The organism is Citrobacter sp. Cf125 (assembly GCF_030333935.1).
GTDB classification, from domain to species: Bacteria; Pseudomonadota; Gammaproteobacteria; order Enterobacterales; family Enterobacteriaceae; genus Citrobacter; species Citrobacter freundii.
In genome coordinates this window covers 729,872-1,191,244 of record NZ_JAOWEY010000025.1, presented here as the reverse complement: position 1 = coordinate 1,191,244, position 461,373 = coordinate 729,872, and the positions used below count along the sequence as shown (strand labels likewise).

449 protein-coding genes, 5 tRNA genes, 2 other RNA genes, 12 pseudogenes, 1 riboswitch and 1 other annotated feature (2 of these 470 only partly in view) are annotated in these 461,373 nt (G+C 50.6%); of the genes and pseudogenes, 214 read left to right on the top strand and 254 right to left on the bottom strand.

All coding sequences use genetic code 11. From position 1 onward, the window contains the following. The 4 genes from OGV89_RS22425 to puuE form a co-directional block, all read right to left on the bottom strand. Positions 1–187: the 5' portion of an ABC transporter ATP-binding protein gene (locus tag OGV89_RS22425; RefSeq protein WP_061550045.1), read on the bottom strand. 566 nt of this gene lie to the left of the window's left edge; 187 of the gene's 753 nt are visible here — the first part of the coding sequence; its start codon is at positions 185–187; its stop codon lies off the left edge, out of view. Further along, a complete protein-coding gene (locus OGV89_RS22420) occupies positions 184–1,188 on the bottom strand; it encodes a FecCD family ABC transporter permease (RefSeq protein ID WP_049002809.1) in 1,005 nt (334 codons plus the stop codon). The genes OGV89_RS22425 and OGV89_RS22420 overlap by 4 nt, the downstream gene beginning before the upstream one ends. Continuing rightward, entirely contained in the window at positions 1,175–2,230 is a 1,056-nt protein-coding gene (locus OGV89_RS22415) for an ABC transporter substrate-binding protein (RefSeq protein WP_286559334.1), read from the bottom strand. Before OGV89_RS22415 ends, OGV89_RS22420 begins: the two co-directional genes overlap by 14 nt. A 180-nt stretch (positions 2,231–2,410) precedes the next feature. Next, on the bottom strand, positions 2,411–3,673 hold the full coding sequence (puuE, locus tag OGV89_RS22410) for a 4-aminobutyrate transaminase (RefSeq protein ID WP_003843512.1): 1,263 nt from the start codon (positions 3,671–3,673) through the stop codon (positions 2,411–2,413). A 106-nt stretch (positions 3,674–3,779) separates the two neighbouring features. On the opposite strand from puuE, the gene pdxR reads away from it, so the two are divergent. Next, complete coding sequence (pdxR, locus tag OGV89_RS22405; RefSeq protein ID WP_200003368.1) at positions 3,780–5,255, top strand: MocR-like pyridoxine biosynthesis transcription factor PdxR; 1,476 nt, start codon at positions 3,780–3,782, stop codon at positions 5,253–5,255. Positions 5,256–5,298: 43 nt separating this feature from the next. On the opposite strand, the gene OGV89_RS22400 is transcribed toward pdxR, so the two are convergent. From OGV89_RS22400 to OGV89_RS22385, 4 genes are all read right to left on the bottom strand, one after another. Further along, positions 5,299–6,507 (bottom strand): c-type cytochrome, encoded by a 1,209-nt coding sequence (locus OGV89_RS22400; protein WP_200003367.1) that lies wholly within the window; start codon positions 6,505–6,507, stop codon positions 5,299–5,301. A gap of 3 nt (positions 6,508–6,510) precedes the next feature. Continuing rightward, positions 6,511–8,403 carry an NAD(P)-binding protein gene (locus OGV89_RS22395; RefSeq protein WP_003843507.1) on the bottom strand — a complete coding sequence of 631 codons (1,893 nt, stop codon included), beginning with the start codon at positions 8,401–8,403 and terminating at the stop codon, positions 6,511–6,513. Positions 8,404–8,492: 89 nt separating this feature from the next. After that, positions 8,493–8,966: an ester cyclase gene (locus OGV89_RS22390; RefSeq protein ID WP_053069592.1), complete on the bottom strand. Its 474-nt coding sequence runs from the start codon at positions 8,964–8,966 to the stop codon at positions 8,493–8,495. A gap of 11 nt (positions 8,967–8,977) precedes the next feature. After that, on the bottom strand, positions 8,978–10,405 hold the full coding sequence (locus OGV89_RS22385) for a gamma-aminobutyraldehyde dehydrogenase (RefSeq protein WP_171858267.1): 1,428 nt from the start codon (positions 10,403–10,405) through the stop codon (positions 8,978–8,980). A 315-nt stretch (positions 10,406–10,720) separates the two neighbouring features. Here OGV89_RS22385 and OGV89_RS22380 point away from each other — a divergent pair, with 315 nt between their 5' ends. Then, positions 10,721–11,446 (top strand): FadR/GntR family transcriptional regulator, encoded by a 726-nt coding sequence (locus tag OGV89_RS22380; protein WP_003029304.1) that lies wholly within the window; start codon positions 10,721–10,723, stop codon positions 11,444–11,446. A 24-nt stretch (positions 11,447–11,470) separates the two neighbouring features. Beyond that, a complete protein-coding gene (locus OGV89_RS22375; protein ID WP_003029308.1) occupies positions 11,471–12,169 on the top strand; it encodes a cache domain-containing protein in 699 nt (232 codons plus the stop codon). Between the two features lie 21 nt (positions 12,170–12,190). Here the strand turns inward: OGV89_RS22375 and OGV89_RS22370 are convergent, their stop codons facing one another. After that, the gene (locus OGV89_RS22370) at positions 12,191–13,672 is read right to left on the bottom strand and encodes an APC family permease (RefSeq protein WP_003029313.1); all 1,482 of its coding nucleotides are present in this window, start codon (positions 13,670–13,672) and stop codon (positions 12,191–12,193) included. Between the two features lie 332 nt (positions 13,673–14,004). Between OGV89_RS22370 and OGV89_RS22365 the strand changes: the two genes are divergently transcribed. Then, positions 14,005–14,145: a hypothetical protein gene (locus tag OGV89_RS22365; RefSeq protein WP_003832695.1), complete on the top strand. Its 141-nt coding sequence runs from the start codon at positions 14,005–14,007 to the stop codon at positions 14,143–14,145. Positions 14,146–14,198: 53 nt separating this feature from the next. Here the strand turns inward: OGV89_RS22365 and OGV89_RS22360 are convergent, their stop codons facing one another. After that, the gene (locus tag OGV89_RS22360; RefSeq protein ID WP_121540010.1) at positions 14,199–15,092 is read right to left on the bottom strand and encodes a LysR family transcriptional regulator; all 894 of its coding nucleotides are present in this window, start codon (positions 15,090–15,092) and stop codon (positions 14,199–14,201) included. Positions 15,093–15,397: 305 nt separating this feature from the next. Here OGV89_RS22360 and OGV89_RS22355 point away from each other — a divergent pair, with 305 nt between their 5' ends. The 4 genes from OGV89_RS22355 to OGV89_RS22340 are packed head-to-tail and all read left to right on the top strand — an operon-like array spanning position 15,398 to position 18,503. Next, entirely contained in the window at positions 15,398–16,231 is an 834-nt protein-coding gene (locus OGV89_RS22355; protein WP_003029319.1) for an ABC transporter substrate-binding protein, read from the top strand. A gap of 1 nt (position 16,232) precedes the next feature. After that, the gene (locus OGV89_RS22350) at positions 16,233–17,051 is read left to right on the top strand and encodes an amino acid ABC transporter ATP-binding protein (protein WP_121540008.1); all 819 of its coding nucleotides are present in this window, start codon (positions 16,233–16,235) and stop codon (positions 17,049–17,051) included. Further along, positions 17,051–17,836, top strand: coding sequence for an amino acid ABC transporter permease (locus tag OGV89_RS22345; protein ID WP_049001313.1), 786 nt, complete (start codon positions 17,051–17,053; stop codon positions 17,834–17,836). The genes OGV89_RS22350 and OGV89_RS22345 overlap by 1 nt, the downstream gene beginning before the upstream one ends. Then, positions 17,826–18,503, top strand: coding sequence for an amino acid ABC transporter permease (locus tag OGV89_RS22340; RefSeq protein WP_032935888.1), 678 nt, complete (start codon positions 17,826–17,828; stop codon positions 18,501–18,503). Before OGV89_RS22345 ends, OGV89_RS22340 begins: the two co-directional genes overlap by 11 nt. A gap of 9 nt (positions 18,504–18,512) precedes the next feature. Here the strand turns inward: OGV89_RS22340 and ydhT are convergent, their stop codons facing one another. From ydhT to ttrS, 9 genes are all read right to left on the bottom strand, one after another. Then, positions 18,513–19,277, bottom strand: a complete 765-nt coding sequence (gene ydhT / locus OGV89_RS22335) for a protein YdhT (RefSeq protein ID WP_502874042.1) — start codon at positions 19,275–19,277, stop codon at positions 18,513–18,515. 51 nt (positions 19,278–19,328) lie between these two features. Beyond that, positions 19,329–20,114 carry a thiosulfate reductase cytochrome B subunit gene (gene phsC / locus OGV89_RS22330; RefSeq protein ID WP_057101579.1) on the bottom strand — a complete coding sequence of 262 codons (786 nt, stop codon included), beginning with the start codon at positions 20,112–20,114 and terminating at the stop codon, positions 19,329–19,331. Beyond that, the gene (locus OGV89_RS22325; RefSeq protein ID WP_003029332.1) at positions 20,111–20,779 is read right to left on the bottom strand and encodes a 4Fe-4S dicluster domain-containing protein; all 669 of its coding nucleotides are present in this window, start codon (positions 20,777–20,779) and stop codon (positions 20,111–20,113) included. Before OGV89_RS22325 ends, phsC begins: the two co-directional genes overlap by 4 nt. Before the next feature lie 63 nt (positions 20,780–20,842). Next, entirely contained in the window at positions 20,843–21,508 is a 666-nt protein-coding gene (locus OGV89_RS22320; protein ID WP_200003164.1) for a YdhW family putative oxidoreductase system protein, read from the bottom strand. Between the two features lie 10 nt (positions 21,509–21,518). Then, positions 21,519–23,621 (bottom strand): aldehyde ferredoxin oxidoreductase, encoded by a 2,103-nt coding sequence (locus tag OGV89_RS22315; RefSeq protein WP_003029336.1) that lies wholly within the window; start codon positions 23,619–23,621, stop codon positions 21,519–21,521. A gap of 120 nt (positions 23,622–23,741) precedes the next feature. Further along, positions 23,742–24,368: a ferredoxin-like protein gene (locus OGV89_RS22310; protein ID WP_003029338.1), complete on the bottom strand. Its 627-nt coding sequence runs from the start codon at positions 24,366–24,368 to the stop codon at positions 23,742–23,744. Positions 24,369–24,849: 481 nt separating this feature from the next. After that, positions 24,850–25,059, bottom strand: a complete 210-nt coding sequence (fumD, locus tag OGV89_RS22305) for a fumarate hydratase FumD (RefSeq protein WP_003029345.1) — start codon at positions 25,057–25,059, stop codon at positions 24,850–24,852. A 92-nt stretch (positions 25,060–25,151) separates the two neighbouring features. Beyond that, positions 25,152–25,736 (bottom strand): tetrathionate respiration response regulator TtrR, encoded by a 585-nt coding sequence (ttrR, locus tag OGV89_RS22300; protein ID WP_016150153.1) that lies wholly within the window; start codon positions 25,734–25,736, stop codon positions 25,152–25,154. Beyond that, positions 25,711–27,444, bottom strand: coding sequence for a tetrathionate respiration histidine kinase TtrS (gene ttrS, locus OGV89_RS22295; RefSeq protein WP_085954020.1), 1,734 nt, complete (start codon positions 27,442–27,444; stop codon positions 25,711–25,713). The genes ttrR and ttrS overlap by 26 nt, the downstream gene beginning before the upstream one ends. A 227-nt stretch (positions 27,445–27,671) precedes the next feature. Between ttrS and ttrB the strand changes: the two genes are divergently transcribed. The 5 genes from ttrB (at position 27,672) to OGV89_RS22270 (ending at position 35,178) form a co-directional block, all read left to right on the top strand. After that, positions 27,672–28,406 carry a tetrathionate reductase subunit TtrB gene (gene ttrB, locus OGV89_RS22290; RefSeq protein WP_353655508.1) on the top strand — a complete coding sequence of 245 codons (735 nt, stop codon included), beginning with the start codon at positions 27,672–27,674 and terminating at the stop codon, positions 28,404–28,406. Then, the gene (gene ttrC / locus OGV89_RS22285; RefSeq protein WP_200003165.1) at positions 28,407–29,429 is read left to right on the top strand and encodes a tetrathionate reductase subunit TtrC; all 1,023 of its coding nucleotides are present in this window, start codon (positions 28,407–28,409) and stop codon (positions 29,427–29,429) included. After that, complete coding sequence (gene ttrA, locus OGV89_RS22280; protein WP_200003166.1) at positions 29,422–32,487, top strand: tetrathionate reductase subunit TtrA; 3,066 nt, start codon at positions 29,422–29,424, stop codon at positions 32,485–32,487. Before ttrC ends, ttrA begins: the two co-directional genes overlap by 8 nt. A 440-nt stretch (positions 32,488–32,927) precedes the next feature. Then, entirely contained in the window at positions 32,928–34,793 is a 1,866-nt protein-coding gene (locus OGV89_RS22275; protein ID WP_233591936.1) for a PAAR domain-containing protein, read from the top strand. Beyond that, positions 34,762–35,178: a hypothetical protein gene (locus OGV89_RS22270; protein ID WP_003836560.1), complete on the top strand. Its 417-nt coding sequence runs from the start codon at positions 34,762–34,764 to the stop codon at positions 35,176–35,178. The genes OGV89_RS22275 and OGV89_RS22270 overlap by 32 nt, the downstream gene beginning before the upstream one ends. 69 nt (positions 35,179–35,247) lie before the next feature. On the opposite strand, the pseudogene OGV89_RS22265 reads toward OGV89_RS22270, so the two are convergent. The 4 genes and pseudogenes from OGV89_RS22265 to OGV89_RS22250 form a co-directional block, all read right to left on the bottom strand. After that, positions 35,248–35,370: pseudogene (locus tag OGV89_RS22265) on the bottom strand (hypothetical protein); the annotation flags it as partial. Positions 35,371–35,386: 16 nt separating this feature from the next. Next, positions 35,387–36,199, bottom strand: coding sequence for a MetQ/NlpA family ABC transporter substrate-binding protein (locus OGV89_RS22260; RefSeq protein ID WP_200003168.1), 813 nt, complete (start codon positions 36,197–36,199; stop codon positions 35,387–35,389). A gap of 21 nt (positions 36,200–36,220) precedes the next feature. Beyond that, complete coding sequence (locus tag OGV89_RS22255; RefSeq protein WP_003029361.1) at positions 36,221–36,889, bottom strand: methionine ABC transporter permease; 669 nt, start codon at positions 36,887–36,889, stop codon at positions 36,221–36,223. Then, a complete protein-coding gene (locus OGV89_RS22250) occupies positions 36,882–37,904 on the bottom strand; it encodes a methionine ABC transporter ATP-binding protein (RefSeq protein ID WP_200003169.1) in 1,023 nt (340 codons plus the stop codon). Before OGV89_RS22250 ends, OGV89_RS22255 begins: the two co-directional genes overlap by 8 nt. Positions 37,905–38,398: 494 nt before the next feature. Here OGV89_RS22250 and OGV89_RS22245 point away from each other — a divergent pair, with 494 nt between their 5' ends. From OGV89_RS22245 to lpp, 7 genes are all read left to right on the top strand, one after another. Then, a complete protein-coding gene (locus tag OGV89_RS22245) occupies positions 38,399–39,625 on the top strand; it encodes a PfkB family carbohydrate kinase (protein WP_016150146.1) in 1,227 nt (408 codons plus the stop codon). A gap of 12 nt (positions 39,626–39,637) precedes the next feature. Further along, on the top strand, positions 39,638–40,375 hold the full coding sequence (locus OGV89_RS22240) for a glutamine amidotransferase (protein WP_086529205.1): 738 nt from the start codon (positions 39,638–39,640) through the stop codon (positions 40,373–40,375). A 61-nt stretch (positions 40,376–40,436) separates the two neighbouring features. Continuing rightward, entirely contained in the window at positions 40,437–41,330 is an 894-nt protein-coding gene (locus tag OGV89_RS22235; RefSeq protein ID WP_049002408.1) for a proline iminopeptidase-family hydrolase, read from the top strand. Positions 41,331–41,350: 20 nt separating this feature from the next. Next, entirely contained in the window at positions 41,351–42,694 is a 1,344-nt protein-coding gene (locus OGV89_RS22230) for an APC family permease (protein WP_200003171.1), read from the top strand. A 212-nt stretch (positions 42,695–42,906) separates the two neighbouring features. Continuing rightward, on the top strand, positions 42,907–43,101 hold the full coding sequence (gene ynhH / locus OGV89_RS22225; RefSeq protein WP_242637968.1) for a protein YnhH: 195 nt from the start codon (positions 42,907–42,909) through the stop codon (positions 43,099–43,101). Positions 43,102–43,108: 7 nt separating this feature from the next. Then, entirely contained in the window at positions 43,109–44,521 is a 1,413-nt protein-coding gene (gene pykF, locus OGV89_RS22220; protein ID WP_003029366.1) for a pyruvate kinase PykF, read from the top strand. Between the two features lie 309 nt (positions 44,522–44,830). Then, positions 44,831–45,067, top strand: coding sequence for a murein lipoprotein Lpp (lpp, locus tag OGV89_RS22215; protein ID WP_003029373.1), 237 nt, complete (start codon positions 44,831–44,833; stop codon positions 45,065–45,067). Between the two features lie 68 nt (positions 45,068–45,135). On the opposite strand, the gene ldtE is transcribed toward lpp, so the two are convergent. The 8 genes from ldtE to OGV89_RS22175 all read right to left on the bottom strand — a co-directional run bounded on the left by ldtE (position 45,136) and on the right by OGV89_RS22175 (position 53,152). Further along, entirely contained in the window at positions 45,136–46,140 is a 1,005-nt protein-coding gene (ldtE, locus tag OGV89_RS22210; protein WP_003029376.1) for a L,D-transpeptidase LdtE, read from the bottom strand. A 123-nt stretch (positions 46,141–46,263) separates the two neighbouring features. Further along, complete coding sequence (gene sufE, locus OGV89_RS22205) at positions 46,264–46,680, bottom strand: cysteine desulfuration protein SufE (protein ID WP_003029378.1); 417 nt, start codon at positions 46,678–46,680, stop codon at positions 46,264–46,266. Between the two features lie 12 nt (positions 46,681–46,692). After that, positions 46,693–47,913, bottom strand: a complete 1,221-nt coding sequence (sufS, locus tag OGV89_RS22200; protein ID WP_286559323.1) for a cysteine desulfurase SufS — start codon at positions 47,911–47,913, stop codon at positions 46,693–46,695. After that, positions 47,910–49,181, bottom strand: a complete 1,272-nt coding sequence (gene sufD / locus OGV89_RS22195) for a Fe-S cluster assembly protein SufD (RefSeq protein WP_200003172.1) — start codon at positions 49,179–49,181, stop codon at positions 47,910–47,912. The genes sufS and sufD overlap by 4 nt, the downstream gene beginning before the upstream one ends. Then, positions 49,156–49,902 (bottom strand): Fe-S cluster assembly ATPase SufC, encoded by a 747-nt coding sequence (gene sufC / locus OGV89_RS22190; protein WP_003029383.1) that lies wholly within the window; start codon positions 49,900–49,902, stop codon positions 49,156–49,158. The genes sufD and sufC overlap by 26 nt, the downstream gene beginning before the upstream one ends. 16 nt (positions 49,903–49,918) lie before the next feature. Next, positions 49,919–51,406 (bottom strand): Fe-S cluster assembly protein SufB, encoded by a 1,488-nt coding sequence (sufB, locus tag OGV89_RS22185; RefSeq protein WP_003836585.1) that lies wholly within the window; start codon positions 51,404–51,406, stop codon positions 49,919–49,921. A gap of 8 nt (positions 51,407–51,414) precedes the next feature. Further along, positions 51,415–51,783: a Fe-S cluster assembly scaffold SufA gene (gene sufA, locus OGV89_RS22180; protein ID WP_193339279.1), complete on the bottom strand. Its 369-nt coding sequence runs from the start codon at positions 51,781–51,783 to the stop codon at positions 51,415–51,417. A gap of 490 nt (positions 51,784–52,273) precedes the next feature. Further along, positions 52,274–53,152 carry a LysR family transcriptional regulator gene (locus tag OGV89_RS22175; protein WP_008323864.1) on the bottom strand — a complete coding sequence of 293 codons (879 nt, stop codon included), beginning with the start codon at positions 53,150–53,152 and terminating at the stop codon, positions 52,274–52,276. Positions 53,153–53,274: 122 nt separating this feature from the next. Here OGV89_RS22175 and OGV89_RS22170 point away from each other — a divergent pair, with 122 nt between their 5' ends. Further along, entirely contained in the window at positions 53,275–54,126 is an 852-nt protein-coding gene (locus OGV89_RS22170) for a Vmh family MBL fold metallo-hydrolase (RefSeq protein WP_172750559.1), read from the top strand. 66 nt (positions 54,127–54,192) lie between these two features. On the opposite strand, the gene OGV89_RS22165 is transcribed toward OGV89_RS22170, so the two are convergent. The 3 genes from OGV89_RS22165 to ydiJ all read right to left on the bottom strand — a co-directional run bounded on the left by OGV89_RS22165 (position 54,193) and on the right by ydiJ (position 57,922). Next, positions 54,193–54,381, bottom strand: a complete 189-nt coding sequence (locus OGV89_RS22165) for a YdiH family protein (protein ID WP_003030540.1) — start codon at positions 54,379–54,381, stop codon at positions 54,193–54,195. Positions 54,382–54,458: 77 nt separating this feature from the next. Next, on the bottom strand, positions 54,459–54,869 hold the full coding sequence (gene menI / locus OGV89_RS22160) for a 1,4-dihydroxy-2-naphthoyl-CoA hydrolase (protein WP_003030541.1): 411 nt from the start codon (positions 54,867–54,869) through the stop codon (positions 54,459–54,461). Next, complete coding sequence (gene ydiJ, locus OGV89_RS22155; protein ID WP_286559319.1) at positions 54,866–57,922, bottom strand: D-2-hydroxyglutarate dehydrogenase YdiJ; 3,057 nt, start codon at positions 57,920–57,922, stop codon at positions 54,866–54,868. Before ydiJ ends, menI begins: the two co-directional genes overlap by 4 nt. A gap of 213 nt (positions 57,923–58,135) precedes the next feature. On the opposite strand from ydiJ, the gene ydiK reads away from it, so the two are divergent. The 9 genes from ydiK to OGV89_RS22110 all read left to right on the top strand — a co-directional run bounded on the left by ydiK (position 58,136) and on the right by OGV89_RS22110 (position 67,396). Beyond that, positions 58,136–59,245, top strand: coding sequence for an AI-2E family transporter YdiK (gene ydiK, locus OGV89_RS22150; RefSeq protein ID WP_003030544.1), 1,110 nt, complete (start codon positions 58,136–58,138; stop codon positions 59,243–59,245). Positions 59,246–59,429: 184 nt separating this feature from the next. Then, positions 59,430–59,537: antisense sRNA RprA (gene rprA / locus OGV89_RS22145), an RNA gene on the top strand. Positions 59,538–59,694: 157 nt separating this feature from the next. After that, positions 59,695–60,051, top strand: a complete 357-nt coding sequence (locus OGV89_RS22140; RefSeq protein ID WP_003836596.1) for a YdiL family protein — start codon at positions 59,695–59,697, stop codon at positions 60,049–60,051. A 48-nt stretch (positions 60,052–60,099) separates the two neighbouring features. Next, positions 60,100–61,320, top strand: a complete 1,221-nt coding sequence (locus OGV89_RS22135; RefSeq protein ID WP_286559317.1) for an MFS transporter — start codon at positions 60,100–60,102, stop codon at positions 61,318–61,320. 241 nt (positions 61,321–61,561) lie between these two features. Further along, positions 61,562–62,797: an MFS transporter gene (locus OGV89_RS22130; RefSeq protein WP_003836601.1), complete on the top strand. Its 1,236-nt coding sequence runs from the start codon at positions 61,562–61,564 to the stop codon at positions 62,795–62,797. Between the two features lie 21 nt (positions 62,798–62,818). Continuing rightward, positions 62,819–63,685, top strand: coding sequence for a quinate/shikimate dehydrogenase (gene ydiB, locus OGV89_RS22125; RefSeq protein WP_003836604.1), 867 nt, complete (start codon positions 62,819–62,821; stop codon positions 63,683–63,685). 36 nt (positions 63,686–63,721) lie between these two features. Next, entirely contained in the window at positions 63,722–64,480 is a 759-nt protein-coding gene (gene aroD / locus OGV89_RS22120) for a type I 3-dehydroquinate dehydratase (RefSeq protein ID WP_286559315.1), read from the top strand. A 155-nt stretch (positions 64,481–64,635) separates the two neighbouring features. Next, positions 64,636–66,231 (top strand): acyl CoA:acetate/3-ketoacid CoA transferase, encoded by a 1,596-nt coding sequence (locus tag OGV89_RS22115; protein WP_003843475.1) that lies wholly within the window; start codon positions 64,636–64,638, stop codon positions 66,229–66,231. A 13-nt stretch (positions 66,232–66,244) separates the two neighbouring features. Beyond that, positions 66,245–67,396, top strand: a complete 1,152-nt coding sequence (locus tag OGV89_RS22110) for an acyl-CoA dehydrogenase (protein ID WP_003836610.1) — start codon at positions 66,245–66,247, stop codon at positions 67,394–67,396. 54 nt (positions 67,397–67,450) lie between these two features. On the opposite strand, the gene OGV89_RS22105 is transcribed toward OGV89_RS22110, so the two are convergent. After that, complete coding sequence (locus OGV89_RS22105; RefSeq protein ID WP_003836612.1) at positions 67,451–68,341, bottom strand: AraC family transcriptional regulator; 891 nt, start codon at positions 68,339–68,341, stop codon at positions 67,451–67,453. Between the two features lie 474 nt (positions 68,342–68,815). Here OGV89_RS22105 and OGV89_RS22100 point away from each other — a divergent pair, with 474 nt between their 5' ends. The 5 genes from OGV89_RS22100 (at position 68,816) to fadK (ending at position 73,894) form a co-directional block, all read left to right on the top strand. Next, positions 68,816–69,580, top strand: a complete 765-nt coding sequence (locus OGV89_RS22100; RefSeq protein WP_032935920.1) for an electron transfer flavoprotein — start codon at positions 68,816–68,818, stop codon at positions 69,578–69,580. A 21-nt stretch (positions 69,581–69,601) separates the two neighbouring features. Further along, a complete protein-coding gene (locus tag OGV89_RS22095) occupies positions 69,602–70,537 on the top strand; it encodes an electron transfer flavoprotein subunit alpha (RefSeq protein ID WP_003836617.1) in 936 nt (311 codons plus the stop codon). Between the two features lie 57 nt (positions 70,538–70,594). Next, positions 70,595–71,884, top strand: coding sequence for an FAD-dependent oxidoreductase (locus OGV89_RS22090; protein WP_003836619.1), 1,290 nt, complete (start codon positions 70,595–70,597; stop codon positions 71,882–71,884). Continuing rightward, positions 71,881–72,174, top strand: coding sequence for a ferredoxin family protein (locus OGV89_RS22085; RefSeq protein ID WP_003836621.1), 294 nt, complete (start codon positions 71,881–71,883; stop codon positions 72,172–72,174). The genes OGV89_RS22090 and OGV89_RS22085 overlap by 4 nt, the downstream gene beginning before the upstream one ends. Positions 72,175–72,256: 82 nt before the next feature. Beyond that, positions 72,257–73,894, top strand: a complete 1,638-nt coding sequence (fadK, locus tag OGV89_RS22080) for a medium-chain fatty-acid--CoA ligase (protein WP_060855292.1) — start codon at positions 72,257–72,259, stop codon at positions 73,892–73,894. Between the two features lie 67 nt (positions 73,895–73,961). Here fadK and ppsA read toward each other — a convergent pair whose 3' ends face one another. Further along, positions 73,962–76,340 carry a phosphoenolpyruvate synthase gene (gene ppsA, locus OGV89_RS22075; protein ID WP_003030548.1) on the bottom strand — a complete coding sequence of 793 codons (2,379 nt, stop codon included), beginning with the start codon at positions 76,338–76,340 and terminating at the stop codon, positions 73,962–73,964. 327 nt (positions 76,341–76,667) lie between these two features. Between ppsA and ppsR the strand changes: the two genes are divergently transcribed. The 8 genes from ppsR (at position 76,668) to OGV89_RS22035 (ending at position 84,750) form a co-directional block, all read left to right on the top strand. Further along, positions 76,668–77,501, top strand: coding sequence for a posphoenolpyruvate synthetase regulatory kinase/phosphorylase PpsR (ppsR, locus tag OGV89_RS22070; protein ID WP_003030553.1), 834 nt, complete (start codon positions 76,668–76,670; stop codon positions 77,499–77,501). A 126-nt stretch (positions 77,502–77,627) separates the two neighbouring features. Further along, positions 77,628–78,674, top strand: coding sequence for a 3-deoxy-7-phosphoheptulonate synthase AroH (aroH, locus tag OGV89_RS22065; protein WP_003030555.1), 1,047 nt, complete (start codon positions 77,628–77,630; stop codon positions 78,672–78,674). A 169-nt stretch (positions 78,675–78,843) separates the two neighbouring features. Then, positions 78,844–79,032 (top strand): hemin uptake protein HemP, encoded by a 189-nt coding sequence (gene hemP / locus OGV89_RS22060; protein WP_003030556.1) that lies wholly within the window; start codon positions 78,844–78,846, stop codon positions 79,030–79,032. Between the two features lie 74 nt (positions 79,033–79,106). Then, the gene (locus tag OGV89_RS22055; RefSeq protein WP_048216524.1) at positions 79,107–81,089 is read left to right on the top strand and encodes a TonB-dependent hemoglobin/transferrin/lactoferrin family receptor; all 1,983 of its coding nucleotides are present in this window, start codon (positions 79,107–79,109) and stop codon (positions 81,087–81,089) included. Positions 81,090–81,136: 47 nt separating this feature from the next. Then, on the top strand, positions 81,137–82,168 hold the full coding sequence (gene chuS / locus OGV89_RS22050; RefSeq protein WP_044699984.1) for a hematinate-forming heme oxygenase ChuS: 1,032 nt from the start codon (positions 81,137–81,139) through the stop codon (positions 82,166–82,168). Then, positions 82,165–82,986 (top strand): heme/hemin ABC transporter substrate-binding protein, encoded by an 822-nt coding sequence (locus OGV89_RS22045; RefSeq protein ID WP_003843463.1) that lies wholly within the window; start codon positions 82,165–82,167, stop codon positions 82,984–82,986. Before chuS ends, OGV89_RS22045 begins: the two co-directional genes overlap by 4 nt. Further along, complete coding sequence (locus OGV89_RS22040) at positions 82,986–83,978, top strand: FecCD family ABC transporter permease (protein ID WP_286559312.1); 993 nt, start codon at positions 82,986–82,988, stop codon at positions 83,976–83,978. Before OGV89_RS22045 ends, OGV89_RS22040 begins: the two co-directional genes overlap by 1 nt. Continuing rightward, positions 83,971–84,750 (top strand): heme ABC transporter ATP-binding protein, encoded by a 780-nt coding sequence (locus tag OGV89_RS22035; protein ID WP_046670579.1) that lies wholly within the window; start codon positions 83,971–83,973, stop codon positions 84,748–84,750. Before OGV89_RS22040 ends, OGV89_RS22035 begins: the two co-directional genes overlap by 8 nt. On the opposite strand, the gene selO is transcribed toward OGV89_RS22035, so the two are convergent. The 14 genes from selO to thrS all read right to left on the bottom strand — a co-directional run bounded on the left by selO (position 84,747) and on the right by thrS (position 97,558). Further along, on the bottom strand, positions 84,747–86,189 hold the full coding sequence (gene selO, locus OGV89_RS22030; RefSeq protein ID WP_286559310.1) for a protein adenylyltransferase SelO: 1,443 nt from the start codon (positions 86,187–86,189) through the stop codon (positions 84,747–84,749). The two genes, OGV89_RS22035 and selO, sit on opposite strands and share 4 nt — an antisense overlap. A 61-nt stretch (positions 86,190–86,250) precedes the next feature. Further along, positions 86,251–86,964 (bottom strand): EAL domain-containing protein, encoded by a 714-nt coding sequence (locus OGV89_RS22025; RefSeq protein WP_003836643.1) that lies wholly within the window; start codon positions 86,962–86,964, stop codon positions 86,251–86,253. Between the two features lie 316 nt (positions 86,965–87,280). After that, complete coding sequence (locus OGV89_RS22020) at positions 87,281–87,745, bottom strand: NlpC/P60 family protein (protein WP_003836644.1); 465 nt, start codon at positions 87,743–87,745, stop codon at positions 87,281–87,283. 77 nt (positions 87,746–87,822) lie between these two features. Beyond that, complete coding sequence (gene btuD / locus OGV89_RS22015; RefSeq protein ID WP_003030567.1) at positions 87,823–88,572, bottom strand: vitamin B12 ABC transporter ATP-binding protein BtuD; 750 nt, start codon at positions 88,570–88,572, stop codon at positions 87,823–87,825. Continuing rightward, a complete protein-coding gene (locus tag OGV89_RS22010; RefSeq protein WP_003030569.1) occupies positions 88,572–89,123 on the bottom strand; it encodes a glutathione peroxidase in 552 nt (183 codons plus the stop codon). The genes btuD and OGV89_RS22010 overlap by 1 nt, the downstream gene beginning before the upstream one ends. Positions 89,124–89,183: 60 nt before the next feature. Further along, on the bottom strand, positions 89,184–90,164 hold the full coding sequence (gene btuC, locus OGV89_RS22005; RefSeq protein WP_003832584.1) for a vitamin B12 ABC transporter permease BtuC: 981 nt from the start codon (positions 90,162–90,164) through the stop codon (positions 89,184–89,186). Between the two features lie 153 nt (positions 90,165–90,317). Further along, positions 90,318–90,617 carry an integration host factor subunit alpha gene (ihfA, locus tag OGV89_RS22000; RefSeq protein WP_003030571.1) on the bottom strand — a complete coding sequence of 100 codons (300 nt, stop codon included), beginning with the start codon at positions 90,615–90,617 and terminating at the stop codon, positions 90,318–90,320. 4 nt (positions 90,618–90,621) lie between these two features. After that, the gene (pheT, locus tag OGV89_RS21995; protein ID WP_003030574.1) at positions 90,622–93,009 is read right to left on the bottom strand and encodes a phenylalanine--tRNA ligase subunit beta; all 2,388 of its coding nucleotides are present in this window, start codon (positions 93,007–93,009) and stop codon (positions 90,622–90,624) included. Between the two features lie 15 nt (positions 93,010–93,024). After that, on the bottom strand, positions 93,025–94,008 hold the full coding sequence (gene pheS, locus OGV89_RS21990; protein WP_003832580.1) for a phenylalanine--tRNA ligase subunit alpha: 984 nt from the start codon (positions 94,006–94,008) through the stop codon (positions 93,025–93,027). A 124-nt stretch (positions 94,009–94,132) separates the two neighbouring features. Continuing rightward, positions 94,133–94,257: a sequence feature (Phe leader region), on the bottom strand. Further along, positions 94,208–94,252 (bottom strand): pheST operon leader peptide PheM, encoded by a 45-nt coding sequence (gene pheM / locus OGV89_RS21985; RefSeq protein WP_001386830.1) that lies wholly within the window; start codon positions 94,250–94,252, stop codon positions 94,208–94,210. It overlaps the preceding feature by 45 nt. A 120-nt stretch (positions 94,258–94,377) precedes the next feature. After that, the gene (gene rplT / locus OGV89_RS21980; RefSeq protein ID WP_003030578.1) at positions 94,378–94,734 is read right to left on the bottom strand and encodes a 50S ribosomal protein L20; all 357 of its coding nucleotides are present in this window, start codon (positions 94,732–94,734) and stop codon (positions 94,378–94,380) included. Between the two features lie 55 nt (positions 94,735–94,789). Next, positions 94,790–94,987 (bottom strand): 50S ribosomal protein L35, encoded by a 198-nt coding sequence (gene rpmI / locus OGV89_RS21975; protein ID WP_003030583.1) that lies wholly within the window; start codon positions 94,985–94,987, stop codon positions 94,790–94,792. Between the two features lie 96 nt (positions 94,988–95,083). Beyond that, positions 95,084–95,626: a translation initiation factor IF-3 gene (infC, locus tag OGV89_RS21970; protein WP_048997935.1), complete on the bottom strand. Its 543-nt coding sequence runs from the start codon at positions 95,624–95,626 to the stop codon at positions 95,084–95,086. Between the two features lie 3 nt (positions 95,627–95,629). Next, positions 95,630–97,558: a threonine--tRNA ligase gene (gene thrS / locus OGV89_RS21965; RefSeq protein WP_003832572.1), complete on the bottom strand. Its 1,929-nt coding sequence runs from the start codon at positions 97,556–97,558 to the stop codon at positions 95,630–95,632. Between the two features lie 304 nt (positions 97,559–97,862). Between thrS and yniD the strand changes: the two genes are divergently transcribed. Beyond that, positions 97,863–97,970 (top strand): small membrane protein YniD, encoded by a 108-nt coding sequence (yniD, locus tag OGV89_RS21960; protein WP_003030590.1) that lies wholly within the window; start codon positions 97,863–97,865, stop codon positions 97,968–97,970. A gap of 164 nt (positions 97,971–98,134) precedes the next feature. Here the strand turns inward: yniD and OGV89_RS21955 are convergent, their stop codons facing one another. Further along, on the bottom strand, positions 98,135–98,893 hold the full coding sequence (locus tag OGV89_RS21955; RefSeq protein WP_003030592.1) for a DUF481 domain-containing protein: 759 nt from the start codon (positions 98,891–98,893) through the stop codon (positions 98,135–98,137). Between the two features lie 287 nt (positions 98,894–99,180). Between OGV89_RS21955 and pfkB the strand changes: the two genes are divergently transcribed. Next, on the top strand, positions 99,181–100,110 hold the full coding sequence (gene pfkB / locus OGV89_RS21950) for a 6-phosphofructokinase II (RefSeq protein ID WP_119174167.1): 930 nt from the start codon (positions 99,181–99,183) through the stop codon (positions 100,108–100,110). Positions 100,111–100,380: 270 nt separating this feature from the next. After that, positions 100,381–101,241 (top strand): fructosamine kinase family protein, encoded by an 861-nt coding sequence (locus tag OGV89_RS21945; protein ID WP_003030598.1) that lies wholly within the window; start codon positions 100,381–100,383, stop codon positions 101,239–101,241. A gap of 64 nt (positions 101,242–101,305) precedes the next feature. Here OGV89_RS21945 and OGV89_RS21940 read toward each other — a convergent pair whose 3' ends face one another. Beyond that, positions 101,306–101,842: a YniB family protein gene (locus OGV89_RS21940; RefSeq protein ID WP_003030600.1), complete on the bottom strand. Its 537-nt coding sequence runs from the start codon at positions 101,840–101,842 to the stop codon at positions 101,306–101,308. Between the two features lie 167 nt (positions 101,843–102,009). Between OGV89_RS21940 and hxpB the strand changes: the two genes are divergently transcribed. The 4 genes from hxpB to tcyP all read left to right on the top strand — a co-directional run bounded on the left by hxpB (position 102,010) and on the right by tcyP (position 105,797). Further along, entirely contained in the window at positions 102,010–102,678 is a 669-nt protein-coding gene (hxpB, locus tag OGV89_RS21935) for a hexitol phosphatase HxpB (RefSeq protein ID WP_032936086.1), read from the top strand. 147 nt (positions 102,679–102,825) lie between these two features. Beyond that, positions 102,826–103,587, top strand: a complete 762-nt coding sequence (gene kduD, locus OGV89_RS21930; protein WP_096878657.1) for a 2-dehydro-3-deoxy-D-gluconate 5-dehydrogenase KduD — start codon at positions 102,826–102,828, stop codon at positions 103,585–103,587. 83 nt (positions 103,588–103,670) lie between these two features. Continuing rightward, positions 103,671–104,270, top strand: coding sequence for a metal-dependent hydrolase (locus tag OGV89_RS21925; protein WP_086551139.1), 600 nt, complete (start codon positions 103,671–103,673; stop codon positions 104,268–104,270). A gap of 135 nt (positions 104,271–104,405) precedes the next feature. Continuing rightward, the gene (gene tcyP, locus OGV89_RS21920) at positions 104,406–105,797 is read left to right on the top strand and encodes a cystine/sulfocysteine:cation symporter (RefSeq protein ID WP_003840905.1); all 1,392 of its coding nucleotides are present in this window, start codon (positions 104,406–104,408) and stop codon (positions 105,795–105,797) included. 63 nt (positions 105,798–105,860) lie between these two features. Here tcyP and cedA read toward each other — a convergent pair whose 3' ends face one another. Further along, entirely contained in the window at positions 105,861–106,124 is a 264-nt protein-coding gene (gene cedA, locus OGV89_RS21915) for a cell division activator CedA (protein WP_071524328.1), read from the bottom strand. Between the two features lie 192 nt (positions 106,125–106,316). Between cedA and katE the strand changes: the two genes are divergently transcribed. Then, a complete protein-coding gene (gene katE / locus OGV89_RS21910) occupies positions 106,317–108,575 on the top strand; it encodes a catalase HPII (RefSeq protein WP_003843454.1) in 2,259 nt (752 codons plus the stop codon). 36 nt (positions 108,576–108,611) lie between these two features. Here the strand turns inward: katE and chbG are convergent, their stop codons facing one another. The 7 genes from chbG to osmE all read right to left on the bottom strand — a co-directional run bounded on the left by chbG (position 108,612) and on the right by osmE (position 114,524). After that, on the bottom strand, positions 108,612–109,370 hold the full coding sequence (chbG, locus tag OGV89_RS21905; protein ID WP_003843453.1) for a chitin disaccharide deacetylase: 759 nt from the start codon (positions 109,368–109,370) through the stop codon (positions 108,612–108,614). Positions 109,371–109,382: 12 nt separating this feature from the next. Beyond that, entirely contained in the window at positions 109,383–110,738 is a 1,356-nt protein-coding gene (locus OGV89_RS21900; RefSeq protein WP_003843452.1) for a 6-phospho-beta-glucosidase, read from the bottom strand. 124 nt (positions 110,739–110,862) lie between these two features. Continuing rightward, positions 110,863–111,705 (bottom strand): transcriptional regulator ChbR, encoded by an 843-nt coding sequence (chbR, locus tag OGV89_RS21895; protein WP_085951594.1) that lies wholly within the window; start codon positions 111,703–111,705, stop codon positions 110,863–110,865. 10 nt (positions 111,706–111,715) lie between these two features. Beyond that, positions 111,716–112,063 (bottom strand): PTS N,N'-diacetylchitobiose transporter subunit IIA, encoded by a 348-nt coding sequence (gene chbA / locus OGV89_RS21890; RefSeq protein WP_003030618.1) that lies wholly within the window; start codon positions 112,061–112,063, stop codon positions 111,716–111,718. A 54-nt stretch (positions 112,064–112,117) separates the two neighbouring features. Next, a complete protein-coding gene (gene chbC / locus OGV89_RS21885) occupies positions 112,118–113,476 on the bottom strand; it encodes a PTS N,N'-diacetylchitobiose transporter subunit IIC (protein WP_003030619.1) in 1,359 nt (452 codons plus the stop codon). Positions 113,477–113,563: 87 nt separating this feature from the next. Next, positions 113,564–113,884, bottom strand: coding sequence for a PTS N,N'-diacetylchitobiose transporter subunit IIB (chbB, locus tag OGV89_RS21880; RefSeq protein ID WP_003840900.1), 321 nt, complete (start codon positions 113,882–113,884; stop codon positions 113,564–113,566). 298 nt (positions 113,885–114,182) lie between these two features. Beyond that, a complete protein-coding gene (osmE, locus tag OGV89_RS21875; protein ID WP_003030621.1) occupies positions 114,183–114,524 on the bottom strand; it encodes an osmotically-inducible lipoprotein OsmE in 342 nt (113 codons plus the stop codon). A 200-nt stretch (positions 114,525–114,724) separates the two neighbouring features. Here osmE and nadE point away from each other — a divergent pair, with 200 nt between their 5' ends. Both nadE and cho read left to right on the top strand, forming a co-directional pair. Beyond that, entirely contained in the window at positions 114,725–115,555 is an 831-nt protein-coding gene (gene nadE / locus OGV89_RS21870; protein ID WP_003843451.1) for an NAD(+) synthase, read from the top strand. 131 nt (positions 115,556–115,686) lie between these two features. Further along, entirely contained in the window at positions 115,687–116,574 is an 888-nt protein-coding gene (gene cho / locus OGV89_RS21865; protein ID WP_003030624.1) for an excinuclease Cho, read from the top strand. Here the strand turns inward: cho and ves are convergent. From ves to astC, 7 genes are all read right to left on the bottom strand, one after another. Continuing rightward, positions 116,534–117,109 (bottom strand): environmental stress-induced protein Ves, encoded by a 576-nt coding sequence (gene ves, locus OGV89_RS21860; protein ID WP_003843449.1) that lies wholly within the window; start codon positions 117,107–117,109, stop codon positions 116,534–116,536. The genes cho and ves overlap by 41 nt on opposite strands. A gap of 353 nt (positions 117,110–117,462) precedes the next feature. After that, on the bottom strand, positions 117,463–117,948 hold the full coding sequence (gene spy, locus OGV89_RS21855) for an ATP-independent periplasmic protein-refolding chaperone Spy (protein ID WP_003030629.1): 486 nt from the start codon (positions 117,946–117,948) through the stop codon (positions 117,463–117,465). 350 nt (positions 117,949–118,298) lie between these two features. Next, on the bottom strand, positions 118,299–119,264 hold the full coding sequence (gene astE / locus OGV89_RS21850) for a succinylglutamate desuccinylase (protein ID WP_286559305.1): 966 nt from the start codon (positions 119,262–119,264) through the stop codon (positions 118,299–118,301). Beyond that, the gene (astB, locus tag OGV89_RS21845) at positions 119,257–120,600 is read right to left on the bottom strand and encodes an N-succinylarginine dihydrolase (RefSeq protein WP_003843447.1); all 1,344 of its coding nucleotides are present in this window, start codon (positions 120,598–120,600) and stop codon (positions 119,257–119,259) included. Before astB ends, astE begins: the two co-directional genes overlap by 8 nt. Continuing rightward, positions 120,597–122,075, bottom strand: coding sequence for a succinylglutamate-semialdehyde dehydrogenase (gene astD / locus OGV89_RS21840; RefSeq protein WP_286559303.1), 1,479 nt, complete (start codon positions 122,073–122,075; stop codon positions 120,597–120,599). Before astD ends, astB begins: the two co-directional genes overlap by 4 nt. After that, the gene (gene astA, locus OGV89_RS21835; RefSeq protein ID WP_032936105.1) at positions 122,072–123,106 is read right to left on the bottom strand and encodes an arginine N-succinyltransferase; all 1,035 of its coding nucleotides are present in this window, start codon (positions 123,104–123,106) and stop codon (positions 122,072–122,074) included. Before astA ends, astD begins: the two co-directional genes overlap by 4 nt. Beyond that, positions 123,103–124,323 carry a succinylornithine/acetylornithine transaminase gene (gene astC, locus OGV89_RS21830; RefSeq protein WP_003840894.1) on the bottom strand — a complete coding sequence of 407 codons (1,221 nt, stop codon included), beginning with the start codon at positions 124,321–124,323 and terminating at the stop codon, positions 123,103–123,105. Before astC ends, astA begins: the two co-directional genes overlap by 4 nt. A 444-nt stretch (positions 124,324–124,767) precedes the next feature. Between astC and xthA the strand changes: the two genes are divergently transcribed. The 7 genes from xthA (at position 124,768) to OGV89_RS21795 (ending at position 131,886) form a co-directional block, all read left to right on the top strand. Then, the gene (gene xthA, locus OGV89_RS21825; RefSeq protein WP_032949115.1) at positions 124,768–125,574 is read left to right on the top strand and encodes an exodeoxyribonuclease III; all 807 of its coding nucleotides are present in this window, start codon (positions 124,768–124,770) and stop codon (positions 125,572–125,574) included. A 223-nt stretch (positions 125,575–125,797) separates the two neighbouring features. Continuing rightward, complete coding sequence (locus OGV89_RS21820; RefSeq protein WP_168199060.1) at positions 125,798–126,454, top strand: TVP38/TMEM64 family protein; 657 nt, start codon at positions 125,798–125,800, stop codon at positions 126,452–126,454. Continuing rightward, entirely contained in the window at positions 126,451–127,149 is a 699-nt protein-coding gene (locus tag OGV89_RS21815; RefSeq protein WP_003843444.1) for a TVP38/TMEM64 family protein, read from the top strand. Before OGV89_RS21820 ends, OGV89_RS21815 begins: the two co-directional genes overlap by 4 nt. Before the next feature lie 31 nt (positions 127,150–127,180). Next, positions 127,181–128,350 carry an ABC transporter substrate-binding protein gene (locus OGV89_RS21810; RefSeq protein ID WP_048997937.1) on the top strand — a complete coding sequence of 390 codons (1,170 nt, stop codon included), beginning with the start codon at positions 127,181–127,183 and terminating at the stop codon, positions 128,348–128,350. Then, complete coding sequence (locus OGV89_RS21805; protein ID WP_003846630.1) at positions 128,323–129,858, top strand: ABC transporter permease family protein; 1,536 nt, start codon at positions 128,323–128,325, stop codon at positions 129,856–129,858. The genes OGV89_RS21810 and OGV89_RS21805 overlap by 28 nt, the downstream gene beginning before the upstream one ends. After that, complete coding sequence (locus OGV89_RS21800; protein WP_003846631.1) at positions 129,858–130,490, top strand: ATP-binding cassette domain-containing protein; 633 nt, start codon at positions 129,858–129,860, stop codon at positions 130,488–130,490. Before OGV89_RS21805 ends, OGV89_RS21800 begins: the two co-directional genes overlap by 1 nt. Before the next feature lie 88 nt (positions 130,491–130,578). Continuing rightward, positions 130,579–131,886: a sulfurtransferase gene (locus OGV89_RS21795; protein ID WP_200003047.1), complete on the top strand. Its 1,308-nt coding sequence runs from the start codon at positions 130,579–130,581 to the stop codon at positions 131,884–131,886. A 100-nt stretch (positions 131,887–131,986) separates the two neighbouring features. Here OGV89_RS21795 and OGV89_RS21790 read toward each other — a convergent pair whose 3' ends face one another. Next, positions 131,987–132,610 carry a CDP-alcohol phosphatidyltransferase family protein gene (locus OGV89_RS21790; RefSeq protein WP_049003648.1) on the bottom strand — a complete coding sequence of 208 codons (624 nt, stop codon included), beginning with the start codon at positions 132,608–132,610 and terminating at the stop codon, positions 131,987–131,989. Continuing rightward, positions 132,603–133,172 (bottom strand): carboxymuconolactone decarboxylase family protein, encoded by a 570-nt coding sequence (locus tag OGV89_RS21785; RefSeq protein WP_060855276.1) that lies wholly within the window; start codon positions 133,170–133,172, stop codon positions 132,603–132,605. The genes OGV89_RS21790 and OGV89_RS21785 overlap by 8 nt, the downstream gene beginning before the upstream one ends. A 79-nt stretch (positions 133,173–133,251) precedes the next feature. Between OGV89_RS21785 and OGV89_RS21780 the strand changes: the two genes are divergently transcribed. Further along, the gene (locus tag OGV89_RS21780; protein WP_003840884.1) at positions 133,252–133,665 is read left to right on the top strand and encodes a pyrimidine (deoxy)nucleoside triphosphate diphosphatase; all 414 of its coding nucleotides are present in this window, start codon (positions 133,252–133,254) and stop codon (positions 133,663–133,665) included. On the opposite strand, the gene OGV89_RS21775 is transcribed toward OGV89_RS21780, so the two are convergent. Then, complete coding sequence (locus OGV89_RS21775; protein WP_003840883.1) at positions 133,625–133,900, bottom strand: YnjH family protein; 276 nt, start codon at positions 133,898–133,900, stop codon at positions 133,625–133,627. The two genes, OGV89_RS21780 and OGV89_RS21775, sit on opposite strands and share 41 nt — an antisense overlap. Before the next feature lie 237 nt (positions 133,901–134,137). Here OGV89_RS21775 and gdhA point away from each other — a divergent pair, with 237 nt between their 5' ends. Beyond that, the gene (gene gdhA / locus OGV89_RS21770) at positions 134,138–135,481 is read left to right on the top strand and encodes an NADP-specific glutamate dehydrogenase (RefSeq protein ID WP_003832501.1); all 1,344 of its coding nucleotides are present in this window, start codon (positions 134,138–134,140) and stop codon (positions 135,479–135,481) included. Between the two features lie 88 nt (positions 135,482–135,569). Here gdhA and OGV89_RS21765 read toward each other — a convergent pair whose 3' ends face one another. From OGV89_RS21765 to OGV89_RS21755, 3 genes are all read right to left on the bottom strand, one after another. Further along, complete coding sequence (locus tag OGV89_RS21765; protein WP_003030667.1) at positions 135,570–137,516, bottom strand: DNA topoisomerase III; 1,947 nt, start codon at positions 137,514–137,516, stop codon at positions 135,570–135,572. A gap of 4 nt (positions 137,517–137,520) precedes the next feature. After that, on the bottom strand, positions 137,521–138,564 hold the full coding sequence (selD, locus tag OGV89_RS21760; protein ID WP_003840882.1) for a selenide, water dikinase SelD: 1,044 nt from the start codon (positions 138,562–138,564) through the stop codon (positions 137,521–137,523). Positions 138,565–138,680: 116 nt separating this feature from the next. Further along, positions 138,681–139,232 carry an NAD(P)H nitroreductase gene (locus OGV89_RS21755; RefSeq protein WP_003030670.1) on the bottom strand — a complete coding sequence of 184 codons (552 nt, stop codon included), beginning with the start codon at positions 139,230–139,232 and terminating at the stop codon, positions 138,681–138,683. A gap of 175 nt (positions 139,233–139,407) precedes the next feature. Here OGV89_RS21755 and sppA point away from each other — a divergent pair, with 175 nt between their 5' ends. From sppA to pncA, 3 genes are read left to right on the top strand one after another with little or no spacing between them, the layout of a single operon-like run. After that, positions 139,408–141,264, top strand: a complete 1,857-nt coding sequence (sppA, locus tag OGV89_RS21750; protein WP_003846643.1) for a signal peptide peptidase SppA — start codon at positions 139,408–139,410, stop codon at positions 141,262–141,264. A gap of 55 nt (positions 141,265–141,319) precedes the next feature. Beyond that, the gene (ansA, locus tag OGV89_RS21745) at positions 141,320–142,336 is read left to right on the top strand and encodes an asparaginase (RefSeq protein WP_003030673.1); all 1,017 of its coding nucleotides are present in this window, start codon (positions 141,320–141,322) and stop codon (positions 142,334–142,336) included. A gap of 14 nt (positions 142,337–142,350) precedes the next feature. Then, complete coding sequence (gene pncA, locus OGV89_RS21740; protein WP_250133772.1) at positions 142,351–142,989, top strand: bifunctional nicotinamidase/pyrazinamidase; 639 nt, start codon at positions 142,351–142,353, stop codon at positions 142,987–142,989. Between the two features lie 46 nt (positions 142,990–143,035). On the opposite strand, the gene OGV89_RS21735 is transcribed toward pncA, so the two are convergent. After that, the gene (locus OGV89_RS21735) at positions 143,036–143,374 is read right to left on the bottom strand and encodes a hypothetical protein (RefSeq protein ID WP_200003045.1); all 339 of its coding nucleotides are present in this window, start codon (positions 143,372–143,374) and stop codon (positions 143,036–143,038) included. A gap of 148 nt (positions 143,375–143,522) precedes the next feature. On the opposite strand from OGV89_RS21735, the pseudogene OGV89_RS21730 reads away from it, so the two are divergent. Further along, positions 143,523–143,801 (top strand): annotated as a pseudogene (locus OGV89_RS21730) (glycosyl hydrolase family 18 protein); the annotation flags it as partial. Positions 143,802–143,894: 93 nt separating this feature from the next. Beyond that, entirely contained in the window at positions 143,895–144,239 is a 345-nt protein-coding gene (gene yajD, locus OGV89_RS21725; RefSeq protein ID WP_003832478.1) for an HNH nuclease YajD, read from the top strand. Between the two features lie 44 nt (positions 144,240–144,283). Here the strand turns inward: yajD and OGV89_RS21720 are convergent, their stop codons facing one another. Continuing rightward, on the bottom strand, positions 144,284–144,559 hold the full coding sequence (locus OGV89_RS21720; RefSeq protein WP_003030693.1) for a YeaC family protein: 276 nt from the start codon (positions 144,557–144,559) through the stop codon (positions 144,284–144,286). Between the two features lie 42 nt (positions 144,560–144,601). Then, entirely contained in the window at positions 144,602–145,015 is a 414-nt protein-coding gene (gene msrB, locus OGV89_RS21715; RefSeq protein WP_003030695.1) for a peptide-methionine (R)-S-oxide reductase MsrB, read from the bottom strand. A gap of 341 nt (positions 145,016–145,356) precedes the next feature. Here msrB and gapA point away from each other — a divergent pair, with 341 nt between their 5' ends. Both gapA and OGV89_RS21705 read left to right on the top strand, forming a co-directional pair. Continuing rightward, positions 145,357–146,352 (top strand): glyceraldehyde-3-phosphate dehydrogenase, encoded by a 996-nt coding sequence (gene gapA, locus OGV89_RS21710; RefSeq protein WP_003030697.1) that lies wholly within the window; start codon positions 145,357–145,359, stop codon positions 146,350–146,352. A 267-nt stretch (positions 146,353–146,619) separates the two neighbouring features. Then, entirely contained in the window at positions 146,620–147,504 is an 885-nt protein-coding gene (locus OGV89_RS21705) for a D-hexose-6-phosphate mutarotase (RefSeq protein WP_200003044.1), read from the top strand. Positions 147,505–147,684: 180 nt separating this feature from the next. On the opposite strand, the gene OGV89_RS21700 is transcribed toward OGV89_RS21705, so the two are convergent. Then, complete coding sequence (locus OGV89_RS21700) at positions 147,685–148,539, bottom strand: aldo/keto reductase (protein WP_200003043.1); 855 nt, start codon at positions 148,537–148,539, stop codon at positions 147,685–147,687. A gap of 159 nt (positions 148,540–148,698) precedes the next feature. Next, positions 148,699–149,445 carry a MipA/OmpV family protein gene (locus tag OGV89_RS21695; protein WP_003846663.1) on the bottom strand — a complete coding sequence of 249 codons (747 nt, stop codon included), beginning with the start codon at positions 149,443–149,445 and terminating at the stop codon, positions 148,699–148,701. 433 nt (positions 149,446–149,878) lie between these two features. Between OGV89_RS21695 and yeaG the strand changes: the two genes are divergently transcribed. Further along, positions 149,879–151,813: a protein kinase YeaG gene (gene yeaG, locus OGV89_RS21690; protein WP_003030707.1), complete on the top strand. Its 1,935-nt coding sequence runs from the start codon at positions 149,879–149,881 to the stop codon at positions 151,811–151,813. Positions 151,814–151,934: 121 nt separating this feature from the next. Next, positions 151,935–153,218: a YeaH/YhbH family protein gene (locus OGV89_RS21685; protein WP_003030708.1), complete on the top strand. Its 1,284-nt coding sequence runs from the start codon at positions 151,935–151,937 to the stop codon at positions 153,216–153,218. A 65-nt stretch (positions 153,219–153,283) separates the two neighbouring features. Here OGV89_RS21685 and OGV89_RS21680 read toward each other — a convergent pair whose 3' ends face one another. Next, positions 153,284–154,054 carry a class I SAM-dependent methyltransferase gene (locus OGV89_RS21680; protein WP_046670557.1) on the bottom strand — a complete coding sequence of 257 codons (771 nt, stop codon included), beginning with the start codon at positions 154,052–154,054 and terminating at the stop codon, positions 153,284–153,286. A 163-nt stretch (positions 154,055–154,217) separates the two neighbouring features. On the opposite strand from OGV89_RS21680, the gene dgcJ reads away from it, so the two are divergent. From dgcJ to OGV89_RS21665, 3 genes are all read left to right on the top strand, one after another. Next, the gene (dgcJ, locus tag OGV89_RS21675) at positions 154,218–155,708 is read left to right on the top strand and encodes a diguanylate cyclase DgcJ (protein WP_003846667.1); all 1,491 of its coding nucleotides are present in this window, start codon (positions 154,218–154,220) and stop codon (positions 155,706–155,708) included. Positions 155,709–155,751: 43 nt separating this feature from the next. Beyond that, a complete protein-coding gene (locus OGV89_RS21670) occupies positions 155,752–156,255 on the top strand; it encodes a YbaK/prolyl-tRNA synthetase associated domain-containing protein (RefSeq protein ID WP_003030712.1) in 504 nt (167 codons plus the stop codon). 138 nt (positions 156,256–156,393) lie between these two features. Continuing rightward, positions 156,394–156,840: a DUF441 domain-containing protein gene (locus tag OGV89_RS21665; protein ID WP_003832453.1), complete on the top strand. Its 447-nt coding sequence runs from the start codon at positions 156,394–156,396 to the stop codon at positions 156,838–156,840. On the opposite strand, the pseudogene OGV89_RS21660 reads toward OGV89_RS21665, so the two are convergent. Then, positions 156,823–157,615: pseudogene (locus OGV89_RS21660) on the bottom strand (AraC family transcriptional regulator); the annotation flags it as partial. The gene OGV89_RS21665 and the pseudogene OGV89_RS21660 sit on opposite strands and share 18 nt — an antisense overlap. A 99-nt stretch (positions 157,616–157,714) precedes the next feature. Between OGV89_RS21660 and OGV89_RS21655 the strand changes: the two are divergent. After that, a complete protein-coding gene (locus tag OGV89_RS21655) occupies positions 157,715–158,902 on the top strand; it encodes a CynX/NimT family MFS transporter (protein WP_162648635.1) in 1,188 nt (395 codons plus the stop codon). Positions 158,903–158,938: 36 nt separating this feature from the next. Here OGV89_RS21655 and OGV89_RS21650 read toward each other — a convergent pair whose 3' ends face one another. Next, positions 158,939–159,646, bottom strand: coding sequence for a CTP synthase C-terminal region-related (seleno)protein (locus OGV89_RS21650; RefSeq protein WP_003846671.1), 708 nt, complete (start codon positions 159,644–159,646; stop codon positions 158,939–158,941). Between the two features lie 177 nt (positions 159,647–159,823). Between OGV89_RS21650 and OGV89_RS21645 the strand changes: the two genes are divergently transcribed. Continuing rightward, positions 159,824–160,171, top strand: a complete 348-nt coding sequence (locus OGV89_RS21645) for a DUF488 domain-containing protein (RefSeq protein WP_003030722.1) — start codon at positions 159,824–159,826, stop codon at positions 160,169–160,171. Positions 160,172–160,178: 7 nt separating this feature from the next. Here the strand turns inward: OGV89_RS21645 and OGV89_RS21640 are convergent, their stop codons facing one another. Further along, positions 160,179–160,427, bottom strand: a complete 249-nt coding sequence (locus OGV89_RS21640) for a putative hemolysin (protein ID WP_134215792.1) — start codon at positions 160,425–160,427, stop codon at positions 160,179–160,181. 186 nt (positions 160,428–160,613) lie between these two features. Between OGV89_RS21640 and OGV89_RS21635 the strand changes: the two genes are divergently transcribed. From OGV89_RS21635 to yoaJ, 3 genes are read left to right on the top strand one after another with little or no spacing between them, the layout of a single operon-like run. Continuing rightward, a complete protein-coding gene (locus OGV89_RS21635; protein WP_162648634.1) occupies positions 160,614–161,639 on the top strand; it encodes a sensor domain-containing diguanylate cyclase in 1,026 nt (341 codons plus the stop codon). Positions 161,640–161,686: 47 nt separating this feature from the next. Next, positions 161,687–161,785, top strand: coding sequence for a YoaK family small membrane protein (locus tag OGV89_RS21630; RefSeq protein ID WP_032941789.1), 99 nt, complete (start codon positions 161,687–161,689; stop codon positions 161,783–161,785). Positions 161,786–161,787: 2 nt separating this feature from the next. Continuing rightward, complete coding sequence (gene yoaJ, locus OGV89_RS21625) at positions 161,788–161,862, top strand: protein YoaJ (protein WP_099530266.1); 75 nt, start codon at positions 161,788–161,790, stop codon at positions 161,860–161,862. 49 nt (positions 161,863–161,911) lie between these two features. On the opposite strand, the gene OGV89_RS21620 is transcribed toward yoaJ, so the two are convergent. Then, positions 161,912–162,160 carry a GlsB/YeaQ/YmgE family stress response membrane protein gene (locus tag OGV89_RS21620; RefSeq protein WP_003030729.1) on the bottom strand — a complete coding sequence of 83 codons (249 nt, stop codon included), beginning with the start codon at positions 162,158–162,160 and terminating at the stop codon, positions 161,912–161,914. A gap of 360 nt (positions 162,161–162,520) precedes the next feature. On the opposite strand from OGV89_RS21620, the gene fdhF reads away from it, so the two are divergent. Beyond that, entirely contained in the window at positions 162,521–164,668 is a 2,148-nt protein-coding gene (gene fdhF, locus OGV89_RS21615; protein WP_286559296.1) for a formate dehydrogenase subunit alpha, read from the top strand. A 52-nt stretch (positions 164,669–164,720) separates the two neighbouring features. Here the strand turns inward: fdhF and OGV89_RS21610 are convergent, their stop codons facing one another. From OGV89_RS21610 to OGV89_RS21565, 10 genes are all read right to left on the bottom strand, one after another. Beyond that, entirely contained in the window at positions 164,721–165,365 is a 645-nt protein-coding gene (locus OGV89_RS21610) for a hypothetical protein (RefSeq protein WP_003840864.1), read from the bottom strand. A 216-nt stretch (positions 165,366–165,581) separates the two neighbouring features. After that, the gene (locus OGV89_RS21605; RefSeq protein WP_003840863.1) at positions 165,582–165,764 is read right to left on the bottom strand and encodes a DUF1869 domain-containing protein; all 183 of its coding nucleotides are present in this window, start codon (positions 165,762–165,764) and stop codon (positions 165,582–165,584) included. 3 nt (positions 165,765–165,767) lie between these two features. Further along, entirely contained in the window at positions 165,768–166,130 is a 363-nt protein-coding gene (gene yeaR / locus OGV89_RS21600) for a DUF1971 domain-containing protein YeaR (RefSeq protein ID WP_003030735.1), read from the bottom strand. A gap of 174 nt (positions 166,131–166,304) precedes the next feature. After that, positions 166,305–166,943 (bottom strand): leucine efflux protein LeuE, encoded by a 639-nt coding sequence (leuE, locus tag OGV89_RS21595; protein WP_016152793.1) that lies wholly within the window; start codon positions 166,941–166,943, stop codon positions 166,305–166,307. Positions 166,944–167,082: 139 nt separating this feature from the next. Continuing rightward, positions 167,083–167,733, bottom strand: a complete 651-nt coding sequence (zinT, locus tag OGV89_RS21590; RefSeq protein WP_048219059.1) for a metal-binding protein ZinT — start codon at positions 167,731–167,733, stop codon at positions 167,083–167,085. Positions 167,734–167,822: 89 nt separating this feature from the next. After that, a complete protein-coding gene (locus tag OGV89_RS21585; protein WP_003030739.1) occupies positions 167,823–168,413 on the bottom strand; it encodes an ATP-binding cassette domain-containing protein in 591 nt (196 codons plus the stop codon). Next, on the bottom strand, positions 168,397–169,191 hold the full coding sequence (locus OGV89_RS21580; RefSeq protein ID WP_286559294.1) for an ATP-binding cassette domain-containing protein: 795 nt from the start codon (positions 169,189–169,191) through the stop codon (positions 168,397–168,399). The genes OGV89_RS21585 and OGV89_RS21580 overlap by 17 nt, the downstream gene beginning before the upstream one ends. After that, positions 169,185–169,997, bottom strand: coding sequence for an ABC transporter permease (locus tag OGV89_RS21575; protein WP_286559292.1), 813 nt, complete (start codon positions 169,995–169,997; stop codon positions 169,185–169,187). The genes OGV89_RS21580 and OGV89_RS21575 overlap by 7 nt, the downstream gene beginning before the upstream one ends. Next, complete coding sequence (locus tag OGV89_RS21570) at positions 169,987–170,961, bottom strand: ABC transporter permease (RefSeq protein ID WP_044712421.1); 975 nt, start codon at positions 170,959–170,961, stop codon at positions 169,987–169,989. Before OGV89_RS21570 ends, OGV89_RS21575 begins: the two co-directional genes overlap by 11 nt. After that, a complete protein-coding gene (locus OGV89_RS21565; protein ID WP_048219064.1) occupies positions 170,961–172,583 on the bottom strand; it encodes an ABC transporter substrate-binding protein in 1,623 nt (540 codons plus the stop codon). Before OGV89_RS21565 ends, OGV89_RS21570 begins: the two co-directional genes overlap by 1 nt. 394 nt (positions 172,584–172,977) lie before the next feature. On the opposite strand from OGV89_RS21565, the gene OGV89_RS21560 reads away from it, so the two are divergent. After that, complete coding sequence (locus OGV89_RS21560) at positions 172,978–175,065, top strand: TonB-dependent receptor (protein WP_200003041.1); 2,088 nt, start codon at positions 172,978–172,980, stop codon at positions 175,063–175,065. Between the two features lie 424 nt (positions 175,066–175,489). Further along, positions 175,490–176,266, top strand: a complete 777-nt coding sequence (gene waaZ, locus OGV89_RS21555; protein ID WP_003846683.1) for a 3-deoxy-D-manno-oct-2-ulosonate III transferase WaaZ — start codon at positions 175,490–175,492, stop codon at positions 176,264–176,266. 31 nt (positions 176,267–176,297) lie between these two features. Here waaZ and OGV89_RS21550 read toward each other — a convergent pair whose 3' ends face one another. Next, positions 176,298–176,495: a hypothetical protein gene (locus OGV89_RS21550; RefSeq protein WP_003846684.1), complete on the bottom strand. Its 198-nt coding sequence runs from the start codon at positions 176,493–176,495 to the stop codon at positions 176,298–176,300. A 169-nt stretch (positions 176,496–176,664) separates the two neighbouring features. Then, positions 176,665–178,130 (bottom strand): annotated as a pseudogene (pdeG, locus tag OGV89_RS21545) (cyclic di-3',5'-guanosine monophosphate phosphodiesterase PdeG). A gap of 239 nt (positions 178,131–178,369) precedes the next feature. Between pdeG and OGV89_RS21540 the strand changes: the two are divergent. Both OGV89_RS21540 and OGV89_RS23045 read left to right on the top strand, forming a co-directional pair. Continuing rightward, the gene (locus tag OGV89_RS21540; RefSeq protein WP_003030757.1) at positions 178,370–178,642 is read left to right on the top strand and encodes a hypothetical protein; all 273 of its coding nucleotides are present in this window, start codon (positions 178,370–178,372) and stop codon (positions 178,640–178,642) included. Between the two features lie 104 nt (positions 178,643–178,746). Beyond that, positions 178,747–178,847 (top strand): annotated as a pseudogene (locus OGV89_RS23045) (cytochrome b); the annotation flags it as partial. Between the two features lie 60 nt (positions 178,848–178,907). Here OGV89_RS23045 and OGV89_RS21535 read toward each other — a convergent pair. The 3 genes and pseudogenes from OGV89_RS21535 to OGV89_RS21525 form a co-directional block, all read right to left on the bottom strand. Beyond that, on the bottom strand, positions 178,908–179,162 hold the full coding sequence (locus tag OGV89_RS21535) for a hypothetical protein (RefSeq protein WP_003846687.1): 255 nt from the start codon (positions 179,160–179,162) through the stop codon (positions 178,908–178,910). 10 nt (positions 179,163–179,172) lie between these two features. Further along, on the bottom strand, positions 179,173–179,658 hold the full coding sequence (locus OGV89_RS21530) for an Ail/Lom family outer membrane beta-barrel protein (protein ID WP_003846689.1): 486 nt from the start codon (positions 179,656–179,658) through the stop codon (positions 179,173–179,175). Positions 179,659–180,175: 517 nt separating this feature from the next. Then, positions 180,176–180,340 (bottom strand): annotated as a pseudogene (locus OGV89_RS21525) (NADP-dependent isocitrate dehydrogenase); the annotation flags it as partial. Positions 180,341–181,024: 684 nt separating this feature from the next. Here OGV89_RS21525 and OGV89_RS21520 point away from each other — a divergent pair. After that, complete coding sequence (locus tag OGV89_RS21520) at positions 181,025–182,446, top strand: YeeR family protein (RefSeq protein WP_003846693.1); 1,422 nt, start codon at positions 181,025–181,027, stop codon at positions 182,444–182,446. A 321-nt stretch (positions 182,447–182,767) separates the two neighbouring features. Here OGV89_RS21520 and arsC read toward each other — a convergent pair whose 3' ends face one another. From arsC to OGV89_RS21505, 3 genes are read right to left on the bottom strand one after another with little or no spacing between them, the layout of a single operon-like run. Continuing rightward, positions 182,768–183,193 (bottom strand): glutaredoxin-dependent arsenate reductase, encoded by a 426-nt coding sequence (arsC, locus tag OGV89_RS21515; RefSeq protein WP_003030760.1) that lies wholly within the window; start codon positions 183,191–183,193, stop codon positions 182,768–182,770. A 12-nt stretch (positions 183,194–183,205) separates the two neighbouring features. Continuing rightward, complete coding sequence (locus OGV89_RS21510; protein ID WP_003846696.1) at positions 183,206–184,495, bottom strand: arsenic transporter; 1,290 nt, start codon at positions 184,493–184,495, stop codon at positions 183,206–183,208. A 44-nt stretch (positions 184,496–184,539) separates the two neighbouring features. Further along, positions 184,540–184,860, bottom strand: a complete 321-nt coding sequence (locus OGV89_RS21505; RefSeq protein WP_003030762.1) for a transcriptional regulator — start codon at positions 184,858–184,860, stop codon at positions 184,540–184,542. 85 nt (positions 184,861–184,945) lie between these two features. Between OGV89_RS21505 and arsH the strand changes: the two genes are divergently transcribed. Further along, positions 184,946–185,644, top strand: coding sequence for an arsenical resistance protein ArsH (arsH, locus tag OGV89_RS21500; protein ID WP_003846699.1), 699 nt, complete (start codon positions 184,946–184,948; stop codon positions 185,642–185,644). A gap of 112 nt (positions 185,645–185,756) precedes the next feature. On the opposite strand, the pseudogene OGV89_RS21495 reads toward arsH, so the two are convergent. Further along, positions 185,757–185,954, bottom strand: a pseudogene (locus tag OGV89_RS21495) (S24/S26 family peptidase); the annotation flags it as partial. A gap of 78 nt (positions 185,955–186,032) precedes the next feature. On the opposite strand from OGV89_RS21495, the gene OGV89_RS21490 reads away from it, so the two are divergent. Together OGV89_RS21490 and OGV89_RS21485 are read left to right on the top strand one after the other, a co-directional pair. Continuing rightward, positions 186,033–186,275, top strand: a complete 243-nt coding sequence (locus tag OGV89_RS21490; protein WP_003840850.1) for a DinI family protein — start codon at positions 186,033–186,035, stop codon at positions 186,273–186,275. A 174-nt stretch (positions 186,276–186,449) separates the two neighbouring features. Next, positions 186,450–186,959, top strand: coding sequence for a DedA family protein (locus OGV89_RS21485; protein WP_003030767.1), 510 nt, complete (start codon positions 186,450–186,452; stop codon positions 186,957–186,959). Positions 186,960–187,094: 135 nt separating this feature from the next. Here the strand turns inward: OGV89_RS21485 and icd are convergent, their stop codons facing one another. Then, positions 187,095–188,345, bottom strand: coding sequence for an NADP-dependent isocitrate dehydrogenase (icd, locus tag OGV89_RS21480; RefSeq protein WP_003841892.1), 1,251 nt, complete (start codon positions 188,343–188,345; stop codon positions 187,095–187,097). Between the two features lie 202 nt (positions 188,346–188,547). Here icd and rluE point away from each other — a divergent pair, with 202 nt between their 5' ends. The 8 genes and pseudogenes from rluE to OGV89_RS21440 all read left to right on the top strand — a co-directional run. Next, entirely contained in the window at positions 188,548–189,165 is a 618-nt protein-coding gene (rluE, locus tag OGV89_RS21475) for a 23S rRNA pseudouridine(2457) synthase RluE (RefSeq protein WP_003846701.1), read from the top strand. A 34-nt stretch (positions 189,166–189,199) separates the two neighbouring features. Further along, positions 189,200–190,132, top strand: coding sequence for a hypothetical protein (locus OGV89_RS21470; RefSeq protein WP_057101692.1), 933 nt, complete (start codon positions 189,200–189,202; stop codon positions 190,130–190,132). Positions 190,133–190,141: 9 nt separating this feature from the next. Beyond that, on the top strand, positions 190,142–190,603 hold the full coding sequence (locus tag OGV89_RS21465; RefSeq protein WP_016150068.1) for an NUDIX hydrolase: 462 nt from the start codon (positions 190,142–190,144) through the stop codon (positions 190,601–190,603). Between the two features lie 53 nt (positions 190,604–190,656). Beyond that, the gene (mnmA, locus tag OGV89_RS21460; protein WP_003832402.1) at positions 190,657–191,763 is read left to right on the top strand and encodes a tRNA 2-thiouridine(34) synthase MnmA; all 1,107 of its coding nucleotides are present in this window, start codon (positions 190,657–190,659) and stop codon (positions 191,761–191,763) included. Positions 191,764–191,797: 34 nt separating this feature from the next. Next, positions 191,798–192,439: a high frequency lysogenization protein HflD gene (gene hflD / locus OGV89_RS21455; protein WP_003841885.1), complete on the top strand. Its 642-nt coding sequence runs from the start codon at positions 191,798–191,800 to the stop codon at positions 192,437–192,439. Positions 192,440–192,442: 3 nt separating this feature from the next. Continuing rightward, complete coding sequence (gene purB / locus OGV89_RS21450) at positions 192,443–193,813, top strand: adenylosuccinate lyase (RefSeq protein ID WP_003846707.1); 1,371 nt, start codon at positions 192,443–192,445, stop codon at positions 193,811–193,813. A 559-nt stretch (positions 193,814–194,372) separates the two neighbouring features. Then, positions 194,373–194,822 (top strand): aminoglycoside N-acetyltransferase AAC(6')-If, encoded by a 450-nt coding sequence (gene aac(6')-If, locus OGV89_RS21445; protein ID WP_048233550.1) that lies wholly within the window; start codon positions 194,373–194,375, stop codon positions 194,820–194,822. A gap of 117 nt (positions 194,823–194,939) precedes the next feature. Further along, positions 194,940–195,119 (top strand): annotated as a pseudogene (locus tag OGV89_RS21440) (DinI-like family protein); the annotation flags it as partial. 167 nt (positions 195,120–195,286) lie between these two features. On the opposite strand, the gene OGV89_RS21435 reads toward OGV89_RS21440, so the two are convergent. From OGV89_RS21435 to OGV89_RS21325, 23 genes are all read right to left on the bottom strand, one after another. After that, positions 195,287–195,661: a CDI toxin immunity protein gene (locus OGV89_RS21435; protein WP_016150400.1), complete on the bottom strand. Its 375-nt coding sequence runs from the start codon at positions 195,659–195,661 to the stop codon at positions 195,287–195,289. Positions 195,662–195,894: 233 nt separating this feature from the next. Beyond that, the gene (locus tag OGV89_RS21430) at positions 195,895–196,476 is read right to left on the bottom strand and encodes a tail fiber assembly protein (RefSeq protein WP_048233548.1); all 582 of its coding nucleotides are present in this window, start codon (positions 196,474–196,476) and stop codon (positions 195,895–195,897) included. Next, positions 196,476–199,196: a phage tail protein gene (locus tag OGV89_RS21425; RefSeq protein WP_048233547.1), complete on the bottom strand. Its 2,721-nt coding sequence runs from the start codon at positions 199,194–199,196 to the stop codon at positions 196,476–196,478. The genes OGV89_RS21430 and OGV89_RS21425 overlap by 1 nt, the downstream gene beginning before the upstream one ends. Before the next feature lie 40 nt (positions 199,197–199,236). Then, positions 199,237–202,641: a phage attachment tail tip protein J gene (gene gpJ, locus OGV89_RS21420; RefSeq protein WP_048233545.1), complete on the bottom strand. Its 3,405-nt coding sequence runs from the start codon at positions 202,639–202,641 to the stop codon at positions 199,237–199,239. 72 nt (positions 202,642–202,713) lie between these two features. Next, a complete protein-coding gene (locus tag OGV89_RS21415; protein ID WP_181523319.1) occupies positions 202,714–203,391 on the bottom strand; it encodes a tail assembly protein in 678 nt (225 codons plus the stop codon). Further along, complete coding sequence (locus OGV89_RS21410; RefSeq protein ID WP_048233544.1) at positions 203,289–204,023, bottom strand: C40 family peptidase; 735 nt, start codon at positions 204,021–204,023, stop codon at positions 203,289–203,291. The genes OGV89_RS21415 and OGV89_RS21410 overlap by 103 nt, the downstream gene beginning before the upstream one ends. Before the next feature lie 11 nt (positions 204,024–204,034). Next, positions 204,035–204,730 (bottom strand): phage minor tail protein L, encoded by a 696-nt coding sequence (locus OGV89_RS21405; protein WP_048233543.1) that lies wholly within the window; start codon positions 204,728–204,730, stop codon positions 204,035–204,037. A gap of 8 nt (positions 204,731–204,738) precedes the next feature. After that, positions 204,739–205,071, bottom strand: a complete 333-nt coding sequence (locus OGV89_RS21400; protein WP_032949490.1) for a phage tail protein — start codon at positions 205,069–205,071, stop codon at positions 204,739–204,741. Further along, positions 205,072–208,374, bottom strand: coding sequence for a phage tail tape measure protein (locus tag OGV89_RS21395; protein WP_286559284.1), 3,303 nt, complete (start codon positions 208,372–208,374; stop codon positions 205,072–205,074). Positions 208,375–208,621: 247 nt separating this feature from the next. Continuing rightward, positions 208,622–208,984: a phage tail protein gene (locus OGV89_RS21390; RefSeq protein ID WP_032949492.1), complete on the bottom strand. Its 363-nt coding sequence runs from the start codon at positions 208,982–208,984 to the stop codon at positions 208,622–208,624. Positions 208,985–209,046: 62 nt separating this feature from the next. After that, positions 209,047–209,529: a hypothetical protein gene (locus tag OGV89_RS21385; RefSeq protein ID WP_003832379.1), complete on the bottom strand. Its 483-nt coding sequence runs from the start codon at positions 209,527–209,529 to the stop codon at positions 209,047–209,049. Positions 209,530–209,562: 33 nt separating this feature from the next. Then, positions 209,563–209,964 (bottom strand): HK97-gp10 family putative phage morphogenesis protein, encoded by a 402-nt coding sequence (locus tag OGV89_RS21380; protein ID WP_048233541.1) that lies wholly within the window; start codon positions 209,962–209,964, stop codon positions 209,563–209,565. After that, positions 209,961–210,350, bottom strand: coding sequence for a hypothetical protein (locus OGV89_RS21375; protein ID WP_044711884.1), 390 nt, complete (start codon positions 210,348–210,350; stop codon positions 209,961–209,963). Before OGV89_RS21375 ends, OGV89_RS21380 begins: the two co-directional genes overlap by 4 nt. Continuing rightward, positions 210,319–210,669 carry a head-tail adaptor protein gene (locus OGV89_RS21370; protein ID WP_048233538.1) on the bottom strand — a complete coding sequence of 117 codons (351 nt, stop codon included), beginning with the start codon at positions 210,667–210,669 and terminating at the stop codon, positions 210,319–210,321. Before OGV89_RS21370 ends, OGV89_RS21375 begins: the two co-directional genes overlap by 32 nt. After that, positions 210,666–210,983 (bottom strand): head-tail connector protein, encoded by a 318-nt coding sequence (locus tag OGV89_RS21365; protein WP_044711926.1) that lies wholly within the window; start codon positions 210,981–210,983, stop codon positions 210,666–210,668. Before OGV89_RS21365 ends, OGV89_RS21370 begins: the two co-directional genes overlap by 4 nt. Further along, complete coding sequence (locus OGV89_RS21360; protein ID WP_048233536.1) at positions 210,964–211,341, bottom strand: hypothetical protein; 378 nt, start codon at positions 211,339–211,341, stop codon at positions 210,964–210,966. Before OGV89_RS21360 ends, OGV89_RS21365 begins: the two co-directional genes overlap by 20 nt. Before the next feature lie 97 nt (positions 211,342–211,438). Further along, positions 211,439–212,725: a phage major capsid protein gene (locus OGV89_RS21355; RefSeq protein ID WP_048233535.1), complete on the bottom strand. Its 1,287-nt coding sequence runs from the start codon at positions 212,723–212,725 to the stop codon at positions 211,439–211,441. A 73-nt stretch (positions 212,726–212,798) separates the two neighbouring features. Further along, a complete protein-coding gene (locus OGV89_RS21350; RefSeq protein WP_048233534.1) occupies positions 212,799–213,719 on the bottom strand; it encodes a S49 family peptidase in 921 nt (306 codons plus the stop codon). A gap of 36 nt (positions 213,720–213,755) precedes the next feature. Continuing rightward, positions 213,756–215,015, bottom strand: a complete 1,260-nt coding sequence (locus OGV89_RS21345) for a phage portal protein (protein WP_071667538.1) — start codon at positions 215,013–215,015, stop codon at positions 213,756–213,758. Next, positions 215,015–215,194, bottom strand: a complete 180-nt coding sequence (locus OGV89_RS21340; RefSeq protein ID WP_003832363.1) for a hypothetical protein — start codon at positions 215,192–215,194, stop codon at positions 215,015–215,017. Before OGV89_RS21340 ends, OGV89_RS21345 begins: the two co-directional genes overlap by 1 nt. Then, positions 215,188–216,915 carry a terminase large subunit gene (locus OGV89_RS21335; RefSeq protein ID WP_149281608.1) on the bottom strand — a complete coding sequence of 576 codons (1,728 nt, stop codon included), beginning with the start codon at positions 216,913–216,915 and terminating at the stop codon, positions 215,188–215,190. Before OGV89_RS21335 ends, OGV89_RS21340 begins: the two co-directional genes overlap by 7 nt. Then, on the bottom strand, positions 216,912–217,409 hold the full coding sequence (locus OGV89_RS21330; protein ID WP_003832359.1) for a phage terminase small subunit P27 family: 498 nt from the start codon (positions 217,407–217,409) through the stop codon (positions 216,912–216,914). The genes OGV89_RS21335 and OGV89_RS21330 overlap by 4 nt, the downstream gene beginning before the upstream one ends. Before the next feature lie 318 nt (positions 217,410–217,727). Further along, positions 217,728–218,090, bottom strand: a complete 363-nt coding sequence (locus OGV89_RS21325; protein ID WP_286559282.1) for an HNH endonuclease — start codon at positions 218,088–218,090, stop codon at positions 217,728–217,730. A 278-nt stretch (positions 218,091–218,368) separates the two neighbouring features. Here OGV89_RS21325 and OGV89_RS21320 point away from each other — a divergent pair, with 278 nt between their 5' ends. Then, positions 218,369–218,908 carry a cytochrome b gene (locus tag OGV89_RS21320; protein WP_200024762.1) on the top strand — a complete coding sequence of 180 codons (540 nt, stop codon included), beginning with the start codon at positions 218,369–218,371 and terminating at the stop codon, positions 218,906–218,908. 115 nt (positions 218,909–219,023) lie between these two features. On the opposite strand, the gene OGV89_RS21315 is transcribed toward OGV89_RS21320, so the two are convergent. Next, complete coding sequence (locus OGV89_RS21315; protein ID WP_200024763.1) at positions 219,024–219,269, bottom strand: hypothetical protein; 246 nt, start codon at positions 219,267–219,269, stop codon at positions 219,024–219,026. An 836-nt stretch (positions 219,270–220,105) separates the two neighbouring features. Between OGV89_RS21315 and OGV89_RS21310 the strand changes: the two genes are divergently transcribed. Then, positions 220,106–220,426, top strand: a complete 321-nt coding sequence (locus OGV89_RS21310) for a hypothetical protein (protein WP_200024765.1) — start codon at positions 220,106–220,108, stop codon at positions 220,424–220,426. 90 nt (positions 220,427–220,516) lie between these two features. On the opposite strand, the gene OGV89_RS21305 is transcribed toward OGV89_RS21310, so the two are convergent. From OGV89_RS21305 to OGV89_RS21290, 4 genes are all read right to left on the bottom strand, one after another. Further along, positions 220,517–221,047 carry a hypothetical protein gene (locus OGV89_RS21305; protein ID WP_200024767.1) on the bottom strand — a complete coding sequence of 177 codons (531 nt, stop codon included), beginning with the start codon at positions 221,045–221,047 and terminating at the stop codon, positions 220,517–220,519. A gap of 62 nt (positions 221,048–221,109) precedes the next feature. Then, positions 221,110–221,640 carry a hypothetical protein gene (locus OGV89_RS21300; RefSeq protein ID WP_200024769.1) on the bottom strand — a complete coding sequence of 177 codons (531 nt, stop codon included), beginning with the start codon at positions 221,638–221,640 and terminating at the stop codon, positions 221,110–221,112. Beyond that, positions 221,637–222,185 (bottom strand): lysozyme, encoded by a 549-nt coding sequence (locus tag OGV89_RS21295; protein ID WP_200024770.1) that lies wholly within the window; start codon positions 222,183–222,185, stop codon positions 221,637–221,639. Before OGV89_RS21295 ends, OGV89_RS21300 begins: the two co-directional genes overlap by 4 nt. Next, positions 222,157–222,435 carry a phage holin gene (locus tag OGV89_RS21290; protein WP_200024774.1) on the bottom strand — a complete coding sequence of 93 codons (279 nt, stop codon included), beginning with the start codon at positions 222,433–222,435 and terminating at the stop codon, positions 222,157–222,159. The genes OGV89_RS21295 and OGV89_RS21290 overlap by 29 nt, the downstream gene beginning before the upstream one ends. A gap of 256 nt (positions 222,436–222,691) precedes the next feature. On the opposite strand from OGV89_RS21290, the gene OGV89_RS21285 reads away from it, so the two are divergent. Beyond that, positions 222,692–222,985, top strand: a complete 294-nt coding sequence (locus OGV89_RS21285; protein WP_158605707.1) for a hypothetical protein — start codon at positions 222,692–222,694, stop codon at positions 222,983–222,985. Positions 222,986–223,121: 136 nt separating this feature from the next. On the opposite strand, the pseudogene OGV89_RS21280 reads toward OGV89_RS21285, so the two are convergent. From OGV89_RS21280 to OGV89_RS21250, 7 genes and pseudogenes are all read right to left on the bottom strand, one after another. Next, a pseudogene (locus tag OGV89_RS21280) lies at positions 223,122–223,229 on the bottom strand (putative holin); the annotation flags it as partial. A 443-nt stretch (positions 223,230–223,672) separates the two neighbouring features. After that, positions 223,673–224,320 (bottom strand): hypothetical protein, encoded by a 648-nt coding sequence (locus OGV89_RS21275; RefSeq protein ID WP_200004610.1) that lies wholly within the window; start codon positions 224,318–224,320, stop codon positions 223,673–223,675. A gap of 2 nt (positions 224,321–224,322) precedes the next feature. Then, positions 224,323–225,309, bottom strand: coding sequence for a DUF4747 family protein (locus OGV89_RS21270; RefSeq protein ID WP_233590551.1), 987 nt, complete (start codon positions 225,307–225,309; stop codon positions 224,323–224,325). Positions 225,310–225,662: 353 nt separating this feature from the next. Next, positions 225,663–226,241, bottom strand: coding sequence for a DUF1133 family protein (locus OGV89_RS21265; RefSeq protein ID WP_200004609.1), 579 nt, complete (start codon positions 226,239–226,241; stop codon positions 225,663–225,665). A gap of 14 nt (positions 226,242–226,255) precedes the next feature. Continuing rightward, entirely contained in the window at positions 226,256–227,296 is a 1,041-nt protein-coding gene (locus tag OGV89_RS21260) for a DUF968 domain-containing protein (protein ID WP_200004608.1), read from the bottom strand. After that, positions 227,293–227,652, bottom strand: a complete 360-nt coding sequence (locus OGV89_RS21255; protein ID WP_200004607.1) for a RusA family crossover junction endodeoxyribonuclease — start codon at positions 227,650–227,652, stop codon at positions 227,293–227,295. The genes OGV89_RS21260 and OGV89_RS21255 overlap by 4 nt, the downstream gene beginning before the upstream one ends. Before the next feature lie 2 nt (positions 227,653–227,654). Then, positions 227,655–227,855: a hypothetical protein gene (locus tag OGV89_RS21250; protein ID WP_071698692.1), complete on the bottom strand. Its 201-nt coding sequence runs from the start codon at positions 227,853–227,855 to the stop codon at positions 227,655–227,657. Positions 227,856–228,755: 900 nt separating this feature from the next. Here OGV89_RS21250 and OGV89_RS21245 point away from each other — a divergent pair. After that, positions 228,756–229,982 (top strand): colicin-like pore-forming protein, encoded by a 1,227-nt coding sequence (locus OGV89_RS21245; RefSeq protein ID WP_286559271.1) that lies wholly within the window; start codon positions 228,756–228,758, stop codon positions 229,980–229,982. Between the two features lie 48 nt (positions 229,983–230,030). Here OGV89_RS21245 and OGV89_RS21240 read toward each other — a convergent pair whose 3' ends face one another. The 3 genes from OGV89_RS21240 to OGV89_RS21230 form a co-directional block, all read right to left on the bottom strand. After that, on the bottom strand, positions 230,031–230,330 hold the full coding sequence (locus tag OGV89_RS21240; protein ID WP_200024777.1) for a hypothetical protein: 300 nt from the start codon (positions 230,328–230,330) through the stop codon (positions 230,031–230,033). Positions 230,331–230,807: 477 nt separating this feature from the next. After that, positions 230,808–231,527 (bottom strand): HNH endonuclease, encoded by a 720-nt coding sequence (locus OGV89_RS21235; RefSeq protein ID WP_164084791.1) that lies wholly within the window; start codon positions 231,525–231,527, stop codon positions 230,808–230,810. Between the two features lie 565 nt (positions 231,528–232,092). Next, entirely contained in the window at positions 232,093–232,974 is an 882-nt protein-coding gene (locus OGV89_RS21230; RefSeq protein WP_200024779.1) for a hypothetical protein, read from the bottom strand. Positions 232,975–233,618: 644 nt separating this feature from the next. Between OGV89_RS21230 and OGV89_RS21225 the strand changes: the two genes are divergently transcribed. From OGV89_RS21225 to OGV89_RS21210, 4 genes and pseudogenes are all read left to right on the top strand, one after another. Beyond that, entirely contained in the window at positions 233,619–234,302 is a 684-nt protein-coding gene (locus tag OGV89_RS21225; RefSeq protein WP_200024781.1) for a hypothetical protein, read from the top strand. Between the two features lie 274 nt (positions 234,303–234,576). Continuing rightward, on the top strand, positions 234,577–234,909 hold the full coding sequence (locus OGV89_RS21220) for a hypothetical protein (RefSeq protein WP_200024782.1): 333 nt from the start codon (positions 234,577–234,579) through the stop codon (positions 234,907–234,909). Positions 234,910–235,190: 281 nt separating this feature from the next. Further along, positions 235,191–235,349 (top strand): annotated as a pseudogene (locus OGV89_RS21215) (ABC transporter permease); the annotation flags it as partial. Between the two features lie 260 nt (positions 235,350–235,609). Further along, positions 235,610–237,043 carry a hypothetical protein gene (locus OGV89_RS21210; protein ID WP_286559267.1) on the top strand — a complete coding sequence of 478 codons (1,434 nt, stop codon included), beginning with the start codon at positions 235,610–235,612 and terminating at the stop codon, positions 237,041–237,043. A gap of 421 nt (positions 237,044–237,464) precedes the next feature. Here OGV89_RS21210 and OGV89_RS21205 read toward each other — a convergent pair whose 3' ends face one another. The 6 genes from OGV89_RS21205 to OGV89_RS21180 all read right to left on the bottom strand — a co-directional run bounded on the left by OGV89_RS21205 (position 237,465) and on the right by OGV89_RS21180 (position 240,765). Beyond that, positions 237,465–237,890 (bottom strand): MarR family transcriptional regulator, encoded by a 426-nt coding sequence (locus OGV89_RS21205; protein ID WP_200024784.1) that lies wholly within the window; start codon positions 237,888–237,890, stop codon positions 237,465–237,467. Positions 237,891–237,945: 55 nt separating this feature from the next. Continuing rightward, positions 237,946–238,356: a hypothetical protein gene (locus OGV89_RS21200; RefSeq protein ID WP_200025146.1), complete on the bottom strand. Its 411-nt coding sequence runs from the start codon at positions 238,354–238,356 to the stop codon at positions 237,946–237,948. Positions 238,357–238,371: 15 nt separating this feature from the next. Beyond that, positions 238,372–238,917 (bottom strand): replication protein P, encoded by a 546-nt coding sequence (locus tag OGV89_RS21195; protein ID WP_286559366.1) that lies wholly within the window; start codon positions 238,915–238,917, stop codon positions 238,372–238,374. Continuing rightward, positions 238,829–239,740 (bottom strand): DnaT-like ssDNA-binding domain-containing protein, encoded by a 912-nt coding sequence (locus OGV89_RS21190; protein ID WP_233599541.1) that lies wholly within the window; start codon positions 239,738–239,740, stop codon positions 238,829–238,831. The genes OGV89_RS21195 and OGV89_RS21190 overlap by 89 nt, the downstream gene beginning before the upstream one ends. A gap of 252 nt (positions 239,741–239,992) precedes the next feature. Then, complete coding sequence (locus tag OGV89_RS21185; protein ID WP_200024786.1) at positions 239,993–240,547, bottom strand: toxin YdaT family protein; 555 nt, start codon at positions 240,545–240,547, stop codon at positions 239,993–239,995. Between the two features lie 2 nt (positions 240,548–240,549). Beyond that, complete coding sequence (locus OGV89_RS21180; RefSeq protein ID WP_032949519.1) at positions 240,550–240,765, bottom strand: transcriptional regulator; 216 nt, start codon at positions 240,763–240,765, stop codon at positions 240,550–240,552. 101 nt (positions 240,766–240,866) lie between these two features. On the opposite strand from OGV89_RS21180, the gene OGV89_RS21175 reads away from it, so the two are divergent. From OGV89_RS21175 to roxA, 9 genes and pseudogenes are all read left to right on the top strand, one after another. Further along, complete coding sequence (locus OGV89_RS21175; RefSeq protein ID WP_032949520.1) at positions 240,867–241,256, top strand: helix-turn-helix domain-containing protein; 390 nt, start codon at positions 240,867–240,869, stop codon at positions 241,254–241,256. A gap of 303 nt (positions 241,257–241,559) precedes the next feature. After that, positions 241,560–241,700, top strand: a pseudogene (locus OGV89_RS21170) (hypothetical protein); the annotation flags it as partial. 45 nt (positions 241,701–241,745) lie between these two features. Beyond that, positions 241,746–242,063: an RrF2 family transcriptional regulator gene (locus tag OGV89_RS21165; RefSeq protein ID WP_233590554.1), complete on the top strand. Its 318-nt coding sequence runs from the start codon at positions 241,746–241,748 to the stop codon at positions 242,061–242,063. Positions 242,064–242,225: 162 nt separating this feature from the next. Beyond that, complete coding sequence (locus tag OGV89_RS21160; protein ID WP_200004603.1) at positions 242,226–244,697, top strand: 3'-5' exonuclease; 2,472 nt, start codon at positions 242,226–242,228, stop codon at positions 244,695–244,697. A 66-nt stretch (positions 244,698–244,763) separates the two neighbouring features. Further along, positions 244,764–244,979 carry an excisionase family protein gene (gene xisR, locus OGV89_RS21155; RefSeq protein WP_003832298.1) on the top strand — a complete coding sequence of 72 codons (216 nt, stop codon included), beginning with the start codon at positions 244,764–244,766 and terminating at the stop codon, positions 244,977–244,979. Further along, on the top strand, positions 244,979–246,265 hold the full coding sequence (locus OGV89_RS21150) for a site-specific integrase (RefSeq protein WP_200004635.1): 1,287 nt from the start codon (positions 244,979–244,981) through the stop codon (positions 246,263–246,265). Before xisR ends, OGV89_RS21150 begins: the two co-directional genes overlap by 1 nt. Before the next feature lie 73 nt (positions 246,266–246,338). Next, complete coding sequence (phoP, locus tag OGV89_RS21145; RefSeq protein WP_003030783.1) at positions 246,339–247,010, top strand: two-component system response regulator PhoP; 672 nt, start codon at positions 246,339–246,341, stop codon at positions 247,008–247,010. After that, on the top strand, positions 247,010–248,473 hold the full coding sequence (gene phoQ / locus OGV89_RS21140; protein WP_016150060.1) for a two-component system sensor histidine kinase PhoQ: 1,464 nt from the start codon (positions 247,010–247,012) through the stop codon (positions 248,471–248,473). Before phoP ends, phoQ begins: the two co-directional genes overlap by 1 nt. Before the next feature lie 92 nt (positions 248,474–248,565). Beyond that, complete coding sequence (gene roxA, locus OGV89_RS21135; protein WP_003030786.1) at positions 248,566–249,687, top strand: [50S ribosomal protein L16]-arginine 3-hydroxylase; 1,122 nt, start codon at positions 248,566–248,568, stop codon at positions 249,685–249,687. A gap of 102 nt (positions 249,688–249,789) precedes the next feature. Here the strand turns inward: roxA and pepT are convergent, their stop codons facing one another. Beyond that, positions 249,790–251,016, bottom strand: a complete 1,227-nt coding sequence (gene pepT, locus OGV89_RS21130) for a peptidase T (RefSeq protein ID WP_032936142.1) — start codon at positions 251,014–251,016, stop codon at positions 249,790–249,792. Between the two features lie 250 nt (positions 251,017–251,266). Here pepT and potA point away from each other — a divergent pair, with 250 nt between their 5' ends. The 4 genes from potA to potD are packed head-to-tail and all read left to right on the top strand — an operon-like array spanning position 251,267 to position 255,094. Beyond that, entirely contained in the window at positions 251,267–252,403 is a 1,137-nt protein-coding gene (potA, locus tag OGV89_RS21125) for a spermidine/putrescine ABC transporter ATP-binding protein PotA (protein ID WP_003030791.1), read from the top strand. Then, complete coding sequence (potB, locus tag OGV89_RS21120; protein WP_003030793.1) at positions 252,387–253,244, top strand: spermidine/putrescine ABC transporter permease PotB; 858 nt, start codon at positions 252,387–252,389, stop codon at positions 253,242–253,244. The genes potA and potB overlap by 17 nt, the downstream gene beginning before the upstream one ends. Continuing rightward, a complete protein-coding gene (gene potC, locus OGV89_RS21115) occupies positions 253,241–254,020 on the top strand; it encodes a spermidine/putrescine ABC transporter permease PotC (protein ID WP_003030794.1) in 780 nt (259 codons plus the stop codon). Before potB ends, potC begins: the two co-directional genes overlap by 4 nt. 27 nt (positions 254,021–254,047) lie before the next feature. Beyond that, positions 254,048–255,094, top strand: coding sequence for a spermidine/putrescine ABC transporter substrate-binding protein PotD (gene potD, locus OGV89_RS21110; RefSeq protein ID WP_003030797.1), 1,047 nt, complete (start codon positions 254,048–254,050; stop codon positions 255,092–255,094). A 99-nt stretch (positions 255,095–255,193) separates the two neighbouring features. Here the strand turns inward: potD and cobB are convergent, their stop codons facing one another. The 5 genes from cobB to lolC all read right to left on the bottom strand — a co-directional run bounded on the left by cobB (position 255,194) and on the right by lolC (position 260,169). Then, a complete protein-coding gene (gene cobB, locus OGV89_RS21105) occupies positions 255,194–256,015 on the bottom strand; it encodes a Sir2 family NAD+-dependent deacetylase (RefSeq protein ID WP_003030799.1) in 822 nt (273 codons plus the stop codon). 15 nt (positions 256,016–256,030) lie between these two features. After that, positions 256,031–256,942 carry an N-acetylglucosamine kinase gene (nagK, locus tag OGV89_RS21100; protein ID WP_003030802.1) on the bottom strand — a complete coding sequence of 304 codons (912 nt, stop codon included), beginning with the start codon at positions 256,940–256,942 and terminating at the stop codon, positions 256,031–256,033. Positions 256,943–257,031: 89 nt separating this feature from the next. Beyond that, on the bottom strand, positions 257,032–258,276 hold the full coding sequence (gene lolE / locus OGV89_RS21095) for a lipoprotein-releasing ABC transporter permease subunit LolE (RefSeq protein ID WP_284884728.1): 1,245 nt from the start codon (positions 258,274–258,276) through the stop codon (positions 257,032–257,034). Beyond that, a complete protein-coding gene (gene lolD, locus OGV89_RS21090; protein ID WP_003030805.1) occupies positions 258,276–258,977 on the bottom strand; it encodes a lipoprotein-releasing ABC transporter ATP-binding protein LolD in 702 nt (233 codons plus the stop codon). Before lolD ends, lolE begins: the two co-directional genes overlap by 1 nt. Continuing rightward, positions 258,970–260,169 (bottom strand): lipoprotein-releasing ABC transporter permease subunit LolC, encoded by a 1,200-nt coding sequence (lolC, locus tag OGV89_RS21085; protein ID WP_199985229.1) that lies wholly within the window; start codon positions 260,167–260,169, stop codon positions 258,970–258,972. Before lolC ends, lolD begins: the two co-directional genes overlap by 8 nt. A gap of 261 nt (positions 260,170–260,430) precedes the next feature. Between lolC and OGV89_RS21080 the strand changes: the two genes are divergently transcribed. The 3 genes from OGV89_RS21080 to ldtC all read left to right on the top strand — a co-directional run bounded on the left by OGV89_RS21080 (position 260,431) and on the right by ldtC (position 266,175). Then, positions 260,431–261,495, top strand: coding sequence for an acyltransferase family protein (locus OGV89_RS21080; RefSeq protein ID WP_286559253.1), 1,065 nt, complete (start codon positions 260,431–260,433; stop codon positions 261,493–261,495). Positions 261,496–261,613: 118 nt separating this feature from the next. Next, positions 261,614–265,060, top strand: a complete 3,447-nt coding sequence (gene mfd / locus OGV89_RS21075) for a transcription-repair coupling factor (protein ID WP_286559251.1) — start codon at positions 261,614–261,616, stop codon at positions 265,058–265,060. A gap of 149 nt (positions 265,061–265,209) precedes the next feature. Continuing rightward, entirely contained in the window at positions 265,210–266,175 is a 966-nt protein-coding gene (ldtC, locus tag OGV89_RS21070; protein ID WP_003841853.1) for a L,D-transpeptidase LdtC, read from the top strand. 86 nt (positions 266,176–266,261) lie between these two features. Here the strand turns inward: ldtC and bhsA are convergent, their stop codons facing one another. After that, the gene (gene bhsA / locus OGV89_RS21065; protein WP_003030810.1) at positions 266,262–266,519 is read right to left on the bottom strand and encodes a multiple stress resistance protein BhsA; all 258 of its coding nucleotides are present in this window, start codon (positions 266,517–266,519) and stop codon (positions 266,262–266,264) included. Positions 266,520–266,762: 243 nt separating this feature from the next. Here bhsA and comR point away from each other — a divergent pair, with 243 nt between their 5' ends. Further along, entirely contained in the window at positions 266,763–267,398 is a 636-nt protein-coding gene (gene comR / locus OGV89_RS21060) for a TetR family copper-responsive transcriptional repressor ComR (protein ID WP_003030812.1), read from the top strand. 255 nt (positions 267,399–267,653) lie between these two features. Beyond that, positions 267,654–269,834 (top strand): TonB-dependent siderophore receptor, encoded by a 2,181-nt coding sequence (locus OGV89_RS21055; RefSeq protein WP_275183417.1) that lies wholly within the window; start codon positions 267,654–267,656, stop codon positions 269,832–269,834. A 57-nt stretch (positions 269,835–269,891) separates the two neighbouring features. On the opposite strand, the gene OGV89_RS21050 is transcribed toward OGV89_RS21055, so the two are convergent. The 9 genes from OGV89_RS21050 to OGV89_RS21010 all read right to left on the bottom strand — a co-directional run bounded on the left by OGV89_RS21050 (position 269,892) and on the right by OGV89_RS21010 (position 277,085). Continuing rightward, positions 269,892–270,431, bottom strand: coding sequence for a glycine zipper 2TM domain-containing protein (locus tag OGV89_RS21050; RefSeq protein ID WP_003030814.1), 540 nt, complete (start codon positions 270,429–270,431; stop codon positions 269,892–269,894). Between the two features lie 168 nt (positions 270,432–270,599). Beyond that, on the bottom strand, positions 270,600–271,904 hold the full coding sequence (gene ndh, locus OGV89_RS21045; protein WP_003030815.1) for an NADH-quinone dehydrogenase: 1,305 nt from the start codon (positions 271,902–271,904) through the stop codon (positions 270,600–270,602). Between the two features lie 236 nt (positions 271,905–272,140). Then, a complete protein-coding gene (gene ycfP, locus OGV89_RS21040) occupies positions 272,141–272,683 on the bottom strand; it encodes an alpha/beta hydrolase YcfP (RefSeq protein WP_003030817.1) in 543 nt (180 codons plus the stop codon). Between the two features lie 21 nt (positions 272,684–272,704). Beyond that, a complete protein-coding gene (nagZ, locus tag OGV89_RS21035) occupies positions 272,705–273,730 on the bottom strand; it encodes a beta-N-acetylhexosaminidase (RefSeq protein WP_049002584.1) in 1,026 nt (341 codons plus the stop codon). Positions 273,731–273,740: 10 nt separating this feature from the next. Beyond that, a complete protein-coding gene (thiK, locus tag OGV89_RS21030; protein ID WP_003846730.1) occupies positions 273,741–274,565 on the bottom strand; it encodes a thiamine kinase in 825 nt (274 codons plus the stop codon). Beyond that, positions 274,546–275,187, bottom strand: a complete 642-nt coding sequence (lpoB, locus tag OGV89_RS21025; protein WP_003846732.1) for a penicillin-binding protein activator LpoB — start codon at positions 275,185–275,187, stop codon at positions 274,546–274,548. Before lpoB ends, thiK begins: the two co-directional genes overlap by 20 nt. A 13-nt stretch (positions 275,188–275,200) precedes the next feature. Beyond that, entirely contained in the window at positions 275,201–275,575 is a 375-nt protein-coding gene (locus OGV89_RS21020; RefSeq protein ID WP_003846733.1) for a YcfL family putative periplasmic lipoprotein, read from the bottom strand. A gap of 2 nt (positions 275,576–275,577) precedes the next feature. Next, positions 275,578–275,937, bottom strand: a complete 360-nt coding sequence (gene hinT / locus OGV89_RS21015; RefSeq protein WP_003030826.1) for a purine nucleoside phosphoramidase — start codon at positions 275,935–275,937, stop codon at positions 275,578–275,580. 272 nt (positions 275,938–276,209) lie between these two features. After that, complete coding sequence (locus tag OGV89_RS21010) at positions 276,210–277,085, bottom strand: LysR family transcriptional regulator (RefSeq protein ID WP_016149990.1); 876 nt, start codon at positions 277,083–277,085, stop codon at positions 276,210–276,212. A gap of 161 nt (positions 277,086–277,246) precedes the next feature. On the opposite strand from OGV89_RS21010, the gene OGV89_RS21005 reads away from it, so the two are divergent. From OGV89_RS21005 to OGV89_RS20985, 5 genes are read left to right on the top strand one after another with little or no spacing between them, the layout of a single operon-like run. Next, positions 277,247–277,846: a cysteine hydrolase family protein gene (locus OGV89_RS21005; protein ID WP_200003038.1), complete on the top strand. Its 600-nt coding sequence runs from the start codon at positions 277,247–277,249 to the stop codon at positions 277,844–277,846. After that, positions 277,843–278,880 (top strand): hydrogenase expression/formation protein HypE, encoded by a 1,038-nt coding sequence (hypE, locus tag OGV89_RS21000; RefSeq protein WP_003846740.1) that lies wholly within the window; start codon positions 277,843–277,845, stop codon positions 278,878–278,880. The genes OGV89_RS21005 and hypE overlap by 4 nt, the downstream gene beginning before the upstream one ends. Continuing rightward, positions 278,852–281,218, top strand: coding sequence for a carbamoyltransferase HypF (gene hypF / locus OGV89_RS20995; protein WP_003846742.1), 2,367 nt, complete (start codon positions 278,852–278,854; stop codon positions 281,216–281,218). Before hypE ends, hypF begins: the two co-directional genes overlap by 29 nt. Further along, a complete protein-coding gene (locus tag OGV89_RS20990; protein WP_003846744.1) occupies positions 281,211–281,930 on the top strand; it encodes an HAD family hydrolase in 720 nt (239 codons plus the stop codon). Before hypF ends, OGV89_RS20990 begins: the two co-directional genes overlap by 8 nt. A 17-nt stretch (positions 281,931–281,947) precedes the next feature. Further along, positions 281,948–283,117: an MFS transporter gene (locus OGV89_RS20985; protein ID WP_003846746.1), complete on the top strand. Its 1,170-nt coding sequence runs from the start codon at positions 281,948–281,950 to the stop codon at positions 283,115–283,117. 43 nt (positions 283,118–283,160) lie between these two features. On the opposite strand, the gene OGV89_RS20980 is transcribed toward OGV89_RS20985, so the two are convergent. Continuing rightward, positions 283,161–283,236: transfer RNA gene (locus tag OGV89_RS20980), tRNA-Asn, on the bottom strand. 6 nt (positions 283,237–283,242) lie between these two features. Here OGV89_RS20980 and OGV89_RS22940 point away from each other — a divergent pair. The 3 genes from OGV89_RS22940 to OGV89_RS20970 all read left to right on the top strand — a co-directional run bounded on the left by OGV89_RS22940 (position 283,243) and on the right by OGV89_RS20970 (position 285,059). Next, on the top strand, positions 283,243–283,350 hold the full coding sequence (locus tag OGV89_RS22940) for a DUF5951 family protein (protein WP_219906050.1): 108 nt from the start codon (positions 283,243–283,245) through the stop codon (positions 283,348–283,350). Between the two features lie 46 nt (positions 283,351–283,396). Further along, the gene (locus OGV89_RS20975; RefSeq protein ID WP_003846749.1) at positions 283,397–284,884 is read left to right on the top strand and encodes an EmmdR/YeeO family multidrug/toxin efflux MATE transporter; all 1,488 of its coding nucleotides are present in this window, start codon (positions 283,397–283,399) and stop codon (positions 284,882–284,884) included. 99 nt (positions 284,885–284,983) lie between these two features. After that, positions 284,984–285,059 (top strand) — tRNA-Asn (locus tag OGV89_RS20970). Between the two features lie 140 nt (positions 285,060–285,199). Here the strand turns inward: OGV89_RS20970 and cbl are convergent. Further along, entirely contained in the window at positions 285,200–286,150 is a 951-nt protein-coding gene (gene cbl, locus OGV89_RS20965) for an HTH-type transcriptional regulator Cbl (protein ID WP_003832224.1), read from the bottom strand. 101 nt (positions 286,151–286,251) lie between these two features. Next, entirely contained in the window at positions 286,252–287,169 is a 918-nt protein-coding gene (nac, locus tag OGV89_RS20960; RefSeq protein WP_061549521.1) for a nitrogen assimilation transcriptional regulator NAC, read from the bottom strand. Positions 287,170–287,495: 326 nt separating this feature from the next. Between nac and OGV89_RS20955 the strand changes: the two genes are divergently transcribed. Continuing rightward, positions 287,496–287,571, top strand: a tRNA-Asn gene (locus OGV89_RS20955). A gap of 72 nt (positions 287,572–287,643) precedes the next feature. Here OGV89_RS20955 and OGV89_RS20950 read toward each other — a convergent pair. Together OGV89_RS20950 and OGV89_RS20945 are read right to left on the bottom strand one after the other, a co-directional pair. Further along, the gene (locus OGV89_RS20950; RefSeq protein WP_003846754.1) at positions 287,644–287,976 is read right to left on the bottom strand and encodes a type II toxin-antitoxin system PemK/MazF family toxin; all 333 of its coding nucleotides are present in this window, start codon (positions 287,974–287,976) and stop codon (positions 287,644–287,646) included. Next, a complete protein-coding gene (locus OGV89_RS20945) occupies positions 287,977–288,234 on the bottom strand; it encodes an AbrB/MazE/SpoVT family DNA-binding domain-containing protein (RefSeq protein ID WP_003836694.1) in 258 nt (85 codons plus the stop codon). Between the two features lie 613 nt (positions 288,235–288,847). Here OGV89_RS20945 and OGV89_RS20940 point away from each other — a divergent pair. The 12 genes and pseudogenes from OGV89_RS20940 (at position 288,848) to fecE (ending at position 306,313) form a co-directional block, all read left to right on the top strand. Further along, a complete protein-coding gene (locus OGV89_RS20940; protein ID WP_003846760.1) occupies positions 288,848–292,747 on the top strand; it encodes a hypothetical protein in 3,900 nt (1,299 codons plus the stop codon). A 4-nt stretch (positions 292,748–292,751) separates the two neighbouring features. Then, the gene (locus tag OGV89_RS20935) at positions 292,752–295,202 is read left to right on the top strand and encodes a hypothetical protein (RefSeq protein ID WP_003846761.1); all 2,451 of its coding nucleotides are present in this window, start codon (positions 292,752–292,754) and stop codon (positions 295,200–295,202) included. Positions 295,203–295,239: 37 nt separating this feature from the next. Further along, positions 295,240–296,375, top strand: a pseudogene (locus OGV89_RS20930) (IS3 family transposase). Positions 296,376–296,951: 576 nt separating this feature from the next. Further along, positions 296,952–297,650, top strand: a complete 699-nt coding sequence (locus tag OGV89_RS20925) for a matrixin family metalloprotease (RefSeq protein WP_286559243.1) — start codon at positions 296,952–296,954, stop codon at positions 297,648–297,650. 5 nt (positions 297,651–297,655) lie between these two features. Continuing rightward, positions 297,656–298,267: a hypothetical protein gene (locus OGV89_RS20920; RefSeq protein WP_032939255.1), complete on the top strand. Its 612-nt coding sequence runs from the start codon at positions 297,656–297,658 to the stop codon at positions 298,265–298,267. 486 nt (positions 298,268–298,753) lie between these two features. After that, positions 298,754–299,275, top strand: coding sequence for a ferric citrate uptake sigma factor FecI (fecI, locus tag OGV89_RS20915; protein ID WP_032936172.1), 522 nt, complete (start codon positions 298,754–298,756; stop codon positions 299,273–299,275). After that, positions 299,272–300,225 (top strand): ferric citrate uptake sigma factor regulator FecR, encoded by a 954-nt coding sequence (gene fecR, locus OGV89_RS20910; RefSeq protein WP_200002934.1) that lies wholly within the window; start codon positions 299,272–299,274, stop codon positions 300,223–300,225. The genes fecI and fecR overlap by 4 nt, the downstream gene beginning before the upstream one ends. A gap of 86 nt (positions 300,226–300,311) precedes the next feature. Further along, positions 300,312–302,636: a TonB-dependent Fe(3+) dicitrate receptor FecA gene (fecA, locus tag OGV89_RS20905; RefSeq protein WP_286559241.1), complete on the top strand. Its 2,325-nt coding sequence runs from the start codon at positions 300,312–300,314 to the stop codon at positions 302,634–302,636. Positions 302,637–302,694: 58 nt separating this feature from the next. Further along, a complete protein-coding gene (locus OGV89_RS20900; RefSeq protein ID WP_199998397.1) occupies positions 302,695–303,597 on the top strand; it encodes a Fe(3+) dicitrate ABC transporter substrate-binding protein FecB in 903 nt (300 codons plus the stop codon). Continuing rightward, a complete protein-coding gene (gene fecC, locus OGV89_RS20895; protein ID WP_199998398.1) occupies positions 303,594–304,592 on the top strand; it encodes an iron-dicitrate ABC transporter permease FecC in 999 nt (332 codons plus the stop codon). The genes OGV89_RS20900 and fecC overlap by 4 nt, the downstream gene beginning before the upstream one ends. Continuing rightward, entirely contained in the window at positions 304,589–305,545 is a 957-nt protein-coding gene (fecD, locus tag OGV89_RS20890) for a Fe(3+) dicitrate ABC transporter permease subunit FecD (RefSeq protein ID WP_199998399.1), read from the top strand. The genes fecC and fecD overlap by 4 nt, the downstream gene beginning before the upstream one ends. Beyond that, on the top strand, positions 305,546–306,313 hold the full coding sequence (fecE, locus tag OGV89_RS20885) for a Fe(3+) dicitrate ABC transporter ATP-binding protein FecE (protein WP_200002936.1): 768 nt from the start codon (positions 305,546–305,548) through the stop codon (positions 306,311–306,313). 90 nt (positions 306,314–306,403) lie between these two features. Here the strand turns inward: fecE and OGV89_RS23040 are convergent, their stop codons facing one another. Beyond that, positions 306,404–306,538: an AraC family transcriptional regulator N-terminal domain-containing protein gene (locus tag OGV89_RS23040; protein ID WP_231877184.1), complete on the bottom strand. Its 135-nt coding sequence runs from the start codon at positions 306,536–306,538 to the stop codon at positions 306,404–306,406. 418 nt (positions 306,539–306,956) lie between these two features. On the opposite strand from OGV89_RS23040, the gene OGV89_RS20875 reads away from it, so the two are divergent. Further along, complete coding sequence (locus OGV89_RS20875; protein ID WP_048241212.1) at positions 306,957–307,577, top strand: histidine phosphatase family protein; 621 nt, start codon at positions 306,957–306,959, stop codon at positions 307,575–307,577. A gap of 176 nt (positions 307,578–307,753) precedes the next feature. Here OGV89_RS20875 and OGV89_RS20870 read toward each other — a convergent pair whose 3' ends face one another. Next, positions 307,754–307,975 (bottom strand): hypothetical protein, encoded by a 222-nt coding sequence (locus OGV89_RS20870; RefSeq protein ID WP_003036289.1) that lies wholly within the window; start codon positions 307,973–307,975, stop codon positions 307,754–307,756. A gap of 97 nt (positions 307,976–308,072) precedes the next feature. On the opposite strand from OGV89_RS20870, the gene OGV89_RS20865 reads away from it, so the two are divergent. The 4 genes from OGV89_RS20865 to OGV89_RS20850 all read left to right on the top strand — a co-directional run bounded on the left by OGV89_RS20865 (position 308,073) and on the right by OGV89_RS20850 (position 313,205). Further along, a complete protein-coding gene (locus OGV89_RS20865; protein ID WP_200002937.1) occupies positions 308,073–308,276 on the top strand; it encodes an N-acetyltransferase in 204 nt (67 codons plus the stop codon). 244 nt (positions 308,277–308,520) lie between these two features. Further along, positions 308,521–309,837: a shikimate transporter gene (gene shiA / locus OGV89_RS20860; protein WP_003036285.1), complete on the top strand. Its 1,317-nt coding sequence runs from the start codon at positions 308,521–308,523 to the stop codon at positions 309,835–309,837. A 118-nt stretch (positions 309,838–309,955) separates the two neighbouring features. After that, a complete protein-coding gene (locus OGV89_RS20855; RefSeq protein ID WP_003836722.1) occupies positions 309,956–311,410 on the top strand; it encodes an AMP nucleosidase in 1,455 nt (484 codons plus the stop codon). A 16-nt stretch (positions 311,411–311,426) separates the two neighbouring features. Continuing rightward, on the top strand, positions 311,427–313,205 hold the full coding sequence (locus OGV89_RS20850) for an aminopeptidase P family protein (RefSeq protein ID WP_049002787.1): 1,779 nt from the start codon (positions 311,427–311,429) through the stop codon (positions 313,203–313,205). Positions 313,206–313,260: 55 nt separating this feature from the next. Here OGV89_RS20850 and ptsG read toward each other — a convergent pair whose 3' ends face one another. The 14 genes from ptsG to yceD all read right to left on the bottom strand — a co-directional run bounded on the left by ptsG (position 313,261) and on the right by yceD (position 325,754). Next, the gene (ptsG, locus tag OGV89_RS20845; RefSeq protein WP_003836725.1) at positions 313,261–314,694 is read right to left on the bottom strand and encodes a PTS glucose transporter subunit IIBC; all 1,434 of its coding nucleotides are present in this window, start codon (positions 314,692–314,694) and stop codon (positions 313,261–313,263) included. 293 nt (positions 314,695–314,987) lie between these two features. Next, on the bottom strand, positions 314,988–315,785 hold the full coding sequence (locus tag OGV89_RS20840) for a metal-dependent hydrolase (RefSeq protein ID WP_003036276.1): 798 nt from the start codon (positions 315,783–315,785) through the stop codon (positions 314,988–314,990). Between the two features lie 10 nt (positions 315,786–315,795). Continuing rightward, a complete protein-coding gene (holB, locus tag OGV89_RS20835; protein WP_032948994.1) occupies positions 315,796–316,800 on the bottom strand; it encodes a DNA polymerase III subunit delta' in 1,005 nt (334 codons plus the stop codon). Continuing rightward, positions 316,797–317,438, bottom strand: coding sequence for a dTMP kinase (gene tmk, locus OGV89_RS20830; RefSeq protein ID WP_003036268.1), 642 nt, complete (start codon positions 317,436–317,438; stop codon positions 316,797–316,799). The genes holB and tmk overlap by 4 nt, the downstream gene beginning before the upstream one ends. Next, positions 317,428–318,450, bottom strand: coding sequence for a cell division protein YceG (gene yceG, locus OGV89_RS20825; RefSeq protein WP_003036266.1), 1,023 nt, complete (start codon positions 318,448–318,450; stop codon positions 317,428–317,430). Before yceG ends, tmk begins: the two co-directional genes overlap by 11 nt. A 2-nt stretch (positions 318,451–318,452) precedes the next feature. Continuing rightward, a complete protein-coding gene (gene pabC, locus OGV89_RS20820; RefSeq protein ID WP_044711594.1) occupies positions 318,453–319,262 on the bottom strand; it encodes an aminodeoxychorismate lyase in 810 nt (269 codons plus the stop codon). Positions 319,263–319,397: 135 nt separating this feature from the next. Continuing rightward, positions 319,398–320,639 (bottom strand): beta-ketoacyl-ACP synthase II, encoded by a 1,242-nt coding sequence (gene fabF / locus OGV89_RS20815; protein ID WP_003036260.1) that lies wholly within the window; start codon positions 320,637–320,639, stop codon positions 319,398–319,400. Between the two features lie 85 nt (positions 320,640–320,724). Continuing rightward, the gene (gene acpP, locus OGV89_RS20810; protein ID WP_000103754.1) at positions 320,725–320,961 is read right to left on the bottom strand and encodes an acyl carrier protein; all 237 of its coding nucleotides are present in this window, start codon (positions 320,959–320,961) and stop codon (positions 320,725–320,727) included. A 155-nt stretch (positions 320,962–321,116) separates the two neighbouring features. Continuing rightward, positions 321,117–321,851: a 3-oxoacyl-ACP reductase FabG gene (fabG, locus tag OGV89_RS20805; protein ID WP_003036255.1), complete on the bottom strand. Its 735-nt coding sequence runs from the start codon at positions 321,849–321,851 to the stop codon at positions 321,117–321,119. Between the two features lie 12 nt (positions 321,852–321,863). Then, positions 321,864–322,793 carry an ACP S-malonyltransferase gene (fabD, locus tag OGV89_RS20800; protein WP_200002938.1) on the bottom strand — a complete coding sequence of 310 codons (930 nt, stop codon included), beginning with the start codon at positions 322,791–322,793 and terminating at the stop codon, positions 321,864–321,866. Positions 322,794–322,808: 15 nt separating this feature from the next. After that, complete coding sequence (fabH, locus tag OGV89_RS20795; protein ID WP_003832181.1) at positions 322,809–323,762, bottom strand: beta-ketoacyl-ACP synthase III; 954 nt, start codon at positions 323,760–323,762, stop codon at positions 322,809–322,811. Between the two features lie 77 nt (positions 323,763–323,839). Next, positions 323,840–324,919 carry a phosphate acyltransferase PlsX gene (gene plsX / locus OGV89_RS20790; RefSeq protein WP_003846798.1) on the bottom strand — a complete coding sequence of 360 codons (1,080 nt, stop codon included), beginning with the start codon at positions 324,917–324,919 and terminating at the stop codon, positions 323,840–323,842. Between the two features lie 123 nt (positions 324,920–325,042). After that, on the bottom strand, positions 325,043–325,216 hold the full coding sequence (gene rpmF / locus OGV89_RS20785) for a 50S ribosomal protein L32 (RefSeq protein ID WP_003036242.1): 174 nt from the start codon (positions 325,214–325,216) through the stop codon (positions 325,043–325,045). 16 nt (positions 325,217–325,232) lie between these two features. Beyond that, on the bottom strand, positions 325,233–325,754 hold the full coding sequence (gene yceD / locus OGV89_RS20780; RefSeq protein WP_003036239.1) for a 23S rRNA accumulation protein YceD: 522 nt from the start codon (positions 325,752–325,754) through the stop codon (positions 325,233–325,235). Positions 325,755–325,951: 197 nt separating this feature from the next. Here yceD and OGV89_RS20775 point away from each other — a divergent pair, with 197 nt between their 5' ends. Further along, positions 325,952–326,536: a Maf family protein gene (locus tag OGV89_RS20775; protein ID WP_003836743.1), complete on the top strand. Its 585-nt coding sequence runs from the start codon at positions 325,952–325,954 to the stop codon at positions 326,534–326,536. Between the two features lie 82 nt (positions 326,537–326,618). Here the strand turns inward: OGV89_RS20775 and rluC are convergent, their stop codons facing one another. Beyond that, positions 326,619–327,572: a 23S rRNA pseudouridine(955/2504/2580) synthase RluC gene (rluC, locus tag OGV89_RS20770; protein WP_003036228.1), complete on the bottom strand. Its 954-nt coding sequence runs from the start codon at positions 327,570–327,572 to the stop codon at positions 326,619–326,621. Positions 327,573–328,271: 699 nt separating this feature from the next. Between rluC and rne the strand changes: the two genes are divergently transcribed. Beyond that, positions 328,272–331,535 (top strand): ribonuclease E, encoded by a 3,264-nt coding sequence (gene rne / locus OGV89_RS20765; protein WP_032948990.1) that lies wholly within the window; start codon positions 328,272–328,274, stop codon positions 331,533–331,535. Positions 331,536–331,575: 40 nt separating this feature from the next. Here the strand turns inward: rne and OGV89_RS20760 are convergent, their stop codons facing one another. Next, complete coding sequence (locus tag OGV89_RS20760) at positions 331,576–332,601, bottom strand: LysR family transcriptional regulator (RefSeq protein ID WP_071593186.1); 1,026 nt, start codon at positions 332,599–332,601, stop codon at positions 331,576–331,578. 21 nt (positions 332,602–332,622) lie between these two features. On the opposite strand from OGV89_RS20760, the gene OGV89_RS20755 reads away from it, so the two are divergent. Continuing rightward, the gene (locus tag OGV89_RS20755) at positions 332,623–333,822 is read left to right on the top strand and encodes an MFS transporter (protein ID WP_003846801.1); all 1,200 of its coding nucleotides are present in this window, start codon (positions 332,623–332,625) and stop codon (positions 333,820–333,822) included. A gap of 77 nt (positions 333,823–333,899) precedes the next feature. On the opposite strand, the gene flgL is transcribed toward OGV89_RS20755, so the two are convergent. The 11 genes from flgL to flgB form a co-directional block, all read right to left on the bottom strand. Beyond that, on the bottom strand, positions 333,900–334,853 hold the full coding sequence (flgL, locus tag OGV89_RS20750; RefSeq protein WP_003846802.1) for a flagellar hook-associated protein FlgL: 954 nt from the start codon (positions 334,851–334,853) through the stop codon (positions 333,900–333,902). 14 nt (positions 334,854–334,867) lie between these two features. Further along, positions 334,868–336,538 carry a flagellar hook-associated protein FlgK gene (gene flgK / locus OGV89_RS20745; RefSeq protein WP_200002939.1) on the bottom strand — a complete coding sequence of 557 codons (1,671 nt, stop codon included), beginning with the start codon at positions 336,536–336,538 and terminating at the stop codon, positions 334,868–334,870. Between the two features lie 64 nt (positions 336,539–336,602). Next, positions 336,603–337,553 (bottom strand): flagellar assembly peptidoglycan hydrolase FlgJ, encoded by a 951-nt coding sequence (flgJ, locus tag OGV89_RS20740; protein WP_200002940.1) that lies wholly within the window; start codon positions 337,551–337,553, stop codon positions 336,603–336,605. Next, a complete protein-coding gene (locus OGV89_RS20735; protein WP_057063917.1) occupies positions 337,553–338,629 on the bottom strand; it encodes a flagellar basal body P-ring protein FlgI in 1,077 nt (358 codons plus the stop codon). The genes flgJ and OGV89_RS20735 overlap by 1 nt, the downstream gene beginning before the upstream one ends. 33 nt (positions 338,630–338,662) lie before the next feature. Beyond that, on the bottom strand, positions 338,663–339,361 hold the full coding sequence (flgH, locus tag OGV89_RS20730) for a flagellar basal body L-ring protein FlgH (RefSeq protein ID WP_003836756.1): 699 nt from the start codon (positions 339,359–339,361) through the stop codon (positions 338,663–338,665). Positions 339,362–339,418: 57 nt separating this feature from the next. After that, on the bottom strand, positions 339,419–340,201 hold the full coding sequence (gene flgG, locus OGV89_RS20725) for a flagellar basal-body rod protein FlgG (protein ID WP_003036202.1): 783 nt from the start codon (positions 340,199–340,201) through the stop codon (positions 339,419–339,421). 13 nt (positions 340,202–340,214) lie between these two features. Then, on the bottom strand, positions 340,215–340,970 hold the full coding sequence (locus OGV89_RS20720) for a flagellar basal body rod protein FlgF (RefSeq protein WP_003036200.1): 756 nt from the start codon (positions 340,968–340,970) through the stop codon (positions 340,215–340,217). Between the two features lie 20 nt (positions 340,971–340,990). Then, positions 340,991–342,244: a flagellar hook protein FlgE gene (gene flgE, locus OGV89_RS20715; RefSeq protein WP_003036197.1), complete on the bottom strand. Its 1,254-nt coding sequence runs from the start codon at positions 342,242–342,244 to the stop codon at positions 340,991–340,993. Positions 342,245–342,270: 26 nt separating this feature from the next. Further along, positions 342,271–342,969, bottom strand: coding sequence for a flagellar hook assembly protein FlgD (gene flgD / locus OGV89_RS20710; protein WP_003832158.1), 699 nt, complete (start codon positions 342,967–342,969; stop codon positions 342,271–342,273). Between the two features lie 11 nt (positions 342,970–342,980). Beyond that, the gene (gene flgC / locus OGV89_RS20705; RefSeq protein ID WP_003036191.1) at positions 342,981–343,385 is read right to left on the bottom strand and encodes a flagellar basal body rod protein FlgC; all 405 of its coding nucleotides are present in this window, start codon (positions 343,383–343,385) and stop codon (positions 342,981–342,983) included. A gap of 3 nt (positions 343,386–343,388) precedes the next feature. After that, positions 343,389–343,805: a flagellar basal body rod protein FlgB gene (gene flgB / locus OGV89_RS20700; protein ID WP_003846806.1), complete on the bottom strand. Its 417-nt coding sequence runs from the start codon at positions 343,803–343,805 to the stop codon at positions 343,389–343,391. 157 nt (positions 343,806–343,962) lie between these two features. Between flgB and flgA the strand changes: the two genes are divergently transcribed. The 3 genes from flgA (at position 343,963) to flgN (ending at position 345,435) form a co-directional block, all read left to right on the top strand. Beyond that, positions 343,963–344,622, top strand: a complete 660-nt coding sequence (flgA, locus tag OGV89_RS20695; RefSeq protein ID WP_003036186.1) for a flagellar basal body P-ring formation chaperone FlgA — start codon at positions 343,963–343,965, stop codon at positions 344,620–344,622. A gap of 93 nt (positions 344,623–344,715) precedes the next feature. After that, on the top strand, positions 344,716–345,009 hold the full coding sequence (flgM, locus tag OGV89_RS20690; protein WP_003036183.1) for a flagellar biosynthesis anti-sigma factor FlgM: 294 nt from the start codon (positions 344,716–344,718) through the stop codon (positions 345,007–345,009). A gap of 3 nt (positions 345,010–345,012) precedes the next feature. Then, entirely contained in the window at positions 345,013–345,435 is a 423-nt protein-coding gene (flgN, locus tag OGV89_RS20685; RefSeq protein ID WP_003036178.1) for a flagella biosynthesis chaperone FlgN, read from the top strand. A gap of 85 nt (positions 345,436–345,520) precedes the next feature. Here the strand turns inward: flgN and murJ are convergent, their stop codons facing one another. From murJ to rimJ, 4 genes are all read right to left on the bottom strand, one after another. Beyond that, on the bottom strand, positions 345,521–347,056 hold the full coding sequence (gene murJ / locus OGV89_RS20680; protein WP_047412118.1) for a murein biosynthesis integral membrane protein MurJ: 1,536 nt from the start codon (positions 347,054–347,056) through the stop codon (positions 345,521–345,523). Positions 347,057–347,278: 222 nt separating this feature from the next. Further along, the gene (locus OGV89_RS20675) at positions 347,279–348,202 is read right to left on the bottom strand and encodes a Gfo/Idh/MocA family protein (RefSeq protein ID WP_200002941.1); all 924 of its coding nucleotides are present in this window, start codon (positions 348,200–348,202) and stop codon (positions 347,279–347,281) included. 1 nt (position 348,203) lies between these two features. Next, on the bottom strand, positions 348,204–348,851 hold the full coding sequence (locus OGV89_RS20670; RefSeq protein ID WP_003846810.1) for a YceH family protein: 648 nt from the start codon (positions 348,849–348,851) through the stop codon (positions 348,204–348,206). Between the two features lie 34 nt (positions 348,852–348,885). Continuing rightward, a complete protein-coding gene (gene rimJ / locus OGV89_RS20665) occupies positions 348,886–349,470 on the bottom strand; it encodes a ribosomal protein S5-alanine N-acetyltransferase (RefSeq protein WP_016149925.1) in 585 nt (194 codons plus the stop codon). Between the two features lie 259 nt (positions 349,471–349,729). Between rimJ and mdtH the strand changes: the two genes are divergently transcribed. The 9 genes from mdtH (at position 349,730) to OGV89_RS20620 (ending at position 356,475) form a co-directional block, all read left to right on the top strand. Then, on the top strand, positions 349,730–350,938 hold the full coding sequence (gene mdtH, locus OGV89_RS20660; protein ID WP_003036166.1) for a multidrug efflux MFS transporter MdtH: 1,209 nt from the start codon (positions 349,730–349,732) through the stop codon (positions 350,936–350,938). 114 nt (positions 350,939–351,052) lie between these two features. Further along, a complete protein-coding gene (locus OGV89_RS20655) occupies positions 351,053–351,613 on the top strand; it encodes a lipoprotein (RefSeq protein WP_003036163.1) in 561 nt (186 codons plus the stop codon). 105 nt (positions 351,614–351,718) lie between these two features. Next, positions 351,719–352,765: a dihydroorotase gene (pyrC, locus tag OGV89_RS20650; RefSeq protein ID WP_200002942.1), complete on the top strand. Its 1,047-nt coding sequence runs from the start codon at positions 351,719–351,721 to the stop codon at positions 352,763–352,765. 65 nt (positions 352,766–352,830) lie between these two features. Next, the gene (gene dinI, locus OGV89_RS20645; protein ID WP_003036157.1) at positions 352,831–353,076 is read left to right on the top strand and encodes a DNA damage-inducible protein I; all 246 of its coding nucleotides are present in this window, start codon (positions 352,831–352,833) and stop codon (positions 353,074–353,076) included. A 340-nt stretch (positions 353,077–353,416) separates the two neighbouring features. Beyond that, a complete protein-coding gene (bssS, locus tag OGV89_RS20640) occupies positions 353,417–353,671 on the top strand; it encodes a biofilm formation regulator BssS (RefSeq protein ID WP_003036154.1) in 255 nt (84 codons plus the stop codon). A gap of 114 nt (positions 353,672–353,785) precedes the next feature. Further along, on the top strand, positions 353,786–354,901 hold the full coding sequence (solA, locus tag OGV89_RS20635; protein WP_003836779.1) for an N-methyl-L-tryptophan oxidase: 1,116 nt from the start codon (positions 353,786–353,788) through the stop codon (positions 354,899–354,901). A gap of 55 nt (positions 354,902–354,956) precedes the next feature. Then, the gene (locus OGV89_RS20630) at positions 354,957–355,070 is read left to right on the top strand and encodes a YceO family protein (RefSeq protein WP_003036148.1); all 114 of its coding nucleotides are present in this window, start codon (positions 354,957–354,959) and stop codon (positions 355,068–355,070) included. A 261-nt stretch (positions 355,071–355,331) separates the two neighbouring features. Next, a complete protein-coding gene (locus OGV89_RS20625) occupies positions 355,332–355,898 on the top strand; it encodes a cytochrome b (protein ID WP_200002943.1) in 567 nt (188 codons plus the stop codon). 1 nt (position 355,899) lies between these two features. Further along, on the top strand, positions 355,900–356,475 hold the full coding sequence (locus OGV89_RS20620) for a YceI family protein (protein ID WP_286559231.1): 576 nt from the start codon (positions 355,900–355,902) through the stop codon (positions 356,473–356,475). A 45-nt stretch (positions 356,476–356,520) separates the two neighbouring features. On the opposite strand, the gene trhO is transcribed toward OGV89_RS20620, so the two are convergent. Beyond that, complete coding sequence (gene trhO, locus OGV89_RS20615; RefSeq protein WP_003846819.1) at positions 356,521–357,573, bottom strand: oxygen-dependent tRNA uridine(34) hydroxylase TrhO; 1,053 nt, start codon at positions 357,571–357,573, stop codon at positions 356,521–356,523. A gap of 220 nt (positions 357,574–357,793) precedes the next feature. On the opposite strand from trhO, the gene OGV89_RS20610 reads away from it, so the two are divergent. Next, entirely contained in the window at positions 357,794–358,714 is a 921-nt protein-coding gene (locus OGV89_RS20610; protein ID WP_003036136.1) for a Kdo(2)-lipid IV(A) acyltransferase, read from the top strand. A gap of 155 nt (positions 358,715–358,869) precedes the next feature. After that, a complete protein-coding gene (gene mdtG, locus OGV89_RS20605; RefSeq protein WP_003036133.1) occupies positions 358,870–360,090 on the top strand; it encodes a multidrug efflux MFS transporter MdtG in 1,221 nt (406 codons plus the stop codon). Between the two features lie 62 nt (positions 360,091–360,152). Here the strand turns inward: mdtG and OGV89_RS20600 are convergent, their stop codons facing one another. Further along, positions 360,153–361,484 (bottom strand): sensor domain-containing diguanylate cyclase, encoded by a 1,332-nt coding sequence (locus tag OGV89_RS20600; protein ID WP_181825633.1) that lies wholly within the window; start codon positions 361,482–361,484, stop codon positions 360,153–360,155. Positions 361,485–362,176: 692 nt separating this feature from the next. Between OGV89_RS20600 and OGV89_RS20595 the strand changes: the two genes are divergently transcribed. Next, positions 362,177–362,554, top strand: coding sequence for a MysB family protein (locus OGV89_RS20595; RefSeq protein WP_032936472.1), 378 nt, complete (start codon positions 362,177–362,179; stop codon positions 362,552–362,554). On the opposite strand, the gene OGV89_RS20590 is transcribed toward OGV89_RS20595, so the two are convergent. The 3 genes from OGV89_RS20590 to mdoG form a co-directional block, all read right to left on the bottom strand. Continuing rightward, positions 362,555–362,782, bottom strand: coding sequence for a YceK/YidQ family lipoprotein (locus OGV89_RS20590; RefSeq protein WP_003832117.1), 228 nt, complete (start codon positions 362,780–362,782; stop codon positions 362,555–362,557). It lies immediately after the preceding gene. Between the two features lie 76 nt (positions 362,783–362,858). Continuing rightward, entirely contained in the window at positions 362,859–365,387 is a 2,529-nt protein-coding gene (gene mdoH, locus OGV89_RS20585) for a glucans biosynthesis glucosyltransferase MdoH (RefSeq protein ID WP_046670457.1), read from the bottom strand. Continuing rightward, complete coding sequence (gene mdoG, locus OGV89_RS20580) at positions 365,380–366,915, bottom strand: glucans biosynthesis protein MdoG (protein ID WP_003836790.1); 1,536 nt, start codon at positions 366,913–366,915, stop codon at positions 365,380–365,382. Before mdoG ends, mdoH begins: the two co-directional genes overlap by 8 nt. Before the next feature lie 271 nt (positions 366,916–367,186). On the opposite strand from mdoG, the gene mdoC reads away from it, so the two are divergent. Next, positions 367,187–368,347, top strand: coding sequence for a glucans biosynthesis protein MdoC (gene mdoC / locus OGV89_RS20575; protein ID WP_213180853.1), 1,161 nt, complete (start codon positions 367,187–367,189; stop codon positions 368,345–368,347). 19 nt (positions 368,348–368,366) lie between these two features. On the opposite strand, the gene OGV89_RS20570 is transcribed toward mdoC, so the two are convergent. The 6 genes from OGV89_RS20570 to csgB all read right to left on the bottom strand — a co-directional run bounded on the left by OGV89_RS20570 (position 368,367) and on the right by csgB (position 372,248). Then, entirely contained in the window at positions 368,367–369,854 is a 1,488-nt protein-coding gene (locus OGV89_RS20570; protein WP_088732299.1) for a phospholipase D family protein, read from the bottom strand. Next, positions 369,790–370,332 carry an O-acetyl-ADP-ribose deacetylase gene (ymdB, locus tag OGV89_RS20565; RefSeq protein ID WP_003036110.1) on the bottom strand — a complete coding sequence of 181 codons (543 nt, stop codon included), beginning with the start codon at positions 370,330–370,332 and terminating at the stop codon, positions 369,790–369,792. Before ymdB ends, OGV89_RS20570 begins: the two co-directional genes overlap by 65 nt. Before the next feature lie 100 nt (positions 370,333–370,432). Then, positions 370,433–370,753 carry a YmdA family protein gene (locus OGV89_RS20560; protein WP_003836793.1) on the bottom strand — a complete coding sequence of 107 codons (321 nt, stop codon included), beginning with the start codon at positions 370,751–370,753 and terminating at the stop codon, positions 370,433–370,435. A 152-nt stretch (positions 370,754–370,905) separates the two neighbouring features. Further along, complete coding sequence (gene csgC / locus OGV89_RS20555; RefSeq protein ID WP_003036101.1) at positions 370,906–371,238, bottom strand: curli assembly chaperone CsgC; 333 nt, start codon at positions 371,236–371,238, stop codon at positions 370,906–370,908. 61 nt (positions 371,239–371,299) lie between these two features. Further along, a complete protein-coding gene (gene csgA, locus OGV89_RS20550) occupies positions 371,300–371,749 on the bottom strand; it encodes a curli major subunit CsgA (RefSeq protein WP_003846828.1) in 450 nt (149 codons plus the stop codon). A gap of 40 nt (positions 371,750–371,789) precedes the next feature. Then, positions 371,790–372,248 (bottom strand): curli minor subunit CsgB, encoded by a 459-nt coding sequence (gene csgB, locus OGV89_RS20545; protein WP_003036094.1) that lies wholly within the window; start codon positions 372,246–372,248, stop codon positions 371,790–371,792. Positions 372,249–373,009: 761 nt separating this feature from the next. On the opposite strand from csgB, the gene csgD reads away from it, so the two are divergent. From csgD to csgG, 4 genes are read left to right on the top strand one after another with little or no spacing between them, the layout of a single operon-like run. Beyond that, entirely contained in the window at positions 373,010–373,660 is a 651-nt protein-coding gene (csgD, locus tag OGV89_RS20540; protein WP_003036091.1) for a biofilm master transcriptional regulator CsgD, read from the top strand. A 4-nt stretch (positions 373,661–373,664) separates the two neighbouring features. Next, a complete protein-coding gene (csgE, locus tag OGV89_RS20535) occupies positions 373,665–374,057 on the top strand; it encodes a curli production assembly/transport protein CsgE (protein WP_003036087.1) in 393 nt (130 codons plus the stop codon). A gap of 25 nt (positions 374,058–374,082) precedes the next feature. Next, entirely contained in the window at positions 374,083–374,496 is a 414-nt protein-coding gene (gene csgF, locus OGV89_RS20530) for a curli production assembly/transport protein CsgF (RefSeq protein ID WP_003036084.1), read from the top strand. Positions 374,497–374,521: 25 nt separating this feature from the next. Further along, positions 374,522–375,355, top strand: coding sequence for a curli production assembly/transport protein CsgG (csgG, locus tag OGV89_RS20525; protein ID WP_003036082.1), 834 nt, complete (start codon positions 374,522–374,524; stop codon positions 375,353–375,355). A gap of 46 nt (positions 375,356–375,401) precedes the next feature. Here the strand turns inward: csgG and OGV89_RS20520 are convergent, their stop codons facing one another. From OGV89_RS20520 to ghrA, 4 genes are all read right to left on the bottom strand, one after another. Next, a complete protein-coding gene (locus OGV89_RS20520; RefSeq protein WP_008320293.1) occupies positions 375,402–375,884 on the bottom strand; it encodes a DUF1097 domain-containing protein in 483 nt (160 codons plus the stop codon). Between the two features lie 101 nt (positions 375,885–375,985). Then, the gene (locus tag OGV89_RS20515; protein ID WP_003836798.1) at positions 375,986–376,540 is read right to left on the bottom strand and encodes a TorD/DmsD family molecular chaperone; all 555 of its coding nucleotides are present in this window, start codon (positions 376,538–376,540) and stop codon (positions 375,986–375,988) included. Positions 376,541–376,563: 23 nt separating this feature from the next. After that, entirely contained in the window at positions 376,564–377,301 is a 738-nt protein-coding gene (locus OGV89_RS20510; protein WP_003836800.1) for a phosphatase, read from the bottom strand. Between the two features lie 86 nt (positions 377,302–377,387). Further along, complete coding sequence (gene ghrA, locus OGV89_RS20505; RefSeq protein WP_032948969.1) at positions 377,388–378,326, bottom strand: glyoxylate/hydroxypyruvate reductase GhrA; 939 nt, start codon at positions 378,324–378,326, stop codon at positions 377,388–377,390. A gap of 236 nt (positions 378,327–378,562) precedes the next feature. On the opposite strand from ghrA, the gene OGV89_RS20500 reads away from it, so the two are divergent. From OGV89_RS20500 to OGV89_RS20480, 5 genes are all read left to right on the top strand, one after another. Next, positions 378,563–378,650 (top strand) — tRNA-Ser (locus OGV89_RS20500). Between the two features lie 405 nt (positions 378,651–379,055). Continuing rightward, a non-coding RNA gene (locus OGV89_RS20495) (RtT sRNA) lies at positions 379,056–379,192 on the top strand. A gap of 112 nt (positions 379,193–379,304) precedes the next feature. Next, complete coding sequence (locus tag OGV89_RS22930) at positions 379,305–379,622, top strand: hypothetical protein (RefSeq protein WP_128295736.1); 318 nt, start codon at positions 379,305–379,307, stop codon at positions 379,620–379,622. Between the two features lie 567 nt (positions 379,623–380,189). Further along, on the top strand, positions 380,190–381,104 hold the full coding sequence (rarD, locus tag OGV89_RS20485; protein ID WP_181825636.1) for an EamA family transporter RarD: 915 nt from the start codon (positions 380,190–380,192) through the stop codon (positions 381,102–381,104). A 945-nt stretch (positions 381,105–382,049) separates the two neighbouring features. Next, on the top strand, positions 382,050–382,964 hold the full coding sequence (locus OGV89_RS20480; RefSeq protein ID WP_087879504.1) for a VirK/YbjX family protein: 915 nt from the start codon (positions 382,050–382,052) through the stop codon (positions 382,962–382,964). A gap of 383 nt (positions 382,965–383,347) precedes the next feature. Here OGV89_RS20480 and phoH read toward each other — a convergent pair whose 3' ends face one another. The 6 genes from phoH to putP form a co-directional block, all read right to left on the bottom strand. Continuing rightward, positions 383,348–384,136, bottom strand: coding sequence for a phosphate starvation-inducible protein PhoH (gene phoH / locus OGV89_RS20475; RefSeq protein WP_003036052.1), 789 nt, complete (start codon positions 384,134–384,136; stop codon positions 383,348–383,350). Beyond that, positions 384,115–384,411, bottom strand: coding sequence for a hypothetical protein (locus tag OGV89_RS20470; RefSeq protein WP_008320287.1), 297 nt, complete (start codon positions 384,409–384,411; stop codon positions 384,115–384,117). Before OGV89_RS20470 ends, phoH begins: the two co-directional genes overlap by 22 nt. A gap of 247 nt (positions 384,412–384,658) precedes the next feature. Beyond that, positions 384,659–385,942 carry an iron uptake transporter deferrochelatase/peroxidase subunit gene (gene efeB / locus OGV89_RS20465; RefSeq protein ID WP_003846839.1) on the bottom strand — a complete coding sequence of 428 codons (1,284 nt, stop codon included), beginning with the start codon at positions 385,940–385,942 and terminating at the stop codon, positions 384,659–384,661. Between the two features lie 5 nt (positions 385,943–385,947). After that, positions 385,948–387,075 (bottom strand): iron uptake system protein EfeO, encoded by a 1,128-nt coding sequence (gene efeO / locus OGV89_RS20460; protein ID WP_003846842.1) that lies wholly within the window; start codon positions 387,073–387,075, stop codon positions 385,948–385,950. Between the two features lie 58 nt (positions 387,076–387,133). Beyond that, positions 387,134–387,967, bottom strand: a complete 834-nt coding sequence (gene efeU, locus OGV89_RS20455; protein WP_003036041.1) for an iron uptake transporter permease EfeU — start codon at positions 387,965–387,967, stop codon at positions 387,134–387,136. 212 nt (positions 387,968–388,179) lie between these two features. After that, entirely contained in the window at positions 388,180–389,688 is a 1,509-nt protein-coding gene (gene putP, locus OGV89_RS20450) for a sodium/proline symporter PutP (RefSeq protein WP_200002945.1), read from the bottom strand. Between the two features lie 422 nt (positions 389,689–390,110). Here putP and putA point away from each other — a divergent pair, with 422 nt between their 5' ends. Then, complete coding sequence (gene putA / locus OGV89_RS20445) at positions 390,111–394,073, top strand: trifunctional transcriptional regulator/proline dehydrogenase/L-glutamate gamma-semialdehyde dehydrogenase (RefSeq protein ID WP_286559226.1); 3,963 nt, start codon at positions 390,111–390,113, stop codon at positions 394,071–394,073. A gap of 59 nt (positions 394,074–394,132) precedes the next feature. Next, positions 394,133–394,528 carry a lysozyme inhibitor LprI family protein gene (locus OGV89_RS20440; protein ID WP_048219137.1) on the top strand — a complete coding sequence of 132 codons (396 nt, stop codon included), beginning with the start codon at positions 394,133–394,135 and terminating at the stop codon, positions 394,526–394,528. Here OGV89_RS20440 and rutR read toward each other — a convergent pair. From rutR to OGV89_RS20425, 3 genes are all read right to left on the bottom strand, one after another. After that, positions 394,525–395,163 carry an HTH-type transcriptional regulator RutR gene (gene rutR / locus OGV89_RS20435; RefSeq protein ID WP_003036026.1) on the bottom strand — a complete coding sequence of 213 codons (639 nt, stop codon included), beginning with the start codon at positions 395,161–395,163 and terminating at the stop codon, positions 394,525–394,527. The genes OGV89_RS20440 and rutR overlap by 4 nt on opposite strands. A gap of 58 nt (positions 395,164–395,221) precedes the next feature. Then, positions 395,222–396,136, bottom strand: coding sequence for a DMT family transporter (locus tag OGV89_RS20430; RefSeq protein WP_003036024.1), 915 nt, complete (start codon positions 396,134–396,136; stop codon positions 395,222–395,224). 161 nt (positions 396,137–396,297) lie between these two features. After that, a complete protein-coding gene (locus tag OGV89_RS20425; protein ID WP_003036022.1) occupies positions 396,298–396,471 on the bottom strand; it encodes a con-10 family general stress protein in 174 nt (57 codons plus the stop codon). 386 nt (positions 396,472–396,857) lie between these two features. On the opposite strand from OGV89_RS20425, the gene wrbA reads away from it, so the two are divergent. Further along, positions 396,858–397,454, top strand: coding sequence for an NAD(P)H:quinone oxidoreductase (gene wrbA / locus OGV89_RS20420; protein WP_003832057.1), 597 nt, complete (start codon positions 396,858–396,860; stop codon positions 397,452–397,454). Between the two features lie 20 nt (positions 397,455–397,474). Then, positions 397,475–397,702 (top strand): YccJ family protein, encoded by a 228-nt coding sequence (locus OGV89_RS20415; RefSeq protein ID WP_003036015.1) that lies wholly within the window; start codon positions 397,475–397,477, stop codon positions 397,700–397,702. 38 nt (positions 397,703–397,740) lie between these two features. On the opposite strand, the gene agp is transcribed toward OGV89_RS20415, so the two are convergent. From agp to OGV89_RS20375, 8 genes are all read right to left on the bottom strand, one after another. Beyond that, the gene (gene agp / locus OGV89_RS20410) at positions 397,741–398,982 is read right to left on the bottom strand and encodes a bifunctional glucose-1-phosphatase/inositol phosphatase (protein WP_286559224.1); all 1,242 of its coding nucleotides are present in this window, start codon (positions 398,980–398,982) and stop codon (positions 397,741–397,743) included. A gap of 87 nt (positions 398,983–399,069) precedes the next feature. After that, complete coding sequence (locus OGV89_RS20405; RefSeq protein ID WP_286559221.1) at positions 399,070–399,777, bottom strand: ArsR/SmtB family transcription factor; 708 nt, start codon at positions 399,775–399,777, stop codon at positions 399,070–399,072. Between the two features lie 69 nt (positions 399,778–399,846). Next, positions 399,847–400,602, bottom strand: a complete 756-nt coding sequence (locus tag OGV89_RS20400; RefSeq protein ID WP_054528253.1) for a sulfite exporter TauE/SafE family protein — start codon at positions 400,600–400,602, stop codon at positions 399,847–399,849. Between the two features lie 135 nt (positions 400,603–400,737). Continuing rightward, on the bottom strand, positions 400,738–401,244 hold the full coding sequence (locus OGV89_RS20395; RefSeq protein WP_044712488.1) for a protein disulfide oxidoreductase: 507 nt from the start codon (positions 401,242–401,244) through the stop codon (positions 400,738–400,740). Continuing rightward, positions 401,234–401,857, bottom strand: coding sequence for a DsbA family protein (locus OGV89_RS20390; protein WP_003035975.1), 624 nt, complete (start codon positions 401,855–401,857; stop codon positions 401,234–401,236). Before OGV89_RS20390 ends, OGV89_RS20395 begins: the two co-directional genes overlap by 11 nt. Then, a complete protein-coding gene (locus OGV89_RS20385; RefSeq protein WP_121539891.1) occupies positions 401,854–403,734 on the bottom strand; it encodes a protein-disulfide reductase DsbD family protein in 1,881 nt (626 codons plus the stop codon). Before OGV89_RS20385 ends, OGV89_RS20390 begins: the two co-directional genes overlap by 4 nt. Before the next feature lie 48 nt (positions 403,735–403,782). Next, positions 403,783–404,145 carry a hypothetical protein gene (locus tag OGV89_RS20380; protein WP_003836824.1) on the bottom strand — a complete coding sequence of 121 codons (363 nt, stop codon included), beginning with the start codon at positions 404,143–404,145 and terminating at the stop codon, positions 403,783–403,785. 70 nt (positions 404,146–404,215) lie between these two features. Further along, entirely contained in the window at positions 404,216–404,620 is a 405-nt protein-coding gene (locus OGV89_RS20375; RefSeq protein ID WP_003035964.1) for a VOC family protein, read from the bottom strand. Positions 404,621–405,017: 397 nt separating this feature from the next. On the opposite strand from OGV89_RS20375, the gene dsbA reads away from it, so the two are divergent. The 4 genes from dsbA to OGV89_RS20355 all read left to right on the top strand — a co-directional run bounded on the left by dsbA (position 405,018) and on the right by OGV89_RS20355 (position 407,856). Beyond that, positions 405,018–405,641 (top strand): thiol:disulfide interchange protein DsbA, encoded by a 624-nt coding sequence (gene dsbA, locus OGV89_RS20370; RefSeq protein WP_003035960.1) that lies wholly within the window; start codon positions 405,018–405,020, stop codon positions 405,639–405,641. Between the two features lie 193 nt (positions 405,642–405,834). After that, positions 405,835–406,755, top strand: coding sequence for a curved DNA-binding protein (cbpA, locus tag OGV89_RS20365; protein WP_003035957.1), 921 nt, complete (start codon positions 405,835–405,837; stop codon positions 406,753–406,755). After that, positions 406,755–407,048 carry a chaperone modulator CbpM gene (cbpM, locus tag OGV89_RS20360; RefSeq protein WP_003836827.1) on the top strand — a complete coding sequence of 98 codons (294 nt, stop codon included), beginning with the start codon at positions 406,755–406,757 and terminating at the stop codon, positions 407,046–407,048. Before cbpA ends, cbpM begins: the two co-directional genes overlap by 1 nt. A 121-nt stretch (positions 407,049–407,169) precedes the next feature. After that, positions 407,170–407,856, top strand: a complete 687-nt coding sequence (locus OGV89_RS20355) for a Crp/Fnr family transcriptional regulator (RefSeq protein WP_003846869.1) — start codon at positions 407,170–407,172, stop codon at positions 407,854–407,856. Between the two features lie 48 nt (positions 407,857–407,904). Here OGV89_RS20355 and OGV89_RS20350 read toward each other — a convergent pair whose 3' ends face one another. The 3 genes from OGV89_RS20350 to deoD form a co-directional block, all read right to left on the bottom strand. Then, positions 407,905–408,738 (bottom strand): nucleoside-specific channel-forming Tsx family protein, encoded by an 834-nt coding sequence (locus tag OGV89_RS20350; RefSeq protein WP_061548782.1) that lies wholly within the window; start codon positions 408,736–408,738, stop codon positions 407,905–407,907. An 86-nt stretch (positions 408,739–408,824) separates the two neighbouring features. Next, positions 408,825–409,988, bottom strand: a complete 1,164-nt coding sequence (gene tsgA / locus OGV89_RS20345) for an MFS transporter TsgA (RefSeq protein ID WP_174329417.1) — start codon at positions 409,986–409,988, stop codon at positions 408,825–408,827. A gap of 38 nt (positions 409,989–410,026) precedes the next feature. After that, on the bottom strand, positions 410,027–410,734 hold the full coding sequence (gene deoD, locus OGV89_RS20340; protein WP_003035940.1) for a purine-nucleoside phosphorylase: 708 nt from the start codon (positions 410,732–410,734) through the stop codon (positions 410,027–410,029). Positions 410,735–411,051: 317 nt separating this feature from the next. Here deoD and OGV89_RS20335 point away from each other — a divergent pair, with 317 nt between their 5' ends. The 8 genes from OGV89_RS20335 (at position 411,052) to OGV89_RS20300 (ending at position 418,245) form a co-directional block, all read left to right on the top strand. Further along, positions 411,052–411,561 (top strand): GNAT family N-acetyltransferase, encoded by a 510-nt coding sequence (locus OGV89_RS20335; RefSeq protein WP_016149892.1) that lies wholly within the window; start codon positions 411,052–411,054, stop codon positions 411,559–411,561. 242 nt (positions 411,562–411,803) lie between these two features. Continuing rightward, positions 411,804–412,027, top strand: a riboswitch (cobalamin riboswitch). A gap of 221 nt (positions 412,028–412,248) precedes the next feature. Then, positions 412,249–413,301, top strand: a complete 1,053-nt coding sequence (locus tag OGV89_RS20330; protein WP_003035934.1) for an ABC transporter substrate-binding protein — start codon at positions 412,249–412,251, stop codon at positions 413,299–413,301. 66 nt (positions 413,302–413,367) lie between these two features. After that, the gene (locus tag OGV89_RS20325; protein ID WP_016149890.1) at positions 413,368–414,435 is read left to right on the top strand and encodes a FecCD family ABC transporter permease; all 1,068 of its coding nucleotides are present in this window, start codon (positions 413,368–413,370) and stop codon (positions 414,433–414,435) included. After that, the gene (locus tag OGV89_RS20320; RefSeq protein ID WP_044712500.1) at positions 414,432–415,247 is read left to right on the top strand and encodes an ABC transporter ATP-binding protein; all 816 of its coding nucleotides are present in this window, start codon (positions 414,432–414,434) and stop codon (positions 415,245–415,247) included. The genes OGV89_RS20325 and OGV89_RS20320 overlap by 4 nt, the downstream gene beginning before the upstream one ends. 10 nt (positions 415,248–415,257) lie before the next feature. After that, positions 415,258–415,698 carry a pseudoazurin gene (locus OGV89_RS20315; protein ID WP_003035925.1) on the top strand — a complete coding sequence of 147 codons (441 nt, stop codon included), beginning with the start codon at positions 415,258–415,260 and terminating at the stop codon, positions 415,696–415,698. A gap of 27 nt (positions 415,699–415,725) precedes the next feature. Next, on the top strand, positions 415,726–416,277 hold the full coding sequence (petA, locus tag OGV89_RS20310) for a ubiquinol-cytochrome c reductase iron-sulfur subunit (RefSeq protein WP_044700748.1): 552 nt from the start codon (positions 415,726–415,728) through the stop codon (positions 416,275–416,277). 1 nt (position 416,278) lies between these two features. Continuing rightward, positions 416,279–417,439, top strand: coding sequence for a cytochrome b (locus tag OGV89_RS20305; RefSeq protein ID WP_061548787.1), 1,161 nt, complete (start codon positions 416,279–416,281; stop codon positions 417,437–417,439). Positions 417,440–417,441: 2 nt separating this feature from the next. Further along, positions 417,442–418,245 (top strand): cytochrome c1, encoded by an 804-nt coding sequence (locus tag OGV89_RS20300; protein WP_016149885.1) that lies wholly within the window; start codon positions 417,442–417,444, stop codon positions 418,243–418,245. A gap of 153 nt (positions 418,246–418,398) precedes the next feature. On the opposite strand, the gene OGV89_RS20295 is transcribed toward OGV89_RS20300, so the two are convergent. Both OGV89_RS20295 and OGV89_RS20290 read right to left on the bottom strand, forming a co-directional pair. After that, positions 418,399–418,486: transfer RNA gene (locus OGV89_RS20295), tRNA-Ser, on the bottom strand. Positions 418,487–418,628: 142 nt separating this feature from the next. Further along, positions 418,629–420,257, bottom strand: a complete 1,629-nt coding sequence (locus tag OGV89_RS20290; RefSeq protein ID WP_286559216.1) for an ABC transporter substrate-binding protein — start codon at positions 420,255–420,257, stop codon at positions 418,629–418,631. 271 nt (positions 420,258–420,528) lie between these two features. On the opposite strand from OGV89_RS20290, the gene yccA reads away from it, so the two are divergent. Beyond that, on the top strand, positions 420,529–421,188 hold the full coding sequence (gene yccA / locus OGV89_RS20285) for an FtsH protease modulator YccA (RefSeq protein WP_003035917.1): 660 nt from the start codon (positions 420,529–420,531) through the stop codon (positions 421,186–421,188). Between the two features lie 88 nt (positions 421,189–421,276). Continuing rightward, positions 421,277–421,606, top strand: a complete 330-nt coding sequence (gene tusE, locus OGV89_RS20280; RefSeq protein ID WP_003035914.1) for a sulfurtransferase TusE — start codon at positions 421,277–421,279, stop codon at positions 421,604–421,606. On the opposite strand, the gene yccX is transcribed toward tusE, so the two are convergent. Then, positions 421,603–421,884, bottom strand: a complete 282-nt coding sequence (gene yccX / locus OGV89_RS20275) for an acylphosphatase (protein WP_003035911.1) — start codon at positions 421,882–421,884, stop codon at positions 421,603–421,605. The two genes, tusE and yccX, sit on opposite strands and share 4 nt — an antisense overlap. A 94-nt stretch (positions 421,885–421,978) precedes the next feature. On the opposite strand from yccX, the gene rlmI reads away from it, so the two are divergent. Together rlmI and hspQ are read left to right on the top strand one after the other, a co-directional pair. Beyond that, entirely contained in the window at positions 421,979–423,169 is a 1,191-nt protein-coding gene (rlmI, locus tag OGV89_RS20270; RefSeq protein ID WP_032936284.1) for a 23S rRNA (cytosine(1962)-C(5))-methyltransferase RlmI, read from the top strand. Between the two features lie 57 nt (positions 423,170–423,226). After that, a complete protein-coding gene (gene hspQ, locus OGV89_RS20265; protein ID WP_003035905.1) occupies positions 423,227–423,544 on the top strand; it encodes a heat shock protein HspQ in 318 nt (105 codons plus the stop codon). A gap of 61 nt (positions 423,545–423,605) precedes the next feature. Here hspQ and OGV89_RS20260 read toward each other — a convergent pair whose 3' ends face one another. Next, positions 423,606–424,019 carry a CoA-binding protein gene (locus OGV89_RS20260; RefSeq protein ID WP_003035903.1) on the bottom strand — a complete coding sequence of 138 codons (414 nt, stop codon included), beginning with the start codon at positions 424,017–424,019 and terminating at the stop codon, positions 423,606–423,608. Between the two features lie 172 nt (positions 424,020–424,191). On the opposite strand from OGV89_RS20260, the gene csgI reads away from it, so the two are divergent. Then, entirely contained in the window at positions 424,192–424,854 is a 663-nt protein-coding gene (gene csgI / locus OGV89_RS20255; RefSeq protein WP_103848626.1) for a curli synthesis inhibitor, read from the top strand. Positions 424,855–424,947: 93 nt separating this feature from the next. Further along, complete coding sequence (mgsA, locus tag OGV89_RS20250) at positions 424,948–425,406, top strand: methylglyoxal synthase (RefSeq protein WP_003035897.1); 459 nt, start codon at positions 424,948–424,950, stop codon at positions 425,404–425,406. A 32-nt stretch (positions 425,407–425,438) separates the two neighbouring features. Here mgsA and helD read toward each other — a convergent pair whose 3' ends face one another. Beyond that, a complete protein-coding gene (helD, locus tag OGV89_RS20245; protein WP_003846947.1) occupies positions 425,439–427,493 on the bottom strand; it encodes a DNA helicase IV in 2,055 nt (684 codons plus the stop codon). A gap of 125 nt (positions 427,494–427,618) precedes the next feature. Between helD and OGV89_RS20240 the strand changes: the two genes are divergently transcribed. Further along, entirely contained in the window at positions 427,619–428,065 is a 447-nt protein-coding gene (locus OGV89_RS20240) for a YccF domain-containing protein (RefSeq protein WP_003035892.1), read from the top strand. An 18-nt stretch (positions 428,066–428,083) separates the two neighbouring features. Further along, a complete protein-coding gene (yccS, locus tag OGV89_RS20235) occupies positions 428,084–430,237 on the top strand; it encodes a YccS family putative transporter (protein WP_032941200.1) in 2,154 nt (717 codons plus the stop codon). On the opposite strand, the gene OGV89_RS20230 is transcribed toward yccS, so the two are convergent. Continuing rightward, complete coding sequence (locus OGV89_RS20230; protein WP_003035889.1) at positions 430,215–430,829, bottom strand: TfoX/Sxy family DNA transformation protein; 615 nt, start codon at positions 430,827–430,829, stop codon at positions 430,215–430,217. The two genes, yccS and OGV89_RS20230, sit on opposite strands and share 23 nt — an antisense overlap. Before the next feature lie 217 nt (positions 430,830–431,046). On the opposite strand from OGV89_RS20230, the gene sulA reads away from it, so the two are divergent. Continuing rightward, on the top strand, positions 431,047–431,556 hold the full coding sequence (sulA, locus tag OGV89_RS20225; protein WP_003035886.1) for an SOS-induced cell division inhibitor SulA: 510 nt from the start codon (positions 431,047–431,049) through the stop codon (positions 431,554–431,556). A gap of 357 nt (positions 431,557–431,913) precedes the next feature. Further along, positions 431,914–432,972 carry a porin OmpA gene (ompA, locus tag OGV89_RS20220; RefSeq protein ID WP_003836839.1) on the top strand — a complete coding sequence of 353 codons (1,059 nt, stop codon included), beginning with the start codon at positions 431,914–431,916 and terminating at the stop codon, positions 432,970–432,972. A gap of 89 nt (positions 432,973–433,061) precedes the next feature. Here the strand turns inward: ompA and matP are convergent, their stop codons facing one another. Continuing rightward, entirely contained in the window at positions 433,062–433,514 is a 453-nt protein-coding gene (gene matP / locus OGV89_RS20215) for a macrodomain Ter protein MatP (RefSeq protein ID WP_003035881.1), read from the bottom strand. A 185-nt stretch (positions 433,515–433,699) separates the two neighbouring features. Here matP and OGV89_RS20210 point away from each other — a divergent pair, with 185 nt between their 5' ends. Together OGV89_RS20210 and fabA are read left to right on the top strand one after the other, a co-directional pair. Next, positions 433,700–435,460: an AAA family ATPase gene (locus OGV89_RS20210; RefSeq protein WP_003035878.1), complete on the top strand. Its 1,761-nt coding sequence runs from the start codon at positions 433,700–433,702 to the stop codon at positions 435,458–435,460. A 68-nt stretch (positions 435,461–435,528) separates the two neighbouring features. Beyond that, complete coding sequence (gene fabA / locus OGV89_RS20205; protein WP_003035875.1) at positions 435,529–436,047, top strand: bifunctional 3-hydroxydecanoyl-ACP dehydratase/trans-2-decenoyl-ACP isomerase; 519 nt, start codon at positions 435,529–435,531, stop codon at positions 436,045–436,047. A gap of 107 nt (positions 436,048–436,154) precedes the next feature. On the opposite strand, the gene rmf is transcribed toward fabA, so the two are convergent. The 6 genes from rmf to rlmKL form a co-directional block, all read right to left on the bottom strand. Beyond that, positions 436,155–436,322, bottom strand: a complete 168-nt coding sequence (rmf, locus tag OGV89_RS20200; RefSeq protein ID WP_003035871.1) for a ribosome modulation factor — start codon at positions 436,320–436,322, stop codon at positions 436,155–436,157. Between the two features lie 255 nt (positions 436,323–436,577). Continuing rightward, positions 436,578–437,141 (bottom strand): membrane integrity-associated transporter subunit PqiC, encoded by a 564-nt coding sequence (gene pqiC, locus OGV89_RS20195; RefSeq protein ID WP_032936292.1) that lies wholly within the window; start codon positions 437,139–437,141, stop codon positions 436,578–436,580. Further along, positions 437,138–438,778 carry an intermembrane transport protein PqiB gene (gene pqiB / locus OGV89_RS20190; protein ID WP_003836843.1) on the bottom strand — a complete coding sequence of 547 codons (1,641 nt, stop codon included), beginning with the start codon at positions 438,776–438,778 and terminating at the stop codon, positions 437,138–437,140. The genes pqiC and pqiB overlap by 4 nt, the downstream gene beginning before the upstream one ends. Before the next feature lie 4 nt (positions 438,779–438,782). After that, positions 438,783–440,036: a membrane integrity-associated transporter subunit PqiA gene (pqiA, locus tag OGV89_RS20185; RefSeq protein ID WP_003035862.1), complete on the bottom strand. Its 1,254-nt coding sequence runs from the start codon at positions 440,034–440,036 to the stop codon at positions 438,783–438,785. Between the two features lie 14 nt (positions 440,037–440,050). Beyond that, positions 440,051–441,958: an ABC transporter ATP-binding protein gene (locus OGV89_RS20180; RefSeq protein WP_003846957.1), complete on the bottom strand. Its 1,908-nt coding sequence runs from the start codon at positions 441,956–441,958 to the stop codon at positions 440,051–440,053. 12 nt (positions 441,959–441,970) lie between these two features. Then, on the bottom strand, positions 441,971–444,079 hold the full coding sequence (gene rlmKL / locus OGV89_RS20175) for a bifunctional 23S rRNA (guanine(2069)-N(7))-methyltransferase RlmK/23S rRNA (guanine(2445)-N(2))-methyltransferase RlmL (protein ID WP_003846959.1): 2,109 nt from the start codon (positions 444,077–444,079) through the stop codon (positions 441,971–441,973). 98 nt (positions 444,080–444,177) lie between these two features. Between rlmKL and OGV89_RS20170 the strand changes: the two genes are divergently transcribed. Beyond that, a complete protein-coding gene (locus OGV89_RS20170) occupies positions 444,178–445,284 on the top strand; it encodes a YcbX family protein (protein ID WP_044712505.1) in 1,107 nt (368 codons plus the stop codon). Here the strand turns inward: OGV89_RS20170 and zapC are convergent. Then, positions 445,281–445,823 carry a cell division protein ZapC gene (gene zapC, locus OGV89_RS20165; RefSeq protein WP_286559213.1) on the bottom strand — a complete coding sequence of 181 codons (543 nt, stop codon included), beginning with the start codon at positions 445,821–445,823 and terminating at the stop codon, positions 445,281–445,283. The genes OGV89_RS20170 and zapC overlap by 4 nt on opposite strands. 165 nt (positions 445,824–445,988) lie before the next feature. Next, on the bottom strand, positions 445,989–446,999 hold the full coding sequence (gene pyrD, locus OGV89_RS20160; RefSeq protein ID WP_003831973.1) for a quinone-dependent dihydroorotate dehydrogenase: 1,011 nt from the start codon (positions 446,997–446,999) through the stop codon (positions 445,989–445,991). A gap of 367 nt (positions 447,000–447,366) precedes the next feature. On the opposite strand from pyrD, the gene ssuE reads away from it, so the two are divergent. The 5 genes from ssuE to ssuB are packed head-to-tail and all read left to right on the top strand — an operon-like array spanning position 447,367 to position 451,617. After that, positions 447,367–447,942, top strand: a complete 576-nt coding sequence (gene ssuE, locus OGV89_RS20155; RefSeq protein WP_016149876.1) for an NADPH-dependent FMN reductase — start codon at positions 447,367–447,369, stop codon at positions 447,940–447,942. Next, positions 447,935–448,909 carry a sulfonate ABC transporter substrate-binding protein gene (locus tag OGV89_RS20150; RefSeq protein ID WP_003836853.1) on the top strand — a complete coding sequence of 325 codons (975 nt, stop codon included), beginning with the start codon at positions 447,935–447,937 and terminating at the stop codon, positions 448,907–448,909. The genes ssuE and OGV89_RS20150 overlap by 8 nt, the downstream gene beginning before the upstream one ends. Next, positions 448,906–450,051 carry an FMNH2-dependent alkanesulfonate monooxygenase gene (gene ssuD, locus OGV89_RS20145; RefSeq protein WP_044701566.1) on the top strand — a complete coding sequence of 382 codons (1,146 nt, stop codon included), beginning with the start codon at positions 448,906–448,908 and terminating at the stop codon, positions 450,049–450,051. Before OGV89_RS20150 ends, ssuD begins: the two co-directional genes overlap by 4 nt. 10 nt (positions 450,052–450,061) lie before the next feature. Next, positions 450,062–450,853 (top strand): aliphatic sulfonate ABC transporter permease SsuC, encoded by a 792-nt coding sequence (gene ssuC / locus OGV89_RS20140; protein WP_286559211.1) that lies wholly within the window; start codon positions 450,062–450,064, stop codon positions 450,851–450,853. Then, positions 450,850–451,617 (top strand): aliphatic sulfonates ABC transporter ATP-binding protein, encoded by a 768-nt coding sequence (gene ssuB / locus OGV89_RS20135; RefSeq protein WP_003035840.1) that lies wholly within the window; start codon positions 450,850–450,852, stop codon positions 451,615–451,617. The genes ssuC and ssuB overlap by 4 nt, the downstream gene beginning before the upstream one ends. Before the next feature lie 71 nt (positions 451,618–451,688). Here ssuB and pepN read toward each other — a convergent pair whose 3' ends face one another. Beyond that, complete coding sequence (gene pepN, locus OGV89_RS20130) at positions 451,689–454,301, bottom strand: aminopeptidase N (RefSeq protein WP_286559209.1); 2,613 nt, start codon at positions 454,299–454,301, stop codon at positions 451,689–451,691. 266 nt (positions 454,302–454,567) lie between these two features. Between pepN and pncB the strand changes: the two genes are divergently transcribed. The 4 genes from pncB (at position 454,568) to aspC (ending at position 460,389) form a co-directional block, all read left to right on the top strand. Then, complete coding sequence (gene pncB, locus OGV89_RS20125) at positions 454,568–455,770, top strand: nicotinate phosphoribosyltransferase (protein WP_286559206.1); 1,203 nt, start codon at positions 454,568–454,570, stop codon at positions 455,768–455,770. A gap of 167 nt (positions 455,771–455,937) precedes the next feature. Beyond that, positions 455,938–457,338, top strand: a complete 1,401-nt coding sequence (gene asnS, locus OGV89_RS20120) for an asparagine--tRNA ligase (RefSeq protein WP_032936329.1) — start codon at positions 455,938–455,940, stop codon at positions 457,336–457,338. 600 nt (positions 457,339–457,938) lie between these two features. Next, a complete protein-coding gene (gene ompF, locus OGV89_RS20115; protein WP_016149871.1) occupies positions 457,939–459,015 on the top strand; it encodes a porin OmpF in 1,077 nt (358 codons plus the stop codon). A 183-nt stretch (positions 459,016–459,198) separates the two neighbouring features. Beyond that, positions 459,199–460,389, top strand: a complete 1,191-nt coding sequence (aspC, locus tag OGV89_RS20110; protein ID WP_044712521.1) for an aspartate transaminase — start codon at positions 459,199–459,201, stop codon at positions 460,387–460,389. A gap of 53 nt (positions 460,390–460,442) precedes the next feature. Here the strand turns inward: aspC and OGV89_RS20105 are convergent, their stop codons facing one another. Continuing rightward, positions 460,443–461,090: an MBL fold metallo-hydrolase gene (locus OGV89_RS20105; RefSeq protein WP_003035823.1), complete on the bottom strand. Its 648-nt coding sequence runs from the start codon at positions 461,088–461,090 to the stop codon at positions 460,443–460,445. 28 nt (positions 461,091–461,118) lie between these two features. Next, on the bottom strand, positions 461,119–461,373 hold the end of the coding sequence (mepK, locus tag OGV89_RS20100) for a peptidoglycan L,D-endopeptidase MepK (protein ID WP_003035820.1). Its footprint extends 294 nt past the window's final position; 255 of the gene's 549 nt are visible here — the last part of the coding sequence; the start codon falls outside the window, past its right edge; its stop codon occupies positions 461,119–461,121.

Here is a 461,373-nt window from a genome sequence, read left to right as displayed (position 1 = left end):
TTTCAATACTCCCGCCTAAAGCAGGCAGCGTGCCGGTTAGCGTATCAAGCAGCGTACTTTTACCCAGACCGTTACGTCCAAGCACGGCCCAGATATCACCTTTCTGGCAACAGAACGTTAGCGGCTCAAATAGCGGCGCGCGATACCCATAAGAAAGCTGATTTACGCGCAGTGCGGCAGGTATCATGATTTCTCCCGACGGCTGGTACGAATGAGCAAGAAAGCAAACAACGGCGCACCGAACAATGCGGTGATGATCCCCAGCGGTATCTCCGCGTGCATCAGGGTGCGGGCAATATCATCCACGACAATCATAAAACCGCCCCCCAACCAGAAGGCACACGGCAGTAGACGACGATGATCAACGCCCACCAGCAAACGCGCCAGATGCGGAATAACCAACCCAACCCAGGCAATACTGCCGCTGACCGCCACCTGAGCGGCGACCAAAAATGCGCAGCACACCAAAACGCTGCGTCGCAGAGGAACTACCGCCACACCCAGTGCTCTGGCATCTTTGTCATTGAGCGATAACAGGTTTATCCGCCAGCGTAGCTGGAACAAAACCGTCGCGGCGATACCGACCGGAACCGCCAATAGCAGTACTTTATTCCAGTTGGCCGTCGCGAAGCTGCCCAGCAGCCAGAACACAATATTAGGTAACGTCTCTTCGGTATCAGCCTGATATTGGATCAGGCTCACCAGCGCGGCAAAAAAGCCGCTCAAAATGATACCTGACAGGATCAACACCAGCGTATTCTCCAGCCCCTGTAACGCAGCAATGACATACACCAGGATCAATGCCGTCAGACCGAAGAAAAACGTTGACCCCATCATCAGCAAGGGTGAAAGACCGAGCAGGATGGCCAGCGTTCCTCCAAAGGCCGCCCCCGACGTCACACCGATAATATGCGGGTCGACCAGCGGATTATGAAATACTCCTTGCAACGTCGCCCCGCATAACCCCAGCGCGCCCCCCGCCAGCAGTGCCATCAGAATACGCGGTAATCTGACCGTCCAGATCACCTGGCTGGCTATTCCCCCAACGTCGCTATAGTGCGTCAGGTGGTAAAACACCTCGCTTAACGACAGCGGATACTGTCCGAGGCATAGCGAACTGACGCCCAGCAACAGGACCACAACGATTAAGAGCGGTTGCTGGGGCAAAAAACGGTTACTTAGCTGCATCAGACTGCCAGTTCACACGATAAAAACGCTGATAGTAATCTTGCGCCTGCGCATCAACGTCCACATCTTTATAGGCATCCGGATACAGTTTTTTGGCCATCCACAGTTCACCGATCGCCAACGCCTCCGGCATCGGATAGCCCCAGGCTTTGGCGTATTCAGGCATCAACCAGACACGATGATTTTTCACCGCATCAATCCCCTGCCAGTTCGGATCGTTTTGGATCTGAGTTACCACCTGCGGATAGCGATCCTGGACAAAAATCACCTGCGGGTTCCACGCTAATACCTGCTCCAGCGCAACCTGACGGGCCCCTTTCACACTGGCAGCCGCCACGTTTAATCCCCCCGCGTGCTGCATCATCAGTCCTGTGTACTTCCCGGAGCCGTAAGTCATCAGGTCGGGGTTAGCCATATAAATACGGACTTTTTGCGCATCCGGGATGTTTGCGACCGGCGCATTGAATTTTGCTCGTGCCGCAAAAACGTAGTCGATTAACGTTTCAGCCTGCGGTTTACGCCCCACGACATCCGCAATCAGGCGAATACCCTGCTTCAACCCTTCGTTGTAGACCTGCTCTTCATCGGCCATAGTCGGGTTCATTTTATTCTGTTGCCCGCCGGCATCTTTGCGCAATGAGATAGCCACGACCGGAATACCGGCGTTCTGAATCTGCTGGATCATCTCCGCGGGCGCATAGTTGGCGACAAACACCACCTGTGGATGAATTGCCAGCAGGCTTTCGATGTTCACGCTGGTGAGATCGCCCGGCATCGGCAATGTAGTAATCGTCGGCATAAAGCGCGCAAATTCAGGCCCGAGCTGTTTTTTCCAGCTCGACATAACGCCAACAATGTCCTGCTGGGCATTGAGCTGGACCAGAATATTCAACGTCTGGTGTTGCAGCACGACGACTTTGTCCACATGGTCAGGGATCGTGACCTGACGACCAAGCTGATCGGTGATCGTACGGTCGGCCTGAGCAGAAAACGCAAACAACATGCTGGCGCATACCAGCACAAAAGAGCGGAAAGTTAACATGGGATACCATCTGAATAGAGGAGTAAAAACGATATGCATTAAATTATATAACGCAATAACTGGCAACCCATTCGCGATAAATACCGCACTACACACGAGGAAGATCAATTTATGCCGGCAATAATAAAGCCGACGGTGATGACAACCGTCGGCTTTATGTCTTTTCTGCGGTATACGGGACTATTTCGTCGCCGCTTTGATGATCTGAAGCGCTTTGGCGAACTGATCCTGCGGAATCGTCAGCGGGTAAAGGAAACGAATAACGTTGCCATACTGACCGCAGGTCAGCAACAGCAGTCCTTGCTCAAGGGCTTTCTTCTGCACGCGTTGTGCGGCGGAAGCGTTGGGTTCCCCTGTCGCTGCATCACAGAATTCAGCAGCAATCATAGAACCTAAACCACGCACTTCGGCCAGTTCAGGACACCCTGCTTGCGCATCTGTCAGAGCGGCGCGCAGCTGTTCGCCGAGGGCCGCCGCACGCTGGCACAGCTGTTCATCATGGATAATGTCCAGTACTGCATGGGCCGCCGCGATCGACAGCGGGTTCCCGGCGTAAGTTCCACCCAGACCACCAGGCGCAGGTGCATCCATGATTTCGGCTTTGCCCACGACGCCAGACAGCGGCATGCCGCCCGCGAGGCTTTTCGCCATAGTCATCAGGTCCGCTTTATCGGCGTAATGATCCATCGCAAACAGCTGGCCCGTACGGGCAAACCCGCTTTGTACTTCATCGGCGATCATCACAATGCCATGCTCGTCGCAAATACGGCGGATGGCGGCCACAAATTCCGGCGGTGCCACCACGAAGCCCCCTTCGCCCTGGACGGGTTCGAAGATAATCGCCGCAACCTGGGTTGGATCGATATCGGCTTTAAACAGACGCTCAATCGCTTTTAGGGAGTCCGCCGTGGAAATACCCTGCAATTCAGAAGGATACGGAGCATGGTAAACAGAGCCAGGGAACGGACCGAAACCTTTTTTATAGGGTGCCACCTTGCCGGTTAACGCCATCGTCATGTAAGTACGACCATGAAAACCACCGCCAAATGCGATAACGCCAGGACGCCCGGTATGTGCGCGTGCAATTTTCACCGCGTTTTCTACCGCTTCAGCCCCGGTGGTGAAGAATGTGGTTTTACGCTTGCCATCGATTGGCGCGACGGCGTTGATTTTCTCAGCCAAAGACACATAGCTTTCGTACGGGACAATCTGATAAGCCGTATGGGTAAAAGCCTGAAGTTGCGCTTCGACTGCCTGCACCAGGCGAGGATGGCGGTGTCCGGTGTTCAGCACGGCAATCCCGGCGGCAAAATCAATGTACTGATTGCCTTCGATATCGGTAATCGTGCTGTTTTCTGCCGACTGGGCATAAAAATCACACATCACACCCACGCCACGCGGGGTGGCATCCAGACGACGTTGTTGCAGGTTTTTATTGTTCATTCTCTACACCTTGTCCATTAATACATTTCGGTTGAATTACCCTTTAAATTTAGACGCCGTCTGGTACTTTAATCGAGAGCCAAATCGTTTTATTTTAAGGATCCAAATGCGTTCACTTGCCGGAGATGTGATCAAGCAGGCATTTAGTCAGCAGACTGACGAAAAACTACATCGCCGCCTGTATGCCGCCATTTGTAGTTGCATCCTCGAAGGTAGCCTGAAACCGGCTACCCGAATGCCTCCGTCGCGTGACCTGGCAGGAGAGCTGATGCTATCGCGCAATACCGTCCTGCGGGTTTACGAGCAGTTGCAGGCCGAAGGTTATATTTCTGCGCGTACCAGTAGCGGCACATTTGTCACTGACAGCGTGCTGGACAATCTCAACCTGCGTCCCAATAAAGAACCTGTTGCTGCGGCTCTGGAGGATCACACCCGCTTATCTGCCCGCTGCCTTGAGCTGTTAGGTAATGCCAGCGCCAGTCCCCGTCAGTGGGGCGCGTTTATTCCAGGCGTACCTGATGTAGAGCATTTCCCACACCGGGTGCTCAAAAAAATTCAGGACAGGCTGGCAAGACGATTGCGCCCGGAGTTTCTCACTTACGATGCCGCAGGCGGTGTGAATGAGCTGAAAGAAGCGCTGGCGGACTATCTGCGCACCGCTCGCGGCGTGCGGTGTTCGCCGGAGCAAATTCTGATTACCGAAGGTATTCACCAGGCGCTGGATCTGGTGACCCGAACGTTATGCAACCCGGGCGATCACGCCTGGATTGAGGAGCCGGGCTACTGGGGAATCAAAAATATTCTGCGTATCAATGCGGTAAATTTTTCGGCTATTCCTGTTGATGAACAAGGTATGGTCCCGCCGGATGCAGGCGAAACACCGCCAAAACTTATTTTTGTGACACCGTCACATCAATACCCTCTCGGTTCGGTGATGAGCCTCAGTCGCCGCCGGCAACTTATCTTTCGCGCACGTGAAACGCGAAGTTGGATAGTGGAAGATGATTACGACAGTGAGTTCCGCTTTTCCGGCCAGCCGATCCCCTCTTTGCAGGGGCTGGAAGAAGAGACACCGGTCATCTACATCGGGACATTCAGTAAAACACTCTATCCCGCACTGCGACTCGGGTATGTCGTGCTACCTAAATCGTTAGCCGCTCCGCTGAAAAAGGTTCATAACGACCTCTATCGTGGTGGACATCTGTTGATTCAGGCCGCGCTGGCGGAGTTTATTCGCGAGGGTTATTACGCAGCGCACATTCGGAAAATGCGCCAACTATACAGTCGTCGTCGCCAGATGCTGGTAGAGCTTATCAGCCGCCAGCTTGGTGAACATTATCTTGGTTCCTTCAGCAGCAACGCCGGGCTGCATATGATCTTACAGTTACCCGCAGGGAGCGATGACGCGGTCATTGCCCAACAAGCGAATGCGCAAGGGTTGTTGGTGCGCCCGTTATCACGCTATTACGTGAATGAAGAGAAACGCAGCGGCCTGTTGCTGGGGTTTGCAAGTATTGAAGAGCATGAAATGTCGGCGGCGTTTACCCGACTCGCGGATATTATCAGGGTAAACACCGTGTAAGCACTGCCGGATGGTGGTGCAAGCACCTTATCCGGCATACTGTTTAATGTGATGCTTTTTTAATCCCAGCCAGATCTTCATGGCTTACTTCGCCATTCCCTTCACCCCAGGTCTTACGCACGTAATTAATCACGTCGCGCATTTCGTTGTCACTTAACATGCCTCCGTAAGCGGGCATCTTGAAGGAGACGCTGCCACGCGTTGTCGGTGTTTCTGCGCCGTGGGCAATCACTCTGAACAGCGGCGTCGGGTCATCAACCATGACCAGCGGATTGTTGACCAAAGAAGGTGCGTTATCATCCGTACCTTTCCCTTCCAGACCGTGACAAGTTGAACAGTAACGGTTATAGGTCACTTTTCCCGCCTCAGGTGAATTCGACCAGGATGCTGTAGTCGCAGCAGCACGCACCGTTTCAGGCTTCGCGCTTTTCAGACTCAGCAGATATTGGGCGATCGCCGTGGCATCTTCGTCGGTCAGATACTGTGTACTCTGCGTGACGACTTCAGCCATCGAACCTGAAACCGCAGCATGCTTGCTCTTACCGGTCAGCAACAGCGATTTTAACGCCTGCTCAGACATTCCGCTGCCCCGCAGCGAAGGTGCATACCAGCCGTCAATCATCGCTCCGCTCAGGTACTCGGCATCTGCATGAGTATAGGCTTTTTCATTCATCGCCATGCCTCTCGGTGTATGGCAAGAACCGCAGTGCCCGGGACCTTCCACCAGATAAGCGCCCCGTTTTATCAGGGCTGCGTTTTCATCTGGTTTCGCGCTATCTACTGTCGTCGCTGGCGCGTCGGTAAACAGCCAGTTCCAGATATGCAGTGGCCAGCGGGCGGAGAGTAGCCACGGAATGGCATTCTCTTTATTGGGTTGCGCAGACGGTGTGACATCATACATAAAATAGCGATACAGCGCCTGAACATCCTCGTCAGAAAGTTTTGCATAAGAGGGATAAGGCATGGCCGGATAGAGCGGGTGACCGTCTTTGGCAATTCCCTGGCGTACCGCCTTTTCAAAATCCTCGTATGAGTAATTACCAATACCCTGTGCCTTGTCCGGGGTAATGTTGGTCGAATAAATATCCCCCACCGGAGTAGGAAACTTTTTGCCCCCCGCCATCGCCGCACCACCTTCAGCGGTATGACAGGCGACGCAGTCTGAAATTCGCGCGATGTATTCACCGTTAGATTCAGCAGCGCTTACCGAAGCGGTAAATAAACAGGCGGCGAGAATGGTTACGTTACGCATAGATCACCCCATATCCTTGAGTTCATTAACCGCACGCCATGCCTGATCGATTGCTGTGTGGGCATAAGCACTCCAGTCAGAATCTGAGTTAGCGATGGCAATGCGACCGACTGGCTGACGCGCCCGCTCGATAATTTCTGGCATTTTATCCATATCATCGAACAGTGAATTGGCGTAGTACGCATAGCCATGCGCCCAGCGGTTAACGGTAATGGCGGAGATATCGCGTTGATTATCAAAGCCTGTTGAGCCAAACATCTCCTGCAACTGGGAGCGAATCATCTCCTCATGCGCCGCAAAAGTGGTCCCCAGCAAATAGGCTCGTCCCAGGCGGAACTGCTCTCTGGCCGATAGGTTACTGCCCGGGTAGGTCGGCACATAGACCATGTGAATGACCATCGGATCATCCGGGGAGGCCGGATGCTGATACCCACCAATACTGACCGGATAGTCGAGCTTAACCCGGCTGTAAGGTGCCGCTGGAGAATAAAATTCATGTACGCCAAGCTGTTTGAACGCCTGCCAGTTTTTTACCACCACGTTGGTGTACACCAGCGGAGCCTTGACGTTCAGTTTGAGATCCGCCTGCTGCTGTTCCGGCATCTCAGGCACCAGATACGGGATCATCATGTTATAGCCTGCCATGATGGTGTTCTTACCGCGCACACGGTGCATTTTACCGTCACGCAGGTAGGTCACCACAACGCCATCCTGCACGTTGGCCGCATTAATCACTGTGCTGTTCAGGCGCAGGCGCGTGGTGTTTTCTGGTAGATCCAGCTTTTCATAATGTAATCTGGCGAGAACAGAGTCTTCCATCGTGTTACCCGGTAGCGCATCCGGCAGCATATACCTGACTAACAGTCGGGCCAGACCGGCGTTACCGTCCGGGAAATGGTAAACATACGGCTCTTCGAGGTCGGCCAGCGACTCTCCGTCCAACGGCGGTAACCCCATCCCTTCCATGCCGGGTAAGGCGCACGCCCTGGCATCGCTGCAGGAGATGCCTTCAATGCCGATGGCAAAGAAGTCATTGGAACGCTGCTGAAAATAGAGCAGCGCCATTTTGCTCAAACCCACTTTTGTTGCTAAAAATTCACTGTAGCTGTGGGTATCCAGCCATTCCATTTTCTCATCAACCGTCATCCCCGGAAGGTAATCGCCAGGGCGCACATGCAGGTCGATCAGCGCTTTTCTGTCGTTCTCACCTAGCGGAAAATCATTGATAAAGTCTTCAATTTTACGGCCATTGAGCCTGTCCGGCGGAATATCATCAGATACCGCGCGGCCCGGATCGCCGCTGACGATTTTTGTTACGCCAAAATTCTTCTTGTCGAAAAAAACCCCGCGACTGAGCTGCCAGTCGGGGTAGAAGTTTACGTCAAAACTCTCTTTTAACCGCGTGACGCTGACGCCCACGGTTTCCATTAGTTTTTGTACTTCAGGGCTGAAATTATGCGCGGGTGACTGGAATGCTTCGCTGCCGCCATAACCGAGTAATTTCTTGCCCGAGCTGGTAAATTCATTACGTTTGGCGTGTCCGCCAAAATCGTCATGGTTATCGAGGATCAGGACCCGGCTATTTTGCCCGGCAACTTGACGCCAAAAACAACCGGCAGCTAACCCGCTAATCCCGCCCCCAACAATCACTAGATCGTATTCTTCCTCAACGGGCAGAGCGTTTAAATCAAAATGCTTCTGCTCGCGGCCTAGCGCATGCGCCATTTCAAATGATCCAGGATGATTACCCCGCAGCCCTGTCAGCGCAGGAGGATAATAATTTCCATCTATAAATGCGTTTCCCTTTCCTGTCGCCCTGACCCACTCCAGCGGGGTAAGTCCCGCCGCAATAGTCACCGCGACGCCGTTGAGAAAATCACGTCTGGTAATTGCCATTAACTTTTTTCCTTATTGCTACACACTGCCTTTAATACGACACAAATAAGAGAAATACCCCCTTCTTATTTATAAAGGGGTACAACCGACTACTTCACTGGCTTTAACTCTTCATCCAGTTTTTTAGAATCATAATAATCACCCTGCCAGGTGATTTTTCCTGCTTTAACATGAATATAGCTTACGCCTTCAAATTTGATCGGATTATTTGTCGGCGGACTCCCTGCCCATTCACCACTATTTTTGCCTGAAAATTCCCAACGAAAGGCCACGGTGTCTTCGTCGTAGACGGGTTTTCCAACCATTTTCCAGTTCAGATCTGGCACCGCCTTAATAAAAGCGCCGATAACCTCTTTTTCCGCTTTTTCTCTGCCGTTTATCGGTTCGCCCGCGGCGGCATCATAATAAACAGCATCATCCGCAAGATATTGAGCGGCTCTTGAAGCATCATGCGCATTCCACGCCGCCATATATTCTTTTACGGTATTCAGCGATGTACTTTCTGCAAGGCTATAGCCAGAGAGCATCACTAATGAAAGAACCGCAATTTTTACTGTTTTCATCGTAATCCTCTCTATTCAGAAATGTCACACATGATATGTTTCACCCGAGTGTATTCTTCGAGCGAATAGGATGAGAGATCTTTGCCATAACCCGATTTTTTGAACCCGCCGTGCGGCATTTCGGCGCACAGAGGAATGTGATTGTTAATCCACACCGTGCCAAAATCGAGGTCAATGCTGAAGCGCTGCGCGCGACCATGGTTACGGGTCCAGACGCTGGCGGCAAGACCATACTCCACATCATTCGCTTTGTGTAGTGCCTCTTCGTCAGTAGAAAACGACTGAATGGTCATTACCGGACCAAATACTTCATGCTGAATAGCTTCATCATTTTGATGCAATCCGGAGACAATCGTCGGCTCAAAATAGAAGCCCGGACCTGGCCCGGCGCGCCCACCGGTTTCAATTTTTGCATGTGCCGGTAAACGCTCAATAAAACCTTTCACCTGCTCCAGTTGATTCCGGCTATTCAATGCGCCGTACAGCGCATTCTGATCTTCTGGCGGCCCAAATTTGATACTTTTTGTTTTCTGGATCAGTTTTTCCAGAAACTCAGCATAGATGGATTGCTCTACCAGGATCCGCGTAGCCGCTGTGCAATCCTGCCCGGCATTGAAAAAGCCTGCCGTAGTGATTGTCGCAATCGCCTTGTCCATATCCGCATCGGCGAACACGACTGCAGGCGCTTTCCCGCCCAATTCCAGATGTGCTTTAGTCAGATTCGCCGCTGCTGATGCCGCAACCTGCAAGCCCGCGCGGACCGAACCGGTAATCGAAACCAGTGAAGCCTTCGGATTTGAAACCACCAGCGAACCGGTGCTGGCTTTGCCCAGCACAACGTTAAACGCCCCTCTCGGGAACAACGGTGCGGCCAGTTCAGCCAACAGCAGCGTACTAACTGGCGTGGTGTCGCTTGGCTTTAACACGACCGTGTTGCCTGCCGCCAGCGCTGGTGCAATCTTCCACACTGCCATCATGAACGGGTAGTTCCACGGCGTCACTTGCCCAACGATACCCAACGGTTCACGACGGATGGTCGAGGTAAACCCGGCGGAATATTCTCCGCCCGCCTTCCCTTCAAGGCAACGCGCCGCGCCGGCAAAAAAGCGGATGGCATCGCAGGATGCCGCAATCTCCTCTTTCTCAATAAAATGGCGAAGCTGACCGGTTTCCTGACTTTGCGCGGTTACCAGTCGCTCAACATTGCGTTCAATCTCATCGGCCAGCAGTAATAACGCCTTTTGCCGCTGTGCTGGCGTCGATTTTCTCCAGATGCTAAACGCTGCCTCCGCTGCTGAGTAGGCTTGCTCTACCTCCGCCTCGTTAGCGTTGGGAGAAATTGCGTATGTTTCACCGTCAACCGGACTCACCAGTTCGAAGCTATTTTCGCTGCTGCCTGCTACATAGTGCCCATTAATAAAATGCTTCAGGGTTTTCATGCTTGTCTCCTGCCAATTAATACATAAAGAATCTTATGTAATATATATATTGTAAAATTTTTTCAAATGCGCAACATTGGCACTATGATAAGCCTCGAATTTTTAACTTAATTCTTACATTTGTAAGGTAAGGCTTTTCATTGCCAGCTGACGCGTTATGCTCAGCTCATCATGAGGTTATCGGGACACACATCCGCTTGTGCAGTGACGTTGCGCCCAGGCATGTAAAATAACTCGGCCATTCTTACCTTCCTTGCCCGACGGGCATGTGTTAAAAATGGTCGTTGTTTCAGGGAATTGAGTACAGAAAAGATTATGATTACTCACGCGGTCATATTTGCGCCTATCGGGCAGGTCAGTCGTTCAGACCAGATAGTCCAGCGCCTTTCAAATGCCATTATCACGGGGTTGCTGGAGCCAAAAGAACAGCTTCCCAACGAAACTGATTTGGCAAAAATGATGGGTGTCTCACATATCACTATCAGAGAAGCGCTAAACACGCTTCGGGCTAATAATCTTATCCATACGGTTCGCGGTCGTAATGGCGGGAGCTTCGTCTGCGAAAATATCGATGGCAAAAATAGCGCCCTACACCCGTTCAAAGCGATCAGTACGGATTATCTGTCTGATCTGGGTGAAATGCATTGCGCCATTATTAGCCATAGCGCGAGGCTGGCTTCCCGACGGATGACCGGTGCGGATATCGCCAAATTTCGCGAGTTTGTCGAGGTACTCAGAAAGGCAAACTCACCTGAGCTGATGACCCAGGCCGATATGCGTTGTCTGCTGGCGATTGCTGCCAGTTCGCATTCAGCGCGACTGGCCAATCAGGAGCTGCAAGTTCAGGCTGAATGGGCATCACTTGTGGCGATACTTTATCGCACAGACAGTATTCATGCGGAAATTATCGCGCTTTATTCAGCGCTGGCCGATGCACTGGCTGCTCACAACGAGGCAGAGTCAGTACAGTTTGCCACACGGATCATCGACACGTTTACCTACTACCTTATTGAAAAAAAGCTGAAATATAACTCGAACTGACAATCAGTGAAGGCAGGACAGACAATGAGCTCTTCGACATCCCTAAGCGCATTAATCCGTAAAATTGATGACATTACTGTTTCTACCGTAGATTCTACCGTTGCGCTAGCGAGGAGCATCCATGAGGCGATTTCAGGGGTACAAAAGGCCTCAGCCGAGGTCGTTCTCGACCCATCAGTAAGATCCACCGTTCAACAGCACATCAAGCGCACGCTCAGTGACAACCATTACTGTTCAGGGGCGGGATTCGCCAGCCATATTGAGAGCACCGCAAACACAAAAGAGTACTGGTTGCTGGAGTGGTGGTATAAGAAAGATAATGGTTTGAGCCAGGCGCATCTGGATTTGGATCAGGCCACGCAACAACGACTGGATTTCAGAACCTTTGAGTGGTTTAAGCATTCTCCTCCGGCTGGCAAAGCCTATATCCACGGTCCCTACGTCGACTATATTTGCAATATCTCCTATACCCTAACGTCAGCCGTCCCGGTCTACTACAACGACCAGTTTCTCGGTGTTGCCGCGGTCGATTTGCTGGTCAGTCAGATAGAAGCCGAACTGCTCTCCTGCGCTCATCCTGATTATGTGATTCTGACCAATCTGGAAAACAGGATCATTTTCTCCAGTTGGCCACGTTTTCGCGTGGGTGAATTGCTGTCACCTGCAAATAGTACCGTAGTGTATCAGAGCGACTACTTTATCCTTTATCACTATCAAAACTAAGGGCCCGAAGGCCCTTAGTATTTAGTTATCCTGCCCCATATTGAGCTTACTGGCGTACGCAATGGCGTCGTTTTCCGGCGCCGCTGAACGACCAAACGGACGGGTCAGGAACATATAAATAAGTCCCGAGCCAACGACAATCGCCAGGCCGAACAGGACCGTCCAACGGTCAATGAAGTCGCTGCTGTCTGCCGGTTGCGCCAGTAACCAGATCCCGCACAATCCGTAAGCTAACGCCAGCACATTCACGATTACCCCCCAACCGCCAATGGTCCACTCCCCCGCCGGTTTCCAGCCTTTCAGGCGCTGACGCAACGCGGCAAGCACAACCATCTGGAACGAGATGTAAATCCCGATAACAGCAAACGCGGTGATACGTGACAGGTTATCTGGCTGGAAATAAACCCAAACACAGATGATCACTGGCAACAGGCAACTGACGACCATGGCATTATCCGGAACACCATTTTTAGAGATTTTGGCCATCCATTCACTTCCCGGCAGCATTCTGTCGCGGGAGAAAGAAAAGATAAGACGGCTTAACGCAGCCTGGAGAGACAAAATGCACGACAACATGGCGATAATCGCGACGACGATAAAGACAGTCGCGCCGGTTTCGCCCAGCGCTTCATTAAGGATTGCCGGGATCGGATCGGACGTTTTGCCATTCACGATGCTGACCAGATTCGGTGAAGCCAGCAGATAACCCATAACAGAAATAATGGCGGAAATCGCGCCGAATACGATGCTTAAAATCATCGCCACTGGGATCTTTTTACTGGGATTCTGCACCTCTTCCGCAACGTTACCGCAGGCCTCAAAGCCAAAGAACATAAACAGTCCCATCAGAGCAGCAGACATAAATGCGGTGGAATAGCTGCCGTCATGAGCCAGCACACCCATCGAGTCAAAAATTACAGAGAACGGCTGCGAACGGTGGAAAATCAGCAGATAAATCCCCAGCGCGATCACGCTAACAATTTCACACCAGAAACCAATTTTCGCCACCCGGGCCAGATTTTTAGTCCCGGACATATTAACCGCCATCATCAACAGCAGCAGCAGAACGGAAGTCACCAACATCGTGGCTGGAGTCTGACCATAATGGAAGAGTGATTCAACAAACGTTGATGTATATTCCGCGATCGACGTAATGGTGACCACCAGTGCCCATAGGTAGATCCAGGCGGCGATCCACGCATATTTCTTGCCCCACAACCTTCTGGCCCAAGGGTAAAGCCCGCCGGTTATCGGATACTGGGAAGCGACCTCACCAAACACCAGCGCCACCAAAAGTTGCCCACATGCGACGATTAAAATCCACCATACTGCAGGCGGCCCCGCCAGCGTTACGGCCAGCGCAAACAGCGAGTAGACGGCGGTAAGCGGCGACAGGTAGGTAAAACCCAACGCAAAGTTTGAAATTAAACCGATCGATCTATTGAACTGTTCTTTGCCATCTTTTTGAAAATTATCGTTTTTCTTATCAGGTGTCTGTTCCATATAGCTTTCTCTTTTGTGGAATAGTCGCAGGGTTGAACAATTAATGTATAAAAGATATTAAGTTATATGTATAGTGATTTTGTCGCAGATTTGTTAAAAATGATCGCGCATCACGTTAATGAAAAAGTGGGAATAAAACGGTAGAGAGAGCGAGAATTTTGCGGTATTTACAACCAACAATTCTTTAGCAATTGCGAACCGTGGGCCACTTTGGCGGATAAATACGCACAGCGGATTGCGTTCGATGCTAAGTAGCAAGAATCGCTGCTGTTAAGCAACATTTTTGCAATATAATAACGTGATGTTAAACGCTGAACCTGAGCAGGTGAATGATGGAAATTGATCTCGATAATCTGGTCTTTGATGGACTGGAAGAAGCGCAAGAGCGTAACGCTGAACGTCTGGAAGATGCAGACAAGAAAGCGCAAGAAATTATTGCTGATAATGATTGCGGTGACGCCTGCAAAATCTGATTTCCAAACCGGCGCAATGCCGGTTTTTTATTGCCTGTTCCCCCCCCCCCACTTCAGCCCGTATACCGTAAGGCCTCAATCAGTTGCGCAAAGGCAGCGGTATGCTGTTTTCGGCTGGGATAGTACAAATAATAGCCAGGAAAAGGTTCACACCAGTCCTCCAAAACTTTTTCCAACGCCCCCTCTGCAACAGCCTGCTCGACGGTATCTTCCGGCACAAAAGCCAGCCCTCTTCCGGCAATCGCTGCGCTAATTCGCGGGGGTAGATTGTTAAAAATAAGCTGTCCTTCAACCCGCACGCGCAAATCTTGTCCGTCTTTAGCAAACTCCCAGGCGTATAATCCGCCCAGCGTCGGCATACGCATGTTAATACAGCTGTGGTTTTGCAGGTCGTGAGGGGTTTGCGGTTTGCCATGGCGAGCAAAATACGTCGGTGCCCCCACCACTACCATGCGCCAGTCCGGGCCAATTCTGACGGCGACCATGTCTTTTGCTACCTGCTCGCCAAGCCGAATACCCGCGTCATAGCGGCCAGTCACAATATCCGTCAGACTATTGTCGATGGTTATTTCCACATTCACATCAGGGTATGTCTGCAAAAACGGCTCCAGCGCGGGCCAGACGGTAGATTGCAATGCATGTTCGCCCAGCGTCAGCCGTATGTTACCAGCCACCCGCTGACGGACATCGGTTAATGCCAGCAGCTCTGTTTCAATGTCATCAAAACGCGGGCTGATACTGTTGATAAGCCGTTCTCCGGCTTCGGTCGGCGCAACGCTGCGCGTGGTGCGGGTGAGAAGCCGTACATCCAGCCGTTCTTCAAGCCCGCGAATCGCATGGCTTAGCGCGGATTGCGAAACCCCAAGTTTTGCCGCTGCCCGGGTAAAACTACGCTCGCGCGCAACGATAATGAGATAATAGAGATCGTTAAAATTATCACGCAGCATGCTTATCCCCAATCCAAACCTGTTGTGACATATGGTACAGGTCTGGAGGGTATTCCAGTAAACCTTCTGGACATTAGCACAGCTCAATCTTATTCAAGCGTGCCCTCAAACATAAACAAAATGCAAATTATTATCAGGCTTACGCACTATTTTACCTTTCACTCATGCATTATTTTTACCCGCTATTAACACATCCTTCACTAATAACATTTTGTATATAGATAAGAATTTTTTCTTATTTTGTCCCAACCGTAAGTTATGGGAGCGTAAAAAGCACAAACCAAAAACTACAGGGATTTCATACAATGATGGCTACGAAAACTTACCGCGCTAAAAAAACACTGCTGGCATTCGGCGTGCTGCTGGCCTCTGGACTTACCGTCTCGCAGGCTCAGGCTGACCAACTGGCCGATATCAAAGCCGCAGGCGTAGTAAAAGTCGCAACATTTGACGCGAACCCGCCGTTTGGCTCCATCGATGCCAAAACGCATAAGATTGTCGGCTACGACGTCGATTTTGCCGAAGCGCTGGCCAAATCTCTTGGTGTAAAACTGGAACTGGTGGCGACCAATCCGGCAAACCGAATTCCGTTATTACAATCTGGTAAAGCCGATTTAATCGTTGCGGATATCACGATCACGCCTGAGCGGTCGCAGGTAATAGATTTCTCCGTCCCCTATTTTGTTACCGGCCAGCAGTTTCTTGTGCCAGCAAAATCTCCGGATAAGCTCGATCAATACAGCAAAGCACGCATCGGCGCGGTAAAAGGCACTACTGGTGAACAGGCACTGCATCAGCGCTTCCCGCAGTCGCGCGTACTGGCCTATGACGATATCCCGCTAGCGTTAACTGCACTGCGCAACGGCAATGTTCAGGCCATCACCCAGGACAGTACGATTCTGGCCGGTTTATTAGGCGGTGCGCCGGATAAAGCAGATTTCAAAATTCTTCCGGACCTGCTGAGCAAAGAAGAGATTGGGGTGGGGGTGAAAAAAGGTGAACCAGCGTTGTTAAAAGCCGTCAACGATGAACTTTTGAAGCTGGAATCTACCGGGCAGGCGGCCAAAATTTATGATGTCTGGTTTGGTCCTGAAACCAAAAATCCACAAGCCCGCGCCTTTAAAATAGAAGCCAAATAATATGCTCTCAGCCCTTTTTCATCGTTCCGCAGCTTCGGCTGCGGATTTTACCCATTTGCGTCAGGCGAGCGTCGAACTACGCAATGTGGTTAAAGAGTATGGCGCTCAAACTGTACTTAACGGCGTCAACCTGGCAGTTGAGCCCGGTGAAGTGGTGACCATTCTGGGGCCTTCCGGCTCTGGAAAGTCCACTCTTATACGTCTTATCAACCAGTTGGAGTCGCTCAGCGATGGCGAAATCTTCATTGAAGGTAAACCGATTAGCCAGTTGCGCGGGGCGGCATTACGCCAGCTACGCAGCCGTATCGGTTTCGTATTTCAGCAATTCAATCTCTATTCGCATCTGACTGCACTGCAAAACATCGCGCTGGCGCTGGAATATGTTCACGGCTGGAATAAGACGGAAGCGGATCGTCGGGCACTTGAGTTGCTGGAAAAGGTGGGACTGGCGGAAAAAGCCAATGCCTATGCCGCACAGTTGTCCGGTGGACAGCAGCAGCGCGTTGCCATCGCCCGCGCGCTGGCTTCATCACCGCAAATTATTCTGTTTGATGAGCCCACCTCCGCGCTGGATCCTGAAATGATCGGCGAGGTATTGCAGGTGATGAAAAATCTCGCCCACAGCGGTATCACCATGATCGTCGTGACCCACGAAATGCATTTCGCCCGCGAGATTGCCGATCGTGTTGTTTTCATCGATGGTGGCGATATTCTTGAAGTGGCCCCGCCGGAGGATTTTTTCGTCCAACCACAGCACCCGAGAACCCAGCGTTTCCTGAAAAAAGTGCTCGACCCGTTACACCAGGAGTCATCATCATAATGCATGCAATGGACTGGCAGGGAGTGCTGAGCGGGCAACCCCTGCAATGGATAATTTCTGGTTTTCTTACCACGCTTTGGGTGACGCTGGCAGGTATCGTGCTCGCCACGCTCATTGCCATCTCACTGCTCAGCCTGCGACTGACGGGCAATCGTCTCGCTAAAACGATGGTCGGGGTGTGGGTCTCGGTGTTTCGCAATACACCTTTACTGGTGCAACTGATGTTCTGGTATTTTGCCGCATGGAACTGGCTTCCCCGTGACGTCATTAGCTTCATCAATGCTGATCATCCATGGTCAATTCTGCCGGGTGATGTCTGGTGGTTAACACCGGAGTTTATCTGTTCAGCATGGGGACTGGGCGTATTTACCTCAGCATTTTTGGTCGAAGAGATCGCCTCAGGTTTACAGGCAGTTTCTGCCGGACAACGCGAGGCTGCCGTGGCGCAGGGGTTTTCATCCTGGGCGATATTTCGTCACATTCTACTGCCTCAGGGACTGGCAAACGCCTGGCAACCCATTGTTGGGCAATATCTCAACCTGATGAAGCTTTCCTCGCTTGCCAGCGGTATTGGATTTGCTGAGCTCACCTACCAGGTACGGCAAATTGAGAGCTACAACGCGCACGCGCTGGAAGCCTTTGCCGTTGGCACCGCACTCTATCTGTTTACCGGCATCGTGCTGGGTATGTTGCTTACGCGTCTTGGCCCGCGGCCGGCGGCGGGTAAATCGTCAAAGCTAAGAATGCGCATCTTCAGCGTCAGGAGCATACTGCATGATCGCTAATATTTCGGTCATTACCGACAATCTTGACTATCTCCTGTGGGGACGTGTAGCTGAGGGGCAACCCGGCGGTGTACTGCTCACTTTGCTGATGGCTATCGGTGCGGCTTTGCTGGCGCTGCCTGGCGGGATCGTTCTTGCCTGCTGCGCCTGGCGATTTCCTGGCGCGGTTCGCAACGGGTTGTTTATCTGGGCGGAATTTATTCGCGGCATTCCGCTCATCTTTGTGATTTTCTGGATGTGGTATTTGCTACCCATGCTGACCGGAAGCGATCTGCCCGGTGCCGTTACCGTGACGCTGGCGCTGGCATGGTTCACCACCGCTTCGGTGATGCACTCGGTGTATGCTGGAATTAGCGCACTGCCTGGCGGGCAATATGAAGCGGCAGTCGTTCAGGGGTTTCGCCGGGATCAGGCCCTGTGGCTTATCTTGCTGCCGCAGGTGCTGCGTAACGTACTGCCGTCGTTGACGGGGATTTTCATTGGGCTACTGAAGGACACGTCACTGGCATTTATCGTTAACGTACCGGAACTCACGACGGTTGCCGGTCAGGTTAACAGCCGGGTGCAAATCTACCCGACAGCCATTTTTATCTTTACCGGACTGGTCTATTACCTGCTGTGCTTTAGCCTGGAGAAAATCACCCAGCGCCGCTTCGCACTAAAATAACCTCTCGGCTCAACATTCCACAAACTGATGGTCTTCGTTGAGCCGATATTTCACGCCCGCCCGAATGTTTTTTTCCCCTTCAACGGCAAGCGCAAAGCGCATTCTCTCGCCATCGTGATAAGCCAGCGCCGCACATCCGCCGGGACCGAGCGTTATCGAATCTACAGTACCGGTACTGGCAACAACGGCGTTCTCTCCGCTGGCAATAATGTGGATATTATCCGCGCAGTTAGCGATTTTTGCCTCTGCGCCAAAACAGGCTACCTGGGTTAAATCACCGCTACTGGCAATCCGGTTTCGGTCGCCAAGCGAACTGATGCGTACGCGCATGCCGGTACTGGCGATACGCGTTCCGTCGCCCACACTGCTGATACGCGCCGAATTTCCCGCAATCGCTATTCGCCCACGATCGCCTGAACTGCCGATATGCGTGTTATAGCCTACACTGCCAATCCGTGCGCTGTAACCGGCACTGGCGATCTGTGCGGCATACCCGGCGCTGGCAATTTTAACGTTGTCACCCGCACTGCTAAATCGGGCATAATCTTCCGCACTCGCCAACGGACGACTGGTTTCCTCCGCGGCTTGCTCACAGGAAATATTCCCCATTGCGTCAATATCCTGCTGAGCAAAACTCGCCTCTTCCCTCCATTTCGACCAGCCGTATTCCACCAGGCTATTTGCCCAATCGGTATACCCTTCCCGCTGGAGCGCGCGATGAACATCGGCATAGCTTCCTCCTGCGGGAAACGCGCGTAGAAACCAGCGATACATGACGGGCCCAACACGCCAGGCCCGTAAGTCACTTCGTGTAATCATCATCGCTTAATGCCGGTGGTAGCCATCCACCATACACTTGAAGGTTTCGCCCGGCGTGCGGCCCGTAGTGCAAAGATAAAGATGCCCAAAAATGAAAAACAGACTGACAATTGCCAGCGCAAAGTGCGCCTGAAGCAGCCAGTAACGCACACCAGGAAACAGATCTCCGACGACCGTCGGGTAAAGCGATAACAACCCAGAAATCAGCAGTAGTGGCAGCAACCCATACATCACGCCAACGTAGGCCGCCTGCTGTAGCGGATTGAATTTAGAACGCGGTGATGCCGGGAATGGGTGTGACTCGCCCTGCATAATGCCAAACAGGTAAAAACGTGTTTGTCTTTGCGCGCGAGCGATCCAGCCCTGACGTTGAATAATATAGTGATGTCCGTTGCCGCCAATCAGGTTGATCAGCACAAAACCAACCCAGCAGGCAAGTAGCAAAAAGCCGCAAACCTCATGAACGGTAAGCAGGCTTTTCATTACCGGTGCGCTGACGGCAGAGAAGTGATTGACCAGGCCACTGACCAGAAGTAGCAAAAACAACAGCGCATTCGACCAGTGCCACAAACGAACAGCCTTCGAATATAAATAGACCTTCTCACCGTGCCCTGCCGACGTTTTATGTACCGCCCGAAAGCGCAGCATGGCGTGAAGCGCCAGCACCAGCCACATTCCCACCAGCATTAACCCGGCAACGACTAACCACACGGGCCAGTAGTCCGGTGAAAACAGGGGAACATACTGCGCAAGCTGGGCGTGAAACTGTTCGGCATTTTGCGACGCGTTCATACATTTTCCTTTTTAATCAAATGTTGACCGAACCGACGATACAGATGGGGTTTCCCGGCGCCTGCAAGTTGATATTCGTAATACTTGTTTTCTCGCAACCAGGTCTGAATTTCCGGGCTATCTTCACGGCCAAAAATCAGCGCATGTTCCGGGCAAGCGTTAACACAGATCGGTGGAAAACCTTTCGCCAGGCGTGATTCAGCGCAAAAGTCGCATTTATCCGCCACTTTGGTATGCGGGTTGAGATAACGAACCTGATAAGGACACGCACCAATACAGTAACTGCAGCCGATACAGGAAGACGTATCTACTCGCACAATACCGTTCTCATCCCGCCAGGAGGCACCGGTCGGACACACCTCAATACAAGGCGCATCATCACAATGCTGGCAGGATTGACGGAAGTAGTGATACAGCGTTTCGTTGTCGTTGTCCGAGACTGGAATATGCGCTATCGACAAACGGCTGCCCTGGGCAGGAACATGGTTGGTTTTCCTGCAGGCCCGCGCGCAGATATTACATCCGTTACACAGTGATTCGTCGTGAATCATGACGTAACGAACGGCTTTAGGGCTCCTGGTACTCGCTAACAGATTTTGACCTGGGCCGGTGAAAAAAATCACCGTCCCCATGCCAATGACAAATTTTCGTCGGGTGAAGGACATCGGGTTATCCTCTAAACTGTGACAGTGGTCGTCCACACGTTCCATGACATCAACCTGAATAATTCAGGGGTTCTGATACTGCTCAACCTCAAGCCATTCACACAGGCCGTACGCTTTGCCATAACTCATAAAACGTTCGCTAAACAGATAAGGTTCCGCATTTGACGATTCCACAGTACGTATATCTGCGTAATCGGGATGCGTTTCCATAGCCGTTAGCGCCGCTGTAATCTGCTGAGATTCAAAGCTATACGGCGGTTGCGTCAACATGGCGACCTTATAGGGGCGAGGATACGTGCGGCCGTCGAAACGTACCGCCTCGGCAATCGCACGGCAGATGTCGTTTTCCACCACCTGCACGCACATGTCGGCGTAGTTTGCCGTCATGGTTTGCGTTGAGTAGAAATAGACATCTTCCGTGCCCTGCACACGGGTGATATCCGCGTTAATTGCGTCCTGACACAGCGCATCCAGCAGCGCGGATAGATCGGTTTCAGGGACCGAATAAGGTGGCTGCAGAAACACGCTGCGCCCCACCAATTGCCCCGATGCCGAATGCTGGCGGATAAAATCTGCCACAATCGACTCCGGGCTGGCAGGATCCTGAACCTGCGGCGCAGTCACCTGTTCTACCGGCGAGTGAAAAGCCTGTAGCCAGTGTCTCTTTTGACTATCAACCTCGTCAGGAAGCGCCTCTACGGGTGCCAGAACGTTGCTCACGTTAGTCATCTCACGTTCCTTACGCTGGCAACAGATCTTGCGCCGCCAAATCAGCTGCCACGTCTTCAAGTCCGAGTCGGTTCAGGGTTTCACGCGTTGGGCAACCCAGCTCTGGATCCCAGCCCATTTCCTGATAGAACATCGTCAATGACTGACGCATATCCTCCCTGTCCATCTTGTCGGTTCCTTCAGTGAAGACCGGGATCTTCGGATCTTTATCGAATACCCAGGAGCAGATGAGATCATGCTCATTGCGCATATCCTTGGTTTGCATCAGTTTGACCGTATAAGCGCGATGCAGTGTAAAGATGCGTTCAGCGGCAAGGTCCAGACTCGCCTGCGTGGTTTCATCACCGGTGACTGCCTGGAAGAACTTCGCCTCCAGATCCAAGTCTCCGCGATAGTTACGGCTTTTGAGTGGTGAAACCGTCATCGGCCAAACCCAGTTACACAACGTAACCGCGTTATGCAGACAGACTTTCAGCAGCGTCCATTTGGCATATTTGATCTTGGCAGCATTGATCGGGGTGTAGTTTTTGGTTTCATCGTAGGCATCCTGTGAACCAAACAGCTCGCCCGCCACTTCGCGCTGCAATTTCAACGGTAAACCGGAACCGATGAAGTTGATATGGGTATGCGCCATGCAGTCACGGTTAAACATACAGTTGGTGATCGCCCCCACCTGCGCTGAAGCCTCGTTCGCATGGTGAACAGGAAAACCGAACGGCGACCACAGTTTATTTTTGGCATAACCCCAGTACTCTTCGCCCAAATCCCAGCGTTCAGCAATGGCATAAGAGCCGTCCGCAAGGTGACTGAGTTCTCCCACGCGATGCGCCAACCGATAGTAAAAGTCTTTAATAAAATTAGGATCACCCGCTTCCAACTGATCCCAGCGGATCTCCGCATACTCTTCAGCCGGCAGTACGCGCTTAAAGACGCCTTTCGAATAGCAATAAGTAAAATCACGGTGCAACTGGCCGTAGTTACACCAGATACCGTAATCGTCAAACAGGTTCAGACCAATCAGGTTTCCCACCACACGCCCATCGTCTTTATCGTCAAAATCTTTCGGGCCATTGGGGAAAATGGTGGTGTGTACAAAGTTCGCCACACAAGTGTTGCCGCCGGTACTCGGCACGCCAAAATCCTTCACCCGCGGGACATTGAGCTGTGACATACAACGAATAGGGCATGAATGACAGCCGCTCATTTTGACCGTGTATTTCTCTGCGGCTGGCCCCAGATCGAACACCGATTTATAGGTACGGAAACCTACCGTATTTTGGTTGCCCGGCGGGATTTCCCCGGTTTCGATTGGTCCGCCTTCTGCTGCGCCCCAGAACAGCCCTTTACGCGCCGTCCAGCGCGAGTTTGGCGAAGAGTATTCTGCCCAGGCCTGCGGGGTGCTTGGCACAACGTGGTTGTTGTTAGCGCCGATGAGCTCGGTCATCATGTAGTCATTGAGCCGCTTCATCTCTTTGCGATCGGCAATATTGACGCCTTTGGTCCCTTCTACCGCAATAGCCTTCAGGTTTTTCGAGCCCATTACTGCGCCAGTACCAGCTCCGCCGCTGTGGTTGCGACTGTTGATCATGCAGGAGAGCGGCACCAGATTTTCCCCCGCCTGGCCTATCGCGGCGACGCAGGTTTCCGGGCTGGTGATGCGACAAATTTCTTCAGTTGTGGCGCGCGTCCCCTTACCCCACAGGAAATCGGCTTTTTCGATGCTAACCTTATCGTCTTTAATGTTGATCCAGACCGGTGATGCGGACTTGCCTTCAATAATAATGGCGTCGTAACCGGCGAATTTCATTTGTGCAGCAAAGAAACCGCCCATATGAGCATCCACGACTAAATTGCCTTTGGTAAATGTCGATAAGGAGGTGATATTGACGCGGGAGCTACAGGGAGCGCCAGAGCCCGTTAATGGTCCGGTGGCAAAAACCAACTTATTCCCTTCATCAAAAGGCATGGTGCCTGGCGGGACTTCGTCGTACATAATTTTATAACCAAAGCCCATCCCACCGACAAATTTTTTAAATTTACTGGAATCTTCAAGGGTGATATTACCCGTGGTGAGATTGACCCGTAAAATAGTACCTGTCCAACCATTAGCCATCATGTTTTCCTTTGCAAGAAGGTTTAATAGATATACCCGCCATTCTTCAGGCAGTTTTTTTATCCAAAACTGCGGTATTTTTGGCAATTAATGGCGCGAATCAGGTATGCCTGCTATCTATCAAACAGTAATATCTTTCCACTCGATAATTTTTAATGCCCCAGTCGGACAAGCATTGGCGCATTCCCCGCATAACACACATTTTGAGGACTTTTTCGTTTCGGTATTTACGGTCGCCATCATCCACGGACAGGCTGTGGTACACGCGCTACAGCCAATACAGCGTTTGTGGTCCACCGCAATACAACCGTCTTCCTGTTTCCAGGTAATTGCACCTATTGGGCAAACCTTCATACACTGCGGGTCTTTGCATTGCCGGCAGGTATCTGCGGTATAGTTTAAATCGCCATACAGCCCACCACCGGACCCGACACCATCATCGCCAAAGAAGAAATTGCGATGGATTTTTATCCGGGAAAAGAAGGTACCCACCGCACCATCGTTATAATTGGTACAGGAAATTTCACAGCGGTGACAGCCCGTACAGCGAGCTCGCTGGGTCACCAGAACCCCTTTAGGCGTATTGATAAGCCCAACAGTCCCACTATCGACATCTTCCTGCTTACAACCAAAAAGGGATAACAGCGCGGGAGCAATCGTTAATCCCGCCAGTCCTTTTCCTGATATCCGCAGAAATTCTAGTCGCGTTAAACCACAATCTAAAAATGGACGATCAACCTGGTTCATTTATTTCGCATCCTCTTCGCAAATGCTGTGGTAGCAACACCTTCAGGCTAATTTAAACCAGCGCAGCTCAAGCCATATCGGGCGGTTAATGTTGCCAACAACACGTAAATTTTTGCCCTAACCTGATCGCATAAATGACGGTGGTTAAACTGAATGAATCTAATCCTTTAGGGTTAGGCATGGAAATAATGTGGTTATTCAGCATGCATAGTCTTGATCGTCATCAATTAAAAAACGGAAGGGATATAATTAATGCGGAGTGAGATTTATTATCATTAAGATAAATTGAAATAGCACTTCATATGTCTTGCAAATATTTGTGACTCCACTCTCATATATATTTTTATATATCATCCGATATACAATTAAATATATAGCGAGTTGGATAGCGTTAATTGCAACACTAAATTATAATTATTGATAGATTAACGTAATGAGAATAAGAGGACGGCGAGAGAAACTGCCGCCCTCTTTTTGCGGATTATCCGGCCAATGCTTTAATTACGGTCTCAATAGCCTGTTTTTCTAACTCACTGCGCTTCACACGCTGGTTAGCAAGGGTGGTTCTCAGTACTCCCGCAATGACGATATGCTTAGGCTCTTGTCCCAGATCGCGCATTTCCAGCACTACTTTACCGACTACTCTGCACATTTCACGGTACAACTCGTCGTCTTTCGTCTGATTTCCCATTTTTGCCCGCTCGTCATTAACTCAAACCAACAGCATATATCACTCTGAGGATTTAGACAAAATTCAATGAAAATCAAAGAAATGTCATCATTCTACTGAACTCTCTGAAGTCGATTTACAAGCTCAGCAAGACTTCCCGCCTGCATTTTTTCCATCACCCGCGCCCGGTGCACTTCAACCGTACGCACGGCAATATTCATGGCATCAGCAATTTCCCGATTCATTAATCCTTTTGCTACCAGATGCGCCAGTTCCCGTTCTTTTGGCGTAAGTTGTTGATAGCAGCAGATGATCTCTTGTCGCGAGAACGCCGCTGCCGAGACCTGCAAGGCATGTTCTAATGCTGCCTGAAGCGGCACGGCTGACACCGGTTTTTGCAAAAAATCGACCGCGCCACGTTTCATTTGCTCAACCGCCATCGGCACATCGCCATGCCCGGTGAGAAAGACCACCGCCAGCGTGCTTGCTTTCTGACGCATGATTTCATGCACAGCGTGCCCATCCAGTACCGGCATACGCATATCCAGCAGCAGTACACCCACCTGGTGCAGATTTGCCTCAGCGAGGAATTTCTCACCTTGCTCCCAGCAAGACACGTCATATCCCAGACTTTCCAATAAAAACGCACAGGCCTGGGTGACGGCAATGTCGTCATCCAGCAGATGAATTATCGCCACTACGGCCTCCTTCCCGATTTGGTTTAAAATATAATGTCACTCTCGCCCCCGCTTTTCCGTCCGGGGCCTGCTGATTGTTGATCTCAATATCTCCGTTTGCGTAGCGCACCAGTCGCTGACAAATGACCAGTCCTAGTCCCATGCCTTCTTTACGCGTGGTCATAAACGGCTGAAACGCCTGATACAACTGCGTCTCGTCAATGCCTCCGGCATTATCCTGCACCTGAATACTCACACCACCATCCTTATGCAGGGCGCTAAACCAAACTGTGGTAGCCCCTGCCTGGGCGGCATTGAGTACCAGATTGGCCAGCACCTGCTCAAGAAGAACGCTTGGCAGCGTCAATGTTAACGCCTTGCTGACCTGTGTGTGCAGCGTTACCGCCGGGAATTGCTGGGGCATGCGTAGTAATTGCCAGACGTGATGGATAGCATCGTGAACGTTGATGGCTTGCCAGTCATCGGGAAGTACCGGATTGCCCTGTGCCTGGCTGACCCACTGCCGGAGATTGCGCAGCGTATCGGCCCCCCTTTGTGCCTGGGTGTCGATGTGCTCAAGCACGGGCAGCAACGGATGCTGCTCATCCTGACCGCGCAGGCGAATCAGACAGCCTTGGGCATAATGGCGGATAGCCGACAACGGCTGATTGAGCTCATGGGCAAAACCGGAGGTCATCTCCCCCAGCACGCTCATTTGTCGGGCAGTCTCCAGCGCCTGTTCCTGTTTGTGCAACAACACATTGTTCCGCTCTAGCTGCCTGCCGCGTCGGCGAACCAACAGCATTACCCAGATGTAATTGAGCGTCAGCAACAGCAACACGATGGCAACGCCCCCCATTGCCAGTCGGTGTTGAATAAACCAGCTTTTGACATCCAGCCACAGCTGACGCTGCTGCGGATGCTGGCGGACATCGCGCAACAACGCTTCCACCTCGCGGGTCGAGGCGGGCGCTCCCCAGCGAAATGTCGCGTTTTGCGGTGCATTGAACAGCACCCGCGTGACGCGATCGGCCAGCTCGTCACTCACTGCAGGTAGTGCGGCAAATGACCAGTCAGGATAGAGCGGTGTACTGGTCAGACAGGGAATTGAGGTCGGATGGTTCAACACGGTCATAAAATCGGTTTTACGAATGAGGCCTTCTTCATCCATTTTTTCCAGCAGGCACACCGGCACGATCACCGCCTGCACGGCTTTTTCACGTAATAAATAGAGTAAGGCATCGGCGGGAAATCCGGTAAACGTCAGACGTAAATCGCGTTCAGGGCGCAGACCGGCATCACTGAGCGCTTTATATCCCAGCAAATAGCCGCCAAAAGCCTGAGCATCAATGGCGCCAACCGTTTTGCCGATCAGATCGTGTGGGGAGGTTATCCCGCTGTCGCGTCTGACGAGGATCGCGCTGCCGATCACGTTACTGGTGGCTTTCCCACCACGGGTGGAGCGTAGCGAAGCCAGCCAGCGCAGCGCAGAACGGCTGTTTAGCTGAACAAACTGCGCCGGATTAGTAACAACAAACTGCACCGTTCCACGATTCACCGCCTCCTGCATCTGGTGCAGATCCAGCGGTTGAATATGAAACTGTTCGCCGGGGATTTGCTGATTCAACAATGTTTCCAGCGGCTGCCAGTGATTACGTGTAGAAACCTCCCCGCGCATCGCCAAAACGCCAATGTTCCATGTCTGCGCCCTGACCGCGCCGCTTAGCATCCACAGCGACGCCAGCACTGTCAGACATCTTACTACGTTGCGTCCCACTCAATTGTCCCTGTCAATTATGTTGTTTTAGATCAACAACAAGCCGGGTATGTGGTTAACCACAATAGAGTATACCCCGTCACGATTTTTACACTGTAAATCATTGAGATTCTTTATTCATCACACGCAAATCAACGGCGTGACCAATGTTTCGTTGTTGCATCGTGACGGGAGAAAATATGGACAGCAGTAAACGGCAGTTTCTCCAGCAACTGGGCGTCCTGACCGCTGGCGCATCACTGGTTCCGCTGGCTCAGGCGAAATTTCCCTTTTCACCTGAACGCCATGAAGGCTCACTTCAGCATCGCTACGCCATGCTGGTTGACCTGCGACGCTGTATTGGCTGCCAGGCCTGTACCGTCAGTTGCGCCATTGAAAACCAGACGCCACAGGGCGAATTTCGTACCTTCGTCAACCAGTATCAAGTACAGATTGAAGGTCAGCTAAGCGTCACCAACGTCCTGCTGCCGCGACTATGCAACCATTGTGATAATCCCCCTTGCGTGCCCGTTTGCCCGGTACAGGCCACTTTCCAACGCGAAGACGGCATCGTGGTGGTCGACAACACACGCTGCGTTGGCTGCGCCTATTGCGTGCAGGCCTGCCCTTATGATGCGCGATTCATCAACCATGAAACGCAAACCGCCGATAAATGTACCTTCTGCGTTCACCGCCTCGAAGCGGGGCTGCTCCCGGCCTGTGTAGAATCCTGCGTCGGCGGCGCGCGCATCATTGGCGATATTAAAGATCCACACAGCCGCATTTCACAAATGCTGCATGAACACCATGACACCATCAAAGTCCTGAAGCCGGAAAGCGGTACGTCTCCTCACGTGTTCTATCTGGGACTGGATGAGGCGTTTGTCACCCCATTGATTGGACGTGCTCAACCCGCTCTCTGGCAGGAGGTTTAAATGAACCATTCACTAATTATCGACGAGGTTCTGGCCCATCCCCAGGACGTAAGTTGGTTACCCTGGGCCGTACAATATTTCTTTTTCATCGGCATTGCCGCCTGCGCCGCACTGTTCGCCTGCGTTCTCCACTGGCGCAAAAAAGAAACGGCAGATCTGGAGAATCTGACGCTGTTAATCGCCCTGACCTGCGCGATTACCGCACCGCTGGCGCTGACCGCTGATCTACACCAAACCGCCCGCGTCTGGCATTTCTATGCGTATCCGACGCCCTGGTCCTGGATGCCGTGGGGCGCACTGTTCTTACCGCTGTTTACCGGTTTTTTAGGTCTGTGGTTTCTGGCGCAGCACGTTAAACGACTAACGCTAAGAAGTTACAACGTCACAAAGTGGTTAGCACTTGGTAGCGCGCTGTCCGCCATCGGATTGCTGGTTTACACCGGCCGTGAAGTGTCGGTGGTGCAGGCGCGTCCCATCTGGTTCAGTTACGCCTTTCCGATTGCGATGTTCCTCAGCGCGCTGCAAACGTTTCTTGCCCTGCTTATTGCCACGACAAATAGCAAGGACGTACTGCCGCGTAAGCTAGCGTGGGGGCAAATGGTCACGTTGATCGCACTGGCTATCGTGGTGTTGATCTGGGTGAGCGGTAATACGCTTTCCGGTTCGGCTATCCGCCAATGGCTGGATGTTGCTTCTTCAGCACAACACTACGCTATCGGTTGGGTTGCGTTATGGCTTGTTTCACTTGTTCTTTGCGGGTTGGTTGTACGTTACCCCTTGTCGCTACCGCTGCGCATATTACTCGCCTTTAGCGCCATGGCGCTGTGCTGGCTAATGCGCTGGACGTTACTCATCCAGGTGCAGACCGTACCGAAATTTAACGCGCAGTTTAATCCCTACACCCTGCCCGGCGGCACCGATGGCTGGCTGGCCATTGTGGGTACCTTCGGCCTATGGATAGCACTGATTATTATTGTTCGTGAAGCCCTGAACGCGATCGCAAGGAGAATGCAACATGGCTAATTTAACCCGTCGTCAGTGGCTTAAAGTGGGCCTTGCCGTAGGTGGCATGGTGACTTTTGGCCTGAGTTATCGGGATGTGGCAAAGCGCGCGATAGACGGTTTGCTGGACGGAACCTCGGGCAAAATTACCCGTGACCGCATCTTTGCAAACGCGCTCATCCCTGAAGCCAACGCCCGGCCGCACTGGCAGCAAAACCCGCAGCAGGTGATCTCCATGACACAGTGCTTTGGTTGCTGGACGCAGTGTGGCGTGCGGGTTCGCGTTGACACTGAGCAAGGCAAGGTGCTGCGCATTGCGGGCAACCCTTATCATCCGTTGTCGCACGAGCACCATATAGACGCCTCCGTCCCCTTTACCACGGCAATGGAACAGTTGGCCGGGGAGTCAGGTCTTGACGCACGTTCCACCGCCTGCGCCCGTGGTGCAACTTTACTCGAAGGTCTGTACAGCCCGTTACGTATTCTGGAGCCCATGAAGCGCGTCGGTAAGCGCGGTGAGGGAAAATGGCAGCGCATCAGCTTCGAACAGCTGATCAAAGAGGTGGTGGAAGGCGGAGATCTGTTTGGTGAAGGCCACGTTGATGGTCTGAGAGCCATCCACGATCCCGCTACACCGCTTGATGTGAAACATCCCGGCTTTGGCCCAAAATCCAATCAACTGCTGGTCACTAATACCAGTGATGAAGGACGCGATACCTTTTTACGTCGCTTCGCACTGAACAGTTTCGGCAGTAAAAATTTCGGTGCTCATGGCGCTTACTGCGGGCTGGCCTATCGGGCCGGTTCCGGCGCGTTAATGGGCGATTTGGATAAAAATTCCCACGTGAAACCCGACTGGGATAACGTCGAATTCGCGCTGTTTATGGGCACCTCTCCGGCGCAATCCGGCAACCCGTTTAAGCGCCAGGCCCGCCAGTTGGCCAGCGCCCGTTTACGTGACGACTTCCGCTATGTTGTGGTAGCGCCCGCCCTGCCATTAACCACGGTGCTGGCTGACGATCGCGGCCACTGGCAGCCCGTACGACCGGGAAGCGACTCCGCGCTGGCGATGGGGATGATAAGCTGGATTATCGATAAACAACGCTATAACGCTGATTATCTCGCCATTCCCGGCGTACAGGCCATGCAGCAGGCAGGAGAAAAAAGCTGGACTAACGCAACTCATCTTGTGATTACCGATGAAATTCCAACGCTTGCCGGACAACACCTGACCCTCGCCCATCTGAGCACAAACGCCGCCCAGGAGCCGGTGGTCGTCAACGAGGCCGGTGAGATTGTCGCCGCCAACAGTTGCCCGCGTGCGCAGCTGTTTGTTACCCGCGAGGTGACGCTGGCTGACGGGCAGACGGTAACGGTAAAAAGCAGCTTCCAGTGTCTGCGAGAGTCCGCAGAGAAACTGTCGCTAACGCAGTACAGCCAGCAGTGTGGGGTGTCAGAAGCAGACATTGGCGCTCTGGCCGACGCATTCACCCGCCACGGACGTAAAGCGGCAGTAATTACGCACGGCGGAATGATGGCAGGCAATGGATTTTATAACGCCTGGTCGGTAATGATGCTCAATGCGCTGATTGGCAACCTCAGTCTTGAAGGCGGTGTGTTTGTTGGTGGCGGCAAATTCAATGGTGCCACCGACGGTCCGCGCTACAACATGGACAGCTTCGCCGGGAAGGTAAAGCCGAAAGGGTTAAGCATCGCGCGCAGTAAAACCGCTTATGAGTCTTCCGAAGAGTACCGCAATAAGGTAGCTGCCGGACAATCCCCCTTCCCGGCTAAGGCCCCGTGGTATCCGTTTGTCGCAGGTCAGCTTACCGAACTCCTCGTCTCAGCGCTTGAAGGTTACCCTTATCCGCTGAAAGCATGGATCTCAAACATGACCAACCCGTTTTACGGCATTGCGGGATTACGTGGCGTGGCGGAAGAAAAGCTCAAGGATCCTGCTCGCTTGCCGCTGTTTATCGCGATTGACGCCTTTATGAACGAAACCACGGCGCTGGCAGATTACATCGTGCCGGATACCCACAACTTCGAAAGCTGGGGATTTAGCGCTCCGTGGGCAGGCGTGGCCAGCAAAGCCACCACCGCGCGTTGGCCTGTCGTCAGACCTGCGACCAGCCTCACGGCTGACGGTCAACCGGCCTCGATGGAATCTTTCTGTATCGCAGTGGCAAAGCGCATTGGGCTACCCGGATTCGGCGACAATGCGATTACCGATCCGCAAGGTAATCACTATCCGTTGAATCGTGCGGAAGATTACTACCTGCGCCTCGCCGCCAATATTGCGTTTATGGGCAAAGCCCCGGTTGCAGAGGCACAGCCGGAAGACATAGCGCTGACCGGAGTACAGCGGATCATGCCTGTGATGACCCAAACGCTGAAACCCGATGAAATCAGCCGAGTTGCGTTTATTTACTCCCGCGGCGGGCGCTTTGCGCCGGACATCAGCGGGCGAGTTGATAACCGCGTCGGCAATGCCTGGGAAAAACCGCTCCAAATCTGGAATGCGAACGTCGCCGCGCACCGTCATGCAATTACCGGCGAGCGCTACAGCGGCTGCCCGACCTGGTATCCTTCACGTCTGTCTGATGGACGTGCGGTCGAGGAGTTGTTCCCGGAACAAGAGTGGCCGTTGAAACTGATTTCCTTTAAATCCAATACCATGTCCAGCGCCACGGCGGTTATCCCGCGCCTTCATCATCTGAAACCGGTTAATCTGGTGGCGCTCAATCCGCAGGATGGTCAGCGGTATGGTTTAGCACACGGCGATATCGTGCGTATCACCACCCCTGGCGGTCAGGCGCAAGCGCAGATAAGTCTGCTGCATGGCGTCATGCCGGGCGTGATCGCCATTGAACACGGTTACGGGCATAAAGAGATGGGCGCAGCTCAGCATACGCTCGACGGCAAGCCAATGGCATTTGATGCACAGATAAAGTCAGGGATTAATCTCAATGATTTGGGCTTTGCGGATCCTACCCGGCAGGTTGCCAATACCTGGCTTGACTGGGTGTCGGGTGCGTCGGTGCGTCAGGGGTTGCCAGCGAGAATTGAGCGTATATAACTTTAGCGCCGGATGACAACGCTAACGCGATTTATCCGGCCTATGACGTTCAAAGTCATTGGCTATAGAGATAACTCCAACAGAAGTTACTCAATGACGGCAAAGTTGGGTCAAAAGAGGTTTTCTGGCACAAACTAATAAAGTAAGGAACAAATCACATGCTGTCTTCGCTTACGGTTTGGTTGCTGATAATGATTCATTAGGCGATTCAGTATCAAATGGCAGAGTTGGTGAAATAGAGTTAATTATTGATACAAGCCGAATTTTATAATTCATTTATCCGATAAATAGATAAACCCTTGAATATTTAAAACCTAAATTTCACATGCGGAATTTAGGTTTTTTTGTGTAATTTGAGAACATAGTCACATTAATTAAATGTGAAATAGTTTGATATCATATACCCATTAGTCTGGATATTTAAAATAGGGACTTAATCTATGAACTTCTGGGATGAAGATAAGCAAGGCTTTTTATTATCTCCTGGAGATAGAACAAGTTGCGGTGGTTATATTTTGGAAAATACTGGTCTCCCTCGTATCAGAGGAATTAACATAGCATGCGAAGGAGATGAATATATATGCGGCCTTGATGGTCAACGATATAAAATTGAAGGCGGCGTACCAAATGGTTCATATATAGAGGTAGGTAGAAATTTAATTAGAAATACCTTCAAGAATACCTTTGATGATGACATCGATTATGAAGGTCGAAAAATAACACCAGCCTCAGAGAGACTGAGGAAAATGCAGGAGGAATCAGGTTTACAAAGATGTTCATATGATTCACTTAGAGACCTCAATGAAAGATTTGAACATGATGATTTTATTGGTTCTGCAGGAGGTATAATATCAGGGAGAAAAACAATCATTTCTGGAGATAAGGACAATAAATTCTTAACTTCAAATTTCAGCACGGGTTTTCGAACACGGATTTCCAGGCATTTATTTGATACTTACGCAAGGATGGGGAAAGATTTATCAGGTTATGAAACAGAAATAATATGTCTCCTTGCAGGTTCCGCACACAGTAGAGGTTCATGCAAATGTCATTGCAGGTTTACACCACGTTTTAATTTAACATACAGATATGATGAATATCTTTTGTCCAGTTTTCAGTCAGTAAATAACACCAGTAATTCAAAACCGGAGACACCACCTGTACGGCATCAACACCCCTCTGAAGCAAGACAATCGGTTGAACCCGGTTTTTGTGTCGTGCCAGATCAAACATCACCTAAGAAATATGAGTGTGAGTTAATAGTCAATCCACCATCGGGAGTAAGAGAGTTATACCGCCAACTAAATCCAGAAAGAGGAAAAAAACCAGGTTCAATATTGATTGTTGCTGATCCTGAAAAAATTGATACCGATAAAATAAATCATATTAAAGTTGCCAGAGATAAAATTGATCTGGCTTTAGCACCATTAACAAATGAAGAGGCTAAACTTCTATTTGAAAACAGAACCCCGGTAGATATATTCGCATCAAATTTATACAGTGATGCACTAGGAACAAGTGGCGACATTTTGGGTTATATAAAGGACGCGGGAGGAAACTATTATGAAGAAATTAATAAAAAATTAAATCAAATTCAGGGTCTATACCAAAGAACTTATAGCGAAAATGCTGGTCGTATTTCTGGTGAGGAATTTTTTGGTCAGCGAAAGCGGTTGTTTAAAGAGCTTGATGCTATTATGAATAGATTATCAAAAGAGCAATTAGATCTAAAACAATATGATAATATAAAACAGGCACTAGGACTATCAACAAAATCAATTATACATAAATGGGATCAAACTGGTATAAATGATATTGAAGGGTATGCAAGTTATATAGAAAAATCCGCAAAGTTATTTAAAATAATGAAAACCGTAGGTTATGTTGGTGTCGGCCTCGATTTTGCTAGTTACACTACAAATGTATACGATGCTTGCGCAAAAGGCCGTGAAAGTGAATGTAGAAAAGCCGCTATCTCTGAATATAGTAAGTTTGGTGGTAAACAAACTGCAAGTATGTTTGCCAGTGGTGCTGCTGGCACAGCTTCCAGAGCTGTTTGCATGTGGGCAATGGGTTTTGCTAGCGCAGAATTTGCAGGCGCTGGTGCTGCATTATGTTTAGCGATCGGCACTGGTGCTGGAATCTTAGCAGGTAAAGGTGCTGAAAAATATGGAGAAAAAGCAGGAGAGTATGTGGGAGAAATTATAATTAATAGTCCAGAAAAGCTTACCTACTCGCCCGAGACATTTATGGAAGAATCAGGAATCCTTATATATGAAAAGTTATTTGATAGAAAATTACGCTAATTTACAAGGTTTGATAGGAATAAGTTTTATGTTTTTAATGCTAGCAATAATCTTTATATCTTATGTTATTAATGGTTATAATTACAAGATAATTGCAAAAGCATATGAGAATAAATTTGGTTTGCTTCCTCAAACAGCACGACTGGCAAGAGGGGCGAGTTTGATTGGCACTCCTGCGGCATATTTCGCAAAAATAGATTTTATTATGGGGAGCCTTATATTCCCATATAATAGAGTAATCAATCATGATATGAGTATTGAATCTTATAATTATATTAGAAACCTTCCAGGTCATTTGACTACCGGGTTTAAAATAGAAGCAGCCCTATGGCTTGCTGAGTTAGTATTAGCGATGGCTTTTATGCTAATAGAGTTTATTGTTTAAAAACAGGGACTCCGGTGGAGTCCCTTTTTAACTTTTATTTCAATGTGCCATATGTTTGAACAACTATCCAGCCATATGGTTAACCGGATCGATTGACGTCAACGTTCCGGTCCATCCTGTATGACTATAGGTTTCTGAAATGGTTAACACACCGGACGTTGACGGCATCGATGCGTTACCGTTCATACGCCACTCGGCAAAAAGCGGATTAGTTATTAACCGGGATCACCGCGCCTTTATATTTGGTACGGATCCAGTCCTGGATTTCTTTGGAGTGCAGGACATCGACCAATGCGACGATATCCTTCTTCTTCTCGTCGCCACGATGCACGGTAATGATGTTGGCGTACGGGTTGTTTTCACTGCTTTCAACGGCAATCGGATCTTTCACCGGATCCAGCCCGGCGTCGATGGCGTAGTTGGCGTTAATCACCACCGCATCGCCTTCGTCGTTGTTATACATCTGCGGTAACAGCGCGGCTTCCACGTTTGGCAGGAACTTCAGCTTTTTCGGGTTTTCGACGATATCGCTAATGCGCGCGGTTACTTTATCCACGCCCGGCTTCAGCTTAATAACACCCTCTTTTTCGAAAATCGACAGAATACGGCCTTCCTCAGATACCGCATCGCGCATGATGACTTTGCCGCCTTCCGGTAGTTCTTTAAGCGATTTCACTTTTTTCGAATAGATACCAATTGGCTCAATGTGAATTGCTCCGGCGCTGACGAAGTCATACGTTTTATCGCCCGCATGATCTTTAATCACACTGTTCAGGTACGGAATATGCTGGAAGTAGTTAGCGTCAATCTCACGACCAGCCAGCGCGGTGTTCGGCAGAATGTAATCCTGGAACGGTTTAATCTCCAGATCGATCCCCTGTTTCGCCAGAATCGGTTTGGCCTGTTCAAGGATCTCCGCGTGCGGCACGTTAGATGCACCAACGGTCAGAGTGTCTGCCCAGGAGGCAAAGCTCAGAGCGCTTAAGGTTGCTGCGGCGAGTAACGTCAGTGATTTTTTCATGATAATGGTTTCCGTATTTTATTAGCGTTTATCTAACAGAGAGGTGATCACATCGCCGCAAAGCTGGATGATGAAGACAATGAGCAAAATCGTCACCGTCGCCACCAGCGTGACGTCGCTGTGGTTGCGCTGGAATCCTTCCAGATAGGCCAAATTCCCTAAACCACCGGCACCAATTACCCCTGCCATCGCGCTGTAGCTAACCAGCGCAATTAGCGTCACGGTGATCCCGGACACCAGAGCAGGAGAGGATTCCGGCAGTAAAACCCGAAAAATAAGCGTGCTCAGCCGTGCGCCCATCGAACGTGTCGCTTCAATAACGCCTTTATCCACTTCACGCAGAGCGATTTCGACCAGACGTGCATAAAACGGCGCTGCACCGACAATCAGCGCAGGCAACGCGGCATTGGCGCCGAGAATGGTGCCTACCATCGCTTTGGTAAACGGGATCAGCAGCACGATCAAAATGATGAATGGGATTGAACGAAAGATATTCACCACCAGCGAAATAGCGCTATATACCGCTCGGTTGGGGAACAATCCGCCGCGCGCGGTCAGGAACAATGCCAGACCAAGCGCGATGCCCAGAATAAAGGTCGCAGCACCCGAAAGGGCCGTCATATACAGCGTTTCCTGGGTTGCCGCTAACAGTTGCTCCCACTTCAGATGGGGAAACAGTTCTTCAGCCATGTTGAATCACCTCGCCTTCAATGTCGCTCTGGCGCAGGTCGGCCAAAATATTGTTCAATTGTTCCTCAGAGGCCACCACGTGCACCCAAAGTTGACCAAACACACCGTGTGCGGTTTGCGTCATTTTGCCGTGCAAGATATTGAATGGCAGGCCATAGCGCAGGGTCAACTCGCCAACCACAGGCCGGTGCGTGCGTTGCCCGGTAAACGTAAGCTTGATAACTACGCCGCCAAGCTCGCTTGCCAACTGCGGATTAAACTCGTCTTCCTCGGTGTACTGACTCACCTGACGAACGAACTGTCGGGTGATCGGCTGCTGTGGATGGGTAAAGACGCTGAGTACGTCACCTTCCTCAACAACTTTGCCATTTTCCATTACCGCCACGCGATCGCAGATTTTACGTACCACGTGCATTTCATGAGTGATCAGCACAATGGTCAATTTGAAGCGACGGTTAATATCGAGGAGTAAATCGAGTATCTGATCGGTAGTTTGCGGATCCAGCGCCGAGGTGGCTTCGTCACACAACAGGACATCCGGATTGTTCGCCAGCGCGCGGGCAATTCCTACACGCTGTTTTTGCCCGCCGCTGAGCTGGGACGGATACGCATTTTCACGACCGCTCAGCCCAACCAGCGTAATCAGTTCAGCAACCCGCTGTTTGATTGACGCTTTGGACGCGCCAGCGATTTGCATAGAGAAAGCAATATTTTCGCTAACGGTCCGTGACCACAGCAAATTGAAGTGTTGAAACACCATGCTGATTTTCAGTCGTGCCTGGCGTAACGATTCCCCACGGGCGGCAGAGATATCGTGGCCGTTAATAGTCACGCTGCCGGAGGTCGGTTTTTCCAGCCCATTGAGCAAACGAATTAAGGTGCTTTTACCTGCCCCGCTGTAACCAATAATGCCGTAAATCTGTCCCTGTTCAACCGTCAGGTTGACGTTATCGACAGCGGTGATGGCAAGCCTTCCTGGCGTAAACACTTTCGAAATATTTTTCAGGACAATCATGTCGTTTGGGTATCCGCTGCTGCTTATTGTTCTTCTGCTATCGCTTTTGGCTGTTTAGCAGTATGGATGTCCAAACGAGTGTAATCAGCGGAATTGTCTTTTAAAATGAATTAAAAAGCATTTGATATAACATTTAGATATATATGTCGCGAACACTGAACAGATATCCGTTCTATCCCAGCCACGATGATGGAAAAACTCCTGACATTTTTGTTCACTGTTTTTTTTATCTCAACCCATCTCAATTTATAACTGAATCGAGCAAGCCAGCATCTTTTAAATGAGACATAGGAAATTGCAAAACTAATACATGACTGTGCTCACAAGATATCTTGCGTTAATTGTAAACATATAAAAATAAAGAACGTGTAATCCACTTTTTATTATTCTCAATAATTTGGTTTTGCTTCCGGTTTACAGCATGATCTGTGATTCATTTCACCACATGGCAACATTACTATAAATACAATTCAGCAAAATACACGGAGGCTTTAATGTTTAAAGAAGAAAGGCGTACATCTATTCTTAACTTACTCATCAAAGATCATAGTGTCAGCGTGAGAAAACTCGCCGTTCTTTTTAATGTTAGCCAGGAGACCATACGTTCAGATCTTTGTTATTTTCAGAAAACAGGAATGCTTTTGCGTTGTTACGGTGGTGGTATTGTTAACCGCCAGGCATTAAGCAAGTTGATAACAGAAAATAAAATTGATATCTCCGGCACAATTTCAACTCCGGCAAACAAAGATTTTCGATTACATAGAGAAGGCACGAAGATGTCGGGAAAAGTTTGTATTTTAGGTTCATTTAATATTGATGTATCGGCTACCGTCCCCTGGCTTCCGCAAAGCGGTGAATCAATCCTCGCAAGCCAGTTCGGTTTTTATCCAGGAGGTAAAGGTGCTAATCAGGCATTGGCCGCAAATAATGCTGGCACCGACGTCCACTTTATTTTTAAAGTAGGTAAAGATCAGTTTAGCTCTTTTGCCCTCAATCATATTATCCAATCTGGTATAAATTCATATTGTGCTTATCAGACTGATGATGCACCCACCGGAAGTGCATTAATTTATGTTTCAGAGCAGGATGGTGATAATATCATTGCTATCTATCCTGGTGCCAATATGATGCTAACCAGGCACGAAATTAATGAACAGCAGGGTCATATATCTGAAGCTAACGTTTTGCTAATGCAGCTGGAGACTAATATCGATGCTATTGAAGAATTTGTTCGCTTGGGTAAATTAGCAAACAAGACAATTATTTTGAATCCGGCACCTTATACCAAAAATGTTAGCCGTTTATTACCTTCAATAGATATTTTAACACCTAACGAAACAGAAGCATCATTTTTATCGGGTATTACAATATTAAATATTGATGATGCTCAAAAAGCAGGGAATATCATTCTGCAATCAGGCGTTGAGAAGGTCATCATCACTCTCGGCGCACAAGGATCATTACTGTGCGAACGCCACCGTACTTTGTTTATCCCAGCCTGGAGTGCCGTCGTCAAAGATGCTGCGGGCGCGGGTGATGCATTTAATGGCGCACTGGCCGCCTCACTTGCCCGTAAATCAGACCTTGTATCAGCCATTCAGTATGCCTCTGCCTTTGCTTCACTGGCAGTTGAACAAGAAGGCGCATCGAGCATGCCGCAGCATGAGCTGGTACTACACCGGATGCGCACTCAATCGCATGATATTATTAATATCAAATAATAGGATCTCAGTATGAAAATTTTATTTATCGGTGAGTCATGGCATATTCATATGATTCATTCTAAGGGATATGACAGCTTCACATCCAGTAAATACGAAGAAGGCGCTGACTATCTCTTATCCTGTCTGCGCCAGCAAAATATCACTATCGACTACATGCCAGCGCATATTGTACAAACCCGCTTCCCGCAGACGGTAGAGGAACTTGATATATACGATGCTATCGTGATTAGCGATATAGGCAGCAATACCTTTTTGTTGCAAAACAAAACTTTTTATCACATGAATATCATCCCGAATGCGTTAGCGCTGATTAAAGAATATGTCTCAAATGGCGGCGGTCTGTTAATGATTGGCGGATACCTTTCCTTCACCGGCATTGAAGCGAAAGCAAATTATAAAAACACCCTGCTGGCCGAAGTTTTGCCTGTCGAAATGCTGGAGCATGATGATCGCGTTGAAATTCCGGAAGGATGCTGCCCAATCAACACGGAGGAACAGCATGTCATTACGCAAGACCTGACACAGTGGCCCCCCTTGCTCGGTTATAACAAATTGCGTGCCAAGGTAAACAGCATCACGTTGGTCAAAATAAATGACGACCCACTATTAGTTCTCGGTGAGTACAATAAAGGTAAAGTCGGCTGTTTTGCCAGTGATTGCGCACCGCACTGGGGAAGTCCGCAATTTATGCAATGGGAACATTACAAATCATTCTGGTGTAACGTTCTGCAAGCAATTAAAAAATAAACGCCAATCTGCAGGTGATTATTGAATCACCTGCCCTTTCCCCTCTGTATCGGTTAAAAATATGCAAAGTCACTACAAATATGGTGAAATGTTTTGCGATAGCATATTAACCAGCTATCGTATTTATGGCGACCCGGCATCTCAATTAATGCCATTAATTATCTTACACGGCGGTCCATCAGGCGGTTTTGATTATCTATTAAATTATCATGAGCTGTCTGATGATGGACGCATGGTGATATTTTACGATCAATATGGTTGTGGTCGTTCGACGCATTTTCCGCTGGCGGATGCCTCATTCTGGACAATAGAACGTTATCTTCAGCAACTTCGCCAATTAATCAGCCATCTGAATATTGGTCAGCGATATTCATTACTCGGACATTCCTGGGGAGGTATGCTGGCAGCAGAGCACGCCTGCACGCAACCGGAAGGGTTGAGTGGTGTGATATATGCCAGCGCTCCCGCCAGCATCCCACTTTGGCAAAGCGAAGTACTGCGATTGTTGAAAGAACTCACGGCTGGCGCTGATGCAATGCCAGACGATGCCATTATGCAGGCAAAAATCTATCAGCATCCGCCTGAACAACTTATTGCCTACTACAAAAAACATGTTTACTCCCTGGCGCAAGAACCGCTGCATATTCAGCGTTCTGATGCGCAATTTGCCGCCGATCCCACCGCCTACCATGTGCTATGGGGCGCCAATGAACTTGCGGTGAATGGCTTGCTGGCGCAGTGGGACATCACCCGTTCATTGCATAAGATTCGATGCCCAGGATTAGTCCTTCATGGTGAGTATGATCAGGCGACATCACAGGTCGTTCAACCGCTTATTACCCATATAACCCACTGTCGGGGTGTCACGATTCCTGACAGCAGCCATAACCCACATGAAGAAAATACCGAGCCTTGCCTCACTGCTGTCCGTGAGTTTTTACGAGGCCTTGATTAACACGAATTGAGGTGTTTACTATGAGTAAAATAAAAAAGTTATCTCTCACAGATTTGGTGCTGTACGGGCTGGTATTTATGGTGCCGATCGCGCCGGTTTCTCTCTATGGCGTCGTATATAATTTATCTCATGGCATGGTCGCGCTCGTGTATATTATTGGCGCTATCGCGATGTTTTTTACCGCCCACAGCTATTCAACATTATCAAAGCACATCTCATCCTCCGGGTCGGCTTATACCTATGCAGGCGTGTGCATCAACCCCGCTGTGGGTTTTCTCACCGGATGGATTTTGTTGCTGGATTATCTGTTATTCCCTACGCTGGTTGCCGTCCTGGGCGGTGTTGCTGTTCATGCAATACTTCCGCAAATACCGATTTGGGTATGGCCGTTAATTTATGTGGCTATCGGAACGGGCATAAATTATTTGGGAATACAACAAACAGCTAAATTCGACAAACTGCTGGTCTTTATTCAACTCGGTATTCTGGCCATTTTTGTGGTGCTGATTTTGCGACTGCTGATGATTGATAGCAGCCATGTGTCATTTTCTTTCAAACCTTTTTTTGATTCTCAGTGGTTTACCCCTGGCTTAATTGCTACCGCGATCTCTGTTGCGGCGCTCAATTTCCTCGGATTTGATGCCATTAGTACCCTAAGTGAAGAAAGCGAAGGCGGCGGGAAAGCAGTCAGTAAGGCAACCCTTCTCGCCCTTATCCTGGCCACCGTGCTGTTTATTATTGTGGTGACCTTTGCCGCATTCGCTACGGGTAAAATCGACAGTTTTGCGGAAGGTACACAAACTAACGAGGCCTTTTTCACGATTGCAGGCGATGTTGGCGGCATCTGGCTTAAAGTTGCATTTTCTATCATCGTAGCGTTCGTTTGCGCAGTCGGGAATATCATTACGGCGCAAACCGCCGTATCGCGCGTCCTGTTCTCTATGGGGCGAGATAAAATGTTACCCACATTTCTGGCGCATGTGCACAGTAAAAGAAAAACACCTGACTATGCAATTCTGTTCACCGGGGCTGTGACACTATTCCTTAGTTACTTGTTTTCCGGGAAAATTGAATCCATATCCACCCTTGTCAACTTCGGTGCGCTTTTCGCATTCTTTATGGTGAACCTGAGTGTCTTCGTGCTCTACAACGTAAAGATGAAACAGCATCGTCGTTTTGTCCCTCATGTGATTTCTCCTGTGCTGGGGATGGTCGTCATTGGATATGTCTGTATGAATATGAACATTCACGCGCTGACGCTCGGGGTTATCTGGTCTGTAATCGGTCTGGCGGTTCTGTGGTATCGGAAAGCGCATAAGCAGGACATCCATATCGATCTTGAGGGGCGAAAGCTGCTCGACTAAGGCTGAATCCTGAGTTTGCAACACGTTATTTTTTTCTTGTTGCGCAACACCGTCTGAAGTTGGGCGGTGTTTTGTTAACCAACCCGAAACAATTTAATGCTGATTCTTTGTAAAACTGCACAGAAGTGTTTTGAAACGCTGTTTCCATTTTCCTTTTTGATAATTTTCAGCGTATAATGCGCGCCAATTGTCTCTTGAATGGTTTCAGCACATTGACCTGTAAAACTCAACGACTACAAAACTCACCATCCCGTTGGGCTGAAACACAAGCACACATTCCTCTGCACGCTCTTTCGATGTCACCTATCCTTAGAGCGAGGCATCACAACTTTCGTAACTCAGGTTTAGCTTCCCGTCCGTGCGCGGCGGGAGCCAGATTTCCATATCCTTCTCAACTTAAAGACTAAGACTGTCATGAAAAAGACGAAAATTGTTTGCACCATCGGTCCGAAAACCGAATCCGAAGAGATGTTAACCAAAATGCTGGACGCGGGCATGAACGTCATGCGTCTGAACTTCTCTCACGGTGATTACGCAGAACACGGTCAGCGCATCAAGAATTTGCGCAACGTCATGAGCAAAACCGGCAAGAAAGCAGCAATCCTGCTCGACACCAAAGGTCCGGAAATCCGTACCATCAAACTGGAAGGCGGTAACGACGTTTCCCTGAAAGCGGGCCAGACCTTCACCTTCACCACCGACAAATCTGTCGTAGGCAACAACGAAATCGTTGCTGTTACTTATGAAGGCTTCACGAAAGATCTGTCCGTCGGCAACACCGTTTTGGTTGACGATGGTCTGATCGGCATGGAAGTTACCGCCATCGAAGGTAACAAAGTTATCTGTAAAGTGCTGAACAACGGCGACCTGGGCGAAAACAAAGGTGTTAACCTGCCGGGCGTTTCCATCGCACTGCCAGCACTGGCTGAAAAAGACAAACAAGACCTGATCTTCGGTTGCGAGCAAGGCGTTGACTTCGTTGCAGCGTCCTTTATCCGTAAACGTTCTGACGTCGTTGAAATCCGTGAGCACCTGAAAGCGCACGGCGGCGAAAACATCCAGATCATCTCCAAAATCGAAAACCAGGAAGGCCTGAACAACTTCGACGAAATCCTCGAAGCGTCTGACGGCATCATGGTTGCACGTGGCGATATGGGCGTTGAGATCCCGGTTGAAGAAGTTATCTTCGCGCAGAAGATGATCATCGAAAAATGTATCCGTGCACGTAAAGTCGTTATCACTGCGACCCAGATGCTGGACTCCATGATCAAAAACCCGCGTCCGACCCGTGCAGAAGCCGGTGACGTAGCGAACGCCATCCTCGACGGTACCGACGCAGTAATGCTGTCTGGCGAATCAGCAAAAGGTAAATACCCGCTGGAAGCCGTTACCATCATGGCGACCATCTGTGAGCGTACTGACCGTGTGATGACCAGCCGTCTGGACTTCAACAACGACAGCCGCAAACTGCGCATCACCGAAGCCGTTTGCCGTGGCGCGGTTGAAACTGCAGAAAAACTGGATGCTCCGCTGATCGTCGTCGCAACCCAGGGTGGTAAATCTGCTCGCGCAGTACGTAAATACTTCCCGGATGCCACCATTCTGGCGCTGACCACCAATGAAACTACCGCGCGTCAGCTGGTGCTGAGCAAAGGTGTTGTTGCACAAGTTGTTAAAGAAATCAGCTCTACCGATGATTTCTACCGCCTGGGCAAAGAAGTTGCTCTGGAAAGCGGTCTGGCTCAGAAAGGTGACGTTGTGGTTATGGTTTCTGGTGCACTGGTTCCGAGCGGCACCACCAACACTGCATCCGTTCACGTGCTGTAATAATTCCATCGCGAATTAATTTGCTTAAAAAAGCGCCCTTGTGGCGCTTTTTTTATTTAATCGATAGCCACAATTAATAAAAAATCAAATCGGATTTCACTATCTAATCCGTGATTATCTAAGATGAATCCGATGGAAGCTTTCTGTTTTCACTCGGTTTTTTAGCCGTTTTTGCACAATTCGATGCTTCTTTGAGCGAACGATCAAAAATAAGTGCATTCCCATCAAAAAAATATTCTCAACATAAAAAACTTTGTGTAATACTTGTAACGCTACATGGAGATTAACTCAATCTAGAGGGTATTAATAATGAATCGTACTAAACTGGTACTGGGCGCGGTAATCCTGGGTTCTACTCTGCTGGCAGGTTGCTCCAGCAACGCTAAAATCGATCAGCTGTCTTCTGACGTTCAGACTCTGAACGCTAAAGTTGACCAGCTGAGCAACGACGTGAACGCAATGCGTTCCGACGTTCAGGCTGCTAAAGATGACGCAGCTCGCGCTAACCAGCGTCTGGACAACGCAGCTACTAAATACCGCAAGTAATAGTATCTGTGTAATAAAAATGGCGCACATTGTGCGCCATTTTTTTTGCTCTGAATTCTCCTTCCCTGTTATTGCGTAGCGCGCACCTCAGCATCTTCTCCCGGCACACCATTTTGCGCAGACTTCACTTCTGGCCCATTGCTCGCGACCGATGCTTGCCCGGCAGTGACGGTGACCGGATAACCTGCACGACGATACAACGCCCTTTCCACCAGACTGTTATCCACCGCTTTATTGTCTTTAAACTGGGTAAAGCCGGCTGGTAACACATACGGCATGGTCTGGACGTTTTGTTCCTCTTCAGGCGACAGCGGTCGATGCACTTCGACATACCTCATACCGTTCGGCTCTATCGAATATTTTATCGGCTCATTAATCACCCTGACCGGCGTGCCTGTGCGGACCTGAGCAAACAACGCTTTGATATCCGGCGCGTTCATGCGAATACACCCAGAACTCACTCGCAGGCCCACGCTGTCCGGTGCGCTGGTGCCATGGATCAGATATTCACCGTTTCCATGCGCCAGACGCAGTGCAAAGCGTCCTAACGGGTTATTTGGTCCGGCAGGTACAACAGGCGGTAATGTGATGCCACGCTCCAGAGAGCGTTTACGGATGCCTGGTGTAGGGGTCCAGGTTGGATTCGGGATTTTCTGCCCAACCCGGGTTTCCATTACCGGCGTTTCCAGCCCCTGCAAACCGATACCAATCGGGAATACCTGAACAATATTCTCTCCCGGCGGGAAGTAATACAGACGCAGTTCCGCCAGATTCACAATAATGCCTTCGCGTGGTGCATCCGGTAGCAGTAATTGTGAGGGAATAGTGATCAGCGTTCCGGGTTTAGGTACGGGGGCAATAGTATTGTTGGCTTCAAGGATCAGCATTGCAGCGGTATCAAACTTACGGGCTATCGCCTGTAGGTTTTTATCGCCTTCCTGCACGGTGTAGGTTTGGTTTTGCCCAACAAGGCGGCTGTTCGCCTGGGGCAAAGGATAATCGACCGCCCATGCGGCCTGAATAGCGCTGTAGGCGCCGATTAGCATTAACGTAATAACAGACGCGCGTTTCATACTCACTCACCCCCCTGGCGTTCTTGCCGGACGGCGGCGAGCGCCCGATCCGGCCTACGAGTCACTGCGTTGCCTTACACGAACGCTTTCAAGTCGGTCTGAAAGTTGACGTGTTTTATCAGTTTAGCTAAGAGTTGCGGCTTTGGCGCGAATAGCCCGAATCATCGCCTCCAGCCCTTGTGAACGAGACGGTGTGAGATGCTGTGCGAGCGCCATTTTTTCAAACCACGGGCGCACATCAAAATTCACAATATCCTGAGCCGTCATGCGATCATACAAAATGAATACCACGGCAATAAGCCCTTTCACAATTGCCGCATCACTGTCGCCCTGTAATTCAATAATCCCTTCGCCATTCTGACGCATAACAATCCATACCTGGCTTTGGCATCCCTGAATGCTATTTTCCGGGCAGCGTAAGTCATCGTTTAGTTCCGGCAAACGCTGACCCAGTTCAATAATGTACAGGTATTTCTCTTCCCAATTAGCGCAACGCAGAAAATTACGCAACAACTTTTCTTTATCCGGTAGCGCAGCCATAACGCCTCCCTGTTAGCCCAGTAAATGGTGAATACGCTTGAGGCCCGTTACCAGGCGATCCACTTCTTCATGGGTGTTATACATTGCAATCGACGCCCGGCACATCGCAGGAACGTTATAAAAGGCCATCAGCGGCATTGCGCAGTGATGCCCCGTCCGCACGGCGATGCCATAGTTATCGAGAAAACTCCCGACGTCATAGGCGTGATGCTTGCCGAGGTTAAACGCAATCACACCCAGACGGTTATCCGGTCCGTAGATTGTTAAATCCGGCACATCCGCCAGCTGTTCCAACGCATAGCGCATCATGAACTGTTCATATTCGCTGATTTCAGTCAGCCCCAGCGCTGAAACATATTCAATAGCCGCGCCGAGTCCGATAATGCCCCCGGTGTTTGGCGTTCCGGCTTCAAACCGCCAGGGCGCTTTGGCCCACGTCGTTCCCTGACTCAAACTCACCGTCGCAATCATTGAACCACCGCCTTCCCACGGCGGCATCTCCTGCAGCAGCGACTCTCTGGCATACAGAACGCCAATACCGGTTGGACCGTAAAGTTTATGCCCGGAGAAAACATAAAAATCGCAATCCAGCGCCTGCACATCCACCTGATGATGCATCACCGCCTGCGCACCATCTACCAGCACTTTCGCGCCGTATTGATGCGCCAGCGCGATCATCTCACCCAACGGGTTTTCCGTGCCCAGCACGTTAGATACGTGGGTAATCGCCAGCAGCTTCGTGCGATCGTCAAACAGCGCCGGCAGCGTTTCCAGCTGCAACGTACCATCGTCATTGAGCGGGATAACGCGCAGTTCTGCACCTACGCGGGCACACAGCATCTGCCAGGGCACAATATTGGCATGGTGCTCCATTTCGCTGATGAGAATGTTATCGCCCTCCCGCACATTGCTGCTGCCCCAGCTGTTCGCCACCAGGTTGATGCCCTCCGTCGTACCGCGAACAAACACCAGCTCTTCGGCGGAGCGGGCGTTAATAAACAGCGAAGCGAGCTTGCGCACATTCTCCATTTTTTCCGTAGCCTGAGCGCTCAGCGTATGGATACCGCGGTGGACCGCCGCATAGCCGTGACGGTAGAACTCGGCTTCGGCATCAATCACCTGGTTCGGCTTTTGCGCGCTGGCCGCGCTATCCAGATACGCCAACGGTAAACCATTCACTTCACGCGTCAGAACCGGAAAATCGGCCCGCACTTTTTCAATGGGAAATGTCATGCTACGCCTCCCGGCAAGCGTTGGGCGATCCGTGCCAGTACCTGTTGTTTCAGCGTTTCCTCGCCCAGGGCTTCCGTTAGCTCAGCGGCAAACGCATAGAGAATCATTTGTTGGGCATCTTGCTGGCCGATCCCGCGCGAACGCAAATAGAACATCTGCTCGTCGTCGATCCGCCCTACCGTCGCCCCGTGACTGCATTTCACGTCGTCGGCATAGATTTCAAGCTGCGGCTTGGTATCCACTTCCGCCAGTTTACCGAGCAGCAAATTATTATTGGTCATCTGGCCATCGGTTTTAATAGCGTGCTGAGCGACGTTGATCAGGCCATTGAATACCGCCCGCCCCTTATCGCTGACGATCGTTTTATGCAGCTGGCGGCTGTTGCAATATCCTTTGTTATGCTCAAGCCAGGTGCGGGTGTCGCAGACTTCATTTTTCACCGGCATTGCCAGGCTGTTGAGCCGAAGCGTGGTGTTTTCGCCGTTAAGCTGGGTGCTGGTGTTATGACGCAGCACCGCATCACCGAGTAAAAAACTGTGGCTGGCGGCCGTGGCATCCGCCCCCAATTGAATGTCATTGTGCGCGAAATGGTGGCTCTGTGGGTTCTCAAACGCCAGTTTGATGTGGCGCAAGTGCGCATTCGCCGCGACATTCATGGTTAAACGTGCGCCGGTGAAATGGCGAAGCTCGCTGAGGCTGACATAGTGTTCAATAACGGTGGCTTCTGCGCCTTCCGCCAGCTCCAGATGGTGGCGATAGTGCGCCGTGTTCACCTCATCGCCCGCCAGCCCCTGGGTAATGTGCAGTAGCAGCAGCGGTTTCGCTGGGCGCTGGTTACGTTTCACCTGAATGTGAGTGACGCTACGCGACAGGCTTTCGGTCAGGTGCAGAAACACTTCCGGTTGGATAGCCGCTGGCAGCATCTGGCGCGCATCGTCAATGGTAATGTTAAAACCACTACCTTCCGCTCTGTCGCTCAGCGTTGGTGAGAATTGCCCGTCGACAAATACCAGTCGTATGGCATCAATTGCCGGCGCTAACGCTTCACACTGGGCTGACGTTATCTCAGTGACATGACTGACAAACTGGCTATTGGTTAGCCCCTCCAGCGGCGTGTATTTCCAGTCCTCATGCTTACGCGTTGGCAGCCCCAGACGCAGCATCTGCTGCAGATGCTGCTGGGCATGTTGCGAGCGCGTCTCACCTTGCGTTTCAAACAGATGGTGCCACTGTTGCAGCACGTTACTGCTGTTCGCTAAGCCAGCCATAACCTTGCTCCTCAAGTTGTTTGACCAGCGTAAAATCACCGGACTTCACTATTCGCCCCTGGTAGAGAACGTGAACATAATCGGGTTTGATATAGTCCAGAATGCGTTGATAATGGGTGACGATAATGAATGAGCGTTGCCCGTCGCGTAGTGAGTTCACGCCGTCGGCGACGATTTTCAGCGCATCGATATCCAGCCCGGAGTCCGACTCATCCAGAATGCACAACTGAGGCTCCAGCACCGCCATTTGCAATATGTCATTACGCTTTTTCTCACCGCCGGAGAAACCAACGTTGACCGAACGCGTGAGCAAATCTTCCGGCATCTTCAGCAACGCAATTTTTTCTTCCATCAGATCCTGGAAGTCAAACCTGTCCAGCGACTCTTCACCACGGTAGGTGCGCACCGCATTCAGTGCCGTTTGCAGGAAAAACTGATTACTGACGCCGGGGATTTCCACCGGATACTGGAATGCCATAAAGATCCCTTCGCCGGCCCGGTCTTCCGGTGACAGTTCCAGTAAATCCTTACCGTTGAATTCTACCGTCCCGCCGGTGACTTCATAGTCATCACGTCCGGCCAGGGTGGCGGAAAGCGTACTTTTCCCGGAACCATTTGGCCCCATAATGGCGTGCACTTCTCCGGGGCGAATTTCAAGACTCAGCCCACGCAGGATCGCCTTATCTTCCACACTGACCTGTAAATCTTTGATGCTTAACATGTGCTTTCCTTAAATTTTAACCGACGCTGTGTTCAAGACTTATGGCGAGAAGTTTTTGCGCTTCCACGGCAAATTCCAGCGGCAGTTCAGAGAACACGTCTTTACAGAAACCATTCACGATCATCGAAATGGCATCCTCTTCGCTGATACCGCGCTGCAGGCAGTAAAACAGCTGATCTTCACCAATGCGCGACGTCGTGGCTTCGTGCTCAAGCTGGGCGCTGTTGTTACGACACTCCACATATGGGAATGTGTGCGCTCCGCAATCCGCCCCGATCAACATCGAGTCACATTGGGTATAGTTGCGGGCATTGGTGGCGGTCGGCATGATTTTCACTAAACCGCGATAGCTGTTCTGGCTGTGTCCGGCGGAGATCCCTTTCGAGATAATGGTCGATTTGGTGTTTTTACCGATGTGGATCATCTTGGTGCCTGTATCGGCCTGCTGATGACCACTGGTCAGGGCCACGGAGTAGAATTCGCCGATAGAGTTGTCGCCACGCAAAATGCAACTTGGGTATTTCCAGGTAATGGCCGAGCCGGTTTCCGACTGCGTCCATGACATTTTGCTGTTTTCACCTTCGCACAGAGCGCGCTTGGTGACGAAGTTCAAAATGCCGCCGGTGTTACCATCCCCGGGGAACCAGTTTTGCACCGTCGAGTATTTCACTTCGGCATCTTTGTGGATGATGACTTCTACCACCGCGGCATGCAGCTGGTAGCTGTCGCGCACCGGAGCCGAACAGCCCTCGATATAGCTGACGTAGCTGCCCTCATCCGCGACCAGAATGGTGCGTTCAAACTGCCCGGTTTTTTCTGCATTGATACGGAAATAGGTCGACAGTTCCATGGGGCAACGCACGCCTTTCGGTACATAAATAAACGTGCCGTCAGATGCCACCGCTGCATTCAGCGCGGCAAAGAAGTTGTCATTACCTGGAACCACGGTGCCCAGATATTGTTTTACCAGCTCAGGATGATCGTGAATCGCCTCACCGAACGAACAGAAAATAATGCCCTGTTCCGCCAGTTTGTCGCGATAGGTGGTCGCCACCGATACCGAGTCAAAAATAGCATCAACCGCCACCTCTTTGCCTTCACGGACCGGTACGCCAAGCTGTTCAAAGGCATCCTCAACCTCTTTGCTTAAAAACGCATTCGCCCCCGTTTGCTGCACCGCTCCCGGCTCAGATGCGCAGGTTTCATCGCAGTTACCGCAGGACGGTGCGGAATAATAGCTGTACTCCTGATAATTCAGCTTGTCGTAGTGCGCTTTTAGCCAGTGCGGCTCTTCCATGGTCAGCCATGCCCGAAAGGCATTCAGGCGGAATTCCAGCATCCAGTCGGGTTCATTACGTTTTGCCGAAATCGCGCGCACGACCTCTTCGTTGATCCCTTTCGCCAGCTCATCGGTTTGCAGTTGGGTGAAGAAGCCCTCTTTGTAATTAAGGTGCCCGCCAGCCCAGGTGTTGACATCGTCAGTTGCTTCTGTATTACGTGACATAGTACCGCCTATACCCCAAAACTTTCGCCACAGCCGCATTCGTTCTGGGCTTTCGGGTTATGAAATTTAAATAACTGATTTAATCCTTCGCGAACGAAATCGACTTCTGTGCCGTCGATGAACGGCATCGCCTGTAAAGGCACATACAGTCTGGCGCCATCCGTTTCAAACAGGAGATCGTCTTTTGGGGCCTCGCGCACGGTATCCAGCACGTAGCCGAATCCCGCGCATCCCGTTTGCTTCACGCCCAGGCGTACGCCCAACATGTCGGGTTGCTTTGCCACCAGTTCACGGATATGCGCCGCAGCCGCAGGTGTTAACGTCAGTCCACGCCAGGCAAAATCGTCCGGGTTAAATGTTCCTGAATGCAATTCCATAGGGTTACCTCGAGTCACTAGCTTTTAAGCTATAACAACATGTTAGTGATAATGATTATCACTTCAACCCCTCAACAGCAGGGGCATTCGGGTTAACCGCCCTTTTTGACTACTTTTACTAAGCATAGACCCTGCAGCGAGGGTTTACAGGAATGGAATTATTTGTTCAATGCATTGATTAATAATGGATTATAGAAATCTAATCGTTCAGGCAGGTCAAAGATTAAAAGATGTATAGATAATGTCTATTTAAGGGATAGGTAGGGATAAAAACAGGGAAAACAACTATTCAAATAATATGCTAATGACAAAAAACCCTTAAGTCTGCTTGCTGGCAGGCTTAAGGGTTCCGGCCCCATCCGGCGCTTATCTCCGGCACTCACGATGGCTTAGCTCTTGAAGGGGCGATAAGAATAGTCTCATACACCGTTAAGTTTTTTTTAACACAACTTGCGGTTTGACTATTTTGTGAGCACGTTTAGCTACCTTTTTAGCATTGCGCCGCCCCACTAAGCGCATCCAGCAGCAAACGTAGCCCCGCAGGCTGATGCTCCCGAGAAAGGTATAAGCCATAAATTGGTAAGCATTTAGGTTGAAGTTCTGGCAGTAATCGAATTAACGCTCCCTGCGCCAGCCCTTCCTGCGCTTCCAGTTCTGGCACCAACGCGATTCCCATTCCTGCCACCGCCGACTCGCAGAGCAGCGAAGAGATCCCTGCACTCAAATTCCCTTTGATTGCAACGGAGACAGACTGCCCCTGGGCATCCAAAAAGTGCCAGGATTGTCCGGCAAAACCGCTGTAGTACAGGCAATTGTGCCGAGTGAGATCGTCGACTGTCTCAGGCGTGCCATGTTGATGCAGATAATCTGCGGACGCGCAAAGTACCGATTTACAGTCGCCCAACCGACGGGCGATGGTTCCTGGCTCGGGATTATCCGTTATGCGGATCGCCACATCGATGCGTTCCCCCACAAGGCTTACCGGTTGATTATTGATCTCCACCTCAATACGTAATTGCGGATATTGCTCCATAAACGCCGGCAGAACCGGAGCAAGAATATGCATGGCGGTAAAATGGGCGCAGGCCACACGTAGCGTGCCCGAGGGAATTTGCGCGCCACTGGCGGCACCAATATCCAGCGAAAGTTGCGCCAGAGAACGCGTTTTCAGTAATGCCTCTTCACCCGCTGGCGTGATCGTTAAGCGACGCGATGAGCGATGGATAAGCCTTGCGCCTGCCCATTTTTCCATCTCGTCGAGGTAACGACTGACCATCGGACGGGAAAGCCCCAATGCACGTGCAGCGGCGCTCAGACTGCCCAAATCACAGATATGGTTAAATACCGTTGCCGCCATCACTCTGTCCATTGCATCCCATCCGATCGTTTTATGAAACTCAGCATGTCCTAATGAGGGAATTCTAACAGATACGAATATGCTTAAAATACGGGAACTATCAAAAGACAATTCCCTGCATAAGGTTACCTGGTATGAAAGTTAAATCTCTGGCCCTGCTGTTACCTCTGTTTGCGTCTTCAGCTTTCGCCGCACCGCTACAGCTGGACGTCTATAATCCGCAGGAGAAGGGTATTTTCCCGGTCTCTTCGACGCTGGTGTCTGGCCCCAAAGAGGCGATTTTGTTTGACGCCCAGTTCAGCACCAAAGATGGCGAACAGCTGGTGCAGATGATTCGCGCCAGCGGTAAAACGCTGAAGGCTATCGTGATCACTTCCGGCGATCCGGATTTCTATTTCGGTCTGCAACCTATCGTCAACGCTTTCCCACAGGTAAAAGTTCTGGCAACACCGCAGGTGGTAGACCATATCCGCGCCACCAAAGAGGCCAAACTGCAATTCTGGGGCCCGCAAATGAAGGACGGCGCGCCAACATCGCTCACCGTTCCGCAGGCGACGACGCAAACGCAGTTCACGGTTGATGGTGAACCGCTGGAACTGCGTCACTCCAACGATTATGCAGCGTATATCTGGATCCCGGCGAATCGGGCCATTATTGGCGGCACAGGCGTGGCTTCAGGTATTCATGTCTGGACGGCGGATACACAGTCTGAAGAACAGCGTAGTGCATGGCGTAACGTACTGAGCGAAATGCAGAGCTTACAGCCCACTCAAGTGGTCCCGGGTCATTACATTGGCGAACGCCCAACCGGCGATAAAGCTATTCGCTTCACCCAGGACTATTTGCAGTCGTTTGAGCAGGCGTTAGGGGAGAAGAAAGGATCGGATTATGTGATTAAAACCATGACGGCAGCATGGCCAGGTCTGGCAGACGCAAGCTCGCTGGAACTAAGTGCGAAGGTTAACAGCGGTGAGATGAAGTGGTAATGAAGATTTAAGGCCAAAATAACCCCGAACACGTGTCGGGGTTTCGTTACGATAAGCATACCGGAATCAATGAACGCCCATGCGCCAGGCAAAATAGATCTCTTCTTTCAGTTCAGTTGAAGAGAGCGCCAACAGATCTGCAAACTCCAGCTCAAGCTGTTTTAGCCTTTTCAGGTACTGAGCCGGTGAAAGATCGGTTTTATCACGACGTAAAAATTCTATTGCCAGTTGGGCAGGGTCTAATTGGGTAGACATATCATCCTCGCTTGTGTTCAAAACCTGCACAGTATAACACCATTCCCTGTGCAGATAATGACCAAAAGCAATATGCATCACAAAATTGCGGTCGTCAGACGCGAAGTACAGCACAATCGTCCCTGCTCATCGAAGATCTCTATTTGCCAAACCTGGTGACGAGAGCCGGTATGTAACGCGCGACATACGCCCCTGACGTGCCCTTCCCGCGCAGAACGGATATGGTTGGCGTTGATCTCCAGGCCCACCACTTTCTGCTCACCCTGAGTACACAGGTATCCCGCTACTGAACCAATACTTTCCGCCAGCACCACGGATGCGCCGCCGTGCAGCAACCCAAAGGGTTGTTTGGTGCGATGGTCCACCGGCATTGTAGCTTCCAGCGTATCGTCACCAATGTGCACAAAACGAATATCGAGCAGCCCAACCATATTTCCTTCACCCATGGCATTGAGCGCCTCGAGTGTGACTTCACGTTTCCAGATCATCCTATAATCTCCAGCAGTGCCTGTAATGGGTGGCGAACGCCCGTACCTTCAACGCGTTTAACCTGACTGCGACAGGAGTACCCGGTAGCCAGACAACGGTTACGTGGCAATCGTTGCATTGCCTGGTGCCATGATAACTCATAGATCCCCAATGAGTTTTGGTGATTCTTTACCTCGTGGCCGTAGGTGCCAGCCATACCACAGCATCCCACGCTGACGTTCTCCAGCTTTGCGCCAAAGCGAGCAAAAATAGCCGCCCACTGTGCAGGAGCGCCCGGCAAGGCCGTCACTTCGGTACAGTGGCCAAAGAAGTACCACGGTTCACCGCCAACAGCGACTGGCTGCTGTGCTTCCACAGCTTTCGATAACCATTCGTTGGCTAGCAACACATGGAAATCCCCCCGTTGTTCACCCAGCACCATCTTGTATTCATCGCGATAACAAAGCACCAGCGCCGGATCAACACCCACCATCGGAATATTCAGCTTCGCTACCCGGTTAAGAAACTCGGATGTCTTTTTCGCCGTTTTGGCAAAACGGTTTAAGAAGCCTTTAATGTGCTGCGCCTTGCCGTTTGGCGAAAACGGCAGCAGTACCGGCTGCATGCCCAGCTTCTCTACCAGACGTATAAAGTCAGCAACCACCTGCGCATCGTAATAGCTGGTGAAAGGGTCCTGCACCACCAGCACCGTACGGGCTTTTTGCTCAAGGCTGAGTAATTCGAGCTGTTCCAACGTCATATTGGCGGAGCGATGCCCCACCAGTTGGCGTTGCAGCGACGGTGCAGACAACAGAGGTAAATCAACCATTCCAATGTGCTTTTTAGCCAGGTTTCGCACCAGCGGCTGGTTGATGAAGAAGTTAAACGTTTTGGCCGCTCGTGCCATTAACGGCGCATAGCTCTCAACGGTCGCCACCATGTGATCGCGCAACGGGCGCAGATAACGCGTGTGGTACAGCTGGAGGAAGCGCGAACGGAACTCCGGTACATCAATTTTAATTGGACACTGGGTGGAACAGGCTTTACACGCCAGGCAACCTGACATCGCCTCTTTTACTTCGTGTGAGAAATCGTATTCACCCTTGCGCGCATGCCAGCTGTTGCGGGTACGGGCAATCAGCGAACGTAAACTGGCGCGTTTTTCCGGTAGCTCTTTTTCCAGCTGTATTGGGTCAATCCCGCGATCCGCTAACAAACGCAGCCATTCACGCACTAACGTGGCTCGCCCTTTTGGCGAATGAATACGGTTGAGGCTGATTTTCATCGACGGACACATAGGGCTTTTCGCATCGAAGTTAAAGCATAACCCGTTGCCGTTACACTCCATTGCCCCGCGCCACTCCTGGCGTACGGCCAGAGGGATCTGACGGTCATACGTTCCGCGTTTCACCGCGTCCACTTTCATCATCGGCGCATCTACGTCTTCCGGTGGACAGATTTTCCCAGGATTCAGCCGGTTTTGCGGATCAAACACCGATTTCACTTTGCGCAGTTCGCGATACAGCTCCTCGCCGAAGAACGCCGGGCTATATTCTGCACGAAAACCTTTCCCATGCTCGCCCCACAGCAAACCGCCATATTTCGCCGTCAGCGCCACAACATCATCAGAAATGCGTTTCATCAGCACTTCCTGCTGCGGGTCACACATATCCAACGCCGGTCTGACATGCAGCACGCCTGCGTCTACATGACCAAACATGCCGTAACTCAGAGCGTGGCTGTCGAGTAGCGCGCGGAACTCGGCAATATAGTCCGCCAGATGCTCCGGCGGAACGCAGGTATCCTCGGCAAACGGAATTGGCTTCGCGGAACCTTTTGCATTGCCCAGCAGACCGACTGCCTTTTTGCGCATGGCGTAAATTCGTTCGACTCCCGCCAGTTCGGTACACAGCTGCCAGCCAATGACACCCGCTTCCTGACGAGCGATTAAGCCATCCAGACGTTCACACAGTGCGCTGACCTGCGAATTAATCAATACTTCGTCGTCACCGGCAAACTCTACAATGTTCAGACCCAGCATCTCTTTATCAGGTACATCGGTAATCAATTCACTTACCGAGTGCCAGACGATATCTTCCCGCGCCAGATTGAGTACTTTGGAGTCAACAGTTTCTACCGACAATGCGCGTGCTTCCACCATCACCGGGGCATTACGCAACGCCGAGTCGAAAGAGTCGTACTTGACGTTAACCAGTTGTCTGACTTTTGGTAGCGGGGTGATATCCAGACGGGCTTCGGTGATAAACGCGAGCGTACCTTCAGAGCCGGTGAGAATGCGGGTTAAATCAAATTCGGTCATCTCATCGTTAAAGACGTGCCGTAGATCGTACCCGGTCAGGAAGCGATTAAGTTTCGGGAATTTATCCATGATCAGCTGTCGGTTATCGCGACAACGTTCATAAACGGTCTTATAGATGCGGCCAATGGTGGTATTGCTTTTCCCCAGCATTTCGGCAAGCTCGATCGGCATTGGCTGAGTATCAAGAATATCACCGCCCATCAGCACCGCACGGATGCCCAACACATGATCGGAAGTTTTACCGTAAACCAACGATCCTTGCCCGGACGCATCGGTGTTGATCATCCCGCCGAGTGTTGCCCGGTTACTGGTGGATAATTCCGGGGCAAAGAAATAGCCGTAAGGCTTCAGAAACTGGTTGAGCTGATCTTTTATCACCCCGGCTTCTACCCGCACCCAACCTTCTTGCGGGTTGATTTCAATAATGCGGCTCATATAGCGGGACATATCAACAATAATGCCCTGGTTCAGCGCCTGACCGTTGGTCCCGGTGCCGCCGCCGCGCGGGGTAAAAATCAACGACGAGAAAAGCGGTTCTGCCGCCAGACGGGCGATTAGCGCCACATCTGCGGTTGAACGAGGGAAAACGACAGCATCAGGTAGCAGCTGATAAATACTGTTATCCGTCGACATTGTTAGACGATCGGCATAGCTCGTTGCCGTATCGCCCGTAAATCCTTGCTGCTCCAGCGCCTGCAAAAAGTTGAGCACCAGTTGAACGACACCTGGTGCCTGAGAAATTTGTGGAATCATTATAGTGACCCTTTCCTGCGGTCTGTGTTGTGAATTTAATCGTTTGCGTGTTGCTTTGTTTGTTGTATCACATTTTTTTCTAATACGCTCAGCAGATTTACAGGCAGAATCCGCCTGTTCAAAACCGCTGAAATTGCTCATCATTACAGGGTGTGATTTAAGTATTCACGTCGCGTCAACGTTCTGGCGCAAAGACAAAGGTGAAAAGTATTTATGGTAAATTTCCGTCAGCCCAGGGATATTGCACAAGTGCTGCTATCGGTGCTGTTTTTAGCCATCCTGATTGTGGCCTGTCTCTGGATTGTTCAGCCCTTTATCCTCGGTTTTGCCTGGGCAGGCACGATTGTCATTGCAACCTGGCCTATCCTGCTACGCTTACAAAAATTGCTCTGGGGACGCCGTTCACTTGCCGTACTGGTGATGACACTGTTGCTGGTGCTGTTGTTCATCATCCCCATCGCGCTGCTGGTTAACAGCATCGTCGATGGCAGTGGGCCGCTGATCCATGCCGTAACCGCAGGTGATATGACACTACCGGATCTGGCATGGTTGAACAGCATTCCACTGGTGGGTGCCAAAATGTATGGCGCATGGCACAGCTTACTGGATATGGGCGGTTCGGCGATTATGGCCAAGGTTCGTCCTTATATCGGCACCACCACCACCTGGTTCGTCGGTCAGGCCGCGCATATCGGCCGCTTTATGATGCACTGTGGCCTGATGCTGCTGTTCAGTGCCCTGTTGTACTGGCGCGGTGAACAAGTCGCATTAGGTATTCGTCACTTCGCCTGCCGTCTTGCCTCAAAACGTGGAGATGCTGCCATTCTGCTGGCAGCACAAGCCATTCGCGCCGTCGCATTAGGCGTTGTGGTCACCGCTCTGGTACAGGCAGTGCTCGGGGGTATTGGTCTGGCGGTAACCGGTGTGCCGTATGCCACACTGCTGGCGGTATTGATGATCCTGTCATGTCTGGTGCAACTGGGGCCGCTACCGGTACTGATTCCGGCCATTATCTGGCTATACTGGACGGGGGATTCAACCTGGGGCACCGTGCTGCTGGTGTGGAGCGGCGTGGTCGGAACACTGGATAACGTGATTCGACCGATGCTGATTCGCATGGGTGCCGATTTGCCACTGCTCCTGATTCTCTCCGGAGTCATCGGCGGATTGATTGCCTTCGGCATGATTGGTCTGTTTATCGGTCCAGTAGTACTGGCCGTTTCCTGGCGTCTGTTCTCCGCCTGGGTAAACGAAGCCCCTGCGCCAGGTACCAATCCGGATGAAATCCTCGAAGAAATTGCTGAAATCGAACGCAATAAGTAATCCAACATCAGGCGGCAACGCCGCCTGATTGTTTAACAATACTAATCAATCCCTCCCTCTTACGGGATTAGAACCAACTTCATCCCTCTTTCAATACTCATTTGTGTCGCAAATTCTTTACAGTTTTTAAACTATTGAGATGAATCTGATCGACGTAAAAAATCAGTATGCCTACTATTAGCCCATGGCTTTAGATCAACACATTGATTTATAAGCATGGAAATCCCCTGAGTGAAACAACGAATTGCTGTGTGTAGTCTTTGCCCATCTCCCACGATGGGCTTTTTTTTGTCCTTCGCACGCCACTCCACCAACCTTAACGCACCAACACATTATCTTCCCCGTCAAGGACCAAATAATATTGCACAAAATACTGTGACTCTCTTCAAGCCGAAATATCCACAGCAATGTTATTACTATTCCACCGTCTTTTATGAAGCGACCAAATAATGAACGCATTAGAGCTACAGGCGATCCGCCATATTTTTGCTATGACGGTGGAAGAAAGCGCCAGGTATATCGCGCGCGATGACAATGTTGTCGCCTGGCAACAATGGGAAAAGGGTGAAAGAGAAATTCCAGACGACATTGTCCGCATTTGTTCAGAAATGAAAGCCAAGAGGAAGTTAAGAATTAATGCAATTATCGACAAAATAAATAACCGCATTGGGAATAACACCATGCGTTTTTTCCCCGATCTGAACGCTTTTCAGGCGGTTTATCACCACGATGGTTTTCTCGACTGGAAAATCTATCAGTCGGCAGCTGTTGAACTCTATGCTCACGATCTCGAGCGTATGTGTTAAGAGATCGCAACGCCATATCTATTTAGCCTCTTCGCTGAGTAACACATTATGAAAAACACCTATTTCTCCACTGCGATAGGGCTGTACCTAAATTACCTGGTGCACGGCATGGGGGTCATTCTGATGAGCCTCAATATGTCTTCACTGGAACAACAGTGGCAAACCAATACCGCGGGCGTCTCGATTGTTATTTCCTCACTCGGTATCGGCCGCTTAAGCGTTTTATTAGTAGCAGGGATGCTTTCCGATCGCTATGGTCGCAGACCATTTATTATCCTTGGTATGACCTGCTACCTGATTTTCTTTATTGGCATCATAAATACTCACAGTATTTTTCTTGCCTATGCTTTTGGTTTTTTAGCGGGAATGGCAAACAGTTTTCTCGATGCCGGAACCTATCCCAGCCTGATGGAGGCATTCCCCCGCTCACCCAGCACGGCCAATATTTTGATAAAAGCCTTCGTCTCCAGCGGTCAGTTCCTGCTGCCAATGATTATCAGTCTGCTGGTATGGGCCGAACTTTGGTTTGGCTGGTCCTTCCTGCTGGCGGCAACCGTTATGATACTCAACGGTGTGTTTTTATTTCGCTGTCGATTTCCGCCACATCCCGGGCCTCATACCGTCATCCGGGCTCAACCGGCTGAACGGGAAACCGGACAACCTGAACATCGTTGCTCCCTGCTCGACCTTGCCAGTTACACCCTGTACGGCTACATCGCAATGGCGACATTTTATCTGGTAAGCCAGTGGCTGGCGCAATACGGACAGTTTGTCGCCGGAATGCCCTATACGTTATCTATCAAACTGTTAAGCATTTATACCTGCGGCTCTCTACTGTGCGTGCTGATCACCGCCCCGCTGGCGCGAAAAGCAGAACGCGCGACATCGATGCTGATGCTGTATACGTTTATCTCATTTGTCGCACTGCTGATGGTTTGTCTGCATCCGACACCTATCGTTGTCATTATCTTTGCGTTTGTCATCGGTTTTTCTTCCGCAGGGGGCGTTGTGCAAATCGGTTTAACGCTGATGGCCGCACGCTTTCCGCATGCGAAGGGCAAAGCGACCGGTATTTACTACAGCGCGGGCAGCATTGCGACCTTCACCATTCCATTGATAACAGCAAAACTCTCTGAAACCAGTATTGCTCACATCATGTGGTTTGATACTGGCATAGCCGCTGTTGGATTCCTGTTGGCGTTGTTTATTGGTTATCGCAGCCACATCACGTCAAAACATCAGCTAAAGATGATACAAGCCGTAAAATAAGCGTGGATGCAATATTGTTCCCCTCTTCTGCAAAATAATTGACTTCAGTTTTAAAACATCAGCAAAACACTGGCTGGCAGAGTTCGATTTCACAGTGTGTTATGCAATATACCTGGTAACTTAAACGCCATGCTATGTAGGTTCTGTGGCTGCCGCCCAGTATATTAATTACAAGGTCGCCGCAATTTAAACAATATCGACGAGCACAGAACAATTTTAAAATCCGCAAGGAGTTGTGAAAATGTCTCAAAGCAAGACCTTTAATACGCCATTTCTTTTGGCGATAATCTGTATTTATTTAAGTTATTTCCTACACGGCATTAGCGTCATTACACTGGCGCAAAACATGACCTCTCTTGCAGAAAAGTTTTCCACCGACAATGCAGGAATTGCCTATTTGATTTCAGGCATTGGTCTGGGGCGACTGGTGAGCATCTTATTCTTTGGCGTGCTCTCAGATAAATTTGGTCGTCGGGCTATCATTCTGTTAGGCGCTATTCTTTATATACTGTTCTTCTTCGGTATTCCCGCCAGCCCTAATCTGATGATTGCCTTTATTCTGGCCGTTTGCGTTGGCGTGGCAAACTCGGCACTGGATACCGGCGGGTACCCGGCGTTAATGGAATGCTTCCCTAAAGCCTCTGGCTCAGCCGTTATCCTGGTGAAAGCTATGGTCTCGTTTGGGCAGATGATCTACCCCATCGTCGTCAGCACCATGCTGCTCAACCATATCTGGTACGGTTATGCGGTCATTATCCCGGGTGCGTTGTTTGTCGTCATTACCTTGATGCTGCTAAGAAGTCGCTTCCCTGGCCAGATGGTGGATGCTGGCATCGCGAAAGATCTGCCACAGATGAACAGTAAACCGTTGGTCTGGCTGGAAGGTGTGGCATCCGTCATGTTTGGTGTTGCTGCCTTTTCGACTTTTTACGTCATCGTGGTCTGGATGCCAAAATATGCGATGGCCTTTGCCGGCATGGCAGAATCTGACGCACTGAAGACAATCTCTTACTACAGTATGGGATCATTGGTCTGCGTATTTATTTTTGCCGCTCTGTTAAAAAAATGGGTTCGACCTATTTGGGCAAATGTGTTTAACGCCGGGCTGGCAACCATCACCGCAGCCGTCATCTACTTATATCCCTCTCCGCTGGTGTGTAACGTCGGTTCATTTCTCATTGGATTCTCTGCCGCTGGCGGTATTTTACAGCTCGGTGTCTCGGTGATGTCTGAATTCTTTCCCAAGAGCAAAGCCAAAGTCACCAGTATTTATATGATGATGGGTGGCGTAGCCAACTTTATTATCCCATTAATCACCGGATACCTCTCTAACATTGGTCTGCAGTACATCATTTTGCTGGACTTTGCATTTGCTCTGCTGGCCTTCATCACCGCCATCATCGTCTTTATTCGTTACTACCGCGTATTTGATATCCCCAAAAATGATGTGCGGTTGGGCGAACGTTATTTTCAATAAATTGTTTAGAAGGAGTATCAAATGGACGTAACTGCTAAATATGAACTAATTGGATTGATGGCCTACCCTATCAGACACAGTCTGTCGCCTGAAATGCAAAATAAGGCATTAGAAAAAGCGGGATTGCCATTCACTTATATGGCATTTGAAGTCGATAACTCAACGTTTGCTAATGCAATTGCCGGGCTGAAGGCCTTAAAGATGCGTGGTACAGGGGTCTCAATGCCCAACAAGCAGCTAGCATGTGAATATGTTGATGAATTAACACCTGCCGCCAAACTGGTCGGTGCAATTAATACTATCGTCAATGATGATGGTTACCTGCGTGGTTACAATACCGATGGCACGGGTCATATTCGTGCAATTAAGGAAAGTGGTTTCGATATCAAAGGTAAAACCATGGTACTGTTGGGCGCAGGCGGTGCGTCGACAGCCATTGGTGCACAGGCAGCGATTGAAGGCATCAAAGAAATTAAACTCTTTAACCGCCAGGATGAGTTTTTTGCCAAAGCGCAGGAGTTTGCCAAACGCGTCAATGAAAACACCGACTGCGTGGTCACTGTTATCGATCTCGCAGATCGCCAGGCTTTTGCTGACGCACTTGCCAGCGCGGATATTTTAACCAACGGAACAAAAGTCGGCATGAAGCCGCTGGAAAATGAATCTCTCGTGACCGACGCTTCCCTGCTACGTCCGGAACTGCTGGTAACCGAATGCGTCTACAACCCGCATATGACCAAATTATTGCAGCAGGCACAAAGTGCTGGTTGCAAAACAATTGATGGTTACGGCATGTTGTTATGGCAAGGGGCTGAACAGTTCAAGCTCTGGACCGGGAAAGATTTCCCGCTGGAGTATGTGAAACAGGTTATGGGTTTTGCCGCCTGACGGGCAAGCATTTGTAGAATAGTTAAAGGGTAATCAATGAAAACCGTAACCGTAAGAAATCTCGTTATTGGCGATGGTGCGCCGAAGATCATTGTGTCGCTGATGGGTATAGACATCGCAACGGTAAAAAGCGAAGCGCTGGCCTATCGCGAAGCGGATTTCGACATTCTGGAATGGCGCGTTGACCATTTCGGCGATGTCTCTTCCACAGATGCCGTGCTGGAAGCGGCTCGCGCCATCCGCGATGTGATAGCGGACAAACCGCTACTTTTCACCTTCCGCAGCGCCAAAGAAGGCGGTGAACAGGCACTGTCTGTCGAAAACTATATTGCACTTAACCGCGCGGCGGTAGACAGCGGTCTGGTGGATATGATCGATCTGGAACTGTTTACCGGAGACGAACTGGTCAAAGCGACCGTCGAGCATGCGCACGCGAAAAATGTCTTTGTGATTATGTCCAATCACGATTTTCATAAGACACCAGCCACAGAAGAGATTGTCCAGCGCCTGCGTAAAATGCAGGAACTAGGCGCAGACATCCCCAAAATTGCCTTGATGCCGCAAAATAAAGCGGATGTTCTGACGCTGCTTAGCGCCACGCTGGAAATGCAAGAACGCTATGCCGATCGCCCGATAATCACCATGTCGATGGCTAAAACAGGGGTGATTTCACGTCTGTCTGGTGAAGTTTTCGGTTCAGCGGCAACCTTTGGGGCAGTAAAAAAAGCCTCCGCCCCAGGACAAATTTCGGTCACCGACCTGCGTACTGTATTGACAATATTGCATCAGGCTTAATTACAGATATATCCATATTAATATCAGTAATGCCCTACCCCAGATATTCGTCTAACCACGGATATCTGGCCGATGATTAAACATTATTAAATAACTCACAATATTATTGTCGAATATAGCGACAGGTAGTCGCACGCATATAATCTGGAGTTCACATGAAATTTTCAAGACCAAATCGTATAGATGGTCGGGTACCCGTATTATCCGCAGCAGATGCAGTTAATTATATTCCTGATGAAGCAACTCTTTGTGTATTAGGTGCAGGTGGCGGTATTCTCGAAGCAACAACATTAATTAACGCGCTGGCTGAAAAATATAAAAATTCTCAGTCACCACGGAATCTAGCGTTGATTAGCCCTACGGGTCTGGGTGACCGTGCCGACCGGGGAATTAGCCCGCTGGCACAGGAAGGCTTAGTCAAATGGGCATTATGCGGACACTGGGGACAATCACCACGAATCTCCGACCTGGCGGAACAAAATAAAATTGCCGCCTATAACTATCCTCAGGGCGTATTAACCCAAACCCTGCGTGCATCGGCAGCCCACCAGCCTGGGATCCTCAGTGATATCGGCATCGGTACATTTGTTGACCCTCGCCAACAGGGCGGTAAGTTGAATGAAGTGACCACCGAAGATCTGATCAAATTGGTGGAAATTGATAACAAAGAGTACCTGTATTACAAAGCCATTGCGCCAAACATCGCCTTTATTCGCGCCACCACCTGTGACAGCGAAGGCTATGCCACCTTTGAAGATGAAGTTATGTATCTTGATGCGCTGGTGATTGCCCAGGCCGTACACAATAACGGCGGCATCGTTATGATGCAGGTGCAAAAAATGGTGAAGAAAGCCACTTTGCATCCGAAGTCGGTACGTATTCCCGGCTATCTGGTCGATATTGTGGTCATCGACCCCGACCAAACGCAACTGTACGGTGGTGCGCCGGTTAACCGCTTTATCTCTGGCGATTTTGTGCTCGATGACAGCCAACAAACTGCCCTGCCGCTCAATCAGCGTAAACTGGTGGCCCGACGCGCCCTGTTTGAAATGCGCAAAGGTGCGGTCGGCAACGTTGGCGTAGGTATTGCCGATGGCATTGGTCTCGTCGCGCGCGAAGAAGGCTGTGCTGACGATTTTATTCTGACAGTCGAAACGGGTCCGATTGGCGGCATCACCTCTCAAGGCATTGCTTTCGGTGCCAACGTCAACACTCGCGCCATTCTGGATATGACGTCCCAGTTTGACTTCTATCACGGTGGCGGGCTGGATGTGTGCTATTTAAGTTTTGCCGAAGTGGATCGCCACGGCAACGTCGGCGTACACAAATTCAATGGCAAAATCATGGGTACCGGCGGTTTTATCGATATTAGCGCCACTTCCAAAAAAATTATTTTCTGCGGCACGTTAACTGCCGGAAGTCTGAAAACGGAAGTTGCGGACGGTAAGTTAAATATCGTGCAGGAAGGTCGGGTGAAAAAATTCGTTAATGAATTACCTGAAGTGACTTTCAGCGGAAAAATTGCCCTCGAACGTGGACTTGATGTGCGTTACATCACTGAACGCGCTGTATTTACGTTAAAAGCAGATGGTCTTCATTTAATCGAAATAGCACCGGGAGTCTCTTTACAGGAAGACATCCTGGACAAAATGGATTTCACACCGATTATTTCCCCAGACCTGAAATTGATGGACGAAAGATTATTTATCGATGCCTCGATGGGCTTTGTATTACCCGACGCAGCCAATTAAAAGGAGTACCCTGATGGACTTTTCATTAACTGAAGAACAAGAACTGTTGCTTGCCAGCATTCGTGAGCTGATTACCAGCAATTTCCCGGAGGAGTATTTCCGTACCTGCGATCAGACGGCGACTTATCCGAAGGAATTTATGCGAGCCCTTGCGGACAACGGCATTTCGATGCTGGGCGTTCCGGAAGAGTTTGGCGGCATCCCGGCTGATTACGTCACCCAGATGCTGGCGCTGATGGAAGTGTCAAAATGTGGCGCGCCCGCTTTTTTGATCACTAACGGTCAGTGCATCCACAGCATGCGACGTTTTGGCTCCGCCGAGCAGCTGCGTAAAACAGCAGAAAGCACCATGGAAACGGGCGATCCGGCGTATGCGCTGGCATTAACCGAGCCGGGAGCAGGCTCCGATAATAATAGTGCCACCACCAGCTACACCCGCAAAAATGGCAAGGTGTATCTCAACGGGCAAAAAACGTTTATCACTGGCGCTAAAGAGTATCCGTACATGCTGGTACTGGCTCGCGACCCGGAGCCGAAAGATCCGAAGAAAGCCTTTACGTTGTGGTGGGTGGATTCTAAGAAACCGGGCATTAAGGTTAACCCGCTGCATAAAATCGGCTGGCACATGTTAAGCACCTGCGAAGTCTATCTTGATGACGTTGAAGTGGACGAAAGCGATATGGTCGGCGAAGAAGGCATGGGCTTCCTCAACGTAATGTACAACTTCGAAATGGAACGCCTGATCAACGCCGCGCGCAGCACGGGTTTTGCCGAATGCGCCTTCGAAGATGCCGCCCGCTACGCTAACCAGCGCATCGCATTTGGTAAGCCGATCGGTCATAACCAGATGATCCAGGAAAAACTGGCGCTGATGGCAATCAAAATTGAAAACATGCGCAATATGGTGCTGAAGGTCGCCTGGCAGGCCGATCAGGAACAGTCGCTGCGAACCAGTGCGGCACTGGCAAAACTGTATTGTGCACGTACGGCAATGGAAGTGATTGACGACGCAATTCAGATCATGGGCGGACTGGGTTACACCGATGAAGCACGCGTATCCCGATTCTGGCGCGATGTCCGCTGTGAGCGCATTGGCGGTGGTACCGATGAAATCATGATTTACGTCGCGGGTCGCCAAATCCTAAAGGATTATCAGAATAAGTAAGCGGTATAACTGACCGGATAGCGCAGATACGCTATCCGGGACGGTGCGGGAGAATCAAACTTCAGGCATCAAGCATTCCTGCTCAGCAAGGTTATTTTTAAACTGCTTACGATAATCGCTGGGAGTACACCCCACATGCCGCTGAAAAAGTTTGGCAAAATGATCGACGTTTTCATACCCTACCCGCCACGAAATTTCCGCCAACGAGGCCTCCGTATTGGTCAGGGAAAATTTCGCTTCTGTCATTCGCCGTTGAATAACATAATTGATGGGTGATATACGATACTCGCGGGTAAATTCATGGCAGATATAGCTCACGCTGGCGCGGAATTTTTTAGATAACTGTTCGAGAGTAATTTTTTCGCGGAAGTTGTTATTTAAATAGACCAATACATCTTTAATTAAGACATCTTTTTTAATATATCCCTGTTCAGAGCGGTAAGCATTTTTAAAGTTTTCGTAATATAACACGGTTAATGCATACGCGAATGCGTCATAAGCGGAAGACGTCAGGTTGTTCTTGCTCTGCGGGAGCATCACCCCCAGCTCATTAAAAATACTCTTAATAACCTCTTTACCCTGGCTGACGCTAATGACCGGACACGAGTGCATCTGCAATAGCTGATTGTCCTGCCAACTGTTAAACCGGAAACCGTAGAGTGCGCAGGTGTAAGTGGTAGCAGGTGCGCTGCTATCAGATGCAACCGCATGCAATCGCCCTTGCTCAATCACCACAATGTCCCCGGCATGCGCGACATACAGCGAAGAGTCGATGATTAATCTTGCAACCCCCTTTTTAACATAGATAAGCTCCGTTTCATTATCATGAACATGATGTCCGGACTCCCAGTTAGGATCATCGCTAATGACGAATCGGGAAAATCTCGGCGTTTTCCCCTGCTCAAAAAGGGTCTCAATGGCATTATCAAAGCAGCGTTGATACATGACAACCTCCACCTAAAGGCAGTAATTTTGTGAATACTGAATATCGAAAAGTGAAAACGATAATAACGTTATACAACGTTATTCCTTGCTGGCGAAACAAAATTATTTGCGTCGACTGCAAGATGATACCTCCTGCCTCATTGCGTTGTTTTCCACGTTTATTTCCGTTTTATAAAAAACGAAAAGAATAAATGTTATTAATTCAACATTAACAATTTACATATCAGAAACAAATTAAGCGTAAAAACGTTAAAAAACATGATTCATTTCGCAATTATCCTTCCCTGGTTTGTTTGCTCTTTTTTCTCTTCAGTACACAAGGCCGAGCTCTCGTTTATAAAACAAGCATTCCCGCAGCACTTTTTTTTGCAAGATTGTTGGGAATGAAAACAGATTGCCCCGTCGAAAACTGTCCCCTCTCTGCCGCAAACTATTTTCAGTTAATTTTCCCTACTGTGGATGACTGGAGATGCCATGAAAATAATAACCTGCTTTAAGTTGGTGCCTGAAGAACAGGACATTGTTGTTACCCCACAGCATTCGCTTAACTTTGACCGGGCCGATGCCAAAATCAGCCAGTTTGATCTGAATGCGATTGAGGCCGCGGCGCAACTGAGTGCGGAGGGTGATGAAATCGTCGCTTTAACCGTGGGCGGATCGCTACTGCAAAATTCCAAAGTGCGTAAAGACGTGCTGTCACGTGGACCGGACAGTTTGTTCATGGTGCAGGATCCGCAATTGGAGCATTCATTGCCCCGCGACACCGCTCAGGCGCTGGCCTGCGCGGCCAAAAATATGAATTTCGACCTGATGCTGTTCGGAGAAGGATCGGGGGATATCTATGCCCAACAGGTTGGCTTACTGGTTGGCGAACTGTTGCAACTCCCGGTGATTAACGCCGTCAGCAACATCCAACGTAACGGCGACCGCATTGTGGTTGAGCGCGTGCTGGAAGACGAGGTTGAAGTGATTGACCTGCCGCTCCCCGCCGTACTCTGCGTAACCTCGGATATCAACACGCCGCGTATTCCCTCAATGAAAGCCATTCTCGGCGCGGGTAAAAAGCCCGTCACACCATGGCAAGCCAGCGATATTGGCTGGACGCCTGCGTCACCGTTAGCGGAACTGGTAAGCCTCACTGTACCGCCACAAACAGAACGTAAGCACATCATTCTGGAAAATGACTCGGCTGAAGCCATTGCCGAACTGGCTGAACACCTTAAAAAAGCCCTGAACTAAGCTCAACGGAGAGAAATTGTCATGAGTAAATTAGCTAACGTATGGGTGTTCAGCGATAACGTAGAACGCTACGCAGAATTAATGACCGGCGCACGTCAGTGGGGTGAGCATGTCCATCTTATTGTACAAGGCAGCGAACAGGCTAATCAGGTTAAACCTCTGGGTGCAGATGAAATAATCGTGCTCGAAGCCCCCTCCGGTTTACAGCGTGTAGAAAATTACGCCGAAACCATCGCGGCGCTGATGCAAGAACACGCCGGAATGCTGTTGATGTCAGCCACAAAGCGCGCGAAATCACTTGGGGCACGGTTAAGCATCCAACTCAATGCCGCGATGGTGAACGACGCAATATCGGTGACTCTTGAGGATGGCACAGTGTTCGCAGAGCACCGAATGTATGGTGGGCTGGCATTCGGCAAAGAAAAAATCAAAAGCGCGCTGGCAATTATCACTCTTGCCCCTGGCCTGCTTGAACCTGTAGCGGAAAACGCCTCGCACAACTGCCCTGTTGTCCCAGCAGCTTACATCGCACCGCTTCATGAAATTATGTGCCAGGAACGTCGCGCTAAATCCGTGAGCAGCGTGGACCTCAGTAAAGCCAAACGTGTGGTTGGCGTGGGTCGCGGCCTGGTTGCGCAACACGATCTGGAGATGGTGCATCAGTTGGCATCGGTACTGGGGGCAGAAGTGGGCTGCTCGCGCCCGATCGCCGAAGGCGAAAACTGGATGGAGCGCGAACGCTACATTGGCGTTTCTGGTGTGTTACTGAAGTCAGACCTTTATCTGACGTTGGGCATTTCAGGACAAATTCAGCATATGGTCGGTGGTAACGGCGCGAAAGTCATTGTTGCTATCAACAAAGACAAGAAAGCCCCTATTTTCAATTATGCCGATTACGGCCTGGTAGGCGACATCTACAAAGTTGTTCCGGCCCTTATCGAACATCTCAGCCGCTAATCCCCCCATTTAACGCACATCTCCCGCTGCCCTTGCAGCGGGAAAGGAGCATAAAGCATGTCAGATGAAAAATTTGATGCCATTGTGGTCGGTGCTGGCGTGGCGGGTACGGTTGCAGGCTACGTTATGGCTCTGTCCGGACTGGACGTGCTGGTCATTGAGCGCGGAAACAGTGCAGGCAGTAAAAATATGACCGGCGGAAGACTCTACGCGCATAGCCTTGAGCGCATCATGCCAGGGTTCGCGCAGGAGGCGCCGCTCGAGCGTAAAGTCACCCGCGAAAAAATCTCCTTTCTGACCGAAGAAAGCGCCGTCACTCTCGATTTCCATCGTGAAAAAGCTGACGCACCAACGCAGGATTCGTATACCGTTTTGCGCAACAGACTTGACCCATGGCTAATGGAAAAAGCGGAACAAGCTGGCGTGCAGTTCATCCCCGGTGTGCGCGTCGATGCTCTGATCCGCGAAGGTAATAAGGTCACCGGAGTCCAGGCCGGTGACGATATCCTGGAAGCCAATATTGTCATCCTGGCCGATGGCGTCAACTCTATGTTGGGGCGGTCCCTGGGGATGGTTCCTCCCTCTTCTGCACATCACTATGCCGTTGGCGTAAAAGAGCTGATCGGCTTACCTCCAGCAGTCATTGCAGATCGCTTCAACCTTTCAGGTAATGAGGGCGCGGCCTGGCTGTTTGCAGGCTCACCGTCTGATGGATTGATGGGAGGAGGTTTTTTGTATACCAACCAGGACTCCATCTCTCTGGGGCTGGTGTGTGGTCTGGGGGATATTGCCCATGCCACAAAAAGTATTCCACAAATGCTGGAAGACTTTAAGCAACATCCAACTATTCGACCATTGATTGCCGGTGGTGAATTACTGGAATATTCCGCGCATATGGTGCCGGAAGGCGGTCTGGCAATGGTTCCAAAGCTGGTCGATGACGGTGTGATGATCGTCGGTGATGCCGCCGGTTTCTGTTTGAACCTGGGTTTCACGGTGCGAGGTATGGATTTGGCCATCGCTTCCGCAGAAGCCGCTGCCCAAACAGCCATTGCAGCAAAAGAACGACAGGATTTCTCTGCCAGCAGCCTGATGGACTACAAACGCGCGCTTGAACAAGGCTGTGTGATGCGTGATTTACAACATTTTCGCAAGATCCCGGCGTTGATGGAAAACCCACGTTTGTTCACCCAGTATCCGCGTATGGTGGCCGACATCATGAGCGATATGTTCACCGTTGACGGACGTCCAAATCAACCGGTTCGCAAGATGATTATGTCCCATGCCAAACAAATCGGACTGATGAACTTACTGAAAGACGGTATCAAGGGGGCAACTGCACTATGAGTCAGGACAATACTGTTAACGTTGACGTCAAACTGGGCGTCAATAAATTCAATGTCGATGAAGGCCACCCGCACATCATCCTGGCCGAACATCCAGACCTTAATGAATTTCGCAAGCTGCTGAAAGCCTGCCCCGCCGGGCTCTATAAGCAGGACGAGAGTGGAAACATTCATTTTGATTCTGCTGGTTGCCTGGAGTGCGGAACGTGTCGAGTACTGTGCGGCGACACGATCCTCGACCAATGGGAATATCCGGTCGGAACATTTGGCATTGATTTTCGCTACGGCTAACGGATTTTACCTGTAGTACACCGGTTCGGCCACGCCGGCCATCCGGTCAGAAGTATGCCGAAATCATCCAGGGAATAACTTCATGAGTATCACACTAACGTTTAACGCCGAACGTCGCGAAGTCTGGCGGCAACAGGGTTTATGGGGAGATGCTTCGCTTGGCGATTACTGGAACCAAACTGCCAGAGCCATGCCAGATAAAATCGCGGTGGTTGATAACCATGGCGCTTCATACACCTATGCTGCACTCGATAGCGCGGCCAGCAGTCTGGCAACCTGGTTTTTAGCCTGCGGTATTCAACCTGGCGATCGCATTGCCTTCCAGCTACCGGGCTGGTGCGAGTTTACGATTATCTACCTGGCCTGCCTGAAAACCGGGGCCGTTTCCGTACCGCTGCTGCCAGCGTGGCGTGAAGCAGAGATGGTATGGGTGTTGAATAAGTGCAAGGCGAAGATTTTTTTCGCACCGACGCTGTTTAAACAGACCCGACCGGTCGATCTGATCCTGCCCTTACAAAACCAGTTGCCACATCTGCAACAGATCGTTGCCGTGGATAAACTGGCTCCGGCAACGACCTCGCTAGCGCTCAGCCAACTGCTTTTAGCTCCGCCATTAACCCAAACGATTAATGTTCACGCCGATGAACTGGCGGCGGTGTTGTTTACCTCCGGTACCGAGGGAATGCCAAAAGGCGTAATGCTGACCCACAACAACATCCTTGCCAGCGAGCGCGCCTACTGTGCCCGTCTTAATCTCACCTGGCAGGATGTGTTTTTAATGCCAGCACCACTGGGACACGCTACCGGTTTTCTGCATGGCGTTACCGCACCGTTTTTAATCGGCGCACGCAGCGTATTGTTAGATATTTTCACCCCAGCCGCCTGTCTTGAACTGCTGGAACAACAACGCTGTACCTGTGTGCTCGGCGCAACGCCCTTCGTCTACGACATGTTGTGTAGCATGGATAAACGGCCAAGCGATCTCTCATCGCTACGCTTTTTCTTATGTGGGGGCACAACCATTCCACAGAAGATTGCCCGTGACTGCCAGCAGCTCGGCATAAAATTATTAAGCATTTATGGCTCGACAGAGAGTTCCCCGCATGCGCTGGTCAATCTCGATGATTCGCTTTCTCGCATGATGGATACCGACGGATATGCTGCTGCAGGCGTCGAAATTAAAGTGGTCGATGAAGCACGCAATACGTTGCCTGCGGGTGTAGAAGGCGAAGAAGCCTCACGCGGTCCCAATGTGTTTATGGGCTATCTCGATGAACCCGAACTCACCGCCCGTGCGCTGGATCAAGACGGCTGGTATTACAGCGGCGACTTATGCCGAATGGACGATGCGGGGTACATCAAAATCACCGGACGGAAAAAAGATATCATTGTCCGCGGTGGAGAAAACATCAGCAGCCGCGAAGTTGAGGATATTTTATTGCAGCACCCCCGCATTCACGATGCCTGCGTTGTCGCGATGCCGGACGAACGCTTAGGTGAAAGGTCATGTGCTTATGTGGTGCTAAAACCGCCGCATCATTCGCTGTCACTGGAGTCAGTGGTAGCCTTTTTTAGTCGCAAGCGGGTGGCAAAGTACAAATACCCTGAGCACATTGTGATCGTGGAGAAATTACCACGCACAGCGTCCGGTAAAGTACAAAAATACCAACTGCGTCAGGATATTATTCAGCGTTTGAGCGTGGAGAGTGTTGCAGGATAAAGTGCCGGATGGCGACGCTAGCGTATCTTATCCGGCCTACGTTGAATAGGCCGGATAAGGCATGATGTTACTTGTTCAGTTCAGCCAGACTTAGCCAGGTCTGTACGACAGTGTCCGGGTTCAGCGACAGGCTGTCGATCCCCTCTTCCATCAGCCAGGCCGCAAAGTCTTCATGGTCAGATGGGCCCTGACCGCAAATACCCACGTATTTGCCCTGTTTCTTGGCTGCACGAATCGCCATCGACAGCAGCGCTTTCACCGCGTCGTTACGCTCATCAAACAGTTCAGAAACTACACCAGAGTCACGATCCAGACCCAGCGCCAACTGCGTCATGTCGTTTGAGCCGATGGAGAAGCCGTCGAAGTACTCGAGGAACTGCTCGGCCAGCAAGGCGTTAGACGGGATCTCACACATCATGATGATCTTCAGTCCGTTCTCACCGCGTTTCAGCCCCTGGCGTGCCAGCTCTTCCACCACCGCTTTCGCCTGGGCAACGGTACGTACAAACGGTACCATCACTTCAACGTTAGTCAGGCCCATGTCGTTACGGACACGTTTTACTGCGTCGCATTCCAGCGCGAAGCAGTCGCGGAAGCTATCGGCAACATAACGGCCCGCCCCACGGAAGCCCAGCATCGGGTTCTCTTCATGCGGTTCATAACGCTCACCGCCGACCAGGTTGGCATATTCGTTGGACTTAAAGTCAGACATACGCACGATGACGCGTTTAGGATAAAACGCCGCTCCCAGCGTCGCGATCCCTTCCGTCAGACGACCAACGTAGAATTCACGCGGAGAATCGAAACCTTTCATCATGGCGCGGATTTCATTTTGTAGCTCAGGCGTCTGGTCATCAAACTCCAGCAGTGCACGCGGGTGTACGCCAATCATACGGTTGATGATAAATTCCAGACGCGCCAGACCAACACCTTCGTTTGGCAGGCAGGCGAAGTCGAAAGCGCGGTCCGGGTTACCGACGTTCATCATCACCTTCAACGGCAGATCCGGCATGGTTTCCACGCTGGAACTCTTCACGCTAAAGTCGAGCATGTCAGCGTAAACATAACCGGTGTCGCCTTCGGCACAAGAGACAGTAACCTTCTCACCATCTTTCATGCGCTCGGTCGCATCGCCACAGCCCACCACGGCAGGGATCCCCAGCTCACGGGCAATGATTGCCGCGTGACAGGTACGACCGCCACGGTTGGTGACAATCGCCGCTGCTTTCTTCATGATCGGTTCCCAGTCCGGGTCGGTCATGTCGGTAACCAGTACGTCGCCTGGTTCGATACGGTTCATTTCGCTGATGTCCTGGATGACTTTGACCGGACCCGCGCCAATGCGGTGACCGATAGCACGACCTTCAGCAATAATTTTACCCTGCGCATGCAGCGTATAACGCTCCATCACCTGGCCACGAGAACGCACGGTTTCCGGGCGCGCCTGCACAATGAACAGCTTGCCGGTATGACCGTCTTTCGCCCATTCGATATCCATCGGACGACCGTAGTGCTTCTCGATCTGCACCGCCTGCTTGGCCAGTTCCTGCACTTCTTCGTTAGTCAGGGAGAAAATGTCGCGTTGTTCCTGCGGCACATCTTCGATCGTTACCTGCTTACCGTGTTCCTGAGTCGGCGCGTAGATCATGCGGATTTTTTTCGAACCCATGGTGCGACGAACGATAGCCGGACGATTAGCCGCCAGCGTCGGTTTATGCACGTAAAATTCATCCGGGTTAACGGCCCCCTGCACGACCATCTCGCCCAGGCCCCATGCAGAGGTAATAAACACTACCTGATCGAAACCGGATTCGGTATCGATGGAGAACATGACGCCGGAAGACGCGAGGTCAGAACGCACCATCCGCTGCACACCCGCAGAGAGCGCTACGCCACGATGGTCATAACCCTGGTGGACACGATAAGAGATCGCGCGGTCGTTAAACAGCGAGGCAAATACGTGTTTGATGGCAACCAGCACGGCATCAAATCCCTGGACGTTGAGGAAGGTTTCCTGCTGACCGGCAAATGACGCATCTGGCATATCTTCTGCGGTAGCGGAAGATCGCACAGCAAAAGAGGCATGGGCATCGTCCGCTGACAGCTGCGCGTAGGCATCGCGGACGGCATTTTCCAGCTCCGGCTGGAAAGGAGTGTCGATAATCCACTGGCGGATCTGCGCGCCGGCTTTTGCAAGCTCGGTGACATCGTCAATATCCGTTTTATCCAGCAGCTCATAAATGCGCTGGTTTACACCGCTCTGGTCCAGAAACTGGTTAAACGCGTCGGCGGTCGTTGCAAAACCATTCGGTACGGAAACACCCATACCTGAAAGGTTAGTAATCATTTCACCCAGGGAGGCATTTTTGCCCCCAACTCTGTCTACATCATTCATGCCGAGTTGGTTATACCAAAGCACCAGCGGTGACGAGCCATTGTTGGACATCGAACAATCCTTATATTTGAACGAGGTTAGGAAACTCAATTTTGCGTAATTATCTTTGCATATTTACTCCAGCGAAAAAAACGGTGAATCGTTCAAGCAACTTTATTTTTTATTTTTTCAGATTGTTTCCGCATTTGCGCAAACCCGCGAGCCACAGGGGATCTCCACAAAAACTACCGGTATAAACATTTGTTCCGAAAAATGAAATGTACTTTTCATTAATTATAAAAATACCGTTTCATTTTATAAAAAAGATGCAGCAATATTCGCTTCTGGCGAATTTTAATTTATGCTTTCAGAGAATTATGTCTGCCCAGGATGAGCAAAATGGATAATGCTGTTGATCGTCACGTATTTTATATTTCTGATGGTACGGCCATCACCGCCGAGGTCTTGGGTCACGCGGTGATGTCGCAATTTCCGGTCACGATCAGCAGCATTACGCTGCCGTTTGTGGAAAATGAGAGTCGTGCGCGCGCGGTTAAAGACCAGATTGACGCGATCTACCAACAAACTGGCGTGCGCCCTTTGGTGTTTTACTCCATCGTCCTGCCAGAAATTCGCTCAATCATTCTGCAAAGCGAGGGATTTTGTCAGGATATTGTGCAGGCATTGGTTGCCCCACTACAACACGAGATGAAGCTCGACCCTACACCTATCGCCCATCGCACGCACGGTCTGAATCCCGGTAACCTCAACAAGTACGACGCGCGCATTGCCGCCATTGACTACACCCTCGCCCACGACGACGGTATTTCGTTGCGCAACCTCGATCAGGCCCAGGTTATCCTGCTTGGTGTTTCTCGTTGCGGCAAAACCCCAACCAGTTTGTATCTGGCCATGCAGTTTGGTATCCGCGCCGCCAACTACCCCTTTATTGCCGATGATATGGATAATTTGGTGCTGCCCGCCTCCCTGAAGCCGTTGCAGCATAAGCTGTTCGGTCTGACTATCGACCCTGAGCGCCTGGCGGCCATCCGCGAAGAGCGCCGTGAGAACAGCCGTTACGCTTCGCTGCGCCAATGCCGAATGGAAGTTGCTGAGGTAGAAGCGCTGTACCGGAAAAACCAGATCCCCTGGCTGAACAGTACCAATTATTCGGTAGAAGAGATTGCTACCAAGATCCTCGATATCATGGGACTGAATCGCCGCATGTACTAGAATGCTAGTGCATTGGTTCGATTTTTTGTTATTATGCTCGCCACCAGGCAGGATGAGTGTGATATTGTGATGTACATCACTTCCCGGTAGTCCTGCCGTTGAAGCAACAAATTTCTGAGACAAGTAATGAACAGAACCGATGAACTCCGTACTGCGCGTATTGACAACCTGGTCACTCCAGCAGAGCTTGCGCAACGGCATCCTGTTTCATCCTCCGTCGCCCGTCATGTTACGGACTCCCGACGTCGGATAGAAAAAATTTTAAATGGTGAAGACCCCCGTTTACTGGTGATCGTAGGTCCCTGCTCGATTCACGATCTTGATGCCGCGATGGAATACGCGACACGATTACAGGCGCTGCGCACAAAGCACCAGGCGCGTCTGGAAATCGTGATGCGTACCTATTTTGAAAAGCCACGCACCGTCGTGGGCTGGAAAGGCCTAATTTCCGACCCGGATTTGAACGGCAGTTATCGTGTAAACCACGGTATTGAACTGGCGCGAAAACTGCTGTTGCAGGTCAACGAACTGGGCGTCCCCACGGCGACTGAATTCCTCGACATGGTGACCGGCCAGTTTATTGCCGATTTAATCAGTTGGGGAGCTATTGGCGCGCGCACCACCGAAAGTCAGATCCATCGTGAAATGGCCTCCGCGCTCTCCTGCCCGGTCGGTTTTAAGAACGGAACGGATGGCAACACGCGCATCGCCGTCGATGCGATTCGCGCCTCCCGCGCCAGTCACATGTTCCTCTCGCCGGATAAAACCGGTCAGATGACCATTTATCAGACCAGCGGTAACCCTTACGGGCATATCATCATGCGTGGCGGTAAAAAGCCGAATTATTATGCTGAAGATATTGCCGCCGCCTGCGATACCCTGCACGAATTTTCCCTGCCTGAGCATCTGGTGGTCGATTTTAGCCACGGCAATTGCCAGAAGCAGCATCGTCGTCAGTTGGACGTTTGTGACGACGTGTGCCAGCAAATTCGTAACGGTTCGACGGCAATTGCCGGGATCATGGCGGAGAGTTTCCTGCGTGAAGGTACGCAAAAAATCGTTAGCGGCCAGCCGTTGGTTTACGGTCAGTCCATTACCGACCCGTGCCTGAACTGGGAAGATACTGAACTGTTGGTTGAAAAACTCGCCTCTGCGGTTGATAGCCGTTTTTAATGCTGTTCGCCGGGCAATATCACTTTGCCCGGTGCTAATCCTTTGTTTTTCCCCGCTTGTTGTGCAAAAAACGTTCTCGTCACAATTATTTCACAAAAACGCTTGCCGCAAATTTGCAGTTTGATGATAATGATTATCATTGTTACATTGATTGTTATTTTTAAACACTATGTCACGTATGGATAACACAACGGCTACGCCTACAAAAGACACAACACCGCCTTCCGTCGCGCCAAACGAGCGACGAATTGACAGTAAAACCCTGCTGGGTAACGAAGGACGCGTGATCATAGAACATGATGGTCAGCACTACCTGCTGCGCCAGACGCAAGCCGGAAAACTCATTCTGACTAAATAAACAACACATTTCGCCAGCCACCCAGGTCATACCCAGGCAGCCAGCGCTTTTCGATTTCCTAATGGAGAGTTGCTATGCCTTACCTGCACACCGCTTCCCTGCGCCCATCGCTGTTGGCGCTGGCGATTGTCAGTAACCTGCCCACCGTAGCCTATGCGGCGGTCGAGGATATGACCGTCACCGCCACCGGCAATGCCCGTAGTGCCTTTGAAGCGCCGATGATGGTCAGCGTGATTGATGCCACCGCCCCGGAAAACCAGACCGCCAGTTCGGCAGCCGATCTGTTGCGGACGGTTCCGGGTCTAACCCTCGATGGAACGGGTCGTACCAACGGCCAGGACGTGAATCTGCGCGGCTACGATCGACGTGGCGTTCTGGTACTGGTTGACGGCGTTCGTCAGGGAACTGACACCGGACACCTGAACAGCACCTTCCTCGACCCGGCGCTTATCAAACGTATCGAAGTCGTGCGTGGCCCTTCCGCACTACTGTACGGTAGCGGCGCGCTGGGCGGCGTGATCGCCTATGACACTGCGGATGCCAAAGATCTGCTGGAAGCCGGACAAAACAGCGGTTACCGCGTGTTCGGTACTGCGGCAACTGGCGATCACAGCCTCGGTATGGGCGCCAGCGCATTTGGGCGCACCGATACGCTGGACGGACTGCTTGCATGGTCGAGTCGCGATCGCGGTGATTTGCGCCAGAGCGACGGTACTACAGCGCCAAACGATGAAGCGATCAACAATATGCTGGCGAAAGGTAGCTGGAAAATTGACAGCGCCCAGACATTGGCCGGCTCGCTGCGATACTACAACAATGACGCCCGGGAACCTAAAAACCCGCAGACCAGTGCAGCGGATGCCAGCAACCCGATGACCAACCGTTCAACGATCCAGCGTGATGCGCAACTGACCTACTCGCTTGCTCCTGCGGACAATGACTGGCTGAACGCGGATGCCCGTATCTACTGGTCCGAAGCGCGCATTAATGCTCAGAACGCAGATAACACTGGCGAATTTCGCAAGCAAACCACCAAAGGCGGGAAGATCGACAACCGCAGCCGCCTGTTTACCGACTCTTTTGCATCTCACCTGTTGACCTACGGCGGCGAATATTATCGTCAGGAACAACAACCGGGTGGTTCAACCACCGGTTTCCCGGAGGCAAAGATCGATTTCAGCTCCGGTTGGCTACAGGATGAAATCACCCTGCGTGACCTGCCGGTTACGCTGCTGGGCGGTACCCGTTATGACTCTTATCGCGGCAGCAGCGACGGCTATGAAGATGTTGATGCTGACAAATGGTCGTCCCGCGCCGGACTCACCGTTACGCCAGCCGACTGGCTGATGCTGTTCGGTTCATACGCTCAGGCCTTCCGTGCGCCAACCATGGGCGAGATGTATAACGATGCGAAACACTTCTCGATTGGTCGTTTCTACACTAACTACTGGGTGCCAAACCCTAACCTGCGCCCGGAAACCAACGAAACGCAGGAATACGGATTTGGCCTGCGCTTTGACGATCTGCTGATGGCGAGCGATGCGCTCGAATTTAAAGCCAGCTATTTCGATACCAAAGCAAAAGATTACATCTCCACCAGCGTTGACTTTGCCGCTGCGACAACCATGTCCTATAACGTTCCCAATGCCAAAATCTGGGGTTGGGACGTGATGGCGAAATATACCGCCGACCTGTTCAGCCTCGACATGGCCTATAACCGCACACGCGGCAAAGATACTGACACAGGTGAATACATTTCCAGCATTAATCCGGACACCGTCACCAGCAAACTGAATGTGCCGGTTGCGCACAGCGGTTTCTCCGTAGGCTGGATCGGGACATTTGCTGACCGTTCAACGCATATCAGCAGCACCTACGCTAAACAGCCTGGCTATGCGGTAAACGATTTTTACGTGAGCTATCAGGGCCAACAAGCACTGAAAGGCATGACCACCACGCTGGTACTGGGCAACGCCTTCGACAAAGAGTACTGGTCGCCGCAAGGCATTCCGCAGGATGGTCGTAATGGCAAAATTTTCGTGAGTTATCAGTGGTAATCACTTTTCCCCGGTTCGCCGGGGCCGCAATCTGGAAGGAAGAGACAATGAATCATTACACACGCTGGCTGGAACTGAAGAAAGAAAATCCCGGCAAATACGCACGCGACATTGCAGGGTTGATGAATATTAGTGAAGCCGAACTGACCTTTGCGCGCGTCGGCCATGACGCCTGGCGCTTACGTGGCGAAGTCCGCGAAATCCTCGGCGCACTGGAAGCGGTTGGCGAAACCAAATGCATTTGCCGCAACGAATATGCGGTGCATGAACAGGTTGGCGCTTTTACCAATCAGCACCTGAACGGCCATGCCGGGCTGGTTCTTAATCCGCGTGCACTCGACCTGCGTCTGTTCTTAAATCAGTGGGCAAGCGCTTTTCATATCAGTGAGACCACCGCCCACGGCGAGCGTCAGAGCATTCAATTCTTTGACCATCAGGGAGACGCACTGATGAAGGTCTATACCACACAAAATACCCTCGTTGAGGAATGGGCGGCGTTGCTGACCCGTTTCATCTTTGCAGAAAACCCGCCGCTGGTGCTGCAACCCGTCAACAATTCTGTGCCTGCCGCCGTCACTGTCGACGCACAGACCGTTGATCAAGAGTGGCGAGCGATGACCGATGTCCATCAGTTCTTCGGTCTGCTGAAACGCCACGATCTCACCCGCCAACAGGCGTTTAATCTGGTTGGCGACGATCTGGCCTGTAAGGTTTCTAATAGCGCACTGGCGCAATTACTCGACACCGCGCGTCAGGATGGCAACGAAATTATGGTTTTTGTGGGTAATCGCGGCTGTGTACAGATATTTACCGGCGTGATTGAAAAACTGGTACCGATGAAAGGCTGGCTGAACATCTTCAACCCAACCTTTACCCTGCATCTACTGGAAGAGAGCGTGGCAGAAACGTGGGTGACGCGTAAACCGACCGCCGATGGTCACGTCACCAGTCTGGAGCTGTTTGCTGCCGACGGCACGCAAATCGCCCAGCTGTATGGTCAACGTACGGAAGGCGAGCCGGAGCAGACACAATGGCGCGCACAGATTGACGCACTGACGCCGAAAGGACTGGCCGCATGAAAAAACTGCTGGCCCTGATCGCGCTGCTGCCCTTCGCGGCGCTGGCTGCGCCCGAGGAACGGGTTGTTGCGCTCGGTGGCGATGTCACCGAGATTGTCTACGCACTGGGAGCACAACCCTCCCTTGTGGCGAGAGACAGCACCAGCCAGTGGCCTGTTGCGGCAACCGCGTTACCTGATGTTGGTTATTTGCGCCAGCTCAACGCCGAAGGGATCCTGGCTACCCGCCCTACGCTGGTCCTTGCCAGCGCGCAGGCACAGCCCTCTTTAGCGCTAAAACAGCTTGAGCAGAGCAACGTCAGGGTTGTCACGATCCCAGCAAGCAACGATCTTAACGCGATTGATGAAAAAGTTCGGGTTATCGCTGAGGCTACTCATCGGGAGGCCGACGGCGAAACGCTGCGCGCAACGTTACGTCAGGAACTGGCGACGCTCCCGTCGTCTGAACTTAATAAACGTGTGCTGTTTATTCTCAATCATGGCGGGATGACCGCAATGGCGGCGGGCCAGCAAACCGGAGCCGATGCGGCGATTCGTGCCGCAGGTCTACGCAACGCCATGCAGGGCGTTAATCGCTATCAGCCGCTGTCACAAGAAGGCGTCATTGCCAGCCAACCCGATCTGGTGGTGATTTCGCAGGACGGCGTTAAGGCGATGGGTGGCGAAGATAACCTGTGGGCGCTACCGGGACTTGCGCAAACACCTGCCGGAAGGAATAAACAGGTATTGCAGGTTGACGATATGGCGCTGTTGGGCTTCAGCGTTCGCACGCCACAGGCTATTTTGCAGCTTCGTGCTAAAGCGGAGCAATTGCCCTGATGTCCCGGCGGATCACCTGTTCGTTGTGGATGTTGGCATTGATGCTGGTTGCAATGACGGTTCTGGCTACCGGTTTTGGCGCGTTGCGCCTGCCAGTAAGTCTGCTCTGGCGTGATGGCGATGAGGCACTGCGTCAAATCTGGCTCACGATTCGTCTTCCCCGCGTCCTGCTGGCACTGGTGATTGGCGGCTCTCTGGCGCTCTCTGGCTGCGTGATGCAGGGGCTGTTTCGCAATCCGCTTGCAGACCCTGGATTACTGGGAATAAGCAGCGGCGCCGCCTGCGCTGTGGCCCTGTGGGTGGTGCTGCCTGTCTCTTTGCCCGCGCTGATGATGTTGTATGCTCCAATGCTGGCCGCTTTTTTCGGCGCGCTAGCGGCAACAGTAGTGATTTTTATCCTCAGCCAACAGCGCGACGGTTCGCTCTCCCGCCTGCTGCTGGTCGGCATTGCCATCAACGCGCTCTGCGGGGCGGCGGTTGGCGTACTGTCGTGGGTCAGTAATGATGCGCAACTGCGCCAGCTGTCGCTATGGGGAATGGGAAGTCTGGGGGCCGCACAGTGGTCCACGCTGTTGGCTGTCACTTCACTGACAATCCCGACAGTGCTGATCATCTGGCGACTTGCTCCGGCGCTGAATCTTCTGCAGCTGGGTGAGGAAGAGGCGCATTATCTCGGCGTTGATGTACGTACAATCCACCGTATTTTGCTGCTTTGTAGCGCATTACTGGTTGCCTCAGCCGTGGCGGTAAGCGGGGTGATTGGCTTTATCGGGTTGGTAATCCCACATTTAATACGTATGTGGCTCGGCTCAGACCATCGGGCCGTTATTCCGGGTTCCGTGCTGGCGGGCGCGTTTTTATTGCTGATTGCCGACACCCTGGCTCGTACGGCGGTTGCGCCTGCGGAGATGCCGGTCGGTCTGTTGACCAGTCTTCTCGGCGCACCGTGGTTTTTATGGCTTATTTTTCGTCAGCGAGGAGCGCATGGCTGAACATTTCATCGCTGAAGGGCTTCACTATCACGTAGCTGGCAGAGCGGTGATTGACGACGTATCGCTCGCCCTTACAAGAGGTGAACTGGTTGCGCTCATCGGCCCAAACGGTGCGGGAAAATCCACCCTGCTACGCCTGCTGACCGGTTTTCTGCAGCCCGCTAGCGGGCGCTGCGTGCTGGCGGGCAAACCGCTGCATGAATGGTCTACCCAGACCCTGTCGCGGCATCGGGCAGTGATGCGCCAGCAAACACTGTTGGGATTCGACTGGCCGGTAGAGGCCGTCATCGCGATGGGCCGCGCGCCGTGGACCCAACAGCAGGAGCCCCGGCTTATCGCTCAGGTGATGGAAATGACCGGATGCACACCGTTGGCGGGTCGGCAATACGCCGCGCTTTCCGGCGGCGAGCAACAGCGAGTACAGTTAGCCCGTGCGCTGGCACAACTCTGGTGCGACGGTGCGCCTCGCGGTTGGTTATTCCTTGATGAACCGACCTCCGCGCTGGATCTTTACCACCAGCAGCATCTGTTGCGCATGCTAAAAACGCTTACCTCTTCGGGAGAGCTGCATGTGTGCATTGTGCTTCACGATCTGAACCTCGCCGCACTGTGGGCAGACAGAATAGTGCTGCTGCACAACGGCAGGCTGGTATCGCAGGGAACACCGGAAACTGTGTTACAGGCCGATGATCTGAAGCGCTGGTACGGTGCTCAGGTACACGTTGTCCAGCATCCGGCCAACGCCTCCCCGCAGGTATTTCTGGCTCCTTAGCTTGAACAACTCACTTCCAGCCGTTTGCCCCAGTCAGGTGGACGGCTGACATAGCCATCATCACGATCGGCAAACGGGGTACGCAACGCCAGGTGCAACCGATGCAGCTCGGCGTAATCCCCCTGCTCTGCCTGACTAATCGCCCGTTGCGCCAGCCAGTTACGTAATACCATCGCCGGGTTAGCCGCCTTCATCTGGGTTTGTCTGACAGCATCGGCAATATTGTCTTGCTGAAGGCGCGAGCGATACCGCGTGAACCAGTCGTCAAACGCTGCGCGGTCGATAAACTCATCGCGCAACGGAGATTGCGCACTGTGTTGTTCCGTTTGGCTGAGCATGCGAAACATTCGCGTATAGTCGCTTCTTTCCCGCGACATCAGACTAAACAGCTCGCTAAGCAGTTCGTTATCGTCTTTCTGCTCGCTAAAGAAGCCGAGCTTTTGCCGCATCCGCTGACCGTAGCGAGTTAACAGCGCCAACTGATAACTGTCCAGCGCATCATTGAGCGCCTCGACCGGGATAAACGGCGACAGGGTTTGCGCCAGACGTTGCAGGTTCCACAACGCGGCGGCCGGTTGATTATCGAAACTGTATCGCCCCTGGTTGTCAGAGTGATTGCAGATATAATCGGGCACGTAATCATCAAGAAAACCGAATGGACCGTAATCCATCGTCAGACCCAGAATCGACATGTTGTCCGTGTTCATAACACCATGCGCAAATCCTACCGCCTGCCAGTCAGCGATTAACGTCGCAGTACGCGTGACAACATCGTTAAACCACAGCTGATATTTATCGGCGTCTTCCTGCCATTGCGGCCAGTAATGGCGAATCGCAAAGTCAGCCAACTGGCGCACTTTTTCCGGCTCCCGGCGATAGTAAAAATGCTCAAAATGGCCAAACCGCATATGGCTTTGCGCCACGCGGATAAGCATCGCCCCCGCTTCGACCGTTTCGCGATACACCGGCGTGTCGCTGGTGACAATCGACAATGCCCGCGTGGTCGGTATTCCCAGGTAGTGCATCGCTTCACTGGCCAGGCTTTCGCGAATGGTCGAGCGCAGCACGGCGCGCCCATCACCCATGCGGGAATACGGCGTGAGTCCGGCGCCTTTCAGGTGCCAGTCAAACATTGAACCATCCGCGAGCTGTTGTTCGCCCAGCAGGATCCCACGTCCGTCGCCAAGCTGACCTGCCCAGACGCCGAACTGATGCCCACTATAAACCTGGGCTAAAGGCGACATCCCGGGAAGCAGCGATTCGCCTCCCCAAACGCCCGCACCAGTTGAAATATCAAATAGCGCCGCAGGAATAGCTAATTGCTCCGCCAGCGCATCGTTATGCCAGATAAGGCGCGCATTTTTCAAAGGGGTGGGTGAAAGCGCGGTATAAGTTGCTGGTAGTTCATCACGCCAGCGAGTGGTAAAAGACAGGGTCATAGGGCCTCCTGCCTCTAGTGTAGACTGTTAATAGCCTGTTAAACACCAGCAAATAAAAGGGTTATATCTTAGCAAGCGAAATTATCTGCGCAGGAGGCACTGCAGGCCACAATCCTCCCTGCATGGCACTGAATCCCACAGGCAAAACACGCTCCAGCATCTCTTGTGTATCAATTCCGCTAATGATTATTGACTCACAACTGGGAGATAGTTGCGCCAGAATAGCCCGCATAAACGGTTCAAACGAAATATGTGCAATCCTTTGTTGAACAAAGTTTTTATCCAGAACGACGCGTTTGAACAGACCGTCAAAAATTGCCCGGGTTGATATACCGCCAGCACCATAGTTTGTCAGGACTAATGGAAATCGCGCAGCAAGTGCGGCCAATGTTGGATTATCTTTACCTTTGTTTAACTCCGGATAGCTTTCATTAATAGTCAGCTCCAGAAATGAAAATCGTTCAACTTGTGAAGCAAGTTCAGTATCTGATAATAAAGTATTAGCAATTGCTGGCGTTAAATTAATCCAGGCAAATACTTTTCGCTGAATAAAAAAATGTTGGCACGTTTCGATTAATTCTAGTTTTTCTACAAATAAACGACATTGTTCGTCGTCTGACATCCGAGGTAGGACCAGCTCGGTGGGTATACGCACATCCCCATGTGCACTGGCGAAATTGGTGATGATGTCGACGAATTCAAGATCGCCTTTTTCGCTTCTCGCAGGAAGAAAAGAGAACTCAGAATGGTAAAGATTATCCAGTGAAACAATCATCGTGCCAGCCCCGCTGCATGGGTGTTATCCGGCATCCTGTAGCAAAGGATGAAGAAATACGTTACTGCTGATGCAAGTAGAGGCCCTTTCATTTTTCCCTTTTTAGCCGGTAAATCGAATCCTTTTTTTTAGCTTATCCTGATTATAAGCGAATATCCAGCTTTGCACTTTTTAATATCTCGGAATAAATCATATTTTTAGCAAGATACGCTCTTAATGTTCATGGGTATTGTCTAACCAAAAGCAGAAATAAAAGTTAACTTTCAAACGGTGATGTCGAGGCTGCCACTCGATGGCAGCCTCGGAGTTGTGAGGATTAAATACGTCGCGCCTGCCAAAAGTTTTTACGCCAGTAAACGTTATCCAGAGACGAGCGCATCACTCCACGGCTGGTTGAAGCATGAATAAATTGATTATTGGTATCGTAAATACCGACATGCAGACCGCTTTCCCCAGACCCGGTTTTAAAGAAAACCAGATCACCGGGCAGCAAATCGTCTTTATCAATTTCGGTACCAATCTTTGATTGCGTACGCGTATCGCGTGGGAGTTGCAGATCGAATTTATCGCGCATCGTCATCAAAACAAATCCAGAACAATCCACCCCGCTACGACTCATACCACCATAACGATAGGGTGTGCCATGCCAGGTTTGTAGCTGATCATTAAGACCGGCAATAACGGCGATTGAATCCGACAAGCGGGCATTTGGCGCAGGCGCACGATGGCTGCTGCAGCCCGCCAAAAACAATGCTGTGATTAAAAGGAGCCAAAAGCGCATTCAGTACGAATCCTCTGAATTTTATTTTTATACCAATTTAGCGTGGAAATTATATGATTTTCAAGAACCCATTTAACTTAAGTGGTTGATATGAGCATTCTATGCCCTTCAATATCCAAACGTCGGAAGTTGACACCATAGGCCGCAGACAGATTGGCCGGCGTCAGTACCGCATCTCGAGAACCACTGGCAAGCAGTTTCCCACGTTTGAGTAGCCAGGCTTTATGCGCATGGCGTAAGGTGTGATTAAGGTCGTGACTACTCATCACAATCGCTATGCCCTGCAAACACAGCTGACTCAACAATCGATCCAGTGCGTTTTGTTGCGCGACGTCCAGACTGTTCATCGGCTCATCCAGGAGTAAAAGCTGACCTAATGGATTCGCTTGTGGGCAAATCTGCAGAATAACCGCAGCCAGGCGCACACGCTGCCACTCACCGCCGGAGAGTTGGTTCACGCCGCGCCCCAGTTTATCTCCCAGGCCGAGCGCATCGGCGACCTCCTGTAACAGATCGGTACGTGCTTTGTCGGGTTGATGCAGCGTCAGAAAATGCCAGACCGGCATCGCAAACGGCGGATTTTGCTGTTGCGCAAGATAGGCACGATATTGCGCCAGCCTGGCAGCCGGCCATTCCTCCAACGGCATATCACCAAAAGTGATGCTGCCCTCTCCGTTCGTCAGACCCGCCATACGCGCCAACAGCGTACTTTTTCCGGCACCGTTTGGTCCCACTAAATGCAGGATCTCTCCTGCTTTTATCTCACCAGAAAGCGGGCCAAGACGGGTCGATTCCGCGACGTCCTGTAGCTGCATCAATCGAGACATTAGTTTGCCAGCGCCTGCTTGATGGTTTGCACCAGAATGGGATCCTCAGGCGTCATATCCGGTGAGAATCGTTGCAGCACTTTTCCATCGCGACCCACTAAAAACTTCTCGAAATTCCACAGAATATCGTCCGGGTAGAGCGGCGCACGACCTTTGCTCGCCATTCGCTCATAGAACCCACTATCCGCAGGTGCAACGGCCGTTGGCGCGGCATCAATCAGCTTCTGATACAGCGGATGGCGTCCCTCGCCGTTGACGTCAATTTTGCTGAACATCGGGAAAGTTACGCCCCAGGTGGTACTGCAGTACGTTTTTATTTCCTCTTCGCTGCCCGGCTCCTGGCCCAGAAACTGATTGCAAGGGAAACCAAGAACGCTGAAGCCCTGTTGGTGCCAGGTTTTCTGCAGATTCTCCAGTTGCTCGTACTGCGGCGTCAGTCCACATTTTGAAGCAACGTTGACGATTAACAGCACATTTCCGGAATACGGCTGCAGTGAGGTAACCTCGCCGTCGATGGTCGTCACTTCTGTATCGAGGATAGTGTTTTGCATAGCATCTCCAGAACAACAGGTGGATTTTCAGTTTTTAATCATAGACCGAACCAACGCGTTCTAGCGCGCGGCTTTTAACAATAACCAGATAAATACCGGTGCGCCCATGGTGGCCGTCACCACGCCGATAGGTAACTCAGCCGAGGCCAGCACCAGACGCGCGACAACATCAGCAAACAGTAATGCGATTGCACCAGCCAACGCACAACCTGGCAATAAAACACGGTGATCGGTGAGGCCGCACAGTCGCAAAATATGCGGTATCACAAGCCCAATAAAACCAATCGCCCCTGCCAGAGCCACGCTCACGCCGACCATCCAGCCCGTGGCGACCACCAGCAGGTTGCGCCAGAACCATAGGGGCAGCCCCAGCTGACGAGCAGACGTCTCTCCTAATGCCAGCATATTCATCGGCTGCGACTGACAGCAGATCCACACCAGTACCGGAATCAACGCCACCATGAGCCAGGCCTGATGCCAGTCTACGCCACCGAAGCCCCCCATCATCCAGTACATCAGCTGTCGTAAGTCAAATGATGTGGAGAAGTAGATGGCCCATGTCATCAGCGCGCTACAGATAATCCCCAGCGCCACCCCTGCCAGCAGCAGACGACTGGTAGACAAATGACGGCGGGCGAAACGTAGCAGTATGAGCGTGATAATCAGCGCCCCGGCAATGGCGCAAAGGCCCAATGCCCAGCCGGGAAGTTGCCCCTGCCCCAGCAGCACCGCCGCGATAAGCCCGACTCCCGCGCCGTTAGACACGCCTAATAATCCCGGCTCGGCGAGCGGATTTTCAAAGAGAGCTTGCATCACTGCGCCTGATAAGGCCAACGCAGCGCCTACCAGCAAAACGGCAAGGGTACGGGGAAGTCGGATTTGCCAGACGAACAGATCGCCGCGGGCGCTGAACCAGTCGCCGGGAGCGATCCATTGTTCTCCTGCGCACAAGCTTAGAATCGTTGCCAGTAGCATAAGTACTGACAGTGACAGTATCCAGCGCACATTTCGACGCTGCTGTTGATGGGCGAAAGTCAGCATGTTTTCCATTCTGCTGAAAAGAGATGAAGGTGATTCTACGGTGCTGATTCGGTAGTGAAAAGGAAAAAGGCCGCAGAGCGGCCTTTTTAGTTATATATCATGGTTTGCGCTGCCGCTTTGATGGCAGAGCAAGTGACTTAACGGATCGTTAAATCACTCTTCTTTGGGCGTTGCGTTTTCGACCCGGCTTTTTAACTTCTGTCCGGGTCTGAAGGTCACCACGCGCCGTGCTGTAATGGGAATATCTTCGCCCGTTTTCGGGTTACGGCCCGGACGTTGATTCTTATCACGCAGATCGAAGTTACCAAAACCAGAGAGTTTTACCTGCTCACCATTTTCCAGAGCACGACGGATCTCTTCGAAAAACAGCTCGACCAGTTCTTTGGCATCCCGCTTGCTAAGCCCAAGCTTATCAAACAGATATTCTGACATTTCAGCTTTTGTAAGCGCCATAGGTTCAATCCCTCAATGATGCCTGGAATCGCTCTTTTAATGCCTCTACACATTTGGCGACGGTAGCGGCAATCTCCTCTTCTTCAAGTGTACGGCTGGTATCCTGAAGGATCAGGCTGATAGCGAGGCTCTTATAACCCTCCGCAACACCCTTACCGCGGTACACGTCAAATAAGTTTACGCCAACTACCTGATTTACGCCAACTTTCTTACACTCGGATAAAATATCCGCAGCGGGAACGTTTTCGGCCACAACAACCGCGATGTCGCGACGGTTCGCCGGGAAGCGAGAAACTTCACGCGCCTGAGGCACCACGCGGTCTGCGAGCTTATTCCACTCCAGTTCAAACACCAGAGTGCGACCGTTCAGATCCAGTTTACGTTCCAGTTCAGGATGAACAACCCCAATGAAACCAATACGTTCACCTTTCAGATAAATCGCCGCAGACTGACCCGGATGCAGTGCTGGATTCGCTTCAGCTTTGAACTGAATGTCTGCCAGTTTGCCGGTCAGGTCGAGAACCGCTTCCAGATCGCCTTTCAGATCATAGAAATCAACGGTCTCTTTTGCCAGATTCCAGTGTTCATCATGACGGTTACCGCAGATCACGCCCGCCAGCATCAGATCCTGACGGATCCCGAGATTGGCCTGTGTATCCGGTACGAAACGTAAACCCGTTTCAAAAATACGTACGCGGTTCTGCTGACGGTTCTGGTTATACACTACCGTAGACAGCAAGCCGGTCCACAGGGACAAACGCATAGCCGACATATCAATAGAAATTGGGCTTGGCAGCAGCAGCGCTTCTTCACCCGGGTGCAGCAGCGACTGGACTTTCGGGTCGACGAAGCTGTAGGTAATTACTTCCTGGTAGCCTTTGTCATTCAGCATGGTTTTTACACGTTTCAGCGATAAATCCGCTTCACGATGCGTACCCATGATAAGACCCGCCTGAATCGGCGTGTTCGGGATATTGTCATAACCGTATACGCGGGCGACTTCTTCGACCAGGTCTTCTTCGATTTCCATATCGAAACGCCAGCTCGGCGCGACCGCTTTCCACTCATCCTGCCCTTCCGTCACGTCACAACCCAGACGACGCAGAATGTCGCTCACCTGCTCATCCGCAATATGGTGTCCGATCAGACGATCCAGTTTGCTACGACGAAGCGTAATGGTTGCGCGTTTTGGCAGCGTGTCTTCGTTCGTCACGTCAATGACTGGACCCGCTTCGCCGCCGCAGATATCGATCAGCAGGCGCGTTGCACGTTCCATGGCCTTATGTTGCAGAGCCGGATCAACACCACGCTCATAGCGGTGAGAAGCATCGGTGTGCAGACCGTGACGACGTGCGCGACCGGTAATAGACAGCGGGCTGAAGAATGCACATTCCAGCAGGACGTTTTGCGTTTCATCATTCACGCCGGAATGTTCGCCACCAAAGATGCCGCCCATCGCCAGCGCTTTGTTATGGTCCGCAATCACCAGCGTATCCGCATTCAGCTTCGCTTCGCTGCCATCCAGCAATACCAGGGTCTCACCCTCTTTTGCCATACGGACAACAATTCCGCCTTCAATGCGGTCTTTGTCGAATGCGTGCATCGGCTGGCCCAGTTCGAGCAGCACATAGTTAGTCACGTCAACCACGGCATCGATTGAACGAATACCGCAACGACGCAGTTTTTCTTTCATCCACAGCGGGGTCGGCGCTTTAACATTGATGCCTTTAACCACGCGGCCCAGATAGCGTGGACAGGCTTCCACGGCTTCAACCTGAATCGGCAGGACGTCGCTAATGGTTGCCGCTACAGGCGCGATTTCCGGCTCAACCAGCGGAGCTTTATTCAGCACAGCAACATCACGTGCGACACCGATAATGCCTAAGCAGTCGGCGCGGTTCGGCGTGACGCTGATTTCGATAGTGTTGTCGTCAAGCTTCAGGTATTCACGGATATCGGTGCCAATTGGCGCATCGGCCGGCAGTTCGATAATCCCGTTATGATCGTCGGAAATACCCAGCTCAGAGAATGAGCACAGCATACCTTCAGACGGCTCACCGCGCAGTTTCGCGGCTTTGATTTTGAAATCGCCCGGCAGAACGGCACCAACGGTTGCCACAGCCACTTTCAACCCCTGACGGCAGTTTGGCGCACCGCAGACGATATCCAGCAGACGGTCGCCGCCTACATTCACTTTGGTGACACGCAGTTTGTCAGCGTTCGGGTGCTGGCCACATTCAACCACTTCACCCACCACAACGCCGTTGAACGCGCCGGAAACAGGTTCCACACCGTCAACTTCCAGACCTGCCATTGTGATTTGGTTTGACAGAGCATCGCTATCAATCGCCGGGTTTACCCATTCGCGTAACCACAGTTCACTGAATTTCATTGTTTTATCCTGCCTTTATTTAAACTGTTTGAGGAAACGCAGATCGTTTTCGAAGAAAGAACGCAGATCGGTAACACCGTAACGCAGCATGGTCAGACGCTCCATCCCCATACCAAATGCAAAGCCCGAGTAGATTTCCGGATCGATGCCAACATTACGCAGCACGTTCGGGTGAACCATCCCGCAACCCAGTACTTCCAGCCACTTACCGTTTTTGCCCATCACGTCTACTTCCGCAGAAGGTTCAGTGAACGGGAAGTAGGAAGGACGGAAACGAACCTGCAGGTCTTCTTCAAAGAAGTTGCGCAGGAAATCGTGCAGCGTGCCTTTCAGGTTGGTGAAGTTGATGTTGGTATCAACAATCAGCCCTTCCATCTGATGGAACATCGGGGTGTGAGTCTGATCGTAATCGTTACGATATACACGGCCCGGGGCGATAATACGGATCGGCGGCTGTTTTTCCTTCATGGTGCGGATCTGCACGCCGGAAGTCTGCGTACGCAGCAAACGCGTCGCGTCAAACCAGAAAGTGTCGTGGTCAGCGCGCGCCGGATGATGGCCAGGAATGTTCAGCGCATCGAAGTTATGATAGTCATCTTCGATTTCCGGACCAGTCGCCACGGTAAAGCCCAGCTCACCAAAGAAACTTTCAATCCTGTCAATTGTACGCGTTACAGGATGCAGACCGCCGTTTTCGATACGACGCCCTGGCAGGGAGATATCGATAGTTTCTTCTGCCAGACGAGCATTCAGGGCAGCACTTTCTAATTCGGCCTTACGCGCGTTCAGCGCTTGCTGCACCTGCTCTTTGGCTTCGTTTATCACCGCACCTGCTGCCGGGCGCTCTTCTGGCGGCAGTTCGCGCAGGGTTGTCATCTGAAGGGTCAGGTGCCCTTTCTTGCCCAAATATTCGACGCGGACATTGTCTAACGCGGCAACATCTGAAGCCTGGTTAATGGCGGCTGTTGCACTGGCAACCAGCTCTGCGAGATGTGACATGGTTTTCCTCGTTATGTTGCGATATTCACTAGTCGCTCATATATACGCAAAATCATTCAAGTTGTATCAACGCAGCAAAAGAGCGAATGCAGCCAATACAGAGACAACTTGAAGGATGACGCGTATAAAAAAAGCCTCCACCAGGGAGGCTTTTAGGCGCTGTTTTCCGTTTCTTCTTTCACGCGCAAGCCTCCTGATTTCAGGTGCTAAAGTAAAAGAAGAAGCGGAAAATAGCAGCATTCATGCTTGCGTTACCTTGTGTGGTAAAAACCGGACAACCTTTATTGAAAAGGCTTACGGATAAATTGTCAACTAATTGATTGTACTGCAAATAAAAGAGAGGGAGCCAGGCTCCCTCTTTTCACCGGCTTATGCCAGAGCTGCTTTCGCTTTTTCGACCAGAGCGGTGAACGCTACTTTGTCGAATACTGCGATATCAGCCAGGATCTTACGGTCGATTTCAACAGAGGCTTTTTTCAGGCCGTTGATGAATTTGCTGTAAGAAATACCGTTCTGACGTGCTGCTGCGTTGATACGCGCAATCCACAGTTGACGGAACTGACGCTTTTTCTGACGACGGTCACGATAAGCGTACTGACCAGCTTTGATAACAGCCTGGAAGGCAACGCGGTATACGCGAGAACGCGCACCGTAGTAGCCTTTAGCTTGTTTCAAAATTTTCTTGTGACGTGCACGGGCAACTACACCACGTTTTACGCGAGCCATATGTGCTCTCCTGTATCTATATTCTTAGTAAAAAAATGAATTAAACGTTAACGGCTTATGCGTACGGCAGGCACGCGATAACCAGACCCAGATCGCCTTTAGACACGAGGCCTTTTGGACGCAGGTGACGTTTACGCTTAGTAGATTTTTTGGTCAGAATATGACGCAGGTTTGCGTGCTTACGCTTAAATCCACCACCACCGGTTTTTTTGAAACGCTTAGCAGCACCGCGTACGGTCTTAATTTTTGGCATTTTAATAACTTCCACTTCGCATTGTTAATAAACGAAACGTAGGCGAACAACGGCTGTGGAACCCGTAGGCTCCACAGACATTGCTACTTGAAGGCCTTACTGTTTCTTCTTAGGAGCGAGCACCATGATCATCTGGCGGCCTTCGATCTTCGTAGGGAAGGATTCGACTACTGCCAGTTCACTCAGATCGTCACGGACGCGGTTGAGCACTTCCATACCGATCTGTTGGTGGGCCATCTCACGACCGCGAAAACGCAGCGTGATCTTAGCCTTATCGCCATCTTCCAGAAAGCGTACCAGGCTGCGGAGTTTTACCTGGTAATCGCCATCGTCGGTGCCAGGACGGAATTTAATTTCCTTAACCTGGATAACTTTTTGCTTTTTCTTCTGTTCCTTAGAAGACTTACTCTTTTCATAAAGGAACTTGCCGTAGTCCATAATACGACAAACTGGCGGTTCGGCGTTAGGGCTGATTTCAACTAAATCTACTCCAGCTTCTTCAGCTTTTTCGATCGCTTCTCTCAGACTCACAATACCCAAAGCTTCGCCTTCCAGACCTGTTAAGCGAACTTCCAGGGCGCGAATCTCGCCATTGATACGATTCGGACGTGCCGTTTGAACTCGTTTTCCGCCTTTAATACCTTATTCCTCCAGTTGTTGAAGACTGCGGCTGCGAATCTCTTGTTGCAGCTTCTCAATCACTTCATTTACGTCCAGGCTGCCCAAGTCTTTGCCACGACGGGTGCGCACGGCAACTTTGCCTGCTTCTACCTCTTTGTCGCCACAGACCAACATGTAAGGGACACGACGTAAAGTGTGCTCGCGGATTTTAAAGCCAATCTTCTCATTTCTCAAGTCTGCTTTTACACGAATACCCGCATTTTGTAGTTTCTGCGTTAATTCGTTAACGTATTCAGACTGAGAATCGGTGATGTTCATGACCACAACCTGAACCGGCGCAAGCCAGGTCGGGAAGAAGCCAGCGAACTCTTCGGTCAGGATACCGATGAAACGTTCCATCGACCCAAGAATTGCACGGTGAATCATAACCGGCACCTGACGTTCGTTGTTTTCGCCAACGTAAGAGGCGCTTAAACGGGACGGCAGGGAGAAGTCCAGCTGTACAGTACCGCACTGCCATGCACGATCGAGGCAGTCATACAGGGTAAATTCAATTTTCGGACCGTAGAACGCGCCCTCACCCAGTTGGAACTCAAACGGGATGTTGTTTTCTTCCAGCGCAACGGCCAGGTCAGCTTCAGCACGGTCCCACATTTCATCGCTACCGATACGTTTTTCGGGGCGAGTGGACAGTTTGACGACGATTTTCTCGAAGCCAAAGGTGCTGTACATATCGTAGACCATACGAATGCACGCGTTAACTTCATCACGAATCTGCTCTTCAGTACAGAAGATATGCGCATCATCTTGAGTGAAGCCACGAACACGCATCAGTCCATGCAGCGCACCTGACGGTTCATTACGGTGGCAGCTACCAAACTCAGCCATACGCAGCGGCAGATCGCGATAGGATTTCAGACCCTGATTAAAGATCTGTACGTGGCCAGGGCAGTTCATTGGCTTAATGCAGTATTCACGGTTCTCAGAAGAGGTGGTGAACATCGCATCTTTGTAGTTGTCCCAGTGACCTGTTTTTTCCCACAGCACGCGGTCCATCATGAACGGACCTTTCACTTCCTGATACTGGTATTCTTTCAGTTTTGAGCGAACAAAGACTTCCAGTTCACGGAAGATAGTCCAGCCATCGTTGTGCCAGAACACCATACCCGGCGCTTCTTCCTGCATGTGATACAGGTCAAGCTGTTTACCGATTTTACGGTGATCGCGTTTGGCCGCTTCTTCCAGACGTTGCAGGTAGGCATTCAGGGCTTTTTTATCTGCCCATGCAGTACCATAAATACGCTGCAGCATCTTGTTATTGCTGTCGCCACGCCAGTATGCCCCTGCGGTCTTCATCAGTTTGAAGTGATGGCAGAAACGCATATTCGGCACGTGCGGGCCACGGCACATATCGACATATTCTTCATGATGGTACAAGCCAGGCTTGTCATCATGGGCAATGTTTTCATCAAGAATGGAGACTTTATAGGTCTCGCCACGCTTCACGAAGGTTTCACGCGCTTCGTACCAGCTGACTTTCTTCTTAATGACATCGTAGTTTTTCTCAGCGAGCTCGTGCATCCGCTTCTCAAGCGCGTCGACGTCTTCCTGGGTTAACGTACGGTCAAGATCGATATCGTAGTAAAAACCGTTATCAACAACCGGTCCGATCGCCATTTTGGTGTGCGGCCAGAGTTGTTTGATCGCGTGCCCTAACAGGTGCGCACAGGAGTGACGAATGATCTCCAGACCTTCTTCATCCTTCGCGGTGATGATGGAGAGCTTCGCATCATGCTCAATCAGATCGGAAGCATCTACCAGCTCACCGTCAACACGGCCAGCAATAGTGGCTTTCGCCAGACCTGGACCGATGTCCAGCGCAACATCCATGGGGCTTACAGCGTGGTCGTAATGGCGTTGGCTGCCATCAGGAAGAGTAATAACAGGCATGTTATATCCTTATTTGCAGTGGTGACCCACACGTAAGATCACATACAAAGATTCAATATTTAAAATTATCAAAAAGGTGTGGGCTGATTCCCGCTTCACTCTGCGAAATATGTCACTGGTCGCCTTAAAGACCACACTGGACCTACACCCGCTTTTTGATAACACCGTTTGACAGTGTACACGGCATTACGGGTCGATCAAAGCAGCAATCAACGTGCGCTCTATGATGTAAATCAATTCACTGACACCCAACCATCTTTGTTACACTTGCACAAAGTCATCTAACCTGAGCAGGAAAAAAACAATGCCCACAAATCGCTTTGCGAAGAAACACTGGAAGATGGTTGTGATTCTGCTCGTTATTTGTGCGGCCATGTTGATGCTGCGCTGGGCTGCGATGATCTGGGGCTAAATGACGCTCACCCGCTGTTCCGATTTCGTTTATTTATCGATTAATCGAATTCGTCTGAAAATAACGCGTTATGGCCAGGTAGAAAAATAAAACGCAAATTAAATATTAAATAAACTTAACTTTAATTTAGAAAAGCCAGGCCATTTATTTGACCCGGCTTGTCACTACATCCGATAACCGAGAGAAACTGTCGTGCGGCGATCGGTATGCTCCGGCGCTGTTGCCGGCGGTTCAGAGTTCCAGGTCACGTTGTAAGCCACCTTTAACCCAAAGTGTTCGTTGATGGCAACGTTCAGGGCAGTTTCAGAGTTGAGTGTGGTATCGTCAGCGCCGAATACCGACACACCCTGAGTAAACTTGGTATTGTCCGTCATCTGCCATGCGTAGGCCCCGGACGCATAGCCCAGCGGCTGTGTTTCGGTAGTGCCATCCGTGTGCTCGTCATAGCGCACGCCAGGACCGAATTCGAAACGGAAGCTGTGCACAGGCCCGTTGAGGAACTGACGACCATAACCCGCGGTCAGCACGTCACGCTCGCGGTAGCCGTTGTAGCGGTCGGTCAACCAGCTTGCCTGCCCAAAGAGATAGTCATAGTCAGTCATGTTGTAACGACTACGACCACCTACGGCATATTTCTCTGATGAACGCTCATCATTTGAGGAGGTATTGCTGGCATTTCCCCACAGAGACCACGCCGTGGTTTCACCGTACCAGGTCATGGTGGTGTCTGCGGTTAAAGAAGAACTTTTTGTGTTGCCTGACTGGGCGAGATATCCCGCGTTCAGGTTACCTTCAAAGGGTTTTTTCGCGCTGGAAGGGTCATCCATGACAGTAAAAACGGAATCATCGGCGGCAGCATGCATTGACGCAAGCAGGCCTCCCGTCAGCAGCAATGCTGCGGGCACTGTCTTCAAAAGCTTCATTTATTAAGAGTCCGTACAACAAAAAAAGAGACCATTACGGTCTCGGAAACTTTCATATGGATCAATGACAAAAGACCCTTGAAAGGTAACAAATTATAAAAAGACTCGAATAACATAGCAATAAATTCTTATTTCATTTTTTGAATAAGAGCGTTCCTAAACCTTTATTTTATTTATATAACTTTATGACGATAATTTTAAATAAAGATATGAAAAATCATGTTGTTAATTACTTCACTTTCGGGAGGTTAAGTGCCAGACTGAGGACAGCCTAACAGGAGGTAAAGATGGTACGTATCTATACGTTAACACTTGCGCCCTCTCTCGATAGCGCAACAATCACTCCGCAAATTTACCCGGAAGGTAAGCTTCGTTGTACCTCGCCAGTTTTTGAACCCGGCGGCGGCGGCATCAACGTCGCTCGCGCAATTGCCCATCTTGGCGGAACCGCAACGGCGATTTTCCCCGCGGGGGGTGCAACCGGAGAGCATCTTGTTGCATTGCTCGCCGACGAAAATGTTCCCGTATCCACCGTCGAAGCCAAAGATTGGACCCGACAAAATCTTCATGTCCACGTTGAGTCCAGCGGCGAACAGTATCGTTTTGTCATGCCTGGCGCTGCGCTGACCGATGACGAGTTCTACCAACTTCAGGATCAGGTGCTGGAAATTGAATCTGGTGCATTGCTGGTCATCAGCGGTAGTTTGCCGCCCGGCGCACAGCTTGAGAAGTTGACCCGACTGATTACCACCGCACAAAAACAGGGGATCCGCTGTATTGTCGACAGTTCAGGTGAAGCACTGACGGCGGCGTTAGCCATCGGCAATATCGAACTGGTCAAACCTAACCTCAAAGAACTGAGTGCGCTGGTAAATCGAGAACTGACACAGCCCGATGATGTGCGCAAGGCCGCACAGGAAATCGTACATAGTGGAAAAGCGCACCGCGTTGTGGTCTCGCTTGGGCCGCAAGGGGCGCTGGGCGTAGATCGAGATACCTGCGTTCAGGTGGTTCCGCCACCGGTGAAAAGTCAAAGCACCGTAGGCGCGGGCGACAGTATGGTCGGGGCCATGACGCTTAAACTGGCTGAGAATGCACCTTTTGAGGATATTGTCCGTTACGGCGTCGCCGCAGGTAGCGCAGCAACGCTAAATCAGGGTACGCGCCTGTGCTCTTTGGACGACACGCAAAAAATTTATTCGTATCTCACTCAGTAATGACACCGTCCCTCTTTTGAAGACAAAGGGGGATTCTCGCGTAAAACTGTCAGCATGGGTGTTATGCGACTATGATAAAAAATCACGTTATTACAAAGAAGTGAATCATGTGCAGTCAGACGTCTCCACAACGGTACGGGGTGAAGAAGAGCAACAAACATTAAGTGCCTTTCCAGCGATGACGCGTCCGTGCTGTGCGTCAGTTCGTGTTTTTTAACCGCATTCTTGCGCTAACCTTATGATCTGGCAGACAACATGGGGAGAGACATCATGTGGCAGGCTATCAGTCGTCTTTTAAGCGAGCAATTAGGTGAAGGCGAAATCGAACTGCGTAATGAACTGCCCGGCGGAGAGATTCACGCCGCATGGCATTTACGCTATGCGGGGCGAGATTTTTTCGTCAAATGCGATGAAAGAGAGCTGTTAACCGGCTTTACGGCAGAAGCCGATCAGCTGGAGCTACTTTCCCGCAGTCAAACTGTATCGGTACCGAAAGTCTGGGCAGTAGGCGCAGACAGAGATTACAGCTTTCTGGTGATGGATTTCCTCCCTCCCCGTCCGCTTGATGCGCATAACGCGTTTATCCTCGGTCAACAGCTTGCGCATTTGCACGAATGGAGCGACCAGCCTCAGTTTGGTCTCGACTTCGATAACGCGCTCTCTACCACGCCGCAGCCCAATACCTGGCAACGTCGCTGGTCAACCTTTTTCGCCGAGCAGCGTATAGGCTGGCAACTGGAACTCGCCGCTGAAAAAGGCATTGCGTTTGGCAATATTGATGCCATCGTCGAACATGTCCAGCAACGTCTCTCTTCTCATCAGCCGCAGCCGTCTCTCCTGCACGGTGATTTGTGGTCCGGGAACTGCGCCCTCGGCCCTAACGGTCCGTACATCTTTGACCCTGCCTGCTACTGGGGGGACAGAGAGTGCGACCTGGCAATGCTACCGTTACATACCGATCAGCCGCCGCAAATTTATGACGGTTACCAGTCTGTCTCACCACTACCGCTGGACTTTCTTGACAGGCAGCCAATCTACCAGCTCTATACGCTGCTGAATCGAGCAATTCTGTTCGGAGGACAGCATCTGGTTGTGGCGCAGAAAGCGCTGGATAGATTACTCGCTGCTTAACTACGTACCGCGTTGCTTATCAGGCCTGCCGTTTCGCAACATGGCAGGCCCGATAGAGCGGCACTTACAAAAAGCCCAGCAATGAGAAGAAGAAGTAGCCGATCACGATAACGATCACCGGCAAAATATAAAGCGGGAAAATTTGTAAGAAGATCGTATGGTGCGGTACCACAATTCGCGACTCAAGTTGCTCGCGGGATAATCCTTCACTGCCTTTTGCCTGTTCCAGAATCAGCTGATCTTCAACGCCCTCGCGTAAGAAACGTGCCTGGCGGCTCATTCTGGCGCCTGAATCCTGCAACGCCAGACCGATAAAAATCAGGATGAATATCAACCAAAAAACAAGATTCAGTCCACTTTGAAAATCGGGCGTTGGCGAGTTATACCAGAACACGTTAAGAAAAGGTGTATTAACCCGCATCATATCGATCATCACGTGAGCAAAATCGAGCATGACCGCGTTAATTCCTTCCTGCTTTTCGCTGTGCGCATACATAAACTTCAGTACAGAAACCAGTGTTGAAATCAGCGCGGGAATGAAAATTACCCATCCCGCCAGCCTTTTCAAGACGGCAATGCGTCCAGCTTGTTGATACGTCATGAGTTCCCCTTGATAAAGACGTGTCATTTTGGCCTAAGTTTACCCGCTGATAACCATTTTCGCCTGATCTTTAAAGGCGGTATACTGCTGAATTAGCCATAATGAACGCTCAGAGCCTGTTATTACTGGCTCTTAATCCCTTTTATCACCGTAAAGGAGAGGTTGTAATGTCAACCCCGCGTCAAATTCTTGCTGCAATTTTCGATATGGATGGGTTACTGGTCGATTCTGAACCGCTTTGGGATCAGGCTGAACTGGATGTGATAGCAAGTTTAGGCGTTGATATCTCCCGCCGCCATGAACTTCCCGATACTCTTGGCTTACGCATCGATATGGTGGTCGATTTGTGGTTTGCGCAGCAACCGTGGAACGGTCCCTCACGTCAGGAAGTCACCGAGCGCATCATCACCCGGGCCATTGCGTTAGTGGAAGAAACAAAACCACTGCTGCCGGGTGTGCGTGAAGCCGTGGCGTTGTGCAAATCTCAGGGAATCAAAGTAGGACTGGCATCCGCCTCGCCGCTGCATATGCTGGAAAAAGTGCTGACCATGTTTGATCTGCGCAGCAGCTTCGACGCTCTGGCTTCCGCAGAAAAACTGCCCTACAGCAAACCGCACCCGCAGGTTTATCTCGATTGCGCCACAAAACTGGGCATTGACCCGTTAAACTGCGTAGCACTGGAAGATTCGGTAAACGGCATGATTGCTTCGAAAGCCGCCCGTATGCGTTCCATCGTCGTACCAGCGCATGAGAATCAGGAAGATCCCCGCTTCGTTCTTGCCGACGTCAAACTAACCTCGCTCACCGAACTTACTGCCGTTCATCTGCGCGGCTAATCCTGTAACGGGCAATGATCGTATTGCCCGCTCTCTCAGATTTTTTATTTTTAAAACATCGTTTCATTTTTAATTGTGTTTCTGTTTAACCTCTCCTATCCTTGCCCTATAGAGCAAGCGTTAATGACATAAATAGTTGAGGTAAACATGATTCAGGAAGCTTTTCGTCTCGAAGGTAAAGTAGCCATCGTCACTGGATGTGACACCGGCCTTGGGCAGGGTATGGCAGTGGCGCTGGCTGAAGCGGGCTGCGATGTAGTCGGCGTGAATCGTAAAATACCACATGAAACCGCAGAGAAAATTAACGCCCTCGGTCGACGTTTTATGGCTATTCAGGCCGACCTCAGCCAACAAGATGCTCTCACCAGCATCGTGACACAATCGGTGTCGGCGTTTGGCCGGATTGATATTCTGGTCAACAATGCGGGAACCATACGCCGTCAGGATGCGCTGGACTTCAGTGAAAAGGATTGGGATGACGTGATGAATCTGAATCTCAAATCTGTTTTCTTTCTGTCACAGGCCGTGGCGCGCCAGTTTCAGGCTCAGGGCAATGGCGGAAAAATTATTAACATTGCCTCGATGCTCTCTTTTCAGGGCGGAATCCGCGTCCCTTCCTATACAGCATCAAAAAGCGGTGTACTGGGCATCACTCGCCTGCTCGCCAATGAATGCGCGGCCAAAGGAATTAATGTCAATGCTATCGCACCCGGCTATATGGCGACCAATAATACCCAGCAGCTGCGCGCAGACAGCGAGCGCAATCAGGAGATTATCGATCGTATTCCCGCAGGGCGCTGGGGCACGCCAAATGATCTGAAAGGCCCGGTCGTATTCCTCGCAAGTTCCGCCTCTGACTATATTCATGGCTATACGCTAGCCGTGGATGGCGGTTGGCTGGCGCGGTAATGGCGCACTTGTGACAAAGGGTTACAACGTCACCTCTTCCGCCTACTGTATAAAACCCCTATACTGTATGAATCGACAGTTTGTTGGGTTTTATCATGACGGCGGAAGGCCACCTTCTTTTTTCTATTGCCTGTGCGGTATTTGCCAAGAATGCCGAGCTAACGCCCGTTCTTGCGCAGGGTGACTGGTGGCATATTGTTCCTTCCGCCATTTTAACGTGCCTGCTGCCGGATATTGATCATCCCAAATCCCTGCTGGGGCAGCGTCTGAAGTGGATATCAAAACCCATTGCCCGGGCATTTGGTCATCGCGGGTTTACGCATAGCCTGCTTGCAGTCTTTGCCCTGCTGACCACGTTTTACCTGAAAGTCCCGGACACCTGGATAATACCGGCTGATGCCTTACAAGGTATGGTTCTCGGTTATCTCAGCCATATTCTGGCCGATATGCTGACCCCGGCGGGCGTTCCCCTGCTTTGGCCCTGCCGCTGGCGTTTTCGTCTGCCCATTCTCGTGCCGCAAAAAGGCAACCAACTGGAGCGGTTTCTGTGCATGGCACTATTCGCATGGGCAATCTGGATGCCGCAGACCGTACAAGAGAACAGCGCTGTACGCTGGTCTTCGCAGATGATTAATACGCTACAAATGCAGTTCAATCGTTTCATAACGCATCAGATTGACTAATAAATCAGCCAAAAAGTCATTTTCGGTATAAACAATTCCATTTGAATATAAGAGGCATGTCACAGTTCTGCTAATCTTGCGCCAACAGAATCACCTTTAAACGGTGATACGCATAATAAGATCAGGAGAACGGGGATGAACTTTCCTTTAATCGCGAACATTATCGTGTTCATAGTGCTGCTGTTCGTGCTGGCGCAAGCCCGGCACAAACAGTGGAGTCTGGCCAAAAAAGTACTGGTCGGTCTGGTCATGGGTGTCGTGTTCGGCCTTGCCCTGCACACCATTTATGGTTCCGACAGCCAGGTTCTTAAAGATTCCGTACAGTGGTTCAACATTGTCGGCAACGGTTATGTCCAGTTGCTGCAGATGATTGTTATGCCGCTGGTATTTGCATCTATTCTCAGCGCCGTTGCGCGTCTGCACAATGCCTCTCAGTTAGGTAAAATCAGCTTCCTGACCATCGGAACGCTACTGTTTACCACGCTGATTGCCGCACTGGTTGGGGTTCTGGTGACCAACCTGTTCGGCCTGACCGCCGAAGGTCTGGTGCAAGGTGGTGCCGAGACGGCCCGTCTGAACGCGATTGAAACCAACTATGTTGGCAAAGTGGCTGACCTCAGCGTTCCGCAACTGGTGCTGTCGTTTATTCCGAAAAACCCGTTTGCCGATCTGACTGGCGCCAACCCGACGTCGATTATCAGCGTAGTTATCTTCGCAGCATTCCTGGGTGTAGCCGCACTGAAACTGCTGAAAGATGATGCACCAAAAGGCGAGCGCGTTCTGGCGGCTATCGATACCCTACAAAGCTGGGTGATGAAGCTGGTTCGTCTGGTGATGCAGTTGACGCCGTACGGTGTTCTGGCGCTGATGACCAAAGTGGTTGCCGGTTCCAACCTTCAGGACATCATTAAGCTGGGTAGCTTCGTCGTGGCCTCTTATCTCGGTCTGGGCATTATGTTCGTGGTTCACGGGATCCTCTTGGGTATTAACGGCGTTAGCCCGCTGAAATACTTCCGTAAGGTATGGCCGGTGCTGACTTTCGCCTTCACCAGCCGTTCCAGCGCAGCCTCAATTCCGCTGAACGTTGAAGCGCAAACCCGTCGTCTGGGCGTGCCTGAATCCATCGCCTCTTTCGCCGCCTCTTTTGGCGCCACGATTGGCCAGAATGGTTGTGCGGGTCTGTACCCGGCAATGCTGGCAGTAATGGTCGCGCCGACCGTTGGAATCAACCCGCTGGACCCAATGTGGATTGCCACGCTGGTTGGTATCGTGACCGTAAGTTCCGCAGGGGTTGCGGGTGTCGGTGGCGGTGCAACGTTTGCCGCGCTGATCGTTCTGCCTGCTATGGGTCTGCCGGTCACGCTGGTTGCGCTGTTGATCTCCGTTGAACCGCTGATCGACATGGGTCGTACTGCGTTGAACGTAAGCGGTTCCATGACTGCCGGTACGCTGACCAGTCAATGGCTGAAGCAGACCGATAAAACAATTCTGGACAGCGACGATAACGCCGAACTGGCGCATCGCTAAGTCTGTCAGCTAAAAAACAAAAAACCGCCGGAGTATCATGATCCGGCGGTTTTTTTATATCCATTAATCGCTCAGTTCATTTTCCTGACGAACCTGATTAGCCCAGCGCTGCGCTGATTCCGGGACCGTAAATGCAGGCGAACGTTGAAACGACTCCCCCATTAAGACAAAAGCGACATATTTTCCGCGCAGTATCCATACGTCACGAAACGCATCCATTTTAATCGCATGCTCTGGTGGAGCGGGCTCCACGCGAGGAACATAGCTGATAACCGGACGATTTTGTTGGCGAAGAGGTTTCATAATCAGTTGCTTCACTAAAGACAAATTCTAAAAATCAGAAAACTGCTATCTTAGCCGATTTTGCCTCCTGACGTCCTGCCTTGCGTGCGCTGTTTGCCTGGTTCATCGCGCTTTACGTCATCGACCTGTACCTGCGCCGCTGAATGAGTGGTCTATAGTTAAAGTTTTTGACAGCAACAACGACCCTTTCAGCGATGAAAACAGGAGACGAGTTTAATGTCACAGAACGATAAGCACCCACTCCATCACTCAGCGCCGGTTCATGATGCCAGCGAATCCCAGCCAGGACTTGACTCACTGGCGCCAGCAGACGGTTCACATCAGCCAGCACCTGAACCCACACCACCAGGCATGCAACCCACCACATCCGGCAGCTTAAAAGCGCCTGACGTCACAAGTGACAAACTCAACGCGCTGGACAGTTTTCGCAAAGGAAGCGAGGATTTTGCCCTGACCACCAATCAGGGCGTGCGCATTGCGGACGATCAAAACTCTCTGCGCGCCGGAAACCGTGGGCCAACTCTGCTGGAAGACTTCATCCTGCGGGAAAAAATCACCCATTTTGATCATGAACGCATCCCGGAGAGGATCGTACATGCCCGAGGTTCTGCCGCTCACGGTTACTTTCAGCCCTATGCCAGTCTCAGCGCGACGACGAAAGCGGACTTTCTGAGTGATGAAAATAAAATCACCCCGGTTTTTGTCCGATTCTCTACGGTTCAGGGCGGCGCAGGCTCTGCGGATACGGTCAGAGATATACGGGGATTTGCGACCAAGTTTTACACTGAAGAGGGCATTTTCGACCTGGTGGGAAACAATACTCCCATCTTCTTTATTCAGGATGCCCATAAATTCCCAGATTTCGTCCATGCAGTTAAACCGGAGCCGCATTGGGCCATCCCGCAGGGCCAAAGCGCCCATGACACCTTCTGGGATTATGTCTCATTACAGCCTGAAACGTTGCACAACGTCATATGGGCAATGTCCGATCGGGGTATTCCGCGCAGCTATCGCACGATGGAAGGCTTTGGTATTCACACATTTCGGTTGATTAATGCGCAAGGGAAAGCCACCTTTGTCCGTTTCCACTGGAAACCGCTGGCAGGCAAAGCTTCGCTGGTATGGGATGAAGCGCAAAAACTTACCGGTCGGGATCCCGACTTTCATCGCCGCGATCTGTGGGAGGCGATTGAAGCGGGCGATTATCCGGAATATGAACTGGGGCTACAGCTCATTCCTGAAGAGGACGAATTCAAGTTCGATTTTGACCTGCTCGATCCAACGAAATTGATACCTGAAGAACTGGTTCCGGTACAACTCGTCGGTAAAATGGTGCTAAACCGCAATCCGGACAATTTTTTCGCCGAAAATGAGCAAGTAGCTTTTCATCCCGGACACATCGTCCCGGGCATCGATTTTACTAACGATCCCTTGTTGCAGGGCCGCTTGTTCTCCTATACCGATACCCAGATCAGTCGTCTGGGCGGGCCCAACTTCCATGAAATCCCAATTAATCGCCCAACCTGTCCGTATCATAATTTCCAGCGTGACGGCATGCATCGCATGGACATCGATACTAACCCGGCCAACTATGAACCGAATTCCATCAATGATAACTGGCCGCGTGAAACACCTCCGGGGCCAAAACGCGGTGGATTTGAGTCGTACCAGGAACGGATTGAAGGAAACAAAATCCGCGAACGCAGCCCCTCTTTCGGCGAATACTATGCGCAGCCTCGTCTGTTCTGGCTAAGTCAGACGCCAATTGAACAGCAGCATATTATAGGCGGATTCAGTTTCGAACTTAGCAAAGTTACGCGCCCCTATATCAGAGAAAGAGTGGTCGAACAGTTAGCTCATATTGATACTGCCCTCGCCACGGCGGTTGCCGGGAATCTCGGTTTTGAACTCACTGAGGAACAAACCAAAATTATACCGCCGGCCAACGTCAACGGTTTGAAAAATGCGCCGTCACTCAGTTTATATGCAGGTGCGCAAGGTGAGATTAAGGGCCGTGTGGTCGCCATTTTACTTAATGACCAGGTGAAATCGGCCGATCTGCTCGCCATCATGCAAGCCCTACAGGCCGAAGGTGTTCATGCCAAACTGCTCTATTCCCGAATGGGGAATGTGGTTGCCGACGATGGCTCCGTTCTGACAATCGCCGGTACCTTTGCGGGTTCGCCATCCCTGACGGTCGATGCAGTCATTGTTCCATGTGGGAATATTGCGGATATCGCAATGAACGGAGATGCCCGATATTACTTACTCGAAGCGTATAAACACTTAAAACCTATCGCCCTGGCTGGCGATGCTCGTCGGTTTAAAGCAACGTTGAATATCAAAAAGGAAGGAGAAGAAGGCGTGGTGGAAGCGGACAGTGCAGACACACAGTTCATGGATACCCTGCTGACGCTGATGACCGCGCACCGCGTCTGGTCACGCGCCGGAAAAATAGACACGATTCCGGCCTAAAAAAATGCGGCGCATCAAGCGCCGCAAACTCAGGAATTACACGTTTAGAAAACTGCCAAGACGATAACCGCGCTCCGCAATAGCATATTTCAGTGACGAAGACGTCAGCACGTCGAGCTCAGTTAAGCGGGGGTAACAGTAGGCACTTTGACGAATAATGTCATCGATAAAAGCCGGATGACACATCACTTCCAGCGAGGATTCTCCGCGATCGGCTGACGCATCAAGCATCTGCAAAAACAGAGCTTCAGAAATCGCCTCACCGTAAAACTCGCTGCTGAATCCCTGGGAAGTCCGTAAGGTTTCCAGTAAGTCAGACGCCTGGAATACCGCCTGACGATCGATACGCAACGCAATCCCCTTCTGGGCAGCAAACCCTGCTACGATAGGGAAAATTTGCGGGAACATATGCACATGGTGATGGCTATCCAGATGCGTCGGCTCCCGCCCGAACAGGTCAATAAAACGCTGATACTGTGCGGCCAGTTCCTGAGAAATTTCATCCAGCGGCAGAGTGTCTTCCTCCGCCATCTGCCAGATCCATTTCCCCAGTACACCGTCACGAGTAAGGCCTGGCATTGCCGTCAACGGCCTGCCCAGCGTCAGAACAAAGTGCATTCCGACGGCAAGTTCAGGTATGTCGCGACTCAGCTGTACCGCATGGTCAATTGCCGCACCGTTAACCAGCGCCGTGGTCGAGGTGACAACACCATTGCGACAAGCTTCAACAATGCCGTAGTTTTGTCCTTTACTCAGGCCAAAATCATCCGCATTTACAATCAGTACGCGTTCCATAGCCGACCTCGGTTAGTGTTGTTCGCTTTTGAGTTTCTCAATGCACCCGGCGAAGTTTGGCAGCCATTTTTCATGCGCCAGAATCAGCTCACGCGCCAGAATTTCGGCATCGCTGTCAGAATGCACCAGCGGGCTCAGGTTCAGCGCCAGCAGCACATCATTCAACTCACCGCTCAACGCTGCGTTGCTCGCCGCCACTTCAAAACCTTTAATGGTATAGATAAGGCCGAGCACTTTCTCATCAAAATGGGTAATTCGCGGATGCGGCGTAGCACCGTTACGCCCCAGCGTACAGGTCATCTCAACCGCCCAGTCCGCAGGAATATTATCAACATGCCCATGATGTGGAATGTTGACATAGTGCTCAGTCTGTTTGTCGTTGTAGATGGCATTGATCACTTCACAGGCCGCATCGGAGTAATAGGCCCCGCCGCGCTGCTCCAGCTCTTTCGGTTTAACGTTTAGCTCAGGATTTTTGTAGAGCTCAAACAGTTGTTTTTCAACTTTTTGTACTACCTGAGCACGTGCGCCACCCTTATAGTACTCGCCCATTTCGATCGCCAGCATCTCTTTTGGCTTGAAGTAGTACAGCAGATACGAGCACGGCAGCAGCTTCAGCGAACGAATCAATCCTTCGCTGAACGGCAGGTCGAAGATGTTCTTCACGCCAGAGGCTTTCAACTGACCCGAAGCAACGCCGTCAAGCAGTTCATCAAAGCGTGACACACCGTTGACCAGAACATCCTTAATGAAGACCATATGGTTCAGGCCAAACAGGTCGATAGATAAGTCATCGCTCTCTTTCAGCGCCAGCACGTCGCTGATGAACATTTTCATGCCGATCGGAATATTACATACGCCGATGAATTTCTTGAAATTCGTATGGCGATAAACCGCCTCAGTCACCATCCCGGCTGGGTTAGTGAAGTTGATCACCCACGCATTCGGGCACAGTTCTTCCACATCTTTAACAATATCAAAGATAACCGGAATGGTACGCAGGCCTTTGAACAACCCGCCAGCGCCGTTGGTTTCCTGCCCCAGATACCCGTGGCTCAGCGGAATGCGTTCATCCTTTTCACGGGCTTGCAGCTGCCCTACACGCAGCTGGGTGGTAACGAAATCAGCATCTTTCAGTGCTTCACGGCGATCCAGCGTTTTAAACAACTTCATCGGCACGCCGGCTTTATCGATCATGCGCTGGCATAGGTCAAAAATAATGTCCAGTTTCTCTTTTCCACCGTCGACATCAACCAGCCACAACTCAGAAACCGGTAATTCATGATAGCGCTTAATAAAGCCTTCAAGTAATTCAGGGGTGTAGCTGCTCCCGCCACCGATAGTGACGACTTTTAATTTCTGGCTCATACTTTCTCCCTTCAGTGTCAAAACACTGACGTGTATTATGCTCAACCCGTATGTCAGGTATAGCGTGGCTGTCCCGACGCTATTTTGGGCAAGCTATAAAAAATGGGTTATTGGCAAATAATATCTACTGATTAAATTCAGTTAATTTCTTACGGTAGCTATTCGGTGTAAACGACGTCAGCTTTTTAAACGTTTTAATAAACAGGCTTGGACTACTGTAGCCAGACTCGTAAGCAATATCCGTTACAGAATAGTTCGTCATTTCCAGCTGTTTTTTAGCAAAGTTAATGCGGATTTCATTAATAATCTGCATCGGCGTTTTGCTGTAATAACGCTGGGTTGCGCGGGTCAGGTACTCCTGGGATTTCGCGGACAGTTGTACCATATTTTCCAGCGCATTCTCGCTAAACTGCCGTTTGTCATGCATGGTCTCAACGGTGGTTTTAAGCCACTGCGGAATATCATCCAACACCTGCTCTTCGCGATGATGACGTAACCGATTAATAATATAGAAGGTGACCACTTCTACAAATTCATCCAGTCCGCTCTCGCGAAAGTTAAGTGATGCAATAACCGTTTCAATATAGGTAAGAAACGAGTTATTCGCCCGATAGACCTGCGATGCAACGAAACAAAATGGCAGTAGCGGGTGATAGTGCTGTTCAAAAAAACGTTTACTGATGCCGACGTTAAGGATCCTTGTCGCACCAAAATCATAAAAACTTTGGTGGTGCGATCCCAACGGGATAAAGACAAAGTCTCCACGTTCGAGTAGTACGCGTTTACCGTTGATTTCCTGATAATAGCGCCCGGTTAAAACCAGGGTAAATTCATAGTAGTCATGCTGATGCAGCCCGCTGATGCTCTCAGTTTTGTTATAGATGAACACATGGAAATTTTTGCCATTAAACAGCTGCTGTTCATAAACGGTTTTGATTTCCGGTGCGTTAATCTGTAGCTGCATTATGCACTCCTCGCTATTTCAGCTTTTCGTGAAGTTCAATCAGTTCAGTCACCAGCTCACGCGCCAGCATTGATGTCATCAGGTGGTCCTGCGCGTGGACCAGCACCAGGCTAACTTTCATTTTACCTTCACCCTGATCGCCTTCAATCAGTTTCGTTTGCACGAGGTGCGCTTCGTTCAGCGCCAGACGAGACTGGTCCATCATCGCCTTGGCCGACTCGAAATCGCCTTGCTTGGCCATTTTAAGTGCGCCGTACGCCAGGCTACGCGCCTGACCGGAGTTGATGATGAGGCCCATCACCACTTCTTCAAGTTCTTCTGCTTCGGACTGCGTGTCGACGATGTTCTCGATATCCAACATACTTTTTTCCTCTGGTTCAGTCCGGCATGACCGTGAAGCCATGCCGGATTAAATTTAGAATTTCAATGCGTTAGCGATATCTTCTTCGCTTTCTTCTTGGTCAATAACATTCTGCGCTTTGTTGGCTACCACCACGAATGGCAGGTAAACCAGCGTTGCGATACCGAGGTTGAACAGCGCGACCAGCAGAGCAGCGACACTACCGTTGGTGTTAAAGAACGCGCCCAAACCGGTTGGCATGGTCCACGGTGCAATGTTGGTAATCGGTGGAATAATGCCTGAGTAATAAGCTGCCAGCGTAATCGCCGCCAGAATCGGCTGAACCAGGATGAACGGGATAAACATCACCGGGTTCATGATGATCGGCAGACCGAACAGGATGGGTTCGTTAATCTGGAACAGACCTGATGGCAGTGCCAGTTTAGCAACCTGACGATAGTCAGGACGACGCGATGCCAGGAAGATAGCGATAATCAGACCCAGCGTTGCCCCGCTACCTCCAAGGAAAATATAGGAGTCGAGCATCGGTTTCGCCCAGACGTGGAACGTCTTACCGGCTTCCAGCGCGGCATCTACGGAACCAAACTGTTGGTAGATAGAGATGTTTTCCAGCGCCCATGGCGTCATGATACCGCTGTCCAGCGCAGTCAGCGCCAGTGAACCGTGAATACCAAAGAACCACAGCAGCGGAACAAAAATCACGTAAGCCCAGCCCACCACGCTGCCCAACGACGCCAGCGGAGTTGAAATGGAATCCATAATGATCTGGTGGAAGTTCGTACCCCAGGTGTTCAATGCCCAGGCGATGATCCCCATAATGGAGAGGATAAGGAAGCCAGGAATCAGCGCAGAGAAAGAGCGCGATACAGATGTCGGTACGCTATCAGGTAATTTAATGACCCAATTGCGACGAACCACAAAGGTGAACATTTCCGCGACCGCGAGGCCGATAATGATACCGGAAATAATATTGGCACCGCCGAGCCAGTTCGCACCAACGGCATAGGCTTCACCCACGCTATAAGGCGTTACGGTCATAAACGCGGCGACAGATAACAGCCCGGCAGCCAGTGAGTCGACTTTACGTTCTTCTGCCAGCGCCATGCCGATAAAGAACGGTGCCATCAATGACATGATACCCAGCGTACCGTTATAGACGTTTCCACCAATGCCTTTCAAGCTATTCAGCGTTTCAATAGTTGAAGCATCAAGTCGAATGCCCATTGAATAAAAAAACGACCCCTCCCCAAAGCTCAGGAAAACGTTATTGATTAATACAAACATGGCCCCTGCGAGGGTTAACGGCATTAAACGAATAAAACCGTTCTTGATTGCATTAACGTGTGGCTGCTTTCCAATTTTTACAGCAAAAGGAAGGAGTACCTTTTCAAGTGAAGCAATAGCGTTACTCATAGAAAAATACCCTTAAATACCGCAATTAAAAATTGCGGTGAATGTTAATGAAATAACTCTTTGACGGGAAAAATTAAAATAAAATAATTAATTTGCTGCGGCTTTTTTAATTGCTGCAACAGCAGCCTTAAGCACGCCTAAACCATCGACTTTGCCATACAGCAGCGAGTCAATCACTTCCACAGGCTTGTTGGGTAACAAACGCTGAATTTCGGGCAACATATAAGCAATTTGTGGACCTAATAACACGACATCGGCCGTTGGACCTTTTTCTCCGGCCAGCGTTTCAGGAAACGCTTCAATAATAACCGGCACTTCGTATTTTTCGGCCTGAGCACGCATCTTCGAAACCAACAATGAAGTCGACATGCCCGCAGAACAAAACAGATAAATGTGTTTCTTTTCCATTAAAACGATCCTCATATGCGATTATCTGTCAACCAGACACTCCGCAAGCCATAACCTGCATCCATGCTCTGGGTAACTTGCGTCAGCTAAATTACTTTTTTAGGTGGCTGAAATGAGTATACGGGATTGCACCAGTGGATGGTATTTCCTTGACCAACTAAATTGTCTCTCCTTGACCTGTCGTTATGACCCCCCTCACATTTCGGGCAAATAATTCGCGGCAATAAATAAGATCGTTCGGCACAAAAAAACCGGCACGATGGCCGGTTCGTCTGAATGCTCAGGCAATAAGCAGTTGTTACTTCTTCGCCGCCTGCGGGTCGGTGTCGTACTCTGCGCAGGTCTGGTAACCGGAGTTAATCACATGTCCGGTGTCATCTAAAGCAACAAAATAGGTTTCAGCTTTACCATCTCGTTGACCCAGGATGTAGGTCTGGCATGTCCCTCGCGCATGAATCATGCTGACTTCAGAAGAAGGTTTACCGGCAATCTGCGCCACCTGCGCCCGGCTCATCCCTTTCTTCACATCTTTCACCACGGGCTGAACAAATTGGTCTTTGGTACGATCGTAAGCCGTACACCCTGCCAGCATAGTCAAAACAGCCGCTGCACTCAGAATTCCTGTTAGGTTCTTGTTCATATTCCGTCCTCTTGTATTTCAGCGTGTTATATAAGCCTGGAGCACAACAACGCATTTTTCAAGCAATCAGATGATACTTAGGCAGTTTCGGAAAATTCTATTAAAACAAAATGATGCTCGCATCCCTTGTCGTTTGGGCCTCAACGCGATAATTTTAACACATCATTTTTTTGATCATTTTATTTTCCATAGGGGGTTAAATGACTCTGCAGCAAGAGATAATCCAGGCGCTTGGCGCAAAACCGCACATCAATGCAGAAGAAGAAATTCGCCGCAGCGTGGATTTCCTTAAATCTTATCTGCAGACCTACCCCTTTCTGAAATCACTGGTATTAGGGATTAGCGGCGGGCAGGACTCAACGCTCGCGGGAAAACTATGCCAGATGGCTATTTCCGAGCTTCGCGAAGAAACGGGGAATGACGCGCTGCAGTTTATTGCCGTACGTCTGCCATATGGCGTTCAGGCTGATGAACAGGACTGTCAGGATGCCATCGCCTTTATCCAACCGGACCGCGTACTCACCGTCAATATTAAGGGTGCGGTACTGGCCAGTGAACAGGCCCTGCGTGAAGCGGGTATTGAACTGAGCGATTTTGTCCGTGGCAATGAAAAAGCCCGTGAACGTATGAAGGCTCAGTACAGTATCGCAGGTATGACCAGCGGCGTTGTCGTGGGAACCGATCATGCAGCAGAAGCTATCACCGGATTTTTCACCAAATACGGCGATGGCGGTACTGACATTAACCCTATTTTCCGTTTGAACAAGCGTCAGGGTAAGCAGTTGCTTGCCGCGCTGGGTTGCCCGGAACATTTATATAAGAAAGCACCAACCGCCGACCTCGAAGACGAGCGTCCTTCTCTGCCGGATGAAGCCGCATTAGGCGTCACCTATGACAACATCGACGATTATCTGGAAGGAAAAACGCTGGCTGCCGACGTCGCGAAAAAAATTGAAGGCTGGTATCTGAAGACCGAGCACAAACGTCGCACACCGATTACGGTGTTTGATGACTTCTGGAAAAAAGCGTAATTCTTTTAGTCACATATTGCCGGATAGCACTGAGATCACCGCTGTCCGGTCCCTTTTCCTGATCTGATGCCGCTTTTTTAATCGGTTCCAAACTGTTACACTGGATGGATAACCAGCATCCGGAGTGAGAAGTGGTACGGCGTCAATCAGCCCCGCGCCTGACATTTGAGGCAGCGGCAATCTATGAATATCCTGAGCACCTGCGTCCATTTTTGAGTGCGCTTCCCGCCGTGCCAGGCGTCTATCTGTTTCACAGTGAAAGCGACACTATGCCGCTCTATATTGGTAAAAGCGTCAATATTCGCAGCCGCGTGATGGCACATCTGCGTACCGCAAACGAAGCAGCAATGCTGCGTCAGGCCAAACGCATTAGCTGGATTTGTACCGCGGGAGAAATTGGTGCCCTGCTGCTGGAAGCGCGATTGATCAAAGAACAACAGCCGTTGTTTAATAAACGACTGCGGCGCAATCGTCAGCTTTGCGCCTTGCAGCTTACCGACCGAACTGTTCAGGTTGTCTACGCACGAGATATTGATTTCTCCCATGCCCCCAATCTGTTTGGCCTGTTTGCCAATCGTCGCGCAGCGCTACAAGCGTTGCAAAGCCTCGCGGATGAACAGCAGCTGTGCTACGGCCTGTTGGGGCTGGAACCCCTGAGTCGCGGGCGCGCCTGTTTTCGCTCCGCGCTTAAGCGATGCGCCGGAGCGTGCTGCGGGAAAGAGAGTCATGAAGCCCATCATTTGCGTCTGTTAGAGGCGCTGGAAAGAGTGAGAGTGATTTGCTGGCCATGGAGCAATGCCATTGCGCTGCAGGAAACCCGCGCTGAAATGACACAGTACCATATCATCAACAACTGGCTGTGGCTGGGAGCCGTTTCAACGCTGGATGAAGCGGCTACCCTGGCGCGTATGCCGGCCGGCTTTGACCATGATGGCTACAAAATTCTCTGCCGGCCTGTTCTGTCTGGTCAATATGACATTATTGAACTGCGTCCGGAGAATGGCCCGGCATCCAGTTAATCTCGCTGAACAGCAGTTTTCCCTCGCGCTCCAGCAGTCGTAAGGTGTGTTTACCGTCGTGCCAGCTTGCACCCTGATCGACGGTCAGTAGCTTATCGCCCAGTTGCCAGGCACCGCTGATAACAAATACCACGCCGCCGCGCGAACCAAAAGTCGTAAACGTACGGTCGGCAACTCTGACTTTCGCCTGGCAGACATCCCGTCGGGTCATGATATTGAAATCCATCGACATCTGCCCTTCTGTCAGCTTCGCTTTTACCACCTTGTCACCGGCAAAGGTAAAAGGCTGATGCTGTTTCAGAGTATGTGTGAAGGTGTTTGACTCTTCCAGGGTCACTTCTCCACCTTCCAGCAGGGTAATCACGCGTTCTACGCCGGGAAAGAGAGAAAACTCTCCGTTGGCTGCAATGGAGGCGATACTCGCCCGCCAGTGAAAATCTCGTGTTGCTGGCGGAAAACAGCAAATCTCACGGGTTTCTCCCGCACCATTTCGCCACAGATTGACCGGCATTTTGCGGATATCAAAGTATTCCATCATCCCTCCAGAAAGACGCAGCACGGCAACCCGCCGTAAACAGGCAGCCATAAATCATGATTGGTATGTTCACCCTGCAGATTATTGTTATCGGCAGCAGAGTTGATTTGCCTTAGCGATGAACCCGGTGTTTTGCAAAAAAGAATAACGCGCTGATCCAGGTAGAATTTTCACGGGCTTCAGGAGAATAGCGTTTCGTGTGTCCGGTGCAATAGGCAGGAAAGAAAAAACCGCCGATCCTGCCCACATCGTTAAACGTGTTGTGGACAAGAGCGGCGGTCTTGAGTTTGGTTTCACGCTGTGCGGCAATCAGTGCAACACAGCATGAATGATTTAGTGTAGACGCTGATCGATTACTCGGCAGCTTGTGGCATTTTACCTTTCTGCGCTGCACGTTCTGTCAGACGCTTCTCAAAATTGGCATTAAACTGCTTTTTCTGTTCCGGGGTCAGAATGTTGTAAATCTTGTTCTGAGTTTCCATATGCGCCAGCATGTTGGCTTTGCGCTGTTCTTCCATCTTCGCAATCTGCGCTTCGGCTTTCGCTTTATCGAAACTATCGCTGGCAATAATGTCGTGCATCGCGCGACGCTCTTCCAGCGGCGGACGTTTCATCTGGTCGCGTTGACCTTTCATGATCTCGCGAATCTGCTGTTTCTGAGCATCGGTCAGGTTCAGGTCTTTGAACATCATGTCGTGATGCGGGGCGAATTTACCGTTGTGGTGCATCATCGGTTTGGCATCAGCTGGCGCAGCTGTTGTCGTGTCAGCGGCGTGAGCCAGGTTGGCAGCACCCAGGGCCAGAGTAGAGGCAACAAACAGAGCAGTCAGTTTACGCATAATTTCTATCCTTTCTTTCAGTTATTTTTACGACACTCATGCGACTCTTATGCAATGTGATGTCGTGTTGACGAGATTAACTTTACCGGCTTAAGCGTCAATTAATCAGAGCAACGGTAAAACAATGAAAGTATAAAAAACAAATTTTCATCAATTATGAAGAAAAAAAGAATAAATTGCGCAGAGTTGCAATAAAAAATTACAACAGGATGATTTTGAAAGGATTATGAAGAACTATACCTGAAACCTGATTATTAAGAAAGCAATTCACCAGGAATAATCCGTAATAAATAAAAACAGCACGCAAAAATAAGCCCTGAAGGATAAACCTGCAAGGCATATATTATTTATCACATTTTTTGGAGCATCAGCCCGGCACGTAAACCACAGGCCACGTTGGGATTCGGAAAGAGAACGTATTCAACATCATGGGTGACAATAAAACGTTCATCACCGTCCTGCGCCAGCAAGGTTCCCTCTTTAAAAGGGGTAAAGTTGAGCGTCTGGTTATCCATATGAAGAATGAAATCGTCGCTACGTCGCGTGATTTGCGACACTACGCGGTAGCGCAGCGGAGATGTTTCTCCCGTCGATACTCGCTCGCCTCGCAGCAACTGCGCCAGTGCGTCTGCCGTTTGCGCAAACTGGGACAGATCGTTTTGTCCAAACGGCAGCGCTTTGCCGAGTTCCAGCGTACAGGCCAGTGCGCCAAAATGTTCCCCGCTAAAATGGGTGAACGTGCCGCCAGGCGTCTGATGAAAAACCAGCGCCTCCAGTCCCGCATCTCCCAGCCATTCAAGAAAACCCTCATCCCAGGCAACGTTGCGTTGTGGCAACACGCCAAAGCGCAGATGCAGTGAACCGCGAATCGCGGTGTGCAGATCCAGATGCCAGCGTGCTGGCTCTTTCGCCCGCGAATAAAAATCTTCCAGACACAGCTCAAGCTCATGGGCTCGGCGCGTTTCTTCACTCGCGGTAAAAATCTGCCACCGGCCGCCAAACATACGATTCAGGTCGCTATGACAATACCGTTTTCCCGCAGCAAGCGCCTGCGGGTTTCCCAGAATCACCAGTAGCCGCCATGTTAGTGCCAGCTCGCCGCTAAATAACCGGGACAACAATGAGTCGAGTATCTCTACCGGCGCGGTTTCATTGCCATGGATCCCCGCAGACAGCACCAGAGAATGTTCAACGGGTGCAAGCGGCTTCAGTTCCAGAATTCCGTGACCGATCCACTGCCAGTCAAAACCATGAATGGTTCCTTGCGTTTCCTCCGGAGTGGCACCTGCGAGCGTGATAGCCAGAAAGTTATCCATGGCGCATCCCCTCCAACTGGAAAGGATACACAGAGCCGAGGTTAAGCAATTGCGTCAGCGTATCCAGCGCTTCACGCCCCTCGCGCAACAGCTGTGGGTCGGCAAGGTCGGCAGCGGTAAGACGATCGCGATAGTAACGGTCAACCCAGTTATTCAACGTGTTAAACAGCATATCGTTCATGATAACCGCCGGATTCACCGCCTGCTGTTCCTGCAAGGTGAGCACCACTCTCAGGCGCAAGCATGCCGGACCGCCGCCGTTGGACATACTTTCACGCAGATCGAATACCCGCAGGTCATCGATCGGATTGTCTTCCTCGAGAAGACGGTTCAGATACCGCCACACGCCAGTATGCTCCCGGCACTCCTGCGGCAGGACCAGCATCATCGAACCGTCGTCACGACTCAGCAACTGACTGTTAAACAGATAGGTAGTCACCGCATCCTGCACCGAAACCTCCGCAGTCGGGACTTCCAGCGGGGTAAAACCTGCCACCTGACTACGCAACTGCTCTAATAACGCCTGCTGTCTGACAAACGCCTGCTGATGACAAAACAACACCTGGCGATTCGACACCGCAATCACATCGTTATGAAACACACCAAGATCGATGACATCCGGATTTTGCTGAGCAAAAATACACTGATGCGGGTTAACCTGATTCAGTCGTGCGACCGCCTCACTGGCCTCACGGGATTGCCTTGCCGGATAGCGCTTCGGCTGGGATGCATTGCCTTCTTCACGACCGTAAACAAATAGCTGTACACCGGGATCGCCGTAATCTCCACCGAGGCGGTTATGGTTTGCCGCCCCTTCATCACCGAAAAGCGCAACCTGGGGTAACGCACCGTGGACAGCAAAACTATTCTCATCACGGAAAATCGCCCGTAGCAACGCTTCGGTAGTAGGCGCTTCCAGCGAACGGTGGAACTTATTATTCAGATTCGCCACCGTCAGATGCACTTTCCCGTCCAGCGAATCTGCTGAAGGGCAAACCGTTGCCGCATTCGCTACCCACATAGGCGATGCGGAGCTGGCACTGGAGAGCCAGTGAGGTGCCTGACGCGCCACTTTCTCCAGCACCTGTTCGTCACTGCCGCTAAAACCCAACTGACGCAGAACCGGAATAAAAGGCCGCTCGTGGGGGGGGATCACCGCCTGAGGAAAACCCGCATCCGCCAACGCTTTCATCTTTAGCAGACCTTGCTTCGCCGCCAGACGCGGGTTCGACACCTGAAATCGATGTTTGGTTGAGGCCTCATTACCAAATGACAATCCTGCATAGTGGTGAGTCAATCCCACAAGGCCATCAAAATTTACCTCACGGGCTTTCATAGATTATCCTCGCGAGAAAAATCCAGCCCGGGGCTAAGCGCCGTTGGCAGCGTTAAGACCGGTGATTCCAGACTGGCCATCGGCCAGGCGCAATAATCTGCGGCATACCACGCGCTGGCGCGATGGTTCCCGGAAGCGCCAACGCCGCCAAACGGTGCGGTACTCGCAGCGCCGGTTAACGGCTTATTCCAGTTGACGATCCCTGCTCGTGCCTCCAGCAGTAGCTGTTCAAACTGGCCGCGATCGGGCGAAACTAACCCACACGACAGTCCAAAGCGGGTGTTATTCGCCACACGAATCGCCTCATCAAAACTGTCATAACGCCATACGCCAAGCAGCGGCCCAAAAACCTCTTCATCAGGTACGTTCGCCGCCCCGGTCAGTTCAATGATTCCAGGGGTCAGCAGTGACGTTCCCGCTTTCACCAGACGTGGCGCCAACAGCGTACGTCCCCCCAACGACGCCAGACGCTGCCAGGCATCATAGACATGCTGCGCGGCCTGTTCGGAAATCAGTCCGCCCATAAACGGCTGCGGTTCCGCATCCCAGTTGCCGGGCATTAAACGCTGACTAATCTCCACCAGACGCGTCAGGAACGCATCACCCTGCACGCCTTTTTTTACCAGCAGGCGGCGGGCACAGGTACAGCGTTGTCCGGCGGTGACAAATGCGGACTGAATGGTCAGATGTACCGCGGCATCAATATCCTCCGGATTCTCAATAATCAGCGGGTTATTACCCCCCATCTCGAGGGCGAGGATTTTTTCCGGTTGACCGGATAACTGCCGATGCAACTGATAACCGGTACTAGCACTGCCGGTAAACAGCAGACCATCGAGGTCTTCCAGCGCACTCAGAGCCTGCCCTGTTTCACGTCCGCCCTGCACCAGGTTCAGCACGCCCGGCGGCAATCCCGCCTGTTCCCACAGCTTTGTTACTGCTTCACCGGTCCACGGCGTCAACTCGCTGGGTTTGAAAATCAACGTATTGCCTGCCAGTAATGCCGGAACAATATGGCCATTGGGTAAATGACCAGGGAAGTTATACGGACCAAAAACCGCCAGCACGCCGTGTGGGCGGTGGCGCAACGTTGCCGCGCCATCCGGTAGTTCGCTGTGCTGCTCTCCGGTACGGGCATGGTAAGATTTGACGGAGATGGCGATTTTATTGATCATCGCCGTCAGTTCAGTCGCGGCTTCCCAGCGTGGTTTGCCGGTTTCCCTGGCGATAATCTGGGTTAGCTCGGACTTATTGCTTTCCAGCAATGAAGCAAACTTTTCAACAATCGCCTGGCGTTCACTGAAGGGCTGTTTAGCCCAACCGGCAAAAGCTGCACGCGCAGCCTGGCACGCTTGCGTCACCTGCGTGGCATCGGCATCATTGCCGTGCCACAGCACATCACCACCTACTGGGTTGGTTTTCACCCGGCGCTCGCCCAGTCCCGTCACCCAGTCACCGTTTATCCATAGTGTCATGCTGTTTTCTCCTCTGCACAAAGACGCACAAAACGTACATGGTCGCCCGCGTGGCATTTCAGGGCATCCAGTTGTGCCGCCGTCAGTACCAGACGTTGGGTATCCGGGTCTGCGCGAACCAGCATGACACGGAAGTTTTGATAGTTTTCATTGGCAACCAGACAGGCCGGATAATCGCCGATTGCTGGCTGACCTTCCGCCACTTCCACCAGCCTGCTTTTACGAATCGCCCGCACCCGGTCAATATCGCATTCCAGCGTCGGCCCGCCGTCGAAAATATCGACATAGTTGCGATAGCGAAAGCCCTCTTTCTCCAGCACCGCCCGCGCGGGCGCCGTTTGCGGATGTACCTGACCAATCACGCTTTGTGCTTCATCAGACAGGAAATCGGTGTAAATAGGATGCTTGGGCATTAATTCAGCAATAAACGCTTTTTGCCCTGTTCCGCAGAGAAAATCCGCCCGGCTGAACTCCATTGAAAAAAAGCGTTTGCCGAGGCTTTGCCAAAACGGCGAGTAACCGTGTTCATCGATCACGCCGCGCATCTCAGCCACGACCTTCTCATTAAACTTGTCACGAAACGCGGCCATAAACATAAAGCGCGATTTTGACAACAAATAGCCGTTGCCTTCTTTTCGCCAGTCCGGATCGAGAAACAGCGTACAAAGCTCGCTGCTACCCGTGTGATCGTTACTCAGAAACAGCGTCGGCAGCGCGTTATACACGTTCAGCTCTTTCGAGGCGTGGACCAGTGTGCCGACCCGATAGTTGTACCAGGGATCGTTAAGTCCTACCGCCACCTCAATGGCGCAAATCCCGGCCACGGTTCCGCTGGCGCTGTCTTCCAGCACAAATACATATCCCTGCTCACTTTTGGGCAACTCACCGCGCCAGGTTTGTAGCGAACGTTCGATACGCGCCATCAGCGTCGCTTCATTCGCCGGTAGCGAGGTCAATCCGCCGCCGGTCTTACCGGCAAGCTGCATCAACGCGGTGATATCAGCACGTTCAATGGGACGAATCACCATCATGATGAACCTCCTGCTTTAATGCGTTCGCAGGCCAGCGCAAAGCGATCCAGTCCGGTGGCGACTTCTTCTTCGCTGACATTGAGCGCTGGCGCAAAACGCACCACGTTAGCGCCAGCAATCAGTACCATCACCCCGGCAACAGCCGCTTCTTGCGAGATGAGTTTCGCTTTCCCGGCAAATTCCGCGTTCAGCACGCAGCCGATCAGCAGCCCGAGTCCACGAATTTCACTAAACAATCCAAAACGTTCGTTAATGGCGTTAATACGCTCCACAAACCAGTCGTGGCGCTGTTTTACTCCGTTGAGCACTTCCGGCGTGTTAACAATTTCCAGCAGTTTACCCGCCACCGCCGTCGCCAGCGGGTTGCCGCCGTACGTTGTACCGTGCGTACCCACCGTCATCACACTGGCGCAATGCTCTGTCGCCAGCAGTGCGCCGATGGGGAAACCACCGCCCAGCGCTTTAGCTGTCGTCAGCAGGTCCGGCGTAACGCCGTAATGCATATAGGCATACAGCTCGCCAGTACGGCCAACCCCGGTCTGAACCTCATCAAAAATCAGCAGCGCATTATGGCGATCGCATAATTCACGCAACCCCTGCAAAAACGCGTTTGTTGCCGGCACCACGCCGCCTTCGCCCTGGACAGGCTCGACGATGACCGCACAGGTCGTGTCATCAATCAGTTGGCTGGCAGAATCGAGATCGTTATACACGGCATGGCGGATATCCGGCGGCAGCGGCGCGAAATCCTGTGAATAGGCGGGCTGACCACCGGCGCTGACGGTAAACAGCGTGCGGCCATGGAAGGCATTTTTAAACGCCACAATCCCGCTCTTCTGGCTACCAAAACGATCGTGGGCATATTTACGCGCCAGTTTTAGTGCCGCTTCGTTGGCTTCTGCGCCGGAGTTACAGAAGAAAATGCGCTCGGCGAAGGTGGCGTCAATCAGCTTTTTCGCCAGACGCAATACCGGCTCGTTGGTGTAGCCATTTCCGGTATGCCAGAATTTGCTCGCCTGGTCGTTTAATGCCTCGCGCAATGCCGGATGGGCGTGACCCAGCGCGTTAACCGCAATGCCTCCCGCGAAATCGATATACTCTTTACCCTGCTGATCCCACAGACGTGAACCTTCACCCCGCACCGGAATAAAAGGGGCCGGAGCGTATACAGGCATCATCCATTCATCAAAATTTTCACGTGTAATTGACAGAGACATAGCGACCTCAACGGTAAATAAAAGGTTATTTATATGTTAATAAATATAGTGTTTGCGGTGTAAATGTAGATTGCAGGGTTCGTGCCAGCCAGCGAAAAAAGTGCATAAACGGAGGTCGAGGACGAAATATCAACAGGTTACAACGTGACGATATTCACTATACGTGCATATAAAGTGAATATGTTTGCGCATCAGGCGACTAAACAGAGGAAAAAACGCAGTTTTATTCAGTCGCCAAATATAATTCTGGAATTGTGATCGTATACGAAATTTTTCGGAAATTATTGCTCTATTCCGGCGCGCTTCGCGCCAAAACGGTGCAGTTTTTGCTCCATCGTTAACACCATTAGCAAACATTGTTGGAATCAGGTGACAAGAAGCAGTCAGTCTGCAGAAATTCTGCTACCATCCTTGCACTATTCATCTTGCAAAGTGGCAGTGACTATGAAATTTGTCTCTTTTAATATCAACGGCCTGCGTGCCCGTCCCCATCAACTGGCAGCCATTGTCGAAAAACACCAACCGGATGTTATTGGCTTACAGGAGACAAAAGTCCACGACGATATGTTCCCTCTCGAAGAGGTAGCAAAGCTCGGTTACAACGTCTTTTATCACGGTCAGAAAGGCCATTACGGCGTCGCGTTGTTAACGAAAGAAACGCCAATTGCGGTACGTCGTGGCTTCCCGGGCGAGGACGAAGAAGCGCAGCGTCGTATTATCATGGCAGAAATTCCGTCCCCTCTGGGCAGCATCACTGTGATCAACGGCTATTTCCCGCAGGGCGAAAGCCGCGACCATGAAACTAAATTCCCGGCCAAAGCCGCGTTTTACCAGAACCTGCAAAACTATCTTGAGACAGAGTTGAAGCGCGACAATCCGGTATTGATCATGGGCGATATGAATATTAGCCCAACCGATCTCGATATCGGCATTGGCGAAGAGAACCGTAAACGCTGGCTGCGTACCGGAAAATGCTCCTTCCTGCCGGAGGAGCGTGAGTGGATGGAACGCCTGCTGGGCTGGGGTCTGGTGGATACCTACCGTCACGCAAATCCTGAAAAGAATGACCAGTTCTCGTGGTTTGATTACCGCTCAAAAGGCTTTGACGATAACCGTGGCCTGCGTATCGATCTGTTGCTGGCGAGCAACCCATTGGCGGAACGCTGCGAAGAAACCGGCATCGACTATGAAATTCGCAGTATGGAAAAACCGTCCGACCATGCGCCGGTATGGGCTAAATTCCGCGTCTGATCTTCTATGTTTTTTTACTCTCCGGGCCCGGCCTGGAGAGTCTGTTTATTCTGTGCAAAATCAATAAAGCGACGGTAATACATTGTTGCGACCGGGAATTTATTATATCTTCGCGCGCACTTTTCGCTGACGAAAATGCTCCATTGCACTCGGTTTTACAGGAGAACCCCCATGAAAAAGAAGTTCGCATAAAGCAGAATACCGGCTGCTGATTGTCGCGGTCCTGTTCTGCGTTCTGGCGGGAGTTTTCCATCATTATGGTCTGACCGACCTGATAACCAATTTCCATCATTTACAAGACGTCATCCGCCAAAGCGGTATGTTCGGCTATACGCTTTATATCCTGCTGTTTATTGTTGCTGCGCTGTGTCTGATCCCCGGCAGCATCCTGGTGATCGTCGGCGGTGTGCTGTTTGGCCCCGTGGCAGGGACGCTTATCTCCTTAGTGGCAGCAACCTTGGCCTCGGCGCTGTCGTTTTTGCTGGCTCGCTGGCTTGGACGGGATCTGCTCCTGAAATACGTTGGGCATACGACAATGTTTCAGGCTATCGAAAAAGGTATTGCCCATAGCGGAGTTGACTTTCTGATCCTCACCCGGCTCGTGCCGCTGTTCCCTTATAACATTCAAAATTACGCCTATGGGCTGACGGCTATTCCGTTCTGGTCATTTACCGTGATATCTGCGGCAACCACTTTACCAGGCATTTTTATTTATACGCTGATGTCGCACGAACTGGCCAGCGAAGGAATTAGTTGGGCATTTATCGGTAAGCTCAGCGTGGCGGGGCTGGCGTTATTCGCCCTCGTACAGGCAACCAAAGCCTGGGCCCGGTATAAGCGTATCGATCCATCAGCTCCTCACGAGTGCGCAGATAAATGATAAAACGACGCATCCATTACTACCGCGCAGGAGTGATAATCCTGCTGCTGCTCGCGCTGATAGCGTGGGCGTGGATACCTGGCGTGAGCGATTTTCTCCACGCCAGCCTGGCGGCATTTGCCACGCTCGATCAGCATGCAATTGAGAATTTTATTCGTTCTTACGGAACTCAGGCGGCGGTCGTTTCATTCTTCCTGATGATCTTGCAGGCCATCGTCGCCCCGCTTCCCGCTTTTGTGATCACCTTTGCCAACGCCTCGCTGTTTGGTGCATTTTGGGGCGGCATATTGTCCTGGTGCAGCGCAATGGCAGGCGCGGCGCTGTGCTTTTTTATTGCCCGCGTTTTAGGCCGTGGCGCGGTGGAGAAACTGACCGGAAAAACGGTGTTGAACAACATGGACGCTTTTTTCGAGCGCTATGGCAAGCACACCATTCTGGTCTGTCGCCTGTTACCTTTTGTACCGTTCGATCCGGTAAGCTACGCAGCAGGCCTGACCTCGATTCGGTTTCGCCATTTTTTCATCGCCACCGGCATCGGTCAGTTACCCGCCACTATCGTCTATTCATGGGCGGGTAGCCTGTTAACCGGCGGTACATTTTGGTTTGTAACCGGCCTGTTCATCCTGTTCGCTCTGAGCGTAATAATTTCAGTGGCGAGAAGCCTTTATCTTGAACATCAGCGAAAAAAAACCTGAGACTTCCCCCATTTTTAGCCATGGAGATACTATGCGTTACTGCTTATTGTGCCTGAGTTTAATGCTCTGTCCGCTGGCGACGTTTGCCCAGGACGACGGCTGGCAACAAATCAAAAATGATGCCCGCGGTCAGACGGTGTGGTTCAACGCCTGGGGTGGCGACAATGCAGTTAACCAGTATCTCGATTGGGTTAGCGGCGAGATGAAAACGCACTATGCCATTAACCTGAAAATCGTACGTCTCGCAGATGCCGCCGACGCGGTAAAACGTATCCAGACAGAAGCAGCATCCGGGCGAAAAACCGGGGGTTCTGTCGATTTATTGTGGGTTAACGGCGAAAACTTCCGCACCCTGAAAGAAGCCGGGCTTCTGCAAACTCAGTGGGCGCAAACGCAACCTAACTGGCGCTATGTTGATACCCAGAAACCGGTGACCGAAGATTTTTCCGTTCCAACGGAGGGAGCTGAATCACCGTGGGGCGGTGCCCAACTCACCTTTATTGCCCGGCGCGATCTCACCGCGCAGCCGCCGCAATCTCCGCAAGCACTGCTTGAATTTGCGCAGGCGCACCCTGGCACGGTGACCTATCCGCGCCCGCCAGACTTTACCGGCACGGCGTTTCTGGAGCAGTTGTTAATTTCGCTCACCACCAAACCACAAGCATTGAAAGTTGCGCCAGATGCAGCGACATTCGCCGACGTTACCGCGCCATTGTGGCATTATCTTGATACCTTGCACCCTGTACTTTGGCGTGAAGGCAAAGATTTTCCGCCCACGCCAGCACGAATGGATGTACTGCTCAATAGCGGCACCCTGCGTTTGTCATTGACCTTTAACCCAGCCCACGCGCAGCAAAAAGTAGCCAGCGGCGAATTGCCTAAAAGCAGCTACAGTTTTGGTTTCTCACAGGGCATGCTCGGCAACGTGCACTTTGTTGCCATTCCGGCGAATGCCCGCGCCAGTGCCGCAGCAAAAGTCGTGGCAAACTTCCTGCTTTCGCCCGAAGCACAACTGCGTAAAGCCGACTCAACTGTCTGGGGAGATCCTTCGGTGCTTGATCCACAAAAATTACCTGTCGAACAGCGTGATGCGCTGCTGGCACGGATCCCACAAGGACTCCCTGCCGTTCTGCCGGAACCGCATGCTGCCTGGGTAAACGCTCTGGAACAAGAATGGCTACGCCGCTACGGTACGCATTAATTTTGCTACTCTGGGCCATCATGGCGACAGTTTATCTGCCGTTGGTGCCAGCGGCTTTTTCTCTGATAGCGCCAGCCCTTAGCTTAACCCATTGGCTGGCTCTCTTTGCCGACCCTCAACTTCCACAGGCGTTACTGGCGACGCTTGTTTCCACAGGACTGGCTGCCGGCGGCGCACTAATCATCGCGCTGCTGGCGATCCTCGCTTTATGGCCCGGTGCAGGCTGGGCGCGACTAAGCACCCGTCTTCCGTGGCTGCTGGCGATCCCGCATGTTGCCTTCGCCACCAGCGTGCTGTTGGTTTTTGCCGAAGGCGGTAAAATCTGGCAATGGCTTCCGTTCCTCAGCCCACAGCCAGACCGTTTCGGCATTGGGCTTGGCGTGACGCTGGCGGTGAAAGAGAGCGCTTTTTTGTTATGGATCCTCTCGGCTCTACTGAGTGAAAAACAACTTTCGCAGCAGGTTATCGTGCTGGATTCGCTGGGTTACAGCCGACTGCAATGCCTGAACTGGCTGGTACTGCCCGCTATCGGCCCGGCATTAGGCAAAGCTATGCTGGCGATTGTTGCCTGGTCACTCTCCGTTGTGGATGTGGCAATCGTCCTCGGCCCCGGAAATCCGCCAACACTGGCCGTATTGAGCTGGCAATGGCTCAGTCAGGGCGATGTCGAACAGCAGGCGAAAGGCGCACTCGCCAGCCTGTTGCTGGTGCTGTTACTCCTCATTATCGCGCTGGTGAGTTATCTGTTGTGGCGCGCCTGGCGACGTACTATCCCGGCAGTAAATGGTGAACGCCCGCATTTTTCACCTATAACAATCGCACGCCCGCTGGTACAGATCTTGCCCGTCAGCGGTGTGGTATGCGCGCTTGTACTGGCGCTTATCGCCAGCTATTCCTCACTAAACCACGAGGCGCTCAGCAATAGCCTGCAGCTAGGGCTCCTTTCCAGCGTGTTAGCGCTACTGATACTTTTTGTCTGGCTGGAATGGGGTCCACAAACCGGGCACCGCTGGGTCTGGCTACCGCTCATTTTGCCTGCGCTACCACTGGTAACCGGACAATATCTGCTGGCGTTATATGCCGGACAGGATGGACTGATGACGACCATTATCTGGGGCCACCTGCTGTGGGTGATGCCCTGGATGCTATTTGTGCTTAAACCGGCCTGGCAGCGCATTGACCCGCGATTAATTTTGATTGCACAAACGCTGGGCTGGTCGCAGGGGCGGATATTCTGGCTGGTGAAATGCCCGCAGCTGGTGCGTCCGGCATTGATTGCCTTCGCGGTTGGCTTCTCGGTCAGTATCGCCCAGTATATGCCGACGCTGTGGCTAGGTGCCGGACGCTATTCCACGCTGACCACCGAAGCGGTGGCATTAAGCAGCGGCGGTAGCAGCGAGATTCTGGCAACACAAGCGTTGTGGCAGCTTCTTCTACCACTGCTCGTTTTCGCGCTCGCAGCCTTTCTCGCCGCGTGGATTGGCCGCTTTCGACAAGGACTCCGCTAATGCTCATTGTGCAAAACGTTTCGTTGTACCAGGGTGCGACTGCGCTGCTGAAGAACGTTACCTTTCAGGTTGATAAAAGTGACATTGTCACGATTATGGGTTCTTCCGGCAGCGGAAAGTCCTCGTTGTTTTCGTGGATGGTCGGGGCGTTGTCGCCTCAGTTTCAGGCATCAGGCGAGCTGTGGCTCAACGAACGACGCGTTGACGCGCTGCCTACGGCGCAGCGCCAGATTGGCATTCTGTTCCAGGATGCGTTGTTGTTTGACCATTTCAGCGTTGGGCAGAATTTACTGCTGGCCCTACCTGCCAGCCTGCAGGGTTCCGCCAGACGACATGCGGTGGAAAGTGCTCTCGCGCGCGCTGACCTGACCGATTTTTATTCGCGCGATCCGGCGTCGCTCTCCGGCGGACAACGCTCGCGTGTCGCCCTGCTCCGCGCACTACTGGCTCAGCCCCAGGCACTGTTACTTGATGAACCCTTTAGTCGGCTGGATGCGTCGCTACGCGACACCTTTCGCCAATGGGTCTTCACCGAGGTGCGTAAGTTGGGGATCCCGGTGGTACAGGTGACCCATGACGCGCAGGACGTTCCGCCAGCAGGCCGCGTACTTCAGATGGAAAACTGGGCGTGAATGTGGCGATATGCTGCGTTAACGCAAGGTTTTTACTTAACCGGCGGCACAGAATGTCGTCCTCTTTTTTTCAACGTCGGGCTATTCGATGAAACGTGTTTCTCAAATGACCGCGCTGGCACTGGCTTTAGGGCTCGCTTGCGCTTCTTCCTGGGCAGCTGAAACAGCACAGACGCTCACCCTCGACCAGTTACAGCAAAAGCAAGGCGCGGCGATCGATACCCGTCAGAGCGCTTTTTACAACGGCTGGCCGCAGTCGCTTAATGGTCCTTCAGGACACGAACCTTCCGCACTGAACCTGTCTGCCGCCTGGCTCGACAAGATGAATGATGAACAACTCAGCGCCTGGGTTCAGTCACATCAGTTGAAAACTGATGTGCCAGTAGCGCTGTATGGTAGCGATAACGACATACAGGCTGTCAAAGCCCGCCTGCAAAAAGTTGGCTTTAACCATATCTCCACCCTCAGCGATGCGCTTACGGACCCAGCCCGCCTGCAACGTCTGCCGCACTTCGAACAGCTGGTGTACCCGCAGTGGCTGCACGACCTGCAGCAGGGTAAAAACGTAACCGCTAAACCGGCGGGTGACTGGAAAGTGATTGAGGCCGCCTGGGGCGCGCCGAAGTTGTATCTGCTCAGCCACATCCCTGGTGCGGGCTACATTGATACCAACGAAGTTGAAAGCGAACCGCTGTGGAATAAAGTTTCCGACGCGCAGCTCAAAGCGATGCTGGCGAAACACGGTATCCGCCACGACACCACGGTGATTTTATACGGTCGCGATGTCTATGCCGCTGCTCGCGTGGCGCAAATTATGCTGTACGCAGGCGTGAAAGATGTTCGTCTGCTCGACGGCGGTTGGCAAACCTGGTCCGACTCAGGTTTACCGGTCGAACGCGGAACTCCGCCAACGGTGAAACCAGAACCTGATTTCGGCGTGAAAATCCCTGCCCAGCCGCAACTGATGCTCGATATGGAACAGGCTCGCGGTCTGCTGCATCGCCAGGATGCGTCTTTGGTGAGCATTCGTTCATGGCCAGAATTTGTCGGTACCACCAGCGGCTATAGCTACATTAAGCCAAAAGGTGAGATTGCAGGTGCACGTTGGGGCCACGCAGGCAGCGACTCCACGCATATGGAAGATTTTCATAACCCGGATGGCACCATGCGCAGCGCGGATGACATCGCCGCCATGTGGCAGCAATGGAATATCCTGCCGAATCAACAGGTCTCTTTCTATTGCGGTACCGGCTGGCGCGCTTCAGAAACGTTTATGTATGCCCGCGCGATGGGCTGGAAAAACGTCTCCGTCTACGACGGCGGCTGGTATGAGTGGAGCAGCAATCCAAAAAATCCGGTTGCCAGCGGTGAACGGGGCCCGGACGCCAGTAAGTAAGATTGTCATTATTGCCGGATGCGGCAAGAACACTTTACTCTGCCTGGATATACCATCGTTGTAGGCCGGATAAGCGAAGCGCATCCGGCAACGCAATATCTTACTCCTGACGCTGGACCGCTTTCAGTGTCAGGTATCCGCTCCAGATCCGGGTAAACGTCGTCATCCAGCACAGCGCGCCAAAGACCCACGCCATCACGGCAAAATATTCCGGGAACAGACACCCCAACACAAATAGCAAAATCGTCTCAGTACCTTCGGTCAGTCCCCCCAGATAATAAAACGATTTATGCGCGTAGCCCGGGTTATCAATTTGATGTTTCGCCGCCAGCGCAGCAAAGGCCAGAAAGCTGCTGCCGGTTCCCATAAAGGCGAACAGCAGCCAGCCGCCAGCCAGCGAGTTAGCCGCCGGATCGGCGAGCATAAAACCGAATGGCACTAAGGCGTAAAACAGAAAATCGAGCGAGATATCAAGAAATCCGCCTGCGTCGGTTAGTCCTCTGCGCCGCGCCAGAGCCCCATCCAGCCCATCAAAAAGCCGATTGAGCACAATGGCCGCCAGCGCTGCCGGATACCAGCCTAACGCCAGAAATGGCAAGGCCAACACGCCAATGGCAAAACCGACCAGCGTAAGCCCGTCCGGGGTAATCGCCGGTTTATCAATAATGCTTACGCAGCGATGCAAAAGCGGTTTTAATCGCGGATGAATATGACGATCAAGCATGCGGGCGTCCTTTAAAGCTGTCGCACAGCCCCTGGGAAGGAATATCGAGAGCAGCATTAAAACGCGCCGAGAGATTTTGAAACGCAATCAGCGCGGTCATTTCCGTAATGGCATCATCGCTAAAATGCTGCTTCATCTGCGCTTTCAGCGCATCGTCAACCTGTGGGGGCGTTGCGGTCACCGCATCGGCATAGGCCAGAGCTACTCGCTCTTCTGCGCTAAATAGCGCCGATTCTTGCCAGTTGGCAACCTGTAAGACTTTATCCAGCGCGCCACAGCGTTCAGCCAGCCGTAGACTGTTGGCATCAACGCAGAAAGCGCAGTGGCACACCTGAGAAACGCGGGTCATCAACAGCGCGCGCATCACCGGCGTTAAACGCGCCTTTTTACGCTCCAGAAACCCGACAAACAGCGCCACCAGCCAGAACAGAAACGGCATCCGCCCCCACCAGCGCGTGGGATGCAGCACATCGCCATAATGTTTTTTCTGCGTAGCAACGAGCGGTTTTAGACTGGAAGGGATACGCGTTAACGGCTTTACCCACGACTGAGGTTCGTTCAACGGTGGCTCCTGAATACTTTAGATAAAACAAAGATAACGATAGTATGTCATTTTCTGCTGTTAGATCTTGATGAATATAATGAAAACCCTTGATGTGGTCGCCGCTATCATTGAACGTGATGGCAAAATTTTACTGGCTCAGCGTCCGCTACATGCGGATCAGTCAGGCATGTGGGAGTTTGCCGGCGGTAAGGTTGAATCGGGCGAAAGTCAGCCCGAGGCGCTGTTCCGTGAACTGCGTGAAGAGTTGGGCATTGAGGCAGTCGTGGGGCGCTACATTGCCAGCCATCAACGCGAGGTTTCGGGCCGACTGATTCACTTACATGCCTGGCATGTACCGTCATATCAGGGGGAACTGAAGGCGTATGAACATCAGGATATCGTCTGGTGTTCACCCGAAGAGGCGCTGCGTTATCCGCTGGCGCCTGCCGATATCCCACTACTGGAAGCGTTTATTCTTTTACGCGACGCCAGACAAGCGGATTTGTGCTGATCGTTTTCTCATCGCGTTGGCACTGAAGCAAGACGCCGTCAGCTTTAATCACCGCCCCTTCTGAATAGTTTTGATCCTGATAAATACAGCACTGGCTACAGGGCTGCGCCCGCTGACCGCTGGAACTGAATACTTCCGGCGGTACGTTAACCTGCACATCCGGGCGATAAGGCTGATTTGCCAGCGTCGCGCTGGACACCAGGGCCAACACGCCTGCCACGATTAAACGGCGCATATTCTTTCCTTTTTAACTGACAATTATGCTCAGTATAACGGTATAAATCGGCAGAAACTTTAGCCTCTTCGATCATCGTTTTTGGTTATGACCCACGACGCAATATTAATTTACTTAGCGGGGTTAATTTTTTCTTGCGTCGCGTCACAGTGCTGATGGTATAGTCAAAAACTGCACAACACTTAACACAAAAATCAAAAATATAACCATATCAATACATAAGAGGTTCTTATATCTATGGATCAGACATGTTCTCTGGAGTCATTCCTTAACCATGTGCAAAAGCGCGACCCGAATCAAACCGAGTTCGCGCAAGCCGTTCGTGAGGTAATGACCACGCTGTGGCCTTTCCTTGAGCAAAACCCGCGTTATCGCCAGATGTCATTGCTGGAACGTCTGGTTGAACCGGAGCGCGTGATCCAGTTCCGCGTAGTATGGCTGGACGATCGCAATCAGGTGCAGGTCAACCGCGCATGGCGCGTGCAGTTTAGCTCTGCCATTGGCCCATACAAAGGCGGTATGCGTTTCCACCCTTCCGTGAACCTGTCGATCCTGAAATTCCTTGGCTTCGAGCAGACGTTTAAAAATGCCCTCACCACCCTGCCAATGGGCGGGGGTAAAGGCGGGAGCGATTTCGATCCGAAAGGGAAAAGCGAAGGCGAAATCATGCGTTTCTGCCAGGCGCTGATGACCGAACTGTTCCGCCATTTAGGTCCCGATACCGACGTTCCGGCGGGCGATATCGGTGTGGGCGGCCGTGAAGTCGGCTTTATGGCCGGGATGATGAAAAAACTCTCCAATAACAGCGCCTGCGTCTTTACCGGTAAAGGTCTCTCTTTCGGCGGTAGCCTGATCCGCCCGGAAGCCACCGGCTACGGTCTGGTGTATTTCACCGAAGCGATGCTCAAACGCCATGGTCTGGGCTTTGAAGGCATGCGCGTGGCGGTTTCTGGCTCCGGTAACGTGGCGCAATTCGCCATTGAGAAAGCCATGGAGTTTGGCGCGCGGGTGGTTACCGCCTCCGATTCCAGCGGTACCGTAGTTGACGAAAGTGGATTTACCAAAGAAAAACTGGCGCGCCTGTGCGCAATCAAAGACAGCCGCGACGGTCGCGTAGCAGATTATGCCCGTGAGTTTGGCCTGACCTATCTGGAAGGCAAACAGCCGTGGTCGGTTCCGGTCGATATCGCCCTGCCGTGTGCCACGCAGAATGAGCTGGATGTCGATGCAGCACGCGTATTGATCGCCAACGGCGTGAAAGCTGTCGCCGAAGGGGCAAACATGCCGACCACTATCGAGGCCACCGATCTGTTCCTCGAGGCAGGTGTACTGTTCGCACCGGGTAAAGCCGCTAACGCCGGTGGTGTAGCGACATCCGGTCTGGAAATGGCGCAAAACGCCGCTCGTCTGGGCTGGAAAGCGGAGAAAGTGGATGCGCGCCTGCACCACATCATGCTGGATATTCACCATGCCTGCGTTGAATACGGCGGCGAAAGCAAGCAGACCAACTACGTACGTGGCGCCAACATCGCAGGCTTCGTAAAGGTTGCCGACGCGATGTTGGGTCAGGGTGTGATTTAATATTGTCTCTGCAGGCCCGTAGGCCGGATAAGGCACGGGTGCCGTATCCGGCTAAGCCTGATGCGCTATGCTTATCAGGCCTACAAACTTACAGACCCGCCTCTTCAGATGGCGGGCTTTTTTTCGCCGGACGTTTACGCGGCGCACTCTTTTTCTTATCGCCACCACTGCCGCCAGGTGCAGCAATTCCACGAAAGCGTCGTACCGGTGTGCTGCGCGCCTGATCGATAAGCTGATACAGCGTCCCCACCAGCGGCTGCATGAAATCCTGATAGCGACATTGCTTTTCGCTGATTTGGGTCAGGATAGATTCCCAGTGCGCGGTCATGTCCGGGCGCGTCGCCATTTCTGGCAACGAGTGGAACAGCGCTTTTCCTGCGTCGGTCGAATGAATATACCGCCCTTTTTTCACCAGGAACCCGCGCTTAAACAGCAGTTCGATAATACCGGCGCGCGTCGCTTCCGTACCTAAACCATCCGTTGCGCGCAGGATCTTTTTCAGATCTTTATCCTGCACGAATCGCGCAATCCCGGTCATCGCTGACAGCAGCGTGGCATCGGTAAAGTGACGTGGTGGTTGAGTCTGACGTTCAACCACTTCACCTTTTTCGCACAGCAGTTCGTCATCTTTTGCCACCACCGGCAGCGGCGTCCCGTCATTATCTTCGTCGCGCTCTTTATTGCCAAGCAGCGTGCGCCATCCGGCTTCCGCCAGAAAACGCGCTTTAGCGACAAACTTGCCTTTGGCAATATCCAGCTCAATAACGCACTTCCTGAATACCGCATCTGCGCAAAATTGCATCAGATACTGACGGGCAATCAGGTTGTAAATTTTCGCTTCGTTGTCATTCAGATTGATGGACGAACTGCGCGCGGTAGGAATGATGGCGTGGTGCGCATCCACTTTTTTGTCGTCCCAACAGCGATTTCGCGTATCGGGATTGACCGCCGGTTGCGGGAGCAGATCCGGTGCATGGACGCTAATCGCGTTCAGTACCGCATGACGTCCGGCAAAATGCTCTTCCGGCAGATAACGGCTATCCGAACGCGGATAGGTAATCAACTTATGGGTTTCATACAACTTCTGGCAGATATCCAGAACGTTTTGCGCACTTAAACCGAAGCGCTTCGCCGCTTCAATCTGCAACGCCGACAGCGAGAACGGTAACGGCGCGGATTCTGATTCCCGTTTATCGTTATAGCTGGTGACTATCGCCGGTTGACCGTTAATTCGGTTCACCACGTGTTCAGCCAGCGTGCGATTCAGCAAGCGCCCTTCTTCATCCTGATACGGCTCACACGCTTCGCTCGGCTGCCAGATAGCGGTAAACCGCTCATCGGCGGGCGTTACGATATGCGCTTTCACTTCGAAGAAGTCTTTGGCGACGAAGTTCTCAATCTCTTCATCACGACGCACAACCAGCCCGAGCACCGGCGTTTGTACGCGCCCGACCGAAAGTACGCCCTGATAGCCCGCGTTACGTCCGAGAATGGTGTAAGCGCGCGTCATATTGATACCGTACAACCAGTCCGCACGCGCTCGCGCCAGTGCCGACACGCACAGCGGAATAAACTCACTGTTGGCGCGCAGCCGCTCAATAGCCCGCTCAACGGCCTGCGGGTTGAGGTCGTTAATCAGGCAACGCTGCACCTTCTGGCGCTTTTCAGGCGCCAGTTGCAGGTAATCCAGCACTTCATCCACCAGCAGTTGCCCTTCACGATCGGGGTCACCGGCGTGAATAACTTCGCTGGCCTCATGCAAAAAGCGCTTAATGACGTTGAGCTGTTTGGTCACCGAGGGGCGCGGTTGCAGTTGCCACTTTTCCGGGACAATCGGCAGATCGACCAGACTCCAGCGAGCATAACGACTGTCGTAGGCATCCGGCTGCGCCTGTTCAAGCAGGTGACCAATACACCAGGTCACCACTTGTCCATTTCCGCATTCGATAAAACCATCGCCTTTGCGATGCGGCTTTGGCAGCACATCGGCGATAGCACGCGCCAGACTTGGTTTTTCGGCAATAAACAACCGCATCGAGTTAACGAATCTCAACCATGGCGCGACCGCCACGAGCTTCCACTAACTCACCAATGGCGGTGAGATCGATACCGAACTGCGCCGCTGCCGCTTTCACTTCGGCTTCAGCTTCCGGCGTTACCGCCAGCAGTAGGCCACCGGAAGTTTGCGGATCGCACAACAGATCGCGTACCGATTGCGGCATTTCACCCATCAGGTGTCCGTAGCTGGCAAAGTTACGTTGGGTACCGCCGGGTACCGCCCCCTGCGCGATGTATTCTTCAACGCCAGGCAGCTTAGGAATATCCTGGTAGATAATTTGCGCCTGAACGCCTGCGCCCTGACACATTTCACTCAGATGCCCCAGCAGACCAAAACCGGTAACGTCGGTCATGGCTTTCACGCCGTCGATATCGGCGAATGCCGCACCGGCAATGTTCATCCGACACATCACTTCTGTCGCCAGTCCTTTGTGTTCTTCCTTCAGTAGTGATTTTTTCTCTGCTGTCGTCAGAACGCCAATCCCCAGAGGCTTGGTCAGGAATAACTTACACCCTGCCTCTGCGGTGCTGTTTTTCTTCACGCGTTCGGTCGGCACAACGCCAGTTACCGCAAGGCCAAAGATAGGCTCTGGGGCATCGATAGAGTGGCCGCCCGCCAGCGCAATACCCGCCTGACGGCAGGCAAAACGTCCGCCTTCGGTGACTTCGCGGGCGATTTCCGGCGCCAGCTTATCCAGCGGCCAGCCCAGAATAGCAATTGCCATAATCGGTTTGCCGCCCATGGCGAAAATATCGCTGATGGCGTTAGTGGCGGCGATGCGGCCAAAATCAAACGGATTATCGACAATCGGCATAAAGAAATCGGTGGTGCTGATAACACTGGTGCCGTTTCCCAAATCGTATACGGCCGCGTCGTCGCGAGTTTCATTTCCCACCAGTAAGTTCGGATCAACAAACTTCGCCTGCTCGCTGTGCAGGATGGTTTCCAGCACTTTTGGGGAAATTTTACAACCGCAACCGGCTCCGTGGCTGTATTGCGTTAAACGAATAGCTTGCTCGCTCATGGACATCTCCTGTCATTGCAATCCGGATATGGTAGCGCTCATTCCATGATGTGGTAAGAGTGACTGTCTGAATTCGAGTGTCTTTGCTCAGAATCCAGACAGTTTTGCCGTTGATATCAGAAATAACGGACGAATGCGCTCGGATCGGCAAGGTTGATCGTCGTGGATGCTTTTAGCTGCGGTGTGCCCAGATAGAGGAAACCGACGATTTTATCTTGCGGGCGACAGTCGAATGCTTCACGTACGACCGCACTTTCGGTTAATGCACCACTGCGCCAGATACCGCCAAAGCCCTGGGCAATTGCGGCCATCTGCATAGCCATCACCGCACAACCGGCAGACATTTCTTGTTCCCACAGAGGAACCTTGTCGTTTTCTTCACATTTCGCCACCACGGTAATAATCAGCGGCGCGCGAAACGGTGCGTTGCGCGCTTTTTCCTGAGCTTTCTCATCGCTACCTGCGGCAATCGCGCCTTTCTCAAGTACGGTGCTAAAGCGTTCACGCCCTTCACCCTCAATGACATAGAATTGCCACGGTTGCAGCGTTTTATGGTCCGGTGCGCGCATTCCCGCCCGCAGAATGTTTTGCAGTTGCTCTCCGGCCGGGGCCGGCTCGACAAGACGAGAAGCGCTACGACGGGTGATAAGTAATTCGAGTGCATCCATTTGCTTAACTCCAACAATGAGATTTGTTCACAAAATTAACACGTGAGCGGATTTTGTTACAGCACAGGCGGTGATTCCTGCTGACAAGTGCCTGTCTGGTCATTACGATAGCCTCATCTTATCGCCTTTCTCCGGGATTTCGGGATGGCGTGTTGTTAATCGGTAGGGAGAATACATGCGAACCCTGTGGCGATTTATTGCCGGATTTTTTAAATGGACATGGCGATTACTTAATTTCGTCCGTGAATTTGTGCTTAACCTGTTCTTCATCTTCTTGGTGCTGGTGGGCGTGGGTATCTGGATGCAGGTCAGCAGCAGCAATACCAGTGAACACGCTGAGCGAGGCGCACTGCTGCTGGATATCTCGGGGGTGATTGTCGATAAGCCGTCGAGCACCAGTCGCTTAAGCGCTATTGGTCGTCAGCTGTTTGGTGCCAGTTCCGATCGCCTGCAGGAAAACTCCCTGTTCGATATCGTGAATACTATTCGCCAGGCAAAAGATGATCGCAACATCACCGGCATTGTGATGGATCTGAAAAATTTTGCCGGGGCCGACCAGCCTTCCATGCAGTATATCGGTAAAGCGCTGCGGGAATTCCGCGACAGCGGCAAACCGGTCTTTGCCGTAGGCGATAACTTCAGCCAGGGGCAGTACTACCTCGCCAGTTTCGCCAATAAAATTTATCTTTCTCCACAGGGTTCCGTTGATCTGCACGGCTTTGCCACCAACGGTTTGTACTACAAGTCCCTGCTCGACAAGCTGAAAGTTTCCACGCACGTGTTCCGTGTCGGGACTTATAAGTCTGCCGTAGAACCGTTTATCCGTGATGATATGTCTCCTGCCGCGCGTGAAGCCGACAGCCGCTGGATCGGCGAGCTGTGGCAGAACTATCTCGACACGGTAGCTGCCAATCGCCAGATCCCTGCTCAGCAGGTGTTCCCGGGCGCACAGACCATGCTGGACGGTTTGACAAAAGTCGATGGTGATACCGCGAAATATGCGCTCGACAACAAACTGGTGGATGCACTGGCCTCCAGCGCCGAAGTCGAAAAAATGCTGACCAAACAGTTTGGCTGGAGTAAAGCGGATAAAAATTATCGCGCTGTCAGCTATTACGATTACTCACTGAAAACGCCAGCGGATACTGGAGACAGCATTGGTGTTATCTTCGCCAATGGCGCGATTATGGACGGTGAAGAAACCCCTGGGAATGTGGGCGGTGACACGACTGCCGCGCAGATCCGCGAAGCCCGTCTTGATCCGAAAGTGAAAGCAATTGTTCTGCGCGTGAACAGCCCTGGCGGCAGCGTCAGTGCCTCCGAAGTCATTCGTGCTGAGCTGGCTGCGGCAAAAGCGGCGGGTAAACCGGTTGTGGTGTCCATGGGCGGCATGGCAGCCTCCGGTGGGTACTGGATCTCCACCCCAGCAAGCTACATTGTGGCGAACCCCAGCACGCTGACCGGTTCAATCGGCATCTTTGGCGTGATCAACACCGTGGAAAACAGTCTGGATTCCATTGGCGTACACACCGACGGCGTGGCGACATCCCCACTGGCGGATATCTCCATCACCAAAGCGTTACCACCAGAAGTGCAGCAAATGATGCAACTTAGCATCGAGAACGGCTATAAGCGCTTTATCACGCTGGTCGCAGATGCGCGTAAAACAACACCTGAGCAGATTGACAAAATCGCGCAGGGCCACGTCTGGACCGGACAGGATGCAAAAGCCAACGGTCTGGTAGACAGTCTGGGTGATTTTGATGACGCCGTGGCGAAAGCGGCTGAGCTGGCCAAACTGAAACAATGGCACATTGCGTATTATCAGGACGAACCGACATTCGTTGATATGGTGATGGACAGCATGTCAGGCTCCGTTCGTGCCATGCTACCTGACGCCATTCAGGCTATGCTCCCACCACCGCTGGCCTCTGCGGCCAGTGCAGTAAAAGCCGAAAGCAATAAGCTGGCCGCATTCAACGATCCGCAAAACCGCTATGCGTTTTGCCTGACCTGCGCCAACGTTCGCTAACTATTGACCCCTCTTCGGGATGAAGAGGGGTTTTCTTTGAGACAGAAGAAAAGTCATGCAGAAAAAATCAATTTACGTTGCCTATACCGGCGGTACCATTGGTATGCAGCGCTCAGAACAGGGTTATATTCCCGTTTCCGGTCATCTGCAGCGCCAGCTGGCATTGATGCCTGAATTCCACCGTCCGGAGATGCCAGACTTCACCATCCACGAATACGCCCCGCTGATGGATTCCTCCGATATGACGCCGGAAGACTGGCAGCATATTGCGGAAGACATTAAAGCGCACTACGACGATTACGATGGTTTTGTCATTCTGCACGGCACTGACACCATGGCGTTTACGGCTTCGGCGCTCTCTTTTATGCTGGAGAATCTGGGCAAGCCGGTCATTGTGACAGGGTCACAAATCCCATTAGCAGAGCTACGTTCTGACGGACAAATCAATTTGCTGAATGCGTTGTACGTTGCAGCAAATTACCCGATCAATGAAGTTACCCTGTTTTTCAACAATCGATTGTTTCGCGGCAACCGGACCACTAAAGCGCATGCTGATGGTTTTGACGCGTTTGCCTCACCCAACCTTGCACCACTGCTGGAAGCCGGGATCCACATTCGTCGGCTGGGAACTCCGCCCGCACCTCACGGTACAGGTGAGTTGATTGTGCATCCTATCACTCCGCAACCGATTGGCGTGGTCACCATTTATCCTGGGATCTCCGCTGATGTAGTACGCAACTTCCTGCGCCAACCTGTAAAAGCATTAATTTTGCGCTCCTACGGCGTGGGGAATGCGCCGCAGAATAAAGAGTTCCTGAAAGAACTTGAAGATGCGAGTTCGCGTGGCATTGTGGTGGTGAACCTTACGCAGTGTATGTCCGGCAAGGTGAACATGGGGGGCTACGCGACAGGCAATGCGCTAGCGCATGCTGGCGTGATTGGCGGCGCGGATATGACCGTCGAAGCCACACTAACCAAACTGCACTATTTGCTGAGTCAGGGACTGGATACGCAGACGATCCGTGAAGCGATGACGCAAAATCTGCGTGGTGAGCTCACGCCTGACGATTAAAGGAGTCTATGCCCATGGCCCGAGCCTTACTGTTGGTCGATTTACAAAATGACTTTTGTGCCGGTGGTGCCCTCGCGGTCCCACAAGGTGACAGCACAATCGATATTGCCAACCGTCTGATTGACTGGTGTGCCTTACGCGGCGACATGGTCGTTGCCAGTCTGGACTGGCACCCGGCTAATCACGGCAGTTTTGCCAGCCAGCATCAGGTCGAGCCCTACAGCCAGGGACAACTCGATGGACTGGCGCAGACATTCTGGCCCGATCATTGCGTACAAAACAGCGCAGGTGCAGCCCTGCATCCGCTGCTGAACCAGCGTGCGATAACTCAAACGTTCACTAAAGGTGAGAACCCGCTGGTCGACAGCTATAGTGCGTTTTTTGATAACGGTCGTCGTCAGGCTACCGCGCTGAATGCATGGCTACTCGAACGCCGCATTGCCGAGCTCATCATCATGGGTCTGGCAACCGACTATTGCGTTAAATTCACTGTACTGGATGCGCTCGATCTTGGCTACACCGTCAGCGTTATTACCGACGGCTGCCGTGGGGTTAATATTCAACCCCAGGACAGTGCAAACGCCTTTATAGAAATGGCGGCGGCGGGTGCAACGCTGTATACGGTTGATGACTGGGAAGAAACACAAAATTAATATAAGGTTCCTGTTTTATTACAGGAACCCTTTTATTTTTTCACAATTAGAAAATGAGGGTAAACACCAAATCCAGATAATCAAAACAATTGCCCACCACGGCAAGCAAGGCTAAAATCTTCCACAAGAGTAAACCATGATATTTAATAGCACTTGCTGTTATAGCCCACAAAGCTAGCGGTGTATAAATTAGAGCAATCACTGTATGAACTATTAGCAATGCGTGCCCAGTATCAGCCGCCATCGAGCCATATTCCAACTGATAGGTAATGGTATATAAACATCCTGATAATAATAAAGAAGGAAAAATCCCAGTTATCCAGTAAGTAAAAACCAGGGGGTATTCCCCTTTTAGCCATGAAACAAAACATCTCCATGCATACATTTTAGCTTAACTCACTCATGATTATTTTCTATATAGTGAGTCCGTTCATTATAATTTTTCAACATGTTAAGACTCAAATAAGAATAGTGCCCATTTTTATTCACTCTCATGTAAATGCCTTTATGCATTTCTAAACCTTACTCACAATATGAAGTACAACGATATCGTGGCGAAGTTGATCAACGATCCGCAAAAGCGCTTTAGCCAACATTGGGATGATGAAGCGAAAGTACCGTGGCTGTCGGTGCAGTCTGCGGATGGAAAAACACTCTTTGCCCTCTCCTATGAAAATCCGCGTTCGGTGGCGATCAAAGCCGACTACATCAAAAGCAAAGGGTTGGGAGGCGCCATGTTCTGGGAGTACGGCGCAGATGACAATAATCAATTGGCGAAGCAGTTAGCCGATTCATTAGGCATCAAACACTGATCCCAACGCCTGACACAATAGGTTATGATTAGCACATTCTGCTGCGCCAGCTTTTGGCGCAGCTCTTCATTTTCTACTGGAGGCATGAGCTTTATGGCTTTTATCCCTAAAAATTACGCCCGTCTGGAAGTCGGTTACCGGGAAAAGGCGCTTAAACTCTTTCCCTGGGTCTGTGGACGCTGTTCCCGTGAATTCGTGTATTCAAATTTGCGCGAGTTGACGGTACACCATATCGATCACGATCACTCGAATAACCCAGAAGATGGTAGCAACTGGGAAATGTTGTGCCTGTACTGCCACGATCACGAGCATTCCAAATATACGGAAGCGGACCAGTATGGTTCAACGGTGGTTGCAGGAGAAGATGCGCAAAAGGCCGTAGGCGAAGCGAAATACAACCCGTTCGCCGATCTGAAAGCGATGATGAATAAGAAGTAACATCAACTGCAGGCCCGACATCGATGTCTGCCGGGCCAGGGTAATCAGGATTTAAACGTCGCAATCGGTTCGGGCGTAATACCAAACTCAACCTTCAACTGCTGCTTGCTCTTCATCACCATCTCACCGTTGGTATCAATCGTCATATGCTGCGCGTCAATATTGTTACGCGCCTGCCATAACATCACCAACTGTAAGCTATTCTCTTTTTGTTCTGCTGTTAGCGCTACCCCATCCGGCCATTTTCCGAGCTCAACGGCAGTCGATAAGCGCTGATAAACTTCCGGCGTCATACTGTTGATCATCTCATCAAGATTCATGTTAAATCCACTCTCCGTAGAATAATTTGCTGAATCGTTTCTTCAACCCTTGGTTTGCTCACCGTTTTCACTATCAGTGAAGTTCAAAGACGCTGAGTTAACGCAGTACCGTTCACCGGTAGGTTTCGGACCATCCGGGAAGACGTGTCCCAGGTGCGCATCACAGTTTCCGCAGCGGATTTCTATGCGCTGCATGCCGTGTGACGTATCTTTTATGTAATGGATAGCCTCATCGCTGACAGGCTCGTAAAAGCTGGGCCAGCCGCAGCCAGAGTCATATTTTGTCTCGGAACGAAATAGCGGTTTATCGCAGATCAGACAGTGGTAGATGCCGTCACGCTTGTTATGCAGCAAACGCCCGGTAAATGGCGGTTCTGTCCCGTGATTCTGCGTCACGTAGAACTGCATTTCGGTTAAATTTTTTTTCAGTTCTTCTGGAGAAGGTTGATTAGCCATTTGCTCACATCTCGCTTTATCTAAACTCACATCGCGAGACAGATTCTAACAAAACATTAACACCGGAGTGCGAACTTTTGTTCTAAACTTGATCCTTGCGAAATGGCAGCCTGCAATTCGTGATCAGAATCACGTTTTTATCTTGATTGCCCTTTAAAATTCGGGCCGCCGACCCCATGTGGTTTCAAGCCCAAAGGAAGAGTGAGGCGAGTCAGTTGCGCAAAGCTTAGGCAGCAGATTGATTTGTCGCAATGATTGACACGATTCCGCTTGACGCTGCGTAAGGTTTTTGTAATTTTACAGGCAACCTTTTATTCACTAACAAATAGCTGGTGGAATATATGACTATCAAAGTAGGTATCAACGGTTTTGGCCGTATCGGTCGCATTGTTTTCCGTGCTGCTCAAGAACGTTCTGACATCGAGATCGTTGCAATCAACGACCTGTTAGACGCTGACTACATGGCTTACATGCTGAAATATGACTCCACTCACGGCCGTTTCAACGGTACCGTTGAAGTGAAAGACGGTCATCTGATCGTAAACGGTAAAAAAATCCGTGTTACCGCTGAACGTGATCCGGCTAACCTGAAATGGGACGAAGTTGGTGTTGACGTAGTAGCTGAAGCTACTGGCCTGTTCCTGACAGATGAAACCGCTCGTAAGCACATCACTGCTGGCGCGAAAAAAGTGGTTCTGACTGGTCCGTCCAAAGATAACACTCCGATGTTTGTTAAAGGCGCTAACTTTGACAAATACGAAGGTCAGGACATCGTTTCTAACGCTTCCTGCACCACTAACTGCCTGGCTCCGCTGGCTAAAGTTATCAACGACAACTTCGGCATCATCGAAGGTCTGATGACTACTGTTCACGCGACCACCGCTACTCAGAAAACCGTTGATGGCCCGTCTCACAAAGACTGGCGCGGCGGCCGCGGCGCATCCCAGAACATCATCCCGTCCTCTACCGGTGCAGCTAAAGCTGTAGGTAAAGTACTGCCAGAACTGAACGGCAAACTGACTGGTATGGCGTTCCGCGTTCCTACCCCGAACGTATCCGTTGTTGACCTGACCGTTCGTCTGGAAAAAGCTGCTTCTTACGAAGAAATTAAGAAAGCAATCAAAGCTGCTTCCGAAGGCCCGATGAAAGGCGTTCTGGGTTACACCGAAGACGACGTAGTATCTACCGATTTCAACGGTGAAGTTTGCACTTCCGTGTTCGATGCTAAAGCTGGTATCGCACTGAACGACAACTTCGTGAAACTGGTATCCTGGTACGACAACGAAACCGGTTACTCCAACAAAGTTCTGGACCTGATTGCACACATCTCCAAATAAGTTGAGATGAAACAGTAATCTGTAAGAGCGACTCTGGTCGCTCTTTTTTTTGCCTGAAGATACCCGCCATACTTCAAGTTACAGGTGTGTTGGCTACGCTTTCTCACCCGAATCACTTACTTCAGTAAGTGATTCGGGGTGAATCAGGGACATCCACGTCCCTGACCGAAGCAACCTTCGGTTGTTCAAATTCGTTCCTGACGAATTTGTCGTTCACTTGCCGCCGTCCTGCAACTCGAATTATTTAGGGTCAAAAAGGATTGCGTAATGATTAATAAAATTTTTGCACTTCCGGTAATCGAACAAATTGCCCCTGTCCTCTCCCGCCGTCAGCTTGATGAGCTTGAGGTTCTTGTTGTCGATCACCCACAGGTTAAAGCTTCTTTCGCACTGCAGGGCGCACATCTTCTTTCCTGGAAACCAAATGGTGAAGAGGAAGTCCTGTGGTTAAGCAACAATACCCCGTTTAAAACCGGCGTAGCGCTGCGTGGCGGAGTACCAATTTGCTGGCCTTGGTTTGGTCCGGCTGCTCAGCAGGGCCTGCCTTCGCATGGTTTTGCCCGTAACCTGCCATGGACGCTGAAAGCGCACAACGAAGACGACAATGGCGTGGTGTTGACGTTTGAACTGCAGAGCAATGCCGAAACGCGTCAGCTTTGGCCGCACGAGTTTTGCCTGCTGGCCCGTTTCAAAGTGGGAGCCACCTGTGAGATGGAGCTGGAAGCTCACGGTGAGTTTGAAACCACCTCGGCACTGCATACCTATTTCAACGTTGGTGACATTGCGGCAGTGAAAGTTAGTGGTCTCGGCGATCGCCTGATCGATAAAGTGAATGATGCTAAAGAAGATGTGCTGGCTAATGGTATCCAGACCTTCCCGGACCGCACCGATCGTGTCTATCTGAATCCGGAAGCGTGCAGCGTGATTCATGATGATGCGTTGAATCGCAATATCGACGTTATCCACCACCACCACCTGAATGTCGTGGGCTGGAACCCTGGCCCGGCGCTGTCCGTCAGTATGGGCGACATGCCGGATGATGGCTACAAAACGTTTGTTTGTGTAGAAACGGCTTACGCGACCGCTCCGCAGAAAACCACCGAAGAAAAACCATCTCGCCTCGCGCAGACTATTCGTGTTGCTAAACGCTAAGATAACTCTGCTCATCATGCCGGATGCGGCTAACGCCTTATCCGGCCTACAAACACACGCAGTCGTAGGCCTGATAAGCGCAGCGCCATCAGGCAAATCAGTGCAACATGCCGGATGCGGCATGCAAACCACACGCAGCCGTTGGCCTGATAAGCTGCGTGAGCATCGTCATTTGGCAAATCAGGCCATATCCAGCGCTGTTTTACCTTTTGGCGCCGGATACACCTTATCTAACTGCTTCAGCTCATCCACAGAGAGCGTTATCTCCAGCGCGGCGGCATTTTGTTCGACATGCGCTACGCTTGCGGCTTTCGGAATTGCTATTACACCCGACTGACGAATCACCCACGCCAGCAAAATCTGTGCAGCACTAACATTGTGCACGCGCGCAATGTCATTCACCACTGAATTAGAAAGCAAATCGCCACGCAGCCGTCCCGCCTGGGCCAGCGGACTGTATGCCATGACCGGCATCTGCTGCTGCTGGCACCACGGCAGTAAATCATATTCAATACCGCGCGAGGCTAAATGATAAAGCACCTGGTTAGTCACACACTCCCGTCCACCGGGTACCTGCCATAACGCCTGCATATCATCATAATCGAGATTTGAGACGCCCCAACGGCGGATTTTCCCCTGCGCAATCAGTGTTTCCATGGCATCGACGGTCTCTGCAAATGAAAAATCGCCCATCCAGTGCAGCAAATAGAGATCCAGATAATCAGTTTTCAGTCGACGCAGGCTGGCTTCGCAGGCGGCAATGGCTTTCTCTCCACCGGCATTCCATGGGTAAACTTTCGAGACTAAAAAAGCGCTATCACGCCGTCCCGTTAATGCTTCACCCACCACCTCTTCCGCTGCACCATCAGCGTACATTTCTGCGGTATCAATCAATCGCAGGCCGAGATCCAGTCCGGCCTGCAGCGCAGACACTTCATCCCGGCGTCGGCTTGGATCCTCGCCCATGTACCATGTTCCCTGCCCAATAGCAGGAAGCGATACCTGGTTTGTAAACGTCACCTGTTTCGCTGTCATCGCACCCTCCTGTGTTAATGCACCACAGTAAAGCAAAACAACGTGCATGTGTCCTGTTAGGGTGCACAAATTGCACCATCATGATCTGGGGGTTGTCTTAATTTTAATGACGTAAAAAAGCCCGCAGAGATGCGGGCTAGTGTTTGACACGCAGTGGCATCAGAACTTATAGGTCACACCTACCGAGAAGATGCCAGACCAGGACTTATCGACCATCGGGCTGTCTTTCACTTCATCACTCAAACGCACATAACGGCCAGTGCCGTACACGTTCCAGTTGCCAAGGAAGTTATAGCTCGCGGTCAACTCCAGGTACGGATCCCATCCATCGTCAGCGTTGTAGCTATTCAGACCACTGCGGCGAGACTCGTGACTGGACACACCATAATAGTAGTCGTTGTAGTTTTCGCTGCTGTACTGCACACCGATACCCGGCGTCAGGGTCAGACCACCGTTGGTGTAACGGTAGAGCCAGGCCAGATCCCAGATAAAGCCATTGCTGTTATCCAGGGTATCACCCGCCAGTGCGGTACGCAGGAAACCATACTGGGTGTTATGTACATATGATAGGCCAGCCATCAAGCTGCTTTTACGCTTGTCGAGTTGGCGTAAAGCATGGCTATCGCTATCACCCGGCTTGAAATGCGTCGGATCATAGTACGCCATGATGGAAAGCTTATCTGCCGTATCATTCCACAAATAGTAACCGCCACCCAAGCCGTGGAACCACACATTATCGCCTTCATAGGTGACAACCGGAACAGGGTAAACATCTCGGTCATACTGTTTGTACGGGCTGTTAATCACACCGACACCCGCGCCAACAGTCCACTGACTTTCCGCCTGTGCGGTGCTAACTGCGGTTGCGGCAAGGACGCCAAGTGCCAGAAGTTTGAGTTTGGTCACAATCCATAATTCCTTATTCAAATGTGTAGCGGTCAAAGTGTAACCGCCAATACGCTTCAGCCCAACTATTTTACGTATTCACCCCAGAATGTAACCCCCTAATTTCTCAGCGAGTGATGACATTTTGCTTGCAGCACGGTGAACACCGCATGAATCCCGCTCCAATTCTTTACATAAGATGTGCTTTTTTTGCTGATGAGTTATTGATATGCCATTGAAATTCATTTGCGCACACAGGCAAGTTTTGCAAATGCCATCTACGCTTAATTTTAGAAGGTGTATCACCGAATACGTTGATCTCCTGACCACTAAAATGGCATGAGAGTTGCTTATTTCTTCAGCAGCGACGTCGTTCAGTTTACCTCTTCAGGGGCCTCTACTATTCATATGAACGGCTCTTAACATGTGCTAAAAAACGAAAGGACGGCATACCATGAATATATTCGATCACTATCGCCAGCGTTATGAAGCTGCCAAGGACGAAGAGTTCACGCTGCAGGAGTTTCTTACCACTTGTCGGCAAGATCGCAGTGCTTATGCCAACGCGGCAGAGCGGCTATTAATGGCTATTGGTGAGCCTGTCATGGTTGACACTGCCCATGAACCTCGACTTTCTCGACTCTTTTCGAATCGGGTAATTGCACGCTATCCCGCTTTTGAAGAGTTTTACGGCATGGAAGACGCCATTGAGCAGATTGTTTCTTATTTGAAGCATGCGGCTCAAGGTCTGGAAGAGAAGAAGCAGATTCTGTATCTGCTGGGGCCTGTGGGAGGGGGGAAATCATCTCTTGCTGAGCGGCTGAAGTCGCTGATGCAACGAGTACCGATTTATGTCCTGAGCGCCAATGGCGAACGTAGCCCGGTCAACGATCATCCGTTATGCCTGTTTAATCCGCAGGAAGACGCGCAGATCCTGGAAAAAGAGTATGGGATCCCGCGTCGTTATCTCGGTACGATCATGTCGCCGTGGGCTGCTAAACGTCTGCATGATTTTGGCGGGGACATTACAAAATTCCGCGTCGTCAAAGTCTGGCCGTCTATTCTGGAGCAGATCGCTATCGCTAAAACGGAGCCTGGTGATGAAAACAACCAGGATATTTCTGCGCTGGTCGGGAAAGTGGATATTCGTAAACTCGAACACCACGCCCAGAACGATCCTGATGCCTACGGTTATTCGGGCGCACTGTGCCGCTCAAACCAGGGGATTATGGAGTTCGTTGAGATGTTTAAAGCACCGATTAAAGTGCTGCATCCTCTGCTGACCGCCACCCAGGAAGGAAACTACAACGGGACAGAAGGTATCTCCGCCCTGCCGTTTAACGGGATTATTCTTGCCCACTCGAACGAGTCTGAATGGGTAACGTTCCGTAATAACAAAAACAATGAGGCGTTCCTTGACCGTGTTTACATCGTCAAAGTGCCTTATTGCCTGCGGATCTCTGAAGAGATCAAAATTTACGAAAAACTGCTTAACCACAGTGAGCTGACCCATGCGCCTTGCGCACCGGGCACGTTGGAAACGCTCTCTCGCTTTACTATTCTTTCTCGCCTGAAAGAACCTGAGAACTCGAGCATTTACTCGAAGATGCGCGTTTACGATGGCGAAAGCCTGAAAGATACCGATCCAAAAGCGAAATCCTATCAGGAGTATCGTGATTACGCCGGGGTTGATGAGGGAATGAACGGTCTGTCCACGCGTTTCGCGTTTAAGATCCTCTCTCGCGTATTTAACTTTGACCATGCTGAAGTGGCAGCTAACCCGGTTCATCTGTTCTACGTACTGGAGCAGCAAATCGAGCGTGAACAGTTCCCGCAGGAGCAAGCTGAGCGTTATCTTGAGTTCCTGAAAGGCTATCTGATCCCGAAATATGCTGAATTCATCGGCAAGGAGATCCAGACAGCTTATCTCGAATCCTATTCCGAATACGGACAGAACATTTTCGACCGTTATGTCACTTATGCGGATTTCTGGATTCAGGATCAGGAGTATCGCGATCCAGATACCGGGCAGCTGTTTGATCGCGAGTCACTGAACTCAGAACTGGAGAAAATTGAGAAGCCGGCGGGTATCAGTAACCCGAAAGATTTCCGTAACGAGATCGTCAACTTTGTTCTGCGTGCCAGAGCGAATAACAGCGGTCGCAATCCAAACTGGACCAGTTACGAAAAACTACGCACGGTTATTGAGAAGAAAATGTTCTCCAATACCGAGGAGCTGCTGCCGGTCATTTCGTTCAATGCTAAAACCTCGACTGACGAGCAGAAAAAACACGACGATTTTGTCGACCGTATGATGGAAAAAGGCTACACGCGTAAACAGGTGCGTTTACTGTGCGAATGGTATTTGCGCGTACGTAAATCGTCTTAACATAAGTGCCCGGTGGCGCATGCGCTTACCGGGCTTGCAAAACAATGTTCCGTAGGCCGGATAGCGACAGCGCCATCCGGCACTTACAGACATGGCGAACAGTTGGCAGTACGGGGGGCTTATGACCTGGTTTATTGACCGGCGTCTTAACGGCAAAAACAAGAGCACGGTAAACCGCCAGCGCTTCTTACGCCGTTATAAATCGCAAATTAAACAGTCGATCTCCGAGGCCATTAACAAGCGTTCGGTGACTGATGTGGATAGCGGCGAATCTGTCTCTATTCCGACTGATGATATTAGCGAACCAATGTTTCATCAGGGACGTGGTGGCCTGCGCCATCGCGTACATCCGGGTAACGACCATTTTGTGCAGAATGACCGCATTGAACGCCCACAAGGCGGCGGTGGCGGCTCAGGAAGTGGACAAGGCCAGGCCAGCCAGGATGGTGAGGGTCAGGATGAGTTCGTCTTTCAGATCTCTAAAGATGAATATCTTGATCTGTTGTTCGAAGATTTAGCACTTCCTAACCTGAAGCAGAATCAGCAGCGTCAGTTAACGGAGTATAAAACACACCGGGCAGGTTTTACCTCTAACGGTGTGCCTGCCAACATTAGCGTGGTGCGATCCCTGCAAAACTCACTGGCGCGCCGTACGGCGATGACAGCGGGTAAGCGTCGCGAACTGCATGCTCTCGAAGCGGATCTGGAAACCATCGCGAAAAGCGAACCAGCGCAGTTGCTGGAAGAGGAACGGTTACGCAAAGAGATTGCCGAACTGCGGGCAAAAATCGAACGCGTGCCATTTATCGACACCTTTGATTTACGCTACAAAAATTATGAAAAACGCCCCGACCCTTCCAGCCAGGCGGTGATGTTCTGCCTGATGGACGTCTCTGGTTCGATGGATCAGTCGACCAAAGATATGGCTAAACGTTTTTATATCCTGCTGTATCTGTTCTTAAGCCGGACCTATAAGAACGTGGAGGTGGTTTATATTCGCCACCATACCCAGGCGAAAGAAGTGGATGAACATGAGTTCTTCTACTCTCAGGAAACCGGGGGAACCATTGTCTCCAGTGCGCTGAAGTTAATGGATGAAGTGGTGAAAGATCGCTACAACCCTGCCCAGTGGAACATCTATGCTGCACAGGCATCGGACGGTGATAACTGGGCAGATGATTCACCGCTGTGTCATGAGATTTTGGCGAAAAAGCTACTGCCAGTGGTACGCTATTACAGCTATATCGAAATCACTCGCCGCGCCCACCAAACCTTATGGCGTGAATACGAACATCTGCAATCAACCTTTGATAACTTTGCGATGCAGCATATCCGCGACCAGGATGATATTTACCCGGTATTTCGCGAACTGTTTCATAAGCAAAGTACGACCAGTAACAATTAATCTAAACAAATCAGTCAGCGCGTAGATGTGCTGACTGATTTTATAAATAGTGCCCCATCCTGTTTTTATTTTCCCTTAACAGAGCAGCAGGCAATGTAGTTTAGCTGATGACGTTGCGAACGGAAGAAGCGAAACATTTTCAGGAACCGACGACGATTTTCGCTCGTGCGTAAGCCGTTAAACACAATTTTAACTGCCCCTGTAAGCCCTTCATCACGAATTAATCCGCGCGGTGACATCAGCGACATGTTGCCATTCTGCTGCAAGACCTGTTCGAACCCGCAGTTAAGAAACAAATCACGCCAGCCTTGTCTGGTCATTGGGCTAACGTTTGATTTCACCACATCGACAAGCTGGCCCTGTTCGCCCGCGCCCAGTTTTTGGGCGGTGAACATAATATCGTGGGTGAGCAGGCGCCCACCGGGCTTCAACACGCGATAATATTCGGCTATTAACTTCGCCTTCGCTTTATCGGCATACATTGTCAGCATGGCTTCGTTAATCACAACATCGAAACTGTTATCCGCAAAAGGAAGAGTGTTGGCGTTTGCCGCCATCACATGAATGTGATTTTCCAGACCATTTACTGCCACATTATTTCTGGCATTAGACAGCGCGGTTTTATCCATATCGATAGCGTAGACCGTACAACCAAAGCGTTGAACTAACTCTATCGCCGTCGTGGCCATGTTGCACGCCACTTCAAGCACCTGGCTGCCGGGCGTCAGCTGTGACTGGCTAAACAACCATTCTGTTGCTTCAACGCCGCCCGGACGCAGACGGGTTTTGCCCAGGCTGGCTAAAAATGTATGACCCGCTTTTTCAGTCGCGCTCATTGGCCTGTCTCCTTTTATAAGTTGCATTATAAATACAACATTAAGAGTTAAAGGTGAAGCGCGCGAATGATTTTTATTACAAAATGTCCTTGCCCGTAGCGTTAGAGCGGATGTATGCCGTGTGATAGACTGAATTATCAGACTTACAGGGCTGTAAATCATTATGAAATTGCATCATAAAGCGCTCAGGCTCTTTATCTCCGTCAGCGTAATTGTTTTGACGTCTTCTTTTTTGGTTTATGAGCTCATTGCCAGCGATAAAGCAATGAATGCGTACATGCGCTATATCAATGAGAAAGCCGACTCATCGTTTCTCTATGATAAGTACACAAATCAAAGCATCGCAGCCCATCTGATGCGCACATTTTCGTCCCCCCAGGAGCCAGCCTCTCTCGAACAGCAAAAAGCACTTTGCACCGCTTTCGACAGCGTTAACGGCGCTCATGGGCTCAACCTTACTAAGCACAACTATCTGCCATTGCACGGTACGTTGCAGACCACCTCAACAAAATGTAGTGAACAGCTTGATGACATTTTTCTGCTGCCTTCTTTTGACCGGGCGGTCAATGTTAATCGTCAGCAGAAAGATTACGGTCAGGGATTAGGGACGTTAGAGTATAAATTTCGATATTACGTCGATCTCAAAAATAACTACGTCTATTTCTATGATTTGATCGACTCGCGGAAATTTGCGATACACAACTGGTCGTTTTTGCAAAAAGGTACGCTGGGAATCGACCAGAATGATATTGATGGTATTTTCACCGGCCGCACGGTGATTTCCAGTATTTATGAAGATAACCTGACCGAGAAAAAAGTGATGAGCTTTTTAACACCGGTCTACTACACCGGTAAGTTAAAAGGTGTGGTGATGGTAGATATTAATAAAGAGAATTTACAGAATATTTTCTATACCAGCGACCGCCCTCTCGTCTGGCGCTATCTTAACGTAACGGTCTCGGATACCAGCTCCGGTAAAGAGATTCTCGTTCATAAAAGTGAAACCGATCTGTTCCGCTATGTTCACTATGAGAAGGACATACCCGGTGGTATACGCATCACACTCTCACTCGATGTTATGTATTTTATTGTCTCGTCCTGGAAGATATTCGCATTCTATTTACTGGCAACGATATTACTGCTGAATATGGTCAGAACGCATTTTCGGTTGTATCACAACGTCACGCGGGAAAATGTCAGTGATGCGATGACCGGGCTCTACAACCGTAAAATTTTAACGCCGGCGCTTGAGCAGCGTTTGCAACAGTTGGTGAACACGGGAACGCTCGTCACCTTTATCGCCATCGACTGCGATAAACTGAAAGTCATCAATGACACGTTAGGGCATAAAGAAGGCGATCGGATTATCACCCATCTGGCCAAAGCCATTCAAAGCTCTATTCGCAAAAGCGACTACGCCATCCGCCTCGGCGGCGATGAGTTTTGTATTATCCTTATCGACCACCCCAGTGATTTAACGCCCCGCCTGCTGGAGAGAATTCGCTATAACTTACAAATTATTGCGCATGATATATCCATCAGCTTCTCTGCCGGGGTTTACAATATGCAGCCGAACGACACTATTGATGATGCTTACAAAGCATCTGATGCACAGCTCTATCTGAACAAACAGAAAAAACACGCCGGTGCGTGATTATTTTTCTGCAGGATTTTCATTGTTGTACCAGGAGTAAGTCATGACGGAAGTGAACAAAGGTAACGCAACGCATCAGCGTTTAATTTCGCTGTTGTCAGAGCAAGGCGCAACGTACCGCGTGGTAAGCCATGAAGCCGTCGGCAAATGTGAGGCAGTTTCTGAAATTCGTGGTACCGCACTGGGCCAGGGAGCAAAAGCGCTGGTCTGCAAAGTAAAAGGCAACGGCGTCAATCAGCATGTCCTGGCGATCCTCTCTGCCGATCAGCAGGCCGACCTGAGCCGGTTAGCCAGCCATATTGGCGGGTTGAGAGCCTCTCTTGCCAGCCCGGCAGAGGTAGATGAACTGACTGGCTGCGTATTTGGCGCTATCCCACCGTTCAGTTTTCATCCTAATCTCAAGCTGGTCGCTGATCCGCTATTGTTTGAGCGTTTTCATGAAATTGCGTTTAATGCCGGGTTGCTGGAAAAATCCGTGATCATGGATACCGCAGATTACCTGCGTATCGCGCAACCTGAATTAATCCCTTTCCGCCGCGAACAATAATGGTCTGCGTTAGCAGTAAAAAACGTCGCATCGTGCGTTAGCCCAAAAAAAATCATAATCATTAAAAAAAGCCTGTTCCGTCACGCATTTACGCGTACAGTAAGCAGGCTTATTTTTTCTTTTGGCAAGGAAACTACGATGTTTGATGTCACTCTGCTGATCCTCCTCGGACTGGCAGCTCTGGGCTTTGTCAGCCACAACACCACTGTCGCTGTTTCAATTCTGGTGCTGATCATTGTCCGTGTTACCCCTCTGAATACTTTCTTCCCCTGGATTGAAAAACAGGGCCTGACCGTCGGGATTATCATTCTGACCATTGGCGTCATGGCACCGATCGCCAGCGGAACGCTACCGCCCTCCACGCTCATCCACTCCTTTGTAAACTGGAAATCACTGGTCGCTATTGCCGTCGGGGTATTTGTCTCATGGCTCGGCGGACGCGGCGTTACGCTCATGGGCAGTCAGCCCCAGCTTGTTGCCGGATTACTGGTGGGCACGGTACTGGGCGTGGCGCTGTTTCGCGGTGTGCCGGTGGGGCCGCTTATTGCGGCAGGCCTGGTCTCGTTGATTGTTGGGAAGCAGTAGCCAGCCCGTTCAGATAACGGCCTGGCGTCTGCCCCAGGCCTTTTTTGAACATAGTGATAAATGCCGTGGTCGAATCGTACCCGAGCATTTGCGCGACCTGTTGTACATTGCGGCCATCGATCAACGCCTGCAGCGCCAGAATCAGCTGGAGCTGGTGACGCCAGCGGCGAAAACTCAACCCCGTTTCTTTGACGACCAGACGAGCAAGGTTACGTTCACTCATCGCAAATACGCTGGCCCATTGTCCCAACGTCTGCCATTGTGCAGGCTCTTTCGCCATCGTTGCGACCATTCTGCGAATTTTCGGGTGATCGGAAACCGGTAACTGCATCTGCTCCTGGGGTTGCTGCGGGAGTTCATCAAACAACACTTGCGTCAGCCGCTGAGTTGCCGGCTCCAGTCGCTGAGCATCCGATTTGGACGCCAGCGCCAGAATGAGTTCCCGACATAACGGGGCGATTTTCAGCGTGCAGCAACGTTCAGGCATCACGACAGCCTGCGGCTCAATAAACAGAAAACACAATTGCGCGCCCACGGTAACGTGGTTGCTGTGTGGAATTTCGCCAGGGATCCACACAGCATATTGCGGAGGCACCATCCACATAGCGTTTTCAACTTCACAGGTGATCGCGCCATGCAGCGCCAGGATCAACTGCCCCTTACGGTGCTGATGCAGCGGACTGAAAAGTTCATCTTCCCGAGCCTGAATACAAAATGCGACCGCCGCATCGTGGTGCAAATCGGGCTCATATCCATCCAGTCTCAGCCCCAACATAAGAATGTCCTATTTTAGCGATAATCTGTCATTTTAGCTTGATTCATCCATAGTGTAAAAACGCTAAAGTATCGCCTCGCCTGACGATATGAGAACAAAATGATTACTACACCTTCCTCCCGTGGCAAAAACGCAGCGTTGCTGTTCGCGGGGATCCTGATGATTGCCACCACACTGCGCGTCACCTTTACCGGCGCAGCCCCGTTGCTGGATGCCATTCGCGCCGACTACGGCTTGAGTACCGCCCAAACTGGGCTTCTGACTACCCTGCCGCTGCTGGCCTTCGCGCTGGTATCCCCCCTGGCTGCCGCCGTTGCGCGCCGCTGGGGCATCGAACGTAGCCTGTTTGCTGCGATGCTGTTGATTTGCGTAGGTATTGCTATTCGTTCGCTGCCTTCGTCAGGGTTCCTGTTTAGCGGCACCGCCATCATTGGTTGCGGAATCGCGTTGGGAAATGTGCTGTTACCCGGATTGATTAAGCGAGATTTTTCCCAGCATGTGGCGAAACTCACTGGCGCATACTCGCTGACCATGGGCGCGGCGGCGGCACTAGGCTCGGCAATTGTGGTTCCATTGGCACTAAATGGATTTGGCTGGCGCGGTGCGTTGATGGTGCTGATGGCCTTCCCGCTGCTGGCGCTGATTATCTGGTTGCCCCAATGCCGCCAGACTGCTCATGCCAGCCTGAGTAACTCGCGCGCCTTGCATTCCCGCGCGATCTGGCGCTCTGGCCTAGCCTGGCAAGTGACGCTGTTTCTGGGGATCAACTCCCTTGTCTATTACGTCATCATCGGCTGGCTACCCGCCATTTTAATTAGCCATGGCTACAGTGAATCTCAGGCCGGTTCGTTGCATGGTTTACTGCAGCTGGCGACTGCCGCGCCGGGAATATTGATCCCTCTCGTCCTGAACAGATTTAAGGATCAGCGCGCCATCGCCGCTCTGGTTTCGTTAATGTGCGCTGTCGGCGCGGCGGGATTCGCCATAATGCCCGAACAGGCATTGCTATGGACCATCCTGTTTGGCTTTGGCTCAGGCGCGACGATGATCCTCGGCTTAACCTTTATTGGCCTGCGCGCAAGCTCAGCGCATCAGGCTGCAGCGCTCTCCGGCATGGCACAGTCTGTCGGATATTTACTGGCCGCCTGCGGGCCACCGCTGATGGGGAAAATTCACGACCTCAACGGTAGTTGGCTGATTCCATTAACGGGTGTCGCCGTGTTAGCGATGCTGATGGCGGTGTTTGGTTTGTGCGCGGGGCGCAATCGGGAGATCGCGAGCGCATAATGCAGAGGGCAGGTTCGCGGACAACCTGCCCAATATTTATCCGCGCGCGGCGCGCAGCATCGCCTGAACCAGAGGTACGGGTTTTCCCGCCAGCGCTCCGCGTTCATGCTGAAAGAGCGTGCCGACATAAAATGGATGTGTCACCAGCTCAATGGCACGAATATCACCAGCCTCATCCCAACCGGTCACACGGAGATCGCCGCGCTCCAGCTCAGCGGCAAAATCTTCCGATACGCCGTAGTTGCAGTGATATCCCTCCGAGATAACATCCCGTCCGTAGGCTTTGGCAATCAGCGTATTGGCCCGAAGCTCAATATCATCCGTTTTTTCTACCAGCGAGCAGGTCAACGGTGCTATCACCATCCGACCCGTGGTGTCCGTCTCCGCGTGGGCGGCGTCGATCCAGCCCAGCACGTTGCGGGCATACTCCAGAATGGCATGTTGAAAGCCGCCACAGGTACCCAGGAATGGGATGCTGTTTTCACGCGCATAGCGTATCGCGATCAGCGCCCCTTCCAGGTGGCGATAAGGACTGCCTGGAACGACCCAAATGGCATCATAACCTACCAGGTCCTCACTGCTGCTGATATCAGATGTGGTTAGCCAGTCATAATCAGCCACTAATTCCAGGACGGCAGCGGCATCATCTATGGCAAGAGGAATAGCCTGATGCGCCACAATATCGGGGTTGTAATCGCCCACCAGCGCAATGCGAAGCGTATCTTTAATCGGGGAAATTTCCATTAAACGTTCCTTATGTCCAGACAATGAGGGACACTATAAGGAGCCTCAGCCTACCGATTTTTTGTTGGTATCACAATCCCTTAAATTGGGAGTCAGGGCTGGCGGAATGCTATAATGGTCACGTTTTACGATCTTATTTAACCGTAATAGCGATAGCTTAATGGAGCGGATGAAGAGATGAATATTCAGTGCAAACGTGTGTATGACCCGGCAGAAAAAAGCGATGGTTACCGCGTGTTGGTCGACCGGTTATGGCCTCGCGGGGTGAAAAAGAGCGATCTTATTTTCAACGAATGGAATAAAGCACTTACCCCGTCATCTGATTTACGTAAGGCATTCCACGCAGAGTTGATTGATTTCTCGCATTTTTCTGAGCAATATCGCGCTGAACTGGCTCAACAGCAGCAAGAAGGAAAGCGCCTCGCAGAGATTGCCCGACAGCAAACCTTAACGCTACTGTATGCGGCGAAAAATACCCAGCAAAACCACGCACTGGTGCTCGCTGAGTGGCTACGTCAATGCTGACCGCGTATCACTTGCCCGCTGTCGGATGATCTCTACGCCAGAGCACCCATTCATCAATCACTTCCCCTCCGGGTAGTTTGCAGTCTGACCTTACGCCTTGCGGAGTCTGCACCGCAACCAGCGTACCGCCCTTTTGTTCGCAATACACCGATGCCGGATTCGCCATGCCGATTTTTGGTGGTTTAGGGGCATCAGGCTGCGTGGTACACCCCGCCAGCACCAGCAAGCCGGGCAAAATAATAGACGCTAGTTTCATCTCTACTCCTGTTTAAAAGCATTATTCCGGCAGGTTACCCCGACTTCCCTTCTATCTCCATGTTTTACGTTCTAATTTCAATTTTATGATTACATTTCAGCCAGAAACACGTGTTTCATCTTGCTCCCTGATGTTCTATCATGCGCCCACGCCAGCCTTGTCATCACTCAGGAGTATTTACACCTCATGTCGGACATGATCCTTGCCAGAGTCTCACAATCCTTAGCCACGGAGCAGTCAGTTGAGAGTCTGGTACGCCAACTTCTGGAAATGCTGGAAGTAGTGACTGAGATGGAATCTACATACTTGACCAAGGTCGATCTGGATGCCCGTCTGCAGCATATTCTGTATGCGCGTAATAGCTGCCAAATGCAGATCCCCGAAGGGCTGTCCGTACCGTGGGATGAGACGCTGTGCAAACGCGCTATTGATGAAAACTGTCTGTACAGCGACAACGTGCCCGTACGATGGCCGGAATGTACCACCGCTCACGCACTGGACATCACCACTTTTCTGAGTACTCCCGTTCATCTTCCGGACGGAACGTTTTACGGTACGCTCTGCGCCACCAGTCGCCGCCAGCATGCGTTAAGCGAACGTGGTGAACAGGTGTTGCATCTGTTTGCCGGACTAATCGCCCAGTCTATTCAAAAAGAGTCGCTGGTTGCTCAGTTACGTGAAGCGAACGCTGCGCTGATTGCTCACTCCTACACCGATGCCCTGACCGGATTACCGAATCGGCGCGCAATTTTTGAAAATGTAGAGACCCTTTTTTCGCTCGCCCGCCACCTCAGGCAGAAGATAGTTGTCGCCTATATCGATTTGGATGATTTCAAATTGATAAATGACCGCTTTGGTCACGAGGTTGGCGACCAGTTCCTGATCCAGATTGGCCACCGCCTGCTGCGTAAATGTAGTGATAATGACATTCTCGGTCGACTGGGCGGTGACGAATTTTTAGTCGCTCGCCTGTCGCCGGAAGATGACAGGGAGCAACGTGTTCGTCTGCAGCAGGTGAAACATCAGTTGCAGCAGCAAATTTGCGGCGACTATCACCTGGGCGATATTCATCTGTTTTATCCTGGTGCCAGTCTGGGCGTGGTGGAAATTGATCCGCTGGAGACTGATGTAAACTGTGCGCTTCATCTCGCAGACAGCGCAATGTACAAGGATAAAAAGCGTCAGGATAAAACCGCTTTTGTCGTACATTAACCCCTGCTATGCTGACTCGTCTTTAAATAACTCTGGTAGATAATCGTATGCGACTCGGTATTATTTTCCCTGTCATTATTTTCATTTCCGCTGTCGTTTTCTTATCCTGGTTTTTTATTGGCGGTTACGCTGCGCCTGGAGCATAACGATGAAAAAAACAACGCTTATTATGATTGGCGTGGCTATCATCGTGGTTCTGGGCACGGAACTGGGGTGGTGGTAACCAAAGAAAAAGGCCACTTATCAGTGGCCTCTATTGTCTGCATGTTTACTTAACTTTTGACTTTTCTATAGATAAACAACACCACAATCGCACCGATAACCGCTACGACAAAACTGCCAAAGTTGAAACCATCAACTTTACCAAAACCAAAGAAGGTACTGATCCAGCCACCCACTACCGCACCGACAACCCCTAAGATGATGGTCATAAAGAATCCGCCGCCATCTTTACCCGGCATAATCCATTTTGCCAAAATCCCAGCGATAAGACCGAAAATCACCCATGAAATAATGCCCATAATATCCCTCACTTATGTTTTTAAGTTAACGATTCGCTCGTTGTATAAAAGCATAGCATAGCGCTGAAAAATTAAAATTTGTGATCGGCATCACCTGCTATTTTCATCTTTTTCTGATCTTTCATAAGGTTAAACCATTCGATGGCGACATTTTCCCTGACGTAGCTCGTCATTAATGTCGAATCGTCAGTCATTCTTCTTTACTCATTCGCCCTCAGTCCCTGCAATTACTGGGTTTTCACTTCTGGCACGATTTATGCTTAAACAGCCGGTCACTATGACAAATCGTAGTCCGCGATGCGTATCGCGCGGCTCCGTTTACAATTCGCGCTATTTCAGCATTTAACAGGTCTGTTATTGATGAAAAAAATCACCAGTGTATGCCCATACTGTGGGGCCGGGTGCAAGCTCAAGCTTGTTGTTGAGAATAACAAAATCATCCGCGCCGAGGCCGCAGAGGGTGTAACGAACCAAAATCAGTTATGCCTGAAAGGCTACTATGGTTGGGATTTTCTTAACGATACTCGCCTTCTGACTCCCCGTCTGACTCGCCCGATGATCCGTTATGAAAAAGGTGGAAAATTCACTCCCGTTAGCTGGGATGAAGCCATTCGTTACACCGCAAAACGCTTATCTGAAATCAAAAATACCTATGGCCCCCGCGCCATTATGACCACTGGGTCTTCACGTGGAACAGGGAATGAAACCAACTACGTGATGCAAAAATTCGCACGTGGCGTTCTCCATACCAATAATGTCGATTGCTGCGCCCGTGTCTGTCACGGCCCTTCCGTTGCCGGGTTACAGGAAACATTAGGCAATGGCGCCATGAGCAATTCCATCAGCGACATTGAAAACTCAAAATGTCTGCTGATCTTTGGCTATAACTGCGCCGACTCGCACCCGATCGTGGCTCGCAGGGTAATTAAAGCTCGCCAGAATGGCGCAAAAATCATTGTCTGTGACCCACGTCGTATTGAAACTGCTCGTATCGCTGACCAACATTTGCAGTTAAAAAACGGTTGTAATATGGCACTGGTTAACGCCTTTGGCCATGTCCTCATCGAAGAGCAACTCTACGATCGCGAGTATGTACAAAAGCATGCGGAAGGACTGGAAACATACTGGGAAACCGTGAAGGACTATGCGCCTGAAGCCGTTGAACATTTAACGGGTGTTCCCGCACAGCAGGTTCGTCAGGCGATGCGTACATTTGCCGCAGCGCCATCGGCAACCGTGATGTGGGGAATGGGCGTCACCCAGTTTGGCCAAGCCGTTGACGTGGTTCGTGGTTTGTCGAGCCTGGCGTTGCTGACCGGCAATCTGGGACGTCCTAACGTCGGCGTTGGGCCGGTGCGTGGGCAGAATAACGTGCAAGGCGCGTGCGATATGGGGGTACTGCCTAACCAGTTCCCTGGGTATCAGGACGTGACCGATTTCACCATCAGGGAGAAATTCGCCAACGCCTGGGGCATTGACGTTAATCAGATGGATGACAAGATTGGGACGCGCATCACTGAAGTTCCGCATCTGGCTATTGAAGGCAAAATTAAAGCCTACTACATCATGGGGGAGGATCCGTTGCAAACCGAGGCCGATTTAGGTCTGGTCCGCGAAGGGTTTAACGCGCTCGATTTTATTGTCGTGCAGGATATCTTCATGACCAAGACAGCGGAAATGGCCGACGTCCTCCTGCCGGCCACCTCCTGGGGTGAACACGGTGGCGTCTTTACCTGCGCCGATCGTGGATTCCAGCGTTTTGAAAAAGCGATTGAACCCTCAGGTGATGTCAAGCGTGACTGGGAGATCATCAGCCTGCTGGCCAGTGAAATGGGCTATCCCATGCGGTATCAAAGTAACCAGCAAATCTGGGATGAGATGCGCGAGCTGTGCTCGCTGTTCTACGGCGTAACCTATGAGAAAATGGGTGAAATGGGGCATATTCAGTGGCCATGTCCGGAGCTCGATCACCCCGGCACACCTTACCTTTACGCGAACAGCCAGTTTGATACCGCCAATGGCAAAGGCAAACTGTTTGCCGCACAATGGCGAGCGCCCGCAGAAGTTCCTGATGAAAAGTATCCGCTGGTCCTGTGTACAGTGCGTGAAGTTGGGCACTACTCCTGTCGTTCAATGACCGGCAACTGCGCAGCGCTGCAAGCCCTGGCAGATGAGCCTGGGTATGTGCAAATCAATACTCATGATGCAGAAAAACTGGGTATTCGTCATCGTGACCTGGTATGGGTCAGCTCGCGTCGTGGTAAGGTCATCAGCCGCGCGGATGTATCCGAGCGTATCAATACCGGAACGGTGTATATGACCTATCAATGGTGGATTGGTGCGTGTAACGAGTTAACCCAGGATAACCTCGATCCTATTTCGAAAACGCCGGAAACCAAATATTGCGCCGTAAGTATTGAGCACATTAGCGATCAGGGATGGGCTGAAAAGTATGCCGCACAGACGTATAGCGACATGAAATCACGCTTGTGCGAGGCCATTGCGTAAGTCACCTCGCTAACCGCCTGAGTCTGGTCATCCAGACTCAGGTATTTTCTCGTTACTTCGCCAGCTGTGGTTCACTAAAGCGAATAGCAGCAGATTCTTCCTGCTTATCCCGCTGCATAAAACCGAGGTTCATCAGGAACAATCCTACCATAAACGGGAGTTCATACAGCTCTTCAATGAGATCGCCGTATTGCGCGTTGTGCAAAAAGACAGGGGCCAGCAGACGATGATGCTCTACCGTATCGGAGATCAAAAATGCACAGGTGGTGATCGCTAACAGCCATAGCGGCAGCGGTTCATTGCGTAAGCGACGGGCAATATCCTGGCGTAAGCGTTTTGATATCAGGACAGGCAGAATAATCATTGCAATCAATACCACTGAGATAACTCTGAACAGAAGTTTAGGGTGCTCGGGGAAATAATCACGGCCCCAACTGGTACTGCGACCCAGCAACACCAACCACCACACAGCCGCCCAAAGCCAAAATTGTTTCTCGCCTTCAGGACGTGATAAAGGCCGGATGTAGCTGAGAGTAAAAAGCGCTCCAAACAGCAGCCATAACGCCTGGCCATTCTCAATCCATCTGACGACAGTACCGTTGAGCAAAGGTAGATTCCAGTTCGCAGTGAACGGGATCGCTACGATGATCAGCCCAAGAATGAAAGTGGGTAATGTTAGTCGGGTATTCAGTTTCATAAGCGAGGTTCTGTATTGTGACTGTTTCACGATCATAACCCCTGTGAATGATCCAACATTAGCAATCAATGCGGATTTCTTAAGGTATTCTTAAGAAATCTTTTTCCGGATATTTCCAGGTTTAACACGGATAAAAAAACCGCTCTGCGCCAGAGAAACGCAGTGCGGTTTATAAATCAAAAACGAAAATATGCAATCAGAGGCAGAGGCTAACATCTACCAGCCGCAGACGTCGTGCTCATTCTCGGTATCGTATGAACGTACCGTATTGACCAGGTCTTTAACCACTTCAGCGGCCACATCCGGAATCAACAGCGTCATCGGCGCTTCAGTTTCATAATCGACTGACACGCCGTTGCTGTTATTGGTCACTGTTACGGTATAGGTTGCTTTGCCCATGATTTACTCCTTGCCGGTACGCACGACTTTTCGTTGATTCGCGCTCTCCATCAGAACTTCCGGGGCAACGAAAAAATCGATATTAAAGTAAGTGTCGTCGGTCATCACTTCGATGTTATGCCATTTTTCCGGTGGAAAAACGCCAAACTGACCGGCTTCAATAACCATCACCTCTACGGGCTCCGGGCTATGTTCATCTGCGTATCCGAGATATTTGACCGCCCCCTGCATAACCGAAAGTCGAGGATAAACCCCGGCACGGGTTCCTTTATCAAGGTGGCGTTCGAAAATTCCGGCAGGTGCCGTTTCTTTGTTCCAGAATGGAGTAGAGCGTGTATGGATATGGTTCTGTGGAATTTGAAGCATTTTTCTTCCCTTTTCCAGTCGACAACCAGCGAGTTCTTACTGAACCGCTGCTGTCCACAGGGTACGCCTCATAATATTCATTTGAAATACCATTTATTGGTTATAACAATACAATTATAAATGAATTGCAGGGTGTAATATTGAAGGCCCGCCGTAACCAACGGGCCAATGGCGTCACGACTGAAGCGTGGCCAGACGAGCGGCAAAACCAACAAAAATCAGACCAATAAGGGAATTACCCACTTTGGCCAGCTTTTTCTTCGTACGGATATACTGCGTCACGAACGCGCCGGAGAAAATAAGAAAGCTCAGGTAGAAAAAGCTCACTATCTCAAGCGTAATAGCCAAAATAAAGAATGACAGCCCTGAGTGCGGCGCATTGACATCAATAAACTGCACGAAGAACGAAACATAAAACAAAATAGCTTTAGGATTCGTCAGGCTCAGAATTAACGCACGTTTAAAAATAGCGCCAAACGGGACTTCTTCAGGCGCGGCATCGCTTGCTTTCGATTTCAGTGTTGCATACAGGATCTTCGCACCGAGGTACAGCAGATAAAACGCGCCAAGATAGCGAACGATGTTGAACAAAACGGGCGTTGTTTTGATCAATGCGGCAACTCCGGCATAGGCCAAAAACATTAACACGGCATCGCCGATAAACACACCGCTTGCGGCGAGATAACCGCCCTTCACTCCCCGACCAACGCTGTTCTTCAACACAAATATCGTATTTGGCCCCGGTACCAGCACGATAAAAATAGCCCCCACCAGATACGTCCAGTAATTCAGAACTCCATACTCTGCGAACACGTTAACCTCTTCCTGAAAAAACACATGCACTTGCTGCGAGACAATATGCTAACGAATGCATCGGGTGATGGAAAGAGAAGGTTATGAATTAAAAAACCCGCCACTGGTGACGGGTGTGTACAGATAAGGTTAGCCCGGATTAATGGTGCAGCATCTCATCCACAACCTCTTCTCCCTTCAACTGGTAAGGGTAGTAGGTAGGCCAGTTTTCCATCTCTTCAAGCAAAGCTGCCTGCGAGGTATTTCCCATAAAGATATGGAAGTGGCTCGATTTACGCGGCGCGATAATATGATCGCTGAATTGCACGTATTTAGGTGCTTTGCTGTTAGCGTCTTTACACTCAAACAGATAACGTACACCTTTCTTGCCTGACTTATAGTGCAGAATTTTATAACCGGCGTAGTCGTATTTACATGATGCAACCTGATTACCGGTGTGAAATTCCATTACGTCATTTTCGATGCCGATGGTGTCTACGTTGGTTGCATAACCTTTACGGTAGTAATCTTTAATTTGTTCTGCCGTTTTGCTTTTGTCTTTCTCCGCTTTCTTTTTGAAGACCGGATCAAGCTCGCCGCTGACCAGATACGGATAGACAGATTGCCACATGCCATCCCAGTCGGTCAGCGCCCTATTTTGCACCTGGTTATCATCAAAAACCCCTTCCGACGCCTTTTGTTCTGCTTCGCTCATCGGCGCACCATGGGAATGATGACCGTGCGCCATAACCGAACCACTGACTAAAAGCATCCCCAGAGCAATTGTCAGTTTATTAATACAAATAGCCAAAATTTCACCCTCAAATCATTTGCGAGTGAAATGTTATAATATAACGTATCAATTTAATCAATAGACCAGCTACAAGCCTCTATCTCATTTCACGTTACAATGAGTTTGCTGGAACAAAGCTGATCAAGCAGGGCCTGCTGATGGCTGATAATCAGCATAGCCAACGGTCGACGCTGGCATTCTTCAAGCAGCAGCGCCCAAATATCCCGTTGAATGGAAGGATCGAGCTGGGCGGTAATTTCATCAGCAATAAGAAAACGTGTCCGCGGGTCCAGCGCACGAAGTAAAGCAATTCGCGCCAGTTCACCGCCAGAAAGTTGTCCGGGGCGGCGAGTTAACCACTCTGGGTTGATGTGAAGACGGGTAAGCATTTCAGCATCCGGTCGCCAGGCATCATGAACCGCATCACCGGTGCTGCGTCGGGGGTTAAAAGTTAATTCCGGATGCTGTGGCACCAGTTGCACCGGGCAATACTGGTGCATCGGCAACGGTTGTTCATCAACCAGAATGTCACCCGAAGTTGGTTTCTGCCAGCCCGCCAGCACGCGTCCCAGAGTCGTTTTGCCCGTCCCACTTGGCGCACAAATCCCAATACGTTCTCCAGGGTGTAGAGAGAAGGTCAGATTTTGCCACAGAACCTTTTCTCCCTGACGGATTGTTACATCACGACAGCACAACATCGCGCTCTCCAAAAAGTTGATTTCTTTCAGGCAGCGCCCGCCATTGTCGTTGCAGATGTTCGCTAATCTCTCCGCGTAACAGCTGTTCCCGGCTGACGTTATCCGACACCCTTCCCTGATGCAGCGCGACAATACGATCCGCATGGCGGGCCGCCAGCGTGAGGTCATGCGTTACCCATAAAACGCCAGCCCCTTGCTCACATTGCTCACGCAACTGTTCAAGGAGTTGATTAGCCAGAGGTGCATCAAGCCAGGCGGTAATTTCATCCGCCAGAATATAGCGAGCCTGACTCAGAGACGCATGACAGGCCAGGACACGTTTCGCCATACCGCCTGAAAGCTGGCGCGGAAAAGCATCTAATACGCGACTTTCCAGTCGGCTACGCTGGAGCAATCGTTCAATATTTCCGGCATTCCATTGTTGGCCAGAAAGCTGGCATGCCCTGCGCAGATGCTTTTCAATCGAGAGCAGCGGGTTAAGCGCCTGAACGCCTTGCGGGACATAGCTGAAGGTATCGCCACGACATTGGCGAATATCATCGCTGTTCAGCGTTTTGCCCTCCAGCGTGATAGTGCCCTGGAAGCGCAAATTCTCCGGTAAGAGATCGAGCAGGCATTGCAGCAGCAGGCTCTTACCCTCCCCGCTTCCTCCCACTAACGCCACCATTTGACCCGGTGCCACGTCGAAAGAGATATCCTGCAACAGCGAAGACCAGTTTCTCGCGCCGTACCAGCGATAACGCGCCACCTCCAGCGAGACCTGTCTTAAACTCAACATGCGTCACCTCGTAACCATAAACGATGCACCGCCCTTGCGAGCTGATCGAATAACATCACCAGACTGAACAACATCAGTCCCGGAAACAGCACCAACCACCAATCGCCATGACTGATAAATCTCAGCGCATCCGCCAGCAGCAGTCCCAGTGACGGTTCATGCGGTGCCAGCCCAAAACCGAGGAAGCTTAACGCCGCACTGTGCAACACCGCGTGGGGAAACATCAGCAGTGTTCCCGTTAGCCATTGAGGTAATAAGGCGGGTAGATAGTGATGTCGCCAGCAGTAAAAATGTCCGTGTCCCAGACGCCAGGTCAGCGTCAAGTAGTCACTGTGGGCCACGCGCTGCGCTTCAGCACGCAGGATCAGCGCCAGACGCGGCCAGTGGGTCAGCGCAACCGCCATAATCACGCCGTTTTTCCCGCCGCCCAGCGTAAAGCAGATCAAAATGAGCAACAGCAGATGCGGCATCGACAGCATGGCATCAGTAATCAGACGCATAAGCACATCCAGACGCGGATGTATGCGCGAAACCGCCGCCATCACTAACGCAATGAAACCGCTGCACAACGCCGCACCAATACCAATTTGCAGACTGGTTAACGCGCCCTGAAAACAACGGATCCACAGGTCGCGACCAAGGTTGTCGGTGCCAAACCAGTACAGCGCATCAGGCGGTAAATGCCGGGCAAGCAGATTAACGCTCAACGAGTTATCCAGCATTGCGGCACCATACACTGCAATGAATAACAGGCAGCTAAATGAGAGCAAAAGACGAATCAGCGTCGGCGTCGGGTTATAGAGCATCAGGTCGTTCCAGAGCACGGTTCAACATACGGACAAGCCAGGTAGACAGCGAGTTACCAATAAACACCAATACGGTACTGAACAATACAATTCCCATCAGTAACGGCAGATCTCCACGTAATCCAGCATCAATAGTGGCCTGCCCCAGTCCCGGGTAAGCAAAGACTTTTTCGGCCAATAATGCGCCTCCCAACAGCTCCCCCAGCGAGGCAAACTGCAAACACAGCGCAGGCGTAATTGCATGACGCAGAACCTGATGGCGTAACAGTGACCAGCCTTTATCTCCCTGAGAACGCGCAAAACGGACAAAATCGCTTTTCATCACGCTGGCGATGCTTTCCCGTGTATGAAGCGTAATTTGTCCCAATCCCAGCAAACTGAGCGCGCAAACGGGAAGCACCAAATGGCGCAGACGCTCAGTCAGCGTCGCCATATCGCCGCTGTTGCCCGGCTCCCACGCGCAGCAGACCGGAAATACCGGCCAGCGCACGGCAAATAACGCCAGCAACAGCATGCCAATCCAGAAGGTCGGCAGCGAAGAAAGCAGATAACTGAGGCGACAGATTGCTTTATCCGGCCAGCGATTCAGATAGCGACCCGCGACAAACCCCATTGCCGTTCCCAATATGCCAGAGAGCAGCCACGCGCCACCAAGCAGCGCAAACGAGGTAGAAAAGCGTTCCTTGATCACGCTGGCAACCGGTGCGTTAAACAACATTGAATAGCCGAGATCGCCCTGTAATACACGGACAAACCAGTGACTAAAACGCTCCCATAGCGGTTGGTCCAATCCCCAGCGAGCCGCGATACGCGCATATTGCTCCGGCGGCACATGCAGGAGATCGTTGCCGATATAAGCCCGAATCGGATCGACCGGAGAAAAGCTGAGCAGCACAAAAGTGCCAGCCGCAACCAGCACTAATAACACTATCAGCCGTAGAAAATTGCCCACAACAGACTTCATCAACGGCAGGTCCAGGTCCATTCGTCCAGATTATTGAGCAGTGACCAGCTACCGTGAATCTCCGGTGCGCCTTTACCTAAGTCAATACACGGATTTGCCAGGTAGGTATGCTGAATATTCAGCAGCCATGCCCAGGCAGCATCGCCCTGCACGCCAGCCCCTTGCTTGCCATCCCACTCAACTTGTTGCCAGAATGGCAACGCTTTTTGCCAGTCCGGAGCGTCAATTGCCTGTTTAAGATGCTGCTCAACGACAGGATTGCTGTAATAGCCTGGATTGTAGTATTCCACGCCCGCAGCCTGATTACTGTAGTGATGGAAAAGCTCCATCGGATCCAGACTTCCCCAGCCAAACAGCGTCGGGTTGGCATGCATATGCCGCTCAACAGTTTCCCAGCTCCCGGATTGCAGAGAAATCTGAATACCCACTGGCTCCAGCATCGCACGTACGGCTTCGGCTAAATCCCGGCGTGTACTGTCACCGCTGGCGTACCACAACGTTAAGCGAGCCTCTTTACCGTCCTTCACACGTACGCCGTCTTTACCCACCTTCCAGCCGGTTTCTTCCAGAATCGTTCGCGCTTTTTCGCTATCGCCATCTTTGAACGCAACTGATTGTCCCTGCCATGGCAGACCCTGAACCGCGCTATACGCCGGAATCGCATGACCTTCCATGACCTGATCGGCAAGCTGCTTACGGTCGATGGCGTAGTTGATGGCGCGCCTGATGGCAACATCGGCAGTGATATCGTTCCCAATCGGATAGCCATTGGCGTCTTTTTTACCTGCAGGAACCATCGGGAACACAATGCCCCGGTTTTCCACGCTGTCGCGTACCCAAAGTTTCAAATTTTTCTGCTGAGGAGCGACCGCCATCGATGGCGCGATACGTACGAGTCCCAGTTGGCCGCTGCGCGCTGCGGCATAAGCGTTATCTTCATCAAGGAAGACAAACACCAGCTTACTGAAATCATTTTTCTTACCGGCATACCAAGGGTTAGCCTCAACGATCAACTGCTGCCCCGGCTGAAAACTCACCAGTCGATACGGACCCGCGCCAATCGGATTTTTAGCGAATGTTTTTTCGTCATACCGTTTTTGCGGAACAATTCCTAATGAACCCAGCACGTTCACAAAGGTACTTTGCGGGCTACGCAGCGTAATTTCTACCGTGCGGTTATCTTTCAGACTGGCATGGGTGAAGTTCCCCATATCAATTTTGCCGCCGCTTTTTGCTGCTTTGTTATAGGTGAACACCACGTCTTCAGCGGTTAGCGGCGAACCATCAGAGAATTTAAGGTCAGGTTTTAACGTCAACGTCCAGGTTTTGCCGTCTGCGCTGGTCTCTACTTTTTCCGTCAGCAGGTTTCCCCAGCTCATATCTGCATTTTGTTTTAATAATGGTGCATGCAAAAGCAGATAGCTGCCATGACTCCAGCCCAACATCGGGTCAAAACCTTCCGTTGGCTCCGGTCCAATTGCCAGTTTTAACGTCTGCCCTTCGCTCGCATTTTGCGCGGCGAGAAGTGGTGAGGTTAATGCGAGAGTCAATGCGCACGTAAGCAGTGCCAGCTTGCCTTTGATCATTATGTTATCCAGATTTACGTTATTTTTATGCTGCATAACGATTTACAGTCGTTAAGCAGTCTCCTGGGGAAGGGATTATGGCGGACAGAAATGACGAAAAAAATGATGCGGCGCAGAAAAGTATGACGATTTTCTAAAATTATCATACTTTTTTCTGATACTCCGTTATGAGTACGATGTGAATCTCAGAATATAGATTAATCCCTCGCCATTTATTCAAAGAATATTAATCCCTATCTAATAATTACCCATGCGGACTATTTACCCTCCCCGCTATTTCCTTATCTAAAACTCATGACAATTTATGTATATTTATTCAAAAAAAACACCAGAAGTGACAAGTTATGTAAATTTGTAATGATAATTATTTGTATTATCATTACGATCACTTATCTTACTGCCTTTGATTTTTAACAAAGGAAGTTTGACTATGCGTTTAAAACCTGTTGCCTCTGTCGTTCTGTCCTGTTTAGGATTTTCCAGCCCCCTGGTATTTGCTGAAGATGTCATGGTGGTAACCGCTTCCGGTTACGAAAAGAAAATCACCAATGCCGCCGCCAGCGTCTCTGTTATTTCGCAGCAAGAGTTACAAACCAATAAATATAATGACTTAGGTGAAGCCCTGCGTTCTGTTGAAGGGGTAGATGTTGAAAGCAGCACCGGTAAAACTGGCGGTCTGGAGATCAGCATCCGTGGCATGCCCGCCAGCTATACCTTGATCCTGATTGACGGTATTCGTCAAAACGGCAGCAGCGACGTGACGCCAAACGGCTTCTCTGCCATGAATACCAGCTTTATGCCCCCGCTGGCGGCAATCGATCATATTGAGGTTATCCGCGGCCCGATGTCGACGCTTTATGGCTCCGACGCAATCGGTGGCGTGGTGAATATCATCACCAAAAAAAGCACCGATAAATGGAGCACTTCCATCAATACCGGCGTTAACCTGCAAGAGAGTAATAAATGGGGTAACAGTACGGTCGCCAACTTCTGGTCAAGCGGCCCGTTAATCGCGGGCGTACTGGATATGCAGGTTCGGGGGAGCACAACCCAGCGTCAGGGTTCCAGCGTCACTTCGCTGAGCGATACCTCTTCCACCCGCGTACCTTATCCAACCGAGTCGGAAAACTACAATATTGGCACGCGATTCGACTGGAAAGCCAACGAAAGCAATACGCTGTGGCTGGATCTCGACTCCGCCAGACAGCGTTATGACAACGATGACGGTCAGTTGGGTAACCTGACGGGAGGTTATGATAAAACGCTGCGCTATGAGCGTAACAAAGTGACCCTCGGCCACGATACAGCCTTAACGTTTGGCACCTGGAAATCCTCCCTCGGCTGGAATGAGACCGAGAACAAAGGCCGACAACTGGTCTCCTCCGCACTCACACCAGAGAACGCAGGTCGGGCCGGTGACGCGCGTGAACTGAAGAACACCAACGTCATACTAGACTCAGTGCTACTGACACCATTAGGTGATTCGCACCTCTTAACCCTTGGCGGGGAATACTGGGATGCACGAATGAAAGATGGTGTGGTGCTGGCCAATACCGGCGAGACGTTCCACCAAAAAACGTGGGCAGCCTATGCGGAAGATGAATGGCATATTCTCGATTCGCTGGCCTTAACCGCAGGAACACGCTATGAGCATAACGATGTCTTTGGCGGTCATCTCAGCCCACGAGCCTATATGGTCTGGGATGTTTCCGACGAATGGACGCTCAAAGGCGGCGTAACGACAGGTTATAAAGCACCATCACTGAGCCAGTTACATAACGGGATCAGCGGCGTAACCGCACAAGGAACGGTGAATACGGTCGGGAACCCGGACCTCAAACCTGAGGAAAGCATCAGCTACGAAACCGGGCTGTATTACGAGAACAACGCCGGGCTTAACGCCAACATTACCGGCTTCTATACTGAATACAAAAATAAAATTGTCTCGTATTCTATCGATGATAATACCAACAGTTATACCAACAGCGGCAAGGCGAGGACCGATGGCGTTGAATTTGCCAGCACCTTCCCTATATGGTCGGATGTGCTGACCTTATCTCTCAACTACACCTACACTCAGAGCAAGCAAAAAGATGGTGACAATAAAGGCGCGCCGTTAAGCTATACACCAAAGCATATGGCTAACGCCCGTCTGAACTGGCAGGCAACGGAAGATATGAACGCCTGGCTGAGCGCACGTTATCGCGGTAAGGCCCCACGCTTCACGGAAAATTACGACAATCTCAGCGCAGTACAAAAAGCCGTCTATGACGATAAAGGTGCTAATTTAAAAGCCTGGACCGTCCTGGACATGGGAATGTCTTACAAACTGGCCAAAGATCTGACACTTAATACGGCAGTTAATAACGTGCTGGATAAAGACTTTAGCGAAGTTAAACTTTACCAGGTGGGCCGTAATAGCACCTACGCAGGTGATTATTATCAGACTGCACAATCCACTACCGGATACGTAAACCCGGGTCGTAACTACTGGGTATCGTTAAACTATCAGTTCTAATGTTGTTTTCCCTTCCTGACGGACTGGAATTGATAGCCCGTCAGGAATTATGTTACATCAAATAACAGGCGGATGATGTTATAAAATCGCACTCTTTATAAGGATATGATTAAAACACTCTCAGCCACCTGTAACTAAAAGTAACTAATTTTCATGTTAAATTCTTACCAGGCAAGAACACCAGAATCAGATTTATTCACACAACAAATGCCTAGATTTTAAAAATCGAAAAACAAAAGCCAACATCATCATATTTTTCTGAGTTACCAGACCTTACTCTCAAAAAAACATTTATCAAAATAATAATAAAAATACATTCACATAATCAATTCTTCAAGTTTGAAAAACAAAAAGAAACATCTTCTTTGATTTGGAACGGATACTCAATGTTATTATTTCAAAAATAACATCCACGGTAACCGCCATGCTCATCACACACGAAATACTTAATGGAATAATGGGTGAAAGAGTTTCCGATGATTGTATTATTTACTTGTCTGGACCTTCATCATTAGATACGCCCCTTGAGATAATGCGTAGTAAAAACTGCATTTGCGTAAATGGTAGCGCAGGCTATTTAATTAACAACAATGTCCCTGTATTTATCTATGTTGTTTGTGACGGTTCTTTTTATGAAAACAACAAAGAATTATTTTATAAATATAGCACCTATGCCCAGCATACCTTTATTAGTGAAGATGTTATTAAAAGAGCTGATTCAACAGAGGCAGGGAACTTGCTCAACACATGTTTTCTGTTAAAGGACATTTGCAAATCCAGAGGTGGTATCGGTAGAAAGATTCGCTATAAAATAAAAACAATGACTAACAGGAATCTTCGAATTAAATGCTCTGCATTCAGAAAAGTGAAAACAATTGCATTTTCAACTGATGTAACACATGGTCATTTTGGTAGTGCTACGGTCGCATTTAGCGCGTTACAAATAGCCATTAGTCTAAAATTTGAAAGAATAATTTTTTCAGGTTTAGATTTGAAAGGTGGCTGTAAACGGTTTTACAATGAAGTTAACGCTCAACCCACGACTCTACCCGCTGATCTTAGCTTTATATTAAGGTCATTTTCTTATGTAAGTAGCCACTATGACGGTAAGATCTACAATCTTTCTCCACAAACAGCTATTCCCTACGATGTTATTCCATTCATCAATACAGAAGAAGTAGCTTGTTCCACCTCCTACTAGCAATACACCAACGGTAAGAATATTTAAACAATTAATACAGAAACACCCCTTCTTGCGCCATTAGATACAATGCCAAAACAATAACCCCGACGACACCACCTAAAAACAGTACTGCGGCAATCGCAAGCTGGTTGCGGTTTGTGTACTTCGTATTGTTTCGCACATCCAACTCTTTTTTCGCTGCACTGTGACTTGAATCACGCTCCATCGCGAATGTTATATCTGCCATGCCATTATCCAGTTGCTGTATATGAAAACACAAATAACCACCACATCGATAAGGGTATAGATTTTAAATAACAGAATCTGAGATTTGTCTCACGATAAAGATAATCATCGGATTTTTACTCCCGAAGCAGATTTCATACCCCCTTTTCATCAATAAGGTTATCCTGTACTTATTCGACAAAAACCTTCACTTTAGGCTTTGCCAGCAGAATCATGACGAACTCAGTGAAGGTTACTGGTTTATAGAAATAGTACCCTTGCAGGAAAACAATGTTGTTTTTGTTGAGATAATCGAGCTGAGCCTTCGTTTCAACTCCTTCTGCAACGATGCTTAAAGACAGCTTGCGCGCCAGGTCGAGAACACAATCCAAAATTCGGGTTGAATCGGGAAGCTCATTAACCCTTCCCACAAAGCTCTGATCGATTTTAATGTAATCAATGTGCAGGTCATGCAAATAAGAAAGCCCAGAATAGCCCGTACCAAAATCATCAAGCGCAATCACAAAGCCATTTTCATGCAGGATATTGAGCCTCTGCACAAGTTCTTCATCTACATGTAATGGCTCACGCTCAGTAACTTCAATCACCAGGTTGAGATCATGGCGGCTGAAGCTATCTTTGAATTTCAGACACTCTTCAACAAATGTAGGGGAAGTGATATGGGATGCGCTGAAGTTAATACCAACATGGAATCCAGATGGCAGTTTGCTGGCAATGGCGTTCATATTCGCCGCAACCTGCCTCATCAGACTTTGAGTTAGTGGCACTATCAGGCCTGATTTTTCGGCGACGGGAATGAAGGAGGCAGGAGAGATATATCCGGCTTTTGGATGTTTCCATCGGGCCAGTACTTCAACACCGCGTAACGTCCCTTCACGACCATTTACGATAGGTTGATAAAAAGGCACGATCTCTCCTTTTACTATCGCTCTGCGCAACGTTTCTTCTGGGGTATCGTTCTTATTTAGATATTTATCAATGGCATAAGCGGCTGCGAAAGATATTAACAGGATAAAAACCAGAATCCCTGAACCTTGTGTAACCAGCCTTTTTGCACTAAACAATGGCGGTTCATTATAAATAATGCTGAACGGATACTTTGCGGAATTCACCTGACCAGACATCTGTGAGCTTGCTGTAACGGTTTCCACATCGCCCAATAAACCAAGCACTTCGTCACCTACGAGTAGTGAATATGTCACCCCCTTTAACGGAACATTCAATGCTCCACGGATATGCACCCCGCTAATGGTGACAATGATGTGGTTGGTTTGAAAACGAGTTTGATACAGCAGAACGGGTATCTCATTTTCCGTATTTCTTGCGGGAGTAAGCAGCAAATTTGTATCAGCAATCACCGGAATTTGCTTAAGCAAGATCCGATTACCTGGCAGTGACGTACACCAAAGCTTCCCCTGTCGGATAATGATCAGCGTTCGCAAATGAGGGCGATGTGCATAGCGGTTCGAGTTGCCTGGAAAGCTTCATCCAGTATGTTATCCATATTTTTCGCGGCATATCTGGCTCCTCCAAGGGTTTCTGTCGAAGAGGAATACCAAAGCTGCATATTAAGAATAAAAACACCGATCAAAAAAAGACACACCGCAGCGGTTACCGGTAAAAGTACTTTGCGCATTCTCATGTCCCGTGGCGAAAACTGATCAGTCGTTGCGATGAGCATTGACGTGTTCTAGTTTATCTCTACAGAGCATGGTAGATAGAATCAAAAGTCGCCATGCGCCCAGTCACACTTCCAAAGCCACAACATAAGAAATTGATTTTTATATAAAATTAACCCTGAAAAGATCATAACAATAATGACATCCCTCCTTCCGATTTTGCTATCATATGAATGTACTAATAAGAGGTAAGCAAATGAAAATCTTTATCACTGACAATGAAGGGAATCTCATTCCTGTTGACGGAAAAAGCGTCGTGATCGAATTGAATAGCGGCGGAACTATTGAGATCGCCGAGGAGTACAGTCGGGACGATGTTCCTGAAGGTATTAATCTGTGGGGAGGACGAGAACCTTCCCCTTCACTCTCATTCGAGGAAATTAAAGCTCGAACAGAAGGCCTTGGTGTTTACCCCATTGCAGCCAATGCCCTGCACGTATTCCCATACAAACTTTCATCAAAAGAATGATTGCATTCAGCAGGCGAAGCGTTTTTCTCAAACCAAAGTAAGGCCATTGTTATCATAAATACCTCTGGCCTTGGGGGGAGTCAACTCGCTAATATCTGTTACTTCTGATTGCAGTCCATACTGGCGCTGCATTATTTCATCACTATATACAGAAAAAAATACGCTTTTGAGAGTGATTCCTGAGCATAAGCATTTGAATAATTAATAAATGATTATAATGTTAAGAAAATAAGCACTCAAGACAGTATGTACGTGGTCTAAAATATTAATCGTCATCATAATGCTTATGCTTCTTGCGATCACTCATAGACTCTTTAAAAGCATCTGCTTGTGTATTAGCAGCCTGCAGTCGACTCATGTTAGCACTGTAATTATTCCAATATTCTTTTTCTTCGTGATAACAAACATCACGGCTAATTCCCTTCGCTTCGCACTTTGCTAAGCGTTGTTCTTCTGATACGCAACCAGACATCAAAGAAACAGTAGAAAATGCAACCAGTATTATCATTAATTTATTCATATAAATAACCTTAGAATTTCCAGCCGGCGCCGACTACAATACTATTAGCTTGCGCGCCAAAGACCTTAGAACCTTCATAGCCTGCATCAACAGTGAAAGCTGCAATGGGGGTAAACTGAATACCAGCACCATAGGCAAAACCTGTAGAAGTATCAGTTTCACCATTAGCTTTGATCGCACCTCTCCCAATACCCACCATTACATAAGGTTTTATCACATCATTTACTTTATAACTTGCACCGGCTAATGCAGAACCATAACCACGATCTATATCATTATCGTCATTTGCCGAAATAGTTAAGGATGTTATAACGCCTAAATCACTTTCATCTGGGGTATAACCATATTTAGCGTTAAGACCGTTAAGGTTCTGTCCATCTGTCCGGGTATGTACATAACCGCCGGTGACTACGCTTTCTCCTGCATAAACTGTCATAGCAAAACATAATGTAACAGCCACTAAACCCGTTTTTAAACTTAGCATTTTAATAACCATTTTCATCATCAACTAATAGTAAGTTACACACATAATAAGGAGTCATGCTTTGAATTTTATGTCTCAAGCATGTCGCCAAGATAAAAACAGAAAGGTAATAAAAAATCAATCGGGAAAAATGTTCTTTTTTGGACATTATTAGCATTCAGAATAATAAATTATCATAGCATGCTGATAAAAATGGACTTAAAATTAGAGTAAAACAACATTAAAACGCCACCACCTTTAATATACTCCCAATATTTTCTTGTTTTTAAAACGACTGTTTTGCATCTAACAATCAATAATATACCAACACCACTCAATTATAGTTAGTTCTCATACCCGGATAGAATTAAATAAATATTGAAAGATATGGATATCTTTTATCAATAAATAGAATTGTAATGACAAAGATAAAAATTTAATCTTTAGTGCTATTAAAATGAGTTTAATAGTCTAAGTTCCAGGAAAGCACTTTGCAGGTAAAAAAACGGGAACCAATCGGCTCCCATTCTTATACAACCCAGAATCTGGATTACATGTTTTCGATGATCGCGTCACCAAACTCTGAACATTTCAGCAACTTAGCGCCGTCCATCAGACGTTCGAAATCATAGGTTACGGTCCTGGCGTTGATCGCACCTTTCATACCTTTAACAATTAAGTCAGTCGCTTCGGTCCACCCCATGTGGCGCAACATTTCATTGCTAAAATCATAGCAACCATTTGATAAAGTTGAAATTATCATCCTCTCTACTTTCAAATCAGCCAGTAGCTACCATTTTAAACTCATTGATTATCTAAACTTTGATTTTAGTTTTGGGGAAGAGTTTTCGCCAAGAATCCAAGTTTTTCACGCCAGAACATTCAACTCACTACCGCTAATGGCAAGCCTCGATGGTAAAGCTGCTACTGCCGCAGAGGTCCGATTTGAGCGAGGAGCGGACATCTTTTCCTATAACGGGCTGCACGCTTAATAGCTATTGGTCATCCACAATATTTTAGCTACATCATCTAACCAGTCTGGAAGATGTTCCCTATACCAGTTGAGATATGAAGGAAATGCTGCTTTTTGCAGCTCATCAAGTAGCGCAATAACTTCAGTGCCTAACTCACATGCCAGAGGCCCTCTAAAGGAGAATGGTATGATCATGCAGGATACTTACATTCCCATCCATAATTAAATTACCCCTCAGGCTGCACACCATGATGAGTACGGTACATCTCAACAAAAACTATGCTTTACAGTATGTTGGGAACCATTAATGCCACCATCAACCCGACAACGGCTGATATTTTTGAGTAAAGCTCCTAAAGAGTGATATGTATATGCCGATAACCAAGTAAATATAATGTCTATTGCCTAAGATTGGATATATACCTCATGAATGAAAAAAATATTGTCGGAACAACCGCTGGTATAATTGGCAGCTCTGAAAATTACGCAGACAATGTAGTCCTTGGGGCAACCAGAGGTCATGGATTTGCTGCTGAAAAAGCGAATCACCTTAAGGATGTGATGTCAGGAAAAAATGCAAGGATTGTTGGCGGTGACAATGTCAAAAATGGCGCTGACAGACTGGTGGATGGCATTTACATACAAACAAAATACTGTAATTCAGGCTCAAAATGCATCAGTGAATGTTTTGAAGATGGAACTTTCCGCTACTTAAACACTGATGGTACCCCTATGCAAATAGAAGTACCGTCAGATAAATATGATGATGCGGTGAAGGCAATGGAGCATAGAATAAAAAATGATCAGGTGCCAGGTATAAAAGATCCAGAATTAGCGAAAGATATTGTCAGGAAAGGTTCCTTCACATATGAACAAGTAAGGAATATTGCTAAATTTGGTACTATTGAAAGCTTAACTTATGATGCAATAAACGGCATTAAGTTGGCTGGTACTGCAATGGGAATCTCTGCGGCTGTTTCATTCGCTGTCGCTCTATGGAATGGCGAAGACTGGGATAAAGCTCTTGAATCATCTTGCTATGCTGGATTAAAAGTGGGTGGTGTAGCCTGGGTTAGTAGCATCATTACTGCTCAACTTGGCAGAACAGGTATAGAACAAAGTTTACGTGGCGCTACAGATTGGATCGTTCAGCAAATGGGGCCTAAAGCTGCCGCATGGATTGCAAATGGTTTACGATCAGGTAATGCGATATATGGTGCCGCTGCAATGAACCACGTTAGCAAACTTTTGCGCGGGAATATCGTCACAGGTGTTGTCACCACTCTGGTTATATCTTCCGTAGATTTTGTTCGAATGTTTCAGGGCCGATGCTCAGGCGCTCAATTATTTAAGAATGTTACTGCTACTGCATCTGGAGTTGCTGGCGGAACAGGTGGCTGGATGGCAGGTGCTGCTGGAGGAGCCGCATTGGGTTCACTTATTCCTTTCGTTGGCACGGCTGCAGGCGGAATCATCGGGGGGTTATTAGGTGCGTTTGCCGGTGGTACGGCTGCAAATGCTGCTGTTTCAGCTATTCTCGATGAGTTTATTGAGGACGATGCTAAAGAAATGCTTAAAATAGTTGAAGAAGCATTTGGTGAACTTGCTTTTAATTATCTGTTAAGTGAGCAAGAGGCAAAGTCAGTTATTGATGGATTTAAAGAGAAGGACGTACCAGATTTTTTGCGAGATATGTATGCATCTTCTGACCGCCCGTTGTTTGCAAAAAATGAATTTGAACCAATGATTATAAATATTGCTAAGAATAGGAATGTTATTTCTCTTCCTACTGATGCTCAATTATTACAAAAAACCGCAAAAATCATAGATACCCTTGTAGCAGCTTAATTATTCAGTGTGTATTAGCTCAAGTATGAGCTAATACATCGCATTACGTCCATATCATTCCTGAACAGAATATTAATTCGTTTAATATAAATGAATTTTTCGCCTCATTAGGTTTGGGAATCGGAACATGAACCAACTGAAAGCAATCTTTGGTGACAGAGCCCACCTGACCTGCTCCCTGTTGATTAACATAGGCTGACACTAGCAACGTCCGCTCCTGGCACGCAACGGACATTGCTGACTGAGCTAAAGGTCCGCAGTGAGCGAAAACCGGACGCCCGCATAGCGTGAGCAGACATCCGATATTTTGAAGTGGGCAGATTACTTAATCTGCTTACCCGTTTCGTCAATGACCTTCTCGCCATCCTCTTTGGTAAACGCTCCTTTCTGACCTTCCGGTAGAATATCCAACACTATTTCTGAAGGGCGGCAAAGACGAGTGCCAAGCGGCGTAACGACTACCGGCCGATTAATCAGGATCGGATGTTGAAGCATGAAATCAATTAACTGCTCATCACTAAATTTCTCTTCATCAAGACCCAGGTGTTCATAAGGCTCAACATTCTTACGCAGTAATGCACGCACCGTAATTCCCATATCTGAAATAAGTTGAATCAGCTCATCACGGGTCGGTGGCGTATCGAGATAATAAATTATCGTTGGTTCGTTGCCGCTGTTACGGATCATCTCCAGCGTGTTGCGAGAAGTGCCGCAGGCAGGATTGTGATAGATGGTAATGTTGCTCATATCTGTATCTCATTACAAAGTGATGGAGAGCCGCAACGCCAGCGCGGCCAGAGTGACAAACAGCACGGGCAGAATCATGATAATACCCGTACGGAAGTAATATCCCCAGGTAATCGTTATATTTTTCTGGGCAAGCACATGCAGCCAAAGCAGGGTTGCCAGACTGCCAATCGGGGTGATTTTCGGGCCTAAATCGCAGCCAATCACATTGGCATAAATCATTGCCTCTTTGACGATGCCAGTCGCCGTGCTCCCGTCAATCGCCAGTGCGCCAATCAGCACCGTCGGCATATTGTTCATCACCGACGACAGGAACGCGGTCAGGAAGCCGGTGCCGAACGTTGCTGCCCATAACCCCTTTTCTGCCAGTAGGTTCAGCACGTCAGACAGATACTCCGTAAGCCCTGCATTGCGCAGGCCATAGACCACCAGGTACATACCCAACGAAAAAATAACGATCTGCCATGGTGCACCGCGGAGGACTTTTCCGGTGTTGATGGCATGACCTCTTTTCGCCACTATAAACAGTATTGCTGCGCCAGTAGCCGCTATCGCGCTGACCGGGATCCCCAGTGGCTCCAGAACAAAGAAACCGACAAGCAGCAATAACAGGACAATCCAGCCCGCCCTGAACGTTGCCGGATCCTTTATCACACTGGCAGGCATCTTCAGCAGCGAAACGTCATACGTCGCCGGAATGTCCCTGCGAAAGAAGAGATGCAGCATGACCAGAGTGGCCGCAATCGCTGCCACATCTACGGGGATCATAACGGAGGCATACTGCGTAAAGCCCAGACCGAAAAAGTCCGCCGAGACGATATTTACCAGGTTAGAAACAATTAGCGGCAGGCTGGCCGTATCTGCAATAAATCCTGCGGCCATGACAAACGCCAATGTCGTGCCCTCGCTGAATCCCAGTGCGAGCAGCATCGCAATTACAATCGGCGTCAGGATCAGCGCAGCGCCGTCATTGGCAAACAACGCAGCAACAGCGGCACCAAGCAAGACTATCCAGGTAAACAAAAGGCGGCCACGTCCGTTACCCCAACTGGAGACGTGCAGTGCGGCCCATTCAAAGAAGCCGGACTCATCGAGCAACAGGCTGATGATAATGACCGCAATAAATGCCGCTGTCGCGTTCCAGACGATATTCCAGACAACGGGAATATCTGCGATATGAATGACTCCGGTTCCCAGCGCCAGCGCAGCTCCGATACTCGCGCTCCAGCCAATACTCAGGCCTCTGGGTTGCCAGATCACCAGTACCAGCGTCAGTAAAAATATACTCCCTGCCAAAAACATTTCAGACTCCGTTATATATGATTATGTAAATATGTTCTCCTGCCTCAGCAGGAGGTACAGGCCGACTTTGCCAACCATTCCCGCACATCCTCCCGAAGGCACAGCCAGGATGTCGTGATTGTCTCAGCGGCCCACGCCGGAATATGAGGTGACAGACGATAGTGGATCCATTTCCCTTCCCGACGATCAAGAACAAGCTTTGCCTCGCGCAGGACGGCCATATGTCGTGATATTTTGGGCTGTGATTCGGCGGTAGCTGCACAGATATCGCACACGCACAGTTCTCCGGACTCCCGCAGAAGCATAACAATGGCGAGCCGTGTTTCATCTGACAGAATTTTGAAAAGCTGAACAGGTTGTAGCATTTTTCTCTCCGTTCCCTTTAGAATACACATATGGTAAATCATATGTATTAACTTTGAAATCATCTGCTCTCTCTGGAGGAGAAAAATGGAACAATTTCCTGCCCTGAATACTGAATGCTTTGATCAACACATCGCTGAACGCCTGAACGTGCAGGAGCCACCACGGATTCTGATCCTGTATGGTTCAGTGAGAGAGCGCTCCTACAGCCGCTTTGCCGCGGAGGAAGCCGGTCGCCTGCTGACGGCGATGGGCGCGGAGGTGAAACTGTTTAACCCCTCCGGTTTACCCCTGCCGGATGATGCGCCGGACACGCATCCCAAAGTCACCGAGCTGCGCGGTCTGGTCAGATGGTGTGATGGGATGGTGTGGAGTTCTCCGGAACGGCACGGTGCTATGAGCGCAGTCATGAAGGCGCAGATTGACTGGATCCCCTTAAGTGAAGGAGCGATTCGTCCTTCGCAGGGCAAAACACTTGCGGTAATGCAGGTCTGCGGCGGTTCACAGTCCTTCAATGCCGTGAACCAGATGCGTATACTTGGTCGCTGGATGCGGATGTTTACGATCCCCAACCAGTCCTCTGTAGCCAAGGCATGGCAAGAGTTCGACGAAAACGGACGAATGAAACCTTCTTCATGGTATGACCGCATCGTCGATGTAGCCGAGGAGCTGTTTAAAATCACGCTGCTGCTTAAGGGACAAACCAGTTATCTTGCAGATCGTTACAGCGAGCGAAAAGAGAGCCATCAGGAGCTTTCATCCCGTGTCAATCAGGACAAAATATAACGTATGTTCTTCGTGAATCCATACTGCATGAGCTTACCAATGTCCGCTTTGGCAGATTGATTATGCCGGATGATCTCTAAATGTGAATGGCACGATTATGCGGGCTACTTACAATTGCACATATCAGCAATGAGCCATCGCAGGCAGTAAGTGACGCATCCACAACAAACAGCACCCCCTGAAGTATTCCTTCCCTGAAATGTGAACGCGATGCCCGCATAAAATAAGTCGCTGCGGGCTGGCTGATTAGTTGCTGGTCGAGGGAGATTCGTGTTTCAACATAATCTGCCGCAGGTGAAGGAAAGCCCATGTTTATGCCCTCTCTTGAATACCGGATAAAAACACAGTATAAATACTGTATATCCATCCAGCAAAGAGGCGATAAGCAATGTTCGTGGAACTCGTTTATGACAAAAGGAATTTTGATGGTCTGCCCGGTGCAAAAGATATCATTCTGGGCGAATTGACCAAGAGGGTTCACCGGATTTTCCCCGACGCTGATGTCCGTGTTAAACCGATGATGACATTGCCGGCGATCAACACTGACGCCAGCAAGCACGAGAAGGAACAGATAAGCCGTACTGTCCAGGAAATGTTTGAAGAGGCTGATATGTGGCTGGTTTCAGATTAAGTGCGTTCGATTCATCTTCCTTTACCCTATCCCGCTCAACTGTATTCTGCTGCTATACGCAGATAGCTGTCACAGCCGGGATTAAGTGCAGCAGTCAGTAATTCATCTGTGTTGAGGCCTGATTAAGCCGTATCGCGGTTAAATAGCCAAGGAACCTTAACTGGAGAAGCATTGATGGAGTGGGTAAACGCGTTGATGAGCCATTTCGCGCTTCATCCTTTCAGCCTGTGGGGCCTGCTTTTTGGAATAGCATTCGCAAAATCTACGTTCCTCATTTCAGCTGTATTACCGCCAGCATCTGTTATGTTGGTTGCTGTAATTTCCGTCGGCAAGGCGACTATTGCGCCATGGGAAGCGGGAATTGCTGTAATGATTGGCGCATGGTGCGGGACAATTGTTAATTATCACCTTGGAATGATGATGGGACATCTACCCTGGCTGGCACGCATCATGTCGCGTCATGCCGATACAGTAGTACGGGTTCGACGCCGGTTGCAAAACAGTTCTGTACCGATACTTTTTACTTCGCGCTTTATTGCCGTGCTGCGTTACATTGTGCCATTAGTTGCTGGAATGTTGCATCTTCATCCAGTGAAAGTGTATGCAGTCAGTCTGATCTCTGCGGCGACCTGGTCAGCGCTTTATGTCGGAGGCTTTAGTCTCGTTTTGCCTTTTTTTAGCTAAACCAAACATAAATAGACCACAACAAGCCCTGATCCCCCTAGGTACTGAGCGGATAAAATGACAGGGAAAGAATTTATCAGGCACAAAAAAACGGGAACCAACCGGCTCCCGTTCTCATACAACCCAGAATGTGGATTACATGTTTTCGATGATCGCGTCACCAAACTCTGAACATTTCAACAGCTTAGCGCCATCCATCAGACGTTCGAAGTCATAGGTTACGGTCTTGGCGTTAATCGCGCCTTCCATACCTTTAACGATCAGGTCAGCCGCTTCGGTCCAACCCATGTGGCGCAGCATCATTTCTGCAGACAGAATGATAGAACCTGGGTTCACTTTATCCTGACCTGCATACTTCGGTGCAGTACCGTGGGTTGCTTCGAACAGTGCGCATTCGTCACCGATGTTTGCACCCGGCGCGATACCAATACCACCAACCTGTGCGGCCAGCGCATCGGAGATGTAGTCACCGTTCAGGTTCATACAGGCAATCACGTCATACTCAGCCGGACGCAACAGGATCTGTTGCAGGAATGCATCGGCAATGACGTCCTTAACCACGATCTCTTTACCGGTTTTCGGATTCTTGATTTTCACCCATGGACCGCCATCGATCAGTTCGCCACCAAATTCTTCACGCGCTAACTGGTAACCCCAGTCTTTGAACGCGCCTTCGGTGAACTTCATGATGTTGCCTTTGTGTACCAGGGTAACTGAATCACGATCGTTGGCGATGGCGTATTCAATCGCTGCACGTACCAGACGTTTAGTCCCTTCTTCAGAACACGGTTTGATACCAATACCGCAATGTTCCGGGAAGCGTATTTTCTTCACACCCATCTCTTCGCGCAGGAATTTAATCACTTTCTCAGCATCGGCAGAGTCAGCTTTCCACTCGATACCCGCGTAGATATCTTCGGAGTTTTCACGGAAGATGACCATATCGGTCAGTTCAGGGTGTTTAACCGGGCTTGGTGTACCCTGATAATAACGCACCGGACGCAGGCAGACATACAGGTCAAGTTCCTGACGCAGAGCTACGTTCAGAGAGCGAATACCGCCGCCAACAGGGGTGGTCAGAGGGCCTTTAATGGCAACACGATATTCACGAATCAGATCTAAGGTTTCAGCAGGCAGCCAGACGTCCTGGCCATAAACCTGAGTGGATTTCTCGCCGGTGTAGATTTCCATCCAGGAGATTTTACGCTCGCCTTTATAGGCTTTCTCGACAGCAGCATCGACAACTTTGATCATCGGTGGGGTTACATCAACGCCGATACCGTCGCCTTCAATGAACGGGATAATCGGATTTTCAGGAACGTTGAGTTTGCCGTTTTGCAGGGTGATCTTCTTACCTTCCGCCGGAACAACTACTTTGCTTTCCATTCACCTCTCCTTCGAGCGCTTCTGGTTCTGCTCGTCTGTCATCGCGCTGCATGTGCGTTTGCGTCCTGCTGCACGAATGCGTTAGAGCAATTTTTTGTTAATGTTTTGTAATGAGCATGTCAATACTACCCTAATGTTCGTCGCCATGAAAGACACTCGTTCTTAGGCTATAATGCGGCAATTGATATAATCTGAAAATACCATGCAAAAAACTTCTTTTAGAAATCACCGGGTTGAGCGATTCAGCTCACGACAAGTCACTAAGCAGCGTAAAGAAAACCAGCCAAAACGCGTGGTTTTGTTCAATAAACCCTACGATGTTTTGCCACAATTTACTGACGAGGCTGGCAGAAGCACGTTAAAAGATTTTATTCCCTTGCCGGGAATTTATGCGGCGGGCCGACTCGACCGGGACAGCGAAGGGCTTTTGGTGCTGACCAATGACGGCGCACTGCAGGCGCGGTTAACGCAACCCGGTAAGCGTACCGGGAAAATTTATTACGTCCAGGTTGAAGGCGAGCCGACAGCAGAAGCGCTGGACGCCCTGCGTACCGGAGTAACGCTCAATGATGGCCCCACGCTACCCGCAGGCATTGAGGTAGTAGAGGAACCCGTATGGCTGTGGCCGAGAAATCCGCCGATTCGGGAGCGGAAAAATATCCCCACCACCTGGCTGAAAGTCACCTTATATGAAGGCCGCAACCGCCAGGTTCGCCGTATGACAGCACATGTTGGATATCCTACGCTGCGTCTCATTCGCTATGCTATGGGGGATTACACGCTGGAAAATCTCGCTAACGGCGAGTGGCGGGAGCTCTAGCATCAGGCCTTTACAGCGCCATTAACAAGGAAGAATGAAAGAAATGGACAAACGACTCATCGCGCCACTCATTCTGTGTGCCGTATCGCCATTGGGTTATGCCGCGCAGAATTGTGAGGCGGCAGCAGGTATCGCAGCAGGCGCGGCTGATTATCTCTATGAAACCGCTCAGGTAAAAACAACCTCCCGACTACACTTCAACTCCGCACCAGATGTTGAATGTCAGCTCCCTGCTTTCCTGGTCAACGGCAATACGGTAGAGGTGTTAAGAGAAGCGCGATCGGCCCAATCAGCAGACGCTCCCGTTCATACTTTTCGCTATGTTCGATACCGTGATGCCAAAGGCATGTTCGCCACAGGCTGGGTCGCGGCTGAAGGCCTGGTACCTCTGACGACTCCCTTATCCGTAAATCCGGCCTGTAAGAAATGGGCGCACAAAGAGATGCCGCAACGCGAAAGAATGCCCCCCGTTGCTGATAATCATTATCAGGTTACAGGCAACGATCGCGCCTGGTTTTATACCATGCCAACGGAACAGTGCCGCAGCCAGTCCGTTTTTTTGGTTCCCGGCGACATTATTTCCACACAAGAGCAGTCAAAAGATGACTTTATTGAAGCGGTTTATTACACCGCCGATCGCCATATCGTACGCGGCTGGTTGAAAAAGTCACAACTCCAGCCTTTAAACAGCGGTGATAACTACCGCTATGATATCAATCCATTATCGACAGACGAAGCTACACGAGTCGCGACCCTCAGCCTTCGCCCGGACTATCAATGCATTTTTTATGAAAGCTGGAATGCTAAAAAGGCCATTGAGATTATCGTACGCGAGGATCATCAAACTGCATTGTGTCGCGGAGGGGCCGACCCACAAACGTCGCCTCCTGTGGCTTATATCAGTATCGACAAGACCAGCGGTGAAATTAGTTGGCCAGATGTTGCCGAAGGTTTTGCTGAGGAATAAGGGGGAAACATGTTCAAACCGCACGTCACGGTCGCCTGCATTGTGCATGCAGAAGATAAATTCTTAGTCGTTGAAGAAACGATCAATGGCAAGGCCTTGTGGAATCAACCCGCAGGACACCTGGAAGCCGACGAAACGCTGGTGCAAGCCGCAGCACGCGAACTATGGGAAGAAACGGGCATTAAAGCACAGCCACAGCATTTTGTTCGTATGCATCAATGGATTGCACCGGACAGAACGCCCTTCTTGCGTTTTCTTTTCTCTATCGAGCTTGCCAATATGTGCGCTACTGAACCCCATGACAGCGATATTGATTGCTGTCGTTGGGTCAGCGCAGAAGAGATTTTCTCTGCGCCAAACCTGCGTTCGCCGTTGGTTGCAGAGAGTATTCGCTGTTATCAGAGCGGCCAGCGCTACCCGCTGTCCATGATCGGTGAATTTAACTGGCCGTTTACAGAGGGTGTCAAGTAAAGGGCTGCGTGCTAGAATATGCCGCCTTGAAGTTCAATGTTGTGAGTATTCCTATGTCTGAAAGCCCAAAAAAAGTGATCGTCGGCATGTCCGGCGGTGTCGATTCCTCCGTTTCTGCCTGGCTGTTACAACAACAGGGCTATCAGGTAGAAGGCCTGTTCATGAAGAACTGGGAAGAGGACGATGGCGAGGAATACTGCACAGCGGCCGCCGACCTTGCGGATGCACAGGCTGTCTGTGACAAACTCGGCATTGAACTGCATACCGTCAACTTTGCCGCAGAATACTGGGACAACGTCTTTGAACTGTTCCTTGAAGAGTACAAAGCGGGCCGTACGCCGAACCCGGATATTCTGTGTAATAAAGAAATTAAGTTTAAAGCCTTCCTTGAGTTTGCCGCCGAAGATTTAGGTGCCGATTACATCGCCACCGGTCACTACGTGCGTCGCGCAGATGTCGACGGCAAAAGTCGCCTGCTGCGTGGGCTCGATGGTAATAAAGACCAAAGTTATTTCCTCTATACGCTCGGCCATGAGCAAATCGCGCAAAGCCTGTTCCCGGTCGGTGAACTGGAAAAACCGCAGGTGCGTAAAATTGCCGAAGACCTTGGTCTGATTACGGCCAAGAAAAAAGACTCCACCGGCATCTGCTTCATTGGTGAACGTAAGTTCCGCGAATTTCTTGGTCGCTACCTGCCGGCTCAGCCAGGCAAAATCATCACCGTTGATGGTGAAGAGATTGGCCAGCATCAGGGGCTGATGTACCACACTCTGGGTCAGCGTAAAGGTCTGGGTATTGGCGGAACGAAAGAAGGGACAGAAGATCCATGGTATGTGGTGGATAAAGACGTTGAGAACAACATTCTGGTTGTCGCTCAGGGCCATGAACATCCACGTCTGATGTCTGTTGGCCTGGTGGCGCAACAGCTGCATTGGGTCGATCGCGAACCGTTCACTGGTACCATGCGCTGTACGGTGAAAACCCGCTATCGTCAGACCGACATTCCGTGCACCGTTAAAGCACTGGATGCTGAGCGTATTGAAGTCATTTTCGACGAGCCAGTCGCGGCGGTTACGCCGGGTCAGTCGGCTGTCTTTTACAATGGCGAAGTGTGCCTCGGCGGCGGCATTATCGAACAACGATTGCCTCTGCCGGTATAATTACTTACACATTTGATACAAGGAAGCAGTGAACGTGGCAAAGAATTATTATGACATCACCCTCGCCCTGGCAGGCATTTGCCAGTCGGCACGCCTGGTGCAGGAACTGGCGCACCAGGGGCATTGTGATGCCGATGCATTACACGTTTCACTGAACAGTGTCATCGACATGAATCCCAGCTCTACGCTGGGCGTGTTTGGCGGCAGCGAGGCCAACCTGCGTTTGGGGCTGGAAACAATGCTCGGCGTACTTAACGCCAGCAGTCGCCAGGGACTGAACGCTGAACTCACTCGTTACACGCTAAGCCTGATGGTGCTGGAGCGTAAGCTGTCAGCGGCCAAGGGCGCTATGGACACGCTGGGAGACCGTATCAGCGGCTTGCAGCGCCAGCTTGACCATTTTGATTTGCAGTCAGAAACGTTGATGAGTGCGATGGCTGGCATTTATGTTGACGTCATCAGCCCACTCGGCCCGCGTATTCAGGTCACGGGTTCCCCGGCCATCCTTCAGAGCCCACAGGTACAGGCTAAAGTACGCGCTTCGCTGCTGGCTGGCATCCGCGCTGCCGTGCTCTGGCATCAGGTTGGTGGAGGCCGTCTGCAACTCATGTTTTCTCGTAATCGCCTGACGACTCAGGCAAAACAAATTCTTGCTCATTTAACCCCGGAGTTGTGATCTATGGAATTATCCTCACTGACCGCCGTTTCCCCTGTCGATGGACGCTACGGCGATAAAGTCAGCGCGCTGCGCGGGATTTTCAGCGAATACGGTTTGCTGAAATTCCGCGTACAGGTTGAAGTACGCTGGCTGCAAAAACTGGCCGCGCACGCAGCGATCAAGGAAGTTCCTGCTTTTGCTGCCGACGCAATCGGTTACCTTGATGCGATCGTCGCTAACTTCAATGAAGAAGATGCTGCGCGTATCAAAACCATTGAGCGTACGACCAACCATGACGTGAAGGCAGTTGAGTATTTCCTGAAAGAAAAAGTGGCGGATATCCCGGAACTGCACGCCGTTTCCGAGTTTATCCACTTCGCATGCACCTCAGAAGACATCAACAACCTGTCTCACGCGCTGATGCTGAAAACCGCACGCGACGAAGTGGTTCTGCCGTACTGGCGTCAACTGATTGATGGCATCACCGCGCTTTCAGTTGAATATCGCGATATTCCTCTGCTCTCCCGTACTCACGGCCAACCTGCCACCCCATCAACAATGGGCAAAGAGATGGCAAACGTGGCGTACCGCATGGAGCGTCAGTATCGCCAGCTCAACCAGGTTGAAATTCTTGGTAAAATCAACGGTGCCGTGGGTAACTATAACGCCCACATTGCCGCTTACCCGGAAGTAGACTGGCATCAGTTTAGCGAAGAATTCGTCACCTCGCTGGGTATCCAGTGGAACCCCTACACCACGCAGATTGAGCCGCACGACTACATTGCCGAGCTGTTTGATTGCATCGCCCGCTTTAACACCATTCTGATCGATTTCGATCGCGACGTCTGGGGTTACATTGCATTGGGTCACTTCAAGCAGAAAACTGTCGCGGGTGAAATCGGTTCTTCCACCATGCCGCATAAAGTTAACCCCATCGACTTCGAAAACTCCGAAGGTAATCTGGGTCTGTCCAATGCGGTTCTGCAGCACCTGGCGAGTAAACTGCCGGTTTCCCGCTGGCAGCGTGATCTGACAGACTCTACCGTTCTGCGTAACCTGGGTGTGGGTATCGGCTATGCGCTGATCGCCTATCAGTCCACGCTGAAGGGCGTGAGCAAACTGGAAGTGAACCGCGATCATCTGCTGGATGAACTGGATCATAACTGGGAAGTTCTGGCAGAGCCGATTCAGACCGTGATGCGTCGCTACGGTATTGAGAAGCCATATGAGAAGTTGAAAGAACTGACCCGCGGCAAGCGCGTTGACGCCGAAGGTATGAAGCAGTTTATCGATGGTCTGGCACTGCCGGAAGAAGAGAAAACTCGCCTGAAAGCAATGACGCCTGCCAATTATATTGGTCGCGCCATCACCATGGTTGATGAACTGAAGTAATCAGCAACTCCCCAGATGCTGAACAGAAGCCGGATAAGCGTAAGCGATTCCGGCTTTTTATCACCCGCAACATTATCCCTTCCCCCGGTTTATTAAATGTTTATCCCCACAGCCACATAATCAGCGTTAGACTATAAAATTGATTTTAAAAATTCAGAAAATACAGTTAATTACCATAAAATCAAGCAGTTAATAAAAAATCGTTTTGGACAATCTCGGTCAATATGGGTCATTTCATCGCCCCAAACCATGCCCCTAACTGATTTTTGCCCCCAAATTTGCCCCTATTTAAGGGGCTTCCCCGAGCATAGTGGAAAACCTTTTCAGTACGCCATGATCAGCCTCCCGTAGTGTAACATCACACTTCCACTGACTGTCCTTGCAGAGGCCGGAAGATATCCTGCATCAGGAGTTTTGTAGAATCCCACTGGGAGGAAAAACAGGTTAAGAAAATACCAACTTAAAATATAAAGATTGATGAGAGTGCTTTTTTGAGACTAAATAGTGGTTACAGGCATGATTTTGTTTCGAACTTCGTTATGGCTGATGGGAGTGTACCTTGCAAATTCGACTAATGGATGAAGCTTCTTTGAGCATGTGGGTTGGGCTTCGAAGTCAGCTATGGCCAGACCATAGCTATGAAAATCATATTCTGGATGGCCAACACATTTTATCTTGTCCCGATAAATATGTTTCATTCCTGGCACTAAATAACCAGAGTCAGGCAATAGCGTTTGCCGATGCCGCGGTTCGCCATGATTATGTGAATGGTTGTGAAAGCAGTCCGGTGGTTTATCTTGAAGGGATTTTTGTTATTCCTGAGCAGAGAGGCCATGGCGTTGCCAAACTACTGGTTGCAGCCGTACAGGATTGGGGAGTGGCGAAAGGTTGCACCGAGATGGCAAGCGATGCGTCTTTAGATAACCATATATCCTATCAAATGCATCAGGCTTTAGGCTTTGAAGAAACCGAACGCGTGGTATTTTTCAGAAAAAGAATAGCTGGTTAAAAGTCGCCACCACAAAAGGGGAAGGCCTGTACTTAAATAATATCAATGAGAGGGGTTATGTTCATTGAACTGGTTTACGACAACGGACATGTTGAAGGTTGAGTTGGTGCCAGACAGCTCATTTTGCCCGAACTAACGAAGCGAGTGTGCCAGATTCTCCCTGATGCAGATTCTAAGGTTGAACTAATGCAGATTAACGGTTTGAATAGCGATGTCAGCAAATGCGACCAGGAAAAGCTGAACCGTATGCTGGAGGATATGTCTGAAGAGGCTGATATGTGGCTGTTTTCAGATTAAACGCCTTGAACGGCCATATTGCTTAAATTGTATTAATTCATACCTGATCTGGCACTCTTATGGCACAGAGCGAAACCTAATCTGACAGTCCGCTGTGTGCCATTAGCGGAGGTTGTCAATAACAAGTCTTAGTTGAACAACGGGGAGCTGGTCAGTATTTCTGCTCATCACTTTCGCAGACCAAACCGTATATAATTATGAGGGAATAAAGGTTTAATCATTATTTTATCATTAAAAATAAATAGGTTAGGTGATATGGCGATGACGTCGTAGATATTATCGACAATGAGTTGTAGATGGGTTCTGAACACGGGTACATTCGCATCATCCGCTATGACAAATACAGTTTCATTGCCTAAACCGCCCCCGTTAAACATATCATGACTAAGTTCATAATCGCTGAAGTCCATTTCCGACCATCTGAGATTACCGCTATGCCATGGATATTGATGAAAAATATCCATTATCGCGCTCAAATCATCCCCTTCCACAACATTAAAATCTGTCTTGAGCAGTTCCTTACATTCCTCAAACAATGTCATGTCCACTCCCTTTATGCTTTATGGCTGTATCTTTTATCATAACCTCCCTGGAGGATTGTCTAAAGGGATTACGAACTTCTGCTCCTCGCTCAAAGCGGACTGTCGGTTTGAGTCTGAGTTAGTACACTTGCATACAATTCACCGCGACTCGAAATCATTCAATATTCGCACTATCGAACGTTCGCCAGTTCGCCGCCGCCCGTTCTTGCATACGACGAAGCGGTGGCACCTTATCAACTGGCTTTAGTATCCGGGAGTGGGGGCCATTCCGGCTTTGAGGTATCTACTCGATTAAGCAAGACACGGCATTTTTTCCACGCCAGTAAAAGTTCCACTTCCGCTTTAGTTGCAATATCCAGATCAACTGCATCCTGTAAAGGTGCGATTTTTGAAGCTGCCAGAGCAAGAAGGCTTTCTTTTTGCTGTGTCGCCTGCGTAATCTGCGCTGTTTTTTCTGCGTCAGCATCATGCACCCATTTTTTTCCATCCCATTTAACAAAATGGCCTTCGGGCGCAATGGAAACAACATCATCCGGTAGTGCGCCTAACTGATTAATTGTGGTTGCTTCCCCCGAGTGGATGCTGTAGACAATTTTCCCGCGATGGTCTTCAACCAGTGACCATTTAGTAGAATCAGAATTAAATACTGCAATAAATCCCTCCGGTGCTGACGGTGGGGCAATATCTGTACTGAAAGCAGGCAATCCGGTATTTGCCGGAATATAACCATCACCCTGACCGATAAATTCATTCGTCGAAGATGAAAGGTTATAGATTGTAATTACCCGGTTTGAATCAGTCATTTTAAAAGCCATTATGCAAGCCTCACTAAATAATTAAATGCGGTATTTTTTACGGTGTTTTCTGCATGACCAGACGGCGAAACGGTCACGCCGTGGCTGTGCGCACCAATGTAGACAGAGTGGGCATGCGCTCCGATTCCTACAATGTGGTCGTGCGCACCAATACCAACAGAATGAGCATGCGCCCCACCTGCATAAGTTCCCTGAGTTCCCACCCCGCCAGCCCACTGACCACCGGCACCGACTTTCGCTGCCTGCTGGGAGGTGTTGAGAAAATAAACATCTAACGAGTGGGCGTGTTCGCCTCCGCTGTTTGTTGATTTCGTGCCATAGTCAAAAGCCGAAACAGATTTATTACCGTAATCAAATCCCGTTGTATCGCGGTTTCCGAGGTCGGTAGCTGCGACCGTTGCGCCGTGGTCGTGTGACTTAATGCCGTCCAGCTCCTGAGACAGGACAGCACGACCATCAGGTTTGCCCTTAATCATCTGGCCACGCATATCAGGAATAACACCCGTTGGATATGCCACAGCAAGTAATGGGTAGGCAGATTTATTAAACGCCTGCCCCTGCATAAGCACATGGTTTGCAGGCGGTATATCCGAAGGCCATGGTATGGGGGCGCCTACGGGGTAATACTCATAAGGAGGATTTGCCGTGTTAAAATCCCTGCGCCAGCCTGGCAGGTAACCATCGCCATGATTGAGGTAGGTAAACTGGGCAGAGGGCGTTCCATTTCCTGCGGTGGTAGTTGGCGTGGTGACACGAATAGTCATCGCGCCACGCACTCCCATAACCTCAACTACTGAACCAGCAAGACTGATATTCCCGCACCCGGTATCAGTAATCACCCTGTTATCTGCGTATGACCAGGAACCTTTACATACCCAATACGGATGGTTAAACACCCCCTGGGATTCGAGCCAGACGATAAACTCCGCTGTTGTCCAGTTACCGCCCCCACCAATGCTTACCGTTCCGCTGAAAGCACGTGCAGCTCCGATGTTTCTTACAAACCAGTCAGGTTGTGGTACATCCGCGCCATTCTGTTTTTTTTGCAGCGATCCGGCAGCGCGATTTATCGTTTCTACTAAACCAAAGTATTGGAGAAGACCTGCTACATCTTTTCCACTCAGATTTGTCAACGTACCATCAAGGGGTTGCTTACCCGCTAACGCATTAAGTATCGTCGTTGCAAAGTTGGGATCATTGTTTAATGCATTAGCTAACTCAGCCAGGGTGTCCAGGGCTTCCGGGGATGAGCCAACCAGCGCTGCAACAGCTGCGTGAACAAACTCAGCATTAACAATTTGTTGGTTGTTAATGGTCAGTGGTGGAGTGGGAGTGATTGGCGTTCCCGTCAGTTCAGGGCTGTCCAGCGGGGCTTTTAGGTTCGTCAGATCTTTGACTTTTTTAACGGCTTTCGGTGTCGCTGCAAGGGCTTCACTGTCGCTGTCGTCATCGCTGCTTAACTGCACAAGCCCTTTCTGCGTTGTGCTGGCATCTCCCAGCTTCAGACTTTCAGCAATATCCCTCGCTTCATCACGATATCCCTGTGAGGCTTCAACTGCACTTTCAGCACCAGTCATCGCGGCTTCCGCGCGCTGAGTATCATCGGCTACAGCAGCTTTCAGTTGCGCCGAAACCTTGCCGGCAGCTTTCTCTGCAGCGTCTGTCGCAGCTGTTTCAGCGGCTTCCACTGCCTCGTTCCGGGAAGTCAACGCATCATCTTTGGCCTGTTCTGCGCGGTTGGCACTCTCAGTGGCTGCATTTTTCTGATTCTCAGCCGTTTCGGCTGACTGCAGGGCTGATGCTTCACTTGAAGATGCCGATTTAGCACTGGCTGATGCCGCAGCCTCTGATTTAGCAGCCTTTTCGCCGGACTCTCTGGCATGCTGTTCACTCAGAGCCGCAGCTGCCGCGCTGTTATTACCCTGCTCTGCAGCCTGCGTGGCCGTGAGGGCGCTTTCACGCGCTGAGGCTTCAGATGCGGCTGCATTGCCGGCATGCTCACCTGCTGTTTGTGCTGACGCTGCTGCGCTGCCGGCACTTCCCGCAGCAGACTGTGCCGAAACTCCCACTTCCTCCTGCGCTTTCTGTGCCGTCTCAGCGGCGATTTTAGCCTGACCGGCCTGCTCCGTCGCTGTCTGTGCAGACTTTGCCGCACTATCAGCATCCGCTGCACTGGCCAGAACATCCTGTGCTGTCTGTCGGGCATTATCGGCAGCTGAGCGGGCTGACGCATCAGCAGCATCTGCAGAGAGTGCCGCCTGCCGCTGTGACTCTGCCGATGCCGTTGCAGACAATACCGCTGAATCCTTACTTTGTTCCGCTGACTGTGCGGCCTGTTCGGCGCGTTCTCGATCCTTCTCTGTTGCACCGCTCAAATCCACTACGCGGTTTACCATTTCCTCAAAGCGTTTCATCACCTCCGGACGCAGGTCCGCGTCCTTCGGCGCATCGAGAAACGCATTCAGGGTATCCGGCGCATCGGTCGGAACCACGTAAATGTCACCGGCCACGGAGGGAGGAAAACCTTCCCGCAGCAGTGACACACTGTAATAACCCGGTTCAGCCTCAATGCTGTAGTGGCCACTCGCGTCGGTGACAGTGGATGAAACCACCTCCACAACAACTGTCGGGCTGGTTTTCTTAGCGCTCAACTGAATGGTGCAGTCCTGTACGGGTTTTCCCGCACCATCTCTGAGAATGCCTGATATGAGTACCGGCATAGTACCTCCATAAAAAAACCGCCCGGAGGCGGTTCTGTCATTAACTTATTGTTATCCCGGCTGATGACTTTTTCGTCACAATAACCAGCAGGTCACTGATTCTGGAATGTGGCCAGCCGCTGTCGTTGCCGCGAGTACTGACGCTGAAGCTCAGCGTCATCCTTCCGCTCCCGGCTGGCATATCCAGTGTTTGCGAAAAAACGGCCGGTACACCTATGCTTGTCTGGTTGTATATCTCCACCCCGTTTTTCCTGACAATCAGCGTACAGGCATCCCATACATCATTACTGGTCTGGCTTTCATACGCTGCTCCCTGAAAGGCAATAGCAGGAATGGAAACCTGTCGGTCAAAAGACTGATCATCGTCAATCACGACTGTCAACGTCCCGTTGGCGTACCGTTTTTCACCTGTGTTGGGTATACGGAAGTAAGGAAACTCCCTGCCCGCTGCCTTAACAATATCCCCAAGAATGCGCTCGGCCCGGAGCGTCCCCTTGATGGTGCAGTTTTCCTCAATCGTCACATTGTTGAGAGCACCAGAGTTCGCGCTGATATGGCCGCTGATATCCGCATTACGGGCGGTCAGTTTGCCGTCAGGTGTCAGCATAAAGGTCGGCGGGTTACCGCCGCTGGTGATGCTCGGCGCTGTCAGATATTTGAGGAATACCTCGTTCATAAATATCTGGTCACCCTGCATCACGAAGGCGGGAGTTTCATTGCCATTCGCCGGATTGATAAACGCGATACGGTCAGCGGCCACCAGAAACTGGCTCACCTTTCCCTCTTCCGTGTCCTCCATACTCAGGCCCAGACCAGCCACATAGTGCTTCCCGTCTTCGGTCTGCTCTATCTTCACTCCCCACATGGCATTCCATTTGCCGTTCGCGTCCTGCCATTCTTTCGAAAACTCATCCAGCTGGCTGGCGTTGTCTTCCGTCAGCTCCACCTTCTCCAGCAGTTCTTTCCCTAGGTGGCTTTCGGTGATTTCCCCTTTGAAGAAATCCAGGTAGCCCGCCGCATCATTGCTGGCCTGGCCTTTAGCCTCCACGAACGCCGATTTCCCGACCTGGTTCACAGCCCGGATATAGAAGTAATAATCCTTGCCGGGTTTGATACCGCTGCTGGCCGCAATCCAGTACAGCGCCGTGCCGAGATAACACGCATCGGTTTCCACCTGGCGGATATCGGCAATCTGCGTATCCGTAAACCAGAACTCATACTGCACCGTAGGGTCGTATACCGCCTGGCGCGGGGTGGCGGTTATCTGGAAATAGCCGGGGGTCAGCTCAACATAAGACGGTACAGCCGGCGCGGCGATGCTGAAATCCGTGCTGGCGGGGTCGCCCTGCTGGCCCTGGCTGTTCACTGCCCGGACCGTCAGGGTGTAACGCCCCGGCGTCAAGTTGCGGAAGGTGTGCTCCGTTTCGCTCAGGGTCAGGCTGCTGGTCAGGCGGTCGCTGTTATCTTCCGCTTTCACCGTCAGACGCAGAGAGAAGTTAACGCCTTTCACCACGCGCGGCGTATCCCAGCGCGCCCGCGCCTGATACTGCCCGTCCTCTGCCAGAATCTCCGTGGTGAGATGCTGCACGGCGGGCGGTGTGTTCGTGATGCTGGTTCCGGGCAACGGATCAAACTTCGCCCCGTTGTCCACGATGCTCTCTTTCTCCGGAACATGCTGCACGGCGGTGATGGCATACGTCCCGTCATCGTTCTCCCGTATAGCCACGCAGCGGAACAGGCGCTGGCGCAGGGTCGGCAGTTTCAGCCCCCACACGCTGTACGCCGCCCCCCCTTCGGGCAACTGGCTGACGGTCACACGGTCCGGGGCGGGGTGCGCGGTGATCGAGACGGTAACAGGCTGGCCATCGCTGCCCACCAGGTTCAGCACCACATTGCCGCCTGCGGGTATCTCCACCTCACGGTCCAGCGTAAGCGTCCGGGACAGGCTGTCGACCGACAGGACGCGTCCGCCCACGGTCACGCCGGCATAATCACTGTCGCAGACCTCGATGATATCGCCGGGTACATGTCGCAGCCCCTCAGCCCCTACGGAAAAATCCACCGTCTGCGTTTCCAGCAATTCGGTGGTGATAGCCCACAGTCCGGCGCGGTGCGCCTGCCCCCGGCTGGTACAGGCGAATGCATCCATCTTCAGCACGTTGCGACCGTAGCGCCGGATGGCAGCATCGTTTTCCACCAGTTCGGTGGATGTTTCCCAGCCGTTGTCCGGGTCGGTGTAACGGACCTCAGCGGCATTGTGGCGCTCTTTCAGGGCGCTGAAGCTGTAGACGAACGGCGCACCGTCAGCAGGCATCACCACATTACTCTGCGTATAGGTCCAGACTTTATCTGCGGGGCGGTCCTGCACAAACGTCAGGGTACTGCCGTTCCAGACCGGCATGCAGCGCATCAGGGAACAGAAATCCCCCAGCACGTCCCACGCCTTACGCTGGTCCGTCAGATACGCATTGCAGGTGATGCGCGGCTCTGTCCCGCCGAAGCCATCCGGTACGGACTGATCACAATATTGCGCGATGGCGTACAGCGCCCACTTGTCCACATCGGCAACACCAATGCGACTTCCCATGCCATAGCGCGGGTGGGTCAGCATATCCAGCACACACCAGGCCGGATTGTCTGTCCAGGCGGGTTTAAACGTCCCGTCCCACAGCCCGGAATACGTCCGTTTTACCGGATCATAATTCGACGGCACCTGTACGATACGCCCGCGCAGGAGATAGTTTCGCGTGACCTGCTGGCTGCCAAACTGCTCCGCGTCCACTTTTACCCCGATAACGGCGGTGTTCGGGTAGCGCTGTTTCACATCGATGATTTCGGTATAACCCGACCATACCGTTTTGTTCTGCAGCAGGTCTGACGTGCTGTCATCGGTGAGACGCAGCATGCGGACTTCAAACGGGCGCGGCGGCAAATTATCAATCACCACGGACGCCAGAAACTGCGTGGTCGTTTTCCCCGTAATGGTGATATCCCGTTCCACCTGCCACTGGCCATCCCGGCGAAACTGGATCAGTATCTGTACACTGGAAGGATTACGATCGCCTTTGGTGCTGGTACTGACCAGCGACTGCACACCAAAGGTAAAGCGCAGGCGGTCCAGCGTTTTAGTGGTAATGGTGCGGGTCACAGGCTCTGACTTCTTCACCTCCACATTCAGCAGGGTTTCCGCACCGGAGTCTTCGAACCCCTCCATCGCGGTCTGCTCATCCTCCCCCACGCGGTAAACCACAGTGACACCGTGAACCATCGCATTACCGTCGCTGTCGAGGACCGGCGTTTTGTTAATTCTGACACTTTTCAGCCCGTCCACCGGACCTTCAATCGGTCCCTCGCAGATGGCATCAACAACGGTCAGCATCTGGCTGGATTTCAGGTCGTCAGGAGCCTCATGCGGCGTTTTACTGCTGCCACCACCCTTACCCATAATCTGTTCCCTCTGAAACGAAAAAACCGCCCGGAGGCGGTTCTGTGCAAATATAAATATGCTGCAATAATGTCAGCGACCGATGATCACCACCTGCCCGCCGCCACCTTCATCCCGTGTGCTGATTTCCTGGGAAATTGTGCGGGAGCCGACCAGCATTTCACCGTACAACACCGGCAGGGCATTACCCTGTGCCACCATGTTGTCCAGTGACGAAAAATACGTGTTCTGTTTGCCGTTATCGGTCTGCCTGGACGAGGGGATTTTTGCCTGCGGCGTCAGCATCTGCGCCACACCGCCCAGCATCATCGCTGCCCCCATAGAAAACAGGATCGAGGATGCCGAAATAGCACCGGCAGATAACGCGGATCCCCACAGAGCGAGGCTTCCCCCCGCCGTAAAAAATGATGCGCCGATTGCCACAGCACCCAGCACCACCTGGAACAGACCACCGGATTTTGCCCCTGCCATACGCGGGACAATATGAATAATGGCCCCGTCCGGCAGCGGCTCATGCAGACGGGCTGACAGGCTGGTTTCATCCACATCCAGACCTGCAATGCGTATCTGATACCAGCCATCATTCATTTTCTGCCGAAACCCCGGAACCTGCATGGCCAGCGCGTAAATAGCCTCGGCCCCCGTTTTTATACTGAGGCTGAAGCGGCGACCAAATCGTTGTAAATCCCCGTGAAGGCAGACTCGAGCCATGCCCGGTGTCGCCATATCGAGTGTGTGCGGCGTTGCCATTTGTCGGTATACCTCTCGCGTTTACTGAGCTGATCAGGAATATGGTGCAACAGCTCGCCATTGCCGCAGTAAATCGCGGCATGGTTGGCAACCGATGAACCAAAGCAACAAATCAGAATGTCTCCGGGCTGGGCCTCTGTGGCATTCACCCGGTAAAAGCCGGTCGCGGCCAGATTATCCAGATACAGATTATCTCCCTGCTTCCACCAGTCCTCCTTCCGCACAAAATCCGGCATCTCAATCCCCGCCAGATGGTACGCATCGCGGAACAGGGTGTAACAGTCCGTCACGCCATGCTCAAATGCCCGCCCTGTGAGGAATGGCACGCAGCGAAATTTGTATATCCGGTCATCGCAGACCAGCCACCACGGCAGGCCACTCTGCACCTGCAGGCGGCGATCAACATCGCTGAGAAACGGCTGACCATCGGGATGGCTGTGTACCAGGGCCACCACATCACCTGCCGCCTGTGCATGAAGGTAATCTGCCGGATCCATACGGAAATACAGGGTCGGTTCAGCGGAAAGATTCTGGCAGGGAAAATACCGCACCCCGGCAGACGTGTTCACCACCCAGCCGCACGATTCAGCCGGCGCGCATGCAGCGGCATGCGCCAGGAGTGTTTTTTTCATGGGTGTACCTGTCAGGAAAGACGGTTAATGGAGAGGAAGCAGCCGATGCGCGGCAGGTTATTACGCAGCTCGCAGCCGGTACGGCATTTGCTGCAGGCATCTTTTGCCGGGTCTGCCGTGGGCTTGTCAAACTCATCCGCCACAGGCGGCCCGGCATAGCCACACTCCTGCGAACGGTAGGTCCAGTTGCAGACATCAGCCAGCATGATCCGCGCCGGAAACACGCTGCCGTCCGTTTCGGTCGGTGTGGCCAGCACGAAGGTTGCCGTGGTGGCTTTCAGCTCCGACAGCTGTTCTATCATCCAGCGGCTGACCACTTCCTGTTCCGGGTCGGCCTCCGGATTGTCGCCTGTAAAGTTCACCGCATCGAGAAAACGGGCGTATACCACGCGCCTTACCACCGTGGCCCCCACCAGGCTCTGCACATCTTCTGCGAGTCCCGTGACCATGCCAAACAGGTTCGACACCGCCAGCGTCGGTCGGGCAGATGTCCCTTTCCCTACAAGGTCGAATCCGGTTCCCTGTATCGGGTAAACGTCATACTTCCGGCCCTGCCAGGTGACCGGCTCGCCCTTCTCATTCAGTTCATTTGAAAAATAGTAACGCTGGCCACCAAAAGCCGTCAGGTCGATTTCCCACAAATCAATACGGGCAGACTGCTCGGTTTTCGTGGTTTCGTTGAGGGTGTTCTGAGGAATATCCTGCATAAGGATCCTTAAGCAATAACCTGCTCAAATTTACAGCTGAAATCAGAATACGTGACGTTGTCCGTAACAGACCATTCCCGGCAGACAACTTTAATCGTGCGGTTGTATTTTGGCGGTCGCCACAGAAAGGCTTTATATCCTCCGTGCTCCGCCAGAAACGCTTCAAGTGCGGTGCGGGAATTGTCCGACGTGATACGGAAAACAGGCTGGAAATTAATTAACTGATGGTTAAGTCCGGTCGGGCGACGTTGCTCATAGCCATCCCCAAATTTAATGGTTGTCACCGAAGGGGAAACAGAAGACTGCATCCCCTCCCTGGGTGCCCAATGAAAGGTTTTCACTTATCCTCCCGCCAGCATGCCGCCATCGCGGCCCTGAGTTCTCAGGATACTCATGACACGCGTGTCGACCATTTTGACCAGCATCTGCGATGCCTGCGGCCCTATCTGCCCGTTTTGCCCGTCATTCTGAATGGTAATGTGATACTCAGGTGAATAAACAATCCCACCATTCATACCACCACCAGAGGAACCCGGGTCACCCAGCGCCCTGACACCCAGCGTACCGTCAGTCGTTTTCGCCAGAGGCATAATGGCTTCCGGACCCGCTTCACCAAACACACCTGCTCCCTTTGCAAAAGCAAACAGGGTCGGGCTGTCATAGATGCCGTTGCTGTAGGCACTTAATGAGGGCGAATCATAGACACCGCCTTTCGCATTAAAGCTAAAACTGCTCCCAAAACTGCTGATGGCCGTGCCGGTACTCGCGGTAGCTGCGCCGCCAAAAAGACTGCCGCCGATGCCCATAATGGATTTCAGAATGGTGTTGGTAATCAGCGCCTGCGCCGCCATATCGACAAGGTTTTTAATCACCGACTGAGTCATGGAGGCAAACAACCCGATCATCCCGTCCCGGAGTGTCTGCGTACCGTTCAGCATACCGGTAAGCATGTTGGAGGTTCGCTCCTGAGTGGTTTCCATCAGGCCGATAGCAAGGCTGTTCAGATTCCCCTGCGACTTATACAGCTCCACCGCCGTCTGGTACTGTGCATCCGCAGAATCCTTGTCAGCCTTTTGCTTCAGCAGTTCGTACTGCTCTTTGTTGATCGCATCGTTCTGGTAAAAAGCCAGCAGCAGTGACTGACGTTCAGTCAGCTGATTACGCAATTCAACAAGAGGATCAACCGTGCCGGCGATATCAATCAGAGGGGCAAACATTGCCGCTGCCTGTGCCTGTAACAGTTCGCGGGCCGTACTTTGCGCCAGCGTAATTCTGGCCGTCTGGTATTCCTTTTCATCCAGAAGACGGGCATTCAGGAGTGATTTCAGCTCCTGACTCGCTTCGCGCTCTTTCGTCAGAGAGGCTCTGGCCGGCGCATACTGTTCTGCCAGTTCGAGGCGCTGTTTCTGATAATTTTCAGCATTCAGCAGCAGCGTCTTCTGAATATCAGCTTCACTGGCTCCGTCCGCGCGGGCGGCTTCAAGGAGTTTTCTGGCGCTTTCCTGCTCCTGCAGGTTGATACGTCCGAGACTTGAGGCATGCGCCGCTTCAATTTCACGCCGCAGTTGCTCATACTGGTTAACCTTCGCCTTTTGCCCCTTACCAGTATCCCCGCCTTCCCCGGTCCAGGGGGTATCGGGTTTATCGCTCCCTGTTTCATTCCCCGGTTTATCCGGCTTAGGTGTGGGATCAGTTTTCCCTGATTTAGCCTGTTCTATGGCCTCTTTGACAATTTTTTGCCGCTCCTTGAGGAGTTTTAACCCTTGTTCAACGGCATCCAGATCCCCTTTGTAGCGGGTTTTATCGTTCTTTACGCCTTTAAGCTGTCCGAACGGGTCGAAGCCGCTCAACCCATCAATACGACTGTCCGCATCCTGAATTTCTTTAATCAGTTTATTTCGCTGAATAACCTGATTCTCAAACTGTTCATCAATGTCCAGTTGCTTCACGTTGAGCTGGTTAAGCGACAGTTTTTTAAGTTCTTCATTCGTTTCAACGACAGCATTTTTCAGGTCAATCGCTGACTGACGGGCATTCTTCGCCTGATTATGGAAATAGAGCAACGCCGAACCTGCCAGCATCGCCGCCCCCACCGGACCGCCAACAAGTGCCAGCGCCCCTCTGGCCATACCTACTGCTGCAGAGGCTGCGCGGGCTGAAACGGAAAGCTGTTTATTGGCAGCATTCAGCTGGCTCTTTGCCTGGGTGGAGAGCAGTGTCTGCTCGGTTTCCTGCCGGATTAAGCGGTTAAATTCGCTCTGATAGCTGACATTCAGATTATGAAGTCTTGCTGACTTCTCCATTTCCCGATAACGCCCGAATTCTGCGTTATTCTGTGCCAGCGTGGCGGCGGTACTTTCCAGCGTTTTTCGCGCCATATCGGCCTGCGCCATCGCGCTGGCCCTGACTGCCTGCTGCTGCTCCACCCAGGCACCGATGTTCCCCCTGATACCTGCTGTCAGTTTTGTCGCAAGAGCAGGAATCAGCGTATACAGCGCAACGTTGGCGACCGTATTAAAATTATCCGTCAGGCCATTAATGGCATCGGTAACGGTCTGAACACCACTACGCAGCGGACCGTTTCCGCTCTGTCCCACCTTAATAATCAGACCTTCAAAAGCCGAAGTCAGGCTGAGGAGATCGCCGTTGAGATTATTTACCCTGATTTCAGCCTGCTCATGCGCGGTCTGCGTACCGGTCAGAGCGGCGGTCAGCGACTCCACCTTTTCGCGGTTCTGCACAAGGATGGATGCCGCGCTGAGGTTTTCCACCCCGAACAGCTTCACGGCCTGCTTTGTTGACAGGTTTTTCCCGGCCAGGTTCTCCAGCGCCTGACTCAGCCCGACAACAGAAGGCTTCAGGGTTTTATCAGTTCCCTTCTCCAGATTCAGGATCACGTTACGCAGCGCGATCCCGGCCTCGCCGCCTTTCACTTCGCGCTCCGCCAGCACCTGTATGGCGGCGTTGAGGGTTTCAAAACCCACGCCAGCCTGTGCCGCTGCCACCCCGCCATTTTTAATCGCAGCAGCCGTGTCGGCTATCTCCGACGAGCCAAATTTCGCGCCAGCAGCCAGTACGTTGATATACCGGTCGGCTTCACTGGCTCCCGCACCAAACTGGTTTAACGACAGCGCCAGCGTTCGGGTGGCATCCGGAAGCGTCGTCCCTGCCGCCTGGGCCAGCGTTAACGCGCTTTTGGTCGCCGCCGTCAGCCCCGCAGAGGTACTCAGCAGTTCAGGCTTTGCCGATGCCATCAGCTTAATGGCCTCAGCAGCCTGTGATGCGCTGTATTCCGTTGTGCGGCCCATTTCCTGCGCCGCCTGATCGTACAGTTTCATCTGCGCACTGGTGGCACCGGTGATGGCCTGCAAATCCGACAACGACTGGCTGTATTGCCGCGTGGTGCTGATAATAGTGCCCAGCGATAACCCCGCTCCGGCAAAACCTGCCAGCCGGCCAACCAGCCCCGATACCGAAGCAGAAACACGCTTATAGGCATCCTCTGTCTTTTTCGCATCAGCCTGGGCATTGCGGTTAAACTGGCGTGACTGACTCTCAGCGCTGCCGTAGGCGCTCATCAGCTGCGATTTAAAGTTCGCTGCATTCAGATGCAGCCCAACGGCAAGAGAGGCAACGTCACCCATTACATTAATACCTTCATGACTGCCGCACACTGCGCATCCAGACTCTGGTTCGCTGCTGCGGGTGATTTAACAGGGGGCGGGTTATTGTCAGAACCTTCTGGCGAAGGCTTTTTGAAAATGCCCTGTTTGATGAAGAAAGCACGCCAGTGGAAAAGCGTGTCTGCCGGAAGCGCTGCAATTTTGGACGGGTCAGGCTCGCCCCAGCGGTCGGCCAGCCAGAAAATCAGCTCCAGCCAGGGCGAGTCACTCAGTTTTTTTCGGCGGTTTCCAGCTTACCGATGGCGTGTTTTTTCACTTTGTCGATGGCATCCAGAAGCACAACGTTATCGTGTGCCGCCAGCAGCTCCTTCGCCGTGGGTTTGTCTTTGGCTTTAATCGGCGAGCCGTCAGGCTGAACCAGGCTGTCGATAACAATCTGTACGCTCAGCTCAGACGCCATGCGGGCATTGCCAGAGGTCTGCGCCTCGATGAGTGCATCTTCATGATCAATAAGCTCAGCCGCCGTCAGCCGACGCAGGTAAACCTTTGTGCCTAAAATTTCAGTTTCAGTCGGCGTGGATTTCGTTTTGAGCAGTGCATTTTTCAGTGCGGAGAGGCTAAATTCAGACATGGTGTATCCTGTTTTTCAGACGAAAAAAAACCGCCCGGAGGCGGTGTGTAACGGGAAACGGATTACGCGCCGGCATCTGGCGCCGGGGCGGCGATCCCCCATTTAATGTTGTTTTGCTTACCCTGCACCGTAATCTGGATAACTTCACTGGCAGGGGCGGTGATTTCGTTCATCTGCCAGCCTGAAAGCGCAAGGATCATTGAAGCCGTTCGTTTGTTCGGCAGCTCAATATAAAACTGAACGGTCTTACGCTGTTCTGCAGCATTGAGGAACGCGGTGAAATCTTCGTTTTCCGGGTCGTCAATGAATCCCAGCGATTTCTCCGGCCCTTCCGGCAGGTCTGACACCGACTGCTTACTCTTGTCCAGCAGGGTGGTACAGTCGACAAATCCTCCCGTCTGACCTGTCGCGCCCAGTGCCTTACAGTTAATCAGGGGTTTGAGCGCCGCCACAGCGGCCCCCACCTCGCCGAACTTCACCACCGTCCCGGCAGGAAGCATTGCGTACTCAGGGGATGATTTTGGCGTGTTATTTTCATCAGCCATAATGATTCTCTCTTAAATAGTGGGCAGCGGTTGCTACCTGTTCTGAATGCCATTGCGGATTTCTACGGTCAGAATGCGCAGAACCTGCTGGACGTTGTAATCCAGTGCCGGACGGATGAACGGATCGGCAACCTGTTTAACCGTACCGAACTCCTGGGCCAGCGCTTTCATGTAATGCTTCTTGCTGGGGCCAACCCGAAGGGTGACCACCGTATTTCCGCGACCTTTCCGCGTGGATGCGCGAATTTTGATGGAATCACGCATATGCTCTGCAGAGGACGCATCATCGAAGCCGGCATGTTGTTTCATGTCTTCTTCAACCACTTTCAGCGCCTCACGCCCCGCGTCACGTAACACCTTCGTGCCGACCTTTTCACCGAGTGCGATAAGCTGCCGCTCCAGCTCGTCCAGCCCTTTTACATCCATAGTGATCATGGTGAGGTGTCCCGGTAGTGAAAGGTGAAATCCCGGACGAGCCGGTACTGAATATTGCCGCTGGTCAGTACCGATTTACTCTGCTGTATTCCACCCCGAATCACATTCTGCACGGGAAAGCCCTCCAGCTGGCCATGCACGATAGCGGTCCATTCCACGCTGATTTTCTTATCCAGCTGTAACAGGCGGGTGTAGTCATTAAGCAGATGAATCGCTATCTGGAAGCGGCCTGCAATCAGGCCTGTGCGCAACAGTCCGGCGTACAACTCCGGATCGGAGATACACTGGTAAGTAATTCCCTCCTGCAGCTCATCAGGCAGGAGCAGAGGGTAAACATCCAGCCCGGTCAGGCGTTCAAGTGCTGTCTTTAATGCCAGCTCGATCATGACGTGCGTCTGCCTCCCCTGTGATGATGAAGCGGTCCGCAAGACGTTCGACGTTACGAACGGTATAAACCCGGTCAGACGTCGTTATTTTCCAGTCGATATCAATATTCAGGTTCGGATGAGTGGCAAAAAGACACGTTTCAATAACCTGTTGTTGATCCAGTGTGCGGACCTTTCTGCCCGATACCAGCTCGCGCTTCGCCCAGGCTTTCCCGGTCGTGACCAGTTGCTCCGGCAGGTGTTCACCCAGCGGTCCCCGACCGGATTGCATATACCCAATCGAAAGACGGCAGGTCATCTCTTCCGGTTTCAGGCTCATACCGTATTCTCCTGCAACGGGAAAAGAAGATGCCGGACCGCAGCCGTCTCCAGCCACTGACCGGTGAAGCCATTCAGATACGCATCCCCGACCAGATACTGCATGGCCAGCTGGATATCTTCATCTGCCACAAAACCGCGTACACCTTCCGGCAGCGCCTGCAGTTCGTCGTCGCTTCCCACCAGTTTGCAGTAGTAGTCACGCTCAATACTCTTCTGCGCAGCCGCCACCATTTTAGTGAGCATGCTGTCATGCTCCGTGAAATCCGGCTCCAGACGGAGCTGGGTTTTCACGTCATCCAATGTCAATATCATGGTCATCGGCTCCCTTGCGGGGACTCAGCGCCTTTTCCGCATCTTCTGGCCATACCGCGATATGGCGTTCAACCAGTTTCTCTGCGTACTCAGCATCAAAACAGGCCATATCGCCGCGCGAATAACGATGATAGGGTCCCAGAAAAAAAACCGCTTTCCGCACCATTTCTGCTCCCGTCAGGCTCGTGGCCACGTTTGTTTCACTTCCGGTCAGATCAACACCTGTATCACCTGAACCCGCTGCAGTATTCTGACCGCCATCCCCGTCCACTGTATTTTCCGGCGTCAGTTCATCCGGCTTTTTCACATCACCGGCTGCAGCCGCTGCTGCCGCTGCTTTTGCCGCTTTCGTCGTCATCGTTTTGCTCCTGAAAAGAAAAAACCCGCTGCTGCGGGCCTGGGGAATTACGTGCTTTTACTCTGTGCGACCGTGGTCGCACAGAGTGCAGGACCGGTTAAAACAGCACTTTTGTCCCGAGAACAAGACCTTCCGGATGACGGAAGCCGATATCGTGCTCCGTCACCACGCGGATCAACGACTGGTTACGAGAGAACGCGGAAACCAGATTGCCGTCCCCGTCCTGGTAGGAGGCTTCCTGCGAGAAGGACACCTTCATGTTGCCGTCTTCACCGATTACCACGTCATTAAAGTCAGCGAAGTAAATTTCTGACTCCTTGCCGCCGTCACCGAGGTTTGCCGGGATAGCGCTGGTACGCTGAATCTGAAATCCCTTGAGGATCCCCTGGGCCATTTCCGGGTAGACCTTGATACCGTTACCGTCGCGCAGACCGAACAGTTTCATGTAGGTACGGTTCGACATACCCCAGCCGCAGCTGATCATGTTGCTGTTGCCGTCCATAGCCATCAGGATGATGCTGTCGAGATAGGTATCAATCGTCTGCAGATTAACCTCTGCAGCAGCTTCCCACGGCAGCAGGCGGTTCCACTCAGTTGCCCGCGCTTTCATACCGACAGGCGTATCACCGGTACCGTCATCGCGCATAAAGGCTTTATCTTCACGAACAGAAATCGCGGTCAGAATATCCTGCAGGACCAGCTGCTCTACGTTGTAGCCAGCACGGCCAATCAGCTGGTTGGAGATTGGCACCATCGCAATCATGGTTTTCGCAGTGAGTTTCACATCATCAAAGCGGGCTTCTGATACTTTCGCATCCTTGCCTTCCCCGGTGTAGCTCGCCGTCGCACCACCGGCCAGACGCGGCAGCGCCATATTACCGTTCGGCAGCGGAATGGAGCGCGCGCCCAGCTTACGAACGATAGTGCGATCACGCAGCAGTTCGATCACCTCGCTGTGCAGGTTTTGCGGAATAAGAACGCCACCTGACGCTGCGGCAGTGTTGATGGCCATCGAGACAGACGGGTCATTCAGTTCTTCAGCTGCAAATTTTGCAGCGTCCTGGACGTTACCCTGTGCTGCCGCAATCGACATCACCAGACGGGTCATGCCTGCGCCGGTATATTGCTTTGGCTCTGCCTTAATGCTGATACCAGGAGCCTGCTGTGTGGCTTTAACCGGTTTGGCGACAAGCGCAGCAGCACGTTCAGCCGCTTCCAGACGCTCAATCTTAGCGCTGATATCCGTGAACTGCTGCTGCAGGCTGGCAAATTCGGTTAACTGCTCCGCTGTCAGCGTACCGCCACCAGTTTCTACTGCCGCCAGTACCTGAACCTTCTGATTAATACCCGCACGTTCACGACGCAATTCTTCAATATGATCCATGTTTTTTCTCTTTTTTTGGCATAAAAAAAGCAGCCAACAGGCTGCTTTCTGGTAATGACGCGTTAGCGCCGGGTCACATTCTGGTTTGCAGGTCCATCGCGGCGGCCTGCAACTTTATGGAAGTGGTTTGTTGAGGTTGTTTGTACTTTGCCGCAATGGCATTAATCGCAGACTGAGGATCCGATATTTCATCGGCAAGACCAGCAGAAATGGCATCGCCACCGAAATACAGACCAGCTTGAGTATCAACGACTGCCTGCTGTTTGAGGCCACGATATTCGGCAACTGATGAGGTAAATATTTCGTACATGTCGTCGAGCATTTTGTCGATCATTGCAAGGGCCGATTCGCTCAACGGTGCATGTGGCGTTGCATTATTTTTGTTATCTCCCCGGTATAGCGCAGTAAATTTTACCCCCACGTTTTCTTCCAGCTTTGACGTATCCAGGTGCTCCATGATGACGCCGATGGAACCGACGCCGCTGGTCTGACTGATGACGATTTTGCTGCATGCTGAAGCAATGAAATACGCAGCAGAAAAAGCGTTGAAATTCACAATCGCGGTGATCGGTTTCGTTTCTCGCGACTGGTAAATATAATCCGCCAGCTCTTTGCAACCTGCCGCTGCACCACCTCCGGAATTGATATCCAGAACAATTTCACTGATGGAGGGGTCATTTAATGCTGAATGCAGCTGGCTGCGGATACGCTCATAACTCGTCAGTTCGGTACACATCGCTGTAATTTGCCCGCGACGAGGAACCAGTATCCCGTGAACAGGTATCACAGCAATACCCCCTGCTGGCTGAACATCTTCAGGGGATGGCGAATCATCTGGATTTAACGCCATCGTAATGACCGGATCCGTCAGCGTTCCCTGAATACGGGGAAGCAACACCGCCTTCACGGCGTCCATCGTTTGTTGTGTAGCGTAATGAGGAACGCCAAAGACCATCTCTGCCAGATGCGGCAGATTAATTAATTTTGTTGTCATGAGATATACCAGGTCAGCCCGCAGCGCGGGAAATAATCAGGCTCTGGCCAGAATAGTTTCGATTTCTGCCAGTTGTTTAGCTGTTGGCGCTTTATCGCCGGGGAAGATTTGCTTACTGTCGACCATATTCAGAGGCGTCAGGTATTTGTCTCCTCCGGTGATGGGTGGAAGGTTCTCCATGCGGCGAATGTCATTAACCGATAACCAGCCCCACTGGCGGCCTAGCGCATAAGATTCATAGCGTGACTTCTGATCCCCGCGCAGCAGGCCAGAAACATTGAATTCAATGTACAGATCACCGCGCTCGCTGGGTAAAAGCAGATCGCGCATTAATGCGCCTTCATGACGCTTCAGCCAGGCTAACAGCGTGTACATCACAAACTGCAGTCCCTGGTGCTCAATGTTGTTATTCGTGGCTTTCGCCAGCATCTGCACCATATGAGGCGGGATTTTATAGAGTCGGCACACTTCCTCCACGCCCCACTGACGGGACTGCAACAGCTGCGCTTTCTCATTGTCCTGAGATAACTGCTTGTAGCTCATCCCTTCCTGAAGCAATGCAACAGAGAAGGCGTTTCTGACGCCGGAATATCTGTCCGTCCACTTTGCCAGCAGGCGGTCGATAGCATCCTGGCTTTTGATCGTCGGAGCGTCTTTTGGACGCTCAATAACGCCGCTCATCGTTGTACCACGGCGAAAGACCTGAGAAGCATGCTCTTCCACGGCGAGGTTTAGTCCAAGAACATCCGCGTTCGTCTGGATTGGGGAACTGCCGATATAGCCATCCAATGAGAAGACCTTCACATGATGCATCATGCGCATTGGCAACGTTTCGCCAATTTCGGGTAGTTCATAATATGGCATCCCATCCGGGCCTTTCAGGACAATGACCTTTTGGGGATTAACCGGGATTAATTCGCGGGGATAACCTTTCCCGTCCCTGTCGATGATCGAGTAGCAATTCCCCTCCAGACCAAGCAGGCCCTGCTGCTGTTCAAAGTATTCAAATGAAGTGTCTTTTTTGTTGGGCTGGGAATGAATCAGATCATAAACAGGGTGGTCAGTCGCCCGTTCACGGCCTCCGTTAGCGCCTCGCCTGTAAAGTTCACACGGCAGTTGCGCCACCGATTCTGCCAGAAGCGTTACACATGCCCGGACCGCCGATAACGCCATTGCGGTTTCAGAAGTGATAATGATCCCCGCCTTGCTCTGGCTGGAACTCACACCACCCAGCATCGCCTGCCAAAAACTACCACCAGACTGAGATTTACCCCGAAACATCTGGGGAATGAACATTATTCACCCCCTGATTTAATTACGCTGGCAGACATTGATTTCGCGATTAAAAATGACCACAGCAGGCAGATTGAACCGCCAGTAATAAGCCCGGCTGCAGGTGAAATAAGCCAGGCACCGGCAGACAGTAATGCGGCTCCGGCGAGGCCGATAAAAAAACTTAAAAACGTCATTAGCATGCTACATCTTCCTCGTCGTAAACGGATGAATTACTCGCCCGGCTATTCAACATTGCCCGTCCGATTGCCATAATCAGCGAAACCGCGCCATCGATTTTGTTTTCGTTCTGCTCTTTGATGGGTTTAACCACATCGTCATTACCGGGCAAATACTTCCCGACGACGTTGCTGATACACCAGCTCATAATCGGGTTCCCGTCGTGATGAAAGCGGCCTGACTCAATGGCGGCTTCCAGCTCCTTCGTCGGATCAGACATATTGGTGTAGTTCTGAACGATAGTGATCGGATTAAGGCTTTCATCAGCCAGATCATGTGAAAGCCCCGTCGCGCCGAACGGGTCAATCGGTGACTCACTGACTGGGTTGAGCTTGTTTGCCGCCTTGGCCTCTTCAAGGATGTAGCGGTAATCAACTTCAGCGCCATCAGTAACTGTAAGCAGTCCCATTTCAACCCATTTCTGAAATCGCTCCGCAGTACGACGATCTTCGTTCTTTTCAACGCTGAATACTGCGTCGTAGGGAACCCAGAAGCGGGGAGCAACGCTGTAGTAATGTGTCTTGCCGTCAATTTCCCTGGTGAACAACCGCGCCATACTGTTCATATCCAGCTTGCGCGCCAAGTCGAAAGACAGAACACATGGCTGTCCTTCGAATTGCTCCAGCGTAAGTGTCTTATCCTCACAGTTCTGCCAGGAAACCAGGTTGTAGAAAGCGGCACGGGCTGCAACCCAGATGTTGAGGTGTTTAGTTTTAAATACACCAGCCTGACGGGCGTTATTAATAGCTCTCTGTTGCTGGCTGAGGAGAAAGTCACGATAGACCGACACGCCCATATTCGGGTTAGCTTTTTCCAGCACTTTAGGATCGGTCCAGTCATCCCCCTCGTCGACGGTGTATATCACGCCGAACAATTCCTCATTCGGTACTGTGCCGTTCAGCATCTCAATCACTTCACGCCGTTTGTCGTAGCATGGACCCTCAATGTTGTAACCCGCCGTCGTGATCGCCCACATTAGTGGTTGTCGCCGCGCCCCCATACCCGTCAGCATAGTGGTGTAGAGCGAATCTGTGGGATGTTCGTGATACTCGTCAACAATCGCACAGTGCGGTGAAGCGCCGTCCCCAGGGTTACCAATCAGCGGCTCAAAACGCGCGCCATCTTCTGGCCGGTTCAGGTTGGACGCATTAACTTCAATCCCGAACGCGTCCACCAGCAGCGGGGTGCGCTTACACATCAGACGAGCTGGTCTGAATACTTCCCACGCCTGTTTTTCAGTTGTGGCCCCGGAATATACTTCAGCGCCAAACTCGTTATCACAGGTAAAACAGTACAGCGCCACACCTGCCGAAATAGCTGATTTCCCATTTTTACGCGGTATCTCCGTGTAAACCTCGCGAAATCGTCGAAGCTTCGACCCTTTCTGGACCCAGCCAAAGGCGCAGCACACAATAAACAGTTGCCATGCCTCCAGAGTGATCGGCATCCGCTTGAATGCCCATTCTCCTTTTGTATGTGGCAACAACTGGATAAATTTCGCGGCCTTTTCTGCCATGTCTTTATCGAAGCGGTAACGAAATTTCTTACTCTTTTCAGCCGCCATGTCATCGATATGACGCTGGCAGGCCTGAATGACAAACTGGCACGCCGGAATTTTCCCCCGCACAACGTTGCGGGCATATTGATTCGCGGCGTTTACGTTGGGGTACGATTTCCGGCTCATGAGTTGATCATCTTCAGGAATGGGTTAGAGGTTTTCTTCTGTCCGGCAAGGCCGATTAGGCGTTGTCGACTGCTGGGATCAAGGCCAAGCATGGAGCCGGTAGAGCTCATCTCCGATTCCTGCTCTTTCTTTGCGGTTAGCTCAGGGTTTTTTATCTTCCCCCCCATAGCACCAGTGATAGTCAGCCCTTCTCTGGCGATATTTTTAACCGCCCTGCGCCAGAACTCATATGCAACACACCAGCGCTCAAGTACGGCAAGATCGGTAACACACAGTAATCCCTGTCCACATAATTCTTTCGTGGTCAGTTCCCACATGACGGCCGCCATTGGCAGACCATCATCCTCAGAAAACCAGTCAGGTGGTGCCACACCTTTAATCGGAGTGAATACAGGTTCCTCTTTATTCAGGGCTCGTTTGCCGGGGTTCCCTGCCAGCTCCTTGCGCGCCGTTGGCTTGGGGCGACGCCCGGAACGCCCCGCAGTTCCAGCCATAAGCGACACTCCTGGTTAAATTTCATTTTTCGCGGGTATAAAAATACGAGGAAGCGGGCAGTCCTGAAAGGCGAAAGGGGTCAGGGATTTGATCCCCCCTACCCCCTGGCCTGTGTGGGCATCAATCAAGATGGAAATCATTATTCAGGTTGCACCGACGACCGCTGCTCGCATTGTGCGGACAGGCATTAGAGTTATGCCCTGACTGCCCACAATAGCTGCAGCGCAGGTTGGCGCGGCGGGATGAACCACCCCATGTTTTGGGACAGTTCGCGTATGTATGAAGCCGTGAACCGCAGTACGTGCAATAGGTATAACTCATCGGATACGCTCTCTTGCCGTCTTCGCTCTGTGGCATTCCCAGCACAACGACTCAAGATTGGAATCGTCATCAGTACCGCCATGAGCTTTTGGAATGATGTGGTCAACGCTGGTCGCTTTCTTCGCTATCTTCTGCCGGCGATGGTTCTGGCACAGGTATTGATCACGCTGTAGGATACGCTCACGTATGATTTCCCAGGACCGACCGTATCCACGTTCCTGTCTACTCTTACCTGCCTGATAGTTACGCCAGCCATCGCCAGCATGCTGCTGTTGGTGCTGGTCACAATATCCGCTGACATCGTTGGTTATTGCCGCACACCCTTTGTGTCGGCATGGGCGTTTAGCGCGCGCTGGCATCGGCATAGTCCTGTTTGTTGGATACAAATTATGTTGTACTCGGAGAGAAAAACGGAAATGGCATCTAGCGGAGAATATTCATAAATAGCGAGAATATGCACGGTCGCCGCCCCGTAACAACCAGGATTACCAGAAAGGCCCCAAAAAAATGAGAATGATTATCAAAGCATTCACATGCGGTCAATGGAATAACAGATTCTTAATCTCTCAACGAAAATAAGGATTTGTTAAGTTTCATGCTTTATATTCGATGTAACACACTGTTTGAGGCAAGAATAATGATCAGATTCTCAAAAATTCAGATTCGCTTACACTGGCTAACTCTTATGTTAATAGCGATAACCTATGCGGCTATGGAGATGCGCGGATGGTTTCCCAAAGGCAGCAACACCTACCTTCTCATGAAAGAAACACATTACAATGTTGGGGTGTTTGTCTGGTTTTTAATGATAATACGATTAATTATTAAACATAAGTATCATGACCCAGCCATCATTCCCCCCTCACTAGCCTGGCAGATGATGGCGGCTAAAATAATGCATATCTTGCTGTACATTTCTTTTTTGGCTCTACCATTATTAGGTATTGCAATTATGGCTTACGGTGGAAAGGACTGGAGTTTCTTAGGTTTTAACGTTGTATCGTTCGTTACTCCTGACGAGGAAACAAAATCACTTATCAAAGATATTCACGAAACACTGGCAAACATCGGATATTTTTTAATCGCAGCGCATGCTGGTGCAGCGTTATTTCATCACTACGTCCAGAAAGATAACACTCTTTTGAGGATGATGCCTGATTGTAACGATAAGAAATAAATACAAATTTTAATGTTTATCATTACAGCAAGCGCTCAGTGAATGCCTGTTGTAATGCCCTTTGTGATGGCAATAAAAAACCGCCCGTAGGCGGCCTGAGAGGCGTAAGCATTGTTCACCCGTTATCCACCCAGTCGCCGCCCTTGGCTGCGTCATATCCGATTTTCTTGGACATGATCTCAATTGCTTGAAACAAGGCTTCGCTTGTATAGTTATTCTTCGTGGTGAGTCGCCACATTTCATGGACGATATGCGCAGGCGATTGGATGCGTTGTATTGCCACAATTACCTTGTACCCGTATTCATCAATGATAATCAGGTCTCCATCATCATCAATGTATGCCAGCGGTTTTTCACTCATGGTATTTCCTCTGCTTGGTGATAGCAGATTGAGTTTAGCCCAAGACTTAATCACCAATATCAAGCCCACCCGGAGATCAGCTTTGGAATGCCAATAAAAAAACCGCCCGTAGGCGGTTGATAGGTGAAAGGCAGGCCAAGTTAACGCGAATTACTGAGGTATTCAGGTATCCCTACTGACGCCATGGCCAGCGTGGGGTCCGAATACAACAACGTCACCTGAGCCCCTTGGCTCTTCATGCATTGACCTAACAGCGTGACCTGTAAGGCGGGAGACTCCAACGTCCCAGACGCGGGTGGTAAAGCTCTCAAGATGGTTGCCCATCCCGGAATTTCTCCCTTCTCACTAGCCTTTCGATTTCTGTTACCCCTGGCTCAGGAACCCCGACGTCACGATCAACGGTTGCTTAAGGGGAAGTCCAAAAACTGGGTCAAAAGGACCTCCTTGAACTTTCCGTGGGTTAACATCTTGATGATAACGAAGCGGCGGTATTCCGCAATAATTTTTGTTACTTATTGAGTGATATGGACGGTACTGTTTGAACAGTTCGCTTGTCACGATTTGTTATGCGTCAGCACATCACGCTTAGTCCGAAGGCCTATAACGCCAATCTCTTAATCTGTAAACCAGATGGGTTTACCAAGACTCTGGCTGTGTCAACAACCGTCTGCAAACTTTAGCGAACTTCGCAGAGGTGTAATTCATCCACCAGTCCTTCGGTGATATACCCGTTTTGGCATGCTCGGCGAGGAACTGGTGTTGCAGTGCTCCCCAGTCCGGTTTTGCCATAAGGTTTTCCTGTTATATATTCATTTTAAACAACATGGAGAGATAATATGAGCGTTAAGGTGTTCCGAAGTGACATTCAACCAGATAGCGAATCAGCTTATCATCAATGGCTTAAAGACAATCCCGATGGATATGTCGTTAACACCTTAAAATCAGCTAGGGGTCAGGCTAGCAAGAGTGATGAACGCTTTACCAGAGTTCATCGGGCTAAATGTAAAACAATCAACCCGCAACCTGGACTAACGGAAAGGAAAGGCTTCACAACTGGTAGATACCAGAAGCTTTGCGCAGCAACCTTTGAATTGGCTGAGAGAGAAGCAAGATCAGTTACTGGGCTGGCAAACGTGAAGAAATGTCCTTGTAACTGATATGTGGTTATAGCCATTAAAAAAGCCACTCGAGTGTGGCCTTTTTAATAGCAAATAAATTAACTAGGGCGTTTAAGTAAATGATTCATATCACTTTAAAAAACCTGATACTGTCCCTATGAGTCCTAAAAACAACCCTATATATGTTGCCAGTTTTATTAAGATATCACTTCTTTTTTGTCTTTTAAGAAAAATAGCTATTTTTTCTGACAAGTCGTCTATAGTTTTCGGCTCCGATGACTTTAATCTAGCCTCAATCAATGGCTCAACTAATTTACTAGGAAGTTCGCTAAAAGGTTTTTGCGTGTTAAATTCTCTTATCAGTGCATCTAACTTAGGCTTCAATAAATTTCGGCCATCATCATCACCAAAATCTAATTCAGACTTCATATTAAGCAAAGCCGAGTGAACATTGGCATCACTCAACCCAAGATTAAATTGCAAATTTTTGAAATCCGAAATATTCAAATCATTATGAAGCAGCCCCTTTGCAAGTTTATTTTTTAATGTTTTCTTCAATGAAGTATTAATAATCAAAGCCAACAATGAAGTCAAGAGAATCAAAGCTCCTATAATCAGCAAGAAAATAACAACAAGAACAACCCAATCAGGAATAGCCATAACAACCTCTGTGGTATTTCAATGTTGACCATATTATTTAATAATGATTTAAAACACTACTCCTAATTGCTATTTCTCTCCAAATTAATAACTCTTATGGACTCTAATTGTTTGTTCGCTTTGTCAATAGCAGCCAGTAGCGGATTAATCCATAGTACAGCCTGACAGTAAGTTAAGGAACCGGTGGCAGCGGTACTACCACTTGCTGCGTCAGCGTTCCAGGTATCGGCGTGCATTGCGCTGGCACGTAAACGGTTCGCGTAGTTGAGCAGCCCACCAGCGACATCAGCAGGAACAGGTATATCACAGGTCTTTTCACGTCGGAGAATCTCCCGATATTCGATGACGGTTTTCTCAGTGCCAGCATCTATCAGTAAGTTAAGGCGATTGGCGTTCTCGGCTACCTGGTTAAACCGGTTGAAGTTGAAAGCCTGAGCGGTTAATACTGTCGCCTGTAGTGCGTTGTCACTGCGCAGCACCCGGTTATCACTCTCAGATGTAGTCAGTGCTGCATTGGTGTGCACCAGCAGTACACTGAGCACCGCGATAAGAGTAACCACTGCAACCCCAACAAAACCTAAGACTCTGTTCACTGGTCTATCCCCCAGCACGCCAGCGCGCTTTCCTGGTCCCGTCTTTCTACCTGCCCATAACAGCCATTTTTCTGGCCTTTGGTCAGACGACAGTCGCGGCCACCGTCTTTAATCCACCAGCGAATAGCTTCACAGGCTCCTTTACGGTCACCAGCGTTAATACGCTTGTAAAACGTAGACGGGAAACATTTTCCGGGGCCGATGTTATATGGGCAGAAAGATGCGATCCCGGCTTTCTGTGGTTCGGTAAGCGGTACCTTAATATTTTGCTCAACCCACGTCAGCGCCTTGTCGCGTTCGATGGCGTTTACCTGGACACATTTCTCAGCAGACAGGTTCATGCCCTGAACTACTGGTTTGCCATCAACCATCGTGGCGCCACGGCAAATTGTCCAGATTCCGCCACCGTCGCGATATGCCGTACGGCTGTTACCCTCTTTCTCATTAAGAAACTGATCGAGAATTACAGGTGCGGAAGCCCCGGCAAGAATCAAACCAATGACCGCTACGCTCAGTTTATTCTTCAGCTTTGGTGACATTGCCATTAAGTCGGTCCTCCCTTTCCTTTTTCCTGTAATACCAGTTCACTGCACAAGTGATAACAGTGCATGCGATACCGACAATAATTGCCCAGTCGCTCAGGCTTAACCCTGCAATTCTGTCGGCCAACATCCAGGACACCTCTTTTGCTGTTATAGCTGTTTCGGCATATGCCTTCGCTGATACACCGCAACCGGTCAGCGTGGTTCCTGTTCCATATGAAAGTCTGCTGTAAATGGTGCTCATTCTGGTCATAGCCTCACCTCCGATTTTTCGGATGGCGCTGTGTGTGATGAAAGGGTCAGGCTTCACGAGCTGGATTTATCAACAAAGCACGTAGCGGATGATTCCCGTGAGCCTGAAATGAAAAAGGCCGCTTTGGTAGCCTAAAAATGATGTTTGATAATTTTTCCATCGAGCAAGGTTAGACTAGCCAATTACAGTAGCTTGCTCTCCAATTCAATTCCTGATCTACTACTTGGTTCTAGCAACCAATGAAAAAGGATAGATCGTGAATAATGGGAAAAATGAACGATTCAGAGTGTACTTATCCAGTTTTGATGCGGATATTGCAGCACTAACAGAAGCCTGTAAAAGTATCAGCAACAGTCTTAACTCTGTTTTGGAGAGCACAAAAAGAGAGGGACTTATAAACCCGATTCAAGTTTTCATAGATTCTTTAACACTGAATCAACCAGAAACACATTCTAATATCTGGGTAGCCGTTAATTCATCATGGCAGATTGCAGAAGAAGCCAGGCTAAAACTTGAGAAATTTGGTTATAAGACTGGTGAAATTATTTAAATATCCTCCGGCATAGCCGGAGGTTTTTCTGATACGCCTATAAGGCTCTGTTTCCAGTTGCGTCCTAACAGGCGCATACGATCTTACATATACATCACACTTCGTTACTTATGACTCGTGAACGGGCTACCCGGATAAATGCGCCAAACACCACACCGTAATCGGTTCCGGTTAACAATCCATAGACACTGGCCCCCGTCAGGATACCACCAGCCAGCCCAGTACCGGAAATCGGATCGGACATTTAACCCATCTTAATTGCTGTGAGTCCTCTCAAAATTGAGGGGATAAGAAAATCACGCCCACTGGTTCTTATGTTAAAGGATAAGTTAGGAGTGATTCCCGGAGCCTGAAAATGAAAATCCCCCGGCGGATGCTAGGGATTGAGTGTTTGGCATTTTGTATTTAGCAATCGGTATTTATCACCTGTTTCTAACTAGTAGTGACAATTTCCCGCAATGCACAATAGACTGCCTGTAGAGGAAATGAACCCGAACTAGAGTTTAAAAATACTCACTCCGAAGTGGTAAGCAATGTACTTATCAGTATTTACTCTGGCTCATCGTGTTTATTTTAAGCATTCCCTAGGTGGGAGATGTATATTCTGTACGGAGACTCTGCACGAAACCATGCTTATAACCTCCCCCCCCACATACCAACTTAGAAGCGGCTCAATTCCCCATAATTCTACTTTCTATTCTTCCATCTATTTATTCTATCTTCTTTTACTGTTCGACTTATCTGTTTTTTATATTCTCCAAGAGATATCTTTTGGATTAATAGTGATGAATTGAACAAAAACGAGATCAACTCGAATGCCATTGCCATACCGTAGAAAAATAAAAACATACTGATGAAAGAGAAAAAATCATTAGTAAAAACTTTATTCAAAACGGACCAGCAAAGTGCAATCGTAAAGATAACTAATGGATATGCAATGTCTACAGGTACAATTTCCGGCCCAAAAGTTAGCCTTTTTTTGTTTGCCGACATAAAAACTAAAAAACTTTCAGGCATAACAAATAGAAGTGCAAAAACACCTATTCCAAAACCTAAAACACTAGGAAAAACTGAAAGAATTGAATCATCAGGTTTCCATGGGATCGCTGAAACATCCCCTCCGTAATAAAGAACAATAAGTTCAATTAGGAAAATAATATAAACTGCTTTTTTAAAAACTCGTTCCCACCATCTAAAAAAAGGGGCGATCTTTTTATTGCATTGACTATCGCCCTGATAAGCATATGCATTAACAATGCGAAATATCGCTCCAACAATAGGAACTTGTCTTAATCGACAATAGGTCCTTTCATTGAATCCCGCATTGTCATCCATGATTAATCTCCAATTTCATCTAAAAACTTCTTGTTATTTTTAATAGTATTAGGAACAAGTTTTGTTTTTTCCATCGCTCGCTTGATTAAATTTAACACAGCTAGAGCTTTTCCTTTTACTCCTTTATACTCTTTGAGTGTCAATTGTTCTCTAACTGGGTAATTTTCCATTTGATATTTTTGTCTATTACCATTTTCATCCAGATATGAAACCTCTGCGTTACCATATTTTGTTGCCAAGGCCATTTGAACCTTTGCCTGATCAGGCAAATCACTCATAACTGAGTTATTAAAACTTTTATAGCTAGTTTCCCACTTCGAAACATGTTTATCCTTTAACTCTTGTTCTCGAAGCTTTAACTCACCCTCCATAATCTCATCAAAGGCATCAGAATTAGAAAAAGTCACAATACCATCATACTTCTTATATCCTTTTTTAGGCAATTCAAAAAATTCGGTAATTGAATCCGCAGAGGTAAGCTCCTCAATTTCTAAACTATGCTTTTTAAAAAGATGAATTGCGTGAGTGCCTAGGATCTCATTCAATGCTTGAATGAGAGGCGTTCTAGCTGGTAAACCTTTTGTATCATGGATAGCGAGAGTGTGAGTTTGCGGATCGAAAAAAAACTCTAAGTCATAACGTTTACTACTAGTATTGCCTTTAGACCTATATTCAGTCTCACCACTATTTGTGTCTACAAGGACATTAACATCATCAAACTTTAAGAATGAACCATATATAATACGTTTTTTATTAGTTTTATCATATTCATATAAAGTCACTGAAAAAGGCGCGAAAAACATTTCACCGCGCATTTTCGTAGCAATAGAGCTGAGTTTTCTTTTTTTTTCTTTACACTCTAGTATGAGAGACTTCACACCTTCAAAAAGGCGGCAATATCCATCAACACCAACCTCAGAAACGCTTTTATCGATAGGTAAAAGCTGCACATTGTAAAATTTATAAATTGCCATAATTTCTTGTTCCATGCGATTTTTATGGCACCAATGTAGTTTTTTGCTTTGATATTTTCAACTTTAGAATAGGATAAATCCAAAAAATAAACCTGATTTTTCATACAGATATGTACATAATCACAGGTTTTTAAACTGTCATCATCCAACCTTGACGTAACTACCCACACAGGAATCCGTGAACGATGGTTTAAGGCTACAGGCATTGAAAATGCTTAGATATGGTTCACCAGCTCATTTAAATAGGTATCGGTGAGCCGGAAATTTTTACAAACTTACCTGATTTTTAAAACAAAAAACCCGCACAGTGGCGGGTTTCTATTTGTTCTGTTGCTCAGTTCGCTTTATCGTCCCGAGCCTACCACAATTTAAGCACTTACTGGCTCACTTTCCAAGTAAAATTTGCCGCTATTTGTGTCGAACGCGTCACAAAGCGGTACGTAAAGCATCGATTCTGCAAGACTTACCCATGCGTCGATACGACGACGACAGGTCATGAACGTCCATTCAGGATGTTTTTGCTGTAACTCTGCAGCCATATGACGCTTGCTCTTGCGGAGGCGATGACGATCCACAATCACCCCATAGAGAGAACCGTAATTTTCGTTCATCAAAACAGCGGCGATTACACCATCAATTTTCAAACCCTCATCGTCAGAACAGAAAGCCAGACCGCTCTTATTCTTCCCTTCCAGAATCTCTTTGAAGAACTCTTCCAATTCGGGCTTGCTGATACCGGCTTTCTTCATCCGGCGTAACGCTTCGTTAATTGCCGTTTTGGTGATTTTTCCAGATGCTAACAATTGGTTAAACATGTTCCCACTACTTCCACCGCCGATATAAGACCAGCGGCCCCACATGTGTAATTTACCCTGTACCCAGATGCTTTCCAGTGTACGTAGGCGGACCAACTCGCCTGATTTACCAATCTCAGAAGGATTTATCATTAAATATTCTCCGATTACGCCAGAACGCCGAGCCCATAAGCCCGGTCCAGCACTCTGATAATCATTACCGGCTGAGGCACATGCTTTCGCTCAAACTTCACCGGGTCGTTATGTAGTTCTGTATGGCACTGACGACACAAAGGGATCGCGAAAATATCATGCGCTTTCGTAGCCATCCCTCCCTGCCCCCAGCCGATTAAATGGTGTGGGTCATCTGATGGTTTGCCGCAGCATTCGCAGGGCTGTGTTTTAATCCATTCCAGATACCCGGGGGCCGTCCAGCGGATCCGCTTTGGACGTTTCATATAGGTTTGCGGGGACTCAGGATCAACCAGAACACAAACTACAGGTTTGAGCGCAGGCCCCTGCGCTGATGACATGTTTACGGTTAACGTGCTGACTTTGTCTGTAATGAGGCTGGTGCCGGTTACCCCCGGCTCGATATCACATTCACGCATAACGGACTGATGCTCTTCTGAAGGAATACGAAGCGCCCGCCTGGCTACTGATTCGGGAATTGCGTCGGTAACACCCATACGCACCGCCCACCAGCATAGCTCCGGCAGCGACAGTTCTCTGGAAGGGTCCTGATTAAGCGCCACCATGATGCTGTTGATAATCCAGTTAATAACATTACGTCTCGCCAGTTCTGCAAGTTGTTCGCTGTAGTGGTCACGCAGATGGTTATCACAATGCCCACACAGAAGAACCGATCCAGGTTCATGATGCAGGATGGTTAACTCATGATAATGATAATCACTGTGTGGCCACTGGCAGCAGCTACCGCCATAACGCATAAGCCAATAATCAAGACCACCAAACCCACCTGCGGCCTTTATAACCTTTTCATCCAGGAAGAAGGGCAACAGGGACTCGTCACTGGCAAGCTGCTGGCGAACGTCAGGAACATAGCCGGCAGGCAAACGTTCCATGCCTGCCGGCTGGCTTTCCACCAGCACACGCTCACAACTGAATAATGGCATCAGCTCGCTGCCCGGCTTGAGCAGCACAATTCCAAGCTCACGCGCAACCACCGGCTTCAGCAGCGCCCTCATTCTGCAATCTCCCCGATAATTATTTGTCCCTTCTCACCCCATAATTTAGTGACGCGTGAATCCCAGATGTGAGCATCATCTTCGTAAATGGCATCCATCAGGGCTTTCATCATGTTGTCGAAATCAGGTTTAGCCTGGTGCGGTTTACCGTTGAACTCAGCCCGTTTCCTTTTGCTCCAGCTCGCTGGCATCGGAAGAATGAAGGTGACATGTGAACCGCTTTCCGGCAGCTCAACACCCTGCAGACGAACTTCATCACAGAAAGCCCGGTAACGCAGAACCTCGGGGCGCTTTTTCCATTTATCAGCGCGAGTCATCCTGGGCTTGCCCATTGGGGTGATATCGTAGACTTTCACATTCACCTCCAGATCCGTTGTTGCCAGGTTCTGTCCTGACGCGGAGGCTTAGATACTTCTGGCAAGTACACGCTGATCGTCCAGTGAATGAAGTCATTTTCCAGACTACGCTCGGTCTTAATCTGCTTTGCGCGATAGCGGGCTTCCAGTTCGTCAGCCTGCTCAGTGGTGAGTTGAGTATGTTGAAACCAGCTTTTCTTCATAACGCACCTCTGGATGCGGCAAAAAGAAAATCGCTGGCGTTGGTTAACGTCAGTGAATGGGTATTTTGGATTTGATTTTGCGCCATGGTTTATCTCCAGTGGCGCAGCAGGTATAGGTTGTTCAGGCCTATGACGAGAGTCTATCAGAATTCTGCGTGACACGATAACCCGCTCTTTTTAGCATTTCTGTAAAGAGGGTTGGTGTACCAATAATCTCATCGTCCTGGAGCGGTACAAACGAAGCAACATCTCCGCGCCGGTACATAAGAGCCCGGGTACATTCCGGAAATGAAGGTAGTCTGGCTACAATGACACCATCATCGCATCGGATGACTACGTAACCTTTTTGCGAAACACTGTTGATCATTACCACTGCAAATCCCCTTTCTAATGCCTGTCCATTTATTCATTACTGTGGCTTGGTAAAACCAGCCTCTGGCGTCTCACCGCTTCCTGTAGGATTTGCACTACAACTACTCAGATAACGAACGGAGGTAAAAGAACAACAAGTAACGTTCTGTCTCAGCTTACATACTGATTTTTTGGCCAGTTTTTTTTGATGATCACCGGTTACCTCTATCTTCATAACCCTTCCTTATTATACTGTATAAACATACAGCATTATCTCCCCATCATTTTCTGATTGCAACAATTTAGCAGCACATTTTGTTAAAAATCATTTTTCTGCCACTCAGTCACTCGCTTCAAAAAACCAACCTAACATATTAATAGATAAGGATTTAATTCTTTCCCAATTGGAGGCCTTTTTACATCGCACCTACCAAAAATGATAAGCATTCGTAATTGACTGTAATTCTGACGTTAAGCAATAATCCTCAAGCTGTATGTTTATACAGTTATTTGCAAATTTTGTTTTTTAAACGTCAAAGAGGAATTTTTATGTCTGGAAATGGTGGCGATAACGCGCACAACAATGCTTTTGGTGGTGGTGGTCGTGGACCGACTGGTGGTGTAAACGGTACTTCTGGCAAAGGAGGTCCAACAGGAAATGGACCTGGTGGGCGCCTGCCAAGCGGCGGTATAAATGGATCTGGCAATGGTGCAAATGTTGGCCATGGCGGTTCCATGACAGTTGTTCTGGGTAATGGTATCACTGCGACTTTTGATGGTGTTCATGCACTTGAACCCGGTAAAGACAGCGGCGTACCATGGGGTGGCAACAACGGTAATGGTGGGAATAATAACGGTGGTGGTAACGCCTCCTCCGGTACCGGGACAGCACCAACTCCGGGCCCGTCTCCTCTACAGATCTCTCAGCAAGCACTGAATCTTGCCGTTGATAATTTCAACAAGGCGCAAGCAGAAGTAACTAAAAACCAGAAACGCCTCAATGAAGCAACAGTCGCCCTGCAGCGTGCAGAAAAGGAACTGGATCTTTTTTATGAACTGGAAATCTTTGATCCGACTGACCCTGTCTGGTACCGCACACAGGAGAATCAGAAAAAAAGAGATGTTGAGCGTAAAAAGTCCGACAAATCTGCCGCACAGAATGCTTTAAATACCGCGAACCAGATCCTTAACCGGGACGCCGAGAAGAAAAAGCAGGCTGAAGAAGAACAATCTCGGGTTGTTGATTCTGTGAAACTCGTCAGCGATTTTTATGGTGACGTAACTGAAAAGTTAGGTGCAAAAAACGCGTCCCTTGCAAAAGAACTGGCAGAATCAGCCAAGGGGAAAAAACTTCGAAACGTCAATGAAGCGCTGGCCGCTTTCGAAAAACATAAGAGCGCCATCAACAGTAAATTCAGCGTGCAGGATCGTGAAGCTATCGCAAAAGCTATCGAGTCAGTTAATAAAGATGCCCTGGCTAAAAATCTTCAGAAGTTTAGCAAGGCCTTTGGCATTACCAGTCAGGTTATTGACTATTCTCAGCTAGCTAATGCAATTGCTAAAGGTATCCGAACCGGGGAATGGAAAGACGCGATGTTGAAAATCGAGAGCATGGCGGTTGGGAAAGCAGCCTCTATGGCTGTTGCTTTCACATTTAGTTTCCTGACCGTTACACCTCTTGGCATCGCTGTGTTTGCGCTTCTTATGACGGTGACTGGAGCGTTAATTAATGAAAGAATGATGGAGAAAATGAACAAACAACTGTTCAATATTTAATTGATCAGGCGGTCAGCTATGGCCGCCTTTTTTAAGAAGATTGTTCTATTATTTTTTTAAAGTAACCATAGATGTAACATCGGTCTTTGGGCTTCCGGCTTCGAATGTCCAGTTTCCCATTTCCTTGGTAAGTTTTTGCTTGGTTTCAGCATCAACTACTCCATCAGGAAATCTGATATTTATAATTTTTCCTTTAGCATCAATATCATACACCACTTTGAATTTGTTATTTTCGTTCACCAGCGTTTTAGCCTCTGTTTTGCTTACGGTTTCACTTGCATGAGTACTAAAAGCTAAACCTGCAGACAAAGTAGCAATGATGGCCACACAAAAAACCTTGTTATTCATAGCGTTATCCCCTTCCAAATAAATAATAATAAGTGGAAATAATTATCATTTCCACTGTCTATTTTTACAGCAATGGCCGAGTGTGGCACTACTGAAAAACATGAATCTTTATTAATTAGGAAGCTATGCTAAATATATCGTTTTCAAGTCATGTACCGTTACATGTATTAGCTCTCACCTGAGCAGGTACTCTTACGTTACAGAGCAAAACCTAAACTGACAGTCCACTCCGTGCCAGAAGCGGGCGCTACTAACCCACAACAAGGTTGCAAACCGATTTTTACCTCACTGTAAATCGTGCACAGGTACCGTTTTGTCCGAGCTTCGTCTAATGTACTGAGTTAAGCAAAACTTTTCTGGCGAGCAAGTGATTCGCAAACGGTCGCCAAGTAAAATGCATATGGGTAGTCAAGTCACATGCAATTTCGCAGAAAATGCCTAGTGAGCGGCATCCTAACCGGGTAATTACACTTCCTGCTAGGCATTACGGAGTTGGGTGAAAAACAGCCTCATTTTGTCGCTCTCCGTTGAATGGTGCGCTCGCCTGTGATCATTGGGACAAAGTACTACAAGATTAGCCAGTGTATCGAGACCATCTTCGCTCAAAGGCTGAATATGATGCACCTCAGCAAAGAGAGTCCCTTTGCTCGTCAAAAATCCCGGCTCGCCGCAATACTCACAAATTCCACGGCTTCTTTTTAATGCCTGCAGTCGCAACCCACTGCTCCTGCGGGCTGCTTCTGATTTCTCTATACTGCTGTCATCACGAAAATCACCATGCTGATCTTCGTATTGAGCGACTTCACCTCGGGTAAGGAATAATACACCTGTCAGATCGTCGTAGGCAGCAGACCACTGTTCGGTATCCAGAATGCGCTTGCTCGTATTGCGTACCTTCAGCAGCACGCGGACCGGCAACCTCCGGCGAATAATCTCCTTATAAATGTCATCGGTTTCCTTTCCTTTCCTGTCCTGACCCCGAGCTTGGTAGCTGGTCGTGTATGTATCTTCCGAGCCGGTCGATATCTGGATGTTATCGGTCCACACATTAACCACTGCGATATCACCCTCAAGCCAAGCCCAGCGTTGGTTGTGGTTGGGTGAGTTAGCATGTGGCCAGTCATCTAATGACATACCGGCCAGTTTCAGCAAGTCGTAAATCCGTAAATTTCTTTTCGGAACAGGCAAACCCATCATTGATTCCATTTTTATAGTTGGTTAATAGATTACTCCAACAATTTTTATTTTTATGGTCAGAATCGCAAGGCTTTTCTTCTCTATTTTTTAGAAAATCCCCTAATATCAGAGCGGCATGACGCTTGAAGGGTAATCATGTCGCTTCAGGCGATGGCACTGATGTCCATTTTTACCATTCCAGGGGCGTGAGGATCGTCCAGTGCCAACTTCAGCTCCTCGCTAGCTGCGGACCTTCGACTCATGTAACTTGTCCGCTTCGTGCCAAAAGCAGACTTTTATGATCTCCTTATGGCAGCAGAAGACGGCCTATTACGATGCGGAATACGGTCAGGGCAACTGGTGGTGCTGGAACGCTACTGAGCATTCTGAAAGGCCGCCCTGTTTCAATATAACTGTATTACGGATATGTATATCAGATCAGACAGAGAGTGACTGTACAGAACGATCGCATTGTTGTCTGGCCCGTATCGCAGTTACTATATGCTGGCATTACCTAGGCAATTCTCAATCCCTAAGAATATACCGCAACCTGTACTTCCAGCAGCGAACAGGCTAAAGAGGAATATCAGGAGTCGTATCTCATTAGATTTTCCTTGCTCCTGTTCCATAAATTTATTAACTGACCAGAGTTTTGCTTAACCCAGTCTGATATTATTTTCAGGGACTCAGGAATGAATGTAGTACCCTGGCTCCCCATGAATCTGCCATCACTAATAGCAAAAACATGCGCACTGTTCCGTTTTCTGAAAACAATGGTCGGTTCAGCGTCAAGTTTAGGGCATATAACCAGAACCTCTCCGCCGGTAAAATCCTCCACCTGCGAAATTTCGTTCAGCTCTTTAAATTGCTCGGCAGTAATGGAGTACAGACCTGATTTTTCAAGCTCTAAACGTCCGTGCAACTCGAAGTCATAGGGTACGTATACATCAGGTTTTTCCATGAATTCAATGGAAAGGATACGCTCGATAGGCAGTGTTTCTGTATGAACATACCAGGTGTCATGTTTGAGCTTGGGGCTCTTTGTCCACCTCTTCAGTTCACTGTCAGAGAGGTTCTCGGTTTTAACCCAACCCTGAATGCCAAGTATCGTGGCCCACACTGACGGCTGCTCATATTTGCGCAAAAGTTTTTTAAAAGAGTAAAACGTGTCTTGCTGCTTGAGCCAGGCTGAGTCTACTGTGAGCCGAATGAGTCGTTTGTTATGAGTGCCTCTGACCGGGCTATGAGCATCCTGACCGCCTGCTTTTCTCAAAAAGTCTTTATCGCTTTCGGTGAGTACTTCTGTGCCGTCTACTAAGCCGTGACCATAGGGCAATGGATAGGAAGTGTACCAGCTATGGCCGTGAAGCATCTTTCCATCACTCAGATGGAAATAGCCTTTGTTTATTCCTTCCGACGTCAATATGCTGTGCAGCATTGCCACACCTGTAAAATGATAAAGTTTCATTTTTAGATCCTCTCAGCCATACAACCAGATTTAAGCGAGCCCAATCGTGAGCGGGCCTTATTGTATGACACTGTTCCCATGCATAGTATTAAGATCGGTCAAGACACCTTGTCGCGGCCGCCTCCTCACTTCAAAGCATGATGTGTTTTCTGCTTCCATATCCTTCAGCAGTTTATTCGCAGTGGCGCATAGCCTAGCGTAAAGTTTTTGTCCGTTTTCCATTCTGGTGTTCAGTTGGATTGAATTGCCACTGATCTAATAGGTATGTCAGAGTCCACATAGACGGCTTTGCTGTGCTAGATCACAGTTAGCACTAACTTCCACTTCTCGCTCATAGCAGACCTTGCAGTGCTTCAGACGGTCCGCTTCGTGCCAGAAGCGGACATCGACGAGACATAGTTTATGCTCGTTAGCAGGGAGTCGGTCAGTAGACCTCTTCTTGGATACTCGGGTAGTTCGTTATATGTTTTGCATGCCATTACTTGGCACACAATCTTCTCCGGAGGTTCGGACTGACCGCACCCGCCGTAAAAACAGCATTTACAGCCTCAACTACACCCACGGTGCTCGCTATAGTGTACTAGCTCAGTGTCTGCCATTACTGTTCTGCGACTGCAGAAGTCATCTATCAGGAAATACAGATTATGCTGTTTAACTGGAAAGATCTTACCACACCCATTGTGACCGTCACTGCGGTCTGGCTCGGGGCCAAACTCGCGTTAAGTAATGATATGCGTAAGAAAGTGCTAGAGCTCGAAACTACCAGGTTGGAGCGGTTGGCATTTGAGTGCGACAGCTGTGTGAACAATCTGCACATGAACTGCATGAGGATCTATAAAATTATTGAAGATTTATCCGGGGAATATACCAAGAGAATCACCTTGGCGGAGGTTACCCAATGCCTGAAAAAATCAGCTGAAGCAGGAACAGTAATCGATACTAAAGCTGGACAACAATTTCAGAATACGCTGGAACTTCACCGTCAGGCCGACTTTGAAGAATGGAAAATACTCATCCTTCCACTGCTACTACATATTAACAAGGTACTTGCCTCCCCATCGCTGGCCAACGATGACTGTACGAAAGAACTCAGCCGCCTTTACTGGAAGCCAGAGCAAGCAAAAAGCTACAATGAAGAGCTTGCCGTGCTGGCAGGTCCATTGCCTAGCTATCGGCAACAGCTGTTTAAACGCATCGCCGATGATTACCAAGCATTACTGCACCCCGCACCGCTTAATATATGGGTGATTAAACGTAAAACTTGCCACTCAATCCGGGATTTCTTCAAATACATCCCGTTAGCGTCGCGAAATAATATGCGGCAATGATATCAGTTTTATTGGCAGCGTTTCACTAATAGTCTACCTGCAATACGACGGTACCTCATGGTTATTTACCAAAGCATGACTCTGTCAGGCTAGCTTTCTAATGTAGTACTTATGTAAATAAACCCGTTTTAGTTCGATGCATTTTTTGAGATCCAGGCCAAATAATGGTGTTGTCGGTATTCCTCCGGTGTCATATTTTTCAGTGATTCATACGGGATACTTACACTTAGTTCACATTTACGACGCAGAGACGTAAATCATATGGATGATGATTATGACATTTATACATAATCCACAAACAATCCACCCAGTACAAAATACTGAATCTTTAGATACTCAGGAATTCAATGAGCTGATAACAGAGTTATCCGAACTGGGCTTTACGCATAGCTCGGAGGTTTCTGAATATATTGTTAAGAATAATCTTGGCAATAAGTATAAAAATATATCTGGGATTCTACAGATGACGAAACATGGCGATAAATGGTCGTTCGATGGAGGTTTTCCTCCAGATGTTTATGGACGATTATGCCGAAAGCTGAAACTTAAAAATAAAGGTTCACAATCTCGTCCGGGGAAATTTACTCCATATAAAAGCGTCAAGTAATCGGTGGTCGTTGATACGTCGATGAATAAGCTACAACTGCGAAATACTTATCATCAGCACTGATCGTAACTGGCGGTCCATCCCGATAAAGTCGGAGGAGCGAACGTCCTCAGAGTGCCAGATGCGGACGTTTACTTGGTATTTCGCCCAATTAAGCCAGCCTCTCTATCTCTCGTACCACACAGATCGCTATGTGTTGGATTGTCAGTTTAACTACATCTAATGCTCTGATATTTCAGATGGTTTGAAAGTCCATTACCAGCAAGACGCTGATTGGTTAACTAGCGGACGGTTTGGTGATGGTAGGTGTAAGCGAGTCCTGCCAAATGGCTATTAAAGGGATTGCGATTATCGTGGCGTTCATTATCGATCATATGCAAAATCGCATGCAGCAGAAGGCGGTAGTGGTGGCGTGGAAGGTGGTGATGGAGGGGAAATAGTACCGCTAATTGTGCCTCTGTGAGGTGTGATAACATCAAAAATCCACTGCAAAATGCAACATATAAAACCAGTCCAGTAATGAGAACTTAATTCTCACCCTACTAATTTTGGTAGCCAAAAAAATAGCAATATTATGTAGATTAGAACAAAAATAAGTCTACTCTGGTAGTCATTGTTTTGAGCAGCGTGGTGATGTTTATCTGCTTGAAATTTAATCGATTAATTCTGATTTGAGATTGTTTCTCGCAAGGATATGGCTATGGCAAAGGCAAAAACTCCAACAAAACTGATCAAAGGCAATATATTTGAATTCTATGTACCTAAAATATACGGAACAAAGCCAAGACCTAAAAAGATAACGGACAAAAAAGACCCAACTAAAAAGGTTTATGATAAAAGCAAACCAGCATTTTTTTTAAAGAATTCTTTTACGAAGACGACAAATATTCCATTCGGAAGTAGTTCTAAAAAAAATCTCTCAGTGCGCTATCCTGCATTATTACTACCTCAAATTGTCCATGCTGCGCTTGAGTGTGGGTACGGTCGTAAAGGAATGTGGTCCTCTCACCTTCTTCTAAATCATAAAGAGTCACTTGAACTTTCATCCTATTTACTCAAAAGATTATTAATGGTAGCCTCATGCATCAAAGTTGATAAAAATGATGCTTATTTTACACAAGAATTTTATTCAAAAATAGAACCTTCAGAAAAAGTTGCAATATCATTTATAGTAGGTGGTATAGGGAGTTTTATTTCGGCGTATCATTGGCTTGCTGCTGCGGGTGAAAAAATTAATGTTATGTTACATACCAGTATTTATACTAAAGGCTTGTATCCTTTTGTAATAACAAATCCTTTAAACACTAAAAAGTCGCCCGACTATCTTATTGAGTCTGACAGTGGAGAATGGCATGTTTTTGAAAGTAAAGGTGGCACAGATGGTGGGCGTAATAAAAGGATTCAGGAAGGTTTACTTCAGCTTGGGGAAATAACCCACCTTGCATGGGGTTCACCTGCTTTTACTCTAAAGAAAGTGCAAACAAATGTATGTACACACACGTGTATTGATGCTGGCAGTCCTTTGAAGGTGCTAGCCTATGATCCTCCAGGTGAGAATACCGAAGAAGTGAAAGCCATCATTCTTGATGAAGCCGTTTGCAAGCTACTTAAAATCGTTGAAAGTTTGGATCAATTCCATGTGCTTGGTACAGAATTGAGTACCGAAGATGGCTGGGGATGGAAGATGGTGCCGCAGATAAAAAACTTACGGGTGGCTCTACCATCTCAATACTTCGATCTTGAAGAGGAGCTTAGAACAAGCCTGGGATTATATTTTCTTGCAATTGAAAGTGTAGATAAATATAAAAATAGAGTGCAGTGGCCGGCAGATCTTACCATCCATAACATTGTCAAAAAAATAACCGCGTATAAATTCGAAGGTAAAAAACATGTTATGGCGGAGAAGTTTTTTAGTTTTATTTCAGAACTAAATGAAACGGAAGAGTCCACTACTTTCATTACGATTTGCCGCCAATATCTGAATTTTGATGAAATATTAAATGAATTCATTGCTGTATTGCAGGCGCTTATTATTCAAGCAAATTTATCACCATCCCCCCACAATGAAATTAAAAAAACTGATGTTTTGACCTCGAGCGGAATGTTAATCAGAGAAGTTAATGAAGTAGAATAATATATTATGATATTAACTAGGGTGGGTATCAACTATATCTTACCCATCCTACACATTTGCATAAATCAGTTTCCAGCACATTACGCGCCGCCGGGTAGTAGGTTATCCGCACATCAATATAATCTCCCTCCAGCGCACCACGCTCAGACAGCAGTTTAAGCGTATCCAGCCCAGCTACGCCCGGGCGACCCACCAGCCGGCGCGTTGTAACTCCGCCTTGCCTGATCGGGGTTACCAAATGCGGTAAACCATCTCAATGCCTGAAAACGTCCGCTCCTCGCTCGCAGCGGACCTTCAACTCAGGTCGCTTGTTCGCTTAGTGCTGTGAGTTCAACTGATGGACGCAACATACTTATTGAACCGTTCTGGCATGCAAACTGTCTGGAAGAATCTGAGCTTGTTCACGTTGCGATGAGCCAAGTTAATTCATGCCTCTGGAACGCTCTACGCAACGGTTTCGTTTTTCTGCAATTCTCAGTACATCTTTGGAATTTTTGACCTGTGCCAGGATATCAATATACACAGTCGCAGCCCGCCTCCAGAGCCCCTTATCCTCGAGGCTTTTTGCTAATTTCTCTAACTGTCTGGTTTCCAGGGGACTCTCTTCTTCTAACATAAAAGGCAAAATAATTTTAGGTATCCTGATCCCTTGTTTAACACTGTATACAGGCTCTCTGTCCTCAGGTTTTTTAACTATAATTCCCTCTTTGGTGAGCCGACGTAATAACTTCCCTGCATTGCTGGTTGTTAATTCCAAGGCTTCGCAAATGTCTCGTAGTGTGCATCCAGGCATATGATTGATAGCAGCAATCACCATCTCTTTTTGAGTAACACGATAATTGGTCATTGGTCAGAACTCGTTTTAGTTGATTAAACTAGCTGCCTTACGGCTTTCCAGCATCTCACGCACAATTATTGCATCCAGAACCACCGTAGATCTGAGGCACGCAATCGGCGCATATACCGCACTGTTTGTTATTGGATATTCGAAACTCCAGCACCTCAACAATAACCTTCACAGCATCAGCCATTGCGTAGCCAAGATGACCACCATCGCTTTGTGCCACTGCCCGGCTGAGTATTTCGCGTATCTGGTACAGGCGATTGATAGATACAGGGCCATGTGCCGGGTGGTTGTTTACCTTTTGCTCCGAGCCAATAGCCGCCATCGCCAGTTTCATAACCTTAAGCGCCATGGCAGCATCCTCGTTCAAAGCTCCGGGAATTACGTCGCGCTCGTGTTCAAGTTCAGCAATAGTCTGTTGCAGCCAGGATTTGGTATCCCGGTCTTTCTGAGAGATTTCTATAGTCATTGGTCAATACTCGTTTTAGTTAATTAAACCCGCCGCTTTGCGGCGTTTGTATTCTTCCATCAGTATTTGCGCTGGCGTTGGTCCCGCCGGATGGTGCGGCGCCGCCAGTTGACGTCGAATTGGTGGCACACTTAGTCCGTTACCAACATGCTTCGACCACTTCGTAAGTAACTTTTCCGCCAGTCGTTTCAGTTCCCCCTCTGTCATTTGTCGTTCAACGCCTGTTCTGCGCATTTCGATGCAGATGTGATACAGCACGGACTGAGGCCATGGATATTTATCGCTTCCTGAATACCGATATGACTCATTGCGCCAGCGCCGGTATTCCGTCATAACCTGCTCCGATGTCAGTCCGAATGGATTCGCTCCACTCACTGAAACCAGAGAAACAAACTCAGCCAGGTCAGGCGGCCATGTATTTCCCATCGCACAGCGCTCCATGCACTGCTGACAGACCAGCCGAATTTGGGGTTCAGTCATCGAACCTATCTGGGCTATCCAGATAGGCGAAGGCTCCGCCCCGTTCTTCTGGGTCCATCGGTTCGAATACACCTCCCCCATGACCTGCCACAGTCGCCAGGCTGTTTCCGTCGCCATCAAATCCATTCCTGCGGCGCCACTCTGCGTGTGCTGACTGAATTTGCTGAACTGCCCGGGATGCTGTTGGTTCGGATCCTGCTCCCACATGACTGTTACCTCCGGTTTCTGGTTTTACCTGCGTTCTCACCCGGGCTACATGTCGGGCAAATTTTTGTTCCCACTGGATTTGTGTAAAAACTTTCCCTTCCGACTCCCAATACGCAGTGAATTCTGCGAGTTCAGTCAGAAGGTAATCTGGTTCAGGCAGGGAGATACCCCACGATGCAGCGCGCTGTCGGAAGTCTCTGGAGGGAAGCCAGCTATCTGTCATGCTGAATTTCCCGATCGGTTCATCAACACCGTCCAGGTATCGGGGCATGGCCGGGGATGGCAGTTCATCCCCATTCGGATTTTTCATCGCGCCCGCGTTAAGAGAGGGGTTTAAGATCTGTTTACTGCTAACTGCTTTCTGGATACCTGATGGCAAAGGTTTAGCCAAAGACTTAGCCTTATCCTTAGGCAAAGCGAAAGCCTTATCAAAAGCCGTCCCCATAGCGTCAGAAACCCCGTAGCAGGCGGCTTTGAGAGCTTCATATGCTTTATCTTTCAGTGAACATTCAGGCAGTAATTCAAACGATCGTGCCCATGATTTGATCACGTTCACTGATGCTGGAGGGTTATGTTTCACCGCGTTAGGCAACCAAAAAACTCTGGCTTTAAGATCGGCTTCCACCATACCTAACGCTATGGCTTCGCTTAAGGCTAAGTCGAAGGCTTCGACATCCCAGTTTAATTCTTCAGCCATAGCCGCCCTTCCCGCCTTATACAGCCCGGGAATAATCCCTGTGAATGGACCCGTAAGCAGGTAAATAAACAGACTCTGCCCACTTGGCGGGAGTGGTGATAAGGCTCGAAACTTAGGATCATCCCACATGGTGATCTTCACCTTACGGTAAGGCTCGTTACTAGCCTTACTCTTAGGCATGGCCTTAGCCAAAGGATTAGGCATACTTCACCCCGCGAGTTGCAGTAATAATGGTCATTGGTCAAAACTCGATTAAAACAATTGCGGCGCTACGGCGCTTATACTCGCCAGTAGTGGTCCCGCCGCGTCAGCAGGTAACATGTTGAACAATGCGATTGCCGCCTCACGAATCTCCTTCTCGAGCTTTTGTAATGGCGCGCCAATTAATTTCGCATGGTGTGCCTCACTGCACTCTTTGATAGCGTTCGCCACCAGCTCTGCTTCTGTGCTCGCATTACTTAACCCGTGCTTCCTGGCAATCTGAACTGGCATAGCAGCAATGATTGAGACTGACAGCTGCATAACGTAAGCCGTATACTTTTCTGACCCCCCTTCGTTTTTCAGATACCGGAATAAATTCTGCTTATTAACAGCAATTCCGCGGCCATCTGCCTTGGCCCACTCTTCGGCCACCAGCTGAGCGATCCGTTCCTGTGCCTGTCCTGGTAATGTCGATTCCCATTCACGAACGGCAACCCAGATTTTTTTGCACTTCATCCAATCCCGGCGACAAACAGAAAACTGATTTTTTGTTTTCTGAGTTCTCACCATCGTCGGGGTATGGTTTTTAAAAGAGATGGTTTGCATGGTCACTCCTTAGGTAATCCATCCGTTGGATTTGGGTATAAGTCGGGTCTAAGTTCGTGGGGGGTAACCCCTGTAGCGCTAAAGACTTGAAGTACCCGTGACGAAGGAACAGTACCTTTTGCTTTCCACTGACTTACTGCCATTCCGCTTACACCAATCGTGCAAGCTAATTTATTGGCCGAGCCAGCTAGTCGAATTGCGTTATCAATGGCTGTCATAACTATCTCCTTTTTAAATTGGGAGTAATAAACCATAGGCTTACATCAATTGCAAACTTTAAATTTATTGTGACTATAAACCAAACATTTACAATGGGTGTATGAAAAACACTGACGATCTCAATAACCAACTGGTAGCCCGCTTAGAAGAAATTACTCAAAGAGGGATCAGCAAAGCTGATATGGCTCGCATTGCAGGAGTTACGCCTCAAGCTGTGAATGGGTGGTTTAAGAAGGGAGTTATCAGTAAGAAGTCCGCCATAGCAATTGCGGAAGCCGCCAACGTGTCCGTTACTTGGTTGTTAGGTGAGAAAGTATCAGAAGATTCAGGTCTCAAGCCTAACGAGAGCAAAATGCTTAACTTGTTTAGGCAGCTACCAGAGGCAGAGCAAGAGCGAATGATCGATACCTTTGCACTGAGGTTAAAGGAAATTGATGATTACGTTGAGAAATATCTTCGTGGTCGTTTTAAGGCTAACGATGTGAACTAAGAGTTTATTCCCATCCATTGAAACCGGCGTTTGCCGGTTTTTTTTCGCCCTTTTGTCAGAACCTCCCTCCCCTTAGTTTTTCACGACTGATAAAGCAAATGTTTGCCTCCACATCAATTGACGATTGACACAAACATTAAACCAATGATTTAATCATTCTATCGAAAACGTCATCGAGGCAGGACGCCCACGAAGTAGCTGCCGGCGGCATACGAATCACCGGATGAGATGACAAGTATTAACACGCAGCAGGTTCAACGTTCCGCCAGCCTGGCGACAAGGGCAACGCAAGAGGATAAATCCATGATCGATTTCGCACGTAAACCAGTGCGGTGTCAGGCCGTACATCTAAACCGTATTGAAGTAATTATTCGACTGATTTGCTACATGCTCGCCCAGAAGGGCGACCCGTCTGCCGACCAACAGACTGCAGTTCGTTCATAACGAGTTTGACCAATGGCTGTTGCCAGCATCAGTAAGGAAGTGACTATGGAATTTGGAATGAAACGTGTGGTGGCATCTGTTCAGGTGGTTGCCATCCTCAACAGAATTTACAACGGCAGTCCGGTTTCCATCGCATCAATCAGCAAGGAATCAAAGCTGTCTGTGTCTTACCTCGAGCAGATTTTCTCGAAGCTGCGCAGCAGTGAAATCGTCACCAGCCAGCGTGGCGCTGGTGGCGGGTACCACCTTAGCAAAGCAAACCCCAGCGTGGCTGACGTCGTTCGCGCCGTTACTCACACGCCTGATTCATTTAAGCCCGTGCTGAATGCTCTGGAGTGGGTCCCCGTCGCACAACTGGTGTAGGGAAAATTCCCCACCCCATAAAGCACAAAACCCGCGCAAGGCGGGTTAAGTACCCGGTCAGCCGACCAAAGCTTTCCGGAACGAGTTTTGACCAATAACCACTACCTTAGGCGGCGATCATCAGCTGCCGGGTATCTTACAATCCTACGGAGCCCGAACGCAATGTTAACGTATGCGTATCTTATTAAAGCCAAAGCGAAAGCAACTGAGGCAAAAAACCTGTTTTGCTGGTTCTCTGCGAAATCAGATTCCCGTGCAGAACGCGAAATCCTCAATATTCTCGAAGACAATGGTATTGCCGTCGGTCGTGGTGCCGATTATCAATTACCAGTCCGCACCAACTGGTTTGTTGTTGACGATCTTCCTGAGGAAAGCACACTTGATGACACATGGTGCGTTCGTTACGAACTGACAGAAGACCAGCAGACGTGGCAACTGAAACAGAGGCCTGATGATGAAAATCAGGAGACTTCCAGCCAGCAAAAACCTGAAACTACCAGTGCCAATGTACCCACCAGCGATGCACCAGAGTTGCTCCGCCCAATATCTCGCCTGCGCCTGTCTCAGCGACTGATTGCGCACCTGGTCAATGACACTGAAGAGAAGGAAATCAGTGAAGCGCAGCACATCCAGATCGGACAAATGGAACTGGACGAAAATGATCTCTATGTGCAAAACCTGTTACAAGCCGTTGCGAATGTGCCAGCGGTGAAAGAGTTTTCTGCTCATGTCGAGTGGAAGCTGGCAAGCGCTATAAAAGAAGTCTTCGACCGTGAGCAGGTCTATACCGTTGCTTCATTTGAGCAATTTATTACCGAATGGATTGAAGAACCAGAAAAACGGGCTCTTACCGTTCAGGAGTGGGTTAATGATAAGAAAGCACGAGTTGCGGGTGATAAACATGCCACTCCACCTGTAACGCCAGAGCTTATTACCGTTGCGACTCTGCCGCTACGTCAGCGCCTCTTAGCTCAGTTTATTTCTGAAGAATATGCTTACCATATTGATACTGAGCAGAAGAAAACCATTCAGGAACTCGAGCTGAATGTGGATAACAGCTATGTGCAGAACCTGCTGCTTGCCGCCGAGAATGTAGAACCATTCAGGAAAGCGCCAGAGATCGATATCTGGAAGATTATCAGCGCGCTGAAAACCGTTTTTCCGGTTGATGGAAAACGGGTTGATCTGGTCACCGTTATCCAGTTCTTTAAGGCCTGGTTCAATACTGAGCACATTGACCGTGGGCTGCTGGTTAAAGAGTGGTGTAAAGGCAATCATGTGTCGGAGATTCAGCGCACTGACTCCGCAACCAACGCAGGTGGAGGCAATAAGACCGATCGCAACCCGGAACTTGTCCACACGCTGGATACTCTGGACATTGATATTGCGCTGGCCACACTTCCAATGGATTTCAACATCTACGATATTCCTGGTGGCGTTTTCCGTCGTGCAAAAGAGATCATTTCTAAAAACGAAAGCCCGTTCAAAGAGTGGTCCGCCGCCCTGCGTAAACGCGCTGGCATCCTGGATTATTCCCGCGCCGCTATTTTCGCGCTTATTCGTAGTGCAGAAGAAAATACTCACCATTTCCCGGAACTGCTGAGCCGTTACATCAACAAAAACCTGACTGAAACCGACCACCAGCACCCAACTGAAGAAACCCTGGTGGCAGCCGGTCACGTACCAGAAAAAAGCTGGGAAAACGAGATTAAAGAGAAGTCCACAGCTGAACAGAAGGCAACAGCCGAACAACCAGAAATCGCCAACATGGGCAACGGTGTTTTCTCCATTGATGGCCTGATGGGTAACCAGCCGGCGCCAGCGCTTTCTGTCGTAGACCAGGTACGCCAGCGCGCCGTCGAAGAAAAATTACATCAAGTCAATACCGAGGAAACCACCAGCGATGTGCAGATGGAAAAAACTGACGACAGCGAAATCAAAGCTAATGCTGAAGTGCCTCAGGGCGAAGCAGCTGCTTTGCCAGTTGAAAGCACTGATGCAACTGGTGAGCCTCCAGCTTCCCTGAATAATGAACCCGTTCACCATATTGATACGGATCCCCTGAACGCTTTTTATACTCACCTGATGGTTGATTTGGAAACTATGGGCAGCGGTCCTGATGCACCAATAGTCTCTATCGGTGCCGTATATTTTGATCCTTCAACTGGTAACACTGGTGCCGAATTTTACCAGGTTGTCAGTCTTGAATCATCGATGTCGTTTGGCATGAAACCGGATGCGTCAACAATTCAGTGGTGGTTGAAACAATCATCTGAAGCCCGTTCTGCAATTCTGGTTGATGAGGCCATGGGGCTGCGTGAAACCCTTGAACTACTGGCTGACTTTATTGCTGAAAATGCTGCTAACGGTAGCCACACTGTTCAGCTGTGGGGTAATGGATGCTCGTTTGATAACGTCATTCTCCGCCGCGCATATGCATTAACAGAAACTCCCTTCGCTGTTCCGTTCTGGAATGACAGGGATGTAAGGACCATGGTCGAACTGGGTAAATCCGTCGGTATAAATCCAGGCTTCGACATCCCGTTTGAAGGCGACATGCACAACGCGCTTTCTGACGCCCGACACCAGGTCAAATACGTCTCTGCAATCTGGCAACGCCTGACAAAAAACTGATTTTAGGTTTTCACTTACAGCCAGTTGCAGCATGTACTGTTGTGGCTGGCGGCATCGGAGTTATGTATGTCGCAACTCATTTTCAGCGAAGAGTGGATGGTTGAAGCGCGACTAACAGAAAAGACCGGCTTGTCTGAAAGACAAATTAAAAGTTATCGGTTGAATTTGTGGATCGAAGGCGTGCATTTCAAACATCTGACAGCTCTCGGCGAAACTGACAATTCTAAAGGTCTGCTTTGGTACAACTATCCAAAGATTAACCAATTAGTACAGGAAGCATGATGGACTTTCCAACCGGCGTTGAGCTGCATAATGGAAAAATACGGATCACATTTACCTATCGCGGCAAACGTTGCCGCGAAGTCCTTCGGGGCTGGACGGTGAACAGCAGCAACATTAAAAAGGCTGGAAATCTTCGCGCGCTCATCACAAGTGAAATACAGCTCGGTAAATTCGACTATGCGGAACGTTTTCCGGAATCCAAAGCGCTTAAGAAGTTCATCACAACCAAAAAAATCACCACGTTTAAAGAACTGAGTGATTTTTTTACAGACACCAAAGCCTTAGAGGTATCTGGTGCAACACTGCTATCGCTTACTTCGGTCGTAAATACGTTACTGCGTGTAATCGGAGAAAATACCCGTCTGGTAGATATTGAGCATGCCGACATTTTGCATTACCGAAAGGAGTTATTGACCGGGACAATTATTAACCCGGCAATGCCGAATCTGACCAAGCAGGGCCGCGCGCCCTCAACAGTCAATAAACAGATGGCAGTTTTATCAGAAATGCTTAAGCTCGCAAACCGAAGCCAGTTTATATTGCATGCTCCTTATGAAGGAGTGTCGCGACTCAAGTTATCTAAAAATGATCCCGACCCACTTTTACTTCATGAGTACCAGGCACTGATAGCCGTCCTTCCCCGTAGCCAGGCATTAATCATCATTGTTGCCGTTCATACGGGGATGAGGCCGGGCGAGATATGCGCCCTGGCATGGGAAGACATTGATTTGGTAAAAGGTGAAATCCACGTATCCAGAAGTTTGACGAATAAGCGAGTATTTGTACCCCCTAAGACAGATGCCGGAATAAGGACGATAACGTTGCTTAAACCTGCTCTGGATGCACTGAAGGAACAATACGAAGTCACCGGCGCTAATCCGAAGCAAGAAATTCGATTTCACCATCGGGAGATCGGAAAAACTGAGCAGCAATCTCTTCGCTTCGTTTTTTCACCGACAGCATATTCGTCAAAAAAAGGCAGTTACTTCTCTAAGAACTCGATTGCCTATGGCTGGAAGCGAGGCACTAAACTTGCAAATATCCGCGAAAGGAATCCTTATCAGTCACGGCATACCTACGCATGCTGGACGTTGATGGCCGGAGCGAACCCGTCATTCATAGCGAGTCAGATGGGACATGAAGATGCGCGCATGGTGTACGAGGTTTACTCCAAGTGGATTGGCGACATGAACCAGGATCAGGTCAACATGCTGAACAATCAGATGCCAACGGCACTGCCCCCAGGGCGCCCCCACGGGCAGGGGAGCATGAGAAAAGTTATTTAATTTCATAGCGCTGCTTTCAATCCACATAATCAGCGTTAAACTATTCATACCATTATTTTAGGGAGAAACGATGATGCGCGTACTGGTTGTCGAGGATAATGCTTTATTACGCCACCACCTCAAGGTTCAGTTACAGGATTTAGGGCATCAGGTGGATGATGCAGAAGATGCGAAGGAAGCGGACTATTATCTGAATGAGCATCTGCCGGATATCGCGATCGTTGATTTAGGGCTCCCCGATGAAGATGGTTTGTCGCTAATCCGCCGCTGGCGCAGTAATGAGGTTTCGCTGCCAATTCTGGTATTAACCGCGCGCGAAGGCTGGCAGGACAAAGTGGAAGTCCTCAGTGCAGGCGCTGACGATTATGTCACCAAACCATTTCACATCGAAGAAGTGGCTGCACGCATGCAGGCACTGATGCGTCGAAACAGCGGTCTGGCATCGCAAATTATCTCCCTTCCGCCTTTTCAGGTGGACCTCTCCCGACGCGAGTTATCCGTCAATGATGAGGTTATCAAGCTCACGGCGTTTGAATATACCATTATGGAAACTCTCATCCGTAATAATGGCAAAGTGGTCAGTAAAGATTCACTCATGTTGCAGCTTTATCCGGATGCCGAGCTGCGCGAAAGTCACACTATTGATGTCCTGATGGGGCGTCTACGTAAAAAAATTCAGGCGCAATATCCGCATGAAGTAATTACCACAGTACGTGGCCAGGGATATCTTTTTGAACTGCGCTAATGAATAAACTATTGCGTCATTTTTTCCCGTTATCGCTGCGGCTGCGCTTTTTACTGGCCACCGCGGGCGTGGTATTGGTGCTTTCACTGGCCTACGGCATGGTTGCCCTGGTAGGCTATAGCGTCAGCTTTGATAAGACAACGTTCCGCCTGCTGCGGGGCGAAAGTAATCTGTTTTATACCCTGGCGAAATGGGAAAACGGCAAGATTAACATCGAGCTGCCCGAGAACCTCGACATGCAAAGCCCAACAATGTCTCTGATTTACAATGAAGCGGGTGAACTTCTGTGGGCGCAGCGCAATGTTCCCTGGCTGACGAAAAGTATCCAACCGGACTGGCTAAAAACCAACGGATTTCATGAGATTGAAGCCAACGTAGACGCTACCAGCACCCTACTGGGCGAAGATCACTCCGCGCAGCAGCAGTTAAAAGAAGTCAGAGAAGATGACGACGACGCCGAAATGACCCACTCCGTGGCGGTAAACGTCTATCCTGCTACTGCCAGAATGCCGCAACTGACCATTGTGGTTGTCGATACCATTCCGATAGAGCTAAAGCGCTCGTATATGGTCTGGAGCTGGTTTATTTATGTGCTGGTCGCCAATCTGTTGCTGGTCATTCCGCTGTTATGGGTGGCCGCGTGGTGGAGCCTGCGGCCGATTGAATCGCTGGCGCGTGAAGTCCGTGAGCTTGAGGAACATCATCGTGAGATGCTAAACCCCGCCACCACACGCGAATTGACCAGCCTGGTTCGTAATCTCAATCGGCTGTTAAAAAGCGAACGTGAGCGTTATGACAAATACCGCACCACGTTAACAGACCTCACCCATAGCCTGAAAACACCACTGGCGGTATTGCAGAGTACTCTGCGCTCAATGCGTAATGAAAAGATGAGCGTCAGCGACGCAGAGCCTGTCATGCTGGAACAAATCAGCCGTATTTCCCAACAGATAGGCTATTACCTGCATCGCGCGAGCATGCGTGGCAGCAGTGCCCTACTCAGCCGCGAACTGCACCCGATCGCGCCGTTGCTGGATAAACTGACCTCGGCACTGAATAAGGTGTATCAGCGTAAAGGCGTCAACATTAATCTCGATATCTCACCTGAAATCAGCTTTGTGGGCGAACAGAATGATTTTGTCGAGGTGTTGGGCAACGTACTGGATAACGCCTGTAAATATTGTCTGGAGTTTGTCGAGATTTCAGCGCAACTGTCTGAGGATCAGCTGCATATTCTGGTTGAAGATGATGGTCCTGGTATTCCGCAAAGCAAACGGGAAGTGGTGTTTGACCGTGGACAGCGCGTAGATACGCTACGTCCAGGACAAGGCGTCGGTCTGGCGGTGGCGAGAGAAATCACCGAACAGTATGACGGGCAGATTATTGCCGGTGATAGCCTGCTGGGTGGTGCGCGCATGGAAGTTATTTTTGGTCGCCAGCAGCCGGGCCAGAAAGACGAGTAATCGTCGCATGTAATAAATATGTACTGACTTCACGCTTGAGGTTAAGTATCCGTTATAATCGGTTGCAGATACCAGCCTGCGGGATGCTCATTATGGAATACCAACTCACACTTAACTGGCCCGATTTTCTTGAACGCCACTGGCAGAAACGCCCGGTGGTCTTAAAACGCGGGTTTAACAATTTTATTGACCCTCTCTCTCCTGACGAACTGGCTGGACTGGCAATGGAAAGCGAAGTCGACAGCCGACTCGTCAGCCACCAGGACGGAAAATGGCAGGTTAGCCACGGTCCCTTCGAAAGCTACGACCATCTTGGCGAGAACAACTGGTCTTTGCTGGTGCAGGCGGTCAACCACTGGCACGAGCCAACTGCCGCGCTGATGCGCCCGTTCCGTGAATTACCGGACTGGCGCATCGACGACCTAATGATTTCTTTCTCTGTCCCCGGCGGCGGCGTTGGCCCGCACCTGGATCAGTACGATGTATTTATCATTCAGGGAACAGGTCGTCGTCGCTGGCGCGTAGGTGAAAAACTGCAGTTGAAACAACACTGCCCTCACCCGGATCTCCTTCAGGTCGACCCGTTCGAAGCTATTATCGATGAAGAGCTGGAACCCGGCGATATCCTGTACATTCCACCGGGATTCCCGCACGAAGGTTATGCGCTGGAAAACGCGATGAACTATTCGGTCGGTTTCCGTGCGCCAAACACTCGCGAGCTGATCAGCGGGTTCGCCGATTACGTTTTGCAACGCGAACTGGGTAGCACCTATTACAGCGATCCGGACCTGCCGCCGCGCGATCATCCGGCCGACGTTCTGCCGCAGGAGATGGATAAGCTGCGCGAAATGATGCTCGGGCTGATTAATCAACCAGAACATTTCCAGCAGTGGTTTGGCGAGTTTATTTCTCAGTCTCGTCATGAACTGGATATTGCCCCGCCGGAGCCACCGTATCAGCCAGACGAAATTTACGATGCCCTGAAGCAAGGTGATGTGTTAGTGCGTCTGGGCGGATTGCGTGTATTGCGTATTGGCGACGACGTCTACGCTAACGGTGAGAAAATTGATTCACCGCATCGTCCTGCCCTGGAAGCGCTGGCCAGTCATATTGTGTTGACGGCTGAGAACTTTGAGGATGCGCTGGAAGATCCTTCTTTCCTTGCCATGCTTGCCGCGCTGGTCAACAGCGGGTACTGGTTCTTCGAAGGGTAATGCGAAGTGTGCCTGATGCGACGCTACGCGTCTTATCAGGCCTACTGGAGTGTAATAATGTAGGCCGGATAAGCGAAGCGCCATCCGGCAACTACACATACTTTATTTTTGTTGCGCGGCCAGTTCAGCAATACGCACAATCACTTGTACCGCTTTTTCCATTCCTTCCAGGGTTACAAACTCATGTTTACCATGATAGTTATAGCCGCCGGTGAACAGATTCGGACACGGTAATCCCATAAACGACAGCTGCGCGCCGTCAGTGCCGCCACGGATCGGTTTTAGCACCGGCTCAATATCGCAATCGCGCATCGCCTGCTGGGCGATATCCAGTACGTGCGGATGCTCAATCACTTTTTCGCGCATATTGTAGTAACTGTCTTCAATCACCAGTTCGATATAGCAGTCGGGGTGTAACCCTTTACCGACCTTCTTGGCGATATCCATGATCTTGCGTTTACGCGCTTCAAACTGCTTACGGTCAAAATCACGAATAATGTAGTGCATATCCGCCCGATCGACCGTCCCTTTCATGCTCGCCAGATGATAAAAGCCTTCGTAGCCTTCCGTCTTTTCCGGGCTTTCATCTGCCGGAACCTCTGCATGAATACGCGCCGCCAGCGACAGCGCATTCACCATCACCCCTTTTGCGGTGCCGGGATGCACATTGTTGCCAACAATTTTAATATTAACCGACGCGGCGTTGAAGTTTTCAAACTCCAACTCACCTACGCCACCACCGTCAACGGTATAGGCCCACTGCGCATCGAATGTCGCAACGTCAAAATGCTTCGCCCCTTTACCCACCTCTTCGTCCGGTGTAAAGGCCACGCGGATATCACCGTGCGGAATATCTTTTTGGATAAGCACAGCCAGTGCGGTCATGATTTCCGCCACGCCTGCTTTATCATCCGCGCCCAGCAACGTTTTACCATCTGTAGTGATCAGCGTCTGACCCAGAAGTTGATGCAGCACCGGGAACATCACTGGCGATAAAACTTCATCACCAATGCCTAACGCAATATCGCCACCGCGATAGTTTTCAACAATTTGCGGATTGACATTTTTACCACTGAAATCCGGTGAGGTATCCACATGGGAAATAAAGCCGATCGCAGGAATATTGCCAGCAACGTTAGCGGGTAACGTTGCCATCAGCGTGCCTTTTTCGCTCAGTGAAATATTAACCAGCCCCATCTCTTCGAGCTGTTGTTTGAGCAGTTGTAATAATTTCCACTGTCCTTCGGTGCTGGGTACCTGCCGCACGCCCGATTTTGATTGGGTGTCCAGCGACACGTAGTGTAAAAAACGCTCAAGTAGTTTATCCATGCAGTCACCCTCACTTTTTGTGACAACATTATCAATAAGCAACAAAAGACAAATATTGCGTCAGGTCACTTTTATCCCCGCAAGTGAGAATATTTCGCCCTGACATCCCCTCTGACTATAGGGCTAAGCCAGTAATTCGCAACAAGGATTGGCGATTACAATGGTTTGCCGTAGAATAACGGCCCTCATTAAGAGTCATCAAGGTGGTTAACCACAAACCCCGCATCGGTCAGCCATCCGTTGCGTTTACATGGGACAGAGTAAAAAATTGAATAAACAACCGCGTTCGCTTTCTCCACTGGTGCAATTAGCGGGAATTCGCAAAAGTTTCGATGGCAAAGAGGTGATTTCCAGCCTGGATTTGACCATCAATAATGGCGAGTTTCTTACGCTGCTTGGCCCCTCTGGCTGCGGTAAAACAACCGTTCTTCGCCTGATTGCCGGTCTGGAAACGGTTGATTCCGGTCATATTATGTTGGACAACGAGGACATTACTCACGTTCCAGCGGAAAACCGCTACGTGAATACCGTCTTCCAAAGCTATGCGTTATTCCCCCACATGACCGTATTTGAGAATGTGGCCTTTGGTTTACGCATGCAAAAAACGCCCGCAGCCGACATTTCTCCCCGCGTTACCGAAGCCCTGCGCATGGTGCAACTGGAAGAGTTCGCCCAGCGAAAACCGCATCAACTTTCCGGCGGCCAGCAGCAGCGCGTAGCGATTGCCCGAGCTGTGGTCAACAAACCCCGCTTACTCTTGTTAGATGAATCCCTCTCTGCGCTGGACTACAAACTGCGTAAGCAGATGCAGAATGAACTGAAAGCGCTGCAGCGTAAGCTTGGTATCACTTTTGTCTTTGTCACACACGATCAGGAAGAAGCGCTGACTATGTCCGACCGCATCGTGGTGATGCGCGATGGTAAGATTGAGCAGGACGGTACGCCGCGCGAAATCTACGAAGAGCCCAAGAATCTGTTCGTCGCCGGGTTTATCGGCGAGATCAATATGTTTAACGCCACGGTGATTGAACGTCTGGATGAACAGCGTGTTCGTGCTAACGTTGAAGGTCGCGAGTGCAATATTTATGTCAACTTCGCGGTGGTTCCCGGACAAAAGCTGCACGTCCTGTTACGTCCTGAAGATTTGCGCGTAGATGAAATCAACGATGATAATCATATTGAAGGCCTGATCGGCTACGTGCGCGAACGCAACTACAAAGGCATGACGCTGGAGTCGGTTGTGGAACTGGAAAATGGCAAGATGGTGATGGTCAGCGAATTCTTCAATGAAGACGATCCTGACTTTGACCACTCTCTCGACCAGAAAATGGCGATTAACTGGGTAGAAAGCTGGGAGGTCGTACTGGCTGATGAAGAACACAAGTAAATTCCAGAGTGTGGTGATCGTCACCATTGTCGGTTGGCTTGTGTTATTTGTCTTTCTGCCCAACCTGATGATCATCGGTACCAGCTTTTTGACCCGCGACGACGCCAATTTCGTCAAAATGGTCTTTACGCTGGAGAACTATACGCGCCTGCTCGATCCGCTCTATTTTGAGGTGCTGGTTCACTCCCTCAATATGGCGCTGATTGCCACGCTCGCCTGTCTGGTACTCGGCTACCCGTTTGCCTGGTTTTTGGTGAAACTGCCGGAAAAAGTGCGCCCGCTGCTGCTGTTCCTGCTGATTGTTCCGTTCTGGACCAATTCACTTATTCGCATCTACGGACTCAAAATTTTCCTCAGTACCAAAGGCTATCTCAACGAGTTTCTGTTATGGCTCGGGGTTATCGATACACCCATTCGCATCATGTTTACCCCCAGCGCGGTGATTATCGGGCTGGTATACATCCTGCTACCGTTTATGGTGATGCCGCTCTATTCCAGCATTGAAAAACTCGATAAACCGCTGCTGGAAGCCGCACGCGATTTAGGTGCCAGTAAACTTCAGACCTTCACCCGCATCATTATTCCGTTGACGATGCCGGGGATTATCGCCGGATGCCTGCTGGTCATGCTGCCCGCAATGGGGCTGTTTTACGTTTCCGACTTAATGGGCGGCGCGAAAAACCTGCTGATTGGCAACGTGATTAAAGTTCAGTTCCTGAACATCCGTGACTGGCCGTTTGGTGCAGCCACCAGCATTACGCTGACCATCGTGATGGGTCTGATGCTGCTGATCTACTGGCGTGCCTCGCGCTTGCTGAACAAGAAGGTGGAACTCGAATGATCGGTCGACTGCTCCGCGGCGGTTTTATGACCGCTATCTACGCGTATCTGTATATTCCAATCATCATTCTGATTGTGAACTCCTTTAACAGCTCGCGCTTCGGCATCAACTGGCAGGGTTTTACTACCAAATGGTACGGCCTGCTGATGAATAACGACAGCCTGTTGCAGGCGGCGCAGCACTCGCTGACGATGGCTGTGCTATCCGCCACGTTTGCCACCTTGATCGGCTCACTCACTGCGGTTGCGCTGTACCGCTACCGTTTTCGCGGTAAACCGTTCGTCAGTGGTATGCTGTTCGTGGTGATGATGTCGCCAGATATTGTGATGGCAATATCTCTGCTGGTGCTGTTTATGCTGATCGGCATTCAACTGGGTTTCTGGTCGCTGTTGTTCTCACATATCACTTTTTGTCTGCCTTTTGTGGTGGTGACAGTTTACTCACGCCTGAAAGGTTTTGATGTACGCATGCTTGAGGCTGCTAAAGATTTGGGTGCCAGCGAAGTAACTATTCTGCGCAAGATTATACTGCCACTGGCTATGCCTGCGGTGGCTGCAGGTTGGTTGCTGAGCTTTACGCTGTCGATGGATGATGTCGTCGTTTCGTCCTTCGTTACCGGACCGGGTTATGAAATTCTGCCATTAAAAATCTACTCAATGGTCAAAGTCGGTGTATCACCAGAGGTGAACGCGCTGGCGACCATTTTGTTGGTTCTGTCGCTGGTTATGGTGATCGCCAGCCAGCTTATTGCACGTGATAAAACCAAGGGCCGCTGAGGCCCTTAATTCAGGGGACGTTAAATGATGAAAAAATGGTCACGCCACCTGCTCGCGGCGGGTGCTCTGGCACTGGGCATGAGCGCCGCTCACGCGAATGACAACAACACGCTCTATTTCTATAACTGGACCGAGTATGTCCCGCCAGGGCTGCTGGAACAGTTCACCAAAGAGACCGGCATTAAGGTTATCTATTCGACCTACGAGTCGAACGAAACCATGTACGCCAAGCTCAAAACCTATAAAGACGGCGCATATGATCTGGTGGTTCCGTCCACCTATTACGTCGATAAAATGCGTAAAGAAGGCATGATCCAGAAGATCGACAAGTCGACGTTGACCAACTTCCACAACCTCGATCCGGAAATGCTCAACAAGCCGTTTGACCCGAACAATGACTACTCCATCCCGTATATCTGGGGTGCGACGGCCATTGGCGTAAACAGCGATGCTATCGATCCGAAAACCGTCACCAGTTGGGCCGATCTATGGAAACCGGAGTACAAAGGCAGTCTGCTGTTAACGGATGATGCGCGTGAAGTGTTCCAGATGGCGCTGCGCAAGCTGGGATACTCCGGCAATACCACCGACCCGAAAGAGATTGAAGCCGCCTATAACGAACTGAAGAAGCTGATGCCTAACGTCGCGGCGTTTAACTCTGACAACCCGGCCAACCCGTATATGGAAGGTGAAGTCAATCTGGGGATGGTATGGAATGGCTCCGCGTATGTTGCGCGTCAGGCAGGTACACCACTGGAAGTGGTATGGCCTAAAGAAGGTGGCATTTTCTGGATGGATAGCCTGTCTATTCCGGCTAACGCGAAAAACAAAGAAGGTGCGCTGAAGCTGATTAACTTCCTGCTGCGCCCGGACGTGGCGAAAGAAGTTGCGGAAACTATTGGTTATCCGACGCCAAACCTGGCAGCACGTAAGCTGTTAAGCCCTGAAGTCGCAAATGATAAAACCCTGTACCCTGACGCAGAAACCATCAACAAAGGGGAATGGCAGAACGACGTCGGTTCCGCCAGCGCTATCTATGAAGAGTATTATCAGAAGCTGAAAGCAGGACGCTAATTGCCCTCCTCTTAGGCCGGATAAGACGCGCCAGCGTCGCATCCGGCGCATCATCACTGCCCGATGGCGCTGCGCTTATCGGGCCTACGCCATCCGTGTTCACAGACCTTTCAATAACTTCTCAACAAACTCTGGCACCACCTGGCTTGCCGGACCGTAATACTTCTCTTCAAACTCGCTGCCAACCTGGCTCGGTTCGAGATTTAGTTCTACCGTATGTGCCCCATGCAGTCGCGCCTCATGCACAAAACCCGCAGCCGGATAAACATGTCCCGATGTGCCAATCGCAATGAATACATCCGCCATTGCCAGCGCCATGTAAATTTCATCCATGCCCAGCGGCATTTCACCAAACCACACCACGTGTGGTCGCAGCGGTGCCGGAAATTGACAGCAGTGACATTTATCTTCCGGGGTCACATCGTCCTTCCATTCCAGAATCTGCCCGCTTTGCGAGCAGCGAACCTTGAGCAGTTCGCCGTGCATATGGATAACGTTCTGGCTGCCCGCACGCTCATGCAGGTTATCAATGTTCTGCGTCACCAGTAAAAAACGGTCGCCCAGTTCGGCTTCGAGTTTTGCCAGTGCGATATGCGCCGCGTTGGGCTGGATTTCTGGCTGTTGCAATTGATGGCGACGGGCGTTATAAAACGACTGAACCAGTTCCGGGTTTCGACTAAATCCTTCCGGAGTCGCAACGTCCTCAACCCGATGTTCTTCCCAGAGACCATCCGCCGCGCGGAAGGTTCGAATTCCTGACTCAGCGGAGATTCCCGCTCCCGTCAGTACCAGCACTCTTGGTTTTTCCATCAATTCAGGCACCACTCTGTCTCTGAAAAAGATTCGTTGACGCAGGCGATCGCGCAAATGGCGTTTATTTTTACGAAAGCGGCTTAACCGATGACCCCGACGCGACAGCATAACAACCTCTTTGTATTAATCGGTAAGATGTAGGAAAGCAGCCCCGCGCATCCCGCCGGCATCACCGTGCCGTGCCTGCTCAATACGCGGTACCCGGGCAACTGGCAACAGATGACGTGGCAGTCGGTCCGTCAGTTGCGTCGTAATAGCGGTAAAATTCGACAAGCCTCCGCCAATCACCACCAAATCAGGATCGACGATAGTCAGGATATTCCCAAGACACACCGCCAGCAAATCCAGATAGCGTTCAACGTGTGCACGCGCATGTTCATCGCCCTGCTCCCACAACGCGATAATTTCACGAGCATCCAGCGGTTGATGGTAGTAATGCTGATACAACCACGCAAATCCACCGCCGGAAAGATAGCTTTCGATGCATCCCAGTTGGCCGCATCCGCAGCGGCGCAGCGGGAAATCAAAGCCCATCAGCGTCAGCGCATCAACCGGCAAACGAATATGACCAAACTCGCCGGTGATATAGCTGCGTCCGGTGATGGATTTCCCGTTAAGCACCAGGCCGCCGCCAACGCCCGTACCGAGGATCAACCCCATCACCAGCGGATATTGGGTAAACTCGTCATCCCAGGCTTCGGAGAGAGCAAAACAGTTCGCATCGTTATCCAGACGCACATCGCGGTCAAGGCGAGCGCTAAGATCGGCGCGGAGCGGTTTGCCACTGGCGGCAGGAACGTTGGCCGCGTACAACGTGCCGTCTTCCGTTTCCGGCATGCCAGGAATCCCGATACCGACCGAACCTTTGATACCAAAACGCTGGTCAGCTTCCGTCACCAGATTGCAGACCGCATCAAGGAAAGCGTCGTAGCTGTCGCGAGGTGTAGGGACGCGAGTTTCCCATTGCAGACGACGTTGCTTATCAAACACGCCCAGCGCAATTTTGGTCCCGCCGATGTCAAATCCGTAATACATCACCGCTCCTTGATACACGTCATCCTTCAAGATGCCTCTGCGTTGGCTACGCCTTGATGCAGCATGAATGCTGTCGTGTATTATTGTTGTTATTGGCCGCTAAGTACTCTCGCAGGATCAATATTGCTGGCGCGACGCGCCGGATACCAACTTGCCAAAAGACTCAGCACAAGTGCTGTCACCAGCACGTAAATCACATCCAGCCAGTGTAATTCCGATGGCAGGAAGTCAATGAAATAGATATCGCCGGACAGGAACTGATGACCGATAAGCGCCTCGATTCCGTTGATGATCGGCGTCAGTTGCAACGAGACAACCACCCCGATGACGACGCCTATCAGGCTACCGAACAGACCCGCCAGCAGGCCGTACCAGACAAAAATGGCACGGATCAACCCATCTTTCGCCCCGAGGGTTCTTAATACCGCAATATCGCCGCTTTTGTCTTTTACCGCCATCACTAACGTGGAAACGATATTAAAGCAGGCCACACCAATCACCAGCACCATCGCCAGATACATAATGGCGCGAATCATCTGGATATCGCGATACATATAGCCGTAAGTACCGATCCAGCTCTTAATATAAACATAGTTATTGGTGACTTCACCCGCGTCCCGCACCAGCTTATTGGCGTTAAACACGTCGTTAACCTTCAGCGCAATGCCGGAAACGCTGGTTCCCATATCCAGATATTGCTGCGCATCTTCCATTGGGATCATGGCAAAGCTGTGATCGAGCTGACCGCTCAGCTGCAAAATTCCCGTTACGTGCAAACGCACGCGTTTAGGCTGCTGTAATTTATGATCCGCGCTGGCGTTAGGGATCATAATCGACACCCAGTCGCCCTGCTTCACCTTCAGCGCATCGGCAATACCCTTACCAATGATGATTTGTTGTTCACCGGCTTTAAAATTATCCCAGGCATGGTTTTGCACGAAGGATGGCAGTGCGCTTAAACGCTGTTCCTGTTTCGGGTCAACGCCCTTCACCTGCACCGCGCGTAAGTTCGCCCCGCTCTCTACCAGTCCGGTAAAGTTGATATAAGGCGCCGCGGCGACAATACCCGACACTTTTTGTACTTTGTCGAGCGCTTCCTGCCAGTTATTCCACGGCTGATTTACGGCTTCAATCTCTCCGTGTGGGACTACGGCCAGAATACGGTTGTTCAGCTCACGCTCAAATCCGTTCATGGCACTTAAACCAACGATCAACACCGCCACACCCAACGCGATGCCAACGGTGGAAATCACAGATATCAGCGAAACCATACCGCCGCGCCGCCGACCACGGCTAAAGCGCAGACCAATCAATAACGATAAAGGCGAAGCCATTACTCAGCTCCCATCAGGCTCAGTTCTGCCGTCAGGCGACCATCGCGCATCTCCAGCTGGCGGCTCATCCGCTTCGCCAGTTGCAGATCGTGCGTCACCACCAGAAATGCCGTGCCCTGAGAACGGTTCAGCTCGCCCAGAAGCTCGAAAATGCTGTCCGCGTTACGCGCATCCAGGTTACCCGTTGGCTCATCCGCCAAGACCAGACGCGGGTTATTCACCAGCGCACGAGCGATGGCCACACGCTGGCGTTCGCCGCCAGACAGTTCAGACGGGCGATGACTGGCACGATGATCCAGTCCTACGGCTTTCAGCATATCCCGTGCGCGCTCGGTTATTTCAGCCGGTTTTTTCTTGCCTATCAGCAGCGGCATCGCTACGTTTTCCAGCGCAGTAAAGTCCGGCAGTAAATGGTGGAACTGGTAAATAAAGCCCAGCTTCTGATTACGCAGTTCCGCTTTCGCCGCCGACGAGAGCTTGCTCATTGGCTGACCGCTAAAAATCACGTCGCCGGAAGTCGGGGTATCCAACCCGCCTAACAGATGCAGCAGCGTACTCTTGCCGGAGCCAGAGCTGCCGACAATCGCCATCATCTCACCTTCGCCGACGCTAAAACTGACATCGTGCAGGACATCGGTCTGCACAGTGCCTTCCTGATAGCGTTTGCACAGGTTGTCGCATTGCAACAGGATCTTATTCATAACGTAAAGCCTCAGCGGGTTGAGTGGCGGCAGCGCGCCAGGAAGGATAAAGCGTAGACAGCAACGCGATGGCCATCGCCACCAGCGCAATGACGATAACCTGCAGCGGCTCGATAGCGACCGGCAGCGCCGCACCATCCAGCAGCACACCAATAATTGGCATCAAATTGTTCAGTTGGCTGGCGAGCAATGCGCCCAGCACCGCGCCAAGCAGCGCGCCGATAATCCCGGCACTGGCCCCCTGAACCATAAACACCATCATTATCTGCCGCGGCGTTAGCCCCTGCGTTTGTAGAATCGCCACTTCTCCTTGCTTCTCCATTACCATCAGACCCAGCGAGGTAATAATATTAAAAGCCGCCACAGCCACGATCAGGCTAAGCAGTAGCCCCATCATGTTCTTCTCCATGCGCACGGCCTGGAACAGTTCCCCTTTGCGCTCGCGCCAGTCCTGCCATTTGGTGCCCTGCGGCAGCGTTTGCTGGCTCAGCGTATCAACTTTTAACGGTTCGTTCAGCCACAGACGCCAGCCGGTAATATTGCCCACCGGATAGCGCATCAGGCGGGAAGCATCCTGAATGTTGGTTAGCATCTGGTAGCCGTCTACTTCGCTGTTGGCGGCGAAGGTGCCAATCACCGTAAACAGACGCTGGCTCGGCAAACGTCCCATCGGCGTAAACTGGCTGGCCGAAGGCACCATCACGCGAATTTGATCGCCACGGTTCACGCCCAACTGCCCGGCAAGCTGCTCGCCGAGGATGACATTATACTTACCCGGTAGCAGATCTGTTTGCTTCACATTGACCAGATACGGCGTTAACGGATCTTTTTGCGCCGGATCGATACCGAGCATCACGCCGACCGCCACGCTACGCGCGCTTTGCAGCACCACATCTCCCGTAGTTATGGGTGCAACTCGGTTGACGCCGTTCAACACCACCGCTTTTTCCGGCAGTTGTTGCGGATTGAGGGAACCCTGTTCAGACGAGAGGACGGCCTGAGGCATCAGGCCAAGAATATTGTTTTGCAGCTCGCGCTCAAAACCGTTCATCACCGACAACACCGTGACCAGCGCCATCACCCCGAGGGTAATGCCAATGGTGGAGAGCCAGGAAACGAAGCGACCGAAGCGATCTGCTGCACGCCCACGCATATAACGCAGGCCGATGAATAGAGCGACAGGTTGGTACATGAAATCCGTCTGGTTGCTGTTAGCAAAGTCACGAGTATATAAGCGAAAGCGGAATGGGTAAATGACTGAACCGTAAGTGTTCGTCAGCACTATTCCTAAAAGTATAAATAAATCAATTCGCTAAAGCTGTCCCTCTTCCCTTCCATCCCGGTCCCTGATCTTTATCTTAAAAAATCAAAATGCAGACAGTTACGCATTACAGCGCACAGCGGGTTGCGCAGGATGGCAGACTATAACCAACAATATGGATACGCCGTCTCGATGAATAAAAAAGAACTATGGATTAATCAAATCAAAGGGTTATGTATTTGCCTGGTGGTGATTTACCACTCGGTAATCACATTTTACCCGCACCTCACTACTTTTCAGCATCCGCTTTCAGAGCTGCTGAGCAAATGCTGGATTTACCTCAATTTGTACCTGGCGCCGTTTCGCATGCCGGTCTTTTTCTTTATTTCGGGATATCTGATCCGTCGCTACATTGATAGCGTCCCGTGGACCACCTGCGTGGATAAACGGATCTGGAGTATTGCCTGGGTGCTGATTCTCTGGGGTGTGGTGCAATGGCTGGCGTTAGTGGCGCTCAATAACTGGCTGGCCCCACAGCGCGATCTGAGCCATGCTGCCAACGCCGCTTATGCTGGTTCGATCGCAGGTTTTACCCACGGGATGCTGACCGCCAGTACCAGCTTGTGGTATCTGTACGCACTGATTGTCTATTTTGTTCTGTGTAAAATTTTCAGCCGCTGGGCGGTGCCGCTGTTGGCGTTATTTGTGGCGCTGAGCGTGACGATCAACTTTGTCCCGACGCCGTGGTGGGGAATGAACAGCGTGATTCGCAATCTGCCCTGGTACAGCCTCGGTGCATGGTTTGGCGCAACGCTGATGGTATGGATTAAGGAGGTGCCCCTGCGCCGCCATGCGCTCATTGTTCTGGTTAGCGCAATCGCCGCCATCGTCGCGTGGCTGGCAAATGTCTCACTATTACTTTCTCTTCTTTCCATTGTGCTGATCATGAAGCTGTTTTATCAATTTGAGCTGCGCTTTGGTATGCGTGAGCCCGGCCCGTTAAGCGTAATTGGTGCCAATACCATCGCCATCTACACCACCCACCGTATTCTGGTTGAGCTGTTCAGCTTAACGCTAATCCCAAACATTAATCATGCCGCCTGGCCTGCATATGCAGAGCTGGCCCTGCTGCTGGTGTATCCATTCGCCTGCCTGCTGCTGTGCACCTTGTTTGGCCTGTTGGTGCGTAAAATTTCACAAAAAACAGTGGCCGACCTGCTCTTTTCCCCGCCTTCTTTATCGGTCGTTTCGCGCTAACCCCAACGCGCTTTTTGCCCCCATCAGGGGGCGAATCAATTTGCTTATGAGAAACGATCACGGATAATAAAGAACATTGCTTATCAGATGTATATCTAAACGAGAACCTGACAACCGAATGCCTGAACAACATCGTTACACGCTCCCAGCGAAAGCTGGCGATCAGCGCCAGTTGGGTGAGCTTACCGGTGCCGCCTGCGCAACGCTGGTCGCCGAAATCGCCGAACATCACGCCGGTCCAGTGGTGCTGATCGCGCCGGACATGCAAAATGCTTTGCGCCTGCATGATGAAATTCGTCAGTTTACCGACCAGATGGTGATGAACCTGGCCGACTGGGAAACGCTGCCCTATGACAGTTTTTCTCCCCATCAGGAGATTATCTCTTCGCGTCTCTCTACGCTGTATCAACTGCCTGCCATGCAGCGAGGCGTGCTGATCGTTCCGGTAAATACTCTGATGCAGCGTGTCTGTCCGCACAGCTATCTGCACGGGCATGCGCTGGTCATGAAAAAAGGTCAGCGGCTTTCGCGCGACGCCCTGCGCGAACAGCTGGATAGCGCTGGCTATCGCCATGTTGATCAGGTCATGGAACACGGCGAATACGCCACGCGCGGCGCGTTGTTGGATCTGTTCCCGATGGGCAGCGAGTTGCCTTATCGTCTGGATTTCTTTGATGACGAAATCGACAGCCTGCGTCTGTTTGATACCGACACCCAGCGCACGCTGGAAGAAGTCGATGCCATTAATTTGCTTCCCGCGCACGAATTCCCGACTGACAAAACGGCCATCGAGCTATTCCGTAGTCAGTGGCGCGATACCTTTGAGGTTAAACGCGACGCCGAACATATTTATCAGCAGGTCAGCAAAGGCACGTTACCTGCGGGTATTGAATACTGGCAACCGCTGTTTTTCAGCGAGCCGCTGCCGCCGCTGTTCAGCTACTTCCCCGCCAATACGTTATTGGTCAATACCGGTGATATCGAGACCAGCGCAGAACGCTTCCAGGCCGATACCCTGTCACGCTTTGAAAATCGCGGTGTTGATCCGATGCGCCCGCTTCTGCCGCCGGAATCGCTGTGGCTGCGGGTTGATGAGCTGTTTTCTGAACTTAAACGCTGGCCGCGCGTTCAACTGAAAACCGAGAGTCTGGCGAACAAAGCTGCGAATACCAACCTCGGGTTCCAGAAGCTGCCGGACATCGCCGTGCAGGCACAGCAAAAATCACCGTTAGATGCGTTACGTAAATTCCTTGAGGGCTTTACCGGCCCGGTGATTTTCTCGGTCGAAAGTGAAGGCCGACGTGAAGCGCTTGGCGAGTTGCTCGCTCGTATCAAAGTGGCACCGAAGCGGATATTGCGACTCGATGAAGCCGTAGATAACGGTCGTTATCTGATGATTGGCGCAGCTGAGCACGGCTTCATCGATAGCAAACGCAATCTGGCACTGATTTGTGAAAGCGATCTGCTTGGGGAACGCGTGGCGCGTCGCCGCCAGGATTCGCGTCGCACCATCAACCCGGATACATTAATTCGTAACCTTGCAGAGCTGCATCCCGGTCAGCCGGTAGTGCATCTGGAACACGGCGTGGGTCGCTATGCCGGGATGACCACGCTGGAAGCGGGCGGTATCACCGGTGAATATCTGATGCTCACCTATGCCAACGATGCCAAACTGTACGTGCCGGTGTCGTCACTGCATCTGATCAGCCGCTATGCAGGCGGTGCAGAAGAGAATGCACCGCTGCATAAACTGGGCGGCGATGCCTGGTCACGCGCCCGACAGAAAGCCGCTGAGAAGGTGCGCGATGTCGCGGCAGAGCTGCTGGATATTTATGCCCAGCGCGCGGCGAAAGAAGGCTTTGCCTTTAAGCATGACCGTGAACAGTATCAGCTGTTTTGCGACAGCTTCCCGTTTGAAACCACGCCTGACCAGGCGCAGGCGATCAACGCTGTACTCAGCGATATGTGTCAACCGCTGGCCATGGACCGCCTGGTGTGCGGTGACGTCGGTTTTGGTAAAACCGAAGTCGCGATGCGCGCCGCTTTCCTTGCCGTAGAGAACCACAAACAGGTTGCCGTGCTGGATCCGACTACCCTGCTCGCACAGCAGCACTTCGACAACTTCCGCGATCGTTTTGCCAACTGGCCGGTACGCATTGAGATGTTGTCCCGTTTCCGTAGCGCCAAAGAGCAAGCGCAGATTCTGGAACAGGTTGCCGAGGGGAAAATTGATATTCTCATCGGCACGCACAAACTGCTGCAAGCGGATGTGAAGTTAAAAGATCTGGGTCTGCTGATTGTCGATGAAGAGCACCGTTTCGGCGTTCGCCACAAAGAACGCATCAAGGCGATGCGTGCGGATGTCGATATTCTGACCCTGACGGCAACGCCTATTCCGCGTACGCTCAATATGGCGATGAGCGGCATGCGCGATCTGTCGATCATCGCCACGCCGCCTGCTCGTCGTCTGGCGGTCAAAACCTTCGTGCGCGAATACGACAGCCTGGTGGTACGCGAGGCGATCCTGCGTGAAGTTCTGCGCGGGGGACAAGTTTATTATCTGTTTAACGACGTCGAAAATATCCAGAAAACCGCTGACAGATTAGCAGAACTGGTGCCGGAAGCGCGTATTGGTATCGGCCACGGGCAAATGCGCGAGCGCGAGCTGGAACGCGTGATGAACGATTTCCACCATCAGCGTTTTAACGTGCTGGTGTGTACCACCATTATCGAAACCGGGATCGACATTCCGACCGCCAACACCATTATCATCGAACGTGCCGATCACTTTGGTTTAGCGCAATTGCACCAGCTACGCGGTCGTGTGGGACGCTCACACCATCAGGCGTACGCCTGGCTGCTGACGCCGCACCCAAAAGCAATGACCACCGACGCGCAAAAGCGTCTGGAAGCCATCGCTTCGCTGGAAGATTTGGGTGCAGGATTTGCGCTGGCGACCCACGACCTTGAAATTCGCGGCGCCGGGGAACTGCTGGGTGAAGATCAAAGTGGTTCCATGGAAAGCATCGGCTTCTCGTTGTATATGGAGCTGCTGGAAAATGCTGTCGATGCGCTCAAAGAGGGACGCGAACCGTCACTGGAAGATCTCACCAGCCAGCAAACCGAAGTTGAATTGCGTATGCCGTCTCTGCTGCCGGATGACTATATACCGGATGTTAACACCCGACTATCGTTCTACAAGCGCATTGCCAGCGCGAAAGGCGAAAACGAACTGGAAGAGATTAAGGTCGAGCTGATAGATCGTTTTGGCCTGCTGCCCGACCCGGCCCGTACGTTGCTGGATATCGCTCGTTTACGCCAGCAGGCGCAGAAACTGGGGATCAGAAAGCTCGAAGGTCATGACAAAGGCGGTACCATTGAATTTGCCGAGAAAAACCACGTCAACCCGGTCTGGCTGATTGGTTTACTGCAAAAACAACCGCAACACTTCCGTCTGGACGGCCCAACCCGACTGAAATTTATGCAGGATCTGGGCGAGCGTAAAACGCGGATCGACTGGGTCCGCCAGTTTATGCGTCAGCTTGAAGAAAACGCCGTAGCATAGTGAACAGGCCGGGTGAGCACACCACTCACCCGGCCTGATGAATTTACAAACTCTTTGCACTTCCCTGCACTTCCAGACACAGCAAAACGCCATAATTCTCGTTTACTTTTACATAATAAAAACCACGTAAAAACAATGGATTTATGGTGATGTTAAACAATAAACGACTCTCTCGCTGGCTCGCGTTTTTTACGCTGGCAGCGACCTTCGCGTTAGCACTTCCGGCTCAGGCAAACACCTGGCCGCTGCCACCGCCGGGAAGCCGTCTGGTGGGCCAGAATACCGTTCACGTTGTTGAAGATAATGGCGGTTCTCTGGAGGCGATTGCGAAAAAATATAATGTCGGCTTTTTAGCGCTGCTGCAGGCCAACCCCGGCGTTGATCCTTACGTACCACGTCCGGGCAGCGTGCTGACTATTCCATTACAAACTCTGCTACCTGACGCCCCGCGCGAAGGTATTGTTATCAACCTCGCCGAACTGCGTCTTTATTATTACCAGCCGGGGACCAATTCGGTGACCGTTTATCCTATTGGTATTGGTCAGTTAGGTGGTGACACGCTGACGCCTACGATGGTAACCACCATTTCTGATAAACGCGCCAACCCCACCTGGACGCCGACGGCAAATATCCGCGCGCGATACAAAGCAAACGGAATTGACCTGCCTGCCGTTGTACCTGCCGGTCCGGATAACCCGATGGGCCATCATGCAATTCGCTTAGCGGCATACGGCGGCGTTTATCTGCTGCACGGCACCAATGCTGACTTTGGCATCGGCATGCGCGTCAGTTCCGGCTGTATTCGTCTGCGCGACGGTGATATCGAAACCCTGTTCCGTCAGGTAACGCCCGGAACTAAGGTCAATATTATCAATACGCCGATCAAAGCATCCGTTGAGCCTAACGGCGTGCGGTTAGTAGAAGTGCATCAGCCGCTGTCCGAAAAAATCAATGACGACCCGCAACTGTTGCCAATCGTGCTGAACGCGTCCATGCAGACATTTAAAAATGCGGCGCAAACAGATACCGCCGTCATGGATCATGCGATGGAGATTCGCTCAGGCATGCCGGTCGATGTGACCCGTCATCACGACGTTGCTCAACAACCGCTGTAAACTTAGCGTATTAAAAAACCCCCGCTGGATTTTATTCCGCGGGGGTTTTTTATTTAACTCGCAGTGGCATTGCGATGGGTTAAATCTTATTTGTAGATAACAGCAGTCCCATGAAGGGTGTTAGGACCGGTAACGGAAGTAATACGGAAAGACTTCGCACCCATCTCATCGGCTTTCTGCGCCAGTTGGTCTTCCAGTGAACCTAAGTTAGTCCCCGCATTCGCAGAAATAGTACCGACTTTCTCTTGACCCGCAGGTGTGGACTGAACTTCAACAGCGGCGAAGCTTGCAAATGACAGTGAGCTAAGAACAGCAGCAACAAACAGGGTTTTTACGTTTTTCATGATAGTGACCTTTAGCAGATGAATGAGTGTCGAAAAGATTAACTTAACGATCGATAGGTAAATCATAGATGTGATCCAGGTCACACGTCAATAATTTTTTATAATGATCGTTATATAAAATATAAAGGTCTTATTTTTCATACCAATAGCTATATTTTATTTTTATCGTGAATCCGCTGGAGTGTGCAGTCGAATATTTTTATAATGGTTGTTCAATAAACCCAACAAAGGTACATCGGCGCCATGACAACTGAAACGACAGGTTGTGCAAAAAAAAGCCGTGGCCGACCAAAAGTGTTCGACAGGGAAGCCGCGCTTGATAAGGCCATGACACTCTTCTGGCAGCACGGATATGAAGCGACCTCGCTCGCCGATCTCGTAGAAGCTACCGGCGCAAAAGCGCCCACGCTGTATGCGGAGTTCACCAATAAAGAAGGGTTGTTCCGTGCCGTACTGGACCGCTACATCACCCGCTTTGCGGCGAAACACGAAGCCCAACTGTTTTGTGAAGAAAAAAGCCTTGAGTCCGCACTGGAAGACTATTTCACCGCCATAGCGACCTGCTTTACCAGCAAGGACACCCCGGCGGGATGTTTCATGATTAACACTTCTGCGACGCTGGCAGCCTCTTCCCGTGATATTGCGCACACGGTGAAATCCCGCCATGCAATGCAGGAACAGACGCTTACTCAGTTTCTTCATCAGCGTCAGCAACGAGGTGAAATCCCCGCCTACTGTGACGTGCAAAAACTGGCTGAATACCTGAACTGTATTTTACAAGGTATGTCGATCAGCGCCCGTGAAGGTGCAACGTTTGAAAAACTGATGCAGATCGCACGTACCACCCTGCGGCTGTGGCCCGAACTCGTCAAAGCTTAACCCTTTCCCGCAATTCCCCCACTGTACTAACACCCCCGGGAGCTGATAAAGCCCCCGGTTAGATTCCCGTTCCATTGCCCCTACATTTCTCATTGTTTTCATCGTGTTATCCGATCATTTTTTGTAAAAGGTATTGATAACGACAATTGTTATCAGCAATATTCGCATTTGTTTTAATACCTGTTTCACAATGTAACCATCGGTTTCTCTACCGCCATAACAAAAACAGATCGACTCTTTTTAAAAGGAATACAAATGAATAAGCGTCTCTGGGTGCTCAATCCTCTCCTGTTGTCTTTAACCCTCCCGGCCATTGCGGCTGAGGAAGAGAACCTCATCGTCAGCGCCAACCGTAGCCAACGCACCGTGGCAGAAATGGCGCAAACGACCTGGGTTATTGAAGGAAGCGAGATTGAACAACAGGTTCAGGGGGGGAAAGAGTTCAAGGATGTTCTTGCTCAGTTAATCCCAGGAATCGATGTCAGTAGCCAGGGGCGCACAAACTACGGCATGAACATGCGTGGTCGCGCCATTGTCGTGCTCATTGACGGTGTCCGTCTGAACTCCTCACGAACCGACAGCCGTCAACTTGACTCCATTGACCCGTTTAACATTGCGCACATTGAAGTCATTTCAGGCGCAACCTCACTTTATGGCGGTGGCAGTACCGGCGGATTAATCAACATCGTCACCAAAAAAGGCCAGCCGGAGCGTGAAGTAGAACTCGAACTGGGGAGCAAAAGCGGCTTCAACAACAGTAACGATCATGATGAACGCGTTGCCGCGGCGGTGAGTGGAGGAACAGATCGCGCTTCCGGGCGTATGTCAGTCGCGTATCAACGATTTGGCGGTTGGTATGACGGTAATCACGATGCCCTGCTACTGGATAACACCCAAACCGGGCTACAGCACTCCGATCGTCTGGACGTGATGGGCACCGGGACGATTGAACTTGACGACAACCGTCAGTTGCAACTGGTTACACAGTATTACAAGAGCCAGGGGGATGATGATTACGGACTGGATCTCGGCGAGAACATGTCCGCCGTGACCGGAAACGGTAAAGCTTATACCAGCAGCGGACTGAATTCCGATCGTATTCCCGGCACCGAACGTCATCTGATCAGCCTGCAATATTCAGATGCGGATTTTTTCGGCCAGAACCTGGTCAGCCAAATCTATTACCGCGACGAATCGCTGAAATTCTATCCTTTCCCGACGCTCAGCAAAGGTAAGGTCACCAGTTTCTCCGCATCACAGCAGGACACAGACCAGTTTGGCGCCAAAATTACCCTCAACAGCCAGTTGATGGATAACTGGGAGTTGACGTGGGGTATCGATGCCGATCACGAGACCTTCGATTCCAATCAGAAATTCTTCGATCTGGCCTGGTCCCTGCCCTCCGGCGGCATGGATAACCGCACCGCTTATACCACCGGGCGTTACCCCGGTTACAGCATCACCAACTTCGCGCCTTTCCTGCAAAACAGCTATGACATTAACGACATCTTTACCCTCAGCGGCGGCGTGCGCTATCAATGGACCGAAAACAGGGTTGATGATTTCGTTGGCTATGCTCAACAGCAGGGAATCGCGACCGGGCTTGCGAACTCTGCCGATACCATTCCGGGCGGCAAAACCGATTACGATAATTTCCTGTTCAACGCCGGTATCCTCGCCCATCTGACTGACCGTCAGCAAACGTGGTTTAATTTCTCTCAGGGCGTGGAGCTTCCGGATCCAGGGAAATATTACGGTAACGGCACCTATTCGCTGGTTGGCGATCATTACCAGCTCCAGCGCAGCGTCAACGTGGCGGATTCACGTCTGGAAGGGATTAAAGTTAACTCGTACGAACTGGGATGGCGCTACACCGGCGATAGTCTGCGCACGCAACTGGCCGCTTACTACTCGACTTCGGATAAATCGATCGTTATCAACCGCAGCGATATGACCATTAACGTTCAATCCGACGATCGCCGCATTTATGGCCTTGAAGGCGCGGTGGATTATTTCATTGCGGATACGGACTGGAGCCTGGGCGGCAACTTCAATGTCATTAAATCGGAAGTGAAACAGAACGGTAAATGGCAAAAATGGGATGTGACTCTGGCCTCACCGTCGAAAGCAACCGCGTGGGTCGGCTGGGCACCAGAACCGTGGACCTTACGCGTACAGAGCCAGCAAACATTTGATCTGACCGACGCCAGCGGCAATAAGCTGGATGGCTATAACACCATGGACTTTATCGGCAGCTATCAGCTCCCGTTGGGTAAGCTGACCTTTAGCGTGGAAAACCTGCTGAATGAAGAGTACACCACGCTGTGGGGACAACGTGCGCCACTGCTGTACAGCCCAACCTACGGCAGTCCGTCACTGTATGAGTACAAGGGCCGGGGCCGCACCTTTGGTCTGAACTATGCCTTAACCTTCTGATAAAAAAAGCCCCCCAGCCTGAGCGAATGGGGGGCTAATGTTCAGGATAATGCTATTTTACGCTTTGTTATTCAGTACCAACTGTCCGTTGTTATCCAACGGAATTTGCGCGCCGGGGTCCTTATCCATACGGATTTTCCCCTGCTGATCGCCAATTTTGTACGTCACGTCGTAGCCCAGCATCTTTTCAGATTTGTCATACACCGTTTTACAACGCTGCTGCGTGGTGGTGTAAGTATCGTTTTCCTGCATCGAACCCTGAATCTGATTACCTGCATAGCCGCCGCCTAAAGCCCCGGCCACGGTGGCAATATCTTTACCACGTCCGCCGCCAAACTGGTGGCCAATAACGCCACCCGCAACCGCACCCAATACGGAACCCGCAATACGGTTTTCATCTTGTACCGGCTTACGGTGCGTGACAGTTACGTTCCGGCACTCCTGACGCGGTGTTTTTACCGACTCTTTAATCGGTGTTGCAGAGACAACTTGCGCATACTGTGGGCCACGCTCGAAAACGTTCAGACTGGCCACTGCTGCAACACCCAGCGCAGCAGCTACGCCAATCCCTATACCCGCCAACATTGATTTATTCACGGGACTTCCTCCTTTTTTGCTATTAGCAACAACTTTGCAACAAAAGGTAAGGAATGCCAATCAGATTACGGATGAAAATAGCAGGATGAGGCATGAACGCAGGATGATTCGGAGAACTCTGAAGGAAGGCGCCGGATGCGTAAAATCATCCGGCGCCACAAGTCGATATTAATGCAGTTTCAGACGCGGGCGAATCACCCGGTTGATACTGCCGACCAGCATCATCAGGCCGGTTTTGAAGTAGCCGTGTAAAGCAATCTGGTGCATGCGGTACAGTGAGATGTATACAAAGCGCGCAATACGCCCTTCCACCATCATCGAACCACGAGTCAGGTTGCCCATCAGGCTACCCACGGTAGAAAAGTTAGAGAGCGAGACCAGAGAGCCGTGATCTTTGTACTGATACGCTTTCAGTGGCTTGCCGTTCATCTGTGCCAGAATATTGTTCATCGCACAGGTCGCCATCTGGTGTGCTGCCTGAGCGCGCGGAGGCACAAAACCCCCTTCCGGGCGAGCGCAGGAAGCGCAGTCGCCAATCGCGTACACGTCAGGATCGCGCGTGCTCTGCAAAGTTGGCTCAACCACCAGTTGGTTAATACGGTTCGTTTCCAGACCGCCAATGTCTTTCATAAAGTCTGGCGCTTTGATACCCGCCGCCCACACCATCAGGTCGGCTTTAATGTATTCGCCATCTTTGGTGTGCAGTCCGCCTTCGTCAGCGCTGGTGACCATAGTCTGGGTCAGTACGCGTACGCCCAGTTTGGTTAACTCATTATGCGCAGCACCAGAAATACGCGGCGGCAACGCAGGCAGAATGCGCTCGCCAGCTTCCACCAGCGTAACGTTCAGCGCATCGTTGGTCAGCCCTTTGTAACCATAGCTGTGCAGCTGTTTTACCGCATTGTGCAGCTCAGCGGAGAGCTCAACCCCCGTCGCACCACCGCCCACAATGGCGATATTCACTTTTCCGTTAGCGCCCAGATTCGCGGAATACTTCAGGAACAGATTCAGCATCTCCTGGTGGAAACGACGCGCCTGATGCGGGTTATCGAGGAAAATGCAGTTTTCTTTCACGCCAGGGGTGTTGAAATCGTTGGAGGTACTGCCCAACGCCATCACCAGCGTGTCATACGGCACTTTACGCTCAGGAACCAGCAGATCCCCTTTCTCATCGCGCAGCTCAGCGAGAGTAATGGTCTTCGCTTCACGATCGATATCTATCACCGAACCTAACTGAAACTGGAAGCCATGGTTACGGGCATGTGCCAGATAGCTCAGCGCATCCACGCCTTCATCCAGTGAACCCGTCGCCACTTCATGCAGTAACGGTTTCCACAAGTGACTGTGGTTTCTGTCTACCAGTGTGATTTTGGCCTTTTTCTTACGCCCGAGTTTTTTACCCAACTGCGTCGCCATTTCCAGTCCGCCAGCACCGCCGCCGACAATCACGATCCTTTTCAATGGTGTAGTCAACGTGACCCCCTCAAATTTATTAACCAATTGTTAATTAAAAGTTATTGATATAGCTCTTAATTAACAACAAGTTACAGTAATGAAAATGTTCTTCGAGAGTGAGAATAACACGAACGGTGCATTGGTCATACCAAAATTGATGTGTATCAAGTTTTGATGCTGAAAAGATAGACAACCGGAACTTTAAGAACAAAAAAACCAGCCCGATGGCTGGTTTTTTACGCACTCAATAAGGATTAACCTAACGTCTTGAACGCTTTGATGCGCTGCAAATGCGGAGAGATATTCTTAAACTTATGCGTCTGCTCTTCGTCCCAGACTATCTCGTAAAAGTGATGCAGTTCTTCCGACGAACGCTGGCTATTGAGCGCTTCATCATGACGCGACAGGATAACCAGACAGCGATCGCGATTCTTTTCGCGGAAATTGGTCACGCATTTTGTTGCGATGTCTGCATACTCCTCAGGTCTGTCAATTTTGCCTTCCATGTTCTCATACGGGAACAGGTTAGGATTAAACACTACCTGACGAATATCACACAGAAAACCAATCCGTTCAGCCCAATATCCCCCGAGCCCCACACCACAAATCAGCGGACGGTCATCCACATTCAGCTGTAGCATTTTGTCCACTTCTTTTAGCAGATGCTGCATATCATGTTTGGGATGCCGCGTACTGTAGCTAATCAGCCTGACATCCGGGTCGATGAATTGCAGCTGCAACACCTTCTCATGGTTGCCCGGGCTGTTAGAGTCAAAACCGTGTAAATAGATAATCATCGCATCCTCGCCAAACTTGCGTTAATGACCTGCTTTCTCTTCCTGCCAGCGCTCATGAAGCTGGTTTAGCTGAGCGCTTACCGTCTTCCAGCGTGCCGAATCCATCAGTTCCTGACGTGAAAATGAACCTTTATGATACAAACGTGTAACACGTTCTGCATTGATCGGCGACAGATTATCTAACACACTGACCGCTCCCTTACGATTATTGCAGACCAGGATCATATCGCAACCTGCATCCAGCGATGCCTGTCCACGCTCCGCATAGCTTCCCATAATCGCCGCCCCTTCCATCGACAAATCGTCGGAGAAAATGACACCATCGAAGCCAAGCTCCTGGCGCAGCACCGTTTTCAGCCAGTGAGGTGAGCCACTCGCCGGACGCGGATCTACATCACTGTAGATAACGTGCGCAGGCATAATGGCATCCAGTTTGTTCTCAGTAATCAACGTCTGGAACACGGACATATCTTTCGCACGAATCTCGGCTTCTGAGCGAGGATCGGTTGGGGTTTCTTTGTGTGAATCCGCCGTCACGGCCCCATGACCAGGGAAATGTTTACCGGTCGTTTTCATGCCTGCGGCATGCATACCGTCAATGAAGCGGGTCGCCATCGCCAATGCTTTTAGCGGATCGGCGTGGTAAGAACGCTCGCCGATTGCGGCGCTGATATGGCCTACATCCAGTACCGGTGCAAAGCTGATATCAATGTCCATCGCGATCATTTCGCTGGCCATCAACCATCCGGCGTCCTGAGCCAGTTTGCCGCCCTCTTCCAGACCGTGCAGCGCGGCAAACGATTGAGCCGCAGGCAGGCGAGTAAAGCCTTCTCGAAAGCGCTGTACGCGTCCGCCTTCCTGATCTACCGCCACCACCAGATGGTTACGTGACGCAGTCCGGATTTGTCGCACTAATTCACGCAGCTGTTCCGGGTCATGATAATTTCGGGTAAAGAGGATCAACCCACCTACCAGCGGATGCGCCAGAATCTCACGCTCTTCTGCGTCCAGCTCATACCCTTCGACATCCAACATTACTGGGCCCACACTGCTCTCCTTATCCTTTCATTGTTAGCTGCCGCCAGGTTTCATCGGCCAGCCTGATAAATTGTCTATCGCCGGTTTGCCGCCAGCGATACTCAAACCACCCCGCCTTCAGCATCATTATCCAGGGTTGCCATTGTCTGACTTGTCGCCACAAAACGTCTGGCTCAATGTGCGCTCGTTGAGCGTAGGTGCTAACCAGCTGTTGGTGCTGGGATTCATCGCTGACCCATACCGCCGCCAGCTCCAGGGCAATATCACCGTCTCCGGCGTATTCCCAGTCAATCAGCCGCAGCCCTGAGGCTGTGCGTACGATGTTGTCACCGTGAACATCCATATGCAGCGGCCCCAGACGCAAAGGTCGAGGCTCACCTCGTTTCCTCAGCCGCTTCAGCGCGCGCAGCCAGCATGGTGTACGACGCGCCGGATCGCCACACTGCCAGTACTGTTCAAGTAGCGGCAGCAGGCTGATTCGCCAGCCCAATCGGGGTTGCTGGTGCAGATGATACAGTAAGCCTGCGAGTTCGTCGGCGTCCGGTAATCTGGATTCTACCTTACCGTGAAAAAACTCGACGGCCATCCACCCACGCGTATAAAAATAAGGACGTGGCGCAAGGTTTTCTGGCAGGTGTTTTAACGCATGATATTGGCGTAAGAAATGCGATTCCGGCGCATCAGGGTCGTGATGACAACGCAGTACCAGCCGGTGAGAATGATGCTCAATGATGCAGCTCCCGCCGCTCAGGCCAGTTTGGCTGGCTGCGACGGGATGATACTGCGGGAAATAGCGCGACAACACTTCGCCGCGCGTGAGTCTGTTATTGTTGCTGAACGGCACCTTTACCTGACCAGATTATCTCGCCAGTTTGTACCAGCATTAATTGCATTTGCAGCGCAGGCGAATTGACGTTGCCGGATGCACTGGAATAAAGCACATACTGCGCGCCAACGTTACGGGCGATACCAATCGCTTTACTGCGCGTTCCCAGGCTATCGTTCGGCGACAGACCTAACTGCTGCTTGGCAACTGCCAGTTGCTGAGCGGAAACCAGAGTAAACTTACCGTTATTCGCCAGAGCATTACGTAAGGTTTCGGTGGCTTCACCCGCGTTTAACGAGCCGTTGGTGCGGTTATTCACGCTATCAACCAGCAGAACGCCGCCCGCTTTTACGCCGTCAGCCTGCAGCATTTTTCCGACCATCGGCTGCATAGCCCCGTTCCAGTCATAATGACGTTGACGTGGCGTCGGCTGCGCCGTTTGGTCCTCGTGCTCAATCGGACCCGGCTGCTGCGGTATGGTTGGCACCGTTGGCACTACCGGCACCGGCTGTTGCGGCTGCACAGGCTGTTCCGGCACCGGCTTGACTTCCTCTACCGGTGCGGGCTCTCGTTGCACCACACAGCCAGAGAGAAACATCGCCAGCGCGGCAATCAGTGCGTAGCGATTCATTTTGATCATCAAGATTCACCCCTTACAAATAAAGATAAAGTCTAACCTTGTGCGCCCCCAGAAAATTGGCGCTGCCGTACAGCGTCACCGACGAATGAGCCGGGATAGTCACGCTGCGCGGCGCTTCCAGAGGATGCATTTCCAATCCTCTGGCGTCATACCAGTAAAACCGATAATGAACGGTGACGGGTTCTTGTCTTTCGTTATAGAGTCGCGAGGATGCCGAGGCCTGAATATCAGACGTGGTTAACGTGGGCTGTTCTGCTGTTATACCTGCCGCCAGAATCGTTGACTCCATCACCAGCGACTGCTCATCACTTACCGGAATTTCTGGGTGTGTTCGACAACCCGCCAGTAGCAGCAAGCCCAGTGAAAGTACAATGCATCCTCTGATCATGCCTACAGACCTTTATGCGCGAGCATTGGGCCAAGCGCACGGCCACCCAGCAGGTGCATATGAATGTGATACACCTCCTGACCCCCGTGGCGGTTGGTGTTCATGATTAAGCGGTACCCATCTGCAGCAATGCCTTCCTGCTCAGCAATTTTCGCTGCAACGGTGATCATGCGGCCCAATGCCTGTTCATGTTCAGCCGTCACATCGTTGACGGTTGGGATCAGGATGTTAGGAATGATCAGAATATGCGTAGGTGCCTGAGGGGAAATATCACGAAACGCAGTGACCAGTTCATCCTGGTATACGATATCCGACGGAATTTCACGACGAATAATTTTGCTGAATATAGTTTCTTCTGCCACGACGTTTTCCTTTTTTCATTAACAGCCCAAGCGTTTTGCCATGCTACGCCGGGTAACTCTGCGAGTATAGAGTATGAGCGAGTTACTCACGCTCTTTCAACTTTAACCCTCGATTTTTTAAGCGAAAACCCCAGTCAGTGCTGCTCTTATAACCATTTCCCTGCGCTATTGCTTAAGCATAGTACTGAAATCCTATTTTATTTATGCCCAAAGCGGTTTACACGTCAGGCATCAATGCGTGGCCGTTACCTTCTCGTCAGGGCGTATAACGGCTACATGACGATATCGGCCTCCCCGGCCATCACCAGGCGCAAGAAATCGTCCCGCCGATGGTTTTTAATTTTGGGGTTCCATGCCACACCAATGTTCCAGCGAATTTGTTTTTCAGCGAGCATCAATAGTCTCGCTTCGGCAGGCAAAAAATGCCGGACACTTGTGGGTAAAAAGGCGACTCCGTTCCCCCCGGCAACCAATGCCAATAGCGTAGTCATGTCATTTGTTACAGAGACCGGTTCAGCGCTAAGTTGGATGCTTTGTAGAAAGAGTGAGGTTTGTTCCGCAAGACATGGGCTGGTTGATGGATCCAACTGGAGTAAGGGATATGCCGATAGCGCACTCTGAATAGTCATGCTTTCCATATAACCCTCCATCGGAACAGCAAGAGCCAGCGTTTCCTCATAAAAAATATATGAAGCCAGGCCTTTACTGACCGGCATCCGGACAAAACCGATATGCAAGCGTCCTTCCAACAACATTTTCATCTGAGCGCTGGAGGGAAGATGATTAATAACCACTTCACACTCGGAAAATTGCTGATGGAATTGATTTATCCACTTAGGTACTTGCTGAAAAGAGGAAAGACCAAATCCCATAAATAACTTTTCACGATTTCTGGTATTTATTTCTTTCGCATAGTTTAGAAATTCAATATGGGATTGTAAAAGTTCATTGGCTTTTGAAAAAATCTGTTGACCAAATACTGTCAAACTCGCGCCATGGCGTCCGCGCAAAAAAAGCTCACCACCGGTCAAATGCTCCAGCGTTTGTATCTGCTTTGACAGTGCTGGCTGAGTCAGGAAAAGTTCCTTTGCAGCATTGCTATAACTTCCTTTTATCGCCAACGTAACAAAGGCACGCAGCAATTTCATATCTATTCCTTTCATTTATCGAACCTTGAAAAAAATGGAATTATACAAATACCTATAATAAGCACATGATAGCAAAGCATGGCAATAAATAAACATAACTCTCCATAGAGAAATCGCAAAAAAAATTACGCCCATTATTTTAATGATAAAAGAATATAAATATGCCAAATGTAGCTGTGTTAACAAATGATCTGCAATATGAATTTACATATAAAATAACCTATTCGACTCAGGAATTAGAACAAAAATTGACTGCATTTAATCAGTTTCTTGAGGGCATCAGAAATCAAAACCAGGCAGTCATCCATTTGCAGTTAATAAATGATCCTGCCGATCCCGCAGTACAACGGCGCTATAAAAATCGCGATGCAGGTATTCCCGCCCTCGCAGGACGACCTGAAAACCGAATAATCGACAGTATTTGCGCCCCCTCCGATCTCATCGTAGTAAAAGGCAGAGATAGCGGTTTCTTTAATAATAATCTTGATGAAACACTGCAAAAACTGGGTGTAAAAACGGTCATCGTGACCGGCTTACAAACGCATGTTTGCGTACAAACCACGGCCGCAGATGCATTTTTCCGCGGATACAATGTTTGGGTGCCGGAAGATTGCGTATTTGCCCCTTCTGCCGATGATACCACTCGCGCCTTAGAGTGGCTTGCCAGCTATTGCGCAACCGTTGCCCCCTCGGCTGAGATTTTATCGCTGCTAGCAAAACATGACGATCTTCCTGAGCGCAACGAAAGGAAAACCGCATGAAAAGTCCATTAACACAAGCGATGAAACCAACAGATACCGTCGTTCTGGACCATGGCACGGGCGCTCGCCTGAGCAGGGAACTGGTCGAATTAATTGCGGAAATTTTGGGCGATACTTATCTGGGAACCATGGAAGACAGCGCGTTACTGGAGTTACCGTCCCGACAAATTGCATTTACTACAGATTCTTTTGTTGTCACTCCGCTGATCTTTGGCAATGGGGATATCGGTAAAATTGCCGTATGCGGTACCGTTAACGATCTTGCGGTAAGTGGCGCACGTCCGCTGTATCTGACGCTGAGTCTCATTATTGAAGACGGTATGCCCATATCTGAACTGAGCGCCATTATTGAGTCAGTTCGCGATACAGCCATTGCTGCAGACGTCAAAATTGTTGCCGGAGACACGAAAGTTGTCGGCAAGGGTGAGGCAGATCGCTTGTTCATCAATACAGCAGGCGTCGGCGTTATTGAGCGCGCCCCCGTCTCAATCAAAAACGTGCGCCCAGGACAAAAAATCATCCTCAGTGGTTTTATTGGGAATCACTCCATTCATTTGTTATCTCTGCGTGAAGGTCTGGGGTTTGAACGAAATATTCTCAGCGACTGCGCCCCTCTCAACGCGATGATTCACCAGCTTATCGATGCCGTTCCTGCCGGGAAAATTGCCTCGATGAGAGATGTCACTCGCGGTGGACTTTCCGCGGTACTCCATGAACATGCCCGTGCAGCAAAGCATGAAATGCGCTGCGAACGGCAATCTTTACCCATCCAGCCTGAAACGGCGATGGCGGCAAATATGCTGGGCGTCGATGTCATCAATCTTGCAAACGAGGGATGCCTTTGCCTGTTTGTCGAACCAGACAGCGCAGAAGACGTGCTCAGACTATTAAAGACGCACCCACTTGGCCAAAAAGCCGCCATTATTGGCGAGGTATTAGCAACGCCAGAAGTGAGAGTCAGCATGCTTGAGCAGGATGGAACCGTATCGACAATAGAGGAGCTCTATGGTGCAGAATTGCCACGACTCTGCTGAGCAAGGCGGCGCTCTGGAAACCCGACGTTACCGCATTTGCGGAATTGTCCAGGGAGTCGGGTTTCGTCCTTTCGTCCATCGACTGGCTCGCACCTTTGCCGCGACCGGCTGGGTTCTCAATGATTCCGAAGGCGTGTTACTGGAACTACAGGCTACATCAGACAATATCGCGCAGCTTATTGATGAGCTGGCATCTAACCCGCCGCCAATGGCCCGCATCAATGGTATTGTGGAGGTACCGCGAGAAAATTCGGATCAACGTTACGCAGAGTTTAGTATCCGTAAAAGCCGTCAGCTTGCGAAGATGGATACCATTATCCCGCCAGACTCAAACGTCTGTCAGGATTGTCTGAACGAAATGTTTGATCCGCAGAACCCGCGCTATCGGTACGCTTTTATTAATTGCACAAACTGCGGGCCGCGATATTCAATTATCCAGGCAATGCCCTATGACCGTTCACAAACAACAATGCAAGCCTTTGCAATGTGCCCGGCCTGTCAGCATGAGTATGACGATCTCGATAATCGTCGTTATCACGCGCAACCCAATGCCTGCCCCGCATGCGGACCAAAACTGGATCTGAGGTCGCGTAATGGCGAGACCGTAATAACAGATGATATCGTCAAATTTGCCATAGCAAGACTACACGAAGGGGCGATTATTGCGATTAAAAGCCTTGGCGGTTTTCATCTGGTTGTTGATGCGAGTAATGAAGATGCGGTTTCGCAACTGAGGCAACGCAAACGTAGAGATGCAAAACCTTTTGCCATTATGGTAAGGGACGCGGACAACGCGGCACAAATAGTCCACGTCAACGCTCAGGAAAGAAAACACCTGGAAAGTGTAGAGCGCCCCATCGTACTGCTGCGTAAACGCCGCAGTACGATGCCGGAAATCATCGCACCGCATAATCCGAATATTGGCGTCATGCTGCCATCAACGCCGCTTCAGTATTTAATGCTAGAAGATGCCACAATGCCAGCGCTGGTGATGACCAGCGGCAATCTTTCAGGCCACCCTATCGTATTTGATAATGTGAGTGCAATTGCGCAGTTGGGCGAAATCGCGGACTATTTTATTCTTAACGATCGTGATATTCACACGCGTATCGATGATTCAGTGGTCCGCGTTATGGCTCATCGTAACCACCTTTCATTCCTGCGACGTTCACGAGGTTATGCCCCCTATCCTGTACACCTTCCTTTCAACGTTGATCCGATCATCGCTCTCGGGGCGGAACTGAAAACCACCGTTAGCATTGCTAAAGGTAATAAGGTGTTTATGAGTCAACACATTGGCGATCTCAAAAATGACCTTACGTTTAAATCACACCTTGCGTGCGTCAATCACCTGCAAAAGCTCCTCGATATTGAGCCAACGATTGTGGCCTGTGACCTTCATCCGGCGTTTCGCTCAACGCGCAATGCGCTGGAGCAATCGCAGCTGCGGGTTATTCAGGTACAGCATCATCATGCGCATATGGCTGCGTGTATGGCCGAGAACGGACTCAGAGGAAAAACGATTGGCGTAGTATTCGACGGTACGGGTTACGGCACTGATGGCACAATCTGGGGTGGCGAATTTCTTGTGGGGGATACCAGAAGCGTTGAACGTGCAGCACATCTGCGCCACATCGCTTTGCCAGGCGGTGACAGCGCAGTTAAAGAACCCATCCGGATCGCTATTTCGCTATTAACAGAAATTTTCGGCGAGCATATTCCTGAATCCTCAATTCCAGGTCTAAGCACGTTGCCGGCTCAACAGCGTGACGTCTTCGCCAAAATGGCTATGCGCAGGATCAACACGCCTGTAACCAGCAGCATCGGTCGACTTTTCGATGGCATCTCCGCATTAATGGGTATTTGTACGCATATTGAATACGAAGCGCAGGCCGCCATTGAATTAGAAGCGTTGTTGCAATGCGATCTTCATATGGCACAACCTTTTGCCTTCTCGATTGTGGAATCAGAAGGCCATCTCGAAGTGGATTATCTCCCGTTGGTCCACGAACTGATTTCAGCACTGACAACACGGCCTCTCGATTTACCTGAGTTAAGCCGACGCTTTCATTCGACCATCGTAGAGATTATTACCGCGGTCTGTATCCGTTTGTCTGTGCACGCAAAAACACGGCAAGTGGTATTAAGCGGCGGGGTTTTTTGTAATGAGTTTCTTCTCATCAATGCTCTTGACCGATTACACGCGGCAGGATTTGAAGCTTACTGCCATCAACTTGTACCCACTAATGATGGAGGGATCTCTTTAGGACAAATTGCCGTCGCGTCCAGACTAAGTCAAACGAGTCAAACTAATAATAAGGAAACCGAGTATGCATAATATCACCAACAGAGCTGGCGCCGTGTTATTTGACATGGATGGTGTGCTTATTGATTCAAATGAGGTTATAGAAAGAGCCTGGCGCGAAGCAGCAGATATGTATGGTAAGACAATATCTGAAGACGAGATTATCAAACATATCCACGGGCAACCTGGTCCACATACTATTCGGGCACTGTTCAGTGACCTACCGCTCGTGGATCAGCAAAAAGTTCAGGCTCATATTATTCATGTCGAAAACACGGCTTCCTACAACCCTATTCCCGGTGTCTCTGAGCTTATCACTGCGCTGGATGCAGCAGGCGTCCGGGTTGGTATTGTAACCAGTGGCTGGCGTGAGAAAATCGACCGTGTGACGGCGATGCTTCAGGTTCAGTCTTGCATTTCCGTTATTGTTGAACGCGATGACGTCTCCCGGGGAAAACCCTTCCCTGACCCGTATCTTCTCGCAGCCGAACGTCTTGATCTTCCTGCGGAGAAAACAATCGTCTTTGAAGATTCTAAAAGTGGCGTAACGTCCGCAGTTGCCGCTGGCGCGTTTTGCGTTGGCATCGGTGGCGTTGAATTGATTCCATGTGGTGCCAGACTTGCTATTCCAGACTTTACCGGTGTTGAGGTCATATCACGACTGGACGGAAACACCGCGATTTCATTTTGTCCGGACCACATTTTGATCATCGATAAAAAAGATATGTCTCAGGCATCAGAGTAGAATTAAAAGGATCACTAATGGAAGTCGCGCAAAAAGGGCGCTGGGCTGTTACAACATTATTTTCAGTGAATGGGTTTGTAACCGGTGCCTGGGCAGTACAAATTGCCCAACTGGTTTCACGCTTTCACATTACTGATAAAGTAATTGGCCACCTGATATTGATTTTCGGGCTTGGCGCATTATTTATGATGCCGATGTCCGGCATGGCCATGGAAAAATACGGCTCACAGCGTGTCGTGCGCATTTTTTCCATTGCGGCATCCGTCGCCCTTATTCCTGTTGGATTCGCACCTGATATCTACTGGTTAGCACCAGTGCTATTTTTGCTGGGTGCTATGATTGGAGCAATGAACGTCGCAATGAACTCGAATGCCGTGGCAGTCGAAAAAGCACTGTCACGCACGATGTTATCTTCATGCCACTGTTTCTGGAGCATTGGGCTTTTCATTTCAGGTCTTATTGGGGGGTATCTGGTTAAGCAATTCGGCTTTCTCATGCACCTGTTTTTAATTAGTGCTATTTCCTTAGCGATCACGCTGTCGGTATATCCACATATCATCAAAGATAAATCGATAAAAATAAAACGGTTAATCAAAGGAAAGCAGCCACATCGCTCATGCACGATCTACTTTATAGGCGTTATTGCCCTGCTCGCCATGATCCCGGAATGTGCTGTTGTGGACTGGTCGTCACGTTATTTATTGAAAAATCTCAATGCGACTACAGAAACGGCAAGCCTTTCCTTTGCCTGCTTTGCGGGAACAATGGCAATCTTTCGCTTCATGGGAGACTTCATTCGTAACCGCTTTAATGCCATTCTCGTGATGCGCTCATCCAGTCTGTTAGCTGGGATTGGGCTGCTGGCAGCCGCAATGGCTAGTCATCCCTGGCAAGCCACCGTTGCCTTCGCTATTGCCGGTATTGGCATAGCCAATCTGGTACCGATTGCTTTTTCCGCTGCGGGAAACCAGCCTGATATCTCGACCAACACGGGAATGAGCATCGTCACCACGATCGGTTATCTGGGTACGCTACTGGCCCCTGCACCTATAGGCCTGGTGGCTGAAATCACAGGTTTTCCTGCTGTATATACCGGGATGGCCGCCATGTTGGGCATGATTATGCTGCTTGCTCCCCTGATTAGGGTAAAGGCCAGCGTCAAATTTGATGCCAATTTGACGCGTTGAAAACAAAAAGCCTGCTTAGTTTCCTAAGCAGGCTTCTTAAATATGGCTCCTCTGACTGGACTCGAACCAGTGACATACGGATTAACAGTCCGCCGTTCTACCGACTGAACTACAGAGGAATCGTTGTGGAGGCTTATCTTAGCGGCGAAAAAAATTTTGTCAAACCTCATTTCTTCGAATGCGAATCAATTGATGCTTCTCTCGACAGTTTGTTGCATTTACAGACATTTTAAATAGAAAAAACTTTGCAGCTTTTATGATTCTCCCTCATCATTTGAAATGAGGTTTCAACTTTCTTCGTTAAGGTCCACTTTGAACGTCTCCGCTGCCTTACGCCAGGTCGCTTCCCGCACGCCCTGGTATGCCAAACGCAAGAGTTATAAGGTTCTTTTTTGGCGCGAAATCACTCCGCTGGCTGTCCCCATTTTCCTGGAAAACACCTGTGTGCTATTGATGGGTGTTCTGAGTACCTTCCTGGTAAGCTGGTTGGGAAAAGAAGCAATGGCCGGTGTCGGACTCGCCGACAGTTTTAATATGGTCATCATGGCATTTTTCGCCGCCATCGATCTGGGTACCACCGTAGTTGTAGCATTTAGCCTCGGGAAACGAGATCGTCGACGGGCCAGAGCCGCAGCCAGACAATCGCTGGTGATCATGACAATTTTTGCTACCGTGCTGGCAGCGGTCATTCACTATTTTGGTCAACAGATTATTGACGTTGTCGCAGGTGAAGCAACGCCAGACGTTAAAGCTTTGGCACTTACCTATCTGGAGCTAACGGTGCTCAGCTACCCGGCGGCAGCCATTGCGCTGATCGGCAGTGGCGCACTACGTGGGGCCGGAAATACTAAAATACCGTTGTTGATAAACGGAGGTATGAACATCCTGAATATCATCATCAGTAGCATCCTGATTTACGGGATCTTTTCCTGGCAAGGTCTGGGATTTGTGGGAGCAGGCCTGGGACTGACCATTTCGCGCTACATCGGGGCGATTGCCATCATCTGGGTACTGATGATTGGTTTTAACCCCGCGCTGCGAATTCCCTTCAAAAGCTATTTTAAGCCACTCAATCTCGCCATTATATGGGAGGTGATGGGGATCGGCATTCCGGCAAGTATCGAGTCAGTGCTGTTCAATGGCGGTAAACTTTTGACGCAGATGTTTGTTTCAGGCATGGGAACCAGCGTTATCGCCGGGAACTTTATTGCATTTTCTATCGCCGCGCTTATCAATTTACCGGGGAATGCTTTAGGTTCCGCGTCGACAATCATTACCGGCAGGCGTCTGGGAAATGGCCAGATTGCCCAGGCTGAAATCCAGCTACGGCATGTGTTCTGGCTGTCGACGATTGGCCTAACGGCAATTGCCTGGCTAACCGCACCTTTCGCCGGGGTGATGGCCTCATTTTATACCCACGATCAGGATGTAAAAGAGGTCATAGTCATCCTGATTTGGCTCAACGCAGCATTTATGCCGATATGGGCAGCCTCCTGGGTGTTACCAGCGGGCTTTAAAGGTGCACGAGATGCACGTTTTGCTATGTGGGTATCGATGCTGGGCATGTGGGGCTGCCGCGTAGTCGCGGGCTACACTCTGGGTATCGTATTAGGATGGGGAGTTGTCGGCGTTTGGTTAGGTATGTTCTTCGACTGGGCCGTGCGCGCCGCGTTATTTTACTGGCGTATGGTCACAGGCCGCTGGTTGTGGAAATACCCACGCCCCGAACGCGAAAAGTGCATAAAACAACCGGTTGCGTCTGAATAATCGGCGAAATGAGGAATATTTCAGCAAACGATCGCATTTATCCATTCTGGCTTTGACAACGCTGAGCGGCATCGCTAATATTCGCCTCGTTCAAACGATTCCTCTGTAGTTCAGTCGGTAGAACGGCGGACTGTTAATCCGTATGTCACTGGTTCGAGTCCAGTCAGAGGAGCCATATTTAAGAAGCCTGCTCAGGAAACTAAGCAGGCTTTTTGCTTTTCTGCGATCCCATTAACCAGGTAGAGCGCTTCACTTCACACCCAGGCTTTTCCATACTGGCAACGAGAGAAGCCCGTTTCTCACGGGCTTTTATTGTTAAATCTGATAATCAATCACCGCTTCATCTGGCTCCATCGCCTGACGCTTAATTTCATCGACGGATAACCCTGCGTTGCATAGCTCGATGAATCGCCAGACGTAGTTGCGCTGCAGTTGTCCGCGTTTAAGCCCTAGCCAAACGGTATTTGCATCAAACAAATGCCGGGTATCCAGACGGGTTAACGTCCCCTCTTCCTGCTCGCCGCTGGATTGCTCTGCCACCAGCCCAATCCCCAATCCCAGTGACACGTAAGTTTTAATCACATCCGAGTCCTGGGCGCTGAGAATAATATCAGGTATCAGCCCCTTGCGAGCAAACGCCTCATCGATGCGGGAACGCCCTGTAATCCCCTGACGATAGGTAATTAACGGCCAGTGAGCGATGGACTCCAGCGTTAGCGGAGAAGCCTTCACTAATGGATGGTCATGAGGAACAAGCAGGCTGTGGTGCCAACGAAACCAGGGAAAAGCCACCAACAATGGATCGCTGCTCAGCCGCTCACTGGCAATTCCGATATCTGCCCCGCCATTTTGTAGCAGGACATCAATCTCCTGTGGTGTGCCCTGAATAAGTTCCAGACGCACCTCAGGGAACAACTCACGAAAGGCTTTTATCACCGCAGGCAAGCTATAGCGTGCCTGGGTATGCGTGGTGGCAATCGTCAGAACGCCGGACGTGTCATTGGTAAACAGATCCGCCAGTCGACGAACATTGCTGGCCTCATTCAGAATACGTTCGGCAATGATCAGCAAGGCTTTACCCGGTTCAGTCATGCCCAACAGGCGTTTACCACGACGGATAAAAATTTCGATGCCAAGTTCATCTTCAAGTTCACGAATGTGTCGGCTGACGCCCGACTGCGAGGTGTACAGTATATTCGCGACCTCCGTCAGGTTGTAATCCTGACGGGCCGCCTCGCGGATTATTTTGAGTTGCTGGAAATTCACGTTTCACTCCGGGCACATCAGACATTACGCTATTGTTAAAGTCTGATGCCCGGCATAACAAATAATAAAAACCTGCATCTTATTCCTCGCGGGAATAAGGTTTAGCTGACCAGCTGCAGTTCGCGATTTTCCAGCGCCGGACGGCTAACCAGCGATAGCAGGATCTCCTTCACTGCCTGCGCCTGGGGCGATAAGCTCCCTCTGGCTGACACGTTCAACGATAATGGCAGATTCATCGATGGGGTTGTGATGCGCGCCATCCAGCCGTTCGCTGCATTGCATAATGAACGGGCGGCCGACTCGGGCAACACTGTGACGCCCATACCACTGGCAATGGCAGCCGTCAGGGTGGAGATAGATTCAATTTCGCCAATCACTTTAGCCGTTAAGCGACGTAGCGAAAAAGCTTCATCCACGCGCAGGCGAACCGCGCTGTAATCCCGTGGCAAGAACAAACTCATCTGCGCCACCGCGGCTAAATCGACGCTTTGCCCCGGACACTCACGCGTGCCGACCAGATACAGATCCTCTTTAAGCAACGGTTGACTGCTGATGCCCGCCACGGGTGAACGCTCATAGAGCACTGCCATATCTAATTGCCCGCTGAGCAGCTTGTCATTCAGCACTGCCCCACTGTTTTCATGCAGATAGACCTGCACATCGGGCAGTTCGGCACGTAGCGTCTGTAATAACGGCATGGTAATGGATGACGCTGCTGTCCCCGGCGCAAGGCCGATAGAGACCTGGCCTGTCAAGGTCTGTCCCACGTTATTAACCGCAAGTTGCGCCTGTTCACACTGACGTAAAATCGTCCGGGCGTGGGTATATAACACTTTTCCTGCTTCCGTCGGCGTGACGCCACGCTTGGTACGAATCAGCAATTGCTGATCAAGCTCACCTTCCAGCGTAGCGACCTGCTGGCTCAGCGCGGGTTGCGCAATGTGCAATACTTCCGCTGCCTGGGTCAGGCTACCAATATCGACGATTTTCACGAAATATTTCAGTCGTCTAAAGTTCATTTTGCCTCCTGTCGGAATACCAGAACCCGTGCTGGCAGTCATTGAATTCAGGATTGCAAGATGCTTGCCACTTTCGTCTAAAACGGTGTTTTATGGTTAAAGCCGCACAAAGTCAGGAGTAAAAGCGAAGGAAGATCATTCTGCACACCTAAATATCTCATTCAGGCTGCCCTGGAAGAGGTAGACACGCACCAGAATGGGGCAAAAGCATAAAAAGACGGAAAGATCGCCGCTTTGCTGATTTTGTCAGCAAACGAACACACAAATGTATTTACCCCTTTGACAAGCCTCACCACCCTCGCTAATATGCGCCTCGTTCAAACGATTCCTCTGTAGTTCAGTCGGTAGAACGGCGGACTGTTAATCCGTATGTCACTGGTTCGAGTCCAGTCAGAGGAGCCATATTTAAGAAGCCTGCTCAGGAAACTAAGCAGGCTTTTTGCTTTTCTACGTTTGTTAATCACACCGAAAGCCTCAGCTTAGAATGGCTTCCAGTCGGGCCAGCACTTCATTTACAACAGCTTCGGGTATACGTTCCAGACACTTACCGTTCCGAGCCTCCATATCAATCGTTCTGGGTTGGTCGCAGCGAATAACACCCGTTGTTTTTGTTCCCGCACCGTCCAGGGAGACGGTAAAACCGGCTGCGCGGGCAAAGTTTCCGCCGCTAGTGACGGGAACGACAACAGGTAGCCGGGTGAACTTATTAAATGATGCTGGAGAAACGATAAGCACCGGACGTTTTCCGCTTTGCTCATGTCCGGCTGTAGGATCCAGTGAGACGAGCCAGATTTCCCCTCTGTCCATTTACAGGATCTCCTTACCCACTGCAGGCGCATCAATCCATTCCCTATCCTCATCGCTCATTTCGGCGTGCGGATCGCACTGCGCCAGCAGTTCCTCAAGCGAATAACGAGGTCGTTTCTGGGGTTCAATAATCAGGCAGCCATTATCAATGGTCATACCCACTTCGCTGTCCGTCGACAGCTCCAGCGTTTTCAGCACGGCAGGAGGAACCGCCAGCATGATGGATCCGCCGACCTTTTTCAGGCGAGTGGTATACATAGAACACCTCCGAATATTATATTTTAATATAACATCAATGGTGGGTGGTGCGCAATTTTTAGTCAGATTCATTGTGATTTCCTCAGCGTGGCTAAGCGTGAAGGAGACCTTAATCCGTCCGAAGACAGAGCCGGCAGTTTTCAAAGGCTGCATTACCGGTAAAACGGCTACCCTCCTGATACATCAGGCGCTTCTTTCAGGTCATGACGCATTTCGTGCAGGCGGGAGCTTAGTTCGTGGTAAGAAGGCCGATAATAGAAAACTGTTTTGCGATTCAAAGGATTATGACGGTTCAGATAAAAGAAATGCGGCACAGCTTCCGGCTCGGACCTTCTCCGGAGAAGTATCAGCGATAGCGCAAAGGCCAAATTAGTTCAGATGTGACACCCGGCAATTAGGCAAGAGAAAAAAGGACGAAAACGCGTTTACAGAGAACATATGACCTAAAGTAGCAATATGACATCAAGACTAATCATAACGTCACAAAATATATCATGTTCATTGATTTATAAAGAAAAATTAGCCACATCTATTGCAATGTCATCCGAGCAGAGTAACATGAATTGTTGAAATATTAGTCGTCGAAAAGTCGAGATAATAGATGAGGTGATATGTGAATCCCCCTTTACTGCGTTCCTATAATGCCGTTATCGAACATACGTTATCCCAAGCAAAAAGATCCAGAACCACGAAACACATTGCCGGTTTTTGTCAGTTACAGGGGCCCACGGGCAGTGGAAAAACTAGCGCTCTCTACCGTTCTAGCTTCGCCGATAACACCCCTCCGGCGTTAGAGACAATAAAAAAATCAGGCTCTCAGGCCATTCTGGTTACCCATCGCTGGAATATACTCCACGACATTTACGAAAAAACAGCTTCGCATGAAGACAGCAATGGAAAACCATTTAACGTTAGTGTGCTTTACGCGCAGGATGAACAAATTGTTTCTGCAATCGAGGTTACTCCGCTACCTCATGAGAAAGATATTTCCGCAGATTCACTTCCGGATCCCTTTAATTCAATCAACGAACTTGAGGAAAAAAACTTATTTGTCGCCCCAGATATTGCAGACAAACTGCGTAAGAATTGCAGGAATATCCTATATATCAATAAATCATTGAAAGTATACCCGGCACATTTACGTGTAGCTATCGCCAGTGAAAAAGAGGCGTTAATAAAATCATGTGCGGCAGTTGAGATATCGATAATTCAAAATATCAAATTGCTGGAAAAAGAAGCCAGGAAACAAAAAGAAAAATATGGTGAAGAACATGAACTCTTACAGATCGCCAAGCAACGAGTTGATGACTTCCGTCGTCATGCCTGGGTCAGACGCATTCTGCCCGCCATCGCCTGGCGCGACGAAAAACAACACCTGCTGATTATGACAACCCAAAAGCTCGTTTCATCATTTTACGATGGGCGGCGCAAAGTACGAATGTCCAGCAAAGAGCTGCGCAATTATGTCATTTTTATTGATGAATTTGATTATCAGGCTGAGGTACTACAGGAATATCTGGCGCAAGCTCAATGGGTTCAGGAACCGCCTGAATGCTTGGGGCAGTTACTCGAGGGGGGACGCAGATTACTGCAACGAATGCAATATGTTGAAACAGCACCTGCACCGATGATCCGTGAACGTCTTGGGACATTTCTTAACGAACTAGATAACGCCTTAAAAGGAAAAAAAATTGATTTAACACATGCCAGATCGCTAGTAATTCCTCTGCAAAGATATCTGGATAATAAACCCTTCGGTGAACATTATTTATTTCGCTCCGATCAACTGGTAACCAGTGAGCGCCTTATCATGCGCCAGGCTGAACATGGCTACGAAATTATCAGACCAGATTTCTCATTTCAGGATAACGATCAGGCTATCGACATCAGTGATTTTTTGCGCCTGATGGAAAAGTTTATTCGAAAGTTCAGTCTGATGTTAACGGACCTGACAGCCAGCGAAGATGAAACGTATGAATACATCAAAAAGTTAACCCGACTTCTGTTCGACCCGGTTAATGACTACAGACCGTCATATTATGGTTCAACCCTGCCAAATATGTCTCGGTTTTTGTTACCACGTACCGATCTGCCTGAACTACGGGAACTAAGAAAAAGTAATATTTTGCCCAATACACATGCCAGTATTTTTGGGTTAACTAACTGGTTGCTGAAACAAAATGTTGTGGATACAGATATCGATCCATTACGAATACAGATCAAGCGTGCGTTCTTGCCAACAACAGCAGAAGGTTTACTACTGTCACTAGCCAGCCGTAATCTCGTTTTTGCACTGTCGGCCACATCATATATTGAAAGAGCCTGCAACCACTTTGATGTCCGGTGGATAAACTCAGCCTTACGCTATATTGCAGAAGCACGTAACCCTACAGTTACGGAAAGCTTTCTCGGAACTACTTTTGAAAACCGACCTGATTCCTGGTTTAAAGAACCGATTCCCTACGTTCAGTCCGATGATGACCTTAAGTTACAAAATACCGCGATTGAAGAAATCAATAGCAGCAAGGAAAGCATCAGAAAGACACAACTGAATACTGAGATCCATGATTTTAATAGAACAAAGAACAGCCCGCATTCAGCCGATCTTCTCGCTTCTCTGCCCCCTGATTTTTTCCAGAATGATGATGAACCTTCAACAGATTTCGAATCAGAGTATCGCCAAAATATTCTACTTAAGCTGCTTGATGTGCTGGATCTAGCAGGAAAAAGACCTCAGCACAGAGGGCATCTGGCTTTTGTTAATTCCATATCTTATTTAAGAAAATGGCTAACCGCTGCAATAGCGACACAAAGCAGAGATTGCCTCACATGGTTAAAGCTGGATCCGCCTTTATCCGACAATCTTCTGCTAAAGAATTTTACTGATGTATTTATCCCGTTGACTATACATAACGAGCCCGCACTAATCTGTCTGTTAACCGCAGAATGTCAGAAAAAAAAGGGCTTCAGTGATGCCTATCAGGCTGCATTTGCTTCCCGACGTATTGTTATTGTGCTGACACAAACTGCCTCTGCCACCAACGGTATAAATCTGGATTTCAGCCTACCTGAATCCGGCAAGAATATGGATTTGACCTGTTTATATTTACTGGAATCACGGCATTTTTACTTTTCCGCTTTCCAGACTAGTGCAGATAGCAATGATGATATGGCACATGCAGGCTTCCAGTTACGCAATCTGGAAAAACTACTACGAGCAGGGGAAATTTCACGTAAACAGCATCAGCGCTTTATCCTGCCACTGATGTTGAACAGGAAGAACGAAATCTCCCGGTTAAACGGAGAGTATAAGAGAACCAGCGATTATATAAAAAATACGGCAGCCAATGTTCAACAGCAGGTTGGTCGTATTGAGAGAGCCTGGTGCGAAGTACCCAACGCTGAGATTCACCTTGATGCTGAACTAGCAAAAGACCTGTCCCGCTTTGCTTCATTACCTATCTATACATCAAATCGTCGACAGCTTTCGGCACTCAATCGTCAATTACTGGATACACTTCGGGAGCGTGATGAACTGACACAGAATAATTTCTTCAGCCAGCTCATGACGCCGACACAGCCTGGAAAACTAGCAGTGGATTATATCGATCAGCGACTAGTTCCGGCTATTCGGTTGTTACGGGAACAGTCAACACCAAGAGATGACATCCCATTACTCTGGCGACAACTCGGTAAAGCAGTACTTCAACATGATTTAGCCTGGAAACCGGGAAAAAACGCTTTCGACATTGATCTTGAATTATATAAATGGGCTTGCTTTGAAAAACCGAAATTAGCTAATACTGACGGCAAAATCTGGTACTCCCCACAGACATGGCAGTTTTTTGACAAAACAGCAGAAGGGCTGCGCCAATACAACCCTCAGAAACTGTATCAGTATATTCAACGTCATCCTGTCATTACTGACTGGTTCAACCGTAAGGGTTACAGAACGTCTATTATGCCATTCGCGAACGATTTGGAAGAGCGTTACGCATTCCATCCACTAGCTATACAACGCCTACTGATGGGACGTCTGGGAGAAGAAGCTATCCGTGCACTTCTTTATTCAGAGAGCATCATTACCACCAGCCAAGTGAGCAATCACCGGCTTTTTGAGCAGTATGATTTCAGCATAAAAAATTCTGATTATCGTGTGGATGCTAAGTTTTGGAGACAAGATACTCTTGATAAGGCAGATGAAGAATATCAACAATGGTTGGCATCTGGCGCAAATCAAGAGCATACCCCTCTGGGTCTGAGTAAAAAACTGGCACAAATTCGCGCTATCGAGGGTAATAAAACCAAATTGGTTATCGCCAACTTTGTTGCTCCACATGCTGATAGTCAATTACTGGGTTTCTCTCACCAATTAACCCGTGTTCAAAATCCTTATGAGGCGGACATTCTGATTCTCGGCGGATGCGTGACCCCAGACACCATTTCAGTGGAAACACCCGGATTCGGGCAACTAAAAAAAATCATCAATCAAAACATTATGGAAAGAGCATAACATCATGGCGAAACGTAATGACGAAATAATCCGTTCTCTCCCTCTTTCACACATGATTTACCGGGACAACGAGATCGATCGGGAGAAAGCTGAAAAACTAGTTGTCTATCATTATCCGTTAAGTAAAAACTATCGCTGGAATGAATGGCAAAGCCGAATTGATGATGAGTTAGGCAGTCGTTATTATCCTTATTTGATGAAATCTCATAAGGATCAATTTGGACTATACGTTGCTTTGGACTCAGAGCAAGACAAGCCACCAATAATAAAAAATGGTGATGGGATTATTGTTGAGCCAACGCGTGTCCATTACGAGGCTATGCTGAATCCAGTATGGATCCGACTTATCATGCGTAAAGTCTCCGCCTTTGGTTCACATTGCAAAGGTAGCCATACACTGGGATGCCCATTACTACAGACTGACGTCTGGAAAAGTAAGAATAGTTGCGGTATCAATGCAATTAGTCTGGACTGTCGCACTCAACAAAGAAGCGATAAAAATATCACTGAGGTTATATTATTTCATAAAAATGTTCCACTACGTCCAGTCGATATAAAAGACGAATTATTTAAGATTCATCAACCATTATGGATTTATGATAAAAATAATGTTCTTGCCCGCTGGAAAGCGGAAGAAACGACAAAACCTAAATTTCAAATTTACCGGGAGGTAGCCAAAAATAAAGATAAACGCAAGCTACGCCCTTTTCTCGACCTTTCGTCTTCAACCTCACTCAAAAATAGCTGGCCTTGGATCCTTCAACCCGTTCAAAATGAATTTATTGAGCAAGCAAGAAAATTTGGCTTCGGATTATCTCCAATAGTACTTAAGTTAAGCCCTTTACCGCTTAAAACAAAATTCAAAACAGCTGACAAGGCTAAATTCCCAAGTGTACAGCTTGACAGAGAGATAAAGATTCTTGATCTACGTTTTTCGAAAAATGTATCCCCACAATACATTGTTAATAACATTCAGTCGCTGCTGAATGAAAAATATCCTGATGCACGCATGTCATTACTACCTGATATAGAACCGGATCAGATTGTGAACATAGAAATTGATGGATCACAGTGTCTACTTGTTTTGCTGGATCAGACTCCGGGTATCATTGACGACCGCTATCCATTGACACAAATGTTAAGAACAAAAGCTGCCTGCCAGCATATTAATGTTAATCCTTTTGATCTCACAGGTGACCCAATTACGGATAACTTACTCATAGAACAGTCTACCCCTGACGGTGACACGAGGCTTATTCCTGCCACAGATTCTCGTTACTATGATTATAGTATCAGTGATTTTGAGAAAAAAGCGGTTCAAGAATCTTTGGCACGTAATGTTGAAATTGTATATAAAGAATTAGCCCTGAAGCATTTACTGCTATGCAATGAGACCAAAATTAGTGTGACGCTTCCGCAGCAGAAGGATCTACTCACTAGCAGTCTCGCTGTAATCACTAATGGCTGTTTGTTTACTGTTAAACAAGACCGCCCAATAATATTACCTTTCCACCCAGCTATGCCGGATGCTGTTTCAGCCTGTGATAATATACTCTGTTCATTTGATACCTCTGTAACAGCACTACTCGCTTTGCTTAACGAAAAGTGGCCTTACCATTATCGCCCCCAAGATATTACACAAGGGATTTGGAATGAAGCAGAGAAGTTGACCCGATTTATTAATCGGTTGACGGTGATAATTCACAAAACGGAAGAAGTGACTATCCTCCTTCAGGATCCACAATATGGAGCACCTCATATGCTTCCGGAGAGATTAAACGATTTAATGACTATTCTGGATTCTCAACGGCAACAACTCCCTCTTAATAAATGGTTATTACCTGAAATGGATGAACTAATATTTCATATAGACCAACTTACTGAAGAAGGTGAATTATCCGATACAAATAAAAATACGTTACTTCGTGAACTAGAGTTGTTGTGTGACCTATGGAAATGTGCTTTAAGAAAATATTATTCCGACAATGAATTCAATGTCACTTATGATGTTTTAAAAAATTATGTTTTTTCCCAATGGCCTGAAAAGAAAAATGCGCTTATGGTGGCAGTCGCTAAAAAATCAGTAAAAAGAGCCAGTACATCATTAATAGCATCATGGAATAAATTATTATCTCGTGTCTTCGATTTACCTTTAGGCGATCCTCGCAACTGGCTCAAGAACGTACCAGGTATTACACGACTCTGGCATGATCCAGAGCAAAATTACGTCATTGTTGGCAGTCTTTCATCCCCTCAACCCATTATTCAACGACAACCCAGTATTCGCCAATGGCATGCATTGCAGGGTGAACTTAATTCCGAACTTCTTGCCGGACTAGTTGATGTTGATTGGGTCAGAATGAATCAACTAGCGGGCAATCCCTGTGTGGCTACGCTTGTGCGTCGATGGAAGGAATGTCAGGTTCAGCTGGATGTGGACTGTCCCCCCCGGTAGACGATCCTGCCCTATAGTTTGAGCATAGGGGGAGCATATGGGCACACCACGATTTACACCTGAATTTAAGGAAGAAGCCGTCCGTCAGATAACAGAACGCGGTTATTCCGTTGCCGAAGTATCTGACCGTCTGGGCGTTTCTGCGCACAGCCTCTACAAGTGGCTACGGGCTATCAAGCCTGATAACAGCGAACAACATGCCCGGGATTTACTGGAAGCCAAAAGCGAAATCCTGAAACCACGCGCGCAGCTAAAACGTACCGAAGAAGAACGGGATATCCTGAAAAAGGCCGCGCGGTACTTTGCAAGGGAGCCCGACTGAAGTACCGCTTTATCAATGAACACCGCACTGTATGGGGTGTGATGACGATGTGTCTGGTACTGAATGTCGCCCGGGCCGGGGTCTATGCGTGGCTGCACAACCCGGTCTCGGCGCGTGATAAAGATAACCAGTATCTGCTGATGCTTATCCGCGACGCCTATTCACTGAGCGGAGGCGTTTACGGTTACCGGCGGGTTCATGGCGATCTGAACGAAATCGGGGAAACCTGCGGTAAAAACCCCGGGTGGGCCGCATCATGCAACTGAACCGGATTAAAGCGGTACGCGGCTATAAAGCGCCACGTCGTATCGTCGGCAGACCTTCAGTGGTCGCTCCTAATCGCGTGCAGCGGCAGTTTACCGTTGTCCGGGCCAATCAGGTCTGGGTCACCGATATTACTTACATCCGCACCTGGCAGGGATGGTTGTATCTGGCGGTGGTTATCGATCTCTTCGCCCGTAACGTGGTCGGCTGGTCGATGAAGCCCTCTCTCACGCGAACTGGCGCTGGATGCGCTGATGATGGCCGTCTGGCGTCGAAAACCGGACGGCGAGGTCATCGTACATAGCGGTCAAGGTAGCCAGTATGGAAGTGACGACTGGCAGCGCTTCTGCCGGGTCAATAACCTGGCTCCGAGTATGAGCCGGCGTGGCAACTGCTGGGATAATGCGGTGGCCGAATCGTTTTTCAGTTCACTGAAAAAAGAACGTATCAGGAAGAGAATATACAAAACCCGGGATCTGGCCCGGGCGGATATCTTCGATTACATTGAAGTGTTCTACAACCGGGCCCGGCGCCACAGTCATCTCGGCGGCGTCAGTCCGGAGGCCTTCGAACAGACCTCGTCGTGAGGACAGAATTTGTCCACTGTCGTGGGGTCAGTCCATAAATGACTCCGAGGTGTCTGTTAAACCTGTGGCGATTCACTTAACAAACTGTAAACCCGACAAAGCAACCATAATGCTTCTGTATTATTGACGGTGAAATGCATATTGCATATACATCCACCTTCGAATTATACAATAGCCCATCTTAATTAATACCTTATCATAATTTCAACATTGAATACCTGCCAGGACAATCTATTCTAGTTAATGGTATATGGTGAATTTATAATTTTCGCCATATTTTCTCATTAACATCATTATGTCCATTAATATTAAGGAGAAAATGATGAAAACACTTAACTTTCTCTTAGTTACATACTTAACTGTCATACCTATTGCATCAGTAACCTCTGCGGCAATAAAACCCACTGACGAACTGATTGAACAGGCAAAGGTAATAAGTGATATTAATGATGTAAAACTTAGCCATAAGGTTGTAAGAAATGGCTTTGAGGAGTTTAAAAAACGGTCTATAAAGAACCATTCTCTGGTGGTGTTTATATTGTTAATGGTGATACCCCTATTGCTAATGAATCTGACTTGCGAGAGTTTTATGAAAGAGAACTTGCAGCCAGTTGGAAAAGTGTTTTATTCGGTTTTAATATAAATGAAAACACATGGCTTATTGTTGATGCCCCACAGGGGAATATAAGTAAATGGGACAACGTAACAAAAAGGAATCTCACCTATTGTATAAGTACCTCGTTTGGAGAGAAATATGACACCGTCGTAGCAGCAATGCATGATGCAGCTAAAGCATGGTCAGATGCAAGTGATGTAAGATTTATACATTCTTCATGGCTTGACCCACTTTGCAATGAGAATACAACTGATGTCATATTTGATGTTCGGCCTGTAGATGTCAATGGGCAATACCTTGCACGTGCGTTTTTCCCAAGATACGAAAGATTACAACGAAATGTTCTTATCGATAAATCAGCGCTGAATCTTTCACCTGGAAAGTTAACCTTGACCGGCATACTCAGACATGAACTAGGACATACGCTTTCATTTAGGCATGAGCAAACTCGCCCTGAAGCAGGCAAATGTTTCGAGGACAAGGACTGGAAACCTTTAACTTCATATGATGGGTTTTCAGTAATGCATTACCCTCAATGTAATGGACTGGGTGACTGGTCCCTTAATTTAACAGAAAAAGATAAAATAGGTTCTGCATGCCTTTATGGCCCAGTCCCCAATGCTGTTTTTGATCCTACCGTATGCTCAATAAAAGGGTGATTATAATGAAATTATTACCATTCCTATTTTTAATTAGTATGCCACTATCTGGTATTGCTGCACAGGTGCCTAATAATGATTTAAATGTAGATGGATACGATTCAAAAGGATTCCCTAATTTTGATAAGAAAGACCTTGGGTCTGCTTTAAGTTCTGGTGGTCAGTATGGAAGAAAAAAAATTGCACAATGGGGAGATCCTCTGACACCACCGCAAACAAGAACAAGATGTATAGGTGAAGCATGGGGTAACTGGCCATGGGGAGGAGAATGGCGTACCTGCAACCAGTGGGCAACTGATTACCGGACAATGCAGGTAGAAGTATATATGAATGGAATTGGTCCCACAGATCTTTCAGAAGCCGCGCGCAGCGTAGTGGAAAACATAGTAGCTACGTGCGTTGGTCTCTCCTCCGCTGTTGCAGTTGCCGCACTTTGGGCTACACCATCACCAGAACCAACTGCCCGAGTTGCTGCGGCATACGCAGGCGCATCCGCCACTTTTACTGGATGCCTTTCCGGTAAGGCTGCTGAACTAACTGCCGTTGGCCTGGCTACGGCTGCAATAAAACTGGCCTTTGAACAATCCGCTGGGTGGTCAAACTGGAGTAATGAATAAAATAATAGCCGGCCAAGTATCAATCTTTGATTACTTTCACACTAATCTTAGCCAAAGCTGGCTTTTAAGATACCCCTTTTACTCTAAAAAAGAGTAAAAGGGGTCAGTCATGAAAACATTAATGTTATAAGCCGGCTTGTAGCGCCATTCTTGTTAGTGTAATGCCCTTCCTCTATATAAACATTACCGAAAGACTAGATGTATGAATCACTGTGATTAACTTTGTCACTTATAAATTATTCATCATCGAAGATGTTCTCAAACTCAATGTTTGCTCCACGCTCGCAACAGACATGGTCAGATGTCATTCCAACCATCACATGCCAAATCACACTCCTCTTTCCCATCCAATATCCACATCATAAGATTTTTATAAAAAACAATGCGTTAATACGTTCAACGTAATACAATTATATTTCCAATTGTAATGATAACCATTCTCATATTACTATAATCGCGTGATAATTAACTTTTGATACATTCCGCATGTCTGACCACGCCACTACCACTGCTTCCTTTACGCTCGAGTCGCTTTATGGCGCACATCACGGCTGGCTGAAAAGCTGGCTGACGCGCAAACTCCAGTCCGCCTTTGATGCAGATGACATTGCCCAGGACACTTTTCTACGGGTAATGGGCAGCGGGCCGCTCTCGACGATCCGCGATCCGCGTTCCTTTCTGTGCACTCTCGCCAAACGGGTGATGGTCGACCTGTTTCGCCGAAACGCGCTGGAAAAAGCCTATCTGGAGATGCTGGCGCTTATGCCGGAAAATCTCGCGCCTTCGCCAGAGGAACGCGAGAGTCAGCTCGAAACCCTGCAACTCATCGACAGCATGCTTGACGGGCTGAGCGGAAAAACACGCGAAGCGTTTCTCCTTTCGCAGCTGGATGGTCTGACCTACAGCGAAATAGCGCTAAAGCTCGGTGTTTCGGTCAGTTCAGTGAAAAAATATATGGCAAAGGCTATCGAACATTGTCTGCTGTTTCGTCTGGAGCACGGTCTGTGAACGCCTCTATCACCGATTCTCGCCGCCAGGCATTGCGCTCGGCATCACACTGGTATGCCGTATTGAGCGACGAGCGTGTCAGCCCACAGCAGGAAGCGCGCTGGCAACAATGGTATGAAGAGGACAAAGATCATCAGTGGGCCTGGCAACAGGTTGAAAACCTGCGCAGCCAGCTCAGCAGCGTTCCGGGCGATGTCGCCAGCCGGGCGCTGCACGATACGCGTCTTACACGTCGTCATGTCATGAAAGGGCTACTGCTGCTGCTCGGCGTGGGCGGCAGCTGGCAGCTCTGGCAATCTGAAGCCGGAGAAGGTCTGCGCGCGGACTACCGCACCGCCAAAGGGGCTGTCAGCCATCAGCGGCTGGACGATGGCTCGCTGCTGACGCTCAACACGCAAAGCGCCGCGGACGTTCGTTTTGATACGCGTCAACGCGCTGTCCATCTCTGGTACGGCGAAATTGCTATTACTACCGCAAAAGACGCGCAGCAGAGACCTTTCCACGTTGTGACCCGCCAGGGCCGGCTCACCGCGTTAGGCACAGAATTTACCGTCTACCAGCAGGACAACGTCACACGCGTTACCGTTCAACAACACGCGGTTGAAGTCTTACTGGCAAATCTTCCGCAGGAAAAACGCATCGTCAGCGCTGGCGAGAGCCTGCAGTTTAGCGCGTCTGAATTTGGTGCAATTACCTCAGCGGATGATGAAAGCGCCGCCTGGACGCAGGGCATTCTGAGCTTTAGCGATAAACCTCTGGGTGAAGTGATTGCCACGCTGAGCCGTTATCGCAACGGCGTGCTGCGCTGCGATCCGGCTGTGGCCGGGTTACGCCTGAGCGGGACCTTCCCGCTGAACAATACCGATGCCATCCTGAATGTTATCGCGCAGACTCTTCCAGTGAAAATTCAGTCGGTTACGCGATACTGGGTAAATATCTCAGCATTGTAAGAAAAATAATTCTCATTTCGATTGTCCTTTTTCCCCTTCTCATTCGACTCATAGATGAACACAACAAAAATGATGATGGAGAAGGTATGACGCCTTTACGCGTTTTTCGCAAAACAACACCTTTGGTTAACGCCATTCGCCTGAGCCTGCTGCCGCTGGCTGGGCTCTCGTTATCCGCTTTCGCAGCGCAGATTGATATTGCACCAGGCTCACTCGATAAAGCGCTAAACCAATATGCCGCACGCAGCGGAATTACCCTGTCTGTTGACGCCAGCCTGACGCGCGGCAAACAGAGTAACGGTCTTCACGGTGACTACGACGTCGAAACCGGTCTGCAACACCTGCTGAACGGTAGCGGCCTGCAGGTGAAACCACTGGGGAATAACAGCTGGACGCTCGAACACGTTCCTGCGCCGCAGGAAGATGCGCTCACGGTTGTGGGCGACTGGCTGGGCGATGCGCGCGAAAACGACGTATTCGAACATGCCGGCGCGCGTGACGTTATCCGCCGTGAAGATTTCGCCAAAACCGGCGCGACGACCATGCGCGAGGTGCTGAACCGCATTCCTGGCGTTACCGCCCCGGAGAACAACGGTACCGGTAGCCACGATCTGGCGATGAACTTTGGTATTCGCGGCCTGAACCCGCGCCTTGCCAGCCGTTCAACGGTACTGATGGACGGTATTCCGGTGCCGTTTGCCCCTTACGGCCAGCCGCAGCTTTCCCTGGCACCCGTTTCGCTCGGAAATATGGACGCCATCGATGTGGTACGCGGCGGCGGTGCCGTACGTTACGGACCTCAGAGCGTGGGCGGCGTGGTGAACTTTGTCACCCGCGCCATTCCGCAAGACTTCGGTATCGAAGCCGGCATGGAAGGCCAGCTCAGCCCAACGTCCTCACAAAATAACCCAAAAGAGACACACAATCTGATGGTGGGCGGCACGGCGGATAACGGTTTTGGTACCGCCCTGCTTTACTCCGGCACCCGCGGCAGCGACTGGCGCGAGCACAGCGCGACGCGCATCGACGACCTGATGCTGAAAAGCAAATATGCGCCGAACGACGTGCATACTTTCAACAGCCTGCTGCAATACTACGACGGTGAAGCCGACATGCCCGGCGGCCTGTCGCGCGCGGATTACAACGCCGACCGCTGGCAGTCCACGCGCCCTTACGATCGCTTCTGGGGGCGCCGCAAGCTGGCAAGCCTCGGCTATCAGTTTCAGCCGGACAGCCAGCATAAATTCAATATTCAGGGCTTCTACACCGAAACCCTGCGTAGCGGCTACCTGGAACAGGGCAAACGCCTCACCCTTTCACCGCGTAACTACTGGGTACGCGGCATTGAACCGCGCTACAGTCAGAGCTTTATGGTGGGTCCTTCCGCGCACGAAGTGGGCGTGGGATACCGCTATGTGAGCGAGTCGACGCATGAAATGCGTTACTACACCGCCACCAGCAGCGGACAACTCCCGTCCAGCGCTAGCCCATACGATCGCGACACCCGTTCCGGTACCGAAGCGCACGCCTGGTATCTGGATGACAAAATCGACGTAGGCAACTGGACGATCACACCGGGTATGCGCTTTGAACATATCGAGTCATACCAGAACAACGCCATCAAAGGCACACATGAAGAAGTGAGTTACAACGCCCCACTTCCGGCGCTAAACGTGCTTTATCACCTGACTGATAGCTGGAATCTTTATGCAAACACTGAAGGCTCATTCGGCACCGTACAGTACAGCCAAATTGGCAAGGCTGTGCAAAGCGGCAATGTGGAACCGGAAAAAGCGCGAACCTGGGAGCTCGGAACCCGATACGACGATGGCGCGCTGACAGCGGAAATGGGGCTGTTCCTGATTAACTTTAATAATCAGTACGACTCCAACCAGACCAACGACACTGTAACCGCACGGGGTAAAACGCGCCATACCGGGCTGGAAACCCAGGCCCGCTATGACCTCGGCACGCTGACGCCAACGCTCGACAACGTTTCGGTCTACGCAAGCTATGCGTATGTGAACGCCGAGATCCGCGAGAAAGGCGACACCTACGGCAACCAGGTGCCGTTCTCGCCGAAACACAAAGGCACATTGGGCGTGGACTATAAACCGGGTAGCTGGACCTTCAACCTGAACAGCGATTTCCAGTCCAGCCAGTTTGCGGATAACGCCAACACCGTGAAAGAGAGCGCCGACGGCAGCACCGGCCGCATCCCGGGCTTCATGCTCTGGGGCGCACGCGTAGCCTATGATTTTGGTCCGCAGATGGCAGACCTGAACCTGGCGTTCGGCGTGAAGAATATCTTCGACCAGGCGTACTTCACCCGCTCTTATGACGACAACAACAAAGGCATCTACGCAGGCCAGCCGCGCACGCTGTATATGCAGGGGTCGTTGAAGTTCTAATTCACACCGATTTCGTTGGCCGGGTAAGCGCAGCGCCACCCGGCTTTCAGGAGCACCGATGTTCACATTTATCCGCACACTTTTCGCCGCTCTGCTGCTGGTCACCAGCCACGCTTTTGCCGCCACGGTTCAGGATGAACATGGCACCTTTACGCTTGATAAAACGCCACAGCGGATAGTGGTACTGGAGCTGTCGTTCGCGGACGCGCTGGCTGCCGTCGATGTTAGTCCGGTCGGCATTGCCGACGATAACGATGCCACGCGCATTCTTCCCGAAGTTCGCGCCCATCTTAAACCCTGGCAGTCTGTCGGCACGCGTGCGCAGCCGAGTTTAGAAGCCATCAGCGCGCTGAAACCGGATCTGATCATTGCCGACAGCAGCCGTCATGCGGGTATCTACAGCGCCTTGCAGCAAATTGCACCGGTGCTGCTGCTGAAATCTCGCAATGAAACCTACGCTGAAAATCTTCAGTCTGCGGCCATCATCGGCGAGATTGTGGGCAAAAAGGCACAGATGCAGTCACGTCTGGCGCAACACCAACAACAGATGTCAGCGTGGGCCAGCCAGTTGCCAAAAGGCACGCTGGTGTTATTTGGTACGTCCCGGGAGCAGCAGTTTAACCTTCACACGCAGGAGACCTGGACCGGAAGCGTATTGACCGCTCTGGGGCTGACGGTGCCGGCGGCAATATCCGGTGCGTCTATGCCGTCTATCGGCCTGGAGCAGTTGCTGGCGATCAATCCTGCATGGCTGCTGGTCGCACATTATCGCGAAGAGAGCATCGTGAAACGCTGGCAGCAGGACCCGCTGTGGCAGATGTTAACGGCTGCGCAAAAACAGCAGACGGCGTCGGTCGACAGTAACGCCTGGGCGCGGATGCGCGGTATTTTTGCGGCCGAACGTATTGCCAGCGACACGGTAAAAATCTTCCATCACCAGCCTTTATCCGATGTGAAATGACAGTTCTCAGACATCCGGCGTTGCAATGGGGGCTACCCCTTGCCGCGCTTATCGCAGTTTTCTGGCTGAGTCTGTTTTGCTACTCGGCCATTCCTGTTTCTGGCGTTGACGCCATTCGCGCCCTGCTGCCGGGCCACGCGCCGACGCTTCCACAAACGCTGGTGCAAAACCTACGTCTGCCGCGAAGCCTGGTCGCCATTCTGATCGGCGCAAGCCTGGCTCTCGCGGGAACGCTGCTGCAGACTTTGACGCATAATTCAATGGCATCTCCTTCGCTGCTCGGTATTAACAGCGGCGCGGCGCTGGCGATGGCACTGACCAGCGCGCTCAGCCCCGTGCCCGTCGCGGGTTACTCCATCGCCTTTATCGCCGCCTGTGGCGGCGGCGTAAGCTGGCTGCTGGTGATGACCGCAGGCGGCGGGTTTCGCCATACCCAGGACAGAAACAAACTGATCCTCGCTGGTATCGCGTTCTCGGCGTTTTGCATGGCCCTGACCCGCATCACCCTGCTGCTGACGGAAGATCACGCTTACGGCATTTTATACTGGCTCGCGGGAGGCGTATCCCACGCACGCTGGCAGGAGTTCTGGCAGCTTTTCCCGGTGGTGGCAGTTGCTATACCGGTGGTGTTGCTGCTGGCCAATCAACTGAATCTGCTTAACGTCAGCGACAGCACCGCCCGTACGCTGGGGGTGAATCTGCCGAAGCTGCGTTTGATCATCAACATTCTGGTGCTGCTTCTGGTCGGTACCTGCGTCAGCGTGGCCGGCCCGGTGGCGTTTATCGGTCTGTTGATGCCGCATCTGGCTCGCTTCTGGGTAGGATTCGACCAGCGCAAGGTCCTGCCGATGAGCATACTGATGGGCGCCACGCTGATGCTAGTGGCGGATGTTCTGGCCCGCGCGCTGGCCTTCCCTGGCGAATTACCCGTGGGGGCCGTGGTGGCTCTGATTGGTGCGCCCTGCTTTGTCTGGCTGGTCAGGAGGCGTGGTTGAAAATTGTGTTAGTCATTTTTATCGCCCTCGCACTGGCAGGATTTTCGCTGCTGTCTCTGCAAATGGGGGTGATCGCCGTTCCCTGGCGCGCCCTGCTGACCGACTGGCAAACCGGGCGTGAGTATCATTACGTGTTAACGGCGTACCGCCTGCCGCGGCTACTGCTGGCGCTGCTTGTCGGTGCAGCCCTCGCGGTGGCAGGCGTTCTGGTACAAGGGATCGTTCGTAACCCTCTGGCGTCGCCGGATATTCTCGGCGTAAACCATGCCGCCAGCCTTGCCTCTGTGGGCGCACTGCTTCTCGTACCGTCACTGCCGGTGATTGCTCTGCCGCTGCTGGCCTTTGCCGGTGGCATGGTGGGCCTGATACTGCTGAGAATGCTGGCGAACACCAGCCAGCCGATGAAGCTGGCACTCACGGGTATCGCGCTGTCTGCCTGCTGGGCCAGCCTGACGGACTGGCTGATGCTTTCGCGCCCGCAGGATGTGAACGGCGCCCTGCTGTGGCTGACCGGCAGCTTATGGGGCCGTGACTGGAGCTTTGTGAAGATTGCCGTCCCGCTGCTAATGTTGTTTCTGCCGCTGAGCCTGGGTTTTTGCCGCGATCTCGACCTTCTGGCACTGGGCGATGCCCGCGCCACCACGCTCGGTGTGTCGGTGCCGCGTATCCGGCTCCTGGCTTTGCTACTGGCCGTCGCCATGACATCTACCGGCGTGGCCGTCTGCGGCCCAATTAGTTTTATTGGTCTTGTGGTGCCGCATATGGTGCGCAGTATTACCGGTGGGCGTCACCGCTGGCTGCTGCCCATATCGGCCATGACAGGTGCGTTGCTGCTGGTGGTTGCCGACCTGCTGGCGCGAATTACTCATCCCCCGCTGGAGCTTCCGGCTGGCGTACTGACCGCCATTATCGGTGCACCGTGGTTTGTCTGGCTGCTTGTGAGAATGCGATAAATGACATTACGAACTGAAAATCTGACGGTCTGTTACGGTACAAACAAGATCCTTGATGGCGTTTCACTCGCCCTACCAGCGGGGAAGACAACCGCCCTGCTCGGCCCTAACGGCTGCGGGAAATCGACGTTGCTAAACTGTTTTTCACGGCTGTTAGCGCCGCAATCCGGTGGCGTATTTCTCGGCGATAATGCCATCAACACGCTCTCATCACGCCAGCTAGCCCGCAGGCTGGCGCTGCTGCCCCAGCACCATTTAACGCCAGAGGGGATCACCGTCCAGGAGCTTGTTTCGTACGGTCGCAACCCGTGGTTGTCACTCTGGAGGCGCCTCTCCGTTGAAGACAATGCGCGGGTCCAAGATGCTATGCACCAGACCCGGATCCAACATCTTGCCGACCGACGATTAACCGATCTTTCCGGCGGTCAGCGCCAGCGCGCCTTTCTGGCGATGGTCCTGGCCCAGAATACACCCGTCATACTACTCGATGAGCCAACCACCTATCTCGATATCAATCACCAGGTGGAACTGATGCGGTTGATGGGCGAACTCCGGGCTCAGGGGAAAACGGTGGTCGCAGTGCTGCACGACCTTAATCAGGCCAGCCGGTACTGCGATCATCTGGTGGTAATGGCGAACGGACATATTATGGCGCAAGGCACACCAGAAGCGGTGATGAACCCTGGATTGCTGAGAACCGTATTCAACGTGGATACGGAAATACACCCCGAACCAGTATCTGGTAGGCCGATGTGTGTAGTTAGGTAAATGACACAAGCTGTAATGTTACCATGGTCTCAACAGGTCGCCTGTCATATCACTTGTGCTGTGATGACTTCACTCTGCCCAGGTAACATTTCAACTGTTCTGAGCTGAATAATATTGCAGCGTTCTGTCATCAATCATCATGCGTTTAGGACCAGTCAAAACCATGTTAATCATCGGTTCATAAACTGCAGACAGGCGGTGTTCAGGGATTACTCTCGGCACCATAGCAACCCGTGAAATGCAGGTTTCGGTACGCTGATTATCCGTGGCTAATGCAAGTTCTCGTAACTTCGGTAATTTTTGCATTTAACGAGTGATAACACGTCGCTGTATGCACAGCAAGAGAGGCAGGATAAAGGAAAAAGCGAAGAGGATGGAGAAACGGGGAGACGCGTTAATTCATGTTTCCGCTTAATATTAACGGGCGCCGGGATGCTTCATACCAACGTCCGCTGAGTGCCACAAGCGGAAGTTAACTACGGATAAAATTCAGCGCCTCACACCCAGAGCCGCTGCATAACGGCAATAAGCTACACTTGTTCATTATTTCCAAAACCGGAAAGCCTTCTGCTGCTTCAACGGTGTGTGTTTGACATCGCGCTGTTGGGGCATTTTGATCAACAACGAGCATGGCCCGCTAACGATGAAATTGATACTTGTTCGACACGCAGAAACAGAGTGGAATTTGGACGGAATTATTCAGGGGCACAGCGATAGCTCCTTGACCTGTCGGGGTTTGCGTGAAACATCCGTCCTACTAGCAGCGTTTAGTGCAAGTGAATATCAAATAGAGCGTGTTTACGCTTCTCCGCTTGGACGTGCCTGGCAAATGGGGCAAAGCCTGGCTGAACACTTTCGCTGTTCACTGACGGCTGAACCGGCCCTTAAAGAGCAGGCCTTTGGTCAGTTTGAAGGTATGCCGTTAGAACTACTCAGACAAAAACATCCGAACGATTCAAATGCATTATTCAGGCTTGATGCAGAGTATTGTCCACCTGGGGGGGAGTCACTGGCGCATGCTTCTCAGCGAGTTATGCGTTTTTTACAAAACCTGGAAGATACTTCATCACATCAACAAACAATATGTATTGTGTCTCACGGGCATGTCAGTCAGGGCACTCTGGCAATTCTTAAAGAAGGGACTGTCAATAGTTTCCCTCGCTATGCTCACCCCAATGCAAGTTATTCTGTTATCGACCTGATTAATGGAAAATGTATCGGCCTAAAGTGGGGGATTGCTACACATTTACGTCACCTGAATTAGTGGTCACCTTGCAATCATTGAACACCCATCCTGCCAGAGCCATCATTATTATTTAAGCACAATGTCAGCTCCTCGCTCAAAGTTGCCCCTCAGCTCCACACCAGGTGCTGAGTAAACGCATCCGTGTAAGTGCACAATTTTCATGTGCCACTAAAGCAGTGTGTTCCCATCGACATTCAGTCAGCTTTATACGCCTGCCACTCGCGCCAGACATTCTCAGGATCAATATCGCGGTAGCCACGCTCTCTGATTATATCCTCGGCTGCTTCGGCCGGCAGGCGGATGGCTGTAGCACCATCGCGAATGGACTCAACCTCATCGCGGGTCAATTCCCGTCCTATGTCCTGTTCTTTATCAATCAGGACTACGATCAACGCAGGGATAAAAACAATCTTCATACTGACAAGCCTCTGAAATATTCGCATCCCACTGTATCACCTACAGTTTTGATATCATTCAGTAATCGTCAATTTATTACCAGGACGGGAATCATTCATGACATTACAAATCCGTGACGCCACATCGGCCGACGCGATGTTGCTTAATGCGCTGGGCTACCGCATCTACCGCGCACATTTTGAACAAAAGGCACTGGAGCTTCGCTTATATGTCCACGGAGATAACGGGCGTGCGATTCGTGCTTATGAGCGAAGTGGTTTCACTGAATCTCCGTATACCATTATGAAAGTGGGTTTATAGCTTCCCCAAATACAGTACTCCTAATGCTCCGCCTGAAATCAGAACACTCCTGACAGGCCACGATTCCACCTGATTCAGATTTTTCATTCATCTTATTTTTCATGTTGCCCTCAGATGAGGGAGATAATCGTTTTCACTTCCCGTCTGTCGCGGTAATCTCATAACGGTCGTTAATATTGCGACTGCAATGTGTGTAACCCAACTCAAATACTAATAACTAAAAAACAGTACAGACAGGATTACTATGGATTCCACCCTCACCTCCACGGGTCCCCAACAGGACGCCTCTTCGCTTAACCGCGCCCGACGCGCTGCGCTTGGCAGCTTCGCGGGTGCCGTGGTCGACTGGTATGATTTTCTGCTTTATGGCATTACTGCCGCACTGGTCTTTAACCGCGAGTTCTTCCCGCAAGTCAGCCCAGCGATGGGGACACTTGCCGCATTTGCTACCTTTGGCGTCGGATTTTTGTTCCGTCCGTTAGGCGGGGTGATCTTCGGCCACTTCGGCGATCGTCTGGGCCGTAAACGTATGCTGATGCTCACCGTCTGGATGATGGGTATTGCCACTGCGCTGATCGGGATTATTCCCTCTTTTGACACCATTGGCTGGTGGGCTCCCGTTCTGCTGGTGACGCTGCGTGCTATTCAGGGATTCGCCGTTGGCGGTGAATGGGGCGGCGCAGCGTTGCTCTCGGTCGAAAGCGCGCCGAAAAATAAAAAAGCCTTCTACAGCAGCGGCGTTCAGGTTGGTTACGGCGTCGGACTGTTACTTTCTACCGGTCTGGTCTCGCTGATTAGCTCGCAAACCACCGATGAGCAGTTCCTGAGTTGGGGCTGGCGTATTCCATTCCTGTTCAGCATCGTGCTGGTATTGGGCGCGTTGTGGATGCGTAACCGAATGGATGAATCGGCCGAATTCGAACAGCAGCAGCAGGCACCGCAACCAGAGAAAAAGAGACTACCGGTAGTCGAGGCATTAATCCGTCATCCAGGGGCGTTTTTGAAAATTATCGCTCTGCGCCTGTGTGAACTGCTGACGATGTATATCGTCACCGCGTTTGCCCTTAATTACTCCACGCAGAATCTGGGCTTACCTCGCGAACTGTTTCTGAATATCGGGTTGTTAGTTGGTGGACTGAGCTGTCTGACCATCCCCTGCTTTGCCTGGCTCGCCGACCGCTTTGGTCGCCGGCGCGTTTACATTACTGGCGCACTGGTCGGGACGCTTAGCGCATTCCCGTTCTTTATGGCGTTAGAAGCGCAATCCATTTTCTGGATCGTGTTCTTCGCGATTATGTTGGCCAACATTGCACACGATATGGTGGTCTGCGTACAGCAGCCTATGTTTACCGGTTTGTTTGGCGCAAGCTATCGCTACAGCGGCGCAGGCGTTGGTTATCAGGTAGCAAGCGTAGTTGGCGGCGGTTTTACCCCCTTCATTGCTGCTGCACTGGTAACATTCTCCGGCGGAGACTGGCACAGTGTAGCCATTTATCTGATGGCGGGTTGTCTTATTTCCGCGACTACAGCATTGCTGATGCGGGATAAGCAGCACGGTTAAGCCCGGGTGCGGAGGCCGTCCGGTCTTCGCACAATCTTCCTCAACGTCTGACTTTTGTTTCACATTCCTGTGACATACTATCGGGAGAGCAGTACATCTGTGGAACAAGGAGACAGACATGAACAATAAGGGCTCCAGCCTGACCCCAACTCAGGCACTGGATAAACTGGACGCGCTGTACGAGCAGTCGGTTAAAGCACTGCGTAGCGCCATTGGTAAGTATATTGAAACAGGGACGCTCCCTGATGTAATCGCCCGCCATAACGGTCTTTTTGTTTACCCATCACTGTGTGTCACCTGGGATGGTATCGCCACCAATCCCCCGAAAACCCGAGCCTATGGTCGTTTTACCCATGCGGGCAGCTATACCACTACGATTACCCGTCCGTCGCTTTTTCGTCCGTATCTTGAAGAACAGCTCACGCTGCTGTATCAGGATTATGATGCGCATATCTCCGTCGAGCCGTCGCAGCATGAAATCCCCTATCCCTATGTGATTGACGGTTCAGAACTGACGCTGGATCGCTCGATGAGCGCCGGATTAACGCGCCATTTCCCCACCACTGAATTGTCGCAGATTGGTGACGAAACGGCAGACGGGATTTTTCATCCGGCGGAATTTTCTCCGCTGTCTCACTTCGATGCCCGACGCGTGGATTTTTCGCTGGCGCGACTACGTCATTACACGGGAACGCCGGTTGAACATTTTCAACCTTTTGTACTGTTCACCAACTACACCCGCTACGTCGATGAGTTTGTGCGTTGGGGTTGCAGCCAGATCCTCGACCCGGACAGCCCATATATCGCGCTTTCTTGTGCGGGCGGGATCTGGATCACCGCCGAAACCGAAGCGCCAGAAGAAGCCATCTCCGATCTCGCCTGGAAGAAACACCAGATGCCTGCCTGGCATTTAATCACGGCTGACGGTCAGGGGATCACGTTGGTCAATATCGGCGTTGGCCCGTCTAACGCCAAAACCATTTGCGATCATCTGGCCGTACTGCGTCCTGACGTCTGGCTGATGATTGGTCACTGCGGTGGTCTGCGTGAAAGTCAGGCGATTGGCGACTATGTTCTGGCCCATGCTTATCTGCGTGACGACCACGTGTTGGATGCCGTACTACCGCCGGATATTCCGATTCCGAGCATTGCGGAAGTACAACGCGCCCTGTATGACGCCACCAAAGAAGTCAGCGGTATGCCCGGTGAAGAAGTTAAACAGCGCTTGCGTACCGGTACTGTCGTCACCACCGACGATCGTAACTGGGAGCTACGCTATTCCGCTTCTGCGCTGCGTTTCAACCTCAGTCGCGCGGTGGCTATCGATATGGAAAGCGCCACCATCGCCGCTCAGGGATACCGTTTCCGCGTTCCGTACGGCACGCTGCTGTGCGTTTCCGACAAGCCGCTGCACGGTGAGATCAAACTACCTGGTCAGGCCAACCGTTTTTATGAAGGTGCTATTTCTGAGCATCTGCAAATAGGTATCCGGGCTATCGATCGTCTGCGTGCTGAAGGCGACCGACTGCACTCCCGTAAATTACGTACATTCAACGAACCGCCGTTCCGTTAAGACCTGAAGGTTAACTATGCACAACTCAACTCCTCTTTCCGCCCTGCGCAACCTGCTGATAGCGCAGGGGCTGGATGGCATGATTGTTCCGCGCGCCGACGCTCATCAAAGCGAAGATTGTACGCCGCATGACAATAAACTGGCCTGGCTGACCGGATTTAGCGGTTCTGCCGGCCTCGCGTTGGTCCTTCGGGATCGCGCGTTAATGTTTGTCGATGGACGCTATCAGGTCCAGGTACGCAATGAAGTCTCGCTGGATGATTTTGAAATTCATCATTTACACGATGAACCGCTGGCCGACTATTTGCAGTCTCACGTTGCAGCGGGTACACGTATCGGCTTTGAACCACTGCTGATGGTCAACAGCCAGTTTGAAGCCTTGTCGGCAACTCATTGCGAGCTGGTACCTCTTGAGCAAGATCCTTTTGACCAGGTGTGGCTTGACCGACCGGCAGCCCCCTGCGGCATCATTCGTGAAATGCCCATTGAAATCAGCGGGGAAAGCAGCACGCAAAAGCGTGCCCGCGTCGTGGAACAACTCGCTCAACATGAGGCTGACGTACTGGCAATTACCCTGCCGGATAACATTGCCTGGCTGTTGAATGTACGCGGTTCAGATCTGGCTATGGTGCCAGTACCGTTTTCGTTTGCCCTGCTCCATCGCAGCGGTGAGCTGGAATGGTTTGTGGATAGCAACAAAACGCAGCAACTCCCCGTATCACTGCTAAACACGCTCACGCTGGCCCCGCAAGAGAGTTTCCTGGTACGTTGCCAGCAACTGGCCAGTGGGAAACGCTTTCTGGTCGATAAAGACTACGCCCCGGTTGCGTTGCGTTTTGCCATTGAAGAACACGGTGGCAACGTCTTATGGGCCCCTGATCCCATCACCTTGATGAAAGCCCACAAAAATGACGTTGAACTGGCGGGCTATCGGGAATGCCATGAACAAGATGGCGCAGCCTGGGTAAACTTCCTTGCCTGGCTGGCCCATGAAGTCCCTTTGCGCGAAGCGGCTGGCAATCCGGTCACCGAACTGGAAGCCCAGGCGAAGCAACTGGAATTTCGCCAGCAGCAGCCGGGATTTATTGAGCAAAGCTTCAGCACGATATCGGCCTCTGCCAGCAATGCGGCGATGTGTCATTACCACTCCAGTGAAAAAACCAATACGCCAATTACCTCGCAGGCCATGTATCTGAATGATTCCGGCGGCCAGTACCACAATGGTACGACGGATACGACGCGTACCTTCGCGTTTGGTCCACAGGATCCGCAACGTCGTCTGCATTACACCGCCGTGCTGAAAGGCTTTTTGTCGCTTATATCATTGCAATTTCCCAGCGGCACTCAGGGCCATCAACTGGATGCCTTTAGCCGTCGGGCACTGTGGGAGCTGGGACTGGATTTTGATCATGGAACAGGACACGGCGTAGGCCACCAGTTGCTTATCCATGAACAACCCCATCGCATTGCCAAGAAAGTAAACCCCTGGCCACTGGTCGCAGGCAATATCATCACCATCGAACCGGGTTATTATCTGGCCGGACAATATGGGATCCGCATTGAAAACCAGGTGGAGATTATCAACAGTCGTCCAGGCTTCTGCCGTTTCTCAACGCTGACGCTGGTACCGATTGATTTGAATCTGGTTGAACTTCATCTGCTGAGTGAAGCTGAAAAGCAGTGGATTGATGATTACCACCAGCAGGTCAGAGAGACGTTATCCCCGCGCGTGAACGCAGAGGCACGTCCCTGGCTGTTCGCTGCCACCGCACCAATTCGCGTTCAGGCTAATTAATGCAATAAAAAAGGCAGCCCGCAGGCTGCCTTAGTTCTCCCCAACTTCTTACTGCTTAGCTGTTACGGATGTACTCATCCATTTCAGTTTTCAGGTTATCGGACTTAGTCCCGAAGATAGCCTGAACACCGGAACCAGCTACCACAACGCCTGCCGCACCCAGTTTCTTCAGGCCAGCCTGATCCACTTTAGCAACGTCAGCCACGCTGACACGCAGACGAGTGATGCACGCATCGAGGTTAGTGATGTTTTCTTTACCGCCGAATGCAGCAACCAGAGCCGGAGCCATTTCACCGGTCGCACCTGCTTTGCTGTCTTCAGTAGCATCTTCACGACCCGGAGTTTTCAGGTCCAGCGCTTTAATCAGCACACGGAAGATGGTGTAGTAAACGATCGCATAACCGATACCAACAATCGGGAACAGCCACAGCTTGCTGCTGTTACCGGACAGAACGATAAAGTCGATCAGACCGTGGGAGAACGACGTACCGTCACGCATACCCAGCAGGATACAGATCGGGAATGCCAGACCAGCCAGAATCGCGTGGATGATGTACAGGATCGGCGCCACGAACATGAAGGAGAACTCGATCGGCTCGGTAATACCGGTCAGGAACGAGGTCAGCGCAGCGGAGATCATGATACCGCCCACTTTCGCGCGGTTTTCTGGTTTAGCAGAGTGCCAGATAGCGATAGCAGCAGCCGGCAGACCGTACATTTTGAACAGGAAGCCACCGGACAGTTTGCCCGCAGTCGGGTCACCCGCCATATAGCGAGGGATGTCGCCGTGGAACACCTGACCTGCAGCGTTGGTGTATTCACCGATCTGCATCTGGAATGGAACGTTCCAGATATGGTGCAGACCAAACGGCACCAGGCAGCGTTCAATGAAGCCATAGATACCGAACGCCACGACCGGGTTCTGGTATGCAGCCCACTGGGAGAACGTCTGAATAGCAGTACCGATTGGTGGCCAAATGAAGGACAGAACCACACCTGTGAAGATAGCAGCCAGACCAGAAATGATAGGAACGAAGCGCTTACCCGCAAAGAAGCCAAGATACTCAGGCAATTTAATACGGTAGAAGCGGTTGAACATATACGCTGCAATCGCACCGGAGATAATCCCCCCGAGAACACCCGTATCAGCAAGGTGTTTAGCTGCGATCTCTTCAGCAGGTAAATGCAGAACCAGCGGCGCAACAACAGCCATGGTCTTAACCATGATGCCGTAAGCAACAACGGATGCCAGTGCAGATACACCGTCATTATTAGTGAAGCCTAACGCAACACCGATAGCAAAAATCAGCGGCATGTTCGCAAAAACAGAACCGCCTGCTTCTGCCATTACGTGCGATACAACGGCTGGCAGCCAGCTGAAGTTAGCGGAACCGACGCCCAGCAGGATACCTGCAATTGGGAGTACGGATACCGGTAGCATCAGCGATTTACCGACCTTTTGCAGGTTAGCAAATGCATTCTTAAACATAATTAGGAGTGCTCCTGAGTATTTGTGCTTTTCTACGTTCTCACGCATTAGCGAGGGGGGAGAACCTCGCCGTGTACAGGGCATCTAAGTACCCTTTATTTATTACACAGAGTAAAATAATTCAGTTTGTTTTTGTTTGACGGCTATCACAGTTCAGTCGTGAATGGCCGCAAAATCCGCACATTCCGATAAAATGCGTTTCTGAATGTGTCAAGCTGGTTATTCACCGCCCATTTTGTGGCGGTGAACTTTACTCGCATTAGTGATTAATTACGAGCTTTAAAAAAAGTCAGTTAACGAACAGATTGCAGGCGAGAAGCGTCGATGTGAAACAGGCGGGCAAAGTTATCAGTGGTTGCCTGCGCCAGTTCTTCAACGGCAACACCTTTCACTACGGCCATGTACTCTGCAACGTCACGAGTCATGGCGGGCTGGTTCTCTTTTCCACGATGCGGTACAGGCGCAAGGTAGGGAGAATCCGTCTCGACCAATAACCGGTCCAGAGGAACATAGCGGGCGGCATCACGGAGCTGCTCTGCATTTCGGAACGTGACGATGCCGGAAAACGAGATATAGAATCCAAGGTCCAGTAATTTGCCCGCCGTTTCTCTGTCCTCTGTAAAACAGTGTAGTACGCCGCCACAATCCGTCACTTTTTCTTCGCGCAGAATAGACAGCGTGTCGGCTCGCGCATCGCGGGTATGCACGATAACTGGCTTCTGTAACTCACGGCCAATCTGAATATGGTGGATAAAAGATTCCTGCTGGCGCACCTTTGTTTCCGGCGTGTAAAAATAGTCCAGCCCGGTTTCTCCCATCGCCACAACCCCCTCTTCGGCGGCAAAACGACGCAGCTCCTCAACATCATAGGTTTCATCCTGATTTAACGGATGCACGCCGCAGGAAAAAACCACATTGTCACGCTCACCAACCAGTTCACGCATACTGCGGTATCCTGGCAAGGTGGTTGCAACGGCAAGACAGAATTTCACATCGCGTGCGGCCGCTTTCGCCAGCACGTCGTCCACGTCCTTATGCAGAGATTGATAATCCAGGCCATCAAGATGGCAGTGTGAGTCGACTAAAAACATAATGTCTCTCTCAAAGATGGGGAACAGGCAGTACGGTGCCTGGTTGCAGGTAATGCTCAATACGAAGAATAAGATCGGTTAATACCAGCTCGCGGTTTACGCCCGTCACGTTCAGCAACTGCTGACGGCAATGACAAACGTCACCGAGTATCGCCTGTATCTGGGCAACGGATAACCGTTCTGCGATGGAAGATATCAGGTCCAGGGCATCGGGATTGGTTAAATGGGCAATCCCATACGGACGTTTCAACGCATCCGTAAACAACGTTGCCAGCCAGTGTAAACGGGCGGCAGCCTGATCATGGTTTAACGCCGCGAGCAAGATATACCAATCACCGGCGTTTAATGTATTCACCAGTGCCGCACAAAAATCTGTACGGTGTGCCCAGCTTTCAGCCTGTAACAGCGTGAGTGCCGCGCCTGGCGAACCGGCACTTAGACGTAACGCGCTAAGCAGCGCTTCTGACGACGCAGTCACTTCACGAGCAAGCCAGGAGATAGCATACGACTCCGGAGGTGGCGCAAGATGATGTAACCGACAACGGCTGCGTAATGTCGCCAGCAAACGAGCTGGCTCTGTGCTGGCGAGGAAAAACCAGGTCTGTGCCGGGGGTTCTTCCAGCGTTTTCAACAGGGCATTGGCGGCAGCATCGGTTAACTGGGCGGCATCAGGGATCCATACGACCTTCGCACCGCCGAGACGCGAATGCTCGTACAGCTTTTCACTGACTTCGCGTACAGCATCAACCCCCAGCGTGCTTTTGCCTTTTTCTGGCAGCAGCGAATAGTAGTCAGGGTGTGTCCCCGCCTGCATCAGCTGACAGCCACGGCACTGTCCGCAGCTTTTATGTCCTTCCGGCTGCTGGCACATTAAATAGCGGCTGAGGGCGTAAATAAGCGCGTCGTCGCCCATTCCGGGTAACGCCTGAATCAGTAACGCATGGTGACCACGACCCGCCTGGTAGCTGGCCACCAGTTTTTCAAAATCCGGTCGTAACCATGGGTACCATTTCATGCGCCCTGCTCCTTCACCCATTGGGTGATGGTATTGCGAATATCAGCCATCACAGCCTCCAGCGGCTGCGTAGCGTCTATAGTGCGAATGCTGGCGTCTTTGGCAGCCAGCTCAAGATAGCGCGCGCGTGTACGATTAAAGAAATCGAAAGATTCCTGCTCAATACGATCCAGCTCGCCGCGTGCGCGTGCACGCTTCAACCCGACTTCTGGCGTCACATCCAGATAGATAGTCAGGTCCGGGCGAAAATCGCCGAGTACTGCATCGCGCAGGGTTGCCAGCATGTTTTGATCGATACCACGTCCACCGCCCTGATACGCCTGAGTAGACAGATCGTGACGATCGCCAATTACCCACGCGCCTTTCGCCAGCGCAGGTTTAATAACGGTTTCGACCAGCTGTACGCGTGCAGCGTAAAACATCAGAACTTCGGCTTTGTCAGTGATAACCTCGTCACCCACCGACTTAATGTCCAGCACCAGGCTTCTTAGTTTCTCAGCCAGTTGCGTGCCGCCAGGTTCGCGGGTGAAAACCATGTCACGAATACCGAGTTGCTCAAGTGTCTCTACCACTACGTTACGCGCGGTGGTTTTTCCGGCGCCTTCCAGGCCCTCGATGACGATATAGTTACTGCCCATTTTTTTCCTTAAGCACTTTCAGGTAATCCTGCACGGACCGGTTGTGGCTGGCAAGATTGGTGTTAAACGTGTGGCCACCTTTACCGTCAGCCACAAAATAAAGATACGGCGTTTTTGCCGGATGTGCCGCGGCCTGCAACGATGCCTCTCCCGGCATGGCAATCGGGCCAGGTGGCAGTCCTGTAATGGTATAGGTGTTATAAGCGGTCGGGGTGTCTAAATCCACGCGCGACAATTTGCCATTATACCGTGACCCCATACCGTAAATCACCGTCGGATCGGTTTGTAAACGCATACCGATACGTAAACGGTTAATAAACACCGAAGCCACCTGGTCACGCTCGCTGGCAACCGCAGTCTCTTTTTCAATAATAGAAGCCATGGTTACCAGCTGATTTTTGTCCTGATAAGGCAGGCCGTCAGCGCGCCCTTCCCAGACAGTATCCACCGCTTTAACCATTTTCTGATGCGCGCGTTTTAGCAACGCTACGTCAGTCGTATTGGCGGTATACATCCAGGTATCTGGCCAGAACCAACCTTCCACCCATTGCGGGTTTTCCAGTTTCAGCGCCTGGGCCACGGTCTCATAGCTATCGTCGCTTAACGTATGTTTGATATACGGGGCATCGCGCAGCTGTTTCAGGTAATCGCTTAGGCGCATCCCTTCAACCAGACGTAACGGGAACTGCGCCTCTTTTCCGCTTTCCAGCAGTTGCAGCATATCCCGAACCGTCATGTCGGGTGTAAAACGGTAGGTTCCGGCCTTAAAATGCGACAGTTCGGGTTCCACACGCAGCAGCCATTGGAACACGCGCGGACGGTTAATAACCTTGTCCGCATACAGCTGTTCGCCAAGGGCCAGGCGGCCCGTCCCCGCTTTCAGCGTAAAAATCGTCTCTTCTTTAATCAATAATTTACTGTCCGCCAGATGGCGAACTTTCCACATTCCCACTCCCGCGGCAATGCCCAGCACAACCAGCAATAACAGGACAACGAGTAACAGTTTTTTCATGACTAATTCGGGTGCTCACAAAGTGGGGCTAAAAAATCGAATAACAAACGTGAAGACAGCAATGTGTCGCCACAGGCACGCACGGGAATAATGGGCATTAACGCGTTACAGACGACGATTTCATCAGCCTGCATAACCTCCTCCAACCCGGCATACACTTCGACAATACTGAATGGCGATTGTGCCAGCATCCGGATACAGAATTGTCGCATAATGCCGTTTACTCCGGCCTGATCCAGGCGGGGCGTGTAAACCACATCACCTTTACGCCAGAACAAATTAGCCGCACAGCATTCCGTAACCCATCCCTCGCTGTCAAGAACCAGTGCTTCATCTGCGTCCGTCTGTTCAAGATGAGAGCGAATCAACACCTGCTCCAGTCGATTCAGATGTTTAAGCCCGGCAAGCAGTGGATTACGTCCCAGACGTACTGGGCTTAGCGCCAGCATAATGCCATCTTGCCGCCAACGATCGTAATGAACGGGCCAGGCTGAAACGGAGAGGATGCGTGTGGCGCTGTGACAACTTTTGCCACTGTAGCCCCGGCCTCCACTGCCACGGCTGATAATCACTTTCAACACCCCGCGTACGTGCCCTTTCGCCAGCATTTTCATTTCATTTTGCAGCTCGGACCAATTTTCAAAAGAGATCAGCAGTTTTTGGCAAGCGTCTTGTAAACGCTCAAGATGCGCTGCAAAGAGAGGGATTTCGCCGTCGATAATACAGGCAGTGGTAAAACAGCCATCACCAAATTGGGTCGCTCGATCGCTTGCTGCCAGCATATTCTGCTCGCAGCCATTAATTAAGAACATGGTGGCTCCTTATTTCTGGTCCGCTAGTTTGGCAGGATGAGTAACACAGGACAAGGGCGGAAAACCGAATAAAAAAAGGCCCGACAAGCGGACCTTTTCAATTTGCTATCGATGCTAGCGCATCTCCTAACGGGCTTAAATCTTTTTAAAGATCAAAGAGCCGTTGGTACCACCGAAGCCAAAGGAGTTACACAGTGCATACTCCAGACCACTAACCTGACGCGCTTCGTGAGGTACGAAGTCCAGATCACAACCCTCATCCGGGTTATCCAGGTTGATGGTTGGCGGAATAGCCTGATCGCGCAGCGCCAGGATAGAGAAAATAGACTCTACCGCGCCCGCCGCACCCAACAGGTGTCCGGTCATAGATTTGGTGGAGCTTACCATTACACGGCTTGCCGCATCACCAAAGACAGATTTCACTGCCTGGGTTTCTGCTTTATCGCCTGCAGGCGTAGACGTACCATGCGCGTTGACATAGCCAATCTGACCCGCTTCGATAGCCGCATCACGCAGCGCGTTGACCATTGCCAGCGCAGCGCCTGCACCGTTTTCCGGTGGTGACGTCATGTGGTAAGCATCACTGCTCATACCGAAGCCAACGACTTCAGCATAGATTTTTGCACCGCGCGCTTTCGCATGTTCGTACTCTTCCAGTACAACCATGCCTGCGCCGTCGCCCAGCACAAAGCCATCACGTTCTTTGTCCCACGGACGGCTTGCCGCTTGCGGGTTATCATTACGCGTAGACAGCGCACGTGCCGCGCCAAAACCACCCACGCCCAGCGGCGTACTGGCTTTTTCTGCACCACCCGCAACCATCGCGTCCGCATCGCCGTATGCAATGATACGTGCAGCATGACCGATGTTATGCACGCCTGAAGTACAGGCGGTCGCGATGGAGATGCTTGGCCCTTGCAGGCCGTACATGATGGTCAGGTGACCTGCCACCATGTTAACAATCGTCGACGGAACGAAGAACGGGCTGATCTTACGCGGTCCACCATTTACCAGAGAGGTATGGTTTTCTTCGATAAGACCGAGACCGCCAATACCAGAGCCGATAGCGGCGCCAATACGGTGGGCGTTCTCTTCCGTTATTTCGAGGCCAGAATCCTGCATGGCCTGAACGCCAGCGACAATTCCATATTGAATGAAAGCATCCATCTTGCGCTGTTCTTTGCGCGAGATAATGTCTTCACAGTTAAAATCCTTTACTAAGCCAGCAAATTTCGTTGCATAGGCGCTAGTATCGAAATGGTCGATCAGGCTGATGCCACTCTGACCGGCAAGGAGAGCTTTCCAGGTAGACTCTACGGTATTGCCGACAGGAGACAACATGCCCAGTCCGGTCACAACTACACGACGCTTAGACACGGTTGTCCTCCAGGGAGGGAAAATAATTCAAGTGGGATAAAAAGATAAAACTCAGGCGGTCGAATGACCGCCTGGAGATGTTCACTTACGCCTGGTGGCCGTTGATGTAATCAATGGCAGCCTGAACGGTAGTGATTTTCTCAGCTTCTTCGTCCGGAATCTCAGTATCAAACTCTTCTTCCAGAGCCATTACCAGCTCAACGGTGTCAAGAGAATCTGCGCCCAGGTCTTCAACGAAGGAAGCATTGTTGGTTACTTCTTCCTGCTTAACGCCCAGCTGTTCGCCGATAATTTTCTTAACGCGTTCTTCGATAGTGCTCATACTCTTAAATTTCCTATCAAAACTCGCTTTCGCGATGGTTTTCGTAGTGTATAAAATGTTGAAAAATTTGCAACTAAATCCCGGCAGGTCTTACCACGATTTTGCGCTATTTTGAGGCCATTCACCCTAATAACGCAAATATTTTTCAATCGTGGTTAAACCATGTACATCCCGCCGTTGACGTGCAAAGTCTCACCTGTGATGTAACTTGCTTCGTCAGAAGCTAAAAATGCAACCGCACTGGCGATTTCCTGAGCGCCGCCAAGGCGACCCGCAGGAACCTGCGCCAGAATACCCGCACGCTGATCATCAGACAGCGCACGCGTCATGTCCGTTTCAATAAAGCCCGGAGCAACAACGTTTACAGTAATGCCACGAGACGCAACTTCGCGCGCCAGTGATTTACTGAAGCCGATCAGACCCGCTTTCGCCGCAGCGTAGTTAGCCTGACCCGCATTTCCCATGGTACCAACCACAGAACCGATAGTGATAATACGCCCATGACGCTTTTTCATCATAGCTCGCATTACCGCTTTTGACAGACGGAAAACAGATGACAGGTTGGTTTCGATGATATCGTTCCATTCGTCATCTTTCATGCGCATTAACAGGTTATCACGAGTAATCCCGGCATTATTGACCAGGATATCGACTTCACCAAATTCTGCGCGAATATTTTCCAGAACAGATTCGATAGATGCAGGATCGGTCACATTCAACATCAGACCTTTACCATTTGCACCTAAATAATCGCTAATGGCCTGCGCGCCGCTTTCGCTGGTAGCAGTACCGATAACTTTCGCGCCACGGGCAACGAGTGTCTCAGCAATTGCGCGGCCAATGCCACGGCTTGCACCGGTAACCAGCGCGATTTTTCCTTCAAAACTCATGGTCTTCCTCTTTTATTGCTCTAGCGCCGCAGACAGTGTCGCCGGCTCATTCAGTGCCGAAGCAGTCAGGGTGTCAACAATACGTTTCGTCAAACCGGTCAGAACTTTACCCGGACCGACTTCATACAGGTGCTCTACGCCCTGGGATGCCATAAATTCAACAGTTTTAGTCCACTGAACCGGGCTATACAGCTGACGAACCAACGCATCGCGAATAGCGTCTGCCGTGGTTTCACACTTCACATCGACATTGTTCACGACCGGAACCGTCGGTGCGTTAAAGGTGATTTTCTGCAGCTCAACGGCCAGTTTCTCAGCAGCAGGCTTCATCAGAGCACAGTGAGACGGCACGCTAACTGGCAGTGGCAGAGCACGTTTCGCACCCGCAGCTTTACAGGCAGCGCCCGCACGTTCAACCGCTTCTTTATGACCCGCGATAACCACCTGGCCTGGCGAGTTGAAGTTAACCGGAGAAACAACCTGGCCTTCTGCTGACTCTTCACATGCTTTAGCGATAGACGCATCATCAAGACCGATAATCGCAGACATACCGCCAGTGCCTTCTGGCACAGCTTCCTGCATGAACTTACCGCGCAGTTCTACCAGACGTACGGCATCAGCAAATGCGATCACGCCTGCGCAGACCAGCGCAGAATATTCGCCCAGGCTGTGACCCGCCATCAGCGCAGGTGTTTTACCACCCTGCTGCTGCCATACGCGATAAAGTGCGACAGATGCGGTCAACAGCGCTGGCTGCGTCTGCCAGGTTTTATTCAGTTCTTCGGCCGGACCCTGCTGAGTCAACGCCCACAGATCATAGCCCAGTGCAGCTGATGCTTCAGCAAAAGTTTCTTCAACAATTGGGTAGCTTGCTGCCATTTCAGACAACATCCCAACGGTCTGGGAACCCTGCCCCGGAAACACAAATGCAAATTGCGTCATGTTTAAATCCTTATACTAGAAACGAACCAGCGCGGAGCCCCAGGTGAATCCCCCCCCGAAGGCTTCAAGCAATATCAACTGCCCAGCTTTAATACGCCCGTCGCGGACAGCTTCGTCCAGCGCGCACGGTACGGAGGCAGCAGAGGTATTACCATGTCTGTCGAGCGTCACGACAACATTATCCATCGACATACCCAGCTTTTTAGCTGTCGCGCTGATAATGCGCAGGTTAGCCTGATGCGGTACCAGCCAGTCCAGCGCAGAACGGTCGAGATTATTGGCTTCCAGCGTTTCATCAACGATGTGCGCAAGCTCGGTCACCGCGACTTTAAATACTTCGTTACCCGCCATCGTCAGATGAATCGGGTTTTCTGGGTTCACGCGATCGGCGTTAGGCAGCGTCAACAGTTCGCCATAGCGACCGTCAGCGTGCAGATGCGTGGAGAGAATGCCTGGCTCTTCTGATGCGCTCAGTACAACCGCGCCCGCCCCATCACCGAAAATGATGATCGTTCCGCGATCGGTTGGATCACAGGTGCGCGCCAGAACATCAGAGCCAACGACCAGAGCATGCTTAACTGCGCCAGATTTAACATACTGGTCGGCAACGCTCAGGGCGTAAGTGAAACCAGCGCAAGCTGCTGCAACGTCAAACGCCGGACAGCCTTTGATCCCCAGCATACTTTGGATCTGGCACGCCGCGCTTGGAAATGCGTGAGTGGATGATGTGGTAGCAACCACAATCAGACCAATTTGTTCTTTGTCGATGCCCGCCATTTCAATCGCACGGTTTGCGGCGGCAAAGCCCATCGTCGCAACTGTTTCATTTGGCGCTGCAATATGGCGTTCACGGATACCTGTACGAGTGACGATCCACTCATCAGATGTCTCAACCATTTTTTCCAAATCGGCGTTAGTACGCACTTGTTCAGGCAGATAGCTGCCAGTACCAATAATCTTCGTATACATGTACGCTCAGTCACTTTTTGGTTATATACCGCCACGAGCAAATCGCTGATACGTTGGCTACATTCACAAACGCACCGTTATCTGTGTGCTCGTGAGGTTGCGCTTTCGCCACCGTCCAGCAGTTCGAATCCAGCTGGGTATACAGATTCCAGGCGAGCGGCAATTCGCTGAGGAACTTGTCGCTGCACCGCCTGCACTGCCTGTTCAATCGCGACTTCAAATGCTCGCTGATTGGCCGCACCATGACTCTTAATCACCGTGCCGCGCAATCCTAACAGACAGGCGCCATTATACTGGTCGGGGTTGAGGTGACTAAATCGCCTTGTCAGGCTTTTTTGTAACCAACGTTTTAATAACAGAAGCCACCACGACCGTTTTTTGCCCTCACCCTGAGATTTCAGCAGTGAAAGGAACATTCTGACAACACCTTCCATCGTCTTTAATGTGACATTACCTGTAAAACCGTCACAGACCAACACATCGGTTTTGCCAGTCAGTAACTCATTGGCTTCAAGATAGCCGATATAATTAATGGAAGGGATTGTTTTTAGCACAGCTGAAGCATCTCGAATACTGTCGAGACCTTTCGTTTCTTCTTCGCCGATGTTGAGTAACGCTACGCGAGGATTGGCAATGCCAACAACCTCTTCTGCCAGCACGGAACCCATGACGGCAAATTGCACCAACATCGTGCTATCACAATCTACGTTGGCGCCCAAATCCAGCACCACCGTTTTGCCCTTTTGCTGATGCGGTAAAACCGTCACCAACGCCGGACGCTCAATCCCCTCAAGGGGTTTGAGCAATAACTTCGCAAGTCCCATAAGTGCGCCCGTATTACCGGCGCTGACACAAGCTTGTGCCTGACCTTCTTTCACGAGCTCCAGGGCAACACGCATTGAGCTTCCACGACTGGCGCGAATAGCTTGCGAGGGCCGGGCATCACTGGCAATAACTGACTGAGCAGGGATAATCTGCAGACGCGAACGTTGTTCGAAGTCAGCTTTGGCAAGTAATGGCGTGATTGTATCGGGATCCCCGACTAAAAGAAGTGTGAGTTGCGAATTAGAATTCAGTGCCTGCAATGCTGCAGGCACTGTCACGGTAGGGCCAAAATCTCCCCCCATGACATCTAACGCCAGGGTTAGACGTGTCAAGGTATCGTCGCTGCCCGGTTAGGTGTTTCCCCAGTTACCCGGGGAAAGCCTCACTAAGCTTCATCACGCGTTCACTCTTTGTCTTTCTCACCAGGGGTGGGAAAGCCATTGAGTCATGCGTGATTACTTAGCGATTACCTTACGGCCACGGTAGAAACCGTCGGCAGTGATGTGGTGACGCAGGTGTTGTTCACCAGAAGTTTTGTCTACAGACAGGCTGGTGACTGCGGTCAGAGCGTCATGAGAACGACGCATGCCACGTTTGGAACGGGTTGGTTTATTCTGTTGTACGGCCATGGACCTTACTCCTCAATTACTTACGCTTTAAGCTGGCTAATACGGCAAATGGGTTTGGTTTTTGCGCTTCATCAGGCAATTCGCCAAAGACCATGTCCGCCTCGGACACTTCACAGTGTTCAGAATCATGCACCGGAACTACCGGCAAGGAGAGGATAATCTCATCTTCAACCATTGCAAGCAGATCGATTTCACCGAATTCGTTAACCTCAATCGGCTCATACGCTTCCGGGAGTGCTTCAGCCTGCTCGTCAGAACGGACAGGACTAAAACAATATGTTGTGTGAACATGAAGTGGGAACGGTTTCCCGCAACGCTGACATTCGAGCGTAACCGATACCTTCGCATCACCGGTTATAACGGCGAGACGCTGGTTATCGATAGCGAACGACATGGAGCATTCCACATCACTGTCCACACTGACTACAGAATCGGCGACGCGCTCAACCAGATCAGAAGTATAGATACCTTCATAATCGAGGCGTTTTTGAGCCGTACGAACCGGATCAAGAGTCAGGGGTAATTTTACCTTTTGCATAGGGCGCGCATATTAACTTTGTAACGTCATATAGTCAAAGAAAAAGGCAGCCTGTGGTTGCCTTTTGCCAATAATTCGCACACATTGCGGGTCATCGACTTAAAATCGCTCAAGACAAGCCACTACAGCCAGCTTGTAGGTCGAAGTCCATAGTTTAAAATGGCTCTCATCAATACGCTATATGCGAGGGAAAAAATATGCCTCAACTTATTCTTGCTTCCACCTCTCCCTGGCGTCGCGCTTTACTCGAAAAACTGGCAATTCCGTTCGAATGCGCAGCACCAGAGGTTGATGAAACACCATTACCAGGCGAGGCGCCACGTCATCTGGTGTTGCGACTGGCGCAGCAAAAAGCGCAATCACTCGCCCACCGTTATCCCTCGCATCTGATTATTGGCTCCGATCAAATTTGTGTTCTTGATGGTGAAATAACCGGCAAACCATTAACAGAAGAAAATGCGCGCCAGCAATTACTCAAAGCCCGTGGCAATATTGTGACATTTTACACCGGACTGGCGCTGTATAATTCTGCGACCGGACATTTACAAACTGAAGTAGAACCTTTTGACGTCCATTTCCGTCATTTAAGCGAGGCGGAAATTGATGATTATCTGCGCAAAGAGCGTCCGCTCCATTGTGCAGGTAGTTTCAAAAGTGAAGGGTTAGGTATTGCACTCTTTGAACGCCTGGAGGGTCGTGACCCAAATACCTTGGTAGGTTTGCCGCTGATCGCGTTGTGTCAAATGCTGCGGCGGGAAGAAATGAACCCGTTGAACGCCTGATTAATCTGCCTGATGTCGACGCGATGCGTCTTATCAGGCCTACGGTCCATCACACGATTGTAGGCCTGATAAGCAACGCGCATCAGGCTTTGCTGCGTAATACCTCGAGGCAGCGCTTCAACTGTTTATCCATTGGCGCTTCAATACGCATCACTTCCCCCGTACCCGGATGAGTAAACTTCAACGCTGCGGCATGCAGGAAAAGTCGGTTCAACCCCGTATCCGCCAGTTGCTTATCGAACTCACGGTCACCGTAGCGATCGTCAAAAGCAATTGGATGACCGGCATACTGGGTATGCACACGGATCTGGTGCGTACGTCCGGTCACCGGGCTACAGCGCACAAGCGTGGCAAACGCATAGCGCTCTTCCACTTTAAAACGTGTTTCTGACGGTTTGCCTTCCTGATTCACCCGCACGATACGCTCGCCGCTTTGCAGAATGTTCTTTAACAGCGGCGCCTGCACGGTTTTGACATGCGACTGCCATTGGCCTCGAACCAGCGCGAGGTAATCTTTCTGCATGCCTTTTTCACGCAGTTGTTCATGCAATGAACGCAAGGCTGAGCGTTTTTTGGCAACCAGCAGCACACCGGAGGTATCCCGGTCGAGGCGATGCACCAGCTCAAGGAAACGCGCTTCCGGACGCAACGCACGTAATCCTTCAATGACGCCAAAGCTTAACCCGCTTCCGCCATGCACGGCCGTACCTGAAGGTTTGTTAAGCACCAGAATGTGGTCATCTTCATATAAAATGACATCGGTCAGCGCCGCAACCTTCTGCAGGTTTGGCGAAATGGCCTCTTCTTCACGTTCAGCGACACGCACAGGTGGAATACGCACAATATCCCCATCTTCGAGTTTGTACTCGGGTTTAATGCGTTTTTTATTCACCCGCACTTCGCCTTTACGCAAAATGCGATAAATCATACTTTTCGGCACGCCCTTAAGCTGGGTGCGCAAAAAGTTGTCGATGCGTTGCCCTGCTTCGTCGGCAGTAATGGCAACTGTTTTTACGGCTGGAGTCTCTGTTTTCATGGGGGCCGATTTTAAATAGCCATCAAGATTCGCGCCACACATTTTTCTATGCTTATATTAACTGCTATACCTTATTACTTAAGTTTTACATAGCCGATTTGGTGGTTATTAAAGCAATCACTACGCGGAAGTGAAAAAACTGTGAGTAACCGGGTGATAAATGGCAAAAGTCATCTTGCTATAACAAGGTTAGCAGTGGAATAATGCGGTTGTTTCCGTGTTGAATCTTGTTAAAACAAGAACTTTTCCGGAATGACCCAATTTTGCCCGACCGATCATCAACGCAGCAATGGCGTAAGACGTATTGATCTTTCAGGCAGTTAGCGGGCTGCGGGTTGCAGTCCTTACCGGTAAGTGCTCTATGGATTTCACATTGTAGGAAGGCGGCAAGTCTGGATACCCCCAGGTTCTTACTCCTGTAAGTGACCAGGGTGAGAAGATAAAGCCAACGCACCGACAGCGTGAAAGACGACAAGCACAATGGAAGCTTCTCTGGAGAGTAACACCCAGACTGTTCCCCTGATAATTGCGCTGTGTTTCCGTATGAAATACAGGCAACCGACACTCTGCGCCTCTTTGAGCTGACGATAACCGTGAGGTTGGCGACGCGAATAGACACGAGGCCATCGGTTCACACCCGGAAAGGCATTACTCTGCCCGCAGCTTAGTCGTCAATGTAAGAATAATGAGTAAGTTACGATGAAAAGAATGTTAATTAACGCGACTCAGCAGGAAGAGTTGCGTGTCGCCCTTGTAGATGGGCAACGTCTGTACGATCTGGATATCGAAAGTCCTGGACACGAACAGAAAAAAGCCAACATCTATAAAGGCAAAATTACCCGTATTGAACCGAGTCTGGAAGCTGCTTTTGTTGATTACGGCGCTGAACGTCACGGTTTCCTCCCGTTAAAAGAAATTGCCCGCGAATACTTTCCCGCTAACTACAACTCCCATGGTCGTCCCAACATTAAAGACGTGTTGCGTGAAGGTCAGGAAGTCATCGTTCAGATCGATAAAGAAGAACGCGGCAACAAAGGCGCTGCGCTGACTACCTTTATCAGCCTGGCGGGTAGTTATCTGGTTCTGATGCCGAACAACCCGCGCGCGGGCGGCATCTCCCGTCGCATTGAAGGCGACGACCGTACCGAATTAAAAGAAGCGCTGGCAAGCCTGGAACTGCCTGATGGCATGGGGCTTATCGTGCGTACCGCAGGGGTAGGCAAATCCGCCGAAGCGCTGCAGTGGGACCTGAGCTTCCGCCTGAAGCACTGGGAAGCGATTCAAAAAGCCGCTGACAGCCGCCCTGCTCCGTTCCTGATCCATCAGGAAAGCAACGTTATCGTGCGTGCCTTCCGCGACTATCTGCGCCAGGACATCGGCGAAATCCTCATCGACAACCCAAAAGTCATGGAGATGGCGCGTCAGCACATCGCGGCGCTGGGTCGTCCGGATTTCAGCAGCAAAATCAAACTGTACACCGGCGAAATCCCGCTGTTCAGCCACTATCAGATCGAGTCTCAGATTGAGTCCGCGTTCCAACGCGAAGTGCGTCTGCCGTCCGGCGGCTCAATCGTTATCGACAGCACTGAAGCACTGACCGCTATCGATATCAACTCCGCACGCGCAACCCGCGGCGGCGACATCGAAGAAACAGCGTTCAACACCAACCTTGAAGCAGCCGATGAAATTGCACGTCAGCTGCGTCTGCGCGACCTCGGCGGTCTGATTGTAATCGACTTCATTGATATGACGCCGGTTCGTCACCAGCGCGCGGTTGAAAACCGTCTGCGCGAGGCCGTACGCCAGGACAGAGCACGTATTCAGATCAGCCATATTTCTCGCTTCGGTCTGCTGGAAATGTCCCGTCAGCGTCTGAGCCCGTCACTGGGTGAATCCAGCCATCACGTGTGCCCGCGCTGCTCCGGCACCGGTACCGTACGTGATAACGAATCACTGTCGCTGTCTATTCTGCGTCTGATCGAAGAAGAAGCACTGAAAGAAAATACGCAGGAAGTACACGCTATTGTTCCTGTGCCGATCGCTTCCTACCTGCTCAACGAAAAGCGTACCGCGGTAAATGCAATCGAGACGCGTCAGAATGGCGTGCGCTGTGTGATCGTGCCAAACGATCAGATGGAAACCCCGCACTATTCTGTGCTGCGCGTACGTAAAGGGGAAGAAACGCCGACCCTGAGCTATCTACTGCCGAAACTGCATGAAGAGGCAATGGCATTGCCGACGGAAGAAGAGTACGTCGAGCGTAAACAGCCTGAGCAACCGGCGCTGGCTACCTTCGCCATGCCAGACGTTCCGCCAGCCCCTGCTCTGCAGGAACCTGCCGCGAAAGCCGCCGCGCCTAAAGCAGCGGCAGCGACCGCAGCCGTTGCCGCACAGCCCGGTTTGATTAGCCGTTTCTTTGGCGCACTGAAGTCCATCTTCGGTGGTAGCGAAGAAGTGAAACCGGTTGAACAACCTGCGCCGAAAGCTGAAGAGAAAACCGAACGCCAGCAGGATCGTCGTAAACCGCGTCAGAACAATCGTCGCGACCGTAACGATCGTCGTGATAACCGTGATAATCGCGGTGACCGTGACAACCGTAACGAACGTTCAGAAAACGGCGAAAACCGTGAAGATAACCGCCGTAACCGTCGTCAGTCACAGCAGCAAAATGCGGAAGCTCGCGATAACCGCCAGCAAACTACTGACGTTGCAGACAAAGCGAAATCTGGCGATGAGCAGCAGGCTCCGCGTCGCGAACGCAACCGCCGTCGTAACGATGACAAGCGTCAGGCTCAGCAGGAAGTTAAAGAGCTGAACCAGGCTGAACAACCTGTGCAGGATGCCGAGCAGGAAGAGCGCGTACGTCAGCCTCAGACTCGCCGTAAACAGCGTCAATTGACTCAGAAAGTTCGTTTCACTGACAGCCCGGCGGTTGAAACCGAAGTGGCAACTGCCGCAGTAGTCGCTGAAACCGCTGCCGCTCAGCCAACAGAACAGCCTGCACCAGCACAACGCACCGAACTGGCGAAAGTTGATCTGCCAGCCGTCGTTGCGACTGAGCAGGAAGACAACAGCGACGCGCGTGACTCCAATGGTATGCCGCGTCGTTCCCGTCGCTCCCCTCGCCATCTGCGCGTCAGTGGACAGCGTCGTCGTCGTTACCGTGACGAGCGTTATCCGGTTCAGTCACCGATGCCGTTAACGGTCGCCTGTGCATCTCCTGAATTAGCGTCCGGTAAAGTTTGGATCCGCTACCCTGTCGCACGTCCTCAGGATCAGCAGGTTGAAGAACAGCGCGAACAAGAAATGGTCCAGCAGCAAGCCGCACCTGTCGCTGTAGAGCCTCAGGTTGCTGCAGCTGCCGTGGAACACATTGTGGATGCCCCTGCGCCAGTTGAAGCCGTGCAGCCAGAGATTGTCGTAGCTGAGCCTCAGGCCCCCGTTGTTGAAACCACACAGGTTGAAACCACGCATCCGGAAGTCATTGCGACCCCGGTCGAGGAACAACCACAAATTATCGCTGCATCTGATGCGCCCGTTGCAGAAGAAATCGCCGCTGAAGCCGAACCTGTGGCTGACGTTGTGACTGCGCCGGTTGTCGAAGAGCCTGCAGAGGTAGTTATTTCCCAGCCAGAAGTGGTTGAAGAGATTGCCGAAGTTGTGGAAACAGCGCCAGTTGTTGAAGAAGTTGCTGCACCGCAGGAAGTTGTTGCAGCGCCAATTGTAGAAGCGACTGTCGTTAAGCCTGTAGTTGTCGCAGCCAGTGTTGATGCTGAACACCTTCACAGCCATGCGACCGCACCGATGACCCGCGCCCCGGCACCGGAATATGTACCAGAAGCGCCGCGTCATAGCGACTGGCAGCGTCCGGCATTCGCCTTTGAAGGCAAAGGTGCCGCAGGTGGACACAGTGCAACGCATCAAGCGACTGCGCCAGCAACACGTCCTCAGCCTGTCGAGTAAGCCATAATCAATATCAAAGCCGGCCTTCGGGTCGGCTTTTTTATATCTGATCTACGCCTTTCATCCCCGTCAGCTGCGGCATAACATCCTTCATTAAGGCCAGAAACTTGCGTAAGCGAATCGGATAGTAACGCGCCCACGGATAAACCAAATGTACAGGCAACGGCGCCGCATGCCACTCAGGTAGCAACGCAACCAGACGTCCGTTGGCAATATCCTCCGCCACCATCCAACTTGAAACAATAGTCACTCCCAACCCTGCCAGCGCGGCATTCCTTGCGACATAAATACTGTCGGTACTTAATCTGGGTGAAATATTCAACGTGACTGGCTCATTACGCAATTGGTGCAACAACGAAACGCTATGTTGATAAAACGTATTCACGGCAATCCAGGGCAGCGCTGATAACTGCTCAGGATGAGAAAGCTCGCAGTATTGTTCCAGCAGCCCAGGGCTCGCCACCATACTACGGGGAACTTCAGCCAGTAAAACGGCAACCGTGGCCGGATCCACCTCGGCACCAACCCTGATAGCGCAGTCAATATTATCGCTCAGAAAATCAACGGTTTTATCGTTGAGCATCCACTCTACTGCTACCTGGGGATAGCGCGAAAGAAACTGCAAAAGCGGCTCAAGCAGTTGTTGTTGCCCGAACGCATGCGGTGCACGGACTCGCAACGTCCCCACCGGTTCATCTTCCGTGACATTAAGTCCATCTTCCAGCGCCAGCCAGGCATCAATAATCTTCTTGGCATGCTGGTAGCCTCTTTCGCCGTCGTCGGTCAATTTCATCGCATGCGTGGTACGCATGATCAGTTTCACACCCAGCAGAGTTTCCAGGGATTGCAACCGTCGGCTTACGGTCGCTTGCGTTGTCCCCATCTGTTTTGCCGCTGCCGAAAGCGATCCTGCTTCGACAATACGCACAAACGTACGCATCAGCTCCACCCTGTCTATACGCTCATTTTTTATCATTTTCAGTTTCATCATACGCCTGACGTATAACTGTTTTACCACTGCGCTCGCTACCACGCCACTCGCTGAAGGATAAAAATAGCCGCACATCCTGTGATTGAGGAATCATTTGTGAACACATATATCGCACTTTCCCGTTGGGTCACTTTCGTTCTGGCAGTAGGTGCCGGATTCAGTGTCGCTGCTATCTACTATGCTCAACCCCTTCTGCCTTTAATGGGTCAGGATCTGAACTTAAGTATTACCGGCATGGGGTTGGTCCCGACGCTGACCCAGGCGGGATACGCGCTGGGTATTTTGTTTTTATTACCATTGGGCGATCGTTATGACCGCAGGACATTAATCCTGCTGAAAAGTATCTCTCTTGCTGTGCTGCTTCTGGCATGCAGCTTTACCGGGCAGTTGCATTCACTGTTAATAGTGAGCCTGTTGATGGGCATGGCGGCAACCATGGCACAAGATATTGTGCCTGCGGCGACAATACTGGCGCCCGAAGGCAAACAGGGAAAAACGGTGGGCACCGTAATGACGGGCCTTCTGCTGGGAATTTTACTCTCACGTACCGTCAGTGGACTGGTCGGTGAGGCGTTTGGCTGGCGTGAGATGTACCAACTTGCTGCCGTCAGTATTGCCGTAATTACCGCGATTATGTGGAAAGCACTGCCTCGTTTTACGGTCCATTCCACGTTGAGCTATCCATCATTAATGCTCTCGATGGTGCAACTTTGGCAACGATATTCCACCTTACGCCGCGCAGCACTGGCACAAGGCTTTCTGTCCATTGCTTTTAGCGCCTTCTGGTCTACGCTGGCGGTAATGTTATCTGAGCATTACCACTTGGGTAGCGCTATAGCGGGTGCTTTTGGTATCGCGGGAGCAGCCGGAGCGCTTGCTGCACCGATGGCGGGCCATCTTGCCGATAAAGTGGGTGCAGCAAAAGTGACGCAATTGGGTGCTTTGCTGGTAACGGTATCTTTCGCACTGATGTTTTTGTTACCCGCCCTGCCCGTTCAGGGGCAGTGGCTGCTTATCGCCCTTTCGGCGGTAGGTTTTGATCTCGGATTGCAATCCAGCCTGGTTGCCCACCAAAACCTGGTCTATAGCCTGGAGCCTCAGGCACGAGGACGATTGAACGCTCTGCTGTTTACGATGGTGTTTATCGGTATGGCGCTGGGTTCCGTTCTCGGGAGTCAGGTCTATGCGCTTGCCAACTGGGAAGGTGTGGTGACGCTGGCAACCTTCAGCAGTGCGATCGCGTTGGTCATAAGACTGACGGGGAACCTGTCGCTTAGTAAGGCGTCGGTTGCCTAAAAAAATGCCCGCTCCGGGGTGTTAAAGGAGCGGGCAGTCAAACATACCCAGTTTCAAGATATGTTCAAAAAGAGTTATTACCGATTAAGCTGGAACAACGACATTCCCTGCATATCGGTAAACGCTTTATAAGAAGCCTGAAGTGCGGCCTGCTGCATGACGTAGGACGAAATAGCCGCATTCCAGTCGACATCCACCAGGTTACTCATCTGTTGGGTTTGCCCTAATGCACGATCGGCGCCCAGTGAATCCAGCGAGCTTAATTCACTAAGTTGCGTACCTAATTCTGCACGAACGGAAAGCACGTTATTCAGTGAGTTTTTCAGACCACGATTGGTTTTATCGATAGCTGCTGCGGCTTTATCCTTTGCCACATCATCACCTGCAATAGGAATTTTTAGCTCTGCAATCGCGCTATCCAGCATTTTGAACAGGTTCTTTTCCTGAGTACCGCCACCTGGTTCCGGTACGGCGTTACTGGTCAGGTTGGCGAAGATTTTATCGCCCGTATGGCCAATGACCATGGTTCGGGAAGCATCAACCTGCTGGGTCACATTTGTGGCACCGCCACTGTAGGAACCATCAGCCTGCGCAAACGGTGCGGATTCTGTTTTATATCCACCGAAAATATAGCGACCATTACCGTCAGTACTGTTTGCCAGGTTCATCAGCTGATCGCGGATCCCTTGCAGGTCGGTGGCCAGCGATGCACGGTCGTCATCGCTTAACGTTCCGTTCCCGGCATAAACAATTTTTTCCTGCGCAGCCTGAATTGCCGTCGTCACCTGGCTCAGAACGTTCTCTTCCAGCGACACCTTTTGCGTCGCGAACGAGCGTGCCAGCGTATATTGGCTGTTCTGCGCCTGAGCCTGAGAAAGTACCACGGCCTGCGAGGCGGCAATCGGATCGTCTGATGGGTTGATCACGCGTTTGCCCGTTGACATTTGCTCGCCGAACTTCATCCATTCAGCCTGAGAGTTAGTGATGCCACGCATATTCTGCTGGTACATCATCTGGGTGCTGATACGCATTGTGTCCCTCTCCCTTAGCGGATATTAATCAGTGCATCAAACAACGCATTCGCGGTCTGCAGCACTTGAGCGTTAGCCAGGTAATACTGCTGAAAACGCTGTAAATTACCGTACTCTTCGTCGAGGTTAACGCCGGAAATAGACTGCTGTTGGTTATAAAGCTGCTTGACCACATTATTTTGCGTGGTACTGCTAGTCTTCAGCGTCGCCGTTTTGTTGCCCACGTCGCTCACCAGTGTGGCGTAAGCGTCATTAAAGGTTTTTTTACCAACAGTTTCTTTGGTTTGCAGATCCAGCAGTTTCTGACCGTTACGGTTATCGCTTGCACCTGTATCCGCAGCAGGATCAGTGTTTTTCTCTGACGCCATGGCGATTTTCGACTCGTCGGTCACCTTGACTTTCATATCAACGATAACGTTTTCTACCGGTTTCAGAATAAAACTGTCATTCTCTTGAGGTCCGGGCTTGGTGGGATCAATAGTCACCGTTACTTTCAGACCATCAATATCCAGTTTTCCGTCCGCACCTGGTGTAGCTTCAAACGTTGTGTTATCTGCCAGACGCGTCACCTGCCACTTACCGCCACTGAACACAACCTTATAGTCGGTAGCCTGTACTTTCGAACTGTCACCAACTTCTGCAGTTAATTCCGCTTTGCCAGTATTTTTAGCATTACTCAGTACAGACGGGCTGCCGATATCAAAGAAATTCCCACCCTTATCGCCGTTGGCATCAAAACCTTCTTTATGCTGGGCGTTAAATGCACTGGCAAATGCAAGTGCCAGTTGGCCTAGGGTATTACGCGTCTGATCCAGCTCCTGCGAACGGAAGGTGAGCAGTCCGCCCAGTGAACCGGTATTCAACAGTTTCTCAGGAATTTCAACAGCTCCGGCAACCCCATCAACGTAGGCCACTGTTGTACGATTAGGATCGTCGCTGGAAGGTACTGCCGCCAGTTGGCGTGCATTGCTGCCCTGCACCAGCGAATAGCCGTTGGCCATTGTCAGGTTGTAGGTGCCACCATCCTGAACGCTGACTTCAACACCGACAATCTGATTCAGTTCACTGACCAGCTGATCGCGTTGGTCAAGCAGGTCGTTAGGAGATGCACCTGCTCCGACGCCTGTCATACGAGAAATCTGGTCGTTGAGGCTGGCAATTTGTTTCGAATAGTTGTTGATCTGATCAACGCTGGCTTTAATCGCGGTATTAACCTGCTTATCCTGATCGCGCAGATACTGGTCGGTCGTTTTAAACTGATTTACCAATCCATCAGCTTTACCGATCAGCGCCTGGCGTGCCGCCGGATCTTCAGCGTTGCTGACCAGCGTTTGCAGGCTGGTAAAAAAGTCCTGCATTGAGGTCGAAATAGAACTGGTTTTGCTGGAGAGCAAATTGTCTATCTTTGACATTTGCTCATAACGCGTCGTCAGACCGCTGCTCTGGTTCTGCGCTGCTCGCAACTGGTTAGTGATAAAGGAGTCATATTCACGTTGTACACCAGAAACATAGACGCCATTGCCTACCCAGCCCCCCGCACCCAGCGTGCTGTTCGCTTGTGCCATAATTGTTGTTTGTCGGGTATATCCGGCAACGTTATAGCTGGAGATGTTATTACTGGCAGTATTCAACGCGGCCTGCGCTGCGCTGAGTCCACTCATCGCGTTATTAATCAAGCTGGACATGGAGGTTCCTTGTAATCCTTCAATACTCGTTATTATCGGCAGCAGGTCGGTAGACTTGAGCTATTTAAAAGAGATTATCGAGATTCGTGCTGTAGGTTTTACTCACCTTTTCGCTCATCGATTTCAACTGCTGGATCATGCTGGTTAATTTACGTGCATAGTTAGGGTCTGTGGCGTAACCCGCATTTTGCAATGCCTGCGCCCCCTGTTCGGCGGTCGCGGCAGAGGTCACCGCCGCATAGCGCGGGTTACGGGATATCAGACCGACATAATCCGACAACGCCTCAAGGTAAGAGCTATAGACACGGAATCTGGCTTTCACCTTTTTCGCCTCACCGTTCTCATATTCAGTGGTGGTGATTTCAGTGGTTGGACCTTTCCAGCTTCCCGAAGCCTTCACACCAAAAATGTTGAAACTCGGTTCGCCATTCTCGCGACGAATTTGTCGCTGCCCCCATCCGGACTCCAGCGCCGCCTGCGCCAAAATCAGATGATGCGGGACCCCGCTCTGCTGACTGGCCAGCTTAGCCGGCAGTGACAGCTGGGCGAGGAAGTCTTTGCTGTCACCTGACAGCGGCTCATCATTGCTTTCTGTCGCCCGGGGGATGGCTTTGCGGACCAGTTGCGTCAGTGCCTGATTTTGATAGCTGGTCACCGTTTCCAGTGAAAACTTCATCGGCACCTGCGGCGCGTCATCCGCAGGTTGCGCTTGCCCTTCAGTCATCTGCTTGACCATCATTTCAGCCAGCCCCAGACCTTTGCCTGCGGTCATCTGCTGCGCAATTTGTTGGTCATACATGCTGGTATACAAGCGCGTTGAATCGCTGCTAAACACGCCATCTTTCGGCAGCGCTTCACGCATGCTTTTCAACATCATTTGCACGAACATCCCTTCAACCTGACGGGCGACCGGGCGGATATTCGCCGCCGGGTCCTGACCCGCTTTCGCTTTCAGTTCGTTCAGAGATTGCGCATCCCAGGCGGCACTGGTCAGCAGTTTGCTGTCACCAATCATTAGATGATTTCCAGTTTGGCGCGTAAGCAACCCGCGCTCTGCATCGATTGCAGAATGGACATCAGATCCATCGGCGTTGCCCCCAGTGCATTCAGCGCACGCACAACATTGTTCAGGTTGGCGCTGGAACGTACGCTTTGCAGCGAACCACCGCTTTGGCGCAGGTCAATCTGGGTTTGTGGCGTCACTACGGTTTGTCCACCGCCAAACGGTGTGTCCGGCTGGCTGACGTTCGCCTGGCGGTTCACCGTGATCGACAAGTTGCCTTGTGCCACGGCACAGCTATCCAGCGTTACTTCGCGGTTCATGACGACAGATCCGGTGCGTGAGTTGATAATCACTTTCGCATCCTGCGGCGTGACGTTCACCTCCATATTCTGGATATCAGCAAGGAAACGCACCTGCGAGCTGTTGCCGCTTGGCACGCGCACCTGAATAGTGCGGGCATCCAACGCCGTTGCGCTGCCAAAGCCACGCGAGCGGTTAATGGTGTCGGTAATCTGCTGCGCCATCGTGAAATCTTCATTATTCAGTTGCAGATTAATGGTGTTACCGCCGCCGAACTGGCTGGGTAATTCACGTTCGATGGTCGCGCCGTTGGTAATGCGTCCGCCATTGAGCTGGTTTACCTGCACGCTGCTGCCACCCGCAGCCGCGCCCGCACCGCCAACCAGAATATTCCCCTGCGCCAACGCATATACCTGGCTATCGACCCCTTTCAGCGGGGTCATCAGCAGCGTTCCGCCGCGCAGACTTTTAGCATTACCCATGGAAGAGACCACAACGTCAATAGTTTGCCCCTGACGACCAAAGGCCGGGAACTGCGCGGTGACCATTACCGCTGCCACGTTTTTCAACTGCATATTGGTGCCGGTGGGCACGGTGATCCCCAACTGCGACAGCATGTTGTTGAGCGTTTGCGTGGTAAACGGCGTCTGGGTGGTCTGGTCACCTGTACCATCCAGACCCACCACCAACCCATAACCAATCAGCGAGTTTTCCCGCACGCCCTGCACGCTGGTCAGGTCACGAATACGGTCGGCATGCGCGAAGGCGGTTACCAGCACCAGTGCCATTCCAACAAAAAATTTAAACACGGGGTACCTCGCTTACATCGGCGACAAATTAAGGAAGAAACGCTGCAACCAGCCCATATTTTGCGCTTCATTGATGTAGCCGTTGCCGACGTACTCAATACGCGCATCCGCAACCTGGGTTGACGGTACGGAGTTGCTGCCACTGATGGTGCGCGGGTTAACGACCCCGGAGAAGCGAATGAATTCAGTGCCCTGATTTATGGCGATCTGTTTTTCACCCACGACATGTAAGTTGCCATTCACCAGTACCTGATCGACCGTTACGGTCAGCGTACCGCTGAAGGTATTTCTGGCGTTCGCGCCGCCTTTACCGTTAAAGGAGTTACCGCCTGAGGCTTCTACGTCGGCACGTTCGTTACCGAACAGACCTTGCAGATAGCGCGGTACGGTATCAAAGCCAAAGTTTGTCTTGCCGTCGCGGCTGGCGTTCGCCGAAGAGCTTTTGCTCGCGCTGACGTTTTCCTGCAATACGATGGTCAGCGTATCGCCAATATTGCGTGGACGACGATCTTCAAAGAGTGGCTGATAACCATAGTTAATCGGTTGTGCCGACTGGAAGATTGAGCCATTCGCCACCGGCGTTGGACCTGGAACGGGCTGGGCAGTCGTCGCGCCCTGCACGAGGGGCGTGGCCGGGATCCAGGCACATCCTGTTAGTGAAACCACCAGCAGGGCTAAAATAGGGTATGGGTGAAGCGCGTATTTTCGCATTGCGGTCATCTTCAAAATCAGTGTGCCGGTGAGGTTTTCACCCCACCGGACTCCACTTTAGAGTTGCGTCAGTTTTTGCAGCATCTGATCGGTGGTCGATACCGCTTTACTGTTGATTTCGTAAGCGCGCTGAACCTGGATCATGTTTACCAGCTCTTCCGCCACGTTGACGTTAGAGGTTTCAACATAGCCCTGATACAGCAGACCCGCGCCGTTCAGCCCCGGCGTGCTCTCGTTCGGCGCACCGGATGACTGCGTTTCGGTGTACAGATTCTCACCAATGCTTTCCAGACCGGTATCGTTCATGAAAGTTGTCAGGTTAAGCTGCCCGACCTGAACAGGCGCCGCCTGTCCCTGTTGGGTCACGCTGACAATACCGTCGCGTCCAATGGTGATACTGAGCGAGTTGGCCGGAATGGTGATGGCAGGCTGAACCTGAAAACCACCCGCCGTCACCAACTGACCGTTCTGATCCACTTGGAAAGAACCGTCGCGGGTATAAGCGGACGTACCATCGGGCAACATGACCTGGAAAAAGCCCTGGCCTTTAATCGCCACATCTTTACTGTTGTTGGTCTGCGACAGGTTACCCTGGCTGTGTAAACGCTCGGTTGCAACCGGACGTACACCGGTACCAATCTGCAAACCAGACGGCAGCGTGGTTTGTTCAGAAGATTGTGCGCCAGGCTGACGAATCGTCTGGTACAACAGATCTTCAAACACGGCACGTTGGCGCTTAAATCCGTTGGTGCTGACGTTTGCCAGGTTGTTGGCAATCACATCCATGTTGGTTTGCTGCGCATCCAGGCCGGTTTTGGCGATCCATAATGAACTGATCATAAAATGTCCTGTATTAACTCATCGACAGCAGTTGGTTGGCGCGGCCCGCGTTATCATCCACGCTACTGATAATTTTCATCTGCATTTCAAAGCGGCGGGCGTTGGCGATCATGTCGCTCATCGCAGCAACCGGTTTAACATTACTGCCTTCCAGCACGCCCGACATCACACGGATGCTGGGGTCGGCCTGTAACGTCGCACCACGGGTAGCCTGTGCGGCCTGGGTCAGACGGAACATACCGTCATCGCCACGTTGCACTTCGATCCCTGTCGCCTTCACCAGCTTCAGCCGCCCCACTGGCGCGACCGTATTAGCCGGATCGCCAGGGTTAAGTGCAGAAATTGTCCCGTCCGCCGCAATGGTGACTTCCGAGCCTTCCGGTACGGCTATCGGTCCGGCTTCGCCAATTACCGGGTGTCCCTGAATAGTCAGTTCACCCGTTGGGCTTACCTGAATAGCGCCGTTACGGGTATATCCTTCGCTACCATCTGCGGTCTGCACAGCTAACCAGCCATCCTGTTGCAGCGCCACATCCAGCGGGCGGGAGGTATAGTCCATCTGACCCGGCGTCATATCGGCCCCCGGCGTGGAAGCCACGACCAGCGTACGTGTCGGTAAAGACAATCCTTCTACAGGAACCGCGCGCAGTGCATTGAGCTGCGCACGAAACCCTGGCGTGGAGGCGTTTGCCAGGTTGCTGGCCGTCACCGCCTGTTGATTCAGCGTCTGACTGGCCGCGCCCATGGCGGTATAAATTGCGTGATCCATTAAGCCATCCCGTCAGGCGCTTAGCGCAGGTTGACCAGCGTGTTGAGGATCTGATCCTGGGTTTTGATGGTCTGCGCGTTCGACTGATAGTTACGCTGGGCGACAATCATATTCACCAGTTCTTTACTCAAATCCACGTTTGACGCTTCCAGCGCGCCGTTGGTCAGTTTGCCAAAGTTACCTTCGCCTGCGGTACCCAGCAGCGCCACGCCGGAGGCCTGAGTCGCGGCCCAGACGTTATCGCCCTGAGACGCCAGACCTTCGTTATTGGCAAAGTTTGCCAGCACGATCTGCCCCAGAACCTGTTGCTGTTCGTTGGAGTAGTTACCGACCACCGTACCGTCATTGTTAATCTGGTAGCTCACCAGATCGCCCGGCTTGTAGCCGTTCTGATTCGTGGCAACGATGTTGTTGGCACCGGTGTTCTGCTGCATGGAGTTCAGGAAGCTCAGGGAGAAGTTCGCCGGAACTGCGCCATTGATCGGACCGGTTGTAATTTTGATATCCTTTGGCCAGACGGCTGGAGCCGTCGGTGGTAACTCGGCTGCCGTGGCACTAATACCTAAAAACAAACCATTATTATCAAAACGCATAAACCCTGCCGATTTCTCAGCATCCCCAGTAGAAGCATCTTGAGTGAAAACTTCCCAAGTGTTGCTCTGCGCATTTTTGACATAAAAAATGTTCATGTCATGAGCGTTACCCTGGCTATCGAAAACGGTAACACTGCCTTTTTTGTTGTAGGAATCGGCATCGCTTGGGTTAAACGGGGTTTTGGTAGGGACCTTGTCAGTGGAGTTCAGGTTGACCTGCATTGACGCAGTGGTGGTTGATTTAGCCGCCATCAGCGTATTCGGGATAGTGATCGGTGCCGGGTTTGCACCCTGCTGAACTGTCGGTGGGGTACCGGTAGCCGGATAGCCCGTCAACTGCAGCCCCTGCATGTTAACGATATTGCGATTTTCATCGAGCTTGAACTGACCGTTACGGCTGTAGAAAACGGAACCGTTGCTGTCTACCATACGGAAAAAACCGTTCTGGCTGATAGCAACATCCAGACCACGTCCGGTGTTGGTGGTAGTACCGTCAGTAAAGTCCTGAGTAATACCCGCAACTTTAACGCCCAAACCGACTTTCGAACCGGCAAACATATCGGCAAAAGATGCCGTACCGGATTTAAAACCGTAGGTGGCGGAGTTGGCGATGTTGTTACCAATGACATCGAGGTTGGTCGCTGCAGCGTTCAGACCGCTGACCGCTTGAGAAAAGGCCATGACTTACTCCTGATAAGTGTGAAGGCTTAAATTATCTGCCGTACTTCGTCGAGGGTGGTGGTTCCATAGGTGCCAAGATCCAGCGTATTACCGCCGTTACTGCGAATAACGCCCTGCACCAGCGCAAACTGAAGCGGCTGTGCCACCAGTTGCGTTCCGCCATTGCTGGCAGCAATTGACACGTTGTAAGAACCGCTTGGTGCATCCGTGCCATCGGTCATGGTGCCGTCCCAGGTAAAGGTATGAACGCCCGCTTTCAATCCACCAATGTCAATGGTGCGTACCACTTTGCCGTCTTTATCGGTAATGGTTGCGGTAACCTTATCTGCCGGTTGCTGCAGCTCAACGCCAAATGGTGTTGTCGTGGTTTTGGCACCCTCTTCCGTCCCTTTACCGGTCAGGATGGTAGTACCCGGGATCATGACCCCGTGGCCAATCAGCGTACTGGCCTGCAGCGACTGACTGTTGTCGATCTGCCCGGAGATCGACCCTAACGTGGTGTTCAGTTTCTCAATCCCGCTCACGGTACTGATTTGCGCCAACTGGGTAGTCAGTTCGTTGTTTTGCAGCGGGTTGGTAGGATCCTGGTTTTTCAGTTGTGCGACCAGCAGCGTCAGAAAACTGCTCTGCAGATCAGCGGCATTGCTGCCCGTCAGGGAGCTATTCCCCGTGGCGGCATTAACCCCCGTCGTGCTCGGGTCATTCATTTTTACAGCAATAGACATGTGCGCCTCCTTTACTGGCCTAGTGTCAACGTTTTGAGCATCAGGCTTTTCACGGTGTTGAGCACTTCGACGTTTGCCTGGTAGCTACGCGAGGCTGACATGGTGTTGACCATCTCACCAACGACGTCCACATTCGGCATTTTTACGTAGCCATTCGCATCGGCCAGCGGATTACCGGGTTCATAAACCAGCTTATCCGGTGCCTGACTTTCAATGACGTCAGCAACTTTTACGCCACCAGTTGCCGCACCTGGCGCAGCATCTACCTGAAAAACAACCTGTTTCGCGCGATACGGCTGACCGTCGGGCCCGCTGACGCTATCCGCATTCGCCATGTTACTGGCCGCGACGTTCAGGCGTTTAGACTGAGCCGTCAGCGCAGAACCTGCGATATCAAAAATATTTAACAGCGCCACGAATTAGTTCCCTCCTTGCAGCACGTTCATCATGCCTTTGATTTGCCCACCCAGCGCGGTCAGCCCCATTTGATACTTGAGGCTGTTGTCTGCAAATTGCGTGCGCTCCCGGTCCATATCCACCGTGTTGCCATCAAGAGATGGCTGGTCAGGAATACGGTAGAGCAGCTCCGTAGACGGCGAAGAAACGGTCTGGGCCGGAATGTGTTGTGCAGAGGTCAGCGTCAACGAAACGCCGCCGGTTTCTTCCCGTCCTCGCACCATGACTTTTTTTAATTCACTGGCGAAATCCAGGTCGCGCGCCTGGTACCCCGGCGTGTCGGCATTGGCAATGTTGGCCGCCAATATTTCCTGGCGTTGGGCGCGCAAATTCAGCGCTTCCTGTTGAAAACGTAAGGCGGCGTCGAGCTTATCGAGCATATCTCCTCCGCAAATGACAAAATTCAGCCGACAGCTTAAATCCCATTACGCGCGCGTTATCGCCGGAATAAACGCAAAATGCGTCGCTATTTGTTGCGTTGATGACTGCGTCACACAGGTAAAATCCTGCCACTACCTGAAAAAGCGCGAGGTTTTGATGCAAACGTTTAAACGTGGAATAGTCGTGGCAGCACTGCTGTTCAGCCCTATGACGCTGGCGCAAGACCTGAATTCGCAGCTAACGGCATGGTTTTCCCAGCGCCTGGCCGGATTTAGCGATGAGGTGGTGGTCACTATCCGAACGTCGCCAAACTTATTGCCGAGCTGTGAGCAACCGGCATTAAGCGTGTCAGGTAGCGCGAAACTGTGGGGTAATGTGAATGTGCTGGCTCGCTGTGCCAACGAAAAACGTTATCTGCAGGTGAACGTCCAGGCGACGGGAAACTACGTAGTAGCCGCCGCGCCTGTAGCGCGAGGTAGCACCCTGACCCCAGCCAGCGTAACGCTGAAACGTGGTCGACTGGACCAACTACCGCCGCGCGCGGTGCTGGATATGAGTCAGGTGCAGGATGCTGTGAGCCTGCGCGATCTGGTCCCGGGCCAACCGATACAGCTTTCGATGTTGCGCCAGGCATGGCGGATCAAGGCCGGTCAGCGCGTGCTGGTTATTGCCAACGGAGATGGCTTTCGGGTTAATGCCGAAGGTAAAGCGCTGAACAACGCCGCTGTCGCACAGAATGCGCGAGTGCGGATGATTTCAGGCCAGGTGGTGAGCGGCGTCGTCGATTCTGATGGGAATATTCTTATTAACCTATAATAGGTTAAAGATTTTTTAGCGTGTGCCGATAGATAAACAACCAATGATTACAGCGGGCCGCTATAGCGTAACCCCTCGATGAGGAAAAATAAAATGAGCATTGATCGTACCTCACCATTGAAGCCAGTAAGCACCGTTCAGCCGCGTGAAACCAGCGATGCGCCGGTACAAAAAGCGCAGAAGGAAAAAACCACCGCGACCACCAGCACCAGCGTCATGCTGAGCGACGCCCAGGCCAAACTGATGCAGCCCGGCACCAATGACATCAATATGGAACGCGTGGAAGCACTGAAAACCGCAATCCGTAACGGTGAATTGAAAATGGATACCGGAAAAATTGCCGACTCGCTGATTCGCGAGGCGCAGAGCTACCTACAGAGTAAATAAAGTATGACTCGTTTGTCAGAAATACTTGACCAGATGACGACTGTCCTCAATGACCTGAAAACGGTAATGGATGCTGAACAGCAGCAGCTTTCCGCAGGGCATATCAATGGCAGCCAGCTACAGCGTATTACAGAAGAAAAAAGCTCGCTGCTGGCAACCCTTGATTATCTTGAGCAACAGCGCCGCCTGGAGCATGACGCCACGCGCAGCGCCAATGATGAGATTGCTGAACGCTGGCAGACTATCACCAAGAAAACACAGCACTTACGCGACCTCAACCAGCACAATGGTTGGCTGCTGGAAGGGCAGATCGAGCGTAATCAACAAGCAATACAAGTGCTGAAACCGCACCAGGAACCGGCGTTGTATGGCGCAAACGGTCAAACTTCAGCTGCGCACCGCGGCGGGAAAAAATTCTCTATCTGATGCAAGCCTGATAACGTTTTGCTTATCAGGCCTACACTTTTTGTAGGCCGGATACGGCGTTATGCCGCCATCCGGCATTGATTCTTTATGCCGTCCGGCGCACAAACTCTTTTACTTTAAAGCCCAGCACAGCGAGTGCTGCGAAGTAAGCAGCAATACCTGCCACCACGACCGCCATCAGACGCAGCAGGCGCCACAACATCGTTCCCTGCGACCAATCTGGCATGATGTAAAGCATCCCTACCAGTGCCGCCGACATCACCAGCACAGAAATCACCAGTCGCGTCAAGAACCAGGCCCAACCCGGCTGTGGAGTAAAGATTTTCTGCTTACGCAATTGCCAGTACAGCAGTGAAGCGTTCAGACACGCCGCCAGACCAATCGACAGCGACAGCCCGGCATGCTTTAACGGCCCGATAAACGCCAGGTTCATCACCTGGGTCATAATCAGCGTCACAATGGCAATCTTCACTGGCGTTTTTATATCCTGGCGCGAGTAAAAGCCCGGAGCCAACACTTTCACCACGATCAAACCAATCAAACCTACCGAATACGCCACCAGCGCACGCTGGGTCATCGCGGCATCAAAGGCGGTAAATTTACCGTACTGGAACAGAGACACCGTCAGTGGTTTGGCCAGAATACCCAACGCTACGGCACTCGGTAATGCCAACAGGAAACACAAGCGCAGGCCCCAGTCCATCAGGCGACAATACTCATCATGATTACCGCTGGAAAAGCTTTTGGACAGCGATGGCAGCAGGATAGTCCCCAGCGCTACGCCAAGCACACCGGACGGAAACTCCATCAGACGGTCGGCATAGTACATCCACGAAACTGAGCCAGAGGCCAAAAACGAGGCGAAAATCGTATTGATTATCAGTGAAATCTGGCTGACTGATACCCCAAGGATCGCCGGGCCCATCTGCTTGACGACGCGCATCGCCCCCGCATCGCGGAAGTTCACACGCGGCAGTACCAGCATGCCAATTTTCTTCAGATGCGGAAGCTGGTAAATCAGCTGTAGCACGCCACCCACGGTAACGGCCCACGCCAGCGCCAGCACTGGCGGATGAAAATAAGGGGCCGCAAACAGCGCGAAACCGATCATGCTGATATTCAGAAAAGTCGGGGCAAACGCAGGAATAGAAAAGCGGTTCCAAGTGTTAAGGATCGCACCAACCAGTGAGGCCAGTGAAATCAGTAGAATATAGGGAAAAGTGATCCGCAGCAGTTGAGTGGTCAGCGCAAATTTATCCGCTGTGTCGGCAAACCCCGGCGCGGTAACTAAAATCACCCATGGCGCAGCCAACATCCCGGCTACCGTCACCACAGCCAGCGCCAGCGTCAACAGTCCGGAAACGTAGGCAACAAACACGCGGGTAGCATCTTCCCCCTGCTTGCTTTTATACTCAGCAAGAATCGGCACAAACGCCTGCGAAAATGCGCCTTCGGCAAAAATTCGGCGCAGCAGGTTAGGAAGTTTGAATGCCACAAAAAAGGCATCTGTCGCCATCCCTGCACCAAAGATTCTGGCGACAATCGCATCACGCGCAAAACCCAGCACACGTGAAAACATCGTCATCGAGCTGACGGCTGCCAGCGACTTTAATAAATTCATCTATGTTGTATTCCAGACTCTGAGGCAAAACCCCGACAAACCTGCCCGTAGGTCGGATAAGGCATTTTCGCCGCCATCCGACACTTTTGCTGTGCCTGATGGCGACACCGTAGCGCCTTATCAGGCCGACAAATCAGCCTATGGTTGAAAAGAGGTGTTATTTTGAGTGGGCATATAGTACCTGGATTACAATGAATTACTACCGCCAGATGTTACAGGGGGTTATTCAGCCATCGCCTCCCGCCACAGCTTTTCAACAACACGCTGGGCCAGTAGCGCCTGCTCGCCTGCCGTCTGGGGAACCGTCTGATTTTGCACGCACTCAATGAAATGACGCGCACATCCGGCAAAACCACGCTGTTCTAAGGTCGTTTGCCAGCCCGCTATCGGCTTATGAACAACACCTTGCCCACGCTCTTCCCGCCATTCCCGCATATCAGTTACGTCAATCAGGCCACCGTCCGTCACCGCCTGCACGCTCTCACGCTGGCTACCGGCACGGCGATGCATACTGGTCGTTATCTGCATTTGACCGGTAGAAAAATGGTGCTCGGCGTAAAGCATCGCACCAGATTCATTGGTCAGCAGCGTGCCGTTATTTAACTGCGCCTGCCCTCCCGCCAGCCACAATGCGGTATCGACTACGTGCAGATAGTCGTCCAGCAAAGTGAAACGCAGATCCTGCGGCCCAACGCTATCCGTACGGTGCTTATCCATACGTACAGACGCTGCGGTGCTCAACTGGGTTTTGAGATCCTGGTACAGCGGTGCAAACCGGCGGTTAAACCCGACCATCAGCGTGAGTTTTTTCCGCGCGGCCAGCTCCACCAGTTGCTCAGCCTCACGCAGGTTTTCCGCCAGCGGCTTATCCACACACACGTGAACTCCGGCATTCAGCAATTCACTGACGACCGCATAGTGAGTCGCGGTGCTGGAATGGACGAAAACCGCGTCGCAGGTTTGTGCCAGATTCACCAGTGAATCCACGTAGGGTATCCGCCAGGTATCACAGATACGCTGTGCTTTATCGCGCGAAGGTGAAAAGGCGCCTTGCAGCGTCCAGTCCGCGGAGGTGCCCAGCACGGGTAGCCAGGCCTTTTGTGCAATACCGCCAAGGCCGACAACGCCGATACGTAATTTATTCACGTTAGTCTCCCAGGTGCGCCAGCAATGAATCAAGTCGCTGCTTAAGTTCTGCGACCTCCGTTTCCAGCATTTCCACGCGTGCCTGCAGATCACCGGAGGCTGCAGGGAGTTGATCTGCCGCGGCAACGGCTTCATCAACCTCACCGCAAAACAGGTGCATATAGCGACTTTCACGTTTGCCCGGCTCGCGCGCCAGGCGGATCACATAAGGCCCATCTTCCCGGGTTGCCAGATTTTCCAGTGTCGATTCCACTTCGGCCATATCGCTGAATTCGTACATACGGGATGCGCGACTACGCAATTCACCAGGCGTCTGAGCGCCCCTCAGCAGCAGTGTAGTGATTACGGCCACCTCTGCGGCACTAAGCTTCAGATTGCCAAATTCAGAGTTGCAGAAACGCTGCTCATATTTCGTAACGCGATTGCCAAAGCCGCTCACCGTGCGCAGAAAATGTCGCTTAACCAGGTTATCCAATTGCTCCTGCACGTCCGATTCCGACAGGTTCATCACCGGTTCACGATTCGTTTTTTGATTGCAGGCTGTTACGACTCCATTAACGGAGAGTGGGTACTGTTCCGGCGTTGTCACTTGTTTTTCTAATAAACAGCCAATCACTCGTGCTTCGGTGGCGGTTAATTCGTATTTCATCGTCTTCTCCATTAATCATGGCTGCATCTGAAACTTAGCGGCCGGGGGTCCATTCTGATGTGGTCAACGCCGTCAGCACGTGATCGCGCCACTGCCCGTCAATCAGCAGGTAGTCTTTGGCATAGCCTTCTTTTTCAAAACCCAGTCGCGCCAACAGGTCACCGCTGCGCTTATTATGTGGCATGTAGTTAGCCATAATGCGGTGAATATGCTGCGTGCGCTGCATATAACGGATGGCCGAAGTTAAGGCTTCATACATTAGCCCCTGCCCCTGCCATTTCTGCGCAATGGAGTAGCCGAGATAACAGGCATGGAAGGATCCCCGCACTACGTTTGAGAAGTTCGCAACGCCGATAATCTCTTTTTCGTCCGGATCGAGCAGCGCAAAATAATAAGCGGTGCCCTGTTTATGAAACTCAGAGATCATGCCAAGACGCGCCTGCCAGCCGGACGGATAGCAGTGGCTTTCATCGCGAATAGGTTCCCAGGGTTTTAAGAAATGACGATTTTCTGCGTAATAATCTGCCAGACGCCAGGCATCACGCTCATGCACTAAACGCACGACCAGGCGGTCCGTGGTTAAGCGCACTTTTGGCACGTTACTGCGATAGCCAAACATTCTATACCTACTCCTTCCCGTAACGTCTTCTATACGCTATTCGCATTACTATACCTGTGCGAATACTCCCTGTGAAAAGAGCAAAATGCCATTTTTTGAATTATTCACACATTTTGATGAAAACTCTCTATCAAGACGGACTTTTGATAAAAAAATATTGTCCCGCGAAGGGTGGGAAAAGCGATGACGACACCGCAGAATAGGAGGTGCCTATCTTTTAAACTCTATCCAGAGTGACGAGTTTTTCCCTGGAGGGGAAATGTCGCAAGTCTCGCAGGCAAGGAACCTGGGTAAATACTTCCTTCTCATCGATAATATGCTGGTCGTGCTGGGTTTCTTCGTCGTTTTCCCGCTGATCTCAATTCGTTTCGTCGACCAAATGGGCTGGGCCGCCGTGATGGTCGGTATCGCGCTTGGATTACGTCAATTTATCCAGCAGGGGTTGGGTATTTTCGGTGGTGCTATTGCTGACCGTTTCGGCGCCAAACCGATGATCGTCACCGGCATGCTGATGCGCGCAGCCGGGTTCGCCACCATGGGCATTGCGCATGAACCGTGGCTGCTGTGGTTTTCCTGCTTTCTTTCCGGGCTGGGTGGCACGCTGTTCGACCCTCCCCGTTCGGCGCTGGTAGTCAAGCTGATCCGCCCGGAAAAGCGCGGGCGTTTTTTCTCTATTCTGATGATGCAGGATAGCGCCGGGGCCGTGGTCGGCGCGTTACTCGGCAGTTGGTTATTGCAATACGATTTCCGTCTGGTATGTGCCACCGGCGCAATTTTGTTCGTTCTGTGCGCGGCGTTTAACGCCTGGCTGCTCCCGGCATGGAAGCTGTCGACGGTGAAAATTCCGGTGCGTGAAGGGATGAGCCATGTGATGCATGACAAGCGCTTTGTCACCTATGTGCTGACGCTGGCGGGCTATTACATGCTGGCGGTACAGGTGATGCTGATGCTGCCCATCATGGTGAACGACATCGCTGGCTCACCAGCCGCCGTGAAATGGATGTATGCCATTGAGGCATGTCTCTCTTTAACGCTGTTGTACCCGATTGCCCGCTGGAGTGAAAAACGCTTTCGCCTTGAACATCGTCTGATGGCGGGCCTGCTGGTGATGTCTCTAAGTATGATGCCCATTGGGCTGGTCGGGAATTTACAGCAGTTGTTCACCCTGATCTGCACGTTCTATATTGGCTCGATCATCGCCGAACCGGCGCGTGAAACTCTGAGCGCCTCGCTGGCGAATGCGCGGGCCAGAGGAAGCTATATGGGCTTCAGCCGACTGGGACTCGCCATCGGCGGCGCAATTGGCTATGTCGGCGGCGGCTGGCTGTTTGACATGGGCAAGGCCCTGGCACAGCCTGAGCTGCCCTGGATGATGCTCGGTATTATTGGCTTCATCACCTTCCTGGCGCTGGGCTGGCAATTCAGTCTCAAACGCCCAACGCGAGGTATGCTGGAGCCAGACGCCTGATAGCCGAACCTGCGTCCGGGCACTTTTCAGTTTTTTCTGCTGGCGTCCGGGGCGCTGGTACTCGATGATGCTTTGTGTCACGATTACACCACATGCATCATGTTGAGGAACCCCATGAAAAAGTTTTTTTTTGCCGCTGCACTGATTGTCAGCGGCCTGTTGGTTGGTTGTAATCAACTCACGCAATACACGGTTAGCGAGCAAGAAATTAATCAAGCCCTGGCAAAGCATAATAACTTTTCAAAAGACATCGGTTTGCCCGGCGTTGCTGAAGCACATATCGTACTGAATAATCTCGCCAGCCAGATTGGTCGTGAAGAGCCAAACAAAGTAACCCTGACCGGCGATGCCAACCTGGACATGAACTCCCTGTTTGGCAGTCAGAAAGCGACCATGAAGCTGAAGCTGAAAGCCTTACCGGTTTTCAATAAAGAAAAAGGCGCGATTTATCTGCAAGAGATGGAAGTCGTCGACGCCACCGTCACGCCAGAAAAAATGCAGTCAGTACTGCAAACGCTGATGCCGTATTTAAATCAATCGCTGCGTAACTATTTCAACCAGCAACCAGCGTACATTCTGAAGGATGACAGCAGCCAGGGTGAAGCGCTGGCGAAAAAATTGGCGAAAGGTATTGAGGTGAAACCGGGTGAAATCATCATCCCGTTCACCGACTAATAAAACTGAGGGCGCTGATGCGCCCTTTTTTTTCGTGCAAACGAAAACGTTTCCGCTTATCCTTTGTTTCCGGCAAAAAAGACTATCCTCAGCCGGAGCATATTGATGACTGCACCATCCCAGGTTTTAAAGATCCGCCGCCCAGACGACTGGCATCTTCACTTTCGCGATGGCGACATGTTAAAAACTGTCGTGCCCTATACCAGTGAGATTTATGGCCGCGCCATTGTCATGCCGAACCTGGCACCGCCCGTCACCACGGTTGACGCGGCTATCGCTTATCGCCAGCGCATTCTTGACGCGGTACCTGCCGGACACGACTTCACGCCATTAATGACCTGCTACTTAACGGATACGCTGGATCCCAACGAGCTGGAACGTGGATTTAACGAAGGCGTATTCACCGCGGCAAAACTCTATCCAGCCAATGCCACCACCAACTCGACGCATGGCGTAACCTCTATTGACGCCATCATGCCGGTGCTGGAGCGGATGGAAAAATTGGGTATGCCACTGCTGGTGCACGGCGAAGTCACGCATGCAGATATCGATATTTTCGATCGCGAAGCGCGCTTTATTGAAACGGTGATGGAACCGCTGCGTCAGCGTTTGACCTCGCTGAAAGTGGTGTTCGAGCATATCACCACCAAAGATGCTGCCGAATACGTTCGCGACGGTAACGAACTTTTGGCTGCGACCATTACGCCACAGCACCTGATGTTTAACCGCAACCACATGCTGGTTGGCGGGATTCGCCCTCACCTGTATTGCCTGCCGATCCTCAAACGTAACGTCCACCAACAGGCGCTGCGTGAACTGGTTGCCAGCGGGTTTAAGCGCGCATTCCTCGGTACCGACTCAGCGCCGCACGCGCGTCATCGCAAAGAGTCAAGCTGTGGCTGTGCGGGCTGTTTTAATGCACCGACCGCGCTGGGCAGTTATGCCACCGTGTTTGAAGAGATGAATGCGCTGGACCATTTCGAAGCCTTCTGCTCACTCAACGGCCCACAGTTCTATGGCTTGCCGGTAAATGAGACCTTTATTGAGCTGGAACGCATGGAGCACCTGGTTCCTGAGAGCATTGCACTGGAAGACGATACGCTGGTGCCTTTCCTGGGTGGCGAAACGGTACGTTGGTCAGTAAAAAGCTAAAAAAAGTGTAGCCAACTGATGCGAATAACTGTATAAATAAACAGTATATTCCACAGGGGGCTACTATGCGTATTGAAGTCACTATTGCCAAAACTTCACCTTTACCTGCCGGTGCAATTGACGCACTGGCTGGTGAACTCTCCCGCCGTATTCAGCACCATTTTCCGGATAACGAAGGTAACGTTACCGTCCGTTATGCCGGCGCAAACAATTTGTCGGTTATTGGCGCGACTAAAGAGGACAAAGAACGCATCAGCGAGATCCTACAGGAAACCTGGGAAAGCGCGGATGACTGGTTCATCAACGAATAAATAATGATATGCAGTGATGTTTGTTTGCCGGGTCGCCCCGGCTTTTTTATACACACTATCCTGTAATCAATCGCGCATTTCTTCTGACGAGTATTTAATTTAATATTAACCCACCGATTATCTTTTAACCAAAACAACAAAATAATTGTGCAACATACTAAAAAAAAATGAATAACATGTTGGTTTCTTAGTCAGATAACGCTGAAAACAAAAAATTTATGCCCTTCCCTCTTTAAATTTTCAATGAATACCCTTATTTATTGATATACTGAAGTTGCTTCAGAAAAAAACGCATTGAACCTCGAAAACCGTTGTCTAGTAACACGAATTAGGGGGCATGATGGAAAAGAATAATGAAGTCATTCAGACTCATCCGCTTGTAGGGTGGGACATCAGCACTGTTGATAGCTACGATGCGCTGATGCTGCGTTTGCACTACCAGACCCCGAATCGCCCTGACCCGGATGGGACTGAAGTTGGTCAAACGCTCTGGTTAACCACTGATGTTGCCAGGCAATTTATTTCGATATTAGAAGCAGGAATCGCCAAAATTGAATCTGGCGATTACCAGGTAAATGAGTATCAGCGACATTAAACCTGATACATCCAGCCATCAAAAGGCACCTTAACGGTGCCTTTCTTATTTCCAGGTTGAATATTCCGGGTCAGTTATTTAACCTGCTACTATCGCGATTGCAGAGAGAAGCGGATGAAATACGACTTAATCATTATTGGCAGCGGTTCAGTAGGCGCCGCAGCTGGATACTATGCCACTCGTGCCGGTCTGAAGGTTCTGATGATCGATGCACATATGCCTCCTCATCAGCAGGGCAGCCACCACGGCGACACTCGATTAATTCGTCATGCTTATGGCGAAGGTGAAAAATACGTTCCGCTGGTACTACGTGCGCAAACATTGTGGGATGAACTGTCCACCCATAATGAAGAACCGATTTTTGTTCGCTCCGGTGTTATCAACCTCGGTCCGGCAGAGTCCACCTTCTTAGCGACTGCAGCGCAAAGCGCCAAACAGTGGCAACTCAACGTTGAACAACTGGATGCGGCAGCCATCATGGCGCGCTGGCCGGAGATTCGTGTACCTGACAACTATATCGGTCTGTTTGAAGCGGAGTCCGGTTTTTTACGCAGTGAGTTAGCAATTAAAACCTGGATCCGTCTGGCGGAAGAAGCAGGCTGTGCGCAACTGTTTAAATGCCCGGTCAGCGCAATTCATCACGGTGATGATGGCATCACGGTAGAAACGGCTGACGGTGACTACCACGCGAAAAAAGCAGTGATCAGCGCCGGCACCTGGGTGCAGGCTTTAGTCCCTGAACTACCGATACAACCGGTGCGCAAAGTGTTCGCCTGGTATCAGGCCGATGGGCGCTACAGCGTTAAGAATAACTTCCCAGCCTTCACCGGCGAGCTGCCAAATGGCGATCAATACTACGGTTTCCCGGCAGAAAACGACGAGCTGAAAATTGGTAAGCACAACGGCGGACAAGTCATTCACTCTGCTGATGAGCGTAAGCCATTTGCCGCTGTAGCCAGCGACGGTTCTGAAGCCTTCCCATTCCTGCGCACAATCCTGCCGGGCGTTGGCTGCTGCCTGCATGGCGCGTCCTGCACTTACGATAATTCACCGGATGAAGACTTTATTATCGATACTCTGCCAGCGCACGACAACACGCTAATCATTACCGGGCTGAGCGGACATGGCTTTAAGTTTGCCTCTGTTCTGGGAGAGATTGCGGCAAACTTCGCTCAGGACAAACCGTCTGACTTTGACCTGACCCCCTTCAGGCTAAGCCGTTTTAAGTGATAATAAATGAATGGCTTCGACGGTGAGGCCATTTTTAATGACAGGAATAACGTCAATGCGCCGTATCTTTCACTATCTGGTTAATAATATTCGCGAGCATCTTATGCTCTACATTATTTTATGGTCGCTGCTGGCCATTATGGATGTAATATATATTATGTTTTTCTGATTCCTGTGCGCTGACAATAATTGACAAAAATTTAAATTAGCTTAATTTCATTGCAATAAACTGAATAATAATAAAAATCATAACCACCCATAAACCAAGCACTCCCACCTATTCTCACACTAATCCCTTGATGATTAATTCAATAATCAGTCAACTTTACTGAACAAAAAACAAATATCATCATCATTGTTATTTATTAGTTGCATTAATGTCTTTTACACGCCATTTTCATTCACTTCTGAAATATCAATCGGTGTGCTTATGCAATTCAAAAATAGTTCACAGCGCTATGGCATAGTGTCAGCCACATTACATTGGCTGGTTGCGATTGCTGTATATGGCATGTTCGCGTTGGGCTTATGGATGGTCACGCTTAGTTACTATGACGGCTGGTATCACCAGGCCCCTGAACTGCATAAAAGCATCGGCATCCTTCTCATGATGGGACTGGTTATCCGCGTTGTCTGGCGGTTGTTCTCTCCTCCACCTGCTGCGTTGGCAAGCTACTCCCGTTTAACCCGCATCGCAGCGGCAATGGGTCACCTCGCTCTTTATTTGCTGCTCTTTTCAATTGTCATCAGCGGATATCTAATTTCCACCGCAGATGGCAAAGCGATAAGCGTCTTTGGTTGGTTCGACATTCCAGCCACCGTTGCCAACGCAGGTGCTCAGGCCGACCTCGCCGGTAGCTTGCACCTGTGGCTTGCGTGGACCGTGGTGATTTTATCCCTACTGCACGGACTGATGGCCCTGAAACATCACTTTATCGATAACGACGATACCCTCAATCGCATGTTGGGAAAATCGTCATCTGACTATGGAGCTTAAAATGAAAAAAAACCTGCTGGGACTTACACTCGCCTCTCTGTTATTCACCACCGGGTCGGCCGTGGCGGCAGATTACAAAATTGACAAGGAAGGACAGCATGCCTTTGTTAATTTCCGTATTCAGCATCTGGGTTACAGCTGGCTGTACGGCACATTTAAAGATTTCGACGGTACGTTTACCTTTGATGAGAAAAATCCCGCAGCCGATAAGGTTAACGTAACCATCAACACCAACAGTGTTGACACTAATCACGCCGAACGTGACAAGCATCTGCGCAGCGCAGATTTCCTTAACGTAGCAAAATTCACGCAGGCGACCTTCAGCTCCACCAGCGTGAAGAAAGAAGGTAATGACCTGGATATCACCGGTAATTTAACCCTGAACGGCGTTACCAAACCGGTTACGCTGGACGCGAAGCTCATCGGTCAGGGCGGCGATCCTTGGGGCGGTACGCGCGCTGGTTTTGAAGCGCAAGGTAAGATTAAGCTGAAGGATTTCAACATTACCACCGATCTCGGTCCGGCGTCGCAGGAAGTCGATTTGATCATCTCAGTGGAAGGTGTTCAACAGAAGTAACGCATGAATTGCCGGATGAGGTTCTGCCCCTCATCCGGAATCATGTTATTGCGCAGGGTCTGGAATACCCAGTTTGGTATTCAGGTGACCACGTGATTTATTAAAGATTTTATTGCCATTTTCACGCCCCGCGCGACGACGCCGTTGTTCCTCTTCCGGCAACTCACTCTCTTCGCTACACAGCTCGCTACAGCAGCCTTTATATTTCTGCGCACAAGCCGGGCACTGAATAAACAACAGATGGCAGCCATCATTTTTGCAATTAGTATGGCTGTCGCACGCCGTGCCGCACTGATGGCAATGTGCGATAACATCTTCAGAGATCCTTTCGCCCATGCGCTCATCAAAGACAAAGTTTTTACCGATAAAACGCACCGGAAGTCCCTGCTCACGCGCCTTGCGGGCATACTCAATAATACCGCCCTCAATGTGCCAGACTTTGCTAAATCCATTGTGTTTCATCCAGGCGCTAGCTTTCTCACAGCGGATCCCACCCGTGCAGTACATCACGATTTTTTTATCTTTATGCGCCTGCATCATTTCAACCGCTTTCGGTAACTGATCGCGGAATGTGTCTGCCGGGATCTCCAGCGCATTCTCGAAGTGACCCACCTCATATTCATAATGGTTGCGCATATCAATGAATACCGCTTCAGGATCGTCAAGCATGGCATTCACCTCTGCTGCCTTGAGATAATCCCCCACGTTGCTGGCGTCAAAGTCTGGATCGTCAATACCATCCGCCACGATACGTTCACGGACTTTCATACGCAGTACCCAGAACGATTTACCGTCATCATCCAGCGCAATATTCAGACGTAAATCGTTCAATGCAGGATCAAACGCATAGAGTTGCTGGCGAAATGCCTCGACGTTGCTTTGCGGTACGCTGATTTGCGCGTTAATTCCTTCATGGGCAAGATATACTCGCCCGAAGACGTTCAATGCGGTGAACATCTGGTACAGTGCATCACGCGTGTGCTGAGGATTGGCAATGGTGAAATATTTATAGAATGAGATCGTCGTACGCGGCTCGGTCTCGGCCAGCATTTTGGCTTTGAGGGCGTCGTTCGAAATGCGGTTGTGTAACACTGGCATGGTGTACGTATCCTGCAAATAGGGAATAAATGAAAATCGGCGGCATAATAAAGCAAACATCGCCAATTTACATCCACACATTTTACGCTACATTTCATACTTCACTATAAAGTTGCAACAACAATTGCGGAATTAATCACCGTTCTCCCGTCACAAATTTTTGATACGCGCGAAAAAATGCGACAATACAGGGAATTGGTCGTTTGAAGACAGGATAGACATGACGAATTTACCCAAGTTTTCGGCTGCGTTACTGCATCCACGTTATTGGTTAACCTGGCTGGGTATTGGCATCCTTTGGTTAATCGTGCAGTTACCCTACCCCATCCTCTTTAAGTTGGGCTGTGCATTAGGTCGACTGGCGCTACGTTTGATGAAACGTCGGGCAAAAATTGTTTCCCGAAATCTGGAACTGTGCTTCCCGCAGATGAGTGAGCAGGAACGCCAGCAGATGGTCGTCAAGAACTTCGAATCCGTGGGCATGGGCGTAATGGAAACCGGGATGGCCTGGTTTTGGTCCGATAAGCGTATTTCACGCTGGACTGAAGTGATCGGGATGGAACATATCCGTGACGTTCAGGCGCAAAAACGCGGGATCCTGTTAGTGGGTCTGCACTTTCTGACTCTGGAACTGGGTGCGCGTCAGTTTGGTTTGCAGGAGCCGGGTATTGGTGTGTATCGCCCTAACGACAACCCGCTTCTCGACTGGCTACAAACCTGGGGCCGTATGCGCTCGAATAAATCAATGCTCGATCGTAAAGACCTGAAAGGGATGATTAAAGCGTTGAAAAAGGGCGAAGTGGTCTGGTACGCGCCGGATCACGATTACGGCCCTCGTGCCAGTGTGTTTGTACCACTTTTTGCCGTTGAACAAGCCGCAACAACCTCTGGGACCTGGATGCTTTCGCGCATGTCCAATGCCTGCCTGGTACCGTTTGTTCCTCGCCGCAAACCTGACGGTAAAGGGTATCAATTGATTATGCTGCCTCCGGAGTGTTCACCGCCTTTGGATGACGCAGAGACCACTGCCGCGTGGATGAACAAAATTGTTGAGCAATGCATCATGATGGCGCCAGAGCAGTATATGTGGCTGCATCGTCGCTTCAAGACGCGCCCTGAAGGTTCTCCTTCCCTGTACTAAAACACTGTTGCAGCCCTGTGGGCTGCAACACCTTCCCTGCCTGCTTTAGGTTTAACTGCTATCCGCATTGCAGCAACTATCAACCAGGCGCATAATTAGCCTGCTTACTTATATTCAATCGATAGCGCAAACAGCGCGCCACACTGCGGAACGCTATGTCACCCTCAGATGCTCCCATAAACTGGAAACGCAACCTCACTGTTGCCTGGTTAGGTTGTTTTTTAACCGGCGCAGCATTTAGCCTGGTCATGCCCTTTTTGCCACTTTACGTCGAGAGTCTCGGCGTCACGGGACATAGCGCACTGAATATGTGGTCAGGCCTGGTCTTCAGCATCACCTTTCTTTTTTCCGCCATCGCCTCTCCTTTCTGGGGTGGCCTTGCCGATCGCAAGGGGCGAAAAATCATGCTGCTACGCTCTGCGTTGGGTATGGCTGTTGTGATGCTGCTGATGGGACTGGCGCAAAATATCTGGCAGTTCTTGATCCTGCGCGCCTTGTTGGGGCTGCTTGGTGGATTCATCCCCAATGCGAATGCACTGATCGCCACCCAGGTTCCACGCAATAAAAGCGGCTGGGCACTGGGAACGCTTTCCACCGGTGGCGTTAGTGGCGCACTGCTCGGGCCGCTAGCGGGCGGCCTCCTCGCGGATCAGTACGGACTGCGTCCCGTATTTTTCATCACCGCCAGCGTGCTGTTGGTCTGCTTCATCCTGACGCTATTTTTTATCCGCGAGCGTTTCCAGCCGGTGAGCAAGAAGGAAATGCTGCACATTCGTGAAGTCGTGGCCTCTTTAAAGAACCCCAAACTGGTGCTGAGCCTGTTTGTCACCACTTTGATCATTCAGGTAGCCACCGGTTCTATCGCGCCAATACTGACACTGTACGTTCGAGAGTTGGCTGGCAACGTCAGCAATATTGCGTTCATCAGTGGGATGATAGCCTCTGTCCCTGGCGTTGCGGCATTAATCAGTGCCCCTAAACTTGGCAAATTAGGCGATAGGATTGGCCCGGAGAAGATCCTGATCGTCGCGCTGATCGTTTCCGTGTTACTGCTAATTCCAATGTCATTTGTCCAGACGCCCTGGCAGCTTGGTATTCTGCGCTTTTTATTGGGGGCGGCCGACGGCGCTCTGCTCCCGGCGGTACAAACGCTGCTGGTCTATAACTCGACTAATCAAATAGCTGGACGTATTTTCAGTTATAACCAGTCATTTCGCGACATTGGTAACGTAACAGGGCCTCTAATGGGGGCAGCGATATCCGCCAACTACGGTTTTCGTGCTGTATTCTGTGTGACCGCAGGAGTCGTACTGTTCAACGCCCTGTACTCGTGGAATAGCCTGCGCCGTCGTCGGAGTACAGAGGTCGTGGGATGATTTATATATTTATATTCTTAGGTTCAGAATAAAAATTATCTCACATGACATATATTTCAGTCTTAATGATAATAGTAACACACCTTATTTCTGCCAGAATTTTTGGCTTCATACAAAGCGGCATCAGCATATGAAACAACTTTATCCGCTGATTCATCATCAATTTTACTGCAATATACACCGATACTTATCGTCATTTTTTCTTTTAAATCATATGAATTTGGTATTGTCGTACCATTCTCGACATTTCGCCTAATTCGTTCTGCAACAACAATTGCCTCATCTTTATCGTTACACTTAAGAAGGATCGCAAATTCTTCGCCACCTACTCTGGCAAAAATATCCGTATCTCTGATTGATTTATTGATAATATCGACAATGCTGATTATTACTCTGTCACCTTCCTGATGACCGTAGGTATCGTTAATCCGTTTGAATTTATCAATATCCAGAACCATTACACACACTGCACCTTTTGCTAAGGATGATTTTAATGACTTATAGAATAATTTACGATTATATATTTTAGTCATTGCGTCTTTAATAGCTGAGTCCCTTTCTTTTTTTAAGATGATGAAGGTGTTGTACATCAGTATTGAGATTATACACAGGGCACTTATCACCTCAATCCCCCGGCTAACATACCAAATATACATGCTATATTCATCCAGGCTCAGAAGTAGTACATTGGTCAATATTGCTGAGCAACACAGTAGCCCTATACTTTTCCACAAGATGTTGTGCGTTTTGGTTTTAATGATTAAATACAACAGGACCAGTCCCCAGGATACAATAAGCGAATAAATGTACCCAATATGCCAGTGCACCGTGACATTATCAGGCTTCAGGCTTGTTATCTCGAGTGTAAAATTAGGGTTGTAACTGGCCAGAGTGTGCGCCATCACCGCGATCACTAGCATAATTAAAAATGACAGAACGATATAGCAAGGTTCTCTTTCTTTGGTTTCAATAACTGTCGATGATATTTTATAAGATTTCAATGAAACAAATAGCAGAGCGATGAAACTAATCTGCCGAAAGTAATAGAATATAGCTATATCGTTAGTTCTTTTTTCGATTGATGCATGATCATTAATCAAGTCCTGAACGATGTAGATAGTCTCGACGAAAAATATGTTATTGCCAAGAAACGCCATGCCTAATATCATGAGGCAGGTGAGATCTTTTCTACAAAGATACTGAAATAACATAAACAGGAAAATTATTCCATATAAAAAGAACAACCCTACAATTATAATCAGATATACAGTTTGTGGGACACTTTGCATCGTTAATTTAAATTGTGTAAGACACAAACCACCAAGAACATAGCTAGCCAAACAGATTATATAGAAAGCCATTAACCTTCCATTATTTGAATTATAGTTATCCATAACAACCTTAAGGTAATTCTTAATTTTGCATTTTATATAATAAAGCATAAGATTTTGCAAACTATTATACCCGCACAATTTCAATAACATTAATTCATTTCTTATTTAATGGTTTCTTATAGATTTATAACCTTTGTCATTAATAATCTTTTATTATGTATACTATTCCAGTATCACTCGCACCATTCACAACCCCTATACGCAAAAGACACTTTGTCACTTCCAGAGACACCACTAAGTTTAGCCACTTTCATTGATTACCTCTGCAACACTTCCGTATTGGGCATTAATTTTCTCCTTTATTTTGATTGAGTTATGCAATATTAATTCATAAACGTTCGCATTCCCCCTCTAAAACACATAAAAATTGGTGTTTAAAACTGAAGATTTTCTAATATAACGCCAACTTTTATTTATTTGATTTTCATTACTGCATTGCAAACCACATACATTACTCTTTTTTCTTGAATTTTTGTCCTGATATTACGTAGGCTTCAGTATCTGCCAATGTAAATTTTTTCATAAACTACCGAGGTTACTTTCACCTGCTCTCGTTGGCATTGCAGGCAGTAATCATCTGATTGAGTTAGCCACGCAGCTAACGGGTTTGACGCTGTGCGGATCGCCGTCTATAGATTGAATCATCCCCCTTTATTGTTCGCCTTAGGAGAAGAAATATGGCAAAGAATGACATGAATTTTTATGCCACGTTGGAAGAGGCTATTGATGCGGCTCGTGAAGTGTTTCTGGCTGATAACCCTGACCTTGAGTCAGACGATGCCAGCGTTCAACAGCTAAGCATCCAAAAATACGTGCTACAGGATGGCGACATTATGTGGCAGGCGGAATTCTTTGCTGACGAGGATGATGTAGATGGTGAATGTCTACCAATGCTGAGCGGAGAAGCGGCTCAGAGCGTTTTTGATGGCGACTATGATGAAATTGAAATTCGCCAGGAGTGGCAGGAAGAAAATACGCTTCACGAATGGGATGAAGGTGAATTCCAGCTGGAACCTCCCCTTGATACCGAAGAGGGGCAGACCGCAGCCGATGAATGGGATGAGCGATAATTACTCGTAAGGTCCATGATGTATGTCGAGCGGCAGCAGCAACGTATCAAACACCAGCGAAAATGGCAGATCGAGGATCGTGACGTAGCGCCATGCCGAGTCCCGAACATCCCATTGCACGCCAGGATAGTATTGATTTCCGTGTCCTTGCCCTGGGATGGTACGACTAATAATGCTGCCGCATCCGCTCAGGAAGAAGATCATTATTCCTACAGCCAATATTCGCACCTACTACCTCACGACCCATTCTATTCAATATAAAAAAATACCGGCACCAGGCCGGTATTTTCACGTTACAGAACGCTTATTTTTTCCTGAGCGCCAACGGGTTCAGAGTCAATCCCTGATAGTAGTTCACCCACGAAGAATACTTATCAGGTGAATTCCAGACGCGATAATGTAAACGTGCCATGGTCACCGGATCGCTCAACAATACAAGGCGGCGATCGCGATTCAGTTTCTCCGGCGTTTCGTTCAGCGCCTGTTCCACATGACGATCGCGTGCAATCTCCAGCACGTTGCTGGCGCGGTGGCGTGCAGTCGCCATGGCCGTGGCCAGTGCGTTAAACGACGGGTTAAACACCGCATGCATAAAGCCATCGTCCAGCGTACGTTTACGGTTCATCACCAGATAAGTATCGGTATCCACCAGCACCTGCGGCGGGGAATACTCTTCCGGGATCAGGAACAGCTTCCAGCGCTTGGTACGTAACCCCACCGTGGAACGGCTGGAAATCACTGAAACAAACGGCGACAGGATCAGCGAGAAGACAATCGGTGCCAGCCAGAACAGGAAACGCAGATCCAGCCAGGCCATACCCACAGCCCACACCAGCCCCAACAGTAACTGAGAACCGTGACGCATAAATGCTTCACCCCACGGGGTGGAATCGTCATCGCGCTGCGGCGAATTCCACACCACTTCCCAACCGAGGAAAGCGCTCACGACGAAGACGGTATGGAACAGCATACGCACCGGTGCCAGCAGCACGGAGAACAGAACCTCCAGCAGCAGCGATAGCGTAACGCGGATAAACCCGCCGTACTCTTTCGTCCCTTTACACCAGATGAGCAAAATACTCAGCAACTTCGGCAGGAACAACAGCACCATCGTTGAAGCAAACAGCGCGATCGCCAGTTCAGGTCGCCATTGCGGCCATACCGGGAATAGCTGACGCGGTTGCAGGAAGTACTGCGGTTCCGTCAACGCATGCACCACCTGCAATGCGGTAGAGAGCGCGAGGAACATAAACCACAGCGGCGCGGACAGATAGGACATCACACCAGTCAGGAACACCGCACGGTGAACCGGGTGCATCCCCTTAACCAGGAACAGACGGAAGTTCATCAGGTTGCCGTGGCACCAGCGACGGTCACGCTTGAGTTCATCCAGCAGGTTCGGCGGTAGCTCTTCATAAGAGCCCGGCAGATCGTAGGCAATCCACACGCCCCAGCCAGCGCGACGCATCAAGGCCGCTTCCACGAAGTCATGGGAGAGAATCGATCCCGCAAACGAACCTTCGCCCGGTAACGGCGCGAGCGCACAGTGCTCGATAAACGGCTTCACGCGGATAATTGCGTTGTGGCCCCAGTAGTGTGATTCGCCTAACTGCCAGAAGTGAAGCCCGGCAGTAAACAGCGGCCCATAAACACGGGTCGCAAACTGTTGACAGCGCGCATACAGCGTATCCATACCGGAAGCCTTCGGCGAAGACTGGATAATCCCGGCATTCGGATTCGCTTCCATCAGGCGCACCAGGCCGCTCAGACAGTCACCGCTCATCACTGAATCCGCATCCAGCACAACCATGTAGCTGTACTGATTTCCCCAGCGACGGCAGAAGTCATCAATGTTGCCGCTTTTACGCTTCACGCGACGACGACGACGACGGTAGAAAATCTGTCCTTCGCCCTGCACTTCGGCAATCAGCTCCATCCACGCTTTTTGTTCTGCCACGCAGATATCAGGATTGTAGCTGTCGCTCAGAATGTAAACATCGAAATGCTCAGCGTTGCCCGTTGCTTTGACCGACTCCCACGTGGCGCGAAGTCCCGCGAATACGCGATCAACGTCCTCGTTACAGATAGGCATAATCAACGCCGTACGGTGTTCAGGATTCAACGGTTCATCCCCGACCGTTGAGGCCGAGATACTGTACTTATCCCGTCCAATCAGCAATTGCAGGAAGCCCATCAGCGCGGTCCAGAACCCCGCTGATACCCAACAGAAAAGTACGGCAAACAAAATAAGAATGCCGGTCTGGAGCATGTAGGGCAGCAGTTGCATAAAGGAGACCCACAAATCCTGCCCCATCATGTCTGCAGGATTAATGAATGCCCACCCCTGATAAGGAAGGATCGTCTTCATATACCAGGTTGCAACGACCGTTTGCGCCAGCGTTAAGATCAACAGCGTATAGCGGCGGATGGTGCCTACGGTACGCCATTTTTGCTCGCTCTCTTGTTCTTCTTTGGTCAAACGCGAAAGATAACGCGGTGTCACATCACGCCCACGCAGACGATCCCAAAAACGCCCAACCGGGTTGGTACGCCAGGGATCGGGGAACATAGAGGTACGTGTTGCTTTTGGCATCGCCTGTAACTGATCGCGCTCCTCATCGTCCTTAACCAACTGCTCTTTAGCCAGAGAATCCGGCCATGCTTGCTCAAGACGAGCTTTTACAGAACCCTGCGGTGAATCATCTTCGCGCGAGTACGTACGATGCTCAGCATCCAGCGCCTGATGAACGGCGCGGATGTCAGTTTTCGGCAGTGCCGCTTTTTCGATATCCGAAAGCGGCATTGCGTCAATATACTCAGTTGTCTTATTCATTGGCAGGTAACTGGTAGCTCCAGGTTTCACTCAGCGTCTGATCTGCATTGACCAGGGCAGCACGCATTTCAGTGGTTTTCTTCACGTCTTTCACTTTCACGCGCAATACCAAACGCCAACCTTTAGTGACCGGGTTGTAGCGCACGGTGTTTTCAACGATTTCACCGTTGTCACCAATACTGGTTTGTGCAGTAACCGGCGTATCCTGCGGCAGCTTTTTCATATCGGTGCCGGAAAAGTCCACCACAAACGCGATGGTACCGTCAGGCTGACGAATGAGATTGGACTGTTTAACATCACCGGTAGAACGACGTGTCTGCTGTACCCAAGCGTTATCAGGCGCATGAAGCTTGTCTTCATCACGCGTGAACGTCAGGGTATATTTAAAGTTCATTTCTTTACCGGCTTCAGGCAGCTGATCCGGGGTCCAGTACGCAACGATGTTATCGTTCGTTTCATCGTTAGTTGGAATTTCAACTAACTCAATCTTACCTTTGCCCCAATCGCCTTTTGGCGTGATCCAGGCGCTCGGGCGCAGATCGTAACGATCGTCGATGTCTTCAAAACGCGAGAACTGACGGCCACGCTGCAACAGACCGAAACCTTGCGGATTTTCCATAGCAAAGCTGCTCACCGCGAGATGTTTCGGGTTATTCAGCGGACGCCAAATCCATTCGCCGTTGCCAGCGTGGATGGACAAACCGTTAGAGTCATGCAGTTCTGGACGATAGTTAGTCGTCGGAGAAGGCTGGTTCGGTCCATACAGGAACATACTGGTTAACGGTGCCACGCCAAGTTTGCCTACTTTGTCGCGCAGATAAACTTTGGACTGAACATCGACTACCGTGTCACGACCAGGAATGATGACAAAGCGATACGCTCCGGTTGCACGCGGAGAATCCAGTAAGGCATAAATGGTTAAACGTTTATCAGTTGGTTTCGGACGCTCGATCCAAAACTCACGAAAGCGGGGAAATTCTTCACCAGAAGGCAGAGCGGTATCAATCGCGAGACCGCGCGCAGAAAGGCCGTAGACCTGGCCTGCACCCAGAACACGGAAATAGCTGGCACCGAGCATGCTGACGATTTCGTCGTTTTTATCTTTGCTGTTGATCGGATACAGCACTTTGAACCCGGCGAAACCGAGATCTTTTACCGTGTCTTTATCATGCTGAACATCGCCGAAATTAAAGTAATCCGGGCTGTATTTGATTCTTTTCACCGCAGTAGCGGTCACTTCGTTGATTTTGACCGGCGTGTCGAAGTACATACCCTGGTGGTAGAACTCGAGCTTAAATGGGGTCTTGAGATTGCTCCAGTAGGCTTTATCGCGATTAAACTGGATCTGCTGATAATCCGCATATTTCATGTCGCGGAAAACGGAGGGCAAGTTACTTTTTGGCGCCTCATAGCCTTTATCGGCTAAGGATTGAGCTTGTTTTGCAACATCATCAATGCTGAATGCCCAGCTTGATGATGTGTACAGCGTTAACATGACTGCTGCACCCAACCAACGCATTTTCATCATTTGTAGTTTATGTTTCATAATTAGTAAGCACTTCCCCCTTTGTGTGCTTATATTGATCCGATCCATTTTAATGGATAATCGGGTATTCCGACAACTGAATCCCTGTATTGTTCGCGCGCTGGCTCATGGTTTAAGCAGGTTCGTCTGCCTGTTTTCACTTTGCGTGCTTATCCTGGAGACAGGTTGTTAGACTTCGTGTAGGGTTGCCCTCGAATGTAACCATTATTCGTCTTAGGGATAAGACGAAAAGTCTGAGAATACATAACTGTCTATGAGCTCTGTATCACCACCACGCGAATATTTTCTTGACTCCATCCGTGCCTGGCTAATGTTGTTAGGGATCCCGTTTCATATTTCATTGATCTACTCCACCCACACATGGCACGTGAACAGCGCAGAACCATCGTGGTGGTTGACCTTGTTCAATGACTTTATCCATGCTTTTCGCATGCAAGTCTTCTTTGTCATTTCGGGTTATTTTTCCTACATGCTATTTCTACGCTATCCGATAAAGCGCTGGTGGAAAGTGCGTGTAGAACGCGTGGGGATCCCTATGCTGACCGCGATTCCACTGCTTACGCTGCCGCAATTTATCATGCTGCAATACGTGAAAGGCAAAGCAGACAGCTGGCATACCCTCAGCGGCTACGATAAATACAACGCGCTGGCCTGGGAGCTGATTTCCCATCTGTGGTTTTTACTGGTTCTCGTGGTGTTAACAACCCTGAGCATGTGGGTGTTTACCCAGATGAAACACAGATTGACGCAAAGCGACGTCGGCAGCGCGCCTGCGGTGTCAATGACGAAGTTAACGCTGATTTTTGCAGTGCTGGGTTTCGGTTATGCCGCCGTCAGAAGGACGATTTTCATCCTCTACCCTTCGATTCTCAGCGATGGCATGTTTAATTTTATCGTTATGCAAACGTTGTTTTATGTGCCTTTCTTTATGCTCGGTGCGCTGGCGTTTATCAATCCTAATCTGAAAGCGCTGTTTACCACGCCATCACGCGGCTGCACACTAGGCGCCGCATGCGCATTTGTCGCATACCTGTTCAATCAACGTTACGGCAACGGCGATGCCTGGATGTATGAAACTGAATATGTCATTACCATGGTCATGGGCCTGTGGATGGTGAACGTCGTCTTTTCACTTGGTCACCGTTTGCTGAATTTTCAGTCAGCCCGCGTAACCTATTTTGTCAACGCATCTCTGTTTATCTATCTGGTGCATCATCCGTTAACGCTGTTTTTTGGCGCTTACATCACACCGCATATCAAGTCGAATCTGCTGGGTTTTCTCTGCGGTCTGCTGTTTGTGGTCGGGATTGCAGTAATACTGTACGAAATCCATTTACGGATCCCGGTGCTGAAGTTTCTCTTTTCGGGTAAACCACCCGTCAGGCAGGATAAAAACAAGGCCGTGGCCGGTTAGTTTTCTTGCATTGAATGGTTCAGAGCAACCATTCAATGGGCAACACGGAGGCCAACTTTACCAGCACCCGCTTCCAGAATCCTGTGGCGGGTTCTTTTTTCAGTACCTGTTCACTACCAGAATGTCTGTCGACCCAATTGATTCTTCCCCACCGATCAAGACGTAGTTGCCAGGCCATTTCACGCTGGCTTTGCATAAAACGTTTATGAATCAACTCGGCCAGTACTTCACTCTCAATCACAAACCCCATTTCCGTATTGAGCAGCGTTGAACGGGGATCAAAATTAAGCGAGCCGATAAACACTTTACGACCGTCAATACTGAAGGTTTTCGCATGCAGGCTGGAGCCTGAATTACCGGTTAATCCCCGGTCATGTACTGCTGAAACGCGATCGCGGGTTGGTTTGAGCTCGTATAACTCCACACCGTAGCGCAAGAGCTTTTTTCGCCAGCGTGCATAGCCTGCGTGAACGACTGCGACATCATTCGCCGCCAGAGAATTAGTTAAAATCGCGATCTTAACGCCTTTTCTCACCAGTCTCAGGAGCTGCGCCACACCGGCGCGAGTTGGTACAAAGTAGGCGGAAATAATATCAATACGCTCGGTGGGAGATCCCATCACGTCAAACAAACGCTGCGGTAATAGTGAGTGGCGCGGCGCTTTCCCCTCTCCTTTTGCGGGATCATCACTCAGCAAGCGCGTTCTCGCCCAAATCAGCGGTAGCGACCTCTGATCGAGGTGGGTCATAAACTGGCTGGTTTCCAGCTTATGTAGATAGCGACGCGTGATGTCATCGTTATACCAGGATTCTGGAAGTTCGATTTTTTGCGTTGAAGCTGGCTCAGCCACCTCAAGTACGTTTTGCAATGTTGAAACCGAGCGGCAGTGCCAGTAACGCTCAAAGTCGTCTGCAACATCCTGGACCACCGGCCCGATAGCCATAACATCCAGATCGGAAAACAGCGGTTGTTCGCCTGTACCAAAATAGGCATCGCCGATATTTCGCCCGCCCACGAGAGTTACGACGCCGTCAGCGGTATAACTTTTATTGTGCATACGTCGATTCAACCGGGCAAAATCGGTTAAATAGCCTAGTGCACGCAGGATACGAAAGGAAAAGGGATTAAACAGACGGATTTCTATATTAGGGTGATTGTCCAGCAAACGCAGCGTATCATCCAGACCTGGCGTGTTGTTATCATCCAGCAACAAACGCACCCGGACGCCCCGCTTCGCCGCGGCCAGCAAAACGGAAAATAGCAATAGCCCGGACATGTCGCTTTCCCAGATGTAATACTGAACATCCAGGGTACGTTCCGCCATTTCCGTCAACCGATAGCGAGCAGCAAATGCATCCAGGCTGTCATCCAACGTCAGAATGCCGCATTCTCCCGGGTGGTTTTCACAAAGTGGCGTGATGGCACGCTCAAGTCGCGTCATATCAGTCCGTGCGTTCATCGCCTTGCTGGGTAAGTAATCTCTTGTATAGCCGAGCGTTTTCTTCATCAAAGCACACGAAGTATATTTGATCGGGAAGCGTACGTCGGGTGATAAATTTCAACACCGTTTTCACCGCGATCTCTGCCGCTGCAGCGCGGGGGTAACCATAAGCACCGGTGCTTATTGCTGGAAAAGCAATGGATTGATAACCATTGGCTAAGGCCAGTTGCAAGCTATTAAAGTAAGCCTCTTCGAGGCGTTCAGCTTCATGATGATCGCCACCCTGCCATACGGGCCCCACGGTGTGGATCACCGCCCTGGCGGGCAAGTTTCCCGCCAGGGTGATAACCGCATGACCGGTTGGGCATTCGCCCTGTTGCTGGATAACCTGTTTGCAGGCCGCCAGCAACGCAGGCCCTGCAGCGCGATGAATCGCTCCATCGACGCCACCTCCGCCCAATAGCGATGGATTCGCCGCATTGACAATCACATCAACAGCGATCGTCGTAATATCGCCATGTAACACATGAACACGTGATTGCATAAGTTCCCCCTGACCAAACACTATTTGTTAAGTGTACAGCAGGGTTTTCCCCGAAATCTCACTTTTTAACCAAACGTGTGCATATGTACGCCGGAATGATTCATTTATATTCAATGTTAAGAATTGCCATGTTTTTCTGTTCATTGAGATAGTGCATTTTGACTGTGGCAATTTGCTGCACATTTTGAGGGGCAGTCGCGACCTGTTGCTGATTGTAGAGACTATTACGGGTGGTGCCGTCGCGCATACATGACAATTCAATTTGCTGCTGCCGAGCGTTAACATCGCAAGGTGATTCAACTATTGCACCGCGAAAATGAATAACCCCGCCGGTTGAGATTTGTTGCGCCATTGCGGGGAGGGTAAAAAGAGAAATGCTGCACAAGCTGATACTTAAAAAACGCTTTAATAATGTACACATAAGGGTTCCTCAATGATTAGCCATCCTTGAGGGATCGAAATGATCCTTCGCCGCTGTGATTAACGATCAAATTAAAACGTTCAAACGTCTCTATATTCATAGAACAGCAGTGCATTCCCAGCCACACCCTTAATGCAAATACAGCAAAAAAATCATTGGTGACTGTTTGAGTCTGGCCATTGCTGAGACAGATGCAGAGACTGCCCATCCGAAACGGTAACGATAATTTTGACCGAATCCTCAGGTGAAATATTAAAGCTCAGTTTAGTTAATTCAATCGGCCGATTAGCGGGGACCGAAAGGCTTGTTTTCTGCTGCGATTGGCTTTGTCCCCCGGACCCTTTACGTATGGCGAGGACTTGTACCTCACATACGCACGGTTGAGTTAACGTCACCTGAGGAATAATGGTGTACATATCACCTTGCTGAGTTGTATTGAATGTTATTTGATTTGCCAGCGCGGCAATGAGTAATAGCGTATGCATCATATTCTCCCGAAAAAAAAACAGGGCTCACGCCCTGTTTATTATCAGTCAGAAAACTGAATTAGTGTTGGTTAGCTGTAGCGTTGTTACCAAAGCCAACCTGCTGAATCAGCACATTGGAGTCAGAGGCTGTCTGATTAACCAACGCACCGTTACGGCCACCGAACTGGGTCACGCTAATATCAGCATTTTTTGCATTCCACTGATCGATAGTGGCACTGTTCTGGAAGCCGGTCTGTTTCAGGCTAATGGTACTGTCATCAGCACCCTGACCAACAACAGCTCCGTTGCCACGCCCGTGTTGTGTGATGGTGACATCTGATTTACGCGCATCACTTTGCAGAGCACTTGCAGAGTTGTTTGACCCATATTGGTAGATACTCAGTGAAGAGTCTGGGCCATAATTACTGCCACCACCATGATGATTGCCGCCCCATTGCGGAACAACACCAGCCAGAGCACTGCCAGAAACTACGATTGCTGCGAATGCTGCCACTTTTAAAAGTTTCATGGTAAACCCCCATCGGATTGATTTAAACGTCGTTAATGGATTAGCGTTGAGTCACGCGAATTGCCATTTGCGACTGTCTCTGCACCACAACTGCTGTTTTTTGTGTACCGTACTGGGTAATATTGGCTTTATTACCAGAGCCTTTCTGGATAATTACCGCCGTATTACCGTATGAACCTTGTTTAATACTCGCATCATTGGAACTACCCGTTTGATCAATATATGCAAAGTTATATGATCCCGTCTGGTCTGTTTTCGCTCGATTACCAGAACCTTCTTGCGAAATGACTGACAATAACTTCGAGCCCCCCTGGCGGGTATTTGCACTGTTCGCAGTGCCAACCTGACCAATAATGGCTGCCTGATTAAATGAAGACTTACTTAATTCATTTACCGCAAAGTTATATTCTGAATTAGCTAAATCATAACTTGTAGTCGCGGCTGCAATCCCAGGCACACCCAGCATTGTAAACATCATAAATAACAACTTGTTTTTCATGTTGTCACCCTGGACCTGGTCGTACATGAAGTTAAATTAATTACCACTCAAATTGTTGTTAACATGACTTACATTTGTTAACGCCACGTTACGATGAAGAGTATGTCTGCGGAAACATTTTAAATAACTCACCCGCCAGTTGTATTTTTATATTCAGATTCACCCCAAAGTACTAATTAACAGCGAACAATACCGTTACAGCTCTGGATTTCATTTCTTTTTTAACCCGGTGAATGAATTTCTATGCAGTAACAAAAAAAACGCGTTTTCCGCGTTTTCTGGGCCTCGTAGCGAGGTACTTCGATAGTTAGCAGTACAAGTCGTGACAAGCGTCATTTTTTTCTATCTAAAATTGTCCAACTTAAAGTAAGACGAAAAGATCGGAATTCATTAGAAATCAAAAACCATCTAAGCATAAATTTAACTCTTAATAATCAATACCATATTATAATTTGTATGATTTTTTAAATCTATGCAGTATCGCCAAAATGTACAACTTTACTATCAAATCTAAACTTCTAAAAAACCCAAAAATCACATTTTAATATATAAATTTACATTCTGTAACATGTTTAACACTTGCTTTAAGATTTGTAATAGCTAGATTGAAATCAGTTGAAGTCCATTTGTTTTAATATTTTCACCCCGTTGGGTCGATATTTTATTTCTACACAGCAGTGCAACATCTGTCAGTACTTCTGGTGCCTCTATTTTAGTAGAGACAGCTGTCAGGTGTGCGACTAAAAAAGTGGAGTTTCATCATGTTTAATGAAGTCCATAGTATTCATGGTCATACATTATTGTTGATCACTAAACCATCCCTGCAGGCAACTGCGTTATTACAGCATTTAAAACAATCGCTGGCGTTAACCGGAAAACTACATAATATTCAACGTTCTCTGGATGATATTTCCTCCAGCTGCATTGTTCTACTGGACATGATGGAGGCAGACAAAAAACTGATCCATTACTGGCAAGATAATTTGAGCAGAAAAAACAACAATATAAAGACGTTATTGTTGAATACCCCAGATGATTATCCTTATCGGGATATTGAAAACTGGCCGCATATCAATGGCGTATTCTACGCAACGGAAGATGAGCAGCGTGTCGTCAGCGGATTGCAAGGTGTGTTGCGTGGCGAATGCTACTTTTCACAAAAGCTCGCCAGCTACCTGATCACGCATTCCGGGAACTACCGCTATAACAGCACGGAGTCGGCATTACTTACGCACCGTGAAAAAGAGATCCTTAATAAACTGCGTATTGGCGCCTCAAATATTGAAATCGCGCGTTCACTATTTATTAGTGAAAATACGGTTAAAACACATCTTTATAATCTTTTCAAAAAGATAGCTGTCAAAAATCGTACGCAGGCGGTCTCGTGGGCCAATGATAACCTCAGGCGATAAAGCCATGAAAAGCTATTTGTCCTGGATTGTGGCAGCAAATTTGTTCCTTGCTGCCGGGAATCTACACGCTGCTGTAGAGGTGGAGGTTCCCGGACTGTTGACTGACCACACTGTCTCTTCTATTGGCCATGATTTTTATCGTGCCTTTAGTGACAAGTGGGAAAGTAAGTACACAGGAAACTTAACCATTAATGAAAGGCCCAGTGCACGTTGGGGAAGTTGGATCACCATAACTGTCAATCAGGACGTTATCTTCCAGACTTTTTTATTCCCGACGAAAAGAGACTTCGACAAAATTGTGGTCTTCGCATTGGCAGAAACTGAGGAAGCATTAAATCGTCGGCAAATAGATCAAACGCTATTAAGTACGAGCGATTTAGCGCGCGATGAATTCTAAAACATGATTTTGTCCGGAGGCTTTCATGCGTGTCAAACATGCAGTGGTTTTACTCATGCTGATTTCACCATTAAGTTGGGCCGGAAATATGACGTTCCAGTTCCGCAACCCTAACTTTGGTGGCAACCCAAACAACGGCTCTTTTTTACTGAACAGCGCTCAGGCGCAAAACTCGTATAAGGATCCGAGTGCTGGCGATTACGGGATTGAAACCCCATCAGCACTGGATAACTTTACCCAGGCAATACAGTCGCAAATACTCGGTGGCTTGCTCACCAATATCAATACCGGTAAACCGGGGAGGATGGTAACCAGCGATTTTATCGTTGATATCGCCAACCGGGATGGGCAACTGCAACTGAATGTCACGGACAGGAAAACGGGGAGAACGTCGACTATTGAAGTGTCGGGTTTACAAAATCAGTCGACCGATTTCTAAATTATAGCCACGAAAGGAAAAAATCATGCAGCGCTTACTTATCATGGTGGCAGTAATTTTACTCAGCGGATGTTTAACAGCTCCGCCTCAAGAAGCCGCTAAGCCGACATTAATGCCCCGGGCCCAAAGCTATAAAGATTTGACGCATCTGCCTATGCCTACAGGTAAGATCTTTGTGTCGGTATACAACATTCAGGATGAGACTGGCCAATTTAAACCTTACCCGGCAAGTAACTTCTCTACCGCCGTCCCGCAAAGCGCCACGGCTATGCTTGTCACCGCATTGAAAGATTCTCGTTGGTTCGTCCCTCTGGAACGTCAGGGGCTACAGAACTTGCTGAACGAACGTAAAATCATTCGAGCGGCTCAGGAAAACGGTACGGTTGCGATTAATAACCGGATCCCGCTACAGTCCCTGACCGCGGCAAACGTCATGGTGGAAGGGTCAATTATCGGTTATGAAAGCAACGTTAAATCGGGTGGTGTCGGTGCGCGTTATTTCGGTATTGGCGCCGATACGCAATACCAGCTCGACCAGATAGCGGTAAACCTGCGCGTAGTTAACGTCAGCACCGGTGAGATCCTGTCGTCAGTGAACACCAGTAAAACCATTTTGTCTTATGAAGTACAGGCTGGAGTGTTCCGCTTTATTGACTACCAGCGTCTGTTGGAAGGTGAAATTGGCTACACCTCTAACGAACCGGTTATGCTTTGTCTGATGTCAGCGATTGAAACAGGCGTTATCTTCTTAATTAATGACGGCATCGATCGCGGATTGTGGGATTTGCAGGATAAGAAACAAGTTGATAATGACATTCTGGTTAAATACCGCCATATGTCGGTACCGCCAGAATCCTGATGGATCTTTACTGCATAAAAAGCGTGAGGAAAACCCTCACGCTTTTTTATTTACTGGTCAGCGTCGGCGATATTCGATTTTCACGGCGAGATGCCAGCCACAGACCACTGTTTTTCATCGCATAGCCGAATACCAGGCCCAGTACCAGTGACGGTACAACCAGTCGCCAGTCGCCCTGCCCTGCAAATGTTGCACATGCGCCAATAAACGTGCCCGGTACAAATGAAAGCAACCATTGCTTTGCCTGGATACACATCAGAAACGCGACAATTCCCGTCATGACATAACCAATAATGTCCATATGCGGGGCAAGCGCGCTACCGTTAATAATCACCAACGCCCACACCACACCGCTTAGCAGCGTACACGCCGAGATCCACAGTCCTTTTAGCCCACCTTGCGGGCAGGCGAAATAGGCCGTGCACCCCAGAAAGCCAGCCCAACTGAGTAAGCCAAGAGAAACGGCCACCCATCCCCAGATCCCAGAGAGAATGCCCGTTGTGATTGCAATTGAGAGAAGTATGTTCATGCCGCGTATCTTAGCAGAAAAACGGCATAGGAATGAGATCGTGCACACAATTTATGCAAGCATATAATTTGCGTTGCAGTTTAAAGTGATTTAAATCACATTTATTCGTCAGTATCTTCCTGCAATTCGTCCCACATTGCACTAATAGCATCACGTGTTAGCGGCGCCATGGTACGCCAGAACGGCGTGTTTGCGTGCGCCTCAACTTTGCCAAGGAACGTACCACACCAGGGCAGCAGGTAGTCTACAAACAAGGTTTCAAGCGCCTCACTTTCATCTTCCGCAGACTGGTCTTCAAGCCATGAAGCCGCCAGCAACAGCGTACCAATGTGATCTGCCGGCGTATCTGCCAGCGGCATGCCGCGGGCAGAAAGAAATGCACGAACATCCGATTCTTTCGCCCCTTCTACCCAGGCGCTACGATAAGGCGGCACAGCACACTCTTCACCGACAAACAGCGCGTTGTAATCTGCAGCCAGTTGGGGCATATCGCAGCTCTTCTGCAGACGAGTGAGCAGTTCGTCCTGTTCCAACGGCCAGTTGGCGGACAGTTTACCTTCACTAATTAAGGTAAACAGGGGAACCAGTAAAGGGTCCTGCGGTTGGCGATAAAACAGCGAGCCCAGTACACGACACAGGATAGAAAACTCGTTCATTGATATATTCCAGTTAGTAACAATTACAGTTCAGCAAATTCCGCGATCGGCTCCATGCCTCGCGATTCCAGAAACGCCAACAGGCGTTTAGGTGTGACGTTTAAAATTCTGTCTTCAGGGAAATTAACATCATCCAGGATTTTACGGCATTCGCCAAACTCTCCCAGCGTGAAAGCAGTATGTGAATCCGACCCTAACGCCACCCAGCCGCCAGCATCGCGCACAGCCGCAGCAACCGCACGACAATTATCCTCACTGCCCTTACGCGAATGCAAAAACGAAGAGTTATTGATTTCCAGTGCAACCTGGTACTTTGCCGCCGCTTGGGCAATTGCAGTAATATCAACCGGATACTTGGGATTTCCCGGATGGCTAATGATGTGCACATTACCGCTGGCCATCGTGGCTATCATTGCCTGGGTATTGGTTTCTTTATCGTGAGGTGCAAAAACTGGCTCATGGAAGCCCGCAATAATGAGGTCCAGAGAGGTAAACATCGGACCTGAACAGTCAATTTCGCCTTCAATATTCTTAATATTCGCCTCAATGCCGCGCAGGATCCCTACGCCATCTACAACACGTGGCCAAATACGCATATTGATAAAGTGCCAGTGGTGAGGCGCGTCCGCCATGTCCGGTCCATGATCGGTAATAGCAAACAGCTTGATGCCTTTGCGACGGGCTTCAGCGATGTAATCACTTAAGGTGCTGTAGGCGTGGGTGCTGGCGACGGTATGCATATGCAGGTCAACGGGATACATAACTCTCTCCTGTAGTCATTTTTCGTCAAGGATAGCAGGTATCGCCGCTATTTATTAGCTGAAACCCGGCATCCGCCGGGTTAGCATTAGTATCCCCGAACGCGATCGACCTGACCCGTAACGGATTTCCCGCTCTCAAGATCCAAAATCGTGCGGGAGATATAGTCCACCGCCTCCGCCGGGCGCGTTACCGCGGCAATATGCGGCGTCATTGCCACACGCGGATGTTTCCACAGAGGACTGGTTTCCGGCAGCGGTTCACGGCTATAGACATCCAGCATGGCACCTTTCACCTTGCCGCTGTCCAGCGATGCCAGAAGATCGTCTTCATTGAGATGAACGCCACGCGCCAGGTTCAGTACGTAGGCGCCATCCAGCAATTGGCTAAGTAAATCAGCGTTAATAATACCTATGGTTTCTGCCGTATTAGGCAGGAGGTTGATAAGCACACGAGTTTGGCTCAAAAACGCGCCCAGTTCCTCAGTACCGGCGAAGCTTTCCACGCCAGACCAGGATTTACGCGAACGGCTCCAGCAGCGCAGTGGGAATCCCCATGCTTGCAGGCTTTCGGCAACTTTTGCGCCCAATACACCTGCCCCCATGATCCCGACGGTAAACTCCTCACGAGTATATTCTGGCAACGGTTGCCATTTCGCCTGATTTTTCAATGCCTGATAATCATCAAAGCGACGAAACCAGTGCAGCACCTGACTAACCGCATATTCCTGCATTTGCAGGCCCATACCCGTATCTTCCAGACGGAAAAGCGGGATCGACGCATCCAACATTTCCGGATGAGCATTGAGTTTACTGAGAATAGAATCGACGCCCGCACCCAGCGCAAATACGGCTTTTAATTTTCGTCCTGCGAGCATTTCAACCGGCGGATGCCAGACCAGCGCATAGTCAGCATGTGCATTATCACCCGCTTTCCACTCACGAACGTTTGCACCAGGTATTGCCTTTGCCAACGCATTAATCCACCAGGTCGTATCGAATGTTGGGTGATAGAAAATTATATCCACATTGTCTCCTGAACATTGTTGTGCGGAACTTTCTCGCACTTATTATCATCATTTTCCGAGGGAACATCAGAGTAGCAAATTTTAGGATGCTGGCAAAAAAAACAATTCCCGCTTATTTATGCTCCATGTTGCTTGAAGTTTGTGTAAATGCACATTTTTTTCAAAAAGTTGATTGACGACGGGGCGGTGTTTCCCCTACATTAGCGCCCGTTCCGGTAGCACAGGAACAACAATATGGTGAGGTGTCCGAGTGGCTGAAGGAGCACGCCTGGAAAGTGTGTATACGGCAACGTATCCGGGGTTCGAATCCCCGCCTCACCGCCATATCTTAAGAAGAGCTCGTACGCAAGTACGGGCTTTTTTTTCGTATGTTGCACAGCATGGCGGGTATGAGAAGCCCGGACCGGGGTTCGACTACTGGCGCAGCCAGTTGGACAGACTGAGAGCACAGCGAACAAGCTGCCCGCAGGGCGAGCGAAGCGAGTCAATCCCCGCCTCACCACCATATTTAAAGAAGAGCTCGTATGCAAGTACGGGCTTTTTTTTCGCATATTGCATAGCCTGGCGGGGATGAGAAGCCCGGACCGGGGTTCGACTACTGGCGCAGCCAGTTGGACAGACTGAGAGCACAGCGAACAGGCTGCCCGCAGGCGAGCGAAGCGAGTCAATCCCCGCCTCACCGCCATATTTAAAAAAGAGCTCGTACGCAAGTACGGGCTTTTTTTTCGCATATTGCACAGCCTGGCGGGGATGAGAAGCCCGGACCGGGGTTCGACTACTGGCGCAGCCAGTTGGACAGACTGAGAGCACAGCGAACAGGCTGCCCGCAGGGCGAGCGAAGCGAGTCAATCCCCGCCTCACCGCCATATCTTAAGAAGAGCTCGTACGCAAGTACGGGCTTTTTTTTCGTATGTTACACAGCCTGGCGGGGATATCGCCCCGCTCAAGGTTTCTGCTCTACTTATCGCTGGTAGCGGCATGCATGAGACTTATCATGCCGGATTTCTTCATCAAATCACGCCAGATCCTCCGGTCCAGATTGCAGGTAATGACCTTCATAGCGGTTTACTCTTTCTCAAGCAACCAGCAGCGGAAGCCATCACCCATTGCCTAGTCCTGCGCAGTTTGCCCGCCAATACTCCCGGTTGTGCTGAGATATCAGCAAGCTGGTGGAGCATCGCTTTAATTTATTCCAGCGCGGCATTGCACCCGGTAATGATGCGCTTAAGCAAGGAATGCTGGCCAGGTGTTGTGAGTCCGGCAGCATCACGAATGGTGTGTAATACAGGGGTGTAAGCATCGATCGATTTCGTCGATCGATTACGTAAAAATTGATCTGCAAAATGAATTATCCCGCATGATTGTCCCTGTGCCACAATCTCTAAAACGAATTTAACTGATTGTTTATAAATCTAATTCCTGTCTTATTTAGGAGCGAACACCTTTTGTCCTGGAAGCTCGGCAGGGAAATAGCATAAAGGATGATGTGATGAAGAGATGCGCACGGTGTAATAAGAAAAGGAGCGTCTTTGAACAGTGGCTCTCACTCGATAAAGAATTCTGCGACGAGTGCTTATTTGATATTGACGAGGAAATCAGGGAAAGGCAAATACTCCCCGTCAGACGTCTGAAAGATGATCCAGCCCGCAATACAAATCGGAAGTCTTCCCCTTGATTTTTATCATCATTTTATAGATACGATTATGATAAATTTCACCTTGTTTTTTATATCACCCTGACTGTAAATGAGATTGAGTACTGTAACAGCACACGTTTCTCTTAAGAGCAGGTACATGCCAGAGTGAAGGGTTGACAATGCTCTTCAGAAGAACATGTCGGTATGGCAAGCAAGGATACACATAAATGGTAAAGTTTCTGCGAAATGGACCCGCAGTTGTTGTTCTGGCATTTATATTATGGGGCCTGATCCCATTGTTTTATCAATATCTATCTGGCGGAGCCCTCGCTGAAATTTTGATCTACAGAGTTTTCTGGTCTATACCTCTATTACTGCCAATAAGATTATTATTTCGTAAGAGAACGTTTTTTCGCGATTTACTGAAGGATAAAACCTCCTTCATATCCTGCATGATAGCAGGCTTGCTAATGGTAATTTCGTGGTCAGCTTTTATTTATGCATTAACAAATCATAAGGTACTTGACGCCAGTCTGGGATATTTTATCAACCCACTTATTGTCATTTGCCTTGGCTGTGTTTTCCTTAAAGAAAAACCATCATTATTTCAACTTATAGCAGTAATATCCGGTGCATGTGGTCTTGGCTATCAGATTATTTCCGCAAACAGTTTTCCTTCACTAGCGTTAATCATGGGGTTTTCATTTGCATTGTACGGACTGGCGCGAAAATTTATCCATTACGATGCAATAACCTCAATCACGCTTGAAACATTCTGGGCTCTACCTGTTGCTCTTTTCATCTTTATCTATACTGGCTCGAGTATAACTACATCATCTGACATCTCTCTGTTCCTTTATATATTAACCGCTCCCGTTACAGTAATTCCGTTAGTGTTATTTGCAGTAGCGCTAAATCGTACATCTCTTATTGTGACAGGTCTTGCTCAGTATATAGAACCATCTTTGCAATTTCTCATTGCCATACTTATATTTGGAGAAGTTATTAATTACTCCGAGCTATTTTGTTTTTCAGCGGTATGGTTTGGATTGTTGCTATGTATATTTGAGAGTCTTTACTATCATTACCGACGTAATCCTCCACGGTCTGAAAGTAATCATCCTGCAGGCACTTTACGGTGATGTACATGCCAGAATATAAAACTCAGTACGCTTATTCGTTTCCCTGGAACACGCGCTCAGGTATGAATGAGTAAACAACTCGAGTTTGTTTATTCAAGATTACCACGTCATTTAGGTACATAGGACAGTTGACTGCATGTTCATGGTTAAAGCCGGACAAAAAAATTTTTCCGATACCTTTATACAGATTGACACTGTTCATCACCGGTGAATCCCCCGGAACACTGTCGCACTGCAACCAGGCATCGAGCTAGTGCATTTCTCTGAGAACGTGAGTGACCAGAGAATGTTGCGGCCGATCGGTAAAGTCTCTGTATCCGGAAATATTCTTAACGGCAGTACCCTATTCGTGCGTCAGCCAGCGAATCAGGTTCCCCTTGGTATTGTTTTGCGGGCCTGTTTCATAACCATACAATGCAAACTCCTTTCAGTACAAAAGGTTACCAAAAATATACTGGGCATTATATCCGGAAAGAAAGTCAGGAATGTGTATATCCCAATTTAAGTTATTCAATTTGACAATAATCCACGAAAACCGGCGTATTGCGCGGGAATACAGCCAATTGTGATAGCTGTCATCGTTCAAAATTTGTCCTGACGTTCAAAGTCGTGCGTTTTCCAAACACCCATGGCTCGCTGAATCACATGATTTACTTCGTTATGTGGTTGACAAGTCAACCTACCAGTTTACTCAATGAACATCGGTATGTTTGTAAAGTATACTTTGTTTAACAAATATATATGTTCTTCTCTGTAGAATGAAAAAAATTATTTTCATCAGGATATGCGGACGAGAGAGCGCCTAATGATTATCAACAAAACAGGCATGTCAGATATAAATTTATTTTCAAAATGTTTCGCATTAACAAAACAGCGTCAGAGATTCCAGTATTTACACCTTGCACGTAAATAAATTTAAACACCCTGAATTAATAATGAATACTTATGAAAAATACATCATATCTAAGTTTCTTTAACCAAATTCTATTGGCACGGGGCCCTTTGCATAGCAAATGGAAGAACAAAAAATTTCGACTCATGTATCTTTTACGATCTATGATAAGTCCTGTCTCCAGTGTTCGGTATTATCAAGAATTACATTCCCTTAAATCAATTGATAAGATTCTGGAGATGCAACCTACGTTACCAGCCAAAATTCATCGTCCCTATTTACATAAAGGAGGGCTGGCATGGAATCGAAGGAAAAACATTATTGGTCACTACCGTTTTGTCCAGAGTTTACCAGTGAAACACCAGGCGTTATTATTACCCGACAGAGATGTGCTATTGGTCCATTTTACCGGAAAAAATGGTGAGGATTTTGATATTCACTGTTCTTCAGGCGGTTTTGATCGTGAAGGAGAACTGATGTTATCTCTGAGTTTTAACAACACCCCGGTAGCCCGATTGTCCTTCTCGGTTATCCCGTCAAAAAAAGGACATTGTGCATTTATTGGCGGTCTGCAGGGGGCACCAAAAAATATTGGCCCAGACATTATTCGTGACGCTACTAAAGCCTGCTATGGACTATTCCCTAAGCGGATCGTTTTTGAGGTTCTTTGTTCATTGATGCGTTGCTGTGATATCACTAATATTTTAGCAGTTAGTGAACAGAGCCATGTTTTCAGGCAATGGCGATACCGGTACAAGAAACGTAAATACTTTGTTGCCCTGTACAGTGATTTTTGGGAATCAGTTGCTGGTCGTCCATACGGTAATTGGTATAAGTTGCCAATTTATGTAGAGCGTAAGTCATTTAATGAGCTTGCCAGTAAAAAACGCGCGGAATACCGGAGACGGTATGACCTGTTGGATCATATTAATGAGGAAATCATGATTCTTCTGCAAAATCAGATGTAACATAATGTCGTAACTCAGCTCAGAAACTGGCTGATGAATGCGACATCTCGATAAAAGCGTAGCTATCGTTCCGCGTTGGCGAACCATTACACGAACGTCCGCTGAGTGCTGTGAGCTCAACGGGTCGCTGATCCGCGAGACGCATTCATCACTGGATAAACGCATGAGTCTAAAATAAGGTGTTCTCTATTCCACAGTTCATAAATCAAACTTTTGACATATCTCAAGTCAGGCAAGGTTCCCCCTCGACTTCAGATATCCTGGTTTCTACTCGTTTTCGATGTTCTATTTCATCAGAGCATACTATTTCAATTTCTAAAATTTACTTAACAACACACAAATAACAAAGCCCGGTTTCCCGGGCCTTGAAGACGGAGTACTTATCAGTTGTAAGCGTTGAGCGTCCGCTGACAGAGCGCCGAGCGGACGCAATCGTCTTTATTGAAACGAACGATCCCAACCATATCATCTTCTTCGAAACGGGCCAGCGCATCGCTTAGTCCTGAGCGAACGTGAGCTGGAAGATCGCACTGGGTCACATCCCCATTCACAATCACCGTCACATTCTCCCCGAGGCGGGTCAAAAACATCTTCATTTGCGCAGCAGTGACGTTCTGAGCCTCGTCAAGAATGACCACTGCATTTTCAAATGTACGTCCACGCATATAGGCGAACGGCGCGATTTCCACCTTACCAATCTCAGGTCGCAGGCAATATTGCATGAAGGAGGCTCCCAGCCGTTTCACCAGCACGTCATACACGGGGCGAAAATAGGGAGCGAACTTCTCGGAAACATCTCCAGGTAAGAAGCCGAGGTCTTCATCAGCTTGCAGAACTGGACGGGTTACAATGATCCGGTCCACGTCTTTGTGGATCAGAGCCTCTGCAGCTTTTGCCGCGCTGATCCAGGTTTTACCACACCCGGCTTCACCGGTGGCGAAGATCAGCTGTTTACTCTCGATAGCATTCAGGTAGTGCGCCTGAGCTTCATTTCGCGCCGTGATTGGCGTGGCGTCGCGACTGTCACGCGCCATACCGATCGCTTCTACGCCGCCCATCTGCACAAGCGAGGTGACCGATTCATCTTCACGTTGCTTATGACTACGCGAATCCCGCCTCAGCACACGTTTTGCTTCACGACGAGCTTTGATCACTGCTTTTTGTCTTCCCATGGATAGCACCTTGAGTTGTAGGTATACATCACACGCGCCGTTGGCGGCACGATTATGCGCACGAACATCTGAGGGTTGGCTTCCTTGTAAGCCATTGCTTGCTTTCGGATAAGACGCCACACACGGCTACGCGCACCGTACAGGGCGTCAGTAACAAGGATAAGAAGTGAATGAGAGAGAGATTTAGCGGTGACGAGGTGGCTACCGGAAGAGAAACGTCCGCGTAAGGTACTGCTGTTACTGTGAAAAACGTGTCCAGTACAGGACTTTTCCATTCGCGATCTCCATAGTGAATGACTATCACCGCCGGGAACTACCGCTATTACTTATAATTACATCATAACCTTTCGCTAATGCAACAATATTTTTACTTATTGTTAACTTAAATTCTATCTTATCACCAGAGACAGTCTCTTGCAGAGAGATGACAGAATTATTTCAGTCGCATACCGATCATAAAAAATAATTTGTTCCTTCATCAAGATATCAGGAAAAACCCCGCTGTACTGCGGGGCATAATCATCAGGCTTCGAGCAGAGACTGTCCCAGATAATTGTCTGCAGTTTTAACACCCGGCAAAGCAAAGAAATATCCCCCGCCAATCGGTTTGACATACTCTTCGAGCGCTTCACCATTCAGACGTTTCTGCACCGCCAAAAATCCTTTTTCCAGATCGTGTTGATAGCAAACAAACAACAGCCCCATATCCAGTTGACCGGAATTGGTCACACCGAGCGAATAACTGTAGCCACGACGCATCATCAGGCTCGAGTCGGTCTCTTTCGTGCGCGGGTTTGCCAGGCGGATATGACTATCGAGCGCAATCACCTCACCTTCAGGATCACTGGCATAGTCAGGCACATCATGCTCATGCTGCATACCCAGCGGCGCGCCGGTGTGTTTATCACGACCAAAAATCGTTTGCTGCTCTTTCAGCGGCGTACGATCCCAGAACTCAACGCGGAACTGAATGAGCCTGACGGCCTGATAACTGCCACCTTGCGCCCAGGCAGGTTCGCCCTGCCCATCCGTCACCCACACCACGTCTTGCATCAACTTCGCATCCGTAGCGTCCGGATTCGCGGTACCGTCTTTAAAGCCAAGCAGGTTGACCGGGGTCTCTTTGCCTTTGCTGCGCGCTGCGTGGTCAGAAATAAACCCTTCACGTTTCCAGCGCACGCTGAGGAGATCGGGCGTATGTTTAATGATATCGCGCAACGCGTGGATGACAGTGTCCTGGGTGTTGGCACAAATCTGCAGCAGCAAATCGCCATGGCACAGCGCCGCATCCAGCGAATCATTCGGGAAGCGGGTCATTTTTTGCAGCTTTTTCGGCATCTGCGGTTTCAGGCCATAACGTTCATCGAACAACGATGAACCAACCGACAACGTCATCGTCAGGTTGTCTGGCGCAATGTAAGCGCCGAGGATACCTGAATCCATAGGAGGGAGACGCGGATTGGGCGTATCCGGTGCCGGTCCACCGGTGGTCAGAAACGCAAATCGGCTAGTCAACAACCGGAATAAACGCTCAAGATCGGCCTTATCGCTGGCGAGAACATCGAATGCCACCAGCATCATTGATGCCTGCTGCGGCGTCAGGATCCCCGCCTGATGCTGACCATAAAACGGCTGCGTTTCACTACGCGCATCCGGAGACAGCGTTCCCGGCGCGCTTTGCGGTTTTTGCGCGTGGGCAACCGGACACCCACCCGCCAGCGCCAGCGCCCCACCCAGGGCGCCCATCCCTTTCAGTAAACGTCGGCGTGACGGTTCGCTCACGCCGTTTTCATTATCTTGCTGCATAGTGCTTAATCCAGCCCCAGAACACCGCGTAATTGCGACAAGTCTTCCGCCAGCGTCGTGATTGGCCCTTTCAGCGCATTACGATCGGCATCAGTCAGTTTGTCATAGGTTTCAAAACCGTCTTTGGTACGGTACTTGCTCAGAATGGTATCGACCTTTTTGAAGTTCGCATCCACCTTCGCCAGCAGCTCAGCATTGGATTTTTGCAACTGAGGACGCAGGAGATCGACAATTTTCTGCGCGCCATCGACGTTGGCCTGGAAATCCCACAGATCGGTATGGCTGTAGCGATCTTCTTCCCCACTGATTTTGCTGGCAGCAACTTCTTCAATCAGTCCTGCTGCCCCGCCAACAACTTTAGACGGTGGGAAAGCCAGCTCGCTAATACGCGTTTGCAGGTCAAGAACATCGCTATTTAATTGGTCGGCGTATTTATCCATACCTTTGGTGGTATTGTCGCCAAACAGCGCTTTCTCCAGACGGTGGAAGCCGGTGAATTTAGGATCGGCGGCTTTTTGCTCATAATCATCTTCACGCGCATCGATGCTGCCGTCGAGATCGGAGAACAGTTCAGCAATCGGTTCAATACGCTCATAATGCTGACGGGTTGGCGCATACAGCGATTTCGCTTTTTCCAGATCGCCTGCTTTAATCGCATCAGTGAAGGCTTTAGTGCCCGCAACCAACTGCGCGGTTTCAGCTGTCACATAAGCTTTATATTCGGTAATCGCGCCGCTCAGACTCAGCAGAGCATCGCTCTGTGCGGCATCCGCCGTTGCGCTGCCTTTTACGATCAGTTTGCCTTTCGGGTTAGTCAACAGACCGCAGGTCATATCATATTCGCCAGGCTGCAGGTTAGCGGTCATTTTCTGGCTAAAGCCTGGTGCAATGTTTTCGCGCTCTTCAACCACCATAACGCCTTTAAGAATTTCCCACTCCAGCGCTTTCTGGCTGTGGTTCTGGATGATGAACTGCGTTTTCCCGGCGTTAACCGTGATCGTCATCGGTTCACACTGTTTGTCGTTAACCGTGACTTTCACCTGCGGAATATCGGCGGCTTGTGCAGAAAAAGCGGATGCAAACAGCGCGGCAATACCCAACTGCAGCGCACTACGGCGAAAATTAAACGTCATAACCTATCCCTATAAATAAGTATGTTGTAACTAAAAAGTATTCTGCATCGCGTTTTTATCAAGGTGCGGTACGCGATGCCGTAGTGCCTGAACGCGGCGGTAGTGCAAACATAATCAACGCCGGAATCAGGTAGATAAACCAGACAGCGACTTCACTAACGCTTGGCGCTTCCTGATAGCCGAAAATGCCTTCCATCAATGTGCCAAACAGCGAATGCGTCGACAGCACACTGCTCAGGTCAAACGCCACATCCTGAAAATGATTCCACAACCCGGCTTCGTGGAAAGCGCGGATCGCCCCAGCGGCAAGACCGGCTGCTACCAGCAAAATGAACAGGCTGGTCCATTTAAAGAATGCCCCGAGGTTGAGGCGAATGCCGCCGAGGTAAATCAGGTATCCCAGTACCACTGCGGTAGCCAGTCCCAGCATCGCGCCTAACGGCGGCCAGATGCCTACATCCTGCTGGAATGCCGCCAGCAGGAAGAACACCGATTCCAGCCCTTCTCGCGCAACAGCAAAAAAGACCATCATCACCAGCGCCCAACCGTGATGATTACCGCGTTGCAACGCGTTATCGACAGCCTGTTCAAGCTGGACTTTGACGTTGCGGGAAACTTTACGCATCCAGAACACCATCCAGGTGAGGATCACCACGGCAATGACCGCCACGATGCCTTCAAACAGCTCCTGTTCTTTTTGCGGAAATTCACCGGTGGTTTCGTTGATGAAAATCCCTAACGCCAGGCATAACGCCGCCGCCAGCAGAACACCAATCCACATCACACCAATCCATCGACCACGCTGAGTCCGTTTCAGGTAGCTGGCAATCAGGCTGACAATCAGCGCGGCCTCTAACCCTTCGCGCAACATAATTAGAAATGGAACAAACATGCGAAGAACCCTTAAACGTTATTCTCGGTCAATTGATGAAAAGAAAAGTAAATTACAGTGATAGTGATTATCATTACAGCAAAGAAAAACTCAAGCAGAATGTTTTGAGAATGATGACTTAATGTAAACAGTTAGGCGGGTAATGGTTATGCAGGTTTGCGGGGGCGCAATAAAAAGCCCGCGCACGGCGGGCTTCAGGGACAGGTGATAAATTATTCTGCCTGTAAACGCGATGGCGGAGCTGAGTGATAATGCGCGTCAGCCTCGGCAAAACGTTGCTGAATAGCAGTTGAAGGTGCTTTACCCAACAGGCTGAAGACCACAATACCGATGCTGCCGAAAACAAAGCCCGGGATAATTTCATACAGACCCAGCCAGGCGAACTGCTTCCAGACGATTACCGTCACCGCACCGATGATCATCCCTGCCAGCGCGCCGTTGCGGGTCATACGCGACCACATTACGGAGAACAGGACTACCGGACCAAACGCCGCGCCGAAGCCGGCCCAGGCATAGCTTACCAGACCAAGTACGCGGTTCTCCGGATTCGCCGCCAGCGCGATGGACACCAACGCCACGACCAGCACCATGATGCGGCCAATCCATACCAGCTCTTTCTGGCTGGCATTTTTACGCAGGAACGCTTTGTACAAATCTTCGGTGATTGCGCTGGAGCACACCAGCAACTGGCAGCTCAGAGTCGACATAACCGCAGCGAGGATCGCAGACAGCAGAATACCGGCAATCCATGGGTTAAACAGTATTTGCGCCAGTTCAATAAACACACGCTCGGCGTTCTGGTTAACGGCACCGGCAAGCTGTGGGTTGTTGTTAAAGTAAGCAATACCAAAGAAGCCTACGGCCACGGCACCCGCCAGACACAGGATCATCCAGGTCATGCTGATACGGCGAGCATGAACGATGCTATGGTGGGAATCTGCCGCCATAAAGCGCGCCAGAATATGCGGCTGGCCAAAGTAACCCAGACCCCAGCCCATCAGGGAAATGATGGCAACAAAATTCAACCCTTTGAACATGTCCACGTTCTCAATGCTCTTTTGTTTAATCACTTCCAGCGAATCTTCAAATCCACCTACGCCAATAATGACCATTACCGGCGTCAGGATGAGAGCAAAGATCATCAGGCTGGCCTGGACGGTATCCGTCCAGCTTACCGCCAGAAAACCACCAATAAAGGTATAAATGATCGTCGCGGCCGCGCCCGCCCACAGCGCTGTTTCGTAGCTCATGCCAAAGGTGCTTTCAAACAGACGCGCCCCTGCCACAATCCCTGAAGCACAATAGATGGTGAAAAACAGCAGAATAACCAACGCGGAGATAATACGCAGAATTCGGCTTTTATCTTCAAAGCGACCGGTAAAGTAATCCGGTAACGTCAGCGCATTGTTATTGTATTCGGTGTGTACGCGTAAACGTCCGGCCACCAGCTTCCAGTTGATCCAGGCGCCCAAAATAAGGCCGATGGCGATCCAGCTTTCTGAAATGCCCGACAGGAAAATTGCGCCAGGCAGACCCATCAGCAACCAGCCGCTCATGTCAGACGCCCCAGCGGATAACGCGGTCACGAACGGACCCAGACTGCGTCCCCCCAGAATGTAATCGTCAAAGTTTTTGGTTGAACGCCATGCAATAAACCCTATCAATATCATGCCGAAAATATAGACACAGAATGTCACTAACATCGGTGTGCTAATAGCCATCAAAACTCTCCAAAATTATGTATCAGCAATGCCGTGGCTTGCCGTTTTATTACCCTGCCGGAACGTGGCAAAGATATCTATGTTGACCAGGGCGACCGTATCCTGCCGGAAGCGATGGTTATTCACAATCGATTTAACACACCATTTACATCAAATTTGATCCAGAGTAGATAGCATTTTTCTGTAGGTTGCACTCTCTCACATTTTTTTCGGTTGCACCTTTTAAAAGTGTTAACTACCGCAGAGAAAAAGATTCTGTAATTTTTACAGCCCACATCATAAGACTCATATTTATTAACATCTCATTCATTTCCAAGCTTGCAAACCAAGTCACATTTAACACGGTTGCACAAAGTTGCAACATAGTGGATATTTCTCGGTAACTATCAGACCCGTATTTCAGTACAACAGGAGTAAACGGCATGGGAACCACCACGATGGGGGTTAAGCTGGATGACGCCACTCGCGAGCGTATTAAAACAGCAGCATCACGAATCGATCGCACGCCACATTGGCTGATCAAACAAGCCATCTTTAATTATCTCGAAAGACTGGAAAATGACGACGCGCTTCCTGAACTACCGGCCCTGCTGGCGGGTGCCGCGAATGAGGGTGAGGAGTCAACCACGCCGCAGAATGAAGCGCATCAGCCTTTCCTGGAATTTGCCGAACAGATCCTGCCGCAGTCAGTTTCCCGCGCAGCAATCACCGCCGCGTACCGCCGCGCCGAAACCGACGCAGTGCCGATGCTGATGGAGCAGGCTCGTCTGCCGCAACCCATCGCAGAGCAAGCGCACAAGCTGGCGTACAGCCTGGCCGACAAACTGCGTAACCAGAAGACCGCCAGCGGCCGCGCCGGGATGGTACAAGGTTTATTGCAGGAATTCTCCCTTTCTTCACAGGAAGGCGTCGCGCTGATGTGTCTGGCGGAAGCCTTGCTGCGTATTCCTGATAAGGCAACCCGCGATGCGTTAATCCGCGACAAAATCAGCAACGGCAACTGGCAGTCGCACATTGGACGCAGTCCGTCACTTTTCGTCAACGCGGCGACCTGGGGACTGTTGTTTACCGGTCGTCTGGTTTCTACGCATAATGAAGCCAGCCTTTCACGCTCACTCAACCGTATTATCGGCAAGAGCGGTGAACCACTGGTGCGTAAAGGCGTCGACATGGCAATGCGCTTGATGGGCGAGCAGTTCGTCACCGGAGAGACTATCGCCGAAGCGCTGGCTAACGCGCGTAAACTGGAAGAAAAAGGTTTCCGCTACTCTTATGACATGCTGGGTGAAGCGGCTCTAACCGCCGCTGATGCCCAGGCTTATATGGTTTCGTACCAACAGGCAATCCACGCCATTGGTAAAGCCTCAAATGGTCGCGGCATCTATGAAGGGCCGGGCATTTCTATCAAGCTGTCGGCGTTGCATCCGCGTTATAGCCGCGCGCAGTATGACCGCGTGATGGATGAACTCTATCCGCGTCTGAAGTCGCTTACTCTGCTGGCCCGCCAGTACGACATCGGTATCAATATCGATGCTGAAGAGGCAGACCGACTGGAGATCTCCCTCGATCTGCTGGAAAAACTGTGTTTTGAACCTGAACTGGCGGGCTGGAACGGTATCGGCTTTGTTATTCAAGCCTACCAGAAGCGCTGCCCGTATGTTATCGACTACCTGATTGACCTCGCCACGCGCAGCCGCCGTCGCCTGATGATCCGCCTGGTTAAGGGCGCCTACTGGGATAGCGAAATCAAACGTGCGCAAATGGACGGTCTGGAAGGTTATCCGGTCTATACCCGTAAGGTGTACACCGACGTTTCCTATCTGGCCTGTGCGAAAAAACTGCTTGCGGTACCGAATCTGATCTACCCGCAGTTCGCCACCCACAACGCCCATACGTTGGCGGCGATTTATCAGTTAGCCGGTCAAAACTACTATCCGGGTCAGTACGAGTTCCAGTGCCTGCACGGTATGGGCGAACCGCTATATGAGCAGGTCACCGGTAAAGTTGCCGATGGCAAACTGAACCGTCCATGCCGCATTTATGCACCGGTAGGCACGCATGAAACGCTGCTTGCGTATCTGGTGCGTCGTCTGCTGGAAAACGGCGCCAACACTTCATTCGTCAACCGCATTGCAGACACTACCCTGCCGCTGGATGAACTGGTAGCCTGCCCGGTCGAAGCCGTTGAAAAACTGGCGCAGCAGGAAGGCCAGGCTGGTCTGCCACATCCGAAGATTGCCCTGCCGCGTGACCTGTACGGTAAAGGCCGCGAAAACTCAGGCGGGCTGGATTTAGCTAACGAACATCGTCTGGCCTCACTGTCCTCCGCCCTGCTCAACAGCGCGCTGCAAAAATGGCACGCTAAGCCAATACTCGAACATCCGGTTGCTGACGGTGAAATGACGCCAGTCCTCAACCCGGCCGAACCGAAAGACATTGTCGGTTACGTGCGAGAAGCGACTCACAGCGAAGTGGAACAGGCATTGCAGAACGCAGTAAATAACGCGCCGATCTGGTTCGCCACACCGCCACAAGAGCGCGCCGCTATTTTGCATCGCGCCGCCGTTCTAATGGAAGGCCAGATGCAGCAATTGATTGGCATTCTGGTGCGCGAAGCAGGTAAAACCTTCAGTAACGCCATTGCGGAAGTGCGCGAAGCGGTAGATTTCCTGCACTATTATGCCGGTCAGGTCCGCGATGACTTCGATAATGAAACCCATCGTCCGTTAGGGCCGGTAGTCTGTATCAGCCCCTGGAACTTCCCGCTGGCTATTTTCTCAGGGCAGATTGCCGCCGCGCTGGCGGCGGGCAACAGCGTGCTGGCAAAACCCGCGGAACAAACCCCGCTGATTGCCGCCCAGGGTATTGCCATTTTACTCGAAGCAGGTGTACCGCCAGGCGTGGTGCAACTGTTGCCTGGTCAGGGCGAAACGGTCGGGGCGCAGCTCACTTCCGATGAGCGCGTACGCGGCGTCATGTTTACTGGCTCAACGGAAGTTGCCACGCTGTTGCAACGCAATATCGCGACCCGCCTGGATGCTCAGGGACGTCCAATCCCGCTTATCGCCGAAACCGGCGGGATGAACGCCATGATCGTCGACTCCTCCGCGCTGACGGAACAGGTGGTGGTCGACGTCCTGGCTTCTGCCTTTGACAGCGCCGGGCAGCGCTGCTCTGCGCTTCGCGTCCTGTGTCTGCAGGACGATGTAGCCGACCATACGCTGAAAATGCTGCGCGGCGCGATGGCGGAATGCCGCATGGGTAACCCGGGCCGCCTGACCACCGATATTGGACCGGTTATCGATGAAGAAGCCAAAGCCAATATTGAGCGCCATATTCAGGCCATGCGCGCCAAAGGGCGTCCGGTGTTCCAGGCCGTGCGCGAAAATAGCGACGATGCGCGGGAATGGCAAACCGGTACCTTTATCGCCCCGACGCTTATTGAGCTGGAAAGCTTCGATGAATTACAAAAAGAGGTGTTTGGTCCGGTACTGCACGTCGTGCGTTACACCCGTAATAATCTGGGCAGCCTGATTGAGCAAATTAATGCCTCCGGCTACGGTCTGACGCTGGGCGTACACACCCGTATCGATGAAACCATCGCCCAGGTCACGGGCTCAGCACATGTGGGGAACCTGTATGTTAACCGCAATATGGTCGGCGCCGTCGTCGGCGTGCAGCCATTCGGTGGTGAAGGCTTGTCAGGAACCGGGCCAAAAGCGGGTGGGCCGCTGTATCTGTACCGCCTGCTGGCAAACCGTCCGGAAAATGCGTTAGGCATTACCCTTGCCCGCCAGGATGCAGACTACCCGGTCGATGCGCAGCTTAAAGCCGCACTCGTTCAACCGCTGGAAGCGCTCAGCGAATGGGCAACCGACCGTCCAGCACTGCGTGCGCTCTGCCAGCAGTTTGGCGAACTGGCGCAGGCCGGAACGCAACGCCTGCTGCCAGGACCCACCGGCGAGCGCAATACCTGGACGCTGTTGCCGCGTGAACGCGTTCTATGTATCGCCGATGATGAACAGGACGCACTGGTACAGGTTGCCGCTGTAACTTCCGTTGGTAGCTTAATCCTGTGGCCAGATGATACGTTCCATCGCGACCTGGCAAAACGCCTGCCAGCCGCGGTCTCCGGGCGCATTCAGTTTGCCAAAGCGGACAACATCGCCACGCAGCCGTTTGATGCCGTTATTTTCCACGGCGATTCCGATCAGCTTCGCGCACTGTGTGAAGCAGTGGCGGCCCGCGAAGGGGCGATTGTGTCGGTCCAGGGCTTTGCCCGTGGCGAGAGCAATATTCTGCTGGAGAGGCTGTACATTGAACGCTCCCTGAGCGTCAATACCGCCGCAGCTGGCGGGAACGCCAGCCTGATGACAATCGGCTAAGGTTGTGGTTAATTAAGGCTCCGGTAACGGGGCCTTTTTTTATGAAGCCAGAGGGAAGCATGAAACGAATCGTACTGACATGTGTAGCGCTGCTGCTGAGCGGCCAGGCGCTGGCGGATGACTGCGCCAACGCGAACACGCAGATTGAGATGAACACCTGTGCGGCTGAGCAGTATAAGGCGGCCGACGCCAAACTTAATGAAACTTATCAGAATGCGCTGAAGCGCGCCGCTCCAACCCAGCGCGATTTACTGAAAAAAGCGCAAATATCCTGGATAACTTTGCGCGATGCGGACTGTGCATTACTCAGTTCTGGCACCGAAGGCGGTAGCGTTCAGGCGATGATTACCAGCCAGTGCCTGACGGATAAGACCAACGAGCGCGAAGCGTTTCTCGCCTCGCTCTTGCAGTGTGAAGAAGGCGATTTAAGCTGCCCTTTACCACCGGCCAGTTAACGCACGCGGATCCCTTCAATAATCATCCGCTGTACGCTCTCGACCGTTTGGTTAAAAAAGGCTTCATCACGCAGCGTTGCGCCTGTCACCGCCTCTACCTGTGGGGCAAAGTCGGCGTAGTGCTGAGTTGAAGCCCAAATCATAAAAATCAGATGATGCGGATCGACCGGAGCCAGTTTTCCGCTTTTGATCCAACCGGCAATCAGCGCGGATTTCTCATCAATTAGCGTTTTGAGATCCCCCTCCAATTCTGCCATCAATAAAGGCGCTCCGGCCAGCATCTCCATACAAAACAGCCGTGATGCCTGAGGGTAATCGCGCGACACTTCCAGCTTAAGGCGAATGTATTCTTTGATGGCCACCAGCGGCGCAAAGTCTTCGCGAAAAGCTTTCAATGGAGCCAGCCAGATGTCGAGGATCTGCCGTAAAACGGCAATATAAAGCACCTCTTTTGACGGGTAGTAATAAAGTAAATTGGTTTTTGACACGCCAGCCTGTTCTGCCACCTGTTCCAGGCGCGTGCCGTGGATCCCATATTGGGAGAAGATATTTAATGCCGCGGTTAATATGGCCTGGCGTTTTGCACTGACGGCCTGCGAACGCTTACCTGTTTTTTTCTCTGCGCGTTGGACCATGCGCCCTCTCCTTCTTGTGAGGGCGTCAGCATACCAAATCACGCGGTGAATGGTTAAATTAAAGCGATTCCGGAGGCGCCTCTTGCGGCTGCGCTTTTTTCTTTTTGAACTTTAGCTCGCTGACCAGCACGCCAACAATAATGAATGCCGCACCAAGCAATGCAAGTAGCGGTAAGCGTTCACCCGCCAGACGGCCAAAGATCCCCGCCCACACCGGCTCACCGGTATAAATAACCGTCGCGCGCGTCGGCGAAACGCTACGCTGCGCCCAGTTCATGGTGACCTGAATAATCGCGCTGAAAATCCCCAGCCCCAGCGCCACCACCAGCAATCCGGTAGACATTGGCGGTACGGTCTCTCCGGCTGGTCCCATCGCAATAAACGCCACTATCGAAGCCGTTGCCAGTTGCACTACCGTTACCCGCCGTACATCCACTTTTCCCGCCCACGCGCTAATCAGGATAATTTCTGCCGCAATCGCCACCGCACCGGCGAGCGTGATCCACTCACCTTCGCCTAAAGCCAGTAAATTGCCTCCCGGTCCGGCGAGAAAAATCAATCCGATAAAGGCCAGTACAATACCGACGCACGGCATCAGTCCAGGCATGCGCCCCAGACACAGCCATTGTAAAAGCGGTACCAACGGAACGTACATCGCGGTAATAAACGCCGATTTACTGCTGGGAATAAACTGTAGCCCCCAGGTTTGCAGGCTATAACCCAGCGCAATGGCGATACCGATTGCAACCCCTGCTTTGACTTCCAGCCATGTCAGCTTATGCAGTGTGTGTAACGACAAAATCGCGACCGCCAGCGCGGCAGTGGCAAAACGCACACCGACAAAGAAAAAAGGCCCGCTCAGGGTAACGGCATATTGCACCGCCAGAAACGTGCCACCCCAGAACATGGTGATCACAATGAGGATCGCTTCCTGAGGTTTAACAGAAAAGGAATAACGAGAGAGTAATGACATGAGACACCCGATTAACTGAATGTCATTAGTCTGCGTTGCGTTTTGTTACAGTTCAACCTTGCAGACAAAAAAAACCGCCGGAAGGATCCGGCGGCGGTGGCTACGTAACGTCTGTCTCTGACGCTCATCCGTCACGACATATCTGACAGATAGCCCGACAATTACGATTTGTTGTTGCCGTGGCTATTTTTGCCCCCTTTTTTGCCTGCCTCTGAAGCGCGTTGCGGGTCATTCTTAAAGTTGCCCCCGCTGTGCTGGCCACCTTTTCGACCTGCTTCTGATGCTCTTTCGCGGTCTTCCGCAAAGTTGCCGGAACCGCCCCGATGGTTTGCCATTACTGACCTCCGTCATTGATTAGACATCATATTGCATAGGTACTGAGGAGTGATACCTCACGCAGCGTTACGGGCAAGGCCCTGAAAATAACTGCGTGGGATTAAGCATAGTGAAGCGTGGACTGGGCAGACGCTAACTGTAATATCCTGCAACAGGATCAGGAGTGCCAAACAAATAATCACCCTAAGAAATCAATAAGTCTTTCTTATGACTACCGAATTCAACCCAGTTAAATATGTATCATTTTGCTACAAAGCAGGTTGTTATAAAAATTGTTATAAATCAAAGAAGTGATTGTGAAATTTGCACTCCTGGCAGTACGTCATATCTTTAAAGGTAGGTAGCGAGTCGCTACGGACACGGTTAACTCGAGGAGTAGTGTAAAATGGCAAAAGTTCTGGTGCTTTATTATTCCATGTACGGACACATTGAAACTATGGCCCATGCAGTCGCAGAAGGCGCAAATAAGGTAGATGGCGCGGAAGTGATTATTAAGCGCGTACCAGAGACCATGCAGCCTGAGATTTTCCTTAAGGCTGGCGGCAAAACACAAAACGCACCAGTCGCAACCCCGCAAGAACTGGCTGATTACGACGCCATCATTTTTGGTACCCCCACGCGCTTTGGCAATATGTCCGGTCAGATGCGTACCTTCCTCGACCAGACTGGCGGGCTGTGGGCCTCTGGTGGTCTGTACGGCAAACTCGCCAGCGTATTCAGCTCAACGGGAACCGGCGGCGGTCAGGAACAAACCATTACCTCAACCTGGACTACGCTTGCCCACCATGGGATGGTGATTGTGCCTATCGGTTACGCGGCGCAAGAGCTGTTTGATGTCTCTCAAGTTCGCGGCGGTACCCCTTACGGTGCAACCACCATTGCCGGAGGCGACGGCTCCCGCCAGCCAAGTCAGGAAGAATTATCTATCGCCCGCTATCAGGGTGAATATGTCGCAGGTCTGGCAGTAAAACTCAACGGCTAATCTTCAACAGGAGGATTCGAATGCCAACTCAAGAAGCGAAAGCCCATCGCGTCGGCGAATGGGCAAGTCTGCGCAATACATCGCCGGAAATAGCCGAAGCCATTTTTGAAGTCGCACATTATGACGAGAAACTGGCGGAAAAAATTTGGGAAGAAGGTAGCGATGAGGTACTCATCAAAGCCTTTGAAAAAACAGACAAAGATTCGCTCTTTTGGGGTGAACAGACTATCGAACGTAAAAACGTCTAGCGCTCAGACTCCCCCGCGAACACGGGGGAGTTTTTCTTTTATTTAGCCGCCTCATTCAGCACGCTGTCGAACTTATCTATCGGGCAAAAACCATCCGCATCTATCGGACATCCTTTCAGCTCAAGCGTTACGCGCTGCGCCGGGGATTTCAGCGTCAGAACGTCTGCATTACGCAACTGCAGCGAGCTCTGATACACATACTCGATTTTCATCAGATCACGATTTGCGTTGCTGTCATGCCAGCGCTGAAAGACAATCTTCCCGCCAATCGGCGTACGCTCGTTCTGATCGTGAAGCTGGTATGGTTTGAAATCCAGCGCGGTGAGCAGCGAAGCGATGTTTGAGTCATGTCCCACCAGCACGGTTATTTTCGGTGCTTTCGCGCGTTCCGTAACCAGCGCATTATTAATATATTTCACCAGAGGTTTGGCGACGTTCTGCGCCACTTCCGGGGAGGTGAACAGGCTGTCCTGATAGCCATTTTTCAGCTTCGACAGAACCTTCCACTGCTGATCCGATTTAATCTCGCCCCAGGCAACCTTGTCCATCGGGAAGCCTTCGTAATACTGCAGCGTGAAGGCATCGACCAGCGAATTCCCCACCTTCAGCGGCCCCGATACGCCTGGCTCCTGCTGGTATTTCGCGCTGAACGTATCTTTGGCATCGGTCAGGGAACACTGCTGTTTTTCTTTACAGGATGGAGAGTCTTTGTAGTCGGTCATTTGCTCAAGCAACTGATAGCTATCGTTGAGCTGCATTTTACTACGCTCTTTCTCCATGGCCTGAACGGCCTGCTGGCTGAAGGCGGCGGAATCATCGGTGATCACCGGATTAAAGGTGGGATCCATGGTGCCCATTTTTTCCTGATGATGGACCGGAACGTCGCAACCAGGGAAGGCACCGGTGACAAAGAACTGCGCCGTAGCAACTGTACGCTGCAGACTGTTAGCATAGGTATACACCGTATCCGGTGCCGGACATTCGCCCGATTTCACCATCCCCTGCTCTGCCAGCCACTCTCGCATGTAGTGACCCATATAGACTTCCAGCACACCGCCTTTAGTAGTGAGTTGTCCGCCGGGGACATCCCATTCTGGCCATTCCTTGGGGGTGGACTGTTCAAGAACGCTGCCATTATTGGCTAAAGGTGCACGTAAGTTATGCCGACTCATCATCAATACTTGTTGAAGCTGATACCCTTCCGGCGCGGTCTGCGCCTGCGCGGCGTTGGACAGTAATACAGCCCCTGCCACAGCGGCGGCGATTAACGATTTATTCATCCCTACGACCTCTTGTTGTTATCAATCACAACAGAGTGTGACAGAAATATGACATATTTCCGGGAACGCTTTCGCAAAACAGACCATCTAGCGTGTCGTTTTAACACCAAACTCGGTTTCGAGTTTACGAATGCCAAGAGGTGTGAAGATGACGTGGCGGCTGCCCTGTACTGTTTTTATCCATCGCTGTTCACTGAACCAGCGCAGCAGCGTTGCGCCAAGCACACCACCAGGATGATAACGTCGCTCGCTCCAGTCCAGACAACCGCAGGTTAACTTCCGCCGGGATGAACCCGCCGCCAGGACAATCCCCATCTGGGCCAGCTTTTCCTGGCCAGGAGGAGTCAGCGTTTCACCATCCGGCGTTAACCACTGACGGGAAACCAATGTATCAAACAACCTCACCGCGACCTCTCCGGCGAGATGGTCGTAGCAGGTGCGGGCATGCCGCAAACCTGGCGGCGTTGTGATTCTCCGGGGCATTGATGTCGCCCACGCAACGCCCATCAGGCGTTCCAGCAGTTCAGCGATATCGGAACCTGCAAGGCGAAAATAACGATGTCTGCCCTGCGCCAACGCTATAACAAAACGTTGTTCGCACAGACGCGCGAGATGCGCGCTGGCGGTCGACGCGGATATATCCGCCACCGCGCTGAGCTCAGTTGCAGTCCAGGCGCGGCCATCCATCAGGGCGCACAGCATACACGAGCGCGATTTATCGGCCATCACTGCCGCAGTGAGTGCCATTTTCGACTCCAGATCGCCCTCTTCTTCATGTAACATCACGGATGCCATAACGACCTCATTGACCCTGAATCTCTGAATTAACGATGCCATGAAAGTCGCGCAAAGTCACCGAACCGGTCACACAGCACGCAGCATCATCTCTGTACCCAACCCGACCAGACAAAACAGAAAACAGCGTTTAAACACGAGCGGAGAAATAACCCTTCGCACACGGGTTCCTATCCACTGACCAATAAGTGCAGGAACAATGGCCAAAGCCGACAAGCTTAGGGATTGTACGGGCAGCGCGTTGTGCCACCACAGACCCAGCGCCAATGCCAGGGTCGAAAAGGTAAAAGAGATCCCGAGCGCCTGTACCAGTTCATCTTTCTCAAAGCCCAGGGACTGGATCCAAGGCACGGCGGGCATCACAAACACCCCGGTTCCGCCGGTCAATAAGCCGGTCACAAATCCAATAACGAGGGAGTACGGTTTTTCACGCTGCGGGGCCACCGCAATTTTCTTTCCTGCCAGCGTCCAGATAGCGTAGGCCACCAGCGCCACGCCGAGTGCAAACTGAGTTCGGGTGGTGTCGCCCCCGGTAATCCAGGCGCTGGCAAGCAGAGTCGCCACTACCACTGTCAGCAGCATTGGCCACAGTCGTTTGAGTAATTGGCGTGTATTTCCACCACCGCCAAACTGGAACAAATTGCTTATCAGCGAAGGCAATAGCAGCATAGCCGCCGCGGCAACTGGCGAAATAAGCGATCCGAGGATCCCCATTGCCACGGTGGGTAACCCCATACCGGTGACACCTTTCACCATCCCGGCGAGGACAAATGTGGCGACAATCATCACCACCAGAGCGGGTCCAAACGCTAAAGAACTCGTCATGTTGCACTTTCCTGGAAAAAAGAAGATGACTGATTCTGGACGTTAATCACTGTGCTTGCTTCGTCAGGCAACGAAATATGCCTTCCAGAGGAAGGCGACGCCGTAAAAAAATGCCGGGTTTCCCCGGCACATTTATCAGAACGTTTTCGCCCACCACAACCGAAGTTTCATGCCCCAGTAGCTGGTCCAGCCGCTGGTGGTTGATACCACCCGACCTTCTGACATCACCACCAGCGTGGGCGTGACGCTAATCGCCCAACTGCGGGAAATAGCCCCGTTCGCATCATTGATGACCGGAAATTCCACGCCTTTACGCAACAGCCAGCGAGATACCTCAGCTTCATTTCCGGAGCGTAACGCAATGGTCATCACATTTTCCCCTTCAGAACGCAGCCTGTCGACTTCCGGCGTCGTGAAGCGGCATACGCCGCACCAGCTCGCCCAGAAATAAAGCAACACTGGCTTGTCTTTGCTGAGCGCCGCCAGCGTGACGGTTTCACCATCCAGCGTTTGTAAAGGCGTGCTGTCAAAAGAGGCAGGGAGCTGCGGCGCGCGCCAGGCATCCATCAGCAGCATCGCCCCCGCCAACAGTGCCAGTAAGATCAGCCCTTCGCGCAACCAGCGGCGCAGTTTACTGAGCATTGGCCGCCGCCAGTTTTTCTTTTACCACTTCCTCAAGCGTTTCCCACGGCACCGCACCGGGAATAAGTTCATCGCCAATGATCGTTGCGGGGGTTCCCTGTACACCCACCAGTCGCGCCAGTTGCAGGTTAGTGCTCAGCGTTTCAGCACTTTGGGCGTCCAGCGTCACCGGACTGGCCCCCGCTTTTTCCTGCGCCTGTTTGATACTGACATCGGTATGGTAGCCCTTCTTCTGCATCAGTTTTTCATGTAGCGCCAGAAACTGCTGCGGATGCTGATGCCATGTCGTCAGCACGGTCCGCGCCGCCAGTTCCGAGCTTTCACCTTTAAACGGCAACGGTTTGATCACTACCGCCACGTCAGGATATTTCTGCACAATTTTTTCCAGCATTGGATCCAACTGCTTGCAGTATGGGCAGTTGTAATCGGTGAAGTTTATCAGGGTCAGTTTTGCCTGCTTTGCGCCAATCCGCGGGCTGTTGGGATCGTTAAACAGGGCTTCCTGAATTAATGCTTCAATTTGCTTTTCCTGTTCCGGGGTAAACGGTGCAGGCTCTTTCGCGATACTGACGGCAGAAAACAGGGTTAACAGCAGAACAATCATCATCTTCATGGGGTAACTCCTTTGGCATCGTTCAACGTTTGCAGTACCGCATCGCGGGTTAACAACGTGGGTAACACCTGGCCTTCCGGCAGACCGGGGCCATAAATTTGGTTATACGGCACAGCAACCTGGCCGCGTTTTTTTAGAAATTCGGTAATGACTTCAGAAGGGAGTGTCCAGTCGCCGCGCAGCGCCACCACATCCGGCTGTTGCAATGCGGCCTGTACGTCATCTTTATGCAAGACGTTGAACTTGTTTACCTTACAGGTGATGCACCAGTCTGCTGTGACGTCAATGAACACGCGCTTATGTTGCGCCAGCGCATCCTCAATAGCTTGCTCGCTTAGCGGTTGCCAGTTCACGCTCTCTTTGCCGGTGCTTTGCCCTACGAACCCGAAATGCGGGAGCAGCAACGTCGCAAGCCAGATAGCGGAACCCAGCATCATCACGCCGAGCAGACGCCGCAACATATTCATCCAGCGTCCTGGCCGCGGCAAACGCAGCGCCAGACCGGGACGCAGAGCCACCAGCAGCCACGGTAAGCTCATTCCCAGCCCAAGTGCGATAAACAATCCCCACAATGTCGGCAGCGAAGCGGTCAATGCCACCGCCACCGCCGTTCCAAGGAACGGGGCACTGCACGGCGTAGCAAGCAGCGTCGCAAATGCACCTTGCCAGAAATGTCCCGACAGACCGTTGCCGCCGTGAGTCGCCAGCGTGGTAGTCATCGCAGAAGGGAGTCGGAATTCAAACCACCCGAACAGGCTGGCGCTGAACGTCAGCATCACCAGTACCATCACGCCAATGAACCATGGATTCTGAAACTGGATCCCCCAGCCAAGCGCCTGATTGGTTAAACGCAGCACCGTCATCAATAGAGCCAGAGCCATAAATGAGACAAGTATTCCGGCTACCGATGCGAGGAACTGACGACGGACCTGGCGACGACTTTTTTCCTCGACCAGCAAAATCGAGCCCAGCTTCATGCCCAGAACCGGTAACACACAGGGCATCAGATTGAGGATCAAACCGCCCAGCAGCGCCATTAGCACCACTTGCCACAGTGGGAGTGAGGCGTTCTCAACAACCGGGGCTTCGCCAATCGCAAGACGACTTTCCTGGGCAACACCGTTATCTGCCAGCACCAGGGTGACTGACTTACCACGCAGATCCGGCGCGCCTTCTCCCCAACCGTCATGTACAGGAACCGTGGCGCGTAATGTCTCCCCCTCAACATGGATTTGCGGCATGCCAAAATCCGCATCATCAACAGCATCCAGATACAGCCCTGGTGCAGTCCAGCCTCCCGCACGGTGAGCCTCGACGACTAACTCTCCCGCCCGTGCGCCGGCGCTCAGAGCATCGGTCAGGCCGCTGGCAAGTGGGATCTGTCCCATCGCCTGAGCATAGTCATGTGCAAAAGTCGGGTCCTGGGCTGTGGGCGTTACGGAAAAAGGAAAATCCGTCAACAGGCAAACGTTGCTACAGGTGGATAGCGTCAAAACGCCGCTGAGCGTGGCGGGCGCTCTACCTCGCACCACCATCGGGAACGTCACCTTATCGTGATACCCCTGGGTAGTGATATTGGCGACCTCAAAACGAGCTGGGGTTGGCCAGAACCAGTCGACCGCAGGCATTTCCTCTTTCCAGGCGATAGCAGGCGCAACGCCCCCCTCGCCCGGAGAACGCCAGTAGGTTTTCCAGCCGTCCTCCAGTTTGACATCCAACAACAGACGGGTTTCACCACCAGCGGACGTATCAGCGCGTAACCGCACGCTGGCGTGATCGTTATCGGGTGAACGCAGCCAGCCGGGTCCAGCCGCCCAGGATACGGGCAGCCATAGCAATAACAGACAGAGCAGTGTCTGCCTGAAAACAGTCATCATAGTTTTTCTCCGTGAATAATTATCTAACAGTCAGCAACGGCTGTTCTGTCATTCACGGAAGACGCAAAATCGGAGATGCACCCGGAGAGTGGGCGGCGAGATAGCTCGCGGTGGGAAAAAAGGTAGACGAAACGCCCGCACTGGCGCCAGCAACGACAGCAGCAGGCACAGCACCAGAATAGCACCTTCAAACAGTACGGGTGGCGCAGCCAGTAATGACTTCGCGCTCAGTTCACAAGGGGTAACGGGTGAGGCCTCATCGGCCTGCACTTGTGCGCTGGCGACAACGCTTGTAACGGCGGTATCCATCTGCAACGCGTGCAGACCCGCCATGCGTTGTGCGGTGCAAACCATCACCACAACACATGCCAGACAGAGGAACCACCATCCCATCCGTTGACGTTTCGCCATTATACCCTCACTCATTGATGCGAGTTATCTTAACCACTCGCCGGTTTTTGGCAACCTTTGCGCTGTAAAGTTATGTCCTGGCATCTGCTGGATATACCGCGATTTCAATCAGATTGAGATCGGGATCCCTGACATAAACCGAGCGAATCGGTCCTGTCGCGCCGGTTCGTGCAACGGGCCCTTCAATAATCTCAACTCCGTGGGTTTGAAACGTCTCTGTCACCTCTTCCAGTGTACGCGTGGTGATAAAACACAAATCCAGCGCCCCCGGCGTTGGCGCGTAGGCTTTAGGTTCAAACTCTTTTCCCCGAATATGGAGATTGATTTTCTGATTGCCAAAGACGAAGGCTTTCCGACCTTGTGCGAAAGTTTCCAACCTCATGCCTAAAAGCTCGACATAAAAACGAACGCAAGCCTCTTCATGATTGGTGGTTAGTACCAGGTGATCCAGGTGGTCGATCATAGTGATATCCATTTGGGTTGCTCGTCTCTGACACTTACCCTATTCATTCGCGCGCGACAAGAAAAAGACAATCTACAGGGGTATTTGCAAATACTTAGCGAAATACCTTGCCATTCACGCTTTAAAGGCGAAATGATAATTAATCATATTTTCGTCTTTGTTTATTACACTATAACATTGCTAAAAACACCCCTGAAAATATCACGGAAGTTATCATTCACTATTTACGAAGAATGCCAGAGAATATTTCAATGCCAGCACACAAATAATGCCCGCTACGTACTGATGCGTAAATGAAAGTAAGGGTCAGCGCATTTTCAGGGGATTTCCTTATTATATCCATACGCAATGAATAACGTATTCATTAGCAGATAATTTGTTTATCAAATGTTATTTAGAGTATATGGAAATGAAAAAATATTTATTACCCCTGATTGGGTTACTTTTTACAGTTAGCGCTCAGGCAGCATCATTTACCGACGGTAAAGAGTATATCACCCTGGAAAAACCCGTCGCTTCCGCCCCAGCTGCGCTGAAGTTTTTCTCATTTTACTGTCCTTCCTGTTATCAGTACGATGAAGTTTTTGAAATCACGGATAACGTGAAAAAAGTACTGCCTGCTGATGTCAAACTCACCGAATACCACGTCGACTTTTTAGGTCCGCTGGGGCAAGACATGACGCACGCCTGGTCCGTCGCCATGCTGTTAAACGTACAAGATAAAGTTAAACCGTTGCTTTTTGATGCCGTTCAGAAAAAACAAACCGTTAAAACAGCGGATGATATTCGTAACGTATTTATCAGCGCGGGCGTCAGCGCCAGTGATTATGATGCCGCCTGGAACAGTTTTGCCGTGAAATCCCTGACCGCAAAACAACAAGAAATGGCTAAAGCGGTAGATTTAACCGGTGTGCCCGCCATTTTTATCAACGGTAAATATATGATCAATCCAAAAGGACTGAAATCTGACGACCTAAACTCTTTTGTGAAGAGCTACGCGGATACGGTTCGCTATCTGATCACCAAATCCTGACGTTTCGCTAATCTCACTTTTCGCACCACACAACAGTCAAAAGCGCTGTTGGTGGTGCGCAATCACATCATTTAGACCAATATCCTTTCTTCCCGGTTGGCATTCGCCGTTATCAGGATTACCCTAAACTTAGCGGTGTTACCTGTTGTCGGGGTACACCTTCTTCAAGTGTTGATTTACACGAGAGAACGCTATGGAATTAAAGGATTATTACGCCATTATGGGCGTGAAACCGACAGACGATCTCAAGACAATCAAGACCGCCTATCGTCGACTCGCCCGTAAATACCATCCTGATGTCAGCAAAGAGACTGACGCTGAGGCCCGGTTTAAAGAGGTTGCTGAAGCCTGGGAAGTCCTGAGTGATGAACAGCGACGAGCCGAGTACGACCAACTGTGGCAGCATCGCAACGACCCTCAGTTCAGCCGTCAATTCCAGCAAGGAGAGGGGCAAAGCTACAGCGCCGAAGATTTCGACGATATCTTCTCCTCCATTTTTGGTCAGCGTGCGCACCAGTCGCGCCAGCGCCCTGCCAGCCGCGGGCATGACATCGAAATAGAAGTTGCCGTCTTCCTCGAAGAAACGCTTACTGAGCATAGCCGCACTATCAGTTACAACCTGCCAGTCTACAATGCGTTTGGCATGGTAGAACGAGAAATTCCTAAAACACTGAACGTGAAAATTCCGGCTGGCGTCGGTAACGGTCAGCGTATCCGCCTGAAAGGTCAGGGCACGCCCGGCGAAAACGGTGGGCCGAACGGTGATTTGTGGCTGGTGATTCATATTGCGCCGCATCCGCTGTTCGATATCGTTAATCAGGATCTGGAAGTTGTCGTTCCTCTGGCGCCGTGGGAAGCTGCGCTGGGTGCGAAAGTAACCGTTCCGACGCTGAAAGAGAGCATCCTGCTGACCATTCCTGCAGGCAGCCAGGCCGGTCAGCGGCTACGCATTAAAGGCAAGGGTCTGGTAAGTAAAAAACATACCGGCGATTTGTATGCGGTGATCAAGATCGTCATGCCACCGAAACCTGACGACACCAGTGCCGCCCTGTGGCAACAACTGGCGGATGCACAAAAGACCTTTGATCCGCGCAAAGAGTGGGGGAAAGCATAATGGCTAACGTTACCGTCACTTTTACCATTACCGAATTTTGTCTGTACACCGGTGTGTCAGAAGAAGAACTGCATGAGGTTGTCGGCTTAGGGGTGATAGAACCCCATGAAGACGAGACGTTTGACGATCATGCGCTGACCGTAATGCGTCGCGCGATGCGCCTGCGTCAGGAGCTGGAACTTGACTGGCCAGGGATTGCCGTTGCATTGACGTTGCTGGAAGAGAACGCTCAGTTACGTCAGGAAAATCGCCTGCTGCGCCAGCGATTGTCCCGTTTTATCAGCCATCCTTAGTGCGTCAGGGCCAGCATCGTGCTGGCCCTTTTATTGTCCGCCCCGCGCTCTTAATGACATTAAGCAGTAGATAGCATACAGTCAGAGATAAGAATTATCTCAAACAATAAGACGTTGAGCCATGCAGCTTAAGCCCCTCACAAAAGGTCGTTTTCACAATATCTGGCAGCAAGATGATGCCTTAATTGAGAAGATATTCCAGGAACTGCTCTCTGAAACGCAGATGATCCACGAAGATGAGTATCTCTATCGCCAGGGACAGGTAGTCGATCGACTTATCATGGTGCAATCAGGCAGAATTTCCCTGCGTTACAGCGCGGAAAATGGTCGCCGTTTTCAGTTGGGCGCAATGGAATGTGATGAGCAACTATTTGGTGAAATGGAGTTTTTTACCGGGTATCGCTGCCAGCTTGATATCGTGGCCGAAGAGCCGTTGACCGTGGCGGTGTGCAGCTGTGATCGTCTTGAAGAAGCGCTAAACCAGCACCCGAGACTGGCGATATTTTTTGCCAGTGCGATGGCGATTGATTATCAGGATATGCTGGAAATCTTCCTGCACCGGATGCTCTACCCTATCGTTCATAACGTGGCGTATGATTTGTATCGCCAGCATCAGAACAAACAGCCGATGGATGGTTTCCATAAAAAATACCAGGAAGCAGAACGGTTCGGCACCACCGATCGGGTCTATCGGCGGGCGGTTAAAGCCCTGACGGATGCCGGACTGGTAACGCGCACGAAGCAAGGACTGGAAATTAAGGATCTGGATGGGCTGCGTAAATTCCTCGGCAATGACATCATTGACTGACACACCAACCATCTCCGTAGAGAAGGTTGGTGTGTCAGTTCAGCGCAATCAGAATTTATAGGTAAGGTTGAAGTAGTGACCGAGTCCGGTGGTGCGCCCTGCTCCGCCGTGATTTTCCATCAATGCCATATTGCGGAAATACTTCAGGCCATAACCCACCGCATAATGCTCTGAATGCCAGTAGATACCGTTATACCATTCAATCGCGTTATTGCTGTATAACGGTTGATTAGCAATCTTGTTAGCGGCGAACTGATAGTCAAAGTAACCCTGATAGTTCAGGTAGCTGCCGTTGGCAAAGGTATAGAACGGCGTCGACCAGTTGGTCGAGAACATGTAGCCATCCCACTTGCCTTCGTTATCCGCACCGTAGTTTTCACGCACATAATGCGCATAGATGTTCATTCCCACCAGACCAAACCACGGAACCTTAACATCTGTGCCCAGACCGACATAATGTTCAAATAATTCCCGGTCGCCAATGTTATTTACCGTTGCGATATAGAATTCGTTAAATGGCCCAACGGATAAATCTTTATTTAAAATAGCATCCAGGGAAAACCGTGGGGATATCTTGGCGAAAAAGTTATCGCCACCATGGCGGTCATCCTGCTTGCGGTCAAAAATATCAAAGAAATCGACATAACCATACAGATCGATAATTCCGGAACGCGCCCCAAACTCCAGTTCCAGATAAGTGTCATTACGAATACCATAAGGCACTTTCGCATCCACACTTTGCATTAAGTTCATCTGCATCCAGTTAAAATCATTTTTACGGACGTTGCCATCGGTATAATCAGCAGCAAGCGCTTGCGTACAGCTCATTGCAACGATTGCGCCCAGAACTGTTTTTTTAATCATTGATTTATTCTTCATCATTTTCAATTCCTTTGAGCAAGGTTGAGTGTCGCCTCACCAAATAAATGGTGTGGCGACTGACTATCTAATTAGAGAGGTAAGTGTTATTACTGTGCTTTGTTACGTTTAAGTTTTAATGTACCCATCAACATGATAAAGATTATTAAATATAATACTGGTATTGCGTACATAATTTTCTGCAAGCCCATTGTTTTTTCCATTAGCGCACTGATCGCTGGACTAAACATAGCCCCGGCGCTACCGCTAATTAAAATATATGAAACATTCTGACTACTTGCGCGCTTCACAAATGAAACCCCGTAGGCAATAAAGGAGTTATACAGCGCCGCACAGACGAATCCGTAACTATAAGCCAGATAATCAAGCCCCGAGATGTTTTCTTTCGTTACAATAATGGTCGTAATAACGCAAGCGAGCAAAATAATACTCAACAGGAAATAATGTATCCTCACTCGAGAAACAATGACAGTTGATACTAGCGCCCCAACCAACGCCGCTCCCCAGTATTGCGTAATAATATTACCGGCTTCTTCAAATGGAATGCCAAATTTATTCTTCACAAATAATGGTGCCCAGGTCAGGAAGGTATACAGCGCCAGCATACCTAAGAACAGACCAATACCTCCGCTAATAATCCCTGGGTTCCACTCAGACTTCACCGCGTCTGTCCGATCTTCCGCAGACGCGGTTTCACAGGCAGTAAAACGAGTGAGCGCCACCACACCTAACGTAAGTAAGGCCACCATGCCAACACTTAGATAGCTGTAACTCCATGACATATTGTGCGTCAGGGCGTAGGTGGTGATCAGCGGAAAAACCACGCCTGCGACGTTAAAGGTGGCGTCTTGTACCACCAACATTGTACTTTGAATGCGATCCTGCCATACCGAAACAACAATCGTTCCTGCCACACACAGGCCAATCCCACCGCAAAAGCCCACCAAAGTCATGGCAACCATCACCGGCCATAAGTCGGGGCTTAAGTGCATTGCCAGCGAACAAAGGAACACTATCGAATAGATAATAAACGTCATTCGCTTGACGCCAATTTTTTCTATCAGGAAAAAGGCGGCGATGGTCCCGGCTAATGCCCCACCGTTAAGCAGCGAAAATATCGAGGCAACGGTATTCACATCAGCACTGTAACGTACCGCAATCGGTTCAATCAGCATTCCAAACTGACTGGCAAACCCCGCCATAATAAAATTTGCCAGAAAACTAATCAGTGTAAGTGCTATTTTATTCTTCATATAATGACATCCCTGATTGGTTCAATTAAAAGCCAATGCTAAGCCGTAACGGCTGTATTTAGCGCCAGCTCAATCATATTTTTAAAAGTTAATTGCCGTTCCTCTGCCGTGGTTTCTTCGCCTGTCAGGCAATGATCGGACACCGTTAAAATAGCCAGTGCTTCAATATTAAATTGGTGTGCTAAGGCGTATAAGCCGGCCACCTCCATATCCACACCCAGTACACCGAACTTTTCCAGTGCAGGAATGAGGTTTTCGTCAGGATCGTAATAAAGATCGCCACTGAAAACATTACCGACCTTAATGTCGATTCCGGCCTTCTGCGCCAGCATCCACGCCTGTTGTAGTAATGGGAAGTGAGCGGACGTCGCCATCGTGTAGCCCGCGCTACGTTTTAAATTTGTGACAGAGTCAGTACCGGCAGCGAGAGCCAGAATAATGTCGCGCATTTTGACATGCGGTTGTGTTGCCCCCAGACTACCGACGCGAATAATTCTCTTCACATTAAAATCATGTACCAGCTCATGGGCGTATAGCGTCATAGAAGGAATACCCATACCGTGTCCCATCACCGAAACAGGTTGACCAAAATAAAGACCGGTATAGCCCAGCATATTACGCACGTTGGTAACTTCGCGGTAATCCATGAGATAATTTTCGGCAATAAATTTTGCGCGCAGCGGATCGCCCGGCATAATCACAGTTGGCGCAAAATCACCCGCTTTAGCATTAATATGTGCAGTCATAACAATTCCTGAATTATGGGTATTGGAGATATGCAGGGATTGTAACCAGACGTTTGCAGAGGATTGAGGACAAAAGTCCTGCTCAAAGGATCGGCCTCTCATTTCTGAGAGTTAGAGTTGCAGGCTTAGGATGCAGAGGAAAACTATGCCTCGGCAACAGTTAGGAAAAGCAAGACCCAGAACAATAAAAGAACAGATTAGCCCCCAAATCGCTGGTGACTACCGCGTTGGCGCGAGTAGCCATAGCAGCGTCAATATTGTTTTGAAAGTGGTCTTATTGTTATTATCGTATTCCACTCTAAGCTTGGATGCCTGCCATGACCCGATTAAGGTTTAGTGAGATGACTCACGCCGATATACCTGCTGTTCAGTCGTTCCTTATTAAGCATCTTAATTTGTTCTTCAATGCCGGGAGAGTCATGCCTGCTGCTGAAGAAGATATCTTCGATCTCAAGCAGCAGTATATTTTGCAAGAAAGAAATCTATTACTTTGCGCATGGAGTGAAAAACAAGAGCTCATCGCTACACTTGCGGTATGTCAATATGATGATCGTATCACTGAGCTACGTGGGCACTATAATTTGCCTGAAACGGCAGAAATTTGTCGTTGCTACGTGGATGCGCGCTACCGCAGACAGGGAATCGGAAGCCGGTTGTTTGCTTTAGCTCAAATGTTCTGCCAGCAGCAAAAATATAAAACCTTATATCTTCATACTCATCATTTCTTGCCTGGAGGGTATCATTTTTGGTTGCGTAAAGATTTTAGCGTCGTTATGGATATGCAGGATGAATGGCAATTGGTACATATGCAGAGATCACATTATTAAATTAACCCAACGCTAATTAACTGCGTTATTGATAACGATCAATATGATTAAATTGAAAAAATAAAACCGTGTTTATAGTTTGATCAATGTCAATCAATTCTCATTTAGCTTTTTATTGTTATTTTCATGTATACATCCGAGATAAAGGATTTAAGCATAACCAACTGTAAAACATAACAATTTTACCAAAGGTGTGAGGTTTTCCCTGTTTATTCATACGGTTGACCTCGTTAACAATTGCCGTTAGAGTCGCTTTTGACAGCATTTCATTACATTTTTGTATATGAATAGGAATATGGTGAGAATTATTCAATTCAATTCCATAACTGCCCCCGCAACTGTAGGCGGATGCAGAATATCCTTGTGTGGTTAATAAGCCGCAGGTCACTGTAAAGCTCGTCTTTATGGGAAGGCCGATATTCTGATTACCGTGAGTCAGGAGACCTGCTGTCAACGATGTATACCATTAAGTGGACGGGATGGTCCATGGGATGAATTATTTGACGTAAGCAGTAGTGTATTTATGAATAAGATTTTGGCTAAGTAAGGCTTATTTGCATTTGTTGCATATCTTCATTCTTAAAATTCACGATTTAATGTCATCTATCTTCATGTCTCCTCCCGATATATGGAATGAAATGAGCCATGACCAGACTTTAAGATTCTGGCATCAACGGGACGATGATAATGCACGCTAATTCTACATTTTTCTCTTCTAAAAAAACGCTTCTGGCTATTGTTGGAACCACTGTACTGTTGACTTCCGGTTTTTCTAACGCGGCAAAAACCGAATATCCTCTGACGATTAAAAACTGTGGACGCGATATTACCTTTAATCAGGCACCAACGCGCGTGGCAACCGTGGGTCAGAACAGTACCGAGATTCTCTATTCACTGGGGCTGGCCGATCGCGTCGTGGGTACTTCGTTGTGGTTTGGCCCGGTACTGGATGCTTACAAAGCAGCAAATGAAAAAGTTGCCGTCATTGCGCAAAATATTCCCAGCTTTGAAGGAATTGTGGCTAAAAAACCAGATCTGGTCGCCAGCCAGTTTGAATGGCAAATCGGCCCTGCTGGCACAGTTGCATCATACGAACAGTTTAGTGAACTGAAGGTGCCCGTTTACACCGCGCCAGCTGACTGTGCTAAGGATAACGAAGATGGGGGTGATGGTGTTCGTAAGGGCATGTTTGATATTGCTATGGTGTATCAGGAAGTCGCCGATCTGGCAAAAATTTTTGATGTTCAGGATAAAGGCGAAGCGCTGATTGCCAGCCTTAAAGCGCGTGAATCAGCAGCAAAAAATAAAATTACCGGCATGGATAAGAATGTTTCTGCCGTGTTCTGGTTCTCAAGCGCCGATTTACAGCTCGATCCTTACGTTGCCGGGAAGTTTGGCCCAGCAGCATGGATAGCCCAAACGCTGGGTGTGAAAAATGTCATTGATTCTGCTGAAGAGTGGCCAACGGTGGGCTGGGAAACCATCGCTAAAGCTAACCCTTCTGTCATTGTGCTCGGTGAGATGAGCCGCCGACGCTTCCCGGCAGATGACTGGAAGATCAAGATGGAATACCTCCAGTCCGATCCTGTCACCAAACTGATTCCTGCCGTCAAAGAAAACCATCTGCCGGCCATTGACGTACAGACAATGAATGCCGGGATCAGAACTATTGATGGGGTGGAAAAACTGGCTGACGCTCTGGTTGAATATGGCTTAGCGCATCCGCAGGCTGCTCATTAATCTACATTTTGCGCTATATCACGGCACGGTATAGCGCATCTCCGTTACTCAGGAACGCAGATAATCATGAGTGATTCTCGCAGGATGCGTCGCGCTGTTGGTCAGCTTGCGGTGAGAGTCGGTGGTCATGCCGTTTGGGTCAGTGCGCTGATGTGTTGCGTACTGCTGGCGGGGATTTCCATCGGCGAAACGTTTATCCCCTGGCGGCACGTACTCAGCACGTTGGCAAATCATCTTTTCGATACCCACTATCCTGTCGATGCACTGGATGCCGGGATCGTCTGGAACTACCGACTGACCCGAGCACTGGTCTCAGCCAGCTGCGGCGCCTGCCTGGCTGTTTCCGGCGTAGTGTTGCAGTCGTTGCTACGCAATGCGCTCGCCGAACCTTATCTACTGGGGATTTCTGCCGGAGCATCTACCGGTGCGGTGCTGATTGCGCTTACGGGACTGGGGGCTGGCATCATCAGTATGTCTTTAGGGGCGTTCATTGGTGCGCTGACGGCATTTCTGTTCGTTGCGCTATTGGCGATGGCCGCTGGCGGTAAACAAGGCGGCGGGATTACAACCCAAATCATTCTTGCCGGGATCGCCAGTTCGCAACTGTTCAATGCGATTACGTCGCTTATCATCACCCGCTCAGCAAACGCCGAGCAAGCACGCGGAATTATGTTCTGGTTGTTAGGCAATTTGAGCGGTGTACGCTGGCCCGATGTTGTCTTAGCTATTCCTACCGCTCTGGTCGGTATTGCGCTGTGCTTCTGTTATGTCCGCCACCTTGATGCGTTCTCCTTTGGCGCTGAATCCGCGGCATCGTTGGGCATTCCAGTCAAACGTACTCGCGCAGTACTAATTGCTGCTGTCACCGGTATGACTGCGATTATGGTCTCCATTGTTGGTGCGATCGGCTTTGTCGGTCTGGTGATCCCTCATGCCGCTCGTTTGCTGGTCGGCAACCAGCATCATCGACTGCTGCCGGTTAGTGCGCTTACCGGCGCCATTTTCCTCATTGTCGCCGATGTTATTTCCCGCACGTTACTACCCGGCCAGGTACTGCCCATTGGGGTAATCACGGCTTTGGTCGGCGCGCCTGCGTTTTCAATCATTCTGATAAGAGGAAACCAGAACAAATGACGGTAAACCTCGTACAGCCACTTGTTACCTCTGCGCAAGCCGTTATTGAAGCCTGCAATCTGCGTTGGAAGGTAAAGGGTAAGACGATTGTTGATGATATTTCTCTCCGCGTAACTCCCGGCGAGTTTGTCGGTATCATCGGTCCCAACGGCTCGGGCAAAACGTCACTGATTTCACTGCTGGCCGGTTTGCTGCAGCCGACTTCCGGGCACATCACTCTGCGGCAAAAAGCGCTCCAGCACTATTCGCGGCGTCATCTTGCGCAACATGTGGCGCTGGTCGAACAACAGGCTGAAACCAGCGAGCGGCTTACCGCTTTACAAGCCGTTTCTCTGGGACGGACCCCCTGGCTTAGCCTGCTCACCCCCTGGTCTGCCAAAGATGACGATATCGTACAAACGATGCTGGAGAAGGTCGATCTCAGTGAATTACAGCACCGCTGCTGGCATACCTTTTCCGGGGGAGAAAAACAGCGCCTGCATATTGCACGGGCGCTGGCGCAGCAGCCGCAATTGTTGCTGATGGACGAACCCACCAACCATCTCGACATTCAACATCAGATTGGCCTGCTGAGTCTGGTTAAACGTGAAAAGCTCACGGTGATTGCTGCTCTGCACGACCTTAATCATGCCGCAATGTTCTGCGATCGCATCATCGTAATGACCTCCGGACAAATGGCGATGCAGGGTAAACCTTGCACCGTTTTTACCCGCGATAATCTCCATGCCTGGTTTGGTATCGACGCCGTTGTCGAACATGAAGCGGGTAGTGAAAACTGTTTTATTCGTTATCAAAGACCTGATGAATTTTAAGGAAGAATCGATGAAATACCTCAAACAGAGTCTGAAAGTTTTGTGTTTACTCGCCCTCGCCTCTTCAGCCTTCGCGCAAACTCACGAAGTGTTGATGAAGAATCGTGGGTCTGCGGGGCCGATGGTCTACGAGCCGGATTATCTGGAGATCCAACCCGGTGATACGGTGAAGTTTATCCGTAAGCATAAGAGCCACAACGCGGCTTCAATTGCTGAATTGTCTCCGGCTGACTATCCCGGTTTCATGGGAAAAATAGATGAAGAGATCGAGGTGACTTATGACAATCCTGGATTTTACGGCATCAAATGTTCACCGCATTACGCTCAGGGCATGGTGATGATGATTAAGGTTGGCGATACCACGTTACCGGACAGCTATCGGGCATTCAAAGCGCCGGGTATTGCTGATAAGCGCTTTCAGGAAATTTACGCGCGTATCGACAAACAATAATCCGCATTACTCTGGGAGAAATACAAGGTGGCAGATAAAAAACTTGCAGATGGCGAAATCCAGGAACAGCGTCGGGAATGCCTGTGTAAACTGACGAAATTCGTCGGCGCGGCGGGCGTCGCGGCTGCCGTGTGGCCGCTGGTTTCGGCCTTGAGCCCGGATGAGAAAACGCTAGGGGAAAATGAACCGATTGATGTTTCTCTTGCGGGTGTTGCTGCTGGACAAACCATCAGGCGCATATGGCAGGGAAAGCTGATTCTTATTCACCACCGCACGCAGGAAGAGATTGTCGCCGCCAGAAATACCAACTGGCATACGCTTATTGATCCACAGTCTGACAGCGAGAGGGTCTCTGCGGTTCATCCCCAATGGCTGGTGGTTCAAGGGTACTGTCCACATGCCGGATGTGTCCCCAACGCCCAGCCGGGAGGGCTGGGCTGGATTTGTCCGTGCCACGGCTCGGAATTTGATACCTCCGGGCGCGTGACGCGCGGCCCCGCAACGGCCAACCTGGCAATCCCGGATTACGCCTTTCATTCTGATGGTCAGATCGTGCGTATCGGCACTAAGGAAGCCTGACATGATGAGTGAGCGCGTCTATTCGCTTCGCTGGCGAATTCCTTTTCCTCGTTCGATTGCCGGACTCTGGCTGTTCGCTATCGGCGCAATCCTGCTGGTTATGCTCGGCGTGCAGATCCTGACAGGTATCGTACTGGCGATGTTTTACGTGCCGACAGCCGGGCTGGCATTTGACTCCATTATTCATATTATGCGTGCGGTTCGCCACGGAGAACTGATACGCAATATGCATGCTATTGGCGCATCGCTCTTTTTCTTTGCCTGTTATCTGCATATTTTTCGCGGTATGTACTACAACGTGTACCGCAAGCCCTGGACAACAATGTGGTTGATTAGCGTCACGCTGTATATCCTCCTGATGATAACCGCATTTCTTGGTTATAGTCTTATCTGGGGGCAAAAAAGCTACTGGGCGGCAACGGTCATTACTCGCTTTGCCCAGGCCATTCCGCTAGTGGGTGATACGTTATACGCATATTTAGTCGGTAGCCATACGCCGGGAACACCGATGCTTGGCCGCTTTTTTGTTATCCACTTTATTCTTCCTTTTATGATTGTCGTGGCAACGGTTTTTCATATACGTACCGTACAGTCAGCGTTTGCCCAGGCGATGAAAAAGAGGTTCAGCGAGAAAGAGTCCAGGAGCCTGTTGTTCGATTACAAAATTACCGATCTCGATGCCATCAAAATCACCCTTTTTATGATGCTCTTCGCCTGGTTTTTATTCTTTGCTCCGCACTATCTGAGCAGCGCCGATAACTTTATTCCCGCAGACCCAACGATTACACCAGCGATTGTTGCGCCAGAATGGTATTTCCTTCCCTTCTTCTCCATCTTGCGCTGCTTCCCGAATGAATTCGTGGGACTAGCCGCGATGTGCGGTTCGATACTGATTTTCTATTTTCTTCCCTGGCTTGATACCTCCCGGGCTCGTTTTCGCCATTACAGCAAACTGGTCAAATGCGGATTCTGGCTGTGGGTCATCAATGCCTGCTTTTTAGGCTGGTTAGGATCGAAAGCGCTGGTTGGCCCCGACCTTCTTGACGGTTTTCGTAACGAAGAAGGTTGGATACGTGCCGCGTCCCAGCTTTCGACGCTGATTTGGTTTGCCTGGTTTTTAATCGTATTACCTTGCCGTCGTTTTCTGGAAAAACAGGACTGATAATGAAACGACTATTGAAATTCAGTGTTCTGTGTTTTTCTCTATTGGGACTGGGCTCCACCTATGCGCAAGAAGCCACGCCTGAACGACAGGAATGGAGTTTCAGCGGCATCAATGGCCAGTATGATAAAGAGCAGCTTCGGCGTGGTCTGCAGGTTTATGAAGAGAAGTGTCGCGCTTGTCACGGCATGAAGCACCTTACCTTTCGAACCTTGACCAGATCCGGCGGCCCGGAACTCACGGAAGAAGAAGCAAGAAGTATCGCTAACGGCTATCAGTTTCCTGAGATTCAGGATGACGGCCAGATGGGTGAGCGGGACGGGACGCTAAATGACAGCTTTATATCGCCATATTTAAACGAGCGGGAAGCTCGATACCTTAATAATGGCGCAGAACCTGTTGACCTGAGCTATATCGTCCGCGCCCGCTCATACGATCGTGGATTTCCGCAATTCCTGTTAGATGCTTTTTTGCCCTACACGGACCAGGGAGCTGATTACGTCTACGCGCTACTCACCGGCTATCTGCCTGACGATCCCGAACTGAAGGCTAACCGCTATTTTCCGGGCGGCGTGATTAACATGCCGAAACCGCTGAATAGCGGAGAGATCCAATGGAGTCCGGCGTCGCAGAAAGCTGAAACTGAGGAGCAATACGCCAGGGATGTTACCGCCTTTCTGGCATGGGCAGCCGATCCGGCGCTCTCTGAACGAAAACAGCAAGGGAATTACGTTATGGGCTATCTGGCTATTATGCTGGGGCTGCTATGGATATTACGACGAATGAAGAGACGTTCGCTCATGTAGCTTTTGCGAGGCGGGGTGATTACTCAGTTCACCAGCATTCAACCGGTCAGCAGCACTGTTGCTCTTGCGCGACTAAGACGAGTAAAGGAAGACAAAATATAAACCGAGCAAAACGAAAAACCCCAAGCTATTTGATAGCTTGGGGTTTATGTTTGGCGGAAGCGTAGAGATTCGAACTCTAGAACCCTTTCGGGTCGCCGGTTTTCAAGACCGGTGCCTTCAACCGCTCGGCCACGCTTCCAATGAGGCGCACTATAAACATCCCGAACGGACCTGTAAAGCACCAATGTGTTCGTTTGCCTGAAAAACAGCCAAAATGTTGTTAATCGACTGAAATAACAACAGATTGACCATTTAATCAGCACAAATACCGGCTACAACGCTTAATGTTTTTTGATGTACATATCTTTGGTGTAGTAATTTCCCCGGTTATCCGGCGCAAATCCCCCCACCCACGGCTTCACCAGATGCGTGCGGACATAGTGGTAAACCGGAATCGCAGGGACATCATCACCTAAAAGATCTTCAGCCTGCTGATAGTATTTGCCTCGTTCTTCCAGTGAATTTGCTTTCGCCGCATTACGCATCGCTTCATCAAAGGCGGGATTGCTGTACTTGGTAGTATTCTCGCTATCACCGGTACGGAAAATATTGAGGAAACTTGAAGCATCATCATAATCGGCTATCCACGCATAGCGCACGACGTCAAAATTACCGGTGTGCATAGTGTCCAGCATGGTTTTCCATTCCTGGTTTTGCAGCTTCGCCTCGACGCCAAGGTTTTTCTTCCACATCGACGATGCGGCAATCGCAATACGCTGGTGCGTTTCGAAGGTGTTGTAGAGCAAATTCAAGCTAAGCGGATGCTCAGGACCAAAACCGGCTTCAGCAAGCAGTTTTTTGGCTTCAGCAATACGTTTTTCGAGCGGCCATGACGCATACTCCGGTGCATGCAGTTTCACCCCACCTATTTCCGGCTGGCTGATAACCCACGCAGCTCGCTGCCCCTGCCCCATCACCTTTTGCGCAATGATGTCTTTATCCAACGCCATATTCAGCGCCCGGCGCACGCGCGGATCATTAAACGGCGCGCGGGTTGTATTGAACTGATAGTAATACGTTGAAAGCTGGGGAGAGACATGCAGTTCATCGCCCATCGTTTTTTTCAGTTGGGCGAACTGATTGACCGGTACGCTATAAACAATGTCGATTTCACCGGCCTTATAGCGGTTTACGTCAGCCGACTCTGAGCTGATGGGCAAATAAGTAACTTTATTAATAACCGTATGCCGATCGTCCCAGTAATGTGGGTTACGCTCGGCAACGATGCGCTCATTGACCACCCATTGCGATAGTTTGTACGGCCCACTGCTGACAAAATGTTCTGGTCGGGTCCACTTGTCGCCAAAACGCCCAATCAGAACTTTATCCAGCGGCACCAGCGATGGATGCGCCAGCATCGCCAGAAACGCCGCCGTCGGTTGCGTCAGGGTAATTTCCAGCGTGGTATCATCCAGGGCTTTTACCCCTAGTGTAGCGGGATCTTTATTCCCTTGGGCAATATCAACCGCGTTCGCAACATGCATATTGCCCAGATACGAAGCATAAGGTGAAGCCGTTTGCGGCGAGACCAGACGCTGCCAACTCCAGACAACATCCGGTGCGGTAATCGCAGAGCCATCAGACCAGGTAATGCCCGGACGTAAATGAAAGGTCCAGATAGTATTGTCTTTATTCTCCCAGGATGCCGCAAGGCGGGGCTCGATAGACCCATCCTGCTTGACAGCAACCAGACCGTCGAACATATCGCTGATTAAATTAAACTCAACGTTGCTTTCGACTTTATGCGGATCCAGCGATGCCGGCTCACTGCCGTTATTTCTCACCAGTTCCTGCTTTTCAGCCAATGCTGTTCCTGCGGGAACATGAGCTGCCCATGTCGCGCCGTTTATTGATATCACACAGGCGGCCAACAGCGTAAACGTAAATACCTTCGATTTGTGTTGAGTCATTCCCTGCACCTTATTGTTCTGTTTTGTGATGACACCGCAATCACTCATAAAGGGATGCAGTAAATAACGCAATATTTTTCAGTGACCTATAAGATGTCGATCTGACATTTTCAAACAATAAGTGGTAACATCTAATTTAGACACTTTTGCTGAAATAATATGCTTAAGTCTGGCGGGTTAAAATGCGTAAAGATGGGTAAAACCGCTGTGTCATTCCCCTTGATTTCATTATCCTCCATCATTAATTACATCTGTCATAAGAGAGTGACTCATGGATCGTATTATTAGTTCTTCGCGCGACCGTACATCGCTACTCAGCACGCATAAAGTGCTGCGCAATACCTATTTTCTGCTCAGCCTGACGCTGGCGTTTTCTGCCATCACCGCAACGGCAAGCACCGTGCTGATGCTGCCATCCCCGGGTCTAATCCTGACGCTGGTGGGTATGTATGGTCTGATGTTCCTGACATATAAAACTGCGGATAAGCCGGTCGGAATTCTGTCTGCTTTCGCATTCACCGGCTTCCTGGGCTACATTCTGGGACCGATTCTGAACACCTACCTGTCTGCAGGCATGGGTGATGTTATCGGTATGGCGCTGGGCGGCACTGCTCTGGTCTTCTTCAGCTGTTCTGCCTATGTGCTGACCACCCGTAAAGACATGTCCTTCCTCGGCGGTATGCTGATGGCAGGTATCGTGGTGGTGCTGATTGGTATGGTTGCGAATATCTTCCTGCAACTGCCAGCTCTGCATCTGGCCATCAGCGCGGTGTTTATTCTGATTTCTTCAGGCGCTATCCTGTTTGAAACCAGCAATATCATCCGTGGCGGTGAAACCAACTACATCCGTGCAACGGTCAGCCTGTATGTTTCGCTGTACAACATCTTCGTCAGCCTGCTGAGCATTCTGGGCTTCGCCAGCCGCGACTAAGTTGTCAACTCGCACTATCCAGCCCCGCTTATGCGGGGCTTTCTTTTTTGGTAAACTGCCGCCAGTTTGACTAACGTAGTGACAAATTATGTTGATCTTTGAAGGTAAAGAAATCAGTACCGATAGCGAAGGCTATCTGAAAGATACCACGCTGTGGAGCGAGCCGCTGGCGGAGAAAATCGCCGAAAACGAAGGCATTACGCTCTCCGCAGAACACTGGGAAGTGGTGCGTTTTGTCCGCGATTTTTATCTGGAATTTAATACCTCCCCCGCTATCCGCATGCTGGTAAAAGCGATGGCCAACAAGTTCGGCGAAGAGAAAGGCAACAGCCGTTATCTCTACCGCCTGTTCCCGAAAGGTCCGGCCAAGCAGGCGACTAAAATTGCCGGCCTGCCGAAACCGGTGAAATGTATTTAATAACGGATACTAAATCCCTTTAGCTCGTCGCCAGGACGATGGGGTTCGCTGAGAACTCTGTCTACCCTGGCGCTTCGCGGCCCCCCGGCTTTCAACCACTTCATCAGTTGTTCCACCCGGTCACTTTCACCGCAGGCGACAACCTCTACGCTGCCGTCATCCATATTCTTCGCGTATCCGGTCAATCCCAGCCGTTGTGCTTCATGCTGGGTGGTGTAGCGAAATCCTACCCCCTGAACCCGGCCATAGACCCAGGCGATTATGCAGACTTTCGACATTGCGGTTCTCCTTATCATCACAGCGCGCGTTGCAAATATGCGTAAAACTCAGGACAATGGCGCCCATTTCTTTGAATTGACAGAATAGTAAATTATGAGTGTACGTTTAGTGTTAGCCAAAGGGCGCGAAAAATCATTACTGCGCCGCCATCCGTGGGTATTTTCCGGTGCTGTCGCACGTATGGAAGGTAAAGCCAACCTCGGTGAAACCATCGATATTGTTGACCATCAGGGTAAATGGTTAGCACGCGGCGCGTACTCACCCGCGTCGCAGATCCGTGCACGCGTCTGGACATTTGACAAGTCTGAGTCCATCGATATTGATTTCTTTACCCGTCGTCTGCAGCAGGCGCAGACATGGCGTGACTGGCTGGCGAAAAAAGACGGTCTGGACAGCTACCGTCTGATCGCCGGAGAATCCGATGGTCTGCCGGGTGTCACCATTGACCGCTTCGGCAACTTCCTGGTGTTGCAGTTGCTCAGTGCGGGGGCTGAATACCAACGCGCCGCGCTGATTAGCGCTCTGCAAATTGTTTTCCCGGACTGCGCCATTTATGACCGTAGCGATGTTGCGGTGCGTAAAAAAGAAGGTATGGAGCTGACTCAAGGGCCAGTAACGGGCGAGCTTCCGCCAGCACTGCTGCCAATTGAAGAGCACGGCATGAAGCTGCTGGTTGATATTCAGCATGGTCACAAAACCGGCTACTACCTCGATCAACGCGATAGCCGCCTGGCCACGCGTCGTTATGTGGAAAATCAGCGTGTGCTGAACTGTTTCTCTTATACCGGTGGATTTGCGGTTTCAGCATTAATGGGTGGATGCCGTCAGGTCGTCAGCGTTGACACCTCTCAGGAAGCGCTCGATATTGCCCGCCAGAACGTGGAACTGAACAAGCTGGATCTGAGCAAAGCTGAGTTCGTGCGTGATGATGTGTTCAAACTTCTGCGAGCTTATCGCGATCGTGGTGAGAAATTCGACGTCATCGTGATGGATCCGCCGAAATTTGTCGAAAACAAAAGCCAGTTGATGGGCGCCTGCCGCGGCTATAAGGACATCAATATGCTGGCTATTCAGTTGCTCAATCCGGGCGGCGTACTGCTGACTTTCTCCTGCTCTGGGCTTATGACCACCGATTTATTTCAGAAAATCATCGCTGATGCCGCAATAGATGCTGGTCGTGATGTACAATTTATAGAGCAGTTCCGTCAGGCCGCCGATCACCCGGTGATCGCTACCTACCCGGAAGGGCTGTATCTGAAAGGGTTTGCCTGTCGCATCATGTAACTTGAAAAGTGGAATATTACCCTTACATAGAGGGTATCTATTTCCCGGGAGGTGACTATGATTGCCAGCAAATTCGGTATCGGCCAGCAGGTCCGCCATTCCCTGTTAGGTTACCTCGGAGTGGTCGTGGATATCGACCCGGAATATTCGCTTGATCAACCGTCAGCCGATGAGTTGGCGGTTAACGACGAACTTCGCGCCGCTCCCTGGTATCACGTGGTGATGGAAGACGATAATGGTCTGCCAGTACATACGTATCTGGCCGAAGCACAACTGAGTAGTGAGCTACAGGAAGAACATCCGGAGCAACCGTCGATGGATGAACTGGCGCGAACAATTCGAAAACAGCTTCAGGCCCCGCGCCTGCGCAATTGATGCAAACACAGACCCGATTAGCTAATCGGGTCTGTGCGTTTTGTTCGGCTACAGATCAACCTTACTTCGCCAGTCCCAGCCGCGGGATCTCAATCGCCGGGCAACGATCCATCACCACCGTCAACCCTGCATCACGAGCCAGTACGGCTGCCTGCTCGTTAATCACGCCGAGCTGCATCCATAGGGTCTTCGCGCCGATGGCAATTGCCTCCTGAGCAACACCCCACGCCGCTTCGGAATTACGGAAGACATCTACCATATCCACTTTCTCTGGTACATCTGCCAGCGTCGCATAGCCCTGCTGCCCCAGCAGTGTTTTTCCGGCAACTTTCGGTGAAACAGGAATAACGTGATAGCCCTGATCGAGTAAATATTTCATAACCCGATAGCTTGGGCGATCGGGTTTATCGCTTGCACCCACCAGTGCAATCGTGCGGGTCGTTGTCAAAATGCCAGCAATATCGGTCTCTTTCATCGTTTTCCTCCAGGCTGTTTAGCAAAGTGTACGACAAACCTGACTTTGCGACCATTCATCCCATACTGGCGCATGAGAGCTAAACTCAAAAATATGTCTATATGTTAGTAAACATGATTATCGAAAAATTTAGATACATCTTATACAGATTTTTTCTGGACAGGAGAAACCTATGAAAGCCGGCATTGTGACAGCCTTAATTGCCCTGTGTTTGCCGGTAACCGTTTTTGCTACCTCTCTACGTCTGTCTAATGATATTGACCTTCTGGTGCTGGACGGAAAAAAAGTCTCCAGCTCATTACTGCGTGGTGCCGAAAGTATTGAGCTGGAAAATGGTCGGCACCAGCTCGTGTTTCGCGTAGAAAAAACCATTCGCCTGTCCAGCCACGAAGAACGTCTGTATATTTCGCCCCCGCTGGTCATCAGCTTTGATACCCAACTCGTCAGTCAGGTTAATTTTCACCTGCCACGTCTGAGCAACGAGCGAGATGCAACGCATTTTGATGATACCCCACGCGTAGAACTGCTGGATGGGGATTCCATGCCTATACCGGTTAAGCTGGATATTCTGTCAATCACATCCACCGCAAAAATCGTAGATTATGAAATGGAAACAGAGCGCTATAACAAAGCGGCTAAGCATGCGTCTTTACCGCAATTTGCCACGATGATGGCCGATGACAGTTCGCTGCTTTCTGGGGTATCTGAACTGGACCGCGTGCCGCCTCAGTCACAAACGCTGACCGAGCAGCGCTTAAAATATTGGTTTCAACAGGCTGACGCACAAACGCGAAGTAACTTCTTACAATGGGCTGAGAAACAGCCCCCATCGTGACATTTATGTTCGTATACGCATTTTTTTTGTCTTTCTCTTGCAGCGTCAAGTGCTTCCAGTACTCTGTAACAAGGTTAACTTGGGAGCTGTACTATGGAATTAACGACTCGCACATTACCAGCGCAGAAACATATTGCGTTGGTCGCACACGATCACTGCAAAAAGATGTTGATGAGCTGGGTTGAACGCCACCAGCCATTACTGGAAAAACACGTTCTGTATGCTACAGGAACAACTGGAAATTTAATTCAACGCGCGACAGGAATGGACGTCAACGCCATGCTGAGCGGCCCGATGGGGGGTGACCAGCAGGTGGGTGCGCTAATTTCAGAAGGGAAAATTGATGTGCTGATTTTCTTCTGGGATCCGCTCAACGCCGTTCCCCACGATCCTGATGTCAAAGCCCTGCTACGCCTGGCCACAGTCTGGAACATTCCGGTCGCCACCAACGTGTCAACGGCTGATTTTATTATCCAGTCGCCAAACTTCAACGACGCAACGGATATCTTGATCCCGGATTACGCCCGTTATCTTGCAGAACGCCTCAAATAAACGCTAAGCAGGCGGCAACTGCCGCCTGCTTTTCAGGGTTTCCGGGTCACCGGAACGTCTAATTGCTTAAGCTCATCAACAAAACATGATGGCGCGTCTTTGCTAAACAGTAGCCATACCCGATGCCGTGCACGCGTTAGCGCCACATACAGCAACCGCCTCTCTTCAGCATCAGGAAAATCTTCAACAGCCGGGAGTAACGCCTCTTCCATAATCGACTCACGAGCCGGAGCCGGAAAACCGTCATTCCCGTCATGAAGCCCCATAACAATGACGTAATCCGCCTGCTGCCCTTTGCTGGCATGAATAGTCATAAAATCCAACTGCAGCTTGGGCCAGCGGGTGGCCGCTTTGTCCAGGCTGGCTGGCTTCAGATGATGGTACCGCGCCAGCACCAGAATTCTCTCTTCAGCTTTCACAAAACCCGACAGCTTATCCAGCAACAGATCTAACTGACTTTCATCGAGCAACGTGACAGCTTTTTTATCACCGGTCGTCAGACTGTTCAGCGGTTTCGTGAGCTGATGTGGGTTTTGCTGGATAAACTGGTTTGCGACTTCGCCAATCCGGCTATTAAAACGGTAAGTCGTATCCAGATTACAGCTATCGCCCTCACCAAAATTTTGCTGGAATGCGGTCGTCAGAGAAAGCTGTGCTCCGCTGAACCGGTAAATGGCCTGCCAGTCATCTCCCACGGCAAACAGCGTGGTCTGCGAGTTTTGCTTTCGCAAGGCGGCTAACAGGGCGGCGCGCTGAGGGGAAATATCCTGAAATTCATCGACCAGAATATGTTTCCACGGACTGATAAACCGCCCCTTCTCCAGAATGACAATAGCCTGATGGATCAACCCGGAGAAATCGACGGCATTCTCATCCTTCAGGGCACTCTTCCAGGCCTTGAGCAGCGGCGCCATTAGCTTTATGCGTTTACTGAACAGATCGCGGATCTCCTCCGGAGCATTAGCAATCATCTCCGCCTGTGCTCCACCATGCATCCGCATCAAACTAACCCAGCGATCCAACCGGGAGGCCAGACGGCGCTGTAATTTTTCGTCATCCCAGAAGTTACCTTCGGGTACAGACCACAGCATTTCTTCTTCTAACCATTGTCGCCAGCCTTTAGCCTGAGCCTTTTTCTCACTGCACTGCTGACGCCAGGTCGTTATAAAGAGTTTACTGCGAGCGGCGGCATCATTTTCCAGCTTGCTCACTGTTGGAACTTTTTTGCTACCTTGCGAAATAATGAACAACGCCAGTGAATGGAATGTCCGTGCAGTGACCTCGTCCGTATGCAGACGCTCACGAATGCGGTCATCCATCTCCTGGGCTGCTTTGCGTCCAAACGCCAGCAACAGGATCTGTTCAGCCGCCGCCTCTCCTCGCGCAAGCAACCAACCAGCCCGGGCAACCAACACAGATGTTTTACCGCTTCCAGCCCCTGCAAGTACCAACAATGATTGCTCACCGTTCACTACCGCGCGCGCCTGAGCCGGATTCAACGGCGAAGATTCAATATGCTGGAAAAACTCAGCATACTCTTCCAGCATTGCCTCGGTGTACGCCTGATTGTGCTGTAAGCGGCAGGCTTCAATGTCCTTCAACCATGCCAGGCATTGACGTAACGCCTCCCGGCAATTTTCAAATTCTTCCAGCCGATTAACCGGGAGCGGTAACGCGGCAAAGGCACGGCGAATCTGCTGCTGCAGCCCTGACGTTTGTTCGCGCGTCAGCCATTTACTTTCACTAGTACGGGCCGCTATCGCATCCAACTGCTGCTGTAAAACCCCCGCAGCAACGTCACTCATTTCCTGGCTCCACTGTTGCCAGAGTGCATTCAAATGATGATGGAAGCGCTGGGTTTCCGCCCACTCTGTACCGTGAAGACGGACCACCTTCTCATCCGGGAGTACAAACTCCAGCTCGCCCCACACCAGACCACGTTTGCAATGAATAGCCAGTAACTGATTGAAGGGAATAAGATACTCGTGACGATCGCCGGAAACTTTAATCCCGGCATTGAGAATAACGGCCCGATCGTAAGGGTGTTGTGCCAGACGTTTTCCAAGAGAAGTAGCTTTCAGTTCCATAAGACTCAAGCGGATCCACACGAAGAGGTTTGCTTATCAGTGTAACCGCCAGAGAAAACGTGCTCCAGCCCAAAAAAACGTTACAATTGCCGAATTCACAGAAAACCAGAGTTAACCGAGGGTTTATGCGTACTGTTCTGAATATTTTAAATTTTGTGCTTGGGGGGTTCGCCACCACCCTGGCCTGGTTACTGGCAACGCTGGTCAGTATCGTGCTTATTTTTACTTTACCCTTGACCCGTTCATGCTGGGAGATAACCCGACTTTCGCTGTTTCCCTATGGCAATGAAGCGATACATGTCGATGAACTGAATCCGGCCGGTAAAAGCGTCCTGTTGAATACCGGCGGCACCGTGCTCAATATTTTCTGGCTGATTTTCTTCGGCTGGTGGTTGTGTCTGATGCACATTGTCTCTGGTATTGCTCAGTGCATAACGATTATTGGTATTCCGGTTGGCATTGCGAACTTTAAAATCGCTGCCATTGCGCTCTGGCCGGTGGGTCGCCGGGTAGTTTCAGTAGAAGTTGCCCGTGCAGCGCGTGAAGCCAATGCACGTCGTCGCTTTGAATAATCAGGACCAATGGCCTTTATGTTAAGTCCTCTGCTCAAACGCTATACCTGGAACAGCACCTGGCTGTACTACGTGCGGATTTTTATCGCGCTATGCGGTACAACGGCGCTGCCCTGGTGGCTGGGTGACGTCAAGCTGACCATCCCTCTCACGCTAGGTATGGTCGCTGCCGCACTTACCGATCTCGATGATCGTCTCGCGGGCCGGCTGCGCAATTTAATCATCACGCTGGTGTGCTTTTTTATTGCCTCAGCCTCCGTTGAACTGCTCTTCCCATGGCCCTGGCTGTTTGCTATTGGGTTAACGCTTTCCACCAGCGGTTTTATTCTGCTGGGGGGATTAGGCCAGCGCTATGCAACCATCGCTTTTGGCGCGTTGCTCATCGCCATTTACACGATGCTGGGCACCTCGCTTTACGATCAGTGGTATCAACAACCAATCCTGCTGCTCGCTGGCGCTATCTGGTATAACCTGCTGACGCTCACCGGACATCTTCTGTTCCCCATCCGCCCCTTACAGGACAATCTGGCCCGCAGCTACGAACAATTAGCGCACTACCTGGAACTGAAGTCGCGTCTTTTTGATCCCGACATCGAAGATGAAAGCCAGGCGCCGTTGTATGATTTAGCCCTCGCTAATGGGCAACTGATGGCAACGCTAAACCAGACCAAAGTGTCGCTGCTGACTCGCCTGCGCGGTGACCGTGGACAACGGGGAACACGTCGCACGCTACATTACTATTTTGTGGCGCAGGATATTCATGAACGCGCAAGCTCCTCACATATTCAATATCAAACGCTACGCGATCATTTCCGTCATAGCGATGTGATGTTCCGCTTCCAGCGGTTGATGTCGATGCAAGGACAAGCCTGTTCACAATTGTCTCGTTGTATTTTATTACGCACGCCTTACCAGCACGATCCGCACTTTGAACGCGTCTTCACCCATATAGATGCCGCACTTGAGCGCATGCGTGCCAGTGGTGAGCCTGCAGATCTGCTCAATACGCTGGGATTCTTACTATCGAACCTGCGGGCTATCGATGCGCAACTGGCCACCATTGAGTCTGAACAGGCTCAGGTACTCTCGCGCAATGAGTCTGAAAATCAGCTCGCTGATGACAGTCCCCATGGATTCAGTGATATCTGGTTACGCCTGAGCCGTAATTTCACCCCAGAGTCCGCACTGTTTCGCCATGCCGTCCGCATGTCGTTAGTGCTCTGTGTTGGTTATGCCATTATCCAGGTAACCGGCATGAATCACGGATACTGGATCTTGCTGACCAGCCTGTTTGTCTGTCAACCAAACTACAATGCCACCCGACATCGCCTGGCGCTCAGGATTATCGGCACGTTGGTTGGTATTGCCATCGGTTTACCGATCCTGTGGTTTGTGCCCTCTTTAGAAGGGCAGCTAATACTTTTAGTGATCACTGGTGTACTGTTTTTTGCCTTTCGCAACGTCCAGTATGCGCATGCCACCATGTTTATCACGCTGCTGGTATTACTGTGCTTTAACCTGCTCGGCGAAGGCTTTGAGGTTGCGCTGCCGCGTGTCATCGATACGCTAATTGGCTGTGCTATCGCCTGGGCGGCTGTCAGTTTCATCTGGCCAGACTGGCGTTTTCGTAATCTACCACGGGTAATTGAGCGGGCGACTGACGCTAACTGCCGCTACCTTGATGCAATTCTCGAACAATACCATCAGGGTCGTGATAATCGTCTGGCCTACCGTATCGCTCGCCGTGACGCGCATAACCGTGATGCTGAACTCGCCTCCGTGGTGTCAAACATGTCGAGCGAGCCGGATGTGACGGCCCAAACCCGCGAAACGGCGTTCCGTTTACTGTGTCTCAACCATACGTTTACCAGCTATATTTCTGCGCTTGGCGCACATCGCGAACAGTTGACCAATCCAGACGTTCTGGCATTGCTGGATGACGCTGTTTGCTATGTTGATGATGCCCTTCACCATCAACCCGCTGACGAGCAACGCGTATACCAGGCGTTAGAAGGGCTGAAGCAGCGAATTCAGCACCTGGAACCACGCCCGGACAGTAAAGAGCCTCTGGTCGTTCAGCAAGTTGGGTTATTGATCGCTCTGCTCCCGGAAATCCGGCGATTACAGCAGCAAATTGCCGTACTACCTTCTAATACCCCGGTTCCGGCGTAAGAGAACTTACCCACTCCACCAGCTCCTGGCGACGCGTCGCCGGGAGCGCGGCTTCATGTATCCCCCCTACCGCGCCTTCAAGGGCATAGAGTACTTTTACCGTCAGAGCCGGGTTATTTTGCCGAAGTTTCAGCCAGCACATTTGTGCTCCCAACGACCGCATAGTCCCCTCATCTTTAATGCCAACTTCATTCAGCAGAGTCTCCAGATGAAACGTCATATTTGGCAATTCCCGCAGACGATGCTGGGTAAAGCGACTCTGTTTTTCCTTAACCGCTGCATCCAACGAATATCGCGATAACGACACCAGTTGCTGCTGGTTTTGCCACAGGGCATCGTTCACCTGGTAATAATTAAGTACAAGAGGACGTCCCCGCTTAATAAATGTCAGCCAGACAGGAGAATTTTGTACACAATACTGGGCGCTCTGTTCACAGGCGCGAAGATACAACTCACCATTGGCGACCATGGCAAAGACCGTATCGCCAACCGTCAGACTGTAGCCACCAAACAGTGAGCGATAGTGAATTGTCCCCAGAGAAGCCAGATATTCCTGCGATTTATAGATCCTTGCATAAGAAAGCTCTTTCATAAAAATCCTTTTTAAATCATAACGTAAGCAAATGATTTTTAGTAGCGGATCCGTTAATGACGAAAATAGGCAACTTATGCGTATGGGGCAAGATGAATTTTATTTTTCCCGTGACGACGACTAAAAATTGCGAACCTGTTTCCGAAAATAAGGTTGATCTTTGTTGATAGCAGGGTTACTGTATATTCATACAGTAACTCACAGGGCTGGATTGATTATGTACACTTCAGGCTATGCAAATCGTTCTTCGTCGTTCTCTTCCGCATCAAGCAACATTGCGCGCGTTTCATCAGAGAACGCAACCGCTGGGCTTATCAGTGAAGTAGTCTATCGCGAGGACCAGCCCATGATGACGCAACTACTGCTGCTTCCTCTGCTGCAACAGTTAGGGCAGCAATCACGCTGGCAGCTGTGGCTGACGCCTCAGCAAAAATTAAGCCGGGAGTGGGTGCAGTCAGCCGGACTTCCATTGACAAAAGTAATGCAGATTAGTCAACTCTCCCCCTGCAATACGCTGGAATCGATGATCCGTGCGCTGCGCACAGGTAATTACAGTGTTGTCATTGGCTGGCTGGCGGAAGAATTAACGGAAGATGAACATGCCGAGCTGGTAAAAGCGGCTGATGAAGGAAATGCGATGGGTTTTATCATGCGTCCTGTTTGCGCACAGTCACTTGCGGGGAGACAGCATTCCGGGCTAAAAATTCACTCGAATTTGTATCATTGAGTAAAATTAGGATTTATCCTGGAATTTTTTTTCATGCTTCAATTTGCCTTTGAGCTTTAACGCGTTTTTCGTCCGAACGCCTGTCTCAAGCGGTTTTCAGGAAATCCTCAGTGCATTTAGTCATCAATAAATGTTAAATATTATGTATACAAGCCTTTTTTTTTCATATGCCTGACGGACTTCACACTTGTAAGTTTTCAACTACGTTGTAGACTTTACATCGCCAGGGGTGCTCGGCGTAAGCCGCAGATATCGGTAGAGCAACTATTGAACTGGTCCCCGGGTGAAGGATTTAACCGTGTTATCTCTCTTCGGAGATATTCATGGCGAATTTTGGATGATAACGAGGCGCAAAAAATGAAAAAGACAGCTATCGCAATTGCAGTGGCACTGGCTGGTTTCGCTACCGTGGCGCAGGCCGCTCCGAAAGATAACACCTGGTACGCTGGTGCTAAAATGGGCTGGTCTCAGTACCATGATATTGGCAACAACCAGATCAACAACGCCGGTCCGACCCACGAAAGCCAACTGGGTGCCGGTGCGTTCGGTGGTTATCAGGTTAACCCGTACGTTGGTTTTGAAATGGGTTACGACTGGTTAGGCCGTATGCCGTACAAAGGCTACACCGACCAGACTCATCAAAACGGCGCTTTCAAAGCTCAGGGCGTTCAGCTGACCGCTAAACTGGGTTACCCAATCACTGACGATCTGGACGTTTATACCCGTCTGGGTGGTATGGTTTGGCGTGCAGACGCTAAAAACAACGAAGGCTTCAAAGACCACGACACTGGTGTATCCCCAGTATTCGCTGGTGGCGTAGAGTATGCAATTACTCCTGAAATCGCTACCCGTCTGGAATACCAGTGGACCAACAACATCGGTGACGCGAACACCGTTGGTGGTCGTCCGGATAACGGCCTGTTGAGCGTTGGTGTTTCTTACCGTTTCGGCCAGCAGGAAGAAGCAGCTCCAGTAGTTGTTGCTCCGGCTCCGGCTCCAGAAGTACAGACCAAGCACTTCACTCTGAAGTCTGACGTTCTGTTCAACTTCAACAAAGCAACTCTGAAACCAGAAGGCCAGCAGGCTCTGGACCAGATGTACAGCCAGCTGAGCAACCTGGATCCGAAAGACGGTTCCGTAGTGGTTCTGGGCTTCACTGACCGCATCGGTTCTGACGCTTACAACCAGGGTCTGTCCGAGAAACGTGCTCAGTCCGTTGTTGATTACCTGATCTCTAAAGGTATTCCTTCTGACAAAATCTCTGCACGTGGCATGGGTGAATCCAACCCAGTTACTGGCAACACCTGTGACAACGTGAAAGCTCGCGCTGCACTGATCGACTGCCTGGCTCCGGATCGTCGTGTTGAGATCGAAGTTAAAGGCATCAAAGACGTTGTAACTCAGCCTCAGGCTTAAGTTATCGTCTTATAAAAAAACCCCGCTATGCGGGGTTTTTTTTCATCTTTTTCCACTCAAAACAAGCCTCTTGTTACACCAGCCAACCGCTAGTCTTTTCCCAGCAACGCCTGTAAATCCTGCTTCAATGTCGACATTTTGTTCGCGTACTTCTCTTTATGCTCTGCGTCTTCAATCAGCTGCACTATAGTTTCAGAAAGCGTTTTTCCACGCCGCTGCGCAAGACCAGCCAGACGCTGCCAGACCATAAACTCCAGATCGATCGATTTCTTACGCGTATGTTGATGTTCTGCATTAAAGTGCCGCTTACGCCTCGCCCGGATCGTTTGCTTCATACGATTGAGCAGTGCAGGGTTCATGTATTCTTCAATCCAGGCGTTGACCCGAACCGGTTCATTTTCGAGGGTTAGCAACAAATCAACGGCTTCTTTGGCAGCGCTGGCTTCCACATAGCGGGTAATCAACTCCCCCTCGCGATGCTTCTTCACCAGGTACTTCCATTTCCATCCGCTTTCAAGATTTTCAAGTTGTTGATATTTCATTGCGATCTCAATGTTACCGTGTAACTCTTATCAGAATATCAGCTTTTTCGGCATCTGAAGAAAAGAATATCCAGCCTGTGAACTGTCGCGCGTCATCACAACCGTTTCGCGGCGCTTTCCAGGTGTTTAGTGGTGAGGGTTACGGTATAATCTCGTTTTTTACAACAGACTAAAAAACATCAACTTTGACCATTACGAAACTTGCATGGCGTGATCTGGTTCCTGATACCGACAGTTATCAGGAAGTATTTGCACAGCCGCACGTCACTGACGACACCGACACCTTACTTAGTGATACTCAGCCACGTTTACAATTCGCGCTAGAGCAGCTTCTTCAGCACTGGACAACATCCTCGTTCATGTTGGTGAAAGCACCGGAGGAGCTTGAGTATCTCAACCTTATTGCAAAGGCTGCACGTCCCTTGCACACGGATGCAGGAAGCCTGACTGGCGGTCATTACGACATCTCCGGTCACACTATTCGTTATCGTACAGCTGAAAAAGCGGAAGACAATTTTGCGACGTTGACGCAGGTGGTCAGCGCTGACTGGGCCGAAGCTGAACAACTGTTTGGCTGTCTACGTCAGTTCAATGGCGAAATTACGCTGCAGCCAGGTCTGGTACATCAGGCCAATGGGGGTGTGCTGGTTATCTCATTGCGCACGCTGTTGGCCCAACCTCTGTTGTGGATGCGTCTGAAAGCCATTGTCAGCCACGAGCGTTTTGATTGGGTGGCTTTTGATGAGTCTCGCCCACTGCCTGTCTCTGTTCCGCCTATGCCGCTTAAACTGAAAGTGATTTTGGTGGGTGAGCGTGAATCGCTGGCGGATTTCCAGGACATGGAACCAGAGTTGGCTGAGCAGGCCATTTACAGCGAGTTTGAAGATAATCTGCAGATAGTGGATGCCGAAACCATGACGCAGTGGTGTCAGTGGGTCACGCATACTGCCATGCGCAATAATTTGCCTTACCCCGCTCCTGATGCCTGGCAGGTTTTGATCCGTGAAGCCGTTCGCTATACCGGTGAACAGGATACATTGCCTCTTAACCCGCTGTGGATCACCAGACAGTTCAAAGAGGTGGCCCCGTTATGCGAGAGCGAAACCTGCAACGCTGAGCAGTTCAGCCTGATGCTGGCTCAGCGCGAATGGCGTGAGGGATTCCTGGCCGAACGCATGCAGGACGAAATTCTGCAAGAGCAGATCCTTATCGAGACAGAAGGCGAGCGTATTGGCCAGATCAACGCCTTGTCGGTGATTGAGTTTCCAGGCCACCCACGCGCATTTGGCGAGCCTTCTCGTATCAGTTGCGTCGTGCATATTGGCGACGGCGAGTTTACGGACATTGAGCGCAAAGCCGAGCTCGGCGGAAATATTCATGCCAAGGGTATGATGATTATGCAGGCGTTCCTGATGTCGGAACTCCAGCTTGAGCAGCAAATCCCCTTCTCTGCCTCGCTGACCTTTGAGCAATCTTACAGCGAAGTGGACGGTGACAGCGCGTCTATGGCAGAACTGTGCGCATTGATCAGCGCCCTCGCCGACGTGCCTGTTAATCAAAGTATCGCCATTACCGGTTCTGTCGATCAGTTTGGTCGGGCGCAACCTGTCGGTGGTCTGAATGAGAAAATTGAAGGTTTCTTCGCCATCTGCCAGCAGCGTGAGCTGACGGGCACGCAGGGCGTTATCATTCCTTCGGCTAACGTCAGACACCTCAGCCTGCATCCCGCGCTGCTGCAGGCCATAGAAGAAGAAAAATTCACTATCTGGGCGGTGGACGACGTAACTGATGCGCTGCCACTGTTGTTAAATCTGGTGTGGGATGGCGAAGGCCAGACAACGCTGATGCAAACCATTCAGGAGCGTATTGCCACGGCTACGCAACAGGAAGGTCGTCACCGTTTTCCATGGCCGCTACGTTGGCTGAACTGGATTATTCCGAACTGATCGGACTTGTTCAGCGTACACGTGTTAGCTATCCTGCGTGCTTCAATAAAATAAGGCTTACAGAGAACATGGTAGATAAACGCGAATCCTATACGAAAGAAGACCTTCTTGCCTCTGGTCGCGGTGAACTGTTTGGCGCAAAAGGGCCACAACTGCCAGCACCAAGCATGCTGATGATGGACCGTGTCATCAAGATGACCGAAACCGGTGGCAACTTTGACAAAGGTTATGTTGAAGCTGAACTGGATATCAACCCAGACCTGTGGTTCTTCGGTTGTCACTTTATCGGCGATCCGGTGATGCCGGGCTGTCTGGGTCTCGACGCCATGTGGCAGCTGGTTGGATTCTATCTCGGCTGGCTGGGCGGCGAAGGTAAAGGCCGTGCGCTGGGCGTAGGTGAAGTTAAATTCACCGGCCAGGTTCTGCCGACTGCGAAGAAAGTCACTTACCGCATTCACTTCAAACGTATCGTTAACCGTCGCCTGATCATGGGCCTGGCTGATGGTGAAGTGCTGGTTGATGGTCGTTTGATCTACACCGCAAACGATCTGAAAGTGGGTCTGTTCCAGGACACTTCCGCGTTCTAATCCAGGACTGCGTAGCAGCCAGACATTAACGTTTCTCCGTTATATCTGGTGTGCAAAAAGGCGAAACCTCCGCTCTGCGGAGGTTTCTTTTATCTAAAGAGACAGAATCAGGCCATTAAAACCCTATCCCCCATGGCTTCTCGCCAGCCTCCCAGCCAGTATGACCTCTGATTCAGCGTCTGATAGGGACACATTTCTTTTGAGCGTCCGGCAATGCCGGCCTGATATCCACGTTGATGTGCCCGTTCCAGGCGATCTCGTTTTTGTCTCTTCATGCCTCGTTTCCCTCATTTTTTGGTCTGGTGGAAAAGAAAACAGTGATTACTAAGTGTGCAATCACACTAAACGAATACCCCTAAACATTAGGCTCGTCAATGCGCAAAATTCACGCCAGTGTCATATTTGTGAGCTAGCCTCTAAATCATTTGTACAAAAATAGTCAGTCAGAACAGCTATCTCCACGGCTAAAAAAATAAAAAAACCGCCCCGGGCGGTGAGCCAGGGGCGGCATAATTTACAATTATTTAAGCTTATGGGATGCGTTTCAGCTCTTGAGCAATAGCCGCCGCTTCCTGACTCCAGGCGTTAGCAAGAACCTTCACCATCTCATCGTAGCCGTCTTTAGTCTGTACAGCTTCGATGTGGAATGGACGTTTGATCAGTTGTCCCTGATGATTCAGCAACCATTCTCCACTCACGATAACCTTACCATCGTAACGACCGTGGAAGCCGGTTACGGTGACGTTCAGCGTGTCCTGAGTGCTTCCCAGCGGCTGCGAAGCAACAACCCAGCCAGGCAACTGCATGCTGAGGTTAGCAACCAGCGTATTGCGCAATTGCTGGTCTAATGGGCTGGCCCAGAGATTATTATTGGCTATAACATATTGCACATCGCTGGTCTGGTAAACCACCCCATTACCGGCCAGATAATCAGGTACCGCAATCTGTTCAACCCACAGCAGACGGTTTCCCTGATTGGCGGAGCTCTGCACACCGCCTTGTGCGATAGGGAGCTGGTAATAGCTTTTATTCTCTCCGCTGGAGCTGCATGACGTCAGCCAGACCGCCATCATCACCACTAGCCACTTTTTCATTGTTTCGCCCTCTTCGGCTCTGGATCTTTTTTGTCCTTCGCTTCAAATACCAGCGCATTACTCTTATCGTTCAGCGTTTTCAGTACCGGTTGCAGTTCACGTAGCACCTGATCAAGACGCTGCATATCTGCCACCATCTTGTTGTAGGCCGCGGAACCAGGCTGGAAGCCCTGCATGCTACGATTTAGTTCACGCAGCGTGTTCTGCATATCCGCCGGAAGATCCTGCATCGACTGGCTGGACGTGATCTTGTTCATGTTATCCAGCGTGGTTTGCAGATGCTTCATCGTGCGCTGGCTTTCCGACAGCGTATTGGTTGCCTGCTCAATCATCGGGTTCAGCGGCAGATTATTAATCTTATCCAACGCTTCCATCAGACGCTGTTGGATCTGCGCCAGACCACCGCTCACGGTCGGAATAATTTGATAACCATTAAATTCGCGTACACCAGTAATCGGCGGCTCTTTCGGATAGAAGTCGAGATCGACATAAAGCGCGCCGGTCACCAGGTTCCCGGTTTTGAGCGATGCCCGTAATCCGCGTTTAAGCAATTCCGCCAGATGAGCACCAACATCAGTATCTTCGCCCAGCTGCGCCTTCAGACGTTCTGGTTCGATGCGTACCAGCACCGGAATGCGATAATCATTGTTGAACACCTGGCGCATATTCGGTGAGAAGAAAGGCACTTTACTCACCGTACCCAAGCGGATGCCACGGAATTCCAGCGGCGCACCAGGCTGCAGGCCACGAATCGAATCTTTAAAGAACATCAGATAATCGATATGATCGGTATACAGTGAATCCTGAATACTTTTTTGATCGTCATAAAGATTAAACGCTGACTGTTGTGCGACCGGCTCGCCCTGCTCTAAACCTTCTGGCACATCAAAACTTACACCACCGCCAAACAGCGTGGAGAGCGAACCCATTTCTACGCGCATACCTGCTGAGGTAAGATCTACGGCGATCCCACTGTCTTTCCAGAAACGCACATTACTGGTCACCAGACGATCGTTAGGCGCATTAATGAAAAGCTGATAGCTGATCGTACGCTTTTGCGCATCAAATGTGCTGGTTTCAACCGAACCTACACGATAGCCGCGAAAAAGCACCGGATCGCCCGGACTCAACTGACCGGCTTTTTTGCTGTCCAGAATCACACGGATCCCTTTTGCATCTGGCGGGGCCAGCGGCGGTGAATCCAGCAGTTGGTAATTTTCCAGCTTACTGCCTTTATTGCCAGGCTGCAGTTCAATATAAGCCCCGGACAATAGCGTGCCGAGCCCACTTATACCTTCACGTCCAACCTGCGGCTTCACCACCCAAAAGACAGAATCTTTATGCAGCAGCTTTTCCATTCCAGAGTTAAGACGCGCTTTAATCTCCACATGGGTCAGATCATCCGTCAGGGTTGCGCTCTCAACGATGCCGACGTCCACACTGCGGCTCTTAATCGTCGTCTTGCCCCCTTCAATACCTTCGGCATTGGTGGTAATAAGCGTGACCTGTGGCCCCTGATGACTGTAGTGATAAAACAGAACCCACGCGCCAATGAGTGCAGTGACGATAGGAAATATCCACACGGGCGACCAGTTTTTTACCTTTTGCACTTTGGCTTCCCCACTTTTAGATTCCATGCTGTCAGGACTCCTCATGGCCTGGTTCTGGTTCACGATCCCACGACAGACGCGGATCAAATGTCATCGCAGAAAACATTGTCATAATGACGACTAAAGCAAACATCAAAGCACCCATTGCAGGATAAATGTTCATTAACCCTCCCATGCGCACCAGCGCAGAGAGTACCGCAATCACAAAGACGTCGATCATTGACCAGCGACCGACAAATTCCACGACCTCATAAATTAAATGCATCCGTTCACTGTCGCGCTTGCCGTGCCCCTTGGCGTCCCAGCATAGCCAGGCAATGGCGATCATTTTCAACGTCGGCACCATAATACTGGCGATAAAGATAACCGCAGCCACCGGATACGAGCCTTCGCTCCAGATTAAAACCACCCCCTCAAGTATGGTTGACGGCAGCTTTGACCCGAGCAAATCGGTAATCATAATCGGCAGAATATTGGCAGGAAGATAAAGCATGATTGACGTAAACAGTAATGCCAACGTCCATTGCAGACTGTTTTTACGCCGCACATAGCCTTTCGTCTGACAGCGTGGGCACACCCGTTCATCAGCGGGAAGTATTGCAGTGCAGCAAGAGCAGGAACGCAGTCCCTGTCGAATACCAGGCACGCCAGGTTTTAAGGCCTGCTTTATGACAGGCATTGGCGCAATATCATCCCATAGCCAGCGACGGTCAACGCACTGAAATGCACGCAACTGTAAAACGCAAAAGAAGCACCACGGAATAAAGCTGCTGCCCACGCCGATATCGCCGTAGGCCATTAGCTTAACAAAGCTCACCAGCACGCCGGCGAGGAAGATTTCTGCCATTCCCCAGCTTTTTAACTGAAACAAAATGCGCGCCAGCCATGCTTTAAGCCGCTCGGGCATCTGAACCCGGTTTACCAGTAGCAGGATCGTCAGCAGACAAAAGGCCGGAACCAGCTGAACGAATAAGATAAAGAAGGTGCCGAGACTGGCGTAATCTTCAGAAAAGAGCACGCTGGGAATTTGCAGCAACGTCACTTCACTACTCACCCCTGCGACGTTCATATTCACAAAGGGAAAGAGGTTTGACAGCAGCAGCATAAATAGTGCGGCTAAAACATAGGCAGTGGGACGCTGCCGGGGCGCGTCCCACTCAACGGTTAACGTAGTGCCACATCGTGGACATGCCGCTTTCTGACCATGCTCAAGGCGAGGTAACGCCACCAGCATGTCACACTGCGAGCACAAAATATGCTTCGCGGCATGGTGATGTTCGCACATAGGTGCTCCTTTAATTATGCGCCATTCTTCAAAGACTCAAGATACTCCCAGCGCTCAAAGGCTTGCTCAAGTTCTTGTTCCGCTTCGTTCAAATTAGCTAACACCTGTTGCGTTTGCTCGTGAGGCTGACTGAAAAACGCGGCGTCAGCAACCTGAGCCTGTAAGGCTTCCAGCTTAGCTTCCAGTTCTTCAAGCAACACGGGGAGTTGCTCCAGTTCGCGCTGCAGTTTATAGCTTAGTTTGCTGGTGCCGCGTTTGACAATTTCTGCTTTAGGAGCGGCTGGCTCCTCTGTTTTTTTCGCAACTGGCTGCTTAAACGCCACATACTGCGATTGCTGACTGCGCGCATCATGATAACCGCCGACATAACGACCAATTTTACCGCCGCCTTCGAAGATCCAGCATTCGGTCACGGTATTATCGACAAACTGACGGTCGTGGCTCACCAGCAGCACGGTGCCCTGGTAGCTATCAATCAACTCTTCGAGCAGTTCCAGCGTTTCGACGTCAAGATCGTTCGTTGGTTCATCGAGAATCAACAGATTGCTGGGTTTCAGGAACAAACGCGCCAATAACAGGCGATTACGTTCCCCGCCAGAGAGCGCACGTACTGGCGTCATCGCACGTTTCGGATGGAACAGGAAGTCCTGCAGGTAACCCAACACATGGCGAGGTTTACCGTTAACCATCACCTCTTGCTTACCTTCAGCCAGGTTGTCCATCACGGTTTTATCGGGATCCAGTTCGGCGCGGTGCTGATCGAAATAGGCCACTTCCAGTTTGGTACCGACGTGAATGCGTCCGCTGTCAGCCTGAAGCTGACCTAACATCAACTTCAGCAGCGTTGTTTTGCCGCAGCCGTTAGGTCCGATTAGCGCGATCTTGTCGCTACGCTGCACCTGCGCGGAGAAATCTTTCACCAGTTGCTTTCCGTCAACCTGGTAATCCACATTCTCCATTTCGAAAACAATCTTGCCTGAACGGCTAGCCTCTTCGACTTGCATCTTCGCTGTGCCCATCACTTCGCGACGTTCGCCACGCTCGCGACGCATGGCTTTCAGTGCGCGCACGCGACCTTCGTTACGCGTACGACGCGCTTTGATACCCTGACGAATCCAGACTTCTTCCTGCGCCAACTTGCGATCAAATTCCGCGTTTTGTAACTCTTCTACGCGCAACGCTTCTTCTTTATCCAGCAGATACTGATCGTAACTCCCCGGATAGGTCACCAGCTTGCCGCGGTCAAGATCGACAATACGCGTCGCCATATTGCGGATAAATGAACGGTCATGGGAAATGAAAATAATTGTCCCATTGAAAGTTTTCAGGAACCCTTCCAGCCAGTCGATGGTTTCAATATCCAGGTGGTTCGTCGGTTCATCCAACAGCAGCACGCGCGGGTTGCTCACTAACGCGCGGCCCAGCGCCGCCTTACGTAGCCAGCCGCCGGAAAGCGATGCCAGCTCCATGTCTGCTTCCAGGCCAAGCTGTTCCAGTACTTCATTAATACGGTTTTCCAGCTGCCACAGATTGTGGTGATCCAGCTGTTCCTGAACCTTCGCCAGTTCCTGGAGGTTTTTATCACTCGGATCGGCGATCACCAGATGCGAGATATCGTGATAACGCTTGAGGTAAACCGCCTGTTCTGCAATCCCTTCGGCGACAAAATCGTAGACGCTACCCTGCACGTTGCGCGGCGGATCCTGCTGCAGACGCGCCACAACCAGATCCTGCTCATAAATAATACGCCCATCGTCAAGACCCTGTTCACGGTTCAGGATCTTCATCAGCGTCGATTTGCCCGCGCCATTACGGCCAACCAGACAGACCCGCTCGTTATCTTCGATATGCAGTTCAGCATTATCAAGAAGCGGCGCATCGCTAAACGACAGCCATGCACCATGCATACTGATTAATGACATTTAATTTTCCTTTCAGGCTGCGGTAATCAGCCAGCAATTGTGGATCTGACGGTTACGGGCAAAGTCCTGGGAAAGCGTTTTTTGGGTGATTTCTTGTGCTTTCAATCCCAGTTCAGCCAAACCGTCGAGATCCATGCGGAACCCACGTTTGTTGTTGGAGAACATGATCGTGCCGTCTTTACGCAGCAAACGTTTCAGATCTTTCATCAGCGCCAGATGATCGCGCTGCACATCAAACGAGTCTTCCATACGTTTTGAGTTAGAGAACGTCGGCGGATCGATGAAAATCAGATCAAACTGTTCATTGGCATCACGCAACCAGCCCAGGCAATCGGCCTGAATTAAACGGTGAGCGCGACCGCTCAGGCCGTTCAGACGCAGGTTGCGTTCCGCCCATTCCAGATAGGTACGCGACATATCAACTGTCGTGGTGCTACGCGCACCGCCCAATCCTGCATGTACGCTGGCGCTGCCGGTGTAGGAGAACAGGTTAAGGAAGTCCTTACCTTTACTCATCTGCCCCAGCATACGGCGCGCAATACGGTGATCGAGGAATAAACCCGTATCAAGGTAGTCAGTCAGGTTCACCCACAGGCGCGCGTTGTACTCGCTTACCTCAATGAATTCACCCTTCTCATTCATCTTCTGATACTGATTCTTGCCTTTCTGGCGTTCACGGGTTTTCAGCACCAGTTTATTGGGCGCGATTTCCAGTACTGACAGCGTTGCGGCAATAATGTCAAACAGGCGTTGACGCGCTTTTTGTGCATCAACTGTCTTCGGTGGAGCATATTCCTGAACCACGACCCACTCACCGTAACGATCCACAGCAACGTTGTATTCCGGCAGGTCAGCGTCATACAGGCGATAACATTCAATGCCTTCCTGACGCGCCCATTTTTCCAGTTTCTTGATGTTTTTGCGCAGGCGGTTAGCATAATCTTCCGCGACCGTGGCAGGCTTGCTGTCCGCGGTGGTCTCTGCAACGTGATAGTTTTTCTGCACACAATCCAACGGGCCGTTTTTCGCCTTGAACTGCTTGTCGGCACGTAATTGCAAGCTGCTGAGCAGATCCGGAGAGGCGCTGAACAGCGACAAATTCCAGCCGCCAAACTGGTTTTTCATCGTACGGCCCAGCAGGCTGTGCAGGGCAATCAGCGCCGGTTCGCTATCCAGACGTTCGCCGTAAGGCGGGTTACTGATAACCGTCCCATACGGTCCTTTCGGCAACGGATTGCTCAGTTTGGCGACATCTTTAACGTCAAACGTCATCAGATCGGCGATACCGGCGCGGCGAGCGTTACTGCGCGCTTTTTCAATCACGCGCGCATCGCTGTCGGATCCATAAAAATGCGAGGTATAGTCAACCAGTCCCTTACGCGCACGCACCTGCGCTTCGGCTTTAACTTCTTGCCAGACGGCTTCGTCGTGCTGCGCCCAACCGCTGAAGCCCCAGTACCCGCGGTGCAGGCCCGGCGCGCGATCGGTTGCCCACATCGCAGCTTCAATCAGCAGTGTGCCGGAACCACACATCGGATCGAGTAACGGGGTTCCCGGTTGCCAGCCAGAACGCATAACAATAGCGGCGGCCAGCGTTTCTTTAATCGGTGCCTGACCCGCGCGATCGCGATAGCCACGCTGGTGCAAACCATCACCGCTCAGATCGAGCGCAATGCTGGCGGTATCTTTGTTCAACCAGACGTTGATGCGCAGATCCGGAGATTCACGATCCACATTCGGACGCGGCATATTTTTACGGGTAAATGCATCGACAATCGCATCCTTGACCTTTAGCGCGCCGTACTGGCTGTTACGAATGGTTTCGTTCAGGCCGCTAAAATGAACGGCAAACGTAGCACCAGGGTTAAATATCTCTGTCCAGTCGATTGCCTGAACGCCGAGGTACAGATCAAGATCGCTGTAGACCTTGCACTCTCCCATCGGCAGGATAATGCGCGAGGCCAGGCGACTCCACATCAGGCTCTGGTAAACAAGCCGCGTGTCGCCCTTAAAATGGACCCCACCCTGAACGACCTGACACTCCAGCGCGCCGAGGTTTTCCAGTTCAGTTTTTAACAGCTCTTCCAGCCCGCGGGCCGTACTGGCAAACAGAGAATTCATAATGTCACTTTTACTCCGAGAAAATTGCTGCGCATTATAGCTAATATGGGCTGTATGTCATAAAGTTGAAGGCTTATTTTCATTCGAGGGGCTGTACAGTGGTCACGTTAACCCGACTTTTTATTCATCCGGTTAAATCAATGCGCGGCATTGGGCTCACGCATGCCCTGGCCGACGTCAGCGGTCTCGCCTTTGACCGTATATTTATGATCACTGAACCTGACGGAACGTTCATAACCGCCCGCCAGTTCCCACAAATGGTCCGTTTTACGCCTTCCCCATTCCACGATGGGCTGCATCTTACGGCTCCAGACGGCAGCAGTGCGCTCGTACGATTTGCCGACTTCGCCACCCAGGATGCGCCAACTGAAGTATGGGGGAATCATTTTACCGCGCGCATTGCGCCAGTGGCTATTAACCAGTGGCTTAGCAGTTTTTTCTCCCGTGACGTGCAGTTACGCTGGGTCGGTCCGCAGCTGACGCGCCGTGTAAAACGACATGTTGATGTTCCTTTATCCTTCGCTGATGGTTATCCCTATCTGCTGGCCAACGAAGCATCCCTGCGCGATGTGCAACAGCGCTGTCCGGCAAGCGTCAAAATGGAACAGTTTCGCCCCAATCTGGTGGTTTCAGGAGCTGGCGCCTGGGAAGAAGATACCTGGAAAGTGATTCGTATTGGCGACGTCATTTTTGATGTTGCAAAACCCTGTAGCCGCTGTATTTTCACTACAGTTAGCCCGGAAAAAGGCCAGAAACATCCATCCGGCGAACCTCTCGCAACACTGCAAACCTTCCGTACTGCGGTAGATAACGGCGATGTCGATTTCGGCCAGAATCTTATCGCACGCAACAGTGGCGTTATTCGCGTCGGCGATGAGGTAGAGATTTTGGCAACCGGCCCCGCCAGAGCGTACGGCGCGGCGGAATCTGATGATACCGTCGCCGAGCAGCAGCCTGATGCCACGGTGCTGATTGACTGGCAGGGACAGACCTTTCGCGGAAATAATCAGCAGGTATTGCTTGAGCAGCTGGAAAACCAGGGTATCCGGGTTCCCTATTCATGCCGGGCAGGCATTTGCGGATGCTGTCGAATTCGACTGGTAGATGGCGAAGTTAGCCCGTTGAAGAAATCAGCGATAGGGGACGACGGAACGATTCTGTGCTGCAGCTGTATTCCCAAAACGGCAATCAGGCTGGAGAGCTAAACCGCCTGCTCAAGGCTGAAACTGTCAACTACTGCTTGCGGTTTCAGTCTGTCATTCATTATTTTAATCGCATCGCCAAGCTGCATCATGCGCCCGGCGATAACCACACCAGGTTGCGCAAGCAGACAAAGCGCGGCGTTTTCACCCGGCTCAACCACTAACAGGTTTACCTGTTCATCGGTATCGCTTAAATCAACACAGGCAGCGTCACCCACGACCGGCGACCAGTTAATACCGTGCGCAACAAAGTGCCAGCTTTTCGGCATTTGCGGTTTGAGATAACGAATCGCCACCAGCGCATTGAGCACCAGTTCCGCTTTTTGTTCTTTGGCTAAATCCAGGTAGCGACATTTTTCTTCAAAGGAAAAATAAAGCGCGGCGTCATCAACACAAAAACCTGACGGAGAAAATGCATCAGGAGTGAGCATTTTACGAGCAAAACGCGAGCGGAATAACATGCCATTGGCTAAATCGAGCATCATACGATCATGCTCTTCATCATAATACCAGCGCCAGTTATCGTCGGGTTTAATTCGCATCAGTTTCTCTCCTTTCCTTAATCATCACCGTTACGACAGTATCCTTTTGCCGCTTCGTTTATTGCCCTAATAATAAAAGCTCAGAATGTTTAAATAAGCAACAGTAAAGGAATATAAAACAACCAGGGCTAGAAATAAAGCCCTGGTTTGTGATTAAGGTAGCATTCAGATATTGCTGACGATTTCTTTTATCAACGGCGGACCTTTAAAAATAAAGCCCGAATAAATCTGTACGAGGGTTGCACCAGCAGCTATTTTCTCACGTGCAGCAATCACCGAATCGATACCACCAACACCAATAATCGGCAGCTGGCCTTTTAATTCCTGAGACAACTGGCGAATAATTTCTGTACTTTTTAATTGTAATGGTCGACCGCTCAGGCCACCCATTTGATCGCAATTTTTCATTCCTTGAACGAGAGAACGATCGAGCGTGGTGTTAGTCGCAATTACGCCATCAATATTATGACGAACTAAACTGTCAGCAACCTGGATCAGTTCTTCCACAGAAAGATCCGGCGCGATCTTTACCGCCACTGGAACATATTTATGGTGGATCGCTTGCAGATCATTTTGCTTATTTTTAATTGCCGTCAGGAGATCGTCTAGCGCCTCGCCGTATTGCAGCGTACGTAATCCCGGCGTATTCGGTGAAGAGATATTAATCGCGATATAACCCGCATAAGCATAGACTTTTTCCATACAAATCAGATAGTCATCTTTGCCGTTCTCTACTGGGGTATCTTTATTCTTACCAATATTAATCCCCAGAATACCGTCAAAATGCGATTTTTTAACGTTCTCAACCAGGTTATCAACCCCGTGGTTATTAAACCCCATACGGTTGATCAAACCTTCTGCATCGACCAGACGGAACAGACGCGGTTTATCGTTACCCGGCTGAGGGCGTGGCGTCACGGTACCAATCTCAATGGAACCAAATCCCATCGCGCCGAGCGCATCAATGCACTCCCCGTCTTTATCCAGTCCGGCAGCAAGCCCGAGCGGATTTTTAAACGTCAACCCCATACAGGTAACCGGTTTTGCCGGTACTTTCTGGCGCACAAGCGCTTCAAGCGGTGTGCCGGTAATGCGACGTAATTGCTGGAATGTCAATTCATGAGCGCGCTCTGGATCGAGCTGAAAAAGGGCTTTACGAACGAAGGGGTAGTACATGAACTCTCCTGGATTCCCGGTGTGCAAACCGGGGGCGTATTATGTGCGATCGCGAGCAAAAAGGGAATTGACCTGCGGCAATAAATAGCAATCGTTTTCCTCGCCCCTGCTTTTTACACCCTAAATAATTCGAGTTGCAGGAAGGCGGTGACGCAGCAAATCCCCAGGAACGTACACCAGTACGTGACTGGGGTGAGCGAGGAAAGCCAACGCACATGCAACTTGAAGTATGACAGGTATATTTATTTTTCGACTTTTCTATCCCGTATAAATCATTTCGATAAACAAAATCTCTCTGCCAGACTGCATAAATTGTTATCAATGTTAAGCAAAAGAAAACAATTAGTTATAAGGGGAGATTAAAATTATGCGCGTCATTACTCTGGCGGGAAGCCCACGCTTTCCCTCTCGCTCCAGCGCGTTACTGGAATATGCTCGAGAAAAACTAAACGGTCAGGATGTGGAAGTTTTTCACTGGAATCTGCACAACTTTGCCCCAGAAGACCTGATCTATGCCCGTTTCGACAGTCCGGCGCTGAAGACATTTAGCGAACAATTGCAGGATGCAGACGGGCTGATTGTCGCCACGCCGGTCTACAAAGCCGCTTACTCTGGCGCCCTGAAAACCCTGCTCGATCTGCTCCCCGAGCGAGCGCTGGAAGGGAAAGTAGTTTTGCCGTTGGCTACCGGCGGCAGCGTGGCGCATTTGCTTGCCGTCGATTACGCGCTGAAACCGGTACTGAGCGCATTAAAGGCCCAGGAGATCCTGCACGGTGTGTTTGCCGATGATTCGCAGGTAATTGATTATCAACATAAACCTCAGTTTACGCCTAACCTTCAGCAGCGTCTGGACAGTGCGCTTGATACCTTCTGGCTGGCGTTGCATCGTCGCGACGTCCAACTTCCTCAACTGAACACCCTGCGAGGTGCCGCCCATGCTTGATCTTCTCAAGCGTCACACGTCATGGCTGGCACTGAGTGGGTTGTTGTCGTTGTCAACTCTGGGGCATGCCGCAGAATCGGCCCCCGATGCCTTGCGTATTGGTTACCAGAAAGGAAGCGTCAGTATGGTGCTGGCCAAAAGCCATCAGCTACTGGAGAAACGCTATCCGCAGACTAAAATCTCGTGGGTCGAATTCCCGGCTGGGCCGCAAATGCTGGAAGCGCTCAACATCGGCAGTATCGATCTCGGCAGCACCGGTGATATTCCGCCAATTTTCGCCCAGGCTGCCGGAGCCGATCTGGTTTACGTGGGCGTCGAGCCGCCCAAGCCGAAAGCCGAAGTGATTCTGGTGCCGAAAAATAGCCCGATCCAGAGCGTAGCGCAGCTTAAAGGACATAAAGTCGCCTTCCAGAAAGGGTCCAGCGCCCACAATTTACTGCTCCGGGCGCTGCAACAGGCTGGACTGAAACTTACCGATATTCAACCGACCTATCTGACTCCCGCCGACGCGCGAGCAGCCTTTCAGCAAGGAAACGTTGATGCATGGGCTATCTGGGACCCCTATTATTCCGCCGCGTTACTGCAAGGTGATGTACGTGTGCTAAAAGACGGCTCAGACCTCAAGCAAACCGGTTCGTTTTATCTCGCCGCCCGTCCCTATGCCGAGAAAAATGGCGCATTTGTTCTTGGCGTACTGGATACCTTTAGCCAGGCCGATGCGTTAACCCTCAGCCAGCGCCAGCAAAGTATTACCCTGCTGGCCAAAACCATGGGACTGCCAGAACCGGTGATTGCGTCTTATCTGGATCACCGTCCGCCAACCACCATTGTGCCAGTCAACGCCTCTGTTGCAGCCCTGCAACAACAAACCGCCGATCTGTTTTATGACAACCGTCTGGTGCCGAAAAAAATCGATATTCGCCAGCGTATCTGGCAACCCACTCAGCAGGCAGGAGAAAAATTATGAGTCTGAACATGTTTTGGTTTTTACCCACCCATGGTGACGGTCATTATCTTGGAACGGAAGAGGGTTCGCGCCCTGTCGATCACGGTTATCTGCAACAAATCGCGCAAACGGCCGATCGTCTTGGGTTTACCGGCGTTCTGATTCCAACTGGTCGCTCTTGCGAAGATGCCTGGCTGGTCGCCGCCTCGATGATCCCGGTCACCCAGCGATTAAAGTTTCTGGTCGCGCTGCGTCCAAGCGTTACCTCGCCAACGGTTGCCGCACGTCAGGCTGCAACGCTCGACAGACTCTCAAATGGCCGGGCGTTATTTAACCTGGTGACCGGCAGCGATCCACAGGAGCTGGCAGGCGACGGCGTGTTCCTCGATCACACCGAGCGCTATGAAGCCTCTGCGGAATTTACTCAGGTCTGGCGGCGCTTGCTGCAAGGTGAAACGGTGGATTTCAACGGCAAACATATTCACGTTCGCGGCGCGAAGCTGTTTTTCCCTCCCGTACAACAACCCCAACCACCGCTTTATTTCGGCGGCTCGTCTGATGTCGCACAAGATCTTGCTGCAGAACAGGTTGATCTCTACCTGACCTGGGGCGAGCCGCCCGAACAGGTGAAAGCGAAGATTGAACAGGTGCGGGCCAAAGCAGCGGCGCTCGGGCGCAAGATCCGCTTCGGTATTCGTCTGCATGTGATCGTACGAGAGACAACGCACGAGGCATGGCAGGCAGCGGATCGTCTGATAGCCCATCTGGATGACGACACCATCGCCAAAGCCCAGGCCGCCTTCTCAAAAACGGATTCGGTTGGTCAGCAGCGAATGGCTGCACTGCACAACGGTAAACGCGACAAACTGGAAATTAGCCCGAACCTGTGGGCAGGGGTAGGACTGGTACGCGGTGGCGCAGGGACCGCACTGGTTGGAGACGGTCCTACGGTCGCAGCACGTATTAACGAGTATGCCGCGCTGGGCATCGACAGCTTTGTGCTGTCCGGCTATCCGCATCTGGAAGAAGCGTACAGGGTTGGTGAGCTGCTGTTCCCGCATCTGGATGTCGCGATACCAGAAATTCCGCAACCGCAGCGCCTGCAACAGCAAGGCGAAGCGGTTGCAAACGAATTCATCCCGCGCAAAGTCGCTCAAAGCTAAGGAGCGGCTAATGGCAACGACGAAAAACAGATGGTTATTGCGCCTCGCGCCCTGGTTTTTACCGGTAGGTCTGGTGGCGCTCTGGCAGCTCGCATCATCAATGGGCTGGCTGTCCAACCGCATACTGCCCTCTCCGGAGGGTGTTATCGAAGCCTTCTGGACGCTTTCCACCAGCGGCGAGCTTTGGCAGCATCTGGCCATCAGTTCCTGGCGCGCGCTGATCGGATTCTCCATCGGTGGATCGATTGGCCTGACGCTGGGACTGATCAGCGGTCTTTCGCGTTGGGGAGAACGCTTGCTGGATACCTCGGTGCAGATGCTGCGTAACGTACCGCATCTGGCGCTGATCCCGCTGGTGATTTTGTGGTTCGGCATTGATGAATCCGCCAAGATCTTTCTCGTTGCGTTGGGCACGCTGTTCCCGATTTACATCAACACCTGGCATGGGATCCGTAATATCGATCGTGGGCTGGTAGAAATGGCGCGTAGCTATGGGTTGTCCGGCTTTTCACTGTTTGTTCATGTCATCCTCCCTGGCGCCCTGCCCTCAATTATGGTCGGCGTGCGTTTCGCTCTCGGGCTGATGTGGCTGACGCTTATCGTCGCAGAAACCATTTCATCCAATGCCGGTATTGGCTACCTGGCGATGAACGCCCGCGAATTTCTGCAAACCGATGTGGTCGTGGTGGCCATTATTCTCTACGCCTTACTCGGCAAACTTGCCGACGTCAGCGCCCAATTGCTGGAGCGAGTCTGGCTGCGCTGGCACCCGGCTTACCATATAAAGGAGGCTACCGTATGAATACCGCTCGCTTGAACCAAGGTACGCCGCTGTTGCTGAGCGCCGTGACAAAACAATACGCCGCCAATACGGTGCTCAATCAGTTAGATTTGCATATACAGGCCGGGCAGTTCGTTGCCGTGGTTGGCCGCAGCGGTGGTGGTAAAAGCACGTTGCTGCGTCTGCTGGCAGGGTTGGAGTCGCCCACCTCAGGCGCATTACTTGCCGGAACCACCCCACTGGCGGAAATTCAGGATGATACGCGTATGATGTTTCAGGATGCGCGTCTGCTGCCATGGAAGACGGTTATCGATAACGTCGGTCTGGGTCTGAAAGGTCACTGGCACAATGCGGCCCGAGATGCGCTGGCCGCCGTTGGACTGGAGAATCGTGCTCAGGAGTGGCCCGCAGCGCTTTCTGGCGGACAAAAACAACGCGTAGCCCTGGCCCGGGCATTAATTCATCGCCCTGGTCTGCTGCTGTTGGATGAACCCCTCGGCGCACTGGATGCCTTAACCCGCCTTGAAATGCAGGAGCTGATCGTCTCTTTATGGCAAGAGCACGGCTTTACCGTACTGTTGGTCACCCATGACGTCAGCGAAGCGGTAGCAATGGCCGATCGCGTTTTGCTGATTGAGGACGGAAAAATCGGGCTGGATTTAACGGTGGATATTGCACGACCTCGCCGGATTGGTTCCGTGCGTTTGACAGAACTGGAAGCCGAGGTGTTGAACCGGGTGATGCAGCGTGGCGACAATGAAGTTCAGCTACGCAAGCAAGGTTAAAAATGCCGGATGGCGCTACCGCTTATCCGGCCTACGCGTGAATGGTAGACCGGACCCATCCGGCAATATTATCAGGCTAACGCTTTAGAGATCTTTTCGAACAGATCGCCTGACAGATTCTCCAGACCTTTCAGCTGTTCCAGCGCCGCACGCATCTTCGCCTGACGTTTTGCATCATAACGTTTTAAGCGAATCAGCGGCTCAATCAGGCGTGACGCCACCTGCGGGTTACGGCTGTTGAGCTCAGTCAGCATGTCAACCAGGAACTGATAACCGCTACCATCTTCCGCATGGAATGCTGCCGGGTTGCTGCCCGCGAAGGCACCGATCAGAGAACGGATGCGGTTTGGGTTACTCATGCTAAAAGAGCGATGCTTCAACAGGCCGCGTACCGTTTCCAGTACGTTTCTAGCCGGGCTGGTGGATTGCAGGATAAACCATTTATCCATCACCAGACCGTCATGGTGCCACTTATTGTCATACTCCTGCATCAACGCGTCACGACAAGGAAGCTGCGCAGCGACTGCCGCGGATAGCGCCGCCAGCGCATCGGTCATATTGTTCGCTTCACGGTACTGCTTGCTTACCAGCGTGTCAGCCAGATGGGTTTCGCCAAAGGCCAGGAATCGCAGGCAGGCGTTACGCAGCGTACGCTTGCCAATATCGGCATGCTCAACGCGGTACTCATCAAGATGATTAGCGTTATAGATGGCGAGGAATTCATCCGCCAGCTCGGCGGCCAGTGTGCGGGTTAACGCTTCGCGTACTTCGGTTATCGCCACCGGATCAATGATGTCGAATAGTTCGGCAATTTCATTTACTGAAGGCAGCGTCAGGATCTCTGCCGCCAGCGCCGGATCGATTTTCTCATCCAGCAAAACTGCGCGGAATGCATCGGCCACGTGTACCGGCAGCGACAGCGGTTGTCCCTGCTGATGGCGGGCAACGTTGAGCTTAATGTAGGTCGCCAGCAGGCTTTGCGCCGCGTCCCAACGAGAGAAATCATTACGCGCGTGACGCATCAGGAAGGTCAGTTGCTGATCGCTCCATTTATATTCCAGTTTTACCGGCGCGGAGAATTCGCACAGCAATGCCGGAACCGGCTGGAAGTAGACGTTATCAAAGACAAACGTCTGCTCTGCCTGGGTGACGTTGAGTACGGAATTCACCGGGTGCCCGCCTTTTTGTAGCGGGATCACTTTCCCTTCGTTGTCATACAACTCGAGAGCGAAAGGAATATGCAACGGCTGTTTTTCGGCCTGATCCGGCGTGGCCGGCGTGCGCTGGCTAATGGTCAGCGTGTACTGTTCAGTTGATGGGTTATAGTCATCACGCACGGTCAGAATCGGCGTACCGGACTGACTGTACCAGCGGCGGAAATGGGAGAGATCAACGTTAGACGCATCTTCCATCGCCTGCACAAAATCATCACAGGTTGCAGCGCTACCGTCGTGACGCTCAAAGTACAGCTGCATCCCTTTCTGGAAGTTAGCCTCACCCAGCAGGGTGTGGATCATACGAATCACTTCCGCCCCCTTCTCGTACACGGTAAGGGTATAGAAGTTGTTCATTTCGATGACCATATCCGGGCGGATAGGATGCGCCATCGGGCTGGCGTCCTCAGCAAACTGCAGGCCGCGCATGGTACGCACATTGCTGATGCGGTTTACCGCACGTGAACCGAGATCGGAACTGAACTCCTGATCGCGGAACACAGTTAAACCCTCTTTCAGGCTCAACTGGAACCAGTCGCGACAGGTCACGCGGTTGCCGGTCCAGTTATGGAAATATTCGTGACCGATGACGCGCTCAATATCGAGGTAATCTTTGTCGGTGGCGGTATCGGTACGCGCCAGCACGTATTTGGAGTTAAAGATGTTCAGACCTTTATTCTCCATCGCGCCCATGTTGAAGAAATCCACAGCGACAATCATATAGATGTCGAGGTCATACTCGAGGCCAAAGCGCTCTTCATCCCATTTCATGGAGTTTTTCAGCGAGGTCATCGCCCATGGCGCGCGGTCCAGGTTACCGCGATCGACGTACAGTTCCAGTGCCACTTCACGCCCTGAGCGGGTAGTAAAAGTATCGCGCAGGACGTCAAAATCACCGGCCACCAGCGCAAATAAATAGCACGGTTTCGGGAATGGATCCTGCCACTGAACCCAGTGGCGACCATTTTCCAGTTCACCCTGCGCCACGCGGTTACCGTTGGAGAGCAGGAACGGATATTGCGTTTTATCGGCGATTATTTTGGTAGTAAAACGCGCCAGCACGTCCGGGCGATCAAGATACCAGGTAATATGGCGGAAACCTTCTGCTTCGCACTGGGTACACAGCGCATCGCCTGACTTGTACAGCCCTTCCAGCGCGGTATTCGCCGCTGGGCTAATTTCATTCACGATACGCAGCGTAAAACGTTCCGGCAGTTGATTGATGACCAGAACGCCCTCTTCTTCTTTATACTCTGTCCACAGCTCGTCGTTTACGTGGATCGACACCAGGGTCAGATCTTCGCCATTCAGGCGCAGGGGCGCGTCGGACGCGCCATGACGGACAGCCTGGCTCACTGCGGTGACCACGGTTTTTTCAGCATCCAGGTCAAAGGTCAAATCAATATCAGTAATCTGGTAATCCGGCGCACGATAGTCGTGACGGTATTTGGCTTGTGGCTGTTGTGTCATAAAAAAACCTTTAGCATCTTTAATAGAGTCTCGGCTTCAGTCTATTCCTGTTGCGTAAATCGCGCTACGCAGAATGTTCATCTTTTCAGGCACAAACACCCTTTTTGCTACATTTTTATAACACGTGGCACGAATTGCCCTCGACCAGAAAGAGAGCTTATGGTGTGATCGGGGTTCAATAAATCGCTAAACAGGGTATACTCCAGCGGTTTTCTTAGTTGTTTATTGTACTAAACGCTCCCGTGAGAGGATGCTACTGCGCACCTATGACACAATTCGCTTCTCCTGTTCTGCACTCGCTGCTGGATACAGACGCTTATAAGTTGCATATGCAGCAAGCCGTTTTTCACCACTACTATGACGTACAAGTAGCGGCTGAATTTCGTTGCCGTGGCGATGACCTGCTCGGTATTTATGCCGATTCTATTCGTGAGCAGGTGAATGCTATGCAGCACCTGCGACTGCAGGAGGATGAGTACCAGTGGCTCTCCGGCCTGCCTTTCTTTAAAGCTGATTACCTCACCTGGTTACGTGATTTCCGCTATAACCCGGAACAGGTTTGCGTCACCAATGATAACGGTAAGCTAAACATCCGCTTAACCGGTCCGTGGCGTGAAGTGATCATGTGGGAAGTCCCGCTGTTAGCGGTGATTAGCGAACTGGTACACCGTTACCGCTCACCTGAATCAGGCGTCCAGCAGGCACTCGATGAGCTGGAAAGCAAACTAGTAGAATTCTCTGCTTTAACGAAAGATGTCGATATGTCCCGCTTCCATTTGATGGATTTCGGTACGCGTCGTCGTTTTTCGCGCGAAGTACAGCAGGCTATCGTTAAACGCCTGCAGCAAGAGCCCTGGTTTGTCGGCACCAGTAACTACGATCTGGCCCGCCGTCTGTCATTAACCCCAATGGGTACGCAGGCGCATGAGTGGTTCCAGGCTCATCAGCAAATCAGTCCTGAACTTGCCACCAGCCAACGTGTAGCCCTGGCCGCCTGGTTAAATGAGTATCCTGATCAACTCGGCATTGCATTGACCGATTGCATCACCATGGACGCATTTTTACGCGACTTTGGCGTTGAGTTTGCGACCCGCTACCAGGGATTACGCCATGACTCAGGCGATCCGGTGGAATGGGGTGAAAAAGCCATCGCCCATTATGAAAAACTGGGTATTGATCCGCTGAGCAAAACGCTGGTCTTTTCAGATAACCTCGATCTGAAAAAAGCGATTGAACTCTACCGCCACTTCTCTTCCCGCGTACAGTTGAGTTTTGGTATTGGGACACGGCTAACATGCGACATTCCACAGGTTAAGCCGCTTAATATCGTAATTAAGCTGGTGGAATGTAACGGCAAACCAGTGGCGAAGTTATCTGACAGCCCGGGTAAAACCATCTGCCACGATAAAGCATTTGTTCGTGCACTGCGCAAAGCCTTCGATCTCCCGCATATTAAAAAAGCCAGTTAATCCTTCCAGGGAGCCATTTTGGCTCCCTTATTCGCGTTTATTTCCGAAATCTTTCACTCCAGCTACGAATTCTGCTTGTCTGATTGCAGATGCCAGGTAACATAGGTATCCCCCCCATTATGGGTGGACATGTGTTTATATATCCGACTATTAACAGAGAGAATATTATGAGCGTTGTGCCTGTAGCCGACGTACTCCAGGGCCGCGTAGCCGTTGACAGCGAAGTCACCGTGCGCGGATGGGTGCGTACCCGCCGAGATTCAAAAGCTGGCATCTCCTTCCTCGCCGTTTATGACGGTTCCTGCTTTGATCCTGTACAGGCCGTCATCAATAATTCTCTGCCCAATTACAATCAGGACGTACTGCACCTGACGACGGGTTGTTCAGTTATCGTAACGGGTAAAGTCGTTGCATCACCTGGACAAGGACAGAGCTTTGAAATTCAGGCCACTGAAGTTGAAGTCGCGGGCTGGGTTGAAGATCCTGATACCTACCCAATGGCGGCTAAGCGTCACAGCATCGAGTATCTGCGTGAAGTGGCGCATATGCGTCCGCGCACCAATATGATTGGTGCGGTAGCGCGCGTACGTCATACGCTGGCGCAAGCGCTGCATCGCTTCTTCCACGAGCAGGGTTTCTTTTGGGTATCGACTCCGCTGATCACCGCTTCCGATACGGAAGGTGCCGGTGAAATGTTCCGTGTTTCTACACTGGATCTGGAAAACCTGCCGCGTAACGATCAGGGTAAAGTCGATTTCGACAAAGACTTCTTTGGTAAGGAAGCGTTCCTGACCGTTTCCGGTCAGTTGAACGGTGAAACCTACGCCTGCGCTCTGTCCAAAATTTATACCTTTGGCCCGACGTTCCGTGCAGAAAACTCTAACACCAGTCGTCACCTGGCAGAGTTCTGGATGCTGGAACCAGAAGTGGCGTTCGCTGACCTGAACGATGTTGCAGGCCTGGCTGAAGCGATGCTGAAATACGCGTTCAAAGCCGTACTGGCAGAGCGTGCGGATGATATGAAATTCTTCGCTGAACGTGTCGACAAGGACGCGATTTCACGCCTGGAACGTTTCATTGACGCTGACTTCGCGCAGGTGGATTACACCGACGCGGTAAGCATTCTGGAAAAATGCGGAAAACAGTTTGAAAACCCGGTTTACTGGGGTGTGGATCTGTCTTCCGAGCATGAACGTTATCTTGCTGAAGAGCACTTTAAAGCGCCGGTGGTGGTGAAAAACTACCCGAAAGATATCAAAGCGTTTTATATGCGCCTTAACGAAGACGGTAAAACCGTTGCTGCAATGGACGTTCTGGCTCCAGGAATCGGCGAAATCATCGGTGGTTCTCAGCGTGAAGAGCGTCTGGACGTGCTGGATGCCCGTATGCTGGAAATGGGTCTGAACAAAGAGGATTACTGGTGGTATCGCGACCTGCGTCGCTACGGTACCGTTCCGCATTCCGGCTTCGGATTGGGCTTCGAGCGTCTGATCGCTTACGTCACCGGCGTGCAAAACGTCCGTGATGTTATTCCGTTCCCGCGTACTCCGCGTAACGCCACCTTCTAAACGTGCGTTATTGTTTCAAAGGCCAGCATTGCTGGCCTTTTTTATACCCTTTTCATGTTATCTGGATACCCATCTCACGTTAAACACAACCATTCAATCCCCTCCACCTGTTACGTAATATTTCATCGCAATACATTTGCACAAAAAATAACCAGTAATTTTATTGTGGATTAGCATTTTCTGATTAAATAGTACATTTTTTAGCCTTTCGCACGGCACTCCAGACGTCCAAAAATCGTTATCTGTAAAATCCAAACTTTCCGGTATTACGGAGAAAAAATAACCTTAGCAAAATTAAATATAAGAAAATCATATAAATAGAAATAAAAACGAGAATTTTCAGCTCAGGGGTATCCGAAGTTTGACGCTGTTCACAAAGTTGCACAAAAATAACATTTTGTTACACACTTTTTCTTTTTGAAACCAAATCTTTATATTTGTAGCACTTTGACGGTAGCGAAACGGTAGTTTGAATGGAAAGATGCCTGTCAGACACATAAAGACACCAAACTCTCATCAATAGTTCCGTAAATTTTCATTGACGGAATTTATTGGCGGCAGTGGCAGGTGTCATATAAAAACCGATGAGGGTAATAAATAATGATGAAGCGCAATATTCTGGCAGTGGTTATCCCTGCTCTGCTGGTAGCCGGGGCAGCTAACGCTGCAGAAGTTTACAACAAAGATGGTAACAAGCTGGATATCTACGGTAAAACCGTTGGTCTGCATTATTTTTCTGACAGCGCTGCTGACGATGGCGATCAGACTTATGCTCGTCTTGGTTTCAAAGGGGAAACTCAGATTAACTCCGAGCTGTCCGGTTACGGTCAGTGGGAATACAACTTTGCCGGTAACAACTCTGAAGGCGGCAGTGACGCTCAGAACGGCAACAAAACCCGTCTGGCATTTGCTGGTCTGAAATATGCCGATCTGGGTTCTTTCGACTACGGTCGTAACTACGGTATCGTTTACGATGCTCTGGGTTACACCGATATGCTGCCAGAATTTGGTGGTGATACCGCATACAGCGACAACTTCTTCGTTGGTCGTGTTGGTGGTGTTGCAACCTACCGTAACTCCAACTTCTTCGGTCTGGTTGACGGTCTGAACTTCGGTATCCAGTATCTGGGTAAAAACGAACGTGATGGCAATACCGGTCGCTCTAACGGCGACGGCGTTGGCGGTTCTGTAAGCTACGAAATGGATGGTTTCGGTATCGTGGGTGCTTACGGCGCAGCTGACCGCACCAACGCGCAGGAAAACTCTTTCTACGGCAATGGCGGTAAAAAAGCTGAGCAGTGGGCGACCGGCGTGAAATACGATGCTAACAACATCTACCTGGCAGCGAACTACGGTGAAACCCGTAACGCGACCCGCATCTCAGGTGCTGGTAACAGCGGTTTTGCGAACAAAACTGAAGACGTATTCGTCGTTGCTCAGTACCAGTTCGATTTCGGCCTGCGTCCGTCCCTCTCCTACAACAAGTCTAAAGCGAAAGACGTAGAAGGTATCGGTGATGTGGATCTGGTCGATTACTTCGAAGTAGGTGCGACCTACTACTTCAACAAAAACATGTCCACCTATGTTGACTACAAGATTAACCAAATCGATTCTGACAACAAACTGGGCGTGAACTCTGACGACATCGTTGCAGTTGGTATCGTTTACCAGTTCTAATAGCAGACCTCTTTGTTAAATGCCTTAAAAACAGGACTTCGGTCCTGTTTTTTTATATCTGCCAGCGGATTCTTGCGTCTTAAAAAAACACCTCAGCTTTTCGTCAGTAACGGTTGGCATTTTGTAAATCTACCGTTAACCTGATAGCGGACTTCCCTTCTGTAATCACTATGGAACCTCGTCATGTTTGAGAACATTACCGCCGCTCCTGCCGACCCCATTTTGGGTCTGGCTGATTTGTTTCGTGCCGATGACCGCCCTGGAAAAATAAACCTCGGGATCGGTGTATATAAAGATGAGACAGGCAAAACGCCGGTGCTGACCAGCGTTAAAAAAGCCGAGCAATATATACTGGAAAATGAAACCACCAAAAACTATCTTGGCATTGACGGTATTCCAGAGTTTGGTCGTTGTACTCAGGAATTACTGTTTGGTAAAACGAGTTCGCTTATCAACGATAAACGCGCACGTACAGCACAGACCCCTGGTGGCACTGGCGCACTTCGCGTGGCAGCTGATTTTCTCGCAAGAAATACGTCGGCTAAACGCGTATGGGTGAGCAACCCAAGCTGGCCGAACCATAAGAGCGTCTTTAACTCTGCCGGTCTGGAAGTTCGTGAATACAACTATTACGATGCGGCGAACCACTCATTAGACTTTGATGCGCTGCTGGCCAGCCTCAGCGAAGCTCAGGCTGGCGATGTGGTACTGTTCCACGGCTGCTGTCATAACCCAACCGGTATCGATCCTACGCTTGAGCAGTGGCAAACGCTGGCTCAGCTTTCTGTCGAGAAAGGATGGTTGCCGCTGTTTGACTTCGCATACCAGGGCTTTGCCCGCGGTCTGGAAGAAGATGCAGAAGGTCTGCGCGCATTCGCCGCGCTGCACAAAGAGCTGATCGTTGCCAGTTCCTACTCCAAGAACTTTGGTCTGTACAATGAGCGCGTGGGTGCCTGTACGCTGGTTGCTGCTGATGCTGAAACCGTCGACCGTGCGTTTAGTCAGATGAAATCAGCCATTCGCGCTAACTATTCCAACCCGCCAGCACACGGCGCATCCGTAGTTGCCACGATTCTGAGCAATGAAGCGCTGCGTGCCATCTGGGAACAGGAACTGACCGATATGCGCCAACGCATTCAGCGCATGCGTTTACTGTTCGTGAATACGCTGCAGGAGAAAGGTGCGAACCGCGACTTCAGCTTTATCATCAAACAGAACGGCATGTTCTCATTCAGCGGCCTGACAAAAGAGCAGGTTCTGCGTCTGCGTGAAGAGTTTGGTGTCTACGCTGTCGCTTCCGGACGTGTAAACGTAGCTGGAATGACGCCAGATAACATGGCACCGCTGTGCGAAGCGATTGTCGCAGTACTGTAATCTATCGCGTACAAAAAAGGCCGCAATAGCGGCCTTTTTATTTATCTGCGGTATTACCAGACAGGCATTTCGTCCTGCAGGAACGGGTTATGAAGCCGTTCGTTACCCAGCGTAGAAAGTGGGCCGTGACCCGGAATAAACGTCACGTCATCGCCCAGCGGCAACAGTTTACGTTTAATCGAATCGATCAGTTGGCTGTGATCTCCGCGCGGAAAATCGCTGCGCCCTACGCCACCTTTGAAAATCACGTCACCCGAAATCAGTAACTTTGATTGCTCATCAAAGAAGACCACATGTCCCGGTGTATGACCCGGACAATGCAACACCTGCAACGTCACGTTGCCAACGCTGACCCGATCACCTTCGTTCAGCCAGCGATCGGGCGTCAGCGGCTCACAATCGCCCAAGCCAAACATGCGGCTCTGCGCAGGGAGACCCTGTAGCCAGAACTCATCTTCTTTTTCCGGACCAATAACCGGTACACCATAATGCTGTGCCAGTTCAGCTGCCGCCCCAACATGATCAAGATGACCGTGAGTAAGCAGGATCTGCATTAGCGTCAGACCGCTGGCATCCACTTCCTGTTTGATTTTCTCGGCATCGCCGCCGGGATCGACCAACGCGGCCAGACGAGTCTGCTCACACCAGATTAGCGAGCAGTTCTGGGCGAATGCAGTGACCGGAATAATACGATAGTTCATACAGCTCCTGTTTCATTAAGCTTATGGATCACCAGTGCCGTGCAGGGCCGGTGTCAATATGCACAAAGTTACTGCTGGGGTAGTATCCTACACCACCTGCGCGCATAGATAACGCAGCTTTGCGAATATTACTTAATGCGATGCCTTCAATATGGAAATCCATGGCCTGCCCTTTGGTGTGGTAGCTTTTCTTGGCCACACCGCGACTGCGCGCACGTAGTTCATTATTGGTATCGACGGAACGATAACCGGAGATCAGCTGTACGGGTTTACGCGTACCCAG

What these genes read in the sequence shown, in the direction of transcription:
- rplT (WP_003030578.1), bottom strand. Translation starts at nt 94,734, where the DNA reads ATGGCTCGCGTAAAACGTGGTGTAGTTGCCCGTGCACGTCACAAGAAA.
- OGV89_RS21290 (WP_200024774.1), bottom strand. Translation starts at nt 222,435, where the DNA reads ATGACCAGAATGAGCACCATTTACAGCAGACTTTCATATGGAACAGGA.
- OGV89_RS22325 (WP_003029332.1), bottom strand. Translation starts at nt 20,779, where the DNA reads ATGTCCTTCACCCGACGAAAATTTGTCATTGGCATGGGGACGGTGATT.
- hypE (WP_003846740.1), top strand. Translation starts at nt 277,843, where the DNA reads ATGAAAAGTCCATTAACACAAGCGATGAAACCAACAGATACCGTCGTT.
- OGV89_RS21295 (WP_200024770.1), bottom strand. Translation starts at nt 222,185, where the DNA reads ATGGCAATGTCACCAAAGCTGAAGAATAAACTGAGCGTAGCGGTCATT.
- OGV89_RS21415 (WP_181523319.1), bottom strand. Translation starts at nt 203,391, where the DNA reads ATGGCAACGCCGCACACACTCGATATGGCGACACCGGGCATGGCTCGA.
- OGV89_RS20395 (WP_044712488.1), bottom strand. Translation starts at nt 401,244, where the DNA reads ATGCTCAGTAAACTGCGCCGCTGGTTGCGCGAAGGGCTGATCTTACTG.
- OGV89_RS21330 (WP_003832359.1), bottom strand. Translation starts at nt 217,409, where the DNA reads ATGGCTGGAACTGCGGGGCGTTCCGGGCGTCGCCCCAAGCCAACGGCG.
- OGV89_RS21365 (WP_044711926.1), bottom strand. Translation starts at nt 210,983, where the DNA reads ATGATATTGACATTGGATGACGTGAAAACCCAGCTCCGTCTGGAGCCG.
- OGV89_RS20945 (WP_003836694.1), bottom strand. Translation starts at nt 288,234, where the DNA reads ATGTATACCACTCGCCTGAAAAAGGTCGGCGGATCCATCATGCTGGCG.
- OGV89_RS20630 (WP_003036148.1), top strand. Translation starts at nt 354,957, where the DNA reads ATGCGCCGTATCTTTCACTATCTGGTTAATAATATTCGCGAGCATCTT.
- flgB (WP_003846806.1), bottom strand. Translation starts at nt 343,805, where the DNA reads ATGCTCGATAAGCTCGACGCCGCCTTACGTTTTCAACAGGAAGCGCTG.
- OGV89_RS22350 (WP_121540008.1), top strand. Translation starts at nt 16,233, where the DNA reads ATGCTCTCAGCCCTTTTTCATCGTTCCGCAGCTTCGGCTGCGGATTTT.
- chbA (WP_003030618.1), bottom strand. Translation starts at nt 112,063, where the DNA reads ATGTTGGATATCGAGAACATCGTCGACACGCAGTCCGAAGCAGAAGAA.
- OGV89_RS21540 (WP_003030757.1), top strand. Translation starts at nt 178,370, where the DNA reads ATGAAAATCTTTATCACTGACAATGAAGGGAATCTCATTCCTGTTGAC.
- OGV89_RS22140 (WP_003836596.1), top strand. Translation starts at nt 59,695, where the DNA reads ATGAACGCATTAGAGCTACAGGCGATCCGCCATATTTTTGCTATGACG.
- rluE (WP_003846701.1), top strand. Translation starts at nt 188,548, where the DNA reads ATGCAAAAAACTTCTTTTAGAAATCACCGGGTTGAGCGATTCAGCTCA.
- yeaG (WP_003030707.1), top strand. Translation starts at nt 149,879, where the DNA reads ATGAATATATTCGATCACTATCGCCAGCGTTATGAAGCTGCCAAGGAC.
- btuD (WP_003030567.1), bottom strand. Translation starts at nt 88,572, where the DNA reads ATGTCTCGATTGATGCAGCTACAGGACGTCGCGGAATCGACCCGTCTT.
- OGV89_RS21815 (WP_003843444.1), top strand. Translation starts at nt 126,451, where the DNA reads ATGATAAAACGACGCATCCATTACTACCGCGCAGGAGTGATAATCCTG.
- rpmF (WP_003036242.1), bottom strand. Translation starts at nt 325,216, where the DNA reads ATGGCCGTACAACAGAATAAACCAACCCGTTCCAAACGTGGCATGCGT.
- ymdB (WP_003036110.1), bottom strand. Translation starts at nt 370,332, where the DNA reads ATGCAATCACGTGTTCATGTGTTACATGGCGATATTACGACGATCGCT.
- flgN (WP_003036178.1), top strand. Translation starts at nt 345,013, where the DNA reads ATGACTCGTTTGTCAGAAATACTTGACCAGATGACGACTGTCCTCAAT.
- ydiJ (WP_286559319.1), bottom strand. Translation starts at nt 57,922, where the DNA reads ATGATTCCACAAATTTCTCAGGCACCAGGTGTCGTTCAACTGGTGCTC.
- OGV89_RS21570 (WP_044712421.1), bottom strand. Translation starts at nt 170,961, where the DNA reads ATGAAGTCTGTTGTGGGCAATTTTCTACGGCTGATAGTGTTATTAGTG.
- OGV89_RS20920 (WP_032939255.1), top strand. Translation starts at nt 297,656, where the DNA reads ATGAAATTATTACCATTCCTATTTTTAATTAGTATGCCACTATCTGGT.
- yccA (WP_003035917.1), top strand. Translation starts at nt 420,529, where the DNA reads ATGGATCGTATTATTAGTTCTTCGCGCGACCGTACATCGCTACTCAGC.
- comR (WP_003030812.1), top strand. Translation starts at nt 266,763, where the DNA reads ATGACAACTGAAACGACAGGTTGTGCAAAAAAAAGCCGTGGCCGACCA.
- acpP (WP_000103754.1), bottom strand. Translation starts at nt 320,961, where the DNA reads ATGAGCACTATCGAAGAACGCGTTAAGAAAATTATCGGCGAACAGCTG.
- sufB (WP_003836585.1), bottom strand. Translation starts at nt 51,406, where the DNA reads ATGTCACGTAATACAGAAGCAACTGACGATGTCAACACCTGGGCTGGC.
- OGV89_RS21235 (WP_164084791.1), bottom strand. Translation starts at nt 231,527, where the DNA reads ATGATGGGTTTGCCTGTTCCGAAAAGAAATTTACGGATTTACGACTTG.
- putP (WP_200002945.1), bottom strand. Translation starts at nt 389,688, where the DNA reads ATGGCTATTAGCACACCGATGTTAGTGACATTCTGTGTCTATATTTTC.
- OGV89_RS22165 (WP_003030540.1), bottom strand. Translation starts at nt 54,381, where the DNA reads ATGTCTACCCAATTAGACCCTGCCCAACTGGCAATAGAATTTTTACGT.
- roxA (WP_003030786.1), top strand. Translation starts at nt 248,566, where the DNA reads ATGGAATACCAACTCACACTTAACTGGCCCGATTTTCTTGAACGCCAC.
- OGV89_RS22240 (WP_086529205.1), top strand. Translation starts at nt 39,638, where the DNA reads ATGAAAATTTTATTTATCGGTGAGTCATGGCATATTCATATGATTCAT.
- holB (WP_032948994.1), bottom strand. Translation starts at nt 316,800, where the DNA reads ATGAAATGGTACCCATGGTTACGACCGGATTTTGAAAAACTGGTGGCC.
- OGV89_RS20735 (WP_057063917.1), bottom strand. Translation starts at nt 338,629, where the DNA reads ATGGCACTGGTGCTGGTAACCGCCTTCGCGCATGCCGACCGTATTCGT.
- efeO (WP_003846842.1), bottom strand. Translation starts at nt 387,075, where the DNA reads ATGACGTTTAATTTTCGCCGTAGTGCGCTGCAGTTGGGTATTGCCGCG.
- OGV89_RS21175 (WP_032949520.1), top strand. Translation starts at nt 240,867, where the DNA reads ATGAAAAACACTGACGATCTCAATAACCAACTGGTAGCCCGCTTAGAA.
- fdhF (WP_286559296.1), top strand. Translation starts at nt 162,521, where the DNA reads ATGAAAAAAATCACCAGTGTATGCCCATACTGTGGGGCCGGGTGCAAG.
- OGV89_RS21395 (WP_286559284.1), bottom strand. Translation starts at nt 208,374, where the DNA reads ATGGGTGACGTTGCCTCTCTTGCCGTTGGGCTGCATCTGAATGCAGCG.
- efeB (WP_003846839.1), bottom strand. Translation starts at nt 385,942, where the DNA reads ATGCAGCAAGATAATGAAAACGGCGTGAGCGAACCGTCACGCCGACGT.
- sufA (WP_193339279.1), bottom strand. Translation starts at nt 51,783, where the DNA reads ATGGAATTGCATTCAGGAACATTTAACCCGGACGATTTTGCCTGGCGT.
- OGV89_RS20990 (WP_003846744.1), top strand. Translation starts at nt 281,211, where the DNA reads ATGCATAATATCACCAACAGAGCTGGCGCCGTGTTATTTGACATGGAT.
- OGV89_RS21775 (WP_003840883.1), bottom strand. Translation starts at nt 133,900, where the DNA reads ATGCGCCGTTTAATCGTGGCAGGCGTGTTGGCCCTGGTGTCCAGCGCG.
- potA (WP_003030791.1), top strand. Translation starts at nt 251,267, where the DNA reads ATGGGACAGAGTAAAAAATTGAATAAACAACCGCGTTCGCTTTCTCCA.
- rarD (WP_181825636.1), top strand. Translation starts at nt 380,190, where the DNA reads ATGGTAAAGTTTCTGCGAAATGGACCCGCAGTTGTTGTTCTGGCATTT.
- OGV89_RS22115 (WP_003843475.1), top strand. Translation starts at nt 64,636, where the DNA reads ATGAAATTTTCAAGACCAAATCGTATAGATGGTCGGGTACCCGTATTA.
- OGV89_RS20760 (WP_071593186.1), bottom strand. Translation starts at nt 332,601, where the DNA reads ATGTGCGGCTATTTTTATCCTTCAGCGAGTGGCGTGGTAGCGAGCGCA.
- OGV89_RS21345 (WP_071667538.1), bottom strand. Translation starts at nt 215,015, where the DNA reads ATGTTCATTCCCCAGATGTTTCGGGGTAAATCTCAGTCTGGTGGTAGT.
- OGV89_RS21310 (WP_200024765.1), top strand. Translation starts at nt 220,106, where the DNA reads ATGAGCGTTAAGGTGTTCCGAAGTGACATTCAACCAGATAGCGAATCA.
- OGV89_RS21585 (WP_003030739.1), bottom strand. Translation starts at nt 168,413, where the DNA reads ATGTTGTGCTGTCGTGATGTAACAATCCGTCAGGGAGAAAAGGTTCTG.
- fabH (WP_003832181.1), bottom strand. Translation starts at nt 323,762, where the DNA reads ATGTATACGAAGATTATTGGTACTGGCAGCTATCTGCCTGAACAAGTG.
- OGV89_RS21520 (WP_003846693.1), top strand. Translation starts at nt 181,025, where the DNA reads ATGAATGAAAAAAATATTGTCGGAACAACCGCTGGTATAATTGGCAGC.
- OGV89_RS23040 (WP_231877184.1), bottom strand. Translation starts at nt 306,538, where the DNA reads ATGGTGCCGAGAGTAATCCCTGAACACCGCCTGTCTGCAGTTTATGAA.
- OGV89_RS22135 (WP_286559317.1), top strand. Translation starts at nt 60,100, where the DNA reads ATGAAAAACACCTATTTCTCCACTGCGATAGGGCTGTACCTAAATTAC.
- aspC (WP_044712521.1), top strand. Translation starts at nt 459,199, where the DNA reads ATGTTTGAGAACATTACCGCCGCTCCTGCCGACCCCATTTTGGGTCTG.
- rlmKL (WP_003846959.1), bottom strand. Translation starts at nt 444,079, where the DNA reads ATGAATTCTCTGTTTGCCAGTACGGCCCGCGGGCTGGAAGAGCTGTTA.
- ydhT (WP_502874042.1), bottom strand. Translation starts at nt 19,277, where the DNA reads ATGTATCGCTGGTTTCTACGCGCGTTTCCCGCAGGAGGAAGCTATGCC.
- dinI (WP_003036157.1), top strand. Translation starts at nt 352,831, where the DNA reads ATGCGTATTGAAGTCACTATTGCCAAAACTTCACCTTTACCTGCCGGT.
- yeaR (WP_003030735.1), bottom strand. Translation starts at nt 166,130, where the DNA reads ATGCTTCAAATTCCACAGAACCATATCCATACACGCTCTACTCCATTC.
- OGV89_RS22230 (WP_200003171.1), top strand. Translation starts at nt 41,351, where the DNA reads ATGAGTAAAATAAAAAAGTTATCTCTCACAGATTTGGTGCTGTACGGG.
- flgH (WP_003836756.1), bottom strand. Translation starts at nt 339,361, where the DNA reads ATGCGAAAATACGCGCTTCACCCATACCCTATTTTAGCCCTGCTGGTG.
- OGV89_RS22380 (WP_003029304.1), top strand. Translation starts at nt 10,721, where the DNA reads ATGATTACTCACGCGGTCATATTTGCGCCTATCGGGCAGGTCAGTCGT.
- fecI (WP_032936172.1), top strand. Translation starts at nt 298,754, where the DNA reads ATGTCTGACCACGCCACTACCACTGCTTCCTTTACGCTCGAGTCGCTT.
- asnS (WP_032936329.1), top strand. Translation starts at nt 455,938, where the DNA reads ATGAGCGTTGTGCCTGTAGCCGACGTACTCCAGGGCCGCGTAGCCGTT.
- OGV89_RS20935 (WP_003846761.1), top strand. Translation starts at nt 292,752, where the DNA reads ATGGCGAAACGTAATGACGAAATAATCCGTTCTCTCCCTCTTTCACAC.
- OGV89_RS20840 (WP_003036276.1), bottom strand. Translation starts at nt 315,785, where the DNA reads ATGTTTTTAGTCGACTCACACTGCCATCTTGATGGCCTGGATTATCAA.
- zapC (WP_286559213.1), bottom strand. Translation starts at nt 445,823, where the DNA reads ATGCGAATTAAACCCGACGATAACTGGCGCTGGTATTATGATGAAGAG.
- yceD (WP_003036239.1), bottom strand. Translation starts at nt 325,754, where the DNA reads ATGCAAAAGGTAAAATTACCCCTGACTCTTGATCCGGTTCGTACGGCT.
- solA (WP_003836779.1), top strand. Translation starts at nt 353,786, where the DNA reads ATGAAATACGACTTAATCATTATTGGCAGCGGTTCAGTAGGCGCCGCA.
- ves (WP_003843449.1), bottom strand. Translation starts at nt 117,109, where the DNA reads ATGGAATACTTTGATATCCGCAAAATGCCGGTCAATCTGTGGCGAAAT.
- sufD (WP_200003172.1), bottom strand. Translation starts at nt 49,181, where the DNA reads ATGGCTGGCTTAGCGAACAGCAGTAACGTGCTGCAACAGTGGCACCAT.
- yccS (WP_032941200.1), top strand. Translation starts at nt 428,084, where the DNA reads ATGTTAAGTCCTCTGCTCAAACGCTATACCTGGAACAGCACCTGGCTG.
- lolE (WP_284884728.1), bottom strand. Translation starts at nt 258,276, where the DNA reads ATGGCTTCGCCTTTATCGTTATTGATTGGTCTGCGCTTTAGCCGTGGT.
- OGV89_RS21945 (WP_003030598.1), top strand. Translation starts at nt 100,381, where the DNA reads ATGTGGCAGGCTATCAGTCGTCTTTTAAGCGAGCAATTAGGTGAAGGC.
- pfkB (WP_119174167.1), top strand. Translation starts at nt 99,181, where the DNA reads ATGGTACGTATCTATACGTTAACACTTGCGCCCTCTCTCGATAGCGCA.
- OGV89_RS20670 (WP_003846810.1), bottom strand. Translation starts at nt 348,851, where the DNA reads ATGAAATACGAATTAACCGCCACCGAAGCACGAGTGATTGGCTGTTTA.
- ssuE (WP_016149876.1), top strand. Translation starts at nt 447,367, where the DNA reads ATGCGCGTCATTACTCTGGCGGGAAGCCCACGCTTTCCCTCTCGCTCC.
- tmk (WP_003036268.1), bottom strand. Translation starts at nt 317,438, where the DNA reads ATGGGCAGTAACTATATCGTCATCGAGGGCCTGGAAGGCGCCGGAAAA.
- OGV89_RS21205 (WP_200024784.1), bottom strand. Translation starts at nt 237,890, where the DNA reads ATGACCAATTATCGTGTTACTCAAAAAGAGATGGTGATTGCTGCTATC.
- OGV89_RS20350 (WP_061548782.1), bottom strand. Translation starts at nt 408,738, where the DNA reads ATGATGAAGAATAAATCAATGATTAAAAAAACAGTTCTGGGCGCAATC.
- chbG (WP_003843453.1), bottom strand. Translation starts at nt 109,370, where the DNA reads ATGGAACGCGTACTGATTGTAAATGCGGATGATTTTGGCCTGAGTAAA.
- potC (WP_003030794.1), top strand. Translation starts at nt 253,241, where the DNA reads ATGATCGGTCGACTGCTCCGCGGCGGTTTTATGACCGCTATCTACGCG.
- efeU (WP_003036041.1), bottom strand. Translation starts at nt 387,967, where the DNA reads ATGTTTGTTCCATTTCTAATTATGTTGCGCGAAGGGTTAGAGGCCGCG.
- OGV89_RS21340 (WP_003832363.1), bottom strand. Translation starts at nt 215,194, where the DNA reads ATGCTAATGACGTTTTTAAGTTTTTTTATCGGCCTCGCCGGAGCCGCA.
- csgC (WP_003036101.1), bottom strand. Translation starts at nt 371,238, where the DNA reads ATGCATACGCTATTACTCATTGCCGCGCTGGCAAATCAAATAACATTC.
- OGV89_RS22320 (WP_200003164.1), bottom strand. Translation starts at nt 21,508, where the DNA reads ATGACTAACGTGAGCAACGTTCTGGCACCCGTAGAGGCGCTTCCTGAC.
- bhsA (WP_003030810.1), bottom strand. Translation starts at nt 266,519, where the DNA reads ATGAAAAACGTAAAAACCCTGTTTGTTGCTGCTGTTCTTAGCTCACTG.
- OGV89_RS21705 (WP_200003044.1), top strand. Translation starts at nt 146,620, where the DNA reads ATGATTAATAAAATTTTTGCACTTCCGGTAATCGAACAAATTGCCCCT.
- fabA (WP_003035875.1), top strand. Translation starts at nt 435,529, where the DNA reads ATGGTAGATAAACGCGAATCCTATACGAAAGAAGACCTTCTTGCCTCT.
- ycfP (WP_003030817.1), bottom strand. Translation starts at nt 272,683, where the DNA reads ATGATTATCTATTTACACGGTTTTGACTCTAACAGCCCGGGCAACCAT.
- OGV89_RS20230 (WP_003035889.1), bottom strand. Translation starts at nt 430,829, where the DNA reads ATGAAAGAGCTTTCTTATGCAAGGATCTATAAATCGCAGGAATATCTG.
- OGV89_RS21630 (WP_032941789.1), top strand. Translation starts at nt 161,687, where the DNA reads ATGCGACTCGGTATTATTTTCCCTGTCATTATTTTCATTTCCGCTGTC.
- OGV89_RS21230 (WP_200024779.1), bottom strand. Translation starts at nt 232,974, where the DNA reads ATGAAACTTTATCATTTTACAGGTGTGGCAATGCTGCACAGCATATTG.
- ttrB (WP_353655508.1), top strand. Translation starts at nt 27,672, where the DNA reads ATGGACAGCAGTAAACGGCAGTTTCTCCAGCAACTGGGCGTCCTGACC.
- hemP (WP_003030556.1), top strand. Translation starts at nt 78,844, where the DNA reads ATGTCACGTATGGATAACACAACGGCTACGCCTACAAAAGACACAACA.
- mgsA (WP_003035897.1), top strand. Translation starts at nt 424,948, where the DNA reads ATGGAATTAACGACTCGCACATTACCAGCGCAGAAACATATTGCGTTG.
- flgL (WP_003846802.1), bottom strand. Translation starts at nt 334,853, where the DNA reads ATGCGTATCAGCACCCAGATGATGTACCAGCAGAATATGCGTGGCATC.
- OGV89_RS21685 (WP_003030708.1), top strand. Translation starts at nt 151,935, where the DNA reads ATGACCTGGTTTATTGACCGGCGTCTTAACGGCAAAAACAAGAGCACG.
- putA (WP_286559226.1), top strand. Translation starts at nt 390,111, where the DNA reads ATGGGAACCACCACGATGGGGGTTAAGCTGGATGACGCCACTCGCGAG.
- OGV89_RS20720 (WP_003036200.1), bottom strand. Translation starts at nt 340,970, where the DNA reads ATGGATCACGCAATTTATACCGCCATGGGCGCGGCCAGTCAGACGCTG.
- OGV89_RS20865 (WP_200002937.1), top strand. Translation starts at nt 308,073, where the DNA reads ATGACATTACAAATCCGTGACGCCACATCGGCCGACGCGATGTTGCTT.
- pepT (WP_032936142.1), bottom strand. Translation starts at nt 251,016, where the DNA reads ATGGATAAACTACTTGAGCGTTTTTTACACTACGTGTCGCTGGACACC.
- OGV89_RS22100 (WP_032935920.1), top strand. Translation starts at nt 68,816, where the DNA reads ATGAAAATAATAACCTGCTTTAAGTTGGTGCCTGAAGAACAGGACATT.
- phsC (WP_057101579.1), bottom strand. Translation starts at nt 20,114, where the DNA reads ATGAACGCGTCGCAAAATGCCGAACAGTTTCACGCCCAGCTTGCGCAG.
- trhO (WP_003846819.1), bottom strand. Translation starts at nt 357,573, where the DNA reads ATGCCAGTGTTACACAACCGCATTTCGAACGACGCCCTCAAAGCCAAA.
- kduD (WP_096878657.1), top strand. Translation starts at nt 102,826, where the DNA reads ATGATTCAGGAAGCTTTTCGTCTCGAAGGTAAAGTAGCCATCGTCACT.
- OGV89_RS20355 (WP_003846869.1), top strand. Translation starts at nt 407,170, where the DNA reads ATGCAGCTTAAGCCCCTCACAAAAGGTCGTTTTCACAATATCTGGCAG.
- OGV89_RS22930 (WP_128295736.1), top strand. Translation starts at nt 379,305, where the DNA reads ATGCATGAGACTTATCATGCCGGATTTCTTCATCAAATCACGCCAGAT.
- pepN (WP_286559209.1), bottom strand. Translation starts at nt 454,301, where the DNA reads ATGACACAACAGCCACAAGCCAAATACCGTCACGACTATCGTGCGCCG.
- OGV89_RS21325 (WP_286559282.1), bottom strand. Translation starts at nt 218,090, where the DNA reads ATGCCAGCGCGCGCTAAACGCCCATGCCGACACAAAGGGTGTGCGGCA.
- ppsA (WP_003030548.1), bottom strand. Translation starts at nt 76,340, where the DNA reads ATGTCCAACAATGGCTCGTCACCGCTGGTGCTTTGGTATAACCAACTC.
- OGV89_RS20620 (WP_286559231.1), top strand. Translation starts at nt 355,900, where the DNA reads ATGAAAAAAAACCTGCTGGGACTTACACTCGCCTCTCTGTTATTCACC.
- agp (WP_286559224.1), bottom strand. Translation starts at nt 398,982, where the DNA reads ATGAATAAATCGTTAATCGCCGCCGCTGTGGCAGGGGCTGTATTACTG.
- OGV89_RS21335 (WP_149281608.1), bottom strand. Translation starts at nt 216,915, where the DNA reads ATGAGCCGGAAATCGTACCCCAACGTAAACGCCGCGAATCAATATGCC.
- OGV89_RS21410 (WP_048233544.1), bottom strand. Translation starts at nt 204,023, where the DNA reads ATGAAAAAAACACTCCTGGCGCATGCCGCTGCATGCGCGCCGGCTGAA.
- mdtG (WP_003036133.1), top strand. Translation starts at nt 358,870, where the DNA reads ATGTCACCCTCAGATGCTCCCATAAACTGGAAACGCAACCTCACTGTT.
- OGV89_RS20425 (WP_003036022.1), bottom strand. Translation starts at nt 396,471, where the DNA reads ATGGCAAACCATCGGGGCGGTTCCGGCAACTTTGCGGAAGACCGCGAA.
- OGV89_RS20180 (WP_003846957.1), bottom strand. Translation starts at nt 441,958, where the DNA reads ATGTCATTAATCAGTATGCATGGTGCATGGCTGTCGTTTAGCGATGCG.
- dsbA (WP_003035960.1), top strand. Translation starts at nt 405,018, where the DNA reads ATGAAAAAATATTTATTACCCCTGATTGGGTTACTTTTTACAGTTAGC.
- hxpB (WP_032936086.1), top strand. Translation starts at nt 102,010, where the DNA reads ATGTCAACCCCGCGTCAAATTCTTGCTGCAATTTTCGATATGGATGGG.
- menI (WP_003030541.1), bottom strand. Translation starts at nt 54,869, where the DNA reads ATGATCTGGAAACGTGAAGTCACACTCGAGGCGCTCAATGCCATGGGT.
- yceG (WP_003036266.1), bottom strand. Translation starts at nt 318,450, where the DNA reads ATGAAAAAACTGTTACTCGTTGTCCTGTTATTGCTGGTTGTGCTGGGC.
- mdoC (WP_213180853.1), top strand. Translation starts at nt 367,187, where the DNA reads ATGAGCTCTGTATCACCACCACGCGAATATTTTCTTGACTCCATCCGT.
- ldtC (WP_003841853.1), top strand. Translation starts at nt 265,210, where the DNA reads ATGTTAAACAATAAACGACTCTCTCGCTGGCTCGCGTTTTTTACGCTG.
- OGV89_RS21505 (WP_003030762.1), bottom strand. Translation starts at nt 184,860, where the DNA reads ATGCTACAACCTGTTCAGCTTTTCAAAATTCTGTCAGATGAAACACGG.
- cobB (WP_003030799.1), bottom strand. Translation starts at nt 256,015, where the DNA reads ATGCTGTCGCGTCGGGGTCATCGGTTAAGCCGCTTTCGTAAAAATAAA.
- flgD (WP_003832158.1), bottom strand. Translation starts at nt 342,969, where the DNA reads ATGTCTATTGCTGTAAAAATGAATGACCCGAGCACGACGGGGGTTAAT.
- chbC (WP_003030619.1), bottom strand. Translation starts at nt 113,476, where the DNA reads ATGAGTAACGCTATTGCTTCACTTGAAAAGGTACTCCTTCCTTTTGCT.
- OGV89_RS20595 (WP_032936472.1), top strand. Translation starts at nt 362,177, where the DNA reads ATGAATTTTTATGCCACGTTGGAAGAGGCTATTGATGCGGCTCGTGAA.
- OGV89_RS22250 (WP_200003169.1), bottom strand. Translation starts at nt 37,904, where the DNA reads ATGATTGTCCTGAAAAATATTTCGAAAGTGTTTACGCCAGGAAGGCTT.
- waaZ (WP_003846683.1), top strand. Translation starts at nt 175,490, where the DNA reads ATGCTCATCACACACGAAATACTTAATGGAATAATGGGTGAAAGAGTT.
- pheS (WP_003832580.1), bottom strand. Translation starts at nt 94,008, where the DNA reads ATGTCACATCTCGCAGAGCTGGTTGCCAGTGCAACAGCCGCCATTAAC.
- OGV89_RS21665 (WP_003832453.1), top strand. Translation starts at nt 156,394, where the DNA reads ATGTTTGATGTCACTCTGCTGATCCTCCTCGGACTGGCAGCTCTGGGC.
- OGV89_RS21510 (WP_003846696.1), bottom strand. Translation starts at nt 184,495, where the DNA reads ATGTTTTTGGCAGGGAGTATATTTTTACTGACGCTGGTACTGGTGATC.
- arsC (WP_003030760.1), bottom strand. Translation starts at nt 183,193, where the DNA reads ATGAGCAACATTACCATCTATCACAATCCTGCCTGCGGCACTTCTCGC.
- OGV89_RS20855 (WP_003836722.1), top strand. Translation starts at nt 309,956, where the DNA reads ATGAACAATAAGGGCTCCAGCCTGACCCCAACTCAGGCACTGGATAAA.
- OGV89_RS22385 (WP_171858267.1), bottom strand. Translation starts at nt 10,405, where the DNA reads ATGAAAACCCTGAAGCATTTTATTAATGGGCACTATGTAGCAGGCAGC.
- astE (WP_286559305.1), bottom strand. Translation starts at nt 119,264, where the DNA reads ATGGATAACTTTCTGGCTATCACGCTCGCAGGTGCCACTCCGGAGGAA.
- nac (WP_061549521.1), bottom strand. Translation starts at nt 287,169, where the DNA reads ATGAACTTTAGACGACTGAAATATTTCGTGAAAATCGTCGATATTGGT.
- OGV89_RS21320 (WP_200024762.1), top strand. Translation starts at nt 218,369, where the DNA reads ATGATCAGATTCTCAAAAATTCAGATTCGCTTACACTGGCTAACTCTT.
- selD (WP_003840882.1), bottom strand. Translation starts at nt 138,564, where the DNA reads ATGAGCGAGCAAGCTATTCGTTTAACGCAATACAGCCACGGAGCCGGT.
- OGV89_RS20850 (WP_049002787.1), top strand. Translation starts at nt 311,427, where the DNA reads ATGCACAACTCAACTCCTCTTTCCGCCCTGCGCAACCTGCTGATAGCG.
- osmE (WP_003030621.1), bottom strand. Translation starts at nt 114,524, where the DNA reads ATGAACAAGAACCTAACAGGAATTCTGAGTGCAGCGGCTGTTTTGACT.
- fadK (WP_060855292.1), top strand. Translation starts at nt 72,257, where the DNA reads ATGAGTATCACACTAACGTTTAACGCCGAACGTCGCGAAGTCTGGCGG.
- gpJ (WP_048233545.1), bottom strand. Translation starts at nt 202,641, where the DNA reads ATGGGTAAGGGTGGTGGCAGCAGTAAAACGCCGCATGAGGCTCCTGAC.
- ompF (WP_016149871.1), top strand. Translation starts at nt 457,939, where the DNA reads ATGATGAAGCGCAATATTCTGGCAGTGGTTATCCCTGCTCTGCTGGTA.
- OGV89_RS20325 (WP_016149890.1), top strand. Translation starts at nt 413,368, where the DNA reads ATGAGTGATTCTCGCAGGATGCGTCGCGCTGTTGGTCAGCTTGCGGTG.
- flgK (WP_200002939.1), bottom strand. Translation starts at nt 336,538, where the DNA reads ATGTCCAGCTTGATTAATAACGCGATGAGTGGACTCAGCGCAGCGCAG.
- OGV89_RS22415 (WP_286559334.1), bottom strand. Translation starts at nt 2,230, where the DNA reads ATGTTAACTTTCCGCTCTTTTGTGCTGGTATGCGCCAGCATGTTGTTT.
- puuE (WP_003843512.1), bottom strand. Translation starts at nt 3,673, where the DNA reads ATGAACAATAAAAACCTGCAACAACGTCGTCTGGATGCCACCCCGCGT.
- chuS (WP_044699984.1), top strand. Translation starts at nt 81,137, where the DNA reads ATGAATCATTACACACGCTGGCTGGAACTGAAGAAAGAAAATCCCGGC.
- rne (WP_032948990.1), top strand. Translation starts at nt 328,272, where the DNA reads ATGAAAAGAATGTTAATTAACGCGACTCAGCAGGAAGAGTTGCGTGTC.
- OGV89_RS22390 (WP_053069592.1), bottom strand. Translation starts at nt 8,966, where the DNA reads ATGAAAACAGTAAAAATTGCGGTTCTTTCATTAGTGATGCTCTCTGGC.
- rpmI (WP_003030583.1), bottom strand. Translation starts at nt 94,987, where the DNA reads ATGCCAAAAATTAAGACCGTACGCGGTGCTGCTAAGCGTTTCAAAAAA.
- thrS (WP_003832572.1), bottom strand. Translation starts at nt 97,558, where the DNA reads ATGCCTGTTATTACTCTTCCTGATGGCAGCCAACGCCATTACGACCAC.
- ttrA (WP_200003166.1), top strand. Translation starts at nt 29,422, where the DNA reads ATGGCTAATTTAACCCGTCGTCAGTGGCTTAAAGTGGGCCTTGCCGTA.
- OGV89_RS20400 (WP_054528253.1), bottom strand. Translation starts at nt 400,602, where the DNA reads ATGACGAGTTCTTTAGCGTTTGGACCCGCTCTGGTGGTGATGATTGTC.
- OGV89_RS22260 (WP_200003168.1), bottom strand. Translation starts at nt 36,199, where the DNA reads ATGAAAAAATCACTGACGTTACTCGCCGCAGCAACCTTAAGCGCTCTG.
- aroD (WP_286559315.1), top strand. Translation starts at nt 63,722, where the DNA reads ATGAAAACCGTAACCGTAAGAAATCTCGTTATTGGCGATGGTGCGCCG.
- katE (WP_003843454.1), top strand. Translation starts at nt 106,317, where the DNA reads ATGTCACAGAACGATAAGCACCCACTCCATCACTCAGCGCCGGTTCAT.
- OGV89_RS21560 (WP_200003041.1), top strand. Translation starts at nt 172,978, where the DNA reads ATGCGTTTAAAACCTGTTGCCTCTGTCGTTCTGTCCTGTTTAGGATTT.
- OGV89_RS22130 (WP_003836601.1), top strand. Translation starts at nt 61,562, where the DNA reads ATGTCTCAAAGCAAGACCTTTAATACGCCATTTCTTTTGGCGATAATC.
- matP (WP_003035881.1), bottom strand. Translation starts at nt 433,514, where the DNA reads ATGAAATATCAACAACTTGAAAATCTTGAAAGCGGATGGAAATGGAAG.
- OGV89_RS21755 (WP_003030670.1), bottom strand. Translation starts at nt 139,232, where the DNA reads ATGGATGCACTCGAATTACTTATCACCCGTCGTAGCGCTTCTCGTCTT.
- purB (WP_003846707.1), top strand. Translation starts at nt 192,443, where the DNA reads ATGGAATTATCCTCACTGACCGCCGTTTCCCCTGTCGATGGACGCTAC.
- OGV89_RS20875 (WP_048241212.1), top strand. Translation starts at nt 306,957, where the DNA reads ATGAAATTGATACTTGTTCGACACGCAGAAACAGAGTGGAATTTGGAC.
- OGV89_RS21210 (WP_286559267.1), top strand. Translation starts at nt 235,610, where the DNA reads ATGGCAAAGGCAAAAACTCCAACAAAACTGATCAAAGGCAATATATTT.
- OGV89_RS22020 (WP_003836644.1), bottom strand. Translation starts at nt 87,745, where the DNA reads ATGCGCTTTTGGCTCCTTTTAATCACAGCATTGTTTTTGGCGGGCTGC.
- xisR (WP_003832298.1), top strand. Translation starts at nt 244,764, where the DNA reads ATGTCGCAACTCATTTTCAGCGAAGAGTGGATGGTTGAAGCGCGACTA.
- flgM (WP_003036183.1), top strand. Translation starts at nt 344,716, where the DNA reads ATGAGCATTGATCGTACCTCACCATTGAAGCCAGTAAGCACCGTTCAG.
- OGV89_RS21225 (WP_200024781.1), top strand. Translation starts at nt 233,619, where the DNA reads ATGCTGTTTAACTGGAAAGATCTTACCACACCCATTGTGACCGTCACT.
- phoP (WP_003030783.1), top strand. Translation starts at nt 246,339, where the DNA reads ATGCGCGTACTGGTTGTCGAGGATAATGCTTTATTACGCCACCACCTC.
- OGV89_RS21425 (WP_048233547.1), bottom strand. Translation starts at nt 199,196, where the DNA reads ATGCCGGTACTCATATCAGGCATTCTCAGAGATGGTGCGGGAAAACCC.
- ptsG (WP_003836725.1), bottom strand. Translation starts at nt 314,694, where the DNA reads ATGTTTAAGAATGCATTTGCTAACCTGCAAAAGGTCGGTAAATCGCTG.
- OGV89_RS21670 (WP_003030712.1), top strand. Translation starts at nt 155,752, where the DNA reads ATGACGGAAGTGAACAAAGGTAACGCAACGCATCAGCGTTTAATTTCG.
- OGV89_RS21610 (WP_003840864.1), bottom strand. Translation starts at nt 165,365, where the DNA reads ATGAAACTGAATACCCGACTAACATTACCCACTTTCATTCTTGGGCTG.
- csgA (WP_003846828.1), bottom strand. Translation starts at nt 371,749, where the DNA reads ATGAAACTTTTAAAAGTGGCAGCATTCGCAGCAATCGTAGTTTCTGGC.
- OGV89_RS21390 (WP_032949492.1), bottom strand. Translation starts at nt 208,984, where the DNA reads ATGTCTGAATTTAGCCTCTCCGCACTGAAAAATGCACTGCTCAAAACG.
- csgE (WP_003036087.1), top strand. Translation starts at nt 373,665, where the DNA reads ATGAAAAGCTATTTGTCCTGGATTGTGGCAGCAAATTTGTTCCTTGCT.
- OGV89_RS20405 (WP_286559221.1), bottom strand. Translation starts at nt 399,777, where the DNA reads ATGGCATCCGTGATGTTACATGAAGAAGAGGGCGATCTGGAGTCGAAA.
- OGV89_RS21650 (WP_003846671.1), bottom strand. Translation starts at nt 159,646, where the DNA reads ATGGAAATTTCCCCGATTAAAGATACGCTTCGCATTGCGCTGGTGGGC.
- OGV89_RS21465 (WP_016150068.1), top strand. Translation starts at nt 190,142, where the DNA reads ATGTTCAAACCGCACGTCACGGTCGCCTGCATTGTGCATGCAGAAGAT.
- OGV89_RS21535 (WP_003846687.1), bottom strand. Translation starts at nt 179,162, where the DNA reads ATGAATAAATTAATGATAATACTGGTTGCATTTTCTACTGTTTCTTTG.
- bssS (WP_003036154.1), top strand. Translation starts at nt 353,417, where the DNA reads ATGGAAAAGAATAATGAAGTCATTCAGACTCATCCGCTTGTAGGGTGG.
- OGV89_RS22045 (WP_003843463.1), top strand. Translation starts at nt 82,165, where the DNA reads ATGAAAAAACTGCTGGCCCTGATCGCGCTGCTGCCCTTCGCGGCGCTG.
- OGV89_RS21780 (WP_003840884.1), top strand. Translation starts at nt 133,252, where the DNA reads ATGAAAACCCTTGATGTGGTCGCCGCTATCATTGAACGTGATGGCAAA.
- astB (WP_003843447.1), bottom strand. Translation starts at nt 120,600, where the DNA reads ATGAAAGCCCGTGAGGTAAATTTTGATGGCCTTGTGGGATTGACTCAC.
- csgB (WP_003036094.1), bottom strand. Translation starts at nt 372,248, where the DNA reads ATGAAAAACAAGTTGTTATTTATGATGTTTACAATGCTGGGTGTGCCT.
- OGV89_RS21955 (WP_003030592.1), bottom strand. Translation starts at nt 98,893, where the DNA reads ATGAAGCTTTTGAAGACAGTGCCCGCAGCATTGCTGCTGACGGGAGGC.
- OGV89_RS22420 (WP_049002809.1), bottom strand. Translation starts at nt 1,188, where the DNA reads ATGCAGCTAAGTAACCGTTTTTTGCCCCAGCAACCGCTCTTAATCGTT.
- msrB (WP_003030695.1), bottom strand. Translation starts at nt 145,015, where the DNA reads ATGGCTAATCAACCTTCTCCAGAAGAACTGAAAAAAAATTTAACCGAA.
- flgJ (WP_200002940.1), bottom strand. Translation starts at nt 337,553, where the DNA reads ATGATTGGTGACAGCAAACTGCTGACCAGTGCCGCCTGGGATGCGCAA.
- OGV89_RS21250 (WP_071698692.1), bottom strand. Translation starts at nt 227,855, where the DNA reads ATGAAGAAAAGCTGGTTTCAACATACTCAACTCACCACTGAGCAGGCT.
- pncA (WP_250133772.1), top strand. Translation starts at nt 142,351, where the DNA reads ATGGCCCGAGCCTTACTGTTGGTCGATTTACAAAATGACTTTTGTGCC.
- hypF (WP_003846742.1), top strand. Translation starts at nt 278,852, where the DNA reads ATGGTGCAGAATTGCCACGACTCTGCTGAGCAAGGCGGCGCTCTGGAA.
- OGV89_RS22175 (WP_008323864.1), bottom strand. Translation starts at nt 53,152, where the DNA reads ATGGACAGAGTGATGGCGGCAACGGTATTTAACCATATCTGTGATTTG.
- astD (WP_286559303.1), bottom strand. Translation starts at nt 122,075, where the DNA reads ATGACACTATGGATAAACGGTGACTGGGTGACGGGACTGGGCGAGCGC.
- OGV89_RS21195 (WP_286559366.1), bottom strand. Translation starts at nt 238,917, where the DNA reads ATGGGGGAGGTGTATTCGAACCGATGGACCCAGAAGAACGGGGCGGAG.
- OGV89_RS22315 (WP_003029336.1), bottom strand. Translation starts at nt 23,621, where the DNA reads ATGGCTAATGGTTGGACAGGTACTATTTTACGGGTCAATCTCACCACG.
- OGV89_RS21260 (WP_200004608.1), bottom strand. Translation starts at nt 227,296, where the DNA reads ATGAGGGCGCTGCTGAAGCCGGTGGTTGCGCGTGAGCTTGGAATTGTG.
- OGV89_RS22245 (WP_016150146.1), top strand. Translation starts at nt 38,399, where the DNA reads ATGTTTAAAGAAGAAAGGCGTACATCTATTCTTAACTTACTCATCAAA.
- fecC (WP_199998398.1), top strand. Translation starts at nt 303,594, where the DNA reads ATGACAGTTCTCAGACATCCGGCGTTGCAATGGGGGCTACCCCTTGCC.
- mnmA (WP_003832402.1), top strand. Translation starts at nt 190,657, where the DNA reads ATGTCTGAAAGCCCAAAAAAAGTGATCGTCGGCATGTCCGGCGGTGTC.
- rmf (WP_003035871.1), bottom strand. Translation starts at nt 436,322, where the DNA reads ATGAAGAGACAAAAACGAGATCGCCTGGAACGGGCACATCAACGTGGA.
- csgF (WP_003036084.1), top strand. Translation starts at nt 374,083, where the DNA reads ATGCGTGTCAAACATGCAGTGGTTTTACTCATGCTGATTTCACCATTA.
- tcyP (WP_003840905.1), top strand. Translation starts at nt 104,406, where the DNA reads ATGAACTTTCCTTTAATCGCGAACATTATCGTGTTCATAGTGCTGCTG.
- OGV89_RS21700 (WP_200003043.1), bottom strand. Translation starts at nt 148,539, where the DNA reads ATGACAGCGAAACAGGTGACGTTTACAAACCAGGTATCGCTTCCTGCT.
- OGV89_RS22340 (WP_032935888.1), top strand. Translation starts at nt 17,826, where the DNA reads ATGATCGCTAATATTTCGGTCATTACCGACAATCTTGACTATCTCCTG.
- selO (WP_286559310.1), bottom strand. Translation starts at nt 86,189, where the DNA reads ATGACCCTGTCTTTTACCACTCGCTGGCGTGATGAACTACCAGCAACT.
- rimJ (WP_016149925.1), bottom strand. Translation starts at nt 349,470, where the DNA reads ATGTTTGGCTATCGCAGTAACGTGCCAAAAGTGCGCTTAACCACGGAC.
- OGV89_RS20560 (WP_003836793.1), bottom strand. Translation starts at nt 370,753, where the DNA reads ATGTGTACATTATTAAAGCGTTTTTTAAGTATCAGCTTGTGCAGCATT.
- OGV89_RS22370 (WP_003029313.1), bottom strand. Translation starts at nt 13,672, where the DNA reads ATGGAACAGACACCTGATAAGAAAAACGATAATTTTCAAAAAGATGGC.
- OGV89_RS21435 (WP_016150400.1), bottom strand. Translation starts at nt 195,661, where the DNA reads ATGACATTGTTTGAGGAATGTAAGGAACTGCTCAAGACAGATTTTAAT.
- csgD (WP_003036091.1), top strand. Translation starts at nt 373,010, where the DNA reads ATGTTTAATGAAGTCCATAGTATTCATGGTCATACATTATTGTTGATC.
- OGV89_RS20390 (WP_003035975.1), bottom strand. Translation starts at nt 401,857, where the DNA reads ATGAAGATGATGATTGTTCTGCTGTTAACCCTGTTTTCTGCCGTCAGT.
- OGV89_RS20950 (WP_003846754.1), bottom strand. Translation starts at nt 287,976, where the DNA reads ATGGACAGAGGGGAAATCTGGCTCGTCTCACTGGATCCTACAGCCGGA.
- OGV89_RS22010 (WP_003030569.1), bottom strand. Translation starts at nt 89,123, where the DNA reads ATGCAAAACACTATCCTCGATACAGAAGTGACGACCATCGACGGCGAG.
- lpoB (WP_003846732.1), bottom strand. Translation starts at nt 275,187, where the DNA reads ATGATCAAAATGAATCGCTACGCACTGATTGCCGCGCTGGCGATGTTT.
- OGV89_RS20570 (WP_088732299.1), bottom strand. Translation starts at nt 369,854, where the DNA reads ATGAAGAAAACGCTCGGCTATACAAGAGATTACTTACCCAGCAAGGCG.
- OGV89_RS20380 (WP_003836824.1), bottom strand. Translation starts at nt 404,145, where the DNA reads ATGGCGAAACGTCAACGGATGGGATGGTGGTTCCTCTGTCTGGCATGT.
- OGV89_RS22170 (WP_172750559.1), top strand. Translation starts at nt 53,275, where the DNA reads ATGAAAGTTAAATCTCTGGCCCTGCTGTTACCTCTGTTTGCGTCTTCA.
- OGV89_RS21940 (WP_003030600.1), bottom strand. Translation starts at nt 101,842, where the DNA reads ATGACGTATCAACAAGCTGGACGCATTGCCGTCTTGAAAAGGCTGGCG.
- sufC (WP_003029383.1), bottom strand. Translation starts at nt 49,902, where the DNA reads ATGTTAAGCATCAAAGATTTACAGGTCAGTGTGGAAGATAAGGCGATC.
- csgI (WP_103848626.1), top strand. Translation starts at nt 424,192, where the DNA reads ATGAAAGCCGGCATTGTGACAGCCTTAATTGCCCTGTGTTTGCCGGTA.
- flgA (WP_003036186.1), top strand. Translation starts at nt 343,963, where the DNA reads ATGCAAACGTTTAAACGTGGAATAGTCGTGGCAGCACTGCTGTTCAGC.
- rluC (WP_003036228.1), bottom strand. Translation starts at nt 327,572, where the DNA reads ATGAAAACAGAGACTCCAGCCGTAAAAACAGTTGCCATTACTGCCGAC.
- pqiC (WP_032936292.1), bottom strand. Translation starts at nt 437,141, where the DNA reads ATGAAAAAGTGGCTAGTGGTGATGATGGCGGTCTGGCTGACGTCATGC.
- OGV89_RS22355 (WP_003029319.1), top strand. Translation starts at nt 15,398, where the DNA reads ATGATGGCTACGAAAACTTACCGCGCTAAAAAAACACTGCTGGCATTC.
- nadE (WP_003843451.1), top strand. Translation starts at nt 114,725, where the DNA reads ATGACTCTGCAGCAAGAGATAATCCAGGCGCTTGGCGCAAAACCGCAC.
- yajD (WP_003832478.1), top strand. Translation starts at nt 143,895, where the DNA reads ATGGCTTTTATCCCTAAAAATTACGCCCGTCTGGAAGTCGGTTACCGG.
- OGV89_RS20320 (WP_044712500.1), top strand. Translation starts at nt 414,432, where the DNA reads ATGACGGTAAACCTCGTACAGCCACTTGTTACCTCTGCGCAAGCCGTT.
- pabC (WP_044711594.1), bottom strand. Translation starts at nt 319,262, where the DNA reads ATGTTCTTAATTAATGGCTGCGAGCAGAATATGCTGGCAGCAAGCGAT.
- OGV89_RS21645 (WP_003030722.1), top strand. Translation starts at nt 159,824, where the DNA reads ATGAATATTCAGTGCAAACGTGTGTATGACCCGGCAGAAAAAAGCGAT.
- sulA (WP_003035886.1), top strand. Translation starts at nt 431,047, where the DNA reads ATGTACACTTCAGGCTATGCAAATCGTTCTTCGTCGTTCTCTTCCGCA.
- OGV89_RS21150 (WP_200004635.1), top strand. Translation starts at nt 244,979, where the DNA reads ATGGACTTTCCAACCGGCGTTGAGCTGCATAATGGAAAAATACGGATC.
- mfd (WP_286559251.1), top strand. Translation starts at nt 261,614, where the DNA reads ATGCCTGAACAACATCGTTACACGCTCCCAGCGAAAGCTGGCGATCAG.
- OGV89_RS21180 (WP_032949519.1), bottom strand. Translation starts at nt 240,765, where the DNA reads ATGACAGCCATTGATAACGCAATTCGACTAGCTGGCTCGGCCAATAAA.
- OGV89_RS21720 (WP_003030693.1), bottom strand. Translation starts at nt 144,559, where the DNA reads ATGAATCTTGATGAGATGATCAACAGTATGACGCCGGAAGTTTATCAG.
- xthA (WP_032949115.1), top strand. Translation starts at nt 124,768, where the DNA reads ATGAAATTTGTCTCTTTTAATATCAACGGCCTGCGTGCCCGTCCCCAT.
- ydiB (WP_003836604.1), top strand. Translation starts at nt 62,819, where the DNA reads ATGGACGTAACTGCTAAATATGAACTAATTGGATTGATGGCCTACCCT.
- tusE (WP_003035914.1), top strand. Translation starts at nt 421,277, where the DNA reads ATGTTGATCTTTGAAGGTAAAGAAATCAGTACCGATAGCGAAGGCTAT.
- OGV89_RS20315 (WP_003035925.1), top strand. Translation starts at nt 415,258, where the DNA reads ATGAAATACCTCAAACAGAGTCTGAAAGTTTTGTGTTTACTCGCCCTC.
- OGV89_RS22025 (WP_003836643.1), bottom strand. Translation starts at nt 86,964, where the DNA reads ATGATTGTTTCACTGGATAATCTTTACCATTCTGAGTTCTCTTTTCTT.
- pykF (WP_003029366.1), top strand. Translation starts at nt 43,109, where the DNA reads ATGAAAAAGACGAAAATTGTTTGCACCATCGGTCCGAAAACCGAATCC.
- sppA (WP_003846643.1), top strand. Translation starts at nt 139,408, where the DNA reads ATGCGAACCCTGTGGCGATTTATTGCCGGATTTTTTAAATGGACATGG.
- OGV89_RS22270 (WP_003836560.1), top strand. Translation starts at nt 34,762, where the DNA reads ATGAAAAGTTATTTGATAGAAAATTACGCTAATTTACAAGGTTTGATA.
- lolC (WP_199985229.1), bottom strand. Translation starts at nt 260,169, where the DNA reads ATGTACCAACCTGTCGCTCTATTCATCGGCCTGCGTTATATGCGTGGG.
- OGV89_RS21360 (WP_048233536.1), bottom strand. Translation starts at nt 211,341, where the DNA reads ATGACGACGAAAGCGGCAAAAGCAGCGGCAGCAGCGGCTGCAGCCGGT.
- ttrC (WP_200003165.1), top strand. Translation starts at nt 28,407, where the DNA reads ATGAACCATTCACTAATTATCGACGAGGTTCTGGCCCATCCCCAGGAC.
- ssuB (WP_003035840.1), top strand. Translation starts at nt 450,850, where the DNA reads ATGAATACCGCTCGCTTGAACCAAGGTACGCCGCTGTTGCTGAGCGCC.
- OGV89_RS22365 (WP_003832695.1), top strand. Translation starts at nt 14,005, where the DNA reads ATGGAAATTGATCTCGATAATCTGGTCTTTGATGGACTGGAAGAAGCG.
- OGV89_RS21470 (WP_057101692.1), top strand. Translation starts at nt 189,200, where the DNA reads ATGAAAGAAATGGACAAACGACTCATCGCGCCACTCATTCTGTGTGCC.
- OGV89_RS21605 (WP_003840863.1), bottom strand. Translation starts at nt 165,764, where the DNA reads ATGGGCAAAGCAACCTATACCGTAACAGTGACCAATAACAGCAACGGC.
- csgG (WP_003036082.1), top strand. Translation starts at nt 374,522, where the DNA reads ATGCAGCGCTTACTTATCATGGTGGCAGTAATTTTACTCAGCGGATGT.
- OGV89_RS22395 (WP_003843507.1), bottom strand. Translation starts at nt 8,403, where the DNA reads ATGGCAATTACCAGACGTGATTTTCTCAACGGCGTCGCGGTGACTATT.
- OGV89_RS20775 (WP_003836743.1), top strand. Translation starts at nt 325,952, where the DNA reads ATGCCTCAACTTATTCTTGCTTCCACCTCTCCCTGGCGTCGCGCTTTA.
- OGV89_RS21485 (WP_003030767.1), top strand. Translation starts at nt 186,450, where the DNA reads ATGGAGTGGGTAAACGCGTTGATGAGCCATTTCGCGCTTCATCCTTTC.
- phoQ (WP_016150060.1), top strand. Translation starts at nt 247,010, where the DNA reads ATGAATAAACTATTGCGTCATTTTTTCCCGTTATCGCTGCGGCTGCGC.
- shiA (WP_003036285.1), top strand. Translation starts at nt 308,521, where the DNA reads ATGGATTCCACCCTCACCTCCACGGGTCCCCAACAGGACGCCTCTTCG.
- hspQ (WP_003035905.1), top strand. Translation starts at nt 423,227, where the DNA reads ATGATTGCCAGCAAATTCGGTATCGGCCAGCAGGTCCGCCATTCCCTG.
- pyrD (WP_003831973.1), bottom strand. Translation starts at nt 446,999, where the DNA reads ATGTACTACCCCTTCGTTCGTAAAGCCCTTTTTCAGCTCGATCCAGAG.
- OGV89_RS21190 (WP_233599541.1), bottom strand. Translation starts at nt 239,740, where the DNA reads ATGGCTGAAGAATTAAACTGGGATGTCGAAGCCTTCGACTTAGCCTTA.
- lpp (WP_003029373.1), top strand. Translation starts at nt 44,831, where the DNA reads ATGAATCGTACTAAACTGGTACTGGGCGCGGTAATCCTGGGTTCTACT.
- ssuD (WP_044701566.1), top strand. Translation starts at nt 448,906, where the DNA reads ATGAGTCTGAACATGTTTTGGTTTTTACCCACCCATGGTGACGGTCAT.
- OGV89_RS21200 (WP_200025146.1), bottom strand. Translation starts at nt 238,356, where the DNA reads ATGACTATAGAAATCTCTCAGAAAGACCGGGATACCAAATCCTGGCTG.
- pheT (WP_003030574.1), bottom strand. Translation starts at nt 93,009, where the DNA reads ATGAAATTCAGTGAACTGTGGTTACGCGAATGGGTAAACCCGGCGATT.
- OGV89_RS21640 (WP_134215792.1), bottom strand. Translation starts at nt 160,427, where the DNA reads ATGAAACTAGCGTCTATTATTTTGCCCGGCTTGCTGGTGCTGGCGGGG.
- OGV89_RS22375 (WP_003029308.1), top strand. Translation starts at nt 11,471, where the DNA reads ATGAGCTCTTCGACATCCCTAAGCGCATTAATCCGTAAAATTGATGAC.
- OGV89_RS21270 (WP_233590551.1), bottom strand. Translation starts at nt 225,309, where the DNA reads ATGGAACAAGAAATTATGGCAATTTATAAATTTTACAATGTGCAGCTT.
- OGV89_RS20300 (WP_016149885.1), top strand. Translation starts at nt 417,442, where the DNA reads ATGAAACGACTATTGAAATTCAGTGTTCTGTGTTTTTCTCTATTGGGA.
- fabG (WP_003036255.1), bottom strand. Translation starts at nt 321,851, where the DNA reads ATGAGTTTTGAAGGAAAAATCGCGCTGGTTACCGGTGCAAGCCGTGGC.
- OGV89_RS21245 (WP_286559271.1), top strand. Translation starts at nt 228,756, where the DNA reads ATGTCTGGAAATGGTGGCGATAACGCGCACAACAATGCTTTTGGTGGT.
- lolD (WP_003030805.1), bottom strand. Translation starts at nt 258,977, where the DNA reads ATGAATAAGATCCTGTTGCAATGCGACAACCTGTGCAAACGCTATCAG.
- OGV89_RS22090 (WP_003836619.1), top strand. Translation starts at nt 70,595, where the DNA reads ATGTCAGATGAAAAATTTGATGCCATTGTGGTCGGTGCTGGCGTGGCG.
- OGV89_RS21565 (WP_048219064.1), bottom strand. Translation starts at nt 172,583, where the DNA reads ATGCAGCATAAAAATAACGTAAATCTGGATAACATAATGATCAAAGGC.
- arsH (WP_003846699.1), top strand. Translation starts at nt 184,946, where the DNA reads ATGGAACAATTTCCTGCCCTGAATACTGAATGCTTTGATCAACACATC.
- ssuC (WP_286559211.1), top strand. Translation starts at nt 450,062, where the DNA reads ATGGCAACGACGAAAAACAGATGGTTATTGCGCCTCGCGCCCTGGTTT.
- mdoH (WP_046670457.1), bottom strand. Translation starts at nt 365,387, where the DNA reads ATGAATAAGACAACTGAGTATATTGACGCAATGCCGCTTTCGGATATC.
- OGV89_RS21790 (WP_049003648.1), bottom strand. Translation starts at nt 132,610, where the DNA reads ATGCTTGATCGTCATATTCATCCGCGATTAAAACCGCTTTTGCATCGC.
- astA (WP_032936105.1), bottom strand. Translation starts at nt 123,106, where the DNA reads ATGATGGTGATTCGTCCCATTGAACGTGCTGATATCACCGCGTTGATG.
- OGV89_RS22055 (WP_048216524.1), top strand. Translation starts at nt 79,107, where the DNA reads ATGCCTTACCTGCACACCGCTTCCCTGCGCCCATCGCTGTTGGCGCTG.
- murJ (WP_047412118.1), bottom strand. Translation starts at nt 347,056, where the DNA reads ATGAATTTATTAAAGTCGCTGGCAGCCGTCAGCTCGATGACGATGTTT.
- ppsR (WP_003030553.1), top strand. Translation starts at nt 76,668, where the DNA reads ATGGATAATGCTGTTGATCGTCACGTATTTTATATTTCTGATGGTACG.
- tsgA (WP_174329417.1), bottom strand. Translation starts at nt 409,988, where the DNA reads ATGAAGAATAAAATAGCACTTACACTGATTAGTTTTCTGGCAAATTTT.
- wrbA (WP_003832057.1), top strand. Translation starts at nt 396,858, where the DNA reads ATGGCAAAAGTTCTGGTGCTTTATTATTCCATGTACGGACACATTGAA.
- OGV89_RS21655 (WP_162648635.1), top strand. Translation starts at nt 157,715, where the DNA reads ATGATTACTACACCTTCCTCCCGTGGCAAAAACGCAGCGTTGCTGTTC.
- OGV89_RS21240 (WP_200024777.1), bottom strand. Translation starts at nt 230,330, where the DNA reads ATGAATAACAAGGTTTTTTGTGTGGCCATCATTGCTACTTTGTCTGCA.
- OGV89_RS20515 (WP_003836798.1), bottom strand. Translation starts at nt 376,540, where the DNA reads ATGAACGAGTTTTCTATCCTGTGTCGTGTACTGGGCTCGCTGTTTTAT.
- OGV89_RS20330 (WP_003035934.1), top strand. Translation starts at nt 412,249, where the DNA reads ATGCACGCTAATTCTACATTTTTCTCTTCTAAAAAAACGCTTCTGGCT.
- OGV89_RS21375 (WP_044711884.1), bottom strand. Translation starts at nt 210,350, where the DNA reads ATGATCGAGCTGGCATTAAAGACAGCACTTGAACGCCTGACCGGGCTG.
- OGV89_RS20305 (WP_061548787.1), top strand. Translation starts at nt 416,279, where the DNA reads ATGATGAGTGAGCGCGTCTATTCGCTTCGCTGGCGAATTCCTTTTCCT.
- pyrC (WP_200002942.1), top strand. Translation starts at nt 351,719, where the DNA reads ATGACTGCACCATCCCAGGTTTTAAAGATCCGCCGCCCAGACGACTGG.
- OGV89_RS21380 (WP_048233541.1), bottom strand. Translation starts at nt 209,964, where the DNA reads ATGATCACTATGGATGTAAAAGGGCTGGACGAGCTGGAGCGGCAGCTT.
- OGV89_RS20870 (WP_003036289.1), bottom strand. Translation starts at nt 307,975, where the DNA reads ATGAAGATTGTTTTTATCCCTGCGTTGATCGTAGTCCTGATTGATAAA.
- pncB (WP_286559206.1), top strand. Translation starts at nt 454,568, where the DNA reads ATGACACAATTCGCTTCTCCTGTTCTGCACTCGCTGCTGGATACAGAC.
- OGV89_RS21900 (WP_003843452.1), bottom strand. Translation starts at nt 110,738, where the DNA reads ATGAGCCAGAAATTAAAAGTCGTCACTATCGGTGGCGGGAGCAGCTAC.
- rlmI (WP_032936284.1), top strand. Translation starts at nt 421,979, where the DNA reads ATGAGTGTACGTTTAGTGTTAGCCAAAGGGCGCGAAAAATCATTACTG.
- OGV89_RS21220 (WP_200024782.1), top strand. Translation starts at nt 234,577, where the DNA reads ATGACATTTATACATAATCCACAAACAATCCACCCAGTACAAAATACT.
- phoH (WP_003036052.1), bottom strand. Translation starts at nt 384,136, where the DNA reads ATGGGAAGACAAAAAGCAGTGATCAAAGCTCGTCGTGAAGCAAAACGT.
- ttrS (WP_085954020.1), bottom strand. Translation starts at nt 27,444, where the DNA reads ATGCTAAGCGGCGCGGTCAGGGCGCAGACATGGAACATTGGCGTTTTG.
- OGV89_RS21805 (WP_003846630.1), top strand. Translation starts at nt 128,323, where the DNA reads ATGGCTACGCCGCTACGGTACGCATTAATTTTGCTACTCTGGGCCATC.
- OGV89_RS21550 (WP_003846684.1), bottom strand. Translation starts at nt 176,495, where the DNA reads ATGGCAGATATAACATTCGCGATGGAGCGTGATTCAAGTCACAGTGCA.
- OGV89_RS20655 (WP_003036163.1), top strand. Translation starts at nt 351,053, where the DNA reads ATGAAAAAGTTTTTTTTTGCCGCTGCACTGATTGTCAGCGGCCTGTTG.
- pqiB (WP_003836843.1), bottom strand. Translation starts at nt 438,778, where the DNA reads ATGGAATCTAAAAGTGGGGAAGCCAAAGTGCAAAAGGTAAAAAACTGG.
- OGV89_RS20385 (WP_121539891.1), bottom strand. Translation starts at nt 403,734, where the DNA reads ATGATGACTGTTTTCAGGCAGACACTGCTCTGTCTGTTATTGCTATGG.
- OGV89_RS20335 (WP_016149892.1), top strand. Translation starts at nt 411,052, where the DNA reads ATGACCCGATTAAGGTTTAGTGAGATGACTCACGCCGATATACCTGCT.
- OGV89_RS21165 (WP_233590554.1), top strand. Translation starts at nt 241,746, where the DNA reads ATGGAATTTGGAATGAAACGTGTGGTGGCATCTGTTCAGGTGGTTGCC.
- OGV89_RS22110 (WP_003836610.1), top strand. Translation starts at nt 66,245, where the DNA reads ATGGACTTTTCATTAACTGAAGAACAAGAACTGTTGCTTGCCAGCATT.
- aroH (WP_003030555.1), top strand. Translation starts at nt 77,628, where the DNA reads ATGAACAGAACCGATGAACTCCGTACTGCGCGTATTGACAACCTGGTC.
- fecE (WP_200002936.1), top strand. Translation starts at nt 305,546, where the DNA reads ATGACATTACGAACTGAAAATCTGACGGTCTGTTACGGTACAAACAAG.
- OGV89_RS20625 (WP_200002943.1), top strand. Translation starts at nt 355,332, where the DNA reads ATGCAATTCAAAAATAGTTCACAGCGCTATGGCATAGTGTCAGCCACA.
- btuC (WP_003832584.1), bottom strand. Translation starts at nt 90,164, where the DNA reads ATGCTGACTTTCGCCCATCAACAGCAGCGTCGAAATGTGCGCTGGATA.
- OGV89_RS21350 (WP_048233534.1), bottom strand. Translation starts at nt 213,719, where the DNA reads ATGACAACAAAATTAATTAATCTGCCGCATCTGGCAGAGATGGTCTTT.
- OGV89_RS22085 (WP_003836621.1), top strand. Translation starts at nt 71,881, where the DNA reads ATGAGTCAGGACAATACTGTTAACGTTGACGTCAAACTGGGCGTCAAT.
- OGV89_RS20260 (WP_003035903.1), bottom strand. Translation starts at nt 424,019, where the DNA reads ATGAAAGAGACCGATATTGCTGGCATTTTGACAACGACCCGCACGATT.
- OGV89_RS22255 (WP_003029361.1), bottom strand. Translation starts at nt 36,889, where the DNA reads ATGGCTGAAGAACTGTTTCCCCATCTGAAGTGGGAGCAACTGTTAGCG.
- OGV89_RS21275 (WP_200004610.1), bottom strand. Translation starts at nt 224,320, where the DNA reads ATGGATGACAATGCGGGATTCAATGAAAGGACCTATTGTCGATTAAGA.
- icd (WP_003841892.1), bottom strand. Translation starts at nt 188,345, where the DNA reads ATGGAAAGCAAAGTAGTTGTTCCGGCGGAAGGTAAGAAGATCACCCTG.
- OGV89_RS21010 (WP_016149990.1), bottom strand. Translation starts at nt 277,085, where the DNA reads ATGAAATTGCTGCGTGCCTTTGTTACGTTGGCGATAAAAGGAAGTTAT.
- gapA (WP_003030697.1), top strand. Translation starts at nt 145,357, where the DNA reads ATGACTATCAAAGTAGGTATCAACGGTTTTGGCCGTATCGGTCGCATT.
- OGV89_RS21680 (WP_046670557.1), bottom strand. Translation starts at nt 154,054, where the DNA reads ATGAGCGCGACTGAAAAAGCGGGTCATACATTTTTAGCCAGCCTGGGC.
- OGV89_RS20240 (WP_003035892.1), top strand. Translation starts at nt 427,619, where the DNA reads ATGCGTACTGTTCTGAATATTTTAAATTTTGTGCTTGGGGGGTTCGCC.
- OGV89_RS21265 (WP_200004609.1), bottom strand. Translation starts at nt 226,241, where the DNA reads ATGATAAATCCTTCTGAGATTGGTAAATCAGGCGAGTTGGTCCGCCTA.
- OGV89_RS22360 (WP_121540010.1), bottom strand. Translation starts at nt 15,092, where the DNA reads ATGCTGCGTGATAATTTTAACGATCTCTATTATCTCATTATCGTTGCG.
- mdtH (WP_003036166.1), top strand. Translation starts at nt 349,730, where the DNA reads ATGTCGCAAGTCTCGCAGGCAAGGAACCTGGGTAAATACTTCCTTCTC.
- fumD (WP_003029345.1), bottom strand. Translation starts at nt 25,059, where the DNA reads ATGGGAAATCAGACGAAAGACGACGAGTTGTACCGTGAAATGTGCAGA.
- ydiK (WP_003030544.1), top strand. Translation starts at nt 58,136, where the DNA reads ATGGTAAATTTCCGTCAGCCCAGGGATATTGCACAAGTGCTGCTATCG.
- OGV89_RS20470 (WP_008320287.1), bottom strand. Translation starts at nt 384,411, where the DNA reads ATGGAAAAGTCCTGTACTGGACACGTTTTTCACAGTAACAGCAGTACC.
- sufE (WP_003029378.1), bottom strand. Translation starts at nt 46,680, where the DNA reads ATGGCTGCGCTACCGGATAAAGAAAAGTTGTTGCGTAATTTTCTGCGT.
- cbpM (WP_003836827.1), top strand. Translation starts at nt 406,755, where the DNA reads ATGGCTAACGTTACCGTCACTTTTACCATTACCGAATTTTGTCTGTAC.
- pqiA (WP_003035862.1), bottom strand. Translation starts at nt 440,036, where the DNA reads ATGTGCGAACATCACCATGCCGCGAAGCATATTTTGTGCTCGCAGTGT.
- OGV89_RS22105 (WP_003836612.1), bottom strand. Translation starts at nt 68,341, where the DNA reads ATGTATCAACGCTGCTTTGATAATGCCATTGAGACCCTTTTTGAGCAG.
- OGV89_RS20510 (WP_003836800.1), bottom strand. Translation starts at nt 377,301, where the DNA reads ATGTATCCCGTTGACCTGCATATGCATACCGTCGCCAGCACCCACGCC.
- ihfA (WP_003030571.1), bottom strand. Translation starts at nt 90,617, where the DNA reads ATGGCGCTTACAAAAGCTGAAATGTCAGAATATCTGTTTGATAAGCTT.
- OGV89_RS21305 (WP_200024767.1), bottom strand. Translation starts at nt 221,047, where the DNA reads ATGGCTATTCCTGATTGGGTTGTTCTTGTTGTTATTTTCTTGCTGATT.
- mdoG (WP_003836790.1), bottom strand. Translation starts at nt 366,915, where the DNA reads ATGATGAAAATGCGTTGGTTGGGTGCAGCAGTCATGTTAACGCTGTAC.
- sufS (WP_286559323.1), bottom strand. Translation starts at nt 47,913, where the DNA reads ATGACATTTCCCATTGAAAAAGTGCGGGCCGATTTTCCGGTTCTGACG.
- spy (WP_003030629.1), bottom strand. Translation starts at nt 117,948, where the DNA reads ATGCGTAAACTGACTGCTCTGTTTGTTGCCTCTACTCTGGCCCTGGGT.
- OGV89_RS20415 (WP_003036015.1), top strand. Translation starts at nt 397,475, where the DNA reads ATGCCAACTCAAGAAGCGAAAGCCCATCGCGTCGGCGAATGGGCAAGT.
- OGV89_RS20105 (WP_003035823.1), bottom strand. Translation starts at nt 461,090, where the DNA reads ATGAACTATCGTATTATTCCGGTCACTGCATTCGCCCAGAACTGCTCG.
- OGV89_RS21405 (WP_048233543.1), bottom strand. Translation starts at nt 204,730, where the DNA reads ATGCAGGATATTCCTCAGAACACCCTCAACGAAACCACGAAAACCGAG.
- OGV89_RS21080 (WP_286559253.1), top strand. Translation starts at nt 260,431, where the DNA reads ATGAATAAAAAAGAACTATGGATTAATCAAATCAAAGGGTTATGTATT.
- OGV89_RS21005 (WP_200003038.1), top strand. Translation starts at nt 277,247, where the DNA reads ATGCCAAATGTAGCTGTGTTAACAAATGATCTGCAATATGAATTTACA.
- fecA (WP_286559241.1), top strand. Translation starts at nt 300,312, where the DNA reads ATGACGCCTTTACGCGTTTTTCGCAAAACAACACCTTTGGTTAACGCC.
- OGV89_RS20900 (WP_199998397.1), top strand. Translation starts at nt 302,695, where the DNA reads ATGTTCACATTTATCCGCACACTTTTCGCCGCTCTGCTGCTGGTCACC.
- OGV89_RS21765 (WP_003030667.1), bottom strand. Translation starts at nt 137,516, where the DNA reads ATGCGGTTGTTTATTGCCGAAAAACCAAGTCTGGCGCGTGCTATCGCC.
- flgG (WP_003036202.1), bottom strand. Translation starts at nt 340,201, where the DNA reads ATGATCAGTTCATTATGGATCGCCAAAACCGGCCTGGATGCGCAGCAA.
- rutR (WP_003036026.1), bottom strand. Translation starts at nt 395,163, where the DNA reads ATGGTCCAACGCGCAGAGAAAAAAACAGGTAAGCGTTCGCAGGCCGTC.
- OGV89_RS21160 (WP_200004603.1), top strand. Translation starts at nt 242,226, where the DNA reads ATGTTAACGTATGCGTATCTTATTAAAGCCAAAGCGAAAGCAACTGAG.
- OGV89_RS20480 (WP_087879504.1), top strand. Translation starts at nt 382,050, where the DNA reads ATGAAAAATACATCATATCTAAGTTTCTTTAACCAAATTCTATTGGCA.
- OGV89_RS20520 (WP_008320293.1), bottom strand. Translation starts at nt 375,884, where the DNA reads ATGAACATACTTCTCTCAATTGCAATCACAACGGGCATTCTCTCTGGG.
- nagK (WP_003030802.1), bottom strand. Translation starts at nt 256,942, where the DNA reads ATGTATTACGGATTTGACATCGGCGGGACCAAAATTGCGCTGGGCGTG.
- OGV89_RS21185 (WP_200024786.1), bottom strand. Translation starts at nt 240,547, where the DNA reads ATGCAAACCATCTCTTTTAAAAACCATACCCCGACGATGGTGAGAACT.
- flgE (WP_003036197.1), bottom strand. Translation starts at nt 342,244, where the DNA reads ATGGCCTTTTCTCAAGCGGTCAGCGGTCTGAACGCTGCAGCGACCAAC.
- OGV89_RS22095 (WP_003836617.1), top strand. Translation starts at nt 69,602, where the DNA reads ATGAGTAAATTAGCTAACGTATGGGTGTTCAGCGATAACGTAGAACGC.
- OGV89_RS20600 (WP_181825633.1), bottom strand. Translation starts at nt 361,484, where the DNA reads ATGGATAACTATAATTCAAATAATGGAAGGTTAATGGCTTTCTATATA.
- OGV89_RS22235 (WP_049002408.1), top strand. Translation starts at nt 40,437, where the DNA reads ATGCAAAGTCACTACAAATATGGTGAAATGTTTTGCGATAGCATATTA.
- yniD (WP_003030590.1), top strand. Translation starts at nt 97,863, where the DNA reads ATGCCCACAAATCGCTTTGCGAAGAAACACTGGAAGATGGTTGTGATT.
- OGV89_RS20610 (WP_003036136.1), top strand. Translation starts at nt 357,794, where the DNA reads ATGACGAATTTACCCAAGTTTTCGGCTGCGTTACTGCATCCACGTTAT.
- OGV89_RS22035 (WP_046670579.1), top strand. Translation starts at nt 83,971, where the DNA reads ATGGCTGAACATTTCATCGCTGAAGGGCTTCACTATCACGTAGCTGGC.
- OGV89_RS20985 (WP_003846746.1), top strand. Translation starts at nt 281,948, where the DNA reads ATGGAAGTCGCGCAAAAAGGGCGCTGGGCTGTTACAACATTATTTTCA.
- OGV89_RS21370 (WP_048233538.1), bottom strand. Translation starts at nt 210,669, where the DNA reads ATGAGCCTGAAACCGGAAGAGATGACCTGCCGTCTTTCGATTGGGTAT.
- OGV89_RS21490 (WP_003840850.1), top strand. Translation starts at nt 186,033, where the DNA reads ATGTTCGTGGAACTCGTTTATGACAAAAGGAATTTTGATGGTCTGCCC.
- OGV89_RS21355 (WP_048233535.1), bottom strand. Translation starts at nt 212,725, where the DNA reads ATGGATCATATTGAAGAATTGCGTCGTGAACGTGCGGGTATTAATCAG.
- OGV89_RS21810 (WP_048997937.1), top strand. Translation starts at nt 127,181, where the DNA reads ATGCGTTACTGCTTATTGTGCCTGAGTTTAATGCTCTGTCCGCTGGCG.
- OGV89_RS20290 (WP_286559216.1), bottom strand. Translation starts at nt 420,257, where the DNA reads ATGACTCAACACAAATCGAAGGTATTTACGTTTACGCTGTTGGCCGCC.
- OGV89_RS21795 (WP_200003047.1), top strand. Translation starts at nt 130,579, where the DNA reads ATGAAACGTGTTTCTCAAATGACCGCGCTGGCACTGGCTTTAGGGCTC.
- dgcJ (WP_003846667.1), top strand. Translation starts at nt 154,218, where the DNA reads ATGAAATTGCATCATAAAGCGCTCAGGCTCTTTATCTCCGTCAGCGTA.
- ompA (WP_003836839.1), top strand. Translation starts at nt 431,914, where the DNA reads ATGAAAAAGACAGCTATCGCAATTGCAGTGGCACTGGCTGGTTTCGCT.
- OGV89_RS21055 (WP_275183417.1), top strand. Translation starts at nt 267,654, where the DNA reads ATGAATAAGCGTCTCTGGGTGCTCAATCCTCTCCTGTTGTCTTTAACC.
- astC (WP_003840894.1), bottom strand. Translation starts at nt 124,323, where the DNA reads ATGTCTCTGTCAATTACACGTGAAAATTTTGATGAATGGATGATGCCT.
- OGV89_RS20150 (WP_003836853.1), top strand. Translation starts at nt 447,935, where the DNA reads ATGCTTGATCTTCTCAAGCGTCACACGTCATGGCTGGCACTGAGTGGG.
- OGV89_RS21575 (WP_286559292.1), bottom strand. Translation starts at nt 169,997, where the DNA reads ATGCTCTATAACCCGACGCCGACGCTGATTCGTCTTTTGCTCTCATTT.
- ansA (WP_003030673.1), top strand. Translation starts at nt 141,320, where the DNA reads ATGCAGAAAAAATCAATTTACGTTGCCTATACCGGCGGTACCATTGGT.
- OGV89_RS22275 (WP_233591936.1), top strand. Translation starts at nt 32,928, where the DNA reads ATGAACTTCTGGGATGAAGATAAGCAAGGCTTTTTATTATCTCCTGGA.
- OGV89_RS21020 (WP_003846733.1), bottom strand. Translation starts at nt 275,575, where the DNA reads ATGATCAGAGGATGCATTGTACTTTCACTGGGCTTGCTGCTACTGGCG.
- deoD (WP_003035940.1), bottom strand. Translation starts at nt 410,734, where the DNA reads ATGACTGCACATATTAATGCTAAAGCGGGTGATTTTGCGCCAACTGTG.
- fabD (WP_200002938.1), bottom strand. Translation starts at nt 322,793, where the DNA reads ATGACGCAATTTGCATTTGTGTTTCCGGGGCAGGGTTCCCAGACCGTT.
- OGV89_RS20440 (WP_048219137.1), top strand. Translation starts at nt 394,133, where the DNA reads ATGAAACGAATCGTACTGACATGTGTAGCGCTGCTGCTGAGCGGCCAG.
- OGV89_RS21800 (WP_003846631.1), top strand. Translation starts at nt 129,858, where the DNA reads ATGCTCATTGTGCAAAACGTTTCGTTGTACCAGGGTGCGACTGCGCTG.
- potB (WP_003030793.1), top strand. Translation starts at nt 252,387, where the DNA reads ATGAAGAACACAAGTAAATTCCAGAGTGTGGTGATCGTCACCATTGTC.
- helD (WP_003846947.1), bottom strand. Translation starts at nt 427,493, where the DNA reads ATGGAACTGAAAGCTACTTCTCTTGGAAAACGTCTGGCACAACACCCT.
- chbB (WP_003840900.1), bottom strand. Translation starts at nt 113,884, where the DNA reads ATGGAAAAGAAACACATTTATCTGTTTTGTTCTGCGGGCATGTCGACT.
- cbpA (WP_003035957.1), top strand. Translation starts at nt 405,835, where the DNA reads ATGGAATTAAAGGATTATTACGCCATTATGGGCGTGAAACCGACAGAC.
- OGV89_RS22345 (WP_049001313.1), top strand. Translation starts at nt 17,051, where the DNA reads ATGCATGCAATGGACTGGCAGGGAGTGCTGAGCGGGCAACCCCTGCAA.
- OGV89_RS21735 (WP_200003045.1), bottom strand. Translation starts at nt 143,374, where the DNA reads ATGTATGCATGGAGATGTTTTGTTTCATGGCTAAAAGGGGAATACCCC.
- yccX (WP_003035911.1), bottom strand. Translation starts at nt 421,884, where the DNA reads ATGTCGAAAGTCTGCATAATCGCCTGGGTCTATGGCCGGGTTCAGGGG.
- OGV89_RS22040 (WP_286559312.1), top strand. Translation starts at nt 82,986, where the DNA reads ATGTCCCGGCGGATCACCTGTTCGTTGTGGATGTTGGCATTGATGCTG.
- OGV89_RS21385 (WP_003832379.1), bottom strand. Translation starts at nt 209,529, where the DNA reads ATGGCTGATGAAAATAACACGCCAAAATCATCCCCTGAGTACGCAATG.
- OGV89_RS20975 (WP_003846749.1), top strand. Translation starts at nt 283,397, where the DNA reads ATGAGGTTTCAACTTTCTTCGTTAAGGTCCACTTTGAACGTCTCCGCT.
- OGV89_RS21315 (WP_200024763.1), bottom strand. Translation starts at nt 219,269, where the DNA reads ATGAGTGAAAAACCGCTGGCATACATTGATGATGATGGAGACCTGATT.
- OGV89_RS22310 (WP_003029338.1), bottom strand. Translation starts at nt 24,368, where the DNA reads ATGAACCAGGTTGATCGTCCATTTTTAGATTGTGGTTTAACGCGACTA.
- OGV89_RS21530 (WP_003846689.1), bottom strand. Translation starts at nt 179,658, where the DNA reads ATGGTTATTAAAATGCTAAGTTTAAAAACGGGTTTAGTGGCTGTTACA.
- OGV89_RS22400 (WP_200003367.1), bottom strand. Translation starts at nt 6,507, where the DNA reads ATGCGTAACGTAACCATTCTCGCCGCCTGTTTATTTACCGCTTCGGTA.
- gdhA (WP_003832501.1), top strand. Translation starts at nt 134,138, where the DNA reads ATGGATCAGACATGTTCTCTGGAGTCATTCCTTAACCATGTGCAAAAG.
- pdxR (WP_200003368.1), top strand. Translation starts at nt 3,780, where the DNA reads ATGCGTTCACTTGCCGGAGATGTGATCAAGCAGGCATTTAGTCAGCAG.
- OGV89_RS21620 (WP_003030729.1), bottom strand. Translation starts at nt 162,160, where the DNA reads ATGGGCATTATTTCATGGGTGATTTTCGGTCTTATCGCTGGGATTTTG.
- OGV89_RS21635 (WP_162648634.1), top strand. Translation starts at nt 160,614, where the DNA reads ATGTCGGACATGATCCTTGCCAGAGTCTCACAATCCTTAGCCACGGAG.
- OGV89_RS20430 (WP_003036024.1), bottom strand. Translation starts at nt 396,136, where the DNA reads ATGTCATTACTCTCTCGTTATTCCTTTTCTGTTAAACCTCAGGAAGCG.
- OGV89_RS21580 (WP_286559294.1), bottom strand. Translation starts at nt 169,191, where the DNA reads ATGTTGAGTTTAAGACAGGTCTCGCTGGAGGTGGCGCGTTATCGCTGG.
- OGV89_RS20375 (WP_003035964.1), bottom strand. Translation starts at nt 404,620, where the DNA reads ATGGATATCACTATGATCGACCACCTGGATCACCTGGTACTAACCACC.
- ldtE (WP_003029376.1), bottom strand. Translation starts at nt 46,140, where the DNA reads ATGAAACGCGCGTCTGTTATTACGTTAATGCTAATCGGCGCCTACAGC.
- OGV89_RS21430 (WP_048233548.1), bottom strand. Translation starts at nt 196,476, where the DNA reads ATGGCTTTTAAAATGACTGATTCAAACCGGGTAATTACAATCTATAAC.
- potD (WP_003030797.1), top strand. Translation starts at nt 254,048, where the DNA reads ATGAAAAAATGGTCACGCCACCTGCTCGCGGCGGGTGCTCTGGCACTG.